Source organism: Emticicia soli, from assembly GCF_037860775.1.
GTDB classification, from domain to species: domain Bacteria; phylum Bacteroidota; class Bacteroidia; order Cytophagales; family Spirosomataceae; genus Emticicia; species Emticicia soli.
This window is the reverse complement of sequence record NZ_JBBEWC010000005.1, coordinates 1-461,373: the sequence shown is the minus strand read 5'-3', so window position 1 is coordinate 461,373 and position 461,373 is coordinate 1. Positions and strand designations below refer to the sequence as shown.

At 38.4% G+C, this 461,373-nt stretch carries 408 protein-coding genes, 7 tRNA genes and 2 riboswitches (1 of these 417 only partly in view); of the genes, 220 read left to right on the top strand and 195 right to left on the bottom strand.

Annotated elements, in window-relative coordinates; all coding sequences use genetic code 11:
- The 14 genes from guaA to WAE64_RS09890 all read right to left on the bottom strand — a co-directional run.
- Nucleotides 1-994, bottom strand: partial view of a glutamine-hydrolyzing GMP synthase gene (guaA, locus tag WAE64_RS09955; protein ID WP_340236215.1) — the 5' portion only. 536 nt of this gene lie to the left of the window's left edge; only the first 994 of its 1,530 coding nucleotides appear in the window; the start codon lies at nt 992-994; its stop codon lies off the left edge, out of view.
- 138 nt (nt 995-1,132) lie between these two features.
- Entirely contained in the window at nt 1,133-2,722 is a 1,590-nt protein-coding gene (locus WAE64_RS09950; protein WP_340236214.1) for a M1 family metallopeptidase, read from the bottom strand.
- A gap of 130 nt (nt 2,723-2,852) precedes the next feature.
- A complete protein-coding gene (locus tag WAE64_RS09945) occupies nt 2,853-3,755 on the bottom strand; it encodes an aldo/keto reductase (protein WP_340236213.1) in 903 nt (300 codons plus the stop codon).
- A gap of 163 nt (nt 3,756-3,918) precedes the next feature.
- The gene (locus WAE64_RS09940) at nt 3,919-4,500 is read right to left on the bottom strand and encodes an RBBP9/YdeN family alpha/beta hydrolase (RefSeq protein ID WP_340236212.1); all 582 of its coding nucleotides are present in this window, start codon (nt 4,498-4,500) and stop codon (nt 3,919-3,921) included.
- Nucleotides 4,501-4,514: 14 nt separating this feature from the next.
- Complete coding sequence (locus WAE64_RS09935; RefSeq protein ID WP_340236211.1) at nt 4,515-5,156, bottom strand: redoxin domain-containing protein; 642 nt, start codon at nt 5,154-5,156, stop codon at nt 4,515-4,517.
- A 201-nt stretch (nt 5,157-5,357) separates the two neighbouring features.
- Nucleotides 5,358-6,599, bottom strand: coding sequence for a peroxiredoxin family protein (locus WAE64_RS09930; protein ID WP_340236210.1), 1,242 nt, complete (start codon nt 6,597-6,599; stop codon nt 5,358-5,360).
- A 393-nt stretch (nt 6,600-6,992) separates the two neighbouring features.
- A complete protein-coding gene (locus WAE64_RS09925) occupies nt 6,993-8,252 on the bottom strand; it encodes a YeiH family protein (protein WP_340236209.1) in 1,260 nt (419 codons plus the stop codon).
- Between the two features lie 60 nt (nt 8,253-8,312).
- A complete protein-coding gene (locus WAE64_RS09920; RefSeq protein WP_340236208.1) occupies nt 8,313-9,734 on the bottom strand; it encodes a phytoene desaturase family protein in 1,422 nt (473 codons plus the stop codon).
- Nucleotides 9,735-10,054: 320 nt separating this feature from the next.
- Nucleotides 10,055-10,489 carry an RrF2 family transcriptional regulator gene (locus WAE64_RS09915; RefSeq protein ID WP_340236207.1) on the bottom strand — a complete coding sequence of 145 codons (435 nt, stop codon included), beginning with the start codon at nt 10,487-10,489 and terminating at the stop codon, nt 10,055-10,057.
- 596 nt (nt 10,490-11,085) lie between these two features.
- Nucleotides 11,086-12,372, bottom strand: coding sequence for an O-acetylhomoserine aminocarboxypropyltransferase/cysteine synthase family protein (locus WAE64_RS09910; RefSeq protein ID WP_340236206.1), 1,287 nt, complete (start codon nt 12,370-12,372; stop codon nt 11,086-11,088).
- 170 nt (nt 12,373-12,542) lie between these two features.
- Nucleotides 12,543-13,772 (bottom strand): sterol desaturase family protein, encoded by a 1,230-nt coding sequence (locus WAE64_RS09905; RefSeq protein ID WP_340236205.1) that lies wholly within the window; start codon nt 13,770-13,772, stop codon nt 12,543-12,545.
- 423 nt (nt 13,773-14,195) lie between these two features.
- The gene (locus WAE64_RS09900; protein WP_340236204.1) at nt 14,196-15,659 is read right to left on the bottom strand and encodes an MBOAT family O-acyltransferase; all 1,464 of its coding nucleotides are present in this window, start codon (nt 15,657-15,659) and stop codon (nt 14,196-14,198) included.
- A 39-nt stretch (nt 15,660-15,698) separates the two neighbouring features.
- On the bottom strand, nt 15,699-16,664 hold the full coding sequence (locus WAE64_RS09895; protein WP_340236203.1) for a hypothetical protein: 966 nt from the start codon (nt 16,662-16,664) through the stop codon (nt 15,699-15,701).
- 5 nt (nt 16,665-16,669) lie between these two features.
- Nucleotides 16,670-17,626 carry a hypothetical protein gene (locus tag WAE64_RS09890; protein ID WP_340236202.1) on the bottom strand — a complete coding sequence of 319 codons (957 nt, stop codon included), beginning with the start codon at nt 17,624-17,626 and terminating at the stop codon, nt 16,670-16,672.
- 165 nt (nt 17,627-17,791) lie between these two features.
- On the opposite strand from WAE64_RS09890, the gene WAE64_RS09885 reads away from it, so the two are divergent.
- On the top strand, nt 17,792-19,012 hold the full coding sequence (locus WAE64_RS09885; RefSeq protein WP_340236201.1) for an ABC transporter permease: 1,221 nt from the start codon (nt 17,792-17,794) through the stop codon (nt 19,010-19,012).
- 1 nt (nt 19,013) lies between these two features.
- On the opposite strand, the gene WAE64_RS09880 is transcribed toward WAE64_RS09885, so the two are convergent.
- From WAE64_RS09880 to rbfA, 6 genes are all read right to left on the bottom strand, one after another.
- Nucleotides 19,014-19,373 (bottom strand): hypothetical protein, encoded by a 360-nt coding sequence (locus WAE64_RS09880; RefSeq protein WP_340236200.1) that lies wholly within the window; start codon nt 19,371-19,373, stop codon nt 19,014-19,016.
- Nucleotides 19,374-19,525: 152 nt separating this feature from the next.
- Nucleotides 19,526-20,734, bottom strand: a complete 1,209-nt coding sequence (locus WAE64_RS09875) for a nucleoside permease (protein WP_340236199.1) — start codon at nt 20,732-20,734, stop codon at nt 19,526-19,528.
- 61 nt (nt 20,735-20,795) lie between these two features.
- The gene (locus tag WAE64_RS09870) at nt 20,796-21,818 is read right to left on the bottom strand and encodes an SPASM domain-containing protein (protein ID WP_340236198.1); all 1,023 of its coding nucleotides are present in this window, start codon (nt 21,816-21,818) and stop codon (nt 20,796-20,798) included.
- Nucleotides 21,819-21,859: 41 nt separating this feature from the next.
- Nucleotides 21,860-24,373, bottom strand: a complete 2,514-nt coding sequence (locus WAE64_RS09865) for a M1 family aminopeptidase (protein ID WP_340236197.1) — start codon at nt 24,371-24,373, stop codon at nt 21,860-21,862.
- Nucleotides 24,374-24,569: 196 nt separating this feature from the next.
- Nucleotides 24,570-25,775, bottom strand: coding sequence for an ABC transporter permease (locus WAE64_RS09860; protein ID WP_340236196.1), 1,206 nt, complete (start codon nt 25,773-25,775; stop codon nt 24,570-24,572).
- 38 nt (nt 25,776-25,813) lie between these two features.
- On the bottom strand, nt 25,814-26,194 hold the full coding sequence (rbfA, locus tag WAE64_RS09855) for a 30S ribosome-binding factor RbfA (RefSeq protein ID WP_340236195.1): 381 nt from the start codon (nt 26,192-26,194) through the stop codon (nt 25,814-25,816).
- 162 nt (nt 26,195-26,356) lie between these two features.
- On the opposite strand from rbfA, the gene WAE64_RS09850 reads away from it, so the two are divergent.
- Nucleotides 26,357-27,766, top strand: coding sequence for a hypothetical protein (locus tag WAE64_RS09850; protein ID WP_340236194.1), 1,410 nt, complete (start codon nt 26,357-26,359; stop codon nt 27,764-27,766).
- Nucleotides 27,767-27,914: 148 nt separating this feature from the next.
- Here the strand turns inward: WAE64_RS09850 and WAE64_RS09845 are convergent, their stop codons facing one another.
- The gene (locus tag WAE64_RS09845; protein ID WP_340236193.1) at nt 27,915-28,343 is read right to left on the bottom strand and encodes an RpiB/LacA/LacB family sugar-phosphate isomerase; all 429 of its coding nucleotides are present in this window, start codon (nt 28,341-28,343) and stop codon (nt 27,915-27,917) included.
- Between the two features lie 119 nt (nt 28,344-28,462).
- Between WAE64_RS09845 and WAE64_RS09840 the strand changes: the two genes are divergently transcribed.
- Nucleotides 28,463-29,191, top strand: a complete 729-nt coding sequence (locus WAE64_RS09840; RefSeq protein ID WP_340236192.1) for an LOG family protein — start codon at nt 28,463-28,465, stop codon at nt 29,189-29,191.
- Between the two features lie 64 nt (nt 29,192-29,255).
- Here WAE64_RS09840 and WAE64_RS09835 read toward each other — a convergent pair whose 3' ends face one another.
- From WAE64_RS09835 to WAE64_RS09805, 7 genes are all read right to left on the bottom strand, one after another.
- Entirely contained in the window at nt 29,256-29,678 is a 423-nt protein-coding gene (locus WAE64_RS09835; RefSeq protein WP_340236191.1) for a BrxA/BrxB family bacilliredoxin, read from the bottom strand.
- A gap of 82 nt (nt 29,679-29,760) precedes the next feature.
- Nucleotides 29,761-30,072: a DUF59 domain-containing protein gene (locus WAE64_RS09830; RefSeq protein ID WP_340236190.1), complete on the bottom strand. Its 312-nt coding sequence runs from the start codon at nt 30,070-30,072 to the stop codon at nt 29,761-29,763.
- Nucleotides 30,073-30,086: 14 nt separating this feature from the next.
- Complete coding sequence (locus WAE64_RS09825; protein WP_340236189.1) at nt 30,087-30,512, bottom strand: SufE family protein; 426 nt, start codon at nt 30,510-30,512, stop codon at nt 30,087-30,089.
- 16 nt (nt 30,513-30,528) lie between these two features.
- Nucleotides 30,529-31,746: a SufS family cysteine desulfurase gene (locus WAE64_RS09820; protein WP_340236188.1), complete on the bottom strand. Its 1,218-nt coding sequence runs from the start codon at nt 31,744-31,746 to the stop codon at nt 30,529-30,531.
- A 276-nt stretch (nt 31,747-32,022) separates the two neighbouring features.
- Complete coding sequence (locus tag WAE64_RS09815; RefSeq protein ID WP_340236187.1) at nt 32,023-32,793, bottom strand: O-methyltransferase; 771 nt, start codon at nt 32,791-32,793, stop codon at nt 32,023-32,025.
- Nucleotides 32,794-32,863: 70 nt separating this feature from the next.
- Nucleotides 32,864-35,401 carry an ATP-dependent Clp protease ATP-binding subunit gene (locus WAE64_RS09810; RefSeq protein WP_340236186.1) on the bottom strand — a complete coding sequence of 846 codons (2,538 nt, stop codon included), beginning with the start codon at nt 35,399-35,401 and terminating at the stop codon, nt 32,864-32,866.
- Between the two features lie 162 nt (nt 35,402-35,563).
- A complete protein-coding gene (locus WAE64_RS09805) occupies nt 35,564-36,205 on the bottom strand; it encodes a WbqC family protein (protein ID WP_340236185.1) in 642 nt (213 codons plus the stop codon).
- A gap of 109 nt (nt 36,206-36,314) precedes the next feature.
- Between WAE64_RS09805 and WAE64_RS09800 the strand changes: the two genes are divergently transcribed.
- A complete protein-coding gene (locus WAE64_RS09800; RefSeq protein ID WP_340236184.1) occupies nt 36,315-38,801 on the top strand; it encodes an OmpA family protein in 2,487 nt (828 codons plus the stop codon).
- 3 nt (nt 38,802-38,804) lie between these two features.
- Here the strand turns inward: WAE64_RS09800 and WAE64_RS09795 are convergent, their stop codons facing one another.
- The 3 genes from WAE64_RS09795 to truA are packed head-to-tail and all read right to left on the bottom strand — an operon-like array spanning nt 38,805 to nt 41,046.
- Nucleotides 38,805-39,761, bottom strand: coding sequence for an L-threonylcarbamoyladenylate synthase (locus tag WAE64_RS09795; protein WP_340236183.1), 957 nt, complete (start codon nt 39,759-39,761; stop codon nt 38,805-38,807).
- A complete protein-coding gene (locus WAE64_RS09790) occupies nt 39,761-40,231 on the bottom strand; it encodes a GNAT family N-acetyltransferase (protein ID WP_340236182.1) in 471 nt (156 codons plus the stop codon). Before WAE64_RS09790 ends, WAE64_RS09795 begins: the two co-directional genes overlap by 1 nt.
- Nucleotides 40,232-40,275: 44 nt before the next feature.
- Nucleotides 40,276-41,046 carry a tRNA pseudouridine(38-40) synthase TruA gene (gene truA / locus WAE64_RS09785; protein WP_340236181.1) on the bottom strand — a complete coding sequence of 257 codons (771 nt, stop codon included), beginning with the start codon at nt 41,044-41,046 and terminating at the stop codon, nt 40,276-40,278.
- Between the two features lie 157 nt (nt 41,047-41,203).
- On the opposite strand from truA, the gene WAE64_RS09780 reads away from it, so the two are divergent.
- The 5 genes from WAE64_RS09780 (at nt 41,204) to lepB (ending at nt 45,746) form a co-directional block, all read left to right on the top strand.
- Nucleotides 41,204-41,989, top strand: coding sequence for a ParA family protein (locus WAE64_RS09780; protein WP_340236180.1), 786 nt, complete (start codon nt 41,204-41,206; stop codon nt 41,987-41,989).
- Nucleotides 41,990-42,064: 75 nt separating this feature from the next.
- The gene (locus tag WAE64_RS09775; RefSeq protein WP_340236179.1) at nt 42,065-42,991 is read left to right on the top strand and encodes a ParB/RepB/Spo0J family partition protein; all 927 of its coding nucleotides are present in this window, start codon (nt 42,065-42,067) and stop codon (nt 42,989-42,991) included.
- A 99-nt stretch (nt 42,992-43,090) separates the two neighbouring features.
- A complete protein-coding gene (locus WAE64_RS09770; RefSeq protein WP_340236178.1) occupies nt 43,091-43,792 on the top strand; it encodes a DUF5683 domain-containing protein in 702 nt (233 codons plus the stop codon).
- 19 nt (nt 43,793-43,811) lie between these two features.
- On the top strand, nt 43,812-44,531 hold the full coding sequence (gene dapB, locus WAE64_RS09765; protein WP_340236177.1) for a 4-hydroxy-tetrahydrodipicolinate reductase: 720 nt from the start codon (nt 43,812-43,814) through the stop codon (nt 44,529-44,531).
- A 69-nt stretch (nt 44,532-44,600) separates the two neighbouring features.
- Entirely contained in the window at nt 44,601-45,746 is a 1,146-nt protein-coding gene (gene lepB / locus WAE64_RS09760) for a signal peptidase I (RefSeq protein WP_340236176.1), read from the top strand.
- A 77-nt stretch (nt 45,747-45,823) separates the two neighbouring features.
- Here lepB and ung read toward each other — a convergent pair whose 3' ends face one another.
- On the bottom strand, nt 45,824-46,489 hold the full coding sequence (gene ung / locus WAE64_RS09755) for a uracil-DNA glycosylase (protein WP_340236175.1): 666 nt from the start codon (nt 46,487-46,489) through the stop codon (nt 45,824-45,826).
- A 211-nt stretch (nt 46,490-46,700) separates the two neighbouring features.
- Between ung and apaG the strand changes: the two genes are divergently transcribed.
- Together apaG and fumC are read left to right on the top strand one after the other, a co-directional pair.
- Nucleotides 46,701-47,093: a Co2+/Mg2+ efflux protein ApaG gene (gene apaG, locus WAE64_RS09750; protein WP_340236174.1), complete on the top strand. Its 393-nt coding sequence runs from the start codon at nt 46,701-46,703 to the stop codon at nt 47,091-47,093.
- A gap of 256 nt (nt 47,094-47,349) precedes the next feature.
- Nucleotides 47,350-48,750, top strand: a complete 1,401-nt coding sequence (gene fumC, locus WAE64_RS09745; protein WP_340236173.1) for a class II fumarate hydratase — start codon at nt 47,350-47,352, stop codon at nt 48,748-48,750.
- 134 nt (nt 48,751-48,884) lie between these two features.
- On the opposite strand, the gene WAE64_RS09740 is transcribed toward fumC, so the two are convergent.
- Nucleotides 48,885-50,369 carry a DUF1501 domain-containing protein gene (locus WAE64_RS09740; RefSeq protein ID WP_340236172.1) on the bottom strand — a complete coding sequence of 495 codons (1,485 nt, stop codon included), beginning with the start codon at nt 50,367-50,369 and terminating at the stop codon, nt 48,885-48,887.
- Nucleotides 50,366-53,107, bottom strand: a complete 2,742-nt coding sequence (locus WAE64_RS09735; RefSeq protein ID WP_340236171.1) for a DUF1553 domain-containing protein — start codon at nt 53,105-53,107, stop codon at nt 50,366-50,368. Before WAE64_RS09735 ends, WAE64_RS09740 begins: the two co-directional genes overlap by 4 nt.
- A 166-nt stretch (nt 53,108-53,273) precedes the next feature.
- On the opposite strand from WAE64_RS09735, the gene WAE64_RS09730 reads away from it, so the two are divergent.
- The 13 genes from WAE64_RS09730 (at nt 53,274) to WAE64_RS09670 (ending at nt 65,065) form a co-directional block, all read left to right on the top strand.
- Nucleotides 53,274-53,591 (top strand): MmcQ/YjbR family DNA-binding protein, encoded by a 318-nt coding sequence (locus tag WAE64_RS09730; protein ID WP_340236170.1) that lies wholly within the window; start codon nt 53,274-53,276, stop codon nt 53,589-53,591.
- A gap of 16 nt (nt 53,592-53,607) precedes the next feature.
- A complete protein-coding gene (locus WAE64_RS09725) occupies nt 53,608-54,651 on the top strand; it encodes a hypothetical protein (RefSeq protein ID WP_340236169.1) in 1,044 nt (347 codons plus the stop codon).
- 32 nt (nt 54,652-54,683) lie between these two features.
- The gene (locus tag WAE64_RS09720) at nt 54,684-55,529 is read left to right on the top strand and encodes an HAD-IIA family hydrolase (RefSeq protein ID WP_340236168.1); all 846 of its coding nucleotides are present in this window, start codon (nt 54,684-54,686) and stop codon (nt 55,527-55,529) included.
- Between the two features lie 20 nt (nt 55,530-55,549).
- On the top strand, nt 55,550-56,158 hold the full coding sequence (locus tag WAE64_RS09715) for a M949_RS01915 family surface polysaccharide biosynthesis protein (RefSeq protein ID WP_340236167.1): 609 nt from the start codon (nt 55,550-55,552) through the stop codon (nt 56,156-56,158).
- A gap of 1 nt (nt 56,159) precedes the next feature.
- Entirely contained in the window at nt 56,160-56,504 is a 345-nt protein-coding gene (locus tag WAE64_RS09710; protein WP_340236166.1) for a tRNA-binding protein, read from the top strand.
- Between the two features lie 69 nt (nt 56,505-56,573).
- Nucleotides 56,574-57,017, top strand: a complete 444-nt coding sequence (locus tag WAE64_RS09705) for an HYC_CC_PP family protein (protein ID WP_340236165.1) — start codon at nt 56,574-56,576, stop codon at nt 57,015-57,017.
- 100 nt (nt 57,018-57,117) lie between these two features.
- Entirely contained in the window at nt 57,118-57,705 is a 588-nt protein-coding gene (locus WAE64_RS09700) for an AraC family transcriptional regulator (protein ID WP_340236164.1), read from the top strand.
- A 62-nt stretch (nt 57,706-57,767) separates the two neighbouring features.
- On the top strand, nt 57,768-58,517 hold the full coding sequence (locus WAE64_RS09695) for a heavy-metal-associated domain-containing protein (RefSeq protein ID WP_340236163.1): 750 nt from the start codon (nt 57,768-57,770) through the stop codon (nt 58,515-58,517).
- 27 nt (nt 58,518-58,544) lie between these two features.
- Entirely contained in the window at nt 58,545-60,806 is a 2,262-nt protein-coding gene (locus WAE64_RS09690) for a multicopper oxidase domain-containing protein (RefSeq protein WP_340236162.1), read from the top strand.
- Between the two features lie 25 nt (nt 60,807-60,831).
- Nucleotides 60,832-61,350, top strand: a complete 519-nt coding sequence (locus tag WAE64_RS09685; protein WP_340236161.1) for a DUF3347 domain-containing protein — start codon at nt 60,832-60,834, stop codon at nt 61,348-61,350.
- Between the two features lie 8 nt (nt 61,351-61,358).
- Nucleotides 61,359-63,590 (top strand): TonB-dependent receptor, encoded by a 2,232-nt coding sequence (locus WAE64_RS09680; RefSeq protein ID WP_340236160.1) that lies wholly within the window; start codon nt 61,359-61,361, stop codon nt 63,588-63,590.
- A 63-nt stretch (nt 63,591-63,653) separates the two neighbouring features.
- Nucleotides 63,654-64,688 carry a YncE family protein gene (locus WAE64_RS09675; RefSeq protein WP_340236159.1) on the top strand — a complete coding sequence of 345 codons (1,035 nt, stop codon included), beginning with the start codon at nt 63,654-63,656 and terminating at the stop codon, nt 64,686-64,688.
- A gap of 29 nt (nt 64,689-64,717) precedes the next feature.
- Complete coding sequence (locus tag WAE64_RS09670) at nt 64,718-65,065, top strand: heavy-metal-associated domain-containing protein (RefSeq protein WP_340236158.1); 348 nt, start codon at nt 64,718-64,720, stop codon at nt 65,063-65,065.
- Nucleotides 65,066-65,258: 193 nt separating this feature from the next.
- Here WAE64_RS09670 and sucC read toward each other — a convergent pair whose 3' ends face one another.
- The gene (gene sucC / locus WAE64_RS09665) at nt 65,259-66,479 is read right to left on the bottom strand and encodes an ADP-forming succinate--CoA ligase subunit beta (protein ID WP_340236157.1); all 1,221 of its coding nucleotides are present in this window, start codon (nt 66,477-66,479) and stop codon (nt 65,259-65,261) included.
- 180 nt (nt 66,480-66,659) lie between these two features.
- Here sucC and WAE64_RS09660 point away from each other — a divergent pair, with 180 nt between their 5' ends.
- The 7 genes from WAE64_RS09660 to WAE64_RS09630 all read left to right on the top strand — a co-directional run bounded on the left by WAE64_RS09660 (nt 66,660) and on the right by WAE64_RS09630 (nt 72,794).
- On the top strand, nt 66,660-67,325 hold the full coding sequence (locus WAE64_RS09660) for an ABC transporter ATP-binding protein (RefSeq protein WP_340236156.1): 666 nt from the start codon (nt 66,660-66,662) through the stop codon (nt 67,323-67,325).
- A 52-nt stretch (nt 67,326-67,377) separates the two neighbouring features.
- Nucleotides 67,378-68,658, top strand: coding sequence for a type IX secretion system plug protein (locus WAE64_RS09655; RefSeq protein WP_340236155.1), 1,281 nt, complete (start codon nt 67,378-67,380; stop codon nt 68,656-68,658).
- A 184-nt stretch (nt 68,659-68,842) separates the two neighbouring features.
- Nucleotides 68,843-69,484 (top strand): oxidoreductase, encoded by a 642-nt coding sequence (locus WAE64_RS09650; protein WP_340236154.1) that lies wholly within the window; start codon nt 68,843-68,845, stop codon nt 69,482-69,484.
- Nucleotides 69,485-69,617: 133 nt separating this feature from the next.
- Nucleotides 69,618-70,109, top strand: coding sequence for an ExbD/TolR family protein (locus tag WAE64_RS09645; RefSeq protein WP_340236153.1), 492 nt, complete (start codon nt 69,618-69,620; stop codon nt 70,107-70,109).
- An 83-nt stretch (nt 70,110-70,192) separates the two neighbouring features.
- Nucleotides 70,193-71,107, top strand: a complete 915-nt coding sequence (locus WAE64_RS09640) for a serine hydrolase (RefSeq protein ID WP_379977234.1) — start codon at nt 70,193-70,195, stop codon at nt 71,105-71,107.
- Between the two features lie 4 nt (nt 71,108-71,111).
- Entirely contained in the window at nt 71,112-71,954 is an 843-nt protein-coding gene (locus WAE64_RS09635; RefSeq protein ID WP_340236151.1) for an MBL fold metallo-hydrolase, read from the top strand.
- A 111-nt stretch (nt 71,955-72,065) separates the two neighbouring features.
- Nucleotides 72,066-72,794 carry a hypothetical protein gene (locus WAE64_RS09630; RefSeq protein ID WP_340236150.1) on the top strand — a complete coding sequence of 243 codons (729 nt, stop codon included), beginning with the start codon at nt 72,066-72,068 and terminating at the stop codon, nt 72,792-72,794.
- An 84-nt stretch (nt 72,795-72,878) separates the two neighbouring features.
- Here WAE64_RS09630 and WAE64_RS09625 read toward each other — a convergent pair whose 3' ends face one another.
- The 3 genes from WAE64_RS09625 to WAE64_RS09615 form a co-directional block, all read right to left on the bottom strand.
- Nucleotides 72,879-74,786 (bottom strand): ABC-F family ATP-binding cassette domain-containing protein, encoded by a 1,908-nt coding sequence (locus WAE64_RS09625; protein ID WP_340236149.1) that lies wholly within the window; start codon nt 74,784-74,786, stop codon nt 72,879-72,881.
- A 52-nt stretch (nt 74,787-74,838) separates the two neighbouring features.
- The gene (locus WAE64_RS09620) at nt 74,839-75,711 is read right to left on the bottom strand and encodes a carbon-nitrogen hydrolase (protein WP_340236148.1); all 873 of its coding nucleotides are present in this window, start codon (nt 75,709-75,711) and stop codon (nt 74,839-74,841) included.
- 229 nt (nt 75,712-75,940) lie between these two features.
- On the bottom strand, nt 75,941-77,011 hold the full coding sequence (locus WAE64_RS09615) for an Ldh family oxidoreductase (RefSeq protein ID WP_340236147.1): 1,071 nt from the start codon (nt 77,009-77,011) through the stop codon (nt 75,941-75,943).
- A 296-nt stretch (nt 77,012-77,307) separates the two neighbouring features.
- Here WAE64_RS09615 and WAE64_RS09610 point away from each other — a divergent pair, with 296 nt between their 5' ends.
- The 4 genes from WAE64_RS09610 to WAE64_RS09595 all read left to right on the top strand — a co-directional run bounded on the left by WAE64_RS09610 (nt 77,308) and on the right by WAE64_RS09595 (nt 80,646).
- Nucleotides 77,308-78,924 carry a DUF4139 domain-containing protein gene (locus WAE64_RS09610; protein WP_340236146.1) on the top strand — a complete coding sequence of 539 codons (1,617 nt, stop codon included), beginning with the start codon at nt 77,308-77,310 and terminating at the stop codon, nt 78,922-78,924.
- A gap of 47 nt (nt 78,925-78,971) precedes the next feature.
- Nucleotides 78,972-79,763 (top strand): inositol monophosphatase family protein, encoded by a 792-nt coding sequence (locus WAE64_RS09605; RefSeq protein WP_340236145.1) that lies wholly within the window; start codon nt 78,972-78,974, stop codon nt 79,761-79,763.
- A 197-nt stretch (nt 79,764-79,960) separates the two neighbouring features.
- Nucleotides 79,961-80,485: a YfiT family bacillithiol transferase gene (locus WAE64_RS09600; RefSeq protein ID WP_340236144.1), complete on the top strand. Its 525-nt coding sequence runs from the start codon at nt 79,961-79,963 to the stop codon at nt 80,483-80,485.
- Nucleotides 80,482-80,646: a FeoB-associated Cys-rich membrane protein gene (locus WAE64_RS09595; RefSeq protein ID WP_340236143.1), complete on the top strand. Its 165-nt coding sequence runs from the start codon at nt 80,482-80,484 to the stop codon at nt 80,644-80,646. The genes WAE64_RS09600 and WAE64_RS09595 overlap by 4 nt, the downstream gene beginning before the upstream one ends.
- Before the next feature lie 48 nt (nt 80,647-80,694).
- On the opposite strand, the gene WAE64_RS09590 is transcribed toward WAE64_RS09595, so the two are convergent.
- Both WAE64_RS09590 and WAE64_RS09585 read right to left on the bottom strand, forming a co-directional pair.
- Nucleotides 80,695-81,483: a queuosine precursor transporter gene (locus WAE64_RS09590; protein WP_340236142.1), complete on the bottom strand. Its 789-nt coding sequence runs from the start codon at nt 81,481-81,483 to the stop codon at nt 80,695-80,697.
- A 385-nt stretch (nt 81,484-81,868) separates the two neighbouring features.
- Nucleotides 81,869-82,756, bottom strand: coding sequence for a DUF2911 domain-containing protein (locus WAE64_RS09585; protein ID WP_340236141.1), 888 nt, complete (start codon nt 82,754-82,756; stop codon nt 81,869-81,871).
- 66 nt (nt 82,757-82,822) lie between these two features.
- Here WAE64_RS09585 and WAE64_RS09580 point away from each other — a divergent pair, with 66 nt between their 5' ends.
- A complete protein-coding gene (locus tag WAE64_RS09580; protein WP_340236140.1) occupies nt 82,823-83,365 on the top strand; it encodes an NUDIX hydrolase in 543 nt (180 codons plus the stop codon).
- On the top strand, nt 83,362-84,234 hold the full coding sequence (locus WAE64_RS09575) for a glycosyltransferase family protein (protein WP_340236139.1): 873 nt from the start codon (nt 83,362-83,364) through the stop codon (nt 84,232-84,234). The genes WAE64_RS09580 and WAE64_RS09575 overlap by 4 nt, the downstream gene beginning before the upstream one ends.
- 742 nt (nt 84,235-84,976) lie before the next feature.
- On the opposite strand, the gene WAE64_RS09570 is transcribed toward WAE64_RS09575, so the two are convergent.
- Complete coding sequence (locus tag WAE64_RS09570; RefSeq protein WP_340236138.1) at nt 84,977-86,623, bottom strand: S8 family serine peptidase; 1,647 nt, start codon at nt 86,621-86,623, stop codon at nt 84,977-84,979.
- Nucleotides 86,624-86,758: 135 nt separating this feature from the next.
- Nucleotides 86,759-87,862 (bottom strand): tRNA 2-thiouridine(34) synthase MnmA, encoded by a 1,104-nt coding sequence (gene mnmA / locus WAE64_RS09565; protein ID WP_340236137.1) that lies wholly within the window; start codon nt 87,860-87,862, stop codon nt 86,759-86,761.
- 150 nt (nt 87,863-88,012) lie between these two features.
- Here mnmA and trpF point away from each other — a divergent pair, with 150 nt between their 5' ends.
- The 5 genes from trpF to WAE64_RS09540 all read left to right on the top strand — a co-directional run bounded on the left by trpF (nt 88,013) and on the right by WAE64_RS09540 (nt 92,124).
- Nucleotides 88,013-88,615: a phosphoribosylanthranilate isomerase gene (trpF, locus tag WAE64_RS09560; RefSeq protein WP_340236136.1), complete on the top strand. Its 603-nt coding sequence runs from the start codon at nt 88,013-88,015 to the stop codon at nt 88,613-88,615.
- A gap of 307 nt (nt 88,616-88,922) precedes the next feature.
- Complete coding sequence (locus tag WAE64_RS09555; RefSeq protein ID WP_340236135.1) at nt 88,923-89,144, top strand: PspC domain-containing protein; 222 nt, start codon at nt 88,923-88,925, stop codon at nt 89,142-89,144.
- Between the two features lie 91 nt (nt 89,145-89,235).
- Complete coding sequence (locus WAE64_RS09550; RefSeq protein WP_340236134.1) at nt 89,236-89,709, top strand: PspC domain-containing protein; 474 nt, start codon at nt 89,236-89,238, stop codon at nt 89,707-89,709.
- A gap of 114 nt (nt 89,710-89,823) precedes the next feature.
- Nucleotides 89,824-90,840: a LiaI-LiaF-like domain-containing protein gene (locus tag WAE64_RS09545; protein ID WP_340236133.1), complete on the top strand. Its 1,017-nt coding sequence runs from the start codon at nt 89,824-89,826 to the stop codon at nt 90,838-90,840.
- A 93-nt stretch (nt 90,841-90,933) separates the two neighbouring features.
- Nucleotides 90,934-92,124, top strand: a complete 1,191-nt coding sequence (locus WAE64_RS09540; protein ID WP_340236132.1) for a lipoprotein N-acyltransferase Lnb domain-containing protein — start codon at nt 90,934-90,936, stop codon at nt 92,122-92,124.
- 84 nt (nt 92,125-92,208) lie between these two features.
- Here the strand turns inward: WAE64_RS09540 and WAE64_RS09535 are convergent, their stop codons facing one another.
- On the bottom strand, nt 92,209-95,010 hold the full coding sequence (locus tag WAE64_RS09535) for a M16 family metallopeptidase (RefSeq protein ID WP_340236131.1): 2,802 nt from the start codon (nt 95,008-95,010) through the stop codon (nt 92,209-92,211).
- Between the two features lie 520 nt (nt 95,011-95,530).
- Between WAE64_RS09535 and WAE64_RS09530 the strand changes: the two genes are divergently transcribed.
- Both WAE64_RS09530 and WAE64_RS09525 read left to right on the top strand, forming a co-directional pair.
- Nucleotides 95,531-96,133, top strand: coding sequence for a DUF502 domain-containing protein (locus tag WAE64_RS09530; RefSeq protein WP_340236130.1), 603 nt, complete (start codon nt 95,531-95,533; stop codon nt 96,131-96,133).
- Between the two features lie 70 nt (nt 96,134-96,203).
- Nucleotides 96,204-96,791, top strand: a complete 588-nt coding sequence (locus WAE64_RS09525) for a hypothetical protein (protein ID WP_340236129.1) — start codon at nt 96,204-96,206, stop codon at nt 96,789-96,791.
- Between the two features lie 49 nt (nt 96,792-96,840).
- Here WAE64_RS09525 and WAE64_RS09520 read toward each other — a convergent pair whose 3' ends face one another.
- The 10 genes from WAE64_RS09520 to WAE64_RS09475 all read right to left on the bottom strand — a co-directional run bounded on the left by WAE64_RS09520 (nt 96,841) and on the right by WAE64_RS09475 (nt 107,246).
- Nucleotides 96,841-97,869, bottom strand: a complete 1,029-nt coding sequence (locus tag WAE64_RS09520; protein ID WP_340236128.1) for a homoserine O-acetyltransferase family protein — start codon at nt 97,867-97,869, stop codon at nt 96,841-96,843.
- A gap of 127 nt (nt 97,870-97,996) precedes the next feature.
- Nucleotides 97,997-98,114: riboswitch (SAM riboswitch) on the bottom strand.
- Nucleotides 98,115-98,206: 92 nt separating this feature from the next.
- Nucleotides 98,207-99,250 carry a CHC2 zinc finger domain-containing protein gene (locus tag WAE64_RS09515; RefSeq protein ID WP_340236127.1) on the bottom strand — a complete coding sequence of 348 codons (1,044 nt, stop codon included), beginning with the start codon at nt 99,248-99,250 and terminating at the stop codon, nt 98,207-98,209.
- A gap of 43 nt (nt 99,251-99,293) precedes the next feature.
- Entirely contained in the window at nt 99,294-100,046 is a 753-nt protein-coding gene (locus WAE64_RS09510; protein ID WP_340236126.1) for an SDR family NAD(P)-dependent oxidoreductase, read from the bottom strand.
- A 298-nt stretch (nt 100,047-100,344) separates the two neighbouring features.
- The gene (locus WAE64_RS09505; RefSeq protein WP_340236125.1) at nt 100,345-101,463 is read right to left on the bottom strand and encodes a mechanosensitive ion channel family protein; all 1,119 of its coding nucleotides are present in this window, start codon (nt 101,461-101,463) and stop codon (nt 100,345-100,347) included.
- Between the two features lie 33 nt (nt 101,464-101,496).
- A complete protein-coding gene (locus tag WAE64_RS09500; protein WP_340236124.1) occupies nt 101,497-102,489 on the bottom strand; it encodes a YheT family hydrolase in 993 nt (330 codons plus the stop codon).
- 81 nt (nt 102,490-102,570) lie between these two features.
- Nucleotides 102,571-103,515: a magnesium/cobalt transporter CorA gene (gene corA, locus WAE64_RS09495; protein WP_340236123.1), complete on the bottom strand. Its 945-nt coding sequence runs from the start codon at nt 103,513-103,515 to the stop codon at nt 102,571-102,573.
- A gap of 43 nt (nt 103,516-103,558) precedes the next feature.
- Nucleotides 103,559-104,125: a phosphoribosylglycinamide formyltransferase gene (gene purN, locus WAE64_RS09490; protein ID WP_340236122.1), complete on the bottom strand. Its 567-nt coding sequence runs from the start codon at nt 104,123-104,125 to the stop codon at nt 103,559-103,561.
- An 847-nt stretch (nt 104,126-104,972) separates the two neighbouring features.
- Nucleotides 104,973-105,923: a gliding motility protein GldB-related protein gene (locus tag WAE64_RS09485; protein ID WP_340236121.1), complete on the bottom strand. Its 951-nt coding sequence runs from the start codon at nt 105,921-105,923 to the stop codon at nt 104,973-104,975.
- Nucleotides 105,924-106,109: 186 nt separating this feature from the next.
- A complete protein-coding gene (locus tag WAE64_RS09480) occupies nt 106,110-106,652 on the bottom strand; it encodes a hypothetical protein (protein ID WP_340236120.1) in 543 nt (180 codons plus the stop codon).
- A gap of 57 nt (nt 106,653-106,709) precedes the next feature.
- Complete coding sequence (locus WAE64_RS09475) at nt 106,710-107,246, bottom strand: OmpA family protein (RefSeq protein ID WP_340236119.1); 537 nt, start codon at nt 107,244-107,246, stop codon at nt 106,710-106,712.
- Nucleotides 107,247-107,481: 235 nt separating this feature from the next.
- On the opposite strand from WAE64_RS09475, the gene WAE64_RS09470 reads away from it, so the two are divergent.
- Both WAE64_RS09470 and rho read left to right on the top strand, forming a co-directional pair.
- Complete coding sequence (locus tag WAE64_RS09470; protein WP_340236118.1) at nt 107,482-108,411, top strand: homoserine kinase; 930 nt, start codon at nt 107,482-107,484, stop codon at nt 108,409-108,411.
- A 500-nt stretch (nt 108,412-108,911) separates the two neighbouring features.
- Nucleotides 108,912-110,645, top strand: coding sequence for a transcription termination factor Rho (gene rho, locus WAE64_RS09465; RefSeq protein ID WP_340236117.1), 1,734 nt, complete (start codon nt 108,912-108,914; stop codon nt 110,643-110,645).
- 49 nt (nt 110,646-110,694) lie between these two features.
- Here rho and WAE64_RS09460 read toward each other — a convergent pair whose 3' ends face one another.
- From WAE64_RS09460 to WAE64_RS09450, 3 genes are read right to left on the bottom strand one after another with little or no spacing between them, the layout of a single operon-like run.
- Nucleotides 110,695-110,937: a T9SS type A sorting domain-containing protein gene (locus tag WAE64_RS09460; RefSeq protein WP_340236116.1), complete on the bottom strand. Its 243-nt coding sequence runs from the start codon at nt 110,935-110,937 to the stop codon at nt 110,695-110,697.
- 12 nt (nt 110,938-110,949) lie between these two features.
- The gene (locus tag WAE64_RS09455; protein WP_340236115.1) at nt 110,950-112,680 is read right to left on the bottom strand and encodes an alpha-amylase family glycosyl hydrolase; all 1,731 of its coding nucleotides are present in this window, start codon (nt 112,678-112,680) and stop codon (nt 110,950-110,952) included.
- A gap of 5 nt (nt 112,681-112,685) precedes the next feature.
- Nucleotides 112,686-113,261 carry a Maf family protein gene (locus WAE64_RS09450; RefSeq protein ID WP_340236114.1) on the bottom strand — a complete coding sequence of 192 codons (576 nt, stop codon included), beginning with the start codon at nt 113,259-113,261 and terminating at the stop codon, nt 112,686-112,688.
- Nucleotides 113,262-114,574: 1,313 nt separating this feature from the next.
- Here WAE64_RS09450 and WAE64_RS09445 point away from each other — a divergent pair.
- The 13 genes from WAE64_RS09445 (at nt 114,575) to WAE64_RS09385 (ending at nt 129,010) form a co-directional block, all read left to right on the top strand.
- On the top strand, nt 114,575-116,917 hold the full coding sequence (locus WAE64_RS09445) for a DUF11 domain-containing protein (protein WP_340236113.1): 2,343 nt from the start codon (nt 114,575-114,577) through the stop codon (nt 116,915-116,917).
- Nucleotides 116,918-117,225: 308 nt separating this feature from the next.
- The gene (locus tag WAE64_RS09440) at nt 117,226-118,965 is read left to right on the top strand and encodes a BamA/TamA family outer membrane protein (RefSeq protein WP_340236112.1); all 1,740 of its coding nucleotides are present in this window, start codon (nt 117,226-117,228) and stop codon (nt 118,963-118,965) included.
- 104 nt (nt 118,966-119,069) lie between these two features.
- Nucleotides 119,070-119,528, top strand: a complete 459-nt coding sequence (locus tag WAE64_RS09435; protein ID WP_340236111.1) for a MarR family winged helix-turn-helix transcriptional regulator — start codon at nt 119,070-119,072, stop codon at nt 119,526-119,528.
- Nucleotides 119,529-119,641: 113 nt separating this feature from the next.
- On the top strand, nt 119,642-120,262 hold the full coding sequence (locus tag WAE64_RS09430) for a YceI family protein (RefSeq protein WP_340236110.1): 621 nt from the start codon (nt 119,642-119,644) through the stop codon (nt 120,260-120,262).
- Nucleotides 120,263-120,524: 262 nt separating this feature from the next.
- Entirely contained in the window at nt 120,525-121,706 is a 1,182-nt protein-coding gene (locus WAE64_RS09425) for a hypothetical protein (RefSeq protein ID WP_340236109.1), read from the top strand.
- Nucleotides 121,707-121,816: 110 nt separating this feature from the next.
- The gene (locus WAE64_RS09420; protein ID WP_340236108.1) at nt 121,817-122,719 is read left to right on the top strand and encodes an SDR family oxidoreductase; all 903 of its coding nucleotides are present in this window, start codon (nt 121,817-121,819) and stop codon (nt 122,717-122,719) included.
- An 83-nt stretch (nt 122,720-122,802) separates the two neighbouring features.
- On the top strand, nt 122,803-123,240 hold the full coding sequence (locus tag WAE64_RS09415; protein WP_340236107.1) for a hypothetical protein: 438 nt from the start codon (nt 122,803-122,805) through the stop codon (nt 123,238-123,240).
- Nucleotides 123,241-123,391: 151 nt separating this feature from the next.
- Nucleotides 123,392-123,556, top strand: coding sequence for a hypothetical protein (locus WAE64_RS09410; protein WP_340236106.1), 165 nt, complete (start codon nt 123,392-123,394; stop codon nt 123,554-123,556).
- A 378-nt stretch (nt 123,557-123,934) separates the two neighbouring features.
- Nucleotides 123,935-125,119 (top strand): alpha/beta hydrolase family protein, encoded by a 1,185-nt coding sequence (locus tag WAE64_RS09405; protein WP_340236105.1) that lies wholly within the window; start codon nt 123,935-123,937, stop codon nt 125,117-125,119.
- A gap of 193 nt (nt 125,120-125,312) precedes the next feature.
- Nucleotides 125,313-125,630, top strand: coding sequence for a Dabb family protein (locus tag WAE64_RS09400; protein WP_340236104.1), 318 nt, complete (start codon nt 125,313-125,315; stop codon nt 125,628-125,630).
- 60 nt (nt 125,631-125,690) lie between these two features.
- The gene (locus tag WAE64_RS09395) at nt 125,691-126,956 is read left to right on the top strand and encodes a YncE family protein (RefSeq protein WP_340236103.1); all 1,266 of its coding nucleotides are present in this window, start codon (nt 125,691-125,693) and stop codon (nt 126,954-126,956) included.
- Between the two features lie 194 nt (nt 126,957-127,150).
- Nucleotides 127,151-128,080, top strand: coding sequence for a hydroxypyruvate isomerase family protein (locus WAE64_RS09390; protein ID WP_340236102.1), 930 nt, complete (start codon nt 127,151-127,153; stop codon nt 128,078-128,080).
- A 207-nt stretch (nt 128,081-128,287) separates the two neighbouring features.
- On the top strand, nt 128,288-129,010 hold the full coding sequence (locus WAE64_RS09385; protein ID WP_340236101.1) for a phytanoyl-CoA dioxygenase family protein: 723 nt from the start codon (nt 128,288-128,290) through the stop codon (nt 129,008-129,010).
- Here WAE64_RS09385 and WAE64_RS09380 read toward each other — a convergent pair whose 3' ends face one another.
- The gene (locus WAE64_RS09380) at nt 129,011-129,799 is read right to left on the bottom strand and encodes an HAD family hydrolase (RefSeq protein ID WP_340236100.1); all 789 of its coding nucleotides are present in this window, start codon (nt 129,797-129,799) and stop codon (nt 129,011-129,013) included.
- Between the two features lie 244 nt (nt 129,800-130,043).
- Between WAE64_RS09380 and WAE64_RS09375 the strand changes: the two genes are divergently transcribed.
- The 4 genes from WAE64_RS09375 to WAE64_RS09360 all read left to right on the top strand — a co-directional run bounded on the left by WAE64_RS09375 (nt 130,044) and on the right by WAE64_RS09360 (nt 134,148).
- The gene (locus WAE64_RS09375) at nt 130,044-130,469 is read left to right on the top strand and encodes a DUF1801 domain-containing protein (protein WP_340236099.1); all 426 of its coding nucleotides are present in this window, start codon (nt 130,044-130,046) and stop codon (nt 130,467-130,469) included.
- A gap of 3 nt (nt 130,470-130,472) precedes the next feature.
- Nucleotides 130,473-130,949, top strand: coding sequence for a GNAT family N-acetyltransferase (locus WAE64_RS09370; protein WP_340236098.1), 477 nt, complete (start codon nt 130,473-130,475; stop codon nt 130,947-130,949).
- Entirely contained in the window at nt 130,936-131,382 is a 447-nt protein-coding gene (locus tag WAE64_RS09365; RefSeq protein ID WP_340236097.1) for a GNAT family N-acetyltransferase, read from the top strand. The genes WAE64_RS09370 and WAE64_RS09365 overlap by 14 nt, the downstream gene beginning before the upstream one ends.
- A 210-nt stretch (nt 131,383-131,592) precedes the next feature.
- Nucleotides 131,593-134,148, top strand: coding sequence for a zinc-dependent metalloprotease (locus WAE64_RS09360; protein WP_340236096.1), 2,556 nt, complete (start codon nt 131,593-131,595; stop codon nt 134,146-134,148).
- A 284-nt stretch (nt 134,149-134,432) separates the two neighbouring features.
- Here WAE64_RS09360 and WAE64_RS09355 read toward each other — a convergent pair whose 3' ends face one another.
- A complete protein-coding gene (locus WAE64_RS09355) occupies nt 134,433-134,642 on the bottom strand; it encodes a hypothetical protein (protein ID WP_340236095.1) in 210 nt (69 codons plus the stop codon).
- Nucleotides 134,643-134,876: 234 nt separating this feature from the next.
- Nucleotides 134,877-134,969, top strand: a riboswitch (TPP riboswitch).
- 77 nt (nt 134,970-135,046) lie between these two features.
- Here WAE64_RS09355 and thiM point away from each other — a divergent pair.
- From thiM to tenA, 4 genes are read left to right on the top strand one after another with little or no spacing between them, the layout of a single operon-like run.
- Nucleotides 135,047-135,838: a hydroxyethylthiazole kinase gene (gene thiM, locus WAE64_RS09350; RefSeq protein WP_340236094.1), complete on the top strand. Its 792-nt coding sequence runs from the start codon at nt 135,047-135,049 to the stop codon at nt 135,836-135,838.
- A 3-nt stretch (nt 135,839-135,841) separates the two neighbouring features.
- A complete protein-coding gene (thiE, locus tag WAE64_RS09345) occupies nt 135,842-136,474 on the top strand; it encodes a thiamine phosphate synthase (RefSeq protein WP_340236093.1) in 633 nt (210 codons plus the stop codon).
- A 26-nt stretch (nt 136,475-136,500) separates the two neighbouring features.
- Nucleotides 136,501-137,337, top strand: coding sequence for a bifunctional hydroxymethylpyrimidine kinase/phosphomethylpyrimidine kinase (thiD, locus tag WAE64_RS09340; RefSeq protein WP_340236092.1), 837 nt, complete (start codon nt 136,501-136,503; stop codon nt 137,335-137,337).
- Complete coding sequence (gene tenA / locus WAE64_RS09335; RefSeq protein ID WP_340236091.1) at nt 137,324-137,974, top strand: thiaminase II; 651 nt, start codon at nt 137,324-137,326, stop codon at nt 137,972-137,974. Before thiD ends, tenA begins: the two co-directional genes overlap by 14 nt.
- Before the next feature lie 262 nt (nt 137,975-138,236).
- On the opposite strand, the gene WAE64_RS09330 is transcribed toward tenA, so the two are convergent.
- From WAE64_RS09330 to WAE64_RS09320, 3 genes are all read right to left on the bottom strand, one after another.
- The gene (locus WAE64_RS09330; protein ID WP_340236090.1) at nt 138,237-138,989 is read right to left on the bottom strand and encodes a hypothetical protein; all 753 of its coding nucleotides are present in this window, start codon (nt 138,987-138,989) and stop codon (nt 138,237-138,239) included.
- 22 nt (nt 138,990-139,011) lie between these two features.
- Nucleotides 139,012-139,749, bottom strand: a complete 738-nt coding sequence (locus WAE64_RS09325) for a protein phosphatase 2C domain-containing protein (RefSeq protein ID WP_340236089.1) — start codon at nt 139,747-139,749, stop codon at nt 139,012-139,014.
- Between the two features lie 221 nt (nt 139,750-139,970).
- Complete coding sequence (locus tag WAE64_RS09320) at nt 139,971-141,329, bottom strand: DUF3500 domain-containing protein (RefSeq protein WP_340236088.1); 1,359 nt, start codon at nt 141,327-141,329, stop codon at nt 139,971-139,973.
- 341 nt (nt 141,330-141,670) lie between these two features.
- Here WAE64_RS09320 and WAE64_RS09315 point away from each other — a divergent pair, with 341 nt between their 5' ends.
- Entirely contained in the window at nt 141,671-142,108 is a 438-nt protein-coding gene (locus WAE64_RS09315; protein ID WP_340236087.1) for a DUF2141 domain-containing protein, read from the top strand.
- 266 nt (nt 142,109-142,374) lie between these two features.
- Nucleotides 142,375-143,091 (top strand): DUF4262 domain-containing protein, encoded by a 717-nt coding sequence (locus WAE64_RS09310; RefSeq protein WP_340236086.1) that lies wholly within the window; start codon nt 142,375-142,377, stop codon nt 143,089-143,091.
- Between the two features lie 261 nt (nt 143,092-143,352).
- Here WAE64_RS09310 and WAE64_RS09305 read toward each other — a convergent pair whose 3' ends face one another.
- The 5 genes from WAE64_RS09305 to WAE64_RS09285 all read right to left on the bottom strand — a co-directional run bounded on the left by WAE64_RS09305 (nt 143,353) and on the right by WAE64_RS09285 (nt 145,709).
- A complete protein-coding gene (locus WAE64_RS09305; RefSeq protein WP_340236085.1) occupies nt 143,353-143,715 on the bottom strand; it encodes a hypothetical protein in 363 nt (120 codons plus the stop codon).
- A 27-nt stretch (nt 143,716-143,742) separates the two neighbouring features.
- Nucleotides 143,743-144,132 carry a hypothetical protein gene (locus tag WAE64_RS09300; protein WP_340236084.1) on the bottom strand — a complete coding sequence of 130 codons (390 nt, stop codon included), beginning with the start codon at nt 144,130-144,132 and terminating at the stop codon, nt 143,743-143,745.
- An 11-nt stretch (nt 144,133-144,143) separates the two neighbouring features.
- Complete coding sequence (locus WAE64_RS09295) at nt 144,144-144,497, bottom strand: Hsp20/alpha crystallin family protein (RefSeq protein ID WP_340236083.1); 354 nt, start codon at nt 144,495-144,497, stop codon at nt 144,144-144,146.
- A 46-nt stretch (nt 144,498-144,543) separates the two neighbouring features.
- On the bottom strand, nt 144,544-144,819 hold the full coding sequence (locus WAE64_RS09290) for a hypothetical protein (RefSeq protein WP_340236082.1): 276 nt from the start codon (nt 144,817-144,819) through the stop codon (nt 144,544-144,546).
- Nucleotides 144,820-144,890: 71 nt separating this feature from the next.
- Nucleotides 144,891-145,709 carry a universal stress protein gene (locus WAE64_RS09285; RefSeq protein ID WP_340236081.1) on the bottom strand — a complete coding sequence of 273 codons (819 nt, stop codon included), beginning with the start codon at nt 145,707-145,709 and terminating at the stop codon, nt 144,891-144,893.
- Nucleotides 145,710-145,929: 220 nt separating this feature from the next.
- Between WAE64_RS09285 and WAE64_RS09280 the strand changes: the two genes are divergently transcribed.
- Nucleotides 145,930-146,739, top strand: a complete 810-nt coding sequence (locus WAE64_RS09280; RefSeq protein WP_340236080.1) for an SDR family NAD(P)-dependent oxidoreductase — start codon at nt 145,930-145,932, stop codon at nt 146,737-146,739.
- Nucleotides 146,740-146,820: 81 nt separating this feature from the next.
- On the opposite strand, the gene WAE64_RS09275 is transcribed toward WAE64_RS09280, so the two are convergent.
- The 3 genes from WAE64_RS09275 to WAE64_RS09265 form a co-directional block, all read right to left on the bottom strand.
- On the bottom strand, nt 146,821-147,612 hold the full coding sequence (locus WAE64_RS09275; RefSeq protein WP_340236079.1) for a CPBP family glutamic-type intramembrane protease: 792 nt from the start codon (nt 147,610-147,612) through the stop codon (nt 146,821-146,823).
- Nucleotides 147,613-148,552: 940 nt separating this feature from the next.
- Nucleotides 148,553-149,170 carry a hypothetical protein gene (locus WAE64_RS09270; protein WP_340236078.1) on the bottom strand — a complete coding sequence of 206 codons (618 nt, stop codon included), beginning with the start codon at nt 149,168-149,170 and terminating at the stop codon, nt 148,553-148,555.
- Between the two features lie 26 nt (nt 149,171-149,196).
- Nucleotides 149,197-150,054: a DUF2306 domain-containing protein gene (locus WAE64_RS09265; RefSeq protein ID WP_340236077.1), complete on the bottom strand. Its 858-nt coding sequence runs from the start codon at nt 150,052-150,054 to the stop codon at nt 149,197-149,199.
- Nucleotides 150,055-150,203: 149 nt separating this feature from the next.
- Here WAE64_RS09265 and WAE64_RS09260 point away from each other — a divergent pair, with 149 nt between their 5' ends.
- On the top strand, nt 150,204-150,533 hold the full coding sequence (locus WAE64_RS09260; RefSeq protein ID WP_340236076.1) for a peptidyl-tRNA hydrolase: 330 nt from the start codon (nt 150,204-150,206) through the stop codon (nt 150,531-150,533).
- A gap of 61 nt (nt 150,534-150,594) precedes the next feature.
- Here WAE64_RS09260 and WAE64_RS09255 read toward each other — a convergent pair whose 3' ends face one another.
- Nucleotides 150,595-151,629: a serine hydrolase domain-containing protein gene (locus WAE64_RS09255; RefSeq protein WP_340236075.1), complete on the bottom strand. Its 1,035-nt coding sequence runs from the start codon at nt 151,627-151,629 to the stop codon at nt 150,595-150,597.
- 517 nt (nt 151,630-152,146) lie between these two features.
- Here WAE64_RS09255 and WAE64_RS09250 point away from each other — a divergent pair.
- A complete protein-coding gene (locus WAE64_RS09250; protein WP_340236074.1) occupies nt 152,147-153,754 on the top strand; it encodes an ABC-F family ATP-binding cassette domain-containing protein in 1,608 nt (535 codons plus the stop codon).
- Between the two features lie 180 nt (nt 153,755-153,934).
- On the opposite strand, the gene WAE64_RS09245 is transcribed toward WAE64_RS09250, so the two are convergent.
- Nucleotides 153,935-154,273 carry a winged helix-turn-helix transcriptional regulator gene (locus WAE64_RS09245; RefSeq protein WP_340236073.1) on the bottom strand — a complete coding sequence of 113 codons (339 nt, stop codon included), beginning with the start codon at nt 154,271-154,273 and terminating at the stop codon, nt 153,935-153,937.
- A 118-nt stretch (nt 154,274-154,391) separates the two neighbouring features.
- Between WAE64_RS09245 and WAE64_RS09240 the strand changes: the two genes are divergently transcribed.
- Complete coding sequence (locus WAE64_RS09240) at nt 154,392-154,778, top strand: DoxX family protein (protein WP_340236072.1); 387 nt, start codon at nt 154,392-154,394, stop codon at nt 154,776-154,778.
- A 57-nt stretch (nt 154,779-154,835) separates the two neighbouring features.
- On the opposite strand, the gene WAE64_RS09235 is transcribed toward WAE64_RS09240, so the two are convergent.
- From WAE64_RS09235 to WAE64_RS09210, 6 genes are all read right to left on the bottom strand, one after another.
- Nucleotides 154,836-155,402, bottom strand: coding sequence for a DUF4256 domain-containing protein (locus WAE64_RS09235; protein WP_340236071.1), 567 nt, complete (start codon nt 155,400-155,402; stop codon nt 154,836-154,838).
- A gap of 46 nt (nt 155,403-155,448) precedes the next feature.
- On the bottom strand, nt 155,449-155,826 hold the full coding sequence (locus tag WAE64_RS09230; protein WP_340236070.1) for a DoxX family protein: 378 nt from the start codon (nt 155,824-155,826) through the stop codon (nt 155,449-155,451).
- 61 nt (nt 155,827-155,887) lie between these two features.
- Nucleotides 155,888-156,469 (bottom strand): YdeI/OmpD-associated family protein, encoded by a 582-nt coding sequence (locus WAE64_RS09225; RefSeq protein ID WP_340236069.1) that lies wholly within the window; start codon nt 156,467-156,469, stop codon nt 155,888-155,890.
- A gap of 9 nt (nt 156,470-156,478) precedes the next feature.
- Nucleotides 156,479-156,943 carry an SRPBCC domain-containing protein gene (locus WAE64_RS09220; RefSeq protein ID WP_340236068.1) on the bottom strand — a complete coding sequence of 155 codons (465 nt, stop codon included), beginning with the start codon at nt 156,941-156,943 and terminating at the stop codon, nt 156,479-156,481.
- Between the two features lie 7 nt (nt 156,944-156,950).
- Nucleotides 156,951-157,274 (bottom strand): ArsR/SmtB family transcription factor, encoded by a 324-nt coding sequence (locus tag WAE64_RS09215; protein ID WP_340236067.1) that lies wholly within the window; start codon nt 157,272-157,274, stop codon nt 156,951-156,953.
- Between the two features lie 124 nt (nt 157,275-157,398).
- The gene (locus WAE64_RS09210; protein WP_340236066.1) at nt 157,399-158,400 is read right to left on the bottom strand and encodes a redoxin domain-containing protein; all 1,002 of its coding nucleotides are present in this window, start codon (nt 158,398-158,400) and stop codon (nt 157,399-157,401) included.
- Between the two features lie 388 nt (nt 158,401-158,788).
- Between WAE64_RS09210 and WAE64_RS09205 the strand changes: the two genes are divergently transcribed.
- Nucleotides 158,789-160,018 carry a hypothetical protein gene (locus tag WAE64_RS09205; RefSeq protein ID WP_340236065.1) on the top strand — a complete coding sequence of 410 codons (1,230 nt, stop codon included), beginning with the start codon at nt 158,789-158,791 and terminating at the stop codon, nt 160,016-160,018.
- 21 nt (nt 160,019-160,039) lie between these two features.
- Nucleotides 160,040-160,540 carry a GNAT family N-acetyltransferase gene (locus tag WAE64_RS09200; protein WP_340236064.1) on the top strand — a complete coding sequence of 167 codons (501 nt, stop codon included), beginning with the start codon at nt 160,040-160,042 and terminating at the stop codon, nt 160,538-160,540.
- Between the two features lie 77 nt (nt 160,541-160,617).
- Here WAE64_RS09200 and WAE64_RS09195 read toward each other — a convergent pair whose 3' ends face one another.
- Complete coding sequence (locus WAE64_RS09195) at nt 160,618-161,511, bottom strand: DMT family transporter (protein ID WP_340236063.1); 894 nt, start codon at nt 161,509-161,511, stop codon at nt 160,618-160,620.
- A 90-nt stretch (nt 161,512-161,601) separates the two neighbouring features.
- Between WAE64_RS09195 and WAE64_RS09190 the strand changes: the two genes are divergently transcribed.
- The 5 genes from WAE64_RS09190 to WAE64_RS09170 all read left to right on the top strand — a co-directional run bounded on the left by WAE64_RS09190 (nt 161,602) and on the right by WAE64_RS09170 (nt 167,302).
- The gene (locus WAE64_RS09190) at nt 161,602-163,014 is read left to right on the top strand and encodes an aminotransferase-like domain-containing protein (RefSeq protein WP_340236062.1); all 1,413 of its coding nucleotides are present in this window, start codon (nt 161,602-161,604) and stop codon (nt 163,012-163,014) included.
- A 97-nt stretch (nt 163,015-163,111) separates the two neighbouring features.
- Entirely contained in the window at nt 163,112-163,474 is a 363-nt protein-coding gene (locus WAE64_RS09185) for a hypothetical protein (protein WP_340236061.1), read from the top strand.
- Between the two features lie 56 nt (nt 163,475-163,530).
- Nucleotides 163,531-163,839 carry a hypothetical protein gene (locus WAE64_RS09180; protein WP_340236060.1) on the top strand — a complete coding sequence of 103 codons (309 nt, stop codon included), beginning with the start codon at nt 163,531-163,533 and terminating at the stop codon, nt 163,837-163,839.
- An 889-nt stretch (nt 163,840-164,728) separates the two neighbouring features.
- The gene (locus tag WAE64_RS09175; RefSeq protein WP_340236059.1) at nt 164,729-165,976 is read left to right on the top strand and encodes a hypothetical protein; all 1,248 of its coding nucleotides are present in this window, start codon (nt 164,729-164,731) and stop codon (nt 165,974-165,976) included.
- 360 nt (nt 165,977-166,336) lie between these two features.
- Complete coding sequence (locus WAE64_RS09170) at nt 166,337-167,302, top strand: alpha/beta hydrolase (protein WP_340236058.1); 966 nt, start codon at nt 166,337-166,339, stop codon at nt 167,300-167,302.
- Nucleotides 167,303-167,361: 59 nt separating this feature from the next.
- On the opposite strand, the gene WAE64_RS09165 is transcribed toward WAE64_RS09170, so the two are convergent.
- Nucleotides 167,362-168,078 carry a hypothetical protein gene (locus tag WAE64_RS09165; protein ID WP_340236057.1) on the bottom strand — a complete coding sequence of 239 codons (717 nt, stop codon included), beginning with the start codon at nt 168,076-168,078 and terminating at the stop codon, nt 167,362-167,364.
- A 186-nt stretch (nt 168,079-168,264) separates the two neighbouring features.
- Between WAE64_RS09165 and WAE64_RS09160 the strand changes: the two genes are divergently transcribed.
- Nucleotides 168,265-169,545 (top strand): retropepsin-like aspartic protease, encoded by a 1,281-nt coding sequence (locus WAE64_RS09160; RefSeq protein ID WP_340236056.1) that lies wholly within the window; start codon nt 168,265-168,267, stop codon nt 169,543-169,545.
- A 31-nt stretch (nt 169,546-169,576) separates the two neighbouring features.
- On the opposite strand, the gene WAE64_RS09155 is transcribed toward WAE64_RS09160, so the two are convergent.
- From WAE64_RS09155 to WAE64_RS09145, 3 genes are all read right to left on the bottom strand, one after another.
- Complete coding sequence (locus WAE64_RS09155; RefSeq protein WP_340236055.1) at nt 169,577-170,080, bottom strand: molybdopterin-binding protein; 504 nt, start codon at nt 170,078-170,080, stop codon at nt 169,577-169,579.
- Complete coding sequence (locus WAE64_RS09150; RefSeq protein ID WP_340236054.1) at nt 170,077-171,147, bottom strand: cytochrome-c peroxidase; 1,071 nt, start codon at nt 171,145-171,147, stop codon at nt 170,077-170,079. The genes WAE64_RS09155 and WAE64_RS09150 overlap by 4 nt, the downstream gene beginning before the upstream one ends.
- A 181-nt stretch (nt 171,148-171,328) precedes the next feature.
- Complete coding sequence (locus tag WAE64_RS09145) at nt 171,329-171,673, bottom strand: winged helix-turn-helix domain-containing protein (RefSeq protein ID WP_340236053.1); 345 nt, start codon at nt 171,671-171,673, stop codon at nt 171,329-171,331.
- Between the two features lie 262 nt (nt 171,674-171,935).
- Here WAE64_RS09145 and WAE64_RS09140 point away from each other — a divergent pair, with 262 nt between their 5' ends.
- Both WAE64_RS09140 and WAE64_RS09135 read left to right on the top strand, forming a co-directional pair.
- Nucleotides 171,936-172,787, top strand: a complete 852-nt coding sequence (locus tag WAE64_RS09140) for a ThuA domain-containing protein (RefSeq protein ID WP_340236052.1) — start codon at nt 171,936-171,938, stop codon at nt 172,785-172,787.
- Nucleotides 172,788-172,816: 29 nt separating this feature from the next.
- On the top strand, nt 172,817-174,451 hold the full coding sequence (locus WAE64_RS09135; protein WP_340236051.1) for a sulfatase family protein: 1,635 nt from the start codon (nt 172,817-172,819) through the stop codon (nt 174,449-174,451).
- Nucleotides 174,452-174,685: 234 nt separating this feature from the next.
- Here the strand turns inward: WAE64_RS09135 and WAE64_RS09130 are convergent, their stop codons facing one another.
- Nucleotides 174,686-175,681, bottom strand: coding sequence for a hypothetical protein (locus tag WAE64_RS09130; protein WP_340236050.1), 996 nt, complete (start codon nt 175,679-175,681; stop codon nt 174,686-174,688).
- Between the two features lie 25 nt (nt 175,682-175,706).
- Nucleotides 175,707-176,303 (bottom strand): DUF6915 family protein, encoded by a 597-nt coding sequence (locus WAE64_RS09125; protein ID WP_340236049.1) that lies wholly within the window; start codon nt 176,301-176,303, stop codon nt 175,707-175,709.
- A gap of 216 nt (nt 176,304-176,519) precedes the next feature.
- On the opposite strand from WAE64_RS09125, the gene WAE64_RS09120 reads away from it, so the two are divergent.
- The 3 genes from WAE64_RS09120 (at nt 176,520) to WAE64_RS09110 (ending at nt 179,972) form a co-directional block, all read left to right on the top strand.
- Nucleotides 176,520-177,692: a sialidase family protein gene (locus WAE64_RS09120; protein ID WP_340236048.1), complete on the top strand. Its 1,173-nt coding sequence runs from the start codon at nt 176,520-176,522 to the stop codon at nt 177,690-177,692.
- A gap of 200 nt (nt 177,693-177,892) precedes the next feature.
- Complete coding sequence (locus tag WAE64_RS09115) at nt 177,893-179,275, top strand: MFS transporter (RefSeq protein ID WP_340236047.1); 1,383 nt, start codon at nt 177,893-177,895, stop codon at nt 179,273-179,275.
- 49 nt (nt 179,276-179,324) lie between these two features.
- Complete coding sequence (locus WAE64_RS09110; RefSeq protein ID WP_340236046.1) at nt 179,325-179,972, top strand: NAD(P)-dependent oxidoreductase; 648 nt, start codon at nt 179,325-179,327, stop codon at nt 179,970-179,972.
- 57 nt (nt 179,973-180,029) lie between these two features.
- On the opposite strand, the gene WAE64_RS09105 is transcribed toward WAE64_RS09110, so the two are convergent.
- Nucleotides 180,030-180,668, bottom strand: a complete 639-nt coding sequence (locus WAE64_RS09105) for a phosphatase PAP2 family protein (protein ID WP_340236045.1) — start codon at nt 180,666-180,668, stop codon at nt 180,030-180,032.
- Between the two features lie 170 nt (nt 180,669-180,838).
- Between WAE64_RS09105 and WAE64_RS09100 the strand changes: the two genes are divergently transcribed.
- From WAE64_RS09100 to WAE64_RS09090, 3 genes are all read left to right on the top strand, one after another.
- Complete coding sequence (locus WAE64_RS09100) at nt 180,839-181,915, top strand: NADH:flavin oxidoreductase/NADH oxidase (protein ID WP_340236044.1); 1,077 nt, start codon at nt 180,839-180,841, stop codon at nt 181,913-181,915.
- Nucleotides 181,916-182,240: 325 nt separating this feature from the next.
- A complete protein-coding gene (locus WAE64_RS09095; RefSeq protein ID WP_340236043.1) occupies nt 182,241-183,347 on the top strand; it encodes a sensor histidine kinase in 1,107 nt (368 codons plus the stop codon).
- Nucleotides 183,347-184,102 (top strand): LytR/AlgR family response regulator transcription factor, encoded by a 756-nt coding sequence (locus WAE64_RS09090; RefSeq protein WP_340236042.1) that lies wholly within the window; start codon nt 183,347-183,349, stop codon nt 184,100-184,102. The genes WAE64_RS09095 and WAE64_RS09090 overlap by 1 nt, the downstream gene beginning before the upstream one ends.
- A 339-nt stretch (nt 184,103-184,441) precedes the next feature.
- Here the strand turns inward: WAE64_RS09090 and WAE64_RS09085 are convergent, their stop codons facing one another.
- The 3 genes from WAE64_RS09085 to WAE64_RS09075 all read right to left on the bottom strand — a co-directional run bounded on the left by WAE64_RS09085 (nt 184,442) and on the right by WAE64_RS09075 (nt 187,886).
- A complete protein-coding gene (locus WAE64_RS09085) occupies nt 184,442-184,864 on the bottom strand; it encodes an organic hydroperoxide resistance protein (RefSeq protein ID WP_340236041.1) in 423 nt (140 codons plus the stop codon).
- Nucleotides 184,861-185,292, bottom strand: coding sequence for a MarR family winged helix-turn-helix transcriptional regulator (locus tag WAE64_RS09080; RefSeq protein WP_340236040.1), 432 nt, complete (start codon nt 185,290-185,292; stop codon nt 184,861-184,863). Before WAE64_RS09080 ends, WAE64_RS09085 begins: the two co-directional genes overlap by 4 nt.
- Nucleotides 185,293-185,504: 212 nt before the next feature.
- Nucleotides 185,505-187,886 carry an esterase/lipase family protein gene (locus WAE64_RS09075; RefSeq protein WP_340236039.1) on the bottom strand — a complete coding sequence of 794 codons (2,382 nt, stop codon included), beginning with the start codon at nt 187,884-187,886 and terminating at the stop codon, nt 185,505-185,507.
- A 927-nt stretch (nt 187,887-188,813) separates the two neighbouring features.
- On the opposite strand from WAE64_RS09075, the gene WAE64_RS09070 reads away from it, so the two are divergent.
- From WAE64_RS09070 to WAE64_RS09050, 5 genes are all read left to right on the top strand, one after another.
- Nucleotides 188,814-189,203: a VOC family protein gene (locus WAE64_RS09070; protein ID WP_340236038.1), complete on the top strand. Its 390-nt coding sequence runs from the start codon at nt 188,814-188,816 to the stop codon at nt 189,201-189,203.
- Between the two features lie 53 nt (nt 189,204-189,256).
- Nucleotides 189,257-189,994 (top strand): 3-keto-disaccharide hydrolase, encoded by a 738-nt coding sequence (locus tag WAE64_RS09065; protein WP_340236037.1) that lies wholly within the window; start codon nt 189,257-189,259, stop codon nt 189,992-189,994.
- A gap of 43 nt (nt 189,995-190,037) precedes the next feature.
- Nucleotides 190,038-190,556 carry a cupin domain-containing protein gene (locus tag WAE64_RS09060; RefSeq protein WP_340236036.1) on the top strand — a complete coding sequence of 173 codons (519 nt, stop codon included), beginning with the start codon at nt 190,038-190,040 and terminating at the stop codon, nt 190,554-190,556.
- 128 nt (nt 190,557-190,684) lie between these two features.
- Nucleotides 190,685-191,419 (top strand): YqjF family protein, encoded by a 735-nt coding sequence (locus WAE64_RS09055; protein ID WP_340236035.1) that lies wholly within the window; start codon nt 190,685-190,687, stop codon nt 191,417-191,419.
- 63 nt (nt 191,420-191,482) lie between these two features.
- A complete protein-coding gene (locus tag WAE64_RS09050; RefSeq protein ID WP_340236034.1) occupies nt 191,483-192,586 on the top strand; it encodes an Mrp/NBP35 family ATP-binding protein in 1,104 nt (367 codons plus the stop codon).
- Nucleotides 192,587-192,628: 42 nt separating this feature from the next.
- Here WAE64_RS09050 and WAE64_RS09045 read toward each other — a convergent pair whose 3' ends face one another.
- The 4 genes from WAE64_RS09045 to WAE64_RS09030 form a co-directional block, all read right to left on the bottom strand.
- Entirely contained in the window at nt 192,629-192,958 is a 330-nt protein-coding gene (locus WAE64_RS09045) for an FtsB family cell division protein (RefSeq protein WP_340236033.1), read from the bottom strand.
- Between the two features lie 191 nt (nt 192,959-193,149).
- Entirely contained in the window at nt 193,150-194,427 is a 1,278-nt protein-coding gene (gene eno, locus WAE64_RS09040; RefSeq protein ID WP_340236032.1) for a phosphopyruvate hydratase, read from the bottom strand.
- A gap of 100 nt (nt 194,428-194,527) precedes the next feature.
- Nucleotides 194,528-195,412 carry a YicC/YloC family endoribonuclease gene (locus tag WAE64_RS09035; protein ID WP_340236031.1) on the bottom strand — a complete coding sequence of 295 codons (885 nt, stop codon included), beginning with the start codon at nt 195,410-195,412 and terminating at the stop codon, nt 194,528-194,530.
- Between the two features lie 254 nt (nt 195,413-195,666).
- Nucleotides 195,667-196,767 (bottom strand): hypothetical protein, encoded by a 1,101-nt coding sequence (locus tag WAE64_RS09030; RefSeq protein WP_340236030.1) that lies wholly within the window; start codon nt 196,765-196,767, stop codon nt 195,667-195,669.
- A 240-nt stretch (nt 196,768-197,007) separates the two neighbouring features.
- Between WAE64_RS09030 and WAE64_RS09025 the strand changes: the two genes are divergently transcribed.
- Nucleotides 197,008-198,036, top strand: a complete 1,029-nt coding sequence (locus WAE64_RS09025) for a sensor histidine kinase (RefSeq protein WP_340236029.1) — start codon at nt 197,008-197,010, stop codon at nt 198,034-198,036.
- A 1-nt stretch (nt 198,037) separates the two neighbouring features.
- Nucleotides 198,038-198,787 (top strand): LytR/AlgR family response regulator transcription factor, encoded by a 750-nt coding sequence (locus WAE64_RS09020; RefSeq protein WP_340236028.1) that lies wholly within the window; start codon nt 198,038-198,040, stop codon nt 198,785-198,787.
- A 4-nt stretch (nt 198,788-198,791) separates the two neighbouring features.
- Here WAE64_RS09020 and WAE64_RS09015 read toward each other — a convergent pair whose 3' ends face one another.
- The 3 genes from WAE64_RS09015 to WAE64_RS09005 are packed head-to-tail and all read right to left on the bottom strand — an operon-like array spanning nt 198,792 to nt 201,920.
- Nucleotides 198,792-200,189 (bottom strand): TlpA family protein disulfide reductase, encoded by a 1,398-nt coding sequence (locus WAE64_RS09015; protein ID WP_340236027.1) that lies wholly within the window; start codon nt 200,187-200,189, stop codon nt 198,792-198,794.
- A 4-nt stretch (nt 200,190-200,193) separates the two neighbouring features.
- The gene (locus tag WAE64_RS09010) at nt 200,194-201,294 is read right to left on the bottom strand and encodes a hypothetical protein (protein ID WP_340236026.1); all 1,101 of its coding nucleotides are present in this window, start codon (nt 201,292-201,294) and stop codon (nt 200,194-200,196) included.
- Complete coding sequence (locus WAE64_RS09005; protein WP_340236025.1) at nt 201,291-201,920, bottom strand: ABC transporter ATP-binding protein; 630 nt, start codon at nt 201,918-201,920, stop codon at nt 201,291-201,293. Before WAE64_RS09005 ends, WAE64_RS09010 begins: the two co-directional genes overlap by 4 nt.
- A gap of 427 nt (nt 201,921-202,347) precedes the next feature.
- On the opposite strand from WAE64_RS09005, the gene WAE64_RS09000 reads away from it, so the two are divergent.
- The 4 genes from WAE64_RS09000 to WAE64_RS08985 all read left to right on the top strand — a co-directional run bounded on the left by WAE64_RS09000 (nt 202,348) and on the right by WAE64_RS08985 (nt 208,429).
- Entirely contained in the window at nt 202,348-202,737 is a 390-nt protein-coding gene (locus tag WAE64_RS09000) for a hypothetical protein (RefSeq protein ID WP_340236024.1), read from the top strand.
- Between the two features lie 336 nt (nt 202,738-203,073).
- Nucleotides 203,074-205,356, top strand: a complete 2,283-nt coding sequence (locus tag WAE64_RS08995) for a TonB-dependent receptor (protein ID WP_340236023.1) — start codon at nt 203,074-203,076, stop codon at nt 205,354-205,356.
- A 45-nt stretch (nt 205,357-205,401) separates the two neighbouring features.
- Nucleotides 205,402-206,778, top strand: coding sequence for an HmuY family protein (locus tag WAE64_RS08990; RefSeq protein WP_340236022.1), 1,377 nt, complete (start codon nt 205,402-205,404; stop codon nt 206,776-206,778).
- A 283-nt stretch (nt 206,779-207,061) separates the two neighbouring features.
- A complete protein-coding gene (locus WAE64_RS08985; protein WP_340236021.1) occupies nt 207,062-208,429 on the top strand; it encodes a Gfo/Idh/MocA family protein in 1,368 nt (455 codons plus the stop codon).
- Between the two features lie 202 nt (nt 208,430-208,631).
- Here WAE64_RS08985 and WAE64_RS08980 read toward each other — a convergent pair whose 3' ends face one another.
- From WAE64_RS08980 to miaB, 9 genes are all read right to left on the bottom strand, one after another.
- Nucleotides 208,632-210,416: an ABC transporter ATP-binding protein gene (locus WAE64_RS08980; protein ID WP_340236020.1), complete on the bottom strand. Its 1,785-nt coding sequence runs from the start codon at nt 210,414-210,416 to the stop codon at nt 208,632-208,634.
- Nucleotides 210,417-210,466: 50 nt separating this feature from the next.
- The gene (locus WAE64_RS08975; RefSeq protein WP_340236019.1) at nt 210,467-211,030 is read right to left on the bottom strand and encodes a thioredoxin family protein; all 564 of its coding nucleotides are present in this window, start codon (nt 211,028-211,030) and stop codon (nt 210,467-210,469) included.
- Between the two features lie 471 nt (nt 211,031-211,501).
- Nucleotides 211,502-213,424, bottom strand: coding sequence for an acetoacetate--CoA ligase (locus tag WAE64_RS08970; RefSeq protein WP_340236018.1), 1,923 nt, complete (start codon nt 213,422-213,424; stop codon nt 211,502-211,504).
- A gap of 75 nt (nt 213,425-213,499) precedes the next feature.
- On the bottom strand, nt 213,500-214,288 hold the full coding sequence (locus tag WAE64_RS08965; protein ID WP_340236017.1) for a DUF3108 domain-containing protein: 789 nt from the start codon (nt 214,286-214,288) through the stop codon (nt 213,500-213,502).
- A 47-nt stretch (nt 214,289-214,335) separates the two neighbouring features.
- The gene (locus tag WAE64_RS08960; protein ID WP_340236016.1) at nt 214,336-215,397 is read right to left on the bottom strand and encodes an aminopeptidase; all 1,062 of its coding nucleotides are present in this window, start codon (nt 215,395-215,397) and stop codon (nt 214,336-214,338) included.
- A 122-nt stretch (nt 215,398-215,519) separates the two neighbouring features.
- Nucleotides 215,520-218,363, bottom strand: a complete 2,844-nt coding sequence (gene carB / locus WAE64_RS08955; RefSeq protein ID WP_340236015.1) for a carbamoyl-phosphate synthase large subunit — start codon at nt 218,361-218,363, stop codon at nt 215,520-215,522.
- A 174-nt stretch (nt 218,364-218,537) separates the two neighbouring features.
- Nucleotides 218,538-219,077, bottom strand: a complete 540-nt coding sequence (locus WAE64_RS08950; RefSeq protein ID WP_340236014.1) for an LptE family protein — start codon at nt 219,075-219,077, stop codon at nt 218,538-218,540.
- Nucleotides 219,070-220,386, bottom strand: coding sequence for a sigma-54 interaction domain-containing protein (locus WAE64_RS08945; protein WP_340236013.1), 1,317 nt, complete (start codon nt 220,384-220,386; stop codon nt 219,070-219,072). Before WAE64_RS08945 ends, WAE64_RS08950 begins: the two co-directional genes overlap by 8 nt.
- Nucleotides 220,387-220,393: 7 nt before the next feature.
- A complete protein-coding gene (gene miaB / locus WAE64_RS08940; protein WP_340236012.1) occupies nt 220,394-221,836 on the bottom strand; it encodes a tRNA (N6-isopentenyl adenosine(37)-C2)-methylthiotransferase MiaB in 1,443 nt (480 codons plus the stop codon).
- Between the two features lie 226 nt (nt 221,837-222,062).
- On the opposite strand from miaB, the gene WAE64_RS08935 reads away from it, so the two are divergent.
- Nucleotides 222,063-223,379, top strand: coding sequence for a gluconate:H+ symporter (locus tag WAE64_RS08935; protein ID WP_340236011.1), 1,317 nt, complete (start codon nt 222,063-222,065; stop codon nt 223,377-223,379).
- A 1-nt stretch (nt 223,380) separates the two neighbouring features.
- Here WAE64_RS08935 and tamL read toward each other — a convergent pair whose 3' ends face one another.
- Complete coding sequence (gene tamL, locus WAE64_RS08930) at nt 223,381-225,828, bottom strand: translocation and assembly module lipoprotein TamL (protein WP_340236010.1); 2,448 nt, start codon at nt 225,826-225,828, stop codon at nt 223,381-223,383.
- Between the two features lie 74 nt (nt 225,829-225,902).
- Here tamL and WAE64_RS08925 point away from each other — a divergent pair, with 74 nt between their 5' ends.
- Together WAE64_RS08925 and WAE64_RS08920 are read left to right on the top strand one after the other, a co-directional pair.
- The gene (locus tag WAE64_RS08925; RefSeq protein WP_340236009.1) at nt 225,903-226,649 is read left to right on the top strand and encodes a TrmH family RNA methyltransferase; all 747 of its coding nucleotides are present in this window, start codon (nt 225,903-225,905) and stop codon (nt 226,647-226,649) included.
- Nucleotides 226,650-226,661: 12 nt separating this feature from the next.
- The gene (locus WAE64_RS08920) at nt 226,662-227,234 is read left to right on the top strand and encodes a pentapeptide repeat-containing protein (RefSeq protein ID WP_340236008.1); all 573 of its coding nucleotides are present in this window, start codon (nt 226,662-226,664) and stop codon (nt 227,232-227,234) included.
- Nucleotides 227,235-227,241: 7 nt separating this feature from the next.
- Here the strand turns inward: WAE64_RS08920 and WAE64_RS08915 are convergent, their stop codons facing one another.
- On the bottom strand, nt 227,242-227,751 hold the full coding sequence (locus tag WAE64_RS08915; protein WP_340236007.1) for a GNAT family N-acetyltransferase: 510 nt from the start codon (nt 227,749-227,751) through the stop codon (nt 227,242-227,244).
- 151 nt (nt 227,752-227,902) lie between these two features.
- Here WAE64_RS08915 and WAE64_RS08910 point away from each other — a divergent pair, with 151 nt between their 5' ends.
- Nucleotides 227,903-228,814 (top strand): bifunctional helix-turn-helix transcriptional regulator/GNAT family N-acetyltransferase, encoded by a 912-nt coding sequence (locus tag WAE64_RS08910; protein WP_340236006.1) that lies wholly within the window; start codon nt 227,903-227,905, stop codon nt 228,812-228,814.
- A gap of 56 nt (nt 228,815-228,870) precedes the next feature.
- Here WAE64_RS08910 and WAE64_RS08905 read toward each other — a convergent pair whose 3' ends face one another.
- Nucleotides 228,871-229,197: a LytR/AlgR family response regulator transcription factor gene (locus WAE64_RS08905; RefSeq protein WP_340236005.1), complete on the bottom strand. Its 327-nt coding sequence runs from the start codon at nt 229,195-229,197 to the stop codon at nt 228,871-228,873.
- A gap of 375 nt (nt 229,198-229,572) precedes the next feature.
- Nucleotides 229,573-232,191, bottom strand: coding sequence for an ATP-dependent chaperone ClpB (gene clpB / locus WAE64_RS08900; RefSeq protein WP_340236004.1), 2,619 nt, complete (start codon nt 232,189-232,191; stop codon nt 229,573-229,575).
- 170 nt (nt 232,192-232,361) lie between these two features.
- Here clpB and WAE64_RS08895 point away from each other — a divergent pair, with 170 nt between their 5' ends.
- On the top strand, nt 232,362-232,976 hold the full coding sequence (locus tag WAE64_RS08895) for an IMPACT family protein (RefSeq protein ID WP_340236003.1): 615 nt from the start codon (nt 232,362-232,364) through the stop codon (nt 232,974-232,976).
- 68 nt (nt 232,977-233,044) lie between these two features.
- On the opposite strand, the gene WAE64_RS08890 is transcribed toward WAE64_RS08895, so the two are convergent.
- From WAE64_RS08890 to WAE64_RS08880, 3 genes are all read right to left on the bottom strand, one after another.
- Nucleotides 233,045-233,335, bottom strand: a complete 291-nt coding sequence (locus tag WAE64_RS08890; protein WP_340236002.1) for a hypothetical protein — start codon at nt 233,333-233,335, stop codon at nt 233,045-233,047.
- 570 nt (nt 233,336-233,905) lie between these two features.
- Nucleotides 233,906-234,085: a Sec-independent protein translocase subunit TatA/TatB gene (locus WAE64_RS08885; protein WP_181843063.1), complete on the bottom strand. Its 180-nt coding sequence runs from the start codon at nt 234,083-234,085 to the stop codon at nt 233,906-233,908.
- Nucleotides 234,086-234,177: 92 nt separating this feature from the next.
- Complete coding sequence (locus WAE64_RS08880) at nt 234,178-234,588, bottom strand: YkvA family protein (RefSeq protein ID WP_340236001.1); 411 nt, start codon at nt 234,586-234,588, stop codon at nt 234,178-234,180.
- 359 nt (nt 234,589-234,947) lie between these two features.
- On the opposite strand from WAE64_RS08880, the gene WAE64_RS08875 reads away from it, so the two are divergent.
- The 3 genes from WAE64_RS08875 (at nt 234,948) to secG (ending at nt 237,326) form a co-directional block, all read left to right on the top strand.
- Nucleotides 234,948-235,892 carry a malate dehydrogenase gene (locus WAE64_RS08875; protein ID WP_340236000.1) on the top strand — a complete coding sequence of 315 codons (945 nt, stop codon included), beginning with the start codon at nt 234,948-234,950 and terminating at the stop codon, nt 235,890-235,892.
- A 351-nt stretch (nt 235,893-236,243) separates the two neighbouring features.
- On the top strand, nt 236,244-236,906 hold the full coding sequence (locus WAE64_RS08870; RefSeq protein WP_340235999.1) for a hypothetical protein: 663 nt from the start codon (nt 236,244-236,246) through the stop codon (nt 236,904-236,906).
- Between the two features lie 57 nt (nt 236,907-236,963).
- Entirely contained in the window at nt 236,964-237,326 is a 363-nt protein-coding gene (secG, locus tag WAE64_RS08865; RefSeq protein WP_340235998.1) for a preprotein translocase subunit SecG, read from the top strand.
- Between the two features lie 192 nt (nt 237,327-237,518).
- Here the strand turns inward: secG and WAE64_RS08860 are convergent, their stop codons facing one another.
- Both WAE64_RS08860 and WAE64_RS08855 read right to left on the bottom strand, forming a co-directional pair.
- Nucleotides 237,519-237,881, bottom strand: coding sequence for a DUF2304 domain-containing protein (locus WAE64_RS08860; protein WP_340235997.1), 363 nt, complete (start codon nt 237,879-237,881; stop codon nt 237,519-237,521).
- Between the two features lie 199 nt (nt 237,882-238,080).
- Complete coding sequence (locus WAE64_RS08855; protein ID WP_340235996.1) at nt 238,081-239,322, bottom strand: ABC transporter permease; 1,242 nt, start codon at nt 239,320-239,322, stop codon at nt 238,081-238,083.
- A 256-nt stretch (nt 239,323-239,578) separates the two neighbouring features.
- Here WAE64_RS08855 and WAE64_RS08850 point away from each other — a divergent pair, with 256 nt between their 5' ends.
- The gene (locus tag WAE64_RS08850; protein WP_340235995.1) at nt 239,579-241,141 is read left to right on the top strand and encodes a M20/M25/M40 family metallo-hydrolase; all 1,563 of its coding nucleotides are present in this window, start codon (nt 239,579-239,581) and stop codon (nt 241,139-241,141) included.
- A 29-nt stretch (nt 241,142-241,170) separates the two neighbouring features.
- Here the strand turns inward: WAE64_RS08850 and WAE64_RS08845 are convergent, their stop codons facing one another.
- On the bottom strand, nt 241,171-242,427 hold the full coding sequence (locus WAE64_RS08845) for an RNA polymerase sigma factor (protein WP_340235994.1): 1,257 nt from the start codon (nt 242,425-242,427) through the stop codon (nt 241,171-241,173).
- Nucleotides 242,424-242,783 (bottom strand): YciI family protein, encoded by a 360-nt coding sequence (locus tag WAE64_RS08840; protein ID WP_340235993.1) that lies wholly within the window; start codon nt 242,781-242,783, stop codon nt 242,424-242,426. Before WAE64_RS08840 ends, WAE64_RS08845 begins: the two co-directional genes overlap by 4 nt.
- Nucleotides 242,784-242,995: 212 nt before the next feature.
- Here WAE64_RS08840 and WAE64_RS08835 point away from each other — a divergent pair, with 212 nt between their 5' ends.
- On the top strand, nt 242,996-244,258 hold the full coding sequence (locus WAE64_RS08835; RefSeq protein WP_340235992.1) for an asparagine synthetase B: 1,263 nt from the start codon (nt 242,996-242,998) through the stop codon (nt 244,256-244,258).
- 60 nt (nt 244,259-244,318) lie between these two features.
- On the opposite strand, the gene WAE64_RS08830 is transcribed toward WAE64_RS08835, so the two are convergent.
- The 3 genes from WAE64_RS08830 to WAE64_RS08820 form a co-directional block, all read right to left on the bottom strand.
- Nucleotides 244,319-244,513, bottom strand: a complete 195-nt coding sequence (locus tag WAE64_RS08830) for a DUF2188 domain-containing protein (RefSeq protein ID WP_340235991.1) — start codon at nt 244,511-244,513, stop codon at nt 244,319-244,321.
- Nucleotides 244,514-244,554: 41 nt separating this feature from the next.
- Complete coding sequence (locus tag WAE64_RS08825; protein ID WP_340235990.1) at nt 244,555-245,148, bottom strand: DUF4142 domain-containing protein; 594 nt, start codon at nt 245,146-245,148, stop codon at nt 244,555-244,557.
- Nucleotides 245,149-245,540: 392 nt separating this feature from the next.
- Entirely contained in the window at nt 245,541-245,903 is a 363-nt protein-coding gene (locus tag WAE64_RS08820; RefSeq protein WP_340235989.1) for a LytR/AlgR family response regulator transcription factor, read from the bottom strand.
- A 327-nt stretch (nt 245,904-246,230) separates the two neighbouring features.
- Here WAE64_RS08820 and WAE64_RS08815 point away from each other — a divergent pair, with 327 nt between their 5' ends.
- Nucleotides 246,231-246,530, top strand: a complete 300-nt coding sequence (locus tag WAE64_RS08815; RefSeq protein WP_340235988.1) for a GNAT family N-acetyltransferase — start codon at nt 246,231-246,233, stop codon at nt 246,528-246,530.
- A gap of 3 nt (nt 246,531-246,533) precedes the next feature.
- Nucleotides 246,534-247,100, top strand: coding sequence for a DinB family protein (locus WAE64_RS08810; RefSeq protein ID WP_340235987.1), 567 nt, complete (start codon nt 246,534-246,536; stop codon nt 247,098-247,100).
- Nucleotides 247,101-247,199: 99 nt separating this feature from the next.
- Here the strand turns inward: WAE64_RS08810 and WAE64_RS08805 are convergent, their stop codons facing one another.
- Together WAE64_RS08805 and WAE64_RS08800 are read right to left on the bottom strand one after the other, a co-directional pair.
- Complete coding sequence (locus WAE64_RS08805; protein ID WP_340235986.1) at nt 247,200-248,657, bottom strand: hypothetical protein; 1,458 nt, start codon at nt 248,655-248,657, stop codon at nt 247,200-247,202.
- A 308-nt stretch (nt 248,658-248,965) separates the two neighbouring features.
- Entirely contained in the window at nt 248,966-250,084 is a 1,119-nt protein-coding gene (locus tag WAE64_RS08800; protein ID WP_340236263.1) for an aldose epimerase family protein, read from the bottom strand.
- Nucleotides 250,085-250,310: 226 nt separating this feature from the next.
- On the opposite strand from WAE64_RS08800, the gene WAE64_RS08795 reads away from it, so the two are divergent.
- Nucleotides 250,311-252,302, top strand: a complete 1,992-nt coding sequence (locus WAE64_RS08795; protein ID WP_340235985.1) for a M1 family metallopeptidase — start codon at nt 250,311-250,313, stop codon at nt 252,300-252,302.
- 17 nt (nt 252,303-252,319) lie between these two features.
- On the opposite strand, the gene folB is transcribed toward WAE64_RS08795, so the two are convergent.
- The 3 genes from folB to WAE64_RS08780 all read right to left on the bottom strand — a co-directional run bounded on the left by folB (nt 252,320) and on the right by WAE64_RS08780 (nt 255,485).
- Nucleotides 252,320-252,700 carry a dihydroneopterin aldolase gene (folB, locus tag WAE64_RS08790; RefSeq protein WP_340235984.1) on the bottom strand — a complete coding sequence of 127 codons (381 nt, stop codon included), beginning with the start codon at nt 252,698-252,700 and terminating at the stop codon, nt 252,320-252,322.
- Nucleotides 252,701-252,735: 35 nt separating this feature from the next.
- The gene (locus tag WAE64_RS08785; protein ID WP_340235983.1) at nt 252,736-254,310 is read right to left on the bottom strand and encodes a DivIVA domain-containing protein; all 1,575 of its coding nucleotides are present in this window, start codon (nt 254,308-254,310) and stop codon (nt 252,736-252,738) included.
- Nucleotides 254,311-254,579: 269 nt separating this feature from the next.
- Nucleotides 254,580-255,485: a WD40 repeat domain-containing protein gene (locus WAE64_RS08780; protein WP_340235982.1), complete on the bottom strand. Its 906-nt coding sequence runs from the start codon at nt 255,483-255,485 to the stop codon at nt 254,580-254,582.
- A gap of 104 nt (nt 255,486-255,589) precedes the next feature.
- Between WAE64_RS08780 and WAE64_RS08775 the strand changes: the two genes are divergently transcribed.
- Nucleotides 255,590-256,099: a cupin domain-containing protein gene (locus tag WAE64_RS08775; protein ID WP_340235981.1), complete on the top strand. Its 510-nt coding sequence runs from the start codon at nt 255,590-255,592 to the stop codon at nt 256,097-256,099.
- 63 nt (nt 256,100-256,162) lie between these two features.
- Here WAE64_RS08775 and WAE64_RS08770 read toward each other — a convergent pair whose 3' ends face one another.
- Nucleotides 256,163-257,353: a class I SAM-dependent rRNA methyltransferase gene (locus WAE64_RS08770; protein ID WP_340235980.1), complete on the bottom strand. Its 1,191-nt coding sequence runs from the start codon at nt 257,351-257,353 to the stop codon at nt 256,163-256,165.
- Nucleotides 257,354-257,496: 143 nt separating this feature from the next.
- On the opposite strand from WAE64_RS08770, the gene WAE64_RS08765 reads away from it, so the two are divergent.
- Nucleotides 257,497-258,480 (top strand): sugar phosphate isomerase/epimerase family protein, encoded by a 984-nt coding sequence (locus WAE64_RS08765; RefSeq protein WP_340235979.1) that lies wholly within the window; start codon nt 257,497-257,499, stop codon nt 258,478-258,480.
- A gap of 69 nt (nt 258,481-258,549) precedes the next feature.
- On the opposite strand, the gene WAE64_RS08760 is transcribed toward WAE64_RS08765, so the two are convergent.
- From WAE64_RS08760 to WAE64_RS08750, 3 genes are all read right to left on the bottom strand, one after another.
- Nucleotides 258,550-259,365 carry a purine-nucleoside phosphorylase gene (locus tag WAE64_RS08760; RefSeq protein ID WP_340235978.1) on the bottom strand — a complete coding sequence of 272 codons (816 nt, stop codon included), beginning with the start codon at nt 259,363-259,365 and terminating at the stop codon, nt 258,550-258,552.
- A gap of 298 nt (nt 259,366-259,663) precedes the next feature.
- Nucleotides 259,664-259,903, bottom strand: coding sequence for a 50S ribosomal protein L28 (gene rpmB / locus WAE64_RS08755; protein WP_116985525.1), 240 nt, complete (start codon nt 259,901-259,903; stop codon nt 259,664-259,666).
- An 89-nt stretch (nt 259,904-259,992) separates the two neighbouring features.
- Nucleotides 259,993-260,151 carry a C1orf53 family protein gene (locus WAE64_RS08750; RefSeq protein WP_340235977.1) on the bottom strand — a complete coding sequence of 53 codons (159 nt, stop codon included), beginning with the start codon at nt 260,149-260,151 and terminating at the stop codon, nt 259,993-259,995.
- A 61-nt stretch (nt 260,152-260,212) separates the two neighbouring features.
- Between WAE64_RS08750 and WAE64_RS08745 the strand changes: the two genes are divergently transcribed.
- Nucleotides 260,213-260,656, top strand: a complete 444-nt coding sequence (locus WAE64_RS08745) for a GNAT family N-acetyltransferase (RefSeq protein ID WP_340235976.1) — start codon at nt 260,213-260,215, stop codon at nt 260,654-260,656.
- Here the strand turns inward: WAE64_RS08745 and WAE64_RS08740 are convergent.
- Nucleotides 260,648-261,151: a hypothetical protein gene (locus WAE64_RS08740; protein ID WP_340235975.1), complete on the bottom strand. Its 504-nt coding sequence runs from the start codon at nt 261,149-261,151 to the stop codon at nt 260,648-260,650. The genes WAE64_RS08745 and WAE64_RS08740 overlap by 9 nt on opposite strands.
- Nucleotides 261,152-261,188: 37 nt before the next feature.
- Nucleotides 261,189-261,764 (bottom strand): RNA polymerase sigma factor, encoded by a 576-nt coding sequence (locus WAE64_RS08735; RefSeq protein WP_340235974.1) that lies wholly within the window; start codon nt 261,762-261,764, stop codon nt 261,189-261,191.
- 143 nt (nt 261,765-261,907) lie between these two features.
- Between WAE64_RS08735 and WAE64_RS08730 the strand changes: the two genes are divergently transcribed.
- The gene (locus WAE64_RS08730) at nt 261,908-262,252 is read left to right on the top strand and encodes a DUF6249 domain-containing protein (protein ID WP_340235973.1); all 345 of its coding nucleotides are present in this window, start codon (nt 261,908-261,910) and stop codon (nt 262,250-262,252) included.
- Nucleotides 262,253-262,267: 15 nt separating this feature from the next.
- On the opposite strand, the gene WAE64_RS08725 is transcribed toward WAE64_RS08730, so the two are convergent.
- Entirely contained in the window at nt 262,268-263,287 is a 1,020-nt protein-coding gene (locus tag WAE64_RS08725; protein ID WP_340235972.1) for a WD40/YVTN/BNR-like repeat-containing protein, read from the bottom strand.
- A 47-nt stretch (nt 263,288-263,334) separates the two neighbouring features.
- On the opposite strand from WAE64_RS08725, the gene WAE64_RS08720 reads away from it, so the two are divergent.
- Nucleotides 263,335-264,687 carry a BatD family protein gene (locus WAE64_RS08720; protein ID WP_340235971.1) on the top strand — a complete coding sequence of 451 codons (1,353 nt, stop codon included), beginning with the start codon at nt 263,335-263,337 and terminating at the stop codon, nt 264,685-264,687.
- Between the two features lies 1 nt (nt 264,688).
- Here WAE64_RS08720 and WAE64_RS08715 read toward each other — a convergent pair whose 3' ends face one another.
- The 6 genes from WAE64_RS08715 to WAE64_RS08690 all read right to left on the bottom strand — a co-directional run bounded on the left by WAE64_RS08715 (nt 264,689) and on the right by WAE64_RS08690 (nt 272,270).
- Entirely contained in the window at nt 264,689-266,338 is a 1,650-nt protein-coding gene (locus tag WAE64_RS08715; RefSeq protein WP_340235970.1) for an amidase, read from the bottom strand.
- 161 nt (nt 266,339-266,499) lie between these two features.
- Entirely contained in the window at nt 266,500-268,836 is a 2,337-nt protein-coding gene (locus tag WAE64_RS08710; RefSeq protein ID WP_340235969.1) for a ChbG/HpnK family deacetylase, read from the bottom strand.
- Between the two features lie 118 nt (nt 268,837-268,954).
- On the bottom strand, nt 268,955-269,596 hold the full coding sequence (locus WAE64_RS08705; protein ID WP_340235968.1) for an alpha/beta hydrolase: 642 nt from the start codon (nt 269,594-269,596) through the stop codon (nt 268,955-268,957).
- Nucleotides 269,597-269,665: 69 nt separating this feature from the next.
- Nucleotides 269,666-270,943 (bottom strand): NAD(P)/FAD-dependent oxidoreductase, encoded by a 1,278-nt coding sequence (locus tag WAE64_RS08700; RefSeq protein WP_340235967.1) that lies wholly within the window; start codon nt 270,941-270,943, stop codon nt 269,666-269,668.
- Between the two features lie 146 nt (nt 270,944-271,089).
- Nucleotides 271,090-271,620, bottom strand: coding sequence for a DinB family protein (locus WAE64_RS08695; protein ID WP_340235966.1), 531 nt, complete (start codon nt 271,618-271,620; stop codon nt 271,090-271,092).
- Between the two features lie 86 nt (nt 271,621-271,706).
- Nucleotides 271,707-272,270 carry a YceI family protein gene (locus WAE64_RS08690; RefSeq protein ID WP_340235961.1) on the bottom strand — a complete coding sequence of 188 codons (564 nt, stop codon included), beginning with the start codon at nt 272,268-272,270 and terminating at the stop codon, nt 271,707-271,709.
- A 518-nt stretch (nt 272,271-272,788) separates the two neighbouring features.
- On the opposite strand from WAE64_RS08690, the gene iolB reads away from it, so the two are divergent.
- The 9 genes from iolB to WAE64_RS08645 all read left to right on the top strand — a co-directional run bounded on the left by iolB (nt 272,789) and on the right by WAE64_RS08645 (nt 283,911).
- A complete protein-coding gene (gene iolB / locus WAE64_RS08685) occupies nt 272,789-273,655 on the top strand; it encodes a 5-deoxy-glucuronate isomerase (RefSeq protein WP_340235959.1) in 867 nt (288 codons plus the stop codon).
- Nucleotides 273,656-273,665: 10 nt separating this feature from the next.
- On the top strand, nt 273,666-274,685 hold the full coding sequence (gene iolC, locus WAE64_RS08680; protein ID WP_340235957.1) for a 5-dehydro-2-deoxygluconokinase: 1,020 nt from the start codon (nt 273,666-273,668) through the stop codon (nt 274,683-274,685).
- A 25-nt stretch (nt 274,686-274,710) separates the two neighbouring features.
- Nucleotides 274,711-276,177: a CoA-acylating methylmalonate-semialdehyde dehydrogenase gene (locus WAE64_RS08675; protein WP_340235955.1), complete on the top strand. Its 1,467-nt coding sequence runs from the start codon at nt 274,711-274,713 to the stop codon at nt 276,175-276,177.
- Nucleotides 276,178-276,257: 80 nt separating this feature from the next.
- Nucleotides 276,258-277,286 (top strand): inositol 2-dehydrogenase, encoded by a 1,029-nt coding sequence (gene iolG, locus WAE64_RS08670; protein WP_340235953.1) that lies wholly within the window; start codon nt 276,258-276,260, stop codon nt 277,284-277,286.
- A 57-nt stretch (nt 277,287-277,343) separates the two neighbouring features.
- Nucleotides 277,344-278,954, top strand: coding sequence for a sodium/sugar symporter (locus tag WAE64_RS08665; protein WP_340235951.1), 1,611 nt, complete (start codon nt 277,344-277,346; stop codon nt 278,952-278,954).
- A gap of 85 nt (nt 278,955-279,039) precedes the next feature.
- The gene (locus tag WAE64_RS08660) at nt 279,040-279,984 is read left to right on the top strand and encodes a class II fructose-bisphosphate aldolase (RefSeq protein WP_340235949.1); all 945 of its coding nucleotides are present in this window, start codon (nt 279,040-279,042) and stop codon (nt 279,982-279,984) included.
- 61 nt (nt 279,985-280,045) lie between these two features.
- Complete coding sequence (gene iolD / locus WAE64_RS08655) at nt 280,046-281,917, top strand: 3D-(3,5/4)-trihydroxycyclohexane-1,2-dione acylhydrolase (decyclizing) (RefSeq protein ID WP_340235947.1); 1,872 nt, start codon at nt 280,046-280,048, stop codon at nt 281,915-281,917.
- Nucleotides 281,918-281,971: 54 nt separating this feature from the next.
- Nucleotides 281,972-282,871, top strand: coding sequence for a myo-inosose-2 dehydratase (iolE, locus tag WAE64_RS08650; RefSeq protein WP_340235945.1), 900 nt, complete (start codon nt 281,972-281,974; stop codon nt 282,869-282,871).
- Nucleotides 282,868-283,911, top strand: a complete 1,044-nt coding sequence (locus WAE64_RS08645; protein ID WP_340235943.1) for a LacI family DNA-binding transcriptional regulator — start codon at nt 282,868-282,870, stop codon at nt 283,909-283,911. The genes iolE and WAE64_RS08645 overlap by 4 nt, the downstream gene beginning before the upstream one ends.
- An 8-nt stretch (nt 283,912-283,919) precedes the next feature.
- Here WAE64_RS08645 and WAE64_RS08640 read toward each other — a convergent pair whose 3' ends face one another.
- A complete protein-coding gene (locus WAE64_RS08640; RefSeq protein WP_340235941.1) occupies nt 283,920-284,780 on the bottom strand; it encodes a dienelactone hydrolase family protein in 861 nt (286 codons plus the stop codon).
- Between the two features lie 588 nt (nt 284,781-285,368).
- On the opposite strand from WAE64_RS08640, the gene WAE64_RS08635 reads away from it, so the two are divergent.
- The 7 genes from WAE64_RS08635 (at nt 285,369) to WAE64_RS08605 (ending at nt 292,655) form a co-directional block, all read left to right on the top strand.
- Nucleotides 285,369-286,418 carry a sensor histidine kinase gene (locus tag WAE64_RS08635; protein WP_340235939.1) on the top strand — a complete coding sequence of 350 codons (1,050 nt, stop codon included), beginning with the start codon at nt 285,369-285,371 and terminating at the stop codon, nt 286,416-286,418.
- Entirely contained in the window at nt 286,418-287,161 is a 744-nt protein-coding gene (locus WAE64_RS08630; RefSeq protein ID WP_340235936.1) for a LytR/AlgR family response regulator transcription factor, read from the top strand. Before WAE64_RS08635 ends, WAE64_RS08630 begins: the two co-directional genes overlap by 1 nt.
- A 180-nt stretch (nt 287,162-287,341) precedes the next feature.
- A complete protein-coding gene (locus tag WAE64_RS08625) occupies nt 287,342-287,830 on the top strand; it encodes a hypothetical protein (protein ID WP_340235934.1) in 489 nt (162 codons plus the stop codon).
- A gap of 47 nt (nt 287,831-287,877) precedes the next feature.
- Nucleotides 287,878-288,621, top strand: a complete 744-nt coding sequence (locus tag WAE64_RS08620) for a hypothetical protein (protein ID WP_340235929.1) — start codon at nt 287,878-287,880, stop codon at nt 288,619-288,621.
- 1,106 nt (nt 288,622-289,727) lie between these two features.
- Entirely contained in the window at nt 289,728-290,405 is a 678-nt protein-coding gene (locus WAE64_RS08615) for a response regulator transcription factor (protein ID WP_340235927.1), read from the top strand.
- 8 nt (nt 290,406-290,413) lie between these two features.
- Nucleotides 290,414-291,787: a HAMP domain-containing sensor histidine kinase gene (locus tag WAE64_RS08610; RefSeq protein WP_340235925.1), complete on the top strand. Its 1,374-nt coding sequence runs from the start codon at nt 290,414-290,416 to the stop codon at nt 291,785-291,787.
- 13 nt (nt 291,788-291,800) lie between these two features.
- The gene (locus tag WAE64_RS08605; protein ID WP_340235923.1) at nt 291,801-292,655 is read left to right on the top strand and encodes a sugar phosphate nucleotidyltransferase; all 855 of its coding nucleotides are present in this window, start codon (nt 291,801-291,803) and stop codon (nt 292,653-292,655) included.
- On the opposite strand, the gene WAE64_RS08600 is transcribed toward WAE64_RS08605, so the two are convergent.
- Nucleotides 292,652-293,902, bottom strand: a complete 1,251-nt coding sequence (locus WAE64_RS08600) for an MFS transporter (protein ID WP_340235920.1) — start codon at nt 293,900-293,902, stop codon at nt 292,652-292,654. The genes WAE64_RS08605 and WAE64_RS08600 overlap by 4 nt on opposite strands.
- 99 nt (nt 293,903-294,001) lie before the next feature.
- Between WAE64_RS08600 and WAE64_RS08595 the strand changes: the two genes are divergently transcribed.
- The 7 genes from WAE64_RS08595 (at nt 294,002) to WAE64_RS08565 (ending at nt 300,162) form a co-directional block, all read left to right on the top strand.
- Nucleotides 294,002-295,105: a plastocyanin/azurin family copper-binding protein gene (locus tag WAE64_RS08595; RefSeq protein WP_340235918.1), complete on the top strand. Its 1,104-nt coding sequence runs from the start codon at nt 294,002-294,004 to the stop codon at nt 295,103-295,105.
- 1 nt (nt 295,106) lies between these two features.
- The gene (locus WAE64_RS08590) at nt 295,107-296,597 is read left to right on the top strand and encodes a DUF7133 domain-containing protein (protein ID WP_340235916.1); all 1,491 of its coding nucleotides are present in this window, start codon (nt 295,107-295,109) and stop codon (nt 296,595-296,597) included.
- 114 nt (nt 296,598-296,711) lie between these two features.
- Nucleotides 296,712-298,010 carry an acetyl-CoA hydrolase/transferase family protein gene (locus WAE64_RS08585; protein WP_340235913.1) on the top strand — a complete coding sequence of 433 codons (1,299 nt, stop codon included), beginning with the start codon at nt 296,712-296,714 and terminating at the stop codon, nt 298,008-298,010.
- 78 nt (nt 298,011-298,088) lie between these two features.
- Nucleotides 298,089-298,550: a RidA family protein gene (locus WAE64_RS08580; protein WP_340235908.1), complete on the top strand. Its 462-nt coding sequence runs from the start codon at nt 298,089-298,091 to the stop codon at nt 298,548-298,550.
- A gap of 87 nt (nt 298,551-298,637) precedes the next feature.
- On the top strand, nt 298,638-299,030 hold the full coding sequence (locus WAE64_RS08575; protein WP_340235905.1) for a MoaF-related domain-containing protein: 393 nt from the start codon (nt 298,638-298,640) through the stop codon (nt 299,028-299,030).
- A gap of 19 nt (nt 299,031-299,049) precedes the next feature.
- Entirely contained in the window at nt 299,050-299,676 is a 627-nt protein-coding gene (locus tag WAE64_RS08570) for a hypothetical protein (RefSeq protein ID WP_340235903.1), read from the top strand.
- A 30-nt stretch (nt 299,677-299,706) separates the two neighbouring features.
- Nucleotides 299,707-300,162, top strand: a complete 456-nt coding sequence (locus tag WAE64_RS08565; protein WP_340235901.1) for a GNAT family N-acetyltransferase — start codon at nt 299,707-299,709, stop codon at nt 300,160-300,162.
- A gap of 169 nt (nt 300,163-300,331) precedes the next feature.
- On the opposite strand, the gene WAE64_RS08560 is transcribed toward WAE64_RS08565, so the two are convergent.
- Nucleotides 300,332-301,573, bottom strand: a complete 1,242-nt coding sequence (locus WAE64_RS08560) for an alkaline phosphatase family protein (protein ID WP_340235899.1) — start codon at nt 301,571-301,573, stop codon at nt 300,332-300,334.
- Nucleotides 301,574-301,676: 103 nt separating this feature from the next.
- A complete protein-coding gene (locus tag WAE64_RS08555; protein ID WP_340235897.1) occupies nt 301,677-301,913 on the bottom strand; it encodes a hypothetical protein in 237 nt (78 codons plus the stop codon).
- 340 nt (nt 301,914-302,253) lie between these two features.
- Between WAE64_RS08555 and WAE64_RS08550 the strand changes: the two genes are divergently transcribed.
- From WAE64_RS08550 to WAE64_RS08535, 4 genes are all read left to right on the top strand, one after another.
- Nucleotides 302,254-304,356: an alpha-amylase family protein gene (locus tag WAE64_RS08550; RefSeq protein ID WP_340235895.1), complete on the top strand. Its 2,103-nt coding sequence runs from the start codon at nt 302,254-302,256 to the stop codon at nt 304,354-304,356.
- 71 nt (nt 304,357-304,427) lie between these two features.
- Complete coding sequence (locus WAE64_RS08545) at nt 304,428-305,225, top strand: penicillin-binding transpeptidase domain-containing protein (protein WP_340235893.1); 798 nt, start codon at nt 304,428-304,430, stop codon at nt 305,223-305,225.
- 263 nt (nt 305,226-305,488) lie between these two features.
- Nucleotides 305,489-307,144: a M28 family metallopeptidase gene (locus WAE64_RS08540; protein ID WP_340235891.1), complete on the top strand. Its 1,656-nt coding sequence runs from the start codon at nt 305,489-305,491 to the stop codon at nt 307,142-307,144.
- 13 nt (nt 307,145-307,157) lie between these two features.
- A complete protein-coding gene (locus WAE64_RS08535; protein ID WP_340235887.1) occupies nt 307,158-307,496 on the top strand; it encodes a hypothetical protein in 339 nt (112 codons plus the stop codon).
- Between the two features lie 79 nt (nt 307,497-307,575).
- On the opposite strand, the gene WAE64_RS08530 is transcribed toward WAE64_RS08535, so the two are convergent.
- Both WAE64_RS08530 and WAE64_RS08525 read right to left on the bottom strand, forming a co-directional pair.
- A complete protein-coding gene (locus WAE64_RS08530; RefSeq protein ID WP_340235885.1) occupies nt 307,576-308,481 on the bottom strand; it encodes an OmpA/MotB family protein in 906 nt (301 codons plus the stop codon).
- Nucleotides 308,482-308,945: 464 nt separating this feature from the next.
- Nucleotides 308,946-309,017, bottom strand: a tRNA-Glu gene (locus tag WAE64_RS08525).
- A gap of 179 nt (nt 309,018-309,196) precedes the next feature.
- Between WAE64_RS08525 and WAE64_RS08520 the strand changes: the two genes are divergently transcribed.
- Nucleotides 309,197-311,692: a M14 metallopeptidase family protein gene (locus tag WAE64_RS08520; protein ID WP_340235883.1), complete on the top strand. Its 2,496-nt coding sequence runs from the start codon at nt 309,197-309,199 to the stop codon at nt 311,690-311,692.
- Nucleotides 311,693-311,716: 24 nt separating this feature from the next.
- Nucleotides 311,717-312,655 carry a sugar phosphate isomerase/epimerase family protein gene (locus WAE64_RS08515; protein ID WP_340235881.1) on the top strand — a complete coding sequence of 313 codons (939 nt, stop codon included), beginning with the start codon at nt 311,717-311,719 and terminating at the stop codon, nt 312,653-312,655.
- A gap of 36 nt (nt 312,656-312,691) precedes the next feature.
- Here the strand turns inward: WAE64_RS08515 and WAE64_RS08510 are convergent, their stop codons facing one another.
- The 5 genes from WAE64_RS08510 to WAE64_RS08490 form a co-directional block, all read right to left on the bottom strand.
- On the bottom strand, nt 312,692-313,816 hold the full coding sequence (locus tag WAE64_RS08510) for a PepSY-associated TM helix domain-containing protein (RefSeq protein WP_340235879.1): 1,125 nt from the start codon (nt 313,814-313,816) through the stop codon (nt 312,692-312,694).
- 88 nt (nt 313,817-313,904) lie between these two features.
- On the bottom strand, nt 313,905-315,353 hold the full coding sequence (locus tag WAE64_RS08505) for an MBL fold metallo-hydrolase (RefSeq protein ID WP_340235877.1): 1,449 nt from the start codon (nt 315,351-315,353) through the stop codon (nt 313,905-313,907).
- A gap of 215 nt (nt 315,354-315,568) precedes the next feature.
- Nucleotides 315,569-316,606 carry an SMP-30/gluconolactonase/LRE family protein gene (locus WAE64_RS08500; RefSeq protein WP_340235875.1) on the bottom strand — a complete coding sequence of 346 codons (1,038 nt, stop codon included), beginning with the start codon at nt 316,604-316,606 and terminating at the stop codon, nt 315,569-315,571.
- Nucleotides 316,607-316,634: 28 nt separating this feature from the next.
- Nucleotides 316,635-317,846: a hypothetical protein gene (locus WAE64_RS08495; protein WP_340235873.1), complete on the bottom strand. Its 1,212-nt coding sequence runs from the start codon at nt 317,844-317,846 to the stop codon at nt 316,635-316,637.
- An 8-nt stretch (nt 317,847-317,854) separates the two neighbouring features.
- Nucleotides 317,855-318,751 carry a hydroxypyruvate isomerase family protein gene (locus WAE64_RS08490; protein WP_340235865.1) on the bottom strand — a complete coding sequence of 299 codons (897 nt, stop codon included), beginning with the start codon at nt 318,749-318,751 and terminating at the stop codon, nt 317,855-317,857.
- A gap of 79 nt (nt 318,752-318,830) precedes the next feature.
- Between WAE64_RS08490 and WAE64_RS08485 the strand changes: the two genes are divergently transcribed.
- A complete protein-coding gene (locus WAE64_RS08485; RefSeq protein WP_340235863.1) occupies nt 318,831-319,682 on the top strand; it encodes a glycoside hydrolase family 16 protein in 852 nt (283 codons plus the stop codon).
- A gap of 496 nt (nt 319,683-320,178) precedes the next feature.
- Here the strand turns inward: WAE64_RS08485 and WAE64_RS08480 are convergent, their stop codons facing one another.
- Genes WAE64_RS08480 through WAE64_RS08470 form a run of 3 tightly spaced genes read right to left on the bottom strand, consistent with a single transcriptional unit; the run spans nt 320,179 to nt 324,015 of the window.
- On the bottom strand, nt 320,179-320,823 hold the full coding sequence (locus WAE64_RS08480) for a response regulator (RefSeq protein WP_340235861.1): 645 nt from the start codon (nt 320,821-320,823) through the stop codon (nt 320,179-320,181).
- Nucleotides 320,820-322,775: a sensor histidine kinase gene (locus WAE64_RS08475; RefSeq protein WP_340235859.1), complete on the bottom strand. Its 1,956-nt coding sequence runs from the start codon at nt 322,773-322,775 to the stop codon at nt 320,820-320,822. Before WAE64_RS08475 ends, WAE64_RS08480 begins: the two co-directional genes overlap by 4 nt.
- A 4-nt stretch (nt 322,776-322,779) precedes the next feature.
- Complete coding sequence (locus tag WAE64_RS08470) at nt 322,780-324,015, bottom strand: nucleoside recognition domain-containing protein (protein WP_340235857.1); 1,236 nt, start codon at nt 324,013-324,015, stop codon at nt 322,780-322,782.
- Between the two features lie 116 nt (nt 324,016-324,131).
- On the opposite strand from WAE64_RS08470, the gene WAE64_RS08465 reads away from it, so the two are divergent.
- The 9 genes from WAE64_RS08465 (at nt 324,132) to glmS (ending at nt 333,817) form a co-directional block, all read left to right on the top strand.
- On the top strand, nt 324,132-324,902 hold the full coding sequence (locus WAE64_RS08465; RefSeq protein WP_340235855.1) for a M15 family metallopeptidase: 771 nt from the start codon (nt 324,132-324,134) through the stop codon (nt 324,900-324,902).
- 25 nt (nt 324,903-324,927) lie between these two features.
- Complete coding sequence (locus tag WAE64_RS08460; protein WP_340235853.1) at nt 324,928-325,506, top strand: Crp/Fnr family transcriptional regulator; 579 nt, start codon at nt 324,928-324,930, stop codon at nt 325,504-325,506.
- A 66-nt stretch (nt 325,507-325,572) separates the two neighbouring features.
- Nucleotides 325,573-326,742, top strand: coding sequence for a transglutaminase domain-containing protein (locus WAE64_RS08455; RefSeq protein WP_340235851.1), 1,170 nt, complete (start codon nt 325,573-325,575; stop codon nt 326,740-326,742).
- A gap of 157 nt (nt 326,743-326,899) precedes the next feature.
- Nucleotides 326,900-327,838 (top strand): ring-cleaving dioxygenase, encoded by a 939-nt coding sequence (locus tag WAE64_RS08450; RefSeq protein WP_340235849.1) that lies wholly within the window; start codon nt 326,900-326,902, stop codon nt 327,836-327,838.
- Between the two features lie 18 nt (nt 327,839-327,856).
- Nucleotides 327,857-328,486 carry an alpha/beta hydrolase gene (locus tag WAE64_RS08445; RefSeq protein WP_340235847.1) on the top strand — a complete coding sequence of 210 codons (630 nt, stop codon included), beginning with the start codon at nt 327,857-327,859 and terminating at the stop codon, nt 328,484-328,486.
- Nucleotides 328,487-328,577: 91 nt separating this feature from the next.
- Entirely contained in the window at nt 328,578-329,390 is an 813-nt protein-coding gene (locus WAE64_RS08440; protein ID WP_340235846.1) for a glutaminyl-peptide cyclotransferase, read from the top strand.
- A gap of 203 nt (nt 329,391-329,593) precedes the next feature.
- Complete coding sequence (locus tag WAE64_RS08435) at nt 329,594-330,403, top strand: glycogen/starch synthase (RefSeq protein ID WP_340235845.1); 810 nt, start codon at nt 329,594-329,596, stop codon at nt 330,401-330,403.
- Nucleotides 330,404-330,446: 43 nt separating this feature from the next.
- The gene (locus tag WAE64_RS08430; protein ID WP_340235844.1) at nt 330,447-331,781 is read left to right on the top strand and encodes a DUF4270 family protein; all 1,335 of its coding nucleotides are present in this window, start codon (nt 330,447-330,449) and stop codon (nt 331,779-331,781) included.
- A 197-nt stretch (nt 331,782-331,978) separates the two neighbouring features.
- Nucleotides 331,979-333,817: a glutamine--fructose-6-phosphate transaminase (isomerizing) gene (glmS, locus tag WAE64_RS08425; RefSeq protein ID WP_340235843.1), complete on the top strand. Its 1,839-nt coding sequence runs from the start codon at nt 331,979-331,981 to the stop codon at nt 333,815-333,817.
- Nucleotides 333,818-333,897: 80 nt separating this feature from the next.
- On the opposite strand, the gene WAE64_RS08420 is transcribed toward glmS, so the two are convergent.
- Nucleotides 333,898-334,404: a GbsR/MarR family transcriptional regulator gene (locus tag WAE64_RS08420; protein WP_340235842.1), complete on the bottom strand. Its 507-nt coding sequence runs from the start codon at nt 334,402-334,404 to the stop codon at nt 333,898-333,900.
- A 330-nt stretch (nt 334,405-334,734) separates the two neighbouring features.
- Here WAE64_RS08420 and WAE64_RS08415 point away from each other — a divergent pair, with 330 nt between their 5' ends.
- The 4 genes from WAE64_RS08415 (at nt 334,735) to WAE64_RS08400 (ending at nt 342,072) form a co-directional block, all read left to right on the top strand.
- On the top strand, nt 334,735-336,108 hold the full coding sequence (locus WAE64_RS08415) for an aminopeptidase P family protein (RefSeq protein WP_340235841.1): 1,374 nt from the start codon (nt 334,735-334,737) through the stop codon (nt 336,106-336,108).
- A gap of 49 nt (nt 336,109-336,157) precedes the next feature.
- A complete protein-coding gene (locus tag WAE64_RS08410) occupies nt 336,158-337,411 on the top strand; it encodes a glucuronyl esterase domain-containing protein (RefSeq protein WP_340235839.1) in 1,254 nt (417 codons plus the stop codon).
- 147 nt (nt 337,412-337,558) lie between these two features.
- Entirely contained in the window at nt 337,559-338,425 is an 867-nt protein-coding gene (locus WAE64_RS08405; RefSeq protein ID WP_340235837.1) for an ABC transporter ATP-binding protein, read from the top strand.
- Between the two features lie 20 nt (nt 338,426-338,445).
- Nucleotides 338,446-342,072 carry a M1 family aminopeptidase gene (locus WAE64_RS08400; protein WP_340235835.1) on the top strand — a complete coding sequence of 1,209 codons (3,627 nt, stop codon included), beginning with the start codon at nt 338,446-338,448 and terminating at the stop codon, nt 342,070-342,072.
- 33 nt (nt 342,073-342,105) lie between these two features.
- Here WAE64_RS08400 and WAE64_RS08395 read toward each other — a convergent pair whose 3' ends face one another.
- Nucleotides 342,106-342,609: a hypothetical protein gene (locus tag WAE64_RS08395; RefSeq protein WP_340235833.1), complete on the bottom strand. Its 504-nt coding sequence runs from the start codon at nt 342,607-342,609 to the stop codon at nt 342,106-342,108.
- A 586-nt stretch (nt 342,610-343,195) separates the two neighbouring features.
- Between WAE64_RS08395 and WAE64_RS08390 the strand changes: the two genes are divergently transcribed.
- A complete protein-coding gene (locus WAE64_RS08390; protein WP_340235831.1) occupies nt 343,196-344,458 on the top strand; it encodes a nucleoside permease in 1,263 nt (420 codons plus the stop codon).
- Between the two features lie 77 nt (nt 344,459-344,535).
- Here the strand turns inward: WAE64_RS08390 and WAE64_RS08385 are convergent, their stop codons facing one another.
- Entirely contained in the window at nt 344,536-346,005 is a 1,470-nt protein-coding gene (locus WAE64_RS08385) for a sodium:solute symporter (RefSeq protein ID WP_340235829.1), read from the bottom strand.
- Between the two features lie 206 nt (nt 346,006-346,211).
- On the opposite strand from WAE64_RS08385, the gene WAE64_RS08380 reads away from it, so the two are divergent.
- The 9 genes from WAE64_RS08380 (at nt 346,212) to WAE64_RS08340 (ending at nt 355,799) form a co-directional block, all read left to right on the top strand.
- Nucleotides 346,212-346,505: an ATP-dependent Clp protease adaptor ClpS gene (locus WAE64_RS08380; RefSeq protein ID WP_340235827.1), complete on the top strand. Its 294-nt coding sequence runs from the start codon at nt 346,212-346,214 to the stop codon at nt 346,503-346,505.
- Nucleotides 346,506-346,577: 72 nt separating this feature from the next.
- Complete coding sequence (gene recR / locus WAE64_RS08375; protein WP_340235824.1) at nt 346,578-347,192, top strand: recombination mediator RecR; 615 nt, start codon at nt 346,578-346,580, stop codon at nt 347,190-347,192.
- 47 nt (nt 347,193-347,239) lie between these two features.
- Complete coding sequence (locus tag WAE64_RS08370) at nt 347,240-347,935, top strand: phosphoribosylanthranilate isomerase (RefSeq protein WP_340235822.1); 696 nt, start codon at nt 347,240-347,242, stop codon at nt 347,933-347,935.
- Nucleotides 347,936-347,988: 53 nt separating this feature from the next.
- Nucleotides 347,989-348,684: a superoxide dismutase gene (locus WAE64_RS08365; RefSeq protein ID WP_340235820.1), complete on the top strand. Its 696-nt coding sequence runs from the start codon at nt 347,989-347,991 to the stop codon at nt 348,682-348,684.
- Between the two features lie 133 nt (nt 348,685-348,817).
- Nucleotides 348,818-351,421, top strand: a complete 2,604-nt coding sequence (locus WAE64_RS08360) for a DNA gyrase/topoisomerase IV subunit A (RefSeq protein WP_340235818.1) — start codon at nt 348,818-348,820, stop codon at nt 351,419-351,421.
- A gap of 94 nt (nt 351,422-351,515) precedes the next feature.
- A complete protein-coding gene (locus tag WAE64_RS08355) occupies nt 351,516-352,412 on the top strand; it encodes a DUF6454 family protein (protein WP_340235816.1) in 897 nt (298 codons plus the stop codon).
- A gap of 132 nt (nt 352,413-352,544) precedes the next feature.
- A complete protein-coding gene (locus tag WAE64_RS08350; RefSeq protein ID WP_340235814.1) occupies nt 352,545-353,330 on the top strand; it encodes an XRE family transcriptional regulator in 786 nt (261 codons plus the stop codon).
- Nucleotides 353,331-353,412: 82 nt separating this feature from the next.
- Nucleotides 353,413-353,598 (top strand): hypothetical protein, encoded by a 186-nt coding sequence (locus tag WAE64_RS08345; RefSeq protein ID WP_340235812.1) that lies wholly within the window; start codon nt 353,413-353,415, stop codon nt 353,596-353,598.
- A gap of 338 nt (nt 353,599-353,936) precedes the next feature.
- Nucleotides 353,937-355,799: a penicillin-binding transpeptidase domain-containing protein gene (locus WAE64_RS08340; protein WP_340235809.1), complete on the top strand. Its 1,863-nt coding sequence runs from the start codon at nt 353,937-353,939 to the stop codon at nt 355,797-355,799.
- A gap of 62 nt (nt 355,800-355,861) precedes the next feature.
- Here WAE64_RS08340 and WAE64_RS08335 read toward each other — a convergent pair whose 3' ends face one another.
- Nucleotides 355,862-356,740 carry a PIG-L deacetylase family protein gene (locus tag WAE64_RS08335; RefSeq protein WP_340235804.1) on the bottom strand — a complete coding sequence of 293 codons (879 nt, stop codon included), beginning with the start codon at nt 356,738-356,740 and terminating at the stop codon, nt 355,862-355,864.
- Between the two features lie 159 nt (nt 356,741-356,899).
- Here WAE64_RS08335 and WAE64_RS08330 point away from each other — a divergent pair, with 159 nt between their 5' ends.
- From WAE64_RS08330 to WAE64_RS08315, 4 genes are all read left to right on the top strand, one after another.
- Nucleotides 356,900-357,610: a carbohydrate-binding family 9-like protein gene (locus WAE64_RS08330; protein ID WP_340235803.1), complete on the top strand. Its 711-nt coding sequence runs from the start codon at nt 356,900-356,902 to the stop codon at nt 357,608-357,610.
- A gap of 113 nt (nt 357,611-357,723) precedes the next feature.
- The gene (locus WAE64_RS08325) at nt 357,724-358,230 is read left to right on the top strand and encodes a hypothetical protein (RefSeq protein WP_340235802.1); all 507 of its coding nucleotides are present in this window, start codon (nt 357,724-357,726) and stop codon (nt 358,228-358,230) included.
- Between the two features lie 105 nt (nt 358,231-358,335).
- Nucleotides 358,336-358,950, top strand: a complete 615-nt coding sequence (locus tag WAE64_RS08320; protein WP_340235800.1) for a hypothetical protein — start codon at nt 358,336-358,338, stop codon at nt 358,948-358,950.
- Nucleotides 358,938-360,281, top strand: a complete 1,344-nt coding sequence (locus tag WAE64_RS08315; RefSeq protein WP_340235799.1) for a hypothetical protein — start codon at nt 358,938-358,940, stop codon at nt 360,279-360,281. Before WAE64_RS08320 ends, WAE64_RS08315 begins: the two co-directional genes overlap by 13 nt.
- 6 nt (nt 360,282-360,287) lie before the next feature.
- On the opposite strand, the gene WAE64_RS08310 is transcribed toward WAE64_RS08315, so the two are convergent.
- The gene (locus tag WAE64_RS08310; protein WP_340235798.1) at nt 360,288-361,085 is read right to left on the bottom strand and encodes an XRE family transcriptional regulator; all 798 of its coding nucleotides are present in this window, start codon (nt 361,083-361,085) and stop codon (nt 360,288-360,290) included.
- 93 nt (nt 361,086-361,178) lie between these two features.
- Here WAE64_RS08310 and dinB point away from each other — a divergent pair, with 93 nt between their 5' ends.
- Both dinB and WAE64_RS08300 read left to right on the top strand, forming a co-directional pair.
- The gene (gene dinB / locus WAE64_RS08305; RefSeq protein WP_340235797.1) at nt 361,179-362,375 is read left to right on the top strand and encodes a DNA polymerase IV; all 1,197 of its coding nucleotides are present in this window, start codon (nt 361,179-361,181) and stop codon (nt 362,373-362,375) included.
- A 4-nt stretch (nt 362,376-362,379) separates the two neighbouring features.
- On the top strand, nt 362,380-365,364 hold the full coding sequence (locus tag WAE64_RS08300) for a DNA polymerase III subunit alpha (protein WP_340235796.1): 2,985 nt from the start codon (nt 362,380-362,382) through the stop codon (nt 365,362-365,364).
- A gap of 237 nt (nt 365,365-365,601) precedes the next feature.
- Here WAE64_RS08300 and WAE64_RS08295 read toward each other — a convergent pair whose 3' ends face one another.
- From WAE64_RS08295 to WAE64_RS08285, 3 genes are all read right to left on the bottom strand, one after another.
- The gene (locus WAE64_RS08295) at nt 365,602-368,955 is read right to left on the bottom strand and encodes a ThuA domain-containing protein (protein ID WP_340235795.1); all 3,354 of its coding nucleotides are present in this window, start codon (nt 368,953-368,955) and stop codon (nt 365,602-365,604) included.
- Between the two features lie 176 nt (nt 368,956-369,131).
- Nucleotides 369,132-371,579 carry a glycoside hydrolase family 95 protein gene (locus tag WAE64_RS08290; protein WP_340235794.1) on the bottom strand — a complete coding sequence of 816 codons (2,448 nt, stop codon included), beginning with the start codon at nt 371,577-371,579 and terminating at the stop codon, nt 369,132-369,134.
- Nucleotides 371,580-371,758: 179 nt separating this feature from the next.
- On the bottom strand, nt 371,759-372,496 hold the full coding sequence (locus tag WAE64_RS08285) for a sulfite exporter TauE/SafE family protein (RefSeq protein WP_340235793.1): 738 nt from the start codon (nt 372,494-372,496) through the stop codon (nt 371,759-371,761).
- A gap of 226 nt (nt 372,497-372,722) precedes the next feature.
- Here WAE64_RS08285 and WAE64_RS08280 point away from each other — a divergent pair, with 226 nt between their 5' ends.
- Complete coding sequence (locus WAE64_RS08280) at nt 372,723-373,535, top strand: mechanosensitive ion channel family protein (protein ID WP_340235792.1); 813 nt, start codon at nt 372,723-372,725, stop codon at nt 373,533-373,535.
- Nucleotides 373,536-373,744: 209 nt separating this feature from the next.
- On the opposite strand, the gene WAE64_RS08275 is transcribed toward WAE64_RS08280, so the two are convergent.
- From WAE64_RS08275 to WAE64_RS08265, 3 genes are all read right to left on the bottom strand, one after another.
- Nucleotides 373,745-373,942, bottom strand: a complete 198-nt coding sequence (locus WAE64_RS08275; protein ID WP_340235791.1) for a hypothetical protein — start codon at nt 373,940-373,942, stop codon at nt 373,745-373,747.
- A 145-nt stretch (nt 373,943-374,087) separates the two neighbouring features.
- Nucleotides 374,088-375,458, bottom strand: coding sequence for a sensor histidine kinase (locus WAE64_RS08270; RefSeq protein WP_340235790.1), 1,371 nt, complete (start codon nt 375,456-375,458; stop codon nt 374,088-374,090).
- A complete protein-coding gene (locus WAE64_RS08265) occupies nt 375,455-376,147 on the bottom strand; it encodes a response regulator transcription factor (RefSeq protein WP_340235789.1) in 693 nt (230 codons plus the stop codon). The genes WAE64_RS08270 and WAE64_RS08265 overlap by 4 nt, the downstream gene beginning before the upstream one ends.
- 457 nt (nt 376,148-376,604) lie before the next feature.
- Here WAE64_RS08265 and WAE64_RS08260 point away from each other — a divergent pair, with 457 nt between their 5' ends.
- A complete protein-coding gene (locus tag WAE64_RS08260; RefSeq protein ID WP_340235788.1) occupies nt 376,605-377,516 on the top strand; it encodes a hypothetical protein in 912 nt (303 codons plus the stop codon).
- A 103-nt stretch (nt 377,517-377,619) separates the two neighbouring features.
- On the opposite strand, the gene WAE64_RS08255 is transcribed toward WAE64_RS08260, so the two are convergent.
- Nucleotides 377,620-378,972: a M24 family metallopeptidase gene (locus WAE64_RS08255; RefSeq protein WP_340235787.1), complete on the bottom strand. Its 1,353-nt coding sequence runs from the start codon at nt 378,970-378,972 to the stop codon at nt 377,620-377,622.
- 155 nt (nt 378,973-379,127) lie between these two features.
- Between WAE64_RS08255 and WAE64_RS08250 the strand changes: the two genes are divergently transcribed.
- The 6 genes from WAE64_RS08250 (at nt 379,128) to WAE64_RS08225 (ending at nt 388,111) form a co-directional block, all read left to right on the top strand.
- The gene (locus tag WAE64_RS08250) at nt 379,128-381,518 is read left to right on the top strand and encodes a TonB-dependent receptor (RefSeq protein ID WP_340235786.1); all 2,391 of its coding nucleotides are present in this window, start codon (nt 379,128-379,130) and stop codon (nt 381,516-381,518) included.
- Nucleotides 381,519-381,668: 150 nt separating this feature from the next.
- Nucleotides 381,669-382,709 (top strand): DUF4249 domain-containing protein, encoded by a 1,041-nt coding sequence (locus WAE64_RS08245; protein ID WP_340235785.1) that lies wholly within the window; start codon nt 381,669-381,671, stop codon nt 382,707-382,709.
- Nucleotides 382,710-382,743: 34 nt separating this feature from the next.
- On the top strand, nt 382,744-383,886 hold the full coding sequence (locus WAE64_RS08240) for a DUF4249 domain-containing protein (protein WP_340235784.1): 1,143 nt from the start codon (nt 382,744-382,746) through the stop codon (nt 383,884-383,886).
- 28 nt (nt 383,887-383,914) lie between these two features.
- A complete protein-coding gene (locus WAE64_RS08235; protein ID WP_340235783.1) occupies nt 383,915-385,045 on the top strand; it encodes a DUF4249 domain-containing protein in 1,131 nt (376 codons plus the stop codon).
- A gap of 53 nt (nt 385,046-385,098) precedes the next feature.
- Nucleotides 385,099-387,486 (top strand): TonB-dependent receptor, encoded by a 2,388-nt coding sequence (locus WAE64_RS08230; protein ID WP_340235782.1) that lies wholly within the window; start codon nt 385,099-385,101, stop codon nt 387,484-387,486.
- A gap of 124 nt (nt 387,487-387,610) precedes the next feature.
- Nucleotides 387,611-388,111 (top strand): hypothetical protein, encoded by a 501-nt coding sequence (locus WAE64_RS08225; protein WP_340235781.1) that lies wholly within the window; start codon nt 387,611-387,613, stop codon nt 388,109-388,111.
- Between the two features lie 30 nt (nt 388,112-388,141).
- Here the strand turns inward: WAE64_RS08225 and WAE64_RS08220 are convergent, their stop codons facing one another.
- Nucleotides 388,142-389,101, bottom strand: coding sequence for a ComEA family DNA-binding protein (locus WAE64_RS08220; protein WP_340235780.1), 960 nt, complete (start codon nt 389,099-389,101; stop codon nt 388,142-388,144).
- 117 nt (nt 389,102-389,218) lie between these two features.
- Here WAE64_RS08220 and WAE64_RS08215 point away from each other — a divergent pair, with 117 nt between their 5' ends.
- A complete protein-coding gene (locus tag WAE64_RS08215; protein WP_340235779.1) occupies nt 389,219-390,706 on the top strand; it encodes a glycine--tRNA ligase in 1,488 nt (495 codons plus the stop codon).
- 293 nt (nt 390,707-390,999) lie between these two features.
- Here WAE64_RS08215 and WAE64_RS08210 read toward each other — a convergent pair whose 3' ends face one another.
- Nucleotides 391,000-391,965, bottom strand: a complete 966-nt coding sequence (locus WAE64_RS08210; protein ID WP_340235778.1) for a hypothetical protein — start codon at nt 391,963-391,965, stop codon at nt 391,000-391,002.
- Between the two features lie 299 nt (nt 391,966-392,264).
- Here WAE64_RS08210 and WAE64_RS08205 point away from each other — a divergent pair, with 299 nt between their 5' ends.
- Nucleotides 392,265-393,698 carry a sensor histidine kinase gene (locus tag WAE64_RS08205; protein WP_340235777.1) on the top strand — a complete coding sequence of 478 codons (1,434 nt, stop codon included), beginning with the start codon at nt 392,265-392,267 and terminating at the stop codon, nt 393,696-393,698.
- A gap of 4 nt (nt 393,699-393,702) precedes the next feature.
- Here WAE64_RS08205 and WAE64_RS08200 read toward each other — a convergent pair whose 3' ends face one another.
- A complete protein-coding gene (locus WAE64_RS08200; RefSeq protein ID WP_340235776.1) occupies nt 393,703-394,971 on the bottom strand; it encodes an IS1096 element passenger TnpR family protein in 1,269 nt (422 codons plus the stop codon).
- 193 nt (nt 394,972-395,164) lie between these two features.
- On the bottom strand, nt 395,165-396,136 hold the full coding sequence (locus tag WAE64_RS08195) for a DUF4382 domain-containing protein (RefSeq protein WP_340235775.1): 972 nt from the start codon (nt 396,134-396,136) through the stop codon (nt 395,165-395,167).
- A gap of 311 nt (nt 396,137-396,447) precedes the next feature.
- On the opposite strand from WAE64_RS08195, the gene WAE64_RS08190 reads away from it, so the two are divergent.
- Nucleotides 396,448-396,936 carry a hypothetical protein gene (locus WAE64_RS08190; protein ID WP_340235774.1) on the top strand — a complete coding sequence of 163 codons (489 nt, stop codon included), beginning with the start codon at nt 396,448-396,450 and terminating at the stop codon, nt 396,934-396,936.
- Between the two features lie 65 nt (nt 396,937-397,001).
- On the opposite strand, the gene chrA is transcribed toward WAE64_RS08190, so the two are convergent.
- Both chrA and WAE64_RS08180 read right to left on the bottom strand, forming a co-directional pair.
- Nucleotides 397,002-398,183 (bottom strand): chromate efflux transporter, encoded by a 1,182-nt coding sequence (gene chrA / locus WAE64_RS08185; RefSeq protein WP_340235773.1) that lies wholly within the window; start codon nt 398,181-398,183, stop codon nt 397,002-397,004.
- 98 nt (nt 398,184-398,281) lie between these two features.
- The gene (locus WAE64_RS08180; RefSeq protein ID WP_340235772.1) at nt 398,282-399,238 is read right to left on the bottom strand and encodes an isopenicillin N synthase family dioxygenase; all 957 of its coding nucleotides are present in this window, start codon (nt 399,236-399,238) and stop codon (nt 398,282-398,284) included.
- Nucleotides 399,239-399,408: 170 nt separating this feature from the next.
- On the opposite strand from WAE64_RS08180, the gene rpe reads away from it, so the two are divergent.
- Both rpe and WAE64_RS08170 read left to right on the top strand, forming a co-directional pair.
- Entirely contained in the window at nt 399,409-400,077 is a 669-nt protein-coding gene (gene rpe, locus WAE64_RS08175) for a ribulose-phosphate 3-epimerase (RefSeq protein ID WP_340235771.1), read from the top strand.
- 15 nt (nt 400,078-400,092) lie between these two features.
- Nucleotides 400,093-401,835, top strand: a complete 1,743-nt coding sequence (locus WAE64_RS08170) for a glycosyltransferase family 39 protein (protein WP_340235770.1) — start codon at nt 400,093-400,095, stop codon at nt 401,833-401,835.
- A gap of 67 nt (nt 401,836-401,902) precedes the next feature.
- Here WAE64_RS08170 and WAE64_RS08165 read toward each other — a convergent pair whose 3' ends face one another.
- Both WAE64_RS08165 and WAE64_RS08160 read right to left on the bottom strand, forming a co-directional pair.
- The gene (locus tag WAE64_RS08165; RefSeq protein ID WP_340235769.1) at nt 401,903-404,089 is read right to left on the bottom strand and encodes a S9 family peptidase; all 2,187 of its coding nucleotides are present in this window, start codon (nt 404,087-404,089) and stop codon (nt 401,903-401,905) included.
- Nucleotides 404,090-404,328: 239 nt separating this feature from the next.
- Complete coding sequence (locus WAE64_RS08160) at nt 404,329-405,204, bottom strand: DMT family transporter (protein WP_340235768.1); 876 nt, start codon at nt 405,202-405,204, stop codon at nt 404,329-404,331.
- 201 nt (nt 405,205-405,405) lie between these two features.
- Here WAE64_RS08160 and WAE64_RS08155 point away from each other — a divergent pair, with 201 nt between their 5' ends.
- The gene (locus tag WAE64_RS08155; RefSeq protein WP_340235767.1) at nt 405,406-405,777 is read left to right on the top strand and encodes a hypothetical protein; all 372 of its coding nucleotides are present in this window, start codon (nt 405,406-405,408) and stop codon (nt 405,775-405,777) included.
- Between the two features lie 73 nt (nt 405,778-405,850).
- Here WAE64_RS08155 and WAE64_RS08150 read toward each other — a convergent pair whose 3' ends face one another.
- Nucleotides 405,851-406,288: an SRPBCC family protein gene (locus tag WAE64_RS08150; RefSeq protein ID WP_340235766.1), complete on the bottom strand. Its 438-nt coding sequence runs from the start codon at nt 406,286-406,288 to the stop codon at nt 405,851-405,853.
- Between the two features lie 148 nt (nt 406,289-406,436).
- Here WAE64_RS08150 and WAE64_RS08145 point away from each other — a divergent pair, with 148 nt between their 5' ends.
- The 4 genes from WAE64_RS08145 to WAE64_RS08130 all read left to right on the top strand — a co-directional run bounded on the left by WAE64_RS08145 (nt 406,437) and on the right by WAE64_RS08130 (nt 409,335).
- Nucleotides 406,437-406,985: a hypothetical protein gene (locus WAE64_RS08145; RefSeq protein WP_340235765.1), complete on the top strand. Its 549-nt coding sequence runs from the start codon at nt 406,437-406,439 to the stop codon at nt 406,983-406,985.
- A 228-nt stretch (nt 406,986-407,213) separates the two neighbouring features.
- Nucleotides 407,214-407,528: a hypothetical protein gene (locus WAE64_RS08140; protein WP_340235764.1), complete on the top strand. Its 315-nt coding sequence runs from the start codon at nt 407,214-407,216 to the stop codon at nt 407,526-407,528.
- 3 nt (nt 407,529-407,531) lie between these two features.
- Nucleotides 407,532-408,752, top strand: coding sequence for a PfkB family carbohydrate kinase (locus WAE64_RS08135; RefSeq protein WP_340235763.1), 1,221 nt, complete (start codon nt 407,532-407,534; stop codon nt 408,750-408,752).
- Nucleotides 408,745-409,335: a 7-cyano-7-deazaguanine synthase gene (locus WAE64_RS08130; protein WP_340235762.1), complete on the top strand. Its 591-nt coding sequence runs from the start codon at nt 408,745-408,747 to the stop codon at nt 409,333-409,335. Before WAE64_RS08135 ends, WAE64_RS08130 begins: the two co-directional genes overlap by 8 nt.
- Nucleotides 409,336-409,431: 96 nt before the next feature.
- Here WAE64_RS08130 and WAE64_RS08125 read toward each other — a convergent pair.
- The 4 genes from WAE64_RS08125 to WAE64_RS08110 all read right to left on the bottom strand — a co-directional run bounded on the left by WAE64_RS08125 (nt 409,432) and on the right by WAE64_RS08110 (nt 411,881).
- Nucleotides 409,432-409,505: transfer RNA gene (locus WAE64_RS08125), tRNA-Arg, on the bottom strand.
- Nucleotides 409,506-409,564: 59 nt separating this feature from the next.
- The gene (gene nuoK / locus WAE64_RS08120) at nt 409,565-409,870 is read right to left on the bottom strand and encodes an NADH-quinone oxidoreductase subunit NuoK (RefSeq protein ID WP_340235761.1); all 306 of its coding nucleotides are present in this window, start codon (nt 409,868-409,870) and stop codon (nt 409,565-409,567) included.
- A gap of 59 nt (nt 409,871-409,929) precedes the next feature.
- Complete coding sequence (locus WAE64_RS08115; protein WP_340235760.1) at nt 409,930-410,487, bottom strand: NADH-quinone oxidoreductase subunit J family protein; 558 nt, start codon at nt 410,485-410,487, stop codon at nt 409,930-409,932.
- On the bottom strand, nt 410,487-411,881 hold the full coding sequence (locus WAE64_RS08110; protein WP_340235759.1) for a 4Fe-4S dicluster domain-containing protein: 1,395 nt from the start codon (nt 411,879-411,881) through the stop codon (nt 410,487-410,489). Before WAE64_RS08110 ends, WAE64_RS08115 begins: the two co-directional genes overlap by 1 nt.
- A 216-nt stretch (nt 411,882-412,097) precedes the next feature.
- Between WAE64_RS08110 and WAE64_RS08105 the strand changes: the two genes are divergently transcribed.
- Together WAE64_RS08105 and WAE64_RS08100 are read left to right on the top strand one after the other, a co-directional pair.
- Complete coding sequence (locus tag WAE64_RS08105) at nt 412,098-413,726, top strand: NAD(P)/FAD-dependent oxidoreductase (protein WP_340235758.1); 1,629 nt, start codon at nt 412,098-412,100, stop codon at nt 413,724-413,726.
- A gap of 152 nt (nt 413,727-413,878) precedes the next feature.
- The gene (locus tag WAE64_RS08100) at nt 413,879-414,424 is read left to right on the top strand and encodes an NUDIX hydrolase (RefSeq protein ID WP_340235757.1); all 546 of its coding nucleotides are present in this window, start codon (nt 413,879-413,881) and stop codon (nt 414,422-414,424) included.
- Between the two features lie 211 nt (nt 414,425-414,635).
- Here the strand turns inward: WAE64_RS08100 and WAE64_RS08095 are convergent, their stop codons facing one another.
- From WAE64_RS08095 to WAE64_RS08035, 13 genes are all read right to left on the bottom strand, one after another.
- Nucleotides 414,636-415,808 carry a hypothetical protein gene (locus WAE64_RS08095; RefSeq protein ID WP_340235756.1) on the bottom strand — a complete coding sequence of 391 codons (1,173 nt, stop codon included), beginning with the start codon at nt 415,806-415,808 and terminating at the stop codon, nt 414,636-414,638.
- Nucleotides 415,809-416,461: 653 nt separating this feature from the next.
- Entirely contained in the window at nt 416,462-417,988 is a 1,527-nt protein-coding gene (locus WAE64_RS08090) for an RtcB family protein (RefSeq protein ID WP_340235755.1), read from the bottom strand.
- A gap of 38 nt (nt 417,989-418,026) precedes the next feature.
- Entirely contained in the window at nt 418,027-419,121 is a 1,095-nt protein-coding gene (locus WAE64_RS08085) for a slipin family protein (protein ID WP_340235754.1), read from the bottom strand.
- A 552-nt stretch (nt 419,122-419,673) separates the two neighbouring features.
- Nucleotides 419,674-419,745, bottom strand: a tRNA-Asp gene (locus tag WAE64_RS08080).
- Nucleotides 419,746-419,906: 161 nt separating this feature from the next.
- Nucleotides 419,907-421,427 carry a TROVE domain-containing protein gene (locus WAE64_RS08075; RefSeq protein ID WP_340235753.1) on the bottom strand — a complete coding sequence of 507 codons (1,521 nt, stop codon included), beginning with the start codon at nt 421,425-421,427 and terminating at the stop codon, nt 419,907-419,909.
- A 72-nt stretch (nt 421,428-421,499) separates the two neighbouring features.
- A tRNA-Lys gene (locus WAE64_RS08070) sits at nt 421,500-421,573 on the bottom strand.
- Nucleotides 421,574-422,688: 1,115 nt separating this feature from the next.
- Nucleotides 422,689-423,201: an endonuclease V gene (locus WAE64_RS08065; protein ID WP_340235752.1), complete on the bottom strand. Its 513-nt coding sequence runs from the start codon at nt 423,199-423,201 to the stop codon at nt 422,689-422,691.
- Nucleotides 423,202-423,461: 260 nt separating this feature from the next.
- Nucleotides 423,462-423,558, bottom strand: a tRNA-Tyr gene (locus tag WAE64_RS08060).
- Between the two features lie 10 nt (nt 423,559-423,568).
- Nucleotides 423,569-423,642, bottom strand: a tRNA-Leu gene (locus WAE64_RS08055).
- 88 nt (nt 423,643-423,730) lie between these two features.
- Nucleotides 423,731-424,399 carry a hypothetical protein gene (locus WAE64_RS08050; protein ID WP_340235751.1) on the bottom strand — a complete coding sequence of 223 codons (669 nt, stop codon included), beginning with the start codon at nt 424,397-424,399 and terminating at the stop codon, nt 423,731-423,733.
- Between the two features lie 186 nt (nt 424,400-424,585).
- Nucleotides 424,586-425,611 (bottom strand): RNA ligase (ATP), encoded by a 1,026-nt coding sequence (locus tag WAE64_RS08045; RefSeq protein WP_340235750.1) that lies wholly within the window; start codon nt 425,609-425,611, stop codon nt 424,586-424,588.
- 20 nt (nt 425,612-425,631) lie between these two features.
- Nucleotides 425,632-426,924: a PcfJ domain-containing protein gene (locus WAE64_RS08040; RefSeq protein WP_340235749.1), complete on the bottom strand. Its 1,293-nt coding sequence runs from the start codon at nt 426,922-426,924 to the stop codon at nt 425,632-425,634.
- Between the two features lie 910 nt (nt 426,925-427,834).
- Complete coding sequence (locus WAE64_RS08035) at nt 427,835-428,509, bottom strand: ClpP family protease (RefSeq protein ID WP_340235748.1); 675 nt, start codon at nt 428,507-428,509, stop codon at nt 427,835-427,837.
- A 447-nt stretch (nt 428,510-428,956) separates the two neighbouring features.
- Between WAE64_RS08035 and WAE64_RS08030 the strand changes: the two genes are divergently transcribed.
- The 6 genes from WAE64_RS08030 (at nt 428,957) to WAE64_RS08005 (ending at nt 434,792) form a co-directional block, all read left to right on the top strand.
- Nucleotides 428,957-429,346: a helix-turn-helix domain-containing protein gene (locus WAE64_RS08030; protein WP_340235747.1), complete on the top strand. Its 390-nt coding sequence runs from the start codon at nt 428,957-428,959 to the stop codon at nt 429,344-429,346.
- A gap of 92 nt (nt 429,347-429,438) precedes the next feature.
- Nucleotides 429,439-431,043, top strand: a complete 1,605-nt coding sequence (locus WAE64_RS08025; RefSeq protein ID WP_340235746.1) for a sensor histidine kinase — start codon at nt 429,439-429,441, stop codon at nt 431,041-431,043.
- 24 nt (nt 431,044-431,067) lie between these two features.
- The gene (locus WAE64_RS08020; RefSeq protein ID WP_340235745.1) at nt 431,068-432,609 is read left to right on the top strand and encodes a serine hydrolase; all 1,542 of its coding nucleotides are present in this window, start codon (nt 431,068-431,070) and stop codon (nt 432,607-432,609) included.
- Nucleotides 432,610-432,638: 29 nt separating this feature from the next.
- Nucleotides 432,639-433,217, top strand: a complete 579-nt coding sequence (locus WAE64_RS08015; protein ID WP_340235744.1) for a TlpA family protein disulfide reductase — start codon at nt 432,639-432,641, stop codon at nt 433,215-433,217.
- Between the two features lie 276 nt (nt 433,218-433,493).
- Entirely contained in the window at nt 433,494-434,189 is a 696-nt protein-coding gene (locus tag WAE64_RS08010; protein WP_340235743.1) for a LytR/AlgR family response regulator transcription factor, read from the top strand.
- 219 nt (nt 434,190-434,408) lie between these two features.
- Nucleotides 434,409-434,792: a DoxX family protein gene (locus WAE64_RS08005; protein WP_340235742.1), complete on the top strand. Its 384-nt coding sequence runs from the start codon at nt 434,409-434,411 to the stop codon at nt 434,790-434,792.
- Here the strand turns inward: WAE64_RS08005 and WAE64_RS08000 are convergent.
- Nucleotides 434,789-435,139, bottom strand: coding sequence for a ribonuclease P protein component (locus WAE64_RS08000; protein WP_340235741.1), 351 nt, complete (start codon nt 435,137-435,139; stop codon nt 434,789-434,791). The genes WAE64_RS08005 and WAE64_RS08000 overlap by 4 nt on opposite strands.
- Before the next feature lie 174 nt (nt 435,140-435,313).
- On the bottom strand, nt 435,314-435,469 hold the full coding sequence (gene rpmH, locus WAE64_RS07995) for a 50S ribosomal protein L34 (protein ID WP_116985206.1): 156 nt from the start codon (nt 435,467-435,469) through the stop codon (nt 435,314-435,316).
- Between the two features lie 112 nt (nt 435,470-435,581).
- Between rpmH and WAE64_RS07990 the strand changes: the two genes are divergently transcribed.
- The 5 genes from WAE64_RS07990 to gpmI all read left to right on the top strand — a co-directional run bounded on the left by WAE64_RS07990 (nt 435,582) and on the right by gpmI (nt 441,598).
- Nucleotides 435,582-437,003, top strand: a complete 1,422-nt coding sequence (locus WAE64_RS07990) for a M61 family metallopeptidase (RefSeq protein ID WP_340235740.1) — start codon at nt 435,582-435,584, stop codon at nt 437,001-437,003.
- 60 nt (nt 437,004-437,063) lie between these two features.
- Nucleotides 437,064-438,713: an amidohydrolase gene (locus WAE64_RS07985; RefSeq protein WP_340235739.1), complete on the top strand. Its 1,650-nt coding sequence runs from the start codon at nt 437,064-437,066 to the stop codon at nt 438,711-438,713.
- Nucleotides 438,714-438,805: 92 nt separating this feature from the next.
- Complete coding sequence (locus WAE64_RS07980; protein ID WP_340235738.1) at nt 438,806-439,318, top strand: low molecular weight protein-tyrosine-phosphatase; 513 nt, start codon at nt 438,806-438,808, stop codon at nt 439,316-439,318.
- Between the two features lie 75 nt (nt 439,319-439,393).
- A complete protein-coding gene (locus tag WAE64_RS07975; RefSeq protein ID WP_340235737.1) occupies nt 439,394-439,936 on the top strand; it encodes a hypothetical protein in 543 nt (180 codons plus the stop codon).
- Nucleotides 439,937-440,059: 123 nt separating this feature from the next.
- Entirely contained in the window at nt 440,060-441,598 is a 1,539-nt protein-coding gene (gene gpmI, locus WAE64_RS07970; RefSeq protein ID WP_340235736.1) for a 2,3-bisphosphoglycerate-independent phosphoglycerate mutase, read from the top strand.
- A gap of 44 nt (nt 441,599-441,642) precedes the next feature.
- On the opposite strand, the gene WAE64_RS07965 is transcribed toward gpmI, so the two are convergent.
- The 3 genes from WAE64_RS07965 to WAE64_RS07955 form a co-directional block, all read right to left on the bottom strand.
- On the bottom strand, nt 441,643-444,438 hold the full coding sequence (locus WAE64_RS07965) for a T9SS type A sorting domain-containing protein (protein WP_340235735.1): 2,796 nt from the start codon (nt 444,436-444,438) through the stop codon (nt 441,643-441,645).
- A gap of 136 nt (nt 444,439-444,574) precedes the next feature.
- Nucleotides 444,575-445,918 carry a trigger factor gene (locus WAE64_RS07960; RefSeq protein WP_340235734.1) on the bottom strand — a complete coding sequence of 448 codons (1,344 nt, stop codon included), beginning with the start codon at nt 445,916-445,918 and terminating at the stop codon, nt 444,575-444,577.
- A 137-nt stretch (nt 445,919-446,055) separates the two neighbouring features.
- A tRNA-Leu gene (locus WAE64_RS07955) sits at nt 446,056-446,137 on the bottom strand.
- A gap of 295 nt (nt 446,138-446,432) precedes the next feature.
- Here WAE64_RS07955 and WAE64_RS07950 point away from each other — a divergent pair.
- Together WAE64_RS07950 and WAE64_RS07945 are read left to right on the top strand one after the other, a co-directional pair.
- Nucleotides 446,433-448,706: a RelA/SpoT family protein gene (locus tag WAE64_RS07950; RefSeq protein ID WP_340235733.1), complete on the top strand. Its 2,274-nt coding sequence runs from the start codon at nt 446,433-446,435 to the stop codon at nt 448,704-448,706.
- A gap of 32 nt (nt 448,707-448,738) precedes the next feature.
- The gene (locus WAE64_RS07945; RefSeq protein ID WP_340235732.1) at nt 448,739-449,257 is read left to right on the top strand and encodes a hypothetical protein; all 519 of its coding nucleotides are present in this window, start codon (nt 448,739-448,741) and stop codon (nt 449,255-449,257) included.
- 82 nt (nt 449,258-449,339) lie between these two features.
- Here WAE64_RS07945 and WAE64_RS07940 read toward each other — a convergent pair whose 3' ends face one another.
- Nucleotides 449,340-450,377, bottom strand: coding sequence for a hypothetical protein (locus WAE64_RS07940; RefSeq protein ID WP_340235731.1), 1,038 nt, complete (start codon nt 450,375-450,377; stop codon nt 449,340-449,342).
- A gap of 178 nt (nt 450,378-450,555) precedes the next feature.
- On the opposite strand from WAE64_RS07940, the gene WAE64_RS07935 reads away from it, so the two are divergent.
- From WAE64_RS07935 to WAE64_RS07895, 9 genes are all read left to right on the top strand, one after another.
- Complete coding sequence (locus WAE64_RS07935) at nt 450,556-452,421, top strand: carbamoyltransferase family protein (RefSeq protein WP_340235730.1); 1,866 nt, start codon at nt 450,556-450,558, stop codon at nt 452,419-452,421.
- A 60-nt stretch (nt 452,422-452,481) separates the two neighbouring features.
- On the top strand, nt 452,482-452,631 hold the full coding sequence (locus WAE64_RS07930; RefSeq protein WP_255413528.1) for a DUF5989 family protein: 150 nt from the start codon (nt 452,482-452,484) through the stop codon (nt 452,629-452,631).
- Between the two features lie 3 nt (nt 452,632-452,634).
- A complete protein-coding gene (locus WAE64_RS07925; RefSeq protein ID WP_340235729.1) occupies nt 452,635-452,997 on the top strand; it encodes an SxtJ family membrane protein in 363 nt (120 codons plus the stop codon).
- A gap of 259 nt (nt 452,998-453,256) precedes the next feature.
- Nucleotides 453,257-453,718 carry a Fur family transcriptional regulator gene (locus tag WAE64_RS07920; protein ID WP_340235728.1) on the top strand — a complete coding sequence of 154 codons (462 nt, stop codon included), beginning with the start codon at nt 453,257-453,259 and terminating at the stop codon, nt 453,716-453,718.
- 42 nt (nt 453,719-453,760) lie between these two features.
- Nucleotides 453,761-455,041, top strand: a complete 1,281-nt coding sequence (locus tag WAE64_RS07915; RefSeq protein ID WP_340235727.1) for an adenylosuccinate synthase — start codon at nt 453,761-453,763, stop codon at nt 455,039-455,041.
- A 52-nt stretch (nt 455,042-455,093) separates the two neighbouring features.
- Nucleotides 455,094-455,672 carry a hypothetical protein gene (locus WAE64_RS07910; protein WP_340235726.1) on the top strand — a complete coding sequence of 193 codons (579 nt, stop codon included), beginning with the start codon at nt 455,094-455,096 and terminating at the stop codon, nt 455,670-455,672.
- Nucleotides 455,673-455,887: 215 nt separating this feature from the next.
- Nucleotides 455,888-456,163: a co-chaperone GroES gene (locus WAE64_RS07905; RefSeq protein ID WP_101725194.1), complete on the top strand. Its 276-nt coding sequence runs from the start codon at nt 455,888-455,890 to the stop codon at nt 456,161-456,163.
- A gap of 130 nt (nt 456,164-456,293) precedes the next feature.
- Nucleotides 456,294-457,928, top strand: coding sequence for a chaperonin GroEL (groL, locus tag WAE64_RS07900; RefSeq protein WP_340235725.1), 1,635 nt, complete (start codon nt 456,294-456,296; stop codon nt 457,926-457,928).
- Nucleotides 457,929-458,017: 89 nt separating this feature from the next.
- The gene (locus tag WAE64_RS07895) at nt 458,018-458,896 is read left to right on the top strand and encodes a S1 family peptidase (RefSeq protein ID WP_340235724.1); all 879 of its coding nucleotides are present in this window, start codon (nt 458,018-458,020) and stop codon (nt 458,894-458,896) included.
- A 3-nt stretch (nt 458,897-458,899) separates the two neighbouring features.
- Here WAE64_RS07895 and WAE64_RS07890 read toward each other — a convergent pair whose 3' ends face one another.
- The gene (locus tag WAE64_RS07890) at nt 458,900-459,892 is read right to left on the bottom strand and encodes an MBL fold metallo-hydrolase (protein ID WP_340235723.1); all 993 of its coding nucleotides are present in this window, start codon (nt 459,890-459,892) and stop codon (nt 458,900-458,902) included.
- Nucleotides 459,893-460,315: 423 nt separating this feature from the next.
- On the opposite strand from WAE64_RS07890, the gene WAE64_RS07885 reads away from it, so the two are divergent.
- Nucleotides 460,316-461,305, top strand: coding sequence for a YhdH/YhfP family quinone oxidoreductase (locus WAE64_RS07885; RefSeq protein WP_340235722.1), 990 nt, complete (start codon nt 460,316-460,318; stop codon nt 461,303-461,305).
- The last annotated feature ends 68 nt before the right edge of the window (nt 461,306-461,373 follow it).

Below are 461,373 nucleotides of genomic sequence, written 5' to 3'. Positions count from 1 at the left end.
CAGATACCGACTCAATTACATCGGGGTAAATAGTGCCTTGCCCCAACCATGCTGCACCCTCTACTTTGTGAGACTCGGCATCAAAAACATCAATGAATGTTTTGCCGATAGCCTTACGTTTAGCTTCAGGGTCAGTTAAGCCTTCAAGTGCAGTATAGAATTGTTCTCTGGCATCAACACCGATTACGTTCAGTCCTAAGCCTTTGTATGATTCAAGTACTTCTTCAAATTCATTTTTACGCAAAAGACCATTATCTACAAATATGCAATAAAGGTTTTTGCCTATGGCGTGGTGTATTAAAGTAGCAGCTACCGATGAATCAACGCCACCCGATAAGCCCATGATGACTTTATCATCGCCTAGTTTTTCTTTCAACTCTTTGATTGACTCTTCTGCAAACGAGGTCGGTGTCCAACTCTGAGAACATTCGCAAATATCAACAACAAAGTTTTTGATGATTGTTTTACCTTGTAGTGTATGTGTAACCTCTGGGTGGAACTGGATACCATAGCGAGGTTGGTCATGCAATTTAAAAGCAGCTACTTTTACGGTTTCAGTAGAAGCAATAATATCGGCACCGGTTGGCGGGCTGGCTATGGTATCACTGTGCGACATCCAAACCTGCGTATTATCGGCAACATCTTTGAATAAAGCATAGCGGTTATCTATCTTGTTCAAGATTGTACGGCCATATTCTCTGATAGACGAAGGCAACACTTCTCCGCCACCTGTCTGGGCCATCATCTGTGCACCGTAGCAAATACCAAGAACCGGGATTTCAGCCGGAAACGCTTGCCAATCAACGAATGGCGCATCTTCTTCACGTACTGAGCACGGGCTACCCGAAAGGATAATACCTTTTATTTCAGAAGTGATGGCTGGGACTTTATTGAAAGGGTGTATTTCGCAATACACGTTAAGTTCTCTAACTCTTCGGGCAATCAATTGTGTAAATTGTGAGCCGAAATCAAGAATAAGAATTTGTTCTGTCATGATAGGTTTCTAAAATGCAAAATTAGTAGATTTACATACGTCCTGCAACAAGAGTAGGTCTAAATATTATTATTTGACCTCCTAAAGTACCTTTTCGGTCAGAAAAACAATATTAAACCTACTCTAAGTGCAAAACTATTACTCATAAATCACTTTTTTGAGATAATATACTTTCGGATCGACCACCGGAGCCATTTTACTCTTCACTTTAATAGGTTGTGTACCAATTATTTTGCGTTCTATTTTGCCATCAAGCTCAATATCGATCGGTAAAGGCTCCGTATAATTGAGCGCAGCAATCTGGTATTCTTCGTCGCCAGTTTGCTTTACATCTACCTCCAGCTTCTGGGTTGAGCGCAAATAAAAATCAAATAAGGGTTTTAGATTCTGCTTTGATTCACGGCTGAAAAAAGCCTCTACATTTTTGGTATTAACCAAGTTATCATAAGTGTATTCAGGGCTGGTAGCGAATTTCTTCAATGCCGGAAAGAAAATATCATCGCCAATAATATAGCGCATCGTGTGCATAAAAAATGCACCTTTACCATAAATATCGGCATGATACACTGTATCAGCATCCATGTGTTCGCCTAAAACTACGGGTAATTTATTTTGAGTAGCACGGGCTGTGCGTGCCATTCTTTTCAGGTACGCCTCTTCGCCTTCATGTTCACGGGTATATAGCGCATCGCCAAAAGAACATATTCCTTCCTGAATCCACATATCGGCCCAATCAATGCCTGTTACCTTGTTACCCCACCATTCATGCCCAAATTCGTGGTGCATCAACCAATCGAAATCCTGCCCTCCTACTAGTGCGTACCTAAACTTATTACCATAGGCATTCATAGTCTGGTGCTCCATGCCAAGATGTGGCGTTTCACAAATAGCTATTTTTTCTTTTACCCACGGATACTCGCCAAAATATTTTTCTTGTGTTTTAATAATCCTTTCAAATATATCCAGATGTTTCTCAGCTAGGTTTGCATGTTCTTCCAACACATAAAATTGTATCGGCACAGTATTACCGTTGACAGTTGTATAATTTCTGGAAACCACTTTAAACTTACCTACATTGAAAAGGATGCTGTAATTATTGATAGTATAATTGGTTTTCCAATGAAAAGTGCTTTTGTCTTTTTTGGTTGTCTGGCTTTGTAATAAACCCGGCCCTGCTACCACTAATCCTTTCGGTACAGTTATAATCAAATCGGCACCTTCGTTTGGCTCATCGCTTGGATGGTCTTTACACGGAAAATACATTTTTGCGCCCTGACTCTGACAAGTAATAGCAATCCAAGGTGTACCTATTGTATCGGCCGCCCAAGTGAAACCACCTTTCCATGGCGGACGAGGGGCAATAATAGGCTTGCCACCATATTGAATTTTCACCTTTGCCTTTCCTGGTGCTAAAGGCGATGCTAGTGTAATACGGATTAACTCATTATCGAACTTAAACTTTTCTTCTTTGCCATTTACCCATACTTTATCAATCGTAAAAGTTTCTACCAGGTCAAAAAGCAACACATCGGTAGTTTTATCGGTTATCAGGTCTATTTCGGTATAACCGCTGATGCTCTGTGTGCTTGGTTTTACTTCTAATGCTACGGTATAATGGCGAATATCCATTAGTGCCTGCTCAGGCTTAAGTAAGCCTCCTGATTTGTTTTTTTGTGCATGAATTGCGAAACTTAGGAATAGGCAGCAGAGAATGAAAAGATGTTTCATGTTGAGCTTTTAATTGAAGTGCTTGAATACGTTTTGAACAAAGATAAAGAATATAAACAGAAAATCCATTACCCGACAAGAGCCGAATAATGGATTTGCAGATGTATTTTAATTAGCTTTTAGTGCTGGTTTATTCGTGCGAAATATCGGTGTTTTTTGGTCCACACACCACATTATAAATCTCGTACCAATCCTGATTGCTTAGTTTTACGCCTGTTGCACTAGCGGCATTTCGGATACGGCTCTCAGAGATTGAACCAATGATAGGTAAAGTACCTAATTTCATCAACCAGGCTACTGCTGTTTGTTCAATATTAGCATCGTATTTACTACCGATTTTCTCTAGTTTAGCTCTTAGGTTAACTGCTTTTATGTCTTCACCATTTAATATTCTACCACCTGCCAATGGTGCCCATGCTAACGGCTTACTGAAACTTTGCTTGATGAAATCAATGCGACCGTCTTCAATAGCACTTGTATTCATGAGGTTTAACTCAATATGGTTGGTTACAATCGGGATTGTAAGGTATGAAGCCAGCAATTGGTGCTGAAACACCGTAAAATTGGCTACCCCTATATGATTAACTTTACCTGAATTAACCACCTGTGCTAAAGCACTGGCTGTTTGCTCAGGGTCGGCTAGAAAATCGCTTTGATGCAACAAGAAAATATCAAGATAATCTGTTTTGAGTCTTTTCAGCGAGTTATCAACGCTTTTCAGAATGTGGTCTCTTGAAGTATCATAATATTCAAAAGTGCCATCGTCAGAATGTCTGATTCCGCATTTGCTGAATAACACTATATCTTCACGCTTGAAGGATTTGTTCTTGATAATTTTACCAAAATGCTCTTCAATCGTATTGTTGCCATATACATCGGCGTGGTCGAAGGTATTGATGCCTAATTCTAAGCAAAGATTGATTATCTTTTCAATTTGTGAAGTTGTGCTTTGCCCTTCATCATTCCATCTCCAGAAACCATAAATTGCTTCTGATACTTTCGGGCCCGAATCACTTAGGTAAACTCTTTTCATTAGGTTAGATTATTGTATCAGTCACAAAAATAGTCAAATTTTACAAAATTCCTCAAAATGTAAAAAATTGTGACAAAGCGATACCTTCTCCCTGCCATAAGCAAAGGAGCAATATTGTTTAGGTTAATTAATTTTCATGATAAAATCCCGACGAATCACCTTTTTAAGCGCATTGAAGCTGAAAGGGGTCGGTTAAAACATTAACAAACTGGTTCAGAATAATTTTTCCTTCTTTCCACTCGCCAAATCCTGAACTGGCATTGATATGCCCTTTTTCTCCAATATTTAAAAATGTACTGCCCCAACTATCAGCAAAGTATTCAGAGCGTTCAATAGAGGCATAAATATCGTTGGTGCTAGCCACTACCACAGTTTCAAACGGAAGCGGCGTATTAGGTATAGGGTTAAAACCCTCAACAAAATTCAATCTCTCCGAATATTCAGCATCGGCCGGAGCCACCAACAAAGCACCTTTCACCAATGGCGAAAAGTATTTTTGTGCCCAATGCGCCACAGTTAAGCAGCCAAGGCTATGCGCTACCAAAACAGTTGGTTGGTTTAGCTGTGCTACATATTCCTGCAATTTTTCAACCCAGGCAGCACATGCGGGCAAATCCCAGTTATCTTGTTCAACTCGGGTAAACAAATACGGGTGCTGTTTTTCCCAGATTGTCTGCCAGTGTCTTGGGCCAGAACTAGCCAAGCCCGGAATAGTAAGGAAATTGATGTTTGATGCGATTTTCATGAGCGTATAATTTCTTAAGCTGCGTAATTATAGTCTGAAATAAAGGGCACTCTATTAACAGCGGCAAACACCGCCCCTAATACTTTTGTGGCCGAAAATGTATGTAAGAAGTCCTCGTCGATGGTATGATATATTACATTACCATACTGATTGAGTACATAAGTAGCCGGAATCGGCACTTCTTCTGAAATCCCCGATACTTTATCCCACACGGGTACATCTTTTGAAAACAAACCAAATCGTTCTGAAATTTCATTCGTAGGGTCTGCTATCACATTGAACGGAATCTCAAAGTATTGCACCATTTCTCTTACATCGGCATAAGAAGCGTGTACAATTACTAACAGATTACCACCAAGCGCCGCAATCTCAGCATACGCCTGATTTAATAGTTTCAGATGTTTTAAACCATAATTATTCCAACCGCCCGATAAAAAGCTAATCACCAATGGTCTATTATCAATGATAGATTTTATAGTGGCCGGAGTATAATTGAATCGATACGAAACATTTTGCCAGATACCCATATCTTTTTTGAAAGTAATATCGGGTACTTTTGAGCCAGTTGCTAATGGTAACAACTTAGCATTATTCTTTTTTACCGCAATCTCAGTATCCCACAGAGCCGGGTCATATTTTTGGCTATAGTTACTCATATCTATAAAATTATTATGGTTTTTATTGTTGTGAATTAGTTTGATGATGCAAATATAAACAAATAATCTATATAGTCTATTACTTTAGTAGATTAATTTCAAAAATAATTTCTTACAAAAAAAAGGTTAAAATTTAGATGATTTACTTATTAAAATGCAGGAAATGAGCAGGTGCCGTAAAAACACCTGCCCAATAATATATTATCTATCAGCTTGCTTAGGCTTAGCAACTGTGTACTCTGCGCCTAATACTTCGTCAATATCTTTGTTGAATTCTTTTACAAACTCTTCGTAGTATTTACCTGTAGCCGGGCCTGTATAGCCAGTATGAATTTTACTCACTTTTCCGTCTTTATCAACCAATATAGTGGTTGGGAACGATAATACTGCGCTTAGGGCAGGTAATGCTTTTGAGGCAACATCTTTATCGGCTATACCTGCAAAAAGTAAATCATATTCAATACCAAAGCGTTTTTTAAGTACTTCTAATCGTTCTTTGGCATATTTAGGGTCATCTTTACGTTCGAATGACAAGCCTATTATTTCAACGCCTCTTTTGCGATTGGCTTTGTACCAAGGCGCCAGAAAAGCCGCTTCATCAAGACAGTTGGGGCACCAGCTACCAAGAATTGTCACTAACACCGCTTTACCTTTGTACTTAGGGTCTTTTAAAGAAACAGGTTTTCCGGTAAAGGCATCAGGGAAGGTAAAATCAAAATCGGTTCCTTCTTTAATAGTGGTTAAAGTGTAGGCATCTGGCAGCTCGGCTTTATCGTTACGCACGCCTTTTATTGGCTGAGAGCCTCTGATATTAATTATTTCGGCGCTTAAATCGTCGCCTGTCACTTTGCCTTTAATCAACGATACACCTGAGCCACTAAAAGCTGACAAGTAAAAATTATTGCCTTGCACTGAGCCTTCATAATAGCGGTAGTCGCCTGTGGTGGTCAGGAATGTTCCAGTCAGTTTACTGCCGAATTGCTCAAATACCCCTACAATTTTATTTGTGCTCTCTCCTATCACAACATCCCAATTACCTTGAAGGCTGACACTTGCTGCGCCGGGGTTCTCAAAGAAACGATACTTTTTACCGTATTCTGCTGTAAATTCAATTCCCTTATCTGGTTTGGCCGTATTGAATTTCTTAAATACACCCGAAAGCGTATTTGGGTTAATAATTTTTGCTGCAATAACCGCATCATAAATATCAACGGGAATAAACAAGGAATCTTTGGTTTGAGTAATGCCTTTTAGCTCAAATCGCTCTGCGCCATTGAGTAAATAGGCTGTTTTACCTTGCAGTTCAAAATTGAAGGGAGCTTCTTGCTCATTGGCTAGTTTAAAAGTACCGCGCCAATTACCGTTTTTCGGGCTTTTTTGTGCTTGCGCTGTGAAAGTGGCTACCGATAAGCCTAATGCTACAAATGTGGTAAATAATCTCATAATTTTCCTTGGTTTTAGATGAAGCAAATATAAAAATATTTAATCTATAAGTTTAATAGATTTAGTATTTTATTGCATAACATTCTAAACAAAGAATTGAGTTCATTTTTAGGAATAAAAAAGCGACATGCTGAAAAACCTCTTTATAACACTTGTGAGGCCGTCTCAAAAGTTTTCTATACCAAATAATATTTGGGAAAGACCCCACCCTACGCGGGTCGCCCTAACCCTCCCCAACTGTGGGGAGGGGACAAAAAAGCCCCTCTCCCCATAGTTGGGGAGAGGGACGGTCGGCCGCTGCCGTTGGGGTGTGGGGTTGAAGCCTTTCCAAATAATATTTTGTATAGCTTTCTTTTGAGACGGCCACACACATATTTGAATTCAGTAAGCTACTTATCTAAACAAAAAATAAGCAACAAGCAATGTTACAAGTATATTGAAGCCCTGTGCAATAAGAAAGGCATACAAAGGCTTTTTGCTGTCTTTATTGAATATGTCAGCGAAATTTGTTTCTAAACCAATGCTTGTGAAAGCTAAAGCAAACCATAAACCCTGAAAATTTTTAAGACTTCCTTTTACCGAGCTTACTGTTTCAGGCGATAAAGCAAATGAGAACAATAATGAAGCTGCCACAAAACCCAAAACGAACTTAGGGAAACGCTCCCAGATTACGCCTAATGATGGCTTAGTATCTTTATCTTTTGCCAATGGGTTGTTGGTAACTGTCCAGTAGATAGAAATAGCAAAGGCAGCTACACCCAACAACAAGTTTTGTGAAAACTTAACGATTGTACTTACTTTAAGAGCTTCTTCGCCCACCAATGTTCCGGCAGCGGCTACGGCACCTGTAGTATCGATAGTTCCGCCAAGCCATGCTCCTGTTACCGCTTCTGAAAGCCCCATTGCTTTAGCGGCATAAGGCATAAATATCATCATCGGTATAGCCGTAATCAATACCAGCGATATTACATAAGATAATTTCTTAGAATCGCCTTTAATAGCGCCAGAGGTAGCAATAGCAGCCGAAACTCCACAAATAGAAACAGCACTCGAAAGCATAATTCCCATTTCTTCGTCGATACCCATTTTCTTAGAAAGCCAGAATGCGAAATACCAAACTGATACTACAACTACAAGCGCCTGAATGATACCCAAAGAACCAGATTTAAGAATATCAGAAAAAATAACGCTTGTGCCTAAGAGCACTAAACCTACTTTCACAAATAATTCGGTCGATAAGGCGGCTTTGAGCCATTCAGGTAATTTAACTGTATTGCCAATCACTAAACCAATAATAAGGCTAAAGATTACGGCTTCCAGATTCAAGTCTTTTGCAGCACTATTCCCAGTAATGATTAAAGCCAGAATAGTTAAAAAGTAGACTACTGGTAAACCCGTAAAAAAAGGTTTGACAGACTTACCCAATAAAAGTGCCCCAGCTACCGCCACAATAACCACAGCCACTAGTTGAATAAGAATTTTCTGTATGTTGGCACCTGAGAGTACTTTATCGAGCAACTCGCTGGTATTGTTCCAGCCAAAAGAAGGAACAGGTAATAAAACGCCTAAAACGGCTAGTAAAATGATGGAGAATCCTAAGACGACGACTGTCCAGTCTTCAGTTAATACAATTCTTTTCGTAGGGTTTGACATGTTTAGAGTGATATAGTGGTTTTGGCGCTCAATATAAATAAAATATTTTTTACGATTGTATTAAAATAAATCCTTTAAGGCCCGTTGTGCTGCATGATAACCCGCCATGCCATGCACACCTCCACCCGGTGGTGTAGACGACGAACAAATATACAAACCTTTGGTAGACGTTCGGTAAGGCGACCAGCGAAGAGCCGGGCGAGTAAACAGTTGTGTGATGTCTAAAGCGCCACCGTTTATATCTCCGCCAACATAATTTGGGTTATGTTCTTCCATCTGAGCTGTGTTCATTACGTGTCGGGCAAGTATGCGTTCTCTGAAACCGGGAGCAAATCGCTCAACCTGTTTTTCGATGGCTTCTGTCATATCTTTAGTTGAATGTGCCGGAACATGGCAATAGCCCCAGAGTGTTTGCTTTCCTTGCGGTGCACGGGTAGGGTCAAAAATACTTTGCTGTGCCAACAGAACCAAAGGTTTTTCAGCATGTTTGCCCTGCCATGTTTCCTTTTCGCCCAATGCTATTTCTTTATAAGAACCACCTGCATGAATAGTTCCGGCCTTGCGGCAGTCTTCAGCCGTAAAAGGAACAGGCTCAGCAAGTGCCCAGTCAACTTTAAAAACCCCCATGCCATACTTAAATCTTTCTAATTGCGATCGGTAAATAGAAGAAAAAGTATGGCCGGCTATTTGTAATAGCTGTCGGGGAGTTACATCAAATAATACAGCTGTTGATGAAGGTAATTGCTGTAATGATTTTACATAAAAATTGGTTTCAATTTTTCCGCCTAATGATTGAAAATAAGAAGCCAATGCATTGGCAATACTCTGTGAGCCACCTTTGGGTATAGGCCAGTTGTACGCGTGCCCTGCTGCCATTAATACCAAGCCAATAGCTGAGGTGGTAAGCCTACTGAGAGGCAAAATAGAGTGCCCTGTCATACCTGCCCAAAGTCCTTTGGCTGTTTCGGTAGAAAAAAGTTTGGCTAACAAAGTAGCCGGTAAAATTGCTTTAAGCCCAAAACCTGTATAAGCCAATAAATTTTCAGGAATACGCAAAGGAGCTAATATATCGTTGGTTAGTGCCGGAAATTTCTCTGTTAAAGATGTTATCAGGTTCAGATACATTTTTTTATCTTCACCAAATCGCTCGGCGGTTTCTTCCAGTGACCGTAGCAATACAGCCGCAGTTCCATCGTCGAACGGATGAGCGGCTGCTATGGGTGGCTCTATAAATTCAAGTCCGTGCTTGTTTAAGGGCAAAGTTCTGAAAAACGGAGAAGCTACTGCCAGAGGATGAATGGCTGAACAAATGTCATGTATAAAACCAGGCAGTGTCAATTCTGCCGAACGCAAGCCCCCACCTACTGTGCTTTTTGCTTCAACTACTAAAACAGATAAACCTGCTTGCTGTAAAACTATTGCCGCAGCTAAACCATTTGGGCCTGAGCCCACAATTATTGCATCAAAATCTTTTTTCGCCATTCGTATATGCTTTGCCAGGTCATTTGTGCTTTAATCCTATTTATGTGAAAAGTGATGAAAGCTTATTCAGAGGTGCCTGTGAGTCTTGATCTTTACCTGATGAACCACTTGCTAAAAATGTAATACAAGTATCCGTTAAAAGTAACTTATGGTTGTGAAACTATAAATCAGGCTTTTCTAAAAAACTACAAAATCGTAGTTTATGTTTGGTAAAAATCAAAACAACTGTTTGAAAAATGCCCTGATTGCACTATTGAAATATGATACCCTAAGCATAGCAAACTCTTCTGAGAAAACAATTGGCTAAGCAAAACAATGAATTAGACCAGCTCTAATTCTTTTTTATTCACAAAATCGAGCAGGGTGGTATTTTCATATACTTTCAGATTTGCATCACGTACTTTCAGCATAATCGGGCGTATCGGGCAGGTTTCTTCGTCGCCACAATCATCACATTTATCATAATAATAAATAGATACGCACAGGGTTGGTGCAATAGGGCCATCAGTAATACGTAAGATACGGGCAAGCGTAATTTTATGAGGTTCTAGACTTAAAGAATACCCTCCGTTTTTGCCTTTATGGCTGCTTAGAAGACCGTTATTACGCAGCTCAAGCAGAATAGTTTCCAGAAACTTTCTGGGTATATTCTCTTCGCTTGCAATATCGGTTACGGTCAGTGAATCTTTTTCACCATACTTTTCAGCCAAAACCTTTAAGGCTTTCAATGCATATTTAGCTTTTTTAGAAATCATGGTGTGTACTTTTGTGTGTAATTGTTGAAAAAGTTTTTAGTTTAGTTTATTGAAGGTAATGCAAATATAAAAATTAAATCTATAAAATCTATCAATTTACTAGATTAATTAATAAAATTTTAAAATCTGTTTTAATTGTTTACTTTCTGTAGTATCTATTAACCTGTTTATTAGGATTCAAGAAATAAGCGTTCTGTAATTCTTTACAAGATAATTTCTCAGGGTGCGCAAAGTAGAGACAGGGCAATGCGGGGACGCCTAGTCCCTGTCTCTACAAAACGAGGCATTCCAAAGAACGTTTATATTGTGAATCCCAATAAACAGGTTCAAAAAAAAATCTGACTTGGCTAATGATAAGCCAAGCCAGATTGCCTCATTAGTTTATTAAAACAACGAAGCTATCAGAGTACAAAAAACCACGTTGTGCACTTTACAAACTTGTAGAAGTTTAGGGTCCTCAACGCATATCTTTAATGATGCCCATAGTTCGTTTCACCTGCGGTGATTGCTACTAGCAACTTATTTTGCTTTATAGAGATAAGTTTTAAAATTCAACTCGCAGCTAAACATAGCTACGAGTTAAATCCTTTAGTTACTTACAAACCAGCCAAAGCTTGTTCAATATCAGCCTTGATGTCGTCGATATGCTCAATACCTACCGAAAGACGTAACTGCGTTGGTTCAACGCCTGCAGTTGCTTGCTCAGCATCTGACAACTGAGAGTGCGTAGTTGAAGCCGGGTGGATAATCAAAGTTTTTGAATCACCCACGTTGGCCAAATGGCTTATCAGTTTCAGGCTATCAACAAATTTAGATGCCTTTGCTTTATCACCTTTTAGTTTAAAAGACAACACACCACCAAACCCACGATTAAGGTATTTTTTCGCTAATGCGTGGTATTGGTTTTCTGGTAAACCAAGATAGTTAACACTTTCAACTTGCTCGTGCGCTTGTAACCATTGTGCTAGTTTCAAGGCATTCTCGTTTATTCTTTCAACTCTTAAGCTAAGGGTTTCTAAACCTTGTAATAATAAGAATGAGTTGAATGGACTTTGTGCCGGGCCCCAGTCTCTCAAACCTTCAACTCTGGCTCTGATAATAAACTGGATGTTGCCGAATGGGCCACCAATACCAAAAACATCGTTCAACACTAAGCCATGATAGCTCGGCGAAGGCTCTGTAAACTGAGGGAATTTACCATTGCCCCAATTGAAATTTCCTGCATCTACAATTACACCTCCCATAGTAGTACCGTGCCCACCAATCCATTTTGTAGCCGATTCTACCACAATGTTTGCACCGTGTTTGATTGGCTGAGCAATAGCTCCACCGGCACCAAAGGTGTTGTCAACCACTAATGGAATATCATATTTTTGAGCTAATTTGGCAAAAGCCTCAAAATCTGGCACACTAAAGCCCGGGTTACCGATAGTTTCAAGATAGATAAGCTTAGTTTTTTCATCTATCAGTTTTTCGAAGCTCGACACATCGTCTCCATTAGCAAAGCGTGCTTCAACACCAATATTTTTAAAAGAGTTTTTAAACTGATTGTACGTACCACCATATAAAAATGAAGAGGTAATGAAGTTATCGCCAACGGTTGTGATATTATTGATAGCAATAAATTGTGCTGCATGGCCTGACCCCACAGCTAATGCGGCTACCCCACCCTCTAGCGCAGCAATGCGTTTCTCAAAAACATCACTCGTTGGGTTCATGATACGAGTATATATATTGCCAAACTCTTTTAAGGCAAACAGGTTGGCTCCGTGCTCTGCATTATTAAATGTATAAGAAGTTGTTTGATAAATAGGTACTGCTCTGGAATTGGTAACTGGGTCTACTACCTGGCCTGCATGTAATTGAAGGGTTTCGAATTGCATAATTTTAAAATGGTTTTGTGAATATTTAATTGAAAACCTAAATTTAAGTATAAATCAATCGTTTAACGAGAAACGTTAGTTTTTAGTTGGAAAATTGTGCTTGGCTAGAAACTAACCAAGCTAATTTGACAACCATAACCTATTACGATGAATAAAAAATTACAATCTATTTAAACACTTTTCAGTATCTTTCTTTTGCCATAAATGAGCCTTAAATATAGCTTTTGCAAGTTGGAAAAATAAGCCAGACTCACTATAAGTAATACTATTGACATACCAATAAGCGTGGGATTGGGGAAATAATAAAATGTGGTAATTGTTATAAGGCTTGCTCGTATAAACTCAAGATAAAAAACCCATCGCCTTTGCTCTAAAATAGCCCCACAGTTTATAAGTGTTACAAGTATAAAGAGAGCTATCATGGTTTGTAAGAAAAACGCTATGTAATGCTCAAAAAATAATAACAAGAATAAAGCGGTGACAGTAAAGGCTATCTGGACAATTACATACTTGCGGAACTTGGTGGTATGTGCTTTTACTTTTCTGACCGATAAGAATCTTTTTTCGGCCTTTGCACGCATTTCGGGGTCAAACTCAGAGGGTTTTCCGAATATTACTTTTAGTTTGTTCCAGAATCCTTTTTGTTCTTTAGCAGCATAGGCAATCTCAACCAGAAAATGGAAATGCTGCCATAAAAAACTATAACTACCCAGTTGTTTGGTAAGGCCAAAAGTGGGTTCTTCTTTTTCTTCGGCAAAAGTTCCGAAAAGTTTATCCCAGATAATGAACATATCGCCATAGTTTTTATCCAGATATTGCTCATTGCTTGCATGGTGCACCCTATGGTGTGACGGCGTTACGATAATGTATTCTAGTATTCCTAATTTACCTATCAAACGAGTATGTGTAAAAAATGGATACAGACCATGCACAAGTAAAATAGTGGTTATCATTTCTGCCGGAAATCCAATAACAGGTAATACCGACCAGAAAGATGTACGAACAAGGGCCTGAAAAATAGTAATACGGGTAGCGGCTGTATAATTAAACTCTTCGCTCGTGTGATGCACCACATGAAACCCCCAGAAGAGATTGATTTCGTGCCCAAATCTGTGGTACCAATACCAAAGAAAATCGGTGGCAAGTAATAGCGCAATCCACAATAAAATACTTGGTTGAATATCAAAAATAGCAAAATGCGTGTGCAGGTAATCATAAAAAAAATAAAACCCACCTGCTGCAAATAAATCGATTAAACGCTCGGCAATACCCACATTGATATTGGCAATTGAGCTATTAAATTTAAAATAATCTTTTCCTTGCTTTTTGGCTATATAATATTCGAGCCAAATAAAAAATAAAAAGAAAGGAACAGCGAGTGCTAAATAATTCAAAATCATTATCAATGAGGATTAAGCCATGCTTGTGCTAAAATACTGAACCTTATTAATGTGTTGTCGTGAGTGGTGTCGAACCACTTAAAAGAGTTTATGAGACTCTCCGTCTTCCAATCAAGACACACGACCGTGGTGTCAAACAAAAGTAGGTATGTCCTATTTGTTGATGACTATTTGATTCTGTTACAAAGTAAAATATATATAATCTACCAAACAAGTAGATTAATAAAAATATTTTTCTTGTCTTGAACTGTGATTGACCTGATTTTATGATTACTCTGATTTTCTGCAAATTGACAATAGGACTTATCAATAAAAAAGACGGAGATTATCCGTCTTTTTTATACTATGCATTTGATCTTTGTATTACATAAAATTCAGGTCAATCATAAAATCAGGTCAATCACAGTTCAAGACAAACATTCATCAAAACTGAAAATAGATAAATTGTGCCGGAGAATCGAAGACGCCAAGAATGAAAAACATCATGATAAACAAGTAATAAATACCCCAACGGATAATTGTTGGTTTATTACTTATCCACTCACGCATACTTTTACCACGCTGCATGTAATGAATTACCTCCATAAATATGATTAAAGCAATGGCAAGAAAGAACTCTTTAGCTCCTTTATCTAAAAACACATACTGCGAAATATAATCGAGATGCATGAACTCAGACAATGAAGGCAAACCTGTGAAAAGATGCGTAACCAAATGCCATGTCCAGCTTAATTCAAGGTAAGTTCCTCTGAAAAATATCCAGGCAAATGCGACTAAAGCAAAGGTGATTGAAACTTGTATTATTTTAAACAAGAAAGGCACTTTAGTGATACCAGTAATTTTATTGATAAAATTACGAGGCTTGGCCAATACTATGGCAGCTATCAGATAAAAACCATGTAAAGCACCCCAGATAATAAAATTCCAGTTTGCTCCGTGCCACAAACCACTCATAGTAAATACAAAAAACAGGTTAAAATAACGTCGATAGGTGCTTACTCTATTTCCTCCAAGCGGAATATACAAATAATCACGGAACCAGCCCGATAGTGAAATATGCCATCTACGCCAGAACTCTGAAATACTCTTCGAAAAATAAGGTCGGTCGAAGTTTTTCATCAGCTCAAAGCCCATTACTTTTGCCGAGCCAATGGCAATATCAGAGTAACCCGAGAAATCGCAATAAATCTGGAAACAGAAGAAGATGGTCGCCACTATAATCGGAATCCCCTGATAATCAAGCGGGTGGTCATAAACCTTATCAACAAAAAGTGCCAACCGGTCGGCTATTACTACTTTTTTAAACAAACCCCAGGCCATCAGTTTCAAGCCACTTGTTACCCTGTCGTAATCGAAAGTGTGTTTTGTGTAAAACTGATGCAATATATTCTGTGGCCGCTCAATAGGCCCTGCTACTAATTGTGGATAAAACATCACATATAATGAGTAAATCCCAAAATGACGCTCGGCTTTCTGATTCCCTCTGTAAACCTCAATAGTGTAGCTCATAGCCTGAAAGGTATGAAACGATAAGCCAATGGGCAATAGAATCTTAAGCATAGGCAAGCGGGCAAGCCCGGCCTCTCCTATTGCAAGCGTAAAGAAATTATAATACTTAAACACCGCTAGCACCCCAATATTGGCTATCAAACTCATTACCAGATACCACTTTCGTCTTCGTCCTTCCGACTGCTCAATCAATATCCCTGCGAAATAATCAATTACGATAGTAAAACCCAGTATCAGAATATACTCAGGCTTAAAAAACATATAAAAATAGCAACTAGTAGCCAACAACCACCACCAGCGATGCTTATGCTGAAGTAGAAAATAAACAAGTGTTACAATCGGAAAAAAAATCGCAAACTCTATCGAATTAAATATCATATCGAAAAAATGTGAATAAGCAAATGTGTGTAAATCAGGTTAACGTTTAGTTTGGGTCTGTTTATATAGCTCCAGTATCTGCTCGGTGTTATGGTCTCTGCCTGCTGGCTTTAAATGGTAAAACGAATCAAAGAAAGAGCTATCTTTTCTTACAAAATCTTTGGCTGTTCCCAGTATGTTACAATTCAGTTTTTCGTTCAATTGTTTTTCAACAGACTCAACAGCCACTTTACCATAATTATAAGTAGACTCGGCCAAAGGCGGAAAAACATAATAAACCTCTGCCCCTCTTTTGCGTACTTCGCCTACAAAATAATTAAGGTCATCAATCTGCTTTGAATAATTAATTGGCGCTCTCGGAAACAGAAAAAAATCAACTTTTTTAGGCGTATTGTTTACATGACTTATAATATCCCCTTTCGGCGAAAAAGCACTTCTGAAATAAACCGAGGTATTATCTTCAATATTTGCATTAACGGCATCGTTTTTTGAAAACACATTCCAGAATAACTTGCTTACATTAGCCAGTTTGTGTTTTACCCTATGCCCTATGAAATCGACAATTGTGGTGTCTTTTTCTATATAAATACTTCCTTCGGGGTAATAATCAACTGCCGAATAAATTACCTGCGGCGTACTGTATTTTTCAATATCGTACTCGGTACTTACAAATACCTTATCGCCTTTTTTTACTTCTTTCAGGGCATCGTTCAGTAAAAAATAAGTACCCAATGGGGCAATAAATGACATATTCACCACAGGCAAGTCCAGATTTTTTTGCAGGCTATCGCTGTTAATTCCAAACGAACCGCTCGAGCCACCCACCCACAAAACCTTTGGTGAGGGCGTTTTTTGTGCAAGTGCGTGTTTATCGTTAAGCATTCCACCCAGATACTCATATGGGTAGGTTTGGGCTATGTATATTTTGTTAAATACCCACACAGAGCCAATAATTATGGCTCCTAGTAAAAATACCTTATATATAAATTTCTTTGTACCTGTCATTCAGCTTAATGGGCATTTTTTAATAAATCAATCAGTTTTTGTGTACGAATATCACGGCCTTTGACATTGAGGTGGTAGACCATATCCTGACACAAACTATCGGCAAAAACAAAATCCTGTAGTTTGCCTAAAATCGGAAACTTAGCCTCTTCCCTTAGTTCTTTATCCAGTTTATTGATAATTTCCTTCTCCTGTTCATAGCTCGACTGTGCATAAGACGGATACGAATAATAAACCTTCACGCCTTTCTTTTGCATTTTTTCATAAAAGGCATTCATATCGGCAATGGCCAGATGCATACTTATTTTATCGTTAATTACAGCCGGAGGGATATGCTTTAGCGGAGGATTATTAAGATGACTAATCAAATCTCCATATTGGTTTATGGCCTTTCTGAAAAAAATACTTGTTGTGTCTTCTACTGTTGGGTGAGAGTCGTCATTGCCAACTAATCTGTCAAGCGTTATTTTGAAGTTCGAAATACGTACCCTTGCTTGCTCACTCAGATATTGAGCAATATCTGTATAGGTAAACCATTCGTTTGCCTTCGGGAAAACCTTGGCCATTTGTATTTTTTCGCCAATATTGCCTTGGGTTTCTATAATGTATTCAAAGCCCATTATCACCGTATCACCTTTATGGAGTTCGTCCTGAATCTGGCGTAGCATAAAATCAGTGCCGTAGTCGTAGTGCATAGCCATGTTTACGGTTGGTTTCTCAAAGCTCTTTTCAATCATTTCGCTATTGATACCATAGGCAAAGTTTGAGCCTGCAATCAGCACTATTTTAGGCGAAGGCAAAGACTGAAGTCTATCGTATTTTTCTATAATACTGGCAGTATAAGATATTTCTAAGTTTCTTTCGGCGTATGGGTTAAACTGATACAATATTTCCAGGGTTCCTAGGGTCAACAAACCTAAAAGAAAGACCTTAAATAAAAATACTTTAGTTTTATGATGCATGAACAATATCTTTTAGACCATCACTATGGCCTTTCACAATAAATAGCTTTACGTTAATGTTAATGGTATTTGTATCGTTGTAAAGCAAAAAATGATAGTTTTGTAAAAATCTTTTGTCATTTCAACGATAATCGGCATTGAGCCGGGCTTGTATCACAAAAACACATGAATTTATCCCGCTTTATCTCGCAGCGTATTCAAAAAACAAAATCAGAGTCTTTTACTTCTACGGTTGTTAAGGTCGGCATAGCAAGTATTGCCATTGGGCTTGCCGTTATGATTATCTCTTTTGCAATACTTGTGGGGTACAAACAAGCGATCAAAGATAAACTATTCAGCCTTAGCTCTCATATACAAGTCAGCAAAATTACACTGAATCAGTCGTATGAAGAAACACCAATGCCAATAAAAACAAATTTTTATAATAATTACCGTCAAACCAGCAAAATAAGGCACGTTCAGGCCGTGGGAAACAAGGCCGGAATGCTTAAATCGAGCGAAGAACTGGCCGGAATCATTATTAAAGGGGTTGGCAAAGACTACGACTGGCAGACATTCTCACAGAATCTGATAGAAGGAAAAAGAATTACATTTGCCGATACGAGCTTTTCGAACGAAGTAATTATCAGTAAAAGAATAGCCACCCGACTAAAAATAAAACTCTCTGACGATGTACTGATTTATTTCATTCAGAACCCGCCTAGAGTCAGAAAAGTAAAAGTGGTAGGCATTTACGAAACCGGATTGGAGGAGTTTGACAAAAACCATATCATAGGCGATTTGGCCTTGGTGCAAAAAATGAACGAGTGGGATAACAATACCTGCGGGCACTACGAGATTTTTCTGAAGAATTTTGATGATTTAGATGAAACAACAGCAGTAGTAACAAACGAAATTAATCAGGATATGAGAGCTACCAAGATAACCGATATGTTTCCGGCTATTTTTGACTGGTTGAGCCTGCTCGATAAAAATATTCTGATTGTATTGGGCTTGATTCTGGTTGTGGCTTGTTTTAATATGATTTCGGTGCTATTGGTGATGATGATGGAACGCACACCAATGATTGGGATGTTGAAAGCCTTGGGTTCTGACAATACTCAGATACGCAAAATATTTGTTTTCAACGGGCTGAATATTATTCTGAAAGGCATACTCTACGGTAACCTTATAGGTATTGGTCTAGGTTTGATTCAGTACTATTTCAAAGTAATTCCGCTTGACCCTGAGAATTATTACATCAGCTATGTACCTATTGAGTGGGACTGGTTCATTATAATGCTGCTGAATGTAGCCACTGTACTACTGATATTGGCTGTGATAACTATCCCAACCCTGATAGTATCTAAAATGAGAGTGGTTGAAGCGCTGAAATTTAAAGAATAGGCTATTGGTAGAAATACTGCTTACGCTTAAATACCAGCGTATCAAGCGTTTTGGCATTGACTAATTCGATTCTTCTGCACTCGTTTGAAAGAATGAAGTAATCTATTTTATATCGTGGCTTTACAATTTTAGAGTTATTTTGGTCTTCTATTGTAAAATATACGCTTAGGGTATCAATCTTGCTATTTTTCCAAGAATTTATATGCACATCTTTACCAAATACCTGTGTCAGGTACTCGTTCTGTAAAGTGGCGGTAGTATTATCAGAATAAAAACGCCAGATAAATTTCTTATCGTTGCTTGTTACTTTCCACTTACCGATAAAGTTTTTGCTGCGGTCTTCCCTCAATTTACAATTCATATCATCTAATGAATGTAGAGTACTACAAGAAGATGTCACGAGCAGAATGATAAATAAAACACCAGTCAGTTTCATAGAACGCTGAAAAAACAATTTCCTTATGAGCCCTAGAGCCCATAAGGAAATCAGATATAATTAATCTACGCCCATAATTAAGCTTTAGCTTTACGGGTGTTATCTTTAAATACCAAAACAAAAAGTACTAATACTACTGCTGCAATACCAGCCGGAATCATCCATACGCCTTGCCAGTTATGTACAATATTACCTGCAGCATCTTTTGTTGTGTAGAAATCAAGTACTCGGCCCGATATTACCGAACCAATACCCATACCTACACCATAAGTTGCCAAAGTAATAAGTCCTTGCGCTGAGTTTTTGATTTTCTCTCCGGCTTTGTTATCTGTATAAATCTGACCTGTTACAAAGAAAAAGTCATAACATACACCGTGTAGAACAATGGCTAGGTACAACACCCACTCAGATGAAATACCATCACCGTAACCGAAACAGATGAAACGGATAATCCAGGCTACAAGCCCAACTATCAACATTTTCTTGATTCCGAAACGTGTTAAAGCAAAAGGAATCAAAAGCATAAATAATACCTCTGATACCTGCCCTAATGACATTTTGTTTTCAACGTTTGTCATGTTCGATTCTGTTAGCGACAAGTTAGCATGTGCATAATAGAACGAAAGCGGAATACAAACCAGAATTGAGCTAATGAAGAAAATCAAAAACGAACGGTCTTTGAAAAGTACAAAAGCATCGGTTCCTAATACTTGTCCGAACGAAGTTGCTGTTGTTGCTTTTGGTGGTGTGTTTGGTAATGTAAATGCAAAAACGCCCCACACTAAAGAAGTAAACATGGCAATCTGGAAGATAGTTACTTTATCCCCAACGCCATAGAAACCAATAATGTTTGTTACCACAATCCAGGCGATAGTACCCATTACACGAATAGACGGAAACTCTTTTTCAGGGTTTTTCATCTGATTCATTGCAATTGAGCTCGACAAAGCAAGGTTTGGCGCAAACGTAAGCGTATATGCTAAAATATACCAGAAAAACACATCAGGGTCTTTCTCCTGAACAAGAAAATAAAGAATTGCCGCACCTAATAAGTTTAAAACACCCATTACTTTTTGGGCAGAAAAAAAACGGTCTGCAACCATACCCATAAAGAAAGGAGCAACAATAGAAGCGATTGAGAAAGTGGCATAAGCCAGACCAATCTGGTCGCCGGAAGCATTAAGAGAAGTGAAAAGGTATTTGCCCATTTGTCCATACCATGAACCCCAGGTGATAAACATGAGGAACATCATGAGCATAAGTTTTACTCTTACTGAAATATTCATAGAGGTTCGGTTGGTTAAAAAATAAAAATCTGGGCAAATCTATAAAATGAAAGCCGAATTATCAACCCCAAACTTTTGTACCCTCAGTGCAATTTTTGCACATTTCTATTTCCGAACGTGAGCGAATAAGCGATTGGCGAAAATCGGTATAAGGTTGGCTGTTCCAGAGCGTCTGAAAATTATCATTTTTCAGGTCACCGAGCCTATACTCTCCGTCTTTATCAAAGCAGCATGGCACCACTAGGCCGTCCCATGTTATTACGCATGAATGCCACATTTTCCAGCAATGGTCAAGCAGTTTGTTCTTGATTTTATAAGTACCATCGGTCTGTTGGGCATAGCGGGCATATTTATCAATAGTTGGTATCAGGTCTGAGCCATTTTCGTAGTCGTATATCTGCGCAGTTTTAAAAGCAATTTCATCAACGCCTATTTCCTTGGTCAACTGCTTGGCCTCTTCCATTTGGTGCTCGTTTGGCTTAACTACCAGAAACTGAAAAATAACATGAGGAGTTGAAGATTTCAGTTCTTTTTTCCATTTAACAATATTCTTCGCTCCTTCAATCACTTTCGATAAATTACCCCCTACCCTATATTGCTCGTATACATCTTGTGTAGTGCCATCAATAGAAATTATCATACGGTCGAGGCCAGATTCTACTGTGCGTTTTGCATTGGCATCGCTCAGGTAATGGGCGTTAGTAGATGTTGCCGTATAAATACCCTTTTGTGAAGCATATTTTACTAAGTCCAGAAATTTAGGGTGCAAATATGGTTCGCCTTGAAAGTAAAAAATAAGGTATAGGAGCGTTTCCGAAAGTTCATCAATGGTTTGTTTGAAGAGTTTTTCTTCTAGCATACCCGTTGGACGGGTGAAACTTCTTAATCCACTTGGGCACTCAGGGCAACGCAGGTTGCATGAGGTAGTAGGCTCAATAGAGATAGCAATTGGCAAACCCCTATGAACAGGCTTTCCGGTTATTTTCGACTCCACATAGCTCGACACATTCTTTAAAGCATTCCAAGCACGGGCAGGCGTTACTTTAGAGAAAAAATTGAGCCCATCTTTCAGATTTCTGTTCATGGCAAATAGCTGTGCGTTGGGTGATAGATTTACAAAACAGCTTATAAATCTTTGTATTGCTGATACACTCTCTGCAAACGTTCGTCTTTTTCGGTATTAATAGCCTCTTTCAATATTTCCTTTACTTCTGGCAAATCTGTCAGCAATGCAAGGGTTTGAAATGCCGCAAAACGCACATAAAACTGTGTATCTTTTAAAACAACTTTCTTTAAAAAAGGTAAACTCTTCTTCTGAACATCAGGTGTAGATTTTACCAGATATGTACCAAAAATACCTAACACCTGATATAGGTCTCCGCCTCCCATTTTTGTAAGACGCTCCATAAACCAATCGAACTTTTCGGGAGAGGCTTCTTCGGCGAAATAGCCTGCCACCGCCGAGAAAATAGAAGTGTTGTACGACTGCTCGAATTGCTTGGCAAGCTCTGCTGCATCAGATGGCTTGCTTGCAAATATGGCTTCAAGTGCAGCTGCCTGTACCGTGTAAGAAGTATCTCTAAGTGCCGTACGGAACAATTTATCATTTTGTGCATTCTGGAAACCTTTCATGGCAATAATAGCATCGGCTCTTACATAAGAGCGTTCATCGCTTTGCACACGGCTTTGCAGGGCTCTTTCTACTTCCAGAAAATCGTCTCCGTCGTAATCATACAATTTCTGCACGGCAAGCTGTCTTACACGCCAGAATTTATCTTTTGTAGCATCAATCAATGCCTTGCGAACATCTTTATCAAAAACTACAGGATTTGTAGCTAAGCTATCGTCAGGCACATAAGTCAGCACTTCAAGTGCAATCAAGCGGGCAGGCACACGCTCGGCGTGGTAGTATTGGTATATATATTCTTCTTTTGTTTTCTGAAACAGCACTCTGCCAACCAATACATTTTCGGGGTCGAGCAATACCAGTTGAGGCGCAGATGCCAGATTCCATTCAAAACTTTGCGAAGCCTTATCTACCAGAATCTCGTGCGTAGTTTTCTGATTATTAGCCCAAACCTCCACTTGCAAAGGTAATCGATAAATAGGTGAATAAGTTGTATCTTGTATCTGGCTGATATTCAGTTTTAACTTACCATTGGTATATTCTTGGGTAACCTGTAAATCAGGGTGGCCGGGTTTCAAGAACCACTGGTCGAAAAACCATTTCAGGTCTTCGCCTGTTACAGATTCAAAAGCTAACCTTAACTGGTCTATTTCGCCTGTTTTAAAGGCATTCTGGGTCAGATATAGTTTTAACGAAGCAAAGAAAGCCTCATCGCCTACCTGTTTTCTTAACAGATGTAAGATTCGGCCACCCTTGGCATAAGAGTGTGAATCGAACATATCTTCTTTATCTTTATAACGGTATCTGATTAAGGGCTCTTTTTTCTCCTGTGCCTCGCTGAAATATTGGTTAAACGCAATATAAGCCACCAAATCGGCTTCGTCTTGCCCATATTTATGCGCCGACCATAGGTATTCTGAATAATTAGCAAAAGACTCATTCAGCGGCAGATTCGACCACGACTCACAAGTAACCAAATCACCAAACCAATGGTGAAATAGCTCGTGGGCAATTACGCCATCATCGTTATCGTCAACTAATTGTTTATTATCTTTCTGTATAAAATCACCGTGTATGGTGGCCGTTGTGTTCTCCATTGCCCCCGATACATAGTCTCTCACGGCAATTTGTGAATACTTATCCCATTGATATTTTACGCCGAGAATGTTCTCAAAATAGCTTATCATTTCGGGTGTTCGCCCGAATATATTCATGGCGTATTTTTCAAACTGTGGTTCTACATAATAACTAACCTCAAAGTTTTTATAATTAGGGTCAACTACTTTTCTGAAATCGCCAACGGCTATCATTGTCAGGTAGGGCGCTGCCGGTTTGTCTTGTTTCCAGTAGTCAGTTCTTGTTCCGTCTGAATTTACTTTCGACGAAATTAACTTACCATTCGATAAGGTAAGAAATTTTGCATCAACTGAAGGTTTATCTAAAGTAATATAGATTTCGAGTGTAGTTTTCTGATTAGGGGCATCGATGGTAGGAAACCAGCACGAATTAGCCTCTGTTTCGCCTTGTGTCCATATTTGTCTTGGCTTATCGCCATCTTTTCCGTCTGGATTGATAAAATATAATCCTTTGTCGGCTGTAATAGCTGCGCTGCCACCTTGCGGTAGTTCGTTTGGTTTGGCAATATATAATATCTGTACCTGCGCCGAATCTTTTCGGGTAAGGGTTTGACCTAAATCTATTTTCAGTACTTGCTTGTCGTAGTCAAATTTCAGTTCCTTGCCTTTCATTCTCACCATCTGAATATCAAAACCCTTGGCATCTAGCTCAAGCGTATTTTGCGGATAAAAATGTGGTCTGAAAGTAATTGTAGCTACACCTGTCATGTGTTGTTTGGCCCAATTGGGTCTCAACTCAAGTTTGGTATGAATCAGGTCATTTTTCTTTGTACGCTCAGGGTTATATTTTCCTTGCGTGGGTGCAATACGAGTAGGTTCTTGTGCCCAGGCAGTTACAGCAAAGCAGATTAGTATAAGTGAACATAGCAAACGCATATATCTCAGAATTTAGTGATTTAGTAATTTTGATATAGCGGATTTATCAAGGTTCAAGAAAAACCGAAATTTGTATTGAGTAGAGACAGGGCAATGCCCTGTCTCTACGTGCACGTTCAATCTATAGAAAGAACATTTATGTCTTGAAACCTAATAAGCCGTATTATATAAGAAAATCATTAACGGTGTCCTTTTCTTAATACTCACTAGTAGCTCTCTTCGCCGGAAAATACGAAACTAAAAGCGTAATAATAATAACAGCGACGGCAGTAATCATGAAATCAGAAGGATTTATTTTTACCGGATATGCATCAACAACGGCGCTTTCCATGCCCATGCCTAACCAGCCGTATTCTGCCTGTGTAATGCAGAAAATAAAACCTAAAATAAGCCCTACAATTGTGCCGATAAAAGAAATAATTGCGCCTTCGCTAAAGAATATCTTTTTTATTAACGAATCATCGGCGCCCATCGCATACAAAGTTCGTACTTCTGCTTTTTTATCAATCACCAACATGGTGAGCGAGAAGAAAATATTAAACGATGCTACCCCGATAATAAATATTAAGGCTATAAATATAAACAACTTCTCGATTTTTATTGCCCTGAACAAATTCGCATTCTGTTCGTCCTGATTTTGTACCAGGTACGAGTCACCATAAATAGCTTTTATGGCATCTTGTACATCGTCTGAATCAGCGTTGGGCTTTAGTTGTACTTCTAAGGCTGTACGTTTATCGCCATATTCTGTTAGCTCTTGCGCAACGTGCAGCGGTACATACACATAATCATCATGAAACTGCTCAATGGCATATACTCCCGAAATATTAATGACTTTCTTATTAATGTTGTTTTCAGGAATAAGCGATAGTTTTTTCTGGTTTTTAGGATACCAGATTTCGAGCGGCTCCAGAATATTATCTAGCGAGATATTAAGTGCTCCGTACACATTACCGCCTATAAAGGCGTAATCGACATCATCTCTTTTCAATACAAAACTGCCTTCTACCAAAGAGCCTTTTAGGCGGCTGTTTTTCTCAAAATTGCTGTCAACACCTTTCAGTGTAACAACCATTTTACCATCTTCGTACATCACAAGGGCATTATCCTGAATCACCTCGCTAACATACTCAACTCCTTTTATTTGTTTTAGTTTGGCGAGTTTATCCTTTTCGATAGTAAACGCTTTTCCTTCTCTGGCTGATATTTTCAGGTCGGGGTCAATCGACTTAAATATGCTTCTGTTGAGGTCTTCAAGGCCATTGAAGACCGACAAAACCGCTACCGTTGCCATTGTACCAATACCGATGCCGAGCATCGACATAAAAGAAATGAAGTTGATAAAACTCTTTTTCTTTCTGGATAAAAAATAACGTCTGGCTATTAAAAAGGATAAATTCAAGGTGTTGTGATTTTAGTTTTTTCTATTGATACCAAGGTTTATTCTTCGTCTTCGTCCTCAGGCGGAGCAGGCGGAATAACAATACCAGCAAAAAGATTTTCTATCTTTTGCGCATATTCGGCTGTATCATCAATATAAAACTGTAAGTCGGGCACTATTCTAAGCTGGTGGCGCACACGTGTACCCAAGTGGTTTCTGATAGTTTTGCTATGCTCACGTATCGACTCCAGCAAACCTTCTTTGTCGGTAGTAAGCAAAAAGCTCAGATACACTCTTGCTAAGCTTAAATCGGGAGTAGTTTTTACATCAGTAATTGTGACGAAAGCCTTATCAAATACCTGTTTCATTTCTCTCTGAAAAATCTCTCCCAAATCTTTCTGTATTTGTTTGGCTACTTGTCTTTGTCTTTTCGATTCCATTGTGTTCTAATTCACTAAATATTATACAAATATCCGTACTATTTTCGGTTAAGTAAAGTACGAACAGCTTTAAAAATTATGTTTAACCCGCTAAATCCTATCTTTTTCTAAAATACTACATCAGTTTTTTCATAACTTTGCAAAAAATTAAACAGTACAGCCTTGCTAACGTTTTTCAGATTCAATACGCTTTTCCATATCTTATCCTTATTGTTGTTGGTGATTCTGCTAAAGTTGCCATTTCTGGGCGACAAACTGCCTATTTTATTGCCGGAATTAGAATGGATGTTGGTTGGAGAAAAAATCCATGACGGAAGTTTTCTCTATAAAGAGCTTTGGACCAACGTAGGTCCTTTATCGGCCTTTATTTATTGGCTTATTGATGTTTCGTTTGGCAGGGTTCAGTTTGCTTATGAATTCATCGCTATTTTAATTGTTTATTTCCAGGCATTATATTTTACTTTTACTTGTAATACCCGCCAGACTTTTCTCGAAAAAAACTATGCACCGGGTTTGGTTTATGCGTTACTAATGAGTTTATCGTTCGATATGAGCAAACTCTCTCCGGTTTTGCTGGCAACTACCTTTCTTCTTTTTGCTTTCAATAAAATTGTAAAACAAATGGAACGCCGAGAGGGTGTATCAGACGAGGTATTCGAAATTGGGCTTTATATTGGTATTGCGGTGTTGTTTCACCAACCATCAATGGTGTTCATTTTGTGGAGCACCTCTTGTCTTTTGTTCTTTACCAATGCTAATTTAAGACAACACTTCTTAGCCCTACTTGGTTTCGCTATTCCGTTATTTTTAGTTACGCTTTATTTTTATTTCAACGATAGCATCGACGAATTTCAATATAACTGGTTCAATGGTATTTTCAGAATCAAGCAATATAGCCTCGAAGATTTCAAGAGTGCGCTCTTAGCCATTACTATTCCAACCATATTGGCTTTCTTTGGTTTCTTACGCCAATCGCAGGCTTCTCGCTATAATAGTTATCAACAACGTACGCAGCAAATCATGTTACTATGGGCTGTGGTGGCTTTGCTGGCCTTGTTTCTTTCGCCAAATGTAGCGCCAATGCAATTCATTATTTTTATCCCTTGTTTTGCGTTTTTCGTTACCGGTTTCTTTCTGCATTTCAAAGGTGCGTTTTTCCCTGAGTTAACTTTTACAATTGTATTTACAATCATTATATTTGTGCAATATCAAGGGGCTACGCCAATTATAGGCAAGGGATTTGAACAACTTTCAGACATGAGAATACACCCTAAGCAATTACCTGAGCTTATGCAAGGACAAAAAATGCTGGTAATTGGCGAAAGAATTGATGAATATCAACTGGGGAAATCGGCAACTTGTTACCTAAATTGGGATTTATCAAAGATTGACCTTGAAAACCCTGATAACTACGAGAGTATCATTAATATATTCGATAATTTTAAGAAAGACCCTCCTACTATCATTATCGATAAACAAAACGTTGTGCCGAAGATTTTTAACCGTATTCCGGCTCTGGCAGTAGACTATAAAACAACCAACATAAAAGGAATATATCAGAGGAAGAATTAATTAAGTTTAAAGCTTCTTCTATTTCGTAAAATATTACTATTAAAGGTTCGTAAAGTAGAGACAAGGCATTGCCTTGTCTCTACAAATTAGGCACTCTAAAGAACTTTTACTTTGTGAAACCTAATAGGCGCTTCCTCTTTTTTTATGCTTAACAAGAAATTTTATCTGCTCTGCGGGCGTGTCTGCCACCTTCGAAAGGCGTATTCAAAAATGTTTTTACGCATTCAAGTGCCAATTCAGCATCAATAAAACGTGCCGGTAAACAAATGATATTAGCATTGTTGTGCTGACGAATGAGTTCAGCCACTTCCAGATTCCAGGCTAGTCCGGCTCTTACTCCCTGGTGGTGGTTGGCTGTCATACACACGCCATTTCCACTTCCACAAATCAGAACGCCGAAGTCAAACTCTCCTTTTTCAACAGCACTGGCTAATGGGTGCGTTGTATCAGGGTAATCCATTGATTCGTCTGAGTATGGGCCAAAATCTGCGGTTTCAAAATTTTGCCCCTGAAGCCATTGTAGAATTATTTTTTTGTACTCAAAACCTGCGTGGTCTCCTGCTATTGCAACTTTCATCGATATATATTTGTAGGTTCAAACTTTTTTTTGCAAATATACGTTTTCATTATCCAATTCTTCTGTAAAGCTTACGAAGAATTGTGTTTTTTGTACAACAACTTTCTATTATTATTACTATGAGCGAAAAGGAAATTGAATTAAATGAAGAGTTACTAATCCGTGAAGCATTTATTGAAAAAGGTTGGAACGAAATACATAGCCAGGATTCATGGCAAATTTTGAAAACTGTTGCCGAATTTGTAGATGGCTTTGATAGATTAGCAAAAATTGGCCCTTGTGTTACAATATATGGCTCGGCAAGAACCAAACCAGACCACAAATACTACCAACTATCGGTTGATATTGCAGCCCGATTAGTGAAGAATGGCTATGGAGTGATTACAGGCGGTGGCCCGGGAATTATGGAAGCCGGTAACAAAGGAGCCAGCAAAAATGGTGGTAAATCGGTGGGTTTGAACATCAAACTACCATTTGAACAAGTACCCAATCAATACGTTGACCCTGATAAAAGTATTAATTTCGATTATTTCTTTGCACGTAAAGTGTGCTTCATGAAATATTCACAAGGGTTTATTATTATGCCGGGTGGCTTTGGTACTTTAGATGAGCTATTTGAAGCCCTCACACTGATACAAACCAAGAAAGTTGCACGTTTCCCGATTGTAATGGTGGGAACCGAATACTGGAGTGGCTTACTTAACTGGATACAGGCAACTATGTGCGAAGAATCACGAAATATTAATCCGGAAGATATGAAACTCATTAAACTGGTTGATACTGCCGAAGAAGCAGTACAGGTAATTGATGAATTCTACGCCAAATACCTACTAAAACCAAACTTCTGATTTTTACAGGCAACAAAAAAGCACTTCACCTTATGGCAAAGTGCTTTTTTTATTTCAGACACTCTTACGCTTCAGCACAAACTTCGTCAAATACTGCTACAAGGTGCGAAGCAATCATTTCAGCCGAACGACCTTCAATGTGGTGTCTTTCAACGAAATGTACGATTTCTCCGTCTTTAAAAATGGCAATTGCCGGAGACGACGGAGGGAATGGAATATAAGAGCGTAATTGTTGCGTTGCTTCAGTATCAACACCAGCAAAAACCGTTACCAAATGTTCTGGTTTTGCTTCGGCACGTTGTAATGCTAATCTTACACCTGGACGACAAGTACCTGCAGCACAGCCACATACCGAATTGATAACTACAACTGCAGTACCTTTTTGATTTTCGATAAAATTATCAACATCTGACGGAGTCAGTAATTCTTGAAAACCGACATTTACTAATTCGGCTTTCATAGGTGCTACTAAGTGAGGAGGATACATAATATTATTTTGTTAAAAAATACATGAAAAAACTAAACTGCCATAAACGTGCTCAAAGCCTTAGGTAGTTTAGAGGATATTGTTACATAAAACCAAGTTCTAATTTTGCTACTTCTGACATCATCTCAGTTGAATACGGAGGATCAAAAGTCAATTCAACGCTTACATCGCTTACACCTTCAATCTCTTTTACTTTCTGCTCGATTTCAACAGGGATTGATTCTGCCGATGGGCATGAAGGTGATGTAAGGGTCATTAACAAGTAAACATTGTTTACCGGAAAAATCTTAATGTCATATATAAGACCTAGTTCGTATACGTCAACCGGAATCTCAGGGTCGTAAACAGACTTAAGGGCTTCTATTACTTTATCTTTTAGTTCTTGTTCGTTCATTTCAAAAGACTTATTTATTTTTCTTGTATTGCCTGAAAAGCTACTGCATAGGCTTTCATTTGTTTTACCATTGAGGCAAGCCCATTTGAGCGGGTTTGTGCTAAGTGGCTGCTCAGCCCCACTCTCTCAATAAAATACAAATCTGCCTGTAATATTTCTTCCGGTGTGTGTCCCGAAAGCACCTTTAATAGCATACTTACCAAACCTTTTACAATAATAGCCTCGCTATCGGCTTCAAAAATCAACTTATCGCCGTTCATATAGGCATTCAGCCATACAATTGACTGGCAGCCTTTTATGATATTATCTTCGGTTTTGTATTCGTCGGCCATTTTTGGCAACTTCTTGCCTAAATCAATGATGTACTCATATTTTCCTTCCCAATCATCAAAAAGCTCAAACTCCTCTATGAGTTCATCTTGTATTTCGTTTATTGTCATGCTTTATAATAATGTATTAAAGTACCATTTTCTTTACTTTCTCGATACCTTTCACGAGCTTGTCTACCTCTTCTTTGGTATTATAAACAGAAAACGAGGCTCTTGAAGTTCCGGGAATTCCGAATCGTTTCATAAGTGGCTGTGTACAGTGGTGACCTGTACGAACGGCAATGCCCTGTTGGTCGAGTATCACCCCAATATCCTGCGGATGAACGCCCTCAATAACAAACGAAATAACTGATACTTTGTCTTTTGCCTGTCCCACTATTTTCAAACCTTCAATCTTCAAAAGCTCTTCGGTAGCATAGGTTAATAGCTCGTTTTCGTAAGCAGCTATATTCTCTTTACCTAGCTCGTTTATATAATCAATTGCATTTTTTACAGCTATTACATCGGCAATATTTGGCGTACCGGCTTCAAATTTATACGGAAGTTCGTTATAAGTAGTTTTCTCAAATGTAACTTCTTTAATCATTTCGCCACCGCCACGGTAAGGTGGCATAGCGTCTAACAACTCTTTTTTGCCGTATAAAGCACCCATTCCGGTTGGGCCGTATATTTTATGTGCCGAAAACACATAGAAATCTACGTCTAAATCCTGCACATCGATTGTAAGATGCGAAGCCGCCTGTGCACCATCAACCAATACCTTTGCTCCTACCTCATGCGCTTTCTCGATGATGTGTTTCACAGGGTTGATAGTCCCCAAGGCATTAGATACATGCACAACCGATACAAATTTAGTTTTTTCCGACAACATTTTCTCATACTCTTCCAGAATCAATTCGCCATTGTCGTTAATCGGAATCACCTTTAATATACAGCCATTTTGCTCACAAAGCATCTGCCAAGGCACAATATTAGAGTGGTGCTCCATTGTGCTGATAATAATCTCGTCTCCTTCTTTCAGAAACGCACGGCCATAAGTCTGCGCTACCAGATTAATACCATCGGTAGTACCATAAGTAAAAATAATTTCTTCGGTATATTTGGCATTCAGAAATTTCTGAATAGCCTTACGTGACTCTTCGAAAGCAGCAGTGGCTTTTTCGGCCAGATGGTGTATTCCTCTATGGATATTGGCATTGTACTTTCCATAGTAATTTGCTAAAGCATCAAGCACTTGCAGAGGCTTCTGCGTAGTAGCTGCATTATCAAAATATACCAGGTCTTTGCCGTTGATTTTTTGGTCAAGAATCGGAAAATCGGCTCTTATTTTTTGAATATCTAACATTGTGGCTTTATCTTATCTATATTTAGAGCATGTTTAAAGTTTATTTTTCGGCCTCCAAAGCTATCTTTTTGACTCATACTGCGTTGTATTTTTTCGTCGTAGCTGCTGGCTACGTCTCCAAAATACTCCCGCAGCGGCGGCCGCTTGTCTGAATCAAAAATCTTAGCTTTTCAGCCAGAAAAACAAAATTAAAACATACTCTTATCCTAACATCTAAAAAAACGTTTTAGTTTGCCTTCTCTACTAAATACGTATAGAAGAATTTTAATGGAAGTCTTAGAATCTTAGAACGAAATGCTGTTTAGGCTGTTTCATTCTGAAAAACACTATACCTACCAAGAAAATATCTATTGTAACAACTACTTGCTCATGATTTTTGATGTAATTCCATGCTTTTTTCATGTCTTCCGACCAATATATATCGTCAAAAATGAAGCAGGTGTCATCATGAATTTTACTCAAGCATTTTTCAAAATAATCAATCGTTGGCTCGTAACGGTGGTTGGCATCAAAAAAAGCAAAATCAATTTTATCTATTTTGTTTAATTGCTGCGCCAAAGTCTGGTTCAAATCACCTACAATTGTTTCTATATTTCCGATGCCCAAATCTTTAAAATTCTCTGTGGCTAAATGTGCTGTGTTAGGGCAACCTTCAAATGTATATACTTTAGCTTGCGGATTCGCCTTTGCCAGATACGCAGTTGTAACACCCAAAGAAGTGCCTAAATCAAGAATAGTTTGGTAATTATAATATTTGATAATCCGATAAAATAATTGGGCTAACCTGGCAGATTTCTGAGAGTTTTTAGCAATATCTTTTACCTTTCGCTTATTCGATTGATTAAGTTTTGAACCTGCACCAAAATCTGTGATTGCTATTTCACGCTCGTCGGCAAGTAGTTTTTTCCTTAATGCCTCTATCTGTAAATAGTCATTTTGCGGTGCTGAATCTTTCAGCACTTTGAGGTAAAACTCAAATAAAAAAGGTGAATGTAAGCTATGCTCGTTTCCGGCGCGAAAGAGGTATTTAAGGTAATCAAGAATCATAAGTGCAAAAATAACAAAAGCACAGCTAAAAGCCGTGCCTTTGTTGTTTATTTACCAAGAAACTCAAATTTTATTGTTCAATTTCAGCTTCTTTCTTGAATTTTGAAAAGCTAAGCGATTCGCCTTCTCCGCTGTAATCAACCAGAATGGTATCACCCTCTTTCATTTCACCTTTCAGAATCTCCTCTGCTAATGGGTCTTCTACATATTTCTGAATGGCTCTGTTCAAAGGTCTTGCACCATATTGTTGGTCGTATCCTTTATCGGCTAAGAAATCTTTGGCTTTTTCAGTCAATTCAATCTCATAACCAATGTTAGTAATACGTTTAGTTAAGCGTTTCAATGCAATATCGATAATCTTATGAATATCTTCACGGCTCAATGAGTTGAAGACAATTACATCGTCAAGACGGTTCAGGAACTCAGGCGAGAATGTTTTTCTCAAAGCATTTTGGATGGTGCCTTTCACCATTTCGTCCTGATTTTCTGTACGAGCCTTGGTAGCAAAACCAATACCTGTTCCAAAATCTTTCAGGTCACGAACCCCGATGTTCGAAGTCATGATGATGATAGTATTGCGGAAATCCACTTTGCGACCTAAACTATCGGTCAGAACACCATCATCAAGCACCTGTAATAAGATATTGTACACATCAGGGTGAGCTTTTTCAATCTCGTCAAGCAACACTACTGAATATGGTTTTCTACGGATTTTTTCGGTCAACTGACCGCCTTCTTCATAACCAACGTATCCCGGAGGCGCTCCGACCAAGCGAGAGATACTGAATTTCTCCATATACTCACTCATGTCGATTCTTACCAGTGCGTCTTCTTTATCAAATAGGTATTCGGCCAATGTTTTAGCAAGCTCGGTTTTACCAACACCCGTAGGGCCTAAGAATATAAACGAACCAATTGGTTTTTTAGGATCTTTTAAGCCTACACGTGTACGTTGAATCGATTTTACTAATTTTTCAACGGCCGGGTCTTGCCCGATTATTCTTCCTCTAAGAGCGTCTCCCATTTTAAGGATTTTCTCACCCTCGTTCATGTTCACCCGTTTCACAGGAATCCCCGTCATCATGGCTACTACATCAGCTACGTTGTCTTCTGTTACGTTGTAGCGTTTTGTTTTAGCTTCTTCTTCCCAGGCAGCTTTCGCACGGTCAAGTTGTTCTAAAAGTTTTTTCTCACGGTCACGTAGTTGCGCTGCTTCTTCGTAGCGTTGGCTTTTCACAACCTGATTTTTCTCTTTTTTAATTAACTCTACCTGCTCTTCAAGGAAGATAATATCTGGTGGTACCGAAATATTATTAATGTGTACACGAGCACCCACTTCGTCAAGCACGTCGATGGCTTTATCTGGTAAATATCGGTCAGTAATGTATCTTTCTGATAATTTTACTGCTGATTCCAATGCCTCTGGTGTATAATTAACGTGGTGATGGTCTTCGTATTTATCTTTAATATTGTTTAGAATCTCGATGGTTTCTTCTACCGAAGTTGCTTCTACCATTACCATTTGGAAACGGCGGGCCAAAGCTCCATCTTTTTCTATATACTGACGATACTCATCAAGGGTTGTTGCACCAATACATTGGATGTCGCCACGGGCTAAAGCTGGTTTAAACATATTAGAAGCATCTAACGAACCGCTCGCTCCGCCTGCGCCAACTATTGTATGAATTTCATCAATGAAAAGAATCACGTCCGGCGATTTCTCCAGCTCGTTCATTACCGCTTTCATGCGCTCTTCAAACTGACCACGGTATTTGGTACCAGCCACCAGCGACGCAAGGTCGAGAGTAACAACTCTTTTACCAAACAAAATACGTGATACTTTTTTCTGAACAATACGCAAGGCCAAACCTTCGGCAATAGCAGTTTTACCTACACCGGGCTCACCGATAAGTATCGGGTTATTTTTCTTACGTCTCGAAAGAATCTGCGCTACACGCTCAATTTCTTTCTCACGTCCTACAATCGGGTCTAATTTGCCTACTTCGGCTAATTTCGTAAGGTCACGTCCAAAATTATCTAATACTGGTGTTTTAGATTTTTCAGGGTTTTTCGGGTCATTTCTTTGTTGAGAATATCCACCAGAGCCACTGCCGAAAATTCTTTCGTCATCATCATCAGTTTCAGGACGCTCCATCACCGGTTTTTGACCGGTAAGTTGATAATCAAGCATCTCTTTGGTTTGTTCGTAATTAAGGTGGAATTTCTGCAAAATTTGCCCACCGAGGTTATCTCCGTCACGCAGAATTGCCAACAGCAGATGCTCAGTGCCTATTAATTGAGATTTGAAGATTTTGGCCTCCAAATGTGTAATCTTTAAAACCTTTTCAGATTGGCGTGTTAACGGAATGTTTGCCAAATTTTTAATATTATTGGTAGCAGTTCCTTTAGTGGCTTGTTCGATTGTAATTCTCAACTCCTCAAGCGATACACCAGCCCCTTTCAATAGATTTAAAGCAATACCTTCTCCATCGCGAATCATCCCCAGAATCAAGTGTTCGGTTCCGATGTAATCATGTCCAAGCCTAAGTGCTTCTTCACGGGCAAGGGTTATGATGTCTTTGACTTTTTGTGAAAATTTAGGCTCCATTTAATTTAAGTAGATTGTAAGGGAAAACATGAATAATCATTTTTGCTTTTCAATTTTCCATTATTTCAAATTTTACAATGGTTTTATTGCTTTTTAGCTCAAATGATTAGCTTAAGCAAAACATTTGCATTTGCAATATAACGATTTATTAACAAACTCTGTTCACTTTATAGAAGATTTCTTTAAAATTCCTAAAGATTGATTCCCTCTGCAAAAAAGTAAGTCAACGATGCTAAGGTTAGGTACAAATTCATTGCCAAAGTTTTGCTGATACGCCACTGGCTGGTACTCAAGCCCCGATTCCGGGTCTTTTTTGGGGTTTATGAGACATCTGGCATCAAAAATATCGTTTTTGGGGTCTTTTTCATATATATCTGTCAGACTAATTGTCTTATTAATCTGCAATAATTTCAGACATATTGTCAGTAGCTCATAGTTCAGATCCCACAAAAACTGTGGTTTCTTTTGCAGAGTTTGTTGAAAATAGTCTCCAAAAAATTCAAAAAAAGGCGATTTCCCATAAGCTGCCTTAATAGTCCGCCAATGAATATCAGTCCATCTCTGCTGATAATCTATCTGAATATCTCGTACCAATATCTTTTTATTGCCATCCACCACCGGTACAATCAGCATTTCAACTTTGTTTGCACCCAATATATAGCTGCGGTTTCGGTAACTTTGTTTTACGTAATACTCATTACTTTCGAGCCTTACTTCATCGAAATGCAGCAATGTCGAAAAAAATTGAACACTCGGGAGGTATTGTAAATCAATTAAAACTGTTTTTTTTGCATCGTCTTTCATAAAACAAAACAACATAATTTCATAAAAACTTACAATTCATTTAAAGTTCTTCGTTGTATTATTTTAAAAAATCACAAATTTGCGGTGATTATCTCTTTTTCAAAATCCTATGAGAAGTTTACTAATGCTGATTGCTGTTTCAATTTTTAATATTTGTACGGCTTTTGCAACAAATACCACGGTTCAACAACTTGACTCTACCTATACCTTTGGTGCTTTCGATAAAGTTTCGGGTAAAAGGTTGGCTGCTACTTTTAAAATCTATTTTAATAAGCTCGATCCTATCGTAATTCAGGGTACAAACCAAGGCGATATACAGTTTAAACCTGCTACACATGGCCATTATGAAATAGAAATCAGCATGCCCAACTACGTTACAAAACGAATCCCGCTGAATCTCGAAAACTTGGGTGCTGGCAAAACCAATTTCAAAGAATTGCTCGACTTGGTGCAAGATGAATACGTGATACTGATTACCGATGCCAAAGACAAACAGATTATAACAACGGCCAAGGTTAAAATAGTGGATGCCGCCAAGCAAGAAGTTGAAGCTAAAGTAAACCCTAAAACCGGAGAGTGGAAGGCTGTTCTGGATAAAACCAAGAGCTATCATATTTCGATAGAAGCCACCGGATACCAAGGTACAAGTGTTGAATTAGAAGCCGTTGACGCCAACAAAACTGTAAAACCACCAAGCAAATTTATTAGTGTAAGTTTACAAAAAACCAGTGCTCAGCTATTATCGCTCACGGCTGTTGACGCAATCTCTAAAGACCCAATTGCGGCCAATTATAAAGTATTGCGGCCGGAAGAAGAAACCCTAACGGGGCAGTCGGATGAGACGAATCCTTACAGAATTGAATTTAATCCTAAAAAGAAATATACCGTTGAAGTAAGCGCAGAGGGTTACAAAACTATTACCGAGCAGGTAACTTTTGATATAACTCCCAACGAGTCGGTTAAAGTATTATTGAAGAAATTTGAATTACAAAAAGATAATTACGCCTTCTTGTTTAAGATTATCGATGCCCAAACCAAAGAGAATCTTGTGAGTACCCGTATGCGTATTATCAATCTGGCTAATAAACAATCTATTGCCGCAAAGATTGAAAAAGAGGGCTTTTCTGCCAATTTAACGCCAGATACCGAATACTCAATTGAGGTGGAGTCAGAGGGGTATAATCAGGCGAATCAGAATATTAATCTAAAAGATTTAATTGCCAGAAAACAGTTTGTGCAAGAGATTTTTCTAATAAAAAAATCGGCTGACCGCTTTAAATTTATTGTGGTTGACGAAGAAACCAATAAAAATGTACCGGGTGCAAGCCTAAGGGTTTATACAGCAAAATATGAGCCTGTAACGCTGAAACCTACCAATGTGCAGTCGGAATGGGAAGCTGAATTGAAACTTGCCGAGCAATATACTGCCGAAATAAAAGTACCGGGATATATGCCTTACAAAGCTCCGTTATCAAACGTAGTTAAAGTTCAGCAACTCAAAATTAAGAAAGTACCTACGGCGGAGATTTACTTTGCTGCTACTGATTTTTATACGAAAACACCATTGGTGGCCGATTATAAACTAAAAACCGGAACAACAGCTGTAACGGGGAGTTTAAACCCTGAGAAAACCAGATATAAAGTTACTGTTACACCCGACAATAATTATGAGCTAGAAATTGCCTCAGACGGTTATCAGCCTTATAAAGATGCGGTGGCTTTCTCAAAAGCAGCTAATGGTGTAATTACGGTTGAAATGAAAAAAGCCATTTATACTTTTACATTTAATCCGGTTGACTCGAAAACTAAAGCAGCAATAGGCAATGTAAAAATGAGCCTTTTTGATAACACAAAACAAGCTGTTGCACTAAGCAATAATACAGCAAAAATAGCTCCGCAAAACTTTGAGAAAAATTACACTTTAAAAGTTGAAGTCGCTAATTATAAATCATATACCGAAAATATTGACCTGGCCAATATCGTTGCCACTAATTTTAAGCATGATGTATTGCTTGAAAAAATGGAGGTTGCACCACCTCCTGCTATAGTTGAGCAAAAACCTAAAGAAGAACCAAAGCTTGTTCCTAAACAAGAAGAACCGCCCAAAGTAGAAGAAAAAGTAGTTGCTAAACAAGAAGAACCTAAGAAAGAGGAAGTTCCTGTTGTGCCTAAACCTGCGCCAGTAGTGAAAGAGCCAGAAAAAGCGCCTGTTACCGCAATTGTCGACGATTATTTTAAAGAAGTTGCCATAGGCAAACACATTAAACTTGAGAATGTGTATTTCGACCAGAGCCAGCCTGTTATTAAGCCACAGTCTTATCCTGAACTAGACAAATTGGTAAATCTGCTTAAACAGAATCCGAAAATAAATATTGAGGTTATTGGGCATACTGATAACGTGGGCGACCCTCGTCTGAATCAGTATCTTTCAGAACTGAGAGCCAAAGCAGTAACAAATTATTTGTTCAACAAAGGTATTGCACCAAGCCGATTGACACATGCAGGTATGGGGCCAAACCAACCTGTTGCAGCAAATGACACAGAAGAAAACCGCCAGAAAAACCGCCGTGTAGAATTTGTGGCAAAAGAAAATTAAGAATTACTCTTTTACAGTTGCTCGTCTGATGCGGTCGTTAATGGCTCTGCCTAAATCTTTTTCGGGGAGTAGTTGGGTATAAATATAATCTACTGCCATAGCATCTAGTTGCCTCATGTAAGCAAATAGGTGCTTGGCTGCCTCTCGGAAGTCACCGTTGGGAGATAAAAGTAATTGATTTTCAAGCGGAATATCAGCGTGGTAATGTTGAAAACCCAGATATGCGATATTTCCTTTGCTTTGGTCAATTGCTTGATTTTTCTCCAATAAAACCAAAGGTTTTTTAGGTGCATAGTGGCTTTTGAGCATTCCGGGTGCTTGCGGATTAGACGACGAATGCTCAATTACTTTTACCTTACCTACTACCCCTTCAATTTCCTCTATAGACAAACCACCTTTTCGGTAAACAATGGCTTCGTTTTCAACAAAGCCAATAATTGTTGATTCAATACCAACCTGGCAGTCGCCGCCATCAAGTATGTATTTTATTTTATCTCCTAGCTGATTATTTACATGTGTAGCACTTGTAGGTGAAATATAACCAAATGGATTAGCACTTGGCGCTGCCAGTGGATAGTCTAATTGGCATAATAATTCGAGTGTTAAAGGGTGTTTAGGAATTCTGATAGCTACATTGTCTAGACCCGAAGTTACCAAATCAGGAATGATATTTTTTCTTGGCAATAAGAGTGTAAGCGGACCGGGCATAAATTTTTCTGCCAATGCGTATACTCTTTCGTCTATCTCACTAACGTAGCTCGGAAAACGCTCAATACTATTAGTATGAATAATGAGCGGGTCGAACGAAGGGCGATTCTTTACTTCAAATATTTTGGCAGCCGCATCGGTATTAAGCGCATTGCCGGCCAAACCATATACGGTTTCGGTTGGTATGCCTATTACCTCTCCATCGCTCAGGAGTCTGATTGCCTCATCTATATCTTTGCCTATAATTGCCATTATATCAGGTCTTTTTCAAAGTATGCTACGTCGTCTTCAGGATTATAATTATACGGATTGGTTTCTGAAAACTGTAGCGATTTATATAAGCGATTCGCCGATTCAAGGCGACGCAACGTATCTAATTTCATTTTGATGTAGCCTTTTCTCTGCGCCTCTTCCATTATCACATAAGCTAATTTTTTGCCTAAACCTAAACCTTGAAAAGTGGGCCTTACGTACAATCTCTTCATTTCGCACACGCCTTCTTCCAATTTCCACAGGGCTACGCAACCTGCGCTTTGGCCGTCTACTTTTGCTAAATATATTGCACCTTCTGGCTCGGCGTATTTGGCAGGGAGTTTTGCCAGTTCTTCTTCAAAACGCTGAAAAGAAAGGCTTATTCCCAAAAAAGCCACGTATTCTCGAAACAAGGTTTTTATTTCTTCTAAATCTTCGGCCGAAGCTATTTTTTCTATCGTGATATTCATGATTTTAATAGTTTAACGTAGCAATTAATGCTCCACCTCTGGTTTTACCAAATACCTTCGGGATACCCCACTTCTGCCAACGTTAGTCCTTCTGCCGGAACGGCTCTTCCTGCTTTCTGGCGGCTTTTTGAGAGAATAATTGCTTCAAAACCCGATAGACTCAATTTGCCTGTGCCAACATCAAGCATTGTGCCTACAATGGCTCTTACCATACCTCTCAAAAACCGGTCAGCTTTAATATGAAACAGCAGAAACTGGTCTTGCTGTTCCCAATAAGCCCATTCAATCTTACAGTTGAAAGTTGCCACATCGGTATGCACTTTACTAAAGCACTGAAAATCGATATGTTTTTTCAGTATCTCCCCTGCCCTGTTCATTTGTTCAACATCAAGCGGGGCTCTGTAAAAATACATAAGGTCTTGTAAGAAAGGCGTTTTGTGCGACGATATACGGTACAAATACCTGCGGTGAGTAGCATCAAAGCGGGAATGAAATTCGTCAGGCACCATCTTTATTTGTTGTATGGCAATGTCTTTCGGCAAAATGCCATTCATGGCATATACCATCTTTTCGATATTGTTCAGAGGCTCTTGCACATCAAAATGGGCAAACTGCTGGGCGGCATGCACGCCTGCATCGGTGCGGCTGCTGCCTACAATTTGCATAGGCTGCCGCAGCACTGTTGTTAATGCCTGCTCAATGAAGCCTTGTACAGTTGGGGCGTTGTCTTGCACCTGCCAACCATGAAAAACCGTACCCTTATAAGAACATTCTATTACGTAACGCATACGCAAAGATAACACCCCAGTAAGCATGTAAACAAATATCGCTTAATTAATTGCCTGATTAGGGAGATATTCCGCAAATCTTATCCACATCGTGGAACATTTTTTCCACCTCGTGGAACATTTAATTGTTTCTTAACATTAAATGTTTGATATTTGAAGCAGTAATTTTCTCTAACCACAAGCAATGGGAAAAATAATAGCAATTGCCAACCAAAAAGGGGGCGTAGGTAAAACAACCACTACAATAAACTTAGCGGCCAGTTTGGCTGCCCTCGAATTTCGTACACTCATCATTGATGCTGACCCTCAGGCGAATGCCACTTCGGGCTTGGGCTTTAACCCTAAAGAAGTTGAGAACAGTATTTATGAATGTATGGTCGATGATATTCGTCCACGTGATATTATCATCGAAACCGACTTTCCCAACCTTGATTTACTTCCATCTCACATTGACCTTGTAGGAGCCGAAATCGAAATGATTAACCTCCCGAAGCGTGAAGAAAAGATGAAAGAATCATTGATGGACGTGAAAGATATTTATGATTTTATTATCATTGATTGCTCTCCGTCGCTGGGTCTGATAGTCATCAATAGTCTTACTGCTGCCGATTCAGTTATTGTGCCTGTACAATGTGAGTACTTCGCTTTAGAAGGATTAGGCAAATTATTGAACACCATCAAAATCATTCAGCAGCGATTAAATCCTGCTTTGACAATTGAAGGTATTCTATTAACGATGTATGATTTGCGTGTGCGCTTGTCGAATCAGGTTGTGCATGAGGTAACCACCCACTTCAGGAATATGGTTTTCCAGACCCTGATACCGAGAAATATCCGATTGTCCGAATCGCCTAGTTATGGGGTACCTGCGCTGGCACAAGATGCCGATAGCAAGGGAGCCATCAGTTATCTGAATCTGGCACGAGAGATTCTGATAAAGAACGGAAAACTTGTTTCAGAAAATAACTGACAACAAAACTTATAGAATTATAACAAATGTACATGGGAAAATACATCACCAAGGCCCATTTAACATTAAAAAGATATGGAATCTAAAATAGGCAACCAAAAGAAGAGTATGACCGGGCTCGGTAGAGGTTTAGGTGCGTTACTTTCAGACTCTGGCAATACAACAACTGCTGAAACACCAATTCCTCGTCGTTTAGAAGCTATCAGCTCTATGCACGAGATAGCAATTGAATCAGTAGAGACTAATCCTTACCAACCTCGTACGCATTTCGACCAGGAGGCATTGCAGGAATTAGCCGAATCAATAAAGGTTTTAGGTATCATTCAGCCGATTACTGTTAAGGAATCAAGTCCGGGCAGATATACGCTTATTTCAGGGGAACGCCGTTTGCAAGCCTCTAAATTAGCCGGATTAACCAGAATACCTGCCTATATTCGTACGGCTGACGATCAACAAATGCTCGAAATGGCACTCATTGAGAATATTCAGCGTGAAAACCTGAATGCAATTGAGATTGCCCTGAGTTATCATCGCCTACTAAGTGAGTTCCAACTAAAACAGGAAGAACTTGGCGACAGAGTTGGTAAGAACCGTACAACGGTTAACAACTACCTTCGTTTGCTGAAATTACCAGATGTGATTCAGGCTGCCGTGCGTGACAACGAAATTTCGATGGGTCATGCCCGTGCTCTGATTAATATCGATAATCACGAAACACAAATTAAGCTTTTCAACAAAGTAGTTGAAGAAAACTGGTCGGTACGTAAAATTGAAGACGAAGTTCGCCGTTTGGCGCTTATGATTCAGGAAGATACCAAAGGTAAACGCCAGACCTCAATAAAGCAGGAGATTTCGTCGTTACAATTCAGGTTACAAGGCTATTTCGGTACGAAAGTACTCGTTAAAGCCGACGATAAACATAAAGGAGAAATTAAGATACCTTTCTCGACGAAAGATGAGTTAGATAGAATCTTGAATTCGATAAAAGTAAATCAGGACTAATAAAGCAGTATCAAACGAGCTTAAAAATTGTTAAACGGTTGTAAAAAGAAGTATAAGAACCTAATTTTGTCTCTTTATACGCAATTAAATTTTTGGAGTATGGTTCGGACGTTGGTTTTTCTTTTACTGATTACAAATATTTCTTTTGCTCAAAAAACAGATACCCTTAGCATTCCTGCAAAAGCTGATTCGATTACGAAAGTCGTTGTTGATTCTGCTAAGAAACTTAACTTAGTGAATAGGATTCTCAAAACAGATACAAGTAAACGGCAGAATTTTATAAGCAGAGTTTTTAAAGCTGACTCTGCCAAGAAAGCAAACCCGGCCCGCAAGGCCTTAATTCGCTCGCTGATTTTACCGGGTTGGGGACAAGCCACTAACAAAGAATACTGGGTAATGCCCATAGTTTATGCCGCTGCCGCAGGCGGGGTTTATACTTTTTGGTTTACTAATTACAGGTATCAGTATTACAAGGGTTATCTTGAAAAAATTGTAAAAGATAAAGAAACCTCAGTAATGATTGAACAGCTTTCAGGAATCTGGAATAAACCAACCGGAAAAACCATTGGGCCTTTTACCCGAACGCAAGTTGAGCCTGTGGTAAATAGTTTCAGACGCTACCGAGATTTAACAGTTATTATGTTTGCTGTTGGCTGGACACTCCAAGCAGTGCAAGCCAATGTGTCGGCACACTTGAAAACATTCGATATGAGCGATGATATTTCGCTGAAATTTGAGCCTAGCGTTCAACCTACTGCTTTTGGCAGTGCCGTTGGCGCAAGTGTTGTTTTAAAATTTTAAATTACCTTAATAGAATTATATGCGTATTGCCTTATTAGGATATGGAAAAATGGGTAAAGTGATTGAACAGATTGCTTTACAACGAGGACACGAAATTTCTGCAAAAATAGATATTAGTAATCGCACAGAGCTATTGTCGGTAAACGCCGATACTACTGATGTAGTGATAGAGTTCAGCTCACCCGAATCGGCCTATGGTAACCTTAAATATTGCATGGAGTTTGGCCTGCCAACTGTGTGCGGTACAACTGGCTGGCTACAACATAAAGCTGAAATTGAGAAATTGTGTAACGAAAACAAAGGTGCATTTTTCTACGCCTCAAATTATAGCATCGGAGTTAATTTGTTTTTTGAATTAAACAAATCGTTGGCCCGCCTGATGCGCCCTTATACAAACGAATACAAGGTATCGAGCAACGAAATACACCACACCGAGAAAAAAGATGCCCCTAGCGGCACAGCCATTACGCTGGCCGAAGGCATTATCGAAAACCTTGGTAATAAAGTAAAATGGGTAAGTAACCAACTTGCCAACGAAGACGAGCTACCTATCTGGTCGTCGAGAGAAGGAAAAGTACCCGGCACACACGAAATAAAATACATTTCGGATGTTGACCAGATTGAAATAAAACACATTGCGCATAGCCGCAACGGGTTTGCGCTAGGCGCAGTAATTGCCGCCGAATGGATACAAGGCAAAGCCGGAATATTTGGTATGCAAGATATGCTAGGGCTTTAAAACATTGGAACAAACATATTAAGAGCTATAAATCATTCAATTAAAAAATCTCCGTTCAGGAGTTAGTATATGGCAGAAGTTCAAACAAAAAAAGAAGAAAAACCTGTAAAACAGAAATCAGCAATAAGAGAGTGGTTCGACTCAGTGTTGTTCGCAGTAGTTGCAGCTACGTTGATTCGTTGGCTCTTTTTAGAAGCTTATACCATTCCAACGGGTTCGATGGAAAAAAGCTTGTTAATTAACGATTTCCTTTTTGTGAGTAAATTACACTACGGCACACGTACGCCAAAAACGATTTTACAGGTTCCTTTGACACACCAGAAAATATGGTTTACTGATATACCTTCGTACTCAGACCTGATTCAACTACCGCAATACCGCTTACCGGGTTTTACAAGTGTAAAAAATGGTGATGTAGTTGTGTTTAATTACCCGGGTTGCCCTGAAAGACCAGATGAATTTGGTGGATTCGACAAATATCCTGTTGATTTAAGAACCAATTATATCAAACGTTGTATTGGTATTCCGGGCGATGTGGTTGAACTTCGTGCGGGTCAGGCCTATGTAAATAACAAAGTATTTGCCAACCCTCCGGGCTTACAAATGGAGTATGCCATTGAAGCCAATACACAGGTTAACGAAAAGGTTTTCCAGAAATATGACATTTCAGAGTTCGAACAAGACCTGCGCATGACCGACAAAACCATTTATTATGTAAAAGCTACCGAGCAAGCCGTTAAGGATATGAAAACCCTTGATTTTGTGAAAAGCATTACACCAATGGTAATGGCAAAAGGCGATACTACCGATTACAGATATAACACTTTTCCGTATAACTCTCGTTTGTTTCCGTTCAACAGAGACAATTTCGGGCCAATTACAATTCCGAAAAAAGGAGTTACAATTCAGCTAGACGAAAGAAACCTTGCTTTGTATAAAGGCGTAATTACAACTTTCGATGGTAACAAAGATGCTAAATATGTAAATGGCCAGATTATTCTTGATGGTAAGCCAATTAGCTCTTATACTTTCAAACAAGATTACTACTTTATGATGGGTGATAACCGTCATGGTTCTGACGACTCACGTTTCTGGGGTTTTGTACCAGAAGACCACATTGTAGGTAAAGCAGTATTTATCTGGATGTCTATCGATAAAGATGGTAGCTTCCTGAACAAAATCCGCTGGAGCCGTTTGTTTAGTATTATCAAATAAGGAGATTGAATTATAATCATAGAAAAGCCCGCTCTAGCAATAGAACGGGCTTTGTTTTTATATTTATTTTTCTACCATCACCATTCAATAGTTGGCAACCCTCTGCTTTGCAGATAATTATTTGCCTGGCTAAAATGCTTGTTACCAAACCAACCGCCATAATTGGCCGACATTGGTGAGGGGTGCTTCGCCCGCAAAACAAAATGTTTTTTATCATCAATTATTTTGCCTTTATCCTGCGCATATTTCCCCCAGAGTAAAAATACAATGCCATCTTTTTCTTCATTAAGGTGCCTAATAACCGAATCGGTAAAAACCTCCCAGCCTTTACCCTGATGAGAGCCTGCCGCCCCTGCCCTAACAGTAAGCGTAGCATTCAGTAATAAAACACCCTGCTGAGCCCATCGTTCAAGATTACCCGATTTAGGAATCGGTTTTCCTAAATCATCCTGAATCTCTTTAAAGATATTCTTTAGCGAAGGTGGAGATAGTACGCCATCATTAACCGAGAAACATAAGCCATTGGCTTGGCCGGGGCCATGATAAGGGTCTTGCCCTAAAATAACCACTCTGGTATCTTCAAAACTGCATTTATCGAAAGCATTAAAGATTAATTTACCCGGCGGATAACATACGCCGTTTTTGTACTCATTTCTTACAAATTCAATCAGATGCTGAAAATACTCTTTCTGAAACTCCTCATTAAGCTTATTTTTCCAGCTTTCGGCAATCTTGACATCCATAATATTTTTTAAATTAAAGTCGTCGTTGGACAAATTTGCCCAAAAATAGTATTTTTTGAAACATGAGCTTACCTAAATTTTTCGCTTACGAACTTTTTTTGAAAAAAATAGTCTTTTATAAGATTAATTTGTTACTTTACGATGCGATTTCCCAAGATTGTATAACAGTATCGGCATTACATGCTTGCCTAAGACGAATCTACTATAAATTATGACCACGATTACTGCATCAACCGAGGGTGTAAAGGTTAGTGTGATAACTGAGTATCAACCCGAATATTCAAGTCCTTACCAATCGCATTTTGTTTTTAGTTACAGAATCCGTATCGAAAACAATAGTAATTCTACCCTACAACTGCAAAGACGTAAATGGATTATTTTTGATTCAAATGCTACTGTACGAGAAATAGAGGGCGAGGGTGTAGTTGGACTTACGCCAGTACTTGAACCCGGTGAAAGCCACGAGTATATATCAGGCTGTAGTCTGAAATCGTCAATCGGGAAAATGACAGGCTCTTATGTGATGGAACGCCTGGTTGATGGCCGAAAATTCAGGGTATTAATACCTGAGTTCAGCCTTATTGCCCCTTTCAGGCTAAATTAAAAACAACGTGCCTATTTTGGCTTTCAGTAAAAATACTGAAAGGGTTTACGGCTTTGTGTTTCAAACGCCCACCTACGCCAGAATTTGGAATAATATACACAGCATAAGTTATATTTGAAAGCATGCCCTCAGGGCGTGCTTTTTTTGTTTAGGTCTCTGATAAAAAAACAAAAAAAACTATCAGGCTTTCTTTTTCTACCTTACTTTTGCAACAAAATTTCTTTTTTTAACATACATTTCTAATTCATAACCGACTATGCAATACAGAATAGAAAAGGATACAATGGGTGAAGTACAAGTACCTGTTGATGTTTATTGGGGTGCACAAACACAACGTTCTATCGAAAACTTTAAAATTGCTCAAGATATTAATAAAATGCCTAAGGAAATCATCAAGGCTTTTGCATACCTGAAACACGGTGCAGCTTTGACGAACACTGAATTAGGCGTGTTACCTAAAGAAAAATCAGATTTAATCGGAACAGTTTGTCAGGAAATTCTTGATGGAAAACTAGACGACCAATTTCCGTTGGTTGTATGGCAAACAGGCTCGGGTACGCAGTCGAACATGAACTGTAATGAGGTAATTGCGTATCGTGGACACGTGTTGCAAGGTGGTGAATTAGGCGACAAAACGAAGTTTTTACATCCGAATGATGATGTAAACAAATCGCAATCATCAAACGATACATTCCCAACTGCCATGCATATTGCTGCATACAAAATGTTGTTGGAAGTAACGATTCCGGGTATCGAAAAACTACGTGATACATTAGAAGCTAAATCGAAGGCTTTTATGGACGTAGTGAAAATCGGTAGAACCCACTTTATGGACGCTACACCATTGACACTTGGCCAGGAGTTTTCGGGCTATGTTTCACAATTGAATCATGGACTAAAAGCAATTAAAAATACTTTAGCTCACCTTTCTGAACTTGCATTGGGTGGTACTGCCGTAGGTACGGGTATTAATACACCAGAAGGTTATTCTGAATTAGTAGCTAAACACATTGCCAACCTTACAGGACTTCCGTTTGTAACGGCAGAAAATAAATTTGAAGCACTTGCTGCGCATGATGCTATTGTAGAAGCACATGGTGCCTTAAAAACAGTAGCAGTAAGCCTAATGAAAATCGCTAACGACATCAGAATGTTATCGTCAGGCCCTCGCTCTGGTATTGGAGAAATCTATATCCCAGACAACGAGCCGGGTTCATCTATTATGCCGGGTAAAGTAAATCCTACGCAATGTGAGGCTTTAACTATGATTGCCGCACAAGTAATGGGTAACGATGTAGCCATTAACGTAGGTGGTGCAATGGGTCACTTCGAATTGAACGTATTTAAACCTGTAATGATTTACAACTTCTTGCATTCGGCTCGCCTGATTGGTGATGGTTGTGTATCGTTCAATGATAAATGTGCGGTTGGTATTGAGCCATTGAAAGAAAACATCAAAAAACACGTTGATAACTCTTTGATGCTTGTTACTGCGCTTAATACCAAAATCGGTTATTACAAAGCTGCTGAGATTGCACAAACAGCACATAAAAACGGCAGCACTTTGAAAGAAACCGCTATTCAATTAGGTTACCTGACAGCAGAAGAATTTGATGCATGGGTAAAACCTGAAGATATGGTTGGTAGCTTGAAATAAGTTTAAAAGGCATAAAAAATCCTGTCGTCTACTATTCAGATTACAGGATTTTTTGTTTAGTGAATATTTTACCACAGAGTTGCACCGAGTCAAACACTGAGTTTCACGGAGGAAAATCGTCAAGGCTTTGGTCTTTACGCCAAAACCTCACTAATAACCTTCCCTGCAACATCGGTCAATCTGAAATTTCTGCCTTGAAAAGGGAATACGAGTTTTTCATGATTAAAACCCATCAGGTGTAGAATCGTGGCCTGCAAATCATGGATATGCGTTTTTCCTTTTATTCCATAGTAGCCTATTTCGTCGGTTTCGCCATGTGAATAGCCTTTTTTCAGCCCTGCGCCTGCCATAAACATCGTAAAGGCATCAACATGGTGGTCACGGCCTTTAAAGGGCGTATCGTTGTCTCCTGCCCTGTTTTCCATCATAGGTGTTCGGCCAAATTCACCACCCCACACTATAAGCGTATCTTCTAGTAAACCTCTTTGTTTCAAATCAAGTATCAATGCCGATATAGGTTTATCGACATACTCAACGTTTCGGCGCAAGCCAATATCTACCCCACTGCCTGCATCAGTACCATGATTATCCCACCGGCGGTCGAATAATTGCACTACCCGCACACCTTTTTCCAACAATTTACGAGCCAGCAGGCAATTGTTAGCAAAACTAGCTTTGCCCGGTTGTGTGCCATACATCTCATGTATATAGGCTGGCTCGCCCGAAATATCCATCGTACCGGGCACTTCTGCCTGCATACGGTAGGCTAATTCATATTGTGAAATACGGGTCAGAATCTCAGGGTCACCTATTTCTTGATAAGTAAGCTCGTTTATTTTATTGATAGTTTCTATCGATTTTTTACGTAAACTACTATCAATTTCGCTTGGGTTATTGATATATAGAACTGGGTCGCCCTTAGAGCGACATTGCACACCCTGATACACCGATGGCAAAAAGCCATTGCCCCACAAATACTTACCTGCACTTGGCTCAGAACCGGATACCAAAACCACATAGCCAGGTAGATTCTGGTTTTCGGAACCTAAACCATAGGTAATCCATGAACCCATACTTGGCCTACCTACCCTTGAAGCACCTGTATGCATAAATAACTGCGCCGGTGCATGGTTAAACTCATCAGTATGCATTGCTTTCAGAAAAGTAAGTTCATCGGCTAGTTTTGGCAGATAATTGAAATAATCTGAAAACCAAGCGCCCGACTGCCCGTATTGGTCAAAAGTAGACTGAGGCCCCAACATTTTAGGCACACCTTTAATAAAAGCAAAACGCTTGCCTTCTAAAAGCGAAGGAGGACAAAGTTGTCCATCGAGTTTAGCTAGTTCAGGTTTATAGTCAAACAACTCTAACTGTGATGGAGCGCCCTCCATGTGCATAAAAATAATGCGTTTAGCTTTGGCGTTGATATGCGATGGCCTCACAGCCAGCGGATTCTCATTTGTTAGTACCTGCGAGGCAGAATCACCAAAACAACCACCCAAGAGCGATGACATAGCCAATCCACCTAGTCCAGACGTACACTGTTTCAGAAAATGGCGACGTGTATTAAATCTTGATTCTTCAAGAAGTGCTTCTTGTGCAACTGAGGTTCTTTTCATTTGGTCAGAAATTCATCTAAGTTCATCATTGCATTGGCTGTTAGGGTTAATGCACCCAATTCGGCGTCATCGTTTTCTTTTCTTCTCATATCTAGCAAAGCATCCTGATACAACTGATACAAAAGTTTGGTTTTAGTGGCTGTTGGTGCTTTCTGGAATAAATACTGGTAGCCCGCTTTCAAGCGTTCTTCTATTCTGTTGCTTGGTACTGCTTTCATTTTAAGCGCAATATTCTGTGCAGCAGCATAATAGACTGTATCGTTGAGTGTTGTAAGAGCCTGCAAAGGTGTGTTGGTTCTGATACGCCTTGAGGTACACACATTTCGTTGCGGGCTATCGAACGTAATCATTGATGGGTACGGATTTGTCCGTCGCCAATAGGTATAAACAGCCCTTCTATAAAGATTTTTCTTTGGCTCGTTTCGCCAGCTTTCGTCTGTCGGGTTTGGTGGGCGCACACTTGGGCCGTACATTTCGTTGTTTAACAACTGGCTTACAAACAATGCCTGGTCTCTTATTTGCTCCGACGAAAGCCTAACCCTTGGCCCTCTTGCCAAAAGCAGGTTACGAGGGTCTTTTTCAAGCAATTCTTTATTTACTATTTCCGATTGCCTGTAAGTGCCCGACATCACCATAAGTTTAAGCAATTTCTTTACGCTCCATTGTTGTTCATTCATAAACTGTACCGCCAGCCAGTCGAGCAACTCAGGGTGTGAGGGCTTTGCTCCCATCGTGCCAAAATCTTCGAGCGATTCTACAATGCCATTGCCAAATAACTGCTCCCAGAAACGGTTCACCATTACCCTTGCCGTAAGCGGATTATCTTTGCTTACCAACCATTGCGCAAAGTCTAATCTATTACCAGCCGATTTGCGTATGGCAGGTAAAGATGCCGGTACAGCAGGTTTTACTTCGTCGCCATGCAGCATCCAGTTTCCACGCACAAAAACGTGGGTTTTACGAGACCTGTTAGGTGCCATTTCCATAATCACGGGCGTTGTGATACTCTCTATTTTTACTAATCTCTCTAGCGAATCACGGAATGCTTTCGGGTAATTGTTTTTTAATGGTGCTTTCGATTCCAAATCCATCCAATCAAGATGAATCAGGTCTGTCCAGAAACTTTTGCCTTTTCTATAAACCAGATACACATCATGCACCCCATTGGTCGGCTTTATTTTCCCTGTTGAGGTAGTATAGTCTTTCCATCGTGACCAACTGTCGTTTACTTCTGTTTCACTACATTTGGTTTCAACTTTACTTATCAGTTCACCTTCCGAACTTCCCAAACGCATTTCGATAAATGCATTGGCTGCTCCGCTCTGATACCTGTAAGTAACCTGTGTAATATCCGTCAGGTCTACATCTTCATAAACCGTGTAAGCACCCTCTGTGGTTTGCATAATTGTTTTCTGGTTGTTCCAGAGTTCAATATGGCGGCTGGTGCTATCAAAATCTTCGGCCTCAATGCGGTAAATCCCCATTTTTCTTAAATAATCTTGCTTTTGCTTGTCTAAAGGAATATTATCCGAAATCGGAGTCGTATTGTGCTCCACATTTTTCAGCCAGGCCAATAAGTTTCTTACCTCTTTTTCTTTTTCGTCCGAATAGGTTTTGAGCAGTGGCTTGTCATTATATAAATCCCGGTCCTGGGTATTGTTGAAGAAAGCAAAAGACTGATAAAACTCACTATGCCGGAAAGGGTCGTAAGGGTGGCTATGGCATTGCACACAAGCCATTGTTGTGCCTTGCCAAACCTCCCATGTGGTAGAAACCCTGTCGAGCATTGCCATGTTTCTGAACTCTTCATCGTTGGTTCCGCCTTCGTCGTTCGACATCGTATTCCGGTGAAAAGCCGTGGCTATCAGTCTGTTTTCTAATTCTTTTGCAGATGTATTAGCTGTTTTCGGCAATAGGTCACCGGCCAATTGATGAACTGTAAACTCATTGAAAGGCATATCAATATTAAATGCCCTGATAACCCAGTCACGGTACTGCCATATACTGCGGTCAAGGTCTTTTTCGTAGCCTTTAGAGTCGGCGTATCGGGCTAAATCGAGCCACATAGTTGCCCAACGCTCACCAAACTGTGGCGATTTCAATAATCTGTCAACCTGTTTTTCGTAGGCATTAGCAGAATTATCTCTCAAAAAAGTATTTGTTTCTTCAATGCTTGGCGGCAGGCCAATTAAATCAAGACTTAGCCTTCTTAATAATGCGGTTTTATCTGCCTCTGGCGAATGCTTCAAGCCTTCTTGCGCCAGTTTATCAAGTATAAAATTATCAATGCCATTCACCACCCATTTATCATTCACAGCAGGTGGACTGATAGATTTATCTGGTTTTATGTAAGCCCAGTGGTCTTCCCAGTTTGCACCTTCATTAATCCATCTTTCTATTTTGCTTATTTCCTCATCGCTGAGCGGGTCGGCTTCTAAAGGCATTCGTTCTTCTAAATCATGCGTTTTCAGGCGTTTTATCAGTTCTGAATTAGCGGCATCGTGCGGAATAATTGCATACTTCCCCGACTTAGCCTTAGCCAAAGCTTCTTCTCTGAAAAGCAAGCTGAATTCTCCGCTCTTTTTTACACCACCGTGGCATACTATACATTTTTTATTGAAAATGGGGCGAATTTCCTCATTATAGCTGATTTTCTCCCGTGTTAGATGGTACACAGAAGCACCTGCTATCAGAATAGGAACGAATAGGCTTATCCAAGTTATTTTTTGAAAACTCATTACTTAGTTTTGATGAAAACGACTCTCGAATATCAAGAAAAAATGGTATGAATACAAGTTTTTTTATCATTATACGCTTCCCATTAAAAAAACTACCATTACTATCTGCCTTTAAATCAATAAGACTTAACTATATTTGGAAACTCTAAGAAAAACCGCTCAGATAATGATAGATGAAGCAACTTTAAGAGAAATAGTGCTTTCGTTTCCTGATGCAGTGGAGCAGCCGCATTTTGAAAAGACATCGTTCAGGGCAAAGAAAAAAATCTTTGCAACTTATTCAAAGCATGAGCACAGGGCCTGCCTGAAACTTTCAGTATCAGACCAGTCTTTGTTCTGTGCATTTAATAAAGCTATTATTTACCCTTTACCAAACAAATGGGGGCAACAAGGCTGGACATTGTTTGAATTAACCAAACTTGAAAAAGAAATGATAGAAGCAGCTTTAGAAACTGCTTTTAAAGAAGTAACCAAGAAAAAATAGCTATTTTGCTACATATATGAGAATCATAGATTATCCAACCATTATAAAGAAAGCCTGGGCTAATTTTGATAATTCTAAAACTATCAGCCACGTTGAAGACATCAGTGCTAAAGTTTCGACCAATCATGTTTTCAGGGTAAAGTTTGATAACGACGATATGATTATCGCCAAGTTGTCTTACTTTGGCACTTATGAGCATTTTAAGGAAGACCACCAGATTATTCATGCGCTATCAAATAATCTGCTTTATCCATTCGAAAATGTTCTGGCTAAATCTTTGGTAAAAGACAATGTGGTTTACACCTATCGATTTCAGCAAGATGCTATTGATGCCTGGGTTGTGTTTTATAACCCCATCAGAAACCTGCACCGTTTGCCTCGCCGTTTGGATGAAGGACATATCAAAAAACTAGGTTCAGAAATAGCCAAGTTTCATAAGGCTTGCGCCAGAGTAAGCACGGTTCTGCCAAAGGCATCAAAAACTTTACGCTCGGACATTCAGGATTTACTGGCAATTCTGGATACAGAAGTCGGGCAATTTGAATACCGCATGCACGTTGACCAGCTAAAAGAACAATGTGAGATTTTTCTGGAAAACCGCCAAAAACTGGTAGCCAAAACAGTAGAAACCATGCCAGTATTTATGGATTGGAACATTGGCAATTTTTCGGTAACCAAAAAACTGGAACTCTATTCTCGCTGGGACTACGACTGGTTTAGAATAAGCTATCGGGTAATGGATTTTTATTTCTTTAGCCGTGTGGTTTCTGATGTGGGCGACAGAACTGTGTTCAGCTACAACATTGGCCCACTGATGGAAGACCGCTTTATTTTGTTCTTGCAAGAATACCACAAGGTATATCCTTTAACCGAAAACGAAGTACTTTTCATGAAAGAGGCGTATCGGTTTTTCTTGCTCAATTATGTAATAAAATATGGCAGATACTTTTTTCATCGAACATACGCCACCAAATTACAAAGAGAAGCCTACGAAACACATTTTCCGTCGATTGATGAGAAATTCGATGCCGGAAAAATTCTAAAGGCACTAAATATATAGTCAATTTCAACCAAACCACCTATTTACGATTCATGGAGATTCACGACTTCAAATCAGTTATTGATAATTACAAAGTAATATTTTTTGATGCTTATGGTGTATTAAAAAATTACAACGGTTTAATACCGGGCATTGAAAACACTTTCAGCTATTTAAAAGAAACCAATAAGGAGTTTTATATTCTTACTAATGACGCCTCTCGAAAACCACAGCAATTAGCCGATTCTTATCATTCCTTAGGCATTACTGATGTTGTTCCTGCTAATATCATTTCGTCGGGCATGCTGGCAATGGATAATCTCCGTCAGAAAGTAAAAAGTGGTAAAGTGGTTTTTCTGGGCACTGTTGATTCGGCTTATTATATCGAAACCGTTGGTTTAGAGGCTGTTCCTATCAGCGACCTTGACCTTAGCGATTTAACCGATATTCAGGCATTGGCATTTCTGGACGATGAGGGTTTTGACTGGAAGACTGATTTGAACAAAACCATAAATCTGCTACGCCGCAAAAATATTCCGGTGATTGTGGCTAATACTGATGCTACCTACCCTGTTTCAAAAAAAGAAATAGCCATTGCTATGGGTGGCCTCTCAGAAATGATTGAATCAATTGTAGGTAAACGCTTTATTGGTTTCGGCAAGCCCGATTCTCAGATGTTTATCTTTGCCTATGAACACATAAAAAGCCAGAATATTGAGAAAAAAGATATTTTAATGGTTGGCGATACGCTGCATACCGATATACTAGGCGGCAATAAATTTGGGCTCGACACAGTTTTGGTGCTCAGTGGCAACACACAAGCCGAAGACGCCGAAGTAAAGATTCAGAGCACAGGTATAATACCTACTTATATATGCGAGTCGGCAGTAGTAGAGTAGTAATTAAACAACAAGATTGAATGAAGCACATTTTAAATAAAGTACGATTTTTAGCTTTTGTATGTCTGAGTTTTCAGGGACTTGCTCAGAAAATTGTGGTAAAGAATATGAAACCCGAAGAACTGAAAAAGTTTAATACAGCAGGCACAGTGGTTTTGAAGAGTGTACAATTTAATGATAAGAACGGACTAAATTATGTGATAGGCACGCTCGAAGAAAATGCTAAAGATGATTACAGTGCAAGAATACTCATTGTTGAGCATTTTAAAGATGTGCCAGGCAAAGAGCCAAAGCTTTTGAGGCTGATTAATGACTTTGAGAAAGATTGTCCGGTTGATAACATGTTAGATTTAGTTGCAGACTCATTTTTAATAGATGATTTAGACAAGAACGGTTATGCCGAAATTATCTTTCTATATAAAACAGGTTGCAAAGGAGACGTGAGCCCCTCGGGCTTAAAACTAATAGTTTTAGAAAACGGTAACAAGGCAGCTATCAGAGGAAAAACAATAATAAAACAGTTTAACACGCCAAGAGAAAAAGTGGCTGATACGGCTTTTATGAAATTACCAAAAGTGATACAAGACAAAGCCAATGCGCTTTGGAGTAAATTTGAATATGAATACTAACATGGAAAAAGCAACAATAAGCTGGCAGGATTTTGAGAAAGTAGAACTAAGAGCCGGAACCATTATACAAGTAGGCGATTTCCCGAAGGCACGTAAGCCTGCCTACAAATTATTGATTGACTTAGGCCCTGATATAGGCATTAAACGCTCGTCGGCGCAGATAACCACATTTTATAATAAAGAAGACCTACTGGGTAAACAAGTGCTCTGCGTAACAAATTTCCCTCCCCGACAAATAGCCGATTTCATGTCGGAAGTACTCACCACAGGTTTTATTCTTGAAGATGGAGCTGTGGTGTTGGCCGAATCGGAAAGAAAAGTGCCTAATGGTAGCCGCCTGGCATAAGTTTTGCAAATTAATCTTGGAAAACTCGTTCCGATTAATTACATTTGTATATAAATCACTCATACAGCGATGAAAAAAGCATTATTCCGTTTATTCAATGTTATGATGGCAGTAGTTGTACTGCTTAGTAGCACGGGTTTTGGCTTTGTTGAACACTCGTGTATTGTAAAAGGGAAATCTATTTCATTGCACAAAAAAGGTGATTTATGTTGTACTGCAAAAGAAACGAAGCATTTCCCGCTCAACAGCAAGCATGAAGTTTTAAAAAAATCAGCTTGTTGCAGTGAAGAAGACAAATACGAAAACGTTGAATACTCTTCTTCTGTCTCTCAACTTGTAGCCAAATTCACACAAAGTTCCGTAGACTGGCTTAAAGCTACTTTTAGCGAAATAGTAAAAACTATTATTGAAACTATTTTCGAAAGCCAAAGTTCTTCATTAGCCAATAGCACCGCTCCCCCACTGCATGACGGGCGAGAAATCATCACAGCCAAGCAATCATTGTTAATTTGATATTGTTAAATAATTAGGGTTCCGCAAATCTTATAGTTTGTGGCTTTTGCGTTTATGCTGCTTTCAAACGGCTAAATCCTTATTATTTAATTAAATATCTATGCAATTATTGATCAAAAATATGGTATGCAACCGCTGTGTGCGTGTTGTGCGAGAAGAGCTTGAGAAAATCGGACTGAATGTTTCGAAAGTAGAGTTAGGTATTGCTACTATTAACCTTACTGGCCAGAACATTCAGTACGACCTCATTCAGAACGCTTTAGAAAAAGAAGGCTTTGAGTTGATAGAAGACCACAAAGCATCAATTATAGAGCGTATCAAGCACTTAATTATCAACGAAATTCACCACAACAAAGGTGAAAAACCTGCCTCACAAAACTTCTCCGATTTTCTGGTAAAGAAAATAGGTTACGAGTACTCGTACCTAAGCAATCTGTTTTCGTCGGTTGAAAAAACAACCCTCGAGAAATACATTATTGCTCAGAAAATTGAACGCACCAAAGCCCTACTGCTAAACGGCGAAGCAAGCCTATCTGAAATTGCCTGGCAACTCGGCTACAGTAGCGTAGCTCACCTTTCTAATCAATTTAAGCAGGTTGAGGGCATTACGCCAAGCGATTTCAAACGGCAAAACCTCAACACTCGTATACCCATTGATTCAGTCAAAAATCATGTAAGTCTCATGTAAAATTCTGTAACGCTCGGGTGGAGCACCCCTCCTACCTTTGTATCGTTAAATAATAAAAAACAATGACACATACATACGAAGTTACAGGCATGACCTGCGAGGCATGCGAATATAAGATTCAACACGTGCTAGGTAATGTTGAAGGTGTAAAATCGGTTATCCCTAACAAAACCAACAATACAGCTACTATCGAAATGGACAAGCACATTGCTACGTCGAAATTTCAGGAAGCTCTAAAGCCGTATCCAAAATATACAATTACCGAAAAAGCTGTTACGCCTGTGCACACAGTGGCTTTTGAAGAAGAAGCACCCCGAAGCTGGTTTGCTACCTACAAGCCACTATTATTAATTTTTGCATTTATTACCGGCGTATCAATCTTAAGCGCCTTTCATGGTGGTATTTATGCAGCCGAGCATTTTAGCGGTATGCATTTCATGAACAATTTCATGGCAGGCTTCTTTCTGGTTTTCTCATTTTTTAAGTTCTTAAACCTAAAAGGCTTTGCCGAAAGCTATGCCATGTATGATTTACTGGCAATGAAAGTGCCGGCTTATGGTTATGTGTATCCATTTATTGAACTGGTACTTGGTATTGCATACCTAACAAATTTTGAGCCCGTTACAACCAACATAGCAACAATTGCTGTCATGGGCTTTAGTTCGCTTGGGGTAATACGTAGCGTGTTAGACAAGAAAAAAATCCGTTGCGCTTGTTTGGGTGCAGTGTTTAACTTGCCTATGAGCACAGTTACGATTATTGAAGATTTACTAATGGTAGGTATGGCTGTTGCCATGTTATTTATTCTGTAAACTGAGATTAAGAGAGCTAACATGAAAATGTTTATCCAAAATATAGTTTCAATGGTGCTTGTGCTGTCGGCAATCAATGCTGCGGCACAACACGAGCACCATCAGCCGGCTCAGGTACAAGCACCCAAAACAATAAAGCCTGTCGAGAAGAAAACTGAGGCGGCTAAAACTGCCGAAGGTAAAACGGTGGTTTATCATCTCTATGTAAACGACACGCTTGTAAACTATACCGGAAAAGCCAGAAAAGCCATTGCTATTAACGGTTCTATTCCTGCACCAGCTTTACATTTTACCGAGGGTGATACTGCCGAGATTCATGTACATAATCTAATGAAAATGGAAACTTCTATTCATTGGCATGGGCTAATTGTACCGAATCAATACGATGGCGTTCCGTATCTGACCACGGCACCTATTAAGGCAGGGCAAACACATATTTATAAGTTTCCGCTCGTGCAGAATGGCACATATTGGTATCATTCGCATACCGAGCTTCAGGAGCAATCGGGTATGTATGGCGCTTTGATAATTCATAAGCGCAATGAGCCAGCCATGAAAGAACATACAATTGTGCTAAGTGATTGGACTAACGAAAAGCCAGCCGAAGTTCATAGAAGACTACACAATGCCACCGATTGGTATGCTATAAAGAAGAAAAGTACGCAAGATTATGGTCAGGCAATAAAAGAGGGTTACTTAAAAACCAAATTCGTGAACGAATGGAAGCGAATGCTGGCCATGGATGTAAGCGATGTGTATTACGATAAACTTTTTATCAACGGACACGACAGCACAGCACAAACTGGCTTTAAGGCAGGCGAAAAAATAAAGCTCCGAATTATCAATGGTAGTGCTTCAACTTATTTTTGGTTGAATTTTGCTGGCGGAAAACTGGAAGTCGTAGCCAACGATGGTAAAGATGTTGAGCCGGTGCAAGTCGACCGCATGATAATAGCCGTTTCAGAAACTTATGATGTGATAGTACAGCTGCCGGAAAATAAAAGCTTTGAATTTCTGGCAACTGCCGAAGACCGTACAAAATCGGCCTCGCTTTGGTTAGGTGATGGAGTAAAAGTAAATGCCAAGCCACTACCACGATTGAAGTACTTTGAAGGTATGATGATGATGAACGGAATGATGAAAATGAATGGCGACATGGACGACATGGGCATGAACATGAGTAATCAGGTAATGGATATGAACATGGTGATGTACCCTGAAATAAGCGGCCAACCCGAGCATAAACATAAAAAAGAACCGGAGAAAGCACTCGAACACATTGTTACACTTAATTATGGTATGTTACGTGCAACAGAAAAAACAAATCTGCCCGATGCACCAACCAAGGTTTTGCATTTTGAGTTGACAGGCAACATGAATCGATATGTGTGGAGCATTAACAATAAAACGGTTTCGGAAACTGACAAGATTCTGATAAAAAAAGGCGAGAATGTAAAAATAGTAATGACCAACAATACTATGATGCGCCACCCGATGCACTTACACGGGCATTTTTTCAGGGTATTGAACGGACAAGGAGATTACGCACCGCTTAAAAATGTGCTCGATATTATGCCCATGGAAACCGATACGCTAGAGTTTGCAGCGACCGAAAGCGGAGACTGGTTTTTCCATTGCCATATACTTTACCACATGATGAGCGGTATGGGTCGCATTTTCAGCTATGAGAATGCAGCACCTAATGACGGAATACCTGCCAATGTTGTGCTTACTAATCCTGAAAAGGCTATCAGAAAAATTTATAAAGACGATAGAGCCTTGCATTTTATGGCTAATGTTGGCTTAGAAAGCAATGGCAGTGACGGTGAAGCTATGCTCAACAATACCCGCTATCGGCTACAAACCGAATGGAGGATAGGAACCAATAAAATGATGGGCTACGAGTCAGAAAGTCACTTTGGTCGATACATTGGTAAAATGCAATTTCTGATGCCATACGTTGGTTGGGATATGCGCTACCGAATGGTAAACGGCGAACCGGGCAAAGCAAACACTAAAGATAACCGACAAGTATTTTGCGCTGGTATAGAATACATGTTACCTCTCTTGATAAGAGCCGATGCTCGCATCGATTCTAAAGGCAAACTGAGGTTTCAGCTCATGCGTGAAGATGTAGCCATAACAAGTCGACTACGTCTGAATTTCATGGTGAACTCTGATAAAGAATACATGGCGGGCTTTAGGTATATCATTACAAAATATATGGCACTGTCAACACATTACGATAGCGATATGGGGTTTGGCGCAGGAATAGCACTCAATTATTAATTACAAAATTTAAAAAACAAACATTATGAAAACCATAAAAACATTCGCATTACTATTTATCATTTTCGGCGCATCAAATACGTTTGCACAAACTAAAACAGATGCCGAAGTAGTGAATCAAACAAACGAGGTTCTTGTAGCTTATTACAATATAAAAGATGCCTTAGTAGCAACAAATGGCAAGTTGGCGAGTACCAAAGCAGCGGACTTTCTAACAAAACTGAATGCGATTAATACCAATAAACTTACTGCCGCACAAAAAGAATTCTATAAACCCTTGAAAGATAAATTAGCTTTCGACGCTGAACATATCAACGAGACACAAGATGCCGAGCACCAAAGAGACCATTTCGGTAGTCTTTCGACAAATGTACTGCTGCTAGTAAAGGCTTTTAAAGGGAATCAGAGCGATGCCTATGTGCAGTATTGCCCAATGGTGAAGAAAAGCTGGCTGAGCAACGATAAGGCCATCAAAAACCCATATTATGGCGATAAAATGCTGACGTGCGGAAAAGTAACAGAAACTTTAGGGAAAAACAAATAAGAGCAGGCATGAATCATTTAAAATACATATTTAGTTTTATACTGGTGGTTTCTTCATTATCTGGCTTTGCCCAAAACGTAACGGGTATTGTATTAGATAATTCGAACGGAAAAGATGAGGCACTTATAGGTGCTACTGTGCATTGGCTGGGTACGAAAGTAGCCACACAGACTGATATTGAAGGAAAGTTTTCGATACCCCGCACAAAATCCAATCAATTAATTATCAGCTTTGTAGGGTTTAAGTCTGATACTTTGGCGATAACAAACGAAACAGAACTAAAGGTTTACCTTAAATCAGAAAACCAGTTGCAGGAAATAGTTGTGAAAAGTGGCTCAACGGCCATCGACAGATTATCGCCACACCAGACAGAAATCATTACAGCTAAGGCACTGGCAAAAGCAGCTTGTTGTAATTTGTCAGAAAGTTTTGAAACCAATGCTTCGGTATCTGTTAGTTATTCTGATGCTGTAACGGGTGCCAAACAAATTCAGTTGTTAGGTTTGGCAGGCACTTATGTACAAATGAACGTTGAAAATGTACCTTCATTAAGAGGATTAGCCACCACTTTCGGGTTGAATTATGTGCCGGGCACATGGGTGCAATCAATTGATGTAGGTAAAGGTGCTGGCTCTGTGATAAATGGTTATGAATCAATGACCGGACAAATAAATGTAGAACTACAAAAGCCTGATATATCAGAAAGGGTATATCTGAACACCTATGTAAACAGTTTAGGCCGTGGAGAAGTAAACCTGAATCTGGCTAAAATATTATCACGTAAAAATGGTAAACCACGCTGGTCGGTAGGTTTTCTTACGCATGGTTCTACTATGCAAAGTGAGATTGATAAAAACAACGATAATTTCTACGACCTGCCTAAATACACACAGGCTAACTTTATCAATCGTTGGAAATATGAGTCTGATAAAATGATGGCACAATTTGGGGTTAAGTATTTGTACGATACCCGTCTGGGTGGGCAAATTACCAAAAATCCTTTGGCACTCGATAACATCATTTATCGTTTTACTAATACCACCAATAGAGTTGAGTTTTTCTCTAAAACTGCTAAATTGTTCCCAACAAAACCATACAGAGGGCTTGGCTTGATTGTGAATGGGATAATCCATGATTCAAAATCACAATTTGGATTCCGCCCTTATAATGGTCGTGAAAATACACTTTACGGGAATCTGATTTATCAGGATATTATCGGTAATACCAACCATACCTATAAAACAGGGGCTAGTTTCTTGTATGACGATTTCAACGAAAGATTCGCTGATACATTAATGACCCGAACCGAGATAGTGCCAGGTGCTTTTTTTGAATACACTTATAAATATTTAGACAAGATTACGGCTGTAGCCGGAGCAAGAACCGACTTCCATAACCTTTATGGCACTATATTTACACCACGCGTCCACGTATTGTATAATATCAATAACGATAACGCACTACGTGTGTCGGCCGGAAAAGGTTTCAGAACAGCAAACCCATTTGCCGAGTATTTCGGGAATCTGGTAAGTTCAAGAACAGTAAGATTTCTGGACAGAATCAAACCCGAAATTGCCTGGAATTTTGGTATTAGTTATACAAAACATTTTGGAAAGTCAAACCTGATTGTAGATTTATACCATACCAATTTTGTAAATCAGCTTATAGCCGATACCGAGCACCCGCAGTTTTTGTATTTCTATAATTCGGGCAACAAAGGTAACCATGCCAATTCGGCGCAAATTGAGTTGAACCTTGTTCCTATCAATCGTCTTGAATTTAAAGTGGCTTACCGTTACACCGATGTTTGGCAAACCTTGGGCAAGCCTTATAATCAAGCAATTACCCTTAAAAAGATGTTTATACCTCGAGACCGTGTTCTGTTTAATGTAGGCTATGCCTTACCTTATGACAAATGGAAGTTTGATTTTACCTTACAATACAACGGTACTCGTCGTATTCCGAATCTATCACCTAACTACCAGCACACAAGCTACGAAAGTATGCCTATTAGCTATGCTCCGGCCTTCGTGAATATCAATGCGCAGGTGTCTCGTTCGTTCCGTCGTTGGGATTTATACATAGGTGGCGAAAACCTTAATAATTTCACACAAAAAGACCCGATTGTAACACCAGAAACACCTTTTGGGTCAAGATTTGATGGCGGTAGCGCCTGGGGGCCGGTAGTTGGCCGCATTATTTATTTCGGTACAAGATATAAATTAGGCGGTATAATTTAAAGCAAGATCGATACCATACCCGATGGTTTAGCGTTACAAAAATAAAAACGCAACATTTGAATTATGAAGATTTACCTGATAATTTGTCATTTCTTATTTCTATCAGTTGTTTCATGCAAAGACAAACAACAAGTTCAATCCGAAAACATTGATTTTCCGGCGGCTTATGTCGTAAACGGCGGAAGCAATACGATTTCTGTCATTGACCTAAACGAAAAAAAAGTAAAGAAAATGATACAACTCACCGATTTGGGGCGTTTCCCTCATCACATTGAGTTGTCGCCTGATGGTAAAAAATTATCTGTGGCCTTGCCTGAATTCGATTTTACACAAAACCATGATTTACTACACCAGGCAACCGATAAAAAAGGCGGTATTGTAGTACTTGATGCTCAGAATGGTAAACAATTGTATAAAGTGGCGCTCAATTGGGTTAATTTCAATGCAGCGTTTTCGCCAGATAACAAAGAACTCTGGTCAGCATCTACCAGCCACTCGGGCGAAATGTTTGTGTTTGATGCCGAAACAGGTGCACAAAAAGAGGTGATTTTCTTAGGTGCCGACCCCACAGAAGTAGTTTTCTCTCAGAACGGGAATTATGCTTTTGTGGCACTCAACGAAAGTAGCTTTATTCTGGCCGTAAACACCAAATTGAAAAAAGCAGAGAAATTTATCAAAGTTGACCCCTTCCCTACAAATGTATGGGCAGTGAGTGACGGTAAAATTTACGTAGAAAATAAAAATCTGAAGACAGTAAACATTGTTGACCCCGAAACGCTGAACGTAGACGAGTTACTTGATTTAGATTTTAAACCCGGCCAGATTGCCTACAATAAAACGCTGAACGAGTTGTGGATATGCCAGGCCGGAGAAAATAAAGTGGCTTATTTTGAGCGCAAAGCAAATAAATGGGTATTGAAAGCAAGCATTGAAACAGGCAACGATGCCCATGCCATTAAGTTTTCGAAAGATGAAAAAACGGCTTATGTGGCCAATCAGATGGGGCATACGGTATCAGTCATAAATACGGCATCGCACCAAAAAACTATGGATATACCTGTGGGCCTTAACCCAAATGGAATTGTTTTAAAAGAATAATAGTTTTATATAACCAAACAATACACAAAATGAAAAATCTCTTATTTATCCTGTTTTTCGCCATTGTTTTCAACGGTTTTGCAACAGAAGACCCTCCTACGGCAGAAGTAAAAATTAAAACTTCGGCGGTTTGTGGCATGTGCAAAAAACGTATCGAACGTGACTTAGGCGTAAGCAAAGGCATTGTAGGCTCAACTCTTAACCTCGACGACAAGGTGGTAACGGTTAAGTATAACCCTAAGAAAACGAGCCCTGAAAAAATCAAAAAAGCTATTTCGAAAATCGGCTACGATGCCGATGAAGTAGTAGCCGACCAAAAATCGCACGATGCATTGCCAGACTGCTGTCAAAAAACAGCCGCTCCACATAAGGACTGATTTTAAGTCGTCTTGAACTTTGATTTACCTGATTTTTATGATTACGTTGATTTAATACAACGAATGATTTAATCATCCTAAAGTGATAAAATGAATCAGGTAAATCAATTCAATCAGTTAAATCACAGTTCAAGACAACAAAAAAGGAGGTGCTTTCGCATCTCCTTTTTTGTTTTTGATAAGCTATATAGAATTAAGCATTCTCTTGCAATACTTTTTCTACTAATTCGGCAGCTTCTTTCAACAAGATAGCTGAGAATACTTTCAAGCCTGAATCGTTGATGATTTTCGCACCTTCGGCAGCGTTTGTTCCTTGTAAACGAACAATGATAGGCACAGGAATTTCGCCGATAGCTTTATAAGCCTCAACAACACCTGTTGCTACACGGTCGCAACGTACAATACCACCAAAGATATTAATCAAGATAGCTTTCACGTTCGGGTCTTTCAAGATAATTCTGAAACCAGCCTCTACCGTTTTAGCATTTGCTCCACCACCTACGTCAAGGAAGTTAGCAGGCTCACCACCTGACAACTTGATGATGTCCATAGTAGCCATAGCCAAACCAGCACCATTTACCATACAACCAACGTTACCGTCAAGTTTTACATAGTTAAGGTCGCTTTCTGATGCTTCAACTTCTAATGGATCTTCTTCTAATTTATCACGCATTGGCGACAAATCAGGGTGGCGATACAATGCGTTGTCATCAAGGTTTACTTTTGCATCAACAGCAAGAATCTTGTTATCTGATGTTTTTAAAACCGGGTTGATTTCAAACATTGATGAATCAGACTCAACATAGGCTTTGTATAGAGAGCCTACAAACTTCACCATTTCTTTGTTGGCTTCGCCTGTTAAACCTAATTTATCAGCAATTTTGCGTGCTTGAAACGCCTGTAAACCAACACGTGGGTCGATCCACTCTTTGATGATTTTTTCCGGGCTATGCTCAGCTACTTCTTCAATGTCCATACCACCTTCTGTAGAGGCCATAATTACATTGCAAGCTTTTGCACGGTCAAGCAAAATACCCATATAATATTCTTTAGGCTCGCTGTCACCAGGGTAGTAAGCATCTTCTGCAACAAGAACCTTGTTAACAGTTTTGCCCTCTGCGCCTGTTTGAAGCGTTACCAATACATTTCCTAAAAGGTTAGTAGAAATACGCTCTACATCTTCAGCAGACTTAGCTAATTGTACACCACGTTGTTCGGTACCGACAATTTTACCTTTTCCACGTCCACCTGCATGTATTTGTGATTTAACTACAGCAAATTTAGAATTGGTCATTTCTGCAATTTGCTTGTAAGCAGCCACTGCCTGCTCCGGAGTTTCGGCAACTATCCCACGTTGGATTCGTACACCATAACGGCTTAGTATTTCTTTACCTTGATACTCGTGAACGTTCATGTAAAGTAGATTTTAGAGGTTATAAAATTTTCGCTAAATTAGTGAACAATTATTAATTATCAATCAAATATCATTTACTTTGCTAAATCATAAAATACGATTCTGAAAATTAATCGTCTAAAATTGCTTTTCACAAGACAAACAAAGAAGATTTGGTAGAATCGCTCCACAAAAAATAATATGCTACAAGCAAAGAACATAAAAAAAAGCTACGGAAGTCTGCAAGTATTAAGAGGTATCGATCTCACGATTAATCAGGGTGAAATTGTTTCTATAGTTGGGGCATCGGGTGCGGGCAAAACCACGCTTTTGCATATTCTAGGCACACTTGATAAAGCCGATTCGGGAGAAGTGATGCTCGATGGTGTTAATTATAGTTCGCTGAAAGACAAAGAACTGGCTCGTTTCCGTAACGAAAAAATCAGTTTCATCTTTCAGTTTCATAACCTGATGCCCGAGTTTACGGCACTCGAAAACGTGTGTATTCCTGCCTGGATTCAACAGACCCGAAATAATACCAAGAGTAAGGAGGAAGTTGAAAAAAGAGCCACCGAATTACTGACTCTGCTAGGTTTAGGCGAGCGAGTGCAACATTTTCCCTCTGAATTATCGGGCGGTGAACAACAACGTGTAGCAGTGGCAAGAGCTTTAATAAACTCACCATCGGTGGTTTTTGCTGATGAGCCAAGCGGTAACCTAGACTCAAAAAATGCCGAAGAACTACACCATTTGTTTTTTGAATTACGGAAAAAATTCAACCAGTCGTTCGTAATTATTACACATAACGAGCACCTAGCCGATATGTCGGACAGAAAACTGGTAATGCAAGACGGACAGATTTTGTAACGAATTAAAACAACTGATTCGTTCGGTCGTTATTTTATTTTCTCCTGCTCTTATGAAAAAACTCATTTTAATAGCGTTTCTATTGCCAGTACATTGGCTGGCGGCCCAAACAAAACAATTAAGGTTTGAGGATACTACCTACGACCCCAACATCAGGTCGGTACAGCTTTATCCATTAGTAGGCAATGCCGACGACCCTGCTAAGAGTCTGAATCCGCCCGTTGTACAACTAAATGATAATAATAGTTTATGGTTAGAGTTCGACGACCTGAACCCTACTTATCAGCAATACCATGTAAAAATATTGCACTGCGGCATGGACTGGAAGCAATCGGTGCTATCAGAAATTGAATATATGCCTGAGTATAACGATTTGATTATAAACGATTATCAGGTTTCTCAAAACACCAAAGTACCGTTTTATCATTACAAAATAGAACTACCAAAAGTATTGCTTTCGGGTAATTATCTGGTAGTAGTGTGGAAAGACCGTCGCCGAGACGATTATATGCTTTCTCGTCGGTTTATGGTCTACGAAAACGGCGTTAGTTCAATGGCAACGGTTCGCCAGGCGCAGAATCCGGCAAAATATAAAACCCATCAGCAAGTAGATTTGCAGGTTAATTATGGTGCTTACAGCGTGCTGTCGCCTCGTGATGAGTTTAAAATCATTATCCGCCAGAATTACCGTTGGGATAAAATAGTAAAGAATCTGAAACCTTTCAGCGTCAATAATTCTACCAATCAATTGGATTTTCGCTTTTTTGATGATGAAAATACTTTTCCGGGCACTAACGAATTCCGCTTCTTTGATTCAAGGAGTACTTATACCCGAGGGTTGTTTATTGATAAAATACAACGTGGCAAAGAAGACGATATGTGGGTTACGATGCAGCGAGACCGGGCCAAAAGTGTTTATATAGAATCGAATGACTTTGATGGCATGTATGTAATCGATAACCGTGATGGCACCAGAGCAGTAACCGAAGCCGATTACATTTTTATGACTTTTGCCTTAAAAACAGATGAATTAACACCCAATGAAAAGGTATATGTAAACGGCAGTTTCAACGATTGGCGACTGGATAAAAACAATGAAATGAAGTACGACACCGATTTTGGGGGTTACACGGCCACAATACAGCTCAAACAAGGGGTTTATAATTATGATTTTGTAGTGGTAAAAGACGGCAAACCAGATGAAGCATTTTATGAAGGGAATTTCGCCGAGACCGAAAACACTTACGAGATTTTTATTTATCACAAACCCGTAACAGCCCGTTCTGAAAAATTGGTTAGTTATAAAATAGTTGATTTTAATAAGAGGCGATAATTGTCTTGAACTGTGATTTACCTGATTTTGGTGATTGTTATGAAAAAAACTCTAATGATTTTATTCTTTTCTGATTGTAATTCTTTTTCAAAATCACATATCAATATTTAAAATCAGGTAAATCAATTCAATCAGGTAAATCACAGTTCAAGACAAAATCGCTCAATCACTAAATAGTTTATTCATGAAAACCGCCCTCATAGTAGGTGCAACCGGGTTAATCGGTGGGCATCTTACCCGTAAAATTGTCAGCGACCCTTCTTATTCGGCTGTCAAGGTTCTGGTTCGGAAGCCCCTGGATTTTCAGCACCCAAAATTAGAGCAGATTGTGGTTGATTTTGATAAACTGGACGCATCGCTTATAAAGGCAGATGATGTATTTTGCTGTTTGGGTACTACTATGAAGCAAGCGGGCTCTAAAGAAGCATTTTATAAAGTTGATTTTACGTATCCGTTTGAAGTCGCAAAAGCAGCCTTGAAAAATGGTGCTACGCAATTTTTGATTGTAACAGCTATGGGCGCCGACGCAAAATCAATGTTTTATTATAACAGGGTAAAAGGCGAAATAGAAAAAGCCTTAGCCGAATTGTATTATCCTAATCTCCTTATTTTCCATCCCTCTCTCCTACTTGGTGAGCGCAAAGAATCTCGTGCAGGCGAAGGATTTGCGGCTTTGGTTATGCGCGCGCTTGATTTTCTTACTCCGCTTAAATATAAGGCTATTAAAGGTGAAACCGTAGCCAATGCCATGCTCGCCTATGCAAAAAAAGGCATTAAAGGCACACAAATTATTGAATCAGGCACTATGCAATCCTTTGCCTCTTAATCCATCTGTTTAATACAATCTAAAATCTTATCGAAAAAAAATGTAAGATTTATTTGCTTTGAATAAAATTATTTAGATATTTAGACATATTTCTAAATACAGAATTTTTCGTTCAATTTAAACTCTTACAAAAATGGCAGAAATAACTACAAACGCCCGTGTAGCACGGGTTGACATGACTCCTATGGTCGACCTAGGCTTTTTATTAATTACTTTCTTCATGTTTACTACCACGCTTTCGACCCCAAACATGATGAAGTTGAATATGCCAGAGAAAGAAGTAGAAGATTCTCCTCCACCTATTAGCGAGACAAATACACTGAGCCTGATTCTTGGAAAAGATAACAGGGTTTTCTGGCATCAGAAAAACTTCAATGAATTAGATACCGATTTACTTCAAGAAGTAAATTATGGTATAGCGCTGCGCAAATTGATTTTAGAAAAAAGAAAAGAAGCCAAGAATCCAGATTTCTACACAGTAATAATACGAGCCACCGACGATGCCAACTACAAAAATGCCGTTGATGCCCTCGACGAAATGGCTATCACCAAACAAGATAGATATGTATTAGCTGACATTACCCCAAAAGAAAAACAGGTATATGAAGCTAAAATGAAACCTTAAATTATGTATTGCTGACTAAAAAATTTAATCCACACAACTCCACAGAAAATTGCTTATATTAGTGGCTTTACTAAGCCTCTATGATAAAAAAACTACTTTTCATTGCTTTACTAAATATCATTATCTGTCCGTTTGCGGGCTTTGCACAGGTTTTAAAAGAAGACCAGAAACTGAAAGCCAAACTCGAAGAGCTTATTAAAGATTTTAAGGGCGATGTGGGCATTTATGTGCGTAATATTAAAACTAATAAAGTTGTGGCTATCAATGCCGATACTATTTTCCCAACGGCCAGCATGATAAAAATCCCAATCATGATTGGCACGTTCGATAAGATAAAACAAGGCAGGCTTAAATACGAACAGGAATTGATCTACAGAGACTCACTGAAATACGATGATGGCATTGTAGGCTCACTTAAAGACAGCGCCAAGATTACACTAAGCAAAGTAGTAATGCTAATGTGTACCGTAAGCGATAATACAGGCAGCTTATGGCTACAAGCATTATCAGGCGGTGGTAAGAGAATCAATGCTATTCTTGACTCTCTGGGCTTTCAGGTAACAAGGGTTAACTCAAGAACACCGGGCAGAGAAGCTAACAGAACCCAATACGGTTGGGGACAAACATCGCCACGAGAAATGGCAAATTTGTTGACTATGATACGTGAAGGTAAAATCATTTCCCCTGCTTATTCCGATAGAATGTACCGAAATCTCGGCCGCCAGTTCTGGGATGAAGAAGGCCTATCTCAAATACCCGAAAATATTAAGGTAGCTACTAAAAACGGAGCGGTGAATCGCTCACGTTCCGAAACAGTTTTAGTTCATGCGCCAAGTGGTGAGTATGTGTATAGCGTAATCACCAAAAACCAAAAAGATGAATCGTGGGACCGAAACAATGAGGGTTACGAATTGTTACGTAAAGTAAGTGCCTTACTTTGGCATTATTTTGAACCAAAATCGAAGTGGAAACCAGTAGAAGGATACGAAAAACTATAATATTATGTGGGTAGAAGCCTATCAGAAAGACGAACAATTAATAAACGATATAAAAACCTCCATCTTTCAAACCGAAGGATTCAGGGTTTGGTGGTTAGGGCAAAGCGGATTCCTGATTCAGTATCTGGGTAAGCACTTGCTTTTTGACCCTTATTTGTCTGATTCTCTTACAAAAAAATATTCCAGCACAGACAAACCACACACACGCATAAGCGAGCTGGTTGTTAACCCTGCATTGTTGGATATGATAGATGTGGTAACATCGTCGCATAATCATACCGACCACCTTGATGCTGAAACTTTATTGCCAATTTTTGAGAAAAATCCGACTATCACAATGGTAATACCGGAAGCAAATCGGGCTTTTGTAGTAGAGCGTTTAAAATGTGCGCTTGACTTTCCGGTTGGCTTGAATGATAATGAAAGTATTGAAATTCATCCATTCAAAATTTACGGCGTTCCGGCGGCGCACAATGTCATAGAAAGAGACGAAGTAGGACAATTGAAATACATGGGCTTTATAGCTGAATTTGGGCCTTATAAGGTCTATCATTCGGGTGATACGCTTTGGTACGATGGTATGGTTGAAATTCTAAAACCTTTCAAGGTCGATATAGCCTTTCTGCCGATTAATGGCAATAAACCCGAAAGAAAAGTTGCCGGAAACCTAAGTTTTGAAGAAGCCGCAAGAATAGGTAAAGAAATAGAAGCCAAATTGGTTATACCGCATCACTATCATTTATTTGAATTTAATACCGAAGACCCCGAAAACTTTGTAAACAAAGCCCATGAATACGGTACGCCTTATAAGGTTTTGAGGTTGGGAGAGAAAATTGAGGTTATTTAGCGGCTGCCGTAGCAGTGATTATTAAATTAACTTCAATTCTCGTCATTATTAAAAACTATCACTTCTACTGCATAAACAGGAAATCACTAACACACTAAATATTTGTTCATTATGAAAAAAAACGTTTTTGTTTTTGCCTTAGGTACCATCATTTTCTCTTGTAGCAAACCATCGTCTCAGTCAGAAACGAGTACGCCTGATAGTATCACCAGCGTTGCCGTTGCTGAAGTACCATCAAGCGGCCTTGGCAATAGTGTATGGGTAAATGCACGCTATCTGGAAACGCTGGAGAAAACAAAATCGCCACTTAAAGCCAAAATCTATGCCGATACCGTGATGGTTTCGTTCAATGCTGCTGCTGACACGGCCAATATGGTTTGGAATTTCCATGAAGGCTCGGCTTTCAAAGTAAAAAATGGCGATAAGCTTGAATTATTTAACACTTACGAAGTAAAACCAACACCAGAATATGTAGGAAGCCAAGATGGTTCTACTCTAAAATTAGGTACAACTACTTTCAAAAAAGTAGATGCTATTGAATTTGTAGAGAATAAACTTTGGGTCGGTAAATATACTTCTAAAGGGAAAACCATTGAAGTTGGGCCTAATAATCAATTAAGTGGTGTAGATGATTTTGACACCTACCAGGTATGGGTTGATTATGTTACTACCGAAACCAACATTGATTTAATAAATTTTGGTAAAAAAGTTAGCGACCAAACTAAAACCTATGGTTATAAATTTGAAGGAAACGATATTGTATTTTATGATTTTATCTGGCAAGAAGATGGCGTAATGGGCAAAGCAGGCAAAGAACTTTTCAGATGGACGAGATTGTAAATGAAACCCTATCAAGGGTAGCAAAAAAGTCCCTTTCCCCACTGTTGGGGAAAGGGATTAGGGATAGGGGTAAAACTTGATATATCAAGCTATCTCCATCATTTTACTTTCCCAAACCTCATTAAGCTTTGCAAGCTCTGTTTTGGTTTGTTCGTATTCGATATTTGTTTTCTGCAATTTTGAGCTATCACCAAAAATCGTTGGGTCGGCCAGTTTTTCTTCCAAAAGCGATTTCTTTTTTTCTAGGTCTGATACTTTCGCCTCTATCTCTTCAATCTCACGCTCTAGCTTTTTAATCTGGTTTTGGTTTTTGGTATTGGTTTCTACCACCGGAGCCGGCTTTTCTTCTTTCTTAACAGCTACAGGCAAAGGCGCAGCAGTTGTTGGTCGATTAGCTTTGTTATCTTCTACCCAAGTTTCGTACTCATCATAAGTACCCGGATATTCCTTAATCTGGTGGTCTTCGATGTACCATATTTTATTGGCAACCTGGCTTACAAAGTGACGGTCGTGGGATACAACCACGTAAGTACCTTCGTATTGGTCAAGCGCCTGAATCAGGATATTTACCGATTGCATATCCAAGTGGTTGGTAGGCTCATCGAGTAGTAGAAAGTTCGCTTCTGAAATCAATACTTTTGCCAATGCCACACGTGATTTCTCACCTCCTGAAAGTACCTTGATTTTCTTGAAAACATCTTCGCCCTGAAACAAGAAACAACCAAGTACCATGCGTAACTCTTGCTCAGTTTTAGCCGAATCAGCGTATTTAAGTTCTTCCAACAAGGTTTCATCCATGTGCAAAGACTCTAACTGGTGCTGTGCAAAGAACGAGAAGTTTACATTATGACCCAGTTTGCGTTCGCCTTGTATTGGTTCTGAACCGGCAATGATTCTCAACAAAGTTGATTTACCCTTACCATTGGCACCAATCAATGCAATTTTATCGCCTCTTTCAATATTAATAGTCGTATTGTCCAGAATCACCTTTTCACCATAAGCTTTGCTTACGTTCTCCAAAGCCATTACATTACGCCCCGGATTAACACTAAACTTAAACTTGAAATGCACACGTGCATTGGCATCAATTACATCATCAATCAAATCAAGTTTATTCAATGCTTTTACACGAGACTGTACCTGACGAGACTTTGATGCTTTTGCTTTAAAGCGCTCAATAAAACGCTCAGTCTGACGAATCTGTGCCTGTTGGTTTTCAAAAGCACTCTTCTGGATTTCACTTCTCAGGGCTTTTTCTTCTACATAAAAAGAGTAATTGCCCGGATACGACCATAGCTTGTTTTGTGTTACTTCAACAGTTGTATTACAAACGTTGTCCAAGAACTCACGGTCGTGAGATACTACCACAACAGCGTTTTCGTAATTCACAATGTATTTTTCAACCCACTGAATCGACGGTAAGTCCAAGTGGTTGGTAGGCTCATCGAGCAATAGTAACGATGGTTTTTGCAAAAGCAATTTCGCCAGCATTACACGCATACGCCAACCTCCCGAAAACTCTTTCAGTGGTTTTTGTAATTCTTCTGTTCTAAAACCCAAACCTTCCAATATCTCCTCAGCTTTCGACTGAATAGTATATCCGCCAAGGTGGTCAAATTCTTCTTGCAGGTGGCCTAGTTTGTCAACCAGTTCGTCACGATAATTTACTTCCATTTCATGAAGTACTTTATCGATTTCGGTTTGCAGATAATTCTCACGCTCAAAAGCCTGCATGGCTACTGCCAGAATAGAATCATGGGTTTGGTACGAAAGCAAATCCTGATTCAAAAAGCCAATTGAACAATCACCGGCTTTTGAAATACTACCGCCATCGGCTTGGTATTCGCCTACAATTAGTCTTAAAAGGGTAGATTTACCCATTCCGTTCAAACCAATAAGGCCAATTCTGTCTTTAGGTTTAATCTGTAAATTCGCTCCATCAAAGATGGCTCTTCCACCAAAATAAAACGATAAGTTATTTATTGTTAACATTCAAATATGTTATTAAATCATCGGTTCGGCCGATGTTATTTTCTTTTGATATTTATGGTTCGTCAATATATCTTTTTAGAATCGGGCCGTAGCTATCAATTCTTCTGTCTCTCAAATAAGGCCACGTTGTTCGGTATTTCTCGGTCAAGGCAAGGTCTATTTCCTGCACGTGTACCTCTTCTTTATCGTGCGATGCCAGATAAAGCAAACTTCCGAACGGATTAGCCACAAAACTACCACCCCAGAATTTCTGGTCGGCTTCACGCCCTACCCTGTTTACCGATACCACGTGGACACCATTGGCAACGGCATGGCTGCGTTGAATCGTTTGCCAGGCATTGTATTGCTCAATGTTGGCTTCGTCCAATTTTTCGTTGGTATCCCAACCAATAGCGGTAGGAAAAAACAACACCTCAGCACCCATTAACGAGGTAATACGAGACGCCTCAGGGTACCATTGGTCCCAACAGATAAGCACACCGATTCTGGCAAATTTGGTATCAAAAACTTTATAACCTAAATCGCCCGGTGTAAAGTAGAATTTCTCATAATATCCCGGGTCGTCAGGAATATGCATTTTGCGGTATTTTCCTAAGTAAGAACCATCTGCGTCTATCACGGCAGTAGTGTTATGATACAGTCCGGCGGCACGTTTTTCGAACAAAGAGGCAATAATTACCACGTTGTGTTCTTTGGCTACTGCCGACAAGGTCATGGTAGTTGGCCCCGGAATAGCTTCGGCTAAACTGAAATTGTTGTGGTCTTCTACATCACAAAAGTAAAGAGAAGTAAATAACTCTTGCAGACATACAATGTTTGCGCCATTTTCTGCTGCTTTTTTTATACCTTCTATGGCTTTATTTATATTTTCTGCTACATCGGCCGAACAAGACATCTGCACAAGGCCAATCTTAACTTTTTTCATGCATTTTGCGTTCTGTGAACTGCAAAATTACGAAAAAAATATCAGAATATTTTAGTTAGAATAAGCAAAGCGCATGTTAAGAAAAATGCTGTGAGATATAATTGGTATGGATGAAGTGTAAATGTGAAGCAGTGCTTTGATTCGGTGAATAAATTCACCGGCTAAATTAACAAAGAAATTTTATTTTTAAGGCCGACTTGAGTCGGCCTTTTGCATAACTATTTTCTACTCAAAACTTCACCCCAAACCTCTCTCCTAACCCTTGTAAATCTTCTATTACCTTCTCGTTCAACGGAATCCCATCGGCTCTTCTGATTTTTTCTAGTTCTCTTTCAGGGTCTCCGGGAATTAACACTGGATTTCCGCTAACGTGTTTGGCTTCTCTGAAACGTTTAATCCAGGTGTCCATGCTCTCTTTAAATTCTTCTTTCGGACGGAAGCCATCTATGCGCATGGCACCTAAAAAGTGACCTGTACCTTTACCAACTTGCTCGGCAGCTACGCCATGAAAACCAGCCGTTGCAAAGGGTGGCACCCAAGGACCAAAATTTGCGCCAGACAAAACACCCGAAAAAATATCAACAATAGCACCCAAACCATAACCTTTATGGCTGCCATGTTCACGGTCTCCGCCTAATGGCAACAATCCACCACCGTTTTTAATAGCGTTTGAATCATCTGTTGCTCCACCTTCAGCATTTTGTACCCAGCCAATAGGCGCAGGCAAACCTTTGCGTTGTAGTATCTCTAATTTGCCATAGGCTACAGCAGTAGTAGCAAAATCGGCAACAAAAGGCGGTTGCTTACCCGCCGGTACCGATACCGCAATCGGGTTTGTGCCCAACATTTTTTCGGTAGCAAAAGTAGGTACAACCAAAGGTGCTGCGTTGGTCATGGCCCAACCAATCATATCGTTTTGAAGGGCAAGCATTGAGTGATAACCTGCAATACCAAAGTGATTAGAGTTTTGAACCGAAATCCAGCCGGAGCCATATTTTTTTGCCTTCTTCATGGCTACTTTCATGGCAAATGGCGCAACTACTAATCCCAAACCTTTATCGCCATCAATCACCGCAGTTGAAGGTGTTTCATGTACAATTTTGATTTCCGGTGTTGGGTTCAAACGTCCGTTATCATATAACCTTACATAACCTGCCAAGCGAGCCGTTCCATGAGAATCTACTCCTCTCAAATCGGCTGACACTAATACGTCTGCGGCCAGTTTTGCATCTTTGGTAGAGCAGCCAATGGCTGTGAATATTTTTTCTGTAAAACTTCTTAATCGTTTCTCTGTAATCATCTTTTCAATGGAATTGTGAATCAAATAATCTTCACAGGTAGCGATTGCTACACGAAAGATTGTCTAATCATTATTTTTTCAGCAAAGGAAAATAAAAAACGGCAAACCCAATATTTTTTATTAAAATTGTCGTCAGAAATAGATAAATTTTACGCAATAAAAATCGTTATTAAAGCGAACCGGGCGTCGGTCGCTTGAGTCCGTATAACTAAATAAAAAATACCTTTGTTAAATTAGACGGCGAATTCTATTCGCTGTTTCTTCGACAAAACCATCTGTATTTAAACCTATTTATTATGAAAAAATCAGTTTATAGAAGCTTTCCTTTTTTAATTCTGCTACTCGGCATGAGAATCTATGTTTTCTCACAGAATCAGGTTCGAGTAGAAGCAGAAAACCAGCATATTACCGTATTTTTGAATCGTGCACAGATTGATGCCAAAGTAAGAGCTACTGTACTAACAGGCACAAGCAAGCTGATTATCAGCAATGTAGCTTCTACTATTGACCCTAACAGTATTCAGGTAGGTGGCAAAGGCGATGTGGTAATAATGGGCGTAAAATTTAAGCATAATTATCTAGGCAATAAAAAGCGGAATGTACTGGAAGATTCTATCAGAATAACCAGAACTGAGGTTGAAACCCTTGATATGCTAGTAAAAGTAGCCGACAACGAGCGCAATATGTTAATGGCGAACGCCAGCATCAAAAACGAAAAAGATGGCGTAACACCAGAGGATTTAAAGGAAATGCTCGATTTTTTCCGTACCAAACTTACTGAAATAGGCACTCGCCAGATGCAGCTGGCTCGCCAGTCGAAAGAAGCGAACGATAAATTGGCTCGCTTGCAAAGTCAACTCAATTCGCAAGGTGGAAACCTTAACCAACCAGCCGGAGAAATTGAATTAACCGTTTCAGCAAAAGCTAATTCAACTTTAGAGATTAATCTCAGTTATGTTGCGCATGCAGCAGGTTGGTCGCCGATTTATGACATAAGAGCCAAAGATGTACGCAGCGATATAGCACTTGCCTACCGTGCCAATGTATTCCAAAACACAGGCATCGACTGGAAGAATGTAAGACTTACGCTCTCAACTTCGAATCCATCAGAAGGGGGTACAAAACCTGAGGTACTCGCACAATATGTAAGTGTTTATGAACCAAGACCTATTGTTGCAAGAGGAAGAGGCGACTATAATGGTACATTAGATGGAAAAGCATTATATAGTTCTCCTGCTCCACCAGAAGCTAAAATGGAGGAAAGTATAGTATCAACCGCCGATTTTGTAAATACAATTCAAACTACCTTAGCGGTAAACTTTGATATTTCGGTGCCTTACACAGTTATTTCGGGTGGCAATCCTGAAATGGTGGATATTCAGAATTTCAACTTACCTGCTACTTATAAGTATTATGCTGTGCCTAAATACGATAAAGATGCTTTTTTAACAGCAATTATTACCGATTGGGAAAAGTATAATTTGCTTCCGGGCATTGCTAATATTTATTTCGAAGGCACTTTTGTTGGTACCTCAAACATTGGTAACAGCGATACGAAAGACTCTTTATTGATTTCGTTGGGTCGTGATAAGAAAATCATAACCAAACGTGAAACAATAGCAGAATATAAATCAAGAAGAAACATTGGTTCTAATGTAAGAGAATCGTTCGGATACAGAATTACACTCAGAAACACCAAAAGCGAGCCGATTACTATTGTTGTTGAAGACCAGATACCTATCTCGCAAGATAGTAGAATTGAGGTTGAGGCCGAGGATATTCAAGGGGCTGAGTATAACAAAGAAACCGGAAAGCTCATCTGGCGCTTGACACTACAACCGCTTGATAACAAAGAATTGATTTTGAAGTATAACGTAAAATATCCGAAAGGAAAAAATATACAGGGTTTATAAAATTAATTTAACTAGTCTGCGAACTGACAGTTCGCACCACACGAAAGATGAATTTAGAAAAAATCTGTCAAGAGGTAATTCTGGTAGCACAAGAAGCAGGACAATTTATAGCCGCAGAGGCAAAGAAGTTCAGTACCGCATCGGTTGAATACAAAGCAGTAAACAACGTGGTATCGTACGTTGATAAAGAAACCGAAAAACTGATTGTCAGCAGATTGGAGCAAATATTGCCCGAGGCTGGATTTATAACCGAAGAAGGAACAGTTGAAACCAAAGACCAGAACGGCCTTAACTGGATTATTGACCCGCTCGACGGAACAGCCAATTTTATACACAGTTTGCCTAATTATTCGGTAAGCCTAGCTTTGGCGCAAGGCAAAGATGTATTGGTGGGTGTAATTTATAATGTGTGTACGCAAGAGACTTTTTCGGCCACTAAAGGTGGCGGCGCATTCAGAAATGGCGAGAAAATCAGCGTTTCGGCAAATAAGCATCTAGGCGAAAGTCTGTTAGCTACGGGTTTCCCTTATTATAAATTTGATAATCAGTATAAGTACTTGAAAATACTGGAATCGCTGATGCAAAAGACACATGGCTTGCGCAGAATGGGCTCAGCAGCAATCGATTTGGCTTACGTAGCGTGTGGCTATTTCGACGGCTTCTATGAATACAACCTCAACTCATGGGACATGGCCGCAGGGATTTTGCTCATCACAGAGGCAGGCGGTGTAGCCACCGATTTTTCAGGCACTGACGAGCACCTTTTCCGTGGCGACGTAGTAGCAGGCTCAGCCGTTCACACCGAGCTTCTTGCAGAGATACAGAAGTTTTGGATTTAGTGATTTTGTCTGAACTTTGATTTACCTGATTGTATTGATTGAACTGATTTGAATTTTACAATTTGATGAATCATTTATTTCATTTGATTAAATCATACAAATCAGGTGAATCAGGTAAATCAAAGTTCAGACAAAATCACCACAGCGGCGGCCGCTCATTCACAAATCACTCATTCACTAAATTTCGTAACCTTCTTATGAACCTCGAACAATTAAAGTACCCAATTGGTGATTTTGTATATGGCAAACAATATACATTAGGCGATACCAAAGCACATATTCAGGTCTTAGATAAGTTTCCTGCAAGATTAAAAGCACTTACTGCTAAGCTAAACGAAGCGGAACTAGCCACACCTTATCGTCCGGGAGGTTGGACGGTCCGTCAGGTAGTACATCACCTTGCCGATAGCCATATTAATATGTTTACCCGCATAAGATTTGCGCTAACTGAACAAAATCCGCCAATAAAAGGTTATGATGAAGCAGCGTGGGCTGAATTACCCGACCATAGTTTGCCCATTAAACCATCGTTACAGATTGTGGAGGGCGTGCATAAGCGGATGGTATATTTATTCAAAAGTCTTGATAAAGAAGGTTTAAAAAAGACTTATTACCACGGCGGGTATCAGAAATCTTTCGAGATTCAGGAGGTTATCGCTTTGTATGCCTGGCATTCAGAGCACCATTATCAACATATTTTACAAGCTTTAGGAAGAAGATGATAGAAAATATTGTAATCGGAGCGGTTTTCTTGGGGGCATTGGCCTATCTGGGTAATATGGTACGAAAACAATTCATAGCCAAAAACAACGCAGGATGCGCCAAAGGCTGTGGTACTTGTCAGGTCGATATGTCAAAATTCCCTACCCTAAAAGAGCAGTAAGCTGCTTTTACAATAGGGAATTTACTATTTCTTGCTCTATTGGGCTACTTACATAGGTGTAAAAGTAGCCTCGTCAATAATTTTGTGTGCGTGCTCTTTGCCCAGATATTTATCTATCAGATTATGCGCCAGATAAATAACAGGTGTTAACAACACCGCCACGGCAAATTTATAGATATAGTTGTTTGTACCTGTTGTAAATACTTCTGTCAGCGTCCAGTTATTAAATACATAGAACGCTATAAATACTACCACATAGCTATCTATCAACTGCGAAACAACGGTAGACCCCGTTGCTCTTAACCAAATCATTTTGTTGTTGGTATATCTTCGTAACCAATGAAACACCGTAGCATCCAGAATCTGCCCCACAAGAAAGGCCGTGATTGAGCCGAGAATAATACCCAAGCCTTGTCGGAAAATAATTTTATAGGCATCATTTATATTTAACGGATTACCCGATAAGTCTTTATTATTATGGTTCACCCAAAATTCAGCAGGCATAACAATGGTTGAAAGGTAGATAATAATAAAGGCATAGGCAATCAAGATAGCCGTGAGGTATGAAATCTTACGCACGCCACTTTTGCCAAAATACTCATTAATAATATCAGAAGTAATAAATACAAAAGGCCAGTTTAGCACTCCGGCCGACATATTGAAGTCGAATTTCTGTCCGAAAAGTGGTAATTGCATGGGAGCTATGCCCAATGTTTGCTCAACCGAAAAGATTTTTGAGCCTATTATTTCGGCTACAACGGCATTGGTCAGAAAAATACCGCACAAGATAATGTAAAGCGTTTGTTTCTTTGAATTAATAGATTCGGTGTTAGCCATGAGGGAAATTTGTGAATTAGTGATTATAGATATCTCATTAAGCTTAAAGAAATTAACGTCCTCTAAAATATGCTGTATGTGGGTAGAGACAGGGCAATGCCCTGTCTCTACGAGTACGATTCAGTTTATTTCTTAAATCTTAAATTCATATAGTTGGTTTTACCCGAAAAATTACTTTTCTAAAATTAGCCTTAAATCTCTTTTCCTCAAATATTTCTTCGCTTTTTATTGGCTATCTAGGCTATTTTTAATGAAGTTGTTTAGTGTTTTAATTTCTGTTTAAAAATAGGGGCGTTTTGAGCGAGACAACTTCAATATTCCGACAAAATAAAAATCCCAAACAAAACATAGTCTGTTTGGGATTTTTAGCTTTATATATAGGCAATTAAGCTTTCTTTTTCTTGCCTTTTGTTGCTTTTACTTCTACTGCAGGCGTTGCAGGAACTTTCGCTTTCAAATCGCTGATACCTTTTTCGATACCATCTTTGAAGAACGGATAGATACCATCGCCGTCACCAAGGCTTTGCGCTTTTTGTGCAAAAACCAAAGCTTCTGCTGGTTTGCCTAATTTATCAAGGATTTGCGCTTTTACCCAGTTGTTACGGAAGTTTTCACGTAGGGCTAAAGATTTGTCAACCAAAGTTAATGCTTTGTTTAAATCTGTGCCTTTTTGTAGCATAAACTCAGCCGCTTGTTGGAATGCCGCCGAAGCTTCGTTGTTTTTTTGCGCTACTACGTTTTCTATAGATGCCATGTTATCAACACCGATAGCTAAAGAAACTTTAGTTTTTTCCCATGAGATATTCAATTTTGCAGCATCGTCTTTAATATCAGAAAAATCGATTGTAAACGATTCTACAGTTGGTACAGCTTGTGGAGTAGCAGTTACACGCAATACATCGTTCGATTGGTTGTAGCTTTGCTCCGAAACATTAAGGTCTTTGCTGAAAATAACTGTCCAGCTAGATGCCGAAGGAATAGACATGATAGCATATTTACCGGCTTTCAAGGTTTGGCCTTGCACGGTAATATCGCCAGTTGTTTCGATTTTTGTAGAGGCATTTGCACCTGTACGATATACTTTGTCAAAAGGGATAAGTTTTCCGAAAACTTCACGACCTTTTACTGACGGACGAGAATAGTCTACTGAAATTTTGGTTGTACCAACTACCTGAGAAACCGTTGCAGCCGGACTTGGTGCCGGAGCAAACTGAGCAAAAGTGTAAGTTGCTGACAATAAACAACTTACAACAAGACATGTAATTTTTTTCATTTAATTGTGACTTTCGTTGTTTTAATAAACTAATTTTCGACGCAAATTAATAATAAATATTGAAGTATGCACCGAAAAAAAATACTTGAGTTGCTTAATAGCCATGTTGGACACGACCAGAACGAACAAAAAATGACCCAACGCACAATAGCATTTGTGAATGACTATACAAATTGCTTTGACAGGGAACTTCTGATTGGACACATTACTGGTTCGGCGTGGATTTTAGATAAATCAGGACAGTTTGTATTGCTAACGCATCATCGTAAACTAAACAGATGGTTTCAGCCCGGCGGTCATTGTGATGGTGATTGTGATGTAATGAATGTTGCCTTAAAGGAAGCCATAGAAGAAACAGGTGTAAGCGAAATTGAACTGGTAAACGAAGGTATTTTTGATATTGATATTCATACTATACCAGAGCGCAAAGGAGTACCCGAACATTTACATTATGATATTCGCTTTTTGTTTAGAGCTGATAAAGATTTGCCTCTGCTGATTACCGAAGAATCAAACGATTTAGGTTGGATTGAACTAAGCAAAGTAGAGGAATTAAATAGTGAAGAGTCGATGATGAGAATGGTTAGAAAAACCCTTATACCCGCATGAAAGTTACAGGATTTACCATAGTGCGTAATGCCATCAAATACGATTATCCTGCCGTTGAGGCTATTACTTCGGTATTGCCTTTGTGTGATGAATTTGTGGTAGCAGTAGGCAAGTCGGAAGATGATACCTTGGCATTGATTCAATCAATTGATTCAGATAAAATCAGAATTATTGAAACCGTTTGGGATGATTCATTAAAAACAGGTGGCAGGGTTCTGGCTGTTGAAACCGATAAAGCCATTGCTGCCATAAGCAACGATACTACCTGGGCTTTCTACATTCAGTGCGATGAAGTGGTGCATGAGCAATATTACCCTGCAATCAGACAAGCCATGCAGCAATATGAAAAAGATATGGCCGTAGAAGGCTTGCTCTTTAAATATACCCATTTCTATGGCTCGTATAACTACATTGCTGACTCAAGAAAATGGTATCGGAATGAGATAAGAGTTTTCAGACATACTAAAAATGTAGCCTCATACCGTGATGCGCAGGGTTTCAGAAAACTTGATAATACCAAGCTACACGTAAAACCGATTGATGCCTATATTTATCATTATGGTTGGGTAAAACCTCCTAAAAAAATGGCAGAGAAAATTCGTGGATTTATTGCGCTATGGCACTCACAAGAAGAAATAGACAAGATTCAGCCCGAAAACACAGATTTTGATTATTCAAAAATAGATTCGCTGCGCATTTTCAGTGGCACTCACCCAAGCGTGATGCAAAAACGTATTGAAGCGGCAAGTTGGAACTTTGAGTTTAATGTGGCCGAGAAGAAATATAGCACTAAAAACAAGATTCTGTTTTTTATAGAAAAACTTACAGGTTGGAGAATTGGGGAGTATAAGAATTATAAGGTTTTGTAGGTGATTAGCTCTAAGCTCGAACAAAGTATTTTATAATCTTTGGTAAAATGAAAAAACTTCTTGAAAGAACTTACTTAGCAAATTGGGTTGCATTTGTTATATCGTCCATACTCATATTTATTATAATGTATCAAGACGAATCTGGTTTAGGAGGCTGGGTACTATTCTTTTTGGTTTTCATTCCTGTATATTATTTAGCGGTTCAGCCTGTTTTTTACTTTCTTAACTATAAAACCGATTCAGAAAAGTATTATAAAGAAATAGCTAGAAACCTATTAATCTGTAATATTCTATTCCATTTATTATTAGTTTATCTGATTGTAATATTAATTTAGCTATTTATACCCTAATTTAATAAGCGAATGTTTTTTATAAAATTAATGCTCACAGTCAATGTCATAAACTTTTGGGTTATTTTCTTATTCTGTTTTATCAGGAAAAATCATATTGAAAGTTTCTTTCCTTTTAAACTATTAGCCGGATTGAACTTAATAATGCTTATTATTTTGCTTTCATTACAACGAAATTACACATCGAATTCAAAACCTACGGTTATAGCTCTTTATATGCTCTATTATTTACCATCTGTATTTTGCTTTATTTTGGCGTTATTCATTTTGTTAAATATTATTTGATTAACCTAAATCAAGTTGATGACACAGATACAACAAAACCCCGAAATCGCAAGAGTTTTACAATTTTCGGGGTTTTGCTTTTAAGCGACACATAATAATAGACTCTCTTAATTCCTAGCCACTTTAGTAGTAAAATTCAGGTTTTCAGAAGTCACTTTTAGAATATAATTTGTTTGCCAATAGTCAATTTTTGTTGGTAGTATAATATTTTTATCCGTAGTTGTCAGCGACCAGATAGTTTTACCTGTCATATCTACCAGTTTATAATCAAAGTTTGTTCCGGCATCGTCTTTCAATACCCACACTTTCATAGGGTCGGTTTGGCTATTTGCTGGATTCGGAAATACGACTACGTCTTTCCCTTGTTTTTTGAGATTAGCTATGAATTTATCTAATTCAGCTATTTCAGAGGCCTTTTCAAAATCAGGAATGCCAAAGCCTATCCTATCGTCAGGATTTTCGTATTGGCTAGCCGAGCGAATCAGGTAATCTCTGACCTGCATATTGGTTAACTCAGGAAAAGCCTGCCAGAACCCAGTAGCAAAGCCCGCCAATAATGGCGAAGCATAAGAAGTACCATTGCCGTAACTCGTTACATTATTTGGTGTGCCCAACAGCGTACCAAAACCCTGGGCTGCAAGTTCAGGCTTAATTCTGCCATCGCCCGAAGGGCCATAAGAACTAAAACCAGCTACTACCCTATTGCTACCCACTGCACCTACCGCAATTATTGAGTCGGCATCGGCAGGCGTACCTATATATTTCCAAGAATCATCGCCTTCATTGCCAGCAGAGGCAACTACTAATATACCCGCCTGCGCTGCCCAGTCGGCTGCTCTTGTAGCTAAGGCATAATCACCATTTAAATCTGAATATTTGTAGTTTTGCGCAGGGTTATCGAATGTTGTATAACCTAATGATGTGTTGATTACATCAACGCCCACGCTATCAGCCATTTCAGCACCAAAAAGCCAATTGGCTTCTTCTCGTTTGGTTTCAGAAGAAGTATCTTCTGTACGCAGCAATAAATAGCTGGCTTTATAGGCTGTGCCTACTATACGGCCACTTTCGTAAGCAGCCATGCACGACAATACATTTGTGCCATGCGAGTGGTCATTGTATACGTTCAGTTCACTGGCAACAAAATCGTAAGTGCCTACTACTCTTTTTTCGGCAAATAAATCTTTAAAAAAGCTCAGCTTATCGGCATTCAAAAAACCTGAATCTAATACACCAATCAGCATTCCTTCGCCTCTGAAACCTTTCTGGTGCATTTTGTCGGCACCGAGCATAGCCAATTGTGTTGCAGAGAGGCCATTATCAAAGAGGTCTCCCTCTTCTATACCAAATTTATTTCTTGGTGCAGAAGATTCAAGCACTACATTGGTACGGGCATTTCTGATGTCTCCGGCTCCTTCAAGACCCTTTACAAAGGGCAATTGTAGTATTTTATTTAAAGTAGCGGCATCGGTCTGAACCAAAGCAGCATTGAGCCAGCGAGACTTATATAAGATTTTTGCACCGGTTTTACTTATTTCTGCCAGATACGAAACATTAGGTGGTAGGTCTCGCTCTGTAATAGCTATCTTTTGCTTAGCTCGGCGCTGAATAGAACGCTCTGATAGAAACTGTTTTGGATTTGAAACAGCATACGTAGAGTTGGCTTTGTCTTTAAACACAACCAGATACTGGTTCTGAGCAAAGGCAGAGAATTGGCACAACAGAACAAAAAAAACAAGTAAATTCTTCTTCATATATTATCCCGGTAAATACTTCAAATATAACGCCCCCAAGCGACATTTGTTATTAATGCATAAAAAAAGTGCTTCGATTCTGATTGAGCGAAGCACTTTTAAACAATTCAATAAATTCAGGATAATATCCTGCCCTTACTGCTTAAAACTCTTCAATATCCAGCCACCGCCTACTACGTCGTCGCCTTCGTAGAAAACAGCTGCCTGGCCTGGGGCAATGCCTGTTACAGGCTCGTGGAAAATGACTTTCATTTTTGCGCCTTCTTGTACAATTTCAGCAGGCGTACCTTCGTGTTTGTAACGTACTTTGGTTACTGTTTCCAACGGACGGTCTATCAGGTTTTCGTATTTCTGCATTACCAGTTTGCCTACCATCATGCCATCACGCTCTAAGTCTTTTTCTTCGCCCAACACTACCTCGTTGGTATCTTTTCTGATTTCGGTTACAAAAACAGGTTTACCTAATGCAATACCCAAACCTTTGCGTTGGCCGATGGTATAGAACGGATAGCCTTCGTGCTGACCAACCACTTTGCCATCTTGCATCACAAAGTTTCCGCCTCTTACTCTATCTTCCAGCCCTTCAACTCTGCGTTTCAAGAAACCACGATAATCGTTATCAGGCACAAAGCATATTTCGTATGATTCCGACTTATTCACCAAATCATAAAAACCTTTTTCGGTAGCCATTGCTCTGATTTCTGTTTTTTTCAGATGCCCCAAAGGTAGTTTAGTACGCCCAAGGCTTTCTTGAGATACGCCCCATAACACATAGCTTTGGTCTTTCCATGTATCTATACCTTTCGAAATGATGTGGCGCCCGTTTTCTTGTCTTATGTTGGCATAGTGGCCTGTGGCTATAAACTCACAGTCTAGTTTATCGGCTCTGCGTAGTAGGGCATCCCACTTGATGTGCGTATTACATAATACACATGGGTTGGGTGTGCGTCCTTCCAGATACTCGCCTGTAAAATGGTCTATTACGTAATCACCAAATTCGTTTCTGATGTCCAGAATATAATGCGGAAAGCCTAAACTAACGGCTATGTTACGGGCATCGTTGATAGAATCGAGGCTACAGCAGCCCGTTTCTTTTTTGTTTCCGCCTGACGAAGCGTAATCCCATGTTTTCATGGTCATACCAATTACTTCGTATCCTTGCTCATGAAGAAGGACAGCCGCAAGAGAGCTATCGATGCCGCCACTCATGGCGACCAAAATTCGTCCGTGTTTACTCATTGATTTAACTGCCGTAGATTCAAAGTCTACCGTTTTGGAGTATGCTTGCGCACACTCGCTGTGAATTAATATGCAAAATTAGTGAACAGAATTTGATTCTGAATAGTTCTGAACTAATTTTGAAGTTTGATTGACAATAATAATTTCAGAATGGCACTAGAAACACTCGTTAAAGTAAGTAATATCACCAATTTATCAGATGCACGCTATTGTGCGGGCATGGGCGTTGAATTAGTTGGTTTTGTGATGGATAAATTTTCTGATGATTATACACCACCTGAAAAGTTGAAAGAAATCAAATCGTGGTTGGCAGGTGTTCAGATTGTTGGCGAAACAGATGCTTCTGATTATGATGAAATTGCTGCACTATTACAAAGTTACGAAATAGATATACTGCAAATCTCAGACCCTACGCTATTGCCTAAAATAAATACGCTAGGTAAACCCATTATTCTGAAACTTGATGCCGAAAGTACTTATCTGGAAGATTACCTCAAGAATTATAATACATTCGTTGAGTATTTTCTGATTGACGGAAAAGAGCTAAGCGATTTCTTTTTGTATCATCTGAAAGAATACGCTGCTGATAGCGCCGTAATTTTAGGCTTTGGCATTACCCCAGAAAATGTGCATCAGCTTTTAGCCGAAACTCCAATAAAAGGCATTGCCTTGAAGGGTTCACACGAAATACGCCCCGGATATAAAGATTATGAAGAACTGAGCGATATACTGGAGCAATTAGATGTGGATTGAGCCTAATGCTTCATAAGCTACTCTACTCAACCATATAATAAACTGATAATCAATAATTTATTTTCGTAGTCATCAACTTTTTGGCTTATATTTGGTAAGCAAACAGTTGATGACTATTTAATTGAAAGGGGAATTTTAAGATACGATATTCGCAAATCGTCACACAATTTATCCCTTTGACATTAAAATTTTCCATTCATGTAGTTTGCTATACATAGTACCGTTTTTTGCCCATATCTTTGTTTCATCAATCACACAATAAGTGGTTGAAATAAAAGAAAAACACAAACTATAAATATTTAAGAAAATGGAAAAGCGCTTGTATAGAATCAAAAATAGCAAAATGTTGGGTGGTGTAGCTGCCGGTTTTGCCGAATATTTTAATATAGATGTAACATTGGTTAGGGTTTTATTCGTGATAGCATTCTTTGCTCCGATTCCGGCCATTATTCCTTACATCATTTTATGGATAATTATGCCAACAAAAGAGTCAATCATTCAAAATGAGACTATCATCATAAACCCATAAGGGTACCAAAATGAGCAGACTTGTAATGGCGTAGATTACTCAATCATATTAACGGGGCAAGTAAAAGCCTTGCCCCAAAACATGCAAAACAATGGAAAAGAGACTATATAGAATCAGACATAACCAAACCTTGGGAGGTGTTGCGCAGGGTTTAGCAGAATATTTTAATATTGATGTAACACTTATTCGTGTGATTTTCGTATTATTATTTTTCACTCCGTTTCCGTCAACACTTACATATATTATTTTATGGGTTGTATTGCCAGTTAAGGATTCTTACGGCTACGCCCAGGTAAATACAAACGAAACTATTAATTCTGAAACCTCAAACTTTACAACTATGAGCAGTCGCAATCAAAACAACAATTTGGTTGGAGGAGCAGTCCTCATCATTCTAGGTATCATTTTCTCTTTCAAAACTTTCTTTCATATTAACCTGTGGAGATACATTGGCCAGATGTGGCCGCTAATTCTGGTTGGTTTAGGTGTTTGGTTAATTGTGAGAGACCGCAAAGACGATGATTTTCCGAATTATCCTAAAAACGATATAGATACAAATCTTTAATAACCCCCACTTCCCTACCCTTTCTCGTTGAGGCTTACCAATACATGGGAAAGGGTTTTTATTACCCAAACAAACAGCTTGAGTAATAAAAGGGAATCCTAAACTCTTAAAACAATGGAAAAAAGAAGTAGTAATATTTTCTGGGGGGCTGTACTTATCGTAATTGGCTTCCTGTTTTTAGGCACAAACCTTGATTGGTTCGATTTAAACTGGTCGTTTGGTGGTATTGCCCGTTTCTGGCCACTTCTCTTAATTGTGGCAGGTGTATTTGCCTTCCTGAATCGCCGACGCTCAATTTACAATGCCACTTCTGCTTTATTAATTGCCTTCGCAATTCCGCTTGGTATATTTACCTGTGTTGATGATGGCGTAAACGATTGGAAAGAAGACTGGCATGTTAATTTCGATGACGATGACGACGATGATTATGATAACAATAACAACGGCCGTCGCTCTTATGATTCTGATAGTTCAAGCGATGATGGTTATAAAAACTACTTTACTGTACCAATCGGCACCGATATAACAGAAGCCAAACTGAAAATTGGTGGTGGTGCTGCCGAGTTTGATTTAGAAGAATCGACAAGTAATTTGTTTGAAGCCTCAACTCACTTACAATACAGAGGTGGTTATACGCTTACCGAAGACCAACAAGGTAACTTAAAAACCATCGAGTTTGAGCAAAAAGGTAAAAAAGGCAAAGGAATGAATTTCCATTTTGATAGCGATAAAAACTTTGATAACGATGTAGTAATTAAACTCAACAAAACGCCTGTGTGGGACATTGACATGAGTGTAGGTGCTGGAGAAGTTGACTTTGATTTTAGCGATTATAAAGTAAAAAGCCTTAAATTGAACTCAGGCGCAGCCGATTTAGATGTGAAACTTGGCGATAAAATAGATAATGTTGATGTTGACATTAACTCAGGCGTAACAAGTGTAAAAATCAGTGTTCCTGAGGGTGTTGGATGCCAGATAAAAATGGATGGCGCACTAAACGCAAAAGACCTTGATGGTTTTGAAAAAGTAAGAAGCGGCTTATGGCAAACACCGGGCTACGACAACGCCAGCAAAAAAATCAATATTGATACCGATGCAGGTTTATCGTCAATCAAAGTTGTACGTTATTAAGATTATTTAATACAGCTTTATATAACTAAATAGGCACACAGGTTTTGAAACCTGTGTGCTTTTATTTTACCTTTGTATCAAAAACTATCCTGCATGAAAAGATACGCTCTGCTCATTTTATTTGCCCTTATTTCTGTTTTTTCTAGTGCTCAAACGCTCTCGCCGTATGCCAATGTAAGTTTACTGACTATTGCTCCCGGCGATGCGCTTTATTCTACTTTCGGGCACAGTGCCATCAGGATAAACGACCCTATGATGGGCCTTGATATTGTATATAATTACGGGGCATTTGAATCATATACCGAAGGCTTCTATCTTAAATTCTTGAGAGGCACATTGCCTTATAAAATTAGTGCCGATTATTTTGATAACGAAATTTATGGATGGAGCTACGAGAAACGCCTTGTAGGTGAGCAGATACTCAATTTATCGCAAAAACAAAAGCAAGCATTGTATGCTTTTCTGATAAAAAATCATTTGCCCGAAAACAGGTATTACGCCTATAAATTCTTTTATGATAATTGCTCAAGCCGCCTGAGAGATGTAGTAAAAACCATTGCAGGCGATAGTCTGGTTTTCCCGGCCAAGTTACATGCAGATAGCAGCTATCGCCAATGGATAGATGTTTATGCCCGCAAAAACAACAAATTATGGGCTGATTTCGGAATGGATTTAGCCATCGGCCAACCTTCTGACCTTAAAACAGGTGCTAGTGGTGCCATGTTTTTACCCGATAATCTGAGAGATGCTTTTGATAATGCCAAAATAAAACGCAATGGTGTGTGGCAACCCTTGGTATCTCAAAAAAGAGACCTCAATCCAGAGGTGCTAAATGATGTAATAAAAGAAAAAGAACCCATAACACCCAATATGCTATTCTGGCCTCTTTTGGTGCTGACAGGTGCGCTAACTTATTTTCAGTTGAAGCGCAATAATACAAATTTCGTATTCGATAAAATACTATTTAGTATAACAGGTATTGTGGGTTGGGTAATTGTTTTGTTGTGGTTCTTTACCAATCATGGTGTTACCGAATACAACCTTAATATTATCTGGGCTTATCCTTTGTTATTCCCGATTGCACTCTTCCTGAAAAAGGATACTACCCGCCATTGGTTAGCTAAGCATTTTCTGGCTTATGGCATCATTCAGCTATTGTTGTTAGTAAGCTGGGCTTTTTTGCCGCAAGAAATTAACTATTCGCTTATTCCGGTTGTATTGATGCTAGCCATGCGAGCATTCTTTGTATGGTGGAGATTAAGAATGAAACTTCGTTCGTTTTGATATGCAATAAACCCAGTCCTTATAAAAGCAAAAAGCCAAATCAATAAAGACTTGGCTTTTTGCTTTTTTTATGGTCGATTAGAATCACTTCTTCTCAGGCAATAAAACGAATTTAGCAAAATTATCTCCACAAAATTGGTTGGCGGCTTTTTTCACGCCTTCAACACTTATTTTATCAATCATTTCTTTGCTGTATTTGTTAATATAATTCAGGTCTTCACCATCAAAATATTGGTCTGATAAATACGAATTCCAAAAGCTGTTTTCTTTTACCTGCAACTCAACCGAGCGTTTTTCTTCGGCTTTTACTTTCTCAATATCAACTGCCTCTGGGCCATTGGTTTTTATTTTCTGAATTTCATCCATTGCAATTTTAGCCAGTTTTTCAGCATTGGCTGGCGAACAACCAAAGGCAATTGTGAGGTTGTAAGTTGGTGTAGGTAGCTTATTGTACGATGCACTGATACTTGGTGAGTACACACCTGCGGCTTCTTCACGTAGTTTTTCTGTGAGTTTAATATCCAGCACTTCAGCCAATGCATCAAGCATTACTCTTTCTTCGTCGCTATAATTAAACGTTCCATTGAATTGCAGATTAACCGATGCTTTGTCTTCCAAACCTTTGTAAACAGTCTTTTCAACCTTGCCTTTTACTTTATCAATATGCAAATCTTTGTAGCTTTCTATTCGTTTGGTTGATGGCAAACTACCGATGTATTTCTCGAGCAAAGGTTTTATTTTCTCTACTTCAAAATTACCAACAAATACAAAAGTAAAATCACTTAAATCGCTGAAACGGTCTTTGTAGATTTCAAAGGCACGGTCAAGATTTACTCTGTCAATATCTTCGGGTTTAACAGGCAAACGGCGGAAGTTTTTCTGATACAATACCGTTGAAATCGTATCGTTAAATACTTTTTCAGGTGTTAGTGTTTTCTGTGAGTTAGCAATCAGTTCTTTCTGATTCTTCAAAAAACTCTTTACTACTTCGTCGTCTCTGCGAGGTTGTACTACATAGGCGTACATCAATTGTAGTGCCGTTTCTAAATCGTTTGGCGTAGTATTGCCCGAAATACCTTCATTAAGCTCATCGATATAAGTAAATACATTTACTACTTTTCCTGCCAGAAACTTGTCAAGCTGGGTATCTGATAGTTTAGCAACCCCACCTTGCGAAACCGCAGTTGTAGCCAGTTCGGCCGAATAATAATCAGCATCGCTGTATAATGAGGTTCCACCTTTGCTCACACCCGAAAACAAAATCTGGTCGTTCTTGAAATTCGTTGGTTTCAAAGCTACTTTAATACCATTACCAAAAACAAGTTCAGTAACACCAATTTCGTCTATTTTCTTTTCTGAAACCACCTTCGTTCCGGTCGGAATCTGCTCAAGAAGTGCCGAAGCAACGGTTTCGTCTTCATACGGTTTTAAGTCAGGATTTTTGGTATTGATTAACTCCAGTATTCTGGCATCAGTCGGTAGTTTTTCCTGGTCTTTCTCTGAGCCAATTACCAATCCTACACGGTTATCTTCTTTTATCACTTTGGCAGCAATGGCGTTTACATCGGCCAAAGTAATACCTTCGAGATGTTTTTTCACGAAATCATATCTGAAATCGGCGTCGGTATAAGGCGTGCCATGTAGGTAATTCTGAATCATGCCATTTACAAAAGCTGCCGATTTGGTTTTGTCTTTTTCTTTGTAGTTTTTCTCGGCACCTGCCATGTAATCTTTCTTGGCTCTTTCAAGTTCGCCTTTTGTAAAGCCAAAACGTTTAATACGCTCTTGTTCATCTAATACAGCTTTTATGGCAGTTTCAAGTCCATCAGCGTTTTTTGGTATTGCTACTATCTGAAATGCATCAAGCTTTGCCAGAAAAGGGCTGAAACCCATTATAGCAAAAACAAAAGGTGCGTTTGGCTTTTTAGCGATTTCCTGCAAGCGAGTAGAAATCATCTGGTTAAATAAATTCTCGGAGATGTCAGTCTTGTAATCGGCCAATGTTCTGCTTTTCTCCTGCGGCAATTTGGTAATTAACTGAAAACTTGACTGCGGCATCTCTTTATCAACTATCAATGCTGTTTGTGTACCTTTTGCAGGTGGCACATCATAAGTTATGCGTTTAGGGCCTTTTTTGTTTTCAGGAATATTACTGAATTTTTCTTTAATTAAAGCCTCAACTTTAGCAGGGTCAAAATCACCTACGGCTACTACCGCTATTAAATCAGGGCGATACCAGTCTTTGTAGAATTTAACAATTTGCTCTGGCTTAAAGGTCGTCAGTACATCAACCTTGCCAATAGGAATGCGCTCGGCATATCTTGAATTATTCAATAAAAGCGGTAGTAGTTTTTGCTGTACACGGCCTTGTGCATTTTTCAACCTTGCTCTTTCTTCTTCTAATACAATACCCCTTTCGTTGTTAATCTCGGTAGTATCTAAAGTAGCTGCATACGACCAATCGGCCAGAATCTGAAATGCTCTTTCGAACAACTTGGCCGAATCGGTTGGTACTTGCAATTGATAAATAGTTTCGTCGAAGCCCGTAACGGCATTTAGGTCGGCGCCGAATTTCATTCCTGATTTTTGCAAAAAATCAACCAAATGATTTTTAGGAAATTCTTTTGTACCGTTGAAATTCATGTGCTCCATGAAGTGCGCAAGCCCTAGCTGTTTTTCAGTTTCGAGTATCGACCCGGCATTTACCACCAAACGAATCTCCATACGGTTTTTAGGCTCTTCATTCTTGAGTATGTAATATTTCAAACCATTTTTGAGTGTTCCGGTTTTTACGGCAGGGTTATTCGGAATTGGCGAGTTCAGGTTCTGTGCAAATGCATGTGCAGTTACAAGCAAAAACAACAGCAGGTTTTGAATCTTTTTCATAAAGTAGATTAATTAAAAATTCGGTTTTAGTTAATTGTTATCTTAAAACTCTGAGCAAAAACGATAATCAATGTTTGCTTAGTTTTTTTGCAAGACTACTATTTTTTATTTGCTCTACAAAATCTTTTAGCTTATTCGGGTAATCTTATCACTGATATAAAATGTAAATATTTTGCTGTTTGGGCATTAACGTTTGCAGGAGATAGTTTTATTGGAGTGAAGGTGTTTTAATTTATGTATGAGCATTCGTTACAATAGGGATTACCTAAATTAATAGACTATTTATTCAGATTTAAAGTGATAAATACTAGTAAAAAACGCCTAATTTGGTAGAGACAGAGTAGTGCACTGTCTTTACATGAACGATGAGGAAATTTGTTATTTCTATTGTATTTCTTTAAATATTACCCCCTATTTCATATTTTAATTACACCTTACAAACTTTTAATCTGGCATTAGCGTTTTTCTTTATAAACCTCTTTACCCTATTTTACATTACTAATTCTTACAACACCTTTTTATGTCTGGCAGAACTATTCTTAGTCGTTTGTTTTCTTATTTTATTCGTGGATTACTTTTCGTAGCACCTCTGGGCTTTACTTTCTTTATCTTACTCGGTGCTTTTGATTTTGTTGATAACATTATTCGCATCAGGATTCCGACCGAAGACCCTAACAGAGATTTATTTATTCCTGGTTTGGGTTCTGCTATTATCATTGGCGGTACAATGCTTATTGGCTTCGTATTTTCGGTTTTACTGCCACAAACCCTGCAGAATATCATCGAGAATGCAATCAGCCATTTACCTTTGGTACGGATTTTTTATTTTGCATTCAAAGATTTAATTTCGGCCTTTGTTGGTGACAAACGCAAGTTTAACCAAGGAGCAATTGTGCTAATGAACAAAGATGCACAGGTTTATAAAATTGGGTTTATTACACAAAATGATTTGAGTAGTATTGGCGTTAGTGATTTAGTTGCGGTGTATTTTCCACATAGTTATGCCTTTTCGGGCAATCTGGTGTTGGTACCAAGAGAAAATGTACAAATGCTCGACTTACCAAGTGCCGATATTATGAAACTGATTGTTTCGGGTGGGGTTTCGGTGAATGAAAAATTCTAGAAATCATAAGATTCTAATCAAAAGCATTATAAAACAGCGGCGAGAATGCATCGCTAATAAAACAAACCTCATGACTCATTTAAAACATTGCTTACTACTTTTGATTTTTTGCCTGCCTTTTGCTGGTTTTGCTCAGGATATACACCAGAGAGAAGCACCATCGGTAGAAGAACTGCTGTATAAACAAGACCCTTCCAGAGCACGGAGTATGTTCAGAAAAGATAAATACCTGGTGCTTGAAAAAGTGCGGAGCGGCAAACGAACCAAATTCTACAAAGGTGATATGTTCAGGTTTAAAACCAAAGATGGCAATGTGTATGAAGATAATCTCTACGATATTACCGACTCAACGTTTGTGATTACTTCATTAAACGAAGTGATGAATAGATACGAATATGTAGAAGTAAAGATTAGTGATGTGAGCCGTATCTATAAACGTGGTAAAAGACCTATTCGTTTTGGGATAGCTAATTTCTCGCCTTTTGCATATGTATTGATAGAATGGGCTGCATGGAATGTGAATCCGATAACTAATCCGAAATTGATATTGGCAGCAGGCTTAACGGCGGCTTCTCCCTTATTTACGGTATTGCAGAACTCTACACGAAGTAAGCGCCTTACAGAGAATTACAGGCTGAGAGTGTTTCAGAGTTTTTAAGCGCTGATTTTCACTCTCACACCCAATATTTTTATTTATAAAGCCAAACTTAAGCAGTTGCTAGATCTGCCTGCCAGCTTTTGATAGTTTCAGTCATGGCTTCAAACTCAATCAAAAAGCCATCGTGCCCATATAAAGATTCAATTAAAGCGTATCTTGCTCCGGGTATATGTTTACCGATAAACTCCTGTTCTTCTGGTGGAAACAGTACATCAGACGAAATACCAATTACCAGCGTTTTAGATTTGATGGTCTCGAGCACTTCTTCTACTTTGCCTCTCCCCCGCCCTACATCGTGCGAATCGAACATCTTTGAGAGTGTCCAGTACGAAAATGCATTGAAGCGTTTACCGAGTTTCTCGCCCTGATAATTCTGATAGGTATTGGCCCTGAAAAAATCTACCTGCCCTGCGTCTCTCGATTGCGTGCGGTTATAAGTAGCATAATTACGGTACGATAAAAGTGCTATCGACCGAGCTACTTTCATGCCATCAGCACCGGCTTTCGGGCTGAGCTCTTTCCAGGTTGGGTCGGCAGCAATAGCCATTCTCTGAGACTCATTGAAGGCAATGCCCCAAGGTGAATGAATGGCATTTGTCGAAAAGAGAATAAGGTTTTCAATCAAATCGGGTTGTAAAATAGCCCACTCTAAAGCCTGTTGCCCACCTAGTGAGCCACCCAGCAGCGTATTAATTTTATAGATACCTAGGTGCTGGCGTAGCAAATCTAGCGAACGCACAACATCACGGATAGTAATAAAGGGGAATTCGTGGTAATAAGGCTCGCCCGTAATAGGGTTTTTGCTAAGTGCATTGGTAGAGCCATAATGAGAGCCGATAATATTGGCACAAATAATAAAATGTTCGCTCGGATTATAAAGACGTTTTTCGCCGATAAGGCCATTCCACCAGTCTGTTGGGTTAGCGTTTCCTGTAAATGCATGACAAACCCATATCACATTATCCATTGCGGCATTCAGCTTTCCAAAAGTTGTATAAGCAAGCTGAAACTCAGGCAGCCACTGGCCTGATTCTAATTTAAATGGTTCGTCGTAGCGAAATATCTGTTGGTTTTCCATTGTAAAAGAGTAAATACAAAATCTTCAGTCTAATTTCTGATACACAGCAAATCAGCGTGCATCAAAACGCTTACCCTTCGGTAATACGGCAAACAAAACCAATTTTTAACACGATTTGTCTATGATTGGTTTATAAGTCCGAATGGTGTTAACCCTTTCGGTAGGTTTTGGCACCTTATCGCAAGTAGCGGGACAGGTTGCCCGAGATTCATAGAGCCTATTCTCTCCTCTCGTCTGTATAAATCAATCCATTTAGCTACGGGAAAGTATCTTTTTGAATTGATGATGCAAATATGGAACTTGAATCTGTAGAAAACAAGATTTTGGGTCTTTTTTATTAACGCTGCTGAAAGTACTCGTTAATATCTTTGATACCGCTTGGCAGGTATTTCATACCTACGTATATACCATTTAAGTGTAGTATTTCTATCAGGTCTCTTGCGCCTGCTTGCCCGGCGGTATCGTTATCGAACCAAATCCAGACATTAAATTTCTTGAAATGCTTTATCCATTCTTTCTTGAAGGTCTTGGCACTACCAAGGCTTACGGCTATCATGCCCTGCTTCACGAGTGTCATGCAATCGAATGCACCTTCGGTAATATACACCTCTACATTGCCTCGTTGGTTTTTAAGCGAATCGATATTGAAAATAGTACGGGGAATGCCCGTCAAGAACTGGTATTTGTTTGTACCTTCGGGAGGGTCGCCGATGGTTCTGCCTTGCAGATAGGTAATTCGCCCGTTCTGATAATATGGAATAATGATAGGATGCTTAAAAAACACCAGATTACCTCGCTCGTTCATGATTCCACTCGCTATCAGCTCTGGCGTGCTGTATTTTTCTTTGAGGTAATCATTAGCCAAGCCGTAATTCTTAATTACAAAAAGCCTGAAATGGCGGATTGTCCAGTCGTCAATGCCTCTTCCTCGCAGGTATTCAGCCGCTTTGCGTGTCGATTCTGTTGCAGGCAGGTTTAAGCAAAACTGCTGAAAATCTTCATAAATACGGCTGAACTGCTCCTGAAATACAAAAGGCTTTTCCTCAACCGGCTTTTGTGTGTAGATACTCTTTACATCAATCTTTCGGGTTTTGTTTGAGCCATGCCCATCATAACCCGGTATGTATCTGTTGCCAAGTTCTTCGAGCGCAGTTTTAAAATCTATCTTGCATACATCGGCATACAAATTAATTACATCACCACGCTTGCCACACCCAAAACAATGAAACTCATTTTGTGGTGGCGGATAAAACACCAACGATGGCGTATCTTCTACATGAAACGGGCACAGCATTCGTCGGGTTTGAATCAATTCAAACCCGAGGTCTCGGGCTACCTGCCTGATGTCTATTTCTTTCACCCGCTGTAACAGGTCATTCATATTATCTCTATTCCGAATGTAAGTTTTGGCTTAGAATAATCTTTTATTTCCGATGAATTACAGTTGGCGCCGACTGTGCACCTGCATACAATACAATATCTGCAATAGTAACTCTTGGTGGCGTATTTACGGCATAGAGAATTGCATCGGCTACGTCTTCAGGTTGTAGAGGCTCAAAGCCCTCATATACTTTTGCCGCACGTTTTTCGTCTCCTTTAAAACGAACCAATGAGAACTCGGTTTCTACTGCTCCCGGCGCAATATTGGTTATTTTAATGCCGTGTTGCGTCAAGTCTAGTCTCATACCCTCGCTTAGTGCTTCAACGGCTGCTTTTGATGCGCAATAAACTGCACCATTGGCATAAGTGTATTTTCCGGCTACCGAGCTCAGGTTTACAATATGTCCTTTCGCACGCTCTACCATTCCCGGAATTATCGACTTCGATACATAAAGTAGCCCTTGTACGTTGCTATCAATCATTGTATCCCAATCGTCAACGTCTCCATCCTGAATGGCCGACAAACCATGTGCATTACCCGCATTGTTAACCAGAATATCTATGCTTTTCCATTCGTCGGTTAAGGAGTTAATGGCATTAGTTACCTCTACTTTGTTGCTTACATCAAATTTCAAGGTCGTAACCTGTACTTTTTTTGATAGATGCTCTTGCAGGCTATCGAGGCGCTCTTGTCTGCGGCCACATAAAATTAAATTAATACCATTGTTGGCAAAAGCTGTAGCTGTAGCTTTGCCAATACCCGAACTTGCGCCTGTGATAAGTGCTATGCGTGACATAATTTATTTAAGTTTATGTGAATGATTGATTGTTGATTATTTGAGTATAAGCGAACTATTAGGATTAAAGAAATAAGCATTCCTAAAAAAATTGTATTTTACGTAGAGCCGTATTGCAATACGGCTCAGAGGTATATCTAACTTCTTAAACCAATTACGGGCAAAATACTAAAAAATCGAGCCAATTTGTAAAAAAAACAGGTTCTACGACAGGAGACGTATTGCAATACGTCTCTACAAGATTTGTGTTTTTTCTAGTATTTCGCAAAATATTTAAATCCTAATCACTCGGTGAAAATCAATAATCATTATCTATATTTTTCTCGTCAGTTACGCTGAATAAGGTTGTTGCAGGGCGAGAAAGCTCTACTGCATTTTTTTCTAATATATTCAGAATAGCCACGTTTACCTCTTCTCTGATACTCTTACTAAGCCAGTAGTCAGGCGTTGCAGCCATAAATACTACTAGTATATTGATTGAGTATTCGCCGATGGTGTCTAGTTTTACATGTGGCCCTGTACTGATTGACTCATGGTTATCGAGCACCGTCTGAACTTCGTCTATCACCTTTTTTATCTGCTGAATAGATGTTTCTAGTTTTAAACGGATAAAAAATTTGTGCCTGCGCTCCATGCGCTCCGAAATATTGTTGAGCGATTGCGAAACCAATACCTGATTGGGCACAACTACCAAGCTACCGTCAACATTGCGGATACGTGTGCTTCTGAAACCCACCTTTTCTATTTTACCAACCGTTGTGCCTAGCTCTATGTCGTCGCCTACAATAAAAGGTTGTTCTGTAAAAAGCGTAAAAGATGCAAAAAGGTTTTCGAGTGTGGCTCGTGCAGCCAAAGCTAAAGCAACCCCACCAATACCCAGACCAGTAATAAGGCTGACAACATCTTGCTTGAATACAAAGCCTAACGTAAGAAAAAACGACACAAAGGCTATAATTACAATAATAATATCACGGAAAAAAGGTACAAGCTGCCGTTCTTTGTTCGATTCTGTTTCGTCGGCTCGTTTCAGATATACCAAGGCAAAAAAGCGAATCAGCCTGATAATAAGCCATGTGATACCCACCACGAAAAGCATATCGAGCGTGCGGTCGATGAAATCGGCGACACGCATTTTGCCTAGTGGGATGATACGCCATTTACGTGGAAAAATTATTTCGTTGAGTGCTGCATAAATAATAAATAAGGCAAGCAGAAACTCAAGGGGGCTGCGCAGAAGATTTACAAAGTCGGCAAGAGGCACACCTTTGGTCTCTTTCTTCATTAATCGGTAAACAATTTTGCTGACAATTACCGAAATGATACGCTTAAATAAAAAACCAACAATAAGTATCCCGAGAAACCAGAGCCAGTCTTCTACAGTATTATATAAGAAATTAGTATTAAGAAATTTATCCATTCAAAACAAATTTGGGAGCCTTTTGGCAAGGCCCTATACAAAACTGATACTATCGTTTGTAACAAAATCAATTACTCTTCTTTCAACCCATGTTTCGTTGGTGTCGGGTAGCATAAAGCCCACGTGTCCACCAAAATCAAGCAATTGCAGAAGCAAGTGTTTGTTATGTTCGGCCTCGCCGAGGTCAAGGCATTCGGGCGATAGAAAAGGGTCGTTCTTTGCCTGTATTATTAAGGTAGGTTTATTGATATTTTTAAGGTAAGGCTTTGCACCTGCTTTTCGGTAAAAATCATGTGCGTTTTCAAAACCATACATTTTGGCTGTATAGCGGTTATCAAACTCTTCAAAGTTTTTTATAAGCTCATAGCCATCATGATTAAGCAAAGGATTACCCGGATGCTGTGTAGCTTTTAGCCTTATTTTTTTACCTAGCTTGTCAATAAAGCGTTTCATGTAGAAACGTCGGCCCGGCTTGTATAACTCATATACAGAGGTGAACAAATCAAGCGGTACCGATACCGCAATACCACATTTTACTGCCTCAGGTAGTCTTTGCGGCTCATCTCCCATCAATCGTAAAGTCATACTGCCACCCATGCTAAAGCCCACCAGAATCACCTCTTCGTATTGGTATTTTTTGATGGCGTATTCTACCACAAAACGAATATCGTCAACATCGCCATGATGATAAAACCTTGGCAGGCGATTCATCTCTCCGCTGCAACTGCGGCAGTTCCAGCCCAGGCCATCGTAACCATTATCGTTAAACTTCTTTATCATTCCCGTTACATAGTGGCGGGTTGAGTCTCCTTCAAGGCCATGTGTAACAATAAGCAGTTTTTTAGCAGGCTTATCGGCTGCAAACGACCAGTCTAAATCCAGAAAATCGGTATCGTCGAGCTCTACTCGCTCACGTTTGTAATTAACCGGAATTTTGCGAAACAGACTCGGGTAAATGGTTTGAATATGTGCATTAAACTGCCATCTGGGAGGACGGTAATCGGTATTGACTGGTAAAACTGGCATAAGCTAACAGAATGAATTATTTTGTTGGGCAATGCCGGTTAAAAACCGACAGAACCTATTGTATATATAACAGCATTTTTATCAAATCCATTTCTTTTGTTTAAAGAAAAATAAGAATGAAAGTGATGAACAAACCATAAGAGCGATGGCTATCCAGAACCCAAAGGGGTGGTCTAATGAGGGGATAACCTGATAATTCATACCAAAGATACCTGCAATAAGCGTTGGGGGCAGAAAAATGATGGTTACAACCGTAAATATCTTTATGATTTCGTTCTGCTCAAGATTAATAAGACCCATAAAGGTATCTTGCAAATACTCTAAACGCTCAAAGTTGAATGTGGTGTATTCGAGCAGGGAATTAATATCTTTTAATACAATACGCAGGCGTTCTTTGCGGTCTTCGGGGAAATACGAGCTGCGGAGAATCTGCGACAATACCCTTTGTTTATCGATGATACTTTCACGAATCAACATGGTATTTTCTTGCAAATCGTTGATTTTAAGGAGTGATGCCTGTTTAGGTTTCTTTTCACGGCTTAGAGCACGGCTCATGGTTTTTACGTCTTTGGTCATAGCCTCAAGCAAATCAGCATCTGACTCAATACGGGTTTCGAGCAGTAGCAGCAGAATATCTACGCCATCTTTAAACACCTCTTCTCCTATCTTGATTTTTTTGACCGTATCGGCAAAACTCCGTGAATCTCCCTGACGGTAAGTAAACAGCACATTATCCCGAATCATGAAAGACACCGGATAGAACTGATAGCCCTCGCTATCACTTTTCAGGAAGTTTGAGTTGGCATTGATGGTGTTGTTTTGCTCAAAATAACGGGCACTGCTTTCAATCTCTACAATCTCTTGGGGTGTCTGAAAACTAATGTCGCACTTGGCTTCAATCCATTCTTCTTCATCTGCTGATGCCGACTGTAAATCGACCCACATCAGGTTTCTGAGATGCCCAATTTCACGTACATCTGTTTCTTTCTTGACTTGCTTGCCTTCTTTATAAAAAACACGTACCATAAGTCAATGTGGTTTGTAGAGTGTGTTTATGCTAAACCTACTCTTAGCCTAAAATCAGTTTTTCTATCACTTCCGGAAAATGCTTGTGCTCAAGCACTTGCACTTTGGCGGCAATATCTTCTGGCGAATCGCCTTCTTCAATGTCGCATTTTGCCTGAAATATCACTTCACCTTCGTCGTAATGCTCGTTCACATAATGGATTGTGATGCCCGACTCAGTGTCTTTGTTGGCGTGCACGGCTTCATGCACAAAATGCCCCCACATACCCTTGCCACCATATTTAGGCAACAGCGCAGGGTGAATATTGATAATTTTGTTGGGATACGCTTTAACGAGATTTGCCGGAATTAACCATAAAAAACCTGCAAGAATAACCCAGTCGATTTCTTGTTTTTTGAGTATTTCAACAATCTTATCAGTTTTAGCAAATGATTTCTTATCAAATATAATAGTCGGAACACCGAGCCTGCGGCCTCGCTCTATGATGCCTGCCTGTGGGTTGTTGGTGAATAATAAATCTACCTGCACCAATTCATTGTCTTGAAAATAATTAATGATTTTTTCGGCATTACTCCCCGACCCCGAAGCAAAAATGGCAATTCGTTTCATCTTTCTAATAATAATTTCTGGCATAAGATGCCACTTATTCAACATATTTAACCCATCGGCAAAAGCAAATGAGCAACACGGCTTACAGACTGCGAATCACGGAATTTTTTTTTAAAGATTTAAATTTTTAGCAGATAAAAAGCCATCCGGTTGATAAGTTTATGATAATTTATAAACCCTAAACCCTCGAACTACTCGAACCATTCGAACACTGTTAGAGAAGTTCGAGCAGTTCGATTTGGGTTTGTAATAAATAAATTATATAAATAGTAAAGTTCAGAGACTCGAACTACTCGAACTATTCGAACACTGTTCTAGAAGTTCGAGCGGTTCGAATTGGGTATTTAATAATTATTATATATAGTTCTTTATTTCATTCTTAGAACTCAACAAAAAGCCCATTGAAATTGCATTTTTCGTAGAGCCGTATTGCAATACGGCTCCTGTCGTAGAATTTGTTTTCAACTGTAAATTGACGTAAAACCTCGGAAACATCTAGAATTTTGCATACATTTCGCTCAAAAAGTTAGGTAAGCCCTTGAGCCGTATTGCAATACGGCTCTACGAGAACTATATTTTTTATAAATATTTAATATTTCAATTCTATACAAATAAATATAGTATAATAGATAGAATATCTACTTTGATATATCGAACCGCTCGAACCATTCGAACACTGTTAGAGAAGTTCGAATGGTTCGAATGGGGTTTGTAATAATTATTGTAAATGCGAATAAGGGGTTAAAAATTCATACAAAGGCACAGGCAATCAACAATGATAGTATTTGCAGACATAGTAGTAAAGGGAGTATAGCTTTTTCTTATTGGCAGTTTTTCTGTGATTAATTTACAGTAACAGACGAGATTTTTTCAGAAAAGAGTCGAGCATAGCTGTGTTTTCGTATTCAAGTTCTATTATCTGTCTGATTGCTTTTTTCTTGTTTCGTGCCTGCTCATAATAGGCTTTACAAATAGTATAACCTATATAATAGCCTAAATCAGCATCTCCTTCTTTTTTATACCCACCATTATATAACCAATCGGCAGTATTTTTTTCGTGCATCTCACCCTTAAATTTGTCCCATAATTCCTTCTCGTGGACTTTGCCGTATGCCATATAAGGCCTATCGATATTTTGCTTCAAAAGTAGTTCGGCAATAAATTCACAACTACCCTCAGCCAGGCAAAGTCCTAATAAATTGGTATTACGCTTCCCGCCTAAATCACCTCCTTTTTGCTGCGTATGTGTAAGTTCATGGGCAACAATTGAAAACGCTCCTTTATTAGAACTTATAAAACTTTGTACTAAAGGATGGAGTCCTTCAGTATTTACTGTGCTGTCGGCAGCGGCTATTTCTGTGCCAATTAAGACCTGTTTCTGAGTAGTTGTACCTCCGGTTTCAATATAGCCCATCACAAAGTAGATTTCAGGCGGGGCAAAGTTTTTATATATTTTTTTGTATTGCTTAAAAAGCTGGCGAATCTGTGGCAGGTTATTATTTACCCCTAGTGTTTTATGGCGCACCGTTTGCCAGAATGTCGGGTGCTTCGCTATAGTTTCTACAAATCTGTGAGGTGTCCAGGCTCTTAGTTTAATAAATTCGGATAATCCGGGTGTGGCTTTCTCGAAATAATGTCTTCTGATAATTTGCTCATGTCTATTAACGTCTGTTTCAGCTTTTAAGCTATCAAATGCTATCCAGAAGTTGTTTACATCAGTGGTTTCTACAACAACACTTTGTCCGAAGGCAGTTGCACAGTGCAATAGCAAGGAAGATATAAAAAGAATTGCTTTCATATCTATGAGATGCACTATCGTCAATAAAGGTTACACCTGACAATCATTGTTATTGAGCAGAAACCCAAAATTTGTAGTATCATCAAGAACACCTTTTAAATATTCAAAGTAGAATCTTTACCCGATAAAACAAAAAGCCTCTTCCTTGATACATAAGAAAGAGGCAATGTATAAATATAATTGATATTACAGTTTCCCTTTATAAAGTTCGTCTTGCCATTTTTTGAGTTCGTCCCATTTTCCATCACGTGCTAGGGCTGCTTGGTCGGCCCAGGTTGTAGGGTCATGAATCTGGAATCGGCTACCGGCTTTATCCAATATCTCTTTCATTCGGCTGGCTGGCGTATCGGCCAACTGTGCAAAGGTATAAATACCCGCTTTATTGAACAATTCTTCAATTTTTGGCCCAATGCCTTCTACAATCTTGAGGTCGTCTTTTGCGGTAGGTGCCACAGGCGTTGGTGCAACAGCAATTCCGGCTACTACACCTGCAGCGGCAGTAGTGGTGCTTGTATCAACGGCTACCGAAATGCGTGTTTTGCGGCAAGCATCCAACTCACTTTCCAGATATTTTATTCTATCGTGCAGCTCTGCCTTGTGGGTCTCGAGGGCTTTTATTTTATTATTCATAAACCACCAAAGCAAAAACGCCAACAACAACAAAGGTAAAAGCCAGAAAAGAAATATATCCCAAGGGAAATTATCGAATAAACATTGTAGATTTTCCATTATATAAATATCATTAAATAGTAAGACATTAGTTTTGGTTCGGCTGGCACCAAGGCTTTATTTTTTGAGCCTGATAGTTGCCCGGCGGTTTTTGGCTTTGCCTTCGTTGGTATCGTTAGAGGCAATTGGTTCTTTTTCTCCCTTCCCCTCGGTGCTCATCTGATTTGCCTTGATACCCTCGGTAACAAGTAAACTTTTTACCTTATCGGCACGCACTTCTGACAACGTCTGATTTTTTTCGTCTGGCCCATCGTTATCGGTGTGGCCAGTAATCAACAATTGTTTTTCAGGATATTTGGCCAAGTACCTTTTAGCTGTTACAAGAAAAGTATCAACAGCGGCTGTATGTAAAATTCCTGACTGCCCCGATACAAAATACACATCAAGCGGCGTGAAAAGAATCTGCTCTTCAACCGTAAGTTGAACTGTATCAACAACTGCTGGTGGGGTAATTGTGGTGCTATCTGTTACAGGGTGCGTATCAAGCGACACGGCAGTACCGCTAAAACAATAGGGTCGGCGATTGCAATTCCAGAACCAACTATATGCCAGAGACCATAACAGAATCAATACTAAAATCAAGAATCTGTTCATTTCAGTTTTTGGGTTTAAAGATATATGCTAATCAATAGATTTGGGACAGGAAATGTAACAAAAAGTAACTTAATGACCATAATGTATATATGTTTTCTTTATAAATTTAACAGAAAATGAATGTTTGCTTAAAAATTTGGCCACCTGCCGCACAGAGATAATAAAATAATTTCTGAAAATCGACCAAAAAGATTAATTTTGGGCTAACCAAAGAACCTCATTTTTATTTAACTTAATGGAATCAATTAAAGTTTTTGCTCCTGCTACTGTTGCCAATGTTGCCTGTGGTTTCGATATTTTCGGTTTTGCTGTAGATGCTCCCGGCGACGAGGTTATCTTAACAAAACGTAACGACAAGCAGATTGTAATTACAAAGATAAGCGGTGACGAAGGAAAACTCACCCTTGATGCCAGTAAAAATGCGGTTTCGGTTCCGATAATAGCCTATCTTAAAAAGAATGGCATAGAGCAAGGCTTTGATATAGAGCTTCATAAGAAAATGCCACTTGGCAGTGGTTTGGGTAGTAGCTCGGCCAGCTCGGTTGCAGGGGTATTTGCAGCCAACGAAATGTTGGGTAAACCTGTAAGCACACAAGCCCTGTTACCTTTCTCGATGGAAGGCGAACGTATAGCCTGTGGGTCGGCACATGCCGATAACGTTGCTCCGGCACTAATGGGTGGTTTTGTGGTTATCAGAAGTTATAATCCGCTTGATATCTTTAATGTACCTACCCCTTCCGAATTATTTGTTACGATTGTTCACCCTGATATTGAGGTAAACACAAAAGATGCCCGCTATATATTACGCAACGAGGTATCTATGAAAAACACCATTGCACAAATGGGGAATGTGGCAGGTATGATAGCCGGCCTGATGCAGTCTGATTATGATTTGATTGCACGCTCGATGGTTGACTTTATTATTGAGCCCGTAAGAGCTATTCTGATTCCTGAGTTCTGGGAGGTAAAACATGCGGCCCTTGAAGCAGGTGCGTTGGGGTGTAGTATATCAGGTGCAGGGCCATCTGTATTTGCATTCAGCAGAGGCCGTGAAACTGCCGAAAAAGTAGCCTTTGCTATGAAATCGGCCTTCGAAAAAGCCTCTATTCACTGTAATGCCTATGTTTCGGGTGTGAATAGCCAAGGGCCAAAAGTAATCGGCTAAAAATCTTTTTAGGGTTTTGAACTTTATTGGGGCAGTGATTCGTTATCAGTACGTCAGGTGTTGAAATATAATTTATTTATTTGTCAGAATGCGTTTCTGCTTCAAATTCTGAAATATTTGAAAAAAAAATATTTCAGTAAATATATTGACAAATCAAAATAAACGTTATATAATTGCATTCAAATCCGAGTAAAACTTCAATAGGCTTTCTGTATTAAGAAATTACCTTCTTTGAACTCAGTCTAATTGTTTCTGAAATTACAATCCATAAAAATTGCTTGCTAATTTCTTATCCCGGGATATTTCCTAAAAATGTAAATTTAGTATAAGGTATAATTAAACAAGCTCCAGTTAAAGTAAAATACTTATAACCAATAGTTTTCGCATACTGCTTGTAATTTGCTTCAACTGTTCACAAACTTATAATGTCCTTTTCTTTTTTTCAGCATCGATAATAACCGCTAACCGTCGTATAAAAACGTACTCGTTAATTCTCACGTATGTATACATCAGAAGAACTGAATCTGAAACTTCTATCAGAGTTAAGAAAAATTTGTATTGAACTGGGCGTAAAAGACGTCCGCAATGCCTCAAAAAATGAGCTCATTGAAAAGATTTTGGAGCATCAAGCCAATAAATCAACTTTTAATATGCCAAAAGAAGTAGGCGACGTATCGTCGAATACAGAATTTGAAGTACCATTATTTAATAATAGTAATAAAGCCCCTAAAAACCGTACAAGATTGCCAAAACAGGGAGATACCAAACCAGCAGAGACAAGTGCACTTTCAAAAGAACCAATAAAAAAGGTTGGTGGCAAAAAACCTTTTGATAAACCTGCTACACAAGATACTTTTGAAGAACTTCCTCAAGCTCCATCAAACGACACTCTTCCTTCTGATACTGACATTCTTCATGACCCGGATTTAGAACCTCTATTAAATTTAGAAGAAGCCGAAGACTTTGACCTGTCGCAGATTGATGCCGAAATGAGCGAATATGAAGGCCTGACAGACGATATAGTGCCGGATATTGCCGAACCAAAAGAAGATAAAAGATTTGTAGACGACTACACCAAGGTTATCAAAAAGCAATTCAATAACCTGATTAAGGAATTTGATGGCTTGATTGAAAACGAAGGTGTGCTTGAAATAATGCAAGAGGGTGGCTATGGTTTTCTTCGTTCAGCCGACTATAACTATCTGGCCAGCCCCGACGATATTTATGTATCGCCGTCACAAATAAAATTGTTTGGTCTTAAAACGGGAGATACCGTAAAAGGCGCCATTCGCCCACCAAAAGAAGGTGAGAAATATTTTGCTCTACTAAAAGTGCTTTCGGTAAATGGTAAAACCACAGAAGAAATCCGTGACCGTATCCCGTTTGAATACCTTACGCCTTTATTCCCTGAAGAACACATCAAACTAAGCAGTAAGCCTGATATTTACTCAACACGTGTATTAGACCTGTTTGCGCCAATCGGTAAAGGGCAACGTGGTATGATTGTGGCACAGCCAAAAACAGGTAAAACTGTATTGCTGAAAGAAATTGCCAATGCCATTACCCGTAATCATCCTGAAATCTACTTGATTATCTTGTTGATTGACGAGCGCCCGGAAGAGGTAACTGATATGCAACGCAGCGTAAGAGCAGAGGTGATTTCGTCGACATTTGATGAAACCGCCGACCGCCACGTAAAAGTATCAAACTTAGTGCTTGAAAAAGCCAAACGTCTGGTAGAATGTGGGCACGATGTGGTTATTCTTCTTGACTCTATCACGCGTCTGGCTCGTGCTTACAATACTGTTATCCCGTCGTCAGGTAAAATCCTTTCGGGTGGTGTTGATGCCAATGCTTTGCACAAACCTAAGCGCTTCTTTGGTGCTGCCCGTAATGTTGAAAATGGTGGCTCGCTTACCATTATTGCAACAGCACTGATTGACACAGGTTCAAAAATGGACGAGGTAATTTTTGAAGAGTTTAAAGGTACAGGTAACATGGAGTTACAGCTTGACCGTAAACTATCTAACAAACGTGTGTATCCGGCTATTGATATTCTGGCTTCGGGTACTCGTCGTGAAGACTTGTTGATGGATAAAGATACACTTCAGAAAGTATGGTTGCTACGTAAGTACATGGCTGATATGAACCCAATGGAAACAATGGAGTTTTTGTTAGACAAAATGAAAGGTACTCGTACCAACGAAGAATTCTTATTGACAATGAACCGATAAAATCAGGAGCCGTGTGCGTTGGTTTCTTAAAAATCAACACACACGGTTTTCAGGCGTTTTTAATGATTTTCTTAGATCGAATAACATCGTCCTGATTTACTATCACAAAATATATACCTTCCGGAAGCCCTGCCAGATCAAAATCGTGCAGGGCTTTTGTATGTACTTCTTCCTGCAGAATTTTCCCGGCCAGGTTAGATAACTGGTAATGTGTTTCTAAACCGGGTGGCACTTTTACATACACTTTTTCGTCGGGTTCGTTATAAAATATTACTAGTTCGTCTTTTCTCATTTTTCTGTTGGTTTAAAAGTACTTCTCTACTCTGGTAGAGGTAAACAGGTAGTATTCGCCTGCTTTGAGCTTTATTCTCTTATTTTTTTCGGAGATATGCCATGTTGTTTCATTAAAAAAATCATACCACTCTCCTGCTTCAAGGTTACTTTTCACCTCTACCTCTTTCAGATTAAAGTTGGCCATAATTCTGACACATAGTTCACGATGATTAATATTAATTTTCTTAACAAGGCTCTCTGATACCTCAATAAACTCACCCTCTCTAAAGGCAACAATATTTTTTCTCAAATGAATCATTTGTGCATAAACTTCAAACAGAGCTTGTCGCTCGGTGTCTTTCAGGTAGTCCCATTTAATAGGCTTTATACCAGTGCGGCTGTTATAATCAATAGAAATATCATAGCCAAACTCACCAAACTGCCAGAACATTTTTGGGCCAGGGTAGGCAAAAAATAATACGGCAGCAGCCCTTGCTCTTGCCAAGGCTATTGATACATCTTTCAGTTTTTGTTTGGCATCATAAATCAGCCTTTCTTCGTCGTGGCTTTCCATGTAGCCTATTAGGTGTGGGTGTTGCCAGCCTCTGGTTTTATGGCTAAGCCATGAGATACTGTCATTTTTACCCTTTAACAGATTTCTGAATTGATGATTCAGATGCCCCCAAAGCAAAAATCCATAATCGGCCAACTCGGTTTCTTCATCATTAGCCGCCAGATGCTCTAGTATAAGGTAGCAGTTTTGGTTATACTGCCTGATTTTGTCATAAAGGCGTTTCAACAGTTTTACCCGACTGGCATCATAGCTTGACCACTTCAATACATCGGGATACGACTGCACCTGTGTAAAGCCTTTGGTTAAATCAAATCTGAAACCGTCTATCTTATATTCGTTAAGCCAGAAGCTACATACATCGTCAAAAAAGGTTTGCGTATAAATACTCTCATGATTGAAATCAAAAAAGACAGAATAAGGGTGCGTAGCCTTTTCGTTAAAGAAAGGATGCTCGCCATCGCTGCTCTTGTGTTCTTTATAGGCTTTGTAGTAAGAAAATTTCTTATCGGCGTGGTTGAATACCACATCAAGTATCACGGCAATGCCGTTTTCGTGGCATTTATCAATCAGGTATTTTAAATCGTCTTTTGTGCCATAAGCCTTGTCGGCCGCAAAGTAGAAAGTCGGGTTATAACCCCATGAGTCGTTGGCTGTAAATTCTTGTACAGGCAGCAGTTCAATGGCGTTAATACCTAGTTTCTTAAAGTATGGAATAAAACTGACAATATCACGGTACTTACGTGACTCCACAAAATCTCTGATGAGAAGCTCATAAATAACTAGTTCTTCTTTAGCTGGGGCTATGAAATGCCGGCATTGCCATTCGTAAGGCACTTGTGCAGTTTGCAAAACAGACACACTACCTTTGAACGGATTTCCGGCAGGATATTTCCGTAGATTAGGATAGGTATTTTCAGAAATCTGAGAATCAAACTGTGGATCGAGAATCTTTTCCGTATAAGGGTCGGCAACGGCTATTTTCTTGTCAATCAAAAATTGGTAGGCATATTCTCTTTTTGGCTCAAGATACTCAATTATGATACTAAAAGTTTCGCCGTCGGCTTCTTTCTGCATTTCATAATCGGCCAATACCTGCCAGTTGTTAAACTCGCCTACTAGGTGCACTGTTTTTTTATAAGGAGCTTTAAACCTGAGTTTTACGCTATTGTGGTTTAAATATTCAATCATCAGGTTTAGCGAAGCAAATATTTTTCGAGTGCCAGATATACCCTATGAATCGGCAGACCCATGACCGTATAAAACGAACCCTCTATTTTATCGATACCTATCATGCCTATAAAATCTTGTACACCATAGCTACCTGCTTTATCAAATGGCTGGCATTTATGAATATAGTATTCTATTTCCCATTCACTCAATGCCTTGAAACTTACCTGCGTAATATCAACAAAAGTAATAGTCTCAGCCTCGGTCATAATACACACACCTGTAATAACCCGATGCACACGGTTGCTTAAAAGCCTGAGCATTCGTCGGGCATCTTCAACGTCTTCTGGTTTATTGATAATTTCATTTTCAACCACCACCACCGTATCGGCACAGAGAACAATCTCGTTGCTAAGGGCTTCTCTGAAACATTCGGCTTTGTTTCGGGCCAGAAAAGCCGGCACTTCTTCTACTGGCATATCGGCCGGAAAAGCCTCATCGGTGGGTATTACTTTTACTGAAAATTCAAACCCTGCATTATGCATGATTTCTTTTCGGCGAGGAGAATTAGAAGCTAGTATAAGGGGTTTGGATAATTGCATTACAAGAAATTTGAAATGCGAAGTAAATAAATATGCCTTATAAATACGAACATTCGGCCAAGTTTTCAGACAAAATAATAAGCACAGAATTGCTAGAGCTATTTATTTTTGGGCATTTCAACTTCCGTGCCAAATTATTATTGAAAGGTATATTTCACAACAAAATCTTCAATAAACTTAAAAACACTGATAATCAACAACTTACCATAGAAGCATTTAATATTTTTTTTTTACTAAAATGTACAATTCATTAATTATTTAACGGTGCAATTTACTTAAAAACTACAATTTAAAATAAAACAATACCTTTTGATAAAAAAAACTGGCACAATTATTTCTTGATTTCAGTTAAGTTGAAAAATTCTCTTGCGTCTTCTGAAATTGTTAATTTAAAGAGAATGTTTCTTAGTTTATAGACAATTTTTGCTAATATTTAAAATAACCTTTGTTGTAATTGTAATCATTAATTTTTGTGGTAGGATGTACCATTCAAGTAATATATCACTTCCAAAATCTTAATTCTCTTTCTTAAAAATTAAGTACGGTAGCTTTATACTTTGAAGCGGAATTTGCCATCCTATCATTTAGTATCGTCCCATTTGCTTGGGCTTGATGAACTTAAAATAACTTTTGCAAACCAATGTATCCGATCAACAACATATCTCTCGTTTCATTTCTTATCTGACAATAAGACTTAATTCTATTAGATGTGTGGCTTTGTGGTACATTATTTAAAAAACTTTTGCCAATTAAAATGTAAAGAATTTGCTGTAAAATGTACATGCCAACAAAATATCGCCCACTGTTTTTCTTGATAAAAATAGAAGCAGAAGACTTTCAGTTAATAGTCGGCTGCCAGATACGCTTGTTGATACTCTACTTCGGCACTTTCTGATGTTACTCAATTAAACAGAACCTTTTGCTGTTCGGATACACGAATGAACATTAACTCAACCTATCATTTCTTATTATTTAAGAAACAGCAGGCTTTTCTGTAAAGTTGCTGGGTAGATTACTATGTCCGGTTGTTGTGTCCAACATTTAAAACTTTTGCTGAAAACACTTAATGTATGTATGAGATGACCTTTACAATTCCTTTACGAATTTATTATACAAAAAAACCAGGAGGCAAAAAAACCTCTACTGGAATTTCTATGTAGGTTCGCTAAAATCACGATTTACAAAACTTTTCCCGGCTTTCTAAACAACTTTTGCATTAAAAACCAAAACTCCAACGCTGCCCATCATATAAGGCTGATGTTGGTAATCCAAAGTCCTAAATCTTTTGCTAACATTTAAAAAAAAAACAGGAAATGGTAACTTTAAAAAATCTTTTGCTGGTAATTTTAACTTTGTGCACCAGTTTTGCATTCAGCCAACAGACCATTGAAAACAACAGAATTTGTAACGACCCTATTGTTGGTAGAGGCGTATATGCATTGCCATCGCTGAGTGGTGGCGGTATATGTCTTCTTTGTAATACCTCAGATGCGGCAAACGTAACAGATGGTAATCTGGATAACTACGGTGTTGCTGCAATACCTGCAGGTGCTATTAGCACTACCGTACTGATAGCCATTAAAGATTCACTACAATATTACCCTGGCGGCAATACAGTAGGTTTTGTTATTGGTGGGCACAATGGAGGTCTACTCAATGGTGGGTTACTTTCTGCATCTATTTTAAGTAACCTAAGCATTCAGACATTGCGGAACGGAACTGTTGTTCAGACCGTGAATTATACTACGGGTTCATCTGGCTTGTTATTAGGTGTTTTACAGGCAACATCAACAGGAAAACAAGTGTTAAGCTTTGCAACAGGCGCAGGGCAAGACTTTGACGAAGTGCGCTTAATAGCCAGCGGAACAGTAGCAGCCTTAACGAGTGTTCGTATTTATGAAGCGTTTGAAAGCCCGGCAGGATGTGCAACCGACTGTGTAAACGCCCTTGTTGGTACCGATGCGTCTGGTGCTCCTGCTACTGGTTCGTCAGGTGTATGCCTTGGTGGCAGTGTAGCCAATGCAGGCAATACAACCGATAGTGACAGTACAAATAATTTTGCCACTATTACTTTACCTACCTTGGGCCTTGGTTGTGATCGTTATATTCAGGTTAATGCCAGCACAATATATGACGAAGGCACATTTGCGGGCTTTGTCATTTCAGAAACTTCGGGGCTTTTAGGATTAGACTTACTTGGGGGAATAACAATAGAAACCTTTAATGGCGGAATATCTCAGGAAAGCTCAGTAGGCTCGGCTTTGCTAACAGCAAATGTTCTCAATGGTTCAACAAATAGCTATCAGGTAGGCTTCAGAACAACAAAGAAATTCAATGCAATCAGAATTACTATCCGAAGCCTGGGCGTAAATTTAGGAGGAACCTACCGCATATATTATGCCTACGTAAAAGCTGACTCAGATAACGACGGCATACCAAATTGCCTAGACAAATGTTCGGGTTCTGATGCAGTAGATACTGACGGCGATGGTGTGCCAGATGCCTGCGACAACAACATAATCGATTTATCGCTCACTAAAGGAGTTGACAACTCAAGACCTGCCCAAGGGGGTGCAGTAGCTTTTACCGTAACAATTACACGAGATAATACGACTCAGAATGCCACAGGTGTAAAAGTAACCGACCTATTACCTGCCGGGCTGACTTACACTGGCCATACAGCCCCTACAGGAACACAGTATTCGCAAACAACAGGTATCTGGAATGTGGGCAGTGCCCTTGGTGGTACAACCAACAGTTTGTCGCTCGTTATTAACGCAACGGCCGATTCTACCGGAGTAATAATAAATCAAGCTTCAATCACGGCATCAAACGAAACCGATACCGACAATAGTTCTTTGCAAGACCACATAGCAAGTGCCTGTGTTACGGTGCCGATTCAGATATGCCAGGGCAGCTCAATTATACTAGTGGCACCATCGGCACCATCGTACGTTTGGTATCGAGACGGTGTGCCAATTCCAGGAGGCACTAACGATTCGTTGGTAGTAACCCTAAGCGGCGATTATACAGTTAATTTTACGTCGTCAAGTGGTTGTGCTTCCGGTAACTGTTGCCCAATTGTAGTTAATGTAAATGCATTGCCTAGCATTAGTGCCGGAGCCGATGTAGCAGTTTGTAGTGGCGTATCTACTACACTTACAGCAACAGGCACAGGTACTTTTCAATGGAACACAGGCGAAACTACTGCTTCAATCAGCGTTTCTCCTACACTTACTACCAACTACATTGTTCGGCTTACAAACGCCCTCGGCTGTACAAATGCCGATACTGTTATCGTAACGGCCAATCCTTCTCCATTATCGGCTAATGCAATAGCTATTTGTAACAATGCAGGTACAACCGACAATTCACTAGACGATACCTTTACTATTACTTTAAACCCATCGGGTGGTAGTGGCATTGGAGCTTCTTATTCGGTAGCCCTCAATGGGTCGGCTGTTACAGGTGTCTCGTTTACTTACGGCACACAAAGTTCGCCAATTTCGGCAGGCTTAATATCTGGCGGTAGCAAAACATTGTTAATAACCGATAATAATGGTTGTACACTCAACACTACGGTGAATCCTCCGGCTAGTTGTTCGAGCTGCCCTACGAAGGTCTGTGTACCGATTACAATAGTCAAATCAGAGTAACCCAAAATTTATACTTCAGTTCAAATAAATCTAAGCAGGTGTCAATTCATTTTGGCATCTGCTTTTTTATGCCTGTTTCTAAAACAATATGCTAGTTATTTCGATTATAGCTATACTGAATCCGACAAAAGTGCGTTTGTTAACAGGTATGTTAAAGCGCAAATTAATGTTGCGATTTTGTTTAAAAATCGTATCTTTTCAGCATGAATAAGTGGTCGATTATATTTTTACTACTATCACATTTGACATTCGGACAAACCCAAGACTACGAAAAATTTGACAGTGACAAGTCTGCCAAAGACAGTGTCATGTACACCAAATTAAAAAAGAAGATGGGCAAAAGTAAGATTGGCAGGCAAATCTATGGCTTTTTGTTTAGAGATGTGTATAACAGTAACGTATTAAAAAACGAAATAAATAAGCTGGAAACCAATCCGTTTGCGCCTTATGAAGATAAAATTATAGGCAAAATCACTATTCAGCAACTTGATATTTTTGGCCCTAGTGTAAACGATACTACCCGAAGAGGCAACCGCTTTGAGCGATTTGCCAGTAAGAATTTCCACCATAATACCCGCGAAAGAGTAATACGAAACTCTTTTCTGCTTTTCCGTGAAGGCGACAAGCTTAACCCGCAAGTTTTTAAAGATACCGAACGCCTACTGAGAGCTAACCCCATCATTCACGATGCCCGTATTCTGGTAAGTGAGCGCAAAGGCAGCGAATGGCTGGTAGATGTACTTATAATTGTGCAGGATGTATGGTCGGTTAACTTCGATATTGGCGTTGGTAGCCCCAAAGATTTCAGGATTGGCCTAGAAGAGCGTAATTTTCAAGGCAATGGTCATTCTTTACTCTACAAAGTAGCCTGGCGGAAAGACGACCCCTATCAGCAATTGGGCGGAAGAAGCATTTACACAGTACCTTATATAGGCAAAACATTTATTACAGGGCAGCTTAGTGCTATTTATGAGCGAGACCTGAAACAGTTTTCGGTAAGGTTATCTCGCCCTTTCCTGACTGTCGACATCAAAAATGCCGGTGCTATTGAGCTGGGCTACTACAAAATAAGAGAATACAAAAGGCTCGGCATTGATGTTAAAGATAAAGAACTGGTGTATCAGACTGGTTACTATTACTCCGATATATGGTATGGCCGTGCATTTAAGTTTCGAGGATTTGAACCCAACGAAAGGTTTGTAGTGGCTGCCCGCCGTAGCAGCTATGAGTACCGTACCCGCCCCGAAGTACGTGCCGATACTAACAAACTATACTGGAACCGAACCATTATTCTGGGAAGCGTGGGCTATTCGAATCGCTTTTATAAACGAGATATTCTGGTTTATGGCTTCGGACGAACCGAAGACGTACCGACCGGAAATTTGCTTTCTTTCACATTTGGCCGTGAGCAAACAGAGTTTGGTGCACGCAACTACTCGGGTATTCAATATGCACATGGCACTTATCTGGCCAACGACAGAGGGTATCTGTATTACCTGGCTCATGCCGGAACATACCTGAAAGGCAAAGAAGCACAACAGGGCACCATTGGTGTACAGAGTAATTACTTCAGCCCATTAATGAAACTTGGCCGGGCACAAACCCGCCACTTTATTAATCTTGGTTTTACTTATGGTATCAACCGAGACCCGCTCGATTACCTGAACATAAGCGGGCAAGATGGTATATTGGGCATAAACAGCAATTCATTAATTGGTGATAAACGCCTTACAATTGGGTTCGAATCGGTGTTGTTTTCCAAAAAAAGCCTTGTGGGTTTTCGTATTGCTTATTTTACTTTTGCCAATTTTGGTTTAGTTAGTTTGCACAATGTACCTCTTTTCGACAGTAAATTGTATCAGGGTTATGGGTTGGGCATGAGATTCAGAAACGAAAACCTTACCTTTAAAACCTTTCAGATTCGTGTAGGTTATTACCCCAATATACCTAATATAAGCTCAAACTTCCGCTTTGCCTTTGATGGTATTCAGCCACTTCGCCTGCGTGATTTCGATATATCGGCACCTAGTGTTATTCCGCTCCGATAATTTTTTTCAAACTTTGGAACTATCCTTCATCGACACTTGTATTATATGTACTAACATACATTGTTAATGTATTTTTAAAACCTCATTAGTTATTTACAAAAAGTATGTCGATAGAAAAAGACATAAAACAACAAAAGCCCTTTAAGAGCCCATATCAGAAGTTGGTAGTGAATATACTTTTTACCAACAACTGGATGAACAGCGACCACATGAATATTCTGAAACCGTTTGATTTAACGGCACAGCAATATAATGTGTTGCGAATCTTGAGAGGGCAATATCCAAATCCGATTACGGTGAATGGAATCATCGACCGGATGTTGGATAAGATGTCGAATGCGTCTCGACTTGTTGATAAATTACTTGTGAAAGACTTTGCAACAAGATGCGACAACAAAGACGACAGAAGAGCGTGTGATGTACGGATTACTCAAAAAGGGCTTGATGTGTTGCGAGAAATTGATGTTCTACAAGAAAACTGGGAAACGTCATTTTCGAACCTGACACCCGATGAAGCTGAAACCCTGAGCGATTTGCTCGACAAGCTCCGAGGCAGTAATTAATCGTTTTTTCGAAGGCTTAAATAGGTACACAAGAATAACCTACTTAATCTATTGATTATAAAGATTTTAATTTTATTTTTTATTTTAATTGCTTAAATCAAATTTCAAAACCAATGAAAATTTTTAAAAGTTTATTCACAGTAGCAATCGCAGGTCTAGTAAGTGTTTCAGCAATGGCTGATAACGGAAAAAAAGCACAACAAACTTTGAAAGTAGATACCAAGGCTAGTTCGTTCAACTGGTTAGGTAAAAAAATCACAGGAGAGCACAATGGTACTATCAATATCCAGAATGGTGCACTTGTAGTTGATGGCGACAAATTGGTAGGAGGAGATTTCACGATTGACATCAACAGCATTAAAGTTTTAGACGTAAAAGATCCAGAATACAATGCTAAATTGACAGGCCACCTAAAAGCTCCAGATTTCTTTGATGCAGCTAAATACCCAACAGCTACATTTAAAATCACAAAAGCTACACCTAAAGGTGGTACTAACTATGATATTGCAGGTAACCTTACTATCAATGGTGTTACACAAGCAATTACTTTCCCTGCAACTGTAAGCATCGACAAAAAAGGAACTGCTAGCGCATCGGCTAAATTTGAAGTTGACCGTACGAAATTTGGTAGCAAATATGCTTCTAAATCATTCTTCGACACTATCGGCGACAAAGCTATCTACGATAACTTTACTGTTGAAGTTAAATTAGCTGCTGCTAAAGCTGGTGTTTAATTTTGAGCCAAACATATAGTTAAAGTTTCTTAAAAGCCGTAAGTGTGCATACACCTACGGCTTTTTTGTTTGTAGTTTTATTATGAAGTTGTTTAGGATTATTTCTTTCGTTTAAATGCATTATTTTAGCTATGCCTTCGTCAAATAATTTCAACCATAGCTCTCATCATTTGACTTGTCTCGCTCAAAATACCACTATTTTTAAACTGAAATTAAAATCCTAAACAACTTCTACAATAAATTTCTAAAGCCGCTTAATTGTATGAAAACACCACTCCTACTTCTTTCCTTATTTATCACCTTATTTTGTTGTGCACAACAGCAATTCCAAGTCAATCATGGGATTGATACATCGAATGTCTATACTAAGGCTATTTTAAAAAAATGGAAAAAGTATGTAAGCTATGATGCTGACTATCTGAACAGAGAAGCACAACAAACATTTGGTGGATTCTGGTCGGAAAGAATGATAAAAAAATACAAGTACCCTGATTTATTAAATTATTGCGGAGCATTATCTCCTTCTTTATTAGGGCTTGGGCTTAGCAATAAGGTTATAGCCATTTCTAAAAGGAATGGTTTTTACTGGCTTAAAAGTATTTTCTACTATGCTGAAAACGATTCAGTTTTTGTTCCGATAGCTATTACAAACTATCCGTTTACAAATGAGAATAACGATTTCCGTTTGCACAATACTTTACTATTGAACACCAGCACCTGGAAAAAGAAAACAGTGGGGCAAATTGTTTATCATTATAATTCCAGCCATAAATTCAATAGCAAAACTGCCTTCAAAGCCAACAGTGCGTATCTGCAATTAACATCACTTTTTGGCATAAAACCCGAAAAACTTAATTATTATATATTCGAAAACTGCGACAATCTCTATCAAACAATCGGATTCGACTACAGGATTGGCATGGGTGGCGAAAATAACAGGTGTGGGTATTATGATGCCAAAAACAACAATATCTACACAGGTGGATACGAAAATCCCGAATTTCATGAGCATGAAATAATCCATATCATCAACAATTCTTTTTCTAATGCGCATGATTGGTTTCTGGCAGGCATATCGGGTTACTGGGGAGGGCATTTCGGCAAAAACCTGAACTACCATATTGATAGGGTTTATGATTATTTGAAGAAAAACCCCGATGTTAACCTTAACAATATACTTGCACATAGCAAACTAGACGACTTCACCAACCCAACTTATGTGTATGGTGGTATATTTTGCCATTTAGCTTTACAAAAAAATGGCATAAATGGGCTAAAGCGGCTCTTAAGCTATGGTACCAGCGATGATGATTTTTATAATGCCATAGATAAAGAACTTGGTATTCAAGAAAACGAAATACATACTACAATGATGAAACTACTGGAAGAATATAGCACAAAGAAAATACCCACCATCTCGTATAGAGATTTATCTGGAAAATGAATAAGGCAATCAAAAAACAGTTTCTTCTAAAAAAGGTATTGGATTTTTAAATTATACAGTATTTTCGTGAAATAATACAAAATCAAATTCAACAATTAAATCCAAATAAAATGGCTTATAACCAACCCATGCTAAGAGATGGTGCGCTTGAAGGCAAAACCTTTGTTGTAACAGGTGGTGGTACCGGACTTGGCAAATCGATGTCGAAATATTTTCTGGAATTAGGTGCTAATGTGGTAATCACGAGCCGCAAACTACAAGTACTTGAAGAAACTGCGCACGAACTAAGCCAGGAAACTGGCGGCAAAATATTACCTATTGCCTGCGATGTGCGTGATTATGGTGCCATTGAAGCCATGAAAGATAAAACCATTGCCGAATTTGGCAAAGTTGATGGGCTACTGAATAATGCCGCAGGTAATTTCATCTCCCCTACCGAACGCCTCTCGCACCGTGCCATTGATACTGTGGTTGATATAGTTTTAAAGGGCAGCTATTATTGTACCCTGGCCTTTGGTAAACACTGGATCGAGCAACAACAAAAAGCAACGGTACTTAGCATTGTTACTACTTATTCGTGGACAGGCTCAGCATTTGTGGTGCCTTCGGCAATGGCAAAGTCGGGCGTATTGGCTATGACCCGTAGCCTTGCCGTAGAATGGGCTAAATATGGTATTCGTTTCAATGCCATTGCCCCGGGGCCATTCCCGACCAAAGGTGCGTGGGACAGGTTATTTCCGGTAGATGCGTTTCCTGAGCACTTGCGTGAGCGTTTCTCTGATTTTGGCAATGTGCCGCTCAAACGTGTAGGTGAGCATCAGGAACTAGCGAACCTTGCTGCATACCTGATGTCAGATTTCTCGTCTTATATAAATGGGGAGGTTGTAACAATAGACGGTGGTGAATGGATAAACGGCGCAGGAGAATTTAATCATCTCAATGCTATTCCGAACGAAATGTGGGACGTGATACAGGCCATGATTAAGAGCAATACTAAGGGTAAGAAAGAATAATAATTTAAAGGGCAGATATTTGAGGGTTTCTGCCCTTTGTTTTTAATTGATAATTATATCACACATCTAATTTTCACACAATCTTGAAAACTTCTTTCATATTCTGGCAGAGGTGGCTTGTTTACAGTAGCCTTTTTCTTGCAGTAGCAGCCATACTCTTTGCATTTGACCTCAGCTCAGCAATCTTTGTGCATTACGACCAAGCCATTGCACAGATTTTCTGGCAAACGCCAAACATCCCAACAGATGTACAAGCTTTCAGGAAATTTGTAGCAGGGCCTTTAGGTGGTACTATCGCCTGTGCTTACATACTTCTTGCTTATCTGGCTTGGTATCCTTTCGGGCAAAAAGAGCAATGGGCACGCAATGCTATTATGGTAAGTTTTGGCATTTGGTTTGTCACAGATTCTTACATTTGCCTGAAATATGGGGTTAATTTTCAAGTGTACCTAATCAACGGCTTATCGCTACTTCAAAAAGCTTTGCCTATTATTTTCACATGGAAAGCATTTAAAAAGTAAAACGTCCAAAAAATTCTACCTATACGTGCGGAGTATCGACCACAACATTGCTAGAGTACCCGTCATTTAAGGTTTATTTTGCGTTTGGAATAGATTTTTAACCTCAATAAGCAGAAGTTAATTTTACTATTAACCGTAAACTATTGAAACCATGGCAATGATACAAAACAGACAACGAAATGTTAAGAATATTTCAATGTCGAATAACAAGCATATTGCACCAAGAGATACATCAACAGGCAACAGAGATGAAGCGCCTGACTCGAGAGATATAAAAAATGAGGTTGAAAAACCAAAAACGGCTGATAATGATTAAAACGTCGTTATAGTAAAATATTAAAGATTTCTTCTTTATGTGATGGAACCCCACCTTCTTCTTATTTGTGGGTTTCATCACATTTTTTGTTTTGAGCTGTTGGCAAACAAATCCAGGTTTCTTCAAAAGATTAGCGGCTTACTTTCGTTATACAGAAGGCTGTGTTTACATGCAGGTCATAAAATGTCTTTTCTTCAGCAAAAACTATACTGTTTTCTGTGAAAGAAAAGCTTCCTGATACGTCCACAGAGCCGTTTTATCCTTAGCTATACCTATCGATTTATTTTCAGTACAAGAGCCCTTTTGTTCCAAAAAAGCAATTTACAGGGGGCTTAATTCAATTAATTTAATAACTTTGTCATCACAATCACTATCTCTATGAAAATTAAAAATTTCAAGTATTTTATACTATCAATTACCCTATCAGTACTTGTTTGGTCTTGTGAAAAAACACCCGAAGCCAATCCTCAACCAGTTTACCTTGTAAGCGCAACCTTAGTTCATGAATATTCTAAAGAGCAACTTTTAAGTGCACTAGGCGCACAGGCTACCGACTTCGCCCTCTTTGTAAGAGGTGGTGTAAAGCAATATAAGATTATTTATAAAACTAAAAACACCGATGGTACCGACATTCAGGCATCGGGTGCGGTGGTTGTGCCTAATATTTCCGGGGTAGATACCTACCCATTAGCCAGCTATCAGCACGGCACTATTTTTTCTGATACCGAAGCACCTTCGTATTTCAATGCAGGTGGTGAAGGCACACTGGCCTCTATCCTATCTACTTTAGGTTATATTGTATCTGCTCCCGACTACATTGGTTATGGTGCTACCAATAATTTGCCACATACCTACGAACACCGTGAGGGCTTAGCTACTGCAAGTTTAGACATGCTAAGAGCAACCAAAGAGTTTATTCAGCAAGAAAAACTCAAATGGAATAATAACGTTTATTTAGGCGGATACTCAGAAGGTGGGTATGCTACCCTTGCCTTGCAAAAGAAAATGGAAGAAGAAGCACAAGGCGAGTTTAACCTGAAAGCCTCTAGCTGCGGTGCAGGTGCTTACAACAAAACTTTGAGCTTCAAGACAATTGCAACTACAACATCATCAGGTGAGGCTAACCACAATGCTTCTTACATCTGGGTAATACTTACCTACGACCACGTGTACAAACTCAACCGTGCCATGAGTAGTTATTTTATTGAGCCTTATGCCTCTCAGATACAACAAAATAAGCAAAATGTACGTATTTCGGGCAGTTTCAATACTTTAATTACAAATGAGCTTAAACTTGCCATTAGTAATGGAACAGATACTGCATTAATGAATGCAGTAAAAGACAACGATATTTTTGATTGGAGTCCGAAAACGCCAACTATGCTTACACACGGTACGGCCGATACTTATGTACCTTATTTTAATACTCAGACGGCTTATGATGCAATGGTAAAAAGAGGCGTAACTACTGTAAGGCTCAATCCGGTAAGTGGTGGTACGCATAGCTCGTCGATAAACAAATATATTTTAGATACACTTGTGTTTTTCTCTAGTAATCAATGAAGTTCTTTATGATTATTTCTTTCGCTTAAAAATGTGTTATTTTGGCTACGCCTGCATCAAATGATTTCAACAATAGCTCTGCTATTCTTTCATCATTTGATTTGGCTCGCTCAAAACACCAAATTTTTAAACTGAAATTAAAATCCTAAATAACTTCAATAATCATTTTTCACCTAAAAAACGTTATTCTAACATGGCAAACTTAAAAAAAGGATTTGTTCACACTGTATTTTTCTGGTTGAAAGACCGCAACAACGAAGCCGACCATAAAGCACTTCACGAAGGACTACTTGAACTATCGAAAATCGATTTGATTCAGACAGCCTATGTGGGTACCCCTGCCGATACAAACCGTGCCGTAATTGACACAACTTATCAGTTCTCAATCACTTTTATCTTTGATACGCCTGAGCAACAAGCCGGATACCAAACCCACCCCGACCACCTCGATTTTGTAGCCAAATGCTCTCATCTTTGGGAAAAAGTTGTGGTTTATGATGCTGAAAGCTAAAAAAGCTTAATCCAAACTGCTTTTTAGACATTCGCATTTTAAACCTAAGTAATACTAAACATGAAAAAAATCTTCGTCCCATTATTTTTACTCGTTAGTATCACTTCTTTTTCGCAGAATTTATCCTTCGATGCAAAAGGCATTGTGGCTATCTCTGACGCCGACATGGCAGCATCGGCATTTGCTAACGGAAAAATTTATAAAGAAAAAGGAATAAAAGATGCTTTTACTTCTATAAAATTACCCTTAGAGAAATCTTACGACGAGGTAAGGAGTGTTATTGTGTCAAATTCGGCGGCTAATCATACCAAGGCTATGGTGGTATCAAATACACATCATCTGGCTTATGTAGTTGATACCAGAGGCATGTTGGCTGATAACGTAGCCGAACTCAAAAACATTAACGAAGACCTACCCGCTGGCGGATTTATAACGGTAATTGATATAGCAGATGTGGCTCACCCAAAAGTGCTGTATAAATTCCCTACTGGTAAAAACCCTATCGGAATTGATATAAGCCCCAAAGGAGAATACCTAGTGCTTTGTACCGAAGAAGAAGGCAAAGAACTACAAGTATTAGAGCTAGACCCTAGCGGCAAGCCTGTGCGTATTATTCATCGCCCGCAGGGCTTACCAGCCGGAAAAATATCTGACGTAAGCTGGCATCCTAACGATAATTTTATTGCCTTTACATTTGAAGATACCAAAGAAGTGGGTTTGCTAAAAACCACTCGTGATGGGCCAACCAACAAGATTGTTCGTTTGGAGCTTCAAGGAAAACCAGTAAAAATAGGCACAACACCCGGTGCAGGGCAATTTACACCCGATGGCAAGTTTTATGTGATTCCTGACCTGAAACGTGGCCAGGGCGATGTAGAAGGCGAAATTTTTGTTATTAAGTTTAATCTTGAAGGCACAGAGCATTTCCCGATTAGTAAGGCAAAAGTCGGGCAAAACCCCGAAGGATTTGCTATTAGCCCTGATGGTAGCCTTATTGTGGTAGCTAATATCAAAAGAACTTTTCTGAACTGGGAGAGCGCCGACCTGAGCCGCAAGGCTTCGCTGAGCCTGCTTAAACTAACGCCTGATGGTAGTTTGGTGAATCATGGAGAATATGAGTTTGAGGGTATTCTGCCTAAAAGCGTTGAGTTCGACAGAAGTGGTAAAAACATAGCTGTAACGGTTTATGATTATTTTAATTATGGCAAGCATTTTGGCGGTATAGAGTTCTGGAAAGTGAACCAAGGAGCTAAACCCAGCTTGCAGAAACAAGACTTTAAAATGTTTCTGACCAGAGGCTGCCATTCTTTGCGAGTAGTTAAATAATTGGCTGAAGTCCAAGACCTTGATATTAATTAAACCCCGTAGAGTTGGTATAGTCTTTATCACTCTTACGGGGTTTAAAATAAATAAAATCTTTTGTCGCTACAAGTCACAACTTTAGCTATATAACCAATCTATTATCAAAGAATTTATTAAATTTAACCCATACATTAATCACTATTCGACACCTTTCACTTATGGAACGTAGAAATTTCCTTAAAAACTCTTTCTCAATGGCTGGTATGGCCGGTGTATCTGCCGTACCTTTTGCAGATAAACTAGACCTTTTTCCGGCTAAAAATAACTTTAAACTTAAATATGCACCGCACTTTGGTATGTTTAAGAATCTGGCAGGCGATGATTTAATCGACCAGTTGAAATTTATGGCGGATACAGGTTTTACTGCCCTTGAAGACAACGGCATGATGGGACGCACACCTGAAATGCAAACCAAAATTGGCGAAACTATGGCCAAATTAGGTATGGACATGGGCGTGTTTGTAGTAGATAAAGGCGGAAATGGAGCCAATACTCTTGCAGCAGGCAAAAAAGAATACATTGAGATATTTCTAAACGGCTGCAAACGTGCCGTTGATGTTGCCAAACGTTGTAATGCCAAATTTGTAACAGTAGTACCGGGCGACTTTGAGCGTAACCTACCAATTGGTGTACAAACCGGACACGTAATTGATGCCTTACGCCGTGGTGCTGAGATTCTTGAACCACATGGCATTGTAATGGTTCTTGAACCACTAAGCGATAGCCCGAATCTGTTTTTAAGAACATCAGACCAGACTTATGAGATATGCCGTGGTGTAAACAGCCCTTCGTGTAAAATATTGTTTGATATTTATCACATGCAAAAAAATGAGGGTCATATCATTCCTCATATCGATTGGACATGGAGCGAAATCGGGTATTTCCAGATTGGTGATAATCCGGGCAGAAAAGAACCGACAACCGGAGAAATTAACTACAAGAATATCTTCAAACATGCCTACAACAAATGTAAAGCCGAAAACAAGACTTTCATTTGGGGTATGGAGCACGGTAATTTCAAACCTGGCAAAGAAGGTGAATTGGCTTTAATTAAAGCTTATATTGAGTCTGATAGCTTTGAGGTTTAGGAATAATTTCGTCTTGAACTTTGATTTAACTGATTTTACTGATTGCACGGATTTGAAAATAATCGGTTAAATCAAAGTTTGCGGCTCTTATTCTAGCATAGGTATATATGTTGGTAGTGGGGAAATAAGGGTTTAAATGCAATTGCCACAAAGTACACTAAAACACAATGTAGCACTATTGTCTTTGTTGATTTGATAAATTGAAATATGTATTCTGCGTTAAAACACAAAATAGAAAATGATGGCTTTGCCGTTGTGAATGAGGTTTACAATGCTGCTGAAATTGAAAACTTACTTCAAACAATAGCATCTATTGATACCTCAAAGCCTACTTTCCGCAAAACCAATGATTTATTTGCTATCAGGCAGTTTCTGAAAGAAGTACCCGGGACGCTCGAAACTATCTTCAATGAGCAGCTTAACTCTATCATCAATGCTATTTTTGGAGAAGACTATTTTGTAGTAAAATCAATTTATTTCGATAAACCCGAAGATTCTAACTGGTTTGTGGCCTATCACCAAGACCTTACGATTTCAGTCGATAAAAAGTCGGATTTAAAAGGCTTTGGCCCTTGGACTGTAAAACACAAGCAATTTGCAGTACAACCGCCACTATCAATTTTAGAAGATAATTTCACAATAAGAATTCACCTTGATGATACCGACGAAGGTAATGGTGCTTTGAAAGTAATACCGTCATCACATCTAAAAGGAATCTGCAGACCCGAAACCATCGATTGGAGTATAGAAAAAGAAACCACCTGTCCGGTTCAGAAAGGTGGTATTATGTTTATGAAACCTTTGCTGCTTCATGCTTCTAATCGCACAAGCAATCATCAGAAAAGGCGGGTTATTCATATTGAGTTTAGCAGAAGTACCCTGCCAGACAACCTTCAATGGTCAGAATCACTACAAAGCGTTTCTGCTTGATTAAATCAAATTCATTTCCTTAATAGTCTCAAATACGCCGTTTTCGTTGTTTGTGTATTTGGTTACATAGTTGGCGGCTTCCAGAATTTTCGGGTGAGCGTTTTTCATGGCGTAACTATATTTGGCAGCACTCATCATTTCGAGGTCGTTGAGGTAATCACCAAAAACCATTGTTTCTTCTGCCGAAATCCCGAATTGTTCCTGAATCTTCTTGATGGCTGTTCCTTTGTTTGCGCCCCAATCGCTTATATCAAGCCATATTTTGCCGGCAATGGCTACTTTATAGTCTTTCTCAAACTCTTTAAAGTACAGATAACTGTTAGTTTCAGAGTTTTTGAAATCACAGATTGTAACCTTTAATATAGTGTCCTCAACTTTTGTTAAATCAGCCACTATTTCCATTCGCTTAAAATATTTTCCGGCTTCTTTCAGAAAACGCTCGTCGGTATTCTCCACATAGGCCGATTTTTTGGCACTTACAATCACATAAGCGTCAGGTACGGTACGACCAATCTCGATAAATTTATTAGCTGATTCTTTATCAAGCGAGTCTAAATGTACCTGTTCGTCACGATAAACCACGTATGAACCATTATCGGCCAGGAAAATCAGTTTATCTTTAATACTATCAAATTTATCGACCAGATTATAATATTGGCGTCCGCTGGCAATGGCAAACTTTATTCCCTTATCGGCTAGTTTCGGCTCTAAATCCCAGAAATCTTCATTAAGTTGCTTCTCATCGTTCAGAAGCGTTCCGTCCATATCACACACTATTAATTTTATCATTCCGTTGGTTGTTTTTTGACTGCAAAGATACGGATAAATGATTTTTATCTTGAACTTTGATTTACCTGATTAAATGATTTAACTGATTATTAATAATGACATAGTTAGTTAGTACTTTGAAACGTGTGAGTAAATAACATGAAATTCATATTTTGTCTTAATTATTAAATCATAAAAATCAGTTTAATCAGGTAAATCAAAGTTCAGACATTTCCCTTATCTTTGTTAAACTTCACTTCAGCTCATGGCAAACAATAAAACTATTGAAACTACCCAAAGCGTCAACGATTTTCTGAATCTTGTGGCTGACGAAAACAAACGAGCAGATGGCTATCACCTGCTGGAAATTATGCAAAACCAGACAGGGCTTGAGGCACGTATGTGGGGGCCTAGCATTATTGGTTTTGGCTCTTATCATTACAAATACGCTAGCGGCCACGAAGGCGATGCGCCTTTGGTTGGTTTTTCGCCCCGTAAAGATGCTATTAGTTTATACACTGCCCTCGACCCCGCCAAAAGAGATGATTTATTGCAAAGACTTGGCAAACATAAGGCGGGCAAAGGATGTATCTATATCAAAAAACTTAGCGATGTGAATCTGGATGTGTTGATGGAAATGATTGATGAGTCGGTGAGCTTCAGTCGTTCACAAGATGTTTCTTCTCAATAAACTATGCTTGAACTAAACATTAGGCTAATCGGCAACGATGAAGCCATCCCTTATGATTTGTTGCTATCGGCCGACCCCTCAGAACAAGCTTTGATGGCCTACCTCCCTTACTCTACTATCTATGTTGCTTATTTGCAAGATAAATTAGTTGCCCAATATGTGCTTTATCAGATTGATGCGCAGGAGCTTGAAATCAAAAACATTGCCGTTGATGATGCCTATCAGGGAAAGGGTATAGGAAAATTATTATTGGAAGATGCCACTCTAAGAGCCAATGATGCAGGTTATAAGACCCTTTCTATTGGCACTTCAAATGCCAGCATCGGGCAATTGTATCTTTACCAGCAGCAAGGTTTTGAACTTTCAGGCGTTAAAATGAATTTCTTTATTGATAATTACACCGAACCTATATTCGAGAACGGTATTCAGTGTAAGCACATGATTATGTTGACCAAAGTATTGATTAATGACACCTTATAACATAAGCCCGGTAAACCCTAACGAACACGATAGCTTATTAGACATCTGGGAATTGTCGGTAAGGGCTACACACCATTTTTTGGAAGAAGAAAACATTTTGTTTTTTAAGCAGACCATCCACGAACACAAGTATTTCGAACTGGTAGAACTCGTTTGTGTTCGAAACCAAAACAACAGGATTCTGGGATTTATGGGCACCGATGCCGATAGCCTTGAAATGCTATTCGTGCATCCTGATGCCATTGGCAAGGGTGTAGGCAAAACCCTGATGAACTACGCACTAAATACCCTTAAAGTGCGTAAAGTAGATGTAAACGAGCAAAACCAACAAGCCTATCTGTTTTATTTGCATCATGGTTTTAGGGTAGCCAATCGCTCTGAAACCGATGGCACAGGCAAGCCTTTCCCGATTTTACATTTAGTATTAGAGTAAGCATTTACTCGTAATTATACTACCTTTAGTCACTAACTTAGCCCTATCCCCAACAATAATCACCCAATTTAGGGGATGCTACGACTAAAAATTTAGTAGAAATTTGTGGTTTGGTCTCAATTACAAATTAATTCATCAATATTCTAAAAATAATTCTTTCTATTAGCTTACTTTTACGAAGTTTTTTCATCAAACTATTAAATTTTAATTATGAAATTATTACGCCTAGCACTGATTCCCTGTGTTTTGATGGGAGTTACCCTTACGGGATATGCCCAAAAGAAAGACGACAAAAAAAAACCAGAAGAACCAGCAAAAACTACCCCGGCAACAACTACTCCAAAACCAGCCGAAGCACCTAAAACAGGACCGAAACCCTACAAAGATGTAATCACCGACAAAGCTAAAACCAGCAAAGGATTAATCACAGTTCATAAAGTTGATGATAAGTATTTCTTTGAAATCGCTGACTCTTTGATTGGCCGTGACATCATGACTGTAACACGTTTCTCTAAAACGCCTGCAGGTGGTGGAATTTTCGGTGGTGAAGAAGTTAACCGCCAGATGGTAAGATGGGAAAAAGGACCAGATAACAAAATTTTCTTGCGTTCTATCTCTATTATTATGACCAGTGCTGATAGCACTAAGCCCATTTTTCAGGCTGTAAGAAACTCAAGCGCCGACCCTATCATTGGTGCGTTTGACATCAAAGCTTTGAAAAAAGATACACTTTCGGTTATTGATGTAACTGATTATTTCAAAGGCGACAACCAAGTGTTTTCACTTGACCCTATCTCAAAACAATTGTATAAGATAACCGCCTTACAAGCCGACCGTTCGTATATTCAACATATCCGTTCGTATCCTATCAATACTGAGATCCGTACGGTGAAAACTTTCGGTGTGGTACCTCCAACGGTTTCGTTGATGCCAATTCCGCAAATCGGGCAGTATTTCCCTGCTTCGCGTGATGCAGGTGTTATTACAATGGAATTTAACACTTCAATGATATTGTTGCCAAAATCGCCAATGCGTAAGCGTTTCTTCGACCAACGTGTAGGTTATTTTGCAAGCCAATACTCTGTATTTGGTGAAGAATCTCAGAAATCTGACCAGGAGGTATTTGCTGTAAGATGGAGACTTGAGCCAAAAAGCAAAGAAGATGCTGAGCGCCAGAAACGTGGTGAAGCTATTGAGCCTAAAAAACCAATCATTTACTACATTGACCCTGCAACGCCTAAAAAATGGCAGAAATACCTGAAAGCAGGTGTTGATGATTGGCAAGTAGCTTTCGAGAAAGCAGGTTGGAAAAACGCTATCCGTGGCGAGTACCTTGACGAAAAAGATAGCCTTAGCCTTGAAGATGCACGTTTCTCTGCTATCCGTTATTTTGCGGCTGATATTCAGAATGCTTACGGACCAAACGTAAACGACCCACGCAGTGGTGAGATTCTTGAAAGCCACATTGGCTGGTACCACAACGTAATGCGTTTGCTACGTAACTGGTATTTGATTCAGACAGCGGCGGTTGACCCTCGTTCAAGAAACAAAAATTTCAGCGATGAGCTAATGGGTGAGTTGATTCGTTTCGTATCGTCACACGAGGTTGGCCATACAATTGGTTTACGCCACAACATGGGTGCAAGCTCGGCTACTCCGGTTGAAAAACTACGTGATAAAAACTGGATTGCACAAAACGGACATACATCGTCTATCATGGACTACGCGCGTTTCAACTACGTAGCACAGCCGGAAGATGGTATTACTGATTTCTTCCCACGTATTGGTGATTATGACATCTGGGCTATCAAATGGGGTTATTCATACTTCCCTGAGGCTAAAGACGCCAAAGAAGAGAAGAAAACTTTGAACGAATGGACAAAAGAGGCTTATAAAGACCCACGTAAACGTTTCGGTACTGAAATCAGTCCTTATGACCCACGTTACCAGACAGAAGATCTTAGCGATAACGCCATGAAGGCTTCTGACTACGGTATCAAAAACTTGCAAAGAATTTTACCAAACCTTACAGAGTGGAGCAAAGAAGACGGTGAGTTCTACAAAGAATTAGCCGAGCTTTATGGCAACGTAGTAAGCCAATACCGTCGTTATGTGGGTCACGTAACCAAAAACGTTGGTGGTGTCTTCGATGACCCTAAGACTTACGACATGGAAGGCAGTGTGTTTACGGCGGTTCCAAAAGCTACGCAAAAAGAAGCGGTTGCTTTCTTGAACCGTCAGGTTTTTGCAACACCAACATGGTTGATTGACCCTAACGTATTGAATAAAATCAATATCGAAACTGGTGTTGAGGCTATAAAATCGATTCAGGAGGCAACGTTGAATAGCTTATTGCTAGGCGACCGTGCTGTAAGATTGATGGAAACAAGTGCTACCAACCCTGCTAACTACAACCTTGATGATTTGATGACTGACCTACGTGGTGGTATATGGGCAGAGTTGAAAAGCCGTAAGCCGATAGATATTTATCGTCGTAATCTTCAAAAAGTGTATGCAGAGAAAGTAATTACTTTGTTGACACCAACAACTACAACTGTGTTATCGATTCCTCCGGGAGTAACTTACGGATACGATATTCGTACGGTTGATTTGAAGAAAACAGATTTACCTTCGATTGCAAGAGCGCAATTGGAATCGTTGAAAACTGAAATTAAAGCTGCATTGCCTTTAACAACAGATAAAATGAGCAAATACCACTTACAAGACGTTTTAAAACGCATTGAAAAAGGCTTAGACCCTAAATAATTGGTGGTTTGTAATATAAATAAAAAGCGGAAAGGGTTGCCTTTCCGCTTTGAGACTGTAAAAAAAACTGTGTCAAGGTAAAAATTAGCTAAAATGTTAATTTTTACCTTGACACAGTTTTTTTTATAGAACAGAAAGAAAAATTTGATTTTGAAGAATTCAAAAAGTAAGCAATAGCAGGAATATATGCTGGTAAGCCTTTTAGTGGCGAGAAGTTGTAAAATCCTTGGCACAGTTCAGTTTACACTCCCCTAATGACAATATTATACAATTCAATTTGTCCATTAAATACCAGACTCAATACCTTCCATAATACTTCCCCAAAAATAACTTTTTGAAAGACTTGAGTAATCTAAAGTATCCTTATCAAGATTTAATAATTTTTCAGAAAAATAGTTGGCATACTTTTGCTTATCTTTATAATAGCTCCCTAATTTTTCTTTCCATAATATTTCCGTTAAGAAAAACTCATACTCGTAAATGCATTCTAGCATTATTCTTACATTTTTATTTGTAAATAGGATTTTATATGTTCTATTATTTAGTTACTTGTTAGATTTTCTATAAAACCTGCATCCTCTTATTAATTACCGAATTTGGTGTATAAAAGATTTTTGCAGACAAACTATCAAAATAATCTTATAACCAAACCATAAAGCTAATCTCTATATCAATCTCCACCCCAAACCACCAAAATTTGACATTCTCATATTTCTTTCTAACTTTGCCTCTGGCTTTAGGGGTATTCTGAAAAGAATTGAGAGAGTCCCTTTGAACCTGATACGGTTGATACCGACGTAGGGAAAAGCGAATAAAATATAGCTTTACATAAGCGTATCTTATCCTCTTTTATTTCAAAGCAATCTTCTACAGCCATTGTATTTTAAAACAAATCGCAATGGAAAAAAATCTTTGGAAACACATCGAAACTGTCCGCACGCAATCTCCGCTTGTGCACAACATTACTAATTTTGTCGTGATGAACAATACTGCCAATGCCTTACTGGCTGTGGGAGCATCGCCTATTATGGCTCATGCACACCCTGAGGTGCAAGACATGGTAAGCATCTGCCAAGCTTTGGTAATCAACATCGGCACACTTAACGATTACTGGGTGCGCTCAATGTTATTGGCTGCCGAAAAAGCCAATCAGCTTGGCAAACCCTGGGTGCTCGACCCCGTTGGTGCAGGCGCAACCAATTACCGCAACCATACGCTCAGTGCATTACTCAGCTATAAGCCTACGGTTATCAGAGGCAATGCTTCCGAAATACTGGCTTTGGCCAAAGCCAACACTACCCCAACCAAGGGGGTTGACAGTACCGCCGAAAGCAGCGAGGCTATTGAAGCCGCCAAGTTGATTGCTGAAAAATACGATACGCTGGTGTGTATTTCGGGCAAGACAGATATTATTGTTGGCAAAGGCGCAATTATCAGTTTAGACAATGGCGATGCCCTTATGACCAAGGTTACAGGGCTTGGTTGTTCTGCAACGGCTGTTATCGGGGCTTTTATAGCTGCCATCGACAACAAACTGGAGGCACTTACTGCTGCTACAGCCTTATTTAGTATTTGCGGACAGCTGGCTGCCAAACAAAGCGCCGGGCCGGGGAGTTTACAAGTAAACCTCCTCGACAAGCTGCACAATATCAGCGAAGAGGAGTTTTGGCAAACACTCAAAATAGCATAGCGTATGGCAAACCACACAATGTTCCCGTATAAGTTATATCTCGTTATTTCAGCCGAAGCCTGTAAGGGTCGGAATTATCTGCAAGTAGCCGAACAAGCCATTGCGGGTGGCGTTGAGATTATTCAGCTTCGTGAAAAGACACTCGATACTGAAACATTTACCGAAAGGGCGCTCCGCCTGAAAGAAATTACAGAACGCTACAATGTGCCCCTAATCATCAACGATAACGTGGCTGTCGCCAATGCAGTAGATGCCTTCGGGATACACGTGGGCAATAGTGATATGCCTCCAACAGAGATTCGGACAAAATGGGGTAACCAACTTCAGATTGGCTATTCTATTGAGTATCTGAGCCAATTAGATACAGCCGAAACAGCAACTGCTGACCATCTGGGTATTAGTCCGATTTTTTCGACAGCTACTAAGACCGATACCGTAACTGAATGGGGGCTTGAGGGTCTGCAAAAAATCAGAAGCCTGACAGACAAACCACTAATTGCCATTGGTAATGTAAACAAAAGCAATGCAGCAGCCATTATTCAAGCCGGAGCGGACTGTATAGCGGTGGTATCGGCCATCTGCGCAGCCGATAATCCCGAGAAGGCAGCTTATGAATTGCGCAGGTGTTTACTTTAAACACATTTTAGAAACCTCTTTTTACGATGAATAAAAAATACACCTATCCATCGGCGCTTACAATTGCCGGATTCGATGGAAGTGGCGGAGCCGGTATTCAGGCCGACATTAAAACTTTTTCGGCGCTGGGTTGCTTTGCTACCTCGGTGCTTACGGCTTTACCTGTACAAAATACCCAGGGAGTGCGTAGTATCTACCCTATCCCCTATCAGGCCGTGGCCGAGCAGATAGAAACTACTCTGGACGATATTTTTCCTGATGCCATTAAAGTTGGCATGGTGCATACGGCTGAGTTGGTGGCTACTATTGTAGCAACACTCAGCAAATATCCGTCTATACCCCTTGTTTTTGACCCCGTAATGGTTGCTACCAGTGGGCACAAACTCATAGAAGATGCCACTATTGAAACCATTATTAAGCAACTATTCCCTATTGCGGCAGTTGTTACGCCTAATATGGACGAGGCTGCGATTCTGGCACAAATGCCAATCAAAACCCTTGATGATATGTATGTAGCGGGCGAAAAGATTCATTCATTGGGTTGCCAGTCGGTACTACTAAAAGGAGGACATCTCGACTTACCCCGAATCACTTCTTTATATTTCGATGGGAAAGGCGAAGTCCATTCGTTTGAATTTGAGAAATTCCCAACCAACAATACACATGGATCGGGCTGCACGCTATCGTCAGCCATTGCGGCTTATATTGCCCAAGGTAAAAGCCTGTTTGAAGCAGTTTCGCTCGGACAAACCTATGTGCATCAGGCCATTAAACACGGTGCCGATGTGGCTATCGGCAAGGGAAATGGCCCATTAAATCACTTCTTCAACCCTCAAAAACTGATTAAAAATGAAATGGTCTGAACAAGCATGGCTGAGCATTGAGCCAATTTATGAGTCTATTCTGCAAATGCCTTTTATTCAGGAACTGATAGACGGTACGCTTCCGCTCGAAAAATTTCAGTACTATCTGATGCAGGATTCTATCTACCTTGAGCATTTTGGTAGGTCATTGGCTATTGTAGGTGCTCGTGCACAAAACATACCAGATATGCTGGCATTTTTTCGCTTTGCCGAAACTACAATCATTGTAGAAAACGCCTTGCATGAATCTTATTTTAAAGATTTTGCTATTGTCGATAAGGATACTATTCAACCTGCTTGCCATCATTATGCGCATTTTTTACGTAGTACTGCGGCTTTAGAGGCTGTTGAGGTTGGTATGGCGGCAGTCTTGCCTTGCTTCTGGATTTACAAAGCCGTTGGCGATTATATCTATCAACACCAACAAACGGGTAATAATCCCTACCAAAAATGGATTGACACTTATGCAGGTGAAGAATTCGGCATTGCCGTAAGGTCGGCTATAAGTATTTGTGATGCTAACGCTGCACAAGCCACCACAGTCACACAAGCTCAAATGACAGAAGCATTTATAGCTTCGTCTAAACTAGAATACGATTTCTGGGAAGCAGCTTATATTAATCGTCGGTGGAAATGATTTTTTAATTGTCGAACTTCGATTGCGGATTGTCGAATTTGCCGCGCCACGCCTATTTCTTGTTCGTAACAGGGCGTGGCACGGGTAGTACAGTAGATAGCTGTAATAGTGCCCACTTTTTATTGTGAAACATTGTGTTTTTGTGAACATTGTGGCAATAAAAACTAGCCTCAATTCTTTACCGTTTCAGGATAATTCATTTGAAAAATACCCGTGCCATGCACTTTTACTTTCGAGTATGGGCATAACACGGGTTGGGCAACTATCTTACTTCCTGCTCTTCAGCTACTATTACCTTCATGTGCTCACGGGCAAGTTCTCGAATAGAATCAAAGCGATCATACACCCAAACTGCCTTCGATTTTATACCCGATGCACGGGCAATGGTATAAGAGGCTAGGCTTAGTTCGCCTACGCCGTTAATAAGTTCTATAATGTTTGCCAATTTGGTATCAATAATTGCTCCAACAACACAAGTTACGGCGGGTATGTTCTTAGTCAGTTGCTCGTTTAATACCTTAAACAACTGTTCATTAGCATGTGGTCGGTGATACAAATACAACAACGCAATAATGATTTGCTCTGCCGAATCAGAATGAAGATACGAACTCAATGAATCATATTCAAAAGAAATTTGAAAAGATTCAAAACTGAGCGTTTCCTCTTTCAGTTTGCCTGGAATTACCAAGTTATCAAGTGCGTTCTGGCAATAGTGCTTAATTATCTCTTTAGGATGGTTAAGACCGTTTATCAATACTGGTAATACTCTATCAAGTGGGTATTGTCTGTAGTTTTCAAGAAATTTATCAATGCACATATAAGCAACTACCTCTAATTCAGGGTCAATTATATAGCACAGAAATAAATCTAATACAGCCTTTGGGCTGTGCCCTCCTAAAGCAATATTTAGCAAGGCATGTTCTTTTTCTTTAGCAGTTCCGTTTTTTAAAACTTCCATGAGTTCAATATTATTCTCAAACTCATCAGGAAACTTAATAATGTAAGGGTTAATCATAAAAATGTGAGGGTGTTTTATTTCAGTGTCGCAAAACTCTAATCATCGCAAGGTCGTCGGCCGGTTTTAAGTCATGGTTAAGTGCCAGGTCCTTTAATTGCCAACTCAACATTGTACTATTTTGTTTTTGGGTTTTATCAAACAGCATAAAATTAATCGGATTTATTTCATCTGCCCGACTATCTTTTCTCATAGGTATAAACGTAAAAATCCCGTCAGTTGCTATAATTAGGTCGTTTATTTCATAAAATAATATTTTCTGCGTTTGGGAATTATACCATTCTTCAAAATCTTTATGAAGATGATACCCTAGATAATCGGGTGTATTATCTTGGTCGAATTCTGTTACTTGACCATTGATAGAAACCAGACCATCGCCAATGGCTAATACAACCCCTTCATTGGCTTTTTTATCTATGAGCATAATAATCAATGTTGTAAGAAGCTCGTCTTTTTCCAACATTAATTGATTCTTAACCAAAGCTAGTTCTTTGAATAAGTCTGCTAATATAGTTTTCAGATAACTCTCAGGTGAAATATAAGACTCTTCTTCATAAAAAGCCTTGTAAGATATTTCCTTACTTATTTTCCTCAATAATTTCCCAACAAGTGTTGACGCGAAATAACTATCGGTAGCCATTGTACAACCATCCATCACAGCACATAGAACTTTATCGTTGCCAATTTCACCAACAAAATAATAGTCTTCGCAATAATTCAGGTGGTGCTCCCCTTTTTGTAGTGTTGTGTATATTTTCATTTTTCGGTACTACAAAAATATACAAAAGATTTTATAAATTGGTATTAATTCTAAAAGTGTTGTTCAATTTTGTATTTCTAATAGCAGCGCCCTCCGCTGTGGGCATACTTTGAAGATACATGTTTTATAATAAAAAAGTGCCCTGTGAGGGGCACTTCATGCTTGACAAATAAAGCGAACATACAATCAGGAACATCGCTCTGTATTTTTAAATTGGCGTGCTATAAATTGCCGCCGTAATCTCTTTTGCGGTCACGGTAAACTGAGCGATAGTGAATTTCGTTGGCTTCTATTACACCTGGTCGACATATAAACTCTATCCAGACACTTGGCCCGTCTATGCGCACATAGTCGCCGCTTTGGTTAAACAAAGTACTCCCTGTGTAAGAGATATAAGTATCGTTTAACTCTTGCTCATAACTACTCAGTAATGATGCCGCCGTTACATCATCGGCGTCGAGTATCCAGGGTTTTATGGCTTCTAAAACCAATGCTTTCTGGCTGGCACTTAGCGCGCTTACGGCTATACCCGTTTTGTTTGACGGGAAATCGGTGTCTTTGCCCGGCCCTAGTAAAACATCGGTAAAAACTGTGTTAAGCTTTGCGGTATTTAGCTCTGCTGTTGAAAGCCCTGCCAATAATGCCGCCATAGCATTTTTCTCGTTGTCGAGCGGTGCATAAACTATTGAAGCCTGTGCCCATGTGCGTGGCTCAACCGCCTGATAAGAAGGCGTAGTGCTTACCACAGCCCCATTATTAAAATTAATATGTTTAGTATAATTATGGCCGCCAAATTGTAACGTCCACTTACCAGTTTCGCTTGGTGTGCCAATAAAGGCAATGCTATATTTCTTTGATGAATAATTACCGTCTGAATTAGCCGCCAGCACATCTTCGGCTAGTGTTATTTGTATAAACTCATCGTAACCTTCATCAGCAGTAGTACCTAGTGCCGCTGCAATTACTTTTTTGGCAGCTATCACCTGCATTGCGGTCATGGTACTGAACTCAAGCCCGTTCCGGGTCACATTTCCTGCCTGTACCGACCATTTGTTAAGATTTGCGCTTGTAAATGGCAATAGTATGGCTGTACGTTGCGCCGCCGACAAAGTAGTTTGAAATGTATCGATAGCTGCTAAGACCTGCCCTACTGAACCAGTTGAAGGCTTTGGCGTGGTGGTATCGGCCTGTATTGCTACCTCGATTGTACAACTTTGGCCCGCAAAATTAATCGGAAATGTAGCCTTACCGACGGCACTAGGCGTACCTGTAATAGTATAAGCAATAGTACCCTCACCATGCGATAATATCCCTGCCACAATGTGTGCCTTCAGGCCATTGATACCTGTTGAAGCAATGCTGTCAGTTGATGAATATACCATGCCGTTTCCACCAGAATAAGGAATCGTTACCCGGCCCGAAAACGCAACGCCATTTACAGGTGTAGCTGAAATGGTAGCGGTTTCGCAGTTTAAGCCCGAAATCATTGGTGTTGTAATAAGCTCTTCGGGCTTGCAACCCTGAAAAATAAATATAGGTACTAACAAAAGCCCTAGCCAATAGAATCTGCGTGATCTCATAGTGTATTCAATATATTAAAGTTGTATGGATTGTTCACTGAAAACAAATTGGTGATTAATCTCTAACGAGACTATACAACAACATTCTTAAATAGGGGATGAAAGGTAAAAAGGCGAAGCGAGTAGGTAAAATAGGGTGTTTATGTGTTATAAACGAATAAAAATATCGATTAGTTTAAAATAAGGCATTAAAAATTTAAATACAACGTTAACATTAAGTAATCATCTTTAATCAAATAGTTATTTATTATTCGTTTTTATTAAAACTAAAGTAAGTCGACAAAGTTTACATAATGACTTAAAACACAGCATAAACATTAACACAAACTATTGCAAAAACAATGAACTATCTTTTTTTATCAGTTTTATGCCTGCTAGGTTTTTATTGGCCTGATTCGGCTCAAACCGAAAACAATGTGGTGAGTATCAACATCTCGCAAATAAGAAGTAACAGCGGTGTAATCAAAGTACAGGTGTTTACAGATGAGGCAAGCTTCAAGAAATCGAAACCGTTTAAAAATATTGCTGTCAGCAAAGACCATATCAATAAAGGTAGTTTATCGGCAAGAATTCAATTGCCCAACGGCACTTATGGCATTGCAATTCTGGACGATGAGAACAACAATGGCAAAATGGACTACGGGCTGATGATTCCTAAAGAAGGTTTTGGGTTTTCAAATTATTACCTCACAGGTATGAAAAGACCCGCTTTCGATGATTTCAAGTTTTCGTTGAACAACAGTAATATATCTGTTGTAGTTAAGACACGTTATTTGTGATATGTTCTTAAAAATATCAAACTCAAAATTGTACATTTTCAACTTCTGACAACTTTTGTAAGAGGGTTTTAAACGAAAAAAAAGCAGGATAAAATCCTGCTTTTTTAAGTATGTTTTGCTGTGACTAAAAAAGTTTACAAATTTTGCGATATTTAATCTTAAAAGTCAAGTCGAAAGCCAAAAAGTTTATTTAAAATTCAATATAAGGTTTAGAAAATCACGAATTGCCACCTTTTTAGATAAAATTATTTACCAAACATGTAAAAATGAACAACAACAAAGCCCTTATTGAAAAATATGGATTGGTAATAAACCAAATTGAAGCTACTGATTACCTGCCATCTTTTGCTTATAGTATAGGCTTATGGCAAACATATAAACACCCTGAAATTATCTGTTTTGGTTTGCCTACTAAATTAATGCACGAAATTATTAATGATGTAGCTGCTTTGATAAAAGATGGACAAACCATTGTTGCAGGTGAAGTAAATACAGAAATTTTCAAAGACGCCAGAGCTGCATTTTTAACCGTAGACAAACGTAATATGGCAGACTATTTTAACCCTGCTATTAGTTATTATAATAGTGAAGATTTTCCTGCCTTACAATTAGTTTGGGCTGACGAAGCAGATTTGTTGCCCTGGGAAACGGGTTTCGATAAATCCCTGATTCATTACCAACCTTTGCTCGATAGAAACGTAGATTTTAAATTTAGAGAAGCAAAGAATCTGGGTGTTTTTACAACAAGACAATGGATGGAAGAACAAAAGCCAATTTTAAAAGTATTGCATGAGGCCAACGGCGACTGGCAGTTTCTGACAGGCAATCAACTGCCGGAAGATGGAAGGCTAGTTGCTTTAGCTATATTAGTAAAAAGAGACCCAACACTTAATGAGGTTTTTGACTTAGATTACGGCCAATATGCTGAGAGAAGTTCTGTTGGTGCAAAATGGGAAAGATATGATTTAATAGACGAGACTTAATAAGAGCAGAAACTACAGGATAGTTAAAAATTTAACCAATAAAAACGAAATCACAAAGAAGTTTTTTTTAACCACACAAACTGGCTTTCACAGCTTTGGGCTGCGTATATAAAAAATTTTGCGAATGGCTGCTTCCTGACAAACCCATAGGTTTTCCTGCCAGAGATTTTGCTTGTCTCTGTAGTCTGGTTTTTGTGTTAAAACACATAAGCGTATTCACTTGGCCGGATTATAGTCAAGGAGCTTGAAGATATTGTTTTTTTATTCTTGTTCTTTGCTCTGATTGAACCCCAGAAAAACTTTTCCTGTGGTTTCGGCACAAATCATTTCAATAAGCATTGCATTGATAATTGTGCCATACATGGCATCGGCCCAGAAAGAAAAAATAAGTGTCTGCGACACCATAACAGTTAATATACCAACGCTAAGCCAGCGACTATTGCGATTGTGATAAAGAACTGCAGTAACAAATAATAACACACTACATAATAACCACATAAGTCCCCAAGGCTTTGAAACCGCCATCGAAAACTCATTAATTCTCATTAATTCGTATGCCTTAAAGAACCCAAGCAGATGCATCAATGCAAACAGCAGGATTACGCTGAACGAAAGGCTTCTCATCCTAAAATGGTTGTAAATTTTTTCTACTCAAAAATAATAGGTAAATATAGCTTTATTAAATGTTAAAGTACTAAGAAATGACTTAAAATTATTTTTAAAGATTTCATATTTTTGCACCAGACAATTAACTTCTTCCCTTAATCGCTGCTTTTTATTTTCCTGTTTCAATAAATCTTGTTTTGCTATTTGCTCTATAACCAATTTCAGATGCTTGGTTTGTTGAAAAAAATACTGAAAATAGTTGAAAAACAGATTAGTTTTCTCGTAATCTCTATTGGATATAATCTGTTCAGACTGCAGTGAGGTAAGCAGACTCAAAAAGAAATCATTGTCTTCGGCAATTATTTCTAGTTCATTCTGCCAAAGTCGCTCTTCAACATCTATCGGTGTTGATGTAAAAATAGGTTGTATATTCATGGCTTTTTATTTTAATGTTGTACTCTATGCAAGTGCACCTCCAATATTTCATAATCATAGCTTACCTCTATTTTACTGACATCAACATTTTGAGGCAATAAAAATTCACGAGAAAACGAAATATACTCATAGGCTTTGCTATATTGCATTGCCATGTTGGTCTCTAAGATTATGGCTGTTCGCCCTTGTACTATCATTACTCCATTAGCTATTTCAAGGCTAAAATCTTCTTTTCTAATACCCGGCGCTACTATTTTTAGCTCAAATGCCCATTCGCTTCGCTTTATTTTTACCAAAGGCACACATACACGCTCTTTGCTGAGCAGATTAGTTTGGGCAATATCATTTTTAAGCACGTCAGTCATTTGACTATTGATTTCATACTTTCATTTACCGCATTCATTCTTTATTTTACAACATCCACTGAATGGGTCGTTCAGTATTGTCGGTTTCATCAAAAGCTATAGGTGTAGCTGCATTTTTTACCTCATAAATTACCTCTATGAGCCGTGCTTCAATACTTTCTGGATCAGTAAAATCTTCATGCTCTACCTCTACCCAACCTTCTTCCAGATTCGGTTTTACATACAAAACCCCCACCATGCTTAACAAGGCTTTACTAATAGCATCAGAACTACCTGTATGCTTTAATCTACCTACCCATATTCTATCAATTACAGCATTCATCTTAATTCGCTTTATGTTAAGAAAAAATCAGCACCAAAAAAACTATTATATATATACGTACAAGCAGTTTATCAGGCAATGGCTATCATAGGTAATTCGGTTCTTAAAATCAATTCCTCTGTATTTGTTCCTTTGAACCAACGGTCAAACCAACCATGCTGTTTCGGAAAAACAATCATCAGGTCGGCCTTATGAGCCTGCGCACCATTCAGAAAAGCCTGCACAAAATTATCACCCTTCACTATATCTATTATGTGCGGATAATCTTTCAGCATTTCACGAATATTGAATATCACCTCTTTTACCTGTGACGCCTCGGGATCTCTCACCACCGAAAATATATTGATAATAACTTTGAAAGTTTTCAGGCTATTTATCATTTTTTGTAAAGTCACGGCATCAACCTTCTCGCTTACATCAACGGCCATGTACACATTCTCAAAAGCTCTGAACTTAGCTTTGGGCGGCACAAGCATAAGTGGTACTGGCGATTTACCTATCATTTCGCTGCCCAAATTCCCTATTACTCCAGGGCTTCTAGGCAGTTGTCCAACAGTACCCATCAGTAATAAATCAGGTCGAATCTGCTTAGCCATTTCTGTAATTACCTCAACAGCAAACCCTGTTTTATTTATAGTCTCGATGCTTATGCCACCATCAACCGACTTCACCAGTCTTCTCGCCAATCTTTTCAGTTTGGCTTCATAATAAGTCTGTACGTAACTTTCATCAAAATCCATAGCCTCGGTATCGAACGGACGTATGAAGCTTGGGTGAGATGCATGCAATATATATAAACGTGCATTGGTTTGCTTGGCCAATTGTACGGCATAACGGCATACTTTAGCGGCTTGTCTGGAGAAATCGGTTGTACAAAGTATCTTTTTCATCGAGATTATTCTTTTTTGACATTACAAAGTTGCGTAATTGTATATCCTAAAAAACTGATACCAGATAGTGAGTCATATGATTATAGTCAGTTTTTGAGCCAATAGCTGGTGGTGTTTAACATCATTTTCAAAACTGATATTACTCATAATTTAGGGGGTGCTAATGGTGTTGTTTTACAGCTCACAATTATACATTAAATTATTTTAGACAAGTATTAGCATGAACAACATTATAGAACAACTTTTTGACTTATCGGGCAAAACAGCCATTGTTACAGGCGGTGCTATGGGTATAGGTAATGGAATAGCTACACGCTTAGCACAAGCAGGTGCTTCTGTAATGATTGTAGATATTGTAAGCCCGCAAGAAGCAAGCGCAAGCATAGAAAGCATTGCGCAAAGCACTGATAAAGTAGCTTATACACAAGCTGACCTTAGTATAACGGCGAATCTTGAAACCGTGATAACGCAAACGCTTGCTACTTTTGGAGACATTGATATATTGGTAAATAATGCAGGCATATTTAAGTATGTACCCCTTACCGAATTGAGTGAAGAGCTTTGGGACAAAACCTTAAACCTGAATCTGAAATCGGTAGCGTTTTTATCAAAATTGTTTATCAATACCCTTATCGAAAAGAAACATGGGGGTAAAATAATTAATATTTCTTCTATTGATAGTCTTAAACCTACAGGAAACTTATCTCAGTACGATTCCTCTAAGGGTGGCGTAAGAATGCTCACAAGGGCATTTGCCAAAGAGGCAGGTAAATATGGCATCACTGTAAACGATATTGCGCCAGGTGGCGTAAATACACCGGGCATTCGGAAAATTGCCGGAGATAACATTACGAAAGAACAAGCTGAAGCCATGATGGCAGAAAGCGCCAAATATATTCAATCGCTGCCATTACAACGTATCGGCGAACCCGAAGACATTGGCAATGCAGCCTTATTTCTTGCCAGCAAGGCCAGCAACTATATTACAGGCAGCAGTATTATTGTTGATGGTGGTTTGTTGTTGGTGTAGAAGAATAATTATGAATTATTAATGGCGAATTGGTGAATAAATGAATCTTTAAATGCAAAAATTTGAAAATTCGCCATTAAATTAATTATTCTTTCTCAACTTCGCAGGCTTAAAAATCACGATTGTTAATATACCCCAGACGGTGATGAGCATCCCCATGTAGTTCATAATATTCTGATCGGAGAAATCGGCAGTAAAGGCTATGTCGACGGTTGAGTGAAAGATGGCACAAACCAGAATGCTTGCTCTTGAAGAATTATAGAGCCATGTGAGCAAAACACTACCAGTAAGCAAACTAAATACCCAACCGATAGTTCCGCCAAAACCCATTCCCATAAAGCTTGGCCGGTAGAAAAACAAAGGCCAATGCCACAAAGCCCAGAATAGTGTAAGCAAAATGCTGGCATTTAAGGCACTCATATTCGCCTGCAAACGTGGGAGAGCAAAGCCTCGCCAGCCCACTTCTTCGCCAAATCCAAAGAAGATAAGATTATAAATAAAAAAGCTGAGCAAATTAAAACCAGGAAACTCTTTTGAACTGAGAATTGCTGATAAATCGATAGGTTTATGATTTATAACATAACTCATACCAACTGCGATAGCCATTAATATAAAGGGGCTCAAAAGAGCGATTAGCACATATACAAACGGTTTTATCTTAAAACACTGCCCTAGCAACCCTTTTACTCCTGCGCTACCACTATAAATGTAAGTTGAGATAAATGATGCTATAAGCGGCCCCAATGCCCCAAGTGCATGATGATACGGCACAATAGGTAGTTTTGGTATGCCAAGTAAATGGCCATAAAGCGGAAACCAGATTAGCCAGCTAATACCATAGCTAAGGCTGAAAAATGCAATAAGTTGTTTCATAATTTTTGTTTAGTTCTTGAAGTTGTTTTATCCAAAAACAAAATATAGCTATTGTTATTAATCCGATAGTTGTATTTCAGAAAAAAGACAGGCAAAACCTGTCTTTTTAACTTTAATCGTTCTAATCCTAAGCTGTCGAAAAATCTTCGTTGTGCGAATTTTTCACTTATTTAAACCTACAAATTCAATCGTCATAAAAAAGACAGGCATTACCTGTCTTTTTATCATCTAACAGAACCTGGCTTTTCAAACCTTTGCATACGTGCTTTCACCTAATAATTAGTATGTTGTGTGAATCGTTCGCCTTTGAACTACATGAGCTAAAAGGAAGAAGAATATAGATATTCTCCTCAATATCTATACGTATTCCGATTAATATTTCAAATCTAGTGGGTTAAACCCTGATAATTTATGAGGAAGTTAAGTTTTAAATATGACGCATATCAGAAAAAATAAGCAACACTTATTTGCATGTAAAACACTTTCTTAAATTTCTAATTGATTGCTCAGGTGTGAATGCCCAAGGTTATCAAAACCGAACCTCTTGTATGGTCTGAATAAAAAATGATTTATAGTGGTATTTATCTGATGTAAGCTAAACACCACTCTAAACCCTAAAACCTAATTGGGTTTTATTCAACAGCAGCTACGATGGAGCAAAGCTAGAAAAGACACAAATAATAAAACCTAAGCAAAATCATTAGAAATTATGACGATGGTCATATTCTTGTGTGAGGATTTTTTTAAAGTTTTAGTACTACTTTGCTTGTACTCATTATTATATAGAAAAATGCTTTTTCCCAGGCTAATGGATTAAGAGGTAAGTCATTTCTCGGCGGAGTCTCCCGTGTGCGCTAGCATAAAGCATAGCAAGAGGAATCGGTTGAGACAAAACGTTTCTTGAAACTGAATGAACACTTAAAATATACTTAAGATTAGCTCAGCTTTTCAATATATCAATAATCTCTTTATTAAGGGCTAATATTTTGGTTAGGTTATGAGTAATTTTATAAACGTTTCTTCTTTCATCGATGCCAATAAAGTCTCCATCTTCCAAATCTTTTATATGAAAGTATTCTTTGTCATCAATAAAGACGGAGTAAATCTGAGATGGATTTAAAAGTTCTTTCTCTTGTGGTGTAAGCAAATTTGCTATGAGATCATAGACAGATTCACTTATGAGCTCTCTTTTAAATGCATAAGTATCAATTTTATTTACATCGATTTTCTTTTTCTTATTTCCACCGATTGAATACCCACTAATTGTACCGTGTGAAATATAAATTTCATAAGGCAGAAAGGTTAAAGTTTTAGTATCAAATACCTTTATATTTGTAAGCTTAAAATCCTTAACACTCGCTTTTTCATGTTTTTTCAATACACTAGCACAAAAAGTAAAAGCTACATAACCAGGTATATCACTAGCCTCAACGATTACCCCTTTCAATAAATTATCATTAATTTGGCTTAATAAGTATGAGTATTCATCTGGAAGATTAATTACTACATTTCTAAGTAATTGAATTTCCCAGTTCTCTTTTTTTGTTCGTTTAAACAAGCTAAGCATATTAATCTGCAATTACTTCAAAACAACCACCCAACAATAGCCGGGCCCCAGTAGAATTTAGTGAAGTAGTATGTGCCGAGAAGCAGGAAGCTAATCATTACCAATAGCACTATCGTGAACGCAAGATTTAGCCAAATTGACATCTTACGGCTGTTTTGTGAGCGGATAAATATCTCAGCTACTAGCAGATTTGGGATATAGAAGAAAAACGCCATTATGTAATCAAAAATACCTGTGAAGGTGTTGTTGTGGCCTGCTTTGTCGGCCAGTAAAAACCAAAAACCGTAGTCCATGCGGTAAAGCCAAGAGCCAATAGCAAGGGCATATAAGCGCAAAGCCCATGCTCGGTGTGTTTCGGTGTCGTGAGCTACGGCATATTTATAGGTTTGTACAGCAGCTAAAAGCATCAATACACCATATAGACCAAAGCCTATGTTCATTACAATGCCACCGATAGTGCCTTTTATTGCAATAAATATGAGTCCGCCAATAGCAACGAGTATCGAAGCCACTACATAAATGCGCCCCACCCATCGGTGAAATGTAAGATATTTTACCCTAATGGTATCAATGAGTTGAATACTCCCAAGTATCAGAATAATGCCCCCCATAGCAAAGTGTAAACCAATACCCATTGTAGCTTTTCGGGTGCTTTGGTCGTATAAACCGGGTAGAATCTCGTTCCACCGCTCCAGATTGCCCTGGTACAAAGCAGCAGCGTAGAATGCCAGAATGTAAAGTCCGAAGAGTCCGGCGCTTACCCATACAGTTGTCATGAGTAAAACGCGTGTCCAAGCAAAAACCTTGGCAATGATTCGTTCAGCTTTAGAATCAAGCGTCGGTTGAGTAATACCCATCGTTTGTGAGTTTGTCATAGTAAGCTAAGATAGTGATGATAAAGAGGAATGCTGTAAAAATACAGATTTTCTCAGGAAAAGAAAGAAGCAATTTTTATTTTCGGTATTTCAGCAGACGTTTTTTTGTTTTCAGTACTAATTTTTAATATTGCATAAAACTCTGCGATATGAAAATGTATATTCTGGTACGAGACGATGTCCCTGATAATTTTGTACCCGTCATTACGGCGCATGCTTCTCTGGCCTGTTATAAAGCATATGAGTCTGAGCCCGCCATGCAACAATGGATTAATAGTATCTTCAAAAAGGTGGTTTGTAAAGTAAATCTTAAAGAATTTGAAAATGCTAAAAACGAAGCACAACACGTAGTTCTTACCGAATCAGCCTTGCATAATCAGGAGGTTTGTATAGCTTTTTGTCCGAGAGAAGAATATTCAAAAGCTTTTCGGTTTTATAAGATGTGGACACCAAGTAGAGATAGAAAAGATTATCTGTAATTCTCCAACTATCCGTGCCACGCCCCTATTCTTCCGAGAATAGGCATGGTACGCAGGCAGTCTACTTACTAAGAATCTTCACAATTCCATTATATATTACCTCTGACATCGCCCACATATCTCCGCCACTGGTATTCATAAACTGAATAATTACTGTATCTGTATCCTTGTGGTAACGTGCAATACTCTGGTAACCAGGCACCAGGCCCGTGTGCTCATACACATAAATAGATGAATAAATAGCTTGTTCGCTTTTATTCAATAAAGTGCCTTTGTTCAAGGCCTTCAAAAATATGCCAACATCTTCCGCAGTGGCAACCATCGAAGCACCCGGAGCTACATAATCAATGGCTTTAAAATCTCCTTCATAGTCGATAATATATCCACTACTGAGCTCGTCTGGATTTACCTCACTCATCATACCATACGTATGGGTCAAGCCAAGCTTATCAAGAATTTCTGCTTTGATATATCGTTGATGGTTATAACCCAATTTTTTATCAAGAATTTTCCCAATTAGAATATAATTCGTATTCGAATAACTATAACGACTATCAGGTTTAAAATCTGAGGGTTTGTCTAAAACTGTATTAACAATCTTGTCAATATCAGTAAATGGCTTTAACCACGGGAAGTCGGGATTATCAGTATAACTCGGAATACCGCTTCGGTGTTGTACCATCATTTTCAGTGTAATCTTATCTGCATATTCAATTCTTCCGGCCAGTTCAGGTAAGAGTTCTGCGAGGGTAGCATCTAGCGACAAAAGTTTTATGCTGACCAACTTGGCAGTAGCAGTAGCAATGTATAACTTACTTATACTGGCAATTTTAAATAAGGCATGCGCATCGGCCGGAACTTTATTTGCTTTATTTTTCCAGCCAGCAGCATAAAATTCAGGAGCTTTATTAGGCTGGTCGACATAGACAATAATACCATCTTCTCCACGGCTAATCGCTTGGTCAACTTGTTCCTGAACAGTGTCAGGCAATGGTTGTATCCAAAACCAGATTACCTTCCAAGGTACAAATACAACAGCACAGACTATTGCGACAATAGGCATTATTATTCTAAGCAATCGCTTTATTTTCGTCATTCTCTTGTGTTTTTGCAGCAAGGTAAATAAACTTTCAAGATATGAAATATCTGGTGTAAAACTAAATTTTAGGAAGTGGGAATTAACGAAGGATTGTTCCGAATATTAAGCTTGTACCCCGTGCAACCCCCTGCATAACTCCGTTTACTCCGTGGTAAAGTAATTTCTTCCATACTATGCGTGCCACAACCTTTCTCGTTCAAGTATAGGCATGGTACGCAGGCTGTATTTGCAAAATAAAAAATCAGCTTGTACCTTTGCATCGTAATAAAAACACAATACTCAATGTGAGATACTAAGTTTTAGAGCGCCTTGCTCTAGCAGATTCCGAAACGGAATGTTTTGATAAACCCAATTGTCAACTCGCCAACAGCAATTACTACTTGTTGCGGCCGAACTTAGAAATCAATGTAATACCATCATACATCAGCCTTCGAGGCTTTTTCGGGCAGCAAATCGCTTTGTGATTGCTTTGGCTCGTCATGGTCTATTCTTCACATACTTACACACATTACAAATGAGTATTGTTATAAAATCATTATCATATATCCATTCTGACAGGGAAACCCTGTTTCAACATATTAGTTTTGCCATCGCAAAAGGTAATAAAGCCTCTTTGGTAGGCAACAACGGCACAGGTAAATCAACGTTGTTACAAATTATTGCAGGGCAATTACAAGCATCGGCCGGAGATGTATCTATGGCGGAAAAACCCTACTATGTGCCGCAACATTTGGGGCAATACGATACCTACACTATTGCACAGGCTTTAGGTATTGAGCAGAAACTTAATGCTTACGAAGCTATTCTAAAAGGTGATGCCTCCGTTGAGAATTTTACGCTCCTAAACGATGACTGGACGATTGAAGAACGTGTACAAAATGCCTTTGCTTATTGGCATTTGCAACACCTATCGCTCAGGCAGCCTATGCATTTACTAAGCGGAGGCGAAAAAACAAAAGTTTTTCTGGCCGGAATACTCATCCATGAACCAACGATTATTCTGCTCGATGAACCTTCAAATCATCTCGATGCACAAAGTCGTGAATTGCTCTACGAGTTTATCCGCAGAAGCAAAGAGACGCTTTTACTCGTAAGCCACGACCGCACTTTGCTAAACCTACTCGACCTAACGCTTGAGCTTAGCAAAACTGGCGTAGAGGCTTTTGGTGGAAACTACGATTTCTACAAAACCCAAAAAGAGGGAAAACTGGAAGCCCTAGAAGCTCAACTCGACGAGAAAGAGAAAACACTGAAACAAGTCCAACAAAAAGCAAGAGAATTGGCTGAACAACGCCAGAGGCAAGAAATAAGAGGCAAAGCCAACGGGTTAAAGCAGAATTTGCCCAAGATTGTAGCAGGTAACCTGAAAAGCAAGGCTGAAATAAGCACTGCCAAAGCCAAAGAGGTGCAACAAGACAAAATGAACGAAATTGCTGGTAGTCTGCGGCAAATCAGAACACAAATACAAGAACAACAGGTGCTAAAACTCGACCTTCGGAAATCGGGTTTGCACAAGGGTAAAATTCTGGTTGATGCCAAAGACATAAACTATGGATATGAGAGAAGTTTGCTCTGGCAAGCACCATTATCTTTTCAACTTCGCTCAGGTGATAGAATCAGAATTGAGGGAAACAATGGCACGGGTAAAACTACTTTGTTGAAACTCATAACAGGTATGCTCGAGCCCACACAAGGAGATATTTACATAGAGAAATTTAAGTATCTATACGTAGACCAGCACTATTCGGTGATTGATAATAAACTGACAGTTTTTGAGCAAACTCAACTCTTTAACGAGCGACACTTGCCCGAACATGAACTAAAAATGCTGTTACATTACCACCAGTTTCCACGGGAAGTATGGGATAGAAAATGTGTAGGGCTAAGCGGAGGCGAAAAAATGAAATTATTGCTTTGTTGTCTAGCCATCAGTAATAATACCCCCGATATGCTAATGCTTGACGAACCTACCAATAATCTTGACATTTATAGTCAAGAGGTACTTACACAAGCTATCAAAGATTTCAACGGTACTATCTTAGTAATCGCTCACGACCAACAATTTATTAGTGAAATTGGCATTGAGCAAAGGTTGGTTTTGCAGAGAGCTAAAGGCATGTAGTCTTGGGCTTAGTACTTTATACAATAACGATGAAGTCTTTTACTTAAATATGTACATTGTGAGAAGTTAAACACGCTAAACACAATGTACACTTTTTTGCTCCTAAAAATTATTTCTCTCTTATGGAAGCCATAAAATAATGTTTTATTATAAGAAGATATTCCAAAAATAACTACAAGATTATTTACCAATCACCTCTTTACGATGCGCTAGCCCCCAGAAATGTAGTTCATCTATTACACGTTCAAGAGACATACCGTGTTCAGTAATGGTGTATTCGACCGTAGGCGGAAAAGTATCATGCACTTCTCGCTTGATGAGCTTATTGCTTTCCAGATTTTTCAATTCTCTTGAAAGCGTTCTATCGGTTATACCATTTACCTCTTTACTTATTTGCTTAAATCGTTTCGGCCCGGCCGATAAAGCAAATAATATGAGCAATTTCCATTTGCCTTCTAGTGCTTCAAGGGCATCTTTGATAGAAAGCATGGTTTTGGGGCAACCTTCTCGTGTAAGCATTTCTAGTTTTTTTACGATACTATCTTTCTGGATAGCGCTATCCGAAAAGATAGTACTATCATTCGGATAGCAAATTTACGTAATCTTGCAGCATAAATAAAGAAAACACTCATATTCTATGACAAAGCATCAAACACTCTCAAAACCCCTGAATATAGCCACTTGGATATGCCAGATTCTATTATCGCTCACTTTGTTGTGGGCAGCAGGAATGAAGTTATTTCAACCCATCGACCAACTAGCTCAACAGTGGCCCTGGACGGCCGATAATCCAATTCTGACCAGAGTAGCGGGTATAATTGATTTACTAGGAGGTTTGGGTTTAGTGCTGCCTATGGCACTTCGCATCAAGCCCATGCTTACTTTATATGCGGCCTATGGCACAATAGCTCTTATGGTAGCTGCCAGCGTTTTTCATATTTCAAGAGGCGAAGCATCACTAATAGGTTTCAATATTTTTGTAGCTTTTGTAGCCGGATTTATAGCATGGGCTAGAAGCAAATAAAATAGGTGGCTTATCGAATAACCCACCTATTATTCTTTATTATAGTGCTATTGGGCACTAAACTCTTAGCAAGCCACGAAACGCTCTTGAACTATAATAAGATGAAGCACCATTGTGATAGACAAACACTTTTCCATATCGATAATCGGCAAAGAGCGCACCTCCTAGTTTTCTAATGTCAGCAGGGGTTTGTATCCAACTTGATGTTTTTGCATCAAAAACACCAAGTTTCTGTAAATCACGGTATTGTTCTTCTGTTAGCAAATCAATACCCATAGCCTCGGCCATACCTACTGCACTATCAGCTGGCTTGTATGTTTTTCTATCATCTAAAGACTTAGGGTCGTAGCAGATATTTCTACGGCCTTTAGGTGTTTCAGCAGAGCAATCGCAAAAAATATATTCGTCTGTATCAGCGTCATAGCCAATTACATCCGGCTCGCCCTCGGTTATTTCCATTTCATCAAGCGACCACAATTTTTCAGGGTTTGCCTCAAGCTTTGCTTGCACTTTGCCCCACTCAATGCCTTTATGCCGATTCATGTTTTTCTCAAAGCGCGCTTTCAAGGTTTTAAGTAGTTCAGCCTGACTTTCAGGCGATAATTCTTGTTTATTCCTACTCATGATATTTGATGTGTGTTATTAGATTGAGTCAATTATAAAGAGCTTATTATGCTTGAATAAGTCTTCTGTCGGCAGGGCGAAAATACCAAGATACCACCGTCAGAACAATTAACAATACTGGGCCGAAAGACTCCATGGCACTATCACCACTGCTTACATGGGAAATTACGGCGCCTGTCATTGCAAAGAAGAATCCGGCATAAGCCCACTCTTTTACCAAAGGAAACTTAGGCACCAGTATTGCGATAACGCCAAGCATTTTCCAAACACCTATGATTGTCAGAAAATACTCAGGATAACCCAAGTGGTTTATCATGTCTACTTCTTCTTTCATTTTAATTAGCTGTACAATTCCTGATGACACCATTCCAAGTGAAAGCCAGATAGTTGCAATCCAATAGATAATTCTGTTTTTCTTTTCCATCTTTATTAATTGATAGATTTGTAAATGCTGACAATGAACACATTAATGAACTAGTATGTAATTAATCTTCTAAGCCTTTACCATCAAGAATCTTTGGCATATATTTTTCAACCCTTGCTATGCGGGTTTTGGCTTGTTTAGCCTGCGAAAAATAAAAAAGATAGGCTCGCTGCCGCCCGGGTGTAAGTGCCTCAAAAGCGGTTCTTAACCTTGGTACTTCCTTTAGTTTCTGTTCAAACTCTTCTGGTACATCAAAATCAGTTGTCTTTTTAAGCTCAACTTTTAATCCTGCTTTTTCTATTTCAATGGCTTCATAAATGTAAGTCTTCAAAACTGGCTTTAGGCTTGTCACCTCCTTCATATTGGTAAAACGCACTTGTCTACCAGCCTGTACGTTTGTGGTTTGCTGTACTAATATACTCTCGGCATCACTCAACAAAGCCCCTTTAAAAAATAATAGCGCACAATATTCTTTAAATCCGTGTATTAATACTACATTGCTCTTCTGAAAAGTGTAGCATGGTGCGCCCCATTTTAGTTCTTCGCTTAGTTGGCAGTCGAGCATAATTATACGTAATGCCTTGTATATCTGTTGCCATTTAGAGTCTTCTTCAAAGAAAAAATCAACTTTAGGATTCTCCATCTTATGTTCTTATTTTTTACTTAGCACTTCTTGTAAGCGGTTATGTGCCATGTTTATGCCATGCGCAAAGGGCAGTTTCAGCATTTGGTCTCTTAACTCTATTGATCTATATATAATATGCATTGTCAGCTTACTTGTTTCGTCGCTTAGTTTTTCAAATTCCAGAAACTCAAGCTGGGTTTCAAAGGGCGTATTCTCCATCTCGAATGTTCTGGTTATTTTCTGATTCGGAATAAAATCATGAAACACACCATTCGACCGAAATACCACATTTCCTTGTGCATCACTCGTTGCAAACTGCCAGCTTCCATGTTTATGGCATTCAAGTTTCAATACCTTTGTTCCCATCCATTGTTCTACAATGCCTGGTTCTTCGTAGGCTTTAAAGAGCAATTCAAGGGGCAGGTCAAATTCTCTTGTTATTACTAGCTCCTGTTTTCCGTCTTCGGCGTGTATCTGCGTTTTTTGCTTCATCGTAAGGCTATTTTTCTGATTGATAGTTTTTCATGATGGCTTCCAGATGATTAAACCTATCATCCCACATTTTGCGGAAAGGCTCAATAAAGTCGGCTATTTCTTTCATCTTTTCAATATTGAGGTGATAATAGATTTCTCTGCCGGTTTGTTGTTGGTCAAGTAGTTCGCACTCGGTCAGTATCTGTAAATGCTTAGAAACCGTAGGGCGGGCTGTATCAAAATTTGCGGCAATAGCTCCGGCAGTCATTGCCTGCGAGGCAAGCAGCAACAATATGGCTCTTCTGGTGGGGTCGGCTATGGCCTGAAAAACATCTCTTCTTAAATTCATTGCGTAGTCATTTGACTACAAATATATATGTAGCTATTTGACTACGCAAATTTTTATGCATTTATTTTTGAGTGAATTTATAGAAGCTGAAATAAGGTTATAAAAATCTTTGTGCAAGAGATAGTTACAGCATATCCTTAAGTTTTGTTCTTAAATTTTCTATGGATATATCTCTTGCAATGATAACTCCGTCTTTATCTATCAGAAAATTAGTTGGGTATTGCCCTACATTATACATTAGGGCAGCTTCGTTTTTATCACCCTTCATATCCGATACATTTACCCATTGCAAACCATCTTTTTTCAGGGCTGTTACCCATTGTTTTTTGCTTGTTTCAGCACCTACTCCAAAAATCTCAAAGCCTTTCGACTTAAACTCATTATAGATTGTAACTAATTTCGGATTGGCTTCTCTACATGGTCCACACCACGAGCCCCAGAAATCGAGTAGTATTACCTTACCTTTGAGGTCTGATAATTTTCTGATAATACCGCTGGTATCCGGCTGTGAAATATCGACAAAAGACCCACCAATTTGTATATCTTTACTTAGGGCGAGATATGTTTCAATATTTTTGCCATAACTCGTGGTTTTATTTTCAGGAGTCAGATTTCCATACAAATCTCTGATTGTTTTGTTTCCCCAAGAAGTGCTAAATAAGCTTAGTAAATACGCACTTATGATAGAATCAGGGTTCTTTTTTATGAATTGCACATACTGCTCTTTTTCATCTTTACTGCTCTTAATAGCCTTATTAAGTTCAGTCCATAAATTCTGTGTCTGTGACCCTTCTATCAAGGCCTGCTTGAACTTACCTTTTTCTGCAGAAAAATGAACTGTGGTATTTTCAAGCCACAAAGAAACTCTATCGGCAAAATTCTTTGTATGAATATACGTCTGAACAACTTTATGTTTCAATTTACCCTCAAATCTGAAATCTCCTGCCACTATATAAGTGGAGTCAATAGGTTTGAAACTTCCATCTGTCACATCGGCAAGATAAAGTTTAGTGCTATCGGCAAAGCCTATCGCCTTACCAATAATTTTGTAACCTTGTGCAAAAGAAACAGTACTTGTAAGAGAAAAGAAGAAAAGTAAAATAATGGTCTGCAATAGTTTTTTCATAAAATTCAATGGTTTAAAATCTGATAAGCTCGCTTAAGTATTAACAGCAATAATTGAATCGCAATATTTATCTAAAACCAACACTTTAGGCAAAAATGTTGTAAACCCCATAATTTTTGATGCAAAAACTATTTATTTATATGGTACTTGGACATCAATTATGTAACCCGGGCTTGTTTTAATCAAAAACGCTCAATAAGATTTACAGTACTTCAAATAAGAAATTTGCGCTTTTTAAATAAAGCGAAAAGCTTAGAGAGATATTGCCAATTACGTAGTAATTTTTCTAATATATAATTTCAATAATAATATTGTGATTAACTCTAAATCAAAATTTATTAGTTTTGCACCCAATTAAAATATACTGTCTAAAAAAGTAATTAGAATTATGAATAAAAAAATCGGCATAACAGCCCTTTTTATCTTCGTTTATGCGTTTGTTTCTGCACAAAGTAATTTCGTAAAAGGTAAAATAATAAATATTGAAGGCGATACACTTATTGGTTATATCGACTACAAAAACTGGTCTAAAAGCCCTACCAGTATTATATTTAAAGCTGACCTAACTCAAACCAGTAATAGCTATGATATAGAATCTTTACAAAGTTTTATAATTGACTTCAATAAAGAAGTTTATGAGTCAATGAGCTTTAAAATTGAGAATTTATCGAGGGTTAAAGGGAATATTAATTACTTAAGCATTCCCAAATATGCTACTAGAAACAAAGATATAAGTACTAAAAAATGCTTTGTAAGACGGATTTCAACAGGTAGAGTAAATCTATATCAGTTTGTTGCCGATGATTTTGAAGAACATTTCCTGATTAAGCATGATAGTAAAACAGAAGCCTTGGTTTATCATGTTATAAGAATAGGTGATAATGTGGCTCACTTGCGAGACTATCAAAATCAGTTATCTATTGTTTTGTATGATGCCTGTAAAAAACTCCCTATAGATAGAACTCCCTACTTATTGAACGACCTTCAAAAGTTAATCAATACTTATAACGCTTGTTTTTCTGAAAATATCGTTTTAGCTCCAAAAGAAAATCCACAGTGGGAATATGGCATTGGTATTGGTGCATCTTACAATAAATTGATATATACTACGGTTACTCAATATGGGTCGACGATAAACTATCCATCAGAGAATAAATTAACTTACACTGCAGAAATATTTGCCAATTATGTATTTAGGAGAGGTCGTGGACGATTTGCAATACTCAACGAATTAAATACTTACTCGCTTAATAATAGCTATAAAAATACCTATAACGATATATTTGATCATAGCCTTCAGTATCTAGCCGTACAAAATATGCTGAGATATAAGTTTTTTATCCGTCAACCTAATTTGTACCTTTTAGCGGGCATATCAAACGGCTTTATTTTAAGCAATAAAAGTACAATTGAAAGAACAAATGGAGATATAATACCGACTGATAGAAGTTTCAGAAATTACGAACAAGCCTATATAGTTGGTTTAGGCATAGCCCATAAGCGGATAATGTTAGAGCCTAGATTTATGCGAGGCAATGGGTTTAATCCAGGAGCAGCCACTAAAACAACAACTCATCGTTATCAACTACTTTTAAAATATAATTTTGGTTATAAATGATAAATACAATAAATTGCCCAAATGCAAAATTACAATTACCGCACAGCCACATTCGCAGATATTGAACAACTTAAATCTGTCGGTCTAAACTCATTTGGGCAATTCCAATCACAATTAACAGCCGATAATTGGAAAAAGCTAGAGGCTATTCTGGCAAGCGAAAACACGTATATTGATTTACTGAATAAATCGACGTGTTTTGTGTGTGAAGACAATGATAAGGTTATTGGCATGGCTTTTTTCTTGTCGAACGGAAATCCGACAGATGTTTTTCAGGCTGATTGGGCTTATCTGCGAATGGTTGGCGTTAACAGCGCCTATGCTGGTAAGGGCATTGGCAGACGGCTAATGGAAATTTGTATTGACTACGCCCGAAAAACAAATGAAACAAAGGTTGCTCTTCATACCTCTGAGTTTATGGATGCCGCCCGCCACATTTACGAAAACATGGGTTTTGTTCGTTTAAAAGAAATAGATTCCAGGCTTGGAAAACGATATTGGCTTTATTTGTTGGATTTATAGTTTTAGAGCTAACTTACTGACTAGTACTTAAATTTTGGGTTCAAAATTTTGAACCCAAAATCATATTGTCCTCACCTCTATTTTGCAAATTTCTTTGCCCCTGCTACACACAAAATCACCCCAACTGTAACACCTATCATATTTGTATGTATTTGCTCATGAAGTAGCGTTGCTGCCATTACCAGCCCAAATAAAGGCTGCAAAAGTTGTAACTGCCCTACTACTGTGATACCGCCCTGCGCAAGCCCACGATACCAGAATATAAAACCTACAAGCATACTAAATACTGAAACATAACCCAGACTCAGCCAGGTTTCGGTATGCACATCTGCAAGAGATGCTGGTAAAAATAAAAATGTGAGTGGTAACATAATTGGCAAGGCCAACACCAATGCCCACGAAATAACCTGCCAACCGCCCAGTGTTTTCGATAATTGCGCCCCTTCGGCATAACCTAGTCCACACACAATAATTGCCATTAACATCAAGCTATCACTACGCAACGAAGCCGATAAACCTTGCGATAAAGCATACCCTACTACCAACATGCTACCTATTACCGAAAAAATCCAGAATACCGGACGAGGTCTCTCACCGCCACGTATTACACCAAAAAAGGCCGTTGAAAGTGGCAATAAACCCAGAAAAACAATTGAGTGCGCCGAAGGTACATCTTGCAAAGCCAATGCCGACAATAGAGGAAAACCTAATACAACCCCCAAGGCAACAATTCCTAAAGATAAAATCTGCTGCTTGTTAGGGCGTTTCTCTTTATATATCAATAAGATACTAAGCCCCAATATACCCGCAATAGTAGCCCGGGCCACCGTTAAAAATATAGGAGATAAATCCTGAACGGCTATGCGAGTAGCGGGCAACGATACACTGAATATCAATACACCTATAAATCCGTTTATCAAACCACTCGTGGTGTTTTCTGTTAGCTTACCAATACTTGTGTCTGTCATCATTTCTTTAGTTTTTTGCAAAATTAAAGCGTCTTCAACTACAAATACAGTACCAGTTTTATACATTTCAATGGACACAGTTATATTTGTGTTATGAATAAAGACTTTCTTTATAATGAAATTGCCGGCGGTATTGCCGGGCAAATAAAAAACGGCATTCTGAAAGCCGGAGACCGCCTGCCCTCTGTGCGTACACTATGCCAGCAACATGGCATTAGCATGAACACGGCCAAGCGGGTATTTCTGGAATTGGAATCTCAATCCTTGGTCGACTCAAAGCCACAATCAGGGTATTTTGTGAGTCGATTACCCTATCTCAAAACGCCCCTTCCTAATGTAAGCCGTCCCTCAACAGTGGCACATGAAAATGAACCGGAAGAGCTTATAAGCAAAATATATGCAAATATGGGCCGTGACGACCTAACACTTTTCTCGATTGGTGTACCTTCGGGAGATTTATTACCTATTGCAAAACTCAAAAAAGAAATAGTACTGGCTACACGAGCACTTAAAGGTGGTGGCGTAGAGTATGAATCGTTGCAGGGGAACCTGAAATTACGGCGTATGATTGCTTTTCGCTCCTTGGCTTGGGGAGGCAACTTGCAAGAAAACGATTTAATAACAACTAGTGGAGGCATGAATGCTTTGGCTTTCTGCCTAATGGCGCTCGGTAAACCCGGCGATACCGTTGCCATGGAAAGCCCTTGTTTCCCCGGCACTTTACAATTGGCTCGTAGCTTAGGGTTAAAAGTGCTTGAGCTACCTACCCACCCTAGCACAGGCATAGAAATAGATGCACTAAAGAAAGTAATTGATAAAATAAATATTTGCCTACTTGTACCTAATTTCAATACTCCAATGGGCAGCTTTATGCCCGACGAAAACAAGAAAGAAGTAGTAGCCTTATTGTCAAAACACAATATTCCGCTTATTGAAGATGATATTTATGGCGACCTTTATTTTGGCGCACAACGCCCAAAATGCTGTAAATCTTACGATACTGAGGGCAATATTTTGTACTGTAGCTCTGCCTCAAAAACCATTGCACCGGGGTACCGGGTTGGTTGGGTGGCGCCTGGCAAATACAAAGAGCAAGTATTAAAACTGAAATTGGTACATTCTATTTCGTCGGCATCGGTTAATCAGGAGGCCGTTGCTAATTTTCTAAAAACAGGCAGGTATGAAAACCATTTAAGGCAACTCAGGCGGACACTGCAAGAAAACTATCAGCGGTATGTGCAGACCATAGCTGAACACTTTCCGGAAGGTACTAAAACAAGCCAGCCACAAGGTGGCGTTGCACTCTGGGTAGAATTCGACAAACGTATTGATACAGCCAAACTCTACGAAATGGCCATTAAACACCAGATTAGTATTGCTCCGGGGCGAATGTTTACCTTACAAAATCAATTTGAGAACTGTATGCGGCTTTGCATCGGCTTGCCATGGTCTGATAAACTGGCGTTTAAATTAAAACAATTGGGTACTTTGGCAAAGATGGTTTAAAGAGGGTATATATTTTCCAAAAATCATATATCTCTTGCTTTTATTAGTCTTTTTTCTTATATTCAAAGCATAAATTTCAAAACATGTATAGTCCAATATGAAAAATATTTTCACATTCTTATTGTGTATTTTCTTTTTATCCTCTTGTAGTTCTAAGTGTACTAAATACTATACAACCAAAACTCGTACTCTGAATATTACAGGCTTAAGTGGAAATATTAAATCTCAAATTGCCGACTCAATTAAAATAAATGTTGGAGAAATATCCATAAAGCCTGATTATGTTAAGGTTGATAAAGAGTTATATAGACTTGATATGTTACAAGTTAGTCTATGTAAACAACTTAATTCTATTAAAAATCCTAATCTCCGAAGAACCTTAGAAGAGGAATATTTTAAAACTACTTTGAGAATGATTGAAATAGGGAAGAGTGCTGAGGTTGATGAAAAAAAAAACTAAGTACTAATATTGTAAATGGCATAGTAAATAACGCTCCTATAAATAATTCAATCCAAGTGTATGCACCTAATAGTAACCTAATTTTTGATAATGCTCCTTTAGCTAGACATTTGACTGAGAAAGATACAAATGAACTTAAAGAAAAAATTCCGTTTGGGTATACTATTGAGTTAGTATCGCAAATCACTAATATTGAGAGTGATAACTTTAAAAAAGAAATTTTCATCTTTTTAGAATCTTTAGGACATAAAACGTTCGAAAATAGTTTTTTTGGTTACGCAACTCTAATGATGACTTCTAGATTTGACGTCAATGTAAATCATACTCTCAAAAAAGTTACAATAACAATCCCTCCCTTAAAATAAAACACTAATTGCATAAACTTAAAGCGAAATTTCTTCCTCGTAATAATTAGAAATTTTCAAGAAGAATAGGGGTTCAAAATTTTGGACCCCTATTTTTATATCTACCTTTTAATTTATATTGCATTCTCGCTCATCAAAAAACTTAACCGTAAAATCATTTTTCTAGGCTTCAAAATTCACGCACAACCAACTAATAATCAAGCAATTACAAACAGTTTATGATTATACGGACAAATATTTTCTTCTACTCAATTTCGGGTCAATTATTAAGTAAAATTTATTTTTAATTTTGTGTCAATAATTACCAAACTCATTTTACTAACACTAAAAATTAAAACAGACGCTTTTGATGTAAAACAATTATGACTAAAAATTAAACCATTGCTTGACTATAGAATAAATTAATCTGACGCTGTGCTAATTTATCTCTGAATAGGCACATAGTACCCTACGTATATACAAAATCGTAGCAATAATACTATCCATTTTAGTCTACCTTGGTTATGAATTAATTTTCATCATTTAATAATTTCTAAAACCTAATCAGTAGGGTATTTCTGCCTTGCCACGCTCATTTGGCATGTATATACCCCTAACTGCTATGTGCTTTTCAAAAAAACGAATTTGAAACTGCTAAATCATCATGTTCACATTTAACACAAATCAAATACGATTTATTTCGTATATATACCTTCTTTTGTCGTTTGCTATATTTTCTTTAAGCTGGGTTAAAATTCCTGTAACCTTGCTCTATATACTTATTCTGTCTTATAGCACTTACATTTTTTGGAAAGATACATTTCAGAACCAAGCCGATTTTATAAAAATTTCTTATAAAACACTGCTAATTTGTTCTCTTATTTTAATTGTCTGGATAGCCCTGTCAGGCATGGGAGGCTTAGGACTACAGACCGGAGATTATCTTAAACATAATGCGCTATGTTATGACTTAATTACCAACACACATCCACCAGAATATATTATCGATGGTAAAACGTATCACTTGGTTCATTATCTTGGCTATTACCTCACTCCGGCTTTTGTTGGAAAATTTCTGGGTTGGAGCGCATTCAATTATGCTAACATACTCTGGACAAGCCTGGGCATATTACTAAGCATTTTCTGGTTTATTCGCATTGTTGACAAGTTAAACTGGTTTATACTTCTAATTTTTATCCTGTTTGGTGGCCTCAGGCTTGCCGGTGCACTATACCAATTTGGTTTGGAAGGCACAGTAGATACACTTTATAATGCTATGTATGGAACAGTTTCGCTATTTTCATTAAATAGTACACATTATTCTTTTGCGTTTATTTATCATAACACGACTGACTTAATCTACTGGAGCCCACAACATACATTAGGGGCATGGATAGGTGCAGGCTTGTTGTTACACGACTGGCTACATAGAAAAAACATCAGCATGGCTCCTATATATCTATCGCTGATAGCTTTTTGGTCTCCCTGGAGTTTCATTGGTTTATTCCCCTTTGCGCTTGTAGCTATTTTTCAGTTAAAAGATTGGCAAAGATGGTTTTCATTGCCTGCCATTCTTTCCGGTCTGGTAATACTTGTGCTTATTACCCTATTTTTGCTTGGCGTTACCGATAATAACCTGATTCACCATTTTATTTTTAATAATGCAAGCATAAGCGGGTCTGACAACGCTACAATCTTTAAATCGTATCTGTTCTTTGTATGTTTTGAGGTTTTGATTTACACCCTTCCGATTCTGATACTTATGTATATCCAAAAAAATATATACTTCAAACTTACTTTATTGCTTACAATTGTATTAGTATTGGTGCCATTGTATCGATATGGGCAATGGAACGACTGGTGTGCTAAGGTGGGCGTTCCGGCACAATTTATGATGGTTATAATGGTAACAAAAATGATTCTGCAAAAGACCAAACTAAGCTATTATTTAATAATTGTTTTTATGCTGTCGGCTATTGTGCCTTTAACAAGTATTGTGAATTCATTCCGCCATGCCCGACATTTCAAATTGTTTAACTTTCCGGCCGAAAGCAAATTGGTTTCACTACCCCAAACCGCCGATAATTGCAATTGCTGGCCAAAAGAACAATTTATTGCTTCTGACGAAACCCTGTTTTTTAAGTATTTTTCTAAATGATACCAAGGATTTTGTAAATATTCTCAGCAAATGTAAAGATACGTATTTGAGTTTTCGCTCAATAATGGTTTATGAGAGCACGCCTTTAAAATAAGCTGTTGTACAATTTTTTATTCAAAAAATACAAGATTAATAAAACACTTCTTATAAATTGAAGTTGTTTAGGATTTTAATTTCAGTTTAAAAATAGTGGTATTTTGAGCGAGACAAGTCAAATAATGAAACCCGGAATGGAATTCATAGCAGAGCTATGGTTGAAATTATTTGATGAAGGCGTAGCCAAAATAACGCATTTTTAAACGAAAGAAATAATTCTAAACAACTTCATTGTATATCTATTACCCTTATAAACCATTTTGTATGAACAAAATACTTCGCAAAACCCTTTATTCTTTTCTCTTTCTGGTAGTTGGTATTGTTATTATCGGGCTGATATTGGCGTTTCTTCCAAGCGAATCAAGAACACATCATGTAGGTGTTACACCCGAAGAAGCAGCTAATTTAAGAGAGACATTTACTGGCCCACATCATGTATTTACTACCACCGACGGCGAAAAGATATTTTTGCGCCGATGGAATCCTGATAGTATTGTTCCGGCAAAAAAAGACATTGCTGTGTTGATTTTTCATGGCATTACAGCATATAGTGGTCCTTACGAAATGGCAGGCAAGCCTATTTCAGCAGGCGGATACACTACCTTTGGGGTTGATTACCGTGGACATGGTCTATCAGGTGGCAATAGAGGCGATAATCCTGGTAAAGACCGCTGGATTGCCGACTTGGCGGAATCAGTAAAGTTTGTAAAAACACTTGGTTTCTCGAAAGTAATTGTTCTAGGGCATAGCCTTGGGGTGGCATCGGCCATTTGTGCAGCCAATGCAGTTCCTGACGATATTGCTGGCCTAATACTGCTTTCAGGCGCTTATGAAGGCCGCAAGGGAGTACAAGCGCAACCTACGTTTTTTCAGAAAGCTAAAATAGTGGCAAGTTCAATTGTACGTCCATCATATCAGGCAGTTGAATATTACCGTGAGGGTATGATAGTAACAAAAGATCCTCTTTTCAATTTCAGATACACACTTAGGTTTGTGTCAATGCTTAATGTAAAAGAGCTTCGCCTGCAAAAAGGCTACAATATTCCGGTATTGGTTGGTATGGGCGATAAAGATGAGCTGTTTTCACTCGAAAAAGCCCGAGAGTTCTACGACCTAATACCAAGTACAAAAAAGGAATTTCTGGTAATGAAAGATACCAACCATGCTAAAATTCCGCTAGAAAGCTGGCAACAATGTGTTGCTTGGATAGATAGGAATTTTGCACAATAAGACGTTTATAGTTATCAATCTTGTAGGGGTTCAAAATTTTGAACCCCTACCCATATATATTAGCGTTGTTCAGCATCCTCATACTTTTTCTTCTCCATTATAGTTTTTAAATCCCCTTCAAATTCAACTAAAATGCCATCTTTTATCGTGATTTTACGATTGTTTTTCTGTGTTGCAATAAGATAACTCTCTTTATAATTTCCAGCATATTTATGCCGATACCTAACCACAACACCATTGTATTGGGGCAGACGTTTGTAAAACATATAAATAGTATGAAAAGCATGTTCGGGTGCATCAGGAATATCTCTAGTAAACCAAACTTCAGAAAAGGAATCTGAATTACGGTCCAATATTCTCTTGCATAAATAGCCATCTATTTTCTTTTTCCCACCAACATTTTTGTAGTAGTAGACTGGTGTCTCTATTTGGGCAAGATTTAAACTTATTGTACCCATCGGTCGTACTTCTAATATTATTTCAGGGACCCTCTTGTGGGTAAAAGTATGGTATAATTGATTGTTTTTAAAGTCATAAATAATCAATAAATTCTTGGTTGAATCTTTATAGTAGCGCATCGTAGCCATATAATTGCGGTCTTTACTATTAAGCCAAGTACACATGATAAATTCTTCGTTTGTAGACTTTACAGTATCTATTTGTATATACCGTTCCTTCATATCAATCTGATAATCGAAAGTAAAAGTTTCTGTTTGAGCTAATAAAGAATGAAAGGTAAAAACATTTAACAATACAGCAATAAGGATTTTAGGCATGGTTTAAGACAGTACAAATGGTTTTGGGGCTTAAATATACGTATTAGTTTTGATTAAGAATACCTCGCAAACCTCTCCATAAAAATAAAACCTCACCAACTGCAACATTTCCTTTCGCTAGCTGTCTAATCAACCAAAATCATTTTAAATGCCATTAATGGCGCATTTAATTATAAACATACTGAAGTGAAAAAAGCTATTCTTTCTTGTGCAGTGTTATTGATACTCACTATGGTTACCAATGCACAAAACACATTACCCGTAATCAAATCTAACGCAAAATCGGTCAGCATCAGAGATGGCCACATATTGAAACACAACTCGTGGGGACTTGACCCTTCGGCAAAACCCGATACGTATCATGTTGAAATACCACGAGCCAACAACAAAGTAACTTTTGTAACAGATCAAGACTCTATTAGTTTCGATACCCAATATGGCAAGGTATATAATTTTGTAATTTTGCTTAATGGCAAAGACTCTTGCTACACCCGTATATCGGCCAATTATAGCGGAATAAACATGCCAATCCAACTAAAAACCTCCGCAGCAGCCGATACTATTCCTTTTATTATGCGCAACAGTCGCCCCTATGTTGTGGGCAAAGTAAATGGTAAAGATAATATATACATGATGCTTGACCTCGGTGCAGGCATTACCTGTGTCAACATCAACTCGGTGAGAAAAACGGGCATGCAATTCGACGGAAAAATCTCTGTTATGAATACCAACGGGACTAAAGATGAACCTAGCAGCAGTAAAACAGTGCTACAAATAGGCAATTTGAGGTGGGAAAATGTGAATGTGGTACAAGTAAGAAATCTGGACGATGAAGACGACATGATTATTGGCAATTCGTTATTCAGAGACCAGATACTTGAGATAAATTATGACAAAAAAATACTTATTGTGCATCAAAAACCTATTGATGTGCCCGCTGGTTATACGGGCCATCTGGTACAATATGACCAACATCGACCCAAAATAAAAATTGATTTACACATTGCCGATAAAGTTTTCAGTGATTGGTTTCTTTTTGATACAGGTCGTGATGGCACTATGCTGATTGGAGAAGATTTCACAGGTGAATTTGATGTATGGCCTCTTTTCAATACCATTTTTAAGTTCGGCACCAAGAAAATTGTGGTAATACCCAAAGTAAAAATAGGTAGTCTGAGCTTTGCCAACATAGTTACCAATGCAAATGACCCCGCCCACCCTACTGGTAAACAAAGCCTGATGGGCAATGAATTATTGCAGCAATTTAATGTAATACTCGATAACAAGACAGGTATGATGTATCTTAAGGCTAATTCCTTGCAAGGGGCTGCGTATGAGCAATGGGATAATATGAAGTACAAATTTTATGGAGCGATAGCAGGTATTACTATTATACTTACAGCTATTGTATGGGCAGTATTCCGATTCATTAAAAGACTAAAAAACAATAGGGGGTCAAAAGTCTGAACCCCTGCATACTCTCAGTTATTGAGTATCATCAATCTTTTACAAATACCACTTTAATAGAGCGCACTTCACGTATCCAACGGGCTTGTTTTTTGTCTTGTGGAGCAATAAGTCTGAACGCACCTTCACCCGGAGGAAGCGGCCCACCGTCTTTTTCGGCAACAAGCAAAACCACATTATTGCTAAATTCGGGGTCAAGTTCGGGTAATGAATATACTACTTCATAGCCATCTCCTGCTCTAATGATTACGGCTTTAGCTAGGTTTTCGCCTCTTAGTTTTCCGCCTAGCGTAGCGCCTGCTTTTTCGAGTACTTCTACCAATGCCACGCCTTTGTACTCATGTTCTTTACCATCTCTGTCTTTTGTTTTATGGGTTAATTGTTTATAGGCTGCCAAATCTTCTTTTTTTAAGACAAGCGGCGTAAGTACTTCGCCACTTATGCTTACAGAAGGGGCATTCTGAGCAAAACTGAATAAGGAACTGCACAACAGAAATGCAAGCATCAATAAGTAACTATTTTTATGGTTTTTCATTGTTTTAATGATTTATTTGGGTCTGAAAATGCCGGATTATTAATAAATGTTGAGTCGGTCAGCATGTGTAAAAAGGCCATTATATCCGTCTTTTCTGTCTTATTGAGTAAGAGCGTCTTCCCTCCTTTTTCATTTGAAGTTCCTCTCAGAAAACTGCTCAGCGTAGCGCTTTCTTGTATATGTTCGTTATAATGGTCTAGTACTTCTTCGAGCGTCTTAAAGCGGCCATCGTGCATATAAGGGGCCGTAAGTGCAATATTTCTCAGCGTTGGCACTCTGAACCTGCCTCTATCTTCGGCCTCATTACTTATTGCTTCCCTGCCCGGGTCTTTAGCTTCGGTATCAAGGCCATTGTTATGAAATAATTCTTTAAAGGTTTTCGGACCACCATGGCAATGTCCACAATTAGCACCTCTTATACCTCTTTCGGGTGCGGGAGGTTCCATAAACAAGTTCATACCCCGTAATTCCTGAGCAGTGGGCTGATAAGTTCCAGCCAGATAACGGTCATAGGGCGAGTCGGCTGAAATAAGCGTACGTTCAAATTGAGACAACGCTTTTCTGATTTTGTCGGCATCAATATTTGCATCGCCAAAAGCCTTTTTGAATAAAACTACATACATCGGGCTTTGCTGCAATTTCTTTACGGTTTCGTCCAACGATTGCCCCATTTCATGCGGGTTAGTCATCGGAAAAACAGCCTGGTCTTCCAGACTTGCTGAACGGCCATCCCAAAAAAAGTTACGTACCCAAAGCAAATTTACCAATGCCATTGAGTTTCGGCTTGTAAGCGATTTATCTACCCCAATACTAAGCGCCTTCCCATCAGTAAAGGCTAATTTCTGCTCGTGGCAACTGGCGCAAGAAAGGCTATTATCAGCCGATAGTTTCTTTTCATAAAACAGCATTCGGCCAAGTTGCACACCTTCTTTTGTTGTTGGGTTATCTTTTGGCACATTGATTCTTCCACCAAAATTTGCCGGATATTGCAACAAATAAGGCTCCGGCGTAGCATCATCAGTTTTTAATGCACTCAAAATCACACACAGCGCAGCCACAAGTAGCATAAGCCACCTACTTTTTAGTACTATGCAAGGGGTTTTGTGCATCTATAAAAAATAGCTTAGGTAAGTAATGTGCTACTGATTTCGTTTAGTCCATTAAATCAATAAGAAAAACATCGATATGTATTCAAAAATATATCGCAAATATATAGAAAAAACCTAAATCAAAAATTCAAACATACGCTTAAATCAGATTAATTAATTCTTGTTCGGCATCAGCTACCTCTCTCAGTTTTTGGCCAAGCTTTTTATACGCTTCTATTACTTGCTGACCAGCTTCGGTGATTTCGGCGCCACCACCATGCTGCCCGCCTTTGTGAGTAATTACATACGGACTTTTACCAAGGGTATTTAAAGAAACCACCATATCCCAGGCTTTTTTGTACGACATACCCATTTGCTGCGCTGCCTTTACGATAGAGCCTGTCTGCTGAATATTTTCGAGTAACTCCAAGCGACCCGGCCCAAAAAACTTGGTATCATCTATAAAAACCCAATGGCTGAGGCTTATTCTTACGTTTCTTTCCATTGCAAAATCTTTTATCATCCTCTTCTCTGCATAAATATAAAACCTTCAAGTGTACTTTTTCAACTATGAGCTCAAAACTTGAATTTTCTTGCAGAACAATTGTCAAATATCTCACCAACCTGCCATCATTCTCCGCTATTCCAAAATATAATTTTTCAAAGAAAAAACTCGACCAAAATTATTGTCTTTTTTTGAGACAATACCATTTTAATTTCTACATTTGTTTTCTTATATTATCTTTCATCTATAATCAAACCTATCTATGAGGAAAATCCTGAAAATTGTGCTTTGGTCGGTACTAGTTCTTGTGCTTGTAGTTGGTGGCCTTTTGGGCGTGTTTATCTATAAAGTCAAATACGGTTTTCCGGTTTCTTACGAAACAGAAGCACCCAAAATCGATTTCCCTACTGATAAACCTGCTATATTGTTATTTTCAAAAACTACAGGGTTTCGTCACGGCGAATCCATTGAGGCATCTAAGCCTGTAATTGTCGGTTTAGCTAATAAAAACAACTGGTTTGTGTACGAAACCGAAGAAGGTGGCGTTTTCAACGAAGCACAATTGGCAAAATTCAGTGTAGTAATTTTCAATAATTCAACCGGAGAAGTAATTAACGACGAACAAAAACGAGCCCTTGAAAAATATGTAGAAAATGGCGGAAGCCTCATAGGTATTCACGGCGCAGGCGACGACTCACATCATTGGGATTGGTACGAAAACAATCTTTTGGGCTCAAAATTCTCTCACCATCCTATTGACCCTCAGTTTCAAAGTGCCGATATTTTGCTTGATGCACAAGCTGATAGTTTAATTACAATGGGTATTCCTAAAACCTGGAATCACTCTGACGAATGGTATGTTTTCTTCGAAAATCCTCGTCAGAAAGGCTTCAATATTCAGTTTACTATCAACGGCGACAGCATCAATCCAAGTGGAAACATTCTATTCGTAAAAGATAAAAACTTCGGTATGGGCAAAGACCACCCAATAGCATGGAGCAAAAATATTGGCAATGGCAAAACTTTCTATACTTCAATCGGTCACAACGGGGTAGCATGGAAAAACGAACATTTCCTAAAACTGATTGAAAACGCCATCAAATGGGCACTTTAAATAAATAATCCTACATTAAACACGTAAACATGAAAAAACTAATTTTACCTGTTAGCTTACTTGCTTTGAGCGCTGTTTTGTTTTTCGCATTTAAAGCACATAATCCCAAGAAAAACAAACGCCCTAATATTGTTTTCATCATGTCTGACGACCATGCCTATCAGGCTATTTCGGCTTATGATAACAGGCTTATTCAGACTCCAAACATTGACCGCATTGCCAATGAGGGTATGCTTTTTAACAATGCCTGTGTTACCAATTCAATCTGTGCACCATCAAGGGCGGTGATTCTGACAGGCAAGCATAGCCACCTCAACGGCAAAATTGATAATTATTTTCCTTTCGATACGACCAATGTTACTTTTCCGCAGATTTTGCAAGCAAATGGCTACCAGACAGCCATGTTTGGAAAACTTCACTTTGGCAATAATCCGAAAGGTTTCGACGAATTTAAGATTCTACCAGACCAAGGACACTATTATAACCCCGACTTTATCACTAAAAAAGAAGGAAAAACCAAAGTGGCTGGTTATGTAACAGATATTATTACCGACATGACCCTAAATTGGCTTAAGAACGAAAGAGATGACGACAAACCGTTTTTCCTGGCATATCTGCATAAAGCGCCACATCGTGAGTGGTTGCCAGCCGAACGTCATTACAAAGAGTTTACGAAGAAGACTTTCCCTGAGCCTGCTACGCTTTTCGATAATTATGAAGGCCGTGGCCGTGCAGCTAAGGAGCAAGAAATGACCCTGATGCACCACATGACCTGGGGTGGAGACTCAAAAATAAAGCCTGAGAATATGGATAAATTGGGCCTGAAAGAAAATCATTGGACAGATAAAGCCTTGTTTAAGTCTAACATGGCACGCATGGACGATGCTCAATTGAAATCGTGGAATGCAACTTATGATAAAATAAATGATGATTTTGTGAGCCAATACCCTAACATGAGCGAAAAAGACCAATTGAAATGGCGTTACCAACGCTATATGCAAGATTATCTTGGCTGTATTGCGTCAGTTGATGAGGGAGTAGGAAAAGTACTTGATTTCTTGAAAGCTAATAATCTTGACGAAAACACGATTGTAGTCTACACCTCTGACCAAGGCTTCTATCTTGGCGAACATGGTTGGTTCGACAAACGTTTTGTATATGACGAATCGTTTAAAACACCGTTGATGATTAAATGGCCTAAAGTGATAAAAGCAGGCTCGAAAAACTCACAAATGGTACAAAACCTTGATTTTGCTCAGACTTTTCTTGAAGCAGCAGGCATAAAAGCCCCAAGTGATATGCAAGGCGAAAGTATGATTCCTATTTTTAAAGGCAAAGGACAAAAATTCCGTGATGCGGCGTATTATCATTACTACGAGTATCCGAGTATCCATATGGTGAAACGCCATTATGCTATCGTAACAGAAGAATATAAATTAGTGCATTTTTACCATGACGTTGACGAATGGGAGTTATATGACCGCCGCAAAGATAAAAATGAGATGAAAAACGTTTATAACGATCCTGCTTATGCCAAAGTGCGTGAAGAACTACACAAGAAATTAGCCGCACTACGCATCAAATACAAAGACTCGGAAGAACTAGACAAAATGTATATCGAAAAATACAAAGAGCTTGAGAAGAAGAAGGTGATATTTAGATAGGCTGACGATTTAGCCACTTCTTGTCTGACATAACATATGCATTTAAGAAAATAAATCCGTAGAGTGTTTCTCGTTACGGATTTATTTTTTTTATATTCATGAACATGAAATAACTAGTGTGCCTTAATAAACAAACTTTATTATTAACCAACTCCTTAAAAGACAATTATTATTGCATTGGTAGCATATATTATATGTTTCCAATGCAATAATAATTGTTCTCTTACAGAAATCTTAAAAAGTCCCTCCATCAGGATCATAGTTTACTACTTTTTCCCCGTTAATTTCGGTAACTACGGTAAAAATTTCAAATGGTTTTACTTTCAATAACTCTATTAGACCGAAAATCTCTTCTGGTTTAGCATTTTCAATCTCAGGAAAAACTATTTCATAATACTCTTCTCCTTCTTTGAGGAGATACAACGATTTTATTTTTTTCAGTTTGGTAGCTATCGCTTTCTTATTTTCGGAGCTTACTAATTCGGCTTTCAAAACTACGCTTTCACAATTATCTAAAAAATGCATCAGCAAAAATGAAGCATTAGACCACTCAGCTACATAATTTTTACCCAGAAAATTATTCTCTGGAAATTCGTGTAGGCATTCAAGAAAAATTTTCAATGCCAGATTAGCCGCATCATAATGGGATTTAAATCGTGCATTTCTCCTTCCCTTGGCTGGCTTGGTTACAAGATAAAAACCTTTATTGGCAACACCTTGAATGAAAGGACTTCTGGATTCCAGCGTTTTTTCTTCCTTTAGCTTTTCAAAAGCTTTTTTACCCCAGAATTCATAATTCATCTTTACATAAACATCTTCTTTTACATCTCTATACTCAATAATTTTATGAAAACTCGCTCCTGTAAGTTCCAGAATTTTAGCTACTTGTTCATCAGTTGCGCCTACAGGCAATGATGCTTCCCAATAAAAACTCGAGCTATCGTTTCCATAAGGTCTTTTTTTATAGTTCTCATGCCAACCCAGCAATTGCATATATTCTATAACTTTCTGTTGGGTTTCGTCATGTTTATCTTCATAAAAATCCATAAGGTCTCTCAAAAAATCATAGCTCTGAAAATTTCTAAAAGAATCGATATCATAACTTAACTGAGCTTTCTGAGCATCTTCATAAGTTTCATAAAAACCAACCGACGATGCAATGCCTATTGGAACATACCATTCATCGGTATATACAAAACCAATTTTGTGCAAACTATACTTTCTGGTCATATCAATTGTGTTTGGGAGTTTTATCTTAAAGCTTACTTATTTTCTTGGCACTAGAGGGATAATCGGCTCCATTGTCCATCCAAAGCTCAAAATTCATACGGTTAAATAAGGTAGAAGGCGATATAGAAAAAGATTTTAATTGAATTTTTCTTTGAAATATCTTAGGGATTATCTCATTGATAAACCAACTATTGTGGGTAATTAGTAATGACTTGATTTGTCCGGTATTGTTTAGAGGTGAAAGCAGAAGTTCTGATAGTTCTGTATCATGTTTATAATCATTATAAAACTGATTAATTGTTTCTAAATCCTTGACATCGGAGTCGATGGCTGCAACAAAATCGCTAAGTGTGGGAATAAACCTGAATCTATAATCGGGCAAAACATGATCTTGTTCGCATAAGTCTTTTACGTTCACAACTTTGCCGTCAGAGTTTTTGAAATATTGCCCAAATATAGGAATAATCACTCTTTTGATACCCCACATAGTATGTAAAATGCGGTGTCGGTTATCACTACATAGCTCTTTGGTTGAGTCAATAAAATCGTGGATAGGCAGGTAATCTTCTATTTCCCCTCCTCTGTTTCTAACAGATATTTCTGAATGTATGTATGCGTTCACTAAAGAATAATTCCCTTTTTTAGTCTATATTTTGTACAATAATAATAGAATATCTGGTTAGTTGCAAGTATGATCAAAATCCTATTACCACTCTCAACCAGAAAGATATATTTACTTTCATAACTATAAGAAGTAAATTTATTCTATTTAATTTAAACCCTATTTCTACTGAATGAAACCGTCTGGCAACATACTCAACTTTAACACCTCAACCACATGAAAAAAACACTGCTATTTCTAATCATCAATCTAATATTCAATCAAGTTCAAGCCCAGCAAACAAGCATTCCTGTATTTGTCTCAGGTACAGAAGGACACAATACCTTTCGCATTCCGGCTATTATCCAACTTCCGAATGGCGATTTGCTGGCTTTTGCCGAAGGACGTGTGAGCGGTGGTGGGGATTTTGGCGATATTAATATAGTAATGAAACGCAGTACAGACAATGGTAAAACCTGGAGCGAAATATCAACCATCGTTGATTACAATAAACTACAAGCGGGCAATCCTGCACCAGTCGTTGACCTTACTGACCCTGCATATCCTGACGGGCGGGTCTTTCTATTTTATAACACAGGTAATAATCATGAAAATGAAGTACGTAAAGGCAAAGGTCTGCGTGAAGTATGGTATAAAACCTCTGGCGATGGTGGCAAAACCTGGAGCGATGCAGTAAACATTACTACACAGGTACACAAACCTAAACAACCTAATACTAATCCTGCTTACAATTTTGTGGAAGACTGGCGCTCTTATGCCAACACACCCGGCCATGCTTTACAGATACAAAACGGCAAATACAAAGGTCGGATTTATGTAGCAGCCAACCATTCACAGGGAGATTTGCAGAAAAGCTGGGAAGATTACGCCTCTCATGCTTATTATAGCGATGACCACGGCAAGACTTTCAAATTAAGTCAAACCTTAAATATTCTGGGTAGTAATGAAGCTACTGCCGCCGAATTATCAGACAATAGCCTCATACTAAATGCCCGTAACCAGAAAGGAGACAAAAGAGCTCGTATTATAGGTATAAGCAAAGATGGTGGCGAAACCTGGGACAAGGTTTATTTTGATGAAAACCTGCCTGACCCGGTAAATGAAGGCAGCATTTTATCGCTGGGTTTAAAAGATGGTAAACAAGTGCTGGCTTTTTCTAATGCAGCACATCTTACAAAACGTGATAACCTGACGCTCAGGATTAGCTTCGATGAAGGCAAAAGCTGGACTGTCAATAAGGTAATCGACAAAAACCCAGGCCAAAATGCAAAAGATTATACAGCTTATTCAGATATAGTAAAACTCGGCGAAAAAACTATAGGTGTTTTATATGAGAGAGACCATTACAAGCAAATTGTTTTTACGCTTGTAGATTTGTCTGAACTTTGATTAAACTGATTAATCTGATTGATTTGATTAGGAAAGGATGACATTTACCTACTAATAAAAACAAATGACTATACCTGATATTAATATATTCGTTCATTTCAGTGAAATCATATCAATCAGCTTAATAAAAGTTCAGACAAAATTCGCTTGTCTGAAAGCGTAAATACGCCTACATTTGATATATCCATCCAACACATACAATGAGCGATAGTAATTTAGTCAAACAACGATTACCCATTACGCTTGCTATAGCAATCTTTATGCAGATGCTGGATTCAACGATTCTGAATACAGCATTGCCTGCCATTGCCAAAGACCTCAACCAGTCGGCGCTTAATATGCATTATGCCATAGTAGCCTATGTACTCACCCTGGCTGTATTGATGCCTGTAAGTGGTTTTCTGGCCGATAAATTTGGCACAAAACGCATATTTATCATGGCTTTGGTTATTTTCAGCATAGGCTCTTTGCTTTGTGCACTTTCTCAAACACTTACGCATCTTATCATTGCTCGCATTATTCAAGGCGCAGGCGGCAGCCTGATGACACCCGTTGGCAAACTGGCTATCATAAAAACCTTCGATAGCAAAGAACTTCTCAAAGCCATGAATTTTGCCATAGTACCTGCACTTATTGGTCCTGTTATGGGTCCGCTGGTAGGTGGTTATATGTCGGTTTATCTTTCATGGCATTGGATATTCCTCATCAATATCCCTATTGGTGTGCTTGGTATTGTGTTGGCCTATAATTATATGCCCAATTACCGGTCAGAAGCACCTAAGTTTGATATCCGTGGATTTCTTTACTTCTCGCTTGCCTCCTTGCTATTATCTTTATCAATAGAACTTTTGGGCGACGTTGAAAACCTCACATTGGTTCTTACAATTTTTGTGATTGGCGTTTCTCTGCTACTTGCTTATTTTATCTACGCCCGTAAATCGCAGAACCCTATTTTTCCGACGAATCTCTTCATGGTGCGTACTTTTAGGGTAGGTATTCTGGGGAATTTTGCCACAAGGTTGGGTATTAGCTCAGTGCCTTTATTATTGCCACTCATGATTCAAACTGCCTACGGTCAATCAGCCATTGTATCAGGCTGGATGATTGCTCCTATGGCTCTAATGGCAATTTTTGCAAAATCACGGGTCATTAAAATTCTTAACCGATTTGGTTATCGCAATACACTGGTGGTAAATACAATCATAATCGGGTTGCTTATATGTACCTTGGCAATTCCGGGTATTCACACCTCTATTTATTGGTTTGTGCCTATTATCGTAACCATTGGCTTTTTCAACTCTATCCAGTTTACGTCAATGAATAGCATAGCTATTGCCGACCTACGCAAGTACCACACCAGTAGCGGTAATTCCTTGTTGGCAGTTAATCAGCAACTGGCTATTGGTTTTGGTATTTCTAGCGGCCTGTTGATATTCAAATATTTTGAGTATAATACCGCCCTCATTGATAATAACACGCACAATGCATTCCGTTATACATTTATATTAATAGGCGTAATCAGCATTTTATCGAGCTTTGTGTTCAGGCGTTTACATAGCTCTGATGGCTCTAACTTGCAGTAGAATTCTTTTCCATAAATTCATTTACAAGATATTTTAACAAAACAATAAAATGAAAATAGCAGTTATAGGCGCCACCGGATTTGTAGGTCCCAAAATATTAGATGAGCTCCTGAGCAGAGGTCATGAAGTGTTGGGTATTTCCAGAAAAAATATTGTTTCAGATAACCCCAATCTTACTTACGCCGCTCAGGATATTTTAAATACGAATGCACTTGCCGAAACATTGAAAGGTTGCGATGCTGTAATAAGTGCCTTTAATCCTGGCAGACCCAATCCAAATGCTTATCACGATTACCTGACTGGTGCAAAAGCTGTTCTTGAAGCAGTAAAGCAATCAGGTGTTAGGCGATTCATTACTATCGGTGGAGCGGGGAGTTTGTATGTGGCAGATGATGTTCAGCTTGTTGATACGCCAGATTTCCCTAAAGACTTTGTACCCGAAGCATCAGCAGCCAGAGATTTTTTGAATGTTCTAAAAGAAGAAACAGCCCTCGACTGGGTATTTTTTAGCCCAGCCATCGAAATGCATCCGGGCATTAAAATAGGTAGAACAGGCAAGTACAGATTAGGGAAAGACAATCCGGTTTTTAACGACGCACATAGAAGTCAACTGTCAGTAGAAGACCTTGCCGTAGTAATTGCCGATGAAGTAGAAAACGCTAAACATCACAAAGAAAGATTTACGGCTGCCTATTAAAACAAATCAGCAACCCTTTGGGTAGATTTTGCAGGGGTTCAAAATTTTGAACCCTTATTATTTTTTAAGCATTTTTTCTATTCTGAAATAAAACAAAACATAGGCCAGCCCAAGGCAAAAGCCCCCTACTACGTCGCTGGCATAATGGTAACGCAGCACAATTCGGCTCAACCCAATAGCAAGCGTAATAATGAGCAACAATACGCTAAAAGTCCATTTCCAGATACCTCGAAGTTCAGTATCCCATAGTTCACGAATGAGTATGCAAACAAAAACAAACGAACCCATCGAGTGCCCGCTCGGAAAACTAAAAGTATCCAGCTTATCAAATAACGGCAAATCAGGACGAGGGCGAGCAAAAAACAGCTTCGACGAATAGATTATAAAAGTACTTGTAACAGCCAAGATGCTTACATGAATAGCATCGGCTCTGCGGCGCATATAAATTAGTAATAATACCAATAATATATAGGCAGGAAACAAAAAATTGCCCGAGCCAAAAAAGGTAAGAAAATTAAAAAATCTGATGACCGAATCAGTAGAATAGGCTTTTAGAAATGAAAAAGTCTCAGTATCGAACCAATCTTCTTGTTCGTAAACTATCTCATGAGCTATAATGCTGAATATGCCTATGGAAACAATAAATAAAAGTGGTGGGATAATTATCCTGCTTAAAATATACTTATCTATCTTCACGTGTGTGCTAATTTCTTGGTGTTATACTGCAACAAATTACTATATTAATTTTGTAGAAAATATGAATTTATAAGGTAAAATTATCGGCAAGACCATATTCGCCTGTTTATTGGAACATAAAACATACCTCAGATGTTAGATTTTTCATAACATAAATTAATAGCCGCTATATGAATCCAAATCTTTTTTCTCCTTTACAAATCCGTGAGATTACCCTCAGAAACCGTATTGTGGTTTCGCCCATGTGCCAGTATTCAAGTACCGATGGCTTTGCCGACGATTGGCACCTTGTGCACCTGGGCAGTAGGGCTGTGGGTGGCGCTGGCTTAGTGATTACAGAAGCAACGGCAGTATCGCCAGAAGGACGTATTTCACCAGGCGACTTAGGAATCTGGAAAGATGAACACGTTCCTTTCTTACGCAAAATAACCGATTTTATTCACCAGCATGGCGCCATAGCCGGAGTTCAACTAGCACATGCAGGCCACAAAGCAAGCACGCAACGCCCTTGGGAAGGCGGTAAGTTTATCCCTATCGAGGAAGGTGGCTGGCAGAATTTTTCATCGAGCGAAGTATTAATGGGCGATAACAAAAGCAAAGCGAAAGCCCTTACCTTTGCTGGCATACAACAGGTAATTGATGATTTCAAAGCAGCTATACATAGAGCATTGGAAGCAGGCTTTAAAGTTATTGAACTGCATGCTGCTCATGGCTATCTGATTCATGAGTTTTTGTCCCCCTTAATCAATAAACGAACTGATGAATATGGTGGTAGCTTCGAAAACCGTATCAGACTATTAGTACAACTGGTTGATGAAGTAAGACCTATATTACCCGAAGGTTATCCATTATTTGTTCGAATTTCTGCTACTGATTGGGAAGTAAATGGCTGGACACCCGAGGAATCTGTTCAGCTTGCAGCCATTCTTAAAAACAAAGGCGTTGATGTTATAGACTGCTCGACAGGTGGTTTAACATCACCGACTAACATTCCGGTAGGTCTTGGTTACCAGATACCATTTGCCGAAAGCATAAAAGCACAAACAGGCATCAAAACCGGAGCAGTCGGCTTGATTGTATCATCTCAGCAAGCCGATGAAGTGATTACCTCAGGCAAAGCAGATTTAGTATTTTTAGCCAGAGAATTACTCCGTGATCCTTATTTCCCACTGAGAGCCGCAAGCGAACTAGGCTACGAAACCGAATGGCCTATGCAATACGTAAGAGCTAAGAGGGTGAAAAAATAAAGATATATTCTTTCTAAAGCCATAGACAGTAGAATTTCTTCTGTCTATGGTAATAAGTTTTAAATAAAGTACTTCCTTTTCATAATTTTTGCTTAAATAGTTTTTCATGTTGTTACAATAAATAACTCTAAAGCTTCTGTATTATTTCTAACCTCAAGGCTAAAATATACCACTTCATTGGTGGCGTTTTTTTAAGCGTAGGCACTATTTTAGATTCACTCATCTCTCAAAAACTACATTCAGGGCTTTGAATTGTCTGCTCTTCTTATTTCTTTTGATTCAGCAATGCCCCTCACCTACCTTTGAGTTTCTTTAACTTGTGTCTATGGCAAATTTACTTAGCTCTAAACAAAAATGGCAACTGGCGTTTCGCCTGTTTATATTTTACTCTCCTATTTTGTTATACGTAAACATGCCCAATACCGAAAAAGAAAATATTTTCTCTCCGGTTTTTTTTTACATCCTAACGGCATTCGGTTTCCTTACAATACTGATGTATTTTATCTGGATTACTTTTACAGACTGGATTCAGTATAAAATAGGTGTTTTGTGGGGCAAAGATTTTTTGATGAAATTCAGTATAGCTGCGCTATTGGTTTCTATAATTATTGCTCTGGGTTTATCTATTGCTTATACATTTACGTTAAGGTATGTTATAAAATCAATTTTGGAAATTGTTTTTTCAATCTGGCCCAAGTGGATTCCTAAAAACAAACCACAAGAAATCTCACCCGATATGTGGAATTATATAACCCGATTCAATCAAGGCTTTTCGGTAGTTATTATGTTTTCGGCTTTTTACCTAACCCTCAATTTCAGGGCTTACCAGCAATTGAAAGATGTGCAACTAAAGTCAGAACAACTCGAAAAGGAAGCTGTAATGGCACAATTTGCTGCATTAAAAAATCAGGTAAATCCACATTTTTTGTTTAACAGCTTGAGTATTCTTAACTCGCTCATCTATGAAGACGTTAATCTTTCGGCCAAATTTGTACAGCAATTATCTAAGGCATACCGCTATATTTTAGAACAGCGTGACCAAGACCTTATTTTGCTTAAAACGGAGCTTGATTTTATTGAATCATATACATTTTTGCTCAAAATACGCTTCGAAAACAAATTTGAGGTAAATATAAACGTACCGAACGAAATAAAAAACCGCTATCAGATAGCACCATTAGCTTTGCAATTGTTGGTTGAAAATGCCGTAAAACACAATCGAATGTCGATAGCCGAGCCTCTTAAAGTGGACATTCATTACGAAGAACCATTTCTGATAATTGAAAATCCATTACAATTAAGAGATCAACCCGATGTTTCGACAGGCGTAGGCCTTAGCAATATTGCCAATCGATACGCATTGCTTACTGAATTAAAAGTAAGCCACGAAATTGTTAATAATTCTTATATCGTAAAGATTCCCCTACTCTGATGAACGTAATTATAGTTGAAGATGAAGAAAGAACTGCCAGACAGTTGGTCAGGATGCTTTTAAATTACGACCCTACCATACAGATACTAGCACTTTTACCCTCAGTTAAGGAGGCAGTTGCCTGGTTTCAGCAGAACAGCATGCCCGATATTGCTTTTATGGATATACATCTGGAAGATGGCCAGGCTTTCAGTATTTTTGAACAGGTAAGCCTGACTATACCGATAATTTTCACTACTGCCTTTGATGAATACATGCTCAAAGCATTTAAGGTAAATAGTGTTGACTATCTACTAAAACCTATTGATTATGATGAACTGGTGGCTGCCTTAGAAAAATTCAAATCTCTGAAAGCAAATACGAGTTTCGATATAAATACTTTACTACAACTGGTACAAAAACCTAAAGAATCTAGCTATAAAGACAGGTTTATGGTAACTGTTGGCACCAAAATATATAGCATTGAGGTGGAAGACATTGCCTACTTTTATTCGGAAGAAAAAGCCACTTTCCTTCTAACAAAAGCCGGCCAGTTATTACCATTAGAATTCAGCCTCGATGGGCTTGAAAGTCAACTAAATCCTGCAAATTTCTTCCGAATAAACAGGCAATACCTTGTTGCCCGCAAGGCCCTTAAATCTATTCAGATATATTCGTCTACCAAAATTAAGCTAGATTTAGCTCCAGTGCCTCGCAAAGATATTTTTGTGAGCGTGCACAAAGTGCCAGATTTCAAAAACTGGCTTGGTCGATAGTCAATTCATCGGCCGATATAATACATTCATCACATTGAATCTACCATCCGGCAGAATCGTTTTTTCATTTTTTTAGAGAGGTATTAGCTTTGAATGTTTCATAGCAGAATCATACGGTGTATGCACAGCCTAAGCCGTAAAGTTTATTAAGGTCGCTATTGTTTCAATAGTTTTGTTTTAGCAAGAAAAAACTGCCTATCATTGGCAGTTTTTTTTCATACGTGTACAAGTAAAAAAGCTATCAAACCTGATAGCTTTTTTTGTGGGGGTATTATCCGACAATACCGTTGACTATTTTTCCAATACTAGTATTAGAGATTTACGAATAAAATCTGACGATTAATTATTGCTCACCGTTAATTGCACGTCAATATTACCTCTGGTAGCATTTGAGTACGGACAAATTTTGTGTGCTTCTTCTACCAATTTCTGCGCTTGTTCCTGGCTTACACCCGGTACGTTTACTGCTAGTTCAACAGCAAGACCAAAACCTCCGTTCTCTAATTGACCGATACTCACTTTGGCATTTACAGTAGTTTCTCCTGTTTCTACTTTCAATGTTTTAATTACACGATTCAGGGCACTATCAAAACACGCCGAATAACCTGCTGCAAACAACTGCTCCGGATTAGTATAGTCGTCGGTAGCACCGCCCAAAGCCTTTGGCATTCTTACTTGTAGGTCTAAAATACCATTATCTGATTTTACGTGGCCGTTTCTCCCTCCGGTCGCCGTAGCGCTTGCTGTATATAATGCTTTCATTTTTTGATTTGCTGATTTAAAATTTTATCTGTTATTGTTTTTAATTGAATTATCTCTTCCATCGAAATATTGAGTGATGCTACAAATTGCTCAGGCACACACGATGCCTTCGTATACAATCCCCTACCCTTCTCGGTGAGTGTTACAAGTACCACTCGTTCGTCTGACGTGCTTCTGGTTCTGCTAACAAAGCCTTTTTGCTCGAGCCGTTTCAGCAAAGGTGTAAGCGTACCACTATCAAGCAGCAATTTTTCGCCTAATTGATTCACTGTTTGTGTTTCTTCTTCCCACAACACCATCATGGCCAGATACTGCGGATAAGTAAGGTCTATCTCATCAAGTATTGGTCTATAATGATTCATTATTTCCCGAGCCAAAGCATAAACCGGAAAACATACCTGATTCTTTAATTTTAACGTGTCTGTCATCTACTTAAAATTATCATGGCACAAATGTAATACAAAATTATATTGTGTACAATATAATTTTAAAAAATTTATATTTATTTATAACATATATAATTTGAATGACTAAATAATCGTATTAAACCATTGCAATTGATTACATACAAAAATTATGCTCTGAAATAGGCAGTATGTTGCTTATTTCAGAGCATAAACAATTTTACTAAATAAAACTCTCAATTGCCGCAATTTTCTATTTTAGCTGTAAATATGGCGTAAGGGTCTGTCATAAATCCTGGATTTATGGTTATTGATTTCCCGGCGCTCATATTAATATTCTGCCCAAAAGGAACCTGTCCGGTAGTAATAATAACATTTTTTGCCTGATAATATGATTCAGTTAAGTTACCATTTAATGGGTTATATTGCGTCACACAGTTCACCACCTCAAATGATATCTTTTGTGTTACTGTGCTACCATCCGACAATTTTCCAATTGCTAAAACATTGTGTTTACCTATTGTAAATCCTTCATCTATATAAATTGAAAAGTTTGCAGTACTACCTGTTGCCTTATAAGACATGGCCTCATCATCATCATAATCAATTGCTACATTTATTTCCGTAATATTTGAACCACTTATTGAAAAATTCATATAGTTGGCAACATTAACTTTTGCATTATTTGCAGGCTGCACAATATTAATTGAAGCATTTATTTGATCTGCTGATGCATTGGGTGTTACAACATTAGGAGCGAAGAAATCAAGTCTTGGAGGATTAAAACCTGCTAGGGTAAACGAACTGCTTGAAGACTGCTCGCCGAGCAAAAAGAAAATCTGCTCTTTCACATAATAATTACTTTGAGAACTATGCGGAGTAAAACTACTAGGATAAGACCTCGCATTAGATGGTAATCCACCTTGCTGGCTACTCAAAGCAACTACCAGGTCGTTGGATTCATTATTAAAAATCGTCGACATTAATACATTGATTAAAGAAGCCATTAATCCTACCTTCGGAACTCTGGATAAGCCATTGGCGATAGCACTTAACGGGAAAGTGGTTGCAATTGCATGAGAAGGAACAACTTTGATTAATCCTGTACCATTATTAAGTGTGCTTATTGCTGCGCTATTCACTTTCAAATCATTAATAGCACTACTCTGGCAAGCACTTAATGTCTCGTTATCAGTCATTATGTCTCTTATAAACTGGCAAAGGGCGTCTCCAGTATTCACAGGATTAGATAAAAAATTTGCCATCTGAGACCCTGAATGGGGTGTATTTAGCGTAATTAGTTTATGAATATTGTTACGATAATTAACACTTTGCAAATACTGCCGCGCCAGTATTCCGCCCATACTATGGCCTAAAACATCGAATTTTGAGACTGCGTATCCTTCTGTAAGAAGATAGCCTCTTAACCTGTTTAGATAATCAGGTACAACCCAACTATTACTAATAAACGTAGCATCATTAGAGTTTCTATAGTTAGCCTGTATAAACAATTTGGTTTCAGTTACGTTTGTATTGATTTTATAAGAGCTAGTATTATTAAGCTCTGATTCTAGTGTTTCAAAACAGGAGCCTCTTAAAGGTGTTCCATTTGACCATAGCCCATGAACCATCAAAAAAGGTGCCGGATGAATTCTTATTGGATAAGAAGCTATAAGAACAGAAGGGTTATCTTGCGAATAAAGCTCCATACTATATTGAGAGTAGCTGTAAATATTATTTAAATAATCTGGATGACGATACGAAATTTCATAAACCCCATTTATATTACTTACATTAGAAAAACTACCATAGAGCATTGTATTACTACTATTCGGATCTTGAGTAATACGTGCTTTTAAATTCTGAACACTAGTTTTTATTTTAAATAAAGAAGAAACTGCTCCATCAGCACATACTTTAAAAACACCGCTATCTTCTATACCAGCATTTTTGAGACTTTTTCTATCAGATAAATCACCATTATTAACTGCAAAGTGTTCAATTTCTACCTGTTGAGACTCCTGAGAGTAATATACGCTTCCACCTATTGGCTGTACCAAAGTAATATTTGTAGGTCGATTAGCATAATTCAAGATGCACATCAAGTAAACTTGTCCAGCCTGTACTGCTAATGACCCTGAATTTGTACCCCCACATAATGAACTATGAGAGGTACAAGGTAATTCAACAGTAGGGCTAGCGTTATAGTCGCATAATAATGGTGTTGTTTGGGAAATACTACATGCCTGACTTAAGTCTCCATTCGGAATAGGTCCCCAAAGTACACCATCAACATCTACATTACTGGAATTATTAAAAACAAACCTTATATTACCACTCGTCAGAATTTTAACATAGAACCAGGTTTGGTTTGCGCGAGTTGTTATACAATTCCAACTGGTTGAAGCATTGCCATCGTAGCAGTTGCCATTTACTGGAGCCGGATATGTAATAGTTGACCCTTTTAGCGGATTAGGCCAATTATTAAAGTTACACCCCAGTACAGTTTGGGGACAAGCTGCAGCAACAGCTTCAGGAAGCATACTTTTCAATTTAAGGCTATCCTTCTGGGCAAAAACACAAAAGGGTATTAACAGAAGCAAAACAATTTTCTTCATTGGCTTAAAATGTTTTAAATACTTTATAAACAGAAAATAACTTTATCAGACCTTGATTCAGGCATAAAAGAATACCTACATCTACATATCTATAGTAGTAGCAATTATTGTGTAAGTGATAAAGTAGTTTTTACATTTTAGCTATTTCTTTAGATATTTGCTACAAATAAATATCGAACCCCACTACCTTACAATAAAATCAAGCTATTTTTATTTTAAGGCATTTTTTATGAATTTACTTCTGCAACATTAGATGAATCGGAGTAAGATTAAGATGCTTTTTATAATGTTGTAAATACACAAACCTCTACTTGTGATTAAGTTACCTTTCAGTTGCTCATCTACCAAAGCCTATAATTAAAGTAACAGGCGAAAAACTAATTCCGACTAAGTTTATAATATAGTCTTTCTCACAAGACACAATTTTCATTTTTTGAACTTATAAACTAGCATTTTATAATGCGATATTCTGCGATTTTATATTATGTCCATCAAGGTTTTATATTAAAACTTAACTCAAACAGTTTCTTAATCTGGTCAGATATAATTCAGTTCGCTATTACAAAAATGATAAGCCATAGCTCACCAAAAGTTAAGCTTGGCTTTAGAATCTCAATATTTCTGCGTAATAGTACCGTTCACACAAATCAAACAATTCAAGCTATTCAAAACAGATGCCTTGGTTAGGATTATTTGCTAATAGGCTATTTCTAAAACCTAATTCTTTGGCCTATAATCTAGTCGATATTTAAAAATACTTTATACAGCAAACTTTTAATATTATCAGGAGCTTTCTTTGTATTAATACAAAAACAAATATTGCAATTTTTAGCAAAATTGCATAATATTGCAGACATTAAAATTCTATTTCTATACTAAAGTTTAGAATAACTGAATTAATCTAAAAAATCTAAAGAATAATCAGGCATGAAAATAGACCATATCGCCATTTGGGTAAAAGACCTTGAAGCTACAAGAAATTTCTATGAGAAATATTTTGAAGCTACCGCCAACGCAAAATATCATAACCCTAACAAAAACTTTGAATCGTATTTTCTAACTTTTGATAATGGTTGCCGTCTGGAACTAATGCAGAAACCCGGAATTTTAGAAGAAAACAAAAGCTATGATGCCCAGAAGATGGGCATTATCCATTTTGCGCTTTCGGTGGGCAGTAAAGAGAATGTCGATAAACTCACAAACCAACTTAGAGCTGATGGCATCAGAATAGTTGGTCAACCTCGCACTACGGGCGATGGCTATTACGAAAGCGTAATTTTAGATCCGGAAGACAATATTATCGAAATAACAGAGTAAATTGCTCTTCAATAAAATTTTCTCAAAACAAAACCCAATATCTATTGAATTCTATGAAAAAAACATTCACCCAATCGTTAGCAACAGTAAGTTTTGCAGCGCTTATGCTAATGGCTTGTACAGAAAAAAAAGAAGAAGTAAAACTAAATCAACTAACCGAAGAAGAAAAAAAAGAAGGATGGACACTATTATTTGATGGTAAAACTACCGATGGTTGGCATTTGTACAACCAAGGCAAAGTGCCATCGTCATGGATTGTGCAAGATAGTGCCCTTTATTGTAAGGCCGATACGTTTGGCGTTGCACACGGAGACCTTGTATCAGACAATGAATTTGAGAATTTTGATTTATCATTTGAATGGAAAATAGCCGAAGCCGGCAATAGTGGGGTATTTATAAATGTGCAGGAAAAAGAAGAAAACCCAACTGCATGGGCATCGGGGCCTGAATATCAGTTATTGGAAAAAACACACCACGACTACGCCGTAACTTCTAAAAAATGGGCGGGTTCGCTATATAACTTTACAGAGCAAAAAACTGATGCACCTATTAAGCCAGTTGACCAATGGAACCAGTCACGTATCAAACAACAGAATGGCAAAATAGAGTTTTATCTGAACGATAAACTGACAGCTGAACAAGATTTCACCTCTCAGGCATGGAAAGATTCGGTTGCCAAAAGTGGTTTTAAAACTTTCCCTGAGTTTGGTAAATATACCAAAGGCCATATAGCCTTGCAGGAGTGGTCGAAAGGTATAATGTTCCGCAACATCAAAATCAAAACTCTATAATTTTAACACAGCACATTGATACGCAACTTATTTATTTTTAGCTATGCAGTATAAGTTTGAAAAATATTACTTCGACGACGACGGCACCACTCCCAATAGCCATTTACCCCTTATTGTTTATCATCAGGTAACTGATGTTGAGGATAAATCAGCATGGCTGGAAGAACGTTTTAAAGCCAATGGCTGGACAAACAATTGGCGTGATATAGTTTTACCTTATCACCATTTTCATAGTACCACACACGAAGTGCTAGGTGTAGGCAAAGGAAGTGTGACACTACAAATTGGGGGCAAAAATGGCATAAAAATAGAAGTTTCGGCAGGTGATGTGCTAATAATACCGGCAGGTGTGGGACACAGGGCAGTTTCTCGCCACAAAAATTACGAAATAGTTGGTGGCTACCCCGACGGCCGTGATTGGGATTTATTAAAGGGCAGCGCTGAAGAGCGAAAAAAAGCTTTACCCCGCATAGCACAATTACCTATACCAAATACCGACCCTATTTTTAATCAGGAAGGTGAGTTGTTAAAATGGTGGATATGGGTAAAAGCTTTAAAATAGCTAATCCTTAATTCTGAAATTCATTTTCAGCATTTTATTATTATTATTTTATTCAAACTGGCATAAGCCTGCTTACCTTTGTAGGCGCTTATGCCAGTTTTATTATCAATATTAGTCTGAAATTCAGTATGCAAGAAGCCCGTCTCCGAAAAAGCACCTTTCTTGAGGCACAATGGCGCAAACTTCTGATGGCCAATTATGAGGTTTCGCCCGAAATCCTTAAAAAGTATCTACCCTATAAAACAGAGTTAGATTTCTGGAATAATCGCTGCTATGCAAGCCTTATAGGATTTATGTTTGTAGATACAAAAGTGCTTGGCATCAAATTTCCATTTCATACCAATTTTGAAGAGGTTAATCTTAGGTTTTATGTTCGGTACAATGATAATGGACTTTGGAAACGAGGAGTAGTTTTTATCAAAGAGATTGTACCCAAGGCCATGATTACCCTGGTGGCTAACACTGTTTATAACGAAAACTATGCTACGCACGCCTGCAAACACAAAATTACAGAAACCGATTCGCAATTGTTTGTAAAGTATTCTTGGAAATCTAAAAGTGGCTGGCATCACCTGCAAGCCAATGCGGACAATAAACCTTGTGCGATTCTCCCCGATAGCGAAGAGGAATTTATTACTGAGCATTACTGGGGATATGCGAGGTATTCAGACACGAAAACCAATGAATATGAAGTAACACACCCGCGTTGGCAGGTATATCCGGTCAACAACTATGATATTCAATGTAATTTCGGTGAACTTTATGGGCATGATTTTGCTTTTTTAAAAGATACCACCCCTACTTCTGTCTTACTGGCTGAAGGCTCTGAAATATCAGTTTTAAAAGGCAAAACAATAAACTAAAAATAAATAATCCTTGTTGTTTCTAGAAGTACGACAAAGTATTTACGAATTAATTACCATTGCATGGGAGAACTCACTATCACCAAAGAAAAAGTATTACAGGCATTAAGCACGGTTGAAGAACCAGATTTAAAAAAGGACTTAGTTACGCTTAATATGATTCGCGACGTAGTTGTCGGCGTCAATCAGGTTTCGTTTACTGTGGTGCTTACCACACCTGCCTGTCCGTTAAAAGAACTTATCCGTAAAAACTGTGTAGACGCTATTCATAATCATCTGAGTAAAGATGTACAGGTAACTGTTAATCTGACTGCCGATGTAACCTCCATCAGAAATAATGCACCTTTGCTAGATGGCGTAAAAAACGTAATTGCTATTTCGTCAGGTAAAGGTGGCGTAGGTAAATCGACAGTTACTGTTAATTTGGCTATGGCGTTAAAAAAATCTGGTGCAAGAGTAGGTATTATTGATGCCGACATTTCGGGCCCTTCTATTCCTTTAATGTTTGGTGCCGAAACCCTGCAACCTCTGATTACGCAGAAAAATGGCAAAAATATGATTTCGCCAATTATGCAGTATGGCATAAAAATGATTTCAATTGGTTTTCTGACACCACCAGATAGCGCCGTTGTATGGCGCGGACCAATGGCCAGCCAGGCTTTACGTCAGTTTTTTGGTGATGTTGACTGGGGCGAATTAGACTATATTCTAATTGATTTACCTCCCGGAACAGGCGATATACACTTAACCCTCGTTCAGACCGTTCCGCTAACCGGGGCTGTTGTTGTTACTACGCCACAGAAAGTAGCGTTGGCCGATGTGAACAAAGGGATTTCGATGTTCCGCCAGCAGCAAATCAATGTACCGATTCTCGGAATAGTAGAAAACATGGCTTATTTTACCCCTGCCGAGCTGCCCGACAATAAATACTATTTGTTTGGTAAAGATGGTGGTAAAAATATTGCCGAAAAATATAATGTACCTTTATTAGGCCAGATTCCAATAGTGCAGAGCATCAGAGAAGGTGGAGACGAAGGTCGCCCGATAATGATGGAAGACGAGCCTATTACAAGCGAAGCCTTTAAAGCAACTGCAGAGGCATTGGCTCAGCAAGTAGCTATCAGAAACGCTTCCGGGCAAAAAACAGTACGAGTTGAAGTTCGATAAAAAAAATAAAGCCTTCAAGCTAACACTTGAAGGCTTTATTTTTTACTCTTCCTCTTCTTTTTCAATAGATTGATTATTCTCATCAACTATCACAAAAACGGTTTCACCAGTCTTTTTCATCAGGTACTTCTCACGGGCAAATTTTTCCATTGCATCAGTATTACCCATTACTTCTTTTTCTTCGTGTTTTACCTTTTTCAAGGCTTCTACATAATACTCTTTTTCGTCTTCAAGCTCACGGTATTTTTGCCATAGACGAAACTGGGAAATAAGATTACTACCATCGAAGAAGCTTATCCAGACTAATAAACCAAAAGCGGTGAGCACATAAAAATGGTACTTGTGCAGAAAAGCAGGAACTTGAATTTTCATAGACTTATAAAGCTTGGAATCTTTGAATAAACATTAAGGATCTCCAAAGATTTTAATTAGGAATAATTTAAAGCACGGTTCAGAAACTATAACAGTTTCTTTATCTCAAAAGTATAAATTCAAAGCAGAAAAACAAAAAGCACCAAAACAATTTTTATTGTCTGGTGCTTTTTGCTGCAATATATCAGGTATTAGAATTTCAAACCTGGGAAGTAAGCTAACTCACCTAATTCTTCTTCTATACGAAGCAATTGGTTGTATTTAGCCATACGGTCTGAACGTGAAGCCGAACCAGTTTTGATTTGGCCTGTGTTCAATGCAACTGCTAGGTCAGCAATTGTAGAGTCTTCTGTTTCGCCCGAACGGTGCGACATAATACTCTTATATTTGTTTCTGTGAGCCAGGTTAACCGCATTGATGGTTTCCGTTAACGAACCAATTTGGTTTACTTTTACCAGAATAGCATTTGCAATACCTTTATCGATACCTTCTTGTAAACGATTTACGTTTGTTACAAAAAGGTCATCGCCTACTAATTGGCATTTGCTACCAATCAATTTAGTTTGCTCAGCCCAACCAGCCCAATCATCTTCAGCCATACCATCTTCAATCGAAATAATCGGATATTTCTCTACCCAACTTGCCCAGTAAGCAGCCATTTCGTTTGAATTCAATTGTTTGCCATCAGATTTTTTGAAAGTATAAAGTCCGGTTTCAGCATTGTAGAACTCTGAAGCAGCGGCATCCATAGCAATAAATACGTCTTCACCCGGTTTGAAACCAGCTTTTTCGATTGATTGCAATACGATTTCGATAGCCTCTTCGTTCGATTTGATGTTCGGAGCAAAACCACCTTCGTCACCTACGTTCGTTGAGTATCCTTTAGATTTCAATACTTTTTTCAAGTTATGGAAAATCTCAGTACCCATTTGAAGCGCTTGCGAGAATGAATCTGCTTTAGCTGGCATAACCATAAACTCCTGGAAATCGATAGAGTTATCAGCATGCGAACCTCCGTTAAGGATGTTCATCATCGGCACAGGTAATGTGTTTGCGTTTACACCACCTAAGTAACGGAACAACGATAAACCAGCTTCAAAAGCAGCTGCTTTAGCTACTGCTAACGAAACACCAAGAATAGCGTTGGCTCCTAAGTTACCTTTGTTTGGCGAACCATCAAGCTCAATCATGATTTTGTCAATCAAGCCTTGCTCAAAAACATTTGCACCTAAAATTTCTGGAGCTATCGTGTTATTTACGTTGGCAACGGCTTTTAATACACCTTTACCTACATAAGTTTTAGGATCATCATCTCTTAATTCAACTGCTTCATGTATACCTGTAGAGGCACCAGAAGGAACAGCGGCACGACCCAAATAACCATTATCAGTCAGGATATCTACCTCAACAGTAGGGTTTCCTCTTGAATCAAGTATTTGTCTGGCGTGTACTCTAACAATTTGGCTCATAATTCAAAAATAAAAATTTAGAGTTATTTTAATAAAAAATAGAAAATCTATAAAAAACCAAGGTTTTTCTTAATAATTTGGCACAAAAATACAGATATTTTTAAACAATATTCATTGTTTGCTCTTTTATCTTTTCAAGTTCGTCTTTCATCTGTACAACAAGCCTTTGTATAATAGAATCATTGGCTTTCGAACCAATAGTATTTACTTCTCTGCCTATCTCTTGCGCAATAAAGTTTAAGCGTTTACCATTAGAAGCAGTCTTAAGTTCTTTGATAAAATACTCTAAGTGATTTTTTAAACGCACTTTCTCTTCCGAAATATCAAATTTCTCTACATAGTAAATCAATTCCTGTTCAAATCGGTTCTGGTCAAAGTTTTCGTTTTGAACCCATTCTGACACTGCTTTCTCTATACGCTCACGCACAATCGGAATACGTTTAGGGGCTTGTTCTTCTACCTGAGCTAATAAACCTTCAATACTTTCGATATACTCTCTGAATTTTGTTTCAGTATTTTTACCCTCTTGCAAACGGAATTCCTTACATTTTGCGATAGCCAATGTTACAGCATTTTTAATAAGTCCCCATTCTTCCTCTGCATCGGCTTCGCTTAAATTATCAGTATTAAAAGCATTTGGCATCATGGTTGCCATGCGTAGCAATTCGGTTGGGCTTGGTTCGAAACCCAACTCAAGAGAAGTTTCTTTTAAATCTTTAAAATATGCTTTCACCAAAGCTCGGTTAACAGCGGTTGATGCCGCAGATTCGTCTCTTGGGGTGATAGTCATACTAAATTCAACTTTACCCCTTTCTAGCTCTTGGGTAAGTATATTTCTTATTTCAACCTCACGTTCTGAATAACCTCTCGGGATACGGCAGTAAATATCAAAAAATTTTGAGTTGAGCGATTTTATTTCGACAGTTACAGAGATTTTGGCGTTCTCGATAGTTGCCGAGCCAAAACCAGTCATTGAGTGTAGCATACAAAAAGTTTTACATCTATATATTGCTACAAAGAACGCTAAAAAAAGGCAGTATTTTATGGTTTAAAATTAAAATTCTTATAAAAATGCTTAAGTATTGCGTATTTACTTTGAAGATACACCCTACCGAGACCTTTTTCAGAAAATATCTTAATAATAATTATAGTTTCTAAACAACAAAAGACAAACCCGAATATTAGATTTGCCTTCTGTTTTATATTTTAATGATGATTTCTACCTAATAATATTCGTCATTATTTAAGAGGTGCATCTAAAATATTTATCACTTTTACACCTTTTTCTCTGAACTGTTTACTCATAATAGCGGCATGATTTGCGCCTACAACAATTACTACTTTTTTCAGTCTATTGGCTTTTGCACGTTCAATCGTATTGTTGCACATATCGTTATTTCTGTGCCACCACCAATGTAACATCCAGCCATATAAATCAGCCGGAAAAACAGAAAGTTCACGGTATTCGTCTGAGTAAAAATTGATTCTGAAAAGCCATTCAGAGCCCTCAGGGCCATTTAACGCCTCAGTTTGGTGATTTTCGCCATAAGTCTTTGTCGCATCCTCAAGTAAATAACCCATTCTGTTTTTAACAATTAACCCAATCTCACGGGCTTTTTTTCCTTCTGCTGATAATGAATCTTTTTTCAATCGGTTTACATTAGTCCAAAATACCGAATCTGCTTTGCTCCAGGCATCGCTCCACTCATTGTCCCAACGTTGCGAATCCATCGGATAAATCTTTTTCATGCCAAATTCTACCATCATCGGGTGTGCAATATAATCATATTCATCATCAATATAAGGAGTGATAGCCTTCTGTAAAGAATCAACAGCCGCTGTAAAGAATTTCTTACGGGCATAATTAAACACGCTTGTATCGCCAGGAGTTTTCTGCAAATGCTTAGCTACATTCCACATCTGAAAATACCCATTGCCCGCATCATGGCTTAGGTAATATGCCACAGCCAAATCAATCCGGTTTTTCATATCCTCAGGTTTTTTATCTAAAACTTTTTCATGGCGTGCTACTGTGGCAGGCAAGTCTTTTTCAGTAATGTTGTTCTTTTGCTTCAAGCGTTCAATACGCTTTAATACATTTTCTTTGTTCCAATAAGTTTTAATAGCTTTTTCATCTTCCGCCGATAACCATTCTCCAAAAAACGCATCCGGCTTAAACGCTCTTATTTTGGTATGGATACCGCTTAAATCTTGCTTGGTCTTAGGGTCGTATTGATGCGATGCCCCAATCATCAATACTTCTAAATCTTGTGTAGGTGTCTGGGCAAAAAGTGGTAGCCCTGATAAATTAATGAACAGAATAAAAAATAGCTTTTTCATATAATACGATTGGTTTTGATTATGATGCTCAAAAGTAGAATCGACAAACATAATGCAGGGTGTATAATCGTCGCAGAGGCTTTTTTCACCGTCCAACCCAATAATGGCTCGATTAGTCAGTTTTAAAGAATTCGTCGATTCTATAAACCGTACGACGGTCTTTTAAAGGCGTTTGTCGGTATAAGTTTGAGATGTTTGCCAGATAACGTACATTCGGCCACAATTTTAATACGTGTAATCATGAGTAAATATCATCGTACCCTGTTTCATATCATTTTCTGGCTGTTTCTTTATTTCAAAGTCGATTTGCTAAATCTGATAGGCGACAGAAATTATGAATTCAATTGGGATAGATACCAAAGCCAGTTTTTCTGGTCTACGTTGTTTTTTACTATATTTATTACCTATTTAAATCTTTATATTCTTAACCGCTACTTTTCTACCAAGCAATACCTGAAACTAGCTTTGGGTTTCGTTGTGGTTTGTGCCATTTATATTTCGTTCCGTTATTTGCTCGAAGAAGTAATATTCCTACATATTTTTGGGTCACATAATTATTCCGACGAGTCCCGAAGGCTTCCTTATTATATCACCGACAATATTTATAATGTTATCACTTTTGCGTTTAATGCAGGATTTCTGAAAATGATTGAAGATTTTTTTATGAACGAAAAAGAAAAAACAGCCCTGCTAACCGAAAAACTTAATGCTGAAAATGCGTTCTTAAAAAATCAACTTAATCCGCACTTTTTGTTCAATACCCTCAATAATATTTATTCACTTGCCCTAAATCAGTCGTCCAAAACCCCAGAGGCAGTCATGAAACTGTCTGAACTGATGCGCTATATGTTGTATGAGTCAAATCAGGATAAAGTAAGCCTGCATACCGAACTAACTTATCTGAACAATTTTATTGAATTACAGAAATTACGCTATTCGGGACAAACTTTTATTGATTTTGAAGTTATTGGTGGTGTATCTTCGCAACAGATTGCACCTTTAATGCTGATTCCGTTTGTAGAAAATGCCTTTAAACATGGCAGTGTGCAAGATGCCAGCTACCCACTTTCGATTAAATTATTGCTTAATCAGAATAATCTGAGCTTTACGGTGCAGAATCAAATAATTAATCAGAACAAAGATAGATTTGGGGGCGTGGGTCTTGAAAACATCAAAAAAAGATTGAATCTAATTTATTCCGGAAACTATAATCTCGAAATCAAGAATGACGCAGGTAGCTATTCAACTGAACTAAATCTGATATTATAATATGGAGAAAATACGTTGCCTGGCAGTAGACGATGAGCCCTTGGCATTAGATATTCTGTCAAAATATATAAACCAACTCTCGTCTTTAACTTTAGTTGGCACTTGTACCGATGCGCTCGAAGCACTAAGCCTGATACAACAAGGCAAGATAGACTTAGTTTTTGTCGATATTCAAATGCCTAGCCTTACAGGCATACAGTTTTTAAGGGTAGTAAACGGCAAATGCAAAGCTATTCTGACAACCGCTTATTCAGAATATGCGATGGAAGGATACGAATTAGACGTGATTGATTATTTATTAAAGCCCATTTCGTTCGAAAGATTTCTAAAAGCTGTGCAAAAAGCAAGCAGCAGGTTTCAAACAGAGCCTATTATTAATAACCCTGTTATTGAAATCCCTAAACCTGTTGAAACCAAGCCCGTAGTTGCCGAGCAACAACTAGATTTTATCTTCGTAAAAACCGAATATAAAATCATCAAGCTCAGCTTATCTTCTATTCTTTATATTGAAGGGCTAAAAGATTATGTTTCGATTTACACAAGCGAGGAACGAATTCTTAGCCTACAGACCATGAAAAAGATGGAAGAACTGTTGCCTTCCACCCGATTTGTAAGAGTTCATAAATCTTACATTGTATCCTTAGACAAAATCAATTCAATTGAGCGCCAACGTATTTCTATCGGCCGCTCTACCATCCCCATTGGCGATAGTTATTACAAAGATTTTATACGCCTGATAGGCAATCAGTAAATACTTACTCGTTTCTGCCCAATACTTCTTCTATTTGTTGTATCAGGGTTTTGCCGTCTTCATCGCTTGGGTCAATTACTTTTGATACCGCAAAATTGCCGCTTTTATCAATCAGAAAATAAGAAGGCATACCCGAAACCGCATAGTTTTTTACCACCTGGCTATTATCTTCAGTACGAAGATTGATCCCTTTCAAATCATTCGCTTTTACTGCCTCTAGCCAGTCGGCTTCATTATCAGTAGAAATCTGTAAGAACACCACATCTTTGTTTTTGAAATGGTCTTTTATTTTCTCGGCAAACTTCATGTCGTAGATACACGGCCCACACCAACTTGCCCAGAAATTAAGATACACTACTTTACCCTTAAAGTCTTTTAGCGAAACCTCTTTTCCGTCGCTATCTTTCAGTGAGAAGTCTTTGGCAGGCGAGCCTTTAGCCAATGTTCTTTGCAAAGCAATCAGGTTATTGATATGGTTTTTATAGGCTTTATTCTGTACAAAAGCCAGATAATCATAAGCGGGTGTCAGAATCTTTGCATTTGCGCCATTGGTTTCAATGGCGTTCTGTAATTTAACACCCAACATTCGTTCGGCCAATTCGTGTGAGATTTGCTTTTTAGTATAAAGCGATTTAATAAAATTATACTCCTCTACCTCGGTCAGTTCTTTTTTCTTGCGGGTAGCTTCTTTGGCAATCAGTAAATCTACAAGGCTAATATAAGCGTTACCATACTCTAACGAAGCTCCTTGTGCGGCTACCGGCACGTCTTCCAGTTTCAGGCTATTTCTTATGCTATCCTGCGGCCATGACGCATACTTAGAGCCCGATAGTGCCTCAACTTTGTAATTCTGAATAGCACCTATAATATCAGCTTTACGAATATCTTTAAAAGTCTGAGATAAGTTTTGGTAATTTTCCAGAAAATCAAGCTGCTTGTTTTGCTCTTCATCAAGCTTTTCAAAATACTTTTTTAAAGGCAATTTTCGCCATTTTTCAACTTGTAGTTCCCAGTCGTTGGCTATTTCAAATTTCTGCTGATGTTCGGTATAATATTGACCCTTTTCTGAACCCTGCCCATTTATCTGTAAAGTTTTCCAGAATTTGGCGGGGTCAAATTTAATTGTAATCTCATCTTTAGGCTCTACAATCCAGAAATGGAAACTCTGGTCGCTATAATAAAAATCTATGTAGGCAGGGTCTTTAATTGTAGTTATAAAACTAAATCGGTTATCGTTGTTGAGAGTTAATTCGTATTCTTCTTCATTACCAACCCAGTCTCGGTGAAGTATCAATATAGCTCTTCTTTGAGTAGGGTTCTGCACTTCACCCGATATTCTGAACGAACCTTGTGCAAAAGCGGCAGTAGTAATAAAAAATAATAAGGTAATAAGACGAATCATAAAACTATTGGTTGAATTCGGACAAAAAATAATGCTTTCTAAAAACGAATACAGCAATTGAAAAATTGATAAGAGCCATCAAAATTACGGGAATCTTAAACATTATCAATAACAAGAAAAGGATTCCTGTAAAAAACAATCGCTGCATAAACGCATCGTATGATATATTATTAATGTATTGCACATGATGATTTAGAAATATCATTGATAAAATAAATAGCAGTAGCGCTACCATAAATACATAACTAACCTCGGCAGGTAGATTTCTGGCTAATACTATTACTTCGGGTATCAGCAGTAAAAAGTAAGCCAAACCATAATTCAGCAGGCGATACGCATGGCTCAATGGGAGGTTTTTGGCAATCAGTAAAAATCGGTTTTCGAAAACAAAGTATTGCTGACAAAACACCGTATGGCCCGCCGCTACAAAGAGCCCACCCAGAGAAAGCAGACGCTCGTCATAATCGTCTGTTGGATACAGGCTACAAACACCCATCAGCACCAGGCACCCGAATAATTTGGTAAGCAGCAATAAAACAGGTTGTTTGGCAAACAGATACCTCACAAAAAACAGATAGGCAGGCGTACGGAAACGTGCAAAGAATTGTTGCATTGGTTTGCTACGCACTTGCTCGGCATTTGGTCTTTGTATTCTGAACTCATAAACCAAGGCCCCTCCTACTATTAATATAATGTTACAAACTACAATATACCCTACCTCAGCCCATTGTTTCCCATCAATCCCGAATTTTATCATGGCGATTGAGTACAAAAACGTAAGCTGAATAAGGCTTAATTGTACAAGACAAAACACAGCAAATCGTTTAACTGGTGAAAACAAACGAGCATGATACAAAAACTCATTTTGCTTTGACTCGAGCAAGCGCAGTGTAAATAACACAACTTTTAGGCCGTGCAATACCCATACAGCAAAAACTACAAAAAGTACCGAGGGTAGTTTTAGGGCATGCTTAATAAGCGTAATGTGTTCGTTAGCTCGTAGAAAACCAAAGGCAAACATCATTACAGCAAATATGAAAACGGCATTCTGGCGATAATACTCTTTAACAATAGTTAGGTTAAAAATCCTGAATAAGCTTCTCATTGCTGTGAAACGGCTTGGTTTTGTACCAGATACATATTTTTGATAGGTAAGCGCTCGAAACGGAAGTCCTGATGTGAAGACAATAGAAAGCTTACGCCTCGGTTTTCGTAATAATCTTTTACCAATTCATATACTATTTCTACACTACGGTCATCTATGGTTATCAGAGGCTCATCAAGCATAATAAGCTTAGGACTACCCAAAAATGCCGAAAGCAAGGATATTTTCTTCTGCATGCCACTTGAATAAGTCCCAATGGGCGATTTCCAGTATTTGTTTGCACCCAGGTTTTCGGCTAATTCAAACAACTGTTGCTCTGTAGCTTGTTTGGCTTCTGCTACAAACATCAGCAGGTCATAAGCACTCAGATAATCAGGATACAGCGGTTCGGCCTCACTCAGGTTTACCTGTAGCCTATACGCTACTATATCTTTCCGGCAATCCAGATTATTAAATACGATTTCGCCTTTATAGGGTAGTATTCCGGCAATAGACCTGAAAAGTGTCGACTTCCCTGAGCCATTCACACCCTTAAACCAATGGATACCCTCTGGTATTTGCAGGTTTTCGACCTCTAAAATCTTATGATTATTATAGCTTTTCAGAAAATTCTTGATTGTAAGCATTGTTTTGAGCGCATAATTTTATGCGAAGGAAACAAATTTTTATGAATTATCCCTGATAAAATATTTATTTACTCAGAGGAACTAAAAAAGCCTTTTTTAGCCGTTTTTTGGCTTTTTGCACTATTCATAGCTACAGTTTCATGATTTCAATCCAAACAAAATTCGGTCGTAAAAATTAGTCTACTTTTTTGATAGGATTATTTAAACTTTCTCTTGCAATTTTCCTTAAAACGTTGTACTATTCCAACAAGGAGGTATATTTTTAAAACAACTTTTCAATTTTTAAAATTTTTTAATTGACTCGTATTCAATTAGTTACGTAAATTTGCATCAACAAAGGTTTTCAACGGAGACAATAACTGGTATAACTTTTTTTAGTTTATTCTTTTTAATAATTACTCCAAAGAAAACAAAAACAAATACAATTATGAAAGCACTAGTAGTAGCAATCGCAATCATCGCATCAGCAAGCACAAGCTTCGCGCAAAAAAATTCAAGCACTTCAAATGGTAAAGTAAGTGCAGTAGAAACAGTAGCTAACCTTTCGGTTAAAGACCTAGGAGGTCTACGTTTCAAACTTTCATTCGAAAATCCGACTAAGCAAAAAGCGCAGATATATTTAGTAGACAACGATCGTACAGTTTTCTACAACGAATACGCTGCAGGTGATGCTCAATACGCAAAAGCATTTAATCTTAACAATTTGGCTGACGGTGAGTACACTTTCGTTGTTGAAACACCAACTGAGAAAGTATCTCAAAACTTTGTTATCCGTACTCAAATCAACCGCGGTGCAACATTAGCACAAAATCGTTAATCATCAATATGAATTGCAGTCAAACAACCAAGAATTTATAGTCCTCACAAAACCTTTGTAATAACAGCATCGCTTTATAATGAAGTGATGCTGTTTTTTTATACTGAAATTAAAGTCCTCAATAACTTCACTAGCTGAAATAATCAACTAACTATATCATATTCTACAAACCAAATATTTGATTACTAAAACCTTATAGGTCTCTGCTTTTGCATTCACCATTATACTCCTACATTAAAACTGATTAATTATTTCAAATTATTTTTAATTAGTCTAAATAAACTATTACATTTGCAGCGTTATTTATATTCAGTCTAAATAAAAATTAATTTCCAAATGAAATTCCTTTATTTGTTTTTATTTGCATACACTACTGCTTTTACCACTTACGCTCAAGAACAATCAGGGAAAATTGAAGGAAAAATAATTGATAATAACGGAGCTATTGCAGGTGCTTCGGTGATGCTCAAAAACACCCGTTCGGGTCAGCTTACCCAGGCTGATGGTAGTTTTTCAATGAAAGCCCCGGTAGGCAAGCAATCTCTGCTTATCCAATTTATTGGATACCACGCCTTTGAAAAAGAAATTGAAGTGAAAAACAACGAAACGCTTTCTCTCGGTACAATAACACTAAGCGAAAAATCTAACGATTTGCAAGATGTAGTTATAACAGGGCAATTCGGTCTTCAATCTGTTCGAAACTCAGTTTATCAGGTACGTACTATTACCAATGAACAAATCAGACTACGTGGCGCAACCAATATTCAATCAGTGTTAAATACTGAACTAGGTATGCGTTTTTCGAATGACCTCACGCTTGGCACTACCGATGTGCAACTAATGGGGATGTCGGGGCAGAATGTAAAAGTCCTATTAGATGGTGTTCCGTTGGTTGACAGAGGCTCAACCCGTGAGAGTATAGGCCAGATTGATATTAACATTATTGATAGAATAGAAATTGTAGAAGGTCCTATGTCTGTCACTTATGGTTCAGACGCATTGGCGGGGGTTATCAATATTATTACCAAAAAAGGTGAAGAAGGCGCAAACTGGACATTAACAGGCCGTGTGCAGGAAGAAACAGCAGGCGATGAATACGAGCCGTTTAATGGCAAAGGTACTCATAACGAATTTTTAGGTTTAGCCTGGCAGAAAAAGGGTTTACAAGTATCAGGTAATTTCACACGTAACTTCTTCGGAGGCTGGCAAGGACTTTCGACAGGACGAGCCAAAGAATGGATGCCTAAAGAACAATACCTTACAACTGCCGGAATTTCGTACAGAAACCAGAAATTTAATGGCTGGTATCGCTTTAATGGTACTAATGAAACATTAAAAAGTTTAGGAAACACCTACATTAATACACAAACCAACAATCTATCGGCCACAGACCAATATTACATTACCAATCGTTGGTTCCATCAATTGCAGGGCGAATACCAGTTTAATGCTAAAAATAGCCTAACAGCTGCTGCTTCATACACTGATTACAGCCGTAAAACACAGACTACCGATATTGACTTAGTAAGAGACCGCCGAACATTGTCGTTGACTCAGGGCTCACAAGATAAAGCCATTTTCCAGACAACCTTTGTTCGCCTTACTGGTCAACATAAGTTTTCGTCACAAGTTTCATTACAACATGGTTTAGAGGCCAATATCAATTCAAGCTCGGGAGCAAGAATCGAAGGCACGCCAAGCATCAGCGAATTTGCCTATTTCGCATCGTCTGAACTAAAAATAGGTTCTAATATTAACATTCGTCCGGGTTTACGATTCATCAAAAACTCGGTTTACGATGCCCCTCCGGTTATTCCTTCTATTAATACCAAATTCACATTGGCTAAAGGCGTAGATTTAAGAGTAGCCTATGCCCGTGGTTTCCGTTCTCCGGCCTTGCGTGAATTATACTTTACGTTTTTTGATAGCAATCACGCTATCAGAGGAAATACTAATCTGAAGGCTGAATACTCTAATAGTTTCAATGCATTTTTATCTTATCAGGTATTCGAAAAACCAAAGTTACGTCTTAATTCAACCCTTGGCGGTTTCTACAACGTATTTGAAAATCTGATTTCGATTGGTGTTGACCCGAACGACACACGAGTATCTACCTATCTTAACGTAGATTTGTACAAAACCACTGGTTTAACCTGGAACAACACGTTATATCTAGAAAATCTACAACTTACTTTAGGATATTCGCATATAGGCCGTTTCAATCGTTTTTCAACGAGCGAAAGTTTACCAGAGTTTGTTTGGTCTAGTGAAATAAACAGTAATATCCGCTATACTTTTTCTAAAATTGCGGCAAGCATTAGCTTATTCTACAAGTTTACTGGCAAGCAACCTAGCTATCAGGCTGTTTCAACCGAAGCTGGTATCCAGACCCGCCTTGCCGAAACATCAAGTTTCCATACCTCAGACCTGACTTTCAATAAAGTATTTTACAAAAACTTCTCTCTTTTGGCAGGTGTGAAAAACCTGTTCGATGTTACGAGAATAAACAATTCGGCAGTTGACACAGGTGGTGCTCACAGCGCAGGTGGAGGCGCAGTGCCGATGTCGTATGGGCGTTCTTATTTCTTGGGCCTAAGCGCTCAAATATCAAAGCATTAATAATTTTCTCTAATAAAAACCAAAGTTTAACCATTGATTAATACAATGAATAGATTATTTAACAAAATTCTGATTGTATGTGGCATTGTAGTGCTTGGAGCATGCAAAGAAGATGTAGAATTGCCTGACAATTTAGCCGGATTTACCACAGCACAACAAGGTATTGATGGAGAAGAAGCCACTGTTCAAATATCATTAAGCCGTGCTGCTGATGTAGCAGTACCAATAAGCATTCAGTTGACACCTTCATTGGTAACTTACGACAAAGAATTTGTTACTGAACCTGCCGCTGTTAATAATGTATTGAATGTTACGGTTCCTGCCGGACAATCAGGCGTTTCTTTCAAAGTAAAGAAAAAAGCCAACGTTTTTTTGAATGGTGACGAAACACTTACACTCAAAATGACTTCAGTAGGTAGCCCTGTTCTTACTGGCTTAAACACTGAATTGAAATTAAGCTTCGCAGCTATCACTTCAACAGGCAGCACGCTTACACTTGAAGGTAAAACAGCAGAATCGCCCTATTTCAATACAGTTTATGCTGACTTAAGCGCTAATGCTGCTACGCCAGTAGCTAGAAAAAGCTGGAATCTGGGTTTCTACCAAGGTGGTCAATTCAGAGTAATACTTAACCCTGGTTACCAGTCTTCAGCTACCGCTACATCTAAAACTGATATTGCAGCAGTAACACTTGCTGATGCTGATTTGGTACCAGACCTGAACTTTTCTCCTGGTGGCGAAGGCACAGCAGCTTTGGCCGACTCTTGGGATGGCGACCTTACAAAAACTGTTTTTGCAGAGGTTTCGGCTACCGAATCACAAAATAAAGTTTACTTGGTAAGCTTTGAAGGAAGCAAAGCCAAAGACCAATGGTTTAAAGTAAAAGTAAACCGCAATGGTGAAGGGTATAAAGTACAATTTGCCAGAATTGGTTCAACTACTATCCAGACCGTAGATATTGCTAAAAATGCCGATGTTAACTTTACTTTCTTATCATTAGAAGCAGGCAAAACAGTAGATGTTGAACCTCGCAAAGTAAACTGGGATATTGCATGGGGATATAGTACTTCTAACGCAGGCACAGTTCCGCCAACACCTTACTGGTTCCAGGATTTCGTATTGCTTAATTACACTGCAGGTGCAGAAGCAGCGGAAGTACTTGAAAGCGCAGTTACTTATGATGCTTATGCTGAAGCAAACATTGCTACTACTACATTTCTTAAAACCAGAGATGCAATTGGTAGCAAATGGCGTTCAACCGCTCCGGGTGGTACAACAGGTATCAGAAAAGACCGTTTCTATGTTGTAAAAGATCCACTAGGCAACGTTTATAAAGTTAAATTTGTAAGCATGGGTCTAGGAGCTGACGGTGGCGAACGTGGGCGTCCTGTAATTGAATACAAATTAGTAAAAAAGAAATAGATTTAGTTTAGAGTTAAAAGCAGAACAAAAAGGTTATGGAAATTCTATAACCTTTTTTTGTGGCCGTTTATCAGATATAATGCAAGTGTTGGTCGAACAATACAGTACGATAGTCTATATTATTCGGTAAAACTGAAAGTACAATCTTGAATCCTTTGGGTTTCTGGCTTATATTTGGAATATTATTATTTGTAACTATCCGTTAAAATCTATAAAAGTATTAAGAAAATTGCTTAAACTTGGTAGATTTTAAAACCATCAAAGTCAACCCCCTCAATTTCTAATGAATAACTTTAATATTAACCGACGCCGCTTTTTACAGGGCGCGTCAGCCTCTCTTGCTTTATCTACATTTGGTGCAAGAGGTATGGACATCATCAATCCACCAAGTGCATATCGTGTAGCATTAATCGGTACAGGCTGGTATGGCAAGAGCGATTTGTTTCGATTAATTCAGGTTGCACCTGTTGAAGTAGTAGCACTTTGCGATGTTGATAAAAACATGCTTAATGCCGCAGGAAAACTTGTGAGCCAACGCCAGAAATCAGGTAAAGTACCTAAACTCTATACCGACTACCGTAAATTATTGGCCGATAATCAGTTGGATATTGTATTAATTGGAACACCAGACCACTGGCATGCCCTCAATATGATTGACGCTGTAAAAGCAGGTGCCCACGTATATGTACAAAAACCCATTAGTGTTGATGTAATGGAAGGCGAGGCTATGGTGGCCGCTGCCCGTAAATATAATAAAGTAGTGCAAGTTGGTACACAACGCAAAAGCACGCCTCACTTAATTGATGCCAAAAAGAATATTGTTGATGCCGGTTTGTTAGGTAAAATATCGCATGTTGAAATGTGTTGCTATTTCCACATGAGAAACAACGGTAACCCACCGGTAGAACCTGTTCCGGATTTTCTTGATTATGAAATGTGGACAGGCCCAGCTCCAATGCGCCCTTATGATGGCTTACCGCACATCCGTTGGTGGCGTACATTCAAGGAATATGGTAATGGTATCATGGGCGATATGTGTATTCATATGTTTGATACAGTACGCTGGATGCTGAAACTGGGTTGGCCTAAAAAGATTACCTCAACCGGAGGTATCTATGTACAAAAAGAAGGCAAATCTAACATTGAAGACACCCAATCGGCTATTTTTGAATACGATGAGCTAAACTGTGTATGGCAACACCGCACTTGGGGAGGGCCGAATAATCCTGATTATCCGTGGTCGTTTACACTTTACGGCGAAAAAGGAACATTATGGGCTAGCACCATGTCTTATGATTTTATACCACAAGGTAAAGGAGAAAAAATACATAAAGATGTAGTATATGAAAGAGAAAAATATCCTGAAGACTTAACCGAAGAGCGTATTGAGTTAAATGCAGCACCTGCTACTCGCCTACACATGCTAGATTTCCTGGCTGCTATCGAAAACAAAGGCCGACCAGTGGCTGACATTCAGGAAGGACATATTTCTACCGCAAGTTGCTTACTGGCAAATCTTTCGATGCAAGTAGGCCGCCCTATTGTATATGATCCGGCAAAACGTGAGATAGTTGGCGACCGTGAAGCAAATGGTCTTTTGGCTCGCCCTTATCGCAAACCTTGGATACACCCAGATCCGAAAAAAGTTTAAGTTATACTACAAGGAGGCTGTCTCAAAAGTTTTCTATACCAAATAATATTTGGGAAAAACCCCACCCTAACCCTCCCCAACTGTGGGGAGGGGACAAAAAAGCCCCTCTCCCCACAGTTGGGGAGAGGGGTTGGGGTGTGGGGTTGAAGCCTTGCCAAATAATATTTTGTGTAGTTTTCTTTTGAGACAGCCTCCTTTTGTTTTAGTCAATATCAAATGTCTTAGCTATTTTTTCCAGGTTAAGGCTTCTGGCCGATGCATCAAAAATCTCACGATATACGCCTTGCTTTTCATATAAATCCAGATGTACGCCTTGCTCTACCACTTTTCCTTTTTTCATCACAATTATTTCATCCGAATCAATAATCTGCGATAAACTATGTGATATAATTACTACTGTACGCCCTTTCTTTATAGCATCTAAACTATTTTTGATTTGCTCAGTAGCAATGGCATCTAAACTAGCCGTTGGTTCGTCAAGAATAATAATAGGTGGATTTTTCAGGAATAATCGAGCAATAGCTATACGCTGTTGTTGCCCGCCTGACAAAAGTTGTGCATCTGACTCATACTTATCAGGCAATTCCATCACTTGCTCGTGCAATGATGCCTGCTTAGCGGCCTCTATAATCTGTTCCTTACTGGCGTCCATGTTGCCATATCGGATATTCTCTTCAATATTACCCTTAAAAATATGATTCTTCTGTAAAACCATTCCCACGTCGTCACGTAAAATCTGCGTATCATACTTGGCTAAGTCTATATTATCCAATAACAATTGCCCTGAATCGGGGGTATAAAACTTAACTAATAAATTTATAAGTGTACTCTTTCCGGCACCCGATAAGCCAACCAAAGCTGTTGTTTTTCCGTTTTCAATTTCGATCGATATATCTTGCAAGGCTTTAGTGCCATTCGGATAAGTGAAATCTACGTTTTTTAATAAATAATCACCTTTGATTTGAGTAGGCTTGTAAGTCCCGCTTTTTTCGATAGCTCTTTTATTATCCAGAATTTCAAAGAAACCCTCTGAATACGTGAGTGCATCGTTCATCTCGTCATAGATTCGGTGTAGCTGACGAATAGGTGCCGAAACATTATTAAAGAGCATAATATGAAACATAATAGCCCCAATTGATATTTGCCTGTCTAGTACCAGATATGCCGTCAGAATAATAATAAGCACCACTCCTATCTGCTCTACAAAACTCTTGATGGCATCAAACAAAAAGTTGGTTTTACGGGTTGTAAGCTGCAAATCTGTGAGTTTCAGTTGCAAGCCATATTGCTTTACTTCTTCGTATTTCTCACGAACAAATGATTTAATCACTACAATAGACTCTATCAGATTAATGATTCCGTTACTTTTGTTTTCTCGCTGGTATTTCAGTTTCCTGCGTACACCTTGCAGTTTATCGGCCTGTACGTAGCTTATCCAGAAATAAATCGGCAGAATCATCAAAGCTACTAATCCTACATAAAAATTGGCCGAAAACATCACAATCAAGGCCACGATAGAATTAGCAAAAAGCGGCAGAATATCAATAAAAAAATTCTGTACCAGCTTTGTTAAACTTTCAATACCCCTGTCAATACGTGTTTGCAGCTTACCTTTCTGGTTTTCGCTATCGGCATAGAAAGCCATCTGATAACTCAGAATTCTACTCACAACCTCTTGTGATAAATCTCTTGAAATATTGATTCTGATTTTTTCGCCATAAAACTTCTGCCCGAAAGTAATAAAGGAGTTTATTACCTCTTTAACACATAAAACCAAGGTAATTTCGAGCAATAAAGGATATCCTTGTTGAATAGTAAAATGCTTATCTAGCATTTCTTGAATGGTATCAACAGTATAACGCAACACCCACGGATTTACCTGCGCAGTAACAGAGCCTAATAGCGTAAGCAATAATGCGAAATAAATAAGCCCTCGGTAAGGCTTAACAAAGGGCTGTAAGCGCTTAAATATACTCCAGATATTCATGTATTGTTATGTAGGAGATAGTGACAAGATTCAAGCATCTTGATGCGATTTTATTCTTTCCATTTTATATTACACCCCATGCTTGGAAATTGTATCTCTGAAACTAGTTGATTGGCTAATATCGCATTCAATGCACCTCTCAGGTCACTGCCTGTTACGGGTTTAGGATTTTCTACCCTTGGCCTTGATTCATCTAATCGGCCTCGATAGCGTAATTTCAAGGCATTATCAAAAATATAAAAATCAGGGGTACAAGCAGCCTCATAAGCACGGGCTACGTCCTGAGTTTCATCATAAAGATAAGGAAATGTAAAGCCCGATTCTGTAGCAAAAACTTTCATAGCTTCTGGGCCATCTTGCGGATACTTCTCAACATCATTTGAGCTGATAGCGATAAACGAAACACCTTTAGGCTGATAATCATTTGCCAAACGCACCAATTCTTCTTTTACATGCAGCACGTAAGGGCAATGATTACAGATAAACATAATTACCGTTGCTTGTTCTGAACGCAAATCATTCAAAGATAGTAATTGTCCTGAAACTGTATCAGGCAATATAAAAACAGGAGCTAAAGTTCCGATAGGAAGCATATTTGATTCAGTACGAGCCATAGTGTTGGATTTTTGTTGAGGGAATTGAGTTAACTAAAATTACCTTATTGAATATTAAAATGAGGTCTTCACTCGTTTTAATTGTCAATAGAGTATCTCAGAAGTTGTTTAGAGTTATTTTTTTATTTTAAAGTCCTAACTAACTTCTTAATTAAACCATTCAGGTTTTAATGAATCAAAGTAATAAAATAACACTAAAATTATGAAAAAACAATCAAAATTTCGTACGCTAACCTTGATTGGAGTTTTTGCATTCCTAGCCTTGTCGCTTTCGAGTTGTGTGTATAGTAGCCGCCCGCCGGTTCGTCATTATGATAGGCCTGTTTACGTGCATCGTCCTCCTGCAAGAGTTTACCCAAGAACAAGAGTTGTGGTAGTTCCAAAATATAATAAACATCATCATCGCAATCGCTATGAAAAGCACCACCATGATAACCGTCGTTACGACAACCGTAATCACCGTGGCAGGTATTAATGTATATTTTGGGTCTTAAACCATTCAATAGACTTAGGGTTTCTCATAGCATCTAAAGAAACTGCTTTTTCAACCGGAGTGCCCATCAGTATTTTCTTGATGGGCATTTCCATTTTTTTACCACTTATGGTGTAAGGTATTTCGGGTACAGTAAAAATAGCATCTGGCACGTGCCTAGGGCTATATTGTTTACGTAGCTGAGTCTTAATTTTACTCTTTAATTCGTCGTTTAGAACTTCATCTTGTTGTAGAACCACAAACAAGGGCATAAAGAAACTGCCATCTTCTTTTTCAACACAAATAATCAGGCTGTCTTTTATCTCTGCCAACGCCTCTACCGCATTATAAATCTCTGCTGTACCTATTCTTACACCATCACGGTTTAAGGTAGCATCTGACCTTCCATAAATAATAATCCCTGAGTTTTCGGTAATTTTTATCCAATCACCGTGGCACCATACTCCCTCGTATTTTTCAAAATAACTACTTCTGTATTTCTTATTATCTTCATCTTTCCAGAAAAACAAAGGCATTGATGGCATGGCATCTTTAATCACCAGTTCGCCTACTTGGCCATATACGGGCTTTCCTTCATCATTCCAGGCTTCAATATTAGCGCCCAACATCCGGCATTGAATCTCACCCGAATAAACAGGTAAATATGGACAACCGCCCATAAAAGCACTGCAAACGTCAGTTCCTCCACTTAATGAAATTAACTGCAAGTTTTTAGAGACATTCTCATAAATCCATTCAAATACCTGTCGAGGCAAGGGGGAGCCAGTAGAACCTAGTGTTTTTATCTTAAGCGAATTTTCCTTAAAAAAATGGGAATCTTGCTTCATATAATTGATATAAAAAGCCGCACCGCCGCCAAAATGGTCAACTTTGGCATCTTTAGCAAATCGCCATAAAACATTAATATCAGGGTATGCAGGCGAGCCATCGTACAGGCATAAAGTAGCTCCACAAGCCATCGATGAAAGGGCAAAATTCCACATCATCCATCCCGTTGTAGAATACCACGAATACCGCTCTCCTACCTGTACATCCTGGTGCAAAGCAAGAGCTTTTAAATGTTCTAGCAGGTTGCCGCCTGTGCTATGGGTAATAGCTTTAGGTTTTCCGGTTGTACCTGAAGAATATAAAATCCAGATTGGCGCATTGAAATCTACAGCAGTGAAGCTTAAAGGCTGATTTGGCACAGTAGCTAGAATTGCGTTCCATTTATCACTTTCTAAAACTACGGTATCTGACAATGAAGGCAATTGAGCCGACAGTTCATTTACGATTTCTGATTTGTCAAAAACTTTCCCCCCATAATGATAGCTGCCGCAGGCAAATAAAACTTTAGGCTCTATCTGCTGAAAACGATCAATCAAGCTCTCAAGTCCGAAATCTGGCGAGCAACAAGACCACACCGCACCAAGTGAATTTACAGCCAGAAAAGCAGCAATAGTATCAGGCGTATTTGGTAAATACCCTACTACCCTATCGCCTTGCCCAACGCCTTTTTCTTGCAAGTAATTTTGTATGGCTAAAACCTTATTTTCTAGCTCTGCCCACGAAATTTCTATTAAGGTTTGTGTTTCCGATTGAAATATAATAGCTGGTCTCTCGGTGGTTTTATATCGGAATATATGCTCAGCATAACTCAAAGTAGCACCTTCAAACCATTTGCTGCCAATCATTTCGTTGGCTGGCTGGCGTAGCACTGATTGATAATCTGTGTAACTTTTGATTTCAAAAAATTGATAGATAGTTTCCCAGAACTCAGCAATATTATCGACAGACCACTGCCATAAAGCATCATAATCTTTAAAAGTGAGGTTTTTATGAATCTGTAGCCAAGACTCATATTTTTTTAGATTTGCTTGTTCAATATATGTAGCGGAGGGTGTCCAAAGAGGGATATTCATGCCTAATCTGTTTTTAAGGCAATAATATGAAGATACTTTTATATTTTAAGAAACTATTTGTTAAAACAATTAATTTTATCTCCACTCGAAACCATAACGGGTGTTTTTATAACCTTTCATTTCCATACTTGCATTGCCTATCGGAAAACTAAGTTCGATTCTGATAGGCACACGATTTTTATCATCTGATACCCAGATTTTTATAGCATCTTCGCCTTTAAACATATCATTTTGTGGTAAAACCGGTGATAGCTTAAGTACATCAATTTTACCAAATTTTGTTTTTACTACCCCTTTACCATTGAATTTCACTTTCATATTGTAAACAGTATCATCAAAAAACATTGGTGCAGTAATAGTCTCACCTACCTGCATTTTTGAGAAATCGAGAGTTCGCAAAAAATAATATCCTGATACAACATCGTGTATATTATTTGGCAGGTTAAATGCTTTTTTCTCATTATTCTGCTCTCTAAGTGCCGAATTGGCTGCGTGATCAAAAACAATAACCTGATCTTTTTTATAGTTATTTTCCTGCACACTCATCAAAAATTTTTGTGGTAAAATTGCCGCAGTATCTAAATACGAGCGATAGGTGTTTCTTATATGAAAAAGGTCTGTTAAACCCGTTGTACGGCCAAAAACATTTACTCTGTAACAAGCACGATTATTAACCGAATATATTTGCGGGCTTACTTCTACGGTGGCTTCTCCAACCGAAAATATGCCATATTTTACTTTATATTCAAAGAACTCGCCTGCTTTAAAGCTTGTATTAGGTATAAAGCGGTAGGTGTCTCCCACAACAAAAGAAGATGCGAGAAACAAAAAACAAATTGTCAATATTTTTACAAGATATTTCATCTTACTGTATCTAAACAAAAGTATGTATTAAAAAATTATGCCAATACTCAGAAAACAATGCTACTCGGATAAGCTTTTTTAAGATAGGCCAGATACTTTTTAAAATCCTGATTAAACTTCGTTTTAAATTCTTCCTCAAATTGATTTTGTTTGCTCTGGTAAGTTAAATACCCAATGAAATAAGCATTATTTACTTCCGAGTTGCGTCTGCGGTTCTTTCTAAGCGATTGTATTTTACCATTCATCAACGTATCGGCCGAACTCATTATTTTGCCTATTAAGTCAAATTTATACGAAGTTTTCTGGCTGATTGTTAAGCTCTTATTAAAATTACGATATAAACTGTCTAATAGATTTGCGCCCCTTATTAAATGCTTACTATAAGCATCGCTATATTTCTTCGAAAACTCATATTTTTTCAACTCTTCTGAGTTTTTACCATATTTATAGGCCAAAAACCTGATTGCACCATAATCGCCTATAAAATCAGCAAGATTTTCGTTAAACTCCAAGTTGTTTTTTACAAAAAGCGTTCCGTGTGTTAATTCATGAATAATCAATCCAGCCAAGCGGGCATCAGAATAATACAGCATTGAGCTTAAAATCGGGTCTTTCAGATACCCCAGTGTACTCCACGCCGAAACCTCATTTAACTGCGTATCAAAGCCTTGTTTTTTCAGTTCGGCAATCTCTGCATCAGCCAATGGTTTTTCAAAATAGCCTTTATAACTAAATGTTCCTACAATCGGGAAATGCCACTTTTTTGCTTTTAGCTCAAAAGGTTCACAGGCCGTCATGACCCACAAAATGGGCTTTTGATGTTGGTCATAAAATGTGGTGTAGTTTTCGGAAGGAGAAAGCCCCAGAGAATCAACAGCAAACTTTTTTATTTCCTGAATCAGTTCTATACGTTTTTTCAAGGAATCAGGAAAAGCCTTATCTGCCAGCACTTCTGAAACCGGACGAGTATTAAAAATAATTTTTAACTGACCTTTAGCCTGCCGAAAGCCATATAATGCAGCATCAAAATTGAAAGCAACAAATCCTACAAGGATTATGAAGAATACAAGAAAAAAGTATTTGATAAACTTTTTAAACCTTAGCCACATATTAGCTTTAAAATAGAATCAAGGTTGATTTTCTGTTCGGAAAACTTATATCCACTTTAATTAATAAACAAAAATAGAAGCCACTCTGTTCAGAATGGCTTCTATTTTAAGAAATATTAATATTATCTACTCAGATACAAGTTTCTTTCAGAATAGACTTGTAAGAAGAAATCATCTGTTAAATCGTCGATGAAGTAAATACCTTCTCCAGTCGATTTCATTTCTGGTCCGAGTTCTTTATTTACATTCGGGAACTTGTTGAATGAGAACACTGGGATTTTAATGGCATAACCTTCTTTGTGAGGGTTAAAGTTAAAATCTTTCACCTTTTTATCTCCCAACATCACCTTTGTAGCATAATTTACGTAAGGCTCACGGTAGGCTTTACAAATAAACGGTACAGTACGAGAAGCTCTTGGATTTGCTTCAATTACATATACTTTCTCATCTTTAATTGCAAACTGAATGTTAATTAAACCAACTGTATTTAAACCAACCGCAATTTTCTTAGTATATTCTTCTATCTGCGCAATCACGTTTGCACTCAAATCGAATGTTGGTAGTAGTGCATAAGAGTCTCCTGAGTGAATACCGGCAGGCTCAATGTGCTCCATGATACCGATGATGTACACATCTTCACCGTCGCAGATAGCATCTGCTTCTGCTTCTATGGCGTTTTCTAAGAAGTGGTCAATCAGGATATTGTTATCTGGAATATCGCTCAGAATTTTTACTACGTGTTGCTCAAGTTCCTGCTCGTTAATAACGATTTTCATGCTTTGTCCACCCAAAACGTAGCTCGGACGAACTAAAAGTGGGAAGCCTAACTCACGAGATACTTCAACCGCACGATCGGCAGAACGTACTGTATCAAACAAAGGATACGGTATGTTCATTTCTCTCAGGCGTTCAGAGAATCTACCTCTGTCTTCGGCCAAATCAAGGGCATCATAAGACGTACCAATGATTTTTATTCCATATTTCGTTAGCTTTTCTGCCATTTTAAGGGCAGTCTGGCCACCTAACTGCACAATAACACCTTCTGGTTTTTCGTGCTGAATAAGGTCATACACGTGCTCCCAGAAAACAGGCTCAAAGTATAATTTGTCGGCAATATCAGGGTCGGTCGATACCGTTTCAGGGTTACAGTTAAGCATGATGGTTTCGTAACCACACTCTTTAGCTGCTAATACACCATGCACACAAGAGTAATCGAACTCTATACCTTGGCCGATACGGTTAGGCCCAGAACCAAGTACTAATACTTTCTTCTTATTTGAACTTACCGATTCGTTATCAGGGTTTTCCTGATTAGCATTGAATGTTGAGTAATAATAAGGAGTTTTTGCTTCAAACTCTGCCGAGCAGGTATCAACACATTTGTATACACGCTTAATGCCTAACTCATTTCTTTTATTGAAGACCTGGCTTTCTTTGCAATTAAGTACGTGCGCTATCTGACGATCGGCATATCCTTTTTGCTTAGCGCTTAGTAACAAATCTTTTGGTAAATCGTCAATTGTAAATTTCTCAATTTCTCTCTCCAACAATATCAACTCTTCAATCTGACGTAAGAACCACTTATCTATCTTAGTTAGATTCTGTATAGTTTTGAAAGAAAGACCTGCTTTAAAGGCATCGTAGATATGGAATAAACGATTCCATGATGGATTTGCCAACGATTTCTTGATTGCTTCCTGGTCTTTCAACTCTTTTCCGTCAGCACCTAAGCCATTACGACGGATTTCAAGTGATTGACAGGCTTTTTGTAGGGCTTCCTGGAAATTACGACCAATACCCATTGTTTCGCCTACTGACTTCATTTGTAAGCCTAATGAGCGGTCAGAACCTGGGAATTTATCGAAGTTCCAACGTGGTACTTTTACAATTACGTAGTCAATAGCTGGCTCGAAGAACGCCGATGTGCTACCAGTAATTGGGTTAATCAACTCATCAAGGTTGTATCCGATAGCCATTTTTGCGGCAATCTTTGCAATTGGGTAACCTGTAGCTTTTGAAGCTAACGCCGAAGAACGGCTTACACGTGGGTTAATTTCAATGGCAATGATTTCGTCGGTGTCAGGGTGCAACGAAAACTGAACATTACAACCTCCGGCAAACTGACCGATACCATTCATCATCTTGATAGCCATATCACGCATTTTCTGATAAATAGTATCAGGCAAGGTCATGGCTGGTGCTACCGTAATCGAGTCGCCGGTATGGATACCCATCGGGTCGAAGTTCTCGATAGTACAGATGATAACAATATTACCTTTGTTATCACGAAGTAGCTCTAATTCATATTCTTTCCAACCTAAGATTGATTGTTCTACCAATACTTCATGTACAGGAGATGCATGCAGACCGTGGTTAAGTGCTTTATCAAAGTCTTCAGGATTATGTACAAATCCACCACCTGTTCCGCCTAAAGTAAACGATGGGCGAATAACCAATGGGAAGCCAATTTCCTGAGCAATTTCCTTTCCTTCCAAGAAAGAACGTGCAGTACGGCCTTTACATACGCCTATACCTAATTCAAGCATTTTTAGTCTGAACTTCTCACGGTCTTCGGTGGTTTCAATTGCTTTGATGTCAACACCTATAATCTGAACACCGTATTTTTGCCATACACCGCCTTTGTCGCAGTCAATAGCTAAGTTCAATGCGGTTTGTCCACCCATTGTTGGTAACACGGCGTCAATAGGTTTACCCATTGCTTTGTGTTTTTCCAGAATTTCAATGATTGATTTTTTCTCGAGTGGTTTCAGATATACATAGTCGGCATTGATTGGATCCGTCATGATAGTTGCCGGATTTGAGTTAATCAAACTCACTTCAATACCTTCTTCTTTAATTGACCTTGCTGCTTGAGAGCCTGAGTAATCAAATTCGCACGCCTGACCTATGACAATTGGGCCCGAGCCTATGATAAGAACTGACTTAATATTGGAATTTTTTGGCATTTTTTTTTGTGAAGGGGTTTCGACTCGTTAATCGAAGAACAAAGTTAGTATAGATTTTTTATTTTACCATTGATTGACCGAAAATACCTTAGAAAAGTGCAAAAAAAAGATAAAAATATCTCATATCATACAAAAAAGCACAGGATTTTCAGTAAACCCGAAACATAAAGATTTTTACCATTGCGCGGCCGTATCATTGAAGATATTCAGCACCAATTGGTCTAGAATTTTAGGCACTAAAGAGCCTTCTACTTGTGCAAGTGTTTGCTCTTGTGGGAAATCCTGATAGAACGAAAACTCTTTTTCGAAGCTTTCGTCTTCACTTTTGGTATTTACAAATCTCACATCTACACGAATCGTGAGTCTATTAAGAGCAGCTTTATCACTGGCAGTTGCTGCCACGGGTGTAAGCTCATAACCTGTAATAGAGCCCTCCAGAAACAAATCACCATCGGAAGGTTTCAGTTTAAGACTTGTGTTTCTTTGGTAATATTCTTTTAGTTTTTCGGTAAAATTTAAAGTAAGATTTGCAGGCCCTCCGGCAGTATTCATCACAAAGTTCTGAATCGTGATGGTTTTTAGATCACTTGACAGTGTTGTGCCCGTGAAAGAATATATTTTGCAAGAGCCAAGCATAAATACCGAACATAAAAAAAGAATCAGTACTAACCCTTTCTTCAAAATCAAACCAGACCTAGTATTAATGTTATTCATCTTCAATATCATATTGCTTTATTTTCCTGTATAAGGTTCTTTCTGAAATCCCTAAATCAGAGGCTGCATATTTACGTTTAAAGCCGTTTTTCTTCAAAGCCTTGATAATCATTTCTTTCTCCTGCTTCTCTAATGAAAACGAATCTTCCTGCGTTTCATGCGAAATATCCTCTACATCATTTCTGTTGTCTTGTATATCATCAATCTTAATGAAACCATCGTTATCAACAGGCTGATATGGCTTATATGGGCTAGCAACTACTGGCCCATACATGGTCTGAGGCACCAAGGCTGCAATATTATCTTCCTGGTGGATTCCGTTAAACAATTCGCTGTGTTGCTTCATTGTTTCGGCGTTTATTTGCCCTCCTTGCATCAGAGACAAAACCAGCTTTTTCAAATCGGTCATGTCTTTTCGCATATCAAAAAGCACTTTATACAATAAGTCTCGCTCCGAAAACCCGGCGTCATTCCCGCCATTCATACCTTTCAGTAAGGTAGGCAGGCCACTCACCTGCTCACGAGGGAGGTATTTGGCCAGTACTTCGGCCGAAACTAACCTATCTGTTTCAAGAATGGTAATTTGCTCTGCAATATTTTTTAATTGGCGTATATTACCCGGAAACCTGAAACTCATCAATAGTTGAGTAGCACTTTCGGTCAACTCTATTGGCTGTATGTGGTTTTTCTCAGAAAAATCGTAGGAAAATTTACGAAAAAGCAAGTCAATATCGTAGCCTCTTTCACGCAGTGGCGGCACAGCAATAGGCACAGTATTAAGGCGGTAATATAAATCTTCTCTGAATCGGCCACGTTCAACTGCGTCTATTAAATTTACGTTAGTAGCGGCAACCACACGCACATCAGTTTTCTTGACCTTTGAAGACCCTACCGGAATAAACTCGCCATTTTCTAATACACGCAACAAACGAGCTTGCGTACCAACGGGTAGCTCAGCTATTTCGTCTAAGAAAATAGTACCAGTGTTAGTTGTTTCAAAGTATCCTTTACGGTCGTCGATTGCTCCTGTGAAAGAGCCTTTTACGTGCCCAAATAGCTCCGAATCTATAGTTCCTTCCGGAATAGCGCCACAGTTAATGGCTATAAACGGCCCATGTTTGCGGGCACTCAGTGCATGGATTATTTTTGAAAAAGACTCTTTCCCGCTTCCACTCTCTCCTGTTATCAGCACAGTCAGGTCTGTCGGAGCTACTTGTACAGCAACGCTCAAAGCATAATTCAATGCAGGAGCATTGCCAATAATTCCGAATCGGTTCTTGACTGATTGTATTTCTGCGTTGTTGGTCATTGTAATTTTAAACTAAAACCGTTTCCACCGATTTTCCTATCAGGGTAGCAGCTGTACACTCTGTCACTAATACGTTTACATAGTCTCCTTTTTTGAAGTTTTCTTTCGGAAACACAACCATTTTATTCTGGTCGTTTCTACCGCAAAGGTGCTCAGCCGAGCGTTTCGAGAAACCTTCTACCAAAATCTTATGCACCTTACCAATAGCCATCTGATTACGCTCTAATGAGTGTTGCTGTTGCTTGGCTATAACTTCGGTAAGGCGTCTGTTTTTAACATCAGCAGGTACATCATCAGCCAGTTTTTTTGCTGCCGGCGTATTTGGTCTTTCAGAATAGGCAAACATATAGCCATAGTCATACTTCACGTAATCCATTAGCGTGAGTGTATCCTGATGGTCTTCTTCTGTTTCAGTACAGAAACCTGTAATCATATCTTGCGAAATCCCACACTCCTGGCCCAATATCTCACGTATTCTATCAATTTTGCCCATATACCATTCACGGTCGTAGGTACGGTTCATTAAATCCAGAATCCGGCTACTACCACTTTGCGCTGGTAAGTGAATATACTTACAGATGTTTTCATACTTTTTCATAGCATACAAAACATCGTCAGTAATATCTTTAGGATGAGAAGTTGAGAAACGCACACGTAAATCAGGATTGATTAAGGCTACTTTCTCTAACAAATCGGCAAATGTGGTGGTTTGTAGCTCTCCGTTCACACCTTTCCATTTGTAAGAATCCACATTTTGGCCAAGTAGCGTAACCTCTCTGTAACCTTGTTCAAAAAGCTCGGTTGCTTCTTTTACGATAGAGAATGGGTCACGGCTTCTTTCACGGCCACGAGTATATGGCACCACGCAAAAACTACACATATTGTCACAACCACGCATGATGCTTATAAAGGCTGTAACACCGTTTGAATCTAAACGGATAGGTGTAATATCGGCATAGGTTTCTTCTCTCGACAAAAACACATTTACAGCTTTTTGTCCGTCTTCAACCTCATTTATCAAATTCGGTAAATCACGATAAGCATCTGGGCCTACCACCATATCTACAATTTTCTCTTCTTCCAGAAACTTGGTTTTCAATCGCTCTGCCATACAGCCCAAAACCCCAATCTTCACATTGCGGCTCTTTTTCTTCATTGGCACCAGGTGTTGCAGGCGATTACGCACTTTTTGCTCAGCATTTTCACGAATAGCACAAGTGTTCAGTAAAATCAATTCTGCCTCTTCTATTTTCGAAGTAGTTGCAAAACCGTTTTCTCTTAAAATAGATGCCACAATTTCGCTATCTGCAAAATTCATCTGGCACCCGTAGCTCTCTATATATAGCTTACGTTTGCTATCGCCTTCTTCATCAACACTAATGCGTGCTACTTCTAAATCTTTCTTGTCTTCTTCTTTAAGAATTTCTAATCTGCCTGTTACTAAACTCATGATTGCTAAGCTTGATTTATCAAACACAACCCCATTGCCAGAAATAAAGTTCTTACTCTTTGGAATGGGTTTGTCTAAATTATTTACAAAATTACGATAAACTGACAGATTGTCAGTAATTAAACAGATAAAATATTCTTTATCTGTTTAAACTCTTCTTTCTCAATACTTATATCTCAATAATCCTTTGTAATTTGCTGCATATTCAACCTTAAAAATTGCCCTTATGCCTTTGCTCATTACTATTATTGGGCTTATTGTACTCATTTTGCTCATATCTTATTTCAAGTTTCACGTTTTCCTCTCATTTCTGATAGTTACGCTAGGTGTAGGCTTAGCTTTGCAGATGCACCCTGCGCAAATCATGACAGCCGTACAACAAGGTATTGGCGGCACTTTAGGGTCTATTGTGTCAATAATTGCTTTAGGAGCTATGCTTGGCAAACTGGTAGCACAAAGTGGCGCAGCACAAAGAATATCCACCAAGATGATGGAGCTTATCGGAACTTCGTATGTGCGTTGGGCTTTTATGATAACCGGTTTTATTGTCGGCCTACCCTTGTTCTATTCAGTAGGTTTTATGTTGCTGGCACCTTTGGTTATCACGGTTTCGTATCGGTACAAACTGCCTGCTATTTATATTGCTATACCTATGTTGGCGTCTCTTTCGGTTACGCAAGGTTATTTGCCGCCACACCCAGCGCCATTAGCCATTGTAAAACAGTTTGATGTAGATATGGGCCTAACACTTTTCTATGGAATTATAGTGGCAATCCCAGCGATACTTATTTCAGGTGCTTTGTTTGGCAGCACTTTAAAAAACTACCTTACACTACCCAACAAAGCCTTTATTGCACCCGAACTGAAAGAAGACGAAATGCCCTCAACGTTTATGAGTTTCTTTTCGGTACTATTGCCTATTTTATTGATTAGTTTAGCTACTATTGCTCTGCCCAATTTCGACAAAAAATCTTTCATGCATCAATTTCTGACTTTTGTCGGAGACCCAATTGTGAGTATGTTTATTTCGGTTGTTTTTGCACTATATGCTTTAGGCATTAAGCAAAACAAAACTATGGGAGAAGTTACCAATTTATTGGGCGACTCAATCAAAGAAGTAGCCTTACTGTTTTTGATTTTCGGCGGAGCCGGTGCCCTAAAACAAGTACTGACCGATGGAGGCGTGAGCCAATCTATTGCTTCTATGATGCAGGAATCCTCGTTGCATCCGCTGGTTTTAGCCTGGGGTATGGCTGCTATTATTAGGGTAGCTGTGGGTTCGTCAACAGTTTCGGGTATTACTACTGCCGGATTCGTTGCCCCTTTGCTTGCCTCTACCAATACCGAGCCACACCTGATGGTACTAAGCATTGGCGCAGGCAGCATGATGTTCTCTCACGTGAACGATGCAGGTTTCTGGCTTTTCCGAGAGTATTTTCAGCTTTCTATGACCGAAACACTGAAAACTTGGTCGGTGATGGAAACCCTCGTTTCGGTATCAGGCTTAGCCGGAGTAATGGCACTGAATGCTTTTATTGGGTAATTTAAAACGGATAACCGATTGCAAAGTGAAATACCGGATAATACTCATTATTACGCCCTAGCCTTGTTTTATTCAAAACAAATCGGTCGCCTTCGTCTCTCGATGGGTCTATTACTTTTACACCCCAGTCGAAACGGGCAACGAAATAATCGAGGTCTAAACGGATACCTGCACCTGTACCTACAGCAAATTCTTTATAGAATCGTCCCCAATCAAAATTGGCTTCGTTATATTTTGACGAAATCTGATACCATTTCCAGACGTTCCCGGCATCAATAAATAGGCCTGCATTCCAGTTTCCTATAAACCTGAACATATATTTGCGGTATTCTATACTTCCTTCAAGCAAAATATCACCGGGTTGCTGGAAGAAGCGATTTCCGACCGTAACACCTTGCGCAGAACCCGGTCCTAATGAACGAGGCCGCCATGCCCTGATGCTGTTTGGCCCACCAATGAAGAAGTTTTTCTCAAACGGTAAAGCCTGATTGTCTCCGTAAGGATGCGCCAAGCCGACGTTTACTCGATAAGCCCAGGAGTCTCTTGAATTAATAGGGAAATATTTTCTGAAATCAACATTGACTTTTATGAATCTGAAATAAGCCCGCTGAATGGTATCTAATGGGAATAGTTGGTCAATAAACTTGATTTTGTTTCTATCAGGGAAGAAATTAAGCGTTGTACCGCCCGACTCCACAAAAATTCTCAGATACTTTGCTCTTATGTTTTTGCCTTGCGCCTGATTGTTGTAAACATAGGTGGCATTGATACTCGATACGAACTGAGGGTCAAATAAGACCTTTAAATTGTTACCTCTTTCGGCTTCTGATGTAAGAATAGAATCAAAAGTAAAGCTTTTGTATGGTGTATTGATGAGGTTAATATCAAAGGGAGAAATCTGTATGGTTTCATATTTTGATTTCAACCACGAATAGTTTCCTGTAAGCCTGAATACCTGCCTACGGTACAACTGCTGTGCCGAGTTATTATAACTCAACGCAACCTGCGTGCGTGGGCTTTTAAGGCTTAGCATATTAGCAATACTATTAAAGAAGATTATCTTCGGGAAATTAAAGGCCAGATTTGCCCCTAACTCACGGCTTCGCTGAACAGTCGAATCTAACCCTGGTTGCCCTTCAAGGTTTGCACGTAAACCTAACTCTGTGGTTTCTAATACGCTTAAAAGATTTCTTGCCCTTAGCGACACATTGGCTCCACCACCCAGAATACCGTTAATATTGTTTACATCAAAATTATACGCCGCAGTATATTTAGGATTCGTAGGTGCTATAATATCGGTCCGAAGCTTGTTATCAGGCAATTGGGTAAAACGAATATTGGCAAAAGCGAATTGGTCGAGACTATAAAGCTGACGATTGGTTTCATTAACCATCGAAACCCTGAAAAGCTGGTCGGGCCGAATCAGAATCTTTTTATCGAGCAACCGGGTTGGGAATCGTTTACCTATAAAAGTGTAATTAATACCATTATATGTCGCCTGTGTAGTATCGCCTCCAACATTTGGGTCGTTCGAAGGGTCGGCCGAAATAAAATTGATTGAGTCAAACCTGAACTGCTCATGCTGGCTCTTCGCTACCGGATTCCGGATCAACATTTTCACATTAACTCTGTAATTACGCTTGATATAATCGGTGGTATCAATCTCGGTCGAAATATAGTTTTTTGCTATAAAATTATAATAGCCTTCATCTTTTAATAGTAACTCTAGCCTACCCTTTTCAAGCGTGATATTATTCATATCTACTTTTGCACCTTGTTTTATCATGCTTGTAGGCATTGTAACCTTCACGATACTATCAATGCGGGTATCTTTAATATCATAAGTAACGCTATCTATATAATAAGCATTTTTTTCATCTACCAGATACGTAAGTTTTATTCCCCGCTTATTGCTGGTAGAATCAATCTGATACATAACAGTGTTATCAAAATAGCCTTTATTATAGATAAATTTCTGAATATTCTCAGAGGTATGTTTTATATCATTCTCGGTGATTTTTGCAGGCGGCTCTCCTACATTTTTCATCCACCAGTTTTCCTTTGTTTCTAACCTGTCTTTGTAGATATTTACCTTTCGTTGGTATCGCTTTCTCTTTTTTTCAACATCTGCATTATAGTTACCAGGATTAGGTAAAGCATTAAGTCTACTCTCCCATTTATCACGGCGGGCTCGAATTTTCCCTTCATCATAAAAGGCTTTACCTAGGTTGTATAGACCTACATAGGGTGTAATAGGCAAATTAAAAGGCCGTCGATTAGGCTTTTGAGTAGGCGGAATAAGATACTCTAATTCCTCAGTTGAAATTTGTTTATTACCTTTGAACGCCAAACTGTGCAAACGATACTCGTCTCGGTCTAGCTGAACTTCACGTGAGCAAGAAACAAAGAGTATAAAAAGTAATGGCAGATATTTAATTTTATCAGTCACGACATTTTTTTGTGCTTTTTGGGTTCTTCGATGTCCTGATGATAAATAAGAAAAACGCATAAATTGATATTGATATGTTTTCAAAGCAGCAACAAAAATACGTTCAATCCTTACAAATAAAAAAATATCGGCAAGAACACGCTACTTTTTTAGTAGAAGGCACAAAAAGTGTACTAGAATTAATGGATTCTGACTTTCAGGTTGAGTTATTGCTGTGTACACCTAAATTCTTTGAAGACAACGAAAAAAAGCTTAAAAAAATATCAGTCGAGCAAATTTCTCAGACAGAATTAGAGAAAATTAGTACGCTCCAAAGCAATGATGCAGCGGTGGCAGTTGTAAAGATGAAAGCCAACGAAAGTTTACTGGCTGACTCGAAAGAATTTGTACTGGTTTTAGATGATATTCGTGACCCCGGCAATCTGGGCACTATCTTACGCATTGCTGATTGGTACGGTTTTAAAAAAGTAATTTGCTCAAATACAACCGTTGATTTCTATAACCCTAAGGTCATATCGGCATCAATGGGTTCATTTACCCGAATCAAGACTTTTTATACTGATTTACAGACCTACTTTGAACAAATCTCGGTACAAAAACCGGCCATTATCGGTACTTTTCTGAACCACGAAAACCTGCACCAATTCAGTTTTCCAGAGGCTGGTTATATCGTTTTAGGTAACGAATCGAACGGTATAGGCGATATAGTAGAAAAGTTTGTGAGCCACAAAGTAACTATTCCAAGATTTGGGCATGCCGAATCTTTGAATGTTGGCATTGCTACTGCCATTGTATTAGATAATTTAATGAGGAGCAAATAACCACAATTAACCATGAGCAACGCTTATTTTGAAGACCAGATTTTTGAAAAACTTGATTTTACCAACACTATCCTGGCCCGAGGCGAATACGAAAATTGTACGTTCAGCTATTGCAATTTTGCCGAGATACATCTTTCGGGTTATATTTTTTCAGACTGTACTTTTAAAGACTGTAACCTGAGTATGGCTCAAACCAGGAGTACTTCTTTTAAACGTGTAGCGTTCAAATCATGCAAATTGCTGGGTATTCATTTCGACCAGTGTAATCCTTTTCTTTTTGAAGTAAGTTTTGAGAACTGCCTCTTGAATCTGTCTACATTTCATAAATTAAACCTAAAAAAGACCCGCTTCAAAGATTGTACTATGCACGAAGTAGATTTCTCTGAAGCAGACCTTAGTAATGCCATCTTCGACAACTCTGATTTATCAAGAACTACTTTCAGAAACACAATTCTTGAAAAAGCTGATTTCAGAACTGCCTACAATTACTCAATAGACCCCGAAGCAAACAAGCTCAAAAAAGCCAAGTTCTCTTTGCATGGCGTGGCAGGGCTTTTAGAAAAGTACGATATTAGCATTCATTAATAAATTATCAGGCAATCTTGATTTCGAACAAGCCAAGCGTAACACCCCAATAATGTTTTGGCAGGTTTGCTTGGGGTGTTATTTCTTTTATACCCACATAGGTATATCCGGCATTCTTATAAATCTGATGTAGTTTGGCGTTGTCTTGCCAGGTATCGAGCCTTACAAAATCTATCTGATTTGTTTTGGCAAAATCAATAGACCAATCTGTAATAAACTTAACGAACCCTCTTCCTCTGAAATTAGGATTAGTTGAGATACGGTGCACATAAATAGCCGAATCTGCATCTTTTTCGTCCCATATAGCGGGGTCGTTATAAGCAATCATAAACACGCAGGCCGCTTCTCCATCAACCACTACTTTCCATTGTCGCCCTTCCTCTATTTCATTTATTACCATGTTTCTGTCAAATCCTTTCCATACCAAATTACTTACTGCTTGTTGATGCGCAATGGCGCTATCATACAACCCCATTAAGGTGTCTAAATCATCAATTGTAGCTCTTATAATCTCCATTATTCTTTATTTTTTCACAAAAATTTGCATTATAAAATTATTCTCCAAATATTTACGTAACTAATTACGTAATTAATTACATATAATGGATTTAATGTCAGATTTAGGTGCTTTAGCACTTGGAAGTCGCTTAAAACGGCTCAGCGATCGAATGATGAAATCGGTTTCTGAAATATACAGAAACTCGGGCTTAGATTTTGAATCAAAATGGTTTCCACTCTTTTATCTATTAAGCAAAGAGGGAGAAAAAGGTATCATGGAAATTGCAGAAATATTGCACATCAGCCATCCGGGTGTAATTCAGCTAGCTAAAGAAATGGAAAAAGCGGGTTGGATAGTCTCTGAAAAATCAGAAAACGATGCCAGAAAAAGAAACCTCAAACTCACAGAAAAAGCTTGGCAAAGCCTACCCCAATTAGAAGAAATGTGGGTGAGTTTCAGAGAAAACAATGCCAAAATCATTCGTTCTTCTAAGCAAAATATACTTTTAGCATTAGAAGAAATTGAACAATTTCTGGATAATAACGACTTTAAAAAACAATACTATGATACATTTGAAGAAATGAAAGAAAACACTATTGAAATCAAGATTTTTGAAGAAAAGTACCAACAGCAAGTAGAAGACATGGTATTATCTATCCAGAACGGAGAGTTTAATCTGGGCCTGACAGCCCAACGCCAACCCGATTTACATAACCTGAAAGCCTTCTACAACGATAAAGGCAATTGGCTCTGGACTGCCACCAATAAAAATGACGAAGTTGTTGGCACTATTGGGCTAGAAAAGCTGAATGATGAGCAAGCCGTATTAAGAAAGATGTTCATCAAAAAAGAATACAGAGGCAAGACTTTAGGTTTAGCTACAAAATTATTCGAAATTTTAATTGAAGAAGCTAAAAAACAGCAGTTTAAAGAGATTTTATTAGACACTCCGCTAGTTACCCACGCAGCCCACAGATTTTATGAGCGAAATGGCTTTGAGCAAATTAGTAGTGACTTAGTACCTGATAACTACATTTTACCTAAAGGTATTGACCTGAAAATCTATAGACTAGCTTTATAATACTCTAGCCCCAGCCTAAACTAACAGATAGTATTTGTGCGTACGCACAAGTACTATCATTTAATTATTTTTAAAAACTCTGCAGTTCTCCTACGGGAAATTGAGATATTCTCATCATTTTTCATCCGAATCTTTACAGAAGACCCTGATGCATCATCAAAAGTTGAAATAAATTTAAGGTTGATGACAAAAGAGCGGTTCGGGCGAAAAAAAAGGAACTCTTTCAGACGTTTTTCAAAGCTGCCCAAATTTGTAGAACTTAGAATCTGTTTACCATCTGCAAGATAAATTATGGTGTAATTAATGTCCGCCTTTAACATTATAATTTTAGAAGGACAAATTTTCACATGCCCACCAATATGGACAAGTTCTGTAGAATTCATGGCTTTTCTAAGGATTAAATATATCGTTAGGTGATATGGAGATTATGATTTTGTCAAGCAAAGTATAAAGATACTTAAAATATTACTAATTTTCAAATATTTAGGCTTTTGATGTCAAATTATTGGCTTATTTATTCAATTACTTAGTTTATTGTTGCATAAGTTATAGCATTCATACAGGCTCCTAAAAAATATTTATATACAAACGAAATCATCAAAATAAAATATATCGATAGCCCCAAGTTTCTTCTCATTAAACATTATAAATGGTTTAAAACCTTTAACTTAATCCCCGTAAAATTGACCTTTGGCAAAAAAATAGCCGCTGAAAAATTCAGCGGCTATTAAGCATCTATTCCATTTAGCTATTATCTATTAATCAATCTCAAACGCCCCATTTCCTACATTCTCAAATATTATTTCGCCGTCGGTGCCTAATTCCATCATAATCACCGAGTCTTTTTGCACTTTTCCGGCCAGAATATCCTTCGATAATTCGTTCAGAATCTTGCGTTGCAATACTCGTTTCAATGGTCTTGCGCCAAAACTTGGGTCGTAGCCTTCGTCACCTAATTTTGCCAGAACCTCATCTGTAGCTTCAAGGGTAATACCTTGTTCGGCAACACGACTTTGTATCTGTTTAAACTGAATACTGATAATCTTATGTAGATTTTCTTTAGTTAAAGGCTCAAACAACACAATTTCATCAATACGGTTCAGAAATTCTGGTCTCACAAATGCTTTCAGTTGGTCTAGTACCGCATTCTTTGTTTCTTCCAGAATCAAGTGGTAATTCCAACCTTCGTTTTCTGCAAACTTCTCTTGAATAATATTACTACCCATGTTCGAGGTCATGATAATAATGGTATTCTTAAAGTTGGCCACACGGCCCTTGTTGTCGGTCAGGCGACCTTCGTCCAATACCTGCAACAAGATATTCCATACGTCTGGGTGAGCTTTTTCTATCTCGTCCAATAGTACCACACTATATGGTTTACGACGAATAGCCTCAGTCAATTGCCCCCCTTCATCATATCCTACGTATCCCGGAGGAGCTCCCACCAGACGGCTCACAGCATGCCGCTCTTGATACTCACTCATATCTATTCTGACCAGTGCATTATCGTCATTAAACAGATACTCTGCAAGAGCCTTTGCTAATTCGGTTTTACCTACACCAGTAGGACCCAAGAACAAGAAACTACCAATCGGACGCTTAGGGTCTTGCAATCCCGCACGTGAGCGGCGCACTGCATCGGCCACTACTTGTATGGCTTGGTCTTGCCCTGCCACTCGGTTATGTAGTTCTTTTTCAAGGTATAATAATTTCTCACGCTCGCTTTGTAGCATTTTAGCCACCGGAATTCCGGTCCATTTGGCTACTACTTCGGCAATATTTTCAGCCGACACCTCTTCGTGCAATAAAGTGGCTTGTGTATTATCAGCTTGTTTCTGAATTTCGTTTAATTTGTTATTGGCCTCCACCAACTTACCATAGCGAATCTCAGCTACTTTACCGTAATCACCTGCACGCTCGGCTTGCTCGGCTTCTAATTTCAGTTGCTCAATTTGCTCTTTCAATGAGCGTATTTCGTTGATTGAGCCTTTTTCGTTTTCCCATTTGGCTTTCAATTCATTACGTCTTTCGCTCAAATCGGCAATTTCTTTATTCAAAATAGCCTCTTTATCTTTATTATTTTCACGGCGGATTGCCTCTCTCTCAATCTCAAATTGCATAATCCTACGATTCAGCTCATCAAGCTCTTCTGGCATAGAGTCCATTTCCAAACGTAGTTTAGAAGCAGCCTCATCCATTAAGTCAATGGCTTTATCAGGCAAGAAGCGGTCTGAAATATATCTGTCTGATAATTCAACAGCAGCAATAACGGCATCGTCTTGAATACGAACTCCGTGGTGCAATTCATATTTTTCTTTAATACCTCTCAGAATCGAAATTGCATCGGGCACGTTTGGCTCATCAACCATTACTGATTGGAAACGACGTTCCAAGGCTTTATCTTTCTCAATATATTTTTGGTACTCGCTCAAAGTTGTAGCACCAATGGTGTGTAACTCGCCACGAGATAAAGCTGGTTTCAATAAATTGGCCGCATCCATTGCACTATCTCCGCCCGCACCTGCGCCAATCAGGGTATGAATCTCATCAATGAATAACACCATCTCCCCTTCTGAATCTGTTACTTCTTTAATAACGGCTTTCAGACGCTCTTCAAACTCACCTTTATATTTTGCCCCGGCAATCAATAAACCCATATCAAGCGATACGATAGTTTTCGATTTAAGGTTTTCAGGCACATCGCCCGACACGATTCTTTGGGCTAATCCCTCTACAATGGCTGTTTTACCAACACCCGGCTCACCTAAGAGAATAGGGTTGTTTTTGGTACGACGAGACAATATCTGTAACACACGGCGAATCTCTTCGTCACGGCCGATTACTGGGTCAATTTTGCCTTGTCGAGCCAAATCATTCAGATTTTTGCTGTAGCGTGCAAGGGCTTGATAAGTGTTTTCTGCGTTTTGGTCTTTCACTGGATTATTCTTTCCTCTTAATTCTTGTATAGTGGACTTTAGTTCTTTTTCTTTAAAACCTACTTCTTTCATCAGGCTTGCTACCGCATCTTTTCCGCCTAACAGGCCAAGATAAAGTAGCTCAACACTGACAAACTGGTCGTTAAATTCTTTCAGATAGTTCTGCGATTTAGTCAAAGCTGCCGAAAGGTCGTTTCCCAGATACGGTTGTGTTCCGCTCACTTTCGGATACCCTTCTAATATACTTTCTAAACGGCTGTTAAATAGATTCTGATTAACATTCAGTTTATTCAATAAAAAAGATGATGTATTGGCATCTTCTTCTAACAATGCTTTTAACAAGTGCCCCGATTCTACCGCCTGTTGCATATTGCCCTGAGCAATCTGAACGGCTTTCTGGATAACCTCCTGAGCCTTTATTGTATATTGATTTAAGTTCATATTTCAACAATTTTGTACTGATTCTATATCAACAAAAAATGTGCAGATAGGTTTTTTTCGGAAAAATTGACAGAAAAACACTCTTTTTACACAAAACAGAAAGACAAAAAGGCAGTTTTACAGAATTACTCTTACATTTTTAGCAATTTTGGCATTTATTTCAGACATATATGCTTTTCGACGACACCTATAATACAATTAAACAAAATACCGAAGCACTCTTTAAAGATCGTGGGAGTAAGTTTCTGGCCTTTGCGTATCCTATCAGCAACGAACAAGACGTAAAAAAATACCTGGATACCCTCAGAGGCTTGCATCCTAAAGCAAATCATCATTGTTATGCTTACAGACTTGGCATTGACCGAAACCAGTTCAGGGTAAATGATGATGGCGAGCCGTCTGGCTCAGCAGGCAGACCCATACTTAATGTTTTGCTATCGAAAGATATTACTAATATACTAGTAGTAGTAGTGAGGTATTTTGGCGGAACATTGTTAGGCGTGCCCGGGCTTATTAATGCCTATAAGTCGGCTACAGTAGAGGTACTGGCCGAGGCAGAGTTTGTTCAGAAAACTGTCAATGATATTTATGAAGTCAGTTTTGACTTTGAGGCAATGAACGATGTAATGAAAGTGGTGAAAGAATTTGGACTAAAAATCTCAAACCAAACCTACGACAACCGCTGTGCGCTTACAATTGAAATAAGAAAATCTATGCTGAATCAGGTAATGGGCAAAATGGAAAAAATTGATAGCCTTACCAATCGCTATCTGCATACTGTATAAGCACTTCTATAAACAAAAAAAAGCAAGAGGACATCCTGCTTAATTTTTCTTATTTAATTTATAGTTTGTTAGAAGAGTCTTGCAAACGCAACTGCAACAAACACGAATATTGATGCCCACATAGGTACACGACGTGCTTTGTAAACAGCTACTTTAAATACTTTCAGGTATTCTAATCTCAGCCATACTACTACGGCTAGCAACAAAAACATAATTGCGCTCGAAAACTTAAAGGCCATTGCATGCTCAGGATTCTGAGAGAAGTAAAGGAAAATATTTACTAATACGAGTAATGATCCAAGAAGACCAAATACCTTAGATGTCCATGTGTAAGTTTCTTTGTCTATGTTATTTCTCATGATTTTGTTGTTTGATGCACAAATGTAAAATAATTGTTAAGTATTTGTCAAGTATTTTAGAATAAATTTTGGTAAAAATACTTATTACAGAATAATATTCTGTTGATATATAAATTATATATCTTTTAATATTAGAATAATACAATAATTATTTTTCTAATTCTCTAAAATCATGTTTCAAAAAATATCAATTCTAATAAAAAAAATAAAAAATCACCCAAAACACATTTAAGTGAAAACATGAAGATTTAAGCTAGATTATGTATTTTTGTAAATATGAAAGATTCATAGAAGAGTTTCTAAGAAGCTACTCAAAATATAAATGCGTAGAACCAAGCCAATGCTGAAACATCGATTTATAAAACAAGGAAACAAATTCTGGCAGATAAAAAGGGAAGCCTTATATTAATAAAAGGAAAGGCTAAAATACTTTACTAGAAGAAAGCTACTCTCAATTAATGGCAGAGAGAAAACAAAGATTTGTAGTTTTTAAACAGAAAAAACAATAGCAGTTTATGCAAAAACATAAATGCTATTGTTTTTATAGATTAGGGCCGAACGATGAAAATATTATTTAGTATCTTCAGAAGCAGCCTTTTCGATATTTTCTTTTACTTCACGAGAAGCATCTTTGAATTCACGGATACCTTTACCTAATCCGCGAGCTAATTCAGGAAGTTTTTTAGCTCCGAAAAAGAAAAGTACAACTACTAAAATCAAAACCATCTCTGTTGTTCCAAGACCAAACATGACGTAATAAGTTTAAATGTTTTCTACAATAATTTAATACAAATATAAACTAAATTAGTACAACTAAAAAATTAAATTCCTCTTAAATCCTTTTAGTTTGGCTGAGGAACCGCCTTTTTCCATTGTTCAAATTTTTCAATTTCATTACTGATACTCTTAATAATAAACATCAGCAAAGCGACATCGTCAGTTAAACCGACGTAAGGCAAAAAATCTGGTATCAAGTCAATCGGAGATATAAAATAAATAAATCCGGCTACAACTTTCAACACATTCTGGAATTCTATATTCCTATATTCACCTGTTGCATAGGCTTTCAATAAACTGCCTAGTACAACAACTTTCTCTCTTAATAAATCAAACGTTGTTCCTACTCCTAAGCTTTGAACTTTTACAAGTGCACTTTTTAAAAGATTAAGTAGGCTGTGCGCATTTTTTGCTAATCTTGGGGCTTTTCTTAGAGCACTTTTATAAAAAGCTGATTCTATTACTCTTAAAAGCAAGTTTTTGGTCTCTGATGCCATGTATAAGTTCTTGTAAAGCTATTATCTGTCTAATAAACGTATAAATTTTAAAAAAAGGTTACTCTTTAAGAAAAAATACAAAAAAAACACTAAAAAACATTGTATTATATTAGTTTTGTCCAATAAATTTGGGCAAAATTTCTTAGTTGTCTCATATAAGGCCAATAATCTTATGCCAATAATAAAAAAAACGGCATACCTTAGCACAGATAGCTCAATTATTACATTAGTCACTTATCATATTTTATGAAACCTCATGTTAATAAATTACCCCAAAGCATGATATGTTTCCAACCAAACAAGCTCTTTTAAGAGTATAAAAGGGGTATTTTTATCAAATGAAAGTAACCGTAGTTGGTGCAGGTGCTGTAGGAGCAACCACCGCCGATAACATCGCTCGCAAACAAATTGTAGACGAAGTAGTATTGCTAGACATCAAACAAGGTGTAGCAGAAGGAAAAGCAATGGATTTGATGCAAACTGCTTCTTTAGAAGGTTTTGATACTAAAATTATAGGTTCAACCAACGATTACGCTAAAACAGCAAAATCTGATGTAGTTGTTATTACGTCTGGCTTACCTCGTAAACCAGGTATGACTCGCGAAGAACTTATCGGTATCAATGCAGGTATTGTAAAAGGTGTAGTTACTCAAATTCTTACCTATTCGCCAAAAGCTATTTTGTTGATTGTATCAAATCCAATGGATACCATGACATACCTTGCATTGCAGGTAGCACAGTCTATGGGTGTTAACAAAAAACGTGTAATTGGTATGGGTGGTGCGCTAGATTCATCTCGTTTCCGTTATTATTTATCACAAGCTATGGGTGTTTCGCAAGGCGACTTACACGCCAATGTAATTGGTGGCCACGGTGATACAACCATGATTCCGCTTACTCGTTTAGCTACATGGAATGGTATTCCGGCAAGCAGATTTATCTCTAAAGAAGCTTTGGCTAAAGTAGCTGCCGATACAATGGTAGGTGGTGCTACATTAACAGGCTTATTGGGTACTTCGGCATGGTATGCACCGGGTATCGCTTCTTGCTCTATGGTAGAGGCTATCATCCGTGACGAAAAACGCATCGTACCTGCGTCAGTATCTTTAAATGGAGAGTATGGCCAAAAAGATATTTGCTTGGGCGTACCTGTAGTTTTAGGCAGAAATGGCTGGGAGAAAATCGTTAATTACCGTTTGAACAAAGAAGAACAAGAAGCTTTTGCAAAATCGGCAGATGCGGTAAGAAACATGAACAATGTTTTGAGCACATTGAGTATCTAATTTCGAGAAAAATTACAGCTAGCTCTATACAAAAATCTCGTAGTGAAACATCTACGAGATTTTTATTTCTAAGCGTAATTATCAAACAATTTTATAAGTTTTCTTGTTGTATCGATAAATTCGCTAAAAAAGCAGTCAGATTTGCAAATTACCCTTAAATTTAGTAGTTTTTTAGCAACCTATTCTTCGTTTTACAGAAACCACAAGCACTTCTGTAAGAAAAATTTAACACCGTATCGCTAAAAAAACTACCTTTGTGCCCCCAATTAATTTTGCCGGACAAAATATTATTTTCTGAGAATTCTGATAAAGAGCTATATCCCTAATTGTTTTTATAAAACGTGCTTACAAATGCTTGACAAAAATAACTTTATTGACTTCCTTAATAATCCGCAATCGTTAAACCTTAACGATATTATGCTCGTGGAAAATATGACCAAAAAATATCCATATTTTCAGTTGGGTTATACCATGATTGCTAAAGGAATTTACACCAAAGCACCCGAAATTGCCCATGATGCTATCAGAAAAGCAGCCATTTATGCCTCAAGCAGAAATGCCTTGCGAAAAGTGATAGAAAATGATATTGACTGGAACGCTAATATTACAGCTCGTTTGGTTGACACCCCCATTGAAGTTAAGTTTTCGCCCGATTCCATTGAGGAAGAATTAAATCGTGAAAAGTTGGAAGAAGAATTGATAGAATCTATTGCAAAACCGGCCCTAAGAAATATACAGGAAGAACAATTAGCTCTGATTGAGCAATTCATTAAGAAAGAACCCCGTATTCAGCCTATTCGTACAAATATCCCACCAGAAGAGGTAGAAGACCTCAGCGAGCGCAGTACAACCATGAATAGCCCTCTTTTTACAGAGAGTTATGCAAAAATTTTATCACGCCAGGGGCGTTTCGAACAAGCAATAGAAGTTTATCATAAACTTATTGCAAAAAATCCCGAAAAAAGTACTTACTTTGCAGATAAAATCATGGAATTAGAAAAGAAGAGTCGTTGATAAATCGGCTTTTTATTCAAGATAAATCATTGGTCAATTTAATTTTTATTAGAAAAGATGTACACTACAATCTTAGTTTTGATGGTTATTGTTGCCATTTTATTAGTTTTAATCGTATTAATTCAGAATCCAAAAGGTGGCGGCATATCAAGCGAATTTAGTGGTGCTGGTTCACAGATGTTTGGTGTGCAACGTACAGGAGATTTATTAGAACAACTTACCTGGGGCTTCTTTGCATTTATTATTGTAGGTGCATTAATTTCGGGTATTTTTGTTAATAAAACTGGTAGTACGCAAGACAACGGTCTGAACGTAGAAAAAACTCAGACTCGTCCGGCTACTACTCCGGCGCCAACAGTACCTGCTACTGCTCCGGCTCAAACGCCTACTAATACAACACCTGCTCAACCGCAGAAATAATATTAACTGAAAGAGAAAAGCCTGATAAACGCAAATTTATCAGGCTTTTTTTATTGAAGTTCTACAAGCGTCTTTCAGATGTAGAAATAACAACCTTTAGGCTCATACTAAAGAAAATTACGGCAGGTCCTGTTTCTACTATCTAGGTAAATAAAAACATAAATAATTCTTCAGACAATCGTTTTATTCTTCCTATAAGTCCGTTGATTCTTCCTTTGCCAATTGCTCATTATCTTGTTTCAATAAGGCAATTTCCTGTGTTAGTTTGGTTAAGTTTTTTTGTAGCTTAGAGTTTACAATTGAAAGGTGCAACAAGTAAATCAGGATAATGAATATGAAGCCTGTAAAAACCAGATTGGGCGCATCATAAACTCCAAACAACCTTGCGATTATCTCTAATCCATCTCGCCAGATAGCAAAAATACCTAGCAGTACGGTACAAACTAACCATACAATGGCATATTCTTCCCGGAGCTTTCCTTTTACAATCAAACGAGCAATTGAAATAAGAAAAAACAAGTTAATAACAATGGTAATAATCTGGATTCTTTCCATAGTAGTATACAGATGTGGTATTACAAATCAGAGCTAAGCTGTTTCATAAATATTTAAAGTAAATATAATGAAATTTATATTTTTCCTAAGATACTGATGCAATATTAGCTATGAAATCTATAAAGTAGATTAAATTAACTATAAAAATAAAGGGAATAGCTTTAAATAGCTATCCCCTTTGCTCTCTATAAGGTTTTTATTATTCATAACGTAACGATTCGATAGGATCAAGTTTTGATGCTTTATAGGCCGGATAAATCCCTGAAATAATGCCTACAACTACACAAACAATGATACCCATTATCATCCAACCCCACGGAACAATAAAGCTACTCTTTTCACTAATCAATTTAGCTATTACGTTTCCAACAGAGATTCCCATAATTATTCCACCTATTCCGCCTAAAATACAGATAACAATAGCCTCCATCAGAAACTGCAACCTTATCTTAAACGGTGTAGCACCAATAGCTTTTCGGATACCGATTTCTCTTGTACGCTCAGTTACCGAAACCATCATGATATTCATTAGCGCAATTGATGCTCCTAATAACGTAATAATCCCGATGCCAAAGCCCCCTATTCTCAGATAGCCCGTTACCTCTTCAAAATCTTTCGCCAGAGCATCTGAACGCTCTATTTCGAAAGATTTAGGTTTACTTACAGCATCTTTTCTTACTCTACGCATCACGGCTTCCGCTTCTCCTGTAATATAGTCCATGTCTGACACATTCGGCACCGATGTAGTTATATCAAAAGTCAGTGTTCTGTTCCCTGCAATTTGCCTGCCCGTTTCAAGAGGGACAAGCGCCACTCGGTCGTCTCCTCCGCCATTAATACTCCCTTTTTTCTCCAGAACCCCAATTACCTTAAATCTCAAGCCAAGCAAAGTAATATCTTTATCGATAGGATTCTCTTTTGGGAATAGCAGGTTTGAAAGCTCACTACCCAGAATCACCACATTATTGGTAAAATCAATGTCGTTTTTATTAATATCTCTACCGGCTTTCAGTTTATAACCTTTAATCGTCAGAAAATCTTCATCAACCCCACGAATCATAGTATTAGGGTTAGTTTTGATAGATTTATACTTCAGTTGTGCTGCTCCCGCCACATTGGTATAAATACTAATAGTAGCAGGAGTTTTGCCTTGAAATAAAGTTTTATACAATTTTGCCTGACGGTAATCTATAGGTGGAAAATCCTTGTCTTCTACTCCACCACTTCGGCGGCGCCAGGGTCTTGGGCCTTTAATATCAAACGAATTGGCTCCTAACCCTGCAAAGCTATTATCTACTGAGCTCTGCATACCATCAATGGCCGTCAGGATACCTACCAATGAGGTAATACCAATTGCAATAATCAGCGCAGTAAGCACCGTACGGAGCATATTTCCTTGTATAGACCTTAGCCCCTCCTGAACATTTTCTTTTAAATTCATCTGATAAACTGCTTGAGTAATGAAGAGAACAGTAGTATTTTCTACTATAATTTACAATCACAAAGTTCCATAAGAGTTTTGAAACCTACAAACCAATGAGATAACTGATTCAGCCGTTTATCATTATTTTTAAACGAATCGTCTCTTTTTGGTTCAAAACAACACAAGTTCTTATATTTTTAAATGAAATTAAGTAAAACAAAGCGTAAATCGCTTAGATTCGGCTTTTATTAACCTCATCAAACAGATTTCTTTCATGAAAAAAACTACCCGTTCACTTATTGTTGCGCTAATGCTAAGTGGAAGCTTTGGCTATGCACAAACCAAAGAAACATCAAAAGACCCTGTAATTGCCAACATTATTAAAGAAGCTAACGAAAACTCTCAACTCGAAAAAATTGCACATGAATTAATGGACGGCATCGGCCCTCGTTTAGTTGGTTCTCCGCAAATGAAAGAAGCACACGATTGGGCTATTGCCAAATACAAAGAGTGGGGCATTTCGGCCAAAAACGAAAAATGGGGCGAATGGCGTGGCTGGGAAAGAGGTGTATCTCATATTGACATGGTATTTCCTCATGTAAAATCGCTTGAAGGAACGCAATTAGCATGGAGCCCAAGCACTAAAGGTCAATCGGTTGTTGCTGAAACTATCGTTATTCCTGACCTGGCCGACTCTGTAGCTTTCCAGAAATGGTTGCCCAATGCAAAAGGCAAATTTGTGATGATTTCGATGAACCAGCCTACTGGCCGCCCAGATTATAACTGGGAAGAGTTTGGCACAAAAGAATCGGTTGAAAAAATGAAAGCTGAACGCACCGCACAAACAGATGCATGGACAAAACGTGTCAGCAAAACAGGCTACAATACCCGTACACTTCCATTGGCTTTAGAAAAAGCCGGAGCAGTAGGTATCGTAATGAGCTATTGGTCGAGAGGTTTTGGTGCCAATAAAATATTCGGCGCTAATACTAAAACGATTCCGACAGTTGATATTTCCTTAGAAGATTACGGTCTTTTATACAGATTAACAGAATCGGGCAAGAAACCTAAAATCAGTGTACGTGCCGACTCTAAAGAACTAGGTGTAGTACCTACATTTAATACTATTGCCGAAATAAAAGGTAGCGAAAAACCAAACGAATACGTAATGTTATCGGCTCACTTTGATTCGTGGGATGGCGGTACAGGTGCTACTGACAACGGAACCGGTACAATTGTAATGATGGAAGCGATGCGCTTGTTGAAAAAATTCTATCCGAATCCAAAAAGAACTATTCTTGTAGGCCATTGGGGTAGCGAAGAACAAGGGCTAAACGGCTCAAGAGCTTTTGTAGAAGACCATCCTGAAATTGTTTCAAACCTGCAAGCATTGTTCAACCAGGATAACGGGACAGGTCGTGTGGTTAATATTTCAGGACAAGGCTATTTACACGCTTACGAGTATATAGGCCGTTGGTTGTCTAAAGTACCTGCCGATTATAAAAAAGGCTTGGAAACTCGTTTTCCGGGTGCACCGGGTGCCGGTGGATCTGACTTTGCTTCTTTTGTAGCAGCAGGTGCTCCGGGCTTCTCTCTAAGCTCTTTAAATTGGTCTTATGGTACTTATACATGGCACACTAACCGTGATACCTACGATAAAATCGTATTTGATGATGTACGTAACAACGCTATTCTTGCGGCCATTCTGGCGTATGAGGCTAGCGAAGACCCTACCAGAACTTCAACTGAAAAGAGCGTTTTACCTCTTAATGATAAAGGACAGCCAGGTAGCTGGCCTGCCAAAAGATCACCTATTCGTAAAGGTGGTTTAGATTAATAATTAAAAAGCCTATGAGTCTTCTTGATTCATAGGCTTTTTAAATTCATTATCTTTTTTACTATCAATTGCTTTTCAGGTTCTGAGCTTACTAATGAAAGCGCTTTTTCATAGCATTCCTTTGCTGATTGGGTATCATTTAGTTCAGCATAAAAATCTCCTTTGGTTGTCTGGTAAATATAATGCTGATTCAAACTTTCTAATTTAATCAGGTCTTCTAATGCTACTTTCGCTCCATACACATAGCCCTTTACAATAGCCCTGTTCATATACACAAAAGGTGTTGGTTTTATATCAGCTAGTAGATTATAGAGCCTTAAAATTACCTCCCAGTTGGTTTTATCGAAAATCTCGGCCGAAGCATGATAAGAGGCAATAGCTGCCTCAATATGATATTCACTGATTTGATTACCTACAGAAGATTGTCTGAAAAACTCGTATGCCCGGGCAGTCATGAATTTATCCCATAAACTCCTGTCTTGGTCTCGCAGCAATACAATAGAACCTTTATCATCAAGTCTGGCAGGAAAACGGGCGGTCTGAAAACACATTAATGCCAACAAAGCATTGGTCTGAGGCAAATTTGTGCGTGTATTACGGGTTAAAAGCAAACCAATACGAATCGCCTCTTCGCACAAATCGTGTCTTATTAAATGGTCGGGGTGAGAAGAGCTATAACCTTCATTAAAAATCAGATAAATAATTTTTAGTACAACTTCTAAACGAACACTTAACTCCTTAGCCTCTGGTACTTCTAGCGCAATTTGTTCGTTTCTTATTTTTTCTTTTGCCCTGTAAAGCCGTTTGTTAACGGTATCTTCACTTGTCAGAAAAGCCCTGGCTATTTCGGCGGCACTTAAGCCTCCTAATATTTTAAGGCTCAAGGTAATTTGAGATTCTAAGGCAATAGCCGGATGGCAACAGGCAAAAAGCATTCTTAGCTGGCTATCTTCTATTTCATCGGCAAGAAACATTTTACCCAAAGTATCAGGTTCTGACTGATGCGATAATTCCTGACTGATTTCAGTAAATAGTTTTTCTCGCCTCAATAAATCAAGTGCCTGATTTTTGGCTACTCTATAAAGCCATGCCGACGGATTATCAGGGATCTGAGTTCTCCATTCAGTTAGGGCCTTTAAAAGTGTATCCTGCACTATATCTTCAGCAATTTCTATACGGTCAAAACCAAACATACGAGCCAACACGGCAGTCATCTTCCCAGACTCATGCCTGAAAAGATGACTAACCAGGTGATTTACCTGCTCGTGTTGCGTTTCTTTAATCAAGATTCTTCGAAATTCTGAATTGGTCTCACTTCTACTATGCTTTCGTATTCATACATCGGGCAACCTTTAGATAATTCAATGGCTTCTTCGATCGACTCGGCCGTTAAGAGTAAATAACCACTTACAATCTCTTTGGCTTCGGTATAAGGGCCATCAGTTACTACATGGTTCAAGCCTTTTACTATTTTTCCGGTAGGTAAAAGCGCATCGGTTGCAATTAATTTGCCTTGGGCAGCTATCCCCCCTATCCAGGTGTTCCACTTTTGTAGTTCGGCCTGCATGTCTTCAGGCGAGAAGTTTTCATACATTGATTCAACTTCCATTACGTTGCGAAAGATAAGCATGAATTTTTCCATGATGTAGTAAATTTGAATTAAGTTTTAATAAATACTAATTTCATACTGAAGACGAATCAAATTTCTGAATTTGGACATTTACTCAAAATTTTTTTTTAAATTGCTTAATGGCTCATTCTGAAATAGTACGGGCTATCAAATAAGGCAATGTGTTTTTCGTTAATTGGTATAATGCTTGCTGTTGCAATCAAAATTAATCTGGTTTTTCGCCCATGAAAAAATTACTCGCTCTAATTATCTTTTCGCTATCGTTTGTCTCCCAAGTGTTTGCTAACCGACTATTGATTCCGATGGACGAAAGTCAAAAAAATCATTTAAAAGCTTATGGTATTGCTTTCTGGCTTCTAAAAGAACATTCGGCCGAGGTTGAATGGCTGTTAAATTACAGAGGCGGCAGTTTCATGTTTGAAGCTTCACAAAATTATATTAATGAATGTGTTATCAGAGGCGTAAGTTACGAAATGATTTCGGATGCTGAATCTCAATCTATTTTAGCACAAATTAATTCTCCTGACGCAAACATGGATGCCGTAAAACTCAATAAGGCACCTAAAATAGCTGTATATTCGCCAAAAGCAACTCAACCCTGGGACGATGCCGTAACATTGGTGCTGACATACGCCGAGATTCCTTACGATAAGATTTTTGATGAAGAAGTATTAGACAATAAATTACCTGAATACGATTGGTTACATCTGCATCACGAAGATTTTACGGGGCAATTCGGTAAATTTCTGCGTTTACGTGGTCAGTCATGGTATCAGGAACAAAAACTTGAAGCAGAGGCTATTGCCCGAAAATACAATTTCCAGAAAATTCCGGATTTAAAATTAGCAGTATCCAGAAAAATACGTGATTTTGTGCTAGGCGGCGGCTATATGTTTGCCATGTGCAACGCTACCGATACTTTTGATATTGCATTGGCAGCCGATGGAACCGATATAGTAGAGTCGCCTTATGATGGCGATGGAGCCGACCCAAACGCTGATAAAAAGCTGAACTTTGAAAACAGTTTTGCATTTCAAAATTTCAGACTTATCATGAACCCCTATGAAATGGAGTTTTCGTCAATCGATAATCAACAAGAGGAAAGAGGCGTAAACGAAAGCAACGATTACTTTTCGTTATTCCAGTTTTCGGCTAAGTGGGATCCCATCCCTACCATGCTTACTCAAAACCACGCAAATCTTATTAAGGGATTCATGGGGCAAACCACAGCCTTTAAAAAACAATACATAAAACCTGATGTTATTACGATGGCCGAAAATCGCTCTTTGGGCGAGGCACGCTACATTCATGGAACAAAAGGTAAAGGTTTCTGGACATTTTATGGTGGCCACGACCCCGAAGATTATCAGCATTATGTTGGTGAAGAACCTACTGATTTGAATCTTCATCCAAATTCAGCAGGTTATCGCTTAATACTGAATAATGTGTTATTCCCGGCAGCAAAAAAGAAGAAATTAAAAACATGATATAAACGAAAAAGCTCCTCAATGAGGAGCTTTTTCGTTTATATCTGCTTGTTAGCTCAATTAAGATTCGTTTTTCTTAACCTTTTTGCCTCTGTTTTGTGCCCATTCTTCTGCTTTAGCTGTGGCTATTGCAATTGCTGAGCCTTCTTCTCTCCCCTCTTCTAATAAAGCATTTGCTATTTCAACTGCTTTATTTCTTACAGGTGCCGAGAAATTCTTCAAGGACGGCGGATAATCTGATTTTGTCCAAGGCATAATTGTATAATTTATGAGAATCAATTAATTAATCCTCGATTTTACATCTTATCGGTCAATTTCTCCAGTTTTTCTGCCTCTTCCTTATGATGAATCAATGTTGGAAGAATTTTAGCAGCAAAAGCTTTTATATCTTCATCATTACCATTATCGGCTAGTTTCTGAAATTTATCAACATCTTTTTTATGGTCCTCAAGCATTACATCCATATATTTTCTGTCAAATTTCTTACCGCTTTCTTCCGACACATCATTAATGGTTTTTTGATGGTCTTCAGGCAAAGTAGTTGGCAATACGATGTTTTTACTGCTAGCTAAACTTTTAAGTTCTTCATTTGCCTTAGTATGGTCGTCTATCATCATCTGTGCAAATTGTTTTACTTTTGGCGATGTAGCTTTAGTTAAGGCTACTTTAGCAAGCTCAACTTCCATCATTCCGCCACCAGCCAATTCAACAACAGATTCAGCATCTTCTTTTTGAGCTCTGGCCATTGAGTCAGTTACAGCAGTTGCTTCAATTGCTTGATTATTTAAGTGCTCAGTAGAATCTTGTGAGTCTCCTGAGTTTGAGTTACACGAAGCAACTCCGAATGCTACAGCAATAGCTGTACTTAATAAAATGCTTTTCGTTTTCATAATAAATTAAAAGGATTTAGTTTACAGCACTAGTAATCAAAAAAGTTATGCCAATATAGTATTGTGCCTACTAGTGGGGTTAATTTTCTACTTAAATTTTTTTTAAGAACAAAACACAAAGTTGGCTTTACTGTGTATTTTTTTTCCCAAATCGAGAAGTACACTCAACACTATTCTCAATTTTATACCATTCAATAAAATAATCCACCAGGCTTTAAGTACAATTTAAGATTATCTTAAATTTGAGAACAACAGTGGCGCAAATGCCACAATATATTTTATATATTGAAGTCTCAAGTGATATTTGAAGAAAAATCTGGTAGTTTTTAAAATAAAAAAAGCTCTCAGAAACTCATTAAAGTATCTGAGAGCTTTATCTATTAGCTATTATTTTAAGAGGCCTGCATGTATCTTGCTTCAAAATCTTTAATTCTTCTTCTTGATATGCACAATTCCTCACCTGAATTCAGATAAACCGAACCCGTCAGTTTCTCTAGCTTTATCTTCTCAACATGAAGCATATTAATGATAATACCACGATGTATCCTGAAAAAATTCGACAAACCAACCAGTTTATTCTCATATACCTGCAAATTTCTGGCGCTTAAGAGTGTACGACCACGAGTAAGATACAGAATTGTATAGTTGATTTTGCTCTCCATAAATATAATTTCATCTGGTCGGATGTGTTTCGACTTTCCTCCACTCGAGAATCGCAGGGTTGTAGTAGGTGTCATTTGATAATGTGTTTTCATGGACTATATATTTTGCTTATTTCTGATGCAAAACTTTTACCAAATTATTAAAATGTTCATACAATTATTTAACCTTATAAAATACCTATGCCATCAAAGCCTATTAATCCTTTTAAAATCTCTTATATTTTAATATCCTAAAGTCGGCTTATTTATAACTCGGCACAGAAAAGACGCATTTAGTAAGCCAGAATCTTGCCTAAGTCTATTTTTGCAGTATTGGTGAAATAAGAAGTTTAAACAGCTTATTAAATAAATACATTTTCTTTAACAGAAAATCTGTAATTTTATATAATTTCTATCGTCAGAAACTATATCTAAAATATCATGACCGACTCGCCTAAAGTTACACACCAACCAGAAAACAGCCTTTTTGCCATACAGATTGATAGCGATATGGCTTACCAGGAATATATTCAAACAAAAACAGATTTAGTTATTACACATACTGAAGTACCCAAACAATTAGAGGGGAAAGGCTTAGGAAGCCTGCTGGCAAAAAATGCCCTACAATATGCCGAAGAACATGGGCTTAAACTAATGCCACTGTGCCCTTTCATGGCCGCTTACATACGTAAGAACTACGAAACCTACAAACATTTATTAGCACCGGGTTTTAATGTATAAAAAATGAAAATATCACGTAAAAATGCGCTAAAATCATTGTTTGGAGCAATGATAAGCCTGCCAGCATTAGGCAAAGTGAAAGACAAAGATAAGAAAGACCTTCTGGGCTTTAAAGAAGAATTCAGCGTGGCTTGGAAAAGCTCTCTCGATTATACTTTGAAGATATTTAACCAAATGCCCGAAGATAAATTTGAATACAAATACACGCCTGAGTCTTTTACTTACCGCACGCAGTTTGTGCATTGTATTACATTTACAACGGCTCAAATCTGCGGAAGGCTGAATTTGCCAAACCCTTACGATGAAAAGGAAAAGCAGAACGGTTACTGGAAAAATCTATCGAAAGCACAGCTAGAAACCGAGCTGAAAGATTTTTATGCATGGGTTGAAAAAACAGTACTGGAGACAAAACCAGATAAACTGGCACAATTGGAGGGCTACGCCGGAGATAAAATTCCGGTATGGAGATTATTCTATGCCCTTGAAAACCACATCATACATCACCGTGGGCAAGCTATCTGTTATCTGCGCCTCAATGGTATTACCCCTATTGGTTATATTGGCTGGTAGGGCTTATTTAGCCCCTAAGTACTGGCTTTACAATATCTCTTAAACAAAAACACCCTGCAAGTAAACCTTACAGGGTGTTTTTTATATGCTTGGCAAGAATTATTTTTCTACACAAGAACCTTCTTTGCCATCTTTACAACAACGGTTGTACGATTTGCTAAGTTTTTTGTATTGGTCTTCGTCGATGCTGATATACAATTTATTGTAGTCACCAACCATTACTTCTTGTTTTGTAAAGTTATAATTCAAGTTTACAGGGATATTTACGTTTTGATCAGGTAGTGGGTTGCCGTTAGCATCACATACTCTGAAGATTTTTGAAACGTTGCTTAAACCTGAAGTAACAACTTCATAACTAGATTTAACCGGTACAGGGAACGAGCCTAAGCAAAGGTATTTTTCTGGCATTTCACCTTTAGCTAGTTTACCAGTTTTTTTGTAAACACCAATAAGTGTTACACTTGGGCTTGCACTTTTAATGCTTGCATCCTGAATCTCGGTTTTACCCATGAAATTGATTTTTTGGTCAGCACATTTAGCTGCACCTGCTGTACCGATAGTTACATCAGTTGGGCTTTCAGACAAAACTTTTTTCTCAAATGTTTGAGTTGAAGCCGTTGTGCTTGCAGAAACCGGACAAGATTTGTACGCTTTGCTTAGTGCTTTAAATTGTTTCTCATCAACTGTCAAGTAGATTTTTTCTCCATCACCTACAGTAATTTCTGATTTTGTAATTTTATAATCTAAGTTCAAAGGCAATGTAAGGTTAATTGGCGAAGGAGATGCGTTACCTTCAACACAAACCGGAATTACTTTAGAGTAAGACATATCGCCTTTTACGCTGAAATCATAAGTTCCACGGTAAGTAACCGGAATTGAACCTAAGCATAGTCCTTTTTCACCGTTTACTGCTACAACTTCCATTGTTTTGCTTGCGTTCAATACATCGCCACTAGAAATTTCACCCGATGCAGTGATACTTACTTGTTGGTCAACACAAGTGGTTGGCGGTACATAAGGAAGTGGTGCTGTAACATACGTAGGAATATAAAAGGCATTACCACATTTTTTCATTATATAGATAAAGCAATCACCAGTTTTTGCTTTAATTCTGAATGTTTCAAATGGGCGTCCTAGAATAGACCATACATATTTGTGACCTTTAGCATAAGCACCCATCCAACCTGTTGAGCCTTTTGGAAGGGTTTCTGCAGTAATGCTACCCTCTGTAAATGCAGGGTCATTAACACCGCTATAACCTAAAGCAACCAACAAATCATCCATTTCTTTTTTGATACCTCTCTGATTTTTCCGATAAACCCTCTTCAAGTGATCATAGGCAGATTTTGACGTATGCTTAGGAATTTCTCCAAATTGTGGGCTTGTGCCAAGTTTGTTCAACACAACAGGTTTTTTATCTGCATTACCTTGAAACACTTTGTAAGGTAATGTATTACACGGGGATGGCTGTTGGTTGGGAGCCGGACTCTGTTGGGCAAGCGCCAGCATCGGTAATAATACCACAAGTGTGAGAATTCTAAATGAAGAAGCTTTCATTTTTTTAAATTTTTAAAGTGTCTGAATAAATTTCTAATCCAATAGGATACAAAAATAATTTATTTAAATTAAGGTGACTGAAACATGTTCTTTTGATAAAGAAAAGTTTCTGTCTATTAGGTTTTGTGAGTTTTTAGGCCTCTAAAGGTGTTTTTGAGAACTGCTACGAGACTCTTCTCGCAAAAATGGCAATTATTTAATTCAAAAACAAAAACTTATAACTTAATGTTATGAGGTCTCTCGGTTTTTCTTCATTTTTTTTGCATCATACTATTTAATCAGGCGTTTATTGAAAAAATCAGGTATTATTATTTGCTCGAAAACTTGAAGATGGTTTTGGTATTATACGTTTCTCCCGGACGCAATACAACTGTTGGAAAACCAACTTGGTTTGGCGAATCAGGAAAATGCTCTGTTTCAAAACAAAAGCCATAACGTTTCTTATATACTACACCGTTTTTACCTGTAATTTTACCATCTAAAAAGTTACCTGTATAAAATTGTACACCAGGCTCAGTTGTGAAAACCTCCATGAAACGTCCGCTTGTAGGCTCGTAAGCTGTAGCCGCCAAAACCAACGAATCTTTTTTGCCTTGGTTCAGTACCCAACAGTGGTCGTATCCACCACCAACTTTTATCTGAATATCGGTTGTATCGTTGATTCCTTTCCCGATAGCTTTTGGTGTTGTAAAGTCAAAAACAGTTCCCTTTACTGCTTTTAACTCTCCAGTTGGTATTAATGTTTTGTCAACTGGCACAAAACGGTCAGCATTTATCATTACCTCATGCCCCAGATGGTCGGTTTTGCCGCCTGTCAGGTTAAAATAAGAGTGTTGAGTCAAGTTTACCACAGTCGGTTTATCAGTAGTAGCCGTATAAGTAATTTCAAGTGCGTTGTCGTCAGTCAACACATATATTATTTCTGTATTAAGATTCCCCGGATATCCCTCTTCGCCGTCTTTGCTCACATAATTCAGCTTTAATCCTATTCTGCCATCTGTCAGTTCTTCAGTTTTCCAGATTACCTTATCAAATCCTATCTTGCCGCCGTGCAAATGGTTAGGCCCATTGTTCTGTAATAAATTGTAGGTTTTTCCATCTAATTTAAATTTAGCTCCACCAATTCTGTTTCCATAGCGACCAACCAATGCACCAAAAAACGGACTAGACTCTAAATAACCCGACAGTGAATCGTAGCCTAGTACTACATCTTCAAATTTACCATTTTTATCAGGTGCTGTCCAATGAGTAATCAAGCCTCCATAATTACTTATTTTCACCTCCATACCTTTTATATTTTTAAGGGTATAGATATCCACTTTTTGTCCGTCAGGTAATTCTCCCCAAGGTTGTTTAGAAATCGAAGCTTTTGTTGTTTCCATAGTGTCTTCACTCTTTTTTGACTGGCAGGCAATACTTGCGTACATCAGAAGTACACCGGCCAAAAATAATTTGGATTGGGTTTTAAAATTAGTCATAATTAGAAAGGGGGTTGATTTTGATTGCCAATATTACACAAAAACTGTTAAACTGAGACTTTGTTTGCCAAACATTTCTGAATTTTAACCACACCCTTTAAACGAAAAACATATATTTACCGTTAATTGAACATTATTTAACAAATTTTAAACCATTCTTATCTATCGCTTAACTATGCAAATACGCAAAATAGTCATTGCAGGGCTTTTAGCTGTAACGCAGGTAGTGCAGGCACAAACCCCTACTACTTCGAAATATGACCACAGAGACGCCTTCAATCCTCTGTTTAATTTTATGCCTGGTACTGCTTATCGCAGTGGCACAGGAGCGCCAGGGCCGCTTTACTGGCAAAACAGAGCAGATTATAAAATAAATACCACGCTTGATGAAGCCGCTAACACGCTTACAGGCGAGGTAGAAATTACCTATAAAAACAATAGCCCTGACAACCTCCCTTTTGTTTGGTTGCAATTAGATCAGAATCAGTTTAATGACCATTCAAGAGGCGGCAAAAGTACGGCAATTGCAGGTGGCCGATTTGGCAATACTGGTTTTGATGGTGGTTATAGTATACAATTTGTAAGCGCCGAGAAAAAAGTTGGCTCAGGTAAAAAATCGTCGAACCGCTCGGTATATGCCGAACACCTGATCGATGATACCCGCATGCAAATACGCTTGTCGGAACCATTAACAAAAGGCGAAGAACTCAAAATAAAAATAAGCTACTCCTTCAAAATTCCTCGCTATGGTTCTGATAGAATGGGTAAACAGGAAACACAAAACGGAGTAATTTATGAAATGGCACAGTGGTACCCACGTATGGCTGTTTATGATGATGTTGAGGGATGGAATACACTACCGTATCTGGGAGCCGGAGAGTTTTACTTAGAATATGGTGATTTTGAATATAACGTAACCGTACCTTGGGATCATATCGTTGCAGGTTCGGGTGAGTTAACAAACCCTAATGAGGTATTGACAGCCGAGCAGATTAAAAGATTCAACGAGGCTAAAAACAGCGATAAGACTGTAATAATCAGAGGAAAAGATGAGGTAACAGATGCCAAAACAAGACCAAGAAACAGCGGAACGCTTACATGGAAATTTAAATGTAAACAAGCCCGTGATATTGCCTGGGCCTCATCAAAAGCATTTGTATGGGATGCAGCCAAAATCAACTTGCCAAGTGGTAAAACTTCTATTGCACAATCGATGTACCCTGTTGAAAGTGCAACTAACGATAGCTGGAACCGCTCTACCGAATACGTAAAAGGCTGTATTGAGTTTTACTCAAAATACATATTCGAATACTCGTATCCATCGGCTACCAATGTGGCCGGTGTAGTAGCAGGTATGGAGTATCCGGGAATCGTATTTTGTAGCTACCGTGATAAAAACGAAAGCCTTTGGGGTGTTACCGACCATGAGTTTGGTCATAACTGGTTCCCGATGATTGTAGGCTCAAACGAAAGAAAATATGCCTGGATGGACGAAGGTTTTAATACTTTTATTAACACGCTATCGACCAAAAATTTTAATAACGGAGAATACTATCAGCCGGAAAACGCTCGCCAGTATGCCCCTTATTTTTATGACCGTGACCCAATCATGAATATTCCTGATGTAGTTCAGAATAATAACATGGGCCTAGCTCTTTATGTAAAACCGGGTTTTGGCCTTACAATGCTTCGTGAGCTTGTTTTAGGAGAAAAACGTTTTGATTATGCATTTAAAGAATATGTAAATCGTTGGGCATTTAAACACCCTACACCGCTTGATTTCTTTAGAACTATGGAAGATGCTGCAGGTGAAGACCTAGGCTGGTTCTGGAAAGGCTGGTATGTAAACGACTGGAAAATAGACCAAGGTGTAAAAGACGTAAGCTATATGCAACAAGATGTTACAAAAGGCTCGGTTATTACAATTGAAAATCTTGAAAAAATGCCAATGCCGGTTGTAGTAGAAATAAAAGAAGCTAATGGTACTACCAAAAGAGTAGACCTACCTGTTGAAATATGGCAACGTGGTAGCACCTGGAGCTTTAAATATCCGTCAACTTCAGCCATTGAGTCAGTAGTTGTTGACCCTGATGGCAAGCTACCAGATGTTAATTCGAAAAATAATCAATGGAAGCCTGCGAAATACAACAATCCACAGGCTAACTAATATTATCTGAATCTCTTTCAGCCTTCTTCCACCGGAGGGAGGCTGAAAGGAGAATCAATGGTTATTTTTGAACGCTCGCAAACCCCACCAATAGGTGGATTGAACTTTGAAACACTAACAGTTATCTGCAGAATCTCAGGAAATTGCTCTTTAACTGCTTCAATAATTTTATAAGCAATATGCTCTAATAGCCGATGTTTTACTTTCATAACATCGGCTATTATTTTATAAACTACTTCATAATTGACCGTCAGGCTTAATCTATCTTCCTGCGCCGCACGATTCAGGTCGGCTTTAATAGCAATATCAATCGAGTATTTATTACCTATCTTCTGCTCTTCGTCATAATAACCATGATAAGCAAAAAACTCCAAGCCTTCAAGCGAGATTATTCCCATAAATTTTAATAATCAATTATGATTTTTATTTTAAATTAAATGTTATCAAAGAATGAGCCGCCCCCATTTCCGTTATCAGTGCTTTTTCCGATCACATCATTTACGGTTGGTAATGGAGAACTATCTTTACTCGGGCTATCGGCTTTTTCTACCATAGCTTTTCTGATAGCTGCTTTTACTTTATTTACTTTTTCAAGCATTTCTTCTGTAATAGACTCTATGTTGTTTTCTTGCGCAGGAGTCGATGGCTTTGGCGCCTCAGGTTGTGGAGCCTCCACTTTGCCTTCAGGTTCTTCTTGCTTTTGCGCCTCAGCTGGTTCTTCTATCACTTCTCCTTCCGTTTCTCCAATGGTATCAAAAAAGCCTACTGAGCTATCAATACCTTTTTCTTCTACGTCTTCTACTACCCTGCCTCCTACTAAGCGGCCTTTCATTTCTTCAAGTTCTTCAAAACGCCCTTCGGCTGCTAGTAAAGCTTGCTCAACCCAAGTGCTAGGGTCGTGCATGGCATAAGCTGGCCCTGCGTTTTCTAATATTTCACGTATTCTGGCTACTGGAGTACTAGCTAAATCATTAAATGTAAAGATGCCCGAATCATATAACAACATGGCTATCTTTGGACCTATTCCTTCTATTACTTCAAGTTCATCCGATTCTCTTTCTTGTACTGCTTCCTCTTCTTCTGTCTGCGGCTCCGCAGCCACAGGCTCTTCTTCAAATACTTGAGGCGCTTCTTGCTCTTCTACCGGGCCTTCTTCTATAATATCATTAGCCGATGATTGTAATACTATTTCGTCTTCCTCTTCTTCAATATGGCTAACAGGCGTTGCTTCAACTTCGTTTTCGGCATATACCTCCTCTTGGTCTTCTTCAACCTCTTCTTCTATTTCAACTTCTTCTTCCGTTTCAATAGCTTCTTCTTCTATCTCCTCCGGCTCTTGTGTTAAAATTGTCTCTTCAATCTCTTCTACTTCTTCAATCGGTGCTTTTGGCTCCTCAACTTCGGGTTCTTCATGTATTATCTCAGGTTCTTGGTCAACGTCCGCTAATAAATCAGAGGCTTCTTTGATTTTTTCTTCGATGCCTTCTTTATCAAACTTCTCTTCGAAGCGTCTTACATGGTCTAAAGTTTCGTGCGACAAGCTTCGCATTTGGGCCAACAACTTTGTTTTGTACTGGTCCATAGTTTTGAAATCTTGTTCCAATAACTTTACTTCTGCCAATACATCTTCCTTAATATAAGTGGCTCTATTTTGGGCTTCTTGTAAAATTTCTTCGGCTTTGGCATAAGCCTCTTGCAATACCTGTTCACTTTTTAGCTTCGATTCCTGAATATGCTTATCTGCTTGCTGATTAGCCTGTTCAGTAATCATTGTACTTGTATCTTCTGCTGTTTTGAGAGTCTTAAATAGAGTCATTTCAATCTCCCGAAGCTTACTTGCTTCTTTCTCAGCCATTTCAAGTTGCATTCTAAGCATCTTACTTTCGTTAAGTATGCGTTCCCATTCCTGCGAGAGATTTGCTAAAAAATTATCAACTTCTTCGATATTGTAGCCTCTGAAAGTTTTTTCAAATTCGTGTTGGCGTATTTCGAGCGGTGTAATTTTCATTGTGTCAATGTTTTATAGAAATATTAAGGCAAAATTATAAAAAAAATTATCGGTCATTCTTTTTTAGGGTATTTTCTTAGATTTTACCAAGAAAACCCCCTAATAAAAACAGGCATGATTCTAATTAATTAACTTTTAGATTATATAACTATTTTATTGGGTTTTTGATTATATATTTTTTATCAAAAGGTAGTAGGGTAAGTTTAAAGATTATCATTTAACCTGCAAAAATCATCTTTCGGTCAGAAGAATAACATTTAAATAGCCGTTTATTCGTTCAGTTTCCAGACAGAAATTGTACGGTCGTCGCTACATGAAACTATCTGGCCTTCGTGGTCCGACCATAAAACCTTGTTAACCGAAGTACCATGTCCGGCGTGGCGAGCACGGTCAATTACCTTCAAAAGCTTCATGTTCTCGGTATCCCATACTTTAATAGACTTATCCATGCTACAGGTTACAAACCGCTGACCATCAGGACTAAACGATAAGTGATTAATAGCAAAAGTATGTGCCACAATTTCTTCTTCTAAGGCATATTCACGCTCTGCATTCCATATTTTCAGGCGGACGTCTCTACTTCCTGACAACAAAAACCTAAAGTCGGGCGAGTACTTGATTGTAAATACCGAATTAGTATGTGCCATTATTACTTTTTTAAGCTCAAATGTCTTTAGGTCGAATATCTTGATTGTATTATCACTATATCCGGCTGCCAGCTCACGCTCTATGGGATTGATAGCCAGGCATCTCACACTTACACTGGCAGCTTTAATGTGCTTTCTAAAAGCCAGCGTATCAATATCTATTACAGAAATGATGCCATCACTCCCAGCTACAAAAGCCTGGTTGTCGTATATCTGAATATCAAAGTAAAGTGCAGGGGCTAATTTCAGCGACCGAAGTTCTTGCTTGCTCTGGAGGTCAATAATATGAATGCCCTCTTGATTCTGAGCTACCCACAAGTGGTCTTCTTTTGGTAAATATGCTAATGAATAAACCGAATTTTTAACTTTGGCTATCATTTCGCCTACATCAGGTTTCTGCAGATTCCATCTTACAACGAATCCATCGCCTGCTGCTGAAAAAAAACGGTGATTTTCTCCTGACTTTTCTAAGGCATAAACGCAATCTCTATGCCCTGTAAATGTATCTATTTTTTCTACTTGTATCATGGCCTTACATGATTTTTTCTGTCATGTAGCTAATAGTTTTCTAACAATACTTAATTTTGCCTGCAAAACTAATTCTTAAATATATCTATTAATCTTTTCATCTCATGAATTTTTCGGCAGACACAGAAAAAAATGTTGTTTTTGAGGAAGTAGAGCAAGTAATCACCGATTTGGGCTTCAATATTGCCAATCACGACCAAAGCCGTCCGTGGGGTGGTTTTTTCGTATTAGATGAATCGCAAGCTTCGAAGTTTATCGAAACATATTTTCCGCATTTAAGTATTAATGATTTTGGTGTGGGTCAAAAACTAAGCCCAAAAATACTTGTGGTTGCACCAAACAAACGTCTTTCGTGGCAGTACCATTTCCGCAGAGCCGAAATTTGGAAAGTAGTTGGCGGCATTGCAGGCGTTGTAACTAGCGAGACCGACGAAGAAAACGAAGTCCAAACCCTGACATTAGGTACTATCATCAACCTGAAACAAGGCGAGAGACATCGTTTAATCGGACTTGACCAATGGGGAATTATTGCCGAAATATGGCAACACACCGACCCGGAGAATCCATCGAACGAAGACGACATTGTTCGTGTACAAGACGATTTCGGTCGTTAAGCGGCTATAAATTACTTAATTTAGCCTTTGCCCATATACAATTGGCAAAGGCTAAATTGGCATTTATTCTACATATAATACCAAGCCTTTCAGATAACTTCCCTCCGGATGAAAAAGATTCACAGGGTGGTCGGCTCCTTGCGTAAGATGATGCAAAACCCTTACCTGTCGGCCAACCTCAAGTGCTGCCGATACAATAGTGTTATAGAACAGTTCTCGGTCTACTACTTGCGAACAAGAGAAAGTAAACAAGATTCCACCTTTGGCTAGTCGCTTAATACCTTCTATGTTTAGCCTTTTGTATCCTTGCACAGCCTGGTGACGTTTGGCAATGCTTTTGGCATAGGCTGGTGGGTCAAGTACTATTAAATCATACATCTGGTCGTTTTGCTTTAAATAGCCCATTACATCTTCGGCATAGGCCTTATGATTATCTACTTCACCAAAATTTGCCGCCACATTCTGATTAACTAACTCAATAGCCTTTTTAGATACATCAACCGAATGCACCAAGTTAGCCCCTGCCTTTAGCGCATAAATCGAAAATCCGCCAGAATAACAGAAAGCATTGAGTACTTTTTTGTTTTTGGCATATTGCGCCAATAAAGCTCTATTGTCTCGCTGGTCGAGAAAAAAGCCTGTTTTTTGGCCCGTTACCCAATCAATCAAAAACTTATTACCATTTTCTAATACCGGATGCGGCAAAATATTATCAGTTGGCCCTTCCGAATACAAATAAGTATTACTTACTGTTTTGGCAAATTCATCGGGCAAAGTTTCAGCACTTTTGTCATAAATAGCCAATAGAGAATTTCCATACACTCTTTTCAAAGCCCCTACTATTTTTTCTTTCTCACGCCACATACCAATTGTATGTGCCTGAAAAACAATGATATTCTGGTAATAATCTAAAATCAAACCCGGGAATCCATCGCCTTCACCGTGTGTTAGTCTATAACACGTAGTATCATCTTTAAGCTGAATTAATTGTCTTAAATCATAAGCTGATTTTAGTTTATGATACCAGAAATCCTCATCCACGGTTACTTGTTGGTATGAGAAAATCTTTATGGTAATACTCCCTTTATAAAAATGCCCCGTTGCTAAATAATTACCTTTTTTATCGCAGACCTCCACTATATCGCCATCGGTAGGTTGCCCTTCTGTTTTGGCAATTGCTCCCGAAAATACCCACGGATGTAGCCGCTTAACCACCTGTTCTTTGCCTGCCTGTAAAAATACTTTTGTGTACATATTTGTTTTTTAATTGCTATTCTTAGCACAAAATAAGAAAATATAGAGGTCAAAGAAAACGTTTTTACGATTTTATATTTACATTTACTTTCCTTTAAAGTAGCATTTGTTTCTAACCCCCTCTAATATTACTAATACGTACTATGAAACTAGATCGTCGAAAATTTTTACGTAATACAGGCCTGTTGGCAGCTACACCCCTACTAGCAAATCAATTATGGTCATGTACTCCCTCGTCAAAAACAGAAGAAAAAAGTGCTGATTCAACCGCTACATCATCAATGGTAACAGAGCCATCGGTAAGCGAATTTGGAATTCAGCTCTGGACAGTAAAAGAAGACCTTGCTAAAGACCCAAAAGGAGTTCTAAAAGCATTGGCTAGCTATGGATACAAACAAATTGAGAGTTTTCAAGGTGATAAAGGCGTTTTCTGGGGTATGACAGCCAAAGAATTCAAGACCTTAATGGATGACACCGGAAGTAACCTGATAAGCACACACTGCAACCCAGATTACACCATGAAGAAGGAAACAGAAAGCGAGTTTAAAAAATTAGTCGATGACGCCGCAAGCATTGGCATGAAATATTTGATTAACCCTTTCTTGGGTAGCCTTACAAAACCTGACGAATGGAAAAAAGCGGCAGAAGGCTTGAACCGCCAAGGCGAAATAGCTGCAAAAGCTGGCCTACGTGTGGCCTACCACAACCATAATTTTGAATTCAAAAAATTTGCAGATGGTACAATGCCTGAAACTATTTTGCTAGAAGGAACCGACCCTAAACTGGTAGATTTTGAAGCTGACTTATATTGGTTGGTTGCAGCAGGCGAAAATCCTGAAGAATGGCTTACTAAGTACAAAAATCGTTTCCGTTTAGTACACGTAAAAGATTTGCTAAACGAAACAAAAGTGAAAGAAATTACAGAGAAAGAAAAAGTAACCGATCCTCTTTTCTCGTTCTCAACTACTTTAGGAACAGGCAGGATAGATTTCCCAAGAATATTGAATGTAGCCAAACAAAACGGCGTTGATTATTTCATTGTTGAGCAAGAGCGCTTTGATGGCACCACGCCGCTAAAAGCAGCAGAAGCAGATGCAGGATATATGAAAAACCTAGTATTTGTATAATCTAAATCATGCTTTTAGAACAAGACAGGATAAATTGCTTATCCTGTCTTGTTGTTTTATAGGTATACATCAAAGGCTCCCTATCAATTCTTTTATAATAAATGTCATATTAGGTTCAGCCTTATAGGCAGCTTCAAGAATTTTACTTAGCTCTGCTTTTTGTAATATTTCCGGAATACCCATATCGGTAATTACCGAAATCCCAAACACCGGAATATCCATTTGTCTGGCCACAATTACCTCTGGCACAGTACTCATACCCACAGCATCAGCCCCTAGCATTCGTAGTAACCTGTACTCAGCTTTGGTTTCAAGACTTGGCCCTGCTACACTTACATATACACCTCTATGCACACCCTCAAGGGCATTTTGCGTAGCAATCAGCAATGCTTTTTCCACCGTTTCAATCTCATAAGGCTCACTCATATCCGGGAAACGGTCGCCCATAATGTTTTCTCCTATTAGTGGGTTTTCAGGCAAAAACAAAGAAATATGGTCGTCAATTATCATCAAATCGCTTTCTTTGAAGGTTGGGTTCAAGCCACCAGAAGCATTCGAGACGAAAAGTCTTTCAATACCCAACATTTTCATTACCCTTACCGGAAAAGTAACCTGCTGCATTGAGTATCCCTCATAGTAATGAAATCGGCCCTGCATACATACTACTTTTTTACCGCTGAGGGTACCAAATAATAGTTTCCCTTTATGAAATTCAACAGTTGCTAGCGGGAAATGAGGTATATCGGCATAATTGAGTGTAAAAGCTATATCAATTTCGTCGGCTAGTTTTCCTAAGCCTGTTCCTAAAATAATTCCGAATTGTGGTTTAAAATCGCCAATCTGTGACTGAATATAAGCCGTAGATTGTTCAATAGAATTTAGCATATTTATCAGGATCTGTGTATGGTTATTATCAGGTGGTACATTATAGTTTTACAGAATAAAACTTAATTTAAGTTTAAACGTAAATTCTAAAGTACGCAAAAACCTGCAGATTACATATTCTTTGTTAGCATTTATTGCTATAAGTATTAACAAAAATGTAAGCACAGCCCGTTAGCAATCTCAAAAATAGGTATAAAACAAAAAATCGGTACCGAATTACTCGATACCGATTTCATGAAAAGGCTATTTGCCTTTATTAATACATAACTTCAATCAGGATACCCCTGAGAAGAATATCTTACAACGCCAATGTACCTTTGCGAGCAGCATCAACTAAAGTAGCTTCTAAGCCTTTTTTGTTGATTGTGCGAAGGGCTGAAGTCGAAACTTTCAATGAAACCCATACACCTTCTGATTCTAAGAAGAATTTCTTAGTTTTAAGATTTGGGAAAAATTTACGCTTTGTTTTATTGTTAGCGTGCGATACGTTGTTACCGACTTGCGTTCTTTTACCAGTGATTTGACAAACCTTTGCCATTGCCTTATAAATATTTTCTATGAAAAAAAGATAATTCCTTAAACGGGAGTGCAAAATTCGGAATTTTTTTGGAAATAAAAAAGCATGAATTACTTTTTTTTGAATCCATAAGGGCAATGCCGGCACCCACTCTTGCAACAATGGCCTCTTTTTTTATGATATTTTTCTGTAAAAACCATAAACTCGCCTTCCATATAATAATCTTCTTCGCTTAGTACAGGTAAATTCTTGTTTTTTCCTTTTTCCAAATTTTGATATATTCTTTTGTTCTATTAACTTTTGTTTTCAATTAAACGTTTCCTGAACCCCATGAATTTTAGTATCCGCCAAGCCACTATTGATGATGTAGCGTCTATTCTTAATATCTATGCCGCAGCACTTGATAATAACAAAATACTAACAATAGAAGAAGCCGAGAAGATTTTCATTAAGCAAAGCCAATACCCCGACTATCACGTTTTCTTAGCCGAACTAGACAACGAAGCAGTAGGAACTTTTGCACTTATGGTGATGGAAAACATGGCGCACATGGGTACACCTTCGGCAGTAGTTGAAGATGTAGGCGTATTGCCTGGATTACAGGGTAAGGGCATAGGCAAAAAAATGATGGAATTTGCCTTAAATTATGCCAAAGAAAAAGGTTGCTACAAGATGAGTCTCTCTAGCAACCTTCGTCGGGAACAAGCGCATCAGTTTTATGAATCATTGGGCTTCAAAAAACATGGTTTCAGTTTTCTGATGGAATTAGCCTAAGGTCATTCTACGATGTTTAAAATATGGCCTCAGTACCCGTTTATCAAACAATACCAACAATATAATAAGGTTTGCTAAAACTGCTACTTTCGTAAAATCTTGTGTCAGAAAATCCTTAAAGCCTTCAGGAATTAGATTTGGTCGTATTTGAATAATCTCAACTGGAGACGAATACGAAAGCAAACTTATGATTGTTACAATAAATAAGCTTATCATAATACCAAAAAATACAAAAAGGAGTTTTCCGGCCCATGCTTTTCGTTTTACAGGTACCAATACAGGTTTTTCCTGAACCACTGCGGCCAGTACGTTTTCAGTAAAATTGGCTGATGTATGCTCAAGAGGCATATCTACCAAATCGAGGTGTATGGCTTCTAATTCTTTAAAATACTGTTGATATACTAAAGAATTAAGCAGCAAATTCTGATGAGCCTGCAAAATTTCTTTACTTGCTTGTCCATCCAGAATATCGAATATCTGTTCGTCTGTCAGCATAATTTTATTGTTTATTATTTTTCGCCTCTACCCTACGCTATATTAAACTTTTCACTTCTTCTTTCCAGTGCTTTTTCATTTCTTCGGCCAAACGTTTTCTTGCCCTATGTATTTTTACTTTAGCTGTTTCGGCACTGATTTTCGTAATTTCGGCAATCTCTTCTAAGGATTGTTCTTGAAGATAAAACAGCGTTATTAATAATACATCGTCGGCCTGCAAATTTTGCATAGCTCTTTTAATAGCATGCTGGCGTTCGGTTTTCCGTAAATCTTCGCTCGAATCGCTCAGATTACTCACCAACGATGCCTGCGTAGATGACTGTATATCTTCGGTAAATATACGACTTTTGCGTTTCTGCATCAAAGCCGCATTAAAAACAATCCGGTAAAACCATGTGGTAAACTTGGCTTCAAAATTAAATCCATTCAGATTTTTAAATACCTGTAAAAAAGCATCTTGTGCTACCTCTTCGGCATCTTCACGATTGTTCAGAATACGAAAAGCTACGGTAAAGGCATAATCTTTATGGCGATTGATAAGCTCTTTGTAAGCTAATCTATCGCCTGCCTGAATGCGCTTAAGCAGTTTAATATCTCTCTGTTCGTTGTTCACTACGGATTTGATGCAGCTAGTCAGAAAACGTTACACCTATTGCTGAAAAAATATTTTTTTGTTCTGCCTGTAACCTCCAATCTTTGGCCTGCATCCTATCGCCAGAATTTAAAACATCATTTCACATTTAAAATAAATAAATTATGAATCCTGCGGTTGCTATGGTAGTTCCAATTACAGCAATAGTGTGTATTGTCGGGCTATTGGCTATTTTACGAAAATTTGAAAACGACGAAAGAATGGCCATGATTGAAAAAGGCTTAACTCCAATGCAAAAGCAAGGCATGAGGGTAAATCCTGCATCGGCCCTGCGTTGGGGTTGTTTGTTTATGGGTGTTGGCTTTGGTATATTTCTGGCCAACTTATTAGAAGGCATAAAAGAAACCAACCCTGATGCATTATATCCGGCACTGATTTTATTCTTTGGCGGCCTGGGTTTGCTTATCTCTTACTACATACAATTAAAACTAGACGAGAAAGCAAAATAAACCGAGTGCAACAATCTAGTTTTTCCACTTGGCCAGATTGCCTTTGCCTCCGATAGCCCAACAGTCATTTTTATAACATGATATAGCATGGAAAGCTTCATTATCTACGGCTTTCCATGTTTTACCCATATCGGCTGATATTCCAGTACCGGACGTACCTACCACCAGCAGACTTTTATCAGACAACACCCAGCTCGACTCTTTCAAGCCATTTGGTTTTGCGTGTGTTGCCAAAGCCCAGGTTTTACCACCATCGTGCGTAATAGCTACATTGTCTGACACTGTTTTGTCATCTTTATAATCTCCTCCGGTGGCTATTCCATCTTTATCGGTGTAGAAATGCAGCCCAAAAATGCCCGATGTTTCACCTTGCTTAAAAGGCGTTTCGGTAACCTGCCATGTTTCTCCTTTATCTTTTGTATAAAAAACCCTGCTTTGGGTATTTATCCATGCCAATTTTTTACTACGTGTATTTACACAAGTGCCGCTTGAAGCAAAAGAGGCTTCGCCTTGCTTAATAGCCGGAAGTTTCTCTTTAGGTATTCTATGCCAGTTCTCTCCGTCTAGTGTACGCAGTATATAAGGCTTGTCGTCAATCGGGTCGCCAATAAGAATACCTTCTTTCTCATTCCAGAAATCAAAAGAGTCAAAAAAAGCTCCTTTTTCGGTAGTCTGAAAAATCACTCTCCACGATTTACCGCCATCGTTTGTTTTATAGATTTTCGCTGCGCCTTTGTCTGCATCGCCTGCACTCATGGCGTAGGCAATATCTGTGCTTACACCATGTATATCTCTAAAGTCAAGTGTTTCGGCGCCATCAACTTTTAGTACTTGCCATTGCTGGCCGCCATCTGTTGTTTTAAGTATAGTTCCTTTTGTACCGCCTGCCCACACTACTTTAGTACTAACGGCACTGATAGACCGAAACGAAGCATCGGTTCCGGCGTTTTGTTTTACCCACTGGGCTTTTGCGCTTGTTACAGACAGAATTATTAGAAGATAAAAACGTTTTTTCTTAAAAATAAACTTAATCATATCAATCATTCAGAATAGTGGTATATTTTTGTACGATGAACCAACGAATGTACATATTTCTCTCTACTATTTTCTTTTTTTCTATCAGCTTTTTTGCTTTCGGGCAAGAAGAAGTGAAAATAGAGTTCGGGAAAAAGAACCTGCTTTTTGATGAAGTTTTAGTGATAGATGTCGTAATTAAAGGTAGCGATAAGTCTAATGTCAGTGCTTTTCCGGATATACCCGGATTTATTAAAGCCGACAGAAAAATAACTCATGCAAAAGGGCAAACGCATACTATTACACAAAACTACACCCCAGGCCGAGAAGGTACTTTTAAAATAGCTCCCTTTGAATTGACCGTTAATGGCAAGGTTTACGAATCAGAAGCTACTACTATTGTTGTATCAGACCCCAGAGACGACGAGGAAGAAGAAGATAGCGAGCTAATTAGCCCGGAAAACATAAAAGAAAATGCTTTTCTGGCCATGAATATCGACAAAAAGACAGTTTATGTTGGCGAAGGATTCAGGGTTTCGCTGGCGTTTTATATTGCTGAGAATAATACGATGCATATAGGTTTTCCTGATGATTTGAATGCGCAGGTTGATGCCATAGCCAAAAAAATAAAATCGCCGGATTGCCTTGAAGAAAGAATAACTATTACGAATATTTCAGAAGAACATAGAGTTATAAAGGGCAAAAAATTTCTGGTCTATAAATTTTTTGAGGCCATTTATTTTCCGCTTAATAATCAGCCAGTAAAAATTCCTGCTGTGGAATTACGCATGGATAAAGAGAATAAAGATGGAGACGAAGAAGAGCCTATAAGCTTTAAAAACAAGCCTTATTTGATAAATGTATTGAGTTTACCCGACCATCCACTTAAAGATAAAGTGGTAGCCGGTGATTTTAGCTTAGTTGAACAGATAGAAACCCGAAAGATTAATACAGGTAAAAGTTTCAATTATAGTTTTAAAATAGTTGGTCAGGGCAATTTTTCTACGGTCAACGTTTCATCTCCGATTAATGATAGTTTCTTTGATTTTTATCCGCCAGAGGTGAGCGAAAACCACAACAACAGTCTTACTTTACAAGAAAAAGAATTTCGGTATAGAGTTGTACCTAAAGACTCGGGGCAACAATCATTAGATAAATATTTTTACTGGATTTATTTTAACACCAAAAATAAAACTTACGATACGCTTAAATCGAAAATAAAAATTAAAGTCTTAGGTAAAGCTATTGGCGACAAAGGATCTGGTAATTCGGAAGATATTTTTGAGGGTCTTGATAAACTAGATACATCTGTGATTCATACCAATTATCAGGAAGTTATCAAAAACATCTCAAACCTCCTGATAATATGCATGATACTTGGTTGCGTTTATCTTTTTAGTCGGAAAAGAACAGGAAAATAGATTATAAAACCGGATGTTTCTTATGGAAATCGGTTGCGTCTTGATAAGCTTTTGCTACTTGCAGTAATTTAGCTTCGCCAAATAATTTTCCTATAAAAGTGATACTTGTGGGGCGTCCTTCTGGTCGGAACCCATTTGGCAGCACTACACATGGATGCCCAGTAAGATTAGTTAGCGTAAGATTTCTACCAAACGATGGCGACAGATACACATCAATGCCTTTCAGGCGACGCTCCATTTCCTGAATCAGCAAAGTACGATGTCTGTTAGCTTGAATATACTCTACGGCCGGAATAAACCTTGCTGAACGAAAGGCGTTAGGCCATGCATTTTTACCTTGTCTTACCAACAAATCATCTTTACCGGAGCGGGTTAGTTCATCAAAGGCGGCGGCGGCTTCTACACCAAGCAAAAAACTAATATCATTTGAAGGCAAATCGGGTAATTCTAAAGGTATTAGCTCTGCGCCTAGCTTTTTCAAAACCACCAAGCTAAGCGAATCCATGCTTCTGTTTGGGTATTTGCGCTCAAAATCGTTTTTTAGATACGCAATTCTTATTCCCTGTAAACCCTTGGTACCATCATAATTAAAAGGTGCTTTCATACAGGTAAAATCCTGCCCGTCTGCGCCTTGAATGGTGTTAAATACAATGGCACAATCTTCTACTGTTCTACAAATTGGGCCAAGTTTATCCATACTCCAGCTTAGTGTCATGGCTCCCGTTCGGGGTACTCTACCATAAGTTGGGCGTAAACCTGTTGTACCACATTCTGTTGATGGCGAAACAATTGAGCCTAGGGTTTCGCTACCAATAGCAAAAGGTAATAACCCCGCTGCTACTGACGAAGCCGAACCAGCCGACGAGCCACTCGACCCACGGTTCAAATCCCAAGGATTCAAGGTTTTGCCTCCAAACCATACATCACCCATCGCCAGTTCACCTAAAGTGAGCTTTGCACAAAGCACTGCGCCAGCCTTTTCTAATCGCTGAATCACCACTGCATCCTGGTCAATTATCTGGTCTTTGTATGGTACCGAGCCCCATGTTGTTTTATAACCTTTTACTGCTAGTAAATCTTTTGCACCATAAGGTATGCCATGCAATAAGCCTTTGTATTTGCCGGCTTTTATTTCAGTATCAGCCTTAGCAGCTTGTTTTAGGGCTAAATCTTCTGTGATTGTAATGGCATAGTGCAGCTTTGTATCATATTTTTTAAGCCTATCCAGAAAAAACCTAGTGAGTTCTACCGATGTAATCTTTTTAGTCCGAAGTAGTTCGGCTAATTCTCTTACAGAATAATAAGCCAAATCATCATGATTAGCAGGCATATTCACCAGTCCTATTTGAGAAGCCTTGAATGGCAAGTAGTTTTTTTCAAACTCAAAACCTACTGGCAAAGGGTTAAAGTATAAAGCAGGTGCAACGCTGTTATCTAAGGGTATTTTTCTGATGCTTTCAAAATCTTTACGATTATCGTTCAAGTCATTTATCATTGAATCGGCCTCTGCATCGGTAAAATCAAGCCCTAAAATCTTTTCGGCCTGATTAATCACGTCAACTGTTATAGGAGGGCTATCGACTATCTTCGTAATAAAAGCGCCCATAGCTAAAGACACTACACAAGCAACAGGTAGTAAGAATTTCTTCATTATTCAGAGTTTAGTATAGTTGATTAAGTTTAAAAGAACAATATAGTAAATTTCAGAATGCATTACGTTGTAGGCGTTTAAATTTACTACTTCTATTATATAAAGAACCCCAACGCTGAAATCAACGCTGGGGATGTGAAGCTTTAATTTTGTTTTGGCAATTATTTTTTTGCTGCACCAATAGCCTCTTTATAACTTACCAGTTGAATACCTTTTTGCACAATGGCTTCTTTTACCTTATCACTCGTAAAAATGTTGGTTACATCTTGTCGGCCTTGGGCTACATCTTCGTAGCCAATGTGATAAATAGCTCTCAGCTCATCATTATCAAGCCCCGGATGCTCAACAAATACATAGGTTTTGCCATCTTCCAACTTATCAAGCATAGCTATAAAGGCATCAATACGCTCATTAGTATTTTTATTTCTGAAATCAAAACCTATATAACTAATTCCGAAATCTTTCTGCGAATCGCCATCCACCATTGCCAGCTTATATTCTTTTGCCACACGCTTTGTCATTTCTTTTACTTCCGGCGTAAATGCTGTGCTAGCCATGTGTCCTGAAATATGACTTAATCGAGGAATATATTTCAACGCCATTTCTATCTGTGCTCTTAGTTCTTTTTCTATATCGGCCAGTTTCCATGCATTGTCCATAACTGCCTGTTGAGGATAGTTATTATTATGAAACAACATCGGATAAAAATAACCGTCTTTGTCTCTCAAACTTGGCGCATCTGTTAATGGGCGCCATTTTACATTATCCCATTCGCTCGTAATAGCAAAGTGTAGACCCACATCAATACCTTTGTTTTGCGCTAATAACTTAGCGGCTTCCGGAAACCAAGGCGAAGGAACAATTACCTCTATTGAGGTTTCAATGCCTTCTTTATAACATTTTATGAGTGCCTCATTACCTGAATGCGAATAACCCATGTCGTCGCCTCGCACAATTAATTTCGGAGGATTACTCAGTACTTTTCTCATAACCCCGTTTTTGGCTGATTTACCAAAAATGCTGCCAAACTCAACTGATACCTTATCTTCATTAAATACACACTTAATAGTTTCGGTATGTGGGCTTTCAATGTATCGCAAAGTCAATTCGAGCGTATTAGCATCTTTCCATGCATAGCTGCCTGCCACTTTAAACTTAGGTAAGTTTGAACGATTACCCTTTGCTCTTGCTACAAGATATGGACCAAATTTAGTAGTTTCGCTATATTCCCATTTTCCAGCACCAAAAGGTATATGGTGTTCTACTGAATCGGTCTTTAAATTCAAATAAGCAATATTATTTTTAAATTCAAGGCTGAGGCTCTCAAGCGTTTTGTCTTTAGCAATAATACCAAAAGTTTTACCCGAAATCTTCGATTCAATAGCTGCATTAGCATTATTCTGAGGGATGCGTAATACCAATTGGCTTATTTTTTCTTTCAAACCTGCCAATGCCTTCGGATTAGCAGGTAATTTTTTAGGTTTAAACGCAGGTAGAATGTATTTCCAAACCAGATTAATTTCTGATTGCATATCAGGTGCTTCGGCTGTCAACAAAACTACGGCATCTTGGTCAGGCATCACAATAATAAATTGCCCGTTGGCACCATCACCTCTATAAGCATTGTTGCGGCAACGCCACATCTGGTAGCAATAACCCTGCAACCAATCGCTTGAGTCTTTTTTAGCTTGTGGGGCATCAGGGTTTTGCATGATTTTCATGCTTGTGGCTTCTTCTACCCATGAAGCAGGTAATATCTGTTTACCTTTCCATTGGCCTTTCTGCAAGAATAGCTGCCCGAATTTTGCCATGTCTTCGGTCTTGATTCTTAGGCCCCAGCCACCTGTATTAATGCCGTTCGGGTCAACTTCCCAATCCATACCCTCAATACCTAATGGCTCAAATAATCTTGGTCTCAGATAATCTATCATCTTTTGCCCGGTAACTTTCTGTATAATAGCCGACAACATATAGGTAGCTACCGAATTATACAAGAATTTAGAACCGGGTTGGTCAACGATAGGCGTGCTCAAGAAAGTTTTTACCCAATTATCACTCATTACAACAGGGCCTGTGGGGTCTGGCACTTGTCCGGCGCTCATGCTTAATAAGTCTTTTATTTTAAGTTCAGCAAGATTAGGGCTTATTGTTTGCGGCAAATCATCAGGAAAAAACGAGATTACTTTGTCATTTACCGTCAGTTTTTTCTCGGCTACTGCAAAACCTATGGCTGTTGCTGTAAAACTTTTGCTGCACGAATACATGGTATGTTTCAGGTCTGCTCTGTAAGGATTCCACCAGCCTTCGGCTACCACCTTTCCATGACGCAGAATCATGAAACTATGAAACTCATGCTTACTTTTTGAAGCTGCCTCTAAAAACTGATTGATTCCTTCGCTTGATACGCCTTCTGCTTCGGGCGTGCTTCGGGGAAGAGAGATGGGTTTCTGCGCAAATACATATACACTTAATAGTAGAAGAATAAATGTTTTTTTCATTGTATCGGTTGAATAGGTTAAATATAAAAATCTCAGGCTAAAAACTGTTGAAAGGTACAGAATATCTGATTATTTTCATAATTTCTTAAAAAAAGACAATAGAGCAAAATAAATCTAATTAAGAAAGAATTTTATGAAGAAGTTGGCTTATTTGTTTTGCTTTATCTACGGTCATGAAATGTCCGCCTTTACTCACGATATAATTGCAATTGATGTAGCGTAAAGGTAGAATATGGTCATTATTACAATGTATATGAATTGTATTAGAATGCATTGTCTGGTTTTGCCAACAAACAATTTTATCAATTGCCCACTTTAAGAAATCAGTATCTAAATCGTTCAATATCTCAGCTAGAAGAGCCTTATGTACTTTATTCTTTACTCCAAAAAACCAATAGTTAATAAAACCGGGGTATTTTAAAAGTTGAGTAGGTATAATCTTATGCATTTTCAAATAGCCAAGCCATCGAAAATAAAAAGGAATTTCTGTATATGTTTTTGCGGAGGCAATGAGAATAATTCTTTGTGTGGATATTAGTTTAGCCACTTCCACTGCCATCATACCACCGAACGAAAGCCCGATTAAAACTGGTTTCTTTGTGTATATCTGTGTAGTCAAACGTTTTGCATAATCTTCTATACTCTCAGTCGGCGTTGGTTTTATCCAATTTATGAAAGTTACGTTAAAACCCGTAAAATCCAGATATTTAAACACTCTTTGGTCTACCCCAAGCCCGCTGAAAATATAGAGATTCTTCATTCTAATCAGTGAAAAAACAAATGAAAAGCCCCTAGATACACGCTAGAGGCTTAAGTTTAATAGAATACGCTACTTGGTCTTAGGCTTAATAATCAACCTCAACGATTGGTCATAGGTTACATAGCTCCATAGCCAATTGATAAATACCATTACTTTGTTTTTGATACCTAATATAGACATTAAGTGTACAAACATCCAGACATACCACGCAAAAGCACCTTGGAATTTCCAGAATGGTAAATCTACTACCGCCAAGTTTCTACCAACGGTAGCCATCGAACCTAAATCTTTATATTCAAAAGGAACTGGGTTCTCGCCTCTCATTATTTTAAGGATATTCTTAGCCAATAATTTCCCTTGCTGAATAGCCGGTTGTGCTACTTGTGGGTGCCCGTTCGGAAACTTCTCATCACCGCTCATTATGGCAATATCTCCTACTGCAAAGATATTATCAAAGCCCTCAACCTGATTAAAAGCGTTTACTTTCATACGAGCACCTCTTCCATAGGTTTCAGATACAAAACCATCAACAGCATTGCCTTTAATACCAGCAGCCCATACAACATTATGCGTGCGTATTTTTTCGTTTGTGCTTGTGTATGCAAATTGTCCGTCGAAATCTGTAATTCTTACACCTGTTTTCACTATTACGCCTAAACGTTCTAAGTACTCTTTTCCTTTAGCCGAGGCATCGTCTGACATCACTTCTAAAACTTCAGGCGAAGATTCAAACAAATAAATCTTCATCAGGTTGAAATCCAATTCAGGATAATCTTTGGGCAAAATGATTTTTTTCATTTCAGCCAATGTTCCCGACACCTCAACACCTGTTGGCCCACCGCCTACTACCACAATATTCATTAAACCTTCACGGGTTTCGGTGTCTTTTGTGGTAAGTGCATCTTCAAAGTTTTGCAGTACTCTGTTGCGCAGATAAATTGCTTCTGAAACCGATTTCATAGGTATGGCATTATCTATCATGTTTTTCATGCCAAAGAAATTAGTGCCTGCTCCTGTGGCTAATACCAGATAATCGTATCTGATTTCGCCCAACTCTGTTTCTATTTTATTTTCTTCGGGTGTTACCTTCGTAACACCTGTAATACGGATATGTACATTTTTTTTGTGTTGAAATATTTTACGAAGCGGAAAAGAAATCGAACTTGGTTCGAGCCCCGCCATAGCTACCTGATAAAAAAGTGGCTGAAATTGGTGATAATTATTTTTATCGATTAGTACAATCTGGACATCACGGTTGGCAAGTTTCTGTGCTAGTGCCAAGCCTCCAAAACCCGCACCAACTATCACGATGCGTTTCTGGGAAGTATCAGGAATATTAGGTTCCATATGAGTGTGTAGCCGAAGCATTTTTGGATTTTTCTAATAAGATAACGCCACAGCGAATACTTTTGTTCGACTTTTTCAAGAATTATTTACTATATTTTTTAAATAAAAACCCGTTTGAAGAAATCTTCAAACGGGTTATATTTTGCTTAGAATAACATTTCATTTGGTGGCTTAATGCCTTTCATACGGATATAGATTGTGGTTTGGCCACGGTGATGAGTCTGGTGCTCAAATGCCTTTGCAAATACCAATTCTTTGCTCATTTCGCCTCTGTTACCAAATTTTACCATTTCTTTCATTTGTGCATCGGTCATGCCTTTCAAGGCATTAATCACAAAGTCGTAGCTGTCTAATACCATTTTAGTAGTAGCTGCTTTCGATTTATCTTCAGCTTTTTCCATAGCACCTCTTTCAAAAGGGCTCTTCATGCCACTAGCTAAAGAGCCAAAACTATAATTGGCATCGGCAAGGTGTAATAATTGTTGTGCAAACGAACGAATATCAGCCGATGGCTTGAAATCGTAGCCATCTTCCGGCATGGTTTCAAGGTAAACCTGGGTATAAGCTTTAGCTCTCTCCCACTCTTTTATCATTTGCTCTTTGTCAAGTGCACTGGCACTTGTAAAACTAAAAACCAATAAGGCCAGAAGGCTTAACAGTAAAGATGTTTTTTTCATTGTAATAGATGTTTATTTGTAAAGTAAATATAACAAAAAAGAGACTTGCTGATATACAGTAAGTCTCTCTTTTATTATATTCTACATTAGTTAGCTACAAATTCACCACTAGCTCTCAATTCTACTTCTTCGCTTACTACTGCTGCAGGCATAGCACCTACACCAAAAGCTGTACGGTTGATAGTACCAGTAGCTTTGAAACCAGCAACTTTTTTACCTTGACGGTTGGTAGTAGTACCAATAAGCGTAAGGTCAACTGTAATAGGTTTAGTTACACCTTTTATTGTCAAATCACCACCCAATTGAAATTTCTTAGGGCCAACACTTTTAATTGAAGTACTTTTAAAAGTAATTGTAGGGTATTTTTCAGTATCAAACATGTCTGCTTTCTGTAAGTGTGCGTCTCTGTTTTCTTGATTGGTATTCACACTTTTTGCATCGATTGTAAACTCAAAAACTGCATCAGAAAAATCTTCTTTCGAAGAAGTAAGCGTTGCATCAAAGTTTCTGAATGTACCATCTACTTCCGAAATCATAAGGTGAGTTACCGTAAAGTTTACTTTAGTGTGCGCTTTGTCGGTTGTCCACTTTTGAGCAAACGAACTAACTGATGCCAATAGGCTTAGTACCAAAACAACTGCTTTTTTCATTGGTCTTAATGATTTTAATTAATAATAGTGAATTGATTTAAAGGAACAAATGTAGATACATATAATTTATCTACAAGTATTTTTTCTGGTTTTAACAAAACATTAACTTACTTAAGTTCAACAAATATTGCAAATCATGAAAAACCTCTTGAGGAGAGTCGACATATTCCTAAAATTACTCGGCATTCTTTGCTATTAAGCCGATTTATTTTTTGTGCTGAAAACCTTTCTGAAAACTACAAAAATTACTTGCTCTCTGCTCAGCTATTGTTCTTTCTAAAACCAGAAACAATTTAAAACGTTTGCACAACAATTTGAAACGTTTGCGAAAATAAATATTTTTATATTTAGTCTTTATATAATACTATTGCATTTGTTATTTGTCGGCAAGACAATTATTATTTGAGCAAAGTTTGTTTGTCTGTATAAGACACAATAGCTAATTTTACCGCAACTTGTATAGACAAGTTAAGATATTATAACCTTAATCTGCTTTTTTAGCCGTACTTCTTTATACTATGAAAGATCCGAATCTTTTGGTTAAACCACAACAAAACCCTGTCTATCAAAATTTTACTGCCCAAGAAGTTGGTTGGACACACCTCAATTTTGGTGCAAGGCTCATGCAAAAAAATGAAACATGGCAACATGATACCACCGAACATGAAATGGCAATAGTGATTTTAGCCGGAAATTTCAAGGTTGAGTCAGATAAAGGTAACTGGGAAGTAACAAATGGGCGCAAAGATGTTTTCAGTGGTATAGCACATACACTTTACTTGCCTCGCTACACTAAATTCACACTTACAGCTACCAGCGAAACACTAGATATTGCTTACTCGTGGGTTAAAACCGACCAGGATTTTGCGCCCTATTTAAAACAACCCCAAGAAGCCGCCATTGAGCTAAGAGGCGGCGATAACGCCAACCGCCAGATAAACAGCCTGATTCAACCGGGTTTCCCTTGTCATAAAATTGTTTGTGTTGAAGTATATACTCCTTCAGGCAACTGGAGTTCTTTTCCGGCACATAAGCATGACGAACGCATAGTTGACGCCGACGGAAAACTGATTGAAGCCGAATTAGAAGAAATTTATTTCTATAAATTCCAGTCTCCACAAGCCTATGCCATTCAGCAGGTTTATACTTATGACAGAAGTCTTGACGAAATTATTCGTGCCAGAAACAACGAAGCCGTATTGGTGCCTAAAGGCTACCATCCGGTAGCGGCCTGTCATGGCTATCACGCCTATTATCTCAACTTTTTAGCCGGAAGCGACCAGGTTCTAACAGCTACAAACGACCCTGACCACGAATGGATTTATGGTACATGGAAAACCCAAGACCCTAGATTACCATTGGTAACTGCCGACATGAACGTATAAATAACCTGACATGCAAGAAAATAACAGTAAATATGATATTCTGACCATAGGGCGGTCGTCGATTGATTTATATTCTAATGATATAGGCTCTCCCTTTGTTGATATTACCTCTTTTGGTGCTTTTGTGGGCGGTTCGCCACTGAATATCGCCGTAGGCTGTAAACGATTGGGGCTTGAGACCGGATTCTTGACAGCCGTAGGCAACGACCAGGTTGGCAAGTTCATTCTTAATTTCTTAAATAAAGAAGGCATAAACACTGCTTCTATTCCAACGGTTGATGGCACTCGTAGTTCGGCCGTTATTCTTGGTATCGAGCCGCCAGATAGATTTCCGCTGGTTTATTACCGTGATAATTGCTCAGATATTAACATTAATCTTGAGCATATCAGACAGGTTAATATCTCAAACTATCGCTCAGTAATGTTTTCGGGAACTGCTTTTAGCAAAGACCCGAGCCGCACGGCTATGTTTTATGCCATAGAAGAGGCTAAAAAACATGGCGCTGTTACAGCACTAGACATTGATTTCCGTGCTGACCAATGGTTTGACCCTTTGGCTTTTGGCGTAACCATACGAGCCGCTATGCCCTACATGGATTTTGTGTTGGGTACAGAAGAAGAAATTCTGGCAGCCTTCATGACCGACCCTAAACAATTAGAAATCAAACATCAGCAAATCTCCGCTCCCGAAATAAGAGGAAATATTGACAATGCCATTCAGGAAATTTTGCGCAAGGGTGTAAAAACCTTGATAGTAAAGCGTGGAGCAGAAGGCGCTTCAATATTCCGCCAAGGAGAAGAAGAAATAAAAGTACCCGGTTTTCCAGTAGAAGTAATCAACGTTTTAGGTGCTGGCGACTCATTTGCCGCAGGCTTTATGTATGGCTACCTGCAAGGCTGGGATTTATACAAAGCAGTAAGAATGGGTAATGCCACAGGTGCTATTATGGTAACCAAACACGGTTGTGCCAATTTTATGGCTACACTCGACGAAGCAATAGCCTTTGCCAACAGCAAAGGAGGTTTATAATAATTCAGAAAAAATATTAAAATACATGGCAAAGTTAAGTAATTACATAAACGGACAATGGGTAAACAGCTACTCAGATGAGACCTTAGACGTGAAAAATCCTGCTAGCCAGGAAGTGATAGCAAAAGTACCACAAGGCTCGGTACAAGATGTACAAAAAGCAGCAGAAGCAGCAGCCAAAGCATTTCCTGAATGGAGAAACGTGCCGGCGCACCGCAGAGTACAATATCTTTTCAAGCTTAAAACCCTGTTAGAAGATAACATTGATGATATTTCGAGAACTATTGTTTTAGAAAGTGGTAAAACCTTTGGCGAAGCAAAAGCCGAAATGCAGCGTGCCATTGAAAACGTAGAAAACGCCTGCGGTATTCCAACCATGATGCAGGGGACTTTCTCAGAAGACATTGCCAGAGGTGTTGATGAGTTTATGATTCGCCAACCTGTGGGCGTTTGTGCTTGTATTGCGCCCTTCAATTTCCCAGGTATGATTCCGTTCTGGTTCTTGCCTTATGCCCTTGCTTGTGGAAATACATATATCATTAAGCCATCAGAAAAGGTACCTTTAACCATGACAAAGGTTGTTCAATTGATGGAGCAACTGGATTTACCAGCTGGCGTTGTTAATCTCGTGAATGGTACTAAAGAGGTTGTTGATGGTATTTTGCAACACCCAGCTATCAGAGCTATCAGCTTTGTAGGGTCAAGCAATATTGCTCGCTATGTATATTCGCAAGGTGCGCTTTATGGCAAAAGAGTACAGGCGCAAGGCGGTGCTAAAAATCCGGTATTAGTTTTACCTGATGCCGATATTGAAATGACCAGCCAGATTATTACTGATAGTGTTTATGGTTGCGCCGGACAACGCTGTTTGGCAGCCTCAACTATTATTACAGTTGGCGAGCATAAGCAAATTACTGAAAGCCTTGTAGAAGCAGCAAAAAACCGCACAACAGGATTTGGGCTAGACGAAGCAAGTTTAATGGGGCCTGTGATTACGCCAGAAAGTAAAAACAGAGTTGAACAGTTGATTCAACAAAGTGTAAAAGATGGAGGGAAACTTTTGGTTGATGGTAGTAATGCTAAGGTATCAGGTTACGAAAGCGGTAACTTTATTTTACCAACGATTATAGAGGATACCCCATTAGATAGTTTAGTAACTCAAACCGAGATATTCGGCCCTGTGATGTCGCTTATTCACTTAAAAGATGTTGACGAAGCCATAAACTTTATCAATAACGGCCCTTATGGCAATGCCGCTTGTATTTTCACAAGTAGCGGTGCAAGTGCTCGTAAGTTCAGACACGACGCAGATGCCGGAAATATCGGTATCAACATCGGCGTTGCTGCACCAATGGCTCAGTTCCCGTTCTCGGGCTGGAAAGATAGTTTCTTCGGCGACTTACATGGCCAAGGTATGCACTCAGTTGAGTTCTTTACCCAAACCAAAGTTGTTATTGAACGCTGGTTAAAAGAATGGACACGCAAATTCTGACAAATCCCTATTAAAAAATCGGGTTCAACAATCCACTTAAAAATATCTAATCAATCGTACACTTACCTTTCTAAATATTAATGGAAAATACTTTAAAAATCGGCATTGTTGGGCTTGGTCGTATCGGTCAGATTCACCTTGCCAATATAGCTACCCGCATAAAAAATGCAGAAGTGGTTGCTGCGGCTGATATATCAGAAAATCTATTGGACTTTGCTAGAAGACATGGCGTAGAAAATGTTTCTACCAGCCCTGAATCTGTGCTTACAAATCCTGAAGTTGATGCTGTAATTATCTGTACTCCTACCCCATCGCACGTGCCTTATACTATTTTGGCGGCACAGCATGGCAAACATATTTTCTGCGAAAAACCACTTGATTTAAGCATTGAGCAGATTCTTGCAGCCAAAGAAGCCGTTGAATTAGCCAATGTACAATTGATGCTAGGTTTTAACCGCCGTTTCGATGCCAACTTCCTGAAAGTAAAAGATATGGTGCATGCTGGGCTTGTAGGCGACCCACATATTCTTAAAATTACGAGCCGTGACCCTAACCCTCCGCAAATTGAATACGTGAAATCATCGGGTGGTCTATTCCTTGATATGGCTATTCATGATTTTGACATGGCTCGCTATGTAATGAACAGCGAAGTAGTAGAAGTATATGCCAAAGGCAAAGTATTGGTTGATTCACGCATTGGCGATGAGGGCGACATAGATACCGCTATTACTACGCTAACTTTTGCCAATGGCGCAATCGGTGTAATAGACAACAGTCGCAAAGCAGTATATGGTTATGACCAACGCATTGAAGTATTCGGCTCAGGCGGTATGACCCAAACAAAAAACAATACGCCGGATACCCACGAATATTATAACGAAAAAGGTGGACATCTGTCATTACCTCTTAATTTCTTCTTGGAAAGATACGCAGAGTCTTATGTAAACGAAATAAATGTTTTTGTATCGAGCGTGCTATCTGGCGAAAAAGTACCGGTAGATGCACACGACGGGCTGATGGCTACAGCCATAGCGATTGCCGCTAAACAATCTTGTCAGGAAGAAAAACCTATAAGAGTGGAAGAAATACTCAATGCCCTTATGGCATAGATGTATAAGAGTACCCCTTAAACACCAATTCAACCCTATAACCTGACAATTATTCGAATGGAAACACCCGGTTTACATACGCTCGACTATGTAGTGTTTTTTCTTTACTTTGTTATCATAATAGCTTATGGCTATTGGGTTTTTCGTAAAAAAAGCGTTGATAACAACACAGCAAATGGCTACTTTTTGGCAGAGGGTTCGCTTACTTTCTGGGCAATTGGGGCATCATTAATCGCCTCTAATATTTCGGCAGAACACTTCATTGGTATGTCGGGTTCTGGCTTTGCCATTGGTCTTGCCATTTCTTCTTACGAATGGATGTCGGCTGCTACGCTATTGGTAGTTGCAGTATTTTTCTTGCCCGTTTACCTCAGAAATAAGATTTATACAATGCCGCAGTTTCTGCGACAACGCTATAACCCTGTTGTTGCTACAACAATGGCTATTTTCTGGCTTTTACTCTATGTATTCGTAAACCTTACTTCTATTCTGTATTTAGGTGCACTGGCATTAGAGGTAACTGCCGGAGTCGACTTCAATATGTCAATTATAGGTTTGGCTGTTTTTGCTATCGTTATTACTATCGGTGGCATGAAAGTAATCGGTTATACAGACGTTATACAGGTTGTTGTGTTAATATTAGGTGGGCTCATTACCACATATCTGGCTATGGATATGGTAGCCAAACATTTCGACAAGCCAAATATTTTAAGCGCTTTTGGCACATTAAAAGAACAAACCGATTCACATTTCCACATGATTTTGCCAAAATCAAGTCCTTATTACAAAGACCTACCGGGCTTGACAGTAATCATTGGTGCCATGTGGATTAACAATCTGAATTATTGGGGTTGTAACCAGTACATTGTACAACGTACACTTGGAGCTGATTTAAAAACTGCCCGTCAGGGTATCGTATTTGCAGCTTTTTTAAAATTATTAATTCCACTAATTGTAGTTATTCCGGGTATTGCAGCTTTTGTTTTGTACCAAAATGGTGTATTTCAGAAAGAAATGCTTGATTCTACCGGAGTAGTTAAACCCGACCACGCTTATCCTGTTCTGCTAAATTTATTACCATCAGGTTTAAAAGGAATTGCTTTTGCCGCGCTTACGGCTGCTATTGTAGCCTCATTAGCCGGAAAAGCCAATAGTATTTCAACAATTTTCTCGCTCGATATTTACAAGATTTACATAAAACCCGATGCATCTGATAAGCATTTGGTAAGAGTAGGCCGTATTGCGGTATGGATAGCGATGGGTATTGCCGCATTGATTGCTCCGCAACTACGTGTGCTTGACCAAGCCTATCAGTTTGTGCAAGAGTATTCAAGTTTTATTACTCCAGGTGTATTTGCCATTTTCTTTCTGGGGCTATTCTGGAAAAGAACCACAGGCAGTGCCGCATTGGTGGCCGCCTTGCTTACCATACCCTTGTCTTTAGCGTCTAAAATCTGGTATTCAGAGATTCCGTTCTTAGACCGTATGGGTATTATCTTCGTAATTTTAGTGGCGCTTATGATAGCCATAAGCATGACCTCTAAAAACAAAGATAATTCTAAAGGAATGGACATTGGCGTGCCGAAACCTAATTTCACCACAGGATTCATCATTTACAGCACAATTATCTGTGGTATTTTAGTAGCTTTATATACAGCATTCTGGTGATAATATCTTACCTGGTATTGTCTTTTATAAGTACTGCGAACCTACGGGCCGCAACACAATTTTTTAATTACAAAATATTAGTATAATGTTACTTACAACCAAAGAGATATTCAAGAAGTGTTATGGCAAGTATGGTATTCCTGCCGTAAACGTATTTTATATGGAAGAGGTACACGGGCTTTTTGCAGCAGCCGAGAAAGCTAATGCCCCTTTTATTGTGCAAACCACTCCTTTCGCCCGTGATTACGCACACCCTAAAATGCTGATTGCCATGATAGAGGCCGCAGCAAAAATTTATCCGAAAGTAGTATATGCCGTGCATGTAGACCACGGCGTTGAAGAACATATTTATGATGCCATTGATAGCGGAAGTTATTCATCAGTTATGATAGATGCTTCGCACGATGATTTTGATACAAACGTGGCTCGAACCAAAGCAGTAGTTGAAAGGGCTCATGCAAAAAACATAAGCGTAGAGGCTGAACTAGGTGTGTTAGCGGGTATTGAAGACGATATAGTGGTTGAATCAGGCAAATCTTCTTATACCAATCCAAAAGATGTTGAGCGTTTTGTAAAAGCTACCGATTGTGACTGCTTGGCTATTGCCGTTGGCACCAGTCATGGGGCTTATAAATTCAAGGGTAAACAAGGCATTCAGTTTCATATTCTTGAAGAAATACAGGAGCGTTTGCCAGAGTTCCCATTGGTATTACACGGAGGCTCATCTGTGAATCCTGAAGAAATCCGCCGTATTAATAATGCCGGTGGTGCCCTGAAAGACGATGCCCAAGGGGTAGCAATGGCCGAAATCCAGAAAGCTATCAGCCTAGGTGTGTGCAAGATTAACATCGCAACAGATACCCGATTGCTATGGACAAGAGTAGTTCGTGAGTTTTTCAGAGATACGCCAGAGCAATTTGCTCCTACTACACCGGGCAAGGTATTAATGGAAGAATACGTAAAATTCATGCTCAATAAATTTGACGATTTTGGTACAACAGGCAAAGGAATAGATTTCGGAATTAGCTAAGTACAACTGCCTTAATGGCAAACTCAACCTTAATCTGTTCATTCACTAATTCACGATTATCATGGCTACGACTATTAAGCTAACTGTTGCACAGGCAACTATAAAATTTCTAAAAAACCAGTTCATCGAAAGAGATGGAATTGAGCAACCGTATTTTGGTGGTTGTTTCGGTATTTTCGGGCATGGCAATGTGGCTGGCTTGGGCCAGGCATTACAACAAAATCCTGATTTCAGGTATTACCAGTGCCGCAACGAGCAATCGATGGTGCATACAGCCGTTGCTTATGCTAAAGTAAAAAACCGCTTGGGTGCAATGGTTTGTACCTCGTCTATCGGCCCCGGCGCAACCAATATGCTTACAGGTGCGGCTTTAGCTACTATCAACCGCTTGCCCGTTTTGCTTTTACCTGGCGATATTTTTGCCACACGTGAGCCAAACCCTGTTTTGCAACAGTTAGAAAGTAGTGCTACGCAAGATATATCGGTAAATGACTGTTTCAAACCTGTATCAAAATACTGGGATAGAATCAGCCGCCCTGAGCAATTGATTTACTCTTTGCCAGAAGTGATGCGTGTACTTACTTCGCAGGCTGAAATGGGTGCTGTTACACTCTCAATGCCGCAGGATATTCAGACACACGCCTACGATTATCCCGAAGAACTATTCAGGAAAAGAGTCTGGAACATAGCTCGCCCACGTCCTGATGTAAATGCTTTGAAAAAAGCCGCTGAATTAATCCGTGGAGCTAAATCTCCTGTAATTGTAGCTGGTGGTGGCGCTACTTATAGCGATGCCAACGAAGTGCTACACCAGTTTGCAAGCAAAACGGGTATTCCGGTAGGTGAAACATTTGCGGGCAAAGGCGCTGTGCGCTACGATGCACCCTATGCATTAGGTGGTCTGGGCGCTACTGGTACAAAATATGCTATTGAAATTGCCAACGAAGCCGATGTAGTAATTGGTATCGGAACTCGTTACAGTGATTTTACTACCGCTTCTAAATCCATTTTTCAAAATCCGGCTGTTAGATTCATCAATATAAACATTTCTGATTTTGATGCCTTTAAGCACGCTGCTCTTCCTTTGGTTGGCGACGCTAAAGCAACTTTAGAAGAATTAGGTGAGCTATTAGGTGATTTTGAAGTATCGGCTGATTACAGAGCTCGCATTAAACAGATGAATGAAGATTGGGATAAAGAAGTTACCCAGATATATGCCGATGGCAATGGCACAGTACCTCCAATTGATCAAGCAGTTGTAATTGGCACATTGAATAGTTTCATGGACGACCGAGACGTAATGATTAATGCATCAGGCTCTGCTCCTGGCGATTTACATAAACTATGGCGTGCAACCGACCCTAAAAACTTCCATTTAGAGTATGGGTTCTCAACTATGGGTTACGAAATTGCAGCAGGTTTAGGCGCAAAAATGGCCGATACCTCGCGTGAAATATATGTAATTTGTGGCGATGGTGGTTATCTGATGAACAATCATGAAATTGTAACAGCTATACAAGAGGGCTATCGTTTCACGATTCTATTGCTTAACAACAATGGGTTTGCCAGCATTGGTGGGCTTTCTGAAAGTATTGGCAGCCAACGCTTTGGTACAAGATATGTTTACCGTGATGAAAATTCAGGTCAACTATCAGGCGATTTTTTACCTGTTGATTTGGCCAAAAATGCCGAAAGTCTGGGTGCTGTAGTTATTAAAGCTACTGATAAAGCCTCGCTAGAAAATGCCCTTGCAGAATCAAAGAAACAAGATAGAGTTACAGTAATTTACATCGAAACCAGCTTGTATCGTACCGTAAAAGGCTATAATGCTTGGTGGGAGGTTCCAATTGCTGAAGTTTCGGAGTCAGAGGGTGTACAAAAAGCCTTTGAGACTTACAAAGAAAACAAGAAGACACAGAAAATTTACTTATAAAATATTTATTCAACCATTCAACGTAGACATATAACGTACTAACGTATTATTAACATGAGTGCTAAGAACATTAAATTAGGTGTAGCACCTATCAACTGGACAAACGATGATTTGCCTGAATTAGGAGCCGAAAATACTTTCGAACAATGTATCAGCGAAATGGCTCTTGCAGGCTTTGAGGGCTGTGAGGTTGGGAATAAATACCCCCGTGATACTGAAGTATTAAAAAAAGCATTGAATCTTAGAAATTTGCAAATAGCCAATCAATGGTTTAGCTACGAGCTCACAACTAAATCATTGCAAGAAAATATAGTAGAATTCAATAAATTGCTTGACTTTCTGGGCGCAATGGGCTGTACAATTGTTGGCGGTGGCGAAACAGGCAATAGCTGCCAGGGGAAAGATGTTCCGGTTTTTGAAGGCAAAGGCATGTTACATTCGGCCGCTGACTGGAAAAAGTACGGCGAAAACATGAATGAGTTAGGCAAAATAGCTTCTGACAGAGGCTTTAAATTATCTTTTCATCATCACATGGGCACTATTATCCAGACCATAGAAGAAACTGACAAGTTTTTGGAAAACACCAACCCAGACTACGTATTTTTAAATTATGATTGCGGCCATTTCTATTTCGCAGGTGAAGACCCTGTGGCTGCACTCAAAAAATATGTGAGCCGTGTAGGTCATGTGCATCTGAAAGATATTCGGCCTAAAGTTTTACAACGAGTACACGACGAAAAGTGGAGTTTCTTGACAGCCGTTAAGAATGGCACTTTCACAGTTCCGGGAGATATTGAAGGTTGTATTAATTTTCCGGCAATATTCGCTATATTGCAGGAAAGTAACTATAAAGGTTGGGCCATAGTTGAAGCCGAACAAGACCCCGCAAAGGCTAATCCTTTAGAATATGCTTTAATAGCAAGAAATTATATAAAAAAGAACCTCGGTATATGAGTGGACAGTCTCAAATTACCATTAAAGACATTGCCCGTAAATTCAAATGTTCGCCCTCGACCGTGTCGAGGGCATTGAATGACCACGATGCTATCAATATAGATACCCGTAAAACCATTCAGGAATATGCGAAAAAAATGAACTATCAGCGAAATCAGGTTTCGCTGAGTTTATTAAACAAAAAGACCTATTCTTTAGGTGTTATTGTTCCTTCGCTCAAATATAGCAACCTCGAAGCCTCGGTTATTGAAGGTTTACAGTCGGTTTTACAACCGCTTGGCTATACCATCAGTATATTTATCTCGCAGGAAAGCCACGAAATTGAAGTACAGAATGTTGAGCAATTGCTGGCTAGCCGTGTTGATGCAATCTTTCTTTCAGTAAGCCAAGAGACTTATAATCTGGGCTTTTATGGACATTTTGATAGAATTATTAATGCCAATAAAAGTCTCATATTTATTGACCGAGATTACGAAGGTTTCAAATCTAGCCGTGTTATAATCGATGATTATCAAGGGGCTTACATTGCCGTTGAGCACCTGATTAAGATGGGCTGCAAAAGAATTGCTCATCTGAAAGGCCCAAGCGGCACTTCAGTATCCGAAAAACGCCTTGAAGGCTACCTTGATGCCCTCAAAAACCATAACATTGCTATTGACGAAGATTTGATTCAGACAGCAGGCTTTCTGTCTGACCGAGCTATTTTTCCTACCAAAACGCTGTTAGATAATCCGAACCGGCCAGATGGTATTTTTGCAGTAAACGACCGAGCAGCAATCGGCGCAATTTCAGTAATACGTTCAGAAGGATTAAGTATTCCCGGCGATATTGCAGTGGTTGGTTTCGATAATGACCCCTCATCGGCTTATATCACGCCTTCACTTACCACCATTTCGCAACCAAGTTTTGAAATAGGCCGAGAAGCTGCCCAGCTTTTCTTGAATTCGCAGAATGTAGAAAAAGAGGGAGAAGCAAAATATGAAAAAATTATACTTCCCCCTGAATTATTGATTAGAGAATCTTCCTTAAAAGTTCTCTGATATTTCTGTTAAGATAAAGTCTCTTTAAATAACCTTAGCGTACGTTCCCAAGCCAGTTTTGCGGCTTCGGGGCTATAGCGTGTAGGTGCAGTATCATTATTAAAAGCATGGTTTGCTCCTTCATATACATACAATTCGTATTTGGTTCCGGCTGCTTTCAAGGCTTCTTCGTAGACGGGTATTCCAGCATTAACTCTTTCATCTAGTCCGCCATAGTGCAATTGCAATGCTGCTTTTATTTTAGGCACATCAACGGCATCAGCCTGACGGCCATAATAAGCAACAGCGGCATTCAATTCCGGCGAGTTTACAGCCAATTGATTGGCAAGTGCCCCACCCCAGCAAAAACCTACACAGCCTGTTTTGCCATTGCTTTCGGGTCTTGCACGTACATAATCTAAGCCTTTCAGAAAATTATTGATGTTTGTTTGCGAGTCTAGTTTTGCAAATAAACCCCTTGCGTCATCTTCATTGGCAGGCGTTCCACCAAACGGCGAGAGCGCATCAATCGCCAGGGCTAAATAGCCAGCTTTGGCTACACGTCGTGCTACGTCTTTAATATGTGGGTTTAAGCCTCTGTTTTCATGAATAACAATTACCGAGCCCAGTTTTTTACTTGTATCTTTAGGCTTTGTCAGGTATCCTCTCATAGTAGTATTATCACCCTGATAAGTAACACTTTCTATTGTTAAATCGTCGTCATCCTCGTTCACGGTTGCAGCATGTGCGTAGTTAACTTCTAAAAGTGGCAACACCGCAAGAGCTGCTGCCGTACCACCTGTTAATTTTGCCAGACGTTTCATAAACTCATCACGGCTTAGTGGCTTATGGGTGAACTCGTCAAACAAATTAATAATTTCTTGATTCATAAACGTATGCTTTAAATTTTTGAACTTATTATACTTGTACTAGAGGATATGTTTGAGGCTTTTGTTAGTTTCAGCAGTTTTAAAGGGAGGTTTTATTTTTCAGAACCAGCATTTTGACCCAAAAATACAAAAAAGAAGCTTGTCGCAAAGCAACAAGCCTTTTTATTAACCTAATTTTATATTTAAAATCTTTTGTTATCTCTTTTTAATAAAGAGTATAGATATCTTATGTCTTTTTTTTATTTCTGTCTACAATACCAGACTCAACTTATGAGCCATTTTTGTTTATAGACGAAAGTCAATCAGTTTAGGTTTCATCTCAAATTTCTTTTAATCAATATTTAATTGTACTTCAACCTAAACTTTACCCAAAACAACTAACAAAACATATATGTTCAAACATCTATTATACCATTTGGCATATTTTCTCGACAAGTAAGGATATTTATTATAAAACAGTCGATTTTTTTCGACAACAAGTCGTTAAAACACCTTAAACAGTATAAAAGTCTTACCTTAGATTAATCATATAATTTGTTTATTTAGCAATAAACCTTTATTTAGCTATCATTTTTCTGTAAATCTTGTATGGCTATTCAATCTTTTGTTCAGCGTAATCTAATACTAGTTGTCCATCTGGCATTCTGGTGTGCTTATTTTTCGTTTTTCTTTTATCAGATAAGTTTTCAAGACGACGACCAAAGCAGTTATATTAGGCTATTGGCTGATGCTTTGGCTCATGTTTCGATAATCGCTGCCGCCAGTTACATGAATTATTTTTATTTTCTGCCTCGTTTCTTAAACCACAGAAATATTACACGCTATCTGCTAGAGTTTATTATCCCCTTTTTTTTGCTTCATGTCTTTCTGATTTATGTAAAAAGGCAGATATATATTGATAGTGGAGATATTCGCCGAATAGAAGTGGTTTACAGCTCTAAATTTTTTATTAAAAGTTTTATTAGCGCTATATTCATTGCAATTTTTGTAGGAATGCTGAAATTTCTGGATGACTGGCGTGAACTTGAAGCGAAAAAAAAAGAAGTTGAAAACGAGAAACTTACTGCTGAGCTGCGTTTTTTAAAGGCTCAGATCAACCCTCATTTTCTTTTTAACACGCTCAACAATTTATACTCTCTGGCTTTCAGTAACTCACCAAATACTACAGAGGTAATTGCTAAGCTGTCAAAAATGATGCGTTATATGCTCTACGAATCCAACCACGCAAAAATACCATTAAGTAAAGAGATTGAATACATAGAAAATTATATAAGTCTTGAAAAACTCCGATTGAATCATCAGATTCCGATAGATTTTGAGATAAAAGGCGAAATAAACCAAGTCATGATAGTACCTTTGGTTTTGATAACTTTTCTGGAAAACGCCTTTAAACATGGCGTAAATGGTAATGACCCAAACTCGTGGGTAAAGGTTTTTTTACAAGTCAATGGTAAAACCTGTACATACATGGTTGAAAACAGTTCAATTTCTAAGCTAAACAACTTTGTTGGCGAAAATTCGGGTATTGGTTTACAAAATCTTAAAAGACGCCTCGAGTTGAGTTATCCGGGGGCTTATAAATTAAGTGTTGAAAGCAAAGACAATAAATACAGAATTCAATTAAAGATAGATTTGTAATGAATACCAGATGCATAATTGTGGAAGACGAACCCCTGGCCCGTAATTTATTAGAGCAATATATACAAAAAATACCTAGTCTTGAATTAGTAAAATCTTTCTCTAGCCCTTTAGAAGCCTTAGAGTTCTTAAATGCCAATGCCGTAGACGTACTTATTTCTGACATTCAAATGCCTGAGCTGACAGGTATAAGTTTGTTAAAAATATTAACTACCAAACCTTTAATTATTCTTACTACGGCTTATCCTGAATACGCCCTGGAAGGTTATGAACTTGATGTGATGGACTACCTTCTTAAACCTATAACGTTCGAACGTTTCTTACAGGCAATCGAAAAAGCCAAAAATCGTTTGCAGGCGAGCAAACAGCCAACCGTGCAGGAAACAAGCACTGTAAAGCCTTTTATATTTGTAAAAGACCGGACCAAATTAGTTAAAGTTAAATTAGAAGATATTGTATATATAGAGGGGCTGAAAGACTATATTATTATTTATACAAAAGAAAAAAGAATTGTTCCACTACAAACCCTTAAATCTTTTGAAAGCCAACTGCCAGCTAACCAGTTTATTAGAATACATAATTCTTACATTGTTTCATTTGAAGCCATAGAAGCAATAGATAAAGAGAAGGTGCAGATTATTCCTATCAATTACCAGACTGGCTCGCCAGCTAAAACATTTCTACCCGTAAGTGATACTTACCGGAAAGCATTCAAAGAGTTTATTGAACAAAAAAATGCTTAACCAAAGGATATTATTTAATTTCCTGATTGGTTGAATCTTTAATATATTGCTTACCACAATAAATTTTAGTTCAGAAGGTTTATTGAAAAATGATGCTAGCATAAATCATAATTTAGGGGATATTTCGGGATTGAGATTCACTAAAAAGTTTTAATTTTGTAATAAAAACACATTTTACCTATGCTTAATGCAAAAAAGATATTGAAGTTTGCCCTTAGTCTGGTATTTTTTCTGTCACTCTCTGTTTTATATACACAAGCTCAGTATTACCCTGGCTATGGCCGTGGTGGCTATGGCGGTTATGGTGGTATGAACAGATACGGCAGCGATTTTGACAACCCAAAGCCTAAAGGCCCGCTCGACCCTGATGAACTTGCGAAAGAAGAAACCAAATGGATGGTTAAAAAGCTCAAACTTACCGATGAGCAAGAAATTCTGGTGTCGTCGTTGAACGAAGATTATGCTTATCAGCGTAAGGATTTATATGACCGCATCAAGAAAGAATTTGGAGAAACCCGCCCGACACCACAGCAAATAAGTGATGCTAAAGATAAAATGGCGGCATTAGATGATAAACAAAACAAAGAACTAGAAAAAATACTTAATCCTGAGCAATTTAAAGCCTACATGAAGAAGAAGGAGGACGCCAAGAAAAAATCTAAACAATAAGATAAGTAACTAGTTAATAAGTAGATACTAGTTATCTTAATATATGTATGCCCTTTTTCAATAAAGTAAGTACTTCCTGTTATTGTATAAAAATTACCTGGTTGTTTGCTTTTTGTTTTCTTTCAAATGCTAAGGCACAGACTACGCTCACATTGCCTGACTCGGTATTGTTGCAACCCCTTGCCAATGCAAGAACAGGGCTTGGTTTTGCTCTTAGCTGGGATGCCCGTAAATCTTTTATCAATCAACAGCGCGTAAATATATGGGGAGTTAATAGTGGGCTTGTATTCGGAAAAAAAAGAAGTCAGGTTACGATAGGCTATTATTGGATGAGTTTCAACCCTAATTTACGCTTTCTTGCCCTCAAGAAAGGCTCAACGAAGCTCATCAACCTTGATTACTATACTAAAACAGATTTATACTTTATGAATCTGATGTATTGGAACAATTTTATTGACACCCCGCACTGGCGCATAAGTATGCCTTTTGAGGTGGGAATTGGCTCTACCAGAAATCTAAACAACAAGTTATCTACAGACCTACAAGTATGGAAAAAAAAAGATTATTTTATACCTACTCAGGTTGGCTTGTATGCTAGATGGAAAGTAACACGTTGGATAGGCCTATCGGTACAAGGTGGCTATAGACATACGCTTTTGTCAAAAAATATAAAGAATAATTACAATGGTTTTTATTATAGTTTTGGTGCCGAAATCCAACCGGCTTTATTAAGAGACGTGTATCGATGGATTTTTAAAGAAAAAACACCCGAGACCTTGCTAGAGCCCTAAGTAATTACTCATTATTTAAAGATTTTACGATAAAACATTTTTTTTAATTTAAAAAAGCACAAGTACTGTTTTATTGAAACTATCAAACTTTGTATTAAATTCGGTTCAAAAATAAAACAAAGATTCTGTCGTTAAAGTATTAAAATATAAAAAACAAACAAATCTTGAGCCTAGTTTAAAGATGTTGTTGCTTTACAATTAAATATTAATTTTGTACTATATAAATTTTTTAATACATTTGAATTAAGAATTGCAGCAAGCACAGTTTAAAACGAAGGAGTTATAAGAAAATTATAAAATTTCTTGTTTTTTTATCCAAGTTTTTTTTAAATTTGTTCTATCAAAAATAAATAATTAAAAAAATACTTGTTTAGTTATTAATTTCGTTTTTATATTTGAGACTGAAATCATTGCAAAATAAAAATTAAAGCAAAGCAGTGATTTTAATTTAATACCTTAAGAATAGACAATATTATATTTAAATATAAATATTAAAGATAAAAGTTGTGTGGATTTAGTAGCGGGAAAGGCTGGAGTCATTTACTCCAGTCCTTTTTTTTTATACGATTCTTACATTTTAATCCCTTTTTAACCTGATATTAATAACAATTTTAATAGGGTCTTCTAAATTTGTATCAAATAAGCAGAACAAGTAAGTGATTCTTAGCTTAGCGCAAATTAAAAAAGCGCAAAATTCTAGTATTGATATTATTAATTCGTAATATAGTTTTTTCATAAAAGTTGTGTGGATTCAATAGGACAAAGGCTGGGCAAGTTGACCCAGCTTTTTTTTTGCCCGTCAAAAACAATAAATCTGCTTTAGATTAAATTTTAAGTTTTTTTTAAAACTAGCTTGCTTCACCCTATTTTATTTTTTCAGAAAAAACTCTTTTTTAAGTAATCATTTCTCCTCAATAGCTAGTCAGCTTTAATGCTTTTTTAATTTCGTATTAAAGTTATCTTCATCTTTACAATTCAATTTTGTAATGTAATACAAAGCTCTTTATGTGGCCTTGATGTTACCACAATTTCAAATATTTTTTTGAGATTTTATTTTATCCGAATTATTGATTAACTTAAAATCTATTATAACTATGCCAAACGATATGAGAGTTTTAGTAGTCGAAGACGAGCCCAAATTAGCCGAGTTTGTAAAAAAAGGTTTAGAAGAAAATGCATGCAATGTAGATATTGCGTACGACGGGCAAATCGGTAAAAATATGGCCTTGAGTAACCCTTACGATGTTCTAGTACTTGATGTAAATTTGCCTAAAATAAATGGCTTTGATTTAGCCCAACAACTTCGACAAGAGCAATTGAGCACCCCGATCCTGATGCTGACTGCTATGGGTAGTATTAACGACAAATTAATAGGGTTTGGCGCAGGTGCCGATGATTACCTGGTAAAACCCTTTGAGTTCAGAGAATTGCTTGTACGTCTGAGAGCACTACAACGTAGGTCTAGTGATATGCTACCGCAACAAAATATTCTTAAAGTTGCCGATCTTGAGCTTGACTTAAACGAAAAAGTAGCTCGCCGCTCACAACAAACCATTGATTTAACAGCAAGAGAATTTGCTCTATTAGAGTATTTAATGCGTAACAGAGGCCGTGTGGTGTCGCGTGTAGATATTGCTGAAAAAGTATGGGACATCCATTTTGATACCGGCACTAATACTATTGATGTGTATATTAATTTCTTACGTAAAAAAATAGATAAAGACTTTGATACCAAGCTCATACACACTGTTGTAGGAATGGGTTATATTTTGAAAGAAGATTAAGAATTTAAATGAAAATTGTAGACCGACAACCCCTGCGTGCTTCATTGATAGTCTCCATTTTATTTGGAGCATTCTCTATTGTTATCTATAATTTTTATGCTGATTTCCGTCAGAAAGAATTCCTTAAAATTTTAAAGCAGAATGCCATATCAAGAGAACGCTTATTAGCCGATAGTACCAATCTTACACCCGAAATTCTTGAACGGATTCAGACAAATCCAGAATTCAGAATGAAAGGCGAATCGACAGGTATCTATTCAATTAATGGCAAGGCAATCTATACATCATCCGAAGAAGAGCAGTTAGACACCACCCTGTTAAAAAAAGTTCTTAAGAAAAGAGAAATTTCTATTCATGACCAGGACCAGGAATTTGACCAAGTAATTTTTCTTTATCATATTCCAGAAACACATCAGGAGGTTATTCTTTCTGCTGCTGCAATTGATGATTTTGGCAGGGCCAAACAAGAGCGTCTTCGAGATTTATTGCTTGTTGGTACAATGATAGCCATTCTGGTTATTATTTTAATGATGCGCTTTTTTGTAAAAATGGATGTAAAACCCATTGGCCAGATTGCCGATAGGATGGAACAAATAACTGCTCATGATTCAAATAAGCGTCTACCCGAAGCCCGATTACAAGATGAAGTAGGCCAGATGGCGCGCACATTTAACGACCTGCTTGACAGGCTTGAATTTGCCTACACACAACAAAGAAATTTTGTTTCTTATGTAACCCACGAACTCCGAACGCCACTTACAATTATGCAGGGGCAGGCAGAAGTGGCTCTTATGAAAACCCGTACAAACGAAGAATACCGACAGGCTTTGGAGTCTGTAAAGTCAGAAGTACAAGATATGATTAAGCTGGTGAATGAGTTATTAGAACTTGTAAGAGCAAATGCAGATGCACATCTTGTAGATTTAAGACAGGTTAGAATTGACGACTTGCTGTGGCAGGCACGAGGGCAACTGATTCAGAAAAAACAGCATTACGAAATAAATGTAACTTTTGGTGAAGTACCCGATTCTGAGGATATAACCGTGATGGGAAATGCCGCTTTACTAAAAATGGCATTTATGAATATCATGGAAAATGCCTGTAAATATAGCCTTGAGCCTATTTGCCATGTGTTGATACATGCCCGCAGAAAAGAAGTTGAGGTGCGTTTCAGCGACCAGGGAACAGGCATTTCGGAAGATGATTTACAACATATTTTTAAACCATTTTATCGCTCAGTAAATACACATGATATTTCAGGGCACGGCATCGGCCTTCCGCTTACCAAAAGAATCATTGAAATTCATAGAGGAAAAATAACAATTGAGTCAGAAGTTGGGCATGGTACAACAATTATAATTATATTGCCAACAATTGAATAGCAATATAATTTAAATGAAACTTCTTATTTTAGCCGGCGGGATGTCGTCCCGTATGAAAAAAGCCTTAGATGCTGACACTTCTCTTGACCCTAAACTTGTAGAGCAAGCCAATACCCTACCAAAATGCATGATTGGGCTTGGAAAAAATGGTCGCCCTTTTTTAGACTATGTTTTATACAATGCCTCTCAAGCAGGAATCAAAGAAGTAATTCTTGTCTTAAACCCTAAAGATACCGTTACTCAACCTCATTATGAATCTTTAATGAGCGGTAAAAAAAGTTGGGGACTTACCATCTTATTTGCGAGGCAACACATTCCAGAAAACAGAGAAAAACCACTTGGCACAAGCGATGCCATTGAGCAAGCACTTGCCCAATTCCCTTCATGGCAAAGCAGCCGATTCATTGCCTGCAATGGTGATAATCTATATCCAACAAAAGCATTTAAACTATTATTAGAGGATACCCATTCTAATGCCATGCTCGACTGGGATACCGAAGGCTATACCGTAGAGCGTGTACGAAATTGTGCAATCATAAAAAAAGACACAGAGGGTTTCTTGTTGGATTTATTAGAAAAACCCAATGATACCGAATGGGAAGAGATTGTTCGCACCATGCCACGCATCGGTATTAGCTGGAATATCTTTGCCTTTACGGCTTCTAAGTTAATCCCTTTCCTGGAAAAAACGCCCCTACACCCAACCAGAAACGAAAAAGAAATACCTGTTACGGTAAGGCTCTGGGCACAAGAAGACCCTAAAGGAATTTTCACAATTCCAATCTCAGACGTTTTACCTGACTTAACAAGTAAGAACGATATTGCCGATATACAGACGATTCTTGAAAAAGAATACGGAGATTTCTAAGCCTTTTTCTCAACTACCAGATTTTTAGTGGGGTCAATAAAAAACCATAACATTGAAGCCACTATCAAGCAGCCTGCTATCAGGAACAGCGGATAATTGAAGTTATTTGTGTTTTGGACAATAATTCCAAAGATGATGGTGATAAAAAAGCCACCTAATTGTCCGGCAAAATTCATAGCTCCTGCCACTGTTCCTGAGTATTGCTTACCAATATCAACACAAACAGCAAAGGCTACAGGTAAGGTAAAATCTTTTAACAAAACGCATAAAGCCAATAGGTATCCTGCAAGCTCGTTATCGGTAGTTAAACCCGATGCTAAGAAACAAATACTCGAACTGCCAAGCCCTAGTACTCCTACCGCTCTTCTGCCAATTTTAAGTCCATATTTTTTGGTTAATAAATCGCTGGCAAAGCCACCGACAATGCACCCTATTGCTCCTAGAAAATAAGATAATGAAACAAAGTTTTTAGCTTGCTCTTCTGTCATGTGTCTACCTTCCTGAAAATAGGTAGACGACCAGTTTGTAAAGAAATAAGAGGCATAAAAAAACAAATGACACATAAGCATCAGCACCCAGACATTAGGGTTTCCGATAACAATTTTCCAATCAACATGGTGGTCTGATGCTGACTTTTTTCTGCCGCTTTCTATTTCTTCTACTTCTTTTTGAGTAATTCCCTCTTTCTCTGCCGGAATATCCCTAAACCAGAAATACCAGGCAATTGCCCAGATAGCTCCAACCAACCCAAGAATAAAAAATGCCATACGCCAGCCCGCAGCATGTACCAAAGGTATCACCAGCAAAGGAGTTAAAGCCCCTCCTAACCTACCCGCAGCCCAGATAACCGACTGAGCCCTGCCAACTTCAACCGAAGGAAACCAGCGTGATATAACAATTGAGGCATTGGGGAATGCTCCGGCCTCACCTGCGCCAAACAAAAAGCGAACAATTAGCAAATACACAAAATTAAAAGCGGTGCCAGTTAATGCTGTAAAACCAGACCACCAAAGCACAACTCTTGTCAGCACCTTCCGAGGGCCGATTTTATCGCCTAGAATTCCGGTCGGAAGTTCAAAAAGCGCATAAGAAAGCGAAAAAGCTCCCAAAATATAACCGAAAGATTCGTTGTTTAAACCTAAGTCTGCTTTTACATACTTGCTCACTACATTCATACAGACTCTGTCAAGGTAAGTAATAATAGAAAGAAGAAACAACCCAAAAAGCACTTGGTAGCGAATTTTCATACAATTTTGGTTAGGATAGTAAATTTGTGAAAGGTAAATATAAAAAAAATAATCATTAGTCCCTATTTTTGGATACTTATTCACCCCTAACGTTTTATCATGTTTAAACACATTCTTTTTATCAGGCAACGTGTGCTTTATTTAATCGTGTTGCTCAGTTTTGTTTACTATCCGTCATCTGCTCAGCAAGATACCACAATCATTATCAAAGTTCTGGGAGGGTTGCAGTTCGACTTACCTCGTTTTGCTGTCCGCCCCAATACCCGTGTTACGATTACACTCGATAATCACGACGACATGGCGCATAATCTGGTCGTTACTCAACCAAACTCCCGCATAAAAGTAGTTGACGAAGCCCTGAAACTAGCAGGCAATGGCGCAAAAATGGATTATGTACCAAACTCACCGCTTGTAATTGCCCATACCAAAGTGCTTGAACCCGGCCGAATGGAAAGCATAACTTTTGTGGTAGATAAAGAAGGCACATACCCTTATGTATGTACGTATCCAGGGCATGGCTACATTATGTATGGTGCTATGTATGTTACTAATAAACCTATGCCTCCGCTTGAAAAAGACCTGAATGTACCCGAAACCCAAAGACAAAAAACTAGTGGCGCTAGTGCGCATGCAGGGCATCACATGGCAACACCATCGCCACACCCATATCCGCTGAAATATCCTTTGCATTACCGCACCTTTATGCCCGACTGTAGCCCTGCCGCTATTGCCGTGGCACTAAGCGAAACAGAATCGTACTGCTTTGATGCAGGAAAATGCTACCTTCGCTATGCATGGTCGGGTGGTTTTGTAGATAACAGCGAGCAATGGAAAGGTAACGGCAGCAAACTTACCAAAGTAGTTGGCGATATTTACTGGCGAGATAATACAGGCTTCCCATTCAGAATCGGTAATGCTGAAGAAGCACCTGAAGTGCATTTTAAAGGGTATCATTTCACTAATCGTCTACCAACATTCAGATACTTGCTAGACAACATAGAAGTGCGTGAAACACTTAGATTATTGCCCAATGATGCAGGTTTGAGCCGCACTTTTACATTTAAAAATAACACTAAGCCGCTTTTATTCATTACCAAAACTGATGATGGCATAAGCTACCAAAGCTCAGCAGGAAAGTTTAAAGATGGTGTATTACGCATTCCGGCAGGTACACAAAAGGTAACCATAACCATGAAGAAATAAGATGAAAAATATTCGATATATAATTACCCTACTCAATTGCCTGCTGCTTGTAGGCTTTAGTTACGCCAATTATTCCGCTCCGAAAGACTCGGCGGCAGATTATTATACTGTTGAGAACATACCACTTCCAGAAGGATTAATTGCTGAAACGGGTGCTATTGGCTTTATGCCTGATGGAAGATTTATTGCCTGTTTTCACAGAGGCGAAATCATGACCTATAATCTTAAAACCAAGCAATGGAAATTGTTTGCTGAAGGAATGCACGACCCGCTTGGGATTCTGGTAGTAAATAATCGTGAAATCATTATTATGCAACGCCCAGAACTAACAAGAATAAGAGATACTGATGGCGATGGCGTGGCAGATGATTACGAAACTGTAACCGATGATTTTGGTATGTCGGGCAATTACCATGAGTTTGCCTTTGGCCCTGTGGCCGATAAGAAAGGCAATCTGTTTATCGCCCTTAATCTGGCATCAAATGGTGCCGGAATTAGAAACGAAATAAGAGGAAAGTACGATTCCCTTTCTCGCCCTGGGCGTATGTACTCTTGTGTACCATACAGAGGTTGGATTATGAAACTAACTAAAGATGGTAAACTGCACCCGTATGCCGTAGGTTTTCGCTCCCCGAATACAATGGGTATCGACTCACAAGACAGATTGTTCGTAACCGACAATCAAGGTGATTGGTTGGGAACAAGCAAGCTTTTCCATGTAGAAGAAGGCAAATTCTATGGACATCCGGCGGGTTTAATCTGGAAAGAAGACTTTCCGAGAGTAGTGCCTATTAAGTTGCCAGTGGCTACGCTCGATAGTATGCGTACCAAAGAATCGGTACAGTTTCCGCATGGCTATTTTGCCAATTCGGCTACGCAACCTATCTGGGATAATACAAACGGGAAATTTGGGCCATTCACAGGGCAAATGCTTGTAGGCGACATGGACCATAAATATGCCATGCGAGTATTATTAGAAGAAGTAGGTGGTGCTTTGCAGGGTGCGTGTATTCCGATGAATTTTGGTTCTAAAATGCGTATTGGTAACAATAGATTAGTGTTTGCACCCGACGGCAGCCTATGGGTAGGCCAAAACGACCACGGTTGGGCAGGCTCAAGAGGTATACAGAAGATAACCTGGAAAGGTAAAACACATCTGGACATAATGGCGATGAATCTTACTAAAACAGGCTTTGATTTAACATTTACCTTGCCACTTAATGAAGATGCCGCCAAAGATTTAGCCAATTATAAATTCAAACGCTATTATTACGAGTATCATCAGGCTTACGGCTCTAAACAATTTGATTTGCAGGAAATTCCGGTAAAAAGCCTTAAACTATCAGCCGACCGTAAAAAGGTATCGATTGAATTGGCAGATATGAAGGCAGGTTATGTATATGAATTACAAGCCGGAGACCTGAAAACTAACGACGAAAAATATCTTTTTAATAAAATAATCTGCTATTCTTTAAACAAAACACTGGAATAAGGTTTTTATGAGTAGACAAAGAATAAGACATTAAGCAGATTAATAACTGACTAATATCATATTCGTCGAGCTTATAATGCCCGAATTTTGCACTCATAAAATCTAGTCCTAAAAATGTCAACAATAACAGCAGAAGAAGCCCTGAAAGTAGTTAAATCGGGCGATAAGATATATGTGCACAGTGTAGCGGCCGCTCCGCTACACTTGCTCGAAAGTTTAGTAAAACGCTCAAACGAACTAAAAAACGTTGAGTTGTACCATTTGCATACCGAAGGCGACGCACCTTATACCCGCCCCGAGTACGAAGGTATTTTTCATACAAATGCTTTTTTTATCGGCAAAAACGTTCGAAAAGCTATTGAAGAAGGCCGTGGAAGCTATATTCCGGTGTTTTTATCCGAAATCCCACGCCTTTTCCATCAGAAAATTATTCAACTGAATGTGGCACTAATAACTGTTTCGCCTCCCGATAAAAGTGGGTATTGTTCATTAGGCACATCGGTAGATGCTACATTAGCTGCGCTCGAATCAGCCAATGTGGTAATTGCGCAGGTAAATAAATTTATGCCCCGCACACTAGGCGACAGCCAGATTCATGTAAGCCGTATTAATTATCTGGTACCCTTTGATGCACCTCTACATCAGGTTTCGTGGGGAACTCCTACCGAAATAGAGCAAAAAATTGGCACACACGTGGCATCGTTGGTAGAAGACAGAGCCACCCTGCAAATGGGTATTGGCAATATACCTAATGCTGTATTAGCGATGCTCGATAACCATAAAGATTTAGGGATTCATACCGAAATGTTCTCAGATGGAGTAATCCCTTTGGTTGAAAAAGGTGTAGTAACGGGCAGATACAAGAAAAAGCATCCGGGTAAAATTGTTTCTACATTCTTATATGGTACACAACAGCTTTATGATTTTGTAGACGATAATCCGCTCATTAGTATGCTTCCTGTCGATTATGTCAACGATACTTCTATTATCAGACAAAATCCGAAAGTAACCGCTATTAATAGCGCCATTGAAATTGACATTACGGGTCAGGTTTGTGCCGATAGTATTGGTTATAAAATGTACTCGGGTGTTGGTGGACAAATGGACTTTATCCGAGGTGCTGCCTTATCAGAAGGCGGTAAAGCCATTATTGCGCTACCTGCTGCTACCAAATATGGAGAATCTAAAATTGTAACACACTTGAAAGAGGGTGCCGGAATTGTAACAACTCGTGCCCATGTGCATTATGTGGTAACCGAATATGGTATTGCTTATTTATACGGAAAAAATCTGGTTGAAAGGGCTAAAGAGCTAATAAAAGTTGCTCATCCCGACCATCAGGAACGTCTTGAAAAAGAAGCCTTTGAGCGATTCAGACATCAATATTCTCAGGGAATTTACACATATATGTAATTTAGAAACAAAGTACTGATTAATGCTTGAAAGAATTTCATTAGTTGTTAATTTTGAATAATCAAAAATCAACAACTAATGAAATTCTTTTTATTTACTATAACCCTATTGTTTACCCTGAATAGCTTTGCACAAAGCACCTTAAAGTTTGTTAACCCCAGCTCGGTTGCCACGCCAAAAGGCTATTCTCAAACCGCTCAGATAGATTTGGGCAATACAACTATGCTATTGATTGCAGGACAAGTTCCACTCGATAAGCAAGGAAATCTTATAGGGAAAGATGATTTTGAAAAGCAGACAACGCAGGTTTTCAGTAATATCAAAAACATAATTGAGGAAGCAGGCGGCAATATGAATCACCTTGCCAAGATAACTATCTTTATAAAAGATGTCAGCAAAATACAGGTGGTGAGAGAGGTAAGAGATAAGTTTATAAATACCCAAACCCCACCCGCAAGCACATTGGTAGAAGTAAGTAATTTGTATAGAAGCGATGTGATGATTGAAATAGAGGCAACAGCCGTAATTCCTAAAAAGTAAATTTATTTCTTCGGTCGATAAATTCATTTGGCATTAATAGTCCTATGGTTTTATTTTGGCGTATTCAGAGAATAAAACTATAAAAACATGAATAAAATCTTACTCTGCATTCTTGCTGCTGCTTTTTTATCTTCGTGCGTTGGTAAAGGCGAAAAAATCCCTTTAATAAAAACAACAAAATTTGAAGTTGGCCAAACCTACGTATATGATTATGGTGATGCCCGATACGAGGTAAAATGCTTAACAGATACCACTTTACGTTGGGAATGTGTATTTGGCGAAGAAAAAGGCAGACAAGAAACTGACCGCTTTCATCAGAAAGAACTTGATGGAAACACGCTATTTGTTACATGGGCCGAAGCCGATGGCATAGGTGTAAGCCAATTAATTGATTTCAATAAAAACACAGTACAATCTTATTTATTAATAGACAAAAAAATTGAATTGGCCGAAGCCAAAATAAGTATCAAAAACAAGTAAATAATTCTTTGACTAAAAAATGAAAAAAACTGCGTACCTGATTTTATGTTTAATTTCCTTCAATGCGTATAGCCAATTTGAAAAAGGGAAATATTTTGTTGGGGTTGACTACTCGCAAAATTTTTTACTACCTGAAAGGAAAAACAGTCGTATTTCAACATCTCCTATTTTTGGTGTTCCAACAGGTGGATATTTTTTAAAAGAGAATATGCTTTTAGGCTTAAATATAGCCTTTCAGTTGCCGCCCAAAGATTTCAGAGCACTTATCAATAAACCTTATATTCTGGCTTCATTGTCTCCTTTTTTTAGATTGTACAAGAAAACTTCAAATAAGATTGTACCTTTTATACAACTAAGCCCTAAAATTGGGACTAGAATAGGGACAACAAAGATTGTTTTCGATGGTATTGCTGAAGACATTGATGGGACATTGAAATATAAAGAAAATATGTTTGGCGCACAAATTAATGCAGGAGCTTCATTTAAACTTTCTCAAAAAGTATTATTTGATTTGTCCTTGTATCTTGATAGAGTATCTATCACTCAATCTATGGCATTAACTGGTAGTCTTACTAATCCAAATCCTAAAAGCCATTATTCCTATTCAAACACTGGTATTACAGGTGGGTTGAAAATATTGCTTTAAGTGGATTTATAAAACCTAATAAAATTAAAAATGATATTCCGAAAAGCTATAAAGGCAGATGTACCCTTTATTGTACAAATGCTAGCCAACGATAAATTGGGCAAATTGAGAGAAGATTATCAGGAACCTCTACCTGAAAAATACTATGCAGCCTTTGAGAATATCAATGCCGACCAGAATCAGGAATTAATAGTGGTAGAAATAGACGGTGAGGTAATAGGCACTTTGCAGCTAAGTTTTATTCAATACCTTACTTATCAGGGAGGCATCAGAGCACAGATAGAAGCCGTAAGGATACGAGAAGATTTAAGAGGCAGCGGTATTGGACAGCAAATGTTTGAATGGGCTATTGCAAGAGCCAAAGAACGAAAAGCCCATATCTTACAGCTAACTACCGACAAAAGTCGCCCTGAAGCCTTGAATTTTTATGAAAAACTAGGCCTCAAAGCAACTCATGAAGGCATGAAACTTCATTTTGAAGTTTAGTAAGTATCATCTATCAGAAAAATCAATTTGCTTTTTCGGCATCATACAATTGTGGCAGCCATACTCTGAAACGGCTGCCCTCTGTCCATGTGTTTCCGGTTGAGGCTCAATCGCATAAAGTCAGGCTCATGGGCTTTGCTTATCGAAATGCGGATTTTATGATTACCTACTACTTATCTTTTTTCTCTAAAACTATCCAACGATTAAGTGTATTATGCGGCATTTCAATCACAATTTTGTAGAAAGACGATTGATACGCACTTATATCAAGGCTGACTTTTTCGGCAGCAACGGGCACTTTTTTTAGCAGTACATAATTATCTGTTTTACCTGTTTCAAAATAATTGGTAGTACTCAACCAGATTTTGGCCTGCCCTTTTTTATCAATGGCTTTCCATGTTAAGTCTATGGTTTTGTCTTTCAATTGTGCATTTGCTTGTACCGCCGAAACTTTACCAACCAGCGGCACACCATCTATTTCAAATTGTCTGTCACGAGGGAACGAAATACCCATAAACGAAGCAATAGAAGGCATAATATCTACTATACCCGGTTGGTAGTTTCTGAAATAAGGGTTTAGGTCTTTTGCATTGGTAACCATCCAAGTTGCCCGCTCTCTGTCTGACTGTCCGCCGTGATTTTTGCCTGTTTTGGCATCACGTCCGTGGTCGGTAGTAATATAAATTACCCAGTCTTCTTTAAAATTCTTCATTCTATATTGTACCGCCTGCCAAACACGCCCTACTTGCTTATCCATCTGCTCTATGGCTGAATAAAACTGTGGGCTATCACCATATTTATGTCCCATATCGTCAGTAAATTCCAGATACACCCATGTCAGGTCGGCCGCATCTTTTCTGATTGAATTAGCTGCCTCTGTTGATATTTTTTCATCTATCAGATTGATATGTTTACTATCAGCTACGTGCGGATAATTCACCGTATCTAATTCCAAACCATCCAGGTGATAATTAGTCATAATATTTCCGGTCTGAGGTAGGTCATCCCCTACTAATTTCGTACGGTTATCGAGCCAGGTAGAAAAAACAGCAGTTTTCTTGGTAGGATATTGCTCTTTCAAAAAACGGAAGATTGTCCAGTAATTGTAGTTCGGAGCCTTAATATCATTGCCCCATACATTGTGCTTGTTTACCCATGTACCCGTCAGCAAGCTATTGTAACCAACTGCCGAAATAGTAGGCGTTTGAGAATACGTCTTTTTGTCGCCTCCTACATACGCACGCACATAGCCACCAACTTTGGCAATCGAATCAAGGCTAGGTGTGCTTACCTTTTCAATTACATCGTTCGGAATACCATCAACAATAATAAATACTGCTTTTTTGGCGGTTTGCGCCTGACTGGCAACAGCACCTAGCAACATATTAAGCAAAAACAAGGCTTTTTTCATATCACACTAAATCAATTTGTATTTTTTTTTGACCGCAAATATAGTAAAACAATAAGCCTGACTACACGAGCCTATATGAATTATATATTAAATGTAGTTAGTTTTAGTCTCTCTCAAATACATATTCTCCTTTCTCAAAGGGTATTAAAATCAGTTTTTTCTCAGAAACAGTTTGAATTTTAATTAATCGCCCGTTTGAAGAAGACATACAACTGGCACGAATCCGAACATCACCGTTTTCCAATTCATAATTGCCTCCGCCACAGCCTAAAAAAACATATTCAACAGCAATAGTATTCTTATATTTTTCATGAAAAGTGTTAGTGAATGTTAGAAACACGCCTTTATTGCTTGGCACCTTTACATTGGTACAACTATTAGTACCACTGAGTTGGCAATAAGACACTAATTTTCAGTTGCCTATAAGCCAGGTTTCTGGCTCAAGCTTTTTATCTTTACAACTAATAAGTAAGCTGACTAATACTATTGTAAGTAGTTTTTTTTCATAATTTAGGTTGACTGAATTGAATCCTGACCATCAATACAATATTAATCAAAAATTGACCAATAGGCAAATCCTATGAGGCGGGCAAACATTAAGCAAAATTTATAGCTTTAACCTAGGCACACTTTAATAAGGGTGGTATATTTGCTTAGCCATCTATCAAAAAACCTCTTCTATGAACAAAAAAAAACTATTAAGCCTAATATTTCTCTGTTTTCTTTCTACTATCACTTATTCGCAAACAGCCAAGCCTTGGTGGAAACGCAACAACCTAAGAGTAATCCAGACCAATTTACCTGCTTATGAAGCGGCTACACTCAACCCAGACTCATTAGTAAAAGACTTAATCGACCATTCGGCCAATACGCTCATTATTAATGCTGGTGGTATTATGGCATTCTATAAAACCAAGCTCGACTTTCATTATACAAACCCCTACATGAAAGAAGATATGCTAGCCGAGGTGGTAAAGAAATGCCATCAACACTATATAAAAGTAATTGTTCGTTTTGATTTCAGTCGGGTACACGAAAGCATCTTTAAAGCGCACCCTGACTGGTGCTATATTTCGCCCAAAAACGAGCGCATTATAAATACAGATATGTATGTGGTATCTATCAATGCGCCTTATGTGCAAGACAAAGCCTTTAAAATTATTGAAGAAGTAATCGATAATTTCCCGATTGATGGAATCTTCTTGAATATGCCAGGGTATCAGGTCAATAACCCCTACGAAGGCAAATATCACGGTATAGACCAGAATGAATATGATAAAAAAGCTTTTGCGGCTTATAGCAATGGCACAGCCTTACCTACTGTAGAAGATAAAACCGACCCTGTGTATCAGCAATACCTCAGTTTTAAGAAAAGTACAATAGAAAACTGGTCGGAGCGATTGCACCAACTCGTAAAATCAAAAAGTAATCAGATTGCTATTTGTACTTATCTCGACAAGCACGTTGATATTATCCGTCATGAATCGCAGACTAATAGCCTACCCTACTGGCCATATAGTGCATCTGATAATGTAAGTAACGCTGCTAACTCTTTTCCTGAGCATATTATCAGCAATAGTAGTATTCAGCAAATTTCGTTTCAGTCGAGATACAATGCCGTTGAGCCCGAAGAAGTGGGTATTCGTTTGTATGAAAACATAGCCAACGGCTCAGGACTAGATATAAGCATGATGGGCGATATGCGCGGCTATGAAGATGAGCGCAATTTTGGTATAGTAAAGAAAATATATTCGCATCACAAGAAGCATGAACAGTACTTTGGCAATTACACTTCAGTAGCTAAAATAGCACTTATTGCGCCGGGTGCATGGCCAAGCGGCGAACCGATGCAGGAATACAGAGGGATACAATTGATGTTGAAAGAAGCACATATTCCTTTCGATATTATTGAAGACGCACAGATATCGAATCTAAAAGAGAAACTTCAAAAATACAGATTGATTATACTGCCCGAAATAAGCTATTTAAAACCGGAAGCCATTGCATTACTAAAAGACCTTAACCAGCAAGGCACAAGCCTGATAGCTACAAATCGTAGTTTTTTTGACTCGCCCGAAACTTTACAAACTTTGTTTGGCGCAAAAATCGTGAATAAAGACCACGATGGCAGCGGTTTTTATTTATCACCTGATAATAAAGAGTTATTTAAGCGATTCGGCCAACAAAAAATGCTTTTCTGGAAGTTTAATCTAGGCTTGTATGATTTATCTGACGCCGACAAAACCTATTTACCCATCTTAAGCAAAGGAAGACCCGGCCCACCAGAAATCATCGGAGGGCACGAACCCACCAATTATTATGCATTAGGTATTAAGGAGCAGGCAAAAGCTAAAAATGCTATATTACCAATTAATCTGGGCAAGCTTTATTACTTGCATGGCTATGAGCAGCATAAAAATATTTTGCTTGATGTGATTGATTATATCTTTCCCGAAAACGGGCAAATCGTTCAGACAAATGCCCCTGAACGCATAGAAGTAATTTTGCAGGAATACAAAAAGAATATTCTAGCCAACGACGCTCAAAAGCAAAGCGATGGTTTGATTTTACACCTTGTGAATCTAACCGGCTTTAGTGGCAATACTTATTTTAAGCCTTTACCTGTTTATAATACTAGCTTCAAAATCAAAACTGAGTTTAAGCCTTCTAATATATTTTCGCTTAACTCAGGTAGCGCTATTCCGTTTACATGGGCCAGTGGTTTTGTGAGCTTTAAGCTGAAAACCATTGAAGATTTTGATGGAATTGTCATAAACAGATAGATAGCAGAAATAAAGTCTAAACCCTCAAAAATATGCTATTTAATAAACCTGTTACCATTTAAAACCCCATTATGAGAACTATTATTTTCCTTTTTGCTTTCCTTTATTCTGCACAGATTTCGGCACAAATTGATTTTGTTAAACCCTTTAAAGATTGTGATATAAATGGTAGCACTACTGTTTATGATTACAAAAACAAAAAATGGGTATTCAGTAATAATGCTGATGCCAAACTCGAAACCTTACCTGCGTCCACATTCAAAATAATTAATTTACTGATTGCACTCGAAACTAACGTAATTAAAGATGAAAACGAGGTAGTAAAATGGGTTGGTACTACAGATACTACTTTGTATGGCTACCGACCGGATATTTATAAAGACATGACCGTAAAAGAAGCCTTTGAAGTATCGGCCGGGTGGGTGTTTACAGAATTAGCCAAAAAGATAGGTAAAGAACGATACAAACATTATTTAAAACTTTGCCAATATGGTAACCAGAACTTATCTCAAAAAGATGCCGATTTCTGGAACTTTGGTGCTTTTGCTATTTCACCTATTAATCAGGTTGAGTTCTTGATAAAAGTATATGAAGAAAAACTACCGTTCTCAAAAAGAAACATTGAGATTTTGAAAAGGGTAATGCTTACAGAAAAAAACGATACTTATAGCATTAGGTCAAAAACGGGCTGGACGAGGGTTTCGGGCAATGACATAGGCTGGTGGGTTGGCTATATTGAGCGAAACGACAACGCCTATTTCTTTGCGACCAGAATCATAAAAAAGCGCAGCATTATCAACAAAAACTTTGGGCAATGCCGTAAAGACATAACGAAGAACATTCTTAAACAGATGAATGCAATAGAATAAGTATTATTAAAATCATTACAGGCATTAATCTGTTCAATAATTTACAGATTAATGCCTTTTTTACTCTTTCTTTCTTTAGATGGACTAACAAACCAACTTCATAAAAGATACATACCTAGCATTTTTAATGAGAGTATAAGAGCAAAACAGCATCTCAAGTGAAATTTTAATAGTATATTTGGGCTAATGTACTATTTATGCCCTTTGCAAAAAGTAACCTAAACCCTTGATTAGCCTCTCACTATGCTCAATCTAAATTTATTATGAAAAAAATTATTTTCTCCTCTTTAACTATGCTGACTGCGGTGTTTTTTACAGGATGCAGCAGTACAGAAAGTTCATTTGATGAACAAGATGGCCTTAGTTCTTTTAATAAAGACAGTCTTGCACAACATATTATTACCCTAGCTTCAGACGAGTTTCAGGGTCGCCGCCCATTTACTGTTGGTGAAACCAAAACAGTTGAGTATCTGACTCAAACCCTGAAAAATATGGGTGTTGAGCCAGGCAATGGCAATGAGTATTTTCAGAAAGTACCAATGGTTGAAATTACCCCAACCTGCGACCCTACCATGAAAATACAATCGGCCAAAGGGAATTTTGTTTTAAAAAATATGGACGACTATGTAATCTGGACAGAAAATACTGATTCAGTAATCTCTTTAAATAACGATGAAGTTGTTTTTGCAGGTTTTGGCGTGGTAGCCCCTGAATATAACTGGAACGATTACGCTGGGCTTGATGTAAAAGATAAAGTAGTGCTAGTAATGGTAAACGACCCGGGTTTTAGCTCTGGTGATACTACTATGTTTAAAGGCGCAGAAATGACTTATTATGGCCGCTGGACTTACAAATTTGAAGAAGCCGCACGCCAGGGAGCAAAGGCTTGTTTGATTGTACACAACGAAAAAGCGGCATCTTATCCATTTAGTGTGGTTCAGAATTCATGGGGTAAATCTCAACAACACCTTGATACCAGAGGCAGCAAGGAATATCGTTGCCCGGTGGAAGGCTGGATTACCGAAGCCGCAGCTAAAAAACTATTGAACACTATTGGCAATGGCGAGTCACTTTTAGCAAATGCTAACCAAAAAGGTTTTAAACCTATGGCATTGAATCTGAAAGTTTCTACCTCTATGAAAGTAAAAGCAGTATTTAACGAGTCTAAAAATGTAATCGGAAAAATAACAGGCACTAAACGCCCCGATGAATACATTATATATACTGCTCACTGGGACCACTTCGGTATAGGCAAACCAGATGCAAAAGGAGATTCTATTTATAATGGGGCATTAGATAATGCCAGTGGTACAGCCGCTATATTAGAAGTAGCCCGAGCTTTTAAGAGTTTGAAAAACAAACCGGAGCGTAGCATTGTTTTTTTGTTTGTAACAGGCGAAGAGCAAGGCTTATTAGGTTCGGCGTACTATGCACAAAATCCGGTTTATGCTATCGATAAAACAGTGGCCAATCTGAATATTGATGTAATAAACAATTTTGGCCCTACAAAAGATGTTTCTATTGCAGGCGGCGAAGGTCAGTCTGATTTAGAAGATTATTTGAAAAAAGAATTAGAAAGCAAAGGGAGGTACATTGCACCTGAAGCTCACCCTGAAGCAGGACATTATTTCCGTTCTGACCATTTTAGTTTTGCAAAAGTTGGCGTACCTGCCCTTACTACCGGAAGTGGCGTTGATGAAATACCACAAGGAAAAGAATATGGTAAAAAACAACAAGAAGCCTACACCGAGCATTTTTATCACCAAACTACCGATGAGTATGATGCCACAACCTGGAAACTGGAAGGCGGTTTAGAAGATACCATTTTACTATTTCAGATAGGAAAAAGATTGGCCTCTGAAACTACCTTTCCACAATGGAAAGAAGGCTCAGAATTTAAAGCATTAAGAAAAAAATAACCAAATGAAAATAATGAATCAATCAACCGAGACAAACAGGCCGGCTGCCATTACATTTGCGTGTACAGCAGGTTTTGTGTGGGCTGCACTATCTATTCCTCTCATTTTTTTTAGTAGCACTAAAACAATAGGTACGTGGTACCCACCTTATTTGGCTTTTACAGTGCTGGCAAGTTTTGCCAGTGTATACGGTATCTGGATACAGAAACGATGGGGCTTCTATGGTTACATAGCATTCAATGTTATTAATCAGGTTGTACTTATCAGTATGGGCATGTGGACACTGTTTTCTATTCTCATTCCTGCTATTGTGATTGGAGTAAGTTATAAACACTTGAAAGAGTTAAATTAATCAATAAATAGATGATAAATAGAAATGCCACTTTGGACTTCCAAAGTGGCATTTCTATTTATCTTAATTCAATATTAAATCATTTATCAGGATTTAATAAATCGTAGAATTGGTCAAGTTTCGGCATCAAGATGATACGAGTACGACGGTTAGTTGCACGTCCTTCAGATGTATCGTTGCTTGTTAAAACATTGTATTCACCTCTACCGGCTGCAATCAATCTGTTTGGATCAACTTTGAAGTTTGTTTGTAGTGCACGTACTACTGAAGTAGCTCTTTTCACACTCAAATCCCAGTTATCGTTGATACAATCAGTTTTGATTGATACGTTATCTGTGTAACCTTCGATCATTACCTCAAGGTCAGGACGAGATGCAATGATTTGTGCAATTTTACCTAACACTTCGTTAGCTCTGCTCGAAAGTCTGTGACTTCCGCTCGAGAACAACATTTTGTCAGAGATATTTACCATTACAACAGTTTTGTCAACTTTAATCTCTACATCTTTGTCTTCTATACCTGCGCTCAACACACGTGTTAAGTTTACAGCTAAAGCAAGATTAATAGAGTCAGTTTTAGTTCTTGCTGCTTGTAACAAATTAATATACTTATCTTTTTTCTCTAATTGAGATAAAGTTTTGTCGATGTTATCGTTAGCAGCTTTTGAAAGTACAGTAAGGTTACCAACTTGTTCCAATTGCTTGTCACGAAGACCTTTCAAATCATTAACCTGATCTCTCAAATCTTTAATTTGTTGGTCACGTTGTGTGATATCATTTGTTGTTGCAGTACGCAAGCTTTCTCTTTCTTGTTCTGCTTTAGCCAAACGATCTTTGAAGTCTTGCACGGTATCACCACATTTTACTAAATCAGCTTGTGATTTTTCATACTGTTGTTGAAGACCAGCATACTTCTTTTTCGCCACACACGACGACATAAAAATACCTACGGCAATAAAAAATAGAAATTTAGAAGGGGTTTTCATACACTAATCTACTTTGTGTTTAGGGTTTAAAATTTCTGTAAATTTCGAAAATAATGAATTAATAAAAAATTAAATCTTAGGCGTACTATTGTTTTTTTACGTTTAGTACTACCACTTGATAAAAAAATACTATTTATGAATCAAAAATCATCAGAATAGTATCAAACTTTATCAAATTTTAATCTTAGTCACGCACTAAAAATGCTTAAAAGTAAAAAATTTAGCTAAAATTTTATTTTTGTTAATTTTTTTCGCTTTACACCTAACAGCGTGTAAAAAGTTGATTTTTTATTTTTGATGTCGGCAGAGCCAACGCACACCTTATTTAAGATTTTCCAAAAATATTTTAAAAATCAGCTCAGTGCAGTTTCTACATTTATTTTACAAATATTGAAACTTATAAAATAAAAGCCTGACAATCGGCTGACTATCAGGCTTTTACGTTAAGGCTTCGCAGCGATTTGTGACCCTAAGGGGAATCGAACCCCTGTTTAATCCGTGAAAGGGACTTGTCCTAACCGCTAGACGATAGGGCCGGCTGGTTCCATTTATCGTCTGCGTTGCTGTAACGTGGTGCAAAAGTACAGCTTTTTTTTTACAATGCAATAGCTGACCAAAAAAAAATCAAAAATTTTCATTTTTTTTTTTCGACCCCAATTCTCAGGCTGAAAAATCATATATTTGGACAATATTAAAAAACTACTCGAAACTAAGTATGAAAAAAATTTCATTGCTCATTTTTCTCTTCATCAATACCCTATGGGCGAGTGCTCAGACCACTAAAACCCCCGACGAATTTCTTGGTTATAAATTAGGAACAAAGTTTAGCTTCCATCACCGTATTGTAGACTATGCTCGCCACGTAGCAGCACAGAACCCTACTCAGGTAAAGATTTTTGATTATGGAACTACTTTCGAAGGCCGCCCACTTGTATTGCTAGCAATTGCTACTCCAGAAAACTTATCGAAGCTAGAAGAGATACGCACATCAAATCTTAAAAGCATTGGTTTGTTAGAAGGCAAAGCAACTACTAAGGTTCCGGCTATTGCATGGCTAAGCTACAATGTACACGGCAATGAGGCTGTAAGTTCAGAAGCCGTTATGCAAGTATTATATGAGATGCTCAACAAAAACAATAGTGTTACACAAAACATATTAAAGAACACTGTTGTATTAATAGACCCTTGTATTAATCCCGACGGGCGCGATAGATATGCACAATGGTATAACCGTGTAGCGAATCAGGGTTTCAATGCTACGCCTTTTGCTGCAGAACATAATGAACCTTGGCCTGGTGGACGTTTTAATCACTATTTGTTTGACCCTAACCGTGACTGGGCATGGCAAACACAGGAAATTTCGATGCAAAGGCTAAAAATGTATAATCAATGGATGCCACACCTACATGCCGATTTTCATGAGATGGGTGTAAATACCCCTTATTATTTCCCGCCATCAGCTCGCCCATACCACGAAGACCTTACTGCATGGCAAAGAGAATTCCAACAAACGATTGGTGATTACAATAAAAAGTATTTCGACAAAAATTACTGGTTGTATTTCTCTAAAGAAAACTACGATTTATTGTACCCAAGCTACGGAGATACGTATCCATCATATAATGGTGCTATCGGTATGACCTACGAACAAGGTGGTGGCGGCCGTGCAGGTATTGCCATAGCTAAAGACGATGGGGATACTTTGACACTCTCTTATCGTATCTCTCACCATTTTTCGGCTAGTTTGGCTACGCTAGAGGCTATCTCGTCAAGAGCAGATAAAACTGTAGACGAGTTTATTAAATTCTTTGAACGTAACAAAACAGCCCCAGTTGGTACATATAAATCATTTGTTTTGAAAAGCAAAGGCAGCGAGGCCCGAGTAAAAGCGTTAACAGGCTTGTTGGATAAACTGCAAATCAATTATAGCTATGCCAGCAAAGATGCCTCTGCATCTGGTTTTGGGTATCAGAGCCTGAAAGATGAAAGTTTCAAGATAGAAACCAACGATTTACTTATAAGCACTTACCAGCCTAAAGGTACTTTTGTAAAAATCTTGTTTGAGCCTAAAACAACACTAGAAGACTCACTTACTTATGATATTACAGCTTGGGGCTTACCTTATGCTTATGGCTTGAAAGCCTTTGCAACCAAAGAAAAACTATCAGCAGGTAATGCACAAGCAAGCAACATAACACCCGCACTGGTTGTTGAAGGTAAACCTTATGCGTATGTAGCTTCATATAATTCGTTTGAAGACGTAAAATTCTTATCGCAGATTTTGGCAAAAGGTATCAAGGTTCGTTTTAATGAATTTCCGTTTGAAACAGGCGGTCGAAAATTTGAGACCGGCTCTATTATAATTACCCGCACCAATAATTTAAGACTAGGCGACGAGTTTGATAACATCGTTCAGTCGGCAGCAAAAACACTTGGTATTAATTTACTGGCTACAAATTCGGGCATGGTTGCTTCCGGTAACGACTTTGGCTCTAATTATGTAAGCGTGCTTAAAAATCCTCGTGTAGCTGTTATTTCAGGCGATGGCATCTCTCCTACTGCCTTTGGTGAAGTATGGCATTATTTTGAGCAACAAATCAAGTATCCGATTACGGTTATCGAAGGTTCTACGTTTTCTCGTGTACCGCTCGACAAACTTGATGTTTTGATTTTGGCAGACGGAAGCTATGATAGAATTTTTGGCAATGGCGATGCACTGAAAAAATGGATTCAAGGCGGTGGTAAGGTGATTGCTATGGAAGGCGCAACTAATTATTTTGCAGATAAAGACGGTTTTGGATTGAAACGCAGAAAAGATAATTCAAGCGATAAAGCTGAATTGAAATCTTATGGTACAAGAGAGCGTGAAAGTATTTCGGAACAAGTGATTGGTGCTATCTACAAGGTAGACATAGACAAAACCCATCCGCTGGGCTATGGTACCGATGGTAGCTACCACTTATTGGCTCGTGACCCATATAATTTTGAATACATAAAAGATGGCTGGAATGTTGGCTATCTGAAAGACAATAATTACGTAACCGGATTTGTAGGCGAAAAAGCCAAAGATAAAATGAAAAACACTTTGATTTTTGGTGTACAAGAAATGGGTAGAGGAAAAATTGTATATATGGCTGATGACCCGATTTTCAGAGGTTTCTGGTACAGTGGTAAATTAATTTTTGGCAATGCAGTATTTTTAGTGTATTAACATAACCTAATTTCGTATTCAACCATGGATTCAACCCGCCGATCGTTTCTTAAAAATGCCGCATTAGGTAGTGCTGCTGTTTGCACGCCTGTCTTTGCGCATACAACACAAGCTACTACCCCGCCACCAGCGGCAGGGAAAATAAAACTAAGTGTTTCGAGTTATTCTTACTGGCATTTTAAAGGAGAAAAATTTCCGATAGAAAAAGTGATAGATGAGGCCGCTAAACTAGGCTTAGAGGGTATTGATGTGTTACATCGCCAGATGGAAGGTGAAGACAACGCCTACCTACAAAAACTAAAAAAGCACGCTTTTTTAAATGGTATTGCCATGACTTGCCTTTCGATTCACCAGGGCTTTGTTTCGCCAGATAAAGAGGTTCTGAAAAAGCACATTGAGCACACCAACCATTGCATTGAGTTGGCCTACAAAATGGGTATTCCTTGTATGCGCCTTAATACCGGCCGTTGGGGCACAATCAAATCATTCGATGATTTTATGGCCAAACGTGGTATCGAGCCAGCTATTGAAGGCTACACAGAAGATGAGGCTTTTAAATGGTGTATCGATAGTATTCAGCAATGTTTGAAAAAAGCCGAAGAGTGTGGCGTTTTATTAGCCCTTGAAAACCACTGGGGGCTTGGCTCAACGCCTGAAGGTATGCTACGCATTAAAAATGCAATCGATTCACCGTGGTTGGGTTTATTGATGGATACGGGTAATTTCCTTGAAAATCCTTACGATAAACTGGAAAAAATAGCACCGCAAACCAGTTTTGTACAAGCCAAAACTTATTATGGCGGTGGCGTGTGGTACTCGCTTGACCTAGATTACAAACGTATTGCTGATATTCTGAAAAAAGTAAATTATCAGGGCTATGTTTCAATCGAATTTGAAGGCAACGAAGACCCAAATACCGGTGTAAAGAAAAGTGTAGACTTACTCAGAAGTGTCTTGTATTAAGACATCTGGCTTATATTTTATCAGGCGTTCGCAAATTTAATTTTGCGAACGCTTATTTTTTGCTTCAATGTTTGCCTTACTTCTTATTCGTCTACGTCGCCAAAGTAAAAAACCGCTGATAGATAAAAATCCGGGAGTAAGCCCAATAAGCACATAGATTATTTTGATAGGTAGCCCACCATAACTACCTATATGCAACGAATAAAAGGTAGCCTCAACCTTATTCCAGAAACGCTCGTCGGCGATTCGATTGATACTAATCAACTCGCCTGTCTGCGCATCGAAACGAATAGAATTATTTCCTGCCCAAATGGGAGCTTCGCCTTCTACCAACCCTCTCACAAAAAAATGCTTGTTTGGTTGAGTTGGGAAATAAACATACGTAGGTGTTAAATCTGGCATTTGCAACAAAGCTTGCGCATAAAGAGAATCTAACGATACTTTTGCTAGTGTGTTTGGTGGTGTAGGAATCATTTCATTAGCCCATACCTTGGGCTCATAAGCAAAGAGATTCAGCCAGAAACCTGTAAAGGCAATAATAGCATTGAAAAATAATGACCACACGCCTATTATTCTGTGCCAGTCAGAAGTGATTGTACGCCAGTTTTTCCGATTAATTTTAATCCGAAACGTTAATACTTTTAGAATGTATTTACGGTAGATGATTAGGCCCGTTATAATAGAAATTATCAGACATATACCTAAAGTAGCTACGTAGGCAGCACCAGGCACGCCCAATTGCAAGCTGAAATGGTATTGATAAATCCAGTTGATTACACTTGGGCTGAGGTCATCTATTGAGCCTTCACGCAAGACCTCACCTGTATAAGGATTATATGAAATAAGCCCTAAGTCATAACTTGTAATGCGGGCATCGTTGAGGTACAATCTGAAATTGTAAGCTTTACCTAACCCAGGCTTAGGATTTAGCCAGGCAATCCCATCAAGTGCCGGATAACGGCGGGTAATATCCTCATAAATGTAATGGAGACGGATGTCTCTATGTCCCACATCAACTGTGAGGAGTTCTTTATTTGCCCAATCGTCAATTTCATCTTTAAAAACCAGCGCCGAACCGCTTAAGCCTAGTAAAATCAAGAAAAAACCATTAATAAGCCCCAGCCAACTATGGACTTTAAAAAGCTGACGATTCAATTTCATTATTAAATACTAATAGATTATCTGTAGATGGTCGTAAATGTTGCTTTGCAATTTACCCATCTTCTGATAAAATATCAGGCTCTTTAAGTTATATTTTGTATTCGAGCTCGCCTTGTGCATTTGGTTCGAGTAACCAATAGATGTATCCGGCATCTTTTTGCTCTTTTTTCTGGGCAAACATTACCTTTTTCCCATCAGTCCGTAGGTTTATCATGCCATAAACAGCCACATTTCGCTCAAGTGTTGATTCTAATTTGGTTATTTTTCCTTTAATGATATTCTTTTGTTCTGTTGTTAAACCTGTTTGCCTTAATTCTGCATTAAGTGCTTTCAAGGCTTCATAATCAACCAAACTTATGCCTTTTCTTTCTAGCGTAGAACGTGCCAGCTCAGTACTAAAAATTAATGGCCTTTTACCCCTACTATGCTTCCCGATTGCTCCAAGTGTTTCGGGTCTTGGATGCGTATGCGTTTCGGAATCTCCACTTGAGATAACTGTTGCAATAGGATTGATGAACGAGAAAAAATCGTCCATGAAATGATCAGACCCATGATGGCAGGATTTTGCCACGTGGCATTCAAATACTTTGCGGCCTTCGGTAATCATGGTCTGAACGTCACTCTCCTGCATAGTTTCCGGGTTAAAATCAGTATAATGTTCTGTCAGAAAATGTTGTGATTTCTCGTTTAAATCTCCGCTTAACAGAATTTTCACATTCCCATAGTGCAGGCGAATCACAATAGAATGCCCGTTTTTCGTTTCTCCGTCGTTACCCAATACCCTTAAACATTCAGTAGTATTTATAGTTTCTGTTACGGGTGCTAATACTTCAAAATGTATTGCATCAGCTGATGTATATCCTGCTACGCTCGCTCCTTTTTTAATCATTTCTATTGTTCCAACACCCCTTTTATGATAAGCATCGTGCATCAGCTTAGGATATTTTTTCCGACCTCTGTTGGCAGGGTCATCAAATAGCGTCTTTAGCTCAGTAGTTGTCTGAATCACACTGGTTAAGTATTTAATACTACCTACTTTAATTTCAGGGCCTAATAAATCTGTCCCGGTTCGTTCAACAACGCCATTATGATAAATTCTTTTTACTTCTATTTTATCATGGTTTATAATCTTACTAAAACCTCCATAATGGTCTTCGTCGGAGTGCGTAATAATCAGCATTTCAATCGGCAAAGGCGTGGTTTTCTTTTTCAGGTTAAAACGCCAGTTCAGAAAACGAACCATGTTTTCGTCTTTACCTGCATCAACCAATATGAATTTATCATCAGGCGTTACTAACAAACAACCATCCCCCTGACCGACATCTACAAAACATATCTCTAATAGCTTTTCATCTTGAAGTTTGGCACGTTGCACCCAGCCCTCATCCCCACGGCATCTTATTTTCACAAAATCCGCATTGCTGGTTTCATCAAGCACAGTTACAAAATCACCCCAAAGCAGTTTATTCAATACTTTTGACCCTGTATCAGGATTTTCGAACTGGCGGGCCTCCGGATAAGCAATGTATTTAGGCATTTTCTTTTTGTTTAGTAGTCAAATATTATATTAATATATTGGCTATCAAACAAATAGCAATTATTTTTATTATGCGGCTCCCTAATTTATTCTGTATTATCACAGCATTATATTATGATGATGCTATTGTAAAAAATATACTGTTTGGAAAACAAAAAAGCGCTAAAGCCATTCATAAACCTTAACGCTTTAAAAAATTATCTGAATTATAAATTCTATTTTCTCCAGGAACACATCAGCACTCTATCGCCATAAACGCTGCCTATAAGCAACTTATTTCTCCATACAGCTCCAACACTTGAGCCTGAAAGTGGCGTTCCGTCATTGAGGTACACACTTGTAACGATAGGTTTATCGTTTTCAAGAGAAATTTTAACAATCTCTGACGGTGATAGTTTCGAATGGTTTTTAGCATGTGCCAGAAAAGCCAATAGTTTGGGGTGACAACCTACCCATAAATCGCCTGATTCATCAAGCTCTATATTGTCGGCACCATTTACAGGCACTTCGCTATTTTCGGTTAAATTTCCGGTGGCAATATCACGGTCAAAAATCACTATTTTTCTTCCTGTGGTGGCAGCAACAAACATTTTTTTACCATCCTGGCTCATATTAATACCATTGGCATATAAAAAACCATCGGCCACGATACTTGCTTTATTACCATCATAATAGCAAACATTTCCCATCGGAACTTGCAATAAGTCTTTTTTTGAGCGCCAACATGATTTTTTCTCGTCGTGGTCGTTAGTAAGATAAAATTGTCTTTCACCTACACCCACAATATCATTTGGGCTTATGAATAAGTCATTTTTGATAGTCTCTTTATGAATCAGGCTGCTATCAGTAAATTGAAATATCTCAATAGAAGCCCCTGCTTTTGTATGATTAACCACAAACAATTGTTTAGCTCCCTCGGCCGGTTGATATAAACTAATGCCGTGCGGATGAAAATCAGTTAACGACAAAGAATCTGTTAAAGAAACAGGCTTGAGTACATTATCTTTCAGGTTGAGTAAATATATCTTTCCATTGGGCGCATTTTCATCAAAACTACTTGAGGAAATTAAAGCCAATCCTGTTGCATTATCGATAGTTATATCCTCTGCCCCATTGAAACCTTTTATTTCTGTTACTTTTCCCTCAAAATGGGGCTCTATGGTTGTGAAAAATCCAGAGTTCCATACGGTTCTAAGAACAAATAGTATTATTAACAGTAGCAGTACTGTGGTAATTTTTATCCAGCGTTTCATAAGTTAATGGGGTTAAGTTATCTTAAGTTTATTTCTCTTTCTTCCACATTATATAAAATATCCAAATAATCAGGCTAACTGCTAGCATAGCAATTAGCAAAAACGTCATTTTACTATTCGCTTCATTTTGTACCTTATCTTCTGGCAAACTTACATTAGCCCAAGCTATAAAGGCATCAGCCATTGGGAAAACACCAAAGAAGTACTTTTTTTGTTGGTTGAAACAAACAGGATAGCCCAAACCCTCTATATTATTCCGCAGACTTTTTGCTGTAGCCCAATCTTTATGTAAAGCCATTGCTTTAATACCAACTATCGAAGCTACTCCGCCTACATCCCAAATAACAGGACCTGAATCTATGTCGCCAATACCTGCATGACCTTTAGGAAATTCACGAATAGCCACTAGTCCTAAACGACGTTCTAGAAAATGTTCCTTATACTTTCCATACATTCTTCTGGCAAATACTGAATCAATTTCAGGGAGAAAAACATTTATTAAACTTTGAGAAGAGCCTCTTGGAAACTCTTCATCTAAAGAATGTGGAATTAAACCAGTATGCGTATCAAGATTAGCCTTAATGTGCTCAATGCATTTGCCTATAACTTCAGTATATTTGGGCTCAAAAAGTTTATCATGCAAAGCCAATGCAGCCAAACATATTATATTATCAGCCTGCCATGTGCCTGATGAATATGATTTTAGGTAAGTAAAATCATTGGCAATGTAGGCATCGGCAATGTTTTCGCACTTTGATGTAAAACTTTCAATATCTGTCGAGTTCCATTGAGCAGAATCAATAAGTGCTAGTTTTTTACCTAAAAGCAGCGTTGTCCAACCCTGATAAAAAGCGCCATACTCAACTGGCAGATTTTTCTCAAAAGTTCTTTTACCCTCTTCAGAATTAACCTCTTTTATTGCCCTATCAATTTCGTTTATAGCTTCTTTTGCTAAAGGGTGCGTTAAATCATTTTTGTTGATAAGTTCACACCATGTCAAACCATATATTGCATTAAAGAATATAAAACCTTCGGGAAAAATCTGTTGCATTTCTTTTGCCTTCCCTTTACTAATTTCATCTTTCAGAAAATGTATTTGCTTAATAATAGCCTGATTATAAGCCCTTTTGCCATCAATCGTGTATTGGGGTTCATAATATAACCTTAAACTTAAATGGATAAAGAAAACTGTAGGAAGCAAAAGAAAAATACTAAAGACTATCTTTAAAAATTTGCGCATGGGTTTCATTACACATCACAAATACCAACACCTTGTTTCAACGACTCCAGCTTGTTTTTTCGGGCAGGAATAAATTCTTGCGCTACAAAACCTTTAAAACCTGTATCGGCAATGGTCTTCATAATCGACGGATAATAGAGTTCTTGTGTCTCGTCTATTTCGTGTCGGCCCGGCACACCGCCTGTGTGATAATGCGCTATGTATTTCTGATTTTCTTTAATAGTTCTGATTACATCTCCTTCCATAATTTGCATGTGGTAAATATCGTAGAGCAGTTTAAAATTATCAGACCCAATCATTTTGCATAGCTCAACACCCCAATTGGTGTGGTCGCACATATAATCTTTGTGGTCAATCTTACTGTTTAAAAGTTCCATTACCAGCACAACTTTTTTGCTTTCGGCGTATGCCATTATTTTTTTCAAGCCTTCGGCACAGTTTAGCATGCCTTGTTCATCGTTTACATCTTTATCACGATTACCTGAAAAACATATCAAATTAGTGAACCCAGCCTTAGCGGTTTCGTCTATCAGGTATTTGTGCCATTTTTCCAGGCCTTGGTGGTGTTCTTTTTTATTCCAGCCTTTTACAATTCCCCAATCGTCAGAAGTACTCGAAACCATTGCACAAGTCAATCCATGCTTTTTAACGGTTTCAAATTCTTCTACTTTCAATAATTCGATAGATTCGAGACCTATACTTGTAGCAGATTTACAAAGGTCTTCAAGCGGGATAGAGTCATAGCACCATCGGCAAACAGAGTGGTTGATTTTTCCTTTAAGTGCACTGCCTATACCAAGGTCGGCAGCAGCAATCCGAGAAGCAACTACCCCGGCCACGGCCACTGTAGCGGCACCTCCAATAATTTTTTTCATAGCATTACGGCGAGAGTTTGAATTTTCCATACTTTTGAAGTTATTAAAAAATATGAAGGGTTGAATGTATACAAATGTATAAAATCACTCTTTTAATCTATTCTTCCATATGAAAAAATTATTTGTATTCAGTTTTAGCTTGTCGGTATTGGCAATTTACATTTCCTGTCAGAAAATTCAGGACAACGATACCACTGTTTCTACCCCTTCTAAATACGTAATTGACACCTCAGCGCCTGTTTGGGCTGATGAATTTGATTATACTGGTAAACCCGACCCTAAAAAATGGAGCTACGATACTGGCGGAAATGGTTGGGGAAATGCAGAAAAACAGTATTATACCAATGATTTGAAAAACTCGCGCGTAGAAAACGGTGTACTTACTATTGAAGCAAGAAAAGAAAAATTTGAAAGTAACGACTACACCTCTGCTCGATTGGTAACCAAAGGTAAAGGCGATTTTTTGTATGGCAGGTTTGAAATAAAAGCCAAGCTTCCGAAAGGTAGAGGCACATGGCCTGCAGGCTGGATGCTACCCACCGAGAAATCTTACGGCGCCAATTACTGGCCTGATAATGGTGAAATTGATATTATTGAACACGTAGGTTTCGACCAAGACCGTGTGCATGGTAATATACATACCAAGGCGTTTAACCATACTATCAAGACTAATAAGGGAAATAATGTAGTTGTGCAGGGGGTATCAGATGGTTTTCATATTTATGCCTGTGAGTGGACACCCGATACCATTAGTATCGAGATTGATGGCAACAAGTATTTTACATTTACCAAGCAAAGCAATTATGGCTGGGCAGAATGGCCGTTCGATAAAAAGTTTCACTTAATATTAAATATGGCTATTGGTGGCGGCTGGGGCGGTCAGAAGGGGATTGATGATAGTATATTTCCTCAGCGCATGGAGGTAGACTATGTGAGAGTCTACCAGGCCATAAAAAAATAGAACTTAGTTTAAGTGGAGAGCGGGAAAAGCATTAATTAAAAGGCATTTTTACACTAACAATTGATGAAATAAGAAAAGCAAGAATCAGATGACTCTTGCTTTTGCTCTCGTCAAACTGCTGTTGATTATTAAAATCATCGAGCCGTTGGTTTAAACGAACGGGCCGGTGATTTTATGGCATTTTGCCTTACGCTTTACACGCATTTACTGCAATAATAGCAATAAAAATCATCACGACAACAATTTCATCAAAATATTCGTAAAAAATCTTCTTCATGCTAACTTTACTTTGTTTCATCTTAAGACTCCAATTTCCGAAAAAAGGTTGGAAAATAAGTGTTATTTATTTGTTAAGTTAAAGGTAGCATTTAGAAGTAAATCTCATGGCTATAACAAGTGTGTGTTTACAATGCAAATATCGCAAAGCGCTTGTTATCTGCCAATACCCATTTCAGGGTATTTTTTACGGGTGTTATCCGTACCAGTACGTAGATACCTAAATTAGTTTTCGTTCTACGGCATATTTTATTAAACCAACAATGGTTTTTGTGTTTGTTTTCCGATAAATATTCTTCCGGTGCGTTTCAACCGTCCGCTCCGAAATATATAATTGTTTGGCTATATCGGCATTAGAAAATTCCTGAGCAATCAATTTCAGAATTTCAATTTCTCTATCAGTAAGTCTATAGGTTTCTTCTTCTGAGTCATTTCTATTAGCAAGACTTCTTAATATTTCATTCGATACCTCTCTGCTAAAATACACATTGCCTTTCGATATCTCGTTTATGGCCTCAATCAGTTCGTTGCGGCCAATTGTTTTCAGAATAAAACCTGATATGCCCGCATCCATTAAATCATGTACTATTGATACATCATAAGAAACCGACAAAGCCAATACCTTCACATCGGGAAATTCCTTTTTAACCCTTTGGGTCAACTCTATGCCAGTCATTCTAGGCATATATAAATCTGTAAGTAAAATATCTACCTCATTATTTGTCAGATAAGATAAAGCTAATTTACCATCCAGCAATTTTGCCACAACTTCAAAATTATCGACGTCTTGAAGCATAGCTTCAATACCGTCGATCAGTATTTGATGATCGTCTACTATAAGAATTTTGAGTTTGGCGGCAGTCATTTAGAATGAATCAGGGGAATTTCAACAATTACACTTGTCCCTCTCCCGATTGCAGAATCAAAATTAACACTTCCATTTAAATATTCCACTCTTGTAGCTACATTTTTAATTCCAATTCCATGGTTTTTAACCTCTTCGCTGTCAAATCCTATTCCATTATCTTCAACAACCAAAACTAATTCGTGTTCATGCTTTACCAGCTCAATACTTACTTTGGTAGCCTCAGCATGGCGAATAATATTGCTTAATATTTCTTGCACAACCCTATAGAGCATCATCTCTATTTTTTCGTTCAGTCTCTCTTTTAAACCTATTATTTGCAGTTCTATCTGTAAACCATCTAAAGCATTAACTTTATTGACAAACTGCTTTAAGGCTGTTGATAAACCTAATTTGGTTAATGCCCCGGGCATCATGTTATGCGATATTTCTCTAATTTCTCTAATGCTTTCTTCCAGCAGGTCAAGCGAATTTTGTATATGCTCGTTTTCTACTTTTTTCTTGGCAAGAAAATTACCTAAAGCCATGCGGGCAGCGGCAAGCATCTGGCCGATACCATCGTGTAAATCACGGGCAATTCTTACTCTTTCTCTCTCCTCGGCTTCGAGTATAGCTTCTGTTCGTTGTTGCTGTGCTATGCTTTTTTCTGCAAAGAGTCGTTCGGCAGTATCCTGCATAGCTTTAAGCCTATAGGCCAACAAAACCATAAGTACCACAATTTCTATCAGAAATGCCCCTGCAAAATATTCAATCTCAGCCAGACGGCTACCATTTACCAATTCATAATTGCTCAATGAAGAATGAAAAACAATAGTTGCAATAGGCAAATTGGCCAGCAGAAAGTAAAATGCTTCTTTGGCAAAGTGCTCAATCATGACACAGTAAATAGCGCCGAAAATAACATATAAGGTAGGAAACCAGAAAACTACGCTTAGTATAGCACTTACCAACGCACTATTTGAATGAAATAGGGAATCTTTAAAAAGCAGGCGGTCGATATACAAGAATAGTATCATGCCTACAAGCAACCCAATTAAAGCCCAGGTAGTATAATTGAAGACCGAGTTTTTGAGCAAATCCCAACGGAGGTATTTACGAATGAACAACAGACCTGATATCAAAAATAATAACGAACAGACATACCTCATTCTGTTACCTGCCACGCCGAACGAGCCATCGACATAAAAGCGGATAAAATAGCCTTGATTAGTACTGATAAAGCCGAGCGCCATTATAACATAGACTCCATAATAAAAATAGAGCATATCTTTAAAGGAAAACAGCAATAAAAAAGAGAAAAAGCTTACAAACAGTAATATACCCGTTACAAAACCCCAGATATGGTAGTCGGCTGAGTAGTAGTAATAATCGAAGGCGTCTCGTTCCCAGATAGTGATAGGTACCCATATAGAGCCGACTTCTTTTCGGAGTTTTAGATAACACGTTACCTCTTGATTGGCTTTGAGGGTGAACGGGAAAATAAAGTTTCTATGTTTAATGGGTCTATCTAGCTGTGGAGTATCCCAGGATAAATATTGCTCATTAATTATTTTATTATCAACTACCAGATACAATCGGCCCTCATCGTAAAGCGGTGTAGGTAAGTCTATAGCAAAAGCCTGATTGATGTTGGTAGCATTTTTAAGATTAAACTTAAACCAATAAGCATTACCCTTTGCCCAAAAAGTAGGCGCATTTCCGTAGGCTTTCTTGAACCTGAAATTCTTCGGAAACTCAAGTATTTTTTCTAGTGTAAGTGCATTGCTTTTATCTTGCAAATACAAGAGCCCCATTGGCATATTCTTTTTCTGCCAGTTGCCATCATACTTTATACTAATAATGCCAGTTGTATCTTGCGCCGAAAGCCTGGCACCCACTAGTAGCAATATGCATAGCACCTTTGTTACCAGCCTTAAAGATTGAGATAATCGTGAAACGACTGGTAATTTCATGGTATCAGTGGAAGAATATATAAGATACAACAATAGCCGTAACTACTCCGGCAAAATCTGCTAGCAAGCCTGCAACTAATGTGTAACGTGTATGCTTGATACTAACCGAACCAAAGTACAGCGCTAATATATATAATATGGTATCAGAACAAGCCTGAAATACGCACGATAAACGTCCTACAAAAGAATCGGCTCCGTAGGTTTTCATGGCATCTATCATCATGGCTCTTGAGCCGCTACCGCTCAGCGGGTGCATAAGTGCTGTAGGCAAAGCATCAGTAAAATCGGTATTGATGCCTGTAAGCCCAAATGCCCACTTCATACCATCTACTATATAAGTTAATGCACCACAATTACGAAAAACACTGATAGCCACCAGCATTCCGACCAGATAGGGTATTACCTTTACAGAGGTTTCGAAGCCTTGCTTTGCGCCATCAATAAAAGCCGAAAACACATCTACCTTTTTATATACCGCCCCACCTATAAAACCCACAATAAATATCAGTAGTATCATATTACTTACTACTTTTGAAGTAGTCTCGATTTCTTCTTTCGATAATCGGGCAAAATACCAAATTACAAAGCCAATAAAAGCTGTTACACCCAGCAGCCACGAAAGTAAGGTTTTATCAAAAAAATTAATCCGTTGGCGTATCCCTACAAACAACATTCCGGTAAGGGTAGCCACATAAACCGATATTAAGGCAGGAATAAAAATATCTGATGGGTCGGCGGCATTATAAATAGCTCTTTGTGCCATTATACTTAAAGGTATAAGCACCGGGCCTGCACTGTGTAATACCATGAACATTATTTGTGCATTGCTGGCAGTATCTTTATTTGGGTTTAGTTCTTGCAAACTCTGCATGGCTTTTAAACCAAAAGGGGTAGCAGCGTTATCTAAACCTAACATATTTGCCGAAAAATTCATAATCATCTGTCCATTGGCGGGGTGGTCTTTAGGTACTTCGGGGAATAGCTTGCTGAAGAACGGCCCGATGATTCTGGCTAATCTTCTTATCACGCCGGCCTCCTCTCCTACTTTTAGTATTCCCAGAAAAAAAGTCATCACACCTGCTAGTGGCAAAGCAATATCCATAACCGCCAGCTTAGCCGAATCAAACATACCATCAACTATCAGTTTGAATATCTCAGTATCGCCTGTAAATATGAGTTTGATAAGGGCAACAACAAAAGCAATAAGAAAAAAACCTACCCAAATGTAGTTTAATGCCATAAATATGAGATTTTAGGGTTAAATTTGTTGGCAAGATAAAAATAAACCAATACTTTATTAATGAAGTTGTTTATGATTTTTATCAAAACTCAAAATTACACATAACAAATCATTCTATGGCAAAACTAAGGCTAATTTTAGGAATCTCATTCATTATGCTCATGATAATGAGCTGTACATCTCAAACAAATACCGAATCGGCCGATACAATAAAGGTAGATACAAGCCAGATACAGGCCGACACCGTAGCTGTTATTGAAGAAGAGGTTATTCCGGAATTAGAACAAAGAATGATAGACCAGGGCTTAGTAAATATACAGACAATTGACTCAACTATTATGGTTGAATTAAAATATTCTACTACTGATAATTTTGTACATACCGACGTATACGGCGACCTGACACGGGCATATATGCAGCAAAAGCCAGCCGAAATGCTCGCTAAAGCCAGCAAATTCTTACAAAGCCAATACCCTAATTATAGACTCTTGGTCTATGACGGTGCTCGCCCACTTACAGTGCAACATAAATTCTGGGCTTTGTTAGATACAATTCCGCCAGCTAAAAGAGCCGATTTTGTAGCGAATCCGGCTGAGGGTTCTATCCATAATTTTGGCTCGGCAGTAGATTTAACCGTGTATGACCTTGATACCCAGAAACCTTTAGACATGGGTACAAAATATGATTACTTTGGTGATCTGGCGTATCCGTCATTAGAAGACCAGATGCTAAGAGAAGGCAAATTGACCAAACAACAAATTGCCAATAGATTGGTATTGCGCAATGCCATGCAAAAAGCTGGGTATATGCGCATAGAAAGCGAATGGTGGCATTTCAACGCCATTTCTAGAGCCAGAGCTAAAGAATTATATAAGATTGTTGAATAAATAATCTTCCGAAAATTGTAAGCTTATGTTCGAAGAAATTAATACAGCCATTAGCCGTTATGCCGATTTCAGCGATGAGGAAATAGCTCAATTTAATGCGCTGCTTCAATATAAAAACATTGCCCGAAAGAAGTTTTTGCTGCAAGAAGGCGAAATATGCAAGTTTGAAGCCTTTATCAAAAAAGGCTGTATCCGTACCTATTATATAGACCCAAAGGGAGCAGAAGTAACCTTGCAGTTTGCTATTGAAAATTGGTGGGTGAGCGATATTGCCAGTTTTCATGAACAAAAGCCAAGCAATATGTTTATTGAAACCCTTGAAGACTGTGAGTTATTCCTGCTATCGCCCGAAACCAAAGAAAAACTCTTAATGCAAGTACCCAAATTTGAACGGATGTTCAGATTGATGGTACAACGGAATCTTACCCGTTTGCAAGAGCGGCTGTTTCAGACCATTGCTACCACTGCCGTAGAAAAATACCTTGATTTCATAGAGCGTTACCCTACTATTCCACAAAGGGTAGCGCAACATTATATTGCTTCTTATCTGGGCTTTTCGCCTGAGTTTCTGAGTAAGGTTAGAACTAAACTGGCGAAGAAATAGGTAGAACCACGTTTATATTAATAAATTACCAAAAACGCTTAGACTAAAAACAATTCTCGTCAAACCATGAATAAAACATCTATCCTTGTTCTATTTTGTATACTTTTTGTATTTCATCAATCATTCAGTCAGGTTAGTCCAACATCTCCTATCGAGAAGTTTGATGATACACCATTGACCAAAGAAATTGCGCTAAAGATAACTGAAAATTTATCTGGCGATTCTCTAAAACTGTTAGCCATTTATGATTGGATTACACAGAACATTTCGTACGATTCTGTTCTTTACGAAAACATAAAAAATTCAATGTATGTTCGTAACTCTACAGCATCCAGAGATTTAAGTAAGCTAAAACCTTTACATACTTGTTCAGAGATACTGAATAAAAAGAGAACTATTTGCTTGGGTTATGCTTATTTGTTTTCTGCTATGTGTAATGCGGTTGGCATTAAGAATGCAGTTGTAAAAGGCTACGGCCGCACTGATAGTTTAGCTGCTCCTACACCTAATCATGCATGGGTGGCTTTCAGGTTATCGGATAAGTGGTATTTAGCCGACCCAACATGGGACTCGGGTATACAGCAAGGAATGAAAGACAAAAGTCCCGATAAGTACGATTACATATTTTTAATGCAAGAGCCAGAGACATTTTTAGAAACACATTATCCGCTTGATCCGCTTTGGCAATTGCAAACTTCTATTCTTTCTATAGCCGACTGGCAAAAGTTCAATAAAACCACTAATAGTAGTAGCATTGTATTTAGTTATGTAGATTCTTTGAAACAGTATGAAAAAAATAGTGCCGAGAAAAATTTCATAAGTAGTTTAAATCGGATTATTAAAGTTAAAGAATATGCTTTTGTAGGGCATTTTGAATATTGCGGTTATTTTTTCCTACCCATGTACGAAGAGATTTCTTATTACAGCAACCTGAATCGGCGCTTAAACGCAGGTAACAAAAACATTGAAGAAATGGCAGGGAAAATTTTACCGAGAAAAAAAGAATTATTTGAAAGACTCGCAAAAATTGAATTCTACATTAAACGTTATAATTATCATGTAACTAAACTGACTCAAGTACATAATCCGTTTGATTCATTTCCAATAAAAGATATACCTGCCGAGATTGCAGAAATAAAAAGAGTCAACAATTATCTGATACAAGAACGAAACTCCTTAACTGCTACTATTAAAGAGCTAGAGCCCTACCAAAAGAAATCTACTGCTAAAAAGTAGAATAAATATTTTACTACTTTTTTTACCGATTTTGTTTTTCTTGTCCTAGTTCAATGTTTTTCAATTTTCAAGGGTGCAACTTTGTATCATCAAATCAGCAACAACAGCATTGAGATTTGAGATACAAACATTTTTGAATTCTAAAAAACTTATAACAATGGAAAATAAAATATTAGGTATCCACCACATAACAGCGATAGCTGGAGATGCCAAACGCAATTTCAATTTTTATACAAAAGTATTAGGCTTACGTTTTATTAAAAGAACCGTAAACTTTGATGACCCTCAAACTTACCACTTCTACTTTGGCGACGAAGAAGGTACACCTGGCACAATTCTTACTTTTTTCCCTTGGGGTAATGCAGTAAGACAAGGCAAACGTGGCGCAGGAATGGCCACCGAGATTGGCTATGCCGTACCAGCCGGAAGTCTGGATTTCTGGGTAGAACGTTTCAAAAAATACAATGTGATATATAACAAACCATCTGAGAGATTTGGTGAGAGATATCTTACTTTTTTAGACCCTGATGGTTTAAAATTAGAATTAATTGAGCCCAAAACCCCTGATACCAGAAAACCTTATGAAACTGAAGAGGTAAAAGCCGATGTAGCAACAAGAGGGTTTTATAACACCACTATTACGCTCAACGACATTAAGCCTACTGCTTTGGTACTTACCGAGATATTTGGTTATAAACTTATTGCACAAGAGGCTAACCGTTACCGTTATGCTACTGATGCAGTAGCCACTGCCAATATCATTGACTTGGTTGAGCTACCAAACGAAGCCAGAGGCTTAGGGGCTGGAGGCACAGTACACCACATTGCGTTCAGGGTAAAAGATGATGCTACTCAAATGGAGTTTCATGAAAAAATAGAAAAACTAGGTTTTCATATTACACCGCAGATAGACCGTAATTATTTCCACTCGCTTTATTTCAGAGAACCTGGTGGAGTGTTGTTCGAAATCGCAACCGATAATCCTGGCTTTACAGTTGACGAACCTTTGGAAGAACTAGGTAAAAATCTTAAACTACCTGCGCAATACGAGCCTCGTAGAAAACAGATAGAAGAACACTTGGTGAAATTAGATTAATTTAAACTGGCTTATATCATGGATTTTAAAGCATTAAAATATATTTATCAGCCAGCCAAAAATGCAGGAGCAAATACCCTTTTGCTCTTGCATGGTACAGGCGGCGACGAACAAGACCTACTCCCGATTGCTAAAGAGTTTGGCAACGACTTTAATATATTAAGTCTTAGAGGGAACGTATCAGAAAACGGTATGCCTCGTTTCTTTAAACGCTTAGGCATGGGTATTTTCGACGAGCAGGACTTAACTTTTCGTACACACGAAATGGTTGATTTTATAAAAGGTCTAGCCGTAAAAGAAGATTTTGATAGCACAAAGATTATCGCTTTAGGCTATTCGAACGGTGCCAATATAGCAGGCAGTACATTAGTATTATATCCTGAGTTTCTGGCTGGTGCTATTCTTTACCGACCTATGCAACCCTTTAAGAAAATAGACGCTGAGCTAAAGAATGCCACAAATACACCTGTGTTTATGAGCAATGGGGTTATGGATCCAACCATTAGCCAGGCCGATACAGTAAGTTTTGTAAATATTCTTAAAACGGCAGGGTTTAATGTAGCCAACCATAGTTTGTCGGTAGGGCATGCACTTACAAGAGAAGACCTACGGTTTTCGGTTGATTGGTATCAACAGCACTTTCGTTAATTTTCCTTAAAATCAACAGGATAATAGCTAAGAATATAGTATTGTGTTAAAATAGTTTTTTTAGATTTGCGGAAAGATTATCAATCTAATTATGCAGAAGAAACTATTTGGGACTTTATTCTTAGCTGTTATCCTTTTTTCATGCAACAATGAGCAATCGAGTGAGGGCTCTGAGACAAAAGCAAGTACCCCTTCTATTCCGTTTAAACTCGTTAATTCTTTTCCTCACGATACCACAGCCTTTACAGAGGGATTCCTGGTACACAATAATCAGGTTTTTGAAAGCACAGGCTCACCCGACGAATTATCCGAAACTTCGTCGGTCATTGGTATTCTTGATTTAAAAACCGGAAAGCTAGATACGAAAGTAACACTTGATAAAGCTCGATACTTTGGCGAAGGTATTACTATATTAAATGATAAAATCTATCAGCTTACCTATAAATCAAAAGTAGGCTTTGTGTATGATTTAAAGACATTTAAGAAAATAAAAGAATTTAGTTTTAACAATAGCGAAGGTTGGGGACTTACAACAGATGGGCAATCTCTTATTATGAGTGATGGAACCTACAACCTCACCTATCTCGACCCTAATTCACTGGCAGTTATCAAAACGCTTCCGATACGTGAAAACGGCTATGCAAAAGAGTTGCTGAACGAATTAGAGTATATAAAGGGCTTTATTTATGCCAATGTATGGCAAACAAATGAAATTGTAAAAATAGACCCGGCTACAGGCAATGTAGTAGCTAAAATGAACCTAGGCTCAATAGCTGCCGATGCCAAAACACAATATGCGAAGTCGTTGGAGATGAATGGCATTGCATTCGACTCTACTACTAATAAGGTATATATTACCGGAAAAATGTGGCCAAAAGTTTATGAAATAGACTTTAGTCATTAAAATAAAAATACAAAGCGGAAGGGTTTGTAAGAAGACGTGCAAAACCTGAAGAAAGATTTGATTTTCATTTGTTTATCGGAACAAATAAGAGATTTATTGTGGGAAACGATTTGTTTTTCGAACATTTTGTTACAAATTATTAGTTTTTTTCGTATCTTTGCATACTTTTTGGAAGACACTCCCAATAAATTACTTTTATCGATATGCGTAAACTCCGTATTCTGTACGTTGCAAGTGAAATAAATCCCTTCCTTCAAGTTTCAGAAGTAGCAGAATTTCTTCGTAAACTTCCGCAGGCCATGCAAGAGAGAGGCATGGAAATCCGAATCCTGATTCCACGTTTTGGCTCAATAAACGAGCGTAAAAACCGTCTTCACGAAGTTGTAAGGCTATCAGGAATCAATATTTCAGTCGGCGAAGATGAAAAACCCCTTATTATTAAAGTGGCTTCTATCCCGAGTGCAAAATTGCAGGTTTATTTTTTAGACAATGAAGACTATTTCAACAGGAAATACGTTTTCTTAGATAAAGAGGGAAGTTTCTACGATGATAACGACGAAAGAACTATCTTTTTCTGTAAAGGGGTTCTGGAAACTGTAAAGAAACTAGGTTGGGCACCTGACATCGTACATTGCACTGATTGGATGACGGCTCTAATTCCGCTGTATCTAAAAACAACTTATAAAAACGATCCGGTTTTCAAAGATACAAAATCAGTATTTACTATTTATAACAATGCTTTTGAGCACAAGTTTGACGAGGACATTCTGGAAAAAGCAAAAGCAATGGATGTATCAGACGAAGCCTTAGCTAACTTACGCTCTGCCGACTTTGAAGGATTCATTAAAATTGGTTGTCAATATGCCGACTCAGTAGTGAAAGCTAACGAGGATATGAATGAAAAATTAAGTACATTATTGAATGAAATTAAAGCAAACAAAATTGAAGCAGGTATTGAAGACGACGACGTTACAGAAACGTACTTTAATCTTTACACAGAACTCGTTCCTTAATAATAGCTGGAATCTCATAAATAAGACGCGGAATGTAGCCATTATGCTACTTTCCGCTTTCTTTTTCTCGTGCGAAGACCCTATTAACATTGCCGTTGATACTCCTTCTACAGGAGGCCAGTTCTCTACTACTTTCACCGATACCCTTACGGTAAGCAAAACAACTGTTATGCTTGATTCTATCGTAACATCGCTTCAAAGTGGGGCTATCTTTGGGCGTTACAAAGACCCTGTTTTTGGTGACGTATCGGCTACCATGTATACACAATTAACACTACCTTACGACGCCACTACAGGTGCTTATGCCCCTTTGGTTTTCCCTAGTGCAGATAGTGCTAAAGCAGTATATGACTCAATGTACGTATATCTGGTACACAATGGCTTTTCTTATGGTGACTCTACCAGACCTATTACACTAAATATTCATCGCCTGACTGAAGACTTTGTTAAAAATAAAAAATATGTAAACGATAACTCGTTGGCATATAACCCAACGCCTTTAGCAAGCCAGGTACTCACCTACAAAGATTTTAAACGAGCTATCAGTAATACACGTGATAGTTTAATTACATTTAAAATGCCTAACGAGCTGGGTAATGAACTATTTGCTCTAGTAGGTAAAGACGCAGCAAGAGACATTGATAAATTTACTGCTGCAGTAAAAGGCTTCGCCTTTACGGTTAACCAGGATGCCCAATCAATGTATGGCCTTACATTGTCTACATCTACCAGTTATTCATTATTGTACTATCACGTTCAGGAAGATACAGTAGGAAAAGCGCTGGCGCTTACTTTTTTAGGTGAGCGTTTCAGTGAGATTAAAAGTAACAGACAAGGCACAGTACTGCAAGACCTTAAACAATTAGGGTCGATTCCTGCGGCACTTACCGGCAACAAAACTTATATTCAGACCGGCGTTGGTATTACAACTAAAGTGAGCTTCCCTACACTTGCTGATTTACTAAAGGTAGGCAGCAACAATGTTGCTATCAACAAAGCTGAGTTAGTCATTGAGCCTGACCTCGATTTTGTTAGTGGTAGTTACAGACCACCTATACAAATTGCCCTTGTTGAAATAGGCACAGATAATCGTTTAAAGAAAACAAACAATGTTGAAGATTACGTAGCGCTTGATGTTGCTTCGGGAGTACAGTATGTATCAGACTACAGCACTACCAACAACAACTATACGTTTAACTTTACATCGTATATACAAGATATACTAAACAAGCGCAAAACAACCGATGGTATTGCTATTGTACCTAGTATCTTAACCACTTCAACCTCTGGCTCAAGCATTAGTCTTTACAACAACAATGCAACCAGAGCAGTTATCAAAAATATTAAACTGAATGTCTATTACTCAGGTAAAAGATAAAATAATATAATCGTAAGATAATATCATATAGTTTTCGTTCAATAAAAGAGGAGGCCAAAATCTCCTCTTTTTTGTTTTATTATTGGATTTTTTTCATAAATTTGAGTAGATAAGGGACTAATAATTGGACTTTTTTAATTAAAAACTTCTTTATTTACAGAAAACTAACATTCTACTTAAAAACAATTTGAAAAACTATGTGTGGAATTGTCGCTTACGTGGGGCATCGGGAAGCTGCCCCTCTTATACTCAAAGGACTTAAAAGATTAGAGTATCGTGGTTATGACAGTGCAGGTATAGCATTATTGAACGGTCATGGACTAAAAGTCTACAAGAAAAAAGGAAAGGTTTCAGATTTAGAGGGTGAATTAAAAGATAAAGAACTAAAAGCACGTATAGGTATTGGCCATACACGTTGGGCAACTCACGGTGAGCCAAACGATATTAACGCCCACCCCCACTACTCTACCAACAAGCGATTAGCTATCATACACAACGGCATCATCGAAAACTACGCTGCTATCAAACAAAGCCTTGTTAACAAAGGCTATAGTTTTGAAAGTGCAACCGATACCGAGGTTCTGATTAAGTTCATTGAAGATATTCAGACAAATATGTTCTGCACCCTTGAAGAGGCCGTAAGAATCGCCCTTCATGAAGTTGTAGGTGCTTATGCAATTGTAATTATTGATGAAGAAAACCCAACTCAACTGATTGCCGCCCGAAAAGGTAGCCCATTGGTGATTGGGGTTGGCGAAGACGAATTCTTCTTTGCTTCTGATGCTACGCCTATTATTGAATACACTAAAGAAGTTGTGTATCTCGACGACTACGAAATTGCTATCGTAAAAGATAATGAACTGGTTATTAAAAACCTTGCAAACGAAGATATTGCCCCTTACATTGAAACAGTTGAATTGGAATTGGAAGCCATTGAAAAAGGCGGCTACGACCATTTCATGCTAAAAGAAATCTTTGAGCAACCTCGCTCAATTGCTGATTCGATGAGAGGCCGTATTAATCTTGACAGCGCAAGCCTGCAATTGGGAGGGTTAAGAGATTATCTGGATAAAATAGCTAAAACCGACCGTATTGTGATAGTTGCCTGTGGTACTTCATGGCATGCGGGTCTGGTTGGCGAATACCTTTTTGAAGAATTGGCACGTGTAAACGTTGAAGTTGAATACGCTTCTGAGTTCCGTTACCGTAATCCAATCATCAAAGAAGGTGATATTGTGATTGCCATTTCGCAATCAGGCGAAACAGCCGATACAATGGCTGCTTTAGAATTAGCCAAATCAAAAGGAGCAATTATTTTAGGGGTTTGTAATGTAGTGGGTTCGTCAATTGCACGTATCACGCATGCAGGTGTTTACACGCATGCCGGCCCTGAGATTGGCGTAGCCAGTACAAAAGCCTTTACGGCACAAGTAACGGTTCTGAGCCTTATTGCAATTGCCACAGCCCATAAAAAAGGCACAATCAGCCAAGATTTATACCGTGAGTTATTATTTGGCCTAGATGCCATTCCGGCTAAAGTAGAAAAGATTCTGAAAAGTGCCGAGAAAATCAAAGATATTTCTAAACTCTTCACTTTTGCTTCTAACTTCATATTCTTAGGCCGTGGGCTCAACTTCCCGGTTGCTCTTGAAGGGGCACTAAAACTGAAAGAGATTTCGTACATCCATGCCGAGGGATACCCTGCAGCCGAAATGAAACACGGCCCTATTGCCCTGATTGACGAAGACATGCCTGTTGTGTTTATCGCAACCAAAGATGCGTCTTACGAAAAAATCGTATCAAATATTCAGGAAGTAAAAGCACGTAAAGGACGTGTAATAGCCATCGTGACAGAAGGCGATACATTGATACCTAAAATGGTTGACTTTGTGGTAGAAGTGCCACGTACCAACGATTTATTGCTTCCATTGCTTACGTCTATCCCGTTACAATTAATTTCTTATTACATAGCCGTACTTAGAGGCCGTAATGTAGACCAGCCACGTAACTTGGCCAAATCGGTAACGGTTGAGTAATGCTCGCATAAGTCACAAATAAAAAGCAGTAATCATCCACAAAATAGATGATTACTGCTTAGCTCAAATAAACACTGAGTTTATCTGTTAAAAACCTTCACGAAACTGCTTATCAACCAGTTTTCATCGGCTTTCAATAATGAGTTAAGGGTATTGTCTGCAAATACAGTAACTGTACTTATATCGTTCACTATTTTCAAAAATTCTTCTTTTTCGGCAGTATCGGGTTTAAGCCCGTCTTTTAAATCTGCCATTGCTTCTATCAATGGTCCGATTTCTCGGCGTCGTCGCTCTTTAGCAATTTGCTTAGCAACTTTCCATACATCCTTTTCTGCTATAAAATACTCTTTCCGTTCACCCGGAAGAAGCTGCTTGTGAATAAGGCCCCAATCCATCAAATCTCGCAGATTCATGTTTACATTTCCTCTCGAAATTTGTAATTCAGCCATAATTTCATCAGCATTCATAGACTTAGGTGTAAGCAAAAGTAGTGAGTGTATCTGTGCCATCGTGCGGTTGATACCCCACTGAGTGGCAAGCGTACCCCACGTATGGATAAACTTGTCTTTTGCCTCTTTTAACTCCATAATAGCCATTTTTTTTAAATTATTATATATTGCACGTAAGCGTTAGTGTCTCAAAGTAAAATAACTATTTTGAATTTTCAAAATATTTTGAAAAAAATAATACCAAAATCGTACCAAACTTTTATTTTCGCTAACTAATTGATTAACAATATATTATATAACTAAATTTACAAAATTTTTGAGAAAAATTTTACACAATTTCCTCAAATTAAGGAGAAAAAAATACCGAATAAGTGAGAAATACTACCTCAATTCTTAAATTATTGATTCTTAATTCTATAAAATCTAGTGTAATTTCGCTTACTTCGTGTTCTAAAAAATCAGCAAAAAATGTTTTCTACCCAAACTTATATCGAAAGACGCAACACCTTGAAGCGTACTGTTGGAAGCGGATTAATTTTAATAATGGGCAACGAAGAAGCCCCAATGAATTACCACGATAATACCTATCGCTACCGTCAGGATAGCAATTTTTTATATTACTTCGGCATAAGCCTTGCCAATCTGTCAGCGGTGATAGATGTAGACTCGGGCGAAGAAATTATTTTCGGCGATGAGTTTTCGATGGACGATATTATCTGGGTTGGGCCACAACCCACGCTGGCCGACCAATCCCGCAAAGTAGGTGTTTATCGTACCGAACCTTACGCAAAACTTGCCTCAAAATTAGCAACGGCTTCAAAAGTACACTTTACGCCTCCGTATCGGTATGAAAATAAGTTCAAGCTAAGCGAATGGTTGAATATACCCGTAAGCCAACTAAAAGAAAAAGCATCTGCCAGCCTTATCAAAGCTATTGTTGCGCAACGCTCTTACAAATCGACTGAGGAAATAGTGCAGATGGAAGAAGCAGTTAATATTTGCCGTGAAATGCACATAGCCGCCATGCGTGAAACCAAAGCAGGACGAAAAGAGTATGAAATAGCAGCTATTATTCATGGAAAAGCCCTTGAGTTAGGAGGAGAACTGGCTTATCCTATCATATTTAGTATAAATGGACAAACACTTCATAACCATTATCATGGCAATACCATGACAGAAGGCAGACTTGCACTCAATGACTCAGGTGCCGAAAATAGTATGTTTTATGCAGGTGATATTACCCGTACTATTCCAGTAAGTAAGAAGTTTACCGAACAACAAAAAGAGATTTACAATATAGTGTTACAAATGGAGCTAAGCGCTATTGAGGCACTAAAACCAGGTATTCAGTACAAAGAAATCCACTTATTGGCGAATAAAATATTGCTCGAAGGATTGAGTGATTTAGGGCTTGTAAAAGGAAATGTTGATGAAATGCTGGCTGAAGGTGTACAAGGCTTGTTTATGCCACATGGCTTAGGTCACGCTATTGGCTTAGATGTGCACGACATGGAAGACTTAGGAGAAAACTACGTAGGGTATGCCGAAGGACAGCAAAGAAGCACACAGTTAGGATTAAAATCGCTTAGATTGGCTAAAGAATTAGAAGAAGGCTATGTGCTTACGGTAGAGCCTGGCTTATATTTTATACCAGAATTGATTGATAAATGGCAAAGCGAGAAGAAATTCACCAATTTTGTGAATTATGATAAACTGGCGCAGTACAAAGATTTTGGAGGCGTACGCATTGAAGACAACTGTCTGATAACAGCCGATGGCCACCAAATATTAGGCAAGCCAATACCGAAAACAATTGATGAAGTAGAAGCTTTGAAAAATTAGTATTATCAGGCACATTCTTTACCGAATGTGCCTTTATTTTATACCACCTATGAAAAAACTCATCATTATTCTATCCCTTATCTCACAAAGTATGCTTGCTCAGAACGCTAATTACGATGAGGCTAAAATACCGCCTTATACTCTACCCGATATTCTGACGGGTGTTAATAAAACCAAAATAAGCAATGCAAAACAATGGGAAGCCAATCGCCCGGCTTTGCTGCAACTCTTTGCTGAAAATGTATATGGTGTTACACCCACTATCTCGACCAAACAACGATTCAAGGTATTAGAAACAAACAATAATGCGTTGAGTGGAAAAGCCATTCGTAAACAAATACTTATCACGTTTGATGATTACCCACAATTAAGCGGAATTAATCTCTTAATTTATATACCAAAGCATGTTAAAAAGCCACCTGTATTTGTAGGTTTGAATTTTGAGGGAAATCAATCGCTTGGTAATGATCCTGCTGTTTTACTTACCCAAAACTGGATGGTTGATTTTCAGAAAAACCCTGAGCGAGTACGAGACCACCGGGCACTAGAAGCCCTAAGAGGCAATGCAGTAGTAGAAAGCTGGCCTGCTGAAGCAATTATCGACAAGGGTTTTGCTATGGCTACAGCCTATTATGGAGACATTGAGCCAGACTATGCCGAGGGCTGGAAAATAGGATTAAGAGGCGCTATTGGTATGGCTGATGACCAAAAATGGAGTGCTATGGGTGCATGGGCATGGCAATTGAGCCGAATGCTTGATTATCTGGAAACCGACGCCGATATAAACAGCAAAAAAGCCATAGTTATTGGGCATTCAAGGCTAGGAAAAGCGGCCTTTTGGGCAGCAGTGCAAGACCAACGCTTTGCAGCTTTTATCTCTAATGAATCAGGTGAAGGCGGTGCTGCGCTGAAAAGACGCTGGTATGGCGAAACACACGAAATCATCAATAAGAACTTCCCACATTGGTTTTCGGGCAAATACAAAACCTATAGTGGTAATATTGCCTCATTACCATTTGACCAACACCAGTTGTTTGCCCTTATTGCGCCTCGCCCTGTGTATGTTTCAAGTGCCGAAGGTGACCAATGGGCCGACCCTAACGGAGAGTTTCTTTCGCTGAAAAACGCCGAGCCTGTTTTTGCGCTTTATGGTAAAAAAGGCTTAGGGGTTGATGCTCAACCGCCTGTTAATACTCCGGTAGGTTCTCATCTTCGTTACCACTATCGCTCAGGTAAGCATGATATGAATGCCTATGATTGGGAGCAATATCTCAAATTCGCAGCAGAAGTAGTAAACAAGTAATATTATTCCGCTTAATAAGGCATTTTTTACCCGGCGCATGGTCTTCATGTGCTTATAACTCCTTTTGTCATAATTATTTACCTTTTTTGATGATTTATTCTTATTATTAACAATATTTTTCTTCATCTAAACCTTCCAACAGTAATTATGCAGCTAAGCATTACGAATCTAAACAAGACGTATTCTAATGGCGTACACGCCTTGAAAGATGTCAACCTTATCATCAATCAGGGTATGTTCGGCTTATTAGGGCCCAATGGTGCCGGTAAATCTTCGCTTATGCGAACCATTGCTACCCTACAAGAGCCCGATAGCGGCACTATCACCCTTGGTAATATTAATGTTCTGACCCAAAAAGAAGAAGTGCGTAAAACCCTTGGCTATTTGCCTCAAGAATTTGGAGTATATCCAAAGGTAGATGCCCTCACACTACTTAATCACTTAGCTGTATTAAAAGGAATTACCAATGGCGGCGAGCGCAAAGCGGTAGTAGAAGCACTTTTGCAAAAAACAAACCTTTGGGATGCTCGCAAAAAGAACCTTGGTGGCTACTCGGGTGGTATGAAACAACGCTTTGGTATTGCGCAAGCACTATTGGCTAATCCTAAATTAATTATTGTTGACGAACCTACTGCCGGGCTTGACCCTGCCGAACGCAACCGTTTCCTGAATTTATTATCTGAATTAGGCGAAAACACGGTTGTGATTCTTTCGACACACATTGTAGACGATGTTAAAGAACTATGTTCTGATATGGCCGTGTTCAACAAAGGTGAAATTCTTTTTAAAGGCAGCCCCGATGAAGCCCTGAGTTCTATTGTTGGCAAAATATGGGAGAAACGTATCAGCAAAGCTGAATTGAGCGAATATAAACAAAACTTCAGGGTGATTTCGGAAAAACTGATTGCCGGTAACCCAATTATCCACGTATTTTCGGAAGAGAACCCAGATGGTACTTTTGAAGCCGTTGAAGGTGACCTTGAAGACGTGTACTTCTCTAGAATATTTGCTTAAACCTTATACCCATTTCAATTATGTTAAAAGAAATACTAAGGTTTGAGTTTTCGTATCGTAAAAACCGACCTGCTACTTATATTTATTTCGGTATACTGTTTATACTTTGTTTTGCTGCTGCAACCTCTAAATACGTGAGTTTTGATGGAGTAGCCGGAGGACAGATAAAAGAGAATTCGCCATTCTTTTTATCGACCATGACTATCATCATGACTTTCTTCATGACCTTCATTTGCTCGGCAATTATGGGGGTGGCTGTGCTGAGAGACTTTGAGCATAAGATGGAGTCCTTGATGTTCAGCACAACAGTATCTAAGTTTGACTACCTATTAGGCCGTTTTCTGGGTTCATTCCTTGTTATGGTCATGATTTATTCAGCCATCTGGATAGCCTTCATGATAGGTTTCAGCATTGGCGAGTATCTGCCTTGGGACCCATCATGGGAGGGCAAGAAACTACTTCCTTTCAATGCCTGGTCATATTTTCAGCCCTTCCTTTTCTGGGGTGTTACCAATCTATTTATTCAAGGGGCTATTTTCTTTGCCGCAGGAGCATTGAGCCGCTCTACAATCGTTATTTATACACAAGGTATCATATTGTTTGTGTTGTATCAGATAACTGACACTATTCTGGGCGATATTGAAAATAAAACTGTTGCCGCATTGCTCGACCCATTCTGCTATAGGGCTTTTACTATCTATACTGAATATTGGACACCTGCACAGAAAAACTCAATGCTTGCATCTTTTGATGGTGTTTTACTGTGGAACAGAGTAATCTGGTGTAGTATTGCCTTGCTTATTCTTATTGTTACTTATTTTTCATTCAGTTTTAATGTAGTTCGTAGTAGCTTGTTTAAGAAAAAAGCTATTAAAGAAGAAAAATCGGCCATACAACCTGAGCTTGTGCGTATTCCGTTGGTGCATCAGTTCAGTAGTTTTGGCACTAACCTGCAACAACTCTGGAAAGAGGCTGTTTTCTATACTAAAATGATTGTAAGAGAAGTACCTTTTATAGCTATTATTTTTGTAGGTCTGGCCGATTTAACTATCAGCTCATTTTACTTTCAGGAAATGTATGGTACAAGCTCCTACCCTATTACTGCCAATGTAATTGGGCTATTGAATGGGTTTGATTTATACTTTCTGATTATTGTTATTTTCTACTCCGGAGAAATTATCTGGAAAGAGCGTGTTACCAATATGCACCTTATTGTAGACGCTACTCCGGTGCCTGATTGGGTGAATCTATTTGCCAAATTTCTTGGATTATTGATTATTTACGTTGGCTTGTTACTTATTCTTATACTAGCAGGTATTATTATACAGGCAAGTCATGGGTATTTCAATTTCGAAATTCCATTGTACTTCAAGGCACTTTTTACCAATTCACTTATCTTCTTAGTACTTTATACGCTGTTGTCGTTCTTTGTACAGGTAATGGCAAACAACAAATTTGTAGGGTTCGCCATGATGTTTGTGTTTTTCCTGGTTACGTTTTTCTTGGGCGCTTCGGGTATTCAACACCCACTGTTCTCTTTTGGTAGCGGTAGCTTACGAGATTACTCTGACATGAACAAATACGGGCATTTCATTACAAGATTCTCGTGGCTGAAACTATACTGGTTTGCCTTTGTGGCCTTTCTGTTTGTTCTGGCTGTGGTTTTCTCGGTGCGTGGTTCCGAGGCTGTTATGAAAACCCGCCTGAAAGTTGGTAAATTACGCCTTACCCGTCCTGTGCTTACCATTGGTATTTTCTCTTTCTTAGCTTTTGTAGCTGCAGGTTGTTATGTATTTTATAATACCAATCGCCTGAATGACTATGAAACCCGTGAGGAAGGCGAAGAAAAACAAGTAGCTTATGAGAAAACCCTCAAGAAATTTGAGCATCTGCCACAACCCAAAATCATAGATGTTAATCTGAAAGTAGAGATTTATCCGCAAAACCGTGACTTCACGGCAGAGGGTTATTTCTGGCTTAAAAACAAAACAGAAAAACCAATGGCCGATGTGCATATCCAGAACGATATGCAACACAAAATGAAGTTGGAGTATCTAAAGTTTGATAAAGGAGCTAAAGAAAACAAAACTTACGCTAAATACGGCTACACTATTTATACCCTCAACAAGCCACTAGCACCGGGAGACTCGGTGAAGATGTCGTTTAAAACACGTTTTGAAACTAAAGGTTTTGTGGCTGGGCAAGGCAATACAGATGTGGTAAATAATGGTACTTTCTTCAACAATCTGTATTTTCCGACAATAGGCTACTCAGATAATTATGAGATTGGTGATGACGACACCCGCCGTAAACACAAATTGCCAGAAAAAGAACGTATGCTGGAGCAGAATAATCCGGTAGGCTTATCGCAAAGTTTATTTGGCGACGACGCCGACTATATACGCTTCGAAATGGTAATAGGCACAGACAAAGACCAGACAGCCATAGCACCGGGGTATCTACAAAAAACATGGGACGAAAACGACCGCAAGTATTTCCATTACAAAATGGATGTACCTATGTGTAATTTTTATTCGATAGTTTCGGCTAAATATGAAGTCAAAAAAGATAAATGGAAAGATGTAAACCTTGAAATTTATTACAACAAAGGACATGAGTATAACCTCGATAAAATGATGGCATCTATGAAAGCTTCTTTTGAGTATTTCTCTAAGAATTTCAGCCTTTATCAATACCGCCAGATGCGTATTATGGAGTTTCCGAGATACGCTGAGTTTGCCCAGTCATTTGCCAATACAGTTCCGTTTTCAGAGGGTATAGGCTTTATTCAAAAAGTTTCTGACCCTAAAGAAGACCTTGATATGCCTTATTATGTAACTGCCCATGAGCTGGGTCATCAATGGTGGGGGCATCAGGTTGCTGAGGCTAATGTAAAAGGCAATGCCATGCTTTCGGAGACACAGGCGCAGTATTCGGCACTTATGGTAATGAAACATACCGTTACACCAGAATTGATGCAGAAGTTCCTGAAATATGAATTGAACAGTTACCTAAAAGGCCGTGCTACCGAGCGTAAAAAAGAACAACCTTTAAACATGGTTGAAGGGCAAGGATACATTCATTACCGTAAAGGCTCGGTTGTTATGTTTGCCTTGCAAGATTATATCGGCGAAGAGAAAGTCAATCTCGCTTTAAGAAATTTCATTAATGACTGGCAGTATCCGGGGCCTGATTCTAAAAATAAGCGTTACCCAACAAGTAATGATTTATTGAAATACTTTAAAGAGCAAACGCCTGACTCGCTCAAGAATATCATAACAGATATGTTCGAAACAATTACTTTGTTTGAAAACAAGGTTGAAAAAGTAGAATATAAAGCGCTGAAAGATAAAACCTTTGAGGTTAAGATTACAACTACCAACGAGAAATTCAGAGCTGATAGCTCAGGCAATGAATCACCGATTGCTATTAATGATTGGATTGATGTTGGCGTATATGGAACTGATAAAGATGGTAACGATAAATTGCTATATCTGAAAAAACACAAGGTTAACAAGAAGAATAATACCTTTACTATTATTGTGAAAGAACAGCCTAAGAAGGCGGGAATTGACCCTATCAATAAGTTAATTGACCGACATGCCGAAGATAATACCAAAGCGGCGGAGAAAAGCGAAAGTATTTGATAATAACAAGGGGGCTATTAATTTAGCCCTCTTCTATTTTATAGATATACCCAAACTTATACCGCCTCTCAACTCAAATGTACCGGTAGCATAGGTAGGTGTAAGATTAGCTCTTAAAAAAATAACTCTCGGGTGTGGCGGTATATCAAAAATAACTTGCTGCCTTACGCCCAGAATAAAATAGCTGTTGTGCCTCGTATCACCATTCGGATAAGCCCCAAAAGTATAACCAAGGCCAGTTTCGCCAAAAATTTCGGAAGCAATTTTTGAAGGTGCTGATTTGCATCTTTTATACACCCTATTAAAAATACGTTTACGAAGATTATTAAAAAGAAAATTGTAAGTAGTTGCTATTGGAAACGACGCACCCGGGCTATTTGCAGCTCCACTCCCACCCGGAAGAAAACCTACGCCCCCCCTAACGCTCCAAAAGCTTGTTTTCCAGCGAATAGGAAGGTGCTCGTAATTGACTGATACAATCGGACTTGATGCAAAAGTCTCAACCATCAGTGCTGAGGTATAACGAGTACGGTACATAAGTTGTGCATTGCTATCGTTTAAAAATAACAAGACAAATAAAATTGCTAGGAAATATCTCACTCGAATTAATTAAGATAACTTTATAAAAGATAAGCGCACGCTGAGTATTGTTGTGTCGACCGGAAAGCAGACCCTATATAGGTGTCTTTTGAAATCGAACTGTATTCACACATACTCTAATATAAAAAATATACCAAAATGTGTTCAATTCAAGAAAATTTGTTTAATTCACGGCTGGACTCTTAAAAATAAACACAAAAACGGAAATATTAGGTAAAATTTATCAATAAACTATATTAAAAATTAATAAAATATCTAAACACTATTTAAAATGTACTACGGAAATTACCAGAATCTTGCTCACTTAAATATGTCACTGATTCAATCAGATTAGCAGCAGTATATTAGTTTTAAAACGGCAGTTAGTAAGTTTTATTGCAACTTGTACTGCCAGCTTTTAGGCTAAACAATCAAGATTTGCGTGGTCAAAATTAAGCAGAGTTTATGAATAATAAGCTTTTTTTAGCAAGTCTTCTTTTAAACAAACTATCTTTACCTAAAATTTCTAATTCAAAACTACAAAATGAGTATCAGGTTCAGGTTAATTATCATGAATTTCCTCCAGTTTTTTATTTGGGCTTGTTGGCTTCTTACTATAGGTGCCTACTGGTTTCAGAATAAAGGTTGGTCTGGAGCAGAATTCGGAGCAATTTTTTCAACTATGGGCATAGCCTCTCTTTTTATGCCAACCCTAACAGGTATTATTGCCGATAAATGGTTAAGTGCCGAAAAACTTTATGGCATTTTGCATTTATTAGGCGCAGCAGCTTTGATATACCTACCGCAGGTCGATAACCCAAGCGATTTTTTCTGGGTTATTTTATTGGTTGTTATCTTTTATATGCCAACCATTGCGCTTGCCAATTCTATTGCATATACTGTGTTAAACAACACCCAAACCGATATTGTAAAAGATTTCCCTCCTATCAGGGTATGGGGTACAGTGGGTTTTGTAATAGCCCTTTGGGTAATTAGCCTTACAGGCAACGAAACCTCGGCCAATCAGTTTTATATTGCTGCCGGAGCAGCCGTAACATTGGCAGTGTATTCTTTTACTTTACCAAATTGTCCTCCTTTAGCAGCCCATACCGACAGAAAGACCTTTACTGAAATGCTCGGTTTAAATGCTTTCCGCCTATTTAAAGACAGTAAAATTGCTTTGTTTTTCATATTTTCAATGTTTTTGGGTGCGTCTTTGCAATTAACCAACGCTTATGGAGATACCTTTTTACACGATTTCGCTACGATTCCTGAATACAAAGACACCCTAGCCGTGAAGTTCCCGGCTATTATTATGTCTATCTCGCAAATATCTGAAACCTTGTTTATTCTTGCTATTCCGTTCTTTTTGAAGCGCTTTGGTATTAAACAAGTAATGCTTTTCAGTATGATTGCCTGGGTATTGCGTTTTGCCCTTTTTGCTTACGGCGACCCGGGAAATGGCCTATGGATGATTATCTTATCTTGCATTGTGTATGGCATGGCCTTTGATTTCTTTAATATTTCGGGTTCGTTGTTTATAGAAACTTATACAGACTCTAAAATACGAGCAAGTGCTCAAGGTTTATTTATGATGATGGTAAATGGTTTTGGTGCGGTTTCGGGAAGTTTGATTAGTGGAGTTATTATCGAAAAATACTTTACAATTAATGGCACCAAACAATGGGAAGGCATTTGGCTTACATTTGCCGCTTATTCGCTTGTAGTAGCGGTGCTTTTTGCCATCTTATTTAAGCATAAACACGAAAAAAACCTTGTAGACGATAAAATCGGCAAAGGTCATTAAAACATACTACTTTACCATAAAAAAGCGAGATACTCCAGCAGTATCTCGCTTTTTATGTTTTACTCCCAGAACAACTTCTATGCTAATGCATTTTCTTTTACTTCTTGCGGCGTGTTTTTCGAAAACGCCCACATACCTACAAATGTAATAAAACCATTGAGCATGAGTTTAGAAAACCCAAACTCAAACGAAAACTGGCTAATGCTTATTTCTTCTATTAGATAAGTCAGGAATGGCGAGGCAATACATACAAACGGGATGAATTTATCTACTACAGGGCGTTTGAGATATAAGCCAAAAGCAAATAAGCCCAGCAAAGGCCCATAAGTATAGCCTGCAATATTAAATACGGCCGAAATAACCTCTTGGCTATTTAATGCCTTAAATATCACTATTACAATAATAAAAACCACCGTAAACCCAATATGTACCCAATGTTTTAGCTTTTGTCTTTCGGCTTCTGAGCGGTTTTCAAATTTCAGAAAATCAACACAAAAAGAGGTTGTAAGGGCTGTAAGGGCCGAGTCAGAGCTGGCATAAGTAGCAGCCGTAATACCCAATAAAAACGTAACCGCTGCCAAAGTACCAAAATGATTCCCCAATGCCAATGCCGGATATAAGTCATCAGTTTTAGCAGGTATCGGGAAACCCATTTGTTCTGAATACACATAAAGCAACACGCCAAGGCTCAGGAATAAGAGATTTACAAATACCAGTACAACATAAAACCAAAACATATTTTTCTGGGCTTCGCCAATACTTTTACAGGTAAGGTTCTTCTGCATCAAATCTTGGTCTAGCCCCGTCATGGTCATGGCAATAAACGCCCCCGACAAAAAGTCTTTCACAAAATGGTGTTTATTAGCCCAGTCCCAAACAAAAATCTTAGAATAAGGGCTATCTGTTACTGTAGTAATCACCTCGCCTGCTGTCAGGTTCAATTGTTTGGCAATCAGATAAATTGTCAATACAAGGGCTGTCAATAAAAAAAATGTTTGCAGTGTGTCGGTGATAATAATTGTTTTTACACCACCTTTAAAAGTATATACAAATATAAGCGCCATGGCAATAACTACGGTAAGCTCAAAAGGCACGCCTAAATCTTCGAAAATAGCCAATTGAAGTACTTGTACGGCTACGTACATTCTTACGGCAGAGCCAACAGTGCGAGAAAGCAAGAAAAAAGCCGAACCTGTTTTATAAGCCCAGAATCCAAAGCGTTTTTCGAGATACCCGTAAATCGAAATCAGGTTGAGCCTGTAATACATCGGCATAAGTATAGTGGCAATTACCCAATAACCTACGGCATAGCCCAAAACAACCTGAAAATAAGAAAACTGGATTTTTCCGACCGCACCCGGCACCGAAACGAACGTTACACCCGAAATTGATGTTCCTATCATACCGAATGCCACCAGATACCACGGAGACTGACGATTAGCCGTGAAAAATGTATTGGTATCGGCGCCTCTGGCTGTATAAACAGAAATAGCAATCAGAACTAAAAAATAGATGACAAGAATGGTCAGGGCAAGCGTTGAACTCATTGGTGCTTAGGTTTATTAATTTGTTTCAATTTGGGTCAAATATCAAAACTTTTTTTGCTATAACAAAACGACTCTTTGCGAAGAATGAATTATATTAGCATAAAAATAGACAAAATACGTATTAATAGAGTCTGTTGTTTTCGTTAATAAGTGTATCATCAACATTAAGATTGTTTAACATTAAAATATTAGTAAAGTTTATAGAAATGGCAACATTACCGAATCCGGAAGTTGAAATCATAGAGGAAGTAATCGAAGATATTGCACACATTAAGTTATGGGAACTGGTAGTATATAATGATGATGTGAATACTTTCGACCACGTGATTGAAACTTTAATCGAGGTTTGTCAGCATTCTCCTGAGCAAGCAGAGCAATGTACGCTCATTATTCACTACAAAGGCCAATGCGGTGTAAAATCAGGTGATTTTGAAGAATTAGCTGCGCTGAGAAACGAAATTTGCAGAAGAAAAATATCGGCAGAAGTAATGTTGAAATAAGACATACGCTGTACCCTGATATTACATTAAATCCATAACAATAATTAATTACACCAAAAAGGTCTGATTACATTGAACTTCCCCTCTAAATTAATAGAAGACGCTGTCGTTGAAATCTCAAAGCTCCCCGGTATTGGAAAAAAATCTGCCTTGAGACTGGTTCTGCATTTGCTCAAAAGAGAAGAAACCCAAACACAGCTTCTGGCCGATGCGTTGGTAGCCATGCGCACCAAAACATCGTACTGCCGCAAATGTCATAACATTTCAGACGATGAACTCTGCCAGATATGTAGCTCTCCACGCCGTGAGCAGCAGATTATTTGTGTAGTAGAAGATACTCGCGATGTACTGGCTATTGAAAACACAGCGCAATACAAAGGTTTATACCATGTACTGGGCGGAATCATATCGCCATTGATGGGCGTTGGACCAAACGATTTAAACATCGATTCACTGCTGAAACGCATCGAACAAGCCGATGAAAACGAAAAAGTGCAGGAGGTGATTCTTGCCCTAAGCCCAACTATGGAGGGTGATACTACTGCTTTTTATCTACAAAAGAAACTGAAAGCATTTCCTGTTAAAATCAGTACTATTGCACGGGGTATTCCTATTGGCGGAGACCTGGAATATACCGACGAAGTTACACTCGGCCGCAGTATCCTTAGCCGTATAGCTTATGAATAATTGCATATAGAAATGCTAATATATCTAGTATATATTTTCACAAACCCATGATAAAACAAGATCAACCTGCTGCTTTTCCTAAAGCTAAAAGCTTTCCTCGCATTAAAATATGCTGTATCAGCAGTATTCAGGAGGCACAAGATGCTATCAGTTTTGGTGCATCAGCATTAGGTTTGGTAGCCAAAATGCCTAGCGGCCCCGGCCCTATTGCCGATGAGCTAATCCGTGAAATTGTGGCTACTATCCCTCCACCCGTAGCATCATTTCTACTTACAAGCCGGACCGACACTAAAGCCATTATTAAGCATCAGAAAACTGTAAATAGTAATGTTGTTCAGATTGTTGATGCCATTAGCTCCGGTGCTTATACCGATTTTAGGAATGAGATTCCAACTGTAAAAATAGTACAGGTGATACATGTAGTTGATGAAAAAAGTATCGACGAAGCACTGGCTATTGCCGAGCACGTAGATGCACTTCTGCTTGATTCGGGCAATCCCAATCTTTCGGTAAAAGAGTTGGGTGGCACAGGCCGTGTACATAACTGGGCTCTGAGCCGTAAAATTGTAGAGCAAGCCAAGGTTCCGGTGTTTCTGGCAGGGGGCTTAAAGGCCGAAAATGTAAGAGCTGCTATCGATAATGTACAACCTTACGGCTTAGATTTGTGCAGCGGTGTTCGAACAAACGGGCATCTGGATTTGTTTAAATTAGAAGCATTTTTTAACGAGGTTTATAAGCTTTAAGCCTTATATTTGTGCCTTTCATATTTCATTTATTATAAATCCCTGCGCAAACCATGAACAGAAAAGATTTCATCAAAGCAATTGTCGGAAGCTCTTTCTTATTAAAAATGGGTGATGTTTTTGCTAAGCCTGTTAGCTTCGAAGGTATGTACACCCTGGCTCCTCTTCCGTATGCCAACGATGCACTAGAGCCTCATATAGATAAACTTACGATGGAGATTCACCATGACCGCCATCATAAAGCATATGTCGATAATCTGAATAAAGCCATTGCCGGCACAGATATGGAAAAAGTACCATTTCCGCAACTAATCAAAGATATTAGCAAATATCCGGTAGCAGTTAGAAACAATGGTGGTGGCCACTGGAACCATACGTTTTTCTGGCAAATATTAAGCCCTAAAGGCGGTGGAACTCCTAAAGGTAAATTGGCTTCGGCTATTAATAGTTCTTTTGGCAGTTTCGATAAAATGAAAGAAGAATTCAACAAAGCAGCTACCACCCGTTTTGGTTCGGGTTGGGCATGGTTGATTGTTGGCCCAGATAAAAAACTTAAAATCACATCGACAGCCAATCAGGATAATCCGTTGATGGACGTAGCAGCAGACAAAGGTACGCCTATCTTGGGTATCGACGTTTGGGAACATGCGTACTACCTGAAATATCAGAACAAACGTGCCGATTATATCAGTGCATTCTGGAATGTAGTAAACTGGGATAAGGTAAGCGAAAACTTTGACGCTGCCTGAAGATAAAATATTTGTATCAAAAACGCAAAAAAGGATTTACACACAGTAAGTCCTTTTTTGCCTATTATAGGCTGATATTTACTATTTTTTTGCTATATTTGCTATAATTTAATGCTTTCTTGTATTGACTCCCATGAGTGAACAAAATCCTAAGTACGATCCGCTTCAACAAAAAGAAGTTATTGATGACATGTTTGAGAACTGGTTTCTCGACTACGCATCTTATGTAATTTTAGAGCGTGCTGTACCTGCCATCGAAGATGGACTAAAACCGGTACAGCGCCGAGTTATGCATGCACTCAAAGAAATGGACGATGGCCGCTTCAATAAAGTAGCCAACGTTATTGGGTCTACCATGCAATACCACCCTCACGGTGATGCCTCTATCGGAGACGCCATTGTTTCTATGGGTCAGAAAAACCTTTTGCTAGATACACAAGGTAACTGGGGAGACATACGCACCGGAGACGGCGCCGCTGCCCCTCGTTATATAGAGGTAAGGCTATCGAAATTTGCCAACGATGTGCTCTTTAATGAAGATACTACCGAATGGCAGATGTCTTATGATGGGCGTAAGCGTGAGCCTATTAACCTTCCGGCTAAGTTCCCTTTGTTGTTGGTACAAGGTGTTGAAGGTATTGCCGTTGGGCTTTCGACCAAGATACTGCCGCATAACTTTATTGAAGTGTGCGAAGCATCTATTGCTTGCCTGAAAAAAGAACCCTTTCAGTTATACCCTGATTTTCTGACAGGTGGTATGATTGATGTAAACACCTACAATGATGGTTCGAGAGGTGGTAAAGTAAAAGTAAGAGCCAAGATTTCGGAAGCCGATAAGAAAACACTCATTATCAGCGAAATCCCGTTTGCTACTACAACCTCATCGCTTATCGACTCAATCATTAAAGCTAATGATGCCGGTAAAATAAAAATAAAAAAAGTAGAAGACAATACAGCCAAAGACGTATCTATTATTGTACACCTTGCGCCGAATACTTCGCCCGATATTACGATTGATGCCCTTTACGCATTTACCGAGTGTGAAGTTTCTATTTCGCCTAATGCCTGTGTGATTATTGACGAAAAACCAAACTTCACTTCTATAAGTGAGATTCTTCGTCTTTCAACACAGCAAACCATGCATTTGCTGAAAAGAGAGCTCGAAATCAAAAAGCATGAACTGAAAGAGAAATTACTTTACAGTTCATTAGAAAAAATCTTCATCGAGAACCGCATCTATCGTGATATTGAAGAGTGTGAAACTTTTGAAGCAGTAATACAAACTATTGATAAAGGTTTAGAGCCTTTCAAGAAAGACTTTTATAGAGAGATTGTAGAGGAAGATATTTTACGTTTGTGCGAAATCAAAATCAAGCGTATCTCTAAATATGACTCTTTCAAAGCTGACGAACTAATGCGCCGCTTAGAGCAGGAATTAGCCGAAGTAGAAGATAACTTGCTGAACCTTGTTCGTTTCACGATTAGCTTCTTCAAAGACCTGCTAAAGAAATACAGCAAAGGCCGTGAGCGTAAAACCGAAATCAGACAATTTGAGGCTGTACAAGCAACAGTAGTAGCTGCCAACAACCAGAAACTTTATGTTGACCGTGAGGGTGGTTTTATTGGCTATGGTCTCAAAAAAGATGAATACGTTATGGACTGCTCTGATATTGATGATATTATTGCCTTCAAGCGTGATGGCAAGTATGTGATCACAAAAGTGCAGGAAAAAGTATTTGTAGGTAAAGACATCATCTATTGTTCGGTGTTCCGCAAAAACGATGAGCGCAAAATCTACAACGTTATTTATGTTGATGCTAAATCGGGTACATCTTATGCCAAGCGTTTCTTTGTAACGGGTATTACGCGTGACAAAGAATATGACGTAACGATGGGTAATCCGAAGTCGAAGGTCTTGTATTTTACGGCCAACGATAATGGCGAAGCAGAAACCGTATTAGTGAACCTGACGGCCAACTCAACTGCCAAGAAAAAACAACTGGACTGGGATTTTTCTACGCTTGCTATCAAAAACAGAAGCTCAATGGGGAACGTACTCACTAAGTTTCCTGTAAGAAAAGTTGTGTTGAAATCGGCAGGTAAATCTACTTTAGGTGGTGTTGATATCTGGTTTGATGCCGTGATAGGTAAGCTAAACAGAGATGAACATGGCTTGTACTTGGGCAACTTTGGCTCTGAAGACCGCATATTGGTTATCTACAAAGATGGGCAATATGAGTTAACCAATTTTGAGCTTACCAACCGCTACGAACCAAGAGAGATTTCTAAAGTAGTAAAATTCTCGCCTGATAAAATCATTTCTTGCTTATACTACGAAGGCGAACACAAAATCTATTATATCAAGCGTTTCAAAATCGAAACTACAACTATCGACAAGAAGTTCTTGTTTATAACCGATACTAAAAACTCTCGTTTGTTAGCCGTAAGCACCGACAAATATCCTCGTATATCGCTCAAAACCAAAGCTGAGAAAAAAGCTCCGGTAGAAACGCAGGCTATTAATGTTGATGAGTTTGTAGAAGTGAGAGGCTGGAAAGCTATCGGCCAGAAACTGAATGTATATGATGTAGTTGAGGTAAAAATGCTTGACCCAAAGCCTGAAGAGGTATCGGTAAAACAAGAAGCCCCTGCAAGCAACGGGATTCAAACTGAAGCACCAGAACCACCAGAATCTGGCGAAGGAGAAGACAATGACAAACAACTGGCTTTGTTCTAATGCAAATGATACAATGATTTAATTATATTATGAGGGGAAATTTACGTTTCCCCTTTTATATTTCTACTATTCATAACCTAAGTATTCTATAATTATGCGCTGCCTATTTCTTGCTATCTTCTGCCTTTTTCAATCGCTTGTGCAAGCACAAACACTTATTGATAAGATAAAGAAACTCAGGCATAATACTGAATGGCAACAGGTTGTAGCAATTCCCCTTTCATTCCCCACCCATCATCCGCAAGGCATGGTAAAGATTGGAGATTTTATATATATGAGTTCGGTTGAGGTACAAAAACCACCACGGAACGGAGAGCCGGGCGAAGGCATCGGGCATCTGTTTAAAATGGATTCTACCGGAAAACTGCTGGCACAAACTACCCTTGGCGAAGGCACAATGTATCACCCCGGAGGTATCGATTATGACGGTAAACAAATATGGGTGCCGGTAGCCGAGTATCGCCCTAATAGCCAATCTATTATCTACAAAGTTGACCCCGCTACGCTGCAAGCAACAGAAGTACTGCGCTTTAAAGAACATATCGGTGGGATTGTACATAACACCAATGCCCATACACTTTTCGGCATTAGTTGGGGTTCAAGAAATTTTTATGAGTGGAAGCTCAATAAAAAAACACAAGTAAGCAACGCTAGTGCTTCGCCTGACGAATTACGTATACTTAATCCATCGTTCTATATCGATTATCAGGATTGCCACTATGTGGGGAAAGACCTAATGCTATGCTCGGGCCTTCAACGATACGCTGATGGAAAACAGAGTATCCGCTTAGGAGGCTTTGACCTTATCAGCTTAAAAGACTACCGCCCTGTCCATCAGGTACCTGTTCGTCTATGGTCACCAACGGGCTTACCGATGACCAATAATCCGTTCTGGATAGAATCCACTGCCAAAGGTATAAGAGCGTATTTCGTACCTGACGACGACAAAGCCTCTACACTTTTTATTTATGAAACTGCAATACAGCCCTAAAGCAGTTCATAAACCTCTCAATATTAAGCTTTTGTAAAAAACAAAAATTTTTCTTCCAAAATTTGGTAGTTTAAAAATTACTTATTATTATTGCCGAATATTTCGGCATAACAATCCGAAAATATCGGCAAAATGAAAAACGGTACAACGAAAACATTACTAGCTTTTAATATTGCTCATCTGAGAAAATTAAAAGAATTAAGCCAGGGAACTTTGGCAGAAACCTTAAAAGTACCAAGAACCACACTTGGCTCTTGGGAAGAAGGAAAATCGTCGCCTACTAATGAAGCACTGGTAGCGATTGCCCGTTTTTTCGATGTCTCGGTTGATACACTACTAACAATTGACCTGACACCTGTAAAAGACCTGAAAAGCCTGATAGAGATAGGTGGCAAAAGAGTGCTATTTCCGATAGTAGTTGATAAAGAAGGAAACGACCTTATTGAGCTGGTACCTGTAAAAGCATCGGCAGGTTATCTGACGGGCTACAACAACCCCGAGTTTATTCAGAGCCTGCCACGTATTTCGCTGCCGTATATTGCCAATGGTAAATACCGGGGTTTCCCGATTATTGGAGACTCTATGCCACCTTTAGAAAAAGGAGCATTTGTGATAGGTAAATACCTTGAAAATTTATCTGAAATAAAAGATGGTAAAACTTATATAATACTTACCCAGAATGATGGGCTGGTTTATAAAAGAATACATCAGTTTAATATATCAGACGGGTATCTGATGCTCCACTCTGATAATAGTTATTATATGCCGTACAAACTGCCTTTTGAAGAAATTTTTGAAGTATGGGAATTTGTCTGTAGCCTCAATCCTGCAGACAGACAACCTTCTGACTTAGTGTTTTCGGTCTTACAAAGTATTCAGTACGATGTACAGACTATTAAGCTAAACATGAAGTTGTAAAGTCTATATCGATAGTAAGGGACTCTAGAACTGCTGTTTGATTATTAAAAAAAATCTTATAACTCATTTAAACAAACCTAAAATGCAAACCGCTAAATTTCTGAGCATGAGAATTTATGAATATATGGCCGAGGGCATCGATTTTAAGATGCACGATTTCCTGCCGGCCTCTAATAAAAAGCAAGCCCTGAAAAAGGTAAAGTCAACAATTGCCAAAATGGGCTATCAAAAGCCAACTTCGCTTAATTTAATACCTGTTAAGGGGTAAAAATATTTTTTATGATTGAATCCCAGAATTTGCTTAGAAGAGTGCCGGAGAGAAATAGCTAATCCATACACCACTTTTTTAATTAAAATCACATTTATCCTTTCGCTGCTGCTAGGCTGTTTCTCTTTACTCTTCCATCTGTTTTATAAAAATATTTAGTTTCTCCCCTATCTTTTTACTATGCTTATACGTATATAAAATTTATATTTTCTGATATTCGTACTGAGCTGTTTATGAACGTTTTGCCAGACATTGAAAAATATTATTGGTTTTAATGCAAGAATTTTAACTAAAACTTAGTTAAATTCGTGTTGTGCTTTATATAATTTTGAGACAGAATGCTTGAGAATCGTAAACAAATTATCCTTTTCTTCTTTTTTACTATACTTATGATTTATGCCGGGAGGCTACTATATCTACAAGTAATAGATGACAAATACCGCTCATTAGGTTCAACCAACGCTATCAGAAGAGACGTACAGATTCCACTTCGTGGACAGATATATGACCGTAACGGCAAACTATTAGTAGCCAATGTTGAGGTGTATGATATGTACGTAACACCCCGCAAAGTAAAACCCCTTGACACCCTCACATTCTGCCGTTTATTTGGTATCACACGCCAATATTTCGATAGTACCATGCGCATGGCCAAAGAGTACTCGGTCAACAGGTCATCTTTGTTTTTACGACAATTATCAAAAGAAGATTTTGCCAAGGTAGCCGATGCTATGGTAAATTTTACGGGTTTTCATTTTGAACAATCGTTTTTCCGTACGTATCCGGCTCATACTATGGCTAATGCCCTTGGGTATATCGGTGAGTTATCGAAGAAACAATATGACGAACAGGGCGAAGCAAAATATTACAGAAAAGGTGATTATATTGGCCTTACAGGTTTAGAAAAGCAATATGAGCTCGACCTCCGGGGGCAACGAGGAATCAGGTTTACGATGGTAAACGTAAAAGGTGAAGATAAAGGCTCTTATGGCAACGGTGAGTTTGATACGCTGGCTGTAATTGGTAAAAACCTTTATTCAACCATTGATGTTGAAGTGCAACAACTAGCCGATAGCCTTTTCCAGAACAAAGTAGGTGGCGTGGTAGCCATAGAGCCAAGCACAGGCGAAATCCTGACTTTGGGCTCGTATCCAACCTATGACCCTAACGAGCTTTCAGGCAGGCTTTTCTCTGCCAAATTCAGAGAACTATCGCTTAACCCTGATAAACCACTGCTCAACCGTGTAACCAACTCTTTTTATCGGCCGGGATCTACATTTAAGCTGGTTCAATCGGCCGTTGCTTTAGAGCTTGGGGTTATAACGCCTACTACTTCTTTTACTGGCTTTCCGGCTCCTATGGCTTGCCACGGGCACTCGGCGTTTCATACAGCCAATTTGCACAATGCTATCCAGAACTCTTGTAACCCTTATTTCTTTAATGTTTTCAAGAAAATTATAGGTAACAACAATATTTCAAGTCCTTTTCTTTCGGCACGTGATGGCCTTGCAGTATGGCATACCATGATGGAGAAATTTGGCTTTGGTGTTAAATTAGGAATTGACCTACCGGGCGAAAAAGCCGGACTCTTGCCAAGTGTTGAACGTTACGACAAAGTATATGGCAAAAACCAATGGAAATTCTCTAATATTTACTCGTTAAGTATTGGTGAAGGAGAACTTGGGGTAAATGTATTGAAGCTAGCTAATTTCTGTGCTGCTTTGGCAAACCGAGGCTATTGGCGAACCCCTCACCTGGTAAAAGGAATCGGTAAACCTTCAGGTGGTGTAGATGCCGATTTAGTTAAAGTACACAAAACAGATATTGACGCCAGTCATTTTGAGCCTGTTGTAGATGGTATGTATGATGTGGTTGAACACGGTACAGGCCGTGTGGCACGGCTGGAAGGAATTGAAGTATGTGGTAAAACAGGAACATCACAAAACAAAAAAGGTGGTGACCACTCCCTTTTTATAGCCTTTGCACCACGTGTGAACCCTAAAATTGCCATTGCCGTAGTAGTAGAAAATGGTATCTGGGGTGCACGAGCCGCTGCGCCTATTGCAGCCTTATTGATAGAAAAATATATCAAACGAGATATTAAACGTAAAGAGTACGTAGAGCAAATCATGAATACCAGTTATCGTACAACTGCAAGCCGTGGTGCTCAGCCAGTTAAAAGTGGTACTCCTGAAAATTAAGAACTTGCTAATAAGCAAATAAAAATACCCCTCGGAAAGGGGTATTTTTATTTATAAGCTATTTACTGAGTTTTCAACATCGGAAATAGCCGCTTGATATCCTCGTCTGTTGGTCGTGAACCATACTCACAAATCTCAAAAGATTCCGCATGTTTTACATTGGCTGCATAGCTTTTACCATACCATTTTTCGAGCGAAGTTCTTGCTTCTGGTGTAATAGCTACCGCTCTTGTTTTGGCAAGCCATGCTTTCCTTTCAGCATCTCCTTTAGGTACTTGGTCCAGAAAACCGCCAATCCAAGGCAACCATTCATATACCTGCGAAACATGAGCATCTAGTGCGTAAACTTTTTGCTCATATACTGCCGAAATATCAACCACTACATCGGGTCTGAATGGGTTTGGTCTTTGAAAATGGTCTTGAAAATACAAGAAAACCGGATTTTTCTTTAATGGCTCAATATCAGGTGCTACGTTTGGCACACCAACCATATAAGCAGCATCTTGCACCAATACGCCTGTATATCTGTGGTCGGGGTGATAATCGTTCGGGCGAGGAGCAATTACTACATCGGCTCCCCACTCTCTTATTTTACGTATAATCTGAAGTCTTACACTCAAGGTGGGCAATAGTTCACCGTCATGATTATCGAGTACATCATACTCTACACCAAATCTGCGGCCTGCTTCTTTTGCTTCGGCCAATCTTCGTTTGGCTAATATGCCACCACCTTGGCTCTGGTGCCCGGCATCGCCATTGGTTACCGAAACAAATTTTACGGCATGACCCATTTTTGCAAATAAAATACCTACTCCTCCTGATTTCAAATCGCAGTCATCGGGGTGAGCGCCAATCATAATAATCCTTAAAGGTTTTTGTGTCTGGCTGTAAGTTGTAGCACTTACCAGCAGAAAGGCTAGCAGGAATATACGTCTTAACATAGTTTTTTGGTTAAAAGGTTGAATACTAGAGTATCTTTAAAAATTACTTCTAAGGCAGAATAATAAAATTTAAACATACTCTTACTAAATTACCACTAAAAATATAATATTTTCGTATTGTTTACAATCTATTCAGCACACAAAAAAATACAATTTTTTATGAATAAAATATATTCTTTTTTCGCCATTATTCTTTTAAGCTCAGCACTTACTGTTAAAGCTCAAAAAACAGCTGATACAGGTACACTTACTATTCCGAAAATACCAGATTTTGAAGTAGATGGCAAAGGTACAGGTACATATTGGACAAAAACCAACTGGGTTTCTTTAACGCAACGCCGAAAAGAAGGAAAAATCTATAATACTGATACCAAAGTATTGTATTCAGATACAGGCATTTATTTTCTGTTTCATTGCCAAGACTCACTCATTACCTCAACCATGAAAGAAGATTTTGCCAATCTGTATCTGGAAGATGTAGTAGAAGTATTTTTGTGGACAGATGAAAGCCTGCCTATCTATTTTGAATACGAGCTATCGCCACATAATTATGAGCTGCCTATTTTAGTACCCAACACGAAAGGCACATTTCTGGGTTGGCGCCCCTGGCACTATGAAGGCGATAGAAAGACCCGACATGCAACTTATATCGAAACCAAAAATAATGTTATTACAGGCTGGAATGCCGAGTTTTTTATTCCTTATGCTTTGCTAAAACCTTTGAACAATGTTCCACCTAAAAAAGGCACTAAGTGGCGAGCAAATATGTATAGAATAGATTATGATAATAAAAGCTCAACGTGGTCGTGGCAATTGACAGGCCCGAGTTTTCATGACTATGAGAAGTTTGGTACTTTTATTTTCGATTGATGCTATTATTCGTCAAGACCTGTGTACGGTAGCAAGGTCTTTTGGCCTATTATCAGTAAACCTTGCTTTTTTCTTGAAAAATATTTTACATTTGCCCAAAATAGAACTCACGAATGACCTTACAACAACTTTTTCAGCGAATTGGCGAAAACCCTGGTTTTTTGCTCTTTTATTTTCTGATTATTCCTATGGCGGCTGTTGTAGCTGGCTTTTTGGGTAAAGGCGAAGGGCACCTTTCTCCCTGGAAATACCTCTATGCTATTCTCATTTATCTGGTAAGTGTGCCCGGTATTTTTGCAGTAGCGCTCAATATTTACTTTTTTCTGTTTCAAAGAGGTGATGTGATGCAGACCGACGTTTATATGCAGATTCTACCTGTTGTAGTAATGCTCGTTACGATATTCATTATTCGCCGAAACGTCGATTTATCACTTATTCCGGGTTTTAATAAAATTTCGGGTTTGTGGTTTATGCTTTTTTCTACTATGTTTCTGATGTGGTTGCTTGAAAAAGTACATATTGTGGTTTTTTCGTATATGCCTTTTCAATATTTATTAGGAATCTTCGCCGTACTTTTTGTTCTTATTTATATAGGTTGGCGACGATTTATAGCTAAATAAATCAAAAGCCAGCTCACTCTTTTATGATTGAACATTGAGCTGGCATTTTTCAAACTACATTCTTTTTGCTCTAAAATCTGAACCTTTGTTTTAGCCTTATTATTTATGAAGAGAACAGATTTATTTCAGCAGATGTCTAAATACGCTTCATTGAGTAAAGTTCTTCTGTTACTCACGCTCAATCTCATAGGTATTGGTATTATTTTTATCTTGCCAAAAAATATCTCTTTCATAAAACTGAAAGTGCAAGGCTTTTACAATACCAAGTTACGCTTGGGCAATGATTTAGATAGTACTGCACGTTACAATCTTGTTTATGCTAAAGAAGCAGCCATTATTGACTTGTTGGATTCGGTAATGCAACCCGACGATATTTTTCTTTTACCGCCACAATATTATCTGGTAGAAAATGCCTATAAAACCAGCCCTGCTACTGACCCTTATACCTGGACATACCCAAGCAAGTTCAAGAATCTGGTAATGAATAAATTTAATTTTGTTGAAATTACAGCACCTGATTCTTTGCTTACAAAAGCCACTCATACGTTTCTGGCTGATAAGAAAAGGGGACTTCGACTGGTTAATTTGAACGATTATTCTGCCACGCAAAAAGAGGCTATCATTAATCACCTGAAGACCTATAAGCCTTTTGGCTTCTTTATTCCTCAAACAGCCATTGATTACCTAAAACATAAAACACACAAGCAATGGAAGCAATAGCTATTATTTTACATATTGTTACCGGAGCTGGTGTATTGAGTATTTTGCGGATACGAAGGCATTTGATAGCCTTTTTATCGCTGTCTTTTTTGTTAGGTATTGGCTTAACTTCTTTTGTCCCGTTTTTACTAGAACTAGCTCATATCAACATCAATAAGGTTTCGGTCTTATTGAGTATGGCATTATTAGCAATAGCAAGCGCTATATGCTGTATTTATAACAGGCGTTTTTTAATACAGATATTAAGTATCAATAATAGCAAAATCCGGCTTTATGAAATTCCTTTTTTTCTAATAACAGCCTATTTTATGTATATCAGTATCTGGAAATGCTACTTTTATCCGAATATTCCGTTTGATACCCTTGTTGGGCCTGAACTAATAGCCAAAGCTACTTTTTTTGAGCAAACACTCCGGAATACTATTTACACCGATTTCCTGACACATACGTATCCACTAAGCAATCAGCCTTACTATGCGCCTTTTATAATGCTCATGCAGGTTATTTTTTTGTGCTTAGGCTCTCTATTTGGTAAGATTTGGCTTTCGGGTATGGTGCTGGCATTTTTTCTTTATTTTTATTTCGAATTAAGATATTACATACACCCCTTGTTGGTAGGCTGGTTGCTCACATTCTTATGGTTTATGCCAGAGTTATATTCTTATACTTATCTGGTACAAACCGATTATCCGAACGCCATATTTTTATTTATTGCTTTTAGCTGTATGTATCGGTATTATCTTAATGATAATCCTAAAAAAGCCGATTTCTGGTTATCGAGTCTATTTTTTGGTTTTGCCAGCTGGACACGCACCGAAACCATCCTTTTTCTACCTGTTATATTGCTATTTTTAACGAAGCAAAGGTTTATTATCAAAGCCTTGTCGTATAGTATTATACCTTTAATACTGTTTATAGGCTGGAACTACATCTTTTTAGGCTTTATTATTCCTAAGGCTGTCCCGCTGGGGACAATTAACTTTGATTTCTCTGATTATTTTTCAAGAGGGTGGACTACATTGGTAGGCACACACAAAATCATGTTTGATATTGCTTACTGGAACTATAGTTTTATCTTATTTTTCATCATCTTATTGGTCAACATAAGTTTGTATAGAACCAAAACCGAATTCCTCAAATTAAGCTGGGTAATGGGTATGCATATTATCTTTATGCTTATTGTTTTACATATCGAGGGGGCCAACATTCCGTTTACTTTCAGAAGAGGCTTTTTCAAGATTATCTTTCTATCTCTGTTTTATGCAGGTACAAGCCAATTGCTTATTAATTGCTCAAAATGGCTTGAGCGTGCAATAACAAAGTACTTGTAGACTTCATTATCTGCTATTTAGTTTCTGTTTTATCTCTTCGATTCCCTTATTCATGCCGTAAACCTGCTGAAAAAGGTTTTCCATCGAATATTCGTCTGCTGCATATTCTTTAGTACTGATAAAGCATCTGAACTCCCACAATTCAAGCACATGCTCAAACGGAATTTCGTAAGAATTATAAATTTTATTGTCAGATACCATCAGTAACACTTGCTCATTTGCCTTTACATATACTCGCTTATAGGCAATACCTGTGGTTGACACCACAATATAAGTTTTGCCATTTTTTATGTCAGCTATTTGCTCTACAAATTTGCCTACAATAATAGCCTCGTCGGGTACTGGCAACATCGAATCGCCTGTAAGCGGAAAACCCCTGTGCGTACCCATGCCAATAAATGGCAAAGCAGCTTTGGGAAGTGCCTCAATAAACTCAGGGTCGGCATAGCCACTCAAGTATCCGGCTGATGCCTTTACAGGCACTACCTCTATACTCTCAAACTTCCCATCGTCTTTAATCAGAATCGGAAAAAGCAGGCGGTTCCCTCCTACTTTTATTAAGCCTTTTAAATCAACCTTACTTAAATCTGATTTTACCAGGGCATCTAAAGCAATATGAAAATATGATGAAATAGCCGCAAGGGTATCGATAGGAATCGCCCTTGTGCCTTGCTCATAATTGGCGTAACGGGTACTCGGAATATCAATGGCATCGGCCAATTGCTCTTGCGTGAGCCCTTTGCCAAGCCGCAGTAGCTTGATATTTCTGGCTATTTTTAACTGGTTTACTAGTTGCGCTTCCACTGATTACACATTTTGTTGACACAATACTACACATTTTGAGTATACATTTATTGCAGAATCCCAAAAATTATTTATCCACATCTTAAAATTCACATGGAAAAAGCCATAGTTCACTATGACCTCGACTCCTTTTTTGTATCTGTTGAAAGGCTTAAAAATCCGTCACTTATTGGTAAACCTGTTGTTGTTGGCGGTTTAAGCGAGCGAGGTGTAGTATCATCTGCCAGCTACGAAGCCCGCCGATTTGGTGTGCATTCGGCTATGTCGTCGCAAATGGCCAAGCGCCTGTGCCCCGATGCCATTTTTATTAAAGGCGACCACGAAAGTTATACTCATTATTCAGATGTAGTAACCGAAATCATTGCTGAGTCGGTACCTGCCTTAGAAAAAGCCTCTATCGATGAATTTTATTGCGATTTCTCGGGCATGGAGCGGTTCTTCGGTTGCTACAAATGGGCCGATAAAATCAAAAAACGCATAAAGAATGAAACAGGGCTTGCTACCACATTCGGATTGAGCACAAACAAGACGGTATCAAAAGTATTAACCAATGAGGTAAAACCTGACGGCCAGAGGGGTGTTTTAGCAGGGCACGAAAAAGCCTTCTTGCATCCTTTAGCCATCAATAAATTACCAATGATTGGCGAAGTTACAAGCCGAACGCTACGTAATATGGGCGTGCAAAGCATTGGCACGCTTGCAGCTATACCGCTGGAGTTTTTAGAGGTTGTTTTAGGCAAAAATGGAAAGCATTTTCTGGAACGAGCCAATGGCATTGACGAAACCCCTATTGTGCCTTTTCATGACCAGAAGTCGCTTTCTAAAGAATTAACATTCAGTACCGACACGACTGATGTTGGCAAAATAAAATCACTTCTGGTATATATGGTAGAAGGGTTGACTTTCGACCTAAGAAGCCAGACCAAATGTACGGGCACTATTTGTGTGAAAATACGCTACTCAAATTTTGATACTTATACCAAGCAAGTCAATGTTCTATATACCTCTGACGACCACGTGATTATAGAAAATGTACTTGATTTGTTCGACAGACTCTATAATAAACGTTTGCTGATTCGGCTTATAGGTGTGCGCCTAACTAAACTTATACAAGGCTACTCGCAGATAAGCGTCTTTGGTAATTCTTCAAAGTTGGCTTCGCTTCATCAGGCGATGGACAAAATCAAGACTCGCCACGGCGAAAAAGTAGTTGGCCGGGCCTACGGTATGCAACAAGACAAGCCAAAAAAAATTCAGGATTTACAAGTAAAGAAAAAAATACCCCGATAGCGATATGTATCTCAATTGCCATAGCTATTTCAGTTTAAAGTTTGGCACTTTAAACATAAAAGAATTGGTAAGCCGAGCTAAAGAGATGGGTTGCCAAAGCCTTGCCCTAACCGATATTAATACTTGTAGCGGTATTTTTGATTTTGTAAAAGCCTGCCAACAAGTTGGCATTAAAGCAATAGTAGGAGTCGAATTCCGGAACAGTGATGATTTAAAATACATCATGCTGGCCAAAAATGAGACAGGTCTGTACGAAATCAACCGTTTTTTATCTGCTTACCTCGAATCAGGAAAACCATTTCCACAGAAAGCACCTGCCTGTGCTAATGCCATTACCATTTACCCAATTGAATGCTTTGAGTCTAATCCGGTTTTAGGGGCAAACGAATACATAGGCGTTCGTTTCTGGGAGCTTAACAAGTTGTTTAAATACCATAAACACAAGGCTATTCAGAAAACACTCGCCTTGCATTCTGTTACTTTTCATGATAAAATATCTTTTAATTTACATCGGCTACTAAGAGCTATTGATAAAAATTTACTACTTAGCAAACTACCCAAAAGTGCCGAAGCCCACAACGAAGAGCTTTTTTATGCTATTCCGAGCCTAATAGAGAAATTCAATGCGCATCAATTATTCTTACAAAATACGGCCTTTGTAATTAATTCGTGTGAATTCAAATTCAATTTTAATCTTAGCAAAAACAAAAAAGCATTTACCAATAATAAAGAAACTGACACAGCTCTATTAAGAAAGCTCACGCTTGATGGTATGCATAAACGCTATGAAAACCTAGCAAATAGTATCTCTGATAGAATTGAAAAGGAGTTAAGGATAATTGAAGAGCAAGATTTTTCAGCTTATTTCTTAATTACGTGGGATATTATTAACTATGCCCGAAACCTTGGGTATTTTCATGTAGGCAGGGGTTCAGGGGCTAATTCTACTGTTGCCTACTGCATGGGTATTACAGATGTTGACCCTATTGAACTAGACCTTTATTTTGAAAGGTTCATAAACCCCGACCGAACCTCTCCCCCTGACTTTGATATTGATTTTTCGTGGGACGAACGAGACGAGATTATTGAGTATATATTTAAAAGATATGGCAAAGAGCACGTTTGCTTGCTGGCTACCTATAATACTTTCCAGAAAAATTCGGCCATACGAGAGCTAGGAAAAGTCTTCGGGCTACCTAAACAAGAGATTGACAACCTATTGAGATACCCTGAAAAAACACATAACAATGAATATATCCGCTATATTTTGCGCTATGCCCCCTTGATGGAAGATATGCCACATAACCTTTCGATTCATGCCGGAGGGATACTCATTTCTGAAAGTCCGCTTTTTCAATATACTGCCCTGCAACCTATGCCAAAGGGCTTCCCGATTTGCCAGTGGGATATGTACGTGGCCGAAGATATTGGCTTTGCCAAATTTGATATTTTATCGCAACGAGGTTTAGGTCATATCAAAACCGCCGTTGACCTTGTGCGAGAAAACCGAGGTATCAACATTGATATTCATCAGGTACAGCAGTTTAAAACCGATGAGCGCATAAGGCAACAATTACAAAGTAATGAAACGATGGGCTGCTTTTACATTGAATCTCCTGCCATGCGGCAATTGATGTGGAAACTCAAATGTGATAATTACCTTACACTTGTAGCGGCTAGTTCTATCATACGCCCCGGTGTTGCCAGTAGCGGTATGATGAAAACTTATATAGAGCGGCACCATAATCCGCACAATATTGTACACTTACACCCTAAAATGGCTGAGTTACTATCAGATACTTATGGCGTAATGATTTATCAGGAAGATGTGATAAAAGTAGCCCACGAATTTGCCAAAATGACACTAGGCGAAGCTGATATTCTGAGGCGAGCTATGTCGGGCAAATATAGGTCGAGAATAGAGTTTCAGAAAATAATAGATAAATGGTTTGCCAATTGCAAGGCATTGGGGTACTCAGACGAAGTAGCGCAAGAAGTATGGCGGCAAATCGAAAGTTTTGCAGGCTATAGCTTTTCAAAGGCTCATTCGGCTTCTTATGCGGTCGAGAGCTACCAAAGCCTTTATCTGAAAACCTATTATCCGCTCGAATTTATAACAGCAGTAATTAATAATTTCGGCGGCTTTTACCGCACAGAATTCTATATTCATGAAGCCCGGCGCAGTGGCGCAATCATTGAGGTGCAGGATATTAACGAAAGTGAGTATTTTACAAAAATCCAGGATACAACCATCTGGTTAGGCTGGATACACCTTAAAAGCCTCGAAATAAAAACTGCCGAAAGAATTGTGAAAGAACGCCAACTGAACGGTAAATTTCTTTCTTTTTCAAACTTTGCACATAGGGTTCAGTTGGGTCTTGAGCAATTGATAATTCTGGTAAGAATCGGCGCATTCAGAAGTTTTGGTACTCCCAAAAAAGAACTTTTGTGGGAGTCTTATCTGCTTATGCGCAACAACATTAAGCCCTCGTCTTATAAAGAATCGCTTTTCGGATATGTTGAAACCCGATTACAACTGCCGCCCTTGTCTTATGACCCTCTGGAAGATGTTTACGATGAAATTGAGTTGTTAGATTTTCCTATCAGCTCTCCTTTTAATTTGAGTGCCGAAGAGATAAGCAATCCGGTAACATCAGATAATCTCTACGAAAAACTGGGTAAAGCCATTAGTATATATGGGTATCTGATTACCTGGAAATCGATAAGAGCTAAAAACGGTAAAATAATGGGATTTGGCTATTTTTATGATATTTCAGGGAAGTTTTTTGACACCGTTCATTTTCCTGAAAGCCTTGAAAAACACCCGCTTCGGGGAAGTGGTATTTACTATTTATCAGGCAAAGTGGTAGAAGACTTTAGTTTTTATTCTATCGATGTTAGTCTTATGCGAAAAGTAGAGCTAAAGCCAGACCCACGCAGTGTATCAGAGCCTTATGAAGATAACCCAAGCTTTATGATAAACGATTAGGGAGGTTTAGAGTATGTTTAAAAATTATGATTCGACCTGCAAAGGCATCTTTTTTAGCTATACTTCGTTGCATTTTTTCGATGTAGCTGCTGGCTACATCGAAAAAATGACGCCTCGTCTAGCTAAAAAATCTGTCCTTTTCGGTCAGAATAACAAAATTTAAACATACTCTTATAAACAAGAGAAGTATTTATGATTGCTCATAAATACTTCTCTCTTATATATTAAGCTTTATTATCAATCCACAAATTCAATAGTATTTATTGCAAATAGTGGTTTACCTTCTGCTTTTGGATTTTTGAACACAAAATAGAGATTCTGTTCTCCGGCTGTATTAACCTTGATTTTCATTGGAGCCATACTTGCTTCTCGTATATCGGCATTGCCTATCACAGTTCCGGTTGGTGAACCTAGTCTGATTTCTAAGCTACCACCTACTGTTCTACCTTCTTGAGAGAATGCACCAACTATAATTGTCTTAACTCCTGTGAGGTCGATGTTTTTGAAGGCCAGATAGCTATCATTTTCAGAAGCAATAGCCACTTCTCCACCTAGCTGCTCAACATTAAATTTAGCAATACCTTTCGACTCATCGTAAGTAACCGCTTTTAGTTTAGGGCTACGCAAAGCCAATGATTTGGTAGTAGTCAATGGGCCTATTATTTTACCACCTTTGTCGGTATAAGTAGCCTGAATGATATAAGCACCTTCTTTTTTGCCTTTGTGAGCAGCCGTTTCGTAAGCACCTGATACAGGTTGAGATGTTTTACGGGTATCGTTCAATGAAAGAATATAATCAACCATGTCTCTTGCATCGGCCATTGATAATTGTGGGTGAGCAGCCATAGCTTGTTCGCCCCATACACCACCACCACCTTTGATAACCTTCTCAGCTAACTGATTGATAGCTGTTTGTCCACGGCGGTATTTTTTAGCTACATCAATATAAGCAGGCCCGATAGATTTTTTATCAACCGAGTGGCAAGCCTTACAGTCGCTTAGGTCAATCAGACGTTTACCAGCAGCAAAGTTCATATTTTCTTTGTGGCCTTGCTCTAGCATGGTTTTGTCGTATCCTTCTAAGTAGTTGATATTTACCACTACATCTTCAGGGTCGATGCCTTTGCTTAGGGTACCATCTTCTTTATCGCTTACTCTTACATCATAATTGATTTTCTGATTATCGAAAAAGAAAGTTTTATTGCCATTAACCGCAATATTCAAGCTTGGCTCGGCATTTCCTACTTTAATAATAGTACTTTGCGATGATTTGTTTCCGGCTGCATCTGTTACCGTTAATACTACATTGTATTCGCCCGGTTTAGTAAATGTAAACTTCGGATTTGGCTTTGTGCTTACAGGTAAGCCTTTGCCAAAGTTCCAAGCGTATTTTAAAGCATCTTTGTCATAATCCATCGTTCCGGCCGACGAGAAAGTAACAGCTAATGGTGCTGCACCTGCTTTTTTATCAGCCGCCATCATAATCACAGGCTTTCTGTTACCCGGATTATACTCAATTACTGATAAAGTAGCGTCTTCGTTTTGTGCAAACCAGTTCATACCATAGTCTAACACAAACAGACGACCATCTTTCGAGAAAGCCATGTCCATCGGGTGCGAGAATTTAGTACTTGGCATAAAACGTTCCATGCCTTGGTAGTTCCCTTCTTTATCCATACTTACCAGATAAATCCAGTCACGCATCCACTCATAGGCAAAGAATTTACCATCAAAGTAGCTTGGGAATCTCTTCGGATTTTTTGTATAATCTTCTGAATAATAAACAGGCCCAGCCATTGGGTTTGCACCACCTTTACCAAACTCAGGATATAGTTTTGATATTCCATAGCCATAGTAAAGCCATGCTTTGGTAGCAGGCATTAGCTCTCTTAAACCTGTGTTGTTAGGTGAATCGTTGATAGGTTTTGCTGCATCATATTTCTCACCTGATTTTTTCTCAGCAAAATTATAATGGTTATAAGCAAAGTTATCACCTGTGAAGATAGGCCAACCAAAGAAGCCTGGTTTACGTGCCTGATTAAACTCTACAATACCATCTGGGCCACGTTTTTCGTCTGCTTTACCAGCATCAGGGCCTACATCACCCCAATACAAATAGCCATTGCGTTTATCAACCGAAATTCTGTAAGGGTTACGCATACCCATTGCATAAATTTCAGGGCGAGTTTTTTCTGTTCCAGCCGGATACAAGTTTCCTTCCGGAATAGTATAAGTACCATTATCTTCTGGTTTGATTCTCAGCACTTTACCACGTAAATCGTTTGTATTACCTGATGAACGCAAAGCATCCCAACCTTCACGACCCGGGCCGAAATCGATTGGAGCATAACCATCAGAAGAGAATGGGTTGGTATCATCGCCTGTTGATAAGAAAAGGTTACCTTTTCCATCCCAATCGATTGAACCACCCGTGTGGCAACATTCGTCACGTTTTACATATACACGCAACAAAACTTTCTCTGACGACATCACAACTGTATCTTTCTTATCATCATACACAAATCTTGACAAAAAATTATCTTTTGTTACTTCACGCGTTTCGTCTGGTGTATAGTAGAAATAAAGCCAGTGGTTTTTCTCATAGTTAGGGTCTGCACCAACGCCCATTAAACCATATTCAAATTTGGTATATACAGGCATTTGCCCGGCTACTTTCACTTTTTTCGTAACAGGATTCCAGACTTTTACTGCACCTTTACGCTCTACAAAAATCACTTTACCATTAGGTAAAGTTGCTAGTTCTGTTGGCTCATTAAGGTTAGTTGCCAAAGTAATACGCTCAAAACGGTTTTCTTCTGGTGCACGTACCGAACGGGCTTTAGAATAATCTAGTTTATCGGCCATTACCCATTTCAGACCTTGCCAGAAGTGCTCGGTTATTAATGGTTCTGTGAAAGTCTCAGGTGTGTGCCCAAAGTTTGAATAGAAAGCCTTACCGCCATCGTACTCGTGATACCATGCCATTGGGTGGAAATCACCCATTTTACCCATTTCGTAGCTGCTTTCGTCTACTCTTACAATAAATTTCAGAATATCTTTTTTCAAAGATTTGAAATCATAAAACTCATCGGTTTTCTCGAAAGTATCAGGAAAATGCGCCGAGGCAGGGAAAGTTTTATCGAGCGTAATCATTTTACCTTTCTGTACATTTGATACTCTACCACCCGGATGGCTGGCAAAATAGCCGCCCATCAGGTCGTTGTACCAAGGCCAGTTATACTCGGTATCAGAAGCAGCATGGATACCAAAATAGCCACCACCTGCTTGAATGTAACGCTCAAAATCGGCTTGTTGTGCCGGATTCAACACATCGCCGGTAGTACTTAAAAATACAACAGCGGCATAATTTTTCAGGTTAGCTTCGTTAAATTTTGTTGCATCGGTGGTTGTGTCGATACCAATGGCATGTTTTCTACCTAAATCGATAAAAAACTGATTACCTTCTTTAATTGAAGCGTGGTGGAAACCTTTTGTTAAAGAAAAAACTAAAACTCTTCTTTGCTGTGCAAACGAACTTACACTCGCAAACAATAGTAATAAAATAAGGATAGGATTAAGCTGTTTTTTCATTAGAATAAAAACATTTTTTATGAACAACAAATGTAATCAAAAACCAAAGAATAAGTGTCATTCCGACATTAAAAAGTATTTTTTTAAGATTATATATAAGAATTTATCGAACAAAATAGATTTTTTGTTTTATACATATCTTCATAAAAAAAACCATTATTTCAGCCCTGCTAAAGCTATTTACCAGCCCGCAAAGTGTACGTTATACCTGCCTGTGTAGGTAAATCATAAACTATTGTTTCTTCTATGAAACTGGCATCAACATTTGCTTTAGGTGATACAAGGGGCGCTTTGATAGCCGCCAGTTGGTAGAAAGAATTAGAATTCTTCCCGTTAGCTTTTTTCATCGGTGCAGTAGACTTTAAGCTATTACTTACACGCAAACGGCAGTTACCTCCTATCATAGATTTAATAACAAGCTCTGTGATTTTACCATCTTTCCACGATAAACGCACAATCTCAAAACCGCCTCTGGCTTTTAAACCACTTACGCTACCCTCGCTCCAATTGTCAGGTAAAGCAGGTAATAAATGAATAGTGCCATCGTGGCTTTGCAAGAGCATTTCGGCAATACCCGCAGTACAACCAAAGTTTCCATCAATCTGAAACGGCGGGTGGGCATCGAACAAATTATCGTAAGTACCACCACCCTGACGGCCGGGCACTTCGGCCGGAGATAACTGGTCGGTAATAAGTTTATAAGCACGATTCCCATCTAGCAGCCTTGCCCACCAGTTTACTTTCCAACCCATCGACCAACCTGTTGAAACATCGCCTCTATAAATTAAAGAATTGCGGGCTGCTGCAAATAAGTCGGGGTGTTGGTATGGCGAAATCTGATTTGATGGAAAAAGCCCGTATAAATGTGAAATATGGCGATGTTGATCTTTGGGGTCGTCTAGGTCTTCCAGCCATTCCTGCAATTGGTTATGCTGCCCTATTTGCATAGGCGGTAGTTGCTGTAATTTAGCTTTTATCTGATTAGCAAATTCAGCATCTATTTTCAAAGCCTTTGCAGCATTAATAAGATTTGAGAAAACATCAAACACCAATTGGTTATCCATAGTAGCGCCTGCGGTGATAGAAGATTTCGGGCGGCCAGCAGGTGAGTTCTCGGGTGATGTACTAGGCGTTACTACTAACCACTGATGTGAAGGCTCTGCCACCAGAAAATCATGGTAAAATGTAGCAATGCCCTTTAATACAGGGTAATATTTTTGTAAAAAAGCCTTATCGCCACTATATAAATAATGTTGCCACAAGTGCTGGCTCAGCCATGCACCACCCATAGGCCACATACCCCAGAATGCTCCATCTACAGCTCCGTTGATACGCCAAAGGTCGGTATTATGATGCGCCACCCAGCCATTGGCCCCATACATGGTCTTGGCTGTTTGCACGCCTGTCTCTGAAAGGTCTTTTACCATACTGAAAAGTGGCTCATGCAACTCGGGTAAGTTGGTCAGTTCGGCAGGCCAGTAGTTCATTTCTGTATTGATGTTGATAGTATATTTACTATCCCAAGGAGGATTTACCCGATTATTCCAGATACCCTGCAAGTTAGCGGCTTGCCCGCCGGCTCTTGAAGATGAAATAAGTAAGTAACGCCCAAACTGAAAATACAAAGAAACAAAACCAGGGTCGTTGCCGCTGGCAAAGGCTTTCAGGCGCTCGTCAGTAGGTAACTTTGAAGCCTCAGTTGCACCTAAGTCTAATTTAACCCGCTTAAAAAAGCGTTGGTATTCTCTTATATGATTATTGAATAGCGTGCCATAAGGTAGTTTCTCGGCTTTAGCCAGATATTCTGCTGCTCTTTTGTTTGCGTCAGCACTTACATCGTGGTAGTTTACAAAATTGGTAGCAATAGATACCAGTAGCGTAACGGCCGAGGCGTTATTAATAGTGAGGCTTGTATCGTTTCTACTTATCCGGCCATCGTTCGGCAATACTTTAGTGATTGTCTGAAAACGAACGGCACCTTTTACACCTTCGTGGTCTTTACCTAAACCCGAAACCGATAATTGGTTTCGTTGAACATTAACAGCCGTTTTAAATGGGCTGCTCATTGATACCTGAAAAGATAAACTCTTGGGTTTATTAGCATTCAGGCGTATTACCATTACTTGGTCTGGGATAGAAATAAAGGTAGTACGGGTATATTTTACACCATCAACCTGATAAGTAGTTGTTTGAATAGCCTGCTCAATATCCAATTCCCGTCGGTAATTAGTGTAATTTTCATGATTCAGAAAATCAAGCTGAATGTTTCCGACAGGCAAAAACATTTGCCCGTTATTTTTTTTAGCTATAATATCTTTCTGCGCCAGGTCTTGGGCTTCTTGTACTTTTCCTTCAAATATTAGCTTACGAATGGCAGGCAAGGCAGCTAAAGCATCAGGATTATCGTTTCGGCTTGGCCCACCCGACCAAAAAGAGGACTCATTAAGCTGTAAAGTTTCATGTGCTACATTACCATACACCATAGTCCCCACACGTCCGTTACCGAGTGGCAAAGCATTAGTCCATTTTGTTTCGGCGGGTTGTTTATACCAAAGTTTAAGATTATTCTGCTGGGCATGTATGGCCGTAGAAAATACCAAAAGAAACCCGATAATTCTTTTCATAAAGTGAGTCAAAAAAAGAGTTAAGGAATGATTAGATAGCAGTACTTTAGAACATAAAGCAGCATATTAACTGAGGGCAAAGATAGTATTCTTGCAGAAACATAATAGTATCTGCTTCCCTTTTCTTGCTTTTCCGTGAAAATAATAGAAGATATATTATAAGAAACCTGTGAATAAAATCAGGTAAAAAACAGCTTCATACAAGCTATAACCAAACCAAAAGCCAATAGATAGCGAAGCGTAGGGATATTGAATTTTTGACTACCGAAATACGAACCTAACAAGCCCCCAAAAATGGTGGCAGCTACAGCCCATTGTAAGTCGGGCGTAAGATGTACACCGCCTTTTGATAATTGCCCGTACAAACCCGAAAGGGAATTAACAAAGATAAATAAAGCTGATATAGCAGCCGTTTCTTTCAGTTTTGCCCATCGCATCAATAGCATCAGCGGGCTTAGTATAATGCCGCCACCGATGCCTATCATACCAGAAAGTAAACCAATGGCTGCGCCCGACAGTAAGCTCGCCCATAGAGGCACAGGGAGGTTAGGCGTTTCTTCGTTTCGGAACTGATACACTAAGCGGGCAATAGAAATCAGAATACAAGCAGCCAGTATTTTTTTATAGATACTATCGGGCAATGTCATAGTTCCACCCAGATAGGCCAGCGGAATACTTGCCAGCGCAAACGGGAGAAACAATTTGAATTTAAAATGCCCGGCCCGATAAAACCCAATAAAAGAAAATAACGACACGGCAAGATTCATAACCAAAGCCGAAGATTTCATCATAGATGGTGCTACTCCTATTAATGCCATTACTGCTAAATAACCACTGGCGCCCCCATGCCCTACTGAGGAGTAAAGAAATGCCACAATAGCCAGTAAAAAGAGTAACAGATACAAAGAAGAGTCCATGCTTAGGGTGTGCTTATCGTTATATTTTCAAAAACATAACGCAATATCAGCAATTTAATTAAAGCACAAAACAACTATTTGCATAATTTTCAGGTTTATTGTGTACGCAAATTTAAAATTTAGTATTACGCAGATTGATATACAAGCTAGCTTTAATGGCTTCAATTAGCATTTTAGGGTATCTTGGCTTAACTTTGTGGCTTATATCAATATCCACTACAAATATATGAAAGATTACTTCCTTGATTTTTTTCATTCTATTAGTATCGTTGTTGTGCTCGTTGTAGCTATTGTTTTATCACAGCTAGCACGTAAAGCTCTCAATAGATACTCAAGGCGTAATGCCAACAATCTCCGAATCAATGCTACAACTTTTAGCTTTATGAAAAATGCCATTAGTTTTGTCATTTTTGCTTTAGCTATTATTCTGATTCTGCATCTGATTCCGGGGCTCGAAAAACTGGCTACTACGCTTTGGGCCAGTGCAGGTATTTTATCGGTGGTGATAGGTCTTGCCACACAACAAACCTTTGGAAATATAGTGAGCGGTATTTTTATTGTTATCAATAAGCCTTTCCGTATCGGCGATGCTATACAATTACCTAACGGGAATAACGGCATTGTACAAGATATTACGCTACAATTCACGGTTATCAATAATGCAGAAAACCGCCATATAATTATTCCGAATGCACTTATTACTAAAGACTATATTGTTAACTCGAGTATTATTGATGACAAAGTGTGTAATCAGATTGATGTAAAGATAGTAACTGATGATATAGAAAAAGCCATGAATCTTTTAAAAGAGATTGCGGCCAGCCATCCTGATTTTTATGATGTAAGCAAAGATAAGTTGCCACCATCTGCTACCGAGAAAATTACCCCTATTATGGTACAAGTACTTGATTTATCTGATTCGTGGGTTACTTTAAGGCTCAGTGTCTGGTGTAAATCATCAACTAAGGCTTTTGCCATGAAATCAGATTTGCTACTGGCAATCAAAAAACGCTTTGTAGCTGAGGGTATTAAGATATAAAAGCAAACGAGGCTGTCTCAAAAGAAAACGGCACAAAATATTATTTGGCAAGGTATAGACCCCACTCCCCAACCCCTCTCCCCAACTGTGGGGAGAGGGGCTTTTTAGTCCCCTCCCCATTGTTGGGGAGGGTTAGGGTGGGGTCTTTTCCAAATATTATTTGGTATAAAAAACTTTTGAGACAGCCTCGTGTTTTGCATTAAAGTTTTCTAAGCTTCTTTTTTTGCCTTTTTATGATGATATTTCTTTGCGTTATCTGCTACTTTTTGTTCTTTTTTCATTTCTTTCTTTTCTACACCAGTACTAGCTTTTTCTTTAGGGCCTTGAGGTTTACCGCCTTGGGCAAATGTAACCGGAGCAACAAATATAGTAACTGCGAAAGCTGCTAACAAAACTGTTTTTTTCATGATTGTAATAGTTTTAAAATTGTATTGGGTTACCCGCCTGACCAGCGAACTTTCTGATACAAATTAAATCTCTAACTATTAAAACCATTATAAGCTCAAATTAAACACGGGTTAAATCTATATTGCCATGATTAAAATTTTAACCTCAATTATTGGCGGCATTAGGCAAATGAACAATTACCTTAGTACCTATATTCAATTCGCTTTTAATATCTATCTTTCCTTTGTGGAGTTCTACAATCTTATTACATACCGAAAGCCCTATGCCAAAACCAGATATATTAAGGGCATTTTTTGAACGATAGAAAGGCTTGAAGATGGTTTCAAGGTCTTCTTTCGGAATACCTATTCCTTCGTCTTTAATTGTTACTATGGTATGTGTTTTATTAAAGTCTATAATTACCTCTGCCTGCTGCATAGGCGAATACTTACAGGCATTATCTATCAGGTTGATAAACGTTGTTTTGAGTAAGGCTTCATTGCCAAAAACAATAATAGAATACTCGTTTTCGGGCTCTTGTGCATATTTTACCGTAATACGATACTCAGGTTTACCTAGACCTAGTTCGTCTTGTGCCTGAAAAATAATATCATCGATACGGACTTCGCCGAAGTTAATTAATGGAGATTTAAATGGGCGTACAATCTGTAAGAGGTCATTGGAGAGGTTTATCAAACGGTTAATGTCTTGACGAATATTCTGCAAAATCCCTCTATGTTGCTCTATGGAAAGGTTCTCTTCCAAACTAATTTCCACTTCTGATTTCAAAGCCGCCAGGGGTGTACGTAGTTCATGCGAAGCATGAGACACAAAACTTCTCTGGAGTTCGAACGATTGCTCTAAACGTGAAAGCATATTATTAAAAGCAGCAGCCAGTAGTCCTATCTCATCTTTACTATCGTGCTCAATGCGCTGCCTTAGATTATTGGCTGTAATAGTACTTAATTTACTTATAAATATATTGACGGGCTTCAAAGCATTTCCGGCGAAGAAAATACCTAGTAAAATAGTAATTAAAATACCGATAATTAAGCCTACAACAAGTGTTTCTCTCAGGTTTTTCAGTTTGCTTCTACCAAACTTATCAAAAGCAGATGCTAATATAACATAGTGTTCTTGCCCAAGATTATAAACTAAGCCTAAAGACTCATTCTCTCCACTCGGAAACTCTATATACTTTGCTTCCCTTACCCTATCTAGTAAAGCGGCATCATAATCTATCACTATATCATCTATATTGCTGTATAGTAACTCGTTTTTATCTGAAAAAATCAATATTTTTTCATCATGTAAAGCCGTAAGGGTGTTCTTATCAATAATTTTTAGTAAGGCTTTATCAATTTCATCGACCTTTATAAAGAAAGAACCCGTAGTTAGTGCCTTATTTTTAAGGCGCTCCATAAACTCTTCTTCTCTATAAGAAGCCGATTGCTGATAGATTATCCATGAAAACAGCGACAATAAACTTGCAACGATTATTGAAAACTGAATCGCTATTTTGGTTTGAATTTTCATGCACTTTCCCTTATCATATAGCCTAGTCCCGGGCGGGTATGAATTAGCTTAGGCTCGAAACCTTTATCGATTTTTCTGCGCAGAATATTTATATATACCTCTATTACATTTGTACCGGTATCAAAGTGTATGTCCCATACGTTGGTAGCTATTTCAGGCTTTGAAATAATTCTGCCCTGATTTCGTACCAAAAACAGCAAAAAGTCATATTCCCTGGCAGTTAAGCGTATTTCATTGCCGGCTCTTTTTACAAGTTTGCTATCAAGAAAAATCTCCAGGTCAGCAATTTTAACCACATTCCCCACACTCTCAGGCTCAGGGTTATTGTGTCTTAACGCTACTACTACTCTGTGATATAACTCTCTGAAATCGAAAGGTTTTACGATATAATCGTCTGCGCCTGCTTCAAAACCTTCAATCTTATCTTCTATTTCGCTCATGGCAGTAAGCATCAATATTGGCAGATTGGGTTTAAACGACCTGATACTTTTACACACCTCAAAGCCATTCATTTCGGGTAGATTAATATCAAGAATAATCAGGTCAAAGTCGATAGACTCTGCTCTTCTTAAACCTAAAGTGCCATTATATGCTACCTCTATTTCAAAACCCTTATTTGTTAATCCACGTGTTAATAATTGAGCAATTCTTTGATCATCTTCAATTATCAGAATTTTTTTTGCCGACATTTCAGTTCGCTATCTTTAAAATTATCCAGTTCTCAGCCTTAAATGAGTGTTGTATTATTGAGCGTTTTAGTGAACATTTAGCTTTATTTCAACACATAAACGTTTACTCAAAGATACAACACCAAAAGCACTGTTTTTAATCATTTATTTTTTTTTAATTTATTTCTAAGAAACAATTAAGGTGCATTTCAAGGTCAAAAAAGATTTATGGCTTAAAATTGTATGATGGTTAAAAGCTTGTTTAATACCCAACATATTAAGCACAATATACCGAAAATTATTGATTATATATATTCAAACAGTTCTTTAATCACCCCAAACAGAAGAGCATGTTTAAAAATTATTGTTTGAATAAAAAATAGACTTGAATTATTGTCTTGCTACGTATATTTCTTTTTAAAGTACTAACTTCGCAGCGCTTTCTATAGTTTTTAATTTCCTAAACTATCTATTAACAATGGACCAACAACCCACAGAACACCAGACCAGAACCTATGCCGCTGCCATTAGTATTTTACTCCTGCTTTCGCTCTTATGGGGCGGGTATCAATGGAGGCTCGGGGGCACACTCAAAAAAGAAAATGAGGTTTTAAGCAAACGCACCGACTCACTGAAAGTAGTAAGAGACAATCTTCAGAAAGAATTAGAGGGTATATCGGCCGAACTCGAAGCGGCTACTACTCAGAATCAAACACTTGCGGCATCGCTTTCGAGTATTAACGAAAAACTAGCCGAAAAAGACAAAGTACTGAGCCGCCTGCAAAAAGAAAACCAGTCGCTAGCTGCTTTAAGAAAACAGGTAAACGAATTAAAAAACCTGAGAGAATCTCTGAATAATGAGTTGGCTATGATAAAACAGGAAAATGCTCAATTAAGAGCTGATAACTCAAGGCTTACCAGAGAAAACGAAGATTTAAGACGCCTGAACGATACTAAGAATAACACCAGCTACCTGCCCAAAGAAGAAGAAAAATCTACTACACTTCTGGGAGCAAATGCATTTCGGGTAGATATAACAAACCGAAGAGAAAAACTGATAGTGAAAGGCCGCAAGGCACGAGACATAACCATTATGTTTGATTTGCCTGATGGAGCCAAAGGTAGTACTGACGAAATTGTATATTTAAGTCTGAAAGACATCACTCAGAAACCCCTGAAAGACTCGAAAGCGAAACCGATAAATGTAAACATAAAAGGGGTGATGAACCCTGTAACAGTACACCTGACTAAGGCTGTAGATTTTACCAGAAACCCTCAGCGGGTTACTCTAAAATATAAATTAGATGAAAAATTGAAGTCGGGCGTATATATGGCAGAACTTTTCACCGAAACAGTATTTTTAGGAAAAGTAGAGTTCAGATTAAGATAAGACTCTGCCAATAGTATTATTAAGCATTTTTAGCTTTGGGATTCATATTGATTAAAATTGGTAAAGATTGCAATTATCTTTACCAATTTCTTTTTTAAGAGCCTTATTTCACGTTTGAAAGTACTCGTGGAATCGGGAGAATTTCGGTCTGACGGCCATCTATATACCTGAAACCTTTTTCGTTAAAAAAGCCGTCTTCTTCAAGCATAATTCTGATAGGCTTTTTCCATTCAGCCAAATCAACCGATACATTTAGTTCTATCGAATAAGCTGTATTAAAATTGAGCGGATAATCTCCACTACCAATGGTTTTGCCTTGGTTATCCCACATACCAATGGTTGGCCCTGCGGCATGTCCATGATTCCCGATTGGGTGAGTATAGATAGTACCTCGCAAACCGTCTTTCTTTGACTGTGCCAAAGCTCTGGCCAGAATTTCGTTGCCTGTAAGCCCGGCTTTGAAGTTATCAGTCAGGTTGTCTTGTAATTGATTACCCTGTTTAAAAGCTTTTTTCAGAAAATCGGGCACGTCGGTCTCTCCTGCTTTAAGCACGTAGGCGTGTTGTTGCTGATCTGAATTAAGACGCAGGTAAGTAATTCCGAAATCACAGTGAAGCAAATCGCCGGGTAAAATCACCTGTTTTTGCGGACGTTTAGAAAAAGTACGCAGATGGTCGAAACTCTCGGGGTCAAGTCGTTGAATATCTACTGTTGGATGAAACCAAGTATCTAAGCCCAAATCTGTTACTCGTTGGCGCATCCACCACACTACGTCGTCGGTAGTGGTAACGCCCGGCTGAATCACTTTATCAGAAAAAGCCTCCTGAATTATCTCATGTGAAATGCGGCATATCTGCTGATAAATTACCATTTCCCGCTCTGTGCGGGTTTCAAGCCAATTAACAGCCAGATTAGCAGCCGACACTATTTTAGCCTGAAACTCGGCAGGTAGTTTAGCCATAAACTCCTTGTGCTCGGTGTAGGTAAGCCCATCGGCATGTGCATAATGTTCCGAAAAATTCAAGCCTATTTTTTTAGGGTTCTTATCTTTTATCACTTTTACCAAGGCATCCCATTGGTCAGGATTTGTGTTTAAATCCCACTCCCCTTTCAGCAGATTCCCTACATCGTAGCGGGCAATAGCCAGGCGTTCTACGCCTTCTTTTTCTCCTTTATCAAAAAATACCATCATTGTACGCCTTCTGGCCGATAGCCATACCGAAGGCAACATGGTTTTCATAACCGGGTCTTCGTTATATTCTCTCGAAATCAGTACCCACATATCAATCCCTTCTTTCCTCATTAGTTGAGGTAAAAGATTCGTCATTCTGTCTTCCAGAATTTCATCAATTACTGTGGCACGCTCACGCTCGGGCAAGATACGAGGGATAGACGATTGTGAAAAAAGAGGTATAACAAGACCAAAACAGAGGACAAACAATAAGATTTTTTTCATGATGAAGGTAGCTAGCTTAGTTTAATTCGGAGCCCTAAAGATAGATGGACTTAGCTAAAAAACATCAACCATCAGAACATTTTTATACAATTACTCTTACAGCCATGCTTATTCATTTTATTTGAATATATTTGTTTAAAACCTAATTACACTCTATGAAACTAAGCTTTACTATATTCTTTACCCTATTTTTCCTATCTACACTCTTTGCACAAAACAAAACTCAGGTTGTAAGAGGCAGCGTAATTGACCGCATTACACGCCAGCCGATTATAGGGGCATCAATACAAATCACAGGCACTACACAAGGCGCTATTACCGATGCCTCTGGGACATTCTCTATACCTAATGTAACCATTGGCCGACGTTCAGTTAAATGTAGCTCGGTTGGTTATGAAACTTACTCAAGTGAAGAATTTATTCTGAACTCAGCCAAAGAAGTAGTTTTAACAATAGAACTAAGCGAAGCAACAGATGCCCTGCAAGAAGTAAAAATAACGGCTTCGCAAAACACCAGCCGCCCTGTAAATGATTTGGCATTTGTAAGTGCGAGGTCGTTTACGGTAGAAGAAACCGAGCGGATTCCTGCTTCGGTTAATGACCCCGGCCGTATGGCTTTGGCTTATCCGGGTGTAAAAGCAGGCAGAGACGAAAACGAAAACAAAATTATAGTACGAGGCAACTCCCCTTTTGGTATTCTGTGGCGGCTCGAAGGCATTGATGTACCTAATCCTAATCACTTTGCACAGCCTGGCTCCGGTGGTGGCGGTATTACTGTTTTTAGCGCACAGCTATTAAGCCGCTCCGATTTTTTTACCGGAGGTATGCCCGCCGAATATGGCAATGCCATTACAGGAGCATTTGATATAAGATTCAGAGAAGGGAATCAGCAGAAAAGAGAATACAGAACTAAAATTGGCCTCTTAGGACTCGATTTTTCAACCGAAGGCCCTATTGCTAAAGGTCGCTCGTCTTATCTGGTCAATTACCGTTACTCTACTTTAGGCTTATTGAGCCAAATGGGTTTTTATCTGGTAGGTGAGCGAGTTTCGAACCTATTTCAGGATTTATCTTTCAATCTGGCTTTTCATAGTAAAGATGGCAAGAAAACCACGACCCTTTTTGGATTAGGTGGCCTAAGTACAGAACACTATTTTCCGGTTAAAAACCCCGAAGAACGTATTTTAGGTAAAGCCGATAATTGGGAAGACAGATTGAGACCTGCCAATATGGGAACAGTGGGACTAACACACACAAGCAATATTAATGAGAAATCGTCGCTCAAATATGTAGTTGCTATAATTGGCAGTTCTATCAAACGTTTTTCTGACACACTGAATATAAAAGATGAAAGATTCAGGTATGATACACAAGCCTACAAAGAATTCCGATTAGCAGGCTCAGTAGCTTATAACTACCGATTCAACAACAAAACACGCCTGAAAACAGGAGCAATTCTAAATTATATCAACTTTGATTTCTTTAAAGAAACCGCTCCCCGAAACTCCATCACCGATATAAACCAATTGAATGCAGGCCGACAAGTATCGGTAAGTGGCAGCGGCAGTACCCAAACAGCACAAGCCTATGCACAAATAGTGCAGAATCTAGGCAAAGGTCTTACACTCAATGCGGGTTTTCATTTAATGCACCTTTTTCTGAACAATACTACTGCGCTCGAGCCTCGCTTATCAATACAATATCGCTCGCCTAATGCGCATACATTCAGCTTTGCTTATGGTTTATATAGCCAGTTGTTGCCTATGAGTGCCTATTTCTATACCCGAAAAGATACTGTGGCAAGCGTAATTACTGAGTCAAAACCAAACAAAAGTTTAGCATTCCCGAGGTCAAATCATTTTATATTGAGTTATAACTATGTAACGCCAAGCCTTTGGAAATTCTCGACCGAAGCTTATTATCAGCTATTAAACAAAGTTCCGGTAGAAGATAAGATAGGTTCAGCCTATTGGATGCTTAATTTCTCCGATAATTTCCCTGAATTTGCCGTGGTAAGCAAAGGTAAAGGCCGCAATTATGGCCTAGATGTGGCTATAGAAAGGTCTTTTTCAAAAAAATACTACTTAGTACTTACAGGCTCAATCTTCGACTCAAGGTACAAAACCATAGATGGTAAGTGGTACAACTCTTCATTCAACGATGTTTTCAGCACAGCCCTCACTTTTGGGCGTGAGTTTTTGTTCAAAAATGGTTCGGTTTTACAGCTCGGTGGGCGGTCTATCTACAATGGTGGATTTAGATATACACCATTAGACGAAGCAGAATCGCTTAAACAAAATAAATTTGTTACACGCAAAGGTGCCGAATATTCGCTGCAAGCGCCTGCATATTTCCGTATTGATGGCCGGATTTCGTACCGCACCAATCGCCGGAAATACGCAACTGTTGTTTCTTTAGATGTACAAAACGCAACCAACAGAATAAACACTACTAGTATACAGTATAATAGCGTTGAAAATAAACTTGAACTCCGCAAAGCAGGTAATGGACTTGTACCCGTTTTAAGTTTTCAGATAGACTTTTAGCCAATCCTATACAAATAGGGCTTTTCAACGTGTAATTACAGGGTTTCATCTACTAAATACCCCCGTGGCACATTATTAATTTCTAAACTATCATTGAATAGTTATATTTGTCAATAATACATTTATTTAGCCTCTCTTTCGTTTTTTAAGATGAGCCGGCATTCAAAAATATTACTCATTGCTTTGGTGCTGGTAATAGGCTCTTGTGTAACCCCGTTTGAGATTGATGTATACAGTGACAAAAAATATCTGGTAGTTGAGGCTAATCTGAATGATATTGACAAAGAGCAGAGTATTAATATTAACATAACTAATAATTTTGCCGAAAATACCTATAACTCTCCGCTTTCAGAACTGAAAGTAGAACTTATAGTTAACAAAACAGAAACCATTAACCTAATTGAAACAAAAAAAGGTATTTATGCACTTCCATTTTCTTTCCGCATAGCTCCTGGTGCTATTTATCAATTAAGATTTCAGATGCCTGATGGTACTTTATATCAATCAAGTGAAGAAAAGACAAGCCAAGCAGCTGCCATCGATAAAATCTTTGATGAATTTGTAGCAGATGGTATCAAAGGAGAATTAAGAGATTTTCCGGCTAATTATGTTTACTTAGATTTCAGAGACAACCCTAACGAAAAAGATTTCTATGTTTGGACCTGGACCTTGTGGGAGAATCAAAGGTTCTGCAAAACAGATTACTACGATTATTATTGTGGTAATAAATGCTGGGAGATACTTCCTAACAAAGACTTCAATGTTTTTAGCGATGTGTATTCTAACGGAAAAGCCACTTTCGGAAAATTAATTGCTAAAATACCTTATTACTCGTTTGATGGCGCACTTCTTGAAATCAGGCAACAAGCCGTATCAGAGCAGGCGTACCATTATTTTAAATTATTAACTGAGCAAACACAAACTAACGGAACGCTGGTTGATACGCCACCTGCGGCTATTGTAGGTAACATAAAGAACATTAGTAACCCAACCGAACCTGTTGGAGGCGTGTTTTCAGTAGCAACAGTAGTTAAGCAAAAATATTGGCTCAATCGTGAAAACGGAATTGGCAAAGCAATTCCAGTAGGGCTTTTAGGGCGAATGCCTGTTTTAGTACCAAATCAGATTACATATCCTTGCCTTAAAAGCCCTACCCGCACTCCAACAAAACCGGAAGGCTGGATAGATTAAACATACAACTATTGATAAAACCTCTTTTTAATTGATGAAAATAAATAAAATATGGGTCATTGTTTCATTGGGTTTGTGGATATGCTCGTGTGTTGAACCATTTGAAATAACGTTTCAGCATGGCCAGAAAATATTAACTGTAGATGCCACAATTACAGATACAGAAGAAGAACAGGTCTTTAGCATTACAGAATCTGAAAGCAGAAACAGCGTGGTTTATTCTTTTAATGTAACAGGGGCCAAAGTTGAAGTATTAGTTGATAGAGTTGAAACCGTTTCTCTTACAGAAAAAAGTCCTGGAGTGTATGCGCTTCCAGCTTCGTTTCGGGTAAAAAAAGGTAGTGTATATAAACTCTTTTTTGAGAAGGCCGACGGCACAAAATATGAGTCAGCAGAAGAAGTAATGACGAGCGTGCCTGAGATAAAAAAAGTATATGATGAGTTTCGTATGGAAGGAATAAAAACAGGAGCCGGTTACGATCCCGCAAGTTTTGTGTTTATTGATGCCGACGACCCGGCTGATGAAAAAAACAATTATGTGTGGTCGTGGAGATTATGGGAAAAACAGATTATCTGTAAGTCTTGCTCAAATGGCAGATACTTTGTTTCACCTCCACCCGATGGCCAATGTGTATATGAAGAAAAATATAAAGAAGTACCCTTCTTTGATTATGCCTGCGACGGTAATTGCTGGGATATTTTCTATAACACAAGCCTGAATGTATTTAGTGATGTATTTAGTAATGGCAAGAGCATTGTTGGGCGTGTAGTGGCTAAAATACCCTATTATTCAGAAAAAGGAGCATTAATTGAAATAAAACAACAGTCGGTTACACCAGCGGCATATCGTTATCTGAAACTATTAACCGACCAGGGCCAAAATACTGGTAGCCTTGTTGATACCCCTCCGGCGGCAATAGTTGGTAACATAACAAATATGACGACTCCTGATGAACCTATTGCAGGTTTTTTTATGGTTTCAGGGGTTCGGACAGTAAGGTATTGGTTAAGTCGTGAAAATGCGCTTAACTCTGGTGCAATACCAACAGGTATATTGGGGCATAAACTTAATTATGAACCAAACTCTGTATTCCCAGACCCACCAAGGCCGCCATTGGCTCCTTGCAAACCGAGCAGATTCAGAGCCAATGTAGAGCCTGAAGGTTGGGTAAACTAAGATATAACACTATTTCAGAATAAATAAAATGCTCAAAAACAAAAGTTTCATATTGCTATTAAGTATTTGTTTGATGTTTTATGCTTGCGTAGAGCCTTTTAGCTTAGAAAAACAACAAGAAATAAAAATACTAACGGTTGATGCAACGATTAATGATTTATCAGGAGAGCAATCAATTAAGATTATAGATTCTTACAGCGGCAATGATAGTTTTTATGAAATTCCTGTAACAAATGCCAAAGTAGAAATTATAGTAAATAATACTGAGAGGGTTGTGCTGACAGAAAGAGGAAAAGGGGTATATGTATTGCCTATCTCGTTTCATACAAGGGTTGGGGATACTTATAAATTAGCCTTTCAGAAAGACGATGGTACTAAATATGAGTCGGCTGAGGAGCGCCAGACTAGTGCATCGGAGATTACTCAGATATATGACGAATTCAGGCTCGATGGCATTGAAACACCTCTTGGTTTTAACCCTGCCCATTATGTATATATAGATACTAATGACCCCGCTGACCAGAAAAACAATTATATGTGGACCTGGAAATTATGGGAGCGACAAAACATCTGTGCTACTTGTATAGGAGGCCGATTCTTTCTTACTCCTGCTCCGGCTCGTTGCAAAGCAGAAACCGCTTATTCAGACGTAAGCTATGATTACACATGCAATGGTGCTTGCTGGGACATGTTCTATAATAAAGACCTGAATGTATTTACTGATGTTTTTTCTAATGGAAAACCTATCTTAGGTCGGCTTGTCGGAAAAATCCCCTACTATGCCAGCTCTGGTGCTTTAATTGAGATTAAGCAACAATCTATTTCTGCAGAAGCTTACCGATATTTGAAATTACTGGCAGACCAGGTACAAAACAATGGTAGTTTAGTAGATACTCCGCCTGCAGCTATTATAGGTAATGTAAAAAATATAAGTAACCAAGATGAAGCTGTGGCTGGATTTTTTATGGTAACAAGTGTGCGTTCTAAAAGATATTGGATAAGCCGAGAAAATGCAAAAGGCTTAGCTGCCCCTATAGGGCTTGTTGACCACCCCATTGTATATGAACCCTCACAGAGTGATACTTCACGCCCGCCATTAGCTCCATGCAACGAGAGTAACACACGTACTCCGTCCAGACCGGAAGGGTGGATAAACTAGGTTTACTAACTGAATATTATAACATTTTACCATCATTTGATAGATTCCTGACAATGAAAAAACTTTACATTATAAGTTCATTTCTACTACTGAGCATAGCTGCCCAAGCGCAGATTTATTATCGTTTCAGTGGACATGTACGAGATACACTTGATGGTAAACCATTAGTTAAAGCTTCAATCAATATTGATTTTGGGAAGTTTGGTGCTGTTACCGATGAAAATGGCTTTTTTGAAATAAACATTCCTTATGGTGAGCATGCCGTAAGTGTAAAATTTGTCAGCTATCGCCCTGTAAGAGATGCTTTCAAAATCTCGTCAGATATGACTCGTAATTATGCTTTAGGACGGCTAGAAAACGAGCTTGAAGAGGTTATTGTATCAAGCAAAGGTGTAGAAGCCAATGTGCAACGCCCCTTATTAGGAGTAAACCAACTGAATATAAAAACCCTTCGAAAACTACCAGCAGCCGTAGGTGAAGTTGATATTCTGAGAGGCTTACAGATGCTACCCGGAGTAACCAGTGTAGGTGAGGCATCAAATGGGGTTAATATCAGAGGTGGTACTACCGACCAGAACTTACTTTTGTTAGATGATATACCTATCTTCAACCCTACGCACATGTTTGGTTTGTTTACGGCATTTCCGTCTGAAGCAGCCTCGGGTGTTGAGGTTTACAAAGGTAGCACACCCGCCCGCTTTGGCGGCAGAGCCGCCGCTGTGATGGATGTAACCTTGACGCAGCCTTCGTTAGATAAATTTAAAATGAATGGTGGTATAAGCTTAGTTTCAAATCGTTTGTCGCTCGATATTCCTGTTATAAAAGATAAACTAGGTGTTATGCTATCAGGTAGAGCCTCTTACAACGATTTTCTATTGCCGCTTGCATCAAAGAAATTAGATGGCATAAAAGCAAACTTTGCCGATTTGGTAGGGAAAATGTTCTGGAGAGTAGATAATAAAAACACAATTACAGTTTCAGGCTATTATAGCAAAGATTTTTTCCAGACAGAATTATTAGGTGGTATCGGTAATATAAATGCCACCTCAACCCAGTACGACTACCGAAGCCGTAGTTTTTCGGCACGTTGGTTTTATGCAATTTCGCCTAAACTAAACCTCCAAACTACGGTGGTTTCGGCCTATTATGTTCCGAAAACTTTATTGCCAGAGCTTAATTCCGACAACAAGGTTACTTTATTATCTGACATCAATTACAAACAAGCCAAAACCAACCTTAATTACTCTTTTGGCAAACATAACATAGAGGCCGGTATCAGTGCTACCAAATATAAAGTAGCTCCCGGCGAACTACAACCCGGCACAAGCCCTAGTGTATTAGCCATAAAAACACCTGAAGAATATTCGCTGGAAACAGGCATTCATGCAGAAGACGAAATTTCTCTATCGCCTAAAACTACTTTCTCTATTGGTGTGCGTTATTCACAGTTTTATGCTTTAGGACCTGCCGATGTACAAGTATATGCGCCTAACGAGCCTAAAGACCCCTTATCGGTACGTGATACACTATCTTTTGCAAGAGGAAAAGTGATACAATCTTATGGAGGTTTTGAGCCAAGGATTGGCTTGAAATATTCAATTAACGACAAAACCTCTATCAAATTTGGCTACAACATTATGCGTCAATATATGCAGGTTGTTACCAATACCACCACACCTCTACCAACTTCTCGTTGGAAAACCTCTGACAAGCATATTCGCCCGCAAGTAAGCTCATTAATTGCTGCCGGCCTATTCCATAATTTACCAGGCAATGTATATGAGCTTTCAGTTGAAGGATATTACCGAACTACCAACAACATTATTGACTACAAACCAGGTGCCGATTTCTTGTTAAATTCAAATCCTGAAATGGAACTACTACAAGGTAAAAACCGCTCTTATGGCTTAGAATTAATGTTTTCGAAGAAAAAAGGTGAAGTTACTGGCTGGATAAACTATACTTACTCTCGCTCGCTTAATCTGGTATCAGAAGGTAGTACTTTTGGAGAACAGATAAACTTCGGCAAATGGTATCCGGCAAATTTTGACCGCCCGCATTCATTCAATGCTTCTGTTATTATCAATCAAGGCAAACACCACGATTTTTCGTTCAATTTTTCATATAGCACGGGCCGACCATTTACTATGCCCGAGGGTTTCATTATCTATCAAGGTGTTAGTTATCCTTATTATGGGGTGCGCAATAATGCTCGCCTACCCGACTATCATCGCCTTGACTTTGCGTGGAATATTTACCAACCAAGTATGAAAGACAAACGCTTTAAAGGGAACTGGACATTTACGGTATTTAACTTATATGGCAAGAAAAACGCTTACTCAATATTTATCCGAACCGAAGGCACGAGAGTATCGCCATACAAACTGGTGGTTTTTGGTGCGCCTATTGTGTCTTTATCGTATAATTTCAAATTTATGTAAGCAAGTATTTCATTATAAGCAAAAAGTCCTCCCAAAAAGAGGACTTTTTTTATGGCCACGCAACCCTTATTCATCTATCTGCATCTATCAGAAAACTAACATTTTTTAATCTTCTCTTAAAATTATGAAAAAGCTACAATTATTAATTATCACGCTTATGCTATTAGGTTCCAATAGTGTTTTTGCGCAAAGTTTAGAGGCTAATACACAATGGCTCAGTAAAAATCTCGACCGACTTGTAAAAGAAGAAAAAGGCAAAGAAAGTGTACCTACTTTCAAATTTAAAGGTTGCCAGATGAATATGAACATTGACTCAAAGAATTCAAAGGATTCAGATGTTGATTTCGGCATGAGTATTTCGTGGTTATTAAAAGACGTACAACGTGTTTCTTATGAACGTGAAAAAGATGGAAACTACGAACTAAAAATGCAAGTACCAGCCGACAGAATGAAAATGAAGCTGGGTTTTGGAAATGATAATAACCTAAGCGGCTCTTTTAACCTGAAAGACAATGATAGCGATAGCAAAACCAGCTTTACACTTCATACGCAAGACGAGAGCTTAGTAAAAGAAATGGTACACCGATTTGAAGATTCGGTAAAAATGTGTAAAAACGCAAGATAACCATCAGCGGGGGCTTCGGCCCCTGTTGTTTTAAAACTCAATGTAAGGTTCTAGCTTCTGAATCGTAGCTTCATCTATTATTTTTATCTGTTTTAAATCATCAATTGATTTATAATTGCCGTGCTGCTCACGATACGCAATAATAGCCCTTGCCTGAGCAAATTTCAGATATGGGTGCCGTAAATCTGAAATAGCTATCTGATTAATTTTCAATTTCTTGATATTTCCGCCTACGTATCCATATTTTAACAATTCATCTGCCGTTTCGGTGGGTAAACCATAAGTTTCTCTTACCTGCTCGGCATTGGCAAAGCCACCTAGTATATCTCTGAACTTCACAATTCGCTTGGCATAGCCAGAGCCAATACCTCTGATTAACTTCAATTGTGTAGTATCGGCTGTATTCAAGTCAAATTTAGCAAGTGTTTCTGTTTTCTTAGGCGTAGCTGCTACTGGTTTTTCTGTAGCAATAGGTTGAGCAATAATTTCGGCCTGCGGCGTATGAACTGATTCTTCCTCGGCCGAAGGCAGGGTAATATAAGGCTCTAAACGCTCGTAGGTTTCAGGATACAGCCCATAGATTTTAGCTAAATCTTCTTTTTTTCTGAATTTACCGCCCTTACTTCTGTATTTATCAATACGCTCGGCTATAAACTTTGGGAGTCCTAATTCTTCCAACTGAGCAACTGTGGCAGTATTAGGGTCGAAATTAAAGTATTTATGCGTTTTGCCCGGACTATCGGTAAAACCAGATTTAAACTGACCTTGATTGCTATACTGTGTTGTCTGCTTATCTACTGCAACTGTGAGGCTATCTAACATTTTTGGCGACGAAATCACCAGATTTTGTGGTTTCTGACTGAAAAAATAGTCGGCGCCCCACATAACAAACAGTGCACAAATAATAATACCAAAAGCCATTACTACTCCTTTGGCTTCGTGCGAAGTCATACTTAATGATGCCCGGATAAACTTTAAAATTCGATTCATAAACTTAGTCACATACAAATTATGCCAAAAATAATAAGATAGGTAATGTATTTGCGAGGTTTTCGCTAATTTTGTGAGACTTTGAATTAAAGATATAAATCTATCTAAAATAATTAAATGAGCAAACCAGCACTAACAAATTCACTGCAAGATATTATTTCTCATGCCAAGGAGTACGGCTTTGTGTTTCCTTCATCTGAAATCTATGATGGGCTTCAAGCAGTTTATGACTACGGACAAAACGGTGTAGAGCTTAAAAATAACTTGAAAACAGCATGGTGGAAAGCCATGACTCAGCTGCACGATAATATTGTGGGTATTGATGCTGCAATTTTTATGCATCCTCTTACCTGGAAGGCATCAGGGCACGTTGATGGTTTCAACGACCCTATGATTGATAACAAAGATAGCAAAAAACGTTATCGTGCCGACCAATTGCTTGAAGGCAAAGCAGAAGAATACACTGCTGCCGGTGAGGCAGAAAAAGCACAGGCATTGCTTGCCGAAATGGGCAGATTGTTGAGTGCCGAAGATCTGGCAGGCGTACGTGATTTGATTATTGCCGAAAATATTGTTTGCCCTATCTCAAAAACAGCCAACTGGACAGAGGTTCGTCAGTTCAACCTGATGTTCTCTACACAAGTTGGTTCGGTAGCAGAAGACTCTAGTTTGATTTATCTACGCCCTGAAACTGCACAAGGTATCTTTGTCAACTTTTTGAATGTACAAAAAACCGGACGTATGAAAATACCTTTTGGTATTGCGCAAATCGGTAAGGCATTCAGAAACGAGATTGTTGCTCGCCAGTTTACTTTCCGTATGCGTGAGTTTGAGCAAATGGAAATGCAGTTTTTTGTACGTCCCGGAACAGAAATGGAATGGTATAGTGCATGGAAAGAAACCCGTATGAAGTTCCATAAAGCTGTTGGTTTACCTGCTGAAAAGCTTAAATTCCACGACCACGAAAAATTAGCTCACTACGCCAACGCAGCTGTAGATATTGAGTTCGAATTCCCGTTTGGTTTCCGTGAAATGGAAGGTATTCACTCAAGAACTGATTTCGACTTACGTAATCACCAAGAATTATCGAAGAAAAAACAACAGTATTTTGATGCCGAACTTGATGCAAACGGTAAGCCTTATGGTAATTATATTCCGTATGTAGTAGAGACCTCAGTAGGTGCCGACCGTTTATTTCTAGCTACTTTCTGTAATGCCTTTACAAAAGAAACTGTTGGCGAAGGTGAAAACGAAAAAGAACGTACGTATCTTAAACTACATCCAGCCTTAGCGCCAATCAAAGCTGCGGTATTGCCATTAGTGAAAAAAGATGGTTTGGCTGAAAAAGGCGAAGCTATTGCGCAGTCGCTAAAATCGTCTTTCAGAACTGTTTATGACGATGGTGGTGCTATTGGAAAACGCTACACTCGCCAAGATTTAATCGGTACTCCGTTTTGTATTGCCGTTGACTACCAGACAATGGAAGACGACACAGTAACGATTCGCCACCGTGATTCTATGGAACAAGAAAGGGTTTCTATCAGCGAATTGAAAGAAAAAATCGGATACCAGGTTTCAATGGAGCGTATCCTTGAAAATATCTAAATTTATTTTTCTTTATAGCCAAAACGGCATGAAATAAGCGTTATTTCATGCCGTTTTTTGTATGTTAAGCAAGAAAACTTGCAATGCTCATATCTATATTTTAAAACCGACTAATAAAACCCTCTGTAGTATTTATATTTTTCTTTTTTTATACTATTTTTAACCTAGTTTTTAAAAATAGGCCTTAAATAAGCATTGGTTTATAAATGAATATAATAAAATTGTCAATAAACTAAACATAAAAAAAGGTGGCAGTTCGTAATGAGCTACCACCTTTATACAAATGCTATAATTTAGAAGAATAAGAAGCTATTTCTAACTTTAAACTCTACAGTTCCTAAATAATCGTTGTTTGAGTAAACTGCAGCTTTGTAAGTACCCGGTTTCAATTTTTCTTTCACATCAAACATAAAAGTTGTGTTTTGTGGATTTTTCGAAAAATCTACTGTCTGAGTGGCATGTACAGCAATTGGCATTAGTTTTTCGCCTTTCATTATACTTACTTCTTTTTCAGAACCTTTTACCGGAACATTTTTATCGTCCAAAATTGTCAGATATAACAATTGTTTATCTTCGGTACTTGTTTTTATCATTTCTGGTACCACAAAAGAAACTTTAAGTGTATGTGCCTTTTTTGCCTTAGCTGTTACTTTAGAATTTGGTTTGAGTACTTCAACTTTAAAATTATCGGCTGGTGATTCGTATATAATATCATCTACTTTCTTGTTTAATGAGGCAATATGTGCATTTAGCTCATCGCTTTGCGCTCTTAACTCGTCATATTTTACCTTCCATTCGGTGTTTTCAGAAACCAAAGTAGCATTATTTGCTTGCAAATCTGTCAGGTTTCTCTCCATTAACGCTTTTACATCGTTCAAAGCTATAATCTGATTGTTCAGAATAGTGATTTGCTCATCTCTCGATTTGTTCTGACTTCTCAGGCTGTTGGCCTCTTTGTTTAGTCTTGCCAAAACCTTTTCCTTCTGAGCTAGCAAACCATTAATATATTCGGTTTTGTTTACTAATTCGGCATTTTCGTCTCGTTCATCGTTCAAATCTTTTGTAAGTCCACCTATTTCTTCTTCAAGGTTTTTCTTTACTGTCATCAACGAGTCTGTTTGTATTGTAAATCTATCACGCTCATCTGCTATTGTGCTCGAACGGTATGCCTGATACACTCCGAAAGCCGTAGCCACTGCTAAGGCTCCTACTAACAATCCTGTAAAGGCTCTTTTTCGTGAATCTGTTAACTGGTCCATAATCTTTATGAATTTGTGTGAAAATCTCTTTCGTTAAATATTTTTTAAGAATATTGAGAAAATAACTGTACCACAAACCAATTGTCTGATTTCTAGCATTATTAATTATCCATATTGGGTATTTTTTTCCTCAAAAACCTTGTTTTTTGGTTTGTTTTTGATTTTATTTATTTAATTTTTGTAGAGATTAATCTGAAAATCAGGAAGAGAATTTTTAACTTTGACTGACTAAACCACATTGTTTTTCGTTTGTATAACTAACACTAACGTTACATTGCTACATAAACCTATTATAATTTATGCGTAAACCGTTCAGATACGTAACGATTTCGTTTATCTCCTGTATTATCCTCTTGCTGATACTTACTATAATCTCTTATTTGAAAGTACATCAGACATTGGCGTATATGGATGATATCGAGCGTAACTATCAGGTGATGATGAAAGGAGAAGAACTTATTTCGAAGATGAAAGACATGGAGGCGGGGCAAAGAGGGTATCTTCTTACTGGGCGCAATGTATTTCTTAACCCATATTATGATGCTTACAGGGTTGTAGGAAAAATAATTAATGACTTAGAAGACCTGGTAGAACATAACATTACGCAGACGTCGAGACTTACGCATCTGAAAAAGCTCATTGCCGATAAAATTAAGATTACTGATGAAAATATAAAACTAGCCCGGGCAAAAGAAGCTATCAGCCCTGATAACTTAAGGGAAGATAAAAACAAAATGGATGAGATACGAAATACGATGAATCTCTTTCTGTTAACCGAAAAACAAATTCTGAACAATAAATATGATTTAAAAATAACCAACGATAAGCACCTGCCTGGCTATATTATAGCATTGTCTGCTTCATCAGCCTTGCTATTATTCGCTTCGTTTGGCTTTCTTATCTATGAATTACGCAAACGTATCAAATTTCAGAAAGCATTAGAAAACAACCTGGACAAGCTCCAACGCTCAAACTCTGAACTTGAACAGTTTGCCTATGTAGCCTCTCACGATTTAAAAGAACCTCTACGAAAAATACGAGCCTTCAGCGGAATCTTGTTAAAGAAACATTATCAGGTACTTAATCAGGACGGGAAGGAATCTATTGAAAAAATAGAAAAATCTGCTGAGCGAATGCAATTACTGATTGACGATTTGCTGACATTCTCACGCACTGTTAATCATAGTGGGCAGGAATTTGAAATAGTTGATTTAAATACAGTATTAGAAGAGGTAGAAAATGATATTTCTATATCAATCGACGAGAAGAATGTGCGTATCATTACCGAAGACCTCCCTCTTATACTGGGCTTTTCGTTTCAGTTGAAACAGCTTTTCTATAACCTTCTAAGTAATTCTATCAAATTTGCCCGAAATGGCGTAGCTCCGGTGATTGAAATAACCTCAGAAGAAATGTCGGGCAAAGATATTTTCTTCATTGAGGGTATCAGAGAAGAAAATACCTTTTACCACATCTGTTTTCAAGACAATGGTATTGGTTTTGAATCTAATTATGCCGAAAAGATTTTTATCATTTTTCAACGCTTGCATGGTCGGCAAGATTATGAAGGAACCGGCATTGGATTAGCTATTTGCAAGCGAGTAATGGGCAACCACAACGGTTTTATTTTTGCCGAAGGCGAATTAGGTAAAGGGGCTAAATTCCATCTGTTTTTCCCTAAGACTCCAAATCTGGTTAAGAATACTCAGGTACAGAAAATGATTTCGGTGTAAGATGCTATTTTTTCTTTTTTATATTTCGCAAATACCCATTTATTGCTTCTAAATCGGCATTTGCAGAGATTATTCCTTTGCCAGCACTAAGAGAATTAATATATAGTTCCAGAGTATCAAAAATCTGTGGGACTTGTGTTAAATTGCCTTTACCTGCCACACAAGTGGGGTAATCTTTATTTTTTTCTTTACTTTTTATAGATATGCATTTAATTCTGAACTTCCAGGCATTTAAAGGCATATAACTATTAACTGCAATACCCTCTTCTGTAAAAACATCACTTAGTTTTATTGTTGAATCATCATAAAGTGCTACAGGAATCTTTTTTTGTGCAACTTGGCTGTACCAACCCTTGAAAAGAGAAGTTTTCCCAAATTTATCTCCTCCTAAAATAAAATAATATCCCATGTCAGTTTCAGCACTTATCCAACCAAACGAGGCTCGAATTAACTTCATTAAATCTCTGAATTTTAGTTTTGGTTCTACTTCTATTGTTCTTGAGACCTCAGGTTTTAAGCCCTGAACTGTAATTTTCAATACCAAAACTTGACCTGAAAGTGATAATCGGTTTATCTGTCTAAAGAAATCCTGATTACCAAAGATTAAAGAATCTAAAAAGTCTGATATATCTAAGCCCAAGTTACCCGAATTCCCTCCGAAAAATGTACTCTGAACAATATTCGATTCTGTCATTTTTCTGACAAATTCTATATTATGATTGGCTACTTGTAAATCAAATTTTTCAGGATTATAAGGCTCTCCAATCCACTCTCTCATTTCTCTTGCCTGCTTACTCCTCGGATTTTTTACTGCTTCGACCAACGACAAATACCCATATAAACCACCACAATCTTCGATAGGGCAATTTCTTTCACCGTCTATACACATCGACACAGTCTTTTGTGATGTTTCCGTGATTGCTTCTAAACGAATAATATGCTCCCAACCATCGCCAAAATCATATTCGTAAAACATCATGTCATCTATGTTCTTAAAAATATCTTTAATCCTAAAAAACTTATCATCATGATAGCCTGGTTCATCTTCCATCAATCTTAAATCAGCGTAGCCATTCCTTGCTCTATTAATATCTCCTTTTTCATCAGCATGATAGTAGGCATATAAATGTGAGCCAGTCCAACCCATTGCTCCTTGAATCACATAATGTAGGTCGAATAAGGTTTTTTCGCTATCAATAATTATTTTTCTCCAGATAGGCGGTTCAATATGCCCTGGTAGCAGAGTTATTTTAAATTGAAAAGACTGAGGCATTTTGCTTGATTATTTTGAATAAGTAAAGCTAATAATTATTCCAAACATATTGAATAGCTTTACTATAAAACCACAAAAAGCCGCTAAAAGCGGCTCGATGTGTGCGTTCAAACAATTCTAACTTCAAATTTAATGTGTTTCTATTCCGAACAGTTGTAACACATTTATGTTTTCATGGCTATAATTTAAAATCTTACAAACTTAATATTGTACTGGCCGCAATAGATAGATTAACGTCAGCATTTGATTTAACAGCAATACTTGATAAATCAATGCTATTTTTGCTTTCAAGGTTTAATAAAGCTATCAAGCCGAATAGGCCACCTGTGGGTTTCTTATACGAAGCACAATGCACTTCATAATCCCCTTGTTCCAAAAATGCTGCTTTGAAATTCCCACTAGCATCTACCTTAGCGCTTGTAATAGCATTTTTAAATTGTATCTTACTATCACCCTGCCCTTGCGTTTCAGTGGCCTGATTGAAATTACCCTTTTTATATACATACACCACCACATTACCCATAGTAGTAGCATTATAATTCTCTATTTTACCACTAATATTACCAGATGAGGTACGCTCAACCACTCGGATTGATGATTGTAATTCAGTATAATTTACAAAAGAATAAGTTGTCTGGCTGCCGGAAGTCTCGCTTTTAATAGCTTTTCTCAAATCGAAATCAAGCACTAAATCTGTACTTGTTCCCTTACTTACAATAAACTCTTTGGTAGTTAAATCAATGGTATTTTGTGTATTACCCGACAGTTGTATTTTCTGTTTAGTATTATCGGTTTTCTGAATATAACACCCTGGCGCTGTACCTGACTGGTCTTTTTCATAATCTAATACAAGTGTAATTTTAGTAAAATTACCTGCATCAAATTCACCATCTCCTAAACTGACTGAATTACCATTTTGTAATTCGAGTAGATTTACTGTTTTGGGTCCTTTAAAACCTTCAAATGTTTTACCGTCTACTTTTATTTCTGTTACTGTTACAAAGGCACCCTTTACATCGGGGTTATCAATTGGGGCATCGGTAATAGCAATTTTTAAATTGCCTTTAGATGGGTCTGGGTCATTAGTAGAATTATCGCACGAGATTTGGAAAAAGCCTAATGAACCAATTAGGATTGCACTAAAAAACATTCTTGAAACTTTCATAAAACTTAGGAATTAGTGAAAAAATAAACTGAAAGGTACAAGTCTGCTTCATATGGTTTCATATAGTGTTTTTAATTTTGACAAAGTTAATTTTACCGAAAAACAAAAACTTTATACCATAATATATATGTCAGCTTATCGTATAAACGTTGTAGATTTTATTCCACAACATTCAACAATTTTCTACAAAATCAGCGATTGAACAAGATAGAAAATAAGTAAAAAAAGATTGGAACAAGATTTTAACGTTTATATACGACAAAAGTTTTTTTAACTACTATTTATCGCTTAAGCGAGCCACTTAATTAAAAATGATGCGTAAACTATTTTTGCTTTCGAGTTTGGTTATTTTTTCAGCGTTAACGACTTCTGCCCAGAACCCATACAAAGTAGGTGTAGGTGTGAGGTTGAATTACGGCTATGGATTGAGTATTAAGTATAACATGACTCAAAAGAAATCGGTAGAGGGGATTCTTTACACTCGTTGGAGAGGTATTAACATTACAGGCTTGTATCAGATTCATGCTCCGGCTTTCAAAACCGCAGGCTGGCGTTGGTATTATGGTGTTGGTGGGCACGTAGGTGTTTGGGGAGATGGCGCAAGATATGGCAACCCTTGGTTTGATAACAATGGTTCTCATACAGTTATAGGAGCCGACGGTATATTAGGTTTAGAATATACATTTAAAGAAATACCGCTTAATTTGAGTGTTGACTGGAAGCCTGCCATTAACCTGATTGGTTATCAAGGTATATGGCTCGATGACGTAGCCCTTACAGCACGCTTTGCTATTAAATAAAGCCACATAAAGATACTTACTGAATTCACACAACTTTAAAATTTTTGGGCTTTCACAACCACTTGTCAGGCACTTGCCCAGCCCATTAATAATCCACCAAGAATAATTAAATAAACAGGCACAAAACGTGTTTGTAGTAAAAGAAAAGTAAGGACGATAGTCATAACCGATACTAAATCCACATACATAGGTTGAAAGAGAGAAAATGCCGCCGCAGCCGTGAGGCCAGTACTGGCGGCATTTATGCCTTCTAAAGAAGCCCTGATGCCACGATATTTTTTCAGTTGGTCCCAGAATCGGATAACAAAGAAAATCAGGAATGTACCCGGCAGAAAAATACCCATAGTTGCTACAAAACTACCCAATAGCTCGCCGCTTATGCCCCAATCTCGCATTGATAAGGTACCGACAAACGAAGAAATAGAAAACACAGGCCCGGGGGCTACTTCTACGATGGCTAAACCGGACAAAAATTCATCGGCTGTCAGATAGTGCTTAAACTTTACAAACTCATTATAAAGTAAAGGTTTAAGAATGTGCCCTCCGCCAAAAGTCAGGCTCCCATTTCTATAAAAGTTTTCAAATAAACGAATAGGTAAAGCGTGTGTAAAAGCCCCTAAGCCTGCAGAAAAAAGTAATACACTCAACCATAAAAAGAAATTTCCCCACTGTATTTTTATAGGCTCTTTCTGCATTTTTTCTTGCTCACCAAATTTGAGTGCTGTGGCAAGGCCACCCAGCAAAATCCAGATTGGGGTAATGTATGGCGATGGGAAGAAATAGCCCGCAATGGCGGCCAATATCATTAACAAAACACTTACCTGCGTTTTTATTACTTTCATACCTATCGAAAAAGCAGCAAACATAATAAAGGCTACTCCCATCGGCTTAATAAAACGCGTCAGGGTAGCTAACTGACTCTTCTCAATATAGGTAATGCCTAAAGCGGCAAGGGTCATGAGTATTGCTCCGGGGAGTATCCAGATAAAAAGTGTAACATAGGCTAAACTTGCGCCACCTAAACGAAAGCCCAATGCCGTAATTGTCTGGGTAGAAGTAGGACCCGGTAGAATCTGGCAAAGTGCTTGCAATTCAAGCAGCTCGGCCTCGGTTAAATAGTTTCTTTTCTTTACAAACCTTTCCAGAAACATAGTTAAATGCACTTGTGGCCCCCCAAAGCAGGTAAGGGCAAGAATCATAACATCTTTCAAAAAAATGAAATATCGAATCTGGCGGGTTTTGCGCATCAAATCTACACGATAGTTTGTGATTCAGTAAAGAACATAAATATAGCACAGAAAAACTATACTTTCTGTGCTACACGCTTTTTTTTGACTACGAACGGCTATTTTTTCAGCCCCAACTCTCTTAATCTTTCATCAAGAAACTCTCCGGCGGTCATGTTTTCATAACGTCTCGGATTGTTTACATCGATACAACTATCCAAACAAGTTAAGTCTGTTTCGGGGCGAGCATGCATAAAGAAAGGAATTGAGAAACGTGAGGTTTTCATTTTCTCACGTGGCGGATTCACCACTCTATGTATAGTCGATTTAAGTTTATGATTCGTCAGGCGGTCGAGCATATCACCTACATTAATAATAATCTGGTCGGGCAATGCCGTAACCGGAATCCACTTGCCATCTAAACGCAATACTTCTAAACCTTCGGCCGACGCACCCATTAGTAGTGTTATCAGATTAATATCACCGTGTGCGGCTGCACGTACTGCTCCCTCAGGTAAAGCATCCGGGTTTTCAATCGGAAAATAGTGGAGGGCTCTTAAAATGCTATCTCCATTTTTTACTTTGGCTTCGAAATAATCTTCCGGTAGGTCTAAATAAAGCGCAATGGCGCTTAAAAGGGTTTTCCCTGTATTTTCGAAAGTTTTGTAAACCTCGCTGGTATACGTTTCAAACTCAGGCACCTCAGCCGGAAAAATATTTTTATACATATCTCCTTCGGGCGCTGGTTGACCTACATGATAAAACTCTTTTAAATCGGGGCGGCTGTGGCCTTTGGCAGTTTCTTTGCCTTTGCCTACATATCCTCTTTGACCTGCCAGTTCAGGAAATTCATATTTTTTCTTCAGTTCGTCAGGCTGATAGAAGAACTTCTGCACTGCATCATATAGTTTTACTCTTAATTCTTCTGTGAGTCCGTGGTTTTTGATAGCTACAAAACCAATATTATTAAAGGCTTTACCAATTTCTTGTACAAATTTAGCTTTACGCTCAGGGTCTCCTGATGTAAAATCGGCCAAATCTAATGACGGTATTTCGTCAAGCAATGCTTGTTCCATGAGATGAAGTATTTTTTGGCAAAATTAAGTATTTTTTGCTGTCTAAATCTAAAAAACTTATGACTCTTCTCATAAAAAACTACTAAATGATACAAAATGTTGCATACGCCTTATAAATACTCTTCATGTTTTAAGGCTTTTTTTTAATGAAAAACCCCTAACTTTGCGGCATGAAAAATACGATTATAGCCCCTTCTGTTTTGGCGGCCGATTTTGCCAATCTGCAAAGAGATGCCGAGTTATTAAATAATTCTGCCGCAGACTGGTTTCATATTGATATAATGGATGGTGTTTTTGTGCCTAATATCTCATTCGGGATGCCCGTATTAGAAGCCATTCAGCGCCACGCTAAAAAGCCTTTAGACGTGCACCTGATGATTGTGCAACCTGAAAGATACTTAGAGACATTCAAGAAATTAGGTGCCGAAATAATTACTGTACATTATGAAGCCTGCCCGCATTTACACCGCACCTTACAACAAATTAAGAGTTTAGGCTGTAAAGCAGGGGTAGCGCTTAACCCACATACACCCGTAAACGTACTTGAGGATATTCTGCACGATATTGATTTAGTATTAATTATGTCGGTGAATCCAGGCTTTGGCGGACAGAAATTTATTGAGCATACTTACGAAAAAGTAAGAAAAGTTCGTAAAATGGCCAACGACAGAGGATTAAATACGCTTATTGAAATAGACGGAGGTGTAACTACAAATAATGCAAAAGCACTTGTAGAAGCAGGCGCAGATGCGCTTGTGGCAGGTAGTTTTGTATTCAACTCGGCCAACCCAACGCAAACTATTCAGGATTTAAAAACTATTTGTGAAGTGAGTCTCTGATTCGCTCAATAGCCTATGCCAAATCTTAGCAAATTATCTACTTATATCATACTGGCAGGCATTTTGGTGCTTGCTTTTTTTTTACGTTTCCACAATATAGGTGAGCATGGACTTGCCGGAGATGAGAAATATTCGCTCTTTGTAAGCCAATTTGTAAGCTACGAGGGCAATAACCAGAGGAATTCTGTCCGCAAACCAGATAGCCCTTATTTCACGCCACAGGAATTCTGGTCAGAGAAAAGCATTCATGACTTCTTTGATTCTATTGCCCGTGTAGATACAGGAAACGGCTCTTTATATACTTATACGCTTCACTTCTGGTCGAAGATTGTAGGGCTTGAAGATGGAAATCTCAGGCTACTATCACTCATATTTAATTTGCTGACCGTTGTATTGATTTTTGTGTTTGTAAGCACACATATTCAATCAAACGAAACGGCACTCTTGTCAGCTTTTTTAGCCGCTATTTCTCCTTTTTACATCAATTATTCGCAAGTAGCACGTAATTATGCCATGCTGTTTTTCTTTGCATTATTGGCTACACACTTGTTTTTGATTATCATAAAAAGAGAGAAAAATAAGCAAAAAAGCACCTATTATTACGTTTTCTATGGCCTTTCGGCATTGGCTTGTGAGTTGTGCCATATCTCAACGTTCCCGCTTTTCCTGATTCATGGACTGTACGTTTTAATCTATGTAAGGCAATTACGGGTCTGGGTTGGTTTATGCCTGGCAATGCTTATTCCGGCAGCAGGTGTTTTTGCATGGCTCAAATCAGCGGGTGGTCAATGGCTGGTTGACTATGTTCAAAACAGCACTAAAGTGTATAATTATCTGGCACAAAACTCTCCTGACGAGTATTTATCTGTTGCTACCATACCCAATATACTCAAACAACTACGCCATGTAGTTTCATCGGCTTTTATCAGCAGTGAGGGGCTTTATTTACATTTATCAGGCTTCAAAAATACATTAATAGCCATTGCAAGTCCGCTCATCGGCTTTGCTTGTTTCAAATGGATTAAGTCAGAAGTTTTCAAGATAATTGCCATAGTTGGCCTTATTGCTATTTCACTTCTCCTCTACTCTACTGCTAAACTTCAGTTTTTAGTGCTGAGCTTAAACATTGTGCTTTTAGATATTTTAGTGGTTTATATTGCCAAAAACTTTAAAAGCCCCACTAGTTCAATCAATATATTCTTGCTGTTGCTGGTAGTACTTCCCTTTATATTTCTGATTCTTTTTTCGTGGAGAGATGGAAATACGTTCAGAATTATTCCCCGCTACATAGGCTATATGTATGCGTTCGGCATTATGCTTATGGCGCTGTTAATCAGGTATATCTGGCAGTTTCAATCCAATGTTAAATATGTTGTTTTCTTATTGCTGGCCGTACAATTATATCTGATTAGTGGTATTATACGCAATATATGGCAAGACAACCCACCACGTTATTTTATGAGTTTTGCTGAGCCAAGAGGCAAAAATCCTTATGCTCTGGCAGCAGATAAGATTCAGGAGTTGTATGCCAAAGGCGATACTGTTGTTTATTGCACTTATAAAGACCCAATGCCTGGCGGACAAGAAACGCCTCAGTATTCGGTTGTTGATGCGCAGTTAACAAATTTTTATTTACCTAAAGATTCGCAGATTATTCAAAGGGTAAATCCGAAAGAATATGATAAAATTGTGCTTAAAAAGCCTGACGGCAGAGAGATATTAATTTTTGACCTGCAAGGCACAAAACATAGGTACTGAAACGAAAAATCCCTTGAGTTATTCAAGGGATTTTTTCGTTTTATAAGAAACTTAACTAAAGCGACTCTTACTTTGCTCCCGGAGGGCAGTATTGTTTCAGATAATTGGTAAACAGCGTGTTAAGGTGCATTCTTGTGCCTTGTCCTTCATAAATGCCATGTGCACGGTTCGGGTAAGGCATAAACTGAAACTGACGATTATGTTTAATCAATTCGTTGACTAATAGTTCTGCATTCTGATAATGCACGTTGTCATCGCCTGTACCATGAATATATAACAAATTTCCTTTTAGATTTTTGGCATAAGTGATTGGCGAGCCTTTGATGAAATCTTCCATATTTTCTTGTGGCAAACCCATATAACGCTCCTGATAGATGTTATCATAGCTTAACTGATTTCCAACAGCCGCTACCGATATACCTGTTTTATAGATTTCAGGAAACTGAAACATGAGGTTTAAAGTACATGACCCACCGCCGCTCCAGCCGTGTACTGCCACACGCTCGCTATCTACAAATGGCCATTGCAAGATTTTCTTTGCAGCCATTGCCTGGTCACGGGTGTTAAGAATCCCTACTTTTCGATAGATAGACTTTCTCCATTCTCTGCCTTTAGGCGCTGGTGTGCCACGATTATCGAGCGATAGATAGATGTAGCCATCTTCTGCCATATCGCCTCTGTAAAGGCCATTTCTGCCCACGCCAAAGCGGTCTATTACTGTTTGTGCGGCAGGTTCGCTATAGACAGTAAATACAATCGGGTATTTTTTCGATGGGTCAAAGTTTTTAGGTTTGGCCATCCAGCCATCCATTTCAACACCGTCTTCGGTAGTTACTCTGAAAAACTCAACATTCGAATTTTTCTTTTTCTCAGGGTCAATTTTCTTTGAAATATCATCTTTCGGATTCAGTGCCTGATGGTCGGGCAATGATACCCATTCAGTAGCCGGAATAGTGTAATAGTTTGAGAAACTATGGTACGCATATTTGCCATTCGGCGAAATCTGGTAATCGTGCGTTCCTTCTTCAATAGCCGGAGAAACTTTCTCAGCTTCGCCCGTTCCATCTAGTTTTGTTCTGTATAAATATTTTTGTGTGGCATTAGTAGGCGATGCTGTAAAATATACATAGCCTGTTGCTTCGTCTATTTGCTCAGGTGCTATTACATCAAAATTTCCTTTTGTGATAAGCGTTTCGTTTTTACCGTCTCTTGACACACGGAATAAGTGTCTCCAGCCATCTTTTTCGCTTACCCATATAAATTCTTTACCACCGCTTAGCCATTCCCATCCGGCCGGATTATCATCAGCCCAACGTGAGCGAATATCAACCCAAGCCTCGTCTGTTTCTTCATAAATGGTATTCACAGCCCCTGTTTTTGCATTGGCATACATCAGCTTGCTATGGTTTTGCTTGCGGTTCAATTGTTGTAAAATCAACTCATTTGCATTTCCTGCCCATTCCATACGAGGAATATAATTCTGGCGGCTATCGCCCGGCACTTTCATCCAGATAGTTTTGGCAGTAGCAATATCTACAACCCCTACTTTACAAGCCGATGGTGCTTCGCCTACCTTCGGATATTCTACAGGCACTACAAATGAGTAGGTAGAATCGGTATTGTTAATCATATAAAAATCCCTAATGGTATTAGCATCAATCTGCCAATAGGCAATTGTTTTGCTATCAGGACTCCAACGGAAACCGTCTCTGCAACCAAACTCTTCTTCATAAACCCAATCAAAGGTTCCGTTGATTAGTTTTTTAGTGCCATTGGTTGAGGTCAACACCTTTGGTTTGCCAGTGGCTAAATCTTCAACATATACATTATTTTTGCTCACATAGGCAGCTTTTTTACCATCAGGCGATATTTTAGCAAACATCAGCGAAGACTCAGGTAAAGAAGCGCCAAGTTTTTTTAGTGCTTTGGTGCTTAAATCTAACACCCAATAGTCGCCTCTGGTTTCGTAGCGCCATACACGCTTGGTGTTTGTAAAAATCAGTAATTTCTTCTGGTCGTCGGTAAAGCTGAAACTCTTAACAGCCAGCGGAGTAGTACTTCCTTTAGGCGTCAGTAAATCTTTATTTACTATTACATTTGCCAGTTGGGTAGTGAGGTCGAACTTTACGATTTGTTGTTGCTCGGCCGAGTAGTAGCCATTCCCATCTTTTGTCCATTTAGACGATTGCCCTGGTTGGGCAGTAGCACCTAAAGCCAGCAGTGTGGCATAAAGGCATAAGAATTTTTTAAACATAGTCTGATAAATGAAGATTGTCTGGTGTGTTTGTGGGTAAATGAGTGAAAATATTTTATCTGATAAAATCAGTGCAATTACCTAAAACTTTTGGACCGACCAAACAGATAGGTTTTAAAATTTAGTTCAGGATAATTAAACTGCTAATTTATCGGTTAAATCTTTATGCGCACCTCACCCATTATGGGTGAAATTAGCCATGAGTCCAACAAAATAAAACTACACAGGATTGTGCTAAATTATTTACGACTCGTGATTAATATACCCAAAAGTACAAGAACTCCGCCAATAATAGTAGGTATTGTGAGTTTTTCTCCTAAAAAACTGATAGCTATCAATACCGCAAAAACAGGAGTAAGATTACCAATAATTGCCGATTTTGTAACGCCAAGCAGACGAACGGCGTCATAATACCAGATAAATCCGAGGGCTGTTGCGGCGGCTCCCATATAAATTACAGCTACATAAGCCTGCCAGGTGGCAGCGGCCATGCGCTCGAAAAGTTGGTGCTGTAAAGCAGGGAAAAACAAGATAACACAACCAATAAATGCCGAGAAGGCACTCAACGTGAGTGCAGGCATAGCTTTAAGTGCCAGTTTGGCTGTGAGCGTGTAGGCAGTCCATGAAATTACTGCGCCTAAAATAAACCACTCCCCTATTCCCCAAGTGCTTTGAGCCAACAGATTACTGAAATCGCCCCTTACAATTACAAGCATGGCTCCGGCAATTGAGATAATGATGCCGAGCCACCGTAACAAGCTTACTTTTTCGCCAAAGAAAAGCGCACTGCCCAGCGTAATAGTAATTGGTGAAAAAGCGACTATGAGCGAAGCCCTGACGGTAGGCATATATTGAATACCTATAAAAAAACTGATATTGTATAAAACAACACCCAGAATGCCCGATATAGCAGCCCATTTCCATTGCTCAACGCTGATTTTTGGCAATTTATTTTCTTGCTTATAAAGCGTTAGCATCAGTAAAGTAGCACCTACAGTAAAGCGTAAAAAGGCGGTAGTATATGGCCCGAACGATTGCACAGCTATTTTTCCGGCTGCAAAATTAGACCCCCAGAAAAACACCGTTGCAATAAGTTTTAGATAAGTAAGACGCATGAATTTTTGGAATGAAAGAATAGTAGAAACGATACCCTACCTATTTAGATACAGTTTCAAAAACTAATTGGTTCGGTTTGGCAAAATTTTCTACACTTACCAAATGGGTGTGTATTTTATCTCACAATTTCATAGGTGTTTATGGCACTTTTCGTATAGGGAATAGTAATTGTATATGAGTAAGTATTAAATATTACATCTATGGATCCGAAAAAAGAATATTCCGACAAAAGTACAGATATGACCACGATGGTAACTATCTTGGAAAAATTAAGAAAGAAAGGAATTGACAAAGAATTCCGTTGGACAACTAAGGGTTTTTGTATTGCTGATTCGGAAAGGTGTTATGCACCAGACCAGTTGAAAATTATTAAAACCTATCGTTTTGAGGGAGAATCGAGCCCTTCTGAATCATCGATTATCTATATTATCGAATCTAATGATGACCACATAGGCTATGCTATAGATGCCTATGGCGCTTACAGCAATCATGAAGACGAAGTAGGCTATGATGATTTTATAAGAGAGATTCCGATAGTTGAAAAAGACGAAAGACTAATCTTTGAACCATGATTCAAGCATTTTTACTAATACGAAGGCAGGAGTAAATTTAGGAATTACTCCTGCCTTCGTTGCAAAGAAGCTGTTATGTGTTCTTGTTAATAACCTTTCTTAATCCTTTAATAATCTTCGTCCAGCCCTTTTGCGATTTCTTGTATCTCTCTTCTGCACCTTGCCCTTCTCCCACATCATCGGTAATCACCAGCGTAGTTTTACCATCTTCAAAAGTGAGCGTATCTGTTACTACCGAAAAACTCGACGAACCGTCTTTTGTGCTGGCATTATCTAAACTATATTTAAGCAGTTTTCCGGGTTCAATTGCAAGTATTGTCCCCTTCATTTCTATTTTCTTTATCAGGAAAATTCGCCCTACAAAAGTGATAGTACTGCCAACCTCCCAATCAGAAAAAACTTTGCAATGAAAAAAGTATTTCTTTGTTTTTTCTGGATTTGTCAAAGCGTCCCAGACTTCGGCAGGCGTTGCCCTTAACACTGTTTTTCGTCTCACTATAAATTCTTTCATATCCGTTATCATTTGGTCGTGAATCAGACTTTGTTGATTCATGCTAAAATAACGTGCCTGTGTAGGTGAATAAAAACATAGGCAAAACAAAAGAACTGTTGCGTTGTTACTAAATTTAGCCTATTTATTACACATTAAAGTTTCTACAATGGAAAGTTCTCACTTAGATATTCAATACATAAAAGCTCGTTACGCTAAAGCAAGAAATAGATTCAAGCCCAGACAAATAAGAATGGTATTTATTGTTGAAGGCCCGCCCGATAACCTTGACAGATATTTTTATTTTGAAGATGTAAAACAACATGATTCGCTTTTTTTAGAGATAATGGGTGTGCTTTATCCTGAACAAAAAAAGCAATACCTAGCCTCTCGCCGTGACACGTTTTTGAAAGAAGAACTTCTTGAGACTTTTAAAGAAGATGGCTATTGGTTATTAGATTTATCAGAGATTCCATGCAGTATTGAAGATGTTCCTCTCGAAAGTTATATCCCTTCTCTTATCGAACGGTTAGAAAAACAAATTGATAAGAACACACCAATTATCCTGATAAAAGCCAATGTTTATGACCTTTGCTACGAACTCCTCTCAGCAAAAGGCTACAACGTTTATAATGACAGAATTCCTTTCCCGGGAAGTGGACAACAGCGGGTGTTTAGGGAGAAGTTTGCTAGGGGGATGAAGAATTTCGATAGATAAGATTTAAAATAATGCATACAATTACCTTAAAAAGTTCATAGAAATAAATTTATGATCAATTATTAAAAAGACCTTTAGCAAACCTTCAACTAATACGAAATGTACCGTAAAATAACTTTTTTTGTTTAAAAAGATATTTCTTCCTTCATTTGATGAATATTATTTATAAAGTTTCGCAACATCATAATTTTCTTTAGTCAATTTAAATAACTTAAATCTCATAAATATATGTCTGGCGGCGGTCCTAGCGCACATTTTTCATCATCTGGAACAACTGATGAGTGTTCTAATTTACATTTAACTACAAAATTAGCTACTCCAAATCCTGACCTTATTGCTAATCTAGAAATTGGGATGATACTAGATGTAACTCTAAGTAACGGCAGTATAGTCGTTGTAACAGAGTTAGGCGAAATAGTAGGCTCTGTTATTGGTAGAGATTCTGTTAAGTTAAAAAACTGTATGGAAAATGGGTATAGCTTTAGTGCTGAAATATTAAATTTAAATGGAGGCAGTTGTGATGTTCTAATTAAATCTATTTGAGCTATGAATATAAATGTTATTGGTGGAACATACTTCGAAGAATGTTTTGAGCCTCGGTGGCGAGAAATATATGGTTCCGGCTTAAGGGGAGCATTAACTATTAATAACCTTGATAGTTCCGTCGATATTGATTTCTATACATTTGGTGACACTGAGATAACTGAACATTTAAATTATCTAAAATTTATCTTCAAAAAGATAAAAAGTCATCCATTCCATATTTCAGAGTCTATAACATTCAAATATGACCATCCATTATCTGAACCTTTAATATATCCTAGACTAGATACAATTAATAAACAAAATAATCAGCTTTTTGTGGAAAAGGATAATATAGTTTTATACGGAACTATAGAAGGACACGTAACTGTAAAAGGTAATAAAGTTGTCTACGATCCTCAATCTCCAGTTAATCCATCCTCGTTTAAGGATATGGGTAACAAAGCAGATAGGTTAGTAATAATTACTAATATGTCAGAAGCTAAAGCTTATACTAAAAAACAAGACTTGCTCGATATAAAGAATTTTTTCTTTACTCATGAATCAGCTGAAGCGATAATAATTAAAGATGGACCAAGAGGTGCCTATGTATTTACAGATAAAGGACTAGAAACAGTTGTTCCTGCATATAAAACGAGTAATGTTTGGTCTATTGGATCTGGAGATGTATTTACTGCGGCTTTTGCTTATCATTGGATAGTTAAACTAAACTCTATAGAAGAAGCGGCGTTTAAGGCATCTTATAATACTGCACAATACTGTAGTTCAAAAGAGCTAAATTTTCGCGAAAAAGCTAATAATATCAATATCAAAGAAATAAAATTTAAAGAAACAAATGATTTGAAAATTTATTTAGCAGGGCCCTTCTTTACTTTCCCTCAAAGATGGCTTATACAACAATTTAGAGAAGCATTACTGAGTATGGGAGGGAATGTTTTTTCTCCCATGCATGATGTTGGATACGGTTTACCAGAATATGTCGTTCCTTTAGATATTGAAGCAATCAATACTTCTAATCTAATGGTTGCAATAGTAGATGGATTAGATTCAGGGACTTTATTTGAAATTGGATATGCTAGAGCAAAAAATATTCCTGTTGTAGCATATGTTCAAAATGAAACACCGGAAGCATTAACTATGCTTCAAGGCACCAATTGTATAATATTTAGTGATTTTACAACTTCCATTTATAATGCTATTTGGCAGCTAATTTCTAATGATTAAAGGCCTTCTATTATCTGGAGGAATTGACTCCATTGCACTAGCATTTTGGTTAAGACCACAATATGCGTTTACCATTGATTATGGACAGAAAGCAGCTATTTCAGAAATGAAAGCAAGTGCAGAAATATGCAAAATATTAAACATAGTTCATGTGCCTATTATTGTAGATTGTAGTTTACTAGGATCCGGGGATTTAGCAAATAAAAGCCCCACTAATCATGCTCCTTCTTCTGAATGGTGGCCATTTCGTAATCAGTTATTGATTACTTTAGCAGGGATGAAATCTATAGATTTTGGTATTAATGAATTAATATTAGGGTCTGTAAAAAATGACAGTTTTCATTTAGATGGAACTCTACCATTTTATACTCATATAAACTCTCTGATGGAATTGCAGGAAGGAAATATAAAAATAAATGTCCCTGGTATTAATCTCTCTACAATAGAGTTAGTTACATTAAGTAAAGTCCCTATTGAAATTTTAGGTTGGGCACACTCATGTCATAAATCTAATACTCCTTGCGGTAATTGTAACGGATGCAATAAATATATATATACGATGCAATCATTAGGATTTGACTAAACATAAAAGATTTTTTATGTTTAGTCAAATCCTAGGAAGATTTTAATATAAAAAACCCTTCAAATATCGCTATTTGAAGGTTTTTTATACTTTCTGTGACCGCGTAGGGATTCAAACCCCAAACCTTCTCATCCGTAGTGAGACGCTCTATTCAGTTGAGCTACGCAGCCTTGTTCCCGAATTGGGACTGCAAAGGTAGCAGTTCACTTTGTATTTGTCAAGTACTTTTTTACTTTTTTAATTCATTTGTTGTTTTTAGGTCAATATTCTTGAAATAGTCATATATTTTCAAGATAATAGCCAAAGCAACTGTAATTTCTGCCGCTGCAATCACCATTACAAACAAAGCAAACATTTGTCCTTGCAAACGATTAGGGTCATATTGGCTAAAAGCTATCAGATTTAAATTAACTGCATTGAGCATTAATTCAATCCCCATTAGTACCAATATCGCATTACGCTTGGTAACAGCTACTGCCAAACCTATCGAAAACAACAAAGCACCAATAATAAGATAGTTCTGAACGTATATCATTAAATTAATTTTAATCGTGAATCATAAATTGAGCCCCTCTGCCCACATCTCCATCCCTACTAGGCTTTTTCTTTCTTTGCTATGTAAGCGGCACCTATCAAGGCAGCCAATAATAACAAACCTATTATTTCAAAGGCAAAAACATAATCTGTCATTAAACCTATACCTAGCTTCTGCACGGTTGTGCCTTGGTGAATTTCTTTACCAACCAAATGGAAATTAGCCGTAAAAATTACTTTCAGAAAACCCAGGAACAACAACACCGCCACAATAGCAACCCAAAACCGATTATGATGGCTCACCAGAATTTTATTCAGTTGGTCAGACCTTTGCTGGTCTTTTTTCTTGTTGGTAAGCATGATTCCGAAAATCATCAGAATCAGAACACCTCCTACATAAATCATGATCTGGCTCACTGCCAAAAAATCGGCTCCGGCAAAAACATATAAACCAGCTACACCCAAAAGCGTAACCAACAAACTAAAGGCAGCATACAATACATTTCTTGTAAAAAGCAGATAAATTGCTCCGCTAATAGTAATAAAAGCAAATGTAAAAAACGCAATTTGCAACACTAATTGCTGGTCGATATTTTTCAATAAGTCTTCGATATGCACTACTCTGATTTTTTAGGTTGAATTTTCATTGTCGGTTTGAAAACTGGCTTTGGTTTTGGTGCTTCTTCTTCCGCTTTCGCTTCTTTTACGTCCTCTGCCGCTACATCTTCAACTGGTTTGGCAGGCACTTTAAACACAGGCTTAAACGACGCTCTAGGCTTCGGTGCTTCTTCTTCTACCTTTTCTTCTTTTGGTTCTTCCTCAGCAGGCGCTACCGCCTCAACTGGTTTGGTAGGCGCTTTAAATACAGGTTTAAACGAGGCTCTAAGCTTCGGTGCTTCTTCTACCTTTTCTTCCTTCGCTTCTTCCTCAGCAGGCGCTACGGCCTCAACTGATTTGGCTGGTGATTTGAATACAGGTTTGAATGAAGCTCTTGGTTTAGCTTCCTCGGCTGGTTTATCTGTATTTTCTTCCTTCGTTTCCTCTGGTGCTATATTCTCAACTGGTTTTGGTGCAGTTTTGAATACTGGCTTGAACGAAGTTTTCGGTTTAATCTCTTCTTCGGCAGTTTTTTCTTCTTTTACTTCTTCTGGTGCTACATTCTCAACTGGCTTCGGCGCTGTTTTCATTACAGGTTTAAAAACAGGTTTTGGCCTAGGCGCTTCCTCTGCTGTTTTCTCTTCTGCTTTGGGTGTTTCGGCATCCTGAGGCTTGGCTGTTTTCATTACAGGTTTGAAAACAGGTTTTGGCTTAGGTGCCTCTTCTGCTGTTTTTTCCTCTTTTACAGCTTCCGGCTCTGTTGATACAGGTTTTGCAACAGGCTTAAACGCTGGCTTAAATGCAGGTTTTGTAGTACCCGTTTCTGTACTTGGCGCAGCAGGTGCTTTCGGAGCAGCTTTTGCGGCTTCTTTTTCTGCCACAAATTGTTCGTATAGTTTTCGTTTTTCATCTGCTTGCTGCGGTGAAAGGTTCGAAAACTCGAAGTTCATTTGTGTAATATCAACTACGCTGAAATCATACTCATTGGTCATGGTAAGGCATTCTGTCGGGCAAACGCTTGTACATAGCCCACAGAAACAACACTTAGCCATGTCGATATCAAACTTGGCGGCATATAAACGGATAGGCGAGCCATCAGATGCATAGCTGATGATTTCAGAAGACTTAATCGGCTCAATATCAATACAATCAACCGGACAAATCTTTGCGCATTTATCACACACAATACAATCGTCTATCTCACAATCAAGCTGGTATCGGCCGTTATCTGGTACTTGTATAGATTCATGCGGAAACTGAAGTGTTACAATTCCGGTATCTTGTACGAAGTAGTCCGGGTTTTGTACCGAAATGGGAGTTCTGCTTTGGCGGGCATTCCAGAAGTGCCGGAATGTCAGGCTCATGCCTTTTACAGTTGTTTTTATCCCAAGTCTTATATCTTTAAAATATCCCATTACAATATCCAATCATTAGCGCCTCATTACGCAGGTGCTCAGGTTAATCCATTTGCAAATATATACCCAAATTTGCCATTTAATCTTTAAAACCCTAATTTTGAAAAAAAGATTTGCTCAACAAGGGTTCTGAGGCTGATATTCTGAAAAGATTTAGCTATTACAGCCTTTAACCCGCTTATATCATATACCTTAAAGGATAACAACCTTTCAATAATGCGACAATTATTTACACTCACACTAGAGCCCGAAATAGCGCTCGACGATGCAGCCTTACGCCAATTTCTACTAACGCAGGCTTCTTTACCCAATTCTACCGACGAGGTTTTTATTCAGAAACTACGCCAATCTATCGATGCCCGTAACAGACAGGTGAAGGTTAATCTGGAAGTAGAATTATATGTAGGCGAAAAACCTGCTCCGGTGATGGAGTTTGAGAAGAATTATGCTGATGTAAGCAAAAATAAGCAGGCTATTGTAGTAGGTGCCGGCCCTGCCGGGTTATTTGCCGCTTTGCGCCTGATTGAATTAGGCATTAAGCCTATTGTATTAGAAAGAGGTAAAGATGTACAAGCCCGCCGAAGAGATTTATCTGCCATCAATCAAGACCATGTTGTGAATCCTGACTCAAACTATTGTTTTGGCGAAGGTGGCGCAGGTACTTATTCTGATGGAAAACTATATACCCGCTCGAAAAAACGAGGCGATGTGAGACGGATTCTGGAGATACTTGTAGCACATGGTTCTACTCCTCAGATATTGGTCGATGCGCACCCACATATAGGCACCAACAAATTGCCGAACGTAGTGGCCGACCTTAGAAAAAGTATTCTGGAAGCAGGTGGAGAAATTCATTTTAATACCAAAGTTACCGATTTGACGATTACTAATAATCAGATAAAAGGCGTAACTACTGCCGACGGACAAACCTTTGCGGGTATAGGTGTAATTTTGGCTACGGGTCATTCGGCAAGAGATATTTTTGAGCTACTGTTTCAGAAAAACATATTCTTGGAAGCCAAGCCATTTGCAATGGGTGTGCGTATAGAACACCCGCAATCGTTGATAGACCAACACCAATACCACCGCCCTGAAAGGGGTATTTTGCCTGCTGCGGCTTATAGCCTGGTGGCGCAAACGAATTATAAAAATGTACAACGGGGTGTTTTTAGTTTTTGTATGTGTCCGGGTGGTTTTATAGTTCCTGCGGCAACAGATGAGGGAGAATTAGTTGTAAATGGGATGTCGCCCAACAGACGAGATTCTAAATATGCAAACTCGGGTATTGTAGTAGCCATTAACGAGGCCGATTGGCAGAAAAACAAAAGTGCAGGACCATTGGCAGGTTTAGAACTACAAAAAGAGGTTGAGCAAAAGGCGTTTCAGTATGCTTTAAAAAGCCGACAATTTGCAATGATGAATCAAGAGAAAAATAAAGATGCAGATTCTCAGCATTGCCAGTTAGCCCCTGCGCAAAGATTACAAGATTTCTTGAACGGGAAAATTTCTTCGGCTTTAAACCCGACTTCTTACCAACCCGGGCTTACTTCGTTAGATATGGCAGAAGTGCTGCCTGATATCATTGCCCGACCGCTACAGGAGGGTTTCCGACAGTTTGGAAAAATGATAAAAGGCTATGTAACCAATGAGGCACAACTGATTGGTATTGAGAGCAGAACCTCGTCGCCTGTCCGAATTCCGCGAGATAAAGAGAGCCTTGAACATTTGCAAATAAAGGGACTTTTCCCCTGTGGTGAAGGTGCAGGTTTTGCAGGCGGAATTGTGTCGGCAGCGATGGATGGCGAAAGATGTGCAGAACAACTTGCCAGACTTTACGCAAATTGAGGGTGAATTATAAAGTTTTTTGTTTAAATTGCAAAAACTATATATTAACCTAACGACTATTTTACACCGTGAATTTCGCTGACTTCATCAGTAAACTCTCCCATCAATTAAACAATCATTCCCTACCCGGGCATGATGAAATTGTACGGAAGATGTCACCTAATCGAATGCGACAAAAAGGTGAACCTAACGAAACTACCCGTAGAAGTGGGGTACTAATTTTGTTTTATCCGAAAGGTGAAGACATTTACCTGCCGCTTATTCTGAGGCCGCAATATGATGGTGTGCACGGTGGGCAAATGGCTTTCCCGGGTGGTAGAGCTGAACTAAAAGACAAGGGTATTCAGGATACAGCCTTAAGAGAAGCACAGGAGGAAATAGGCATTAAGGCATCAGATGTAAAAATCCTGGGGAATCTTACCGAGTTATATATTAACCCATCGAATCTTCTTTGTCAGCCTGTATTAGGCTATATTAATTATCGACCAGATTTTTATCCTGACGAGCGTGAAGTTGCGGCTATACTAGAAGTTCCGCTATCAGAATTCGGCAAGCCGGAAACCATACAAACCCGATTTGTAGAAGCCCGAGGATTCAGATTTGAAACGCCCGGCTTTATTGTACAAGAACAGATTGTATGGGGTGCTACGGCTATGATGGTTGCGGAATTAATGGAGATAATTAAGGGAATAGAATAAACAATATAAGAAACGAGAGTTATTAATCCTCTCGTTTCTTGTTTATAGCAATTTTAATATTCCTTTGATTTGCAATTCGCGATTTGCAAATCGCGAATTATTTAATAAGAATTATGAAAACATAATGATATACGCCCATACGATATAGCTATTCTTAGGGCCAATATTGCAATTTCAAAGATTTTTAGATATTTTAATAATCAGCGACTGTTTAAATTTTCCATATTTTCCTATTCAAATAATCGTCTCCAAATGCGATAAGTATGCAATCAGGATCTAAATTTAAGCCTTTCAGTCTTGATTGATTTTTCTTAAAAGCTTCATCAATCATTCCACCAATTACCTTTAATTTTTCTTTGTCATTTAAAAAATATTCCTCGTCAAATCGGCTATCAGGTTTATTTGGAATTGAAAAAACTGAAAAATTTTCTCTAAAAATAGAATTTTTACTATTGTACGAGTCATAATTTCTATCTAAACCGTCAAGCTCCTCTTTTAAACGATTTTCCTCATGTAAGTTACCTTCACTTTGATAATGTTTTATGCTACTCTCTATCAATGATGTTTGCCTTTTCAACTCGTCGTCTGATGATTGTTTATCTTCAAACAAAAGTGAACATTCATAATTAGAAATTACAAATTTGATATTATATATTGGAAGTTTATCCGTGATTGCTTTTACATGAGTAATTGCATTTTCAAATAGAGTTTCTATCTCATAGTTGAGTAAATCATAATTAAAACTTTTTACGTTTTCTCTCTCGTCCCGGTCTGAAAAAAGACAAGCTAATACATTATGACTACTTGACATATCGTGCTCTTGAATCTCCATGAAGAAAGGTCTTGCACATAAGGTTGTAAATTTAGATGCATAAAAAATCTCTCTTATGGCTTGTCCAAGTATTAAGCTATTAACCATGTAATAAGTCTCTAATACAGATTCTCTTTCTGAAGAAAAATTATAATCATTTCTAAGTTCTTCAGGCATTTCTTCAAATATCACAAGCGGCTTAAATGTTTTTAACGTTATTTCACCACTTGCTTCAAAATTCTCCATTACTTCATAATGAGAATACAACCCATATTCATCGGTCTGACTATCTGAAGATATACCATACGCCTCGGCACTAGTATCTTCATCATAATAAGGGTAAGAATGTTCAAAAAAAACACAACCTATCTTTTCATTCCTATCTTTTAAGCTGGCTCCATATTTTTCATACCAATATTGAAAGTTCTCATTCATTTCTTTTTTAAAATGGCCAACTAGAGCTATTAAATCTAACTTTAATATTTCATCAGCAACCTTAATTGTTAATGGATAAGAGAGAGTATCTCTGAGGTTTTTATAATAGGATTGTATTCGTTCTTCTAATGTAAACATCGGTTTTATGATATTTTTTTTCAGACAAGCTGAATTTTAAAATAAGGTTGGTTACTTAATAGAGTAGATTTAAACTTTGAGGGAGGTACTGGTTACTTAAATTATTAAGCAATTAAATCCATAATTTAATGTACACTCATTTTACAGAATTGACCGATACCCATCACAGCGCTAAAACGAAGGCAAGTTATTGAAGAAATTTTAAATGAACCTAGAAAACAGAAACATAATTTGCGGGAAATAATTAATGGGATTTTAGAAGTATTGCACACAGCGACACAGTGGAAAATCTAAATCCACTACTTTATCATGACAAACAATTTATTACTACTTTCGAAAGTAAAAAGAGAGAAAAAAGATAAAGTAAAAAGAAATACTTGGTTTATTATCTGTAGGTCGTCGATGCGATTGATAGTCAATATGTTAAATCTGCCCTATTTTGTTTGGAAGGGAAAGATATTAATGGCAAGGCCAAGTATATATAGGTAATAGTTTATAGTGCTAGTATTCATGATAGAGTAACAGCTCATCTATTAGTAGAACATTATTTAGAATATCTGGAGCGAATGTAAAACATATTAGTGGAATAGGCTTAGAAAAAGATATTTTACCAGTAGGTACAAGATAATATCCTTTGTAAAAAACGAGAGGCATTAATCCTCTCGCTTTTCTTTGCGGTTGGCATCGGCCATTCGTACTATTTTTGGCGTAAATTTAGCTAATACATCTACAAGTTCTGTCTGAGACGCAATAACGGTTTCTATGTTTTTATAAACCATTGGCGCCTCGTCTAAATCGCCACCTATCAGATGTACACCTTTTTCTTCGAGTACTTTCTTCATAGCGCTTTGGGTAATTGAGTTAAGCGCTTTTGTACGAGACATCAATCGCCCTGCTCCATGAGAAGCAGAATTTAATGAATCAGGCTCGCCTTTCCCTCGTACCACAAAACCCGGTTCGGTCATTGAGCCCGGAATAATCCCTAAGTCGTTACGGCCTGCCGGCGTAGCGCCTTTTCTGTGTACGATTACTTCTGTTCCGTCAGCCAATGCCTCTTTCCATGCAAAATTGTGGTGATTTTCAACTATTTTGATAGGATATTCACCTAAGACTTTAGCTATTTTCTGATGAATCTCGTGATGATTAGCTGAAGCATAGTCTCCAGCCAGATTCATGGCAATCCAATACTCTTGTCCTTCTTGGTTATTCATATCCAACCATGCCAGATGCGCTGCTTCTTTAGGAAGTTTTGTTCTTTGCATAGCCAGTTTAGAGTAATAATCGGCTACTGCCCCACCAAAGCCACGAGAGCCTGAATGTGATAATAAAGCCAGATATTCACCCTTTGGTATGCCTAGTAAATCATCGTCGGCCAATACTTCTACTATTCCCCACTCTACAAAGTGGTTACCCGTGCCCGAGCTACCTAATTGTCGGTAAGCCTTATCTTTCAAGTCACGGATTATCTTCGTGGCTGTCCATTCGGGTTTATCCATCACGCTTTCATCAAACTTACGAGCTGTTTCGCCGCCCATACCAAACTTAGTATTTTCACTCAAAGTTCGCTGCAAAAGATGTGGCTGACGCTTGAAGAAATCGCTTCTAATATCAAAAATAGACAAGCACATACGGCAGGCAATGTCTACGCCTACGGCATAAGGTATTACCGTGTTATTGGTAGTAGCCAATACGCCTCCAATTGGCAGGCCATAGCCTTGGTGGGCATCTGGCATTAATGCCCCCGCCACAGCAATAGGCAAGCTTAAAGCATTTTCCATTTGCTTTAAAGCGCCCGGCTCAATATGCTCAGCACCATAAATCTGATAAGGTAAAGGATTTTCCCTTAAGTTGAAAGCCACAGTTGCTTGCTTGGCCTTTTCGTCCATTACATATACAGGCAACTCAGGTGGTAAAAACGCTTTACCTGCTTCTGTGAGTTCTACTTTTTTGCCTTGTTTTCCTAGCTCAAAAATTTCTTTGGCAAGGTTGGTAACTTTATTTTTTGAATAGGCAAATTTCTTAGGATTATCGAGCATCTGCGCAAAAAGCGTTAGTATTCTTTCTTTCGGATACTCTGCTTTCTGATGCAAACCATTGGCTATTCTTAAGAGCTTACCATGTAAATGTTCTGGTATATCGCCCAGTGTTAATATTTCTTCTAACAAAACTGTTGTTTCCATTTATATTTAATGTTTGTTGGGGGCAGAAATTTCTGCCCCTAGTTTTTCACAAATATCTGCTTCAATTGGTCGAGAATCTGACCATTGCCTGAAACTGTAATGTTGTTGATTTTGTCGGCGATTTTCTCGACATACTCCATCTCTTTCAGTTTCCACAAGGTTTCGTTTTCTTCCATCAATTTAGCAGTATTCAGCAAGCTACGCATCGAAGCGGTTTCTTCTCTACGCATAATAATGTTGGCCTGTGCTTTTTTCTCAGCCATTAATACCTGATTCATAATATCTTTCATGTCGCCAGGTAAGATAATATCACGGATACCACAACCTTTGATTTCGATTCCTAAAACCGCTAATTTGTCAGCAGCGCTTTTCAGTACGAAATCTACAATACCCTCTTTTTTATCCAAGAGTTCATCAAGCGTTAATCCGCCAATGTACTCTCTTAAAGCCAACTGCAATAAAACATATACTTGTTTTTCGTAGTCTTTGTTTTCGTACATGGCTTTTACAATATCGGTGATTCGATACTGAATGAAGGCATTCAGACGTAAATTGGCTTTATCTTTAGTCAGAATCTCTTGTCCTGAGATCTCCAGTTGCAACTGACGCATATCAGCCTTAGCTACTTGTATGCTGATGCTGTTTTTCCACCAGTAATAAGTACCTCCGTCCAGAATGCGTACAAACTTTCCGTCAACAATCAGCACACCTTTTTCGTAAGATTCTACTGTGTAGCTTCTTACATAAGCTGTTAATTTAGTGCTGATTAACTGCATGCTGATAGGCTCAGTAATTTCTATTTTACTTAAATCAATTGAAGTATAAGTATAATTTCTGATACCTTTCAAGAAAGCATATTTACCCGGAACAAATACTGTTCTGAAACGATTATCTTCAAACTGAACCACAATTTCATTGTCTTTTACCTCTATTACTTCCAGAGCAGCTTGCATCTCAGGGTGTTGTAATAGGGTATTCAATTCAATAGGTGCAGCAAAGGCATTGCCTTTTTCATAAATGAAAATTTGTTCGTTTCCCCAGAACCAGTAAGAACCTTCGTCAAGCAATTGCTTGAAAGCTTTGTTTTTCAGAACCAACGCTACTTGGTTGGCATTTACTCTTATATTTCTCATGATTGTAATAATTACTTTGTTAAAAAATCAGTCTTACGCTGTCCGATTCATTGAAACGGAAATCAGATTAAGATAAACTTCAATCATCGGTTCGGTATCCTTGGCTTATGCTATAATTAAGGCTTTTGTCTCTCGTAACCACGAGACATCTACCTTATATTATATATAGGCTGTTGGTACCGAAGCAATCATCTCTATTTAGCGGTATCCTCCTTTTTGCTAGTCTGGACTGAACTGTGTTTTGCTTCTGCAAGAAAAACACCCGAATAGTTTCAGACTGATTAACTTGTTTGTCTAAATATGGAGTGGAAGTCCATTGCGTTTAACCAGTTTCGCCACAAGCCCTCACGAGCCCGGCAGGATTCGAACCTGCATTTTTTCTGTTATTCTAACCAACTGAACTATTTTAGTATTACCTAAAAGAGGGATTCGAACCCTCGGCCAACAGATAAAGTAATAGAAAACATCATTGACAGCATATTGGTAGCTACTGCTCCAACACTATGGGGCTATATGGAAACCCTCATCAAGGTTCAATGACAATCTCTATTGCGGAACATACGAGGATCGAACTCGTGCTACTACCGTGACAGGGTAGCGTGATAACCATTTCACTAATGTTCCGAATTTACTCTATACTTCTATCGCCGAACATACGAGAGTGGAGCGCCACCCCGGTCGAACTCGTGCTACTACCGTGACAGGGTAGCGTGATAACCATTTCACTATGTTCCGAAGTGAAACTTTCCGAGCCCGGATACCAAACCCGGAAAGTGATTATTACTCTAAATTTCAATTTTATTAATTTCTCTGATAGCGTTACTTCCTTCTTCAATAGCTGCCAGAATATCAAATATTTTATCTGACCATCCGGCAATCAGGAATACAGAACCATCACTTACCATATTGATTGGTGTGTTTCCATAACCAACCAAATCGAACAGATACAAACGAGCATCAGGTGCTATTTTTTTGTATTCGTTCCAAGCCTGGTCGATTGGATTTCCACCATGACTATTCCATAGCTGACAATCTGTAAAAATCATGATTTTATCGACTACTTTTTTACGGTTAATCAAATCCTGAATTACCAGATGTCCATTTGTTGAATACCCTACTTCACCAGCACGACGATAAAACTGTGCAACGTTTGCAAGAATGTTGTTTTTAGGCACATTGATTATTTTCCATGTGTCTCCAAACATACCTGTTACTACATCTTCACAACGGTTTTGCAGCAACATAGCCAATACTAAACCTATATCGAAGTTCATAACTGTACTATTCTTAGAGATTGGCCCCTGCATTGAACCTGATACATCGGCAGCTATTACTACTCTTGTATTGGCATCAAAACCACGGATATTGGCGGCTGAATGCTGAACAGCAGTTTCTAATGCACTTAAAATATTACTCACACGGCCGCTATGCATTTTTGATACTTCCCGGTAAGCCGACAAGAAACGGAACGGAAACTGTTTTGCATTAGCCACAGCACGGGCATTACCTAAAGTAGCACATACTTTCTCTATAGCTTCTTGTTTTACATTGGCTTCGATAATGTTACGCAGGTTACGTAACATAGCCATATAGCCTAGTTTTCCGTCAAGAATCAATTGCTCCCATGCCTCTGTTTTGGCATCTAGTTTATCTGTTTCTGAGTCAAAATCTCCTTTGCCAACGGCCGACAATGTGGTTTCCCATGTTTGTGCGGTAGCCAGTTCGTCTTTAGCAATTTTGTTAAAAATTACTTGTTGTGCTTCGTCTTTTGCTTTTGGGTGAACCAAAAACAAGGCATCACGCAATTTTACATCTGTACCGGCACGGTTATATTTGCTGAACTGGTATTCATCAAATTTATTGAAAGCCTCTGCCAAACCTTTCTGAATCTGTTTCGACAAACGGTTCAGTTTTTTGGTGTCTTTACGCTCATTAGCCATCTGGTAGCAAGCCAATAATTCTGTGATTTCGTCGGCACGTTGTACCACCCGATTTACAGTACGGCTTACCAGATTATCCCCCTTATGTTTTTTTGCTAACTCGGTAAGCAATATTAATGGCATTGAGCGCAAATACATTTTTTCACGGGCATACACAGCAAGTTTTGCTACAAATTGTGCATCATTCTTATGAATAAGTTGGTGAATACGTGTCAGACGTTCATAAGCTTTCTGATAAGTATTGTCTGATAGCGTGCTTGTTACAACAGTTGTGTATAGTTCCACAGCAGGGCTAAGTGTATATGCTTTTGCTCCCTGGTGGTTTACTGTTGTATTTTTTGCACGATTCAAAATGTTGAATTTCATAGTTTTAAAAATTTTGTTTGAATAACGCCATCTCAGACCCATTCTGAGAGGAAGTATTGATGCATCAAACTGTTACCCTGGTCAGACTCGAACTGACAGCCTCTACCTTAAAAGGGCAGTGCTCAAACCAATTAAGCTACAGAGTAATAAATAAATGGTAAAATAAAACCTCTTTGTAATCGGATAAGGACTTGAACCTTAATCGTCAGAGCCAAATTCTGACATCTTAAACCAATTAGACGATCCGATTGTATAATCACAGCATTGACGAAAAATATCTTTCGGTTTTATGAGTCTACCACCATCTTGTGGCAGACTCAATCTTTTAAAAATGAGGGCAATAAACGAAAAGAGCTCACAAAGTTTAAAAGTCGAAGTAACTCTTATCTACGGCACCTCATAGCTTGTCACAGCTTAAAATTTAGTCACAGCATTTTGTTAATCAGATAAATTCTGAAACTATTAAAAATAAGCAAGGTAAAAAGCGAAAAGAAAAAAGTGCTCTAACCATCTGAGCTAATAGACTTACGTCTATGCAGGACTCGAACCAGCGACCTCTGCGTTATCAATGCGAAGTAATTCTTTTCTACGACACTTGCTCGTACTCGGTACGGGGGTGGTCCGCCACCGCGGTCGAACCCGTAATCTCCACAGTGAAAGAGTAGCGACTTAACCAATTTGTCCAACCGAGCGAAATAATCAAGGCAAAAAATAAGAAATCTAATCTTTTATAGGCTCATCTTCCTTGAGCTTGGTTACGCTTTTATTAAGCTACTGCAAGATTTTGCAGATAGGACTTGTGCCATGCAGCACTCACCTATATATTAACCCCGGATACGAAGTATGACTTCTCTACGGCACTTGATTGTCTGGGTGGCTAGATTCGAACTAGCGAACCGGTGTATCCAAAACACCGTTGTATAACCATCTGCATAACACCCAGATTTAAAAGAAGGCGAAAAGCGATAAGAGACTGTTACGTTGCTCTACCTAACTGAGCTACTGCCCGAATGACACATCTTGTCGGGCAGGCCAGAATCGAACTGGCGACCCACGGATCCCTAAATCGAAGTAACTCTTATCTACGGCACTTCTTTATATTTTCATTTATCAAAGAACTTAATTATTAATTTGATGCTACAAAGTTTCGCACCTAATACGCAGTCTTTTTGCGTAGTAAAAAACATTTTTTTACAATTATTATAATTCACTTATAATCAGCCAATTAAAATCAAAAAAATGTTTTGAAAAATTATTCTATCTAATAAACTGCATCACTTTTCGTATAGTTATCCAGTTCTTTTAGCAAAGTCGGGAAGCGATACTCGCCTGCCATACGCTTTACCATTGCGGCTGCCTGAGCCAAATCTTCTCCTATGGCAGTTATATACAAAGGTTTCTGGCTTGTGCCTCTGTACACTTCTGCAACATATTTTTTATTATTGGCAAAAGATGTTTTGGCAACACCAATCACGGGTACTTTTGTTGTTAATGCTTCGTACAGATGTGCACCCAAACCTGGTTTAGCTTCATCGTCGAGATACACGTAGCCATCTACTACAATATACTTTAGTTGACTTAGGTCTAAATCTGCCAGAATATCCATAATACATGGCAACTCACGTTTATAGAATGCTCCCGGTTCATATTCGGCTATGTCATTTCTGTACTTTTCAATTTTCTGCGTATACTTTGCATCAGCCCACTCATTAAAAACCAAACCCACTATTTTGGCTTTCGTTTGCTCATAAAAAACATCTATTGCGAGTATCATTATTGCTAGTTTTAAATATCAAACTTGTCTAATTATTTTCACCGAATGAATTCGGTGTCTAAAATAACAAAGGAAATGTTTTAATTATTTAAAGCGTACTTAAGTCCGCTTATGTAAAAAAAATACCTTCGTTATATTAGGCGGCGAATTCATTCGCCGTCATTTATCGATTTCTTAAATTACATCTATTAAGTGTTTCAGACCCTTGGAGACGTATACAATACGTCTCTACTAAGACACCATCTATAAGAATTTTTTAGTGGGAAAAGCATGAATCGAATCGCGCGGGGCCCGCATGCAAGGCATAATGCAACGGTTTTACAGACCGCCCCGCTTCCACTTACGGACTATTTTCCCTTTTTTTAAGTAAGCATGATTGGATTCGAACCAACACTGGACTGTTTCTGAGACAGTTCTCTCTTCCCGTTGGAGTACATGCTTATTTCACTTTTATATTATCTGCACGGAGCAGGAGTATCAAGCAACTCCTGTTATCTCCAATGCATAATGTGTTGATTTAATAGAATTTCTAAATAAAGTGAGGTATAAAACCTCCTTGTGTACAACCCGGTACAGGTATCAGGTTATCTCCTTTTATATCGCAACCATCAATGCTACTTAGCGATTGGTGCCACGTTTTTGCGTATTGCTTATCAATTTTGGCTAACTCAATCAATAAATGAAAGCCTCCTCGGGTTCTTAATACTGTCAGGCAATCGTCATTGATATGCTTCCTGATTTCTGTTAAGGTTTCCGTAATATCTACCTTATCAAAATCGAGGTCGAAATATACCTTTCTGCTACACGATTTCTGTATCTCCGATAGCACCTCCTGATGCGGGTTATAGCCGTTATATTCTTTCGTAATCAATTCGGCAAAACGTATCAAAGCACTCTTGGCTGCCCGCTCCATATCACGTGGATTAGGGCTGATATATAGTGCCAATGCCTCTTGCGGAATAGCTATACCCTTATATTTATACGCACCTAGTTCACATTCCAGTTGTTTCACTTTATCGTAAAGAAAACTCTTGGTAGTCGTAAATCTTTTTACCTGTGCTTTGTCGCTTCCTACTGCCTGATGATACTTGTTGCGAGCCAATAATGACACATAATAGGTTTCATTTCTCTTAAGCTCCGGCAACCAATCAATAAAGCTGCGGAAAAGCGTTTCGTCTCTGATAATCTGATAGTTCATATAGGAGTATGTTTAAATTTTGTTATTCTGACCGAGAAGTAAAGATTTTTTAGCTAGACAAGGCGCCATTTTGCAGATGTAGCCGGCAGCTACATCGAAAAAATGCAACGAAGTATAGCTAAAAAAGATTACTTCGCAGGTCGAATCATAATTTTTAAACATACTCTAAAGATATGTTTAAATTAATTACTCGCCGTATTTCAACAAAAACTCCGGGTTAATGGCCTTGAATGAAATCCGTCCGTGGCCACCAATGTCTCTGAGAATGTGTTTGTCAAACTTCTCATTCAACAACCTGATTACAATGCCTTCAGCCCACACTTCTGCCTGGATTCTTGACTTAATTTTTGCCATTTCAACCAATTCGGTAATGCTATCCGGCAAGTTGAAATTATCGTTCAATACCGGCACAGTTTGCAAATCAAGTTGTTGCATAATGCTTACAAAATCGGCGTAAGAAACATACTCAAAAGTATCAATCTTAAAGAGGTTGAAAAAGAAAACAGTATTACCTTTCAATTTCATTTTATTGTACTGAACACCCTCTCCTACCAACTCGCCCTGCAAAGCATAATTGCCGCCCAGCGTTCTGAGTTTTTCTTCAATATTATGCGCTTTAGCCACTTTCCAGAAGGTATTTTCGTTGTCTTCTTCGATTTCAAGATTCCTTGAACAAACCCCGAACACACCATCTTTTATGTAATATGTAGCTGAGCTACCATCAAGTTTCTCGGTTACGAAACAAGCCTCTCCTTTGTATTTTGTCAATACATTCTGAAGAATCTGTACCCGTGTTTCGTCAGTTTTTGGGATAAAAGACGGAAATCTACCTTTTACGTTTCCTGCCAATCGTGCTGAGCCGGGGTCGAAAGGTGGTTCGTATTTGGTGATTTCGAGTGCATCTGTGCAATCGGCACCTTCTTCAATTACGAAACCTTCCGGTAGCATGCTCAAAGGGAAACAAATGCCCTGAGAGATTTGCCCCCTCAACCTGATAGTTCTGATTCTAAAGTTCTTTGACTTCAAAAATTCAAATTCGGGTTTGTTGGGGAGCACACTGTCAATTTCACAATAGATACAAAAATCTCCCACTGCGTATTCACCTTTTTTAATCACGAGCTCCCAACCCAGAACTTTAGCTTTCATGATATTATCGGCGCCTTCAATTGGCTCAAGTCCGATAATTTTCTGAATACTTGCTAACTTCCTCATTGTTTTATTTTACTTTGTTTTTATAAATATTTATCGATAGTAATTTGGTTTAATTCAGCCCACTGGCTCAGTAAACGCATTGTTTTAGTGTCTACTTCATAGTTAAAACGAGCCCTGGCCTGCACAATTTGCTTCGTACCAACTTCGATTTCTATGGTTGCCATACGCTCCAATTCATAGTCTGCCTGATACTTTCTGAGTGAAACAATTCTTGTGTTACCCTTTACACAATAGCCTGTATATGTACTCACACAATTATTCATTTTCATTCCTTCTGCTACAAGGTCTTTGTCGGTCAACAATTCAATTATCTTGTATTTCACCTCATTAACCCCCTCTTTTTCGAGTACCTCAAAAGGTTGAAAAAATGCTGATTTCCAGATAGCGTTTTCTTTCGTTTTCTGTGATAATTTTATGGCTTTATGCCATCTATTGCTTTGGCGCATCAATGAACCTAAAGTTCTTCTACTAAGTGAATAATTTTGGTTCTGGTCTAACTCGAAACGCACATAATCAATCAGTTCATGTATTGTATTTTGTTGTCTTACCTCTCCGGCAATCAGAATCCTGATAAACTTCTCCCAGAAAGGCTCATCTCGGTTTTCTTTTTTCCCAAGCCATGAATAGGCTACACGATATGCCAGCCATTCGTCGCCGCCAAGACCTATTACCTGAGCATATCTAAAAGCCTCAAAAACTCTAAACCCTACAAGGCTTCTGGAAAACTCCACTTTCATGCGCTGGCTTAGGGGTATTTCTGACTTAATTGACTTTAATGCTCCGCCCTTTGCTAAAAAGATAAAATCCTGGATGAAGAAAAAATCTTCTTTGTTGAAAAAAATATAGTTTAAAAACGATGGAAATTTATATTCGGCAAACAAATGAGCAATTAGTTCTTTAAATTTCTGATGCTCGCTTTTTAACTTAGGTTTCCAATCTTCAATTGGTCTTAGCCAACTTTCTCTGTACTTGGCAATTTCAATTAATGCCTCAAGGAAATAAATGTCTTTAAACCATTTCGGGCATTTTTTCTCAAGATTCTGAGTCATATAAACCAAATTCTGCATCCAAGCGCTAAAACGCTCTTTTGGTATTTTACTGGACTGAACTTCTACAAAGTCTCTAAAAAATTGTAATCTCTTGTTGCTCGAATACCTGAATTTGTTTTTTTTGCTAATCACCTGATTGATGATTGTTACAAAACTTTGGTTTAATTTATCGTTCTGCACTATAGCCTGCTGAATCAATAGCTCAATTTCTTGTTTTTTCAGTAATCTTTTTTGTCGTTCAAGTTTTGGTATGTGCTTGCCCATAATTGTTTCAATTTGAATTTGTTGAAATCAATCGGGCTAAAACAAAAAGCCCGACCTCGTTTGTGGCTGAGGTCGGGCTTTATGCTATTCTTGTTCCAAACAGAACAAATCTATGTGCATAAATACTTATACCTCAGCCTTTTCCCCTTCTCTGCTCCTCTTGTCCAATCCATAAACGACGCGCCGCCTAAATTTTCAATCGGGCATAGGAATGTCATCTCGAATCGTTTCGGATCCAGGGAAATACTTTGATGTTGATATGTATTTCTGATGTTCATTGAAAAATTTATCTCTTTTAAAATTTTTTGGTTCTGAAATTTATTAAAACTGAGCTTTGTAAATTAAAAAAGCCCGACTTTCTACGAATGCCGGGCTTTGTATATTTCGGTTATTATCTCTACCTAAATTTACTAAATACCCAACAAGAAACATTATCTAACGGAAGCACTCTCATGCCGTTTAGTTTCGCTATGTTTTGTTCAAATGAATACATATCTGTTCTTGTTTTTTGCACTGCAAAGATAGCGGATTTTATTTTTTATTTTCCAAATATTTTTTCACATTTTTTTAAAATATTTTTCAAAACACTGATAGTCAACATTTTATAATACGAAATTTCTTAAAATATTCTTAAAAATGAATTTACGCCGATTAATAATTATTTTTTAAGTTTAAAGGAGGTAAGCACTTGCTCTTTATAAAAAGTAAATTTTCAACCTAAGTTCTGATTGGCTTTTATAGAACAAAATGCCACTTATTTAAAAGCTAACAAATCTGTCGGAGAATACACATAATTGTACTTTTCTAATATTTCAAATTTTTAAAAACGCTAAACTAAGGGCATAAAAAAGAGACTTTTCCAAGCCTTTTATAGCCTGAAAAAGTCTCAATTTTATATAAGTTTTAATACTTATTTATCGCGGTGTAAAACCTCATCAATCAAGCCATATTCTTTGGCTTCTTCTGCTTTCATCCAGTAGTCACGGTCTGAGTCTGCCTCAATTTGCTCTACAGTTTTACCTGTATGGCTAGCCAGAATCTCATACAACTCTCTACGAAGTTTGATGATTTCTTTTACAGTGATTTCCATATCACGTGATTGCCCTTGTGCACCACCACTTGGTTGGTGAATCATGACACGGGCATGAGGTAAAGCCGAACGCTTACCAGCCGCACCACCTGCCAACAATACCGCTCCCATAGAAGCAGCCAACGAAGTACAGATAGTGGCTACATCTGGGCGTACATACTGCATGGTATCGTACATACCTAAGCCAGCATATACCGAGCCACCAGGGCTATTGATATACATTAATACATCTTTTTTGGCATCAACCGACTCAAGGAACAACAACTGTGCTACTACCACATTGGCCACATAATCATCTACAGCCGTACCCAGAAAAATAATTCTGTCCATAATCAGACGCGAAAACACATCGATAGCGGCAAAACGCATAGGGCGCTCTTCAATGATGTTAGGGGTCATGTTCTGAACATTATGTTTCATGTAATCATCAAGTGCTAAACCACTCATACCGAGATGATTTACAGCATACTTACGGAATTCGTCTCCAAAATGCATAGTTAAAAGCTCTATTTATTATCTGTTTATTTTATTGTTTAACAACAAAACTTAGTGTGAAGTTCGATATAAGAACTTTCTACATTTCCGTTTTGTTCGATACAAAGATGTCATTTCTTTCAGTAAATTGTAGTCAGAATTTCAGATATTTTATCGGAATTTCTGATTTCATTATTTAAAGGCTCTAAGCAAGGCATTTACCACAGATACTTTTACTTATATATAAAGGCCTGTATCTGAACAGATTAAGTGCAAAAAAACGTTACTTTAGCATAAGGCTATTGAAGTTGTTTAGGATTATTCCTTACATTTAAAAATGTGTTGTTTTGGCTCGCTCAAAACACCCCGATTTTTAAATTATAATTAAAATCCTAAACAACTTCATTTTATACTTTTTAAAGATACACCTATTAGTTTTTTTGATATTTTCAATTGAAATCTACAGCTATGAATATTGGAGAAAAAATTCGTCAGGCACGCCTGCAGAAAGGTTTTTCGCAGGAAAATATGGCCGATATGCTAGGCGTTTCAACCACTGCTTATGGCGATATTGAGCGCAATAAAACCGAATTGACCATTGCTAGAGCAAACGAAGTAGCCAATTTGCTTAAAATAAATGTACTAGAGTTGATGGGCGTAGACCTACAACCTGTAGATTTTGCTTTAGAGAAACTTCAGCTCGAAAACGAAAAATTAAAAGCCGATGCTGAAAAATGGCAATTGGCTGCTCATTACTGGCGTGAAAAATTTGAGCAACAACGCCTAGTTGGCGATGTGCTGCGCTTGGCTAACCAACAAGCGCAACCACAGGAAGAACGCAAGAAGATAGGATTCTAGGAAAATTCGTCACATTTATTGGCGGTTTCATAACATTATATCCTCAAGCAATAGTTTGAGGCATAGCTTTGTAAAAAAATTATGAAAAAGCTATGCAATCATTTCAAAAGTTCAGACGTTACGAGTTTTGGTTTATTCTTTCAGCATTTGCCATATACATTACTCGTCGTTTGTTTCAAATTGCCGTCCGGTTCGACATGGATGTCGAACTGGCCGAGCAGTCTACACAAAATGCCACTGCCGATATATTCCCAAGGTCTATACATGATATTTGGCAGAGCCTTGCTTCTTATAACCACATACTCAACACTATTTTTCCGACTATTGCCGGTGGGGTTTTGTTCTTTCTGGCCTGGGCTATTTTCCATTATATGGCTTTTCCGAGGTGGAAATCAAAAGACAAAGAACAAAGTTTGTTTTTCATCTACTTATTCCTCACATTTCTATTGAGTCTGGGAAGCACCTTTGTCTATGATTATTTTAAGCTATATTGGCGATTCAGATTAGATAGTTCGGGCCAAATCATTGATTTTAAGGTATATTCTTTATTTCGTAAAGCTTATTTACTAAGCAATACTGTTGCTTTCCTGATTATTATTGTTTTATACGAAGCAGCTGCACAGTTTTATTACTACATCAAAAGCAAACTGCACGAAGAAACCGAAAAAAATTTCCAATACCTTGATTATCTACTAACGGCTTTTCTTGCTATTGCTATACTATTATTCGCATTAGTAGGGCAAGTACCTATTCTTTTCTGGAATGGAGGTTTGCGCGATTTAGTATTTGCAACCATATTTTTAGGCACAATTTATATAGCGCAAGAGATTTTTGTAAGCAAAGTAATGCCGCACATCTCGCAACTACGTTCAAAAAAGTTTTCAGAAGGTTTAACCCTCTTTTTATCTGTTTGTGTTACCGGAAGCCTTGTTTACAATGTAGTTAGTTTAGTTTTCTGGGCTTCACGTGGGTTTTCTCATGTAAGATTCAATTTGTCCGAGTTTGTTATCGGTTTCTTTGTAATGGTATTTGCATCAGCAATTATTGCTTTTCTTCGCAATGTATTCTTTAAAGAAAAAATACAGTTAACAACTCTTTTTACCCAAAAAACAGCCGAATTATCATCGCTCCGGTCGCAGATAAATCCGCACTTTTTATTTAATGCCTTAAACACGCTCTATTCGGTATCGCTTAAAGAAAACGCAGATAAAACCGCCGATGGTATTCAGAAACTGGGCGATATGATGCGCTTTATGCTGAACGAAAACAACCAGGACCGTATTCCGCTCAACAAAGAAATAGAGTATTTGCAAAATTATATTGAGATACAGCAAATGCGCATTGCGGAATCAGACAATATTGAGATAAAGGTGAATATTCAGCCAACAAGTCGGGAGATTTTTATTGCCCCTATGCTACTAAATCCATTTATAGAAAATGCCTTCAAGCACGGCATCAGTTTCCGTAATCCTTCCTGGATTTACATTACACTCACTTCTGACGATACAAAGCTGTATTTCAAGGTTCATAACTCGTTCCATACAAAATCAGAAGCCGACCCTGAAAAAGACAACAATGGTATAGGGCTCGAAAATGTAAAAAAACGCCTCGACCTGATTTACAAAAATCGCTATTCGCTTGATATTCAACAAAGTGAGCAAGATTTCTTTGTTTCTCTTACAATCACCTACTGGTAATTTTTACATACTTTATTTACAATTATGAAAAAGCTATTTTTAACTACTATTATCTTTTACTGTGCCTTTACTACCCTAAAGGCACAAAATACCAAAAGCCAAAGAATAGATTCTCTGTTTACAACAATAAGCCAAAATGGTGATTTTAACGGTGGAATATTACTTGCCGAAAAAGGCAAAATTACGTACCAAAATGGCTTTGGCTATGCCAATTTTGCTAGTAAAACACCCAATACTGTTGATTCTCGGTTTAATCTGGCTTCTATCTCTAAAACTTTTACCTCAGTTGCGGTTCTGCAATTGAAAGAGAAAAAGAAGCTTAAACTAGAAGATACATTTATCAAGTATTTCCCCGAGTTTCCATTTCCTGCTATTACTATCAGGCATTTGCTTTCTCATACTTCGGGTTTACCCGATTTAGAGTTGTATGAGGCGGCAGTGCGTATCAAGCCAGATAGTATTATTCGTAATCAGGCTGTTATTACCATACTCAAAAGCTGGGACAAGGGTCTTTATTTTCAGCCAGGCGAAAAATGGCAGTATTGCAATACAAACTATGTTTTATTAGGCTTATTGGTCGAAAAAATAAGTAAAATGCCCTTTGAGACCTATTTAAAGAAAAACATTTTTGAGCCAGCCAATATGCCCAATACTCAGCTACAAGTTGACAGAAGTGATAATTCTACAAATCAGGTAGTGAGCCATAGAATGGTAACATGGTATGATAATACTTTCACTAATGTAGATTCAATCAAGTTCGGCGGCATCAGGTATTGTACTTACAATTGTGGTGGTACTTATGGTGATAGCAATATCATGACCACTATGGCTGATATGCTCAGCTACGACCAAGCCTTATATAACGGTAAATTATTGAGTCAAAGTAGTTTAGACGAAGCCTTTACCTCTACCCGTTTAAACAACGGCAGTGTTTACTACGACCCACTTGATGGTGAGATGTCACAATTAGGGAAAAGCTCTTATGGCCTAGGGTGGGAAATTTATGAAGATGCCGAACTGGGCAAAGCTGTTAGTCATGGTGGGCGTTTGTTTGGCTTAGCTACCTTTTTCTATAGAAACCTAAGTAAAAACCAAACCGTGATTATTTACCAGAATATTGAACTGGAGGCAATCGCATTCTACAATAAAGTAAAAGCCTCTTTGGAGATTCTCAACGGTAAAACACCTACTAAAGTACAATACAAAAAGTCGTTGGCTCGCAAATTTGGTGCTACACTTATGCAATCAGGAATAGATTTGGCAATTACTACTTTCAATAACCTGAAAACCGATAGCACTCATTACTATGTATCAGAAAAAGAAATGAATTGGCTAGGCTACGATTTGCTTTTCAAAGCCCAACAAAAGCAATATTCGCTCGAAACCTTTAAAATCAATACGCTGCTATTTCCGAATAGTTTTAATGTGTATGATAGCTACGCCGAGGCACTCAATGCCAATGGCAAACGTGAAGAAGCTATTATGATGTATCAAAAATCACTAACTATGAACCCCAAAAATGAGGGTGGTAAGAGAAATCTAAAACATATTTTAGACACTAAATAATAAGATTAATTCAAACAGTTTCTAAGATTATGAAAAAGCTATCAAAAATTTTACTGATTACGTTCTCAATACTCTTCGTGGTAATTATCATTGGCTCTTTTTCGGCTAATAAATACTATGAATCGAAATTTAATAAAGAGATACACATAGAAGAAGCGCTTGAAGTAAACGATTTGGGTCAGATACTAGATAAGTATAAAGGCTCTTTGGTGTATGTTGACCACTCATCAGTTAGTTGTGGCCCCTGTTTTATAGAATTGCGAGACTATGCACCACAATTACAGGCACGTTATAAAGACAAACCCATCAAGTTTGTTTACATCTGTTCCGAAAGTAATTATCCCTTAAAAACCGTAAGCAATAGTGTATTGTGGCGCCGTAAACTAGCTACCACAAATGCAAAAGGGCATCATTACCTGGTAAATAAAGAATTTAGCCTGAAAATTTTCAAGCAGACAGTATCAGAAGATAAAGGCGAAGTAGCCTATTACCCCTGGCAATTTATAGTTGACGAAAACGGTAAGATTATCAACAGCCATGCTGCTCGGCCTAGTGACTCAAATAAACTGTATCAACAGCTAGATAGTTTGTTGCTTATGAGAAAGTAGGCAATGTTCAAAAGAGAAAAGATTTTCGATATTAAAAATTAGGATATAAAATATTAGATTTGAACTTAAAAAAATAAGTCTGGAAGACTTTTACAGAAATCCGAGCTACAACTTTAATCCGATTTTGGAAGACTATAAAATTTCCGGCATACCAAGTTATTTTATTATCGGAAAAGATGGTAAATTTCATACCATAGAACCACCCTGACCAAGTATTAATGAGGGAAAAAGTTTGATAAAAGTACAGGAAAAACCCCTCGCAGCAAACACTAAAGAATGACCCATTTAACCGCCATTGCCATAGACGACGAGCCTCGTGCCCTGGAAGTAGTAGAAATACACGCCGCCAGAGTACCATTTCTTGACCTGAAAGCCACATTTACCGATGCTTTTGAGGCTATTCCCTATTTGCAACAAAACAAGATTGATTTATTGTTTCTCGACATAAAAATGCCCGATATTTCGGGCATTGAGTTTATCAATATTCTGCAAAAAGTACCAATGGTGGTTTTTACAACTGCTTACTCTGAATACGCCGTAAAAGGCTTTGAACTAGATGCTATCGATTATCTACTGAAACCTTTTTCGTTGGCTCGTTTTACAAAAGCCTGCAATAAGGCATTGGAAATAAGCCAATTGTCTAAAGAAAGTGCACCTGACTATATATTTTTGAAAACAGGCTACGAAGAAGAAAAAGTTTTTTTTGATGATATTCTGTATATAGAAGCCGAAGGGAATTATATGTCTTTTATACTGAAAAACAAAAAACTTTTGAGTCGCCAGAGTATCAGCGAAACGCTTAATATTTTACCTTCCAGCCAATTTGTTCGTATACATCGCTCTTATATTGTGGCTATCAATAAAATCCAGAAAATCACACGTCAGGCAGTCTGGATAGCAGGCAAGGAAATTTCAGTGGGGGCATCGTACGAAGAAAAACTTCTGGAAATAAGAGAGAAATTGAAGAATTAAAACAATAACGGTGAATAAATTCACCGGCTAATATAACAAAGGACTTTATCTTTATACTTGGACTTAAGTCCACTTGACATTACTAAAAAATTAGTTCGCAACGCCGCCTTTGTTGTGTCAGAATATAAAACCTAATTCATCAACAATTTTATAAGTAAAAAATTATCATACATTTGTAGAGACAAAAATACGTTTATACTAACCTTAAACCTCTACAAAATGAAAGAAGCCAACAGCGCCGGATTCGCCATTGTTCGCATCATTACGGGTCTTCTACTTGCTTATCATGGCTTAGAGATTTTCGAGCCTGCCAAGATACAAGAATATGCTTCGTGGGATTCTATCAAAACCATGCCTTTTCCTGCATTTTGGGCTTATTTAGGCAAAGCAGCCGAATTGCTTGGTGGAGTATTACTAACAATAGGCTTTCTGACCCGCCCTGCGGCCTTGGTCATTGCCCTTACAATGCTTTTTATCTGTTTCAAAATAGGTAATGGCAAATTCTGGTACGAAGACCAACACCCCTTTTTGTTTTTCTTGCTGGCTATGATTTATTTTTTTACAGGGGCAGGCAAATGGAGTGTCGAAAAACCGAAGGCTTAATTAAGTTTTTTAAGGCAGTTTTTTATTCCTTTTTCAATAACAGCATAGTTTTCTATCACCTTACCTACATAAATAAAAGAAATGTAGTAAGGTGTAACAAGTAGCTGTTTATTGAGCCTGTATGCCTCTTTCATACGGCGGCGAATCAGGTTTCTGTCAACAGCATGTTTGTACTGTCGCTTGGGTACCGAAAAAAGTACTTGTGTGATATTATCTTCTGATTTTTTACAAACAGCCCTGACCGGATAAGCAAAAGCACCCTCATTGTCAGTGTTCTTTCTGTCAAAGAGGTTGTTTATTACTTTTGTACTACAAAGTCGTTCGTATTTTCTGAAAGTTTTCTTCACAAGTCAATAAAACTATTTAGACGCTGTCAGAGTTATTCTTAAACCTGTTCTTTTACAACATAGGCTTTAATTACAAAGCTAAATAAAAAAGCCACCAGATGGTGGCTAAAATATCTTGACTATGTCGCATTTACAGATTGTAAACTTTGAACTATCAAACTGCTAAAAACGAGATTATTTGTGTTTTTTCTCGTCAGAAACAGTCAATTTCCATCTGCCACGTGCACGACGTGCAGCCAATACGCGTCTGCCATTAGCAGTTTCCATACGCTCACGGAATCCGTGTTTGTTACGACGCTTTCTGTTTGATGGTTGGAATGTACGTTTCATTATAATTATTTATTTTTGTTCCTTTAATGCAAATTATCCGTGCTTTTCATAACGGACTGCAAAAATACAGATTTATTTTTATATAGCCAACATAGCGGCAAAAAATTGTTTCATGCACTATAAAATTTATTCCAACGACCGACCCTCACATTTTATTAATGTTGAATGTTTTATTACTGATTTATCGACTGATACAGTTGAGTTACAATTACCTGCCTGGCGGCCCGGGCGCTACGAATTGCAGCATTTTGCTAAAAATATACAGCAATTTGAAGTTTTTGACGAAGACGGACAAAAACTGTCAGCCCGCAAAACAACTAAAGACCGATGGCTGGTACACACCAATGGGGCTTCTACGATTGTAGCCCGTTATAATTATTATGCCAATGTAATAAATGCCGGAAGCAGCTATGTTGATGAGCATACCTTTTATGTAAACCCCGTAAACCTGTGTATATATGCCGAGGGCAAAATAGATGAAGCCTGCACGGTAGAGTTACAGTTAAAAGCCAACGAAAAAATTGCGGGTATTACTTTCATCAATAAATTACCTGAAAAAGGTCTACATCAACTTCAGTTCGATGATTTCTATCATTTGGCGGATAGTCCTTTTATTGTGAGTGCTACGCTTAAGCATGATTTTTATCAGATAGGTAAAGTAAAGTTTCATTTATGGTTCGAGGGGAATTTTCAGCCTGATTTTAAACGTATCAAAGCCGATTTTAAGAAATTCACTAAAGAACAGATTAATCTTTTTGGAGAATTTCCAGAGAAAGAATATCATTTTCTGACCTGGATTTTACCTATCCCTTATTATCATGGCGTAGAGCACCGAAGCTCAACTATGCAGGTATTGGGGCCTGACAGCCAGAATTTTGAAGAATTATACATCGATTTATTAGGTTTGGCCTCGCACGAGCTTTTCCATACCTGGAATATCTGTAAGATTCGTCCGACTGAGCTATTGCCCTACGATTACACAAAAGAAAATTATTTTCCGACTTGCTTCGTGGCCGAGGGCGTAACAACTTACTATGGTGATTTAATGCTGAGCCGCTCAAAGTTTTTTGACGAAACCCAATACCTGAAAGAACTGGAGGCTTGTTTCAAACGCCATTTTGATAACGCAGACCGTGCGTCTCAATCGCTCGTTGAATCATCTTGGGACTTGTGGCTTGATGGCTATACACCCAGCATTCCTGATAGAAAAGTATCCGTGTACCACAAAGGTGCTATTGCAGCCCAGATACTCGACCTACATATACAGAAAGTTTCTATTCACACACGTTCATTAGACGATGTAATGAAACTCATGTGGCAGCAGTTCGGCAAGCCATTTAAGGGCTATACTACGGAAGATTACCAAGCTATATGCGAAGAAGTAGCCAACGAAAAGCTTGATTGGTATTTTGATGTGTGCATCAATGGCAACAGTTCTTTATTCGATTTGCTGAACCGATATTTACAACTGCTTAATCTGGAAGTAATAAGAAACGAAGAGGGAATCATAAGTCTCGTAAAAACAACAAATTAAACCGATTGTTTGATAAATCGAGGGGCATTTTTATACTTTGTGTAATTAAAAACCAATTTTATGACTCTTACTTCAAGACGCTTTTTTTATCGCACCCTAATCTGCTTAATTATAGGGCAAAGCTACGCATTTGCCCAAAAACCACAGGCCGACCTGATAGTGCACAATGCTGTTGTTTATACGGTAAATAAGCAATTCAGTACTGCCGAGGCCTTTGCTGTAAAAGATGGTAAATTTATTGACATTGGCAGCTCTAAAGACCTATTAGCAAAATACAATGCCAAGCAAAAAATAGATGCCAACAAAAAGCCTGTGTATCCGGGTTTTTATGACCCACACAGCCATTTTTTGGGTTTAGGCCAGATGCTCAACCAATGCGATTTGGTCGACACTAAATCTTTTGAGGAAATTGTAGAACGCTTGCAGAAATTTGCAGCCGAGCACCCCGACCATCAATGGATTATAGGCCGTGGCTGGGACCAGAACGACTGGGATATAAAAGTTTTTCCGACAAAAGAATTATTGGATAGAGCATTCCCTAATAAACCAGTTTTGCTTACACGCATAGATGGACACGCAGTTTTGGTTAACTCAAAAGCGATTCAACTGGCTAAAATATCTCCGGCAAGTAAAGTAAATGGTGGCGAAGTAGAAGTAATTGATGGTCAATTGACAGGTATTCTGGTTGACAATGCGATGGGATTAATAAAAAGAGTGATTCCGAGCACAACCGACAAAGAAAAACAGAATATGTTGTTGGCAGCTCAAAAAGAGTGTGTAAAATACGGACTTACTACCGTTTCGGATGCTGGCTTAAATCAAGATGATATTGAGCTGATTGATAAAATGCAAAAGGCCGGTACACTTAAAATACGTAATTATGTAATGGTTTCTTTGGGTATCCGTAACCTTGAGTATTTTATCAAAAAAGGTATTTATAAAACCGACCGCCTGAATGTGCGCTCATTTAAACTCTATGCCGATGGAGCTTTAGGCTCACGAGGCGCCTGTTTGTTGAAACCATATAGCGACGAACCTGCAAAAACCGGATTCTTATTATTAAGCCCCGCCGAGCTTGAAAGAAGTTTAACGGCCATTTATAACTCTGATTTCCAGGCCAATACACATTGCATTGGTGATTCGGCCAATCGCCTGATATTGAATATCTATGGCAAATTACTAAAAGGCAAAAATGCCCGCCGCTGGCGTATTGAGCACGCACAGGTGGTATCAACTGAAGACGTACCAAAATTTGGCCGATTTTCGGTTATACCTTCTATTCAGGCCACCCATGCTACATCTGATATGTATTGGGCTGGCGACCGTCTGGGCAATGAGCGTGTAAAAACAGCGTATGCATTTCAGGATTTATTAAAACAAAATGGTGTAATAGCCAACGGGAGCGACTTTCCGGTTGAGTTTGTCAATCCATTGTTTGGATTTCATTCGGTAGTGGCACGTCAGGATGCTCAGAATTACCCTAAGGGTGGTTTCCAAATGGAAAATGCGCTCACACGTGAGCAAGCACTAAAAGCCATGACAATCTGGAGTGCCTATGCCAATTTTGAAGAAAAAGAGCGTGGAAGCATTGAAACCGGAAAAATGGCTGACTTCGTTATTCTTGAAGCCGATATTATGAAAGAAGCCAAAGAAAAACTAAGAAACATTAAGGTAAGTAACACCTTTATAGGTGGCGAAAAAGTCTATTAAATATCAATTAAAATAGGCCGGCCTTGTTTTTGGAGTAAAACAAACCTTTAAATTTACGCCAATAAATTTACACAATCATAAATTACAACACTATGGTAAAAGTACTTTTTGTTTGCCTGGGCAATATATGTCGTTCGCCTGTTGCCGAAGGAGTTTTTAAAGACCTTGTACAAAAACATAACCTAGAAGACCAGATATCTTGCGATTCAGCAGGTACTAAAGGTTGGCACGCTGGTCAGTCGCCCGACCAAAGAGCTATCAAAAATGCCTTAGATAATGGCATTGTGCTCACCCACAAAGGCCGAGAAATTAAAACAACTGACTTTGATACTTTTGACCACATTGTGGTGATGGACGAAAGCAATTTTAAAGATGTGTATGAGCTTTATTATCAAACAAAGCATACTACACCCTCGGCCGAAAAGTTGTTTTTACTCCGTGATTATGACCCTAAGGTAAAAGGCGTAAAAGATGTGCCTGACCCTTATTACGGCTCGGCACTCGATTTTGAAGAGGTTTTTCATATTGTGCAAAGAAGTAATACAGCCTTACTAGAGCATTTAATCGAAAAACACGGTTTAGTTGTGAATCAAGAAGAAGAATAGTTAAATTTGAGAGCTATAATACAGCAAATAAAACTGAATTATAGCTCTTATTTTATAGCATCAAGCCCCTATGAAATGGCCAACTTACCGAAACTAGATATTGAAAGCGAGCTCGCCAAAGACTTTTCGAAAGCACAGGTAACAAAAATTGCCAACTATATTGGTGCTAATTCTGAAAGTTTTGCTTTGCTGATGAATATTTTTCTGCGAGGCCATTACATCAATACACAAAAAGCGGGCTGGGTGCTGAGCGAATGCGCAGCACATTATCCGCTACTGGTTATCCCATACTTCAGAAATTTTATTCAGAAACTACAAGACCCAATGGTGCCGGACTCCGTTAAAAGAAATATAGTGCGGGTTTGGCAATTTGTAGAGATACCCGAAGAATATACAGGTGAAATTTATGACATCTGTTTTGGCTTTATGCACAGCAACGAGGCCATTGCCATAAAAGCGTTCTCGATGACAGTATGCTATAATATTGTGAGACGCATACCGGAACTCAGAACAGAACTAAGGCTGAGTATAGAAGATTTATTGCTGAAAAATCAGGACGGTTCGGCCGCTATTCTAAGCAGAGGCAAGAAGATTTTAGCACAGATGAAGAAAAAATGAATAAATTTGTGCAACGAAAATAACAAAGAAATTTATGAAACTTTCATGCGATAATTATAATACCCCGACACATGAAAAGTTTCTAATAAACTACCTTAATTTGAGGTTACGGGGTAATACACTATGAATAAGAAAGTAATTTTGATAATCCTTGATGGTTGGGGCATTCCCAAACAAGGTGAAGAGTGGCGCTCAGCTATTGATGCTGCCAATGTACCTTATTTCAGAAAATTATTAAAAGAGTATCCTCACAGCACATTAGAAGCTTGCGGCCGTGCAGTTGGGCTACCTAATGGCCAGATGGGAAACTCAGAAGTAGGACACATGAACTTAGGTGCAGGCCGTGTGGTATATCAGGAATTAGAAAAAATAAGCATTGCTGTTGAAGAAGGCACACTAGCCAAAGAACCTGCTTTGGTTGAGGCTTTTGAATACGCAAAAAATAATAATCGTAAAGTACATTTTATAGGTTTAGCTTCTAATGGTGGTGTGCACTCGCACATTGAGCACCTGAAAGGGCTTTGCAGCGCAGCAGCAAACTATGGTCTATCTGATGTATTTGTTCATGCGTTTACTGACGGGCGTGATTGCGACCCTAAAAGTGGCAAAGGTTTCTTAGCCGATTTACAGAATCATTTGAGTGTTTCAACAGGTAAAATTGCTTCTGTAGTAGGCCGTTATTATGCCATGGACCGTGACAAACGTTGGGAACGTGTAAAACTAGCCTACGATGCTATGGTGAAAGGTGTTGGTGACAGCGCCATTACAATTGACCAATTGCAAGATTCAATTCAGCATTCATACGACCAGAATGTAACCGACGAGTTTTTGAAACCAATTGTGATTACAGAAAACGGTGCACCTGTAGGCACAATTGAAGAAGGAGACGTTGTGATGTGTTTCAACTTCCGTACTGACCGTGGTAGAGAGATAACAGAGGTGCTGACACAGCAGGATTTCCCTGATTATGACATGAAGGCACTTAATCTATATTATGTTACGATGACAAACTACGATGAGTCGTTTCATAATGTACATGTAATATACGAAAAAGATAACCTTACTAACACCCTTGGTGAAGTATTAGAAAGAGCAGGTAAAAAACAGATTCGTATTGCCGAAACTGAAAAATACCCGCACGTAACTTTCTTCTTCTCGGGTGGTCGTGAAGAACCATTTGCAGGTGAAAGCCGTTTGTTGTGTCCATCGCCAAAAGATGTACCTACTTACGACCTTAAACCACAAATGGCCGCTTTTGATATTGACAATACCATATTACCTGAACTACAAAAACACGAAGTTGATTTTGTGTGTCTGAACTTTGCCAACCCTGACATGGTAGGCCACACAGGTGTATTTGAGGCTGTAGTACAAGCAGTAGAAGCAGTAGATAAATGCTTGGAACAAGTAGTTAACACAGCGCTTGAAAACGGTTATACATCAATCGTAATTGCTGACCATGGCAATGCTGATTATATGATAAACGACGACAAATCGCCAAATACGCAACACTCGCTTAACCTTGTGCCATGTATCGTGGTTGATAAAGCTGATAGATTTACAGTACAAGATGGTAAACTAGGCGACATTGCTCCTACTATCCTGACATTGATGGGCGTAGATATACCAGCCGAAATGACCGGAAACGTGTTGATTTCGTAAAATTCTTATTTTGTGCGAAGTCCATTTGTGGCTTCGCACAAATTTTATTCTTTTATAATTTTATAGGCAAAATGCTGTTCTTTGCTGCTTAGTATAAGTATATAAATACCTTGTGGAAGACCCTTCATCGATGCCTCAAATTTGTCGGCATACTCTGTTATCTCAAAAGGCTTATCTTTTCCGTCAATACCTAGTAGTCTGAAAGCTTCAATTACAGCATTATTTTTTTCGATAATCAATTTATTAGAAACCGGATTGGGATAGTATTTTATCCTTTGTTTTTGTGTTTCTGTTGCTAAGGGAATTAAAGCTTCTAGAACGATTTCTCTCTCTAACGCTTCATATTTTTCATTGCTTTCGGTTATAAGTTTAAGTTTTATCCTTCTGTCTTTCTGAGGGTCTACAATTACACTCCCGATATGCTCTGCGCCGCCATCTACAATAATCTTTACCGGCATACCCGATGATGATTGTACTTTAAATTCAAACGGCCCCTGAGCAGTAGCAAACTGAGTTTCATCATAAATCAGAACCGGATAAATTCTGGTAAGCTCTATTACCTGTTTTGCCAGTATTCTATTTGTATTATCTGAAACAGTTATTCTTACAAGGCCCGCATTTTTATCAAAATACACATACCCATCTTGTAACTGTCCGCTGCCGGATACTGCCAGTTTTATATCTTTAATATTAGAGTTTATAACTATTTTAGTTGGTATGGCTATATCCCAGGCTATTTTCTCCGGTAATGGCTTGTAGTAAAAGTGTTCATCTTGTTTTAATGGCTGTCTTATAAACTTTTGTAAAGTTTCTTGTCCTACTGCATAGAGCGTGTTATCATCAAAAAAAGTAAACCCATAAACCGTATCTGTACCCAATAAAGTAAAAGTAGTATCTATTTTACCCGACGAGTTCAGTTTCAAAAAATTATACACTGTTTCTCTATCGCTTTCATGAATATAATTAGCCGTATTCATAAATATAGTGCCATCTGGCTGGTATTGTTTAAAATACCCACCTCTATATAAATTGCTCTGGTAATTTTCAACCGGATTTCCGTTATTATCATATTTCAAAAAGCGCTGTTTTACAATATTGGCAGTTTCGCCAATGGTTATCTGATTGATAATAAACCCATCATTGATACTTTCAACAGTTCTGGGTACTTCTCCCGAAAACCTGGAAAAGCTATCATCTGTTATAATGGTTTTAAAAGAGTCATCGGGCTTGCCATTAGCGGTGTACATATCCAGATAGAAAAAACGCTGTGCACCATTATTCCAGGTTTCTACCATAATCCGCCCATCGTTCATAAGTATAAAATTGCTTATGTTGCCTTTTGCAATTACAAAATCTTTATCAAGCCCCTGCCCTATTTTAAATCTGATGATGCTATCCATTTTTATCTTCCGGTAAACAAAATTGTTCTGCCAGTCTATTACATCATTCGCCTGCAGCGTATCTTTCGATACGGTCATTTTGTTAGCTCCATCAATAACATGAAACTTACCATCGCCCCTTACTACCAATGTGCTTTTAGTTTTGTAGGTATTCCAGATAGTTTTGCCATCAAAAAAATCATATAGTAGTTTATGTTTGTTATCATAAACCTGAACAGCATTAGGATAAGGAGCGTAACGAATGCTATACGGCGAATTGCCGTAGTTATAATTATAAAAATCAAGCAGATAGGTATTGTTAGGCAATTTCTGAATCTGATTAGGCCACATTTGCTTTTGTGCTTCAACCACAAGCTTAAAGTTTTTATCGATACTCCCATCGGCAGACATTTTTTCAATAATGCCGCTTTTATTTTGTGCAACCCAATAAGTGCCATCTTTAAAAGCGTGTAGAAAAGCAGTGTTTTTATGAAGCTGTCTATCATAAAACGTAGTGTCTATCACTCCATTGGCTTTAATTTTCAGGTGTTTATTGTCAAAATAAATTAAATCAATACTGCCATTGGTCTGTTCAAAGAAACTCAAGGCAGTTTCATGTATACTTAGTCTATCAAAGCTTACTGTCCATATACGGCTGCCTTTACTATCAAACTTTTCAACTTTATGTTTCGTACCTTCATTACTCGACTGATACACTAGAAAACCATCAGTAATTTTTTCTAATCTATGCGTATAGGCTTCAACACCATTAAATTTTATGGTAGCAAAATTCTTATCAATTTCAAAATCGGTATTTGTTTTAATTATTTCTGCATTCTTTTTATTATCAATCAATAGTAAAAAATATTCGTTCTGTTCGTTAGATACTACATCTGTCAGTTGAGCATTGGTAGCACTTGTGTATTTGGCAGGGTCTAGCACTTTGATGAATTTGCCTGTTTTATCAAAAACTTCACAGCCTAATGTCCTATCCTCTTTTAAAAAGAGCACTACAATGTTTTCATTTTTCAGCAATATTATTTTCAGAATATATACTTTAAATGAGTTAAATTTAAACGAACTATCAATTATACCTTGCGGAGATATTTTTATGATTGCGTAAGATGAGGCAGCAACAAGCTGAGGTATTAACAGCTTGTTATCGGGAGTAACTGCATAATTTTCGAATCGGGAGTCAAAATCAGTCAGCGGTTCGTCTCCAACAGTTCGTATAAGTTTGCCCTCTGTATTCAACAGCACATTACCTGTTTCTGTTGTTTGTCCGTTAAATACATTGGCATTTGATTTCAGATACATAGTGCCGTCAGGAAATTGGCTAAGCAATAAATCCTGAGCAGGAAAAGGCTTAATAAGCGGCTTGGTGCTGAAAGTAGTATCAAGATAAAAAACCTGAGAGAAACCATTAAAAGCAATTAATAAAAGAAGTAATATTTTTTTCATAGCTAGGCGTATTTTTAGTACAGACTATTATTAGCCAAATTTAGTTGGAATACCGCAAAAAAAATACCTGACTAGCCACAAAAAAATCCCCGCAGCCAGGCTACGGGGATTTTCTATATCTATTAATCACAAAAGATTAAGCGTAAACTTCTTCTGCAATTTTATTGAATTCATCAACTTTGATAGTTTTCTTTTCAACTGTAAGGTTTGCTTTCAAGAACTCACGTACTTTCTTGCCAAAAGCACGGTCTGTGTAACGACGCACGGCGTTATCTTTATTTTCTTTAAGCGTTTTACGAGCCATGTTGTCGATAATGTCTTCCAATCCTTCATAAGAGTAAGCACCGAAATAGTTACGCATTTCAGCTTTTACTTCTTCTACTATATCGTTATACTCCAACTTGATTTCGTTGTTAGTTGCTACTTCGTTGCGAATCAAATCCATACGTAAACCACGAGCAAAAGCATCATAATCTTTTTCGATGTCTTCTTCTGTAAATTTACCTTCGTTGATAGTCAACAACCATTTTTTAAGGAATGTATCCGGCAACTCGATAGGGATATTATTTAAGATTGTTTTTTCAACTTCAAAATCTAACAAATAATCGCTCTCACGCTCGTAGTTTTCTTTAACAATCTTCTTGATTTCTTCTCTGAACTCTTCTTCAGTTGTAACTTTACCTGCGCCAATTGCTTTATCAAAAAACTCTTGGTCAATATCAGCAGGGGCTACTCTTGTGATTTTCTCTACTGTAAACTCAAACTCACCAGCCAATTCTGCTGCTTTTTCTTCGCTCTCACCAGTAGCAAAACCTAAATCTTTTGTGCTTTCAAAAATTGATTGAATATCAAATTTTACACTGCTTCCTTTTTCTAAACCTTTAAAGATATGGAAAGCGTCTTCACGTACACGGCCTGTTGAAATAGTAGCATCTTTAAATTCAGTTTCTGTTGACTCTTGTTTCAAAGTACCAAATACTAAATCTTCTTTCTCTACCTCTTCTGCCTCTGAATCTTTTCCGAAACGACGACGGATATCTTCAATTGCTTCGTTTATTCTCTCTTCTGTAGGCTCGATTTCATAATTTGTAATAGCCGGAATCGCTTTCAAATCAACTGTAAAGTCAGAAGCTAAACCTAAGTCATATTCAAATGTAAATTCTTTACTAGTTTCCCAATCTACTTTCGACGAAAGTTCGTTATCTGGCATTGGGTCGCCTACTACACGTAATTTATTATTTGTGATATACTCGTTAGTAGTTTTAGAAACCAAGTTAATCACTTCGTCAACTAAAATACTTTTACCGTATAATTTCTGGATATATTCTTTTGGAACCATGCCCGGGCGAAAACCTTTCACCTGTGCAGTTTTAGTATATTGCTTAATTTTTTTATCTACTTCTGGCTTGTAGTCTGCCTCAGTAACACTTACTTTAAGTCTGCCGGTTGTTGCAGATGTCTTGTCGAATATTGTTTCCATTATGTAGGAATATGAGTTTTATTTTAGATAAAATGCCGCATTCGGTATTAAGAACCGACTGTCAGTAAAGTTTTATAGGACTAAAACCGGTATTATTAAAAAACCCCCTGACCAGGCAAGGTTCAGGGGGTTTTGTGTACGGGCGGAGGGACTCGAACCCCCATGCCTTGCGACACCAGATCCTAAGTCTGGCACGTCTACCAATTTCGCCACGCCCGCATCGCTTATTTTTTTGTTCAGTATTAACTGAATCGGGCTGCAAAGGTAATTACTTTTTTTACTCTTGTCAAATATTTTCTGAAAAATTTTTAAACTTTTTTTTCAACCTTTTTTCAAGTCTTCAAAAAGTGTCCCTTTTGCGATTGCAATATTACGACAAAAGTTTGAAACCAAAACAAAGTTTTTAAAAAAATAATATTTATTCGAACTGTTTATATAGATTGCTTCGAAATTACTTGCGGTTGAGCCAATGATTGTTTAAATTGGTATGAAGGAATACAATAAAACAAATAGAATGTTAGGAGAAATTGAAGAAAAAGTGGAAACCAGTCGTCAGTCTGAACCAATGATAGACCTTGAGAAAGAAAGAGCTGAGATATTAGCTAAGTATCGTCGATTACTTCGGGCGGCTAAACCCACCTTGAAGGGAGATGATGCCAAGCAAATAAAAAAAGCATTTACGATTTCGATGGAAGCCCATAAAGATATGCGGCGCAAATCGGGAGAACCTTACATTTACCACCCGCTTGAAGTAGCCCAAATCTGTGTAGAAGAAATCGGGCTAGGTGCTACCTCTATTATATGTGCCCTACTGCACGATGTAGTAGAAGACACAGATATGACCCTGAAACAAATTGAAAAAGAATTTGGCGAGAAAGTAGCACGCATCATTGATGGCCTTACCAAAATATCAGGCAACTTTGAGCAGGGCACTTCGGCACAGGCCGAAAACTTTCGTAAGATGCTTATTACGCTTTCAGAAGATGTGCGTGTGATTCTGATAAAACTAGCCGACCGCCTGCATAATATGCGTACACTTGGTAGTATGGCACGTAATTCGCAATTAAAAATTGCTCATGAAACCATTTTTATCTATGCTCCCCTAGCCCACCGCTTGGGTTTGTATAAAATAAAATCAGAGCTCGAAGACCTTTATCTGAAATACACCGAACCGGAGGTATTTAAAGAACTAGCCCACAAACTCAAAAGCACTAAAGCAACCCGTGACAGATTCATTGATAACTTTATTAAGCCCCTTAAGAAAAAACTTCAGGACGCAGGGCTTGAGTTTATTATAAAAGGGCGGCCAAAGCATATCTATTCTATCTGGAACAAGATAAAAAAACAGAATACGCCTTTTGAAGAAATATTTGATTTGTTTGCCATCAGAATTATTCTGACCAATGTAACGCATGAAAAAGAGAAATCGGCGTGCTGGCAGGTTTATTCAATTGTAACAGACCAATATAAACCTAATCCCGACCGATTGAAAGACTGGATTTCGATTCCGAAAGCCAATGGTTATGAGTCTTTGCATACAACCGTAATGAGCCAGACAGGCCAATGGGTAGAAGTACAGATTCGTACCGAACGTATGGACGAAATATCGGAAAGAGGTTATGCTGCCCACTTTAAATATAAAGGCAATGACACCTCAATGAATGCCCCGCTCGACCGCTGGATTAATCAGGTAAGAGAAACCCTGCAATCAGGCGATAAGTCGGCTATTGAGTTCTTGGAAGATTTCAGAGGTAATTTCTATAACGAAGAGGTTTTTGTATTTACACCAAAAGGCGACCTGAAAGTACTAAGAAAAGGTGCAACCGTGCTCGACTTTGCCTTTGAGATACATACCGAAATCGGCAAAAAATGTACGGCCGGAAAAGTAAATAATCAACTCGTACCTATTAGTTATACCCTACAAAACGGCGACCAGGTAGAGATTCTGACAACCAAAAGCCAGAAACCATCGGAAGACTGGTTGCGCTTTGTAACAACTACCAAGGCTAAAGCACGCATAAAAGACCTCCTTAAAGAAGAAAATAAGGTTTATTATAGCGATGGTAAAGAAATTATTACTAAACGTTTCAAGCTTCTGGGGCTCGAAAACAACCTTGAAACGCTTAACCAATTAAGAGCTTATTTCAATAAGAAAGACTATAACGACCTGTATTATGCTTTTGGTAAGGCATATATTCAGCCCGACGAAATCAAGAAGTTTAAAGCCGAAAGAGATGCACGCCTGAACAAACAAGCTAAAATTGAAATTGATAACAAGGCCTATACTGACGCCAAAAGCTTTGAGAAAGAGATAAAGAAAGTAAAAGGCGACGATACGCTTTTTATTGGTGATGATTTACAAGAAATTGATTTCACGCTGGCGCGTTGTTGTAACCCAATACCCGGCGACGATGTTTTTGGCTTCTTGACAGTAAACGAAGGAATCAAAATACACCGTAACTCTTGCCCTAATGCGCAGCAATTATTATCGCAATATGGCAATAGGGTTATCAAGGCCCGTTGGTCGTCGCAGGTAGCTAAAGCCTTTGTTGCTACAATCCATTTAGATGGTATTGACCGCATGGGTATGATACAAGACATATCAAAAGTTATATCGAGCGAGTTACATATTAACATGCGTTCTTTGGCAGTTGATACAAATGATGGTATATTTACGGGTGATATTAAGCTGTACGTGCAAGACACCCGACATTTAGAAACTTTAATGAAACAATTAGGCGAGATAGAGGGTGTGCATCAGGTAACACGTGTTGACGTAGAAAGTTGAAATAAACCATCACTATTCCATTATACCCTTCAATGAAACCATTTGCTATTTTATTACTGCTTGTAGTTATTAGTTCATCAGTTTTTGCTCAATCAAGCGATACGCTTACGACCAAAAGAGTATTTATAACTACAAAAATATATAGGAATGGTTTCAAGCTTTCGCATAAAAAGATAACAGAGCTATATCAGGAAACCTGGCAGCCTAAAGTGAAATACAAATGGGGGTTCTATATGAATCCGGCAGCACCGGTAGTAACTATTGCGGGTGTAGGTTTAGCAGTAATAGGGCTAAAAGGTGAAGATGCTACCGCTGTTGTAAGAGGGCGTGAAGTAAACTATAAAGTGCGTAGCTTGCCTAAACTACTGGTAGGTATAGGTATTATAGCAGGGGGCCTATGTATGATGGAGGCCTCAAACGAATTAATACAACACTCGGTTGATATTTATAATGCTAAACTAAAAAACCAGAAACCGCTGGCTTCGTTTATTCAAAAAGTAAATGTTGGAATTACAGAGAGTAATGGCGTAGGGCTAACTCTAAGATTCTGATAAATAAAACAGGGTACTATCTTTTCAGATAATACCCTCTTGAAAACTCACATTTTATATTTCAGTCAAAAATTGGTCTGCTTTATATTTTAGACTTCTCGTCTAAAATCTTATTGGTCTTAATATAATTTGCCAATGCACCGGCAAATATAACACATCCTTTGTCACTTAGGTGACAAATATCGCAAAAATAATCAACTTCCTGTGGCACTACCTTTCGCATATCAAGGTAATAGGTCTTGTGTTCGGTAGCCAGTTTGGTCAGAATATCGTTATGTACTTCAATACCTTTCTGTGTATTTTTGGTATCGCCCCATACCGTAACAATAGCAGCCATTTTACAATTTTTAGCAAAATATTGCGCATCCGATGGGTCGCCCAGTAGATTTACATCAGGAAAAAACGAAGTATAACCCATTAAAAGCAACTTCGCATCTTTGTCAGCTGCCTGATTGATAATCTTTTCAAGGTTTCTTTTATAAGGCCCGGCTGTTTTTATTTCGCTTCCGTACTGGCGGTGTTCTTTACGCACATTATCGTTATCAAGAAAAGGCGTATTGGTTACCTTCTGAATAATAGCCGCAACCGACTTATGTATCAGATAGGGTAAGGTAGTAATATTCATCTCTGGGTGCTTACGCAATAACCCAATATGATGATACCACTCTCTGTCTGAATAATCTTCTTTAAATAATTCTTTTGGTGTATTATTTTCTCGGTTTTCGTTAATGGCTTCGTAATATACCACCAGGTCAAACGCTTTATCTTTTAGTAAATCATACTTAATTGAATTATCAAGCGAGCTATGCCCCGGCACTGCCACATTAAAAACCCTAACGTCTTTCCGAGCCAGCAAGCTATCAAGACGGGTGTCCATCTGGCTCCAGAGTGGGCTTATAACCGAGCCACCCAGTATCAGAATATCTTTATACCCATCATCTTTTGTGATTTCTGTTTCTAAAGGTTTCTTTAACTCTTTATAGTAGTTATCAACGATAAAACTCTTGGGATGAAAAAACGAATAACCTAAAAAAGATAGCGCTATACGAGAGAAAAGTTCAAGAATAATATAAAATAATAGGAAAGAAACGAGCCCCAGAACAAAATTTTTTGACTTCACCGTAATTCAGTATTAATCATTAATGAAAGTTATAAAAGTAGGTAAAAATCTCTATTCAATAAAATTTTCCGATATTTAATAATAATTAATATCAGAAAGTTACTAAAATACCTATATTTGTAGCCGAATAAACACAGGCTAGTTTAAAACCTAATTGTATAGGACTAAAAATACATTCATGATTATTTTAGGAATTTCTGCATTCTATCACGACTCCGCAGCAGCTCTCATTAAAAATGGCGAAATACTCGCAGCAGCCCAAGAAGAAAGATTTACAAGAATAAAACACGACCCGGCATTCCCTACTAATGCAGTAAAGTTTTGTTTAGATTACAGCGGAGTAACCCTCGACAAGGTTGATGCCATTGTTTTCTACGATAAGCCATTATTGAAATTTGAGCGTTTGCTAGAAACCTATTACGGATTCTCGCCAAGAGGCCTGAGATCTTTCCTTACCTCTATTCCGGTATGGTTAAAAGAGAAAATGTTCTTAAAAAGAATGCTTCACGAAGAGTTGGAGAAAATTGGAAATTACGATAAAAGAAAAGCAAAATTATTATTCCCTGAGCACCACCTTTCGCATGGTGCCAGTGCGTATTATCCATCACCTTTTGAAGACGCCGCAGTTTTAACCATTGATGGCGTAGGCGAATGGGCAACTGCCTCTATTTGCCACGGAAAAGGCAATCAGATGACCATTCTGAAAGAGTTACGTTTCCCGCATTCATTAGGTTTGTTGTATTCGGCTGTTACTTATTATTGCGGTTTTAAAGTAAACTCGGGCGAGTACAAACTTATGGGGCTGGCACCTTATGGTAACCACGGCTCGGCACAAGTAGCTAAGTTTGTAGAATTAATCAGAACCGAGTTGGTAGAAATTAAAGCCGATGGCTCAATATGGCTTAATCAGGATTATTTTAATTACGCTACAGGTCTAAGAATGGTATTTGACGACAAATGGGAGAAACTTCTGGGTTTCAAACGCCGTGAGTCTGAGAGCCTTCTTGAGCAAATACATTGCGACTTTGCCCTTGCTATTCAGGAGGTAACCGAAGAGGTAGTTATAAAAATGGCCGAAGAAGCCAAACGCCTTACAGGCTCGAAAAACCTGTGTATGGCAGGTGGTGTAGCCCTTAACTGCGTAGCTAACGGTAAATTACAGAAAACAAACATTTTTGAGAATGTTTATATTCAACCGGCTGCGGGTGATGCAGGTGGCGCACTTGGTGCTGCTTTGGCTGCCAATTATATCTATTTTAATCAGGAGCGCAAACTTACACCGAATACACTTGACGAAATGCATGGCTCATACCTAGGCCCTGAGTACTCAGACCTAGAAGTGAAGCAAATGGCTAAAAAATACGATGCTCATGCACAGTATTATGACAATTTCACTGAACTAGCGGCCAGAACAGCCGAACTATTAGCAGAAGGTAATGTAATAGGCTGGTTTCAGGGACGTATGGAGTTTGGCCCACGTGCATTAGGAGGAAGAAGTATCTTAGGTGATGCACGAAACCCTGAAATGCAGAAAAAACTGAATTTGAAAATCAAATATAGAGAAGGTTTCCGCCCTTTTGCACCATCTGTATTGGCAGAAGATGTAGAAGAGTATTTTGAGTGCGAAACTCCTTCACCTTATATGCTATTAGTACATGGCGTAAATAAAAAGAGACGAACTGTTTTCCCGGCAGAATATGAAAGCCTGCCGATGATGGAGAAACTGTACTTCTTACGCTCAGATTTACCGTCAATTACTCATATCGATTACTCTGCTCGTATCCAGACTGTTCATCAGGAGACTAATCCTCGTTATTGGACACTCATTAACGAATTCAAGAAACAGACAGGGTATGGCGTTGTAGTAAACACCAGTTTTAACGTACGGGGAGAACCTATAGTTTGTACCCCCGAAGATGCCTACAAGTGCCTCATGCGTACTGAAATGGACTATTTAGTGGTTGGTAATTTTATCTTCGATAAGAAAACCCAACCTGAATGGACTGAGTCAGAATCATGGAAAGACGAATATAAATTAGACTAGTTTTGTGTCCCTCAAAACTATAAACTTTAAACTAATCCCTGTGGGACAGGGAACGAAACCATGGATTTTATACAAGACCTCTGGAATTTCTTAAAAGAACGAAAAAAATGGTGGCTTATGCCCATGATTGTGGTATTGTTATTAATTGGAGTACTAATTGTAATCGGTGGTGGTTCGGCAATTGCTCCATTTATTTACACATTATTCTAAGCAATGAAACAACAAAATAATAAAGAGATTGTCCTGACGATTGTTGTAGGGCTATTAGTATTTTTTTACTTTTTTGAGCTAAAATGGCTGTTAATTGCGGCACTCATTATTGGCTTATTAGGCGTATTTTCTAGTTTTGTTGCCGATAAAATTGCCTGGGTTTGGCTTAAATTCGCCGAAATATTAGGTCGAATTAACTCTACTATCTTGTTAAGTGTGATTTTCTTTATTTTCTTAACTCCAATAGCGTTTTTAATGAGAATTTTCAAAAAAGACGATGCATTGAAGCTAAAAAAACCGGGTGCTAGCGCATACGACGAAAGAAATCATACTTATGTAAAAAAAGATTTAGAAAATACCTGGTAAAACTTATTTAATGAAATTAATCTGGCTATACAAGCATTGAAATTTACTCAGTGCTTGTATATTTATTTTAAGAAAGCCATAAACCACCCAAACCAAATTTAGTGTTCTAAAATAGTTTTTTTTGCAAAAATAGGGTTCGTTTTGTACAAAACAGTAGTGATTCTGGTGGTTTGTTAATCTTTCATTAAGACATTTATCAGTTGTTATCTATTTTCTTTGTAACTTCACACCAAAATAACAGTCAAACATAGCGAACATTATGGTTCCGAATCCAACAAATTTTGATTCAGCCAAACGCATTTTTACTGCTTATCTGGAGACAAAGCAGCTTCGGAAAACACCGGAAAGATATGCGATATTGGAAGAAATATACTCTCGTGATGACCACTTTGAGGTAGAAGACCTGTATATTTCGATGAAAAACAAAAAGTATCAGGTAAGTAGAGCAACGGTATACAACACACTTGACTTATTGGTAGAGTGCGACCTGGTAACCAAACACCAGTTTGGTAAAAACCTGGCACAATACGAAAAAGCCTATGGTTATAAACAACATGACCACCTGATATGTGTAGACTGCCATAAAGTGATGGAATTCTGCGACCCTCGCGTACAGAATATACAAAGCATGGTAGGCGATATGCTCCAATTTAAAGTAATGCACCACTCACTGATTTTTTATGGCAACTGCCAGCGTGAGAAATGCGAAAACAAAGCTTAACTTTTTCTAAAATTTTAATAGACATAGTCTTTTTAACCAATAATGATTGATATACTTTTAGGTTTACAATGGGGAGATGAAGGCAAAGGAAAAATTGTTGATGTACTTGCCCCAGAATATCAGGTTGTTGCACGTTTTCAAGGTGGCCCAAATGCGGGGCATACCCTTGAGTTTGATGGTATCAAACACGTTTTGCACCAAATTCCATCAGGTATTTTCCGCTCTGATTGCCTTAATGTTATAGGCAACGGTGTTGTGCTTGATCCAATCGTTTTCCGCCGAGAAATTGAAGGTTTAGCTAAATACAACCTTGATTTACGCAAGAATCTGATTATTTCGAAAAAAACCGCTATCATTATTCCTACCCATAGGCTAGTAGACGCCGCTCAGGAAAAAGCCAAAGGTGATTCAAAAATTGGCTCTACCCTACGTGGTATCGGCCCGGCTTATACTGACAAAGTGTCGCGTCAGGGATTAAGATTAGGAGATATTCTATCGCCTAATTTCGAACAAAAATACAATCGTCTTGTAGAGACGCATAAGCAGATGTTGAGTTTCCTTGATTTCAGCTTCGACCTCTCAGAATCAGAAAGAGAGTTTTTCTCTGCTATTGAATTCCTGAAAGAATTTACCATTGTTGATACCGAATACATTGTAAACGATTCACTTAAAAAAGGACAAAGAATATTAGCCGAAGGTGCACAAGGCTCATTACTTGATATTGACTTTGGCTCGTACCCATTCGTAACAAGTTCTAATACAACAGCCGCTGGTGTTTGCTCAGGGCTAGGTGTAGCGCCACGCCAGGTTGGTGAGGTATATGGTATTTTTAAAGCTTATTGTACAAGAGTAGGTAGCGGCCCGTTCCCTACCGAGTTGCATGATGATTTAGGCGAAGCGATTCGTCAGGAAGGAAGAGAGTTTGGTGCAACCACTGGTCGCCCACGCCGTACTGGTTGGTTAGATTTACCAGCTTTAAAATATAGCATCATGCTTAACGGTGTTACTCAATTGATTATGATGAAAGTTGACGTACTGAATTTCTTAGACGAAATTAATGTATGTACCCATTATAAATTGCCTGATGGTACCGTGACAGAGCAAATGCCGTTTGATTTGAATGATATTCAGGTTGAGCCAATCTATAAGTCTTTCAAAGGCTGGAAATGCTCGCTTGAGAATTTCCGTACTTACGAAGATGTTCCGGCGGAGTTAGCAGCATATATCAATTATTTAGAGACTGAGCTCGAAATCCCAATCAGTTTTATCTCTACCGGCCCCGACCGTGAGGCTGTTATTTTAAGAGAAGCCGCAATAGCTTAATATATTAGATAAGTCTCATAGACCCTGGCGTCTGTGAGACTTCTTTCTGCTCATGAACAATATTCTTGCCCAATATCTTTTCAATAAAGAAGTCATCTACAAAAATCCACAAGTAGAGGTAGCTCCTGCAAAAGAAACAATAGCTGAAGTAAAAAAAGAGGCAAAAGAGGCTACACCTGTAGTTAAGCCTACTCCGGTGCTTGAAACACCCAAAGTTGAGCCGCCAAAGCCGGTTATTCCTGCTACGCCTGTTGTTCCTGTAGCTGTTCCGCTGAAACTCACACAAAAGGTCGTGGTAATTACTGAGCTGATTTCGAACGATGAAAAGACTTTGCTGAGCAAAATCTTAGGTGCGGTTGGTTTATCTTTGGCTCAAATAGATTTGATAGAAATAGAAAAACCACAACATATAGACTATCAGGCTTTTGTTGCCCAGAAAACCACAAACAAATTTATCAGTTTTGGTGTAGGGCTAGGTAAACTCAACTGGGACCTCATGCTTGTGCCGTATCAGATAAAAACCGAATCGGGTATTGATTTTCTGTTGGCCAACAATTTAGGTGCTATTGCAACCGATACTACACTAAAGAAAAATCTTTGGGCGGCCTTACAACAAATGTTTAGTAAATAATCTTCCTTACTGCTTCCTTTCTCTAAAAGCCTTTTAGGTGCCGTGTCATGGTATTTAACAATTTTGTCAGTTAATACTGAAAATTTGTCAGAAAAACGTACCTTTGCGGCTTGTTGGCAGAAATCTTGTTCACTTGTCAACAACCTCATTATCAGACACAGATGTCTGGTTTTAACATGTATAATTAATAAAACCATAAAAAATCAAAAATAACTATGTCAGTAAACGTTAAGCCACTAGCAGACAGAGTATTAATTGAAGCTGCTCCGGCGGAGGAAAAAACGGCATTCGGTATTATCATTCCCGACACTGCTAAAGAAAAACCACAAAAAGGTATTGTAGTAGCAGTAGGACCAGGCAAAAAAGACGAGCCTCTATTGGTTAAAGTAGGCGATAGTGTACTTTATGGCAAATATGCCGGAACTGAGATTACCGTTGAAGGCAAGGAGTACCTTATCATGCGTGAATCAGACATCTACGCAATCGTTTAATTTCAACGGACACACATAGGTTCGCCATTATAGCTGTAGAGGCAGAAATATTTCTTTTTCTACATTTATTTTCCATTCCTATTCAATCATTCACTCATTTATTCACTAATTATTAATTAGTAAAAACAACATGGCAAAGCAAATCATTTTTGATACAGAAGCAAGAGAAAAGTTGAAGCGTGGCGTTGATACACTTGCTAACGCTGTAAAAGTAACTTTAGGACCAAAAGGTCGTAACGTAATTATTGATAAAAAATTCGGTTCACCTGCTATCACTAAAGACGGTGTAACTGTAGCAAAAGAAATCGAATTGAAAGATTCGATCGAAAACATGGGAGCGCAACTTGTGAAAGAAGTAGCTTCTAAAACTGCTGACCAAGCTGGTGACGGTACAACTACTGCTACTGTATTGGCGCAGGCAATCTACACAATCGGTGCTAAAAACGTAGCTGCTGGTGCAAACCCAATGGACTTGAAACGTGGTATCGATAAAGCCGTTTCTAAAGTAGTTGATGCTTTGAAAGGCCAATCAAAAGCTATCTCTACATCAAAAGAAATCGAGCAAGTAGCTACTATCTCTGCTAACAACGACTACGAAATCGGCCAGATGATTGCTCACGCAATGGAGAAAGTTGGTAAAGAGGGTGTTATTACAGTAGAAGAAGCACGTGGTACAGAAACTGAAGTTAAAACTGTAGAAGGTATGCAGTTTGACCGTGGTTACTTATCGGCTTACTTCGTAACTAACCCAGAGAAAATGGAAGTTGAATTAGAAAAACCTTTCATCTTGATCTCTGAGAAAAAAATCTCTTCAATGAAAGAGTTACTTCCAGTATTGGAAGGTGTAGCACAAACTGGCCGTCCGTTGTTGATCATCTCTGAAGATGTTGACGGAGAAGCACTTGCTACATTGGTAGTAAACAAAATCCGTGGTGCATTGAAAATATGTGCTGTAAAAGCTCCAGGTTTTGGCGACCGTCGTAAAGCTATGTTGGAAGACATCGCTATCTTGACTGGTGGTACTGTAATTGCTGAAGAGCGTGGATTCAAATTAGAAAATGCTGACCTTTCTTACCTAGGTCATTGCGATAAAATCATCATTGATAAAGATAACACAACCATCGTAAATGGTGCAGGTGACCAAGAGCAAATCACTGGCCGTGTTAACCAAATCAAAGCACAAATCGAATCAACTACATCTGACTACGACCGTGAGAAATTACAAGAGCGTTTGGCTAAATTGTCAGGTGGTGTAGCTATCATCTACATTGGTGCTGCTACAGAAGTAGAAATGAAAGAGAAAAAAGACCGTGTTGATGATGCATTACACGCAACACGTGCCGCTGTTGAAGAAGGTATCGTGTCTGGTGGTGGTGTAGCTTTAATCCGTGCGCAAGCATCTCTTGAAGGCTTGAAAGGTGATAATGGCGACGAAACAACTGGTATCGCTATCATCAGATCTGCAATTGAAGCTCCATTGCGTACTATTGTTGCTAACGCAGGTGGCGAAGGTTCAGTAATTGTACAAGCGGTAAAAGCTGGCGAAGGTTCGTTCGGTTACAATGCTCGTGAAGACAAATACGAAGATATGCTAGGTGCGGGTATCATTGACCCTACTAAAGTAACTCGTTTGGCACTTGAAAACGCCGCTTCTATTGCAGGTTTATTATTAACTACAGAAGCTGTAGTTTCTGATATTCCGGAAGAAAAAGCACCAGACATGGGCGGACATGGCCATGGTGGTGGAATGGGCGGCATGATGTAATCAGTTGCTTAAAACTATATATAAAAGCCCTCGGAGCAATTCGAGGGCTTTATTTATAGCCTTTATCTAATCTATTAAAAGAAACACCTATGTTTGCCAAGGCTTACCAGATTGCAAGTAATTATACTCAACCTGTGCTTATTTCAACTTTGCGCTTCGATGGCACAGTTGAATGTAGTATAGGTACCTTTGTAATTGTAAATGCTGAAGGCTGGATTGTTACGGCCGCTCATATTTTTGAAATTATGACAGCGCACCAACGAGATATTGCAGAAATAAATCAGTATAATCAGGCAGTAAGCGAGATAGAAAACAACACGTATTTATCTTTTAATGACAAAAAGAAAAGGTTGGCAAAAATAAGTTTCAACCCGAAATGGATACGAACGTATTCTTATTGGTGGGGAGCCGATTATCATGGCATTGATAACATACATTTATTGAATGAAAATGATTTAGCTATCGGTAAACTCACAAACTACAATCCTCAATTCTGTGCTGAGTATCCTACATTTAAAAGGCCAGAAAACCTCTTATTGGGCACCAGTCTTTGCAAATTGGGTTATCCTTTTCATGAAGTAAATGCTTCTTTCAACGAAGCCACCAATGCTTTTCAGATTGCACCAAATGCATTGCCGATTCCTCGTTTTCCGATTGATGGCATATTTACCAGAGAGGTGTTAATGGCTACAACAGAAAACAGTCCGTATGAAATAAAATTCATCGAAACCTCTACGCCTGGTTTCAGAGGACAAAGCGGCGGTCCTATTTTCGATACCGCCGGAAATATATGGGCAATACAGAGCCGCACAGCCCATTTATCGCTTGGTTTCTCGCCAAAAATCGTGGTTAATCAAAAAGAAGTAATCGAGCATCAATTTATCAATGTAGGTATGGGTGTACACATTGAAACAATTCTGAAAATGCTAGATGCAAACAGTGTTCGGTACAAACTGAGCGAAGCCTAGGTGTTAACAACGAAGCATCTCTCCTACTTTCAGGGCTTTTAGTTCGCCATTAATTGCGCCTTGTTCTTCAAGGCTTTTTAATACTCGCAAGGGGTCGCCCAATGGTTCATCAGCCAAATCAAATGTGCCATAGTGCATTGGTATCATGGTTTTTGCGTGTGTATCATGAAAAGCCTTTACGGCATCAGTTGGCGAAACGTGGCTTTGCCCCATAAAAAATTCAGGTTTATAAGCCCCTACCCCAATAATACAATAATCAATATTAGGGAACGCCTTTCCGATAGCCTCAAAGTGCCCTCCATAGCCAGAGTCTCCGCTGAAATAAATAGTTTTACCTGCGCCTTCAATCACATATCCGCCCCACAACCTTAGGTTTGTATCTGTCAGAAAACGTCTGCCCCAGTGTCTTGACGGTATATAAGTAACTTTTACTGCTACATCTGTTTTATATTGCTGATACCATCCGGCTGCCTGAATATTTTTGCTATGTGTAAAAGCTTTAATAACAGAATCGACATTTAAACCTGTAAGATAGGTAGCATCAGGATTGTTTTTAGCCAATAATTTCAGGCTTCGTTCATCACAATGGTCCCGGTGGTCGTGCGAAACCAGAATATAGTCTATATTACGTAATTCGTCTGCTGCAAGAGGTAATGCCGACTGGCGTTTAAGCAAAGAAATATTGAATAAAACAGGGTCTATCAAGAAATTAATTCCAGCAAGCCGTATAAAGAACGAAGCATGCCCTAGCCAAACAATACAATCATCTTTTGAATCAATAAAGCCCTGGTTAAACATTACTTCGGGTCTCCAAGTGTCTGTTTTTTTCTCCAGCTTCTGTGGATTTTTGCTCATCTGCCACTTTAAAACATCTCTTAGCGAATCAACAAACGGAAATTCATAATTAACAAATCTTCCTTTGGCATCAAGAGGTGTCCCGCTCCATTCAAAAGGTAATTGTATGGTATTTAAATCAGGATTGGCAGTATATGGCATGTTATACAATTAATTTCTCTTTACAATCCAAAGCACTTGATAAAAGTTCCATTGATAGATTGCTATAGTTAATCTAAGTAAAAAATATGCTAATACCTCTATTATTACTTAGTTGGAAGGCTTTTACTTTTTTGGGCTGCAAAAAAGTAAACAAAAAAGCAGCCCATCATTCAAACTCACACAATTAAAAATCTGAATGTTCTCTTCTCATTGCAAATCACTATCTCGATTTTTAATTGTGCTCAAACAGGAATGACGTAATATGGTTACAATTTTAGTATTAATACTAATTTTATACAAAGTGATAAAACCACTCTTTACAAAAATCTGCTCTGCTATTCTTAAAGCCTTGTAACTTTAATATATTACTTTGCTCTTCACAAAAAACTTTTTCACATATTTGCTAAAACAATATTGAATATTATGCCAGTTTTTCAAGCCTTTTATGTGAGCGAAAATGAAGATAAAACATTTTCAAATCAGATTATTGAACGTTCTACCGACGATTTACCTGCCGGAGACGTATTAATCAGAGTAAAATACTCATCACTTAATTATAAAGATGCGCTTTCTTCTATTGGTAATAGGGGCGTTACCCGTAATTATCCGCATACACCGGGTATCGATGCCGCAGGTATAGTAGAAGCCTCAGATTCTGAAGCCTTTACTGTGGGGGAACAGGTAATTGTGACAGGCTTTGACCTCGGAATGAATACTTCGGGAGGGTTCGGCGAATATATAAGAGTGCCTGCTAAATGGGTGGTAAAACTACCAAGAGGCCTACGTCTGAAAGAAAGTATGATTTTGGGCACAGCCGGACTAACAGCCGCTTTGTGTATTGATAAGCTTATAAAAAACGGATTGACGCCCGATAAAGGCAAAGTGATTGTTACCGGTGCAACCGGAGGTGTTGGGACAATGGCAGTAATGATATTAGTCAAACTTGGTTTTGATGTTGTAGGCGTAACAGGTAAAGCCGAAGGAGAAGTATTTTTGCTAGGCTTAGGCGCAAAAGAAGTAGTTAGTCGTGAGGCTGTAAACGACCAGTCGGGCAGACCGATGCTTAAAGGTATATATGCCGGTTGTGTTGATACAGTTGGTGGCAATATGCTGGCTACTATTCTGAAATCAATGCAATACAACGGTGTTGTGAGTATCTGCGGGTTGGTACAATCGCCGGAATTACCTACCAGTGTTTTTCCGTTTATTTTGCGTGGAGTATCGATGTTTGGTATCGATTCGTCGGAATGTGATATTGAGTGGAGAAAACAAATGTGGAAGAATCTGGCCCGTAAATGGAAACCTGAGGGTATGCAGACAATCACGAAAACTGTTAGCCTAAAAGGATTGCCCAAAGAAATTAAAAAGATTCTGAAAGGTGGACAAATGGGAAGAGTTGTGGTAAGGCTTTAAAAGAGACATGAGTCATCCCGAATTTTGCAAGAATGCATAATTCATAAAATTATTCAAGCAATTGGAGA

Bases quoted from the DNA above. Each gene is read 5' to 3' on its own strand.
- WAE64_RS09115 (WP_340236047.1), top strand. From the start codon at position 177,893: ATGAGCGATAGTAATTTAGTCAAACAACGATTACCCATTACGCTTGCT.
- WAE64_RS09420 (WP_340236108.1), top strand. From the start codon at position 121,817: ATGGCTTATAACCAACCCATGCTAAGAGATGGTGCGCTTGAAGGCAAA.
- WAE64_RS08035 (WP_340235748.1), bottom strand. From the start codon at position 428,509: ATGCATTTTGGAGACGAATTCCGTAAGTATGCTGTAAATCATCTCGGT.
- WAE64_RS08605 (WP_340235923.1), top strand. From the start codon at position 291,801: ATGAAACTTCTTATTTTAGCCGGCGGGATGTCGTCCCGTATGAAAAAA.
- WAE64_RS09700 (WP_340236164.1), top strand. From the start codon at position 57,118: ATGCAATTATTGATCAAAAATATGGTATGCAACCGCTGTGTGCGTGTT.
- WAE64_RS09470 (WP_340236118.1), top strand. From the start codon at position 107,482: ATGGAATCAATTAAAGTTTTTGCTCCTGCTACTGTTGCCAATGTTGCC.
- WAE64_RS08300 (WP_340235796.1), top strand. From the start codon at position 362,380: ATGTATCTCAATTGCCATAGCTATTTCAGTTTAAAGTTTGGCACTTTA.
- WAE64_RS09380 (WP_340236100.1), bottom strand. From the start codon at position 129,799: ATGATAAAATTAATAGTGTGTGATATGGACGGAACGCTTCTGAACGAT.
- WAE64_RS08515 (WP_340235881.1), top strand. From the start codon at position 311,717: ATGGATTCAACCCGCCGATCGTTTCTTAAAAATGCCGCATTAGGTAGT.
- WAE64_RS08355 (WP_340235816.1), top strand. From the start codon at position 351,516: ATGCGCTGCCTATTTCTTGCTATCTTCTGCCTTTTTCAATCGCTTGTG.
- WAE64_RS09710 (WP_340236166.1), top strand. From the start codon at position 56,160: ATGGAAAAAGCAACAATAAGCTGGCAGGATTTTGAGAAAGTAGAACTA.
- WAE64_RS09090 (WP_340236042.1), top strand. From the start codon at position 183,347: ATGAACGTAATTATAGTTGAAGATGAAGAAAGAACTGCCAGACAGTTG.
- WAE64_RS08470 (WP_340235857.1), bottom strand. From the start codon at position 324,015: ATGGCATTAAACTACATTTGGGTAGGTTTTTTTCTTATTGCTTTTGTT.
- WAE64_RS07980 (WP_340235738.1), top strand. From the start codon at position 438,806: ATGGTAAAAGTACTTTTTGTTTGCCTGGGCAATATATGTCGTTCGCCT.
- WAE64_RS09805 (WP_340236185.1), bottom strand. From the start codon at position 36,205: ATGAAAGACGATGCAAAAAAAACAGTTTTAATTGATTTACAATACCTC.
- WAE64_RS09930 (WP_340236210.1), bottom strand. From the start codon at position 6,599: ATGAGATTATTTACCACATTTGTAGCATTAGGCTTATCGGTAGCCACT.
- WAE64_RS08260 (WP_340235788.1), top strand. From the start codon at position 376,605: ATGGACCAACAACCCACAGAACACCAGACCAGAACCTATGCCGCTGCC.
- WAE64_RS08970 (WP_340236018.1), bottom strand. From the start codon at position 213,424: ATGAATATCCCTCTTTGGACACCCTCCGCTACATATATTGAACAAGCA.
- WAE64_RS09580 (WP_340236140.1), top strand. From the start codon at position 82,823: ATGCACCGAAAAAAAATACTTGAGTTGCTTAATAGCCATGTTGGACAC.
- WAE64_RS08965 (WP_340236017.1), bottom strand. From the start codon at position 214,288: ATGAAATATCTTGTAAAAATATTGACAATTTGTTTTTTGTTTCTCGCA.
- WAE64_RS09095 (WP_340236043.1), top strand. From the start codon at position 182,241: ATGGCAAATTTACTTAGCTCTAAACAAAAATGGCAACTGGCGTTTCGC.
- WAE64_RS08960 (WP_340236016.1), bottom strand. From the start codon at position 215,397: ATGTGGCTAAGGTTTAAAAAGTTTATCAAATACTTTTTTCTTGTATTC.
- WAE64_RS08895 (WP_340236003.1), top strand. From the start codon at position 232,362: ATGCTTTTCGACGACACCTATAATACAATTAAACAAAATACCGAAGCA.
- WAE64_RS08850 (WP_340235995.1), top strand. From the start codon at position 239,579: ATGAAAAAAACTACCCGTTCACTTATTGTTGCGCTAATGCTAAGTGGA.
- WAE64_RS09205 (WP_340236065.1), top strand. From the start codon at position 158,789: ATGAATAAAAAAATCGGCATAACAGCCCTTTTTATCTTCGTTTATGCG.
- WAE64_RS09505 (WP_340236125.1), bottom strand. From the start codon at position 101,463: ATGGATAAATTTCTTAATACTAATTTCTTATATAATACTGTAGAAGAC.
- WAE64_RS08040 (WP_340235749.1), bottom strand. From the start codon at position 426,924: ATGGGCAAGCACATACCAAAACTTGAACGACAAAAAAGATTACTGAAA.
- WAE64_RS09655 (WP_340236155.1), top strand. From the start codon at position 67,378: ATGAAAAAACTCATTTTAATAGCGTTTCTATTGCCAGTACATTGGCTG.
- sucC (WP_340236157.1), bottom strand. From the start codon at position 66,479: ATGAACGTTCACGAGTATCAAGGTAAAGAAATACTAAGCCGTTATGGT.
- WAE64_RS08140 (WP_340235764.1), top strand. From the start codon at position 407,214: ATGTCTGGCGGCGGTCCTAGCGCACATTTTTCATCATCTGGAACAACT.
- WAE64_RS08430 (WP_340235844.1), top strand. From the start codon at position 330,447: ATGCTACTTTCCGCTTTCTTTTTCTCGTGCGAAGACCCTATTAACATT.
- folB (WP_340235984.1), bottom strand. From the start codon at position 252,700: ATGGGAATAATCTCGCTTGAAGGCTTGGAGTTTTTTGCTTATCATGGT.
- WAE64_RS08570 (WP_340235903.1), top strand. From the start codon at position 299,050: ATGAAAAAAACTGCGTACCTGATTTTATGTTTAATTTCCTTCAATGCG.
- WAE64_RS09365 (WP_340236097.1), top strand. From the start codon at position 130,936: ATGACACCTTATAACATAAGCCCGGTAAACCCTAACGAACACGATAGC.
- WAE64_RS08275 (WP_340235791.1), bottom strand. From the start codon at position 373,942: ATGAAAAAAACAGTTTTGTTAGCAGCTTTCGCAGTTACTATATTTGTT.
- tenA (WP_340236091.1), top strand. From the start codon at position 137,324: ATGAAATGGTCTGAACAAGCATGGCTGAGCATTGAGCCAATTTATGAG.
- WAE64_RS09235 (WP_340236071.1), bottom strand. From the start codon at position 155,402: ATGAGTAGGAATAAACAAGAATTATCGCCTGAAAGTCAGGCTGAACTA.
- WAE64_RS08365 (WP_340235820.1), top strand. From the start codon at position 347,989: ATGAACAGAAAAGATTTCATCAAAGCAATTGTCGGAAGCTCTTTCTTA.
- WAE64_RS09140 (WP_340236052.1), top strand. From the start codon at position 171,936: ATGAGGAAAATCCTGAAAATTGTGCTTTGGTCGGTACTAGTTCTTGTG.
- WAE64_RS08245 (WP_340235785.1), top strand. From the start codon at position 381,669: ATGAGCCGGCATTCAAAAATATTACTCATTGCTTTGGTGCTGGTAATA.
- WAE64_RS08340 (WP_340235809.1), top strand. From the start codon at position 353,937: ATGCTTGAGAATCGTAAACAAATTATCCTTTTCTTCTTTTTTACTATA.
- WAE64_RS09375 (WP_340236099.1), top strand. From the start codon at position 130,044: ATGGCAAACAATAAAACTATTGAAACTACCCAAAGCGTCAACGATTTT.
- WAE64_RS08255 (WP_340235787.1), bottom strand. From the start codon at position 378,972: ATGAAAAAAATCTTATTGTTTGTCCTCTGTTTTGGTCTTGTTATACCT.
- WAE64_RS09520 (WP_340236128.1), bottom strand. From the start codon at position 97,869: ATGGAAAACCAACAGATATTTCGCTACGACGAACCATTTAAATTAGAA.
- WAE64_RS08165 (WP_340235769.1), bottom strand. From the start codon at position 404,089: ATGTTTAAAAAATTCTTATGCCTTTATGCCACACTGCTGGCTTTAGGT.
- mnmA (WP_340236137.1), bottom strand. From the start codon at position 87,862: ATGAGTAAACACGGACGAATTTTGGTCGCCATGAGTGGCGGCATCGAT.
- WAE64_RS09625 (WP_340236149.1), bottom strand. From the start codon at position 74,786: ATGTTAACAATAAATAACTTATCGTTTTATTTTGGTGGAAGAGCCATC.
- WAE64_RS08665 (WP_340235951.1), top strand. From the start codon at position 277,344: ATGGAAACACCCGGTTTACATACGCTCGACTATGTAGTGTTTTTTCTT.
- WAE64_RS08995 (WP_340236023.1), top strand. From the start codon at position 203,074: ATGAAATTCCTTTATTTGTTTTTATTTGCATACACTACTGCTTTTACC.
- WAE64_RS08545 (WP_340235893.1), top strand. From the start codon at position 304,428: ATGAGAACTATTATTTTCCTTTTTGCTTTCCTTTATTCTGCACAGATT.
- WAE64_RS08830 (WP_340235991.1), bottom strand. From the start codon at position 244,513: ATGCCTTGGACAAAATCAGATTATCCGCCGTCCTTGAAGAATTTCTCG.
- WAE64_RS09670 (WP_340236158.1), top strand. From the start codon at position 64,718: ATGAAAAATCTCTTATTTATCCTGTTTTTCGCCATTGTTTTCAACGGT.
- WAE64_RS07910 (WP_340235726.1), top strand. From the start codon at position 455,094: ATGAACAATATTCTTGCCCAATATCTTTTCAATAAAGAAGTCATCTAC.
- WAE64_RS08620 (WP_340235929.1), top strand. From the start codon at position 287,878: ATGCCCTTTTTCAATAAAGTAAGTACTTCCTGTTATTGTATAAAAATT.
- WAE64_RS09145 (WP_340236053.1), bottom strand. From the start codon at position 171,673: ATGGAAAGAAACGTAAGAATAAGCCTCAGCCATTGGGTTTTTATAGAT.
- WAE64_RS08705 (WP_340235968.1), bottom strand. From the start codon at position 269,596: ATGAAGAATCTCTATATTTTCAGCGGGCTTGGGGTAGACCAAAGAGTG.
- WAE64_RS08915 (WP_340236007.1), bottom strand. From the start codon at position 227,751: ATGGAGATTATAAGAGCTACAATTGATGATTTAGACACCTTAATGGGG.
- WAE64_RS08025 (WP_340235746.1), top strand. From the start codon at position 429,439: ATGCAATCATTTCAAAAGTTCAGACGTTACGAGTTTTGGTTTATTCTT.
- WAE64_RS09230 (WP_340236070.1), bottom strand. From the start codon at position 155,826: ATGGAAAAGAAAAACAGAATTATCTATTGGATTGCAACTATCTGGCTT.
- WAE64_RS08475 (WP_340235859.1), bottom strand. From the start codon at position 322,775: ATGAAATTACCAGTCGTTTCACGATTATCTCAATCTTTAAGGCTGGTA.
- WAE64_RS09170 (WP_340236058.1), top strand. From the start codon at position 166,337: ATGAACAAAATACTTCGCAAAACCCTTTATTCTTTTCTCTTTCTGGTA.
- WAE64_RS09595 (WP_340236143.1), top strand. From the start codon at position 80,482: ATGATAGAAAATATTGTAATCGGAGCGGTTTTCTTGGGGGCATTGGCC.
- WAE64_RS09210 (WP_340236066.1), bottom strand. From the start codon at position 158,400: ATGAAAAAACTATTGCAGACCATTATTTTACTTTTCTTCTTTTCTCTT.
- WAE64_RS09430 (WP_340236110.1), top strand. From the start codon at position 119,642: ATGAAAATTTTTAAAAGTTTATTCACAGTAGCAATCGCAGGTCTAGTA.
- WAE64_RS08950 (WP_340236014.1), bottom strand. From the start codon at position 219,077: ATGAATAACATTAATACTAGGTCTGGTTTGATTTTGAAGAAAGGGTTA.
- WAE64_RS08285 (WP_340235793.1), bottom strand. From the start codon at position 372,496: ATGGACTCTTCTTTGTATCTGTTACTCTTTTTACTGGCTATTGTGGCA.
- WAE64_RS09720 (WP_340236168.1), top strand. From the start codon at position 54,684: ATGGAGATTCACGACTTCAAATCAGTTATTGATAATTACAAAGTAATA.
- WAE64_RS09920 (WP_340236208.1), bottom strand. From the start codon at position 9,734: ATGGCGAAAAAAGATTTTGATGCAATAATTGTGGGCTCAGGCCCAAAT.
- WAE64_RS09570 (WP_340236138.1), bottom strand. From the start codon at position 86,623: ATGAAGAAGAATTTACTTGTTTTTTTTGTTCTGTTGTGCCAATTCTCT.
- WAE64_RS09445 (WP_340236113.1), top strand. From the start codon at position 114,575: ATGGTAACTTTAAAAAATCTTTTGCTGGTAATTTTAACTTTGTGCACC.
- WAE64_RS08450 (WP_340235849.1), top strand. From the start codon at position 326,900: ATGGAAAATAAAATATTAGGTATCCACCACATAACAGCGATAGCTGGA.
- WAE64_RS09200 (WP_340236064.1), top strand. From the start codon at position 160,040: ATGCAAAATTACAATTACCGCACAGCCACATTCGCAGATATTGAACAA.
- WAE64_RS08945 (WP_340236013.1), bottom strand. From the start codon at position 220,386: ATGACCAACAACGCAGAAATACAATCAGTCAAGAACCGATTCGGAATT.
- WAE64_RS09075 (WP_340236039.1), bottom strand. From the start codon at position 187,886: ATGAAGAAAATTGTTTTGCTTCTGTTAATACCCTTTTGTGTTTTTGCC.
- gpmI (WP_340235736.1), top strand. From the start codon at position 440,060: ATGAATAAGAAAGTAATTTTGATAATCCTTGATGGTTGGGGCATTCCC.
- apaG (WP_340236174.1), top strand. From the start codon at position 46,701: ATGACCACGATTACTGCATCAACCGAGGGTGTAAAGGTTAGTGTGATA.
- WAE64_RS09585 (WP_340236141.1), bottom strand. From the start codon at position 82,756: ATGAAAAAAATTACATGTCTTGTTGTAAGTTGTTTATTGTCAGCAACT.
- WAE64_RS09615 (WP_340236147.1), bottom strand. From the start codon at position 77,011: ATGATTACAGAGAAACGATTAAGAAGTTTTACAGAAAAAATATTCACA.
- WAE64_RS09325 (WP_340236089.1), bottom strand. From the start codon at position 139,749: ATGAAAATATACACAACACTACAAAAAGGGGAGCACCACCTGAATTAT.
- WAE64_RS09815 (WP_340236187.1), bottom strand. From the start codon at position 32,793: ATGATTCTTGATTACCTTAAATACCTCTTTCGCGCCGGAAACGAGCAT.
- WAE64_RS08540 (WP_340235891.1), top strand. From the start codon at position 305,489: ATGAAAAAAATTATTTTCTCCTCTTTAACTATGCTGACTGCGGTGTTT.
- WAE64_RS08095 (WP_340235756.1), bottom strand. From the start codon at position 415,808: ATGTTTACATTAGAAGAACGAATACAATCCTATTATAAAAACCTCAGA.
- WAE64_RS09515 (WP_340236127.1), bottom strand. From the start codon at position 99,250: ATGAATGACCTGTTACAGCGGGTGAAAGAAATAGACATCAGGCAGGTA.
- WAE64_RS09295 (WP_340236083.1), bottom strand. From the start codon at position 144,497: ATGACTGACGTGCTTAAAAATGATATTGCCCAAACTAATCTGCTCAGC.
- WAE64_RS08380 (WP_340235827.1), top strand. From the start codon at position 346,212: ATGGCAACATTACCGAATCCGGAAGTTGAAATCATAGAGGAAGTAATC.
- WAE64_RS08225 (WP_340235781.1), top strand. From the start codon at position 387,611: ATGAAAAAGCTACAATTATTAATTATCACGCTTATGCTATTAGGTTCC.
- WAE64_RS09290 (WP_340236082.1), bottom strand. From the start codon at position 144,819: ATGAATGCTGTAATTGATAGAATATGGGTAGGTAGATTAAAGCATACA.
- WAE64_RS09225 (WP_340236069.1), bottom strand. From the start codon at position 156,469: ATGGAGAATCCTAAAGTTGATTTTTTCTTTGAAGAAGACTCTAAATGG.
- WAE64_RS09780 (WP_340236180.1), top strand. From the start codon at position 41,204: ATGGGAAAAATAATAGCAATTGCCAACCAAAAAGGGGGCGTAGGTAAA.
- dapB (WP_340236177.1), top strand. From the start codon at position 43,812: ATGCGTATTGCCTTATTAGGATATGGAAAAATGGGTAAAGTGATTGAA.
- WAE64_RS09015 (WP_340236027.1), bottom strand. From the start codon at position 200,189: ATGATTCGTCTTATTACCTTATTATTTTTTATTACTACTGCCGCTTTT.
- WAE64_RS07975 (WP_340235737.1), top strand. From the start codon at position 439,394: ATGGCCAACTTACCGAAACTAGATATTGAAAGCGAGCTCGCCAAAGAC.
- WAE64_RS08315 (WP_340235799.1), top strand. From the start codon at position 358,938: ATGGAAGCAATAGCTATTATTTTACATATTGTTACCGGAGCTGGTGTA.
- WAE64_RS08385 (WP_340235829.1), bottom strand. From the start codon at position 346,005: ATGAGTTCAACGCTTGCCCTGACCATTCTTGTCATCTATTTTTTAGTT.
- WAE64_RS07925 (WP_340235729.1), top strand. From the start codon at position 452,635: ATGAAACAACAAAATAATAAAGAGATTGTCCTGACGATTGTTGTAGGG.
- WAE64_RS09135 (WP_340236051.1), top strand. From the start codon at position 172,817: ATGAAAAAACTAATTTTACCTGTTAGCTTACTTGCTTTGAGCGCTGTT.
- WAE64_RS09215 (WP_340236067.1), bottom strand. From the start codon at position 157,274: ATGAATTTAAGAAGAGATGTTTTTCAGGCCATAGCCGACCCCACCAGA.
- WAE64_RS08105 (WP_340235758.1), top strand. From the start codon at position 412,098: ATGCGACAATTATTTACACTCACACTAGAGCCCGAAATAGCGCTCGAC.
- trpF (WP_340236136.1), top strand. From the start codon at position 88,013: ATGGCACTAGAAACACTCGTTAAAGTAAGTAATATCACCAATTTATCA.
- WAE64_RS08990 (WP_340236022.1), top strand. From the start codon at position 205,402: ATGAATAGATTATTTAACAAAATTCTGATTGTATGTGGCATTGTAGTG.
- WAE64_RS08840 (WP_340235993.1), bottom strand. From the start codon at position 242,783: ATGGAAAAATTCATGCTTATCTTTCGCAACGTAATGGAAGTTGAATCA.
- WAE64_RS09600 (WP_340236144.1), top strand. From the start codon at position 79,961: ATGAACCTCGAACAATTAAAGTACCCAATTGGTGATTTTGTATATGGC.
- WAE64_RS09820 (WP_340236188.1), bottom strand. From the start codon at position 31,746: ATGTTAGATATTCAAAAAATAAGAGCCGATTTTCCGATTCTTGACCAA.
- WAE64_RS09790 (WP_340236182.1), bottom strand. From the start codon at position 40,231: ATGAATATCACGATAGAAAAAATAGCTTCGGCCGAAGATTTAGAAGAA.
- WAE64_RS08015 (WP_340235744.1), top strand. From the start codon at position 432,639: ATGAAAAAGCTATCAAAAATTTTACTGATTACGTTCTCAATACTCTTC.
- WAE64_RS09055 (WP_340236035.1), top strand. From the start codon at position 190,685: ATGCAAGAAGCCCGTCTCCGAAAAAGCACCTTTCTTGAGGCACAATGG.
- WAE64_RS08345 (WP_340235812.1), top strand. From the start codon at position 353,413: ATGCAAACCGCTAAATTTCTGAGCATGAGAATTTATGAATATATGGCC.
- WAE64_RS09255 (WP_340236075.1), bottom strand. From the start codon at position 151,629: ATGACGAAAATAAAGCGATTGCTTAGAATAATAATGCCTATTGTCGCA.
- corA (WP_340236123.1), bottom strand. From the start codon at position 103,515: ATGGTACGTGTTTTTTATAAAGAAGGCAAGCAAGTCAAGAAAGAAACA.
- WAE64_RS08590 (WP_340235916.1), top strand. From the start codon at position 295,107: ATGAAAAATATTCGATATATAATTACCCTACTCAATTGCCTGCTGCTT.
- WAE64_RS08725 (WP_340235972.1), bottom strand. From the start codon at position 263,287: ATGATTAAGTTTATTTTTAAGAAAAAACGTTTTTATCTTCTAATAATT.
- WAE64_RS08820 (WP_340235989.1), bottom strand. From the start codon at position 245,903: ATGAAAACACATTATCAAATGACACCTACTACAACCCTGCGATTCTCG.
- WAE64_RS09825 (WP_340236189.1), bottom strand. From the start codon at position 30,512: ATGACAATAAACGAAATACAAGATGAACTCATAGAGGAGTTTGAGCTT.
- WAE64_RS09045 (WP_340236033.1), bottom strand. From the start codon at position 192,958: ATGAAAATTCAAGTTCCTGCTTTTCTGCACAAGTACCATTTTTATGTG.
- WAE64_RS08575 (WP_340235905.1), top strand. From the start codon at position 298,638: ATGAATAAAATCTTACTCTGCATTCTTGCTGCTGCTTTTTTATCTTCG.
- WAE64_RS09440 (WP_340236112.1), top strand. From the start codon at position 117,226: ATGTACACCAAATTAAAAAAGAAGATGGGCAAAAGTAAGATTGGCAGG.
- WAE64_RS09390 (WP_340236102.1), top strand. From the start codon at position 127,151: ATGGAACGTAGAAATTTCCTTAAAAACTCTTTCTCAATGGCTGGTATG.
- WAE64_RS09370 (WP_340236098.1), top strand. From the start codon at position 130,473: ATGCTTGAACTAAACATTAGGCTAATCGGCAACGATGAAGCCATCCCT.
- WAE64_RS09190 (WP_340236062.1), top strand. From the start codon at position 161,602: ATGAATAAAGACTTTCTTTATAATGAAATTGCCGGCGGTATTGCCGGG.
- WAE64_RS08480 (WP_340235861.1), bottom strand. From the start codon at position 320,823: ATGACTGCCGCCAAACTCAAAATTCTTATAGTAGACGATCATCAAATA.
- WAE64_RS08610 (WP_340235925.1), top strand. From the start codon at position 290,414: ATGAAAATTGTAGACCGACAACCCCTGCGTGCTTCATTGATAGTCTCC.
- WAE64_RS08730 (WP_340235973.1), top strand. From the start codon at position 261,908: ATGAATCCTGCGGTTGCTATGGTAGTTCCAATTACAGCAATAGTGTGT.
- WAE64_RS09130 (WP_340236050.1), bottom strand. From the start codon at position 175,681: ATGACCAGAAAGTATAGTTTGCACAAAATTGGTTTTGTATATACCGAT.
- WAE64_RS09030 (WP_340236030.1), bottom strand. From the start codon at position 196,767: ATGAAAAAGCTATTTTTTATTCTGTTCATTAATTTATCAGGGCTACCA.
- WAE64_RS09795 (WP_340236183.1), bottom strand. From the start codon at position 39,761: ATGGCAATTATAGGCAAAGATATAGATGAGGCAATCAGACTCCTGAGC.
- WAE64_RS09020 (WP_340236028.1), top strand. From the start codon at position 198,038: ATGGAGAAAATACGTTGCCTGGCAGTAGACGATGAGCCCTTGGCATTA.
- WAE64_RS08510 (WP_340235879.1), bottom strand. From the start codon at position 313,816: ATGAAATTGAATCGTCAGCTTTTTAAAGTCCATAGTTGGCTGGGGCTT.
- WAE64_RS09535 (WP_340236131.1), bottom strand. From the start codon at position 95,010: ATGAAAAAGATTCAAAACCTGCTGTTGTTTTTGCTTGTAACTGCACAT.
- WAE64_RS09035 (WP_340236031.1), bottom strand. From the start codon at position 195,412: ATGCTACACTCAATGACTGGTTTTGGCTCGGCAACTATCGAGAACGCC.
- WAE64_RS08335 (WP_340235804.1), bottom strand. From the start codon at position 356,740: ATGTTAAGACGTATATTCCTGCTAGCCTTTCTGCTGGTAAGTGCTACA.
- WAE64_RS09480 (WP_340236120.1), bottom strand. From the start codon at position 106,652: ATGGAAAATCTACAATGTTTATTCGATAATTTCCCTTGGGATATATTT.
- WAE64_RS09875 (WP_340236199.1), bottom strand. From the start codon at position 20,734: ATGAATATTTCAGTAAGAGTAAAACTTATGCTCATGATGTTCCTCATG.
- WAE64_RS09240 (WP_340236072.1), top strand. From the start codon at position 154,392: ATGACAAAGCATCAAACACTCTCAAAACCCCTGAATATAGCCACTTGG.
- rho (WP_340236117.1), top strand. From the start codon at position 108,912: ATGTATACATCAGAAGAACTGAATCTGAAACTTCTATCAGAGTTAAGA.
- WAE64_RS08090 (WP_340235755.1), bottom strand. From the start codon at position 417,988: ATGGAAACAACAGTTTTGTTAGAAGAAATATTAACACTGGGCGATATA.
- WAE64_RS08710 (WP_340235969.1), bottom strand. From the start codon at position 268,836: ATGAAAAAAACATTTATTCTTCTACTATTAAGTGTATATGTATTTGCG.
- WAE64_RS07895 (WP_340235724.1), top strand. From the start codon at position 458,018: ATGTTTGCCAAGGCTTACCAGATTGCAAGTAATTATACTCAACCTGTG.
- WAE64_RS08975 (WP_340236019.1), bottom strand. From the start codon at position 211,030: ATGGCTCGTACTGAATCAAATATGCTTCCTATCGGAACTTTAGCTCCT.
- WAE64_RS09680 (WP_340236160.1), top strand. From the start codon at position 61,359: ATGAATCATTTAAAATACATATTTAGTTTTATACTGGTGGTTTCTTCA.
- WAE64_RS08860 (WP_340235997.1), bottom strand. From the start codon at position 237,881: ATGGAAAGAATCCAGATTATTACCATTGTTATTAACTTGTTTTTTCTT.
- WAE64_RS08490 (WP_340235865.1), bottom strand. From the start codon at position 318,751: ATGGAAAATTCAAACTCTCGCCGTAATGCTATGAAAAAAATTATTGGA.
- WAE64_RS08445 (WP_340235847.1), top strand. From the start codon at position 327,857: ATGGATTTTAAAGCATTAAAATATATTTATCAGCCAGCCAAAAATGCA.
- WAE64_RS08720 (WP_340235971.1), top strand. From the start codon at position 263,335: ATGTACATATTTCTCTCTACTATTTTCTTTTTTTCTATCAGCTTTTTT.
- purN (WP_340236122.1), bottom strand. From the start codon at position 104,125: ATGAAACGAATTGCCATTTTTGCTTCGGGGTCGGGGAGTAATGCCGAA.
- WAE64_RS07960 (WP_340235734.1), bottom strand. From the start codon at position 445,918: ATGGAAACAATATTCGACAAGACATCTGCAACAACCGGCAGACTTAAA.
- WAE64_RS09940 (WP_340236212.1), bottom strand. From the start codon at position 4,500: ATGAAAATCGCATCAAACATCAATTTCCTTACTATTCCGGGCTTGGCT.
- WAE64_RS09540 (WP_340236132.1), top strand. From the start codon at position 90,934: ATGAAAAGATACGCTCTGCTCATTTTATTTGCCCTTATTTCTGTTTTT.
- WAE64_RS09635 (WP_340236151.1), top strand. From the start codon at position 71,112: ATGTGGGTAGAAGCCTATCAGAAAGACGAACAATTAATAAACGATATA.
- WAE64_RS08825 (WP_340235990.1), bottom strand. From the start codon at position 245,148: ATGAAAACGAAAAGCATTTTATTAAGTACAGCTATTGCTGTAGCATTC.
- WAE64_RS08855 (WP_340235996.1), bottom strand. From the start codon at position 239,322: ATGAATTTAAAAGAAAATGTTCAGGAGGGGCTAAGGTCTATACAAGGA.
- WAE64_RS09065 (WP_340236037.1), top strand. From the start codon at position 189,257: ATGAAAAAAACATTCACCCAATCGTTAGCAACAGTAAGTTTTGCAGCG.
- WAE64_RS08045 (WP_340235750.1), bottom strand. From the start codon at position 425,611: ATGAGGAAGTTAGCAAGTATTCAGAAAATTATCGGACTTGAGCCAATT.
- WAE64_RS09870 (WP_340236198.1), bottom strand. From the start codon at position 21,818: ATGAACAGAAATCTGAAAGATGGGCTCAATTTTTTCTCTAAAGTAACG.
- WAE64_RS09845 (WP_340236193.1), bottom strand. From the start codon at position 28,343: ATGAAAGTTGCAATAGCAGGAGACCACGCAGGTTTTGAGTACAAAAAA.
- WAE64_RS08905 (WP_340236005.1), bottom strand. From the start codon at position 229,197: ATGAATTCTACAGAACTTGTCCATATTGGTGGGCATGTGAAAATTTGT.
- lepB (WP_340236176.1), top strand. From the start codon at position 44,601: ATGGCAGAAGTTCAAACAAAAAAAGAAGAAAAACCTGTAAAACAGAAA.
- WAE64_RS09475 (WP_340236119.1), bottom strand. From the start codon at position 107,246: ATGAACAGATTCTTGATTTTAGTATTGATTCTGTTATGGTCTCTGGCA.
- WAE64_RS09575 (WP_340236139.1), top strand. From the start codon at position 83,362: ATGAAAGTTACAGGATTTACCATAGTGCGTAATGCCATCAAATACGAT.
- WAE64_RS09385 (WP_340236101.1), top strand. From the start codon at position 128,288: ATGTATTCTGCGTTAAAACACAAAATAGAAAATGATGGCTTTGCCGTT.
- WAE64_RS08065 (WP_340235752.1), bottom strand. From the start codon at position 423,201: ATGATACTCGCAATAGATGTTTTTTATGAGCAAACGAAAGCCAAAATA.
- WAE64_RS08370 (WP_340235822.1), top strand. From the start codon at position 347,240: ATGATAAAACAAGATCAACCTGCTGCTTTTCCTAAAGCTAAAAGCTTT.
- WAE64_RS09925 (WP_340236209.1), bottom strand. From the start codon at position 8,252: ATGTCAAACCCTACGAAAAGAATTGTATTAACTGAAGACTGGACAGTC.
- WAE64_RS09865 (WP_340236197.1), bottom strand. From the start codon at position 24,373: ATGCGTTTGCTATGTTCACTTATACTAATCTGCTTTGCTGTAACTGCC.
- eno (WP_340236032.1), bottom strand. From the start codon at position 194,427: ATGAGCCAAATTGTTAGAGTACACGCCAGACAAATACTTGATTCAAGA.
- thiE (WP_340236093.1), top strand. From the start codon at position 135,842: ATGGCAAACCACACAATGTTCCCGTATAAGTTATATCTCGTTATTTCA.
- WAE64_RS09245 (WP_340236073.1), bottom strand. From the start codon at position 154,273: ATGCTTACACGAGAAGGTTGCCCCAAAACCATGCTTTCTATCAAAGAT.
- WAE64_RS08350 (WP_340235814.1), top strand. From the start codon at position 352,545: ATGAAAAACGGTACAACGAAAACATTACTAGCTTTTAATATTGCTCAT.
- WAE64_RS08595 (WP_340235918.1), top strand. From the start codon at position 294,002: ATGTTTAAACACATTCTTTTTATCAGGCAACGTGTGCTTTATTTAATC.
- WAE64_RS08050 (WP_340235751.1), bottom strand. From the start codon at position 424,399: ATGAACTATCAGATTATCAGAGACGAAACGCTTTTCCGCAGCTTTATT.
- dinB (WP_340235797.1), top strand. From the start codon at position 361,179: ATGGAAAAAGCCATAGTTCACTATGACCTCGACTCCTTTTTTGTATCT.
- WAE64_RS09425 (WP_340236109.1), top strand. From the start codon at position 120,525: ATGAAAACACCACTCCTACTTCTTTCCTTATTTATCACCTTATTTTGT.
- WAE64_RS08780 (WP_340235982.1), bottom strand. From the start codon at position 255,485: ATGATACAAGTAGAAAAAATAGATACATTTACAGGGCATAGAGATTGC.
- WAE64_RS08405 (WP_340235837.1), top strand. From the start codon at position 337,559: ATGCAGCTAAGCATTACGAATCTAAACAAGACGTATTCTAATGGCGTA.
- WAE64_RS08195 (WP_340235775.1), bottom strand. From the start codon at position 396,136: ATGAAAGTTTCAAGAATGTTTTTTAGTGCAATCCTAATTGGTTCATTA.
- WAE64_RS08660 (WP_340235949.1), top strand. From the start codon at position 279,040: ATGTTACTTACAACCAAAGAGATATTCAAGAAGTGTTATGGCAAGTAT.
- WAE64_RS09395 (WP_340236103.1), top strand. From the start codon at position 125,691: ATGAAAAAAATCTTCGTCCCATTATTTTTACTCGTTAGTATCACTTCT.
- WAE64_RS08220 (WP_340235780.1), bottom strand. From the start codon at position 389,101: ATGAATCGAATTTTAAAGTTTATCCGGGCATCATTAAGTATGACTTCG.
- WAE64_RS09085 (WP_340236041.1), bottom strand. From the start codon at position 184,864: ATGAAAGCATTATATACAGCAAGCGCTACGGCGACCGGAGGGAGAAAC.
- WAE64_RS08520 (WP_340235883.1), top strand. From the start codon at position 309,197: ATGAAAAAAATTTCATTGCTCATTTTTCTCTTCATCAATACCCTATGG.
- WAE64_RS09060 (WP_340236036.1), top strand. From the start codon at position 190,038: ATGCAGTATAAGTTTGAAAAATATTACTTCGACGACGACGGCACCACT.
- WAE64_RS09460 (WP_340236116.1), bottom strand. From the start codon at position 110,937: ATGAGAAAAGACGAACTAGTAATATTTTATAACGAACCCGACGAAAAA.
- WAE64_RS08875 (WP_340236000.1), top strand. From the start codon at position 234,948: ATGAAAGTAACCGTAGTTGGTGCAGGTGCTGTAGGAGCAACCACCGCC.
- WAE64_RS08150 (WP_340235766.1), bottom strand. From the start codon at position 406,288: ATGAAAGAATTTATAGTGAGACGAAAAACAGTGTTAAGGGCAACGCCT.
- WAE64_RS08645 (WP_340235943.1), top strand. From the start codon at position 282,868: ATGAGTGGACAGTCTCAAATTACCATTAAAGACATTGCCCGTAAATTC.
- WAE64_RS09080 (WP_340236040.1), bottom strand. From the start codon at position 185,292: ATGACAGACACGTTAAAATTAAAGAATCAGGTATGTTTTCCGGTTTAT.
- WAE64_RS07965 (WP_340235735.1), bottom strand. From the start codon at position 444,438: ATGAAAAAAATATTACTTCTTTTATTAATTGCTTTTAATGGTTTCTCT.
- WAE64_RS07885 (WP_340235722.1), top strand. From the start codon at position 460,316: ATGCCAGTTTTTCAAGCCTTTTATGTGAGCGAAAATGAAGATAAAACA.
- WAE64_RS08640 (WP_340235941.1), bottom strand. From the start codon at position 284,780: ATGAATCAAGAAATTATTAATTTGTTTGACGAGTTCACCCATAAGCCA.
- WAE64_RS08740 (WP_340235975.1), bottom strand. From the start codon at position 261,151: ATGCTGACAGACGAACAGATATTCGATATTCTGGATGGACAAGCAAGT.
- WAE64_RS08180 (WP_340235772.1), bottom strand. From the start codon at position 399,238: ATGGAACAAGCATTGCTTGACGAAATACCGTCATTAGATTTGGCCGAT.
- WAE64_RS09880 (WP_340236200.1), bottom strand. From the start codon at position 19,373: ATGAATTGTAAATTGAGGGAAGACCGCAGCAAAAACTTTATCGGTAAG.
- WAE64_RS07935 (WP_340235730.1), top strand. From the start codon at position 450,556: ATGATTATTTTAGGAATTTCTGCATTCTATCACGACTCCGCAGCAGCT.
- WAE64_RS09770 (WP_340236178.1), top strand. From the start codon at position 43,091: ATGGTTCGGACGTTGGTTTTTCTTTTACTGATTACAAATATTTCTTTT.
- WAE64_RS08800 (WP_340236263.1), bottom strand. From the start codon at position 250,084: ATGTACGCAAGTATTGCCTGCCAGTCAAAAAAGAGTGAAGACACTATG.
- WAE64_RS07990 (WP_340235740.1), top strand. From the start codon at position 435,582: ATGCACTATAAAATTTATTCCAACGACCGACCCTCACATTTTATTAAT.
- WAE64_RS09610 (WP_340236146.1), top strand. From the start codon at position 77,308: ATGAAAAAATCAGTTTATAGAAGCTTTCCTTTTTTAATTCTGCTACTC.
- carB (WP_340236015.1), bottom strand. From the start codon at position 218,363: ATGCCAAAAAATTCCAATATTAAGTCAGTTCTTATCATAGGCTCGGGC.
- WAE64_RS07915 (WP_340235727.1), top strand. From the start codon at position 453,761: ATGATTGATATACTTTTAGGTTTACAATGGGGAGATGAAGGCAAAGGA.
- WAE64_RS07930 (WP_255413528.1), top strand. From the start codon at position 452,482: ATGGATTTTATACAAGACCTCTGGAATTTCTTAAAAGAACGAAAAAAA.
- WAE64_RS08190 (WP_340235774.1), top strand. From the start codon at position 396,448: ATGATGCGTAAACTATTTTTGCTTTCGAGTTTGGTTATTTTTTCAGCG.
- WAE64_RS09550 (WP_340236134.1), top strand. From the start codon at position 89,236: ATGGAAAAGAGACTATATAGAATCAGACATAACCAAACCTTGGGAGGT.
- WAE64_RS09285 (WP_340236081.1), bottom strand. From the start codon at position 145,709: ATGAAAAAGATACTTTGTACAACCGATTTCTCCAGACAAGCCGCTAAA.
- WAE64_RS09695 (WP_340236163.1), top strand. From the start codon at position 57,768: ATGACACATACATACGAAGTTACAGGCATGACCTGCGAGGCATGCGAA.
- WAE64_RS09265 (WP_340236077.1), bottom strand. From the start codon at position 150,054: ATGACAAACTCACAAACGATGGGTATTACTCAACCGACGCTTGATTCT.
- WAE64_RS09545 (WP_340236133.1), top strand. From the start codon at position 89,824: ATGGAAAAAAGAAGTAGTAATATTTTCTGGGGGGCTGTACTTATCGTA.
- WAE64_RS08535 (WP_340235887.1), top strand. From the start codon at position 307,158: ATGAATCAATCAACCGAGACAAACAGGCCGGCTGCCATTACATTTGCG.
- WAE64_RS08360 (WP_340235818.1), top strand. From the start codon at position 348,818: ATGAGTGAACAAAATCCTAAGTACGATCCGCTTCAACAAAAAGAAGTT.
- WAE64_RS09120 (WP_340236048.1), top strand. From the start codon at position 176,520: ATGAAAAAAACACTGCTATTTCTAATCATCAATCTAATATTCAATCAA.
- WAE64_RS09010 (WP_340236026.1), bottom strand. From the start codon at position 201,294: ATGAGAAGCTTATTCAGGATTTTTAACCTAACTATTGTTAAAGAGTAT.
- WAE64_RS09705 (WP_340236165.1), top strand. From the start codon at position 56,574: ATGAAAAAAGCATTATTCCGTTTATTCAATGTTATGATGGCAGTAGTT.
- WAE64_RS07945 (WP_340235732.1), top strand. From the start codon at position 448,739: ATGAAACCATTTGCTATTTTATTACTGCTTGTAGTTATTAGTTCATCA.
- WAE64_RS09530 (WP_340236130.1), top strand. From the start codon at position 95,531: ATGTCTGGCAGAACTATTCTTAGTCGTTTGTTTTCTTATTTTATTCGT.
- WAE64_RS08675 (WP_340235955.1), top strand. From the start codon at position 274,711: ATGGCAAAGTTAAGTAATTACATAAACGGACAATGGGTAAACAGCTAC.
- WAE64_RS09310 (WP_340236086.1), top strand. From the start codon at position 142,375: ATGAACAACAACAAAGCCCTTATTGAAAAATATGGATTGGTAATAAAC.
- WAE64_RS07920 (WP_340235728.1), top strand. From the start codon at position 453,257: ATGGTTCCGAATCCAACAAATTTTGATTCAGCCAAACGCATTTTTACT.
- WAE64_RS08110 (WP_340235759.1), bottom strand. From the start codon at position 411,881: ATGGGATATTTTAAAGATATAAGACTTGGGATAAAAACAACTGTAAAA.
- WAE64_RS08465 (WP_340235855.1), top strand. From the start codon at position 324,132: ATGGCAAAACTAAGGCTAATTTTAGGAATCTCATTCATTATGCTCATG.
- thiD (WP_340236092.1), top strand. From the start codon at position 136,501: ATGAATAAAAAATACACCTATCCATCGGCGCTTACAATTGCCGGATTC.
- WAE64_RS09905 (WP_340236205.1), bottom strand. From the start codon at position 13,772: ATGATTTTGAATTATTTAGCACTCGCTGTTCCTTTCTTTTTATTTTTT.
- WAE64_RS08775 (WP_340235981.1), top strand. From the start codon at position 255,590: ATGAATTTTTCGGCAGACACAGAAAAAAATGTTGTTTTTGAGGAAGTA.
- WAE64_RS08330 (WP_340235803.1), top strand. From the start codon at position 356,900: ATGAATAAAATATATTCTTTTTTCGCCATTATTCTTTTAAGCTCAGCA.
- WAE64_RS08170 (WP_340235770.1), top strand. From the start codon at position 400,093: ATGCCAAATCTTAGCAAATTATCTACTTATATCATACTGGCAGGCATT.
- WAE64_RS09800 (WP_340236184.1), top strand. From the start codon at position 36,315: ATGAGAAGTTTACTAATGCTGATTGCTGTTTCAATTTTTAATATTTGT.
- WAE64_RS08805 (WP_340235986.1), bottom strand. From the start codon at position 248,657: ATGAAAGCTTCTTCATTTAGAATTCTCACACTTGTGGTATTATTACCG.
- WAE64_RS09315 (WP_340236087.1), top strand. From the start codon at position 141,671: ATGAACTATCTTTTTTTATCAGTTTTATGCCTGCTAGGTTTTTATTGG.
- WAE64_RS09620 (WP_340236148.1), bottom strand. From the start codon at position 75,711: ATGAAAAAAGTTAAGATTGGCCTTGTGCAGATGTCTTGTTCGGCCGAT.
- WAE64_RS08005 (WP_340235742.1), top strand. From the start codon at position 434,409: ATGAAAGAAGCCAACAGCGCCGGATTCGCCATTGTTCGCATCATTACG.
- WAE64_RS08010 (WP_340235743.1), top strand. From the start codon at position 433,494: ATGACCCATTTAACCGCCATTGCCATAGACGACGAGCCTCGTGCCCTG.
- WAE64_RS08155 (WP_340235767.1), top strand. From the start codon at position 405,406: ATGGATCCGAAAAAAGAATATTCCGACAAAAGTACAGATATGACCACG.
- WAE64_RS09910 (WP_340236206.1), bottom strand. From the start codon at position 12,372: ATGCAATTCGAAACCCTTCAATTACATGCAGGCCAGGTAGTAGACCCA.
- WAE64_RS08585 (WP_340235913.1), top strand. From the start codon at position 296,712: ATGTCAACAATAACAGCAGAAGAAGCCCTGAAAGTAGTTAAATCGGGC.
- WAE64_RS09885 (WP_340236201.1), top strand. From the start codon at position 17,792: ATGAATTTATCCCGCTTTATCTCGCAGCGTATTCAAAAAACAAAATCA.
- WAE64_RS08565 (WP_340235901.1), top strand. From the start codon at position 299,707: ATGATATTCCGAAAAGCTATAAAGGCAGATGTACCCTTTATTGTACAA.
- WAE64_RS09360 (WP_340236096.1), top strand. From the start codon at position 131,593: ATGAAATTATTACGCCTAGCACTGATTCCCTGTGTTTTGATGGGAGTT.
- WAE64_RS09110 (WP_340236046.1), top strand. From the start codon at position 179,325: ATGAAAATAGCAGTTATAGGCGCCACCGGATTTGTAGGTCCCAAAATA.
- WAE64_RS09005 (WP_340236025.1), bottom strand. From the start codon at position 201,920: ATGCTTACAATCAAGAATTTTCTGAAAAGCTATAATAATCATAAGATT.
- WAE64_RS09935 (WP_340236211.1), bottom strand. From the start codon at position 5,156: ATGAGTAACTATAGCCAAAAATATGACCCGGCTCTGTGGGATACTGAG.
- WAE64_RS09165 (WP_340236057.1), bottom strand. From the start codon at position 168,078: ATGCCTAAAATCCTTATTGCTGTATTGTTAAATGTTTTTACCTTTCAT.
- iolE (WP_340235945.1), top strand. From the start codon at position 281,972: ATGAGTGCTAAGAACATTAAATTAGGTGTAGCACCTATCAACTGGACA.
- WAE64_RS09915 (WP_340236207.1), bottom strand. From the start codon at position 10,489: ATGATTTCTAAAAAAGCTAAATATGCATTGAAAGCCTTAAAGGTTTTG.
- WAE64_RS09450 (WP_340236114.1), bottom strand. From the start codon at position 113,261: ATGCAATTATCCAAACCCCTTATACTAGCTTCTAATTCTCCTCGCCGA.
- chrA (WP_340235773.1), bottom strand. From the start codon at position 398,183: ATGCGCAAAACCCGCCAGATTCGATATTTCATTTTTTTGAAAGATGTT.
- WAE64_RS09280 (WP_340236080.1), top strand. From the start codon at position 145,930: ATGAACAACATTATAGAACAACTTTTTGACTTATCGGGCAAAACAGCC.
- WAE64_RS08560 (WP_340235899.1), bottom strand. From the start codon at position 301,573: ATGAAAAAAGCCTTGTTTTTGCTTAATATGTTGCTAGGTGCTGTTGCC.
- WAE64_RS09305 (WP_340236085.1), bottom strand. From the start codon at position 143,715: ATGAGAAGCCTTTCGTTCAGCGTAATCCTGCTGTTTGCATTGATGCAT.
- WAE64_RS08600 (WP_340235920.1), bottom strand. From the start codon at position 293,902: ATGAAAATTCGCTACCAAGTGCTTTTTGGGTTGTTTCTTCTTTCTATT.
- WAE64_RS09690 (WP_340236162.1), top strand. From the start codon at position 58,545: ATGTTTATCCAAAATATAGTTTCAATGGTGCTTGTGCTGTCGGCAATC.
- WAE64_RS09685 (WP_340236161.1), top strand. From the start codon at position 60,832: ATGAAAACCATAAAAACATTCGCATTACTATTTATCATTTTCGGCGCA.
- WAE64_RS08615 (WP_340235927.1), top strand. From the start codon at position 289,728: ATGAGAGTTTTAGTAGTCGAAGACGAGCCCAAATTAGCCGAGTTTGTA.
- WAE64_RS08890 (WP_340236002.1), bottom strand. From the start codon at position 233,335: ATGAGAAATAACATAGACAAAGAAACTTACACATGGACATCTAAGGTA.
- WAE64_RS09605 (WP_340236145.1), top strand. From the start codon at position 78,972: ATGAATTTAGAAAAAATCTGTCAAGAGGTAATTCTGGTAGCACAAGAA.
- WAE64_RS08100 (WP_340235757.1), top strand. From the start codon at position 413,879: ATGTCACCTAATCGAATGCGACAAAAAGGTGAACCTAACGAAACTACC.
- WAE64_RS08870 (WP_340235999.1), top strand. From the start codon at position 236,244: ATGCTTGACAAAAATAACTTTATTGACTTCCTTAATAATCCGCAATCG.
- WAE64_RS09355 (WP_340236095.1), bottom strand. From the start codon at position 134,642: ATGCTAGAATGCATTTACGAGTATGAGTTTTTCTTAACGGAAATATTA.
- WAE64_RS08020 (WP_340235745.1), top strand. From the start codon at position 431,068: ATGAAAAAGCTATTTTTAACTACTATTATCTTTTACTGTGCCTTTACT.
- WAE64_RS09435 (WP_340236111.1), top strand. From the start codon at position 119,070: ATGTCGATAGAAAAAGACATAAAACAACAAAAGCCCTTTAAGAGCCCA.
- WAE64_RS08505 (WP_340235877.1), bottom strand. From the start codon at position 315,353: ATGCCTAAATACATTGCTTATCCGGAGGCCCGCCAGTTCGAAAATCCT.
- WAE64_RS08230 (WP_340235782.1), top strand. From the start codon at position 385,099: ATGAAAAAACTTTACATTATAAGTTCATTTCTACTACTGAGCATAGCT.
- WAE64_RS08280 (WP_340235792.1), top strand. From the start codon at position 372,723: ATGAAAGATTACTTCCTTGATTTTTTTCATTCTATTAGTATCGTTGTT.
- iolB (WP_340235959.1), top strand. From the start codon at position 272,789: ATGAAAGATCCGAATCTTTTGGTTAAACCACAACAAAACCCTGTCTAT.
- WAE64_RS08200 (WP_340235776.1), bottom strand. From the start codon at position 394,971: ATGCCTCAGTCTTTTCAATTTAAAATAACTCTGCTACCAGGGCATATT.
- clpB (WP_340236004.1), bottom strand. From the start codon at position 232,191: ATGAACTTAAATCAATATACAATAAAGGCTCAGGAGGTTATCCAGAAA.
- WAE64_RS09070 (WP_340236038.1), top strand. From the start codon at position 188,814: ATGAAAATAGACCATATCGCCATTTGGGTAAAAGACCTTGAAGCTACA.
- WAE64_RS09050 (WP_340236034.1), top strand. From the start codon at position 191,483: ATGGGAGAACTCACTATCACCAAAGAAAAAGTATTACAGGCATTAAGC.
- WAE64_RS09715 (WP_340236167.1), top strand. From the start codon at position 55,550: ATGAAGCACATTTTAAATAAAGTACGATTTTTAGCTTTTGTATGTCTG.
- WAE64_RS08765 (WP_340235979.1), top strand. From the start codon at position 257,497: ATGAAACTAGATCGTCGAAAATTTTTACGTAATACAGGCCTGTTGGCA.
- WAE64_RS09945 (WP_340236213.1), bottom strand. From the start codon at position 3,755: ATGAAAAGAGTTTACCTAAGTGATTCGGGCCCGAAAGTATCAGAAGCA.
- WAE64_RS09725 (WP_340236169.1), top strand. From the start codon at position 53,608: ATGAGAATCATAGATTATCCAACCATTATAAAGAAAGCCTGGGCTAAT.
- WAE64_RS08485 (WP_340235863.1), top strand. From the start codon at position 318,831: ATGAAAAAATTATTTGTATTCAGTTTTAGCTTGTCGGTATTGGCAATT.
- WAE64_RS08435 (WP_340235845.1), top strand. From the start codon at position 329,594: ATGCGTAAACTCCGTATTCTGTACGTTGCAAGTGAAATAAATCCCTTC.
- WAE64_RS09525 (WP_340236129.1), top strand. From the start codon at position 96,204: ATGACTCATTTAAAACATTGCTTACTACTTTTGATTTTTTGCCTGCCT.
- WAE64_RS09660 (WP_340236156.1), top strand. From the start codon at position 66,660: ATGCTACAAGCAAAGAACATAAAAAAAAGCTACGGAAGTCTGCAAGTA.
- fumC (WP_340236173.1), top strand. From the start codon at position 47,350: ATGCAATACAGAATAGAAAAGGATACAATGGGTGAAGTACAAGTACCT.
- WAE64_RS09645 (WP_340236153.1), top strand. From the start codon at position 69,618: ATGGCAGAAATAACTACAAACGCCCGTGTAGCACGGGTTGACATGACT.
- WAE64_RS08130 (WP_340235762.1), top strand. From the start codon at position 408,745: ATGATTAAAGGCCTTCTATTATCTGGAGGAATTGACTCCATTGCACTA.
- WAE64_RS09735 (WP_340236171.1), bottom strand. From the start codon at position 53,107: ATGAGTTTTCAAAAAATAACTTGGATAAGCCTATTCGTTCCTATTCTG.
- WAE64_RS08745 (WP_340235976.1), top strand. From the start codon at position 260,213: ATGAATTTTAGTATCCGCCAAGCCACTATTGATGATGTAGCGTCTATT.
- WAE64_RS09675 (WP_340236159.1), top strand. From the start codon at position 63,654: ATGAAGATTTACCTGATAATTTGTCATTTCTTATTTCTATCAGTTGTT.
- WAE64_RS09320 (WP_340236088.1), bottom strand. From the start codon at position 141,329: ATGAGATCACGCAGATTCTATTGGCTAGGGCTTTTGTTAGTACCTATA.
- WAE64_RS08395 (WP_340235833.1), bottom strand. From the start codon at position 342,609: ATGTACCGTACTCGTTATACCTCAGCACTGATGGTTGAGACTTTTGCA.
- WAE64_RS08325 (WP_340235802.1), top strand. From the start codon at position 357,724: ATGACCTTACAACAACTTTTTCAGCGAATTGGCGAAAACCCTGGTTTT.
- WAE64_RS09730 (WP_340236170.1), top strand. From the start codon at position 53,274: ATGATAGATGAAGCAACTTTAAGAGAAATAGTGCTTTCGTTTCCTGAT.
- WAE64_RS09175 (WP_340236059.1), top strand. From the start codon at position 164,729: ATGGGAGGCTTAGGACTACAGACCGGAGATTATCTTAAACATAATGCG.
- WAE64_RS08935 (WP_340236011.1), top strand. From the start codon at position 222,063: ATGCCTTTGCTCATTACTATTATTGGGCTTATTGTACTCATTTTGCTC.
- WAE64_RS09455 (WP_340236115.1), bottom strand. From the start codon at position 112,680: ATGATTGAATATTTAAACCACAATAGCGTAAAACTCAGGTTTAAAGCT.
- WAE64_RS07985 (WP_340235739.1), top strand. From the start codon at position 437,064: ATGACTCTTACTTCAAGACGCTTTTTTTATCGCACCCTAATCTGCTTA.
- WAE64_RS09830 (WP_340236190.1), bottom strand. From the start codon at position 30,072: ATGAACGAACAAGAACTAAAAGATAAAGTAATAGAAGCCCTTAAGTCT.
- rpe (WP_340235771.1), top strand. From the start codon at position 399,409: ATGAAAAATACGATTATAGCCCCTTCTGTTTTGGCGGCCGATTTTGCC.
- WAE64_RS08760 (WP_340235978.1), bottom strand. From the start codon at position 259,365: ATGCTAAATTCTATTGAACAATCTACGGCTTATATTCAGTCACAGATT.
- glmS (WP_340235843.1), top strand. From the start codon at position 331,979: ATGTGTGGAATTGTCGCTTACGTGGGGCATCGGGAAGCTGCCCCTCTT.
- WAE64_RS08985 (WP_340236021.1), top strand. From the start codon at position 207,062: ATGAATAACTTTAATATTAACCGACGCCGCTTTTTACAGGGCGCGTCA.
- WAE64_RS09195 (WP_340236063.1), bottom strand. From the start codon at position 161,511: ATGATGACAGACACAAGTATTGGTAAGCTAACAGAAAACACCACGAGT.
- ung (WP_340236175.1), bottom strand. From the start codon at position 46,489: ATGGATGTCAAGATTGCCGAAAGCTGGAAAAATAAGCTTAATGAGGAG.
- WAE64_RS08290 (WP_340235794.1), bottom strand. From the start codon at position 371,579: ATGAAAAGAATTATCGGGTTTCTTTTGGTATTTTCTACGGCCATACAT.
- rpmB (WP_116985525.1), bottom strand. From the start codon at position 259,903: ATGGCAAAGGTTTGTCAAATCACTGGTAAAAGAACGCAAGTCGGTAAC.
- WAE64_RS08530 (WP_340235885.1), bottom strand. From the start codon at position 308,481: ATGAAAACCCCTTCTAAATTTCTATTTTTTATTGCCGTAGGTATTTTT.
- WAE64_RS09485 (WP_340236121.1), bottom strand. From the start codon at position 105,923: ATGAAAGCAATTCTTTTTATATCTTCCTTGCTATTGCACTGTGCAACT.
- WAE64_RS09250 (WP_340236074.1), top strand. From the start codon at position 152,147: ATGAGTATTGTTATAAAATCATTATCATATATCCATTCTGACAGGGAA.
- WAE64_RS08495 (WP_340235873.1), bottom strand. From the start codon at position 317,846: ATGCGCAAATTTTTAAAGATAGTCTTTAGTATTTTTCTTTTGCTTCCT.
- WAE64_RS08835 (WP_340235992.1), top strand. From the start codon at position 242,996: ATGAAAAAATTACTCGCTCTAATTATCTTTTCGCTATCGTTTGTCTCC.
- secG (WP_340235998.1), top strand. From the start codon at position 236,964: ATGTACACTACAATCTTAGTTTTGATGGTTATTGTTGCCATTTTATTA.
- WAE64_RS08885 (WP_181843063.1), bottom strand. From the start codon at position 234,085: ATGTTTGGTCTTGGAACAACAGAGATGGTTTTGATTTTAGTAGTTGTA.
- WAE64_RS09895 (WP_340236203.1), bottom strand. From the start codon at position 16,664: ATGACAGGTACAAAGAAATTTATATATAAGGTATTTTTACTAGGAGCC.
- rbfA (WP_340236195.1), bottom strand. From the start codon at position 26,194: ATGGAATCGAAAAGACAAAGACAAGTAGCCAAACAAATACAGAAAGAT.
- miaB (WP_340236012.1), bottom strand. From the start codon at position 221,836: ATGAGTTTAGTAACAGGCAGATTAGAAATTCTTAAAGAAGAAGACAAG.
- truA (WP_340236181.1), bottom strand. From the start codon at position 41,046: ATGCTTACTGGGGTGTTATCTTTGCGTATGCGTTACGTAATAGAATGT.
- WAE64_RS08215 (WP_340235779.1), top strand. From the start codon at position 389,219: ATGAGCAAACCAGCACTAACAAATTCACTGCAAGATATTATTTCTCAT.
- WAE64_RS09300 (WP_340236084.1), bottom strand. From the start codon at position 144,132: ATGAATATACAACCTATTTTTACATCAACACCGATAGATGTTGAAGAG.
- WAE64_RS08460 (WP_340235853.1), top strand. From the start codon at position 324,928: ATGTTCGAAGAAATTAATACAGCCATTAGCCGTTATGCCGATTTCAGC.
- WAE64_RS08235 (WP_340235783.1), top strand. From the start codon at position 383,915: ATGCTCAAAAACAAAAGTTTCATATTGCTATTAAGTATTTGTTTGATG.
- WAE64_RS08700 (WP_340235967.1), bottom strand. From the start codon at position 270,943: ATGGAACCTAATATTCCTGATACTTCCCAGAAACGCATCGTGATAGTT.
- WAE64_RS09555 (WP_340236135.1), top strand. From the start codon at position 88,923: ATGGAAAAGCGCTTGTATAGAATCAAAAATAGCAAAATGTTGGGTGGT.
- WAE64_RS08440 (WP_340235846.1), top strand. From the start codon at position 328,578: ATGCAGAAGAAACTATTTGGGACTTTATTCTTAGCTGTTATCCTTTTT.
- groL (WP_340235725.1), top strand. From the start codon at position 456,294: ATGGCAAAGCAAATCATTTTTGATACAGAAGCAAGAGAAAAGTTGAAG.
- WAE64_RS08625 (WP_340235934.1), top strand. From the start codon at position 287,342: ATGCTTAATGCAAAAAAGATATTGAAGTTTGCCCTTAGTCTGGTATTT.
- WAE64_RS09275 (WP_340236079.1), bottom strand. From the start codon at position 147,612: ATGAAACAACTTATTGCATTTTTCAGCCTTAGCTATGGTATTAGCTGG.
- WAE64_RS09740 (WP_340236172.1), bottom strand. From the start codon at position 50,369: ATGAAAAGAACCTCAGTTGCACAAGAAGCACTTCTTGAAGAATCAAGA.
- WAE64_RS09025 (WP_340236029.1), top strand. From the start codon at position 197,008: ATGAGTAAATATCATCGTACCCTGTTTCATATCATTTTCTGGCTGTTT.
- WAE64_RS09835 (WP_340236191.1), bottom strand. From the start codon at position 29,678: ATGTATCCTCCTCACTTAGTAGCACCTATGAAAGCCGAATTAGTAAAT.
- WAE64_RS08145 (WP_340235765.1), top strand. From the start codon at position 406,437: ATGGAAAGTTCTCACTTAGATATTCAATACATAAAAGCTCGTTACGCT.
- WAE64_RS08500 (WP_340235875.1), bottom strand. From the start codon at position 316,606: ATGAAACGCTGGATAAAAATTACCACAGTACTGCTACTGTTAATAATA.
- WAE64_RS08635 (WP_340235939.1), top strand. From the start codon at position 285,369: ATGGCTATTCAATCTTTTGTTCAGCGTAATCTAATACTAGTTGTCCAT.
- WAE64_RS08320 (WP_340235800.1), top strand. From the start codon at position 358,336: ATGAAGAGAACAGATTTATTTCAGCAGATGTCTAAATACGCTTCATTG.
- WAE64_RS08695 (WP_340235966.1), bottom strand. From the start codon at position 271,620: ATGAAAAAAACATCTTTACTGTTAAGCCTTCTGGCCTTATTGGTTTTT.
- WAE64_RS08400 (WP_340235835.1), top strand. From the start codon at position 338,446: ATGTTAAAAGAAATACTAAGGTTTGAGTTTTCGTATCGTAAAAACCGA.
- WAE64_RS09260 (WP_340236076.1), top strand. From the start codon at position 150,204: ATGAAAATGTATATTCTGGTACGAGACGATGTCCCTGATAATTTTGTA.
- WAE64_RS08550 (WP_340235895.1), top strand. From the start codon at position 302,254: ATGAACAAAAAAAAACTATTAAGCCTAATATTTCTCTGTTTTCTTTCT.
- WAE64_RS08075 (WP_340235753.1), bottom strand. From the start codon at position 421,427: ATGAAATTCAACATTTTGAATCGTGCAAAAAATACAACAGTAAACCAC.
- WAE64_RS08390 (WP_340235831.1), top strand. From the start codon at position 343,196: ATGAGTATCAGGTTCAGGTTAATTATCATGAATTTCCTCCAGTTTTTT.
- WAE64_RS08240 (WP_340235784.1), top strand. From the start codon at position 382,744: ATGAAAATAAATAAAATATGGGTCATTGTTTCATTGGGTTTGTGGATA.
- WAE64_RS09590 (WP_340236142.1), bottom strand. From the start codon at position 81,483: ATGGCTAACACCGAATCTATTAATTCAAAGAAACAAACGCTTTACATT.
- WAE64_RS08690 (WP_340235961.1), bottom strand. From the start codon at position 272,270: ATGAAAAAAGCAGTTGTTTTGGTACTAAGCCTATTGGCATCAGTTAGT.
- WAE64_RS09840 (WP_340236192.1), top strand. From the start codon at position 28,463: ATGAGCGAAAAGGAAATTGAATTAAATGAAGAGTTACTAATCCGTGAA.
- WAE64_RS09185 (WP_340236061.1), top strand. From the start codon at position 163,112: ATGAAAAATATTTTCACATTCTTATTGTGTATTTTCTTTTTATCCTCT.
- WAE64_RS08265 (WP_340235789.1), bottom strand. From the start codon at position 376,147: ATGTCGGCAAAAAAAATTCTGATAATTGAAGATGATCAAAGAATTGCT.
- WAE64_RS09650 (WP_340236154.1), top strand. From the start codon at position 68,843: ATGAAAACCGCCCTCATAGTAGGTGCAACCGGGTTAATCGGTGGGCAT.
- WAE64_RS09950 (WP_340236214.1), bottom strand. From the start codon at position 2,722: ATGAAACATCTTTTCATTCTCTGCTGCCTATTCCTAAGTTTCGCAATT.
- WAE64_RS08250 (WP_340235786.1), top strand. From the start codon at position 379,128: ATGAAACTAAGCTTTACTATATTCTTTACCCTATTTTTCCTATCTACA.
- thiM (WP_340236094.1), top strand. From the start codon at position 135,047: ATGGAAAAAAATCTTTGGAAACACATCGAAACTGTCCGCACGCAATCT.
- WAE64_RS08210 (WP_340235778.1), bottom strand. From the start codon at position 391,965: ATGGACCAGTTAACAGATTCACGAAAAAGAGCCTTTACAGGATTGTTA.
- rpmH (WP_116985206.1), bottom strand. From the start codon at position 435,469: ATGAAACGTACATTCCAACCATCAAACAGAAAGCGTCGTAACAAACAC.
- WAE64_RS08415 (WP_340235841.1), top strand. From the start codon at position 334,735: ATGTTTTCTACCCAAACTTATATCGAAAGACGCAACACCTTGAAGCGT.
- WAE64_RS08910 (WP_340236006.1), top strand. From the start codon at position 227,903: ATGATGAAATCGGTTTCTGAAATATACAGAAACTCGGGCTTAGATTTT.
- WAE64_RS09510 (WP_340236126.1), bottom strand. From the start codon at position 100,046: ATGTCACGCATAGCACTTATCACAGGCGCAAGTTCGGGTATTGGCAAA.
- WAE64_RS08920 (WP_340236008.1), top strand. From the start codon at position 226,662: ATGAGCAACGCTTATTTTGAAGACCAGATTTTTGAAAAACTTGATTTT.
- WAE64_RS09000 (WP_340236024.1), top strand. From the start codon at position 202,348: ATGAAAGCACTAGTAGTAGCAATCGCAATCATCGCATCAGCAAGCACA.
- WAE64_RS08980 (WP_340236020.1), bottom strand. From the start codon at position 210,416: ATGAATATCTGGAGTATATTTAAGCGCTTACAGCCCTTTGTTAAGCCT.
- WAE64_RS08785 (WP_340235983.1), bottom strand. From the start codon at position 254,310: ATGAAAATTACACCGCTCGAAATACGCCAACACGAATTTGAAAAAACT.
- WAE64_RS08925 (WP_340236009.1), top strand. From the start codon at position 225,903: ATGTTTTCAAAGCAGCAACAAAAATACGTTCAATCCTTACAAATAAAA.
- WAE64_RS08715 (WP_340235970.1), bottom strand. From the start codon at position 266,338: ATGAAGAAATTCTTACTACCTGTTGCTTGTGTAGTGTCTTTAGCTATG.
- WAE64_RS07950 (WP_340235733.1), top strand. From the start codon at position 446,433: ATGTTAGGAGAAATTGAAGAAAAAGTGGAAACCAGTCGTCAGTCTGAA.
- WAE64_RS09630 (WP_340236150.1), top strand. From the start codon at position 72,066: ATGAAAAAAAACGTTTTTGTTTTTGCCTTAGGTACCATCATTTTCTCT.
- WAE64_RS08815 (WP_340235988.1), top strand. From the start codon at position 246,231: ATGACCGACTCGCCTAAAGTTACACACCAACCAGAAAACAGCCTTTTT.
- WAE64_RS09220 (WP_340236068.1), bottom strand. From the start codon at position 156,943: ATGAAGCAAAAAACGCAGATACACGCCGAAGACGGAAAACAGGAGCTA.
- WAE64_RS09500 (WP_340236124.1), bottom strand. From the start codon at position 102,489: ATGCCAGTTTTACCAGTCAATACCGATTACCGTCCTCCCAGATGGCAG.
- WAE64_RS08085 (WP_340235754.1), bottom strand. From the start codon at position 419,121: ATGAGAAATATAAGAGTAAATGCCAACCAAGTAGCGTTGGTTCTGAAA.
- WAE64_RS08455 (WP_340235851.1), top strand. From the start codon at position 325,573: ATGAATAAAACATCTATCCTTGTTCTATTTTGTATACTTTTTGTATTT.
- WAE64_RS08410 (WP_340235839.1), top strand. From the start codon at position 336,158: ATGAAAAAACTCATCATTATTCTATCCCTTATCTCACAAAGTATGCTT.
- WAE64_RS08135 (WP_340235763.1), top strand. From the start codon at position 407,532: ATGAATATAAATGTTATTGGTGGAACATACTTCGAAGAATGTTTTGAG.
- WAE64_RS08630 (WP_340235936.1), top strand. From the start codon at position 286,418: ATGAATACCAGATGCATAATTGTGGAAGACGAACCCCTGGCCCGTAAT.
- WAE64_RS09410 (WP_340236106.1), top strand. From the start codon at position 123,392: ATGGCAATGATACAAAACAGACAACGAAATGTTAAGAATATTTCAATG.
- WAE64_RS08810 (WP_340235987.1), top strand. From the start codon at position 246,534: ATGAAAATATCACGTAAAAATGCGCTAAAATCATTGTTTGGAGCAATG.
- WAE64_RS07905 (WP_101725194.1), top strand. From the start codon at position 455,888: ATGTCAGTAAACGTTAAGCCACTAGCAGACAGAGTATTAATTGAAGCT.
- WAE64_RS09810 (WP_340236186.1), bottom strand. From the start codon at position 35,401: ATGGAGCCTAAATTTTCACAAAAAGTCAAAGACATCATAACCCTTGCC.
- WAE64_RS08295 (WP_340235795.1), bottom strand. From the start codon at position 368,955: ATGAAAAAACAGCTTAATCCTATCCTTATTTTATTACTATTGTTTGCG.
- WAE64_RS08795 (WP_340235985.1), top strand. From the start codon at position 250,311: ATGCAAATACGCAAAATAGTCATTGCAGGGCTTTTAGCTGTAACGCAG.
- WAE64_RS09100 (WP_340236044.1), top strand. From the start codon at position 180,839: ATGAATCCAAATCTTTTTTCTCCTTTACAAATCCGTGAGATTACCCTC.
- WAE64_RS08770 (WP_340235980.1), bottom strand. From the start codon at position 257,353: ATGTACACAAAAGTATTTTTACAGGCAGGCAAAGAACAGGTGGTTAAG.
- WAE64_RS08270 (WP_340235790.1), bottom strand. From the start codon at position 375,458: ATGAAAATTCAAACCAAAATAGCGATTCAGTTTTCAATAATCGTTGCA.
- iolG (WP_340235953.1), top strand. From the start codon at position 276,258: ATGGAAAATACTTTAAAAATCGGCATTGTTGGGCTTGGTCGTATCGGT.
- WAE64_RS09900 (WP_340236204.1), bottom strand. From the start codon at position 15,659: ATGATATTTAATTCGATAGAGTTTGCGATTTTTTTTCCGATTGTAACA.
- WAE64_RS09405 (WP_340236105.1), top strand. From the start codon at position 123,935: ATGAAAATTAAAAATTTCAAGTATTTTATACTATCAATTACCCTATCA.
- WAE64_RS08420 (WP_340235842.1), bottom strand. From the start codon at position 334,404: ATGGAGTTAAAAGAGGCAAAAGACAAGTTTATCCATACGTGGGGTACG.
- WAE64_RS09890 (WP_340236202.1), bottom strand. From the start codon at position 17,626: ATGCATCATAAAACTAAAGTATTTTTATTTAAGGTCTTTCTTTTAGGT.
- WAE64_RS08580 (WP_340235908.1), top strand. From the start codon at position 298,089: ATGAAATTCTTTTTATTTACTATAACCCTATTGTTTACCCTGAATAGC.
- WAE64_RS09775 (WP_340236179.1), top strand. From the start codon at position 42,065: ATGGAATCTAAAATAGGCAACCAAAAGAAGAGTATGACCGGGCTCGGT.
- WAE64_RS09155 (WP_340236055.1), bottom strand. From the start codon at position 170,080: ATGAAAAACCATAAAAATAGTTACTTATTGATGCTTGCATTTCTGTTG.
- WAE64_RS09330 (WP_340236090.1), bottom strand. From the start codon at position 138,989: ATGATTAACCCTTACATTATTAAGTTTCCTGATGAGTTTGAGAATAAT.
- WAE64_RS08030 (WP_340235747.1), top strand. From the start codon at position 428,957: ATGAATATTGGAGAAAAAATTCGTCAGGCACGCCTGCAGAAAGGTTTT.
- WAE64_RS09150 (WP_340236054.1), bottom strand. From the start codon at position 171,147: ATGCTACTTGTGGCTGCGCTGTGTGTGATTTTGAGTGCATTAAAAACT.
- WAE64_RS07890 (WP_340235723.1), bottom strand. From the start codon at position 459,892: ATGCCATATACTGCCAATCCTGATTTAAATACCATACAATTACCTTTT.
- nuoK (WP_340235761.1), bottom strand. From the start codon at position 409,870: ATGATATACGTTCAGAACTATCTTATTATTGGTGCTTTGTTGTTTTCG.
- iolC (WP_340235957.1), top strand. From the start codon at position 273,666: ATGCAAGAAAATAACAGTAAATATGATATTCTGACCATAGGGCGGTCG.
- iolD (WP_340235947.1), top strand. From the start codon at position 280,046: ATGGCTACGACTATTAAGCTAACTGTTGCACAGGCAACTATAAAATTT.
- WAE64_RS09400 (WP_340236104.1), top strand. From the start codon at position 125,313: ATGGCAAACTTAAAAAAAGGATTTGTTCACACTGTATTTTTCTGGTTG.
- WAE64_RS08160 (WP_340235768.1), bottom strand. From the start codon at position 405,204: ATGCGTCTTACTTATCTAAAACTTATTGCAACGGTGTTTTTCTGGGGG.
- WAE64_RS08205 (WP_340235777.1), top strand. From the start codon at position 392,265: ATGCGTAAACCGTTCAGATACGTAACGATTTCGTTTATCTCCTGTATT.